Origin of the sequence: Paenibacillus terreus (assembly GCF_042138595.1) — a bacterium.
Taxonomy (GTDB): domain Bacteria; phylum Bacillota; class Bacilli; order Paenibacillales; family Paenibacillaceae; genus Paenibacillus; species Paenibacillus terreus.
Map to the genome: position 1 here is coordinate 171,888 of NZ_JBHIRX010000002.1, position 439,870 is coordinate 611,757.

Consider the following 439,870-nt stretch of genomic DNA (forward strand, 5'->3'; position numbering starts at 1 on the left):
TAATGCCATGTAAGGGGGAAAGAGGGAATATTAGTGAAAATGTAAATCCAAGTGCGGATACTCGCTTTTGCCTCGAATGAACGATCAATCCGGTACATTTCTTCGCTAACGGTTGTCATCGCGCTTATTCGGCCGAGTAAATCAAGGTTTCTTTTATAACGGTTGCATGCTCGCCTATTTACGCGAAACAGCCCCATTACCTGCGAAAAAACGAAAATAGGCTCGCCGGTAACCGTTACATCTTGCAACCCCCCGTTTTTACTTAAATAGCGTCGCTCACGTCCGTTAGAGTTAGCCGTTAGAGTTTTCGCGCTTTAAAATGCACTTGCACCTGCTCCCAGGCAAGTACCGATTTCGGGTCATGAGTCCTTTTTGTACTTTAAGGCTGCTTACTGTCGTTTCGCCCTTATGGAACAACCACAATATACACTTATCCACCTATTAGTTCAGGTCAGAGGCGGTTCTTTCCCGCAAGGGCTGTGACTTCCCGCCGGATGAAGCATCTTTTCTTCTCCGCTGCCCGCTTGCGCCGACGATCCAGTGTCCTCCAGGCAGTAAGGACAGCAGTCTGCTCAATGCCAGCGCTGCGCAGGCAACGATGACAAAGCTGGCCCCGGCTGCAGCCAAATGCAGGTTCTGCAGGGGGAAGCTGCGGGTAAAATAGGCGACTCCATACAGCAGCAGCGCATGGCACAGGTAAGCGCCGAATGAATATTTGCCCATCCAGGCCAGCATTCTGCGGAATCTGCCGGGCACGGCTGCGGAGTGGGGCCGGAGCAGCAGCCCATACAGCAGCAGCATCTGCGATAGGATCAGCAAGAAGGTGCTCGGCTTGAGGTAGGTGGATATATTCAGGTTTATGGCGTCTCCTGACTGCTGGAGCAGCATGTAACCCATCATCGTAAAAAGCAGCAGGAAAACGACTGCGTTCCATGGCAGCGCCCGACGTGCGAACTCCCGCCATGACCGGATCATGCTCGCGCATACTGCCCCAAGCACAAAGTAAAAGAAATACATCACAAAAATATACGTCCGGTGCTCAAGCAAAAACTGCAGTAGACGCGGCAGTCCGGATTGCCAGCCGGACATATCATAATACGACCAATGCATAAGGACGGCGTAAGCCGCTCCGGCCACACCCAGCATAATGCCAGTCCGTACAGCGTTCCCCGTACCGTTCTCTGTCAGGAAGAAAGGTTTGACTCGGCTCCATGCCCGTCCCAATAAAGGAAACAGAATGTAGAACTGAAAAATCATCACTACAAACCAGAGATGATAGCCGCTGACGGGAATGACCATTTCACGCAGCAGGCTCTGCCACCAGCCCGGAGCGGTCAGCGGGATTTCCGACCAGCTTCGGGCCACAATCCAGTAGATTGCCGTCCAGATCATAAAGGGAACATAGATATCCCCGAATCTTTTGCCGAGCAAGCGTGCATCTTCCGCAGCCGGGCGGCTTTTAAAGTTATAAAATAATAGAGCTGCCGACAGAAATACGTAGGTTGGCGTGCCAAAGCGGGTTAAATGATAAATGATGCCCAGCATAACAGAGTCCGGTCTCTCGATGTCCGGCCTGTAAATGTATTCACCGATAGAGTGCTGAAGGACAATCGCCAGAAACGCCAGTCCGCGCAGCTCTGTCCATTCATCAATACGCGGCTTGCTTAACGTTTTTTCCAATTTCGTTGCCCCTTTGCTTATTGTTGTAGCCTGGCTCACGATCTGCATGTCCATTGTAACCCCTCAAGATTAAGTCCCGATTAATTTTTTTCACCAGACTGGCAGGGATGCTAAACAGCTGGTTCACAATGGAAGTGAATCCGTTTACAATTTATTTCGGAAGCAGATAAAGAAAAAGCATTACTTTCGGCTGAGGGAGGGGCAGGATCGTTTCATGAAAAAGACACTGCTGGTTTATGTGCTGATCATTGCGGCATTTGTGCTGTACCTGTTCCGCTACGCGGCAGAAGGACGAGAGAAAGGCGCCTGGGAGGACCAGGGGCTGCACGGGGATATCGGCGAGACTTATGTGATGATTACATTTCAGTCGGGGATGGAATATTGGAAAAGCATTCTGAAAGGTTATGAGGACGCGGCGGATGCGCTGGGCGTATCCATTGAATACCGCGGGGCGACACGCTACGATGCCCAGGAGCAGCGGCTTGTCCTGGAGCAGGCGATCGCACGAAAGCCGGCAGGCATTGCAGTATCGGCCATAGATCCCTATTCGCTTCTGCCAACCATCAACAAGGCGGTCGAGGCGGGAATTCCCATTGTGCTGTTTGACTCTGGATCCCCGGGAAGCAAGGCCTACTCCTTCCTGGGAACGGACAACTATAATGCGGGTGTCACCGCCGCCGACAAAATGGCCCAGCTGCTGGGAAGGGAAGGAAGCGTCGGCATTATAACGATTAACGGCCAGCAGAATCATGAGGAGCGGACGCAGGGCTTCAAGGATACGATTAATGACCGCTATCCGGGCATGAAAGTCGTTGCCACGGCGGACGGCCGCGGCGATCAGGTGAATGCGCGTGAAGCGGCAGCGCAAATGCTGCAGAAATATCCCGATTTGTCAGGAATATTTGTCACCGATGCGGCAAGCGGGGCAGGGACGGGGGAAGCGGTTCTCGGGGCGAAGCGTGTCGGCTCAGTCAAGATCGTAAGCTTTGATACGAATAAAGCGACGCTGGACATGATTCAGGACGGCACCATCTCGGCCAGCATTGGGCAGGGCACCTGGAATATGGGCTACTGGTCCCTGCAATATCTCTTCCATCTGCATCATGGATTGACCGTTCCCGCGCCATCTTCATCCGGACAGAATACACCGCTTCCAGTCAGGGTGGATACGGGCATATCCGTGATCACCAAAGCGAATGTGGATGATTACTATGCCAAATGACAAATGGACTGACAGGCTGGCGGTCATGAGAAGAAGCGGCTGGCGCAGCCTTAGGGATATGCCGCTTCGCTACAAGCTGATCGTGCTTTTTCTCATGATTGGTATCGTTCCATCCCTTGGCCTGGGGCTGCTGGTGAACTGGACCGTGGAGCGCATTGTCGAGCGTCAGGTCGAGGAGCATACGATGCAGCTGATCGGCAAAGTCAACGAAACGCTGGACAGCCGGATGGAAAATTTGCAAAATATGACGTATCTGATCGGATTTCAGCCCCGGGTGGCCGGGTTTATGGAAGGCATGACGGCCGCGGACGGTTACACGGGGAAAGAATCTGCAGCCCGCAAAAAGTGGGCCGAGCGGCAGAACGCTGGAGCGGAAAGCAGCGATGATGTCTATGAAATCAAGCAGTTTTTGCAGGGCTTCACCACGCTGTATCCGGAAATCGCGGGCATCATGCTGGTGAATGAACACGGGGATTACATCAGCAATGAAATGTACGCCAAGGGAACACAGAGCCTGGCAAGCGAAACCTGGTACACCCAGGCAGCGAATAATGAAGGGATATTTACAATCATTGGACATCCGGCTGGCCGCAGCATTATTTCCCATGTCAGCTATAAGGACAATGAAATCATATCCGTCGCCCGTTCTTATACGGACCCGGAAACAGGCAAGGTGCTGGGAGTCATCCTGATCGACCTGAAGCTGCGCGCCATATCACACGCGGCCCGGGATGTAACGCTGGGCAAGACGGGATATCTGATGGTGACTGACAGGGAGGGCAGCAGTATATACATGCCGGAGCGTCCACTGATCAGACATATTCCGCCGGAAGCTTTTGGTACCGGGGACAGCGGCTCTTTTACAAGAACGGTTGATGGACAAAAGCTGCTCTTTATGTACCGTTCATCCTCCTTCACCGGGTGGCGCACAGTTGGCGTCTTTCCGGCGCTGGAAGGCACGATGGAGGTGCGGCAAATTCAGTTTTATGTCTTCTGCTTCCTGTTCGCGGTCTGTCTGATCGGCATCAGCGCGTCCCTTACGCTGTCCCGCTCGATCGCAGATCCGATCCGGCAGCTGATGGCTCGCATGCGTCATGCCGAATCGGGGGATCTAACGATCCGCAATCACAGCGACAGGGGAGACGAAATCGGCATGCTGGAAAGAAGCTTCAACCGCATGCTGACGCAAATCCACAGGCTGATGTCCTTGAACGAGCTGAAGGAGCGGCAGAAGCGGGAGGCGGAGCTCAGGAGCCTGCAGGCGCATATCAAGCCCCATTTTTTATACAATACTTTAGATACGATTCATTGGATGGCCAGGAAAAAAGGGGCGGAGGATGTCGCGGAAATGGTGGAGGCCCTGTCCCGGCTGTTCCGCATCGGTTTGAGCAAGGGCGAAGATATAATTCGTGTCCAGGAGGAAATGGAGCATATCGAGAGCTATCTGCGCATCCAAAAAACGAGATACCGCGACAGGCTCACCTGCGAACTGGACATTGCGGATGAGATCGGAAGCTTGTATGTATTGAAGCTGCTGCTGCAGCCGATTGTGGAAAACGCCATCTATCATGGCATCAAGGCGCGGCGCGGACCCGGGGTAATCCGGATCGAAGCCAAAGCCGCCAATGGCAGGCTGCTGCTGGCCGTCACCGACAATGGGGCAGGCATGCCGGAGGAGCGGCTGAGGGAGCTTGAAGGCATGCTGGAGAATCCGCTGCGGGCGATTGAAGGACAGGAGGAGGGACACGGGGGCAGAAGCTATGGCATGCTGAATGTGCAGGCCCGCATCCGTCTGGCCTTCGGGGATGAATATGGCATCCGGCTTGAGAGCGAGCCAGGCCAGGGCACCAGGGTAACGATTGTCCATCCCCTTTTGCATGAGAATGTGTCGAAAAATGGTGCAGGGAGGGATCAGAATGACAGCGGGGTATCAAGTGGTGATCGCTGATGATGAACCGATTATCCGGGAAGGAATACGCGATACCGTCGACTGGGAGGAGCTTGGCATGACTGTGGCCGGTGAAGCGGAGGATGGGGAGGAGGCTTTTGAGCTGGCACTGGAAAAAGCCGTTGATATCATGCTGGTGGACATGAATATGCCCTTCATGGACGGCATTGAATTGATTCGGCGTCTGCGCGCTGAACGGCCGGGATGCCGCTTTGTCGTCATTTCGGGGCATGATGAATTCGCGTTTGCCCAGCAGGCGCTGCGGCTGGGGGTGGAGGATTACCTGCTGAAGCCCGTCGATCCGAAGCAGCTTCACAGCGTGCTCTCCCGGGTTGCTCGCGAGCTGGATGAAGAGCGGCAGCATGATCATTATCTCAAGCTGGCTTCCGAACAGATTGACCGCAATATCCCGCTGCTGCGGCAGCGCTTCTGCCAGGAATGGATGGAGGGGCTTGTAGGCGGGGAAGAAGCGGCAGAGAGGCTGGACTTTCTGCGGCTGCCCCGCACGTTTCCCGCACAGATCGGCGTCGTGCGCTGGCCTGCCGTGGCGGCGCGTGAATCGCTCATGAAGGAGAACGACAGACAGCTCTTCCTGTTTGCCTCCGAAAATATCGCTTCGGAGCTGCTGTCTCCTCTGCAGCATGTCATTTTCCATGATCAGACGGGGCTGATCGGCATTTGCCTATGGGAGGAAGCACCGGAAGGAACCGGGGCGTTGATTGAAAAAGAGATTGGCAGATATCTGAATATCGCGGTGCAGGCCTGCTTTACAGAGGTAAGCGGCGGTATGTCCTCCATTCCGGAAGTGTACCGCAGCTGCCGGGAGCAGGTGTACGGGGAGGCACGATTGTCACCGCTTGTCCGGCGAGCGCGCCAGCTGATCGAGGAGCGTTATGCCGATCCTGAATTAACGCTGGAGGGTATGGCATCTCAGCTGCAGGTCTCGCCGGTGTACCTGAGCAGGGTGCTGAAAAAGGAGCTGAACACCTCATTTGTCGGTCTGGTCACCGGTGCACGGATCGCCAAGGCGGTGCGGCTGCTGGATTCGACAAACCTGCCGGTGCATGAAATCGCCCTGCTGGCGGGTTATGACAGTCAGCATTACTTCAGCACGGCGTTCAAAAAAAGAATGGGCGTATCACCAAATCAGTACCGTAAGGGATCGGCGGTAAAATAACCGTGAAACAGGGGCGACGTAACAGTCGTCCTTTTTGTTGTGCCAGGAATGAACCTGTTAACCTTTTGAGGAGCAAGAAAAGTTAAAAAATTATAAAAAAGGTTGCTTTGCTGCAAAGACCGTGCGGAAAGGCGGTGTTAAGATTAAACAGAGAATTTTATGAAAGCGTTATCTTTTTGTGAAACGAAGTGCATTTTGCTGTCCAGGTCAGTATCAAGAAAGGAGAGTTCCATATGAAAAAAGGGGCTGTTGTGCTGCTCGCACTCCTGCTGGCTGTCGTTTGCTCCGCCTGCAATCTGGCGGAAAGCAGTGCGGGAGATAAAGAGAAAGGTTATATCGGCATCGCGATGCCGACCAAATCCTCCGAGCGTTGGGTAGCCGACGGGGAAAACATGGTGCGCCTGTTCCAGGAGCAGGGCTATAAAACCGATTTGCAATACGCCGAGGATGTTGTCGAAAACCAGATTGCCCAGATCGAGAACATGATCACCAAGGGTGTAGATGTGATCGTGGTGGCTTCCATTGACGGCAACACGCTGACAGATGTGATCAAGAAGGCGCATGACCAGGGAATCGCCATTATTTCGTATGACCGTCTCATTCGTAATACCGAGTATTTGAATTATTACGCGACCTTCGACAATTTCAAGGTAGGCCAGCTTCAGGGCTCCTATATCGAGGCAAAGCTCGGGCTGAAGGAAGGCAAGGGCCCCTTCAACATTGAGCTGTTCGGCGGCTCGCCGGATGACAATAACGCCTATTTTTTCTTTAACGGCGCCATGTCCGTCCTGCAGCCCTACATCGATTCAGGCAAGCTGGTCGTAAGAAGCAAGCAGATGACGATGGCACAGATTGCGACGCTGCGCTGGGACGGTGCGCTGGCTCAGTCGCGGATGGACAATTTGCTGAGCGCTTATTATTCGTCGGAGCATCTTGACGCGGTGCTGTCTCCGTACGATGGCATCAGTATCGGGATTATTTCCTCCCTGAAGGGTGTCGGTTACGGAACGGAGAGCAAGCCTCTGCCGGTGATCACCGGGCAGGATGCGGAGCTCGCGTCCATCAAATCGATTGTGGCCGGAGAGCAGACCATGACGGTATTCAAGGATACGCGCAAGCTGGCCGAGCAAACGGTCAAGATGGCGAACAGCATTCTGAAGGGTGAAAAAGCGGAGGTCAACGACACCACCTCATACGACAACGGGAAAATGGTCGTTCCCGCCTATCTGCTGGACCCGGTCTCCGTAGACAGGACCAATGTGGAAAAAGATATTGTGGGGTCCGGATACTACACCGCGGAGGAAATCGGGCTTTAATGGCAGGGAAACGGCTGAACGGAGCAGCACAATTGGTTTCATGAAGGGAGCGATGACGGAATGTCCGGAACGATTCTGGAAATGAGAAATATTACGAAGACCTTTCCCGGCGTAAAGGCGCTGGAGAATGTCAATCTGAAGGTCAAAGCGGGAGAAATTCATTCTCTCTGCGGAGAGAATGGAGCGGGCAAGTCCACGCTGATGAAGGTGCTGAGCGGCGTGTACCCCCACGGGACGTATGAGGGCGATATCCTGTTCGAGGGCAAGACATGCGAATTCAAAACGATCAAGGACAGCGAAGAGCTGGGCATCGTCATCATCCACCAGGAGCTGGCATTGATTCCATACCTGTCGATTGCGGAAAATATTTTCCTCGGTAATGAACGTGCCAGCCGCGGCATTATCAATTGGCATGAGACACAGGTCCGGACAAGGGAGCTGCTGGCCAAGGTCGGTCTGAACGAAAATCCGAATACGCTGGTCACCAATATCGGTGTCGGCAAGCAGCAGCTGGTGGAAATTGCGAAAGCGCTGTCCAAAAGGGTAAAGCTGCTGATTTTGGATGAGCCGACGGCCGCCCTGAATGAAGATGACAGTGAAAATCTGCTGAACCTGATGCTTGAATTCAAAAAGCAGGGCATCTCCTGCATTCTGATTTCGCACAAGCTGAACGAGGTGGCCAAGGTGTCCGACTCCATCACGATTCTGCGCGATGGCAAAACGATTGAGACGATGGACATGAAGCAGGATGAGGTGACCGAAGACCGGATCATCAGCGGCATGGTAGGCCGTGATCTGACGCACCGTTACCCTGAACGCGTCCCTAAGATTGGGGACGTGATCCTTGAGGTCAAGGATTGGACGGTATACCACGAGCATCATGCGGACCGCAAGGTGCTGGATCGGGTGAACATGAACATCCGTAAAGGTGAAATTGTCGGCATTGCGGGGCTGATGGGAGCGGGGCGCACAGAGCTGGCCATGAGCATTTTCGGCAAATCGTACGGCAGGAATATCAGCGGGACGCTCCTGAAGGAGGGCAAGGAGATCCGCAACCATACGATTAACGAGGCCATCGCCAACGGTTTTGCCTACGTGACGGAGGACCGCAAGGAGTACGGGCTCATTCTGATGGATGATATCAAGCGCAATATTTCTCTGACCGGTCTTGCCAAGCTTGCAAACGGTTTGGTGGTCAACGAGCGTGAAGAGGTTCTGGTGGCTGAGGATATGCGCAAAAGAATGAACATCAAGGCGCCGAGCATTTTGCAGAAAACGGGCAATCTCAGCGGCGGCAACCAGCAAAAGGTCGTGCTGGGCAAGTGGATTTTCGCCGATCCGGATATTCTCATCCTGGATGAGCCGACACGGGGCATTGACGTCGGGGCCAAATTTGAAATCTACACGATCATTCACAAGCTGGCCGCCGAGGGCAAAGGGGTGCTGGTCATCTCCTCCGAGCTTCCGGAGGTGCTGGGCTTGGCCGACCGGATCTATGTCATGAACGCCGGACGAATCACCGGTGAAGTCAGCCGGGAAGAGGCGTCGCAGGAAGTATTGATGAGATATATGACCAAGTCGGGAGGGGTATAAGCATGGAAAACATATCGAAAATGTTCAAAGGCAATATCCGCCAGTACGGCATGATTATCGCGCTTGTCGTCATCATGCTCCTGTTTGAAATCCTTACTGGCGGGCTGCTGCTGCAGCCGATTAATATTACAAACCTGATTTTGCAAAACAGCTATATTCTCGTGCTGGCCATTGGCATGGTGCTTGTCATCATCACGGGGCATATCGATCTGTCCGTCGGTTCTATTGCCGCTTTTGTCGGCGCAATTTCGGCCATCATGATGGTCGATATGCAGCTTCCGACATGGCTCGCAGTGATCGCATCGTTGATCATCGGGGGACTGGTCGGTGCATGGCAGGGCTTCTGGGTCGCCTATGTGCGCATTCCCGCCTTTATCGTAACACTGGCAGGCATGCTGCTGTTCCGCGGATTGACGATGATCGTGCTGGAAGGGCAGTCCATCTCTCCTTTCCCTGGCGGATTCCAGAAGATCAGCTCAGGCTTTATTCCGGGTTTCGGCGGATCGGGAATGAATATGGTAGCCATACTGGCGGGGATCGTGCTGACGATCTGGTACATCATCAACGAGCTGCGTGACCGCAGGGCGCAGAGCAAGTATGGATTTGAGCTGTCACCGCAGGGGCTGTTCCTTCTGAAGCTGGTGGTTGTGGCTGCGATCATTAACGCGTTTACCGTTGTACTTGCCAGCTATTCGGGAATTCCGAATATCCTTGTATTACTCTTTATTCTGATTGTGGTATACTCCTTCGTGATGAACCGGACGATTATGGGACGTCATATTTATGCCCTCGGCGGCAGCGAAAAAGCGGCAGGCTTATCCGGTGTCAAAACGAAAAAAGTCACCTTCTGGGTGTTTGTGAACATGGGCGTCCTGTCCGCCGTCTCCGGTCTGATCTTCGCGGCCCGTCTGAATGCGGCAACACCACGGGCTGGCACCAACTTTGAACTGGATGCCATCGCGGCATGCTTCATTGGCGGGGCTTCAGCCTCGGGCGGGATCGGTACCGTGTTCGGCGCCATCATCGGCGGTCTCGTTATGGGCGTGCTGAACAACGGGATGTCGCTGATCGGTCTCGGCATCGACTGGCAGCAGGGCATTAAAGGGCTTGTGCTGCTGCTGGCTGTGGCATTTGATATTTACAACAAGAATAAAAGGTCTGTATAGTCTTTCTGCTTGCTTCATAATCTCCAGCTCTGATAGGCATGGCAGCTGGTGCAAGGTGAAACAAACGGCAAGTCCGCACTCCTTGGGGAGAGCGGGCTTGCCGTTTGTTGTATTCTGGCTCATTTGACGATGAGCTTATGAATGTAACTGGATTGTACACAATTAAGGAGCTGTTTTCACTCCTACTCTGCCTGTTCTGGTAAAAAAGCTTTATGCTACTCTGCGCTGCCAGCTTCCTTGGCGTGACGGTACAGGTCCGCATAATATCCGTCCAGGGCCATCAGCGTTTCATGCGTGCCCTGCTCGGCGATTTGCCCGTCCTTCATGGCGATGATGCAGTCTGCATGCATAACCGTGGACAGGCGGTGGGCGATGACGATGGTAGTGCGTCCTGAGGAAACCGTCTGCAGAGCCTGCTGCACCAGCTGTTCAGTATGAGAATCCAGATTGGCGGTCGCTTCGTCCAGAATCAGTATTTTCGGTTCAAAGACGACGATCCGGGCAAAGGAGATCAGCTGCCGTTCCCCGGCGGACAGTCCGCTTCCGCGTTCGGACAGCAGGGTATCATAGCCTTCCGGAAGGCGCTCGATCATCGGGTGGGCTCCGACAAAACGGCAGGCTTCCATGACCCGCTCGCGGGAAATGTCCTGCCGGAACAGCCGTACATTGTCGATGATGGAGCCGGAGAACAGGAACGGCTCCTGCTGAATCAGTCCGACCATCCTGTGCAGGAGCTCCTGCGGGATAGTGCGGATATCGCAGCCGTCGATCCGAATGCTGCCTGAAGATACATCATAGAAGCGATTGAGCAGGCTGATTAATGTGCTCTTGCCGGCTCCTGTCGCGCCAACGACACCAATCATTTGTCCGGGCGCGATGTGCAGGTTGAGATGGGCGATGACCGGCACATCAGGATTATAACCGAAGCTGACATCTTCAAAATCGATCCGTCCCTTCACATCCTCCGGCTGCAGAGAGGCAGTCTTCTCCGGATGGGGATCGCGGACATCAGGCTCCGTCGATAGTATGCGCCAGATTCGCTCCATGGAGACAGTTGTGGACTGAAGGGTATTCCACTGCGATGTAATCTGGTTAATCGGCTGGAAGAACTGCCGGATGTAGCTGATAAATGCGTACAGCACGCCGAATTGAATGGCGCCGTCCAGCACGGCTTTGCCGCCAAGCCAGACGATGAGCGCCAGCGCAGCGTTGCCGAGGATGTCAAACGTTCTGTTAAACAGTACGTTCGAGCGGACCTGCTTAATGTTGGCGGCCAGATAATCCCGGTTCTGCTCGTCAAAACGCCGGATTTGCTCCTTCTCCTGCCGGAAGGCCTGAATCAGGAACATGCCCGCCAGATTCTCGGCCGTGAAGGCGATCAGGCGGGACAAGCGGCTGCGGGCCTGCTGGTAGGTTCTCCGCAGGTAGGTGCGGAAGGAGACGGCGATAATGCCGACGACGGGCAGGATCAACAGCGCGTACCAGGCCAGCATAGGGTCCAACCTGAACATAAAATAAATAATAAGCACCAGCATCATGCCGTCACGGATAAGACTGAGCAGCACCTGGGTGAAGAACTGGCTGATCGTCTCCGTGTCACTGGAGACATTGGTTACGAGACTGCCGATATGAAACCGGTCGAAGAAGGACATGGACAAGCGGGAAATATGGCCGAACAGATCCTTGCGGATACGGGCCACAATGCTTTGCCCCACATACTGCAGCAGATTGTTCTGCAAATAAGTGAAAGCAAAGCTGACGGCTGCCAGCACGAAATACACAAGGCTGATGCCGACAAGAAAGCCGATATCATTCCGTCCGGCTGCCAGATGATCATCAATGACGATTTTTACGAGATACGGCTGCAGGAGGTCGGCGGAAATTCCGAGCAATGAGCACAGCGCGATGGCAGTGAAGGTCCAGGCATGGGGGCGGGCGTAGCTTAAAATGGCACGAAACGCACTCGCTCTGCCGTCCGCCGGTCTCCCGGGTTCATGACCTGTTGACACGGTACTGGTCTGCTCCATCCTGTAATCCCTCCTCCTGCAGTTTATGCATGGCTGCGTAAATTCCTTGCCGTGCAAGGAGCTCGGCATGTGTACCTGATTCCGCCATTCTTCCTTCCTCAAGCACGATAATATGATCCGCATGCATGACCGCACTGATACGGTGTGAGACGATCAGTGTTGTCTTTCCTTTGCGCATTTTGCGCAGGCTTGCGAGGATGCCCTTCTCCGTTACGGCATCCACGGCGCTCATGCTGTCATCCAGAATAAGCAGCGATGAATTCTTGATCAGGCCGCGAGCAAGGCTCGTACGCTGCCTCTGCCCGCCGGACAGGGTGACGCCGCGTTCGCCGAGCCGTGTCTCGAAGCGGTCGGGAAAGCGGATGATGTTGTCATAAATCATCGCCTGTCTGGCCCCTTCCTCGATATGGCCCATGGGCGCGGAACGATCACTGAACGCGATATTGTCGCGGATCGTGGTGCTGAACAGGAAGCCGTCCTGCGGCACATAAGCAATGGCGGAGCGGAGACTGTCAAGCGTGTACGCATGAATGTCTTTGCCATTGATCCATACGCTTCCCTCAGGCGGGTCGTAAATGCGCAGCAGCAAATGGATAAGCGTACTCTTTCCGCTGCCGGTCCTGCCAACAATGCCGAGAGTCTGTCCCTCGCGGATCAGCAGGTTCAGATCCTTGAGTGCCGGCTGGCTGCTGCCTGGATAAGTGAAGGTCAACCCGCGCAGCGCAATATCATGGACGGAAGAAAGGGCTGCGGCTTGATCGCGGTCACTGACGTCGGGAATTTCCGCCATCAGCCTGTTCACTCTTTCCAGAGAGGCGCCTGAGCGCTGCATCATATTAATGACGTTGCCGATCTGCTGCAGCGGTCCCGCAATGATGCGCAAATACAGAGTAAGTGCCACGAAGCTGCCAAGTGTAGCGCTGCCGCGCATGACCATGATGCCCCCTATCAGCAGCGAAATGACGAGCGAGACAGAGCCCAGAAACGGAAGCATGGCCTGAAACAGAGAGGACATCCGCACAAGCTTCAGCTGCTTTTCCGTGATGTCATCCACCTTTGCTCCAAAACGCGCACGTGCGATGTCTTCGACGGCGAACGTTTTGGATACCCGTATCCCGCCAAGCTGCTCCTCGGCCGCTTCCGTCATGGCCGCAATAGATTCCTGCACACGGCTGGACCGCTTGCGGATGCGCGGACCGAAATAGACAACGAGAAAAGGGATCAGAAGCAGCGGACCCGCACTGATGCAGATCAGCAGGGGAGGTATTCCGCTCGCCAGCATCATCACGACACAGGAGAGCAGCAAAAAAACGGCGTTTGTCGTCTGGGTGATCCCGTTTGAAATGGCTTCCCGCACATAGGTCACGTCATTCATGACATAGCTGAGCAGCTTGCCGTTGCCCTGCTTGGCATAATACTGCACACCAAGCTCGGAAAATTTGCCGAACAGTTTGTCACGTGTAAAAAATTCAAACCGTCTGCCCAGTTTCATAATGGTGTATTGCCCCAGCGCAAACAGCACATTGTAGGATACGGCAACGGCGACCAGCAGCAGACTGTAGCGGATCACATCCTGCATGGTGAGCAGTTCCTGCTGAAGACGGTCCGTAAACCGCCCAAGCAGCAGCGGAAGCAGGGCCTGATCGATATTGGAGGCGATGATGAGCAGAACGGCGGTCATGTATACCGCCCAATGCTTCCTGACATAATCTTTAAGTAGTTCCTTATCGTTCACAGGGGCTCGCTCCTTTCGGACGGGTAAACCCGCCAGGCAAGAAAAGGGCAGACGCTCCTCCTGACGCGCCGTGCCCTATCAAGCGAATATTTTCCGTTCTGTATACCATTACATATTCTTGCGAAAAAGAACGGACTTGTCAACGGCGGACTGTTTCCTTTTCCATGTTATGTGCGTAATAACTAGAATAGATTACATCTCTGAAAGAGGGGCAAGATTATGGAGCAGCAAACCGGGGGACCGGAAAGCCGGGAATATCTGCAGGATGAAATCAGGAAAATTGAGCAGTGGGAGAAGGAGCAGAAGGATGTGTTCTTCTGGGAAAAAATCGGGCGCATTCCGTTTATGCTGCTGGATAAAATTACGCCCAAGGCAATCAAGGACAAAATCGGCGCAGCATTGAATGAGCTGGGTAGCTTCGTGCAGAGCGGGGGCCAGTACCTTGTCAGCGAAAATGCGGTCCTTAAACAGGTGCAGAAGGCCGCCAAGAAGGAAGAGCCGCTGACGCTGGAGCGGGTCTCCGGGCTTCCGATAGCTGTTATGGACCAGAGTGCGGACGAGCTCGCTTCCGGACGGATCACCTTTGCCACAGCGCAGGGAGCGACTACAGGCATCGGCGGTATTTTTACATTAGCCGCAGATATTCCGCTTGTGCTCGGATTGTCGCTGAAGGTGCTGCAGGAGACGGCTATTTGCTACGGCTTCGACCCGAAAGACAAGCGCGAGCGTGTGTTCATTATCAAATGCCTTCAGTTTGCTTCCTCCGACATTGTTGGAAAGAAGGCGGTGCTGGAGGAACTGGCCCGCTACGATGAGCCAAGGGACGGCGAAGATCAGATTGCTGCGCAAATTCAGGGCTGGCGGGAGGTTGTAACCAGCTATATGGACAATTTCGGCTGGAAAAAGCTGTTTCAGCTCGTGCCTGTTGCCGGTATGCTGTTCGGTTCGCTCATTAACCGCAGCGCCATTGGCGATGTGGCGGAGGCAGGCAAAATGCTGTACAAAAAGCGCCGCATTCTGCAGAGGCTTGCGGAGGAGGAGACCGCCGGCCCCTAATCAGCAGAAAAAGGCCAAGAACAGAGAATAATCTGCCTCTATTCTTGGCCTTGTTGCACAAGCAGGAACGCAAGATTTCCTGCGATTTTTTTTCGTAGAAGTTATGCACGACGCAGCGGAGAGGGCAACAGCGATTGCAGGAATGGTTCGTTCCCGGAGCGTCTGCTCTTATACCTCTGCACCATTTTCCTCGGCCCAGCGGTTCAACTGCTTGTCGGATGGCAGCAGGAAGCTTAATACGCCAAGCAGGGGAAGGAAGCCGCACAGCATCATGACATTCTCGATGCCCGCCTTGTCAATCCAGTTCCCGAGCACAAGCGCGCCGACGCCGCCAAGGCCGAAGGCAAGCCCTGTAATGAGGCCGGAAATGGTGCCGATCTTGCCCGGAACGAGCATTTGGGCATATACGACCGTTACTGAGAAGCTGGACAGCATGATGAAACCGATCAGCGCGAGCAGCACACCGGTCCAGAACAGATTGGCATACGGCAGCAGCAGGGCCAGCGGCGCGGCGAGCGCCATCGACAGAAAGATCATGTTGCGTTTGCCGAAGCGGTCTGCCAGCGGACCGCCAAGGAAGGTGCCGACCGCACCCGCGCCGAGAAACATGAAAATGTAAACCATGGCTTTTTCCAGCGGCAGGTGGAACACCTGGATCATATAAAACGAATAATAGCTGCCAATCGAAGCGTTATACCATGAGCGTACGAACACGATCACAATGAGAACGACCAATGCAAACACGATACGGTTCTTGACGTCCGCTCTGAGCTTGTGTGGCTGTGCGTTCTTTTTGCGTTGGTACAGATCGGTCTGCAGCATGCGTCCGTACCAGCGGGCGATGAATAGCTGTACGAGGATGCCTGCACCGGCAACCACGGTGAACCAGATGGCTCCGAACTGCCCCAAAGGAACAAACACAAGGCTCGTCAGCAGCGGGGCGAGCGATTGCCCGGCATTGCCACCAACCTGAAAAATGGACTGGGCGAGACCCCGGCGCGGCCCGGCAGCCATATGAGAGACTCGTGAGCCTTCAGGGTGAAATGCTGCAGAGCCGAGTCCGACGAAGACAACCGCGAGCAGCACGGCCGAATAATCCTGTGCAAAGGCAAGGAGCAGCATACCTGTCAGGGTAAAGCCCATACCGATGGGCAGCAGGGAAGGGGTGGGCCTTTTGTCCGAGAACAAGCCGACGACGGGCTGCATGATGGAAGCCGTAAAATTAATGGCAAAGGAAATCCAGCCAAGCTGGGTGTAGCTGAGCTTCATCGAGTCCGCCAATATCGGGAAGATCGCCGGGATTACGGACTGAATGGTGTCGTTAAAGAGATGCACGAGACTGATGGCCAGCAAAATGGCGAATACCGTGGCCTGCGGTTTCTGGCCGGGAATGGGCAGCGGGCTGCCGGCGCTTTTGACAGCAGTTTTCATTGACATGAGTACCTCCGGTTGTAACAGCGTCTTCAGCAGCGCTGATATGTATATTTTTAAAGATAACGCAGGGCTGTCATCCCGGCAACCCCCATTTACACAATTTGGAATAACTTATACGCTATATGAAAAACGTCTATCGACGTACATTCACAGAAGACAGACCGCTTTTAGCGGAAGTTTTTCTTGCGATGATAGAATTGTTCAGCTCCGCTGAAAATTTAAAAATTCTATCATCTTAAAATAAATAAGGAGGCGGGTGATGCCCGCCTCCATGCAAATTATCGGTTGTCGACCTTTTCCGGATACAGATCGTGGTTGAACAGCCGCTGCTGTGCCATTTCCTCGTACTTGGTGCCTGGACGCCCGTAGTTGCAGTAGGGATCGATGGAAATACCGCCGCGCGGCGTGAATTTGCCCCATACCTCAATATAGCGGGGATCCATCAGCTTGATCAGATCGTTCATGATGATATTGACACAGTCCTCGTGAAAATCACCATGATTGCGGAAGCTGAACAGATACAGCTTCAGCGATTTGCTCTCCACCATTTTGATATCCGGAATATAGCTGATATAGATGGTCGCAAAATCCGGCTGCCCCGTAATCGGGCACAGGCTTGTAAACTCAGGACAGTTGAATTTCACAAAATAATCGCGGTAAGGATGCTTGTTATCAAAGCTTTCCAGAATGTCCGGATCGTATTCGAACTTGTATTTGGTTCCCTGATTGCCAAGAAGCGTAATGTCCTGCATTTCCTCTCGTTCTCTGCCTGCCATGATTTATCTCCTTTATAATAAAATGTTATAGAGGTAGTTCCAAAAGTCATCTTTTGATCACGAAGGAAGTCAGGAAGCGAACTCGACATCGAATCTTGAATTCAGCCGGGCCTTCCGGGGCTCACGTACCCCAAGTACGCTCCGCTCCTCAGTCCCTAGCTTCATCCAACCTTCTCGGTGCTGAAAACCTGACTTTTTGAACACGCATTTATATGCCGTTAAACGCCTCGTTTATTGCCCCAGACCAAGGTGTGCAGCTGTGGAAGCACACGCACGTTGTTCAATCGGTCATCCTCCATGACCTGGTTAATCAGCCATTCATAACGTGCCAGCAGCGAGGCGGCCTGACCTTCCGTATCGAGCGAATGCACATCAGGATTTCCTGTCTGCAAATACAATTCCTGATCCGGATAACGCTCATGAACAGAGCGGGCGTATTCCAGGTCTGTATCATCAAAAATAACAACCTTCAGGCTGACGGCATACGGATGCGGGCGCACGGAAAGCCGGTGTACCATTTCGTCCAGCACATCCCAGTGTGTGTTCATACCTGAGCTGGGCGGCTTCGGGGAAATGGTGACTTCATCGATATCCAGCAGCCAATCCTGCCAGCGTGAGCCCTGTGTCTCTACGGCGGTAGTGATGCCCTGGCCATGCAGCAGCTCCACCAATGCGGCGAGCTGCGTCAGCAGGGCCGGGTTGCCGCCGGAAATGGTCACATGCGAGAAACGGCTGCTACCAAGGTCTTGCAGCTCCTTCCAGATATCTTCCGCGTTCAGACGGCGAATCTGGTCCTGGGCGCTCCCATCCCAGGTAAAGGAGGAATCACACCAGGAGCAGCGGTAATCGCAGCCGGCGGTTCGGACGAACATCGTTTTGCGGCCGATGACCATGCCTTCGCCCTGGACGGTAGGACCGAATATCTCCAGCACAGGGATGGCTGCGGCCGTACTAGCTACACTGCTACTCATCCAGCATCCACTCCCGTCTCGCTTCCGCGTAGCTCGTCGGCGTTTCATACAGCCGCACGAACTCGGTACGACCGCCCTGTACGCGTTCCTTGTATTCGGGGGAGGAAAGGGCGGTGTCCATCTGTTCAAACAGCCATACGACCATATTTTCCGCCGTCGTGTTCATTGGAGGCAGCGTCTCGTTCAAATACTGGTGGTCAAGATAGATTTCAATCCGTTCCTTCCAGATGGCTTTAAGGTCTGCAAAATCAAGCACAAGCCCCGTATCACGGGGATATCCGCTTACCCCGAACACAACCTTGTAGGTATGGCCGTGCAGATTTTTGCATTTGCCCTCATAGGCGTGCAGATGGTGGGCGGCATCAAAGGTGAATTCTTTGCTGACCATCACGCGTTTGCGGTGATAGCGAAGCTGCTCCGGCGAGATATCCTCACCGAACTTTTGCAGCCTGTCGACAATGCGAAAGGTGCCTGGCTCATGCATGAGCAGGCCCTCCTTTGCCGGCAGTGTCCCGTTCGGCCAGGTACTGTTCCAGACCGGCTCTGCGCAGCTTGCAGGCAGGGCATTCGCCGCAGCCGTCTCCCTGAATGCCGTTATAACAGGTGAGCGTGCGGGATCTGACAAAATCAAAGGCCCCCAGCTCATCGGCCATCCGCCATGTTTCCGCCTTGTTCAGCCACATCAGCGGGGTGTGAATGACAAACTGGTAATCCATCGACAAATTCAGCGTTACATTCAGCGATTTGATGAATACGTCCCGGCAGTCGGGATAACCGCTGAAATCGGTCTCGCAGACACCTGTAATCAAGTGGCGGGCGCCCTTTTGTTTAGCCAGAATGGCGGCAAAGCTGAGGAATAACAGATTGCGTCCATCCACAAAGGTGCTTGGCAGCTCTCCCTCTTTCTGGGTGATCCCGATCTCGCTCCGTGTAAGGGCGTTCGGAGCCAGCTGGTTCAGCAGGCTCATGTCGAGCACGGTTTGGGAGATACCCAAATCGCGGGCAATATCGGCAGCCACTTCAATTTCCAGCTTGTGGCGCTGGCCGTAATCAAACGTCACGGCCTCAACCTCGGCAAATTGCTCCTTCGCCCAGAACAGGCAGGTCGTGCTGTCCTGGCCGCCGCTGAAAACGACAACAGCTTTTTCATTTTTAAGCATAAAAAAAACCTCCATCTTCTTAAAATTGTACAGAGCCGCCGGCTCTGCCTCAGGGAAGAAAGAGAGTTCTTGAACTGACATCTAACAAAAAACAGGCCTTGCCGGAAATGGCGCACCATCCGGGGCAAAGCAACCTTAGTTTTTTATAGAGGGAGTTCGCGAACCTCTCCCATGCAGGCGCATGGATTCTCTTCAATTCTGAACCTTTTGGATTCTGGTCCTAAAGGGCACAGGGGCTATTATATCATGAATACGGGATTTGTTCTATTTTATGAAAACACCGCCAAACGGAAGCGCCTCCCGCAAAAAGCGTTTGATCACGCCTTCGTCGTCCAGATCCTGCGCCAGCCGCCGATTATATTCACCTGCCTGAAACAGCACGGTGCCGTGGCCGGTCATTTTAAAATGGTAGTTCATATGCTGACTGGCCAGATTGTTGCCATATACAGTCAGCTCCAGGCTGGCGTTCTCCGGATAGGCGATGACGCTGCGGGCGTCGATATACAACGGCTCCGTGGGGTGCAGCACTTCCTGACAGACCACACCCTGGGTCAATAAGCCGATTTGCCCGCTTCCTGCAAATTTGATTTTAACGGCATCGCGGGTGAACAGCATATTTTTCATGCTCAGCACCTTGGTCTTCATGCGGATTCCGCTTGAGTAGCAAAAAAGATGCTTGAAATCATACAGCAGATCGCTTCCGTCTTCCAGAGTGATCATTTTGAGGGAGAAGCCTGGGGGAAGCGCCGCGGTGAAACGGCATGGTCCTGTAAAATCGCCCTGGATCAGCTTCCGTTTGCGGTAAATTCCCTTGATATTCATCAGCTTGTCGGAACGGCCGCTGCTTGGGCCCCGGTAAGCGATAATCTGCTGCGGATGCAGGACGTGAACGAGCTCCCGGTCCTCCAGAGTAAAGGTCACTGCTGTACCCGAGGAGCCGTCCTGGTATTCACCAGCCGTAATGTTCATAATCCGCACTTCCTTTCATGCTGTGCTGCTCATCAGACTTATAGCCGGTCGGATTTGCGTTTCATCATATATCGCATCAGTCTGATAAACACAAAATAACCGACCAGCAGGCCAAGTGAGGTCCAAAAGATGATTTTATTGCGGTGCAGGGCCGCTTCCCGCCGTTGTTGAAGCCGGGTCAGCTCAGTTACCGTTTCGGTCAGCTTGCGGTTTTGTTCCAGTAATTGTGCGTTTTGCTCCTGGTAGGACTTCAGATTTTCCTGGGCCTTCTTTAATTGCTCCTGGGTCTGCTGATAGCTTTCATGCAGCCGGTTAACCTCTTCGGGCAGATTGGAATACCGCTCCCATTCTTCCACAATACCGCTCCAGCTCGCTTGCGCGTTGTCCGGAAAGGTAAGCTGGGCACCTGCCAGCAGGGACGCAGCAAGAATGAATGGCGCCAGCCTGCGCCTGATGTGGATTTCCATCTACGCCCCTCCTTTATATGTTCATTCAAGCAAGGATGCTTTGAGAAATGTTTTATTTGGATGGTTTAAGTGTACCTTAAATTGGGTATATGAAGAAAGTGGCGCAGCAAGCCACCTTTCACAAGCGTATGCTCTATCCCGGATGCCATGATGAAATATTATAGTGTAAGGAGATAACCTATGAATAATGCAGAGAAAGCATTCAAAACAATAATGATTACAGTCAACGGAAAACCTCTTGACAAAAAACTGGTAATCGACAGCGTAACGTATGCTCCAATTCAAAAGAAAGCGGTTAATAAGGGAGAAATCAGTCGATACTCTACCCTTTCCTAAAACGGCCCCTGTTTTTATAGTTCAAGCGGCCCGCTTATGCGGGTCGCTTTTTTCGTTTTTATGCAAGTTTTTTCGTCAATGCTAAGATAATCTTACATATTTGTATACTTTTCGTATAAAAAAAAGGTATTTTTATCATGAAACATATGTTCCCTGACAATATAGTGTCGAGGTCTCCTGCTAACGTAAGAGGTGATTTACAGAATGGGGGGGACTTGGAAAATGAATTCAACTATCAACGTTAATTACACATGGGACAGGGAGGCGGTTCTGGCGAAGGGTGCCGGCCAGGTGCATTTGCTTGTAGAATGGGGCTGCGGAGCGATTCCGAAAAGAAAAGCGGCTGTCAAACCAAAACTTGTCGGATTCGACTTGCAGCTGCGTATTATACCGGAGAGCGGAGTTAGGGTGATACATAAGAGCGGTCCCAAAATCAATCCAAAGAAGGCAGATTACGAGCAAGAAACCGTGTTTCATTGCGGGCATCTGTATAACGGCAAGCATAGACATGCCATTTTTGTCTTCTTTTTCGACAAGCATAACAGCGGGAAGCAGCCTGTCGCAACAATGGAATGGAGCTGGCACAAACCTTTGTCGGAAAAGCGGGTGGTGGTTCGCTCGGAGCGTATCTACATCCAGTTTACCTATCATCTGGGCCTTCTTCAGCTTGCTGCCGATCCCAGAGTAGAGAAATTTATGAGATTGGATGAATCATCCTATGTACTAAAGAAAACCCTTCGTTTTTACGAAAAAGGAAAGAAGGACGAAGGTAGCTGGATATTGCGTAGACATGCAGACATGCTGCTGTTGATGGCTGCAAGAACAGGTGATTTGGACTATCTGCATGAGGCGGAGATGTTTTTAGGCTTACAGCGACAATGGGACGAGACCTATAAGAGAAGCTTTAAACACAGCTCATAAGTCTTAATTTCAATGTAAAGATTTGTCCAAAAAAGGCAACGGAAATGCCGATAACTTCGCAGAATTATGACTAATATTGTACTTTCAGGATAATTGTGTAGGTCTAATTCGCAACATAACGAGTGTGTGAGAGGAGGGCCTCTATTGACCGATCGACTAATTCGACTCATGCGGATTATCACCATCGTGCAGGCTAATCCGGGTATACTTGCCAGAGAGCTTGCGGAAAGATGTGAGACTTCCGAACGGACCATTTACCGGGATATGGAGGCGCTGAGCGCGATGCATATTCCGATTACGAATCTGGGACATGGCAAAGGTTATACCTTTATCAGCAATTTTGCCTTATATCCTCCGAATTGGACAGAAGAGGAGGCTGCGGCCTTTTCCATGCTGTCCGGCGTTATGGACAAAATTAAACCGATGCTTCCTGCGGCTTTTGAACGGGCGTACGAGAAAGTCATGGCTTCGACACACAAGAAAAAGATCGAGCAGGCCCATATTGCCCAGCAGGTATCCAACATTATCCGGCTTGGGAGACAGGCAGACCGGGAAGAACAGCCGTATTTTTTAATGCCTATTATTTTGGCGAGTCTCTCGCAGCATACGATAGAAGCAGAGTATCATCCCCTGTCGCATGAGGAAGAGATCTCTACTCTGCGCATTGATCCTTATTGTCTGATTCCACAGGAACGGCGCTTTTACATGCTTGGCTACTGCCATTACCGTTCAGCCGTTCGAACGTTCCGCATCAGCCGCTTCCGGAATGTCCGTATTCTTCCCCATACCTTTTCCAAGGATAAAATGGAAGTGGAATCCTTTTTCAGGAACACTTGGGGAGTGGAGGGTGGAGGCGGCAGCGCCACCCGGTTTGTTGTCCGCTTTTCTCCTGAGTGGGCAGGGGCTGTCCGGGCTGAAGAGCTGTTTGTAAAACCGGATATACAGCAATTGTCGGATGGCAGTCTGCTATTCGAAGTCGTGGTGAATAATGAAAACGAATTTTTGAACTGGTTGAAAAAGTTTGGGCCTGGAGCTGAAATCCTGCAACCCGCCGCTCAGCGCAAGCAATTTGCCGATATGCTCGCTTCATGGGTCCGGCTGTATGTTGAACCGGAGCACAGCCATGAGGTGGCAGCAAGCAAAGAACCCCAGTGACAACAATCGCAGTCCTGGGGTAATGATTTATTTTTTGAACAGATCAGCCAGATTGCCGAACGGATTATAGGGTTCATTGTCATCCTCATCGGTGCTGGAATACACCAGCTTGGACCCTGAGCCTTCATTGTCGGTGGCGCTGTTCGTCTCCATGACAAGTCTGTCAAAATAACGCATGAAGACCTGTGCGGTATTCAAAGCGTCATCGAGGGCGCTGTGCTGGCGGCCGTCAAATTCGATTTGGCACAATTCCAGCACCTGACTCAGGCTGAGCTGACGGTATTTGCCTTGCCCGCTCAAAATACGGGAAATCTGCTTTTGGATATCGTTGGTATTCACGATCCAGGACAGATCCACATGATGAGTGCGGCAGTGTGAAACCAGCTTCATCCGGTCATCCGGTCCCCATGCGCATAAGCTGTAGGCATGATCAGTGCCCAGCCATTCGCTAAACTGCTTGATCGCTTGCGGGAAAAGGGGAGCCGCATCGATATCCTTTTGTGTAATACCAGTGAAACGAACGGTTTCCGCGGACAGCACGGGTCTATTGGAGGGACGGACGAAGGTATGAAAGGTATCGGTAATCTCCAGCCCGGCTTCCTGCTGTTCTATCTTAACTGCGCCAATATCTATGATTTCGGAGGAGTACCGGGGATCGCGGCTGACTGTAAACTCCAGGTCGTATATGATATAAACCATAAGAACTGCTCCTTTTGCATGTTATTCTAATCCATCTTACATGTAAATGAAGCGTATGTCAGCATACACGGACAGAGCTGGCCGAAAAAAAGAGAGTGGAGCTTATGCAACGAGGCATGCTCCGCTCTCTTTATGCTGTTATTTATGATGAATGCTTGACATCAGGCAGGGATTTTGATTTTTTGTCCCGGATAAATCCAATGTGCGTTTTTGATCTTATTCAGCTTCTGCAGCTGCTGCCACGTTGTGCCGTATTGCTTGGCAATCGCGTACAGCGTATCTCCGGATTTTACAACATATACCTCGCCAGCTGCTGTGTCCTGAGCTTTTGATGTGCTTGGCTTAGGAGCAGGTACAGGTGCAGGCTTCTCAACTACCGGTGCAGGTGTTGGAGCTGTTTCCGGTACAGGTGTTGGGGCAGGTTGCGGAGCCGGAGCCGGAGTCGGTGCAGGCTCAACCTCAACCTCTGTGCTTCCGCCTGCGGCTACTTCGGTGATGCGTCCATCTGCCTGTACATTGGCTGCGCCAAGCTCCTGCATGTAGTTGATCAGCGCTTCATCCATCGAGCCGAACATGCCAGCCTGCGGGTATTTCGTAAACATGGTGTATTGGTCGCCGCCTACCGCTGTAAAGTCATTGGTAGCCAAAGTGTACTTTGCTGCCGGATCATATGGTTTGCCGCCAATCATGAGAGAAGTGACACGGTTGCCCGCAGCCGCGGACGTATCAATCTTGAACGTCATGCCTGATACCTGCGGAAATCCTCCGCTTGGTTCAGGGTAGGCAGATACACCGTTCTCAAGCGCAGCTTTAATATCCGCACCGGTTACTTCGAGCGTTACGACCTGGTTGCCAAAAGGAAGCACACTGATGACTTGTCCTTTGGTTACGTCACCGGCTGGAATGGAGGTACGAATGCCGCCGCCATTCGTCAAAGCGACATCAGCGCCGCTGACATCCCTGATTGCATCGGCGATCAGATCACCAAGGTTGGTTTCACCTGCGCGTACGTTTTCACGTTCCCCGTTCAGATTTACCGCGCTTGTTGCCACTTTTTCCTCCAGAATGGGCTTTTGCTCATCCTGGATGGATTTCACTAGAGCAGCAACATCAGCATCAGGCTTGATATCCGCAGCTTCCTTAGAGTCCACCAGCGTTGCTTTTTTGCTGATCACTTCGTTCTTTTCATCAAGATACAGGTCAACCACACCGAGGAACTTGGAATATTCGCCAGCGCTTGCAATCAGTGTGCCGTTGCCGCCAACCAGTCCATCCTGAAGCACAGTGTGGCTGTGGCCGTCGATGAACACGTCAATGCCGGAAACTTGCTGGGCAATCTTCAGGCTGGTATCCGTACTGGCCTCATCCTGTCCGATATGACCAAGCACAACGACCACGTCAACCTTATCCTTGATTTCATTCACCATAGCCTGCGTTTCTTTAACCGGATCGGCAAATTCAATGCCTTCCACATTCTTTGGATTGGTTTTGTATGCCGTTTCCGGAGTGGTAAGGCCAATAATGCCGATTTTCACGCCGTCTATTTCTTTAATGGTGTAAGGCTCAAACAAACGGCTGCCGTCGGTCTGCTTCACATTGGCGCTGAGCATTGGGAACTTCAGCTCGCCGGCAAGCTTCACGAGGTGCTGCCAGCCATAGTTAAATTCATGATTGCCCGGAGCCATGGCATCATAGCCCATCTCGTTCATGACTTTCACGACACTCTCGCCGTTGACTAGTGTGGCGAATGTTGTTCCATGGACAGCGTCGCCGTCATCGAGCAGGAGCGAGTCTGGGTTCTCGCTGCGGTACTTGTCAATGATGCCGGCCAGCTTGGCATAGCCCATTTCTTCCCCGTTCTCAACAGCATGGGAATGAACATCATTGGTATGTAAAATCGTGATGTGCTTGCTGCCTTCGGGGGCAGCGGCACCATCAGTCGCCGGAGCCGCGGAGACGGCGGCGCCAAAGCTGCCGAACAGTACGGTGGCGCTTAGCAGAGCGGAAGCAAACCTTTTCTTTTGATTCATTGAATACATCATCCTCCCACAACAAAAATGCAAATCTACCATAGAGGTAGTTCAAAAAGTCATCTTTTGATCACGAAGGAAATCAGGAAGCGGACTCGACATCGAATCTTGAATTCAGCCGGGCCTTCCGGTGCTCACGTACTCCAAGTACGCTCCGCTCCTCAGGCCCTATCTTCATCCAACCTTCTCGGTGCTGAAAACCTGACTTTTTGAACTCTCACTCATAGCTGATATTTTATCAGAGAATTGTAAATAAATCTTGGGATTTACGTAAAAATAGATGCCATGGAGCTGACAAAATACCAGGTTTCTTTGAAATGATGAAAGGAGCTTGAATGGAGGCTTCCTTTAATCTATATCTGTGAGCAAGGAAGTGCCGGATTCCCGCTCCGCAGGCTGTGGCCAGAACATGGAGGCTTCGCGGGGCAGGCCGATGCGCGGAAGATACGCGTCCAAGGGCTCGTCCGGGTGCGGAGGCTGGCCTTCGCTCAGCAGCAGGACGGCAAACCGGTTGGCCTGCCGCTCCCATTTTCCCGGTTGAAAATAGGAATGCTCTTCCAGAAAGAAACGGCTGATTCCTTTGTGAAGCCGGTCATGGCCCAGTTCATGGGCGCATACAAAGCGTTCCCATTCCGGAGTCAGGCCGTTATGAAGCACGATGAAGCGGCGCCGGAGCTTGCGGAAGTAGAGCCCTTTAGTCGTCTTGCCCAAATCTGAGTAGCGGATATGTATGCCGAGTGAGCGGGCGATTTCAAATGGACAGTTGGTTTGGTATTTTTTAACCAGCTTCTGTATCATCTCATGCATAGTGTTCACCTGCTATCGGTTAATAAATGGAGGCTTGGCCTCATTTCCCCTTGGTGGATGGAGGCTTGCGCTTGTTCATTTGCTTGGCTTCCCAAAACAGTCCTGTGAGCACATCCCTGATCCGCCTCTTGTCGTCCTCATCGAGCGGAATGCCGTCGAACATCAGCTCTCCGTCTTCTTCAAGCATTTTTTTGAAGTCCCGGCGGTCCCTTGAGCTGGCCCAGTCCGGGGAACCTGCTGCAGCTTCCTCACTTGCGTCGTGTTCAAGATACCCTGCCTGCTTCATCATCTCGGCGTAGGGCACCGAGAGCGCATCGGCCAGCTTGCGGATCGTGGCTGGCTTGGGTACGCCGCGCAAGCCGTTCTCAATCCGTGATATTTGTGAGTTGCTGATGCCCGCCGCTTCAGCGAGCTGATTAATACTTACCTCTTTTTGCTCTCTTAACTGTTTCAGGTATTTTCCGAATGAAGGGTTTTCCACGTTGACGGACACTCCTTTATACAGGATCCAAAGCATTGTGCAGGCAAGCATTCAAGCTGGCCGGCCTACGTAATACTATAATAAAACTTTGATACCAAAAGGTAAAGGAAAATGGCAATAATCATGCCAAAAGGCATAGTAAATGAAAGAACAGCCACTTTTTTTTGGGAAAAACGGGCTAATATGCGGTTTGGTTCGTCCACCATAAAGTGGTATGTTATGGTTAAACGCGAACAAAAATACGAACAAAATGTAAACCTTCTATTGTGCCTCGTGAAGAATCAACATTTCGGAATGACAGCAGAGGTCCTTCATTGCACTTAAATCATTGCCAAAAGGCATAGTAAAGGAGACTGGCTGATGAATATTTATTTACCTGAACTGGACCGCCGCAAAACACAAACTGCCCTGGAGGCTGTGTTTGAAAAATACCGCATTTATAAAACGATCACGTTTATGGACCGCGAGGTGTCCGTAACGGCATCCTATACAGACAGGCCCCACGGCCCGACGAATCTGATATCCGATTCCACTGCACGCACCGCGATATATAATGTAGATGCCCCTGCTGCAAGAGCCGCTTATTGCGACACGGTGGACAGCATCGTGAGCCGCCTGAATGAACGGGAACAGCTGCTGATCAGAGAACGCTACCTGAAGCAGGACGATGTGTTCGATTATAAAATTTACAATCATGTCTTTGATCCGCCAGTCAGCAAGGACACCTATATGAAAATCCGAGCCCGTGCTTTTTATAAAATGGCTCTAGCTCTTGCGGACCTAGGCTGGATGAAGCTCGACGATTTATACAAGAAAGCGGCAGTAAAATAATATGTAGAAAGATAACAGAACCGGATTGGCCGTACAGGCTGATCCGGTTTTTTCGCGTCTGGACCGGGCTGAACATATTGTATCACAAAATAGCGAACATGTGTTCTACTTTTTGCCGCCGATTGTTGTCTCTTATTCGGTCGATATTCGTGCTTTTTCGCGTCAGCGCATACGTTTTGGGGGTGTAAGATTATAGCATCGGGAATGAAGGCAAGGGACACCAAACGTTCAGGAAGCTTATTCCGCAAGGCTGCTTAGTGCAAGCCGCTTTACCAGTGGTGAACTCTTCATCTTCCGAAAGTAAGCTTTTTCAATCACGTTGAAGAGCTTTTAAATGACTGGGGGTGATGCTCGGTCTAAAAATGTGAAAGGAGGGGTTCCATGAATGCTGAGCTTATGACTCAGGCTTTTAAAGCTCATTTGGAAAAAAGTTTTCCTGATTTGAGAATTGGAGCTTATACCAGCGGGCAAACGAGCGATAATGATCTGGGTTATCATTTGGCGAAAATTGCATTTACGAGGGAACGCAGTGACAGACTGGTGGGACTTTACAGTTTTGAAGTGTACGTTTCTTCAACGGGACAGAGCTCTCAGGAACAACTGGTTGACAGACTCATTGAGGCATTGGAAACCCTGGATCAGGGAGAGCTGTTCTGCCGAGCGAGTGAAGTGATTTGGGAACATCAAAATTCAACATCAAAGGCTACCGTGGTTTATATGATTAGGTCAATCAGGCAGCGGGAATCTGCAGTGAAAATGCAAAGCATGGATCAGAAACCGTTAGGAATCAAGTAAACATAATTTCTTTTCAAAGATTTGGAGGACATAAAATGGCTACTAAAAAAGTGGTTAATGCTTCTGAAGCCAGCATCACTGAAGGATCGGCCCAGACTCAATACACTAAAGGGCAGTTTGTAACATCAAACCGCTTTAGTACGCTGGAGAAGGATGTTCTGGCAGGACTTATGCAAGAAGATAAAACTTACACATTGGAGCAGGCAAATAAAATGCTTGCCCAGTTTCTGACTAAGGAGGCATTCTAATGGCTGGAGGAACATGGACGGTACAAAACAAGGTACGACCTGGGGTATATATTAACTTTGTTTCTGAGGCAAATTCACTGGGGACCTTGGGTGAACGTGGAACAGTAAGTATGGCACTCCCGTTGTCTTGGGGTGAACCGAAGAAAATTATTACAATTCAAGCTGGAGAAGATCTTAAAGATAAGCTTGGCTATGATATTACCTCTTCTCAAATGCTAGTCATTCGCGAAACGCTAAAAAGAGCAAAGACGCTGTTACTTTATCGCTTAAACGAAGGGGTTAAAGCTTCTGCTACGATCGGTACGCTGCTGGTAACAGCTGTATTTGGTGGTATTCGTGGTAATGATATCTCTATTGTTATCACCCCCAATATTAATGATGATACTAAATTTGATGTTGAAACCTTCCTTGCTGGAGAGCGAGTAGATGTTCAATCTGTTGCATCTTTGGAGGAACTGGAAAACAATAAATATGTTGTATTCCAGGGTGAGGGTCAGCCTGAATTGACAGCCGGGGCTCCGCTTAAGGATGGCACGGATGGTACCGTTTCGAATCAGGATCATACTTCCTATTTGCAAGCTCTTGAAGTCATGGATTTCCAAGCGATCGCATTGGTATCTGATGATGCTGCCCTCAAATCTGTCTACTCTGCGTATGTTAAAAGATTGCGCGAAACGGAAGGCAAAAAAATTCAGGCAGTGCTGGCTGATTATACAGCTGCTGACCATGAAGGTATTATCAGTGTTAAAAACGGGGTAACTCTGACGGATGGAACTGTTTTGTATGCCAAACATGTAACAGCTTGGGTTGCGGGTGCAACGGCAGGAGCAGCTGTGAATGAGTCCCTTACCTACCAGGCATATGATGATGCTGCAGATGTTAACGGCAAGCTGACAAATGCTGAAATGGAAGCAGCGCTGAAGCAAGGTCAGTTTGTGTTTACTGCTAGCAACGGTAAAGCGGTAGTAGAACAGGACATTAATACATTTACGTCTTTGTCCCCTGATAAAGCTAAACATTTTTCCAAAAACCGTGTAGTGCGGGTATTGGATAGTGTTGCGAACGATTTGAAGCGAATTTTTGAATCCTATTTTATTGGTAAAGTCAATAATAACGATGACGGCCGGAACCTGTTCCGTTCTCAGTGTGTTTCTTATCTGAACGATCTGCAAAACATCGGTGCAGTGCAAAACTTCAATTCTCAAACGGATATTCAGGTTTTGGCAGGTGCTGAAAGTGACAGTATCGTAGTGGAACTGTCCTTACAGCCGGTGGATTCTGTTGAAAAAGTATACATGAAAGTGAAGGTGGCTTAAGATGGCATTTTTGAAAGCTAGTGATACGATTTCCGGACAAGAAGGACGCGCATACGCCACAATTAATGGCCAAGTCGAAGAAATGTTCTATGTAAAAACGTTGGAAGCTACTGTTGAGAAACAGAAGGCTGAAGTAAAGACGCTTGGGCGCCGGGGCGTTCAGCATAAGGCTACCGGCTGGTCTGGTTCCGGCTCGATGACGATTTTTTATATGACTACACGCTTCCGGCAAATGATGCTGGACTATATGAAAACAGGTGTCGATCAATATTTTGATATTGAGGTTACAAATGAGGATCCTACGTCTTCTATCGGCAAGCAAACTGTGACTCTTAAAGGAGTCAACCTGGATAGTGTCATTATGGCTTCTCTTGACACCGAATCAGATGCACTTGAGGAAGAGGTAAGCTTTACATTTGAAGACGTCGAAATTGCCAACGCCTTTAATGCACCTGCTTAAGCTGTTGGAACGTTAAAATAAAAAATGGCCCGTAAGATGAACTTGCGGGCCAAATTAATTATAAATTACGGAGGTAATTATGAGTAATCTGAGTCTCTTTTTCGCACAAAATGTCCCTGTGGATACTATCGAGGAATTCATCGTTTCGGAGCGTTTTAAAGATGAGAATGGAAATGCGGTAGCATGGAAGCTTCGCAGCATGACTGAGGAAGAAAACCAGGAATGCCGTAAAGCGGCTACCCGCAAAATTAAAGGTAAAAACGGAACGTATACACAAGAGATTGATCCAAATGAATATATGGGTAAGCTGATGGCTGCCAGTATTGTTTACCCGGATCTGAAGGATGCCGAATTGCAGCGTTCTTATGGTGTCCTTGGAGCCGAGTCCCTCCTTCGAAAAATGCTCTTGCCAGGCGAGTTTGCCGCTCTTGGTGAAAAAGTACAGGCGCTTAACGGGTTTAACCGGGACATGAATGAGCTGGTAGATGAAGTAAAAAACTGATCAAAGAGGGCGATAGTGAAGCAAACTTGGCTTACTATGCCCTCCACGAGCTTCATATACTCCCACATCACCTAATGTCATTCTCTCAGCATGAACGAGCCGCCATTTATGCCATGATTGCAGTCCGAATCGAAAATGAGAAGCGCGAGCAAGCCAAGAAGAGAGCCAGAAAAAAATGAGTGAGAAGGAGGTGGGGGCATGGCGGATGAAATGTCTGTGGTTCCTTATACTGGCGGAGAAGAGTGGAATTCCGCAAATGAGCAAATAGAAAAACTGTATCGGAATATGCAAAGATTCTATGATTTTTTATATCAGCAAAAAACAGTGTCATTTATGGATGGTTTCATTAAGGGACATGCTGAAGCAACAAGGGCTGCACAAGCTGCAAAACTGGCCGAAGAGCAACTAAATCAGGCCACTCAGGATGCAGCAAAATCTCAAGAAGAGTTAAATGAAAACATGGAGCAGGGGACCAAGCAAGCCAGCAGGTTTTCCAGGGTGATTGACTCTATGGAGGATTTTATTCCGGGGTTACCTAATACCATAGCTAGTGCAGGTCTTGGAGCAGGTCTTCAAGCACTGAATTCAAATAATAGCTCCGAGAGTGTACCTTCTGAAGCAGTAAACAGTGAAACCGGCACTGCTGACGCGGCTGCGGAAGCAAAAAAAAGCTTTCTAAGCAGCGCTGTTGACTCCCTCAAGAGTGTAGATATTGGAGGAATATTTTCGCAAATCCAATCCCTTGGAGAGAAAATGATTAGCGGCGCGGCAACTGAAGCCGATAAACAAAAATGGGAAGACATTGGGAATAAAATCAATAGTTCTTTGGCTAAGGCAGGGGAAGGAGCTATGCAGTCCCTTAGACCAGTCATGGACATGTTGATTACCGCTTTGGATACAGGGCAATTTGATACATTGCTTGGTGCATTAGGCGGAACCTTTTTGTTTATAGCCGAGGCAATCGGGTGGGTTGTGACAGGGCTGCTCAATTTGAATTCTTTTGTTCAGCAGCACTGGGATTTGCTTGCCCCGATTCTTGCTGCCATTGCTGGGGTATATCTTGTCGCAGTTATAATTCAGTTATACGCAATGGCTGCAGCCTGGTTGGCTGCCAACTGGCCTATTCTACTAATGGTGGCTGCTATTGCACTCGTTATTATGATTTTGCAAAAGCTGGGCGTATCAGGGGCAACAATTATAGGGGTCATCGGTGGCGCATTTTTTGCCTTGGGCGCTGTCATTATGAATTTGGTGGCAAAAGTATGGAACACTTTTGCTAGCTTGGCAGAGTTTTTGGTAAATCTCTTTATCGACCCTGTCTATGCTGTTAAGAAATTGCTGTATGATTTTGTTCAGGATTTCTTAGCTAGTATATATACCGTATTCCGAGGAATTGAAGATTTCCTTGGAGTGTTTATGGTTAGTGTCAATAAAGGCATTAACGTTGTTCTTGAGGCTATCAATAAAGCGTTGCCTGCTATTAACAAAATTTTTGGCACAAACTTTGAGTCTATTAAATTACTAGATGAAAATAATGTTCACGCTGTCAGCGACAAAATTCAAGATATAATAAACTCCCAGGAAAAGCCGACCAGTGATAAAGGCACTATTGGAATCGATCGGATGAGTTATCGGAATCCTACTGAAGCTGGAATGAGAGGGTTTAATCTTGCTAGTAATGGGTTTAATAAAAGTCTTGACTATATGAAAGGCTTTTCCACGGACGGTATGAATGGTAAAACCGTCAAAGCCGAGAAAGCAATAAGTGCCACTAATCTTCCTACGACATCCCCTTTGGGAGCGAATACGATTCCTAACGTTGGACATGTGGGGAGTGTCGGCAAAGTGGAGAACCAGGTTGATGTTTCAAGTGAAGATCTAAAAATGATGCGCGAACTGGCTGAAATGAATGCTATTCAAAATTTTGTAAGCCTTACGCCAACTGTACAGGTAACAACGGGAGATATAAACAGTGGTGCGGACCTAAACTCAATCATTACTGGAATCAGTACCATGCTGCAGGAAGAGTTTGTGTCCACTGCTGAAGGGGTGTATACGTAATGGAAGAGTACGGGTTCTTTCTAACCTATAACAATCAAAGCGAAGTTATCCGTCTGCCGGTTAATCCCGAGTCATTGGAGTTAAAATCCGGAGTGAACGGGAAAAGCTACTCCATAGTAGATTTTGGGGATATCAATACGATTCAGTTTTCCAAATTGCGTGAGATTAGTTTTAGCAGTTTTTTTCCTGCGCAAAGCTATCCCTTTGTCGTTGGTGAACTTCGAGAACCACTTTACTATATTAACATGATCAAGAAATGGATGGAGTCCAGGAACCCCATCCGTTTTGTTTTTTCGGGCATTACTTCGCCTGCTGCAACTAATAGTGCAGAAGATGATCTGCTTGACGCAGGACTTACGGGTACTGGGACATTTGCCATTAACATGGCCGCAAGTATTGAAAGCTTTGACTGGAGCATTACTGCCGGTTCTCAAGATGTAGACTACTCGATTTCGCTTAAAGAGTATGTATTTTACGAGCCGCGCAAGGTATCGATATCTACCTCCAGCACAGAAGCCAAAACAACGGTTACTCAGAAGCGGGCATCGGATAAAAATACTCCTAAATCTTATACGTTGAAATCTGGTGACAGCCTTTGGAGCGTTGCTAAAAAAACTTTGGGAGACGGAAGCAGATACAAAGAGATCCAGAAAATGAACAATATTGCAGACAGTGAATTGAAAAAACTGCCAGTAGGTAAAGTTCTGAAGCTTCCATCCAACTGAGAGGGAGGTGGGATCAAGTGAATATTGTTCTTGACAATCGTAATGGTCAAGTCTGGGATATCTCTACCATGACTTCCGAAGTTTCCTGGAAAACTACCCGCACAGGTAATCCGTCTACAGCAGATATTACTCTGATCAATGATGCAGCACGGCGGAACAAAGCATTCACCGTCAATAACGGTGATATCGTTCGTATAACTAAAGATAACCATAATTTATTTTATGGCTATGTTTTTACGGTAGATACGGGAAATGACAGGCAAGTCAAGATTAAAGCCTATGATCAAATAAGGTACTTGATGGGTCAGGGAACCTATGTTTTTACAAATGTCACGGCAGATGAGGTCATTCGCAAAGTAGCTAATGATAATGGGCTTGTCGTAGGTAGCCTTGATAAAGGAGAATATGTGATTCCATCTATGGTGGAAGATAACAAGAAACTTTTGGATATAATCTTGAAAGCCATTAATTATACATTGGCTTACAAGACGCAATATCTAACCTTTTATGACGACTTCGGCAAGCTGACACTTAAAGCAATGAACTTTACCCCTAAGGTAGTACTCGGACCTAAACAGGATCTGACCGGTTATTCCATAAAGAAAAGCATTGATGATGAAACTTATAACCGGATCAAGCTGTACAAAGACGATAAAGATACGGGCCGCAGGCAGGTCTATATCGTACAGGACAGCGCCAATATCGCCAAATGGGGGCAATTGCAGTTGTTTCAAAAGGCAGACGATAACTGGAATGAAGCGCAAATCAAGGAAGGAGCCGCCAAGCTGCTGACCTTGCATAACCGGGAAAAAACAACCTTTTCCATTGACTCGATCGGTGATCTGAATGTAAGAGCCGGGGATGTTGCTGCTATTATCTTGGAGGATTTTCCTGAGCAGAAGCTGTTTGGGGTTGAGGAGTGTACGCACAAATTCGCAGGCGGGGAGCATACGATGTCTCTCACACTCAAGGTGGTGTAATAAATGCTGGATATTATCAAAAAAGCAAGTCTGGGAGCCGTATCAAGCGCCAACCCTGTTCATGTTTTATTTGGAAGCGTGGTAGGGATTAATCCATTAGAAATCAATATAGACCAAAGATTTACTCTCCCTCGCGAGCTTCTGATCCTTCCAGAATCCGTTGTGAATCAGGAGTGGGAAAGCGGGGATAAGGTCCTGCTTTTACGTGTCCAGGGTGGAGAAAGATACGTTATTCTTGATCGGGTGGTGGATGAATCATGATTCCTCAGGGTGGACAGTTGACGGCAGATGCCAATGAGGAGGAGTTTGAAGTAAGCTTGCAGGAAGGACCAAGCCTAACCTACCGTCTTGATTGGAATACGAATAGAATTGCCGGGCGAATTGATGAATTGGAAGCAGTGAAGCAGGCTGTGTTAAAAATCCTATTAACGGAAAGATACGAGCATCTTATCTACAGTTTTGATTATGGTACAGAATGGACAAATATTCTAGGGAAAGACAGGTTGTGGGTGCAATCAGAACTGAATCGTGTGATAACCGAGGCTTTAATGCAGGATGACCGTGTAGAAGATGTAGTTAATTTCCGGCTATCTTGGCAGGGGAATGATGCAATTGCCCGCTTTACCGTAGTTTCAAGCTTTGGCGACTTTTCAATGAGCAAGGAGGTATCTGCAAATGTATGAGTCACAGACGTTTGAACAAATATTGCAGCGTATGCTCGATCGAATACCGGACACGATCGACAAGAGGGAAGGGAGCATTATTTATGATGCTATGGCTCCTGCTGCTGTAGAATTGGCTCAAATGTATACCGAATTGGATATAAACGCTAATCTGAGATTCCCCGATACGGCTTCAGGAGATTATTTGGACCGCAGCATCGCCTGGTCAGGAATTCAACGGAAACAGGCTACAAAGGCAAGATTATCAGGATTCTTTTGGGATAAGGCCAATCAACCACTCGATGTTCCGACTGGCAGCCGCTATTCGCTAAGTGATCTCAATTATAAGGTCGTTGAGAAAATCCAAAAAGGGAATTTTATTCTTGAATGCGAAAGAGCGGGAAGTATCGGTAATTCTTTTTTCGGCCAGCTTCTACCTTTAGATTATATCCCTGGCCTGGTTCGTGCAGAACTGACAGAATTGATTCTGCCAGGCGAAGAGATTGAAAACGATGAAGGCTTATATGAGAGATATCAGGACAAAATTACCAAGCCAATTACAAGCGCTAATCGCTATCAATATGAGCTCTGGGCTAGAGAAATTTCCGGTGTAGGAAAAGCTAGAGCTTTCCCGCTCTGGCAGGGACCAGGGACGGTAAGAGTTGCTTTGTTGGATAACAACATGAGAAGACCAGCGGATGCTGTGATTCAGGAGGTTCAGCAATATATTGACCCTACTCGAGATGGTAAAGGTGAAGGAGTTGCGCCTATTGGCCCGGTTGTAACTGTAGAGGGGGCAACCGAAATTGCTATAGACGTTTCCGTTAATGTGACTTTGGCGGAAGGAGCCAGCACAGAATCGGTGAAGGAGGCAATTGAAACGGGTGTCAGTGATTACCTGAAGAGCTTGGCGTTCAATGATACATTGGTTCGTTATACCCGCATCGCTAACGTAATTCTGGATATTCCAAGAGTTATCGATTATGAGAATTTAAAGGTCGGTGACCTTGAAGGGAAAAATATACAGATCAACGAGGATGAGGTAGCTGTCCTTGGCACAGTGACGGTGAACAAGGTATGAGTAAAGCATTGACATTAAAAGGATACCTGCCAACTTACTATAACGATTTTGTGGAAATGGGCCAATTAACCGATAGTGAGGGTGCCGAGCTGGAGTTGCTGGAAAAGCAAATCAGTGAGCTCTTGGATCAGTATTACCCGGAATCGGCAACCTGGGGGCTGGAACGTTACGAAAAGGACTTGCAAATCAATACGATTCCGAACAAGCCCTTTGAGCAGCGTCGTTCTGTCATCATCTCCAAGATGCGCGGCAGCGGCAAAGTTTCCGCCCAGTTAATTAAAGAGATGGCTGAAGCGTACGACGGCGGTCAGGTAGATGTCAGCGTTCAGCCTGCCGACTACACCTTTACCATTCATTTTATTGACACGATAGGTATTCCTCCGAACCTTAATGATTTGAAGGCAGCTTTGGAGGAGATTAAACCTGCTCATTTGGCCATTGGATACGCGTTTAGATATCTGCTTATTCGTGATATTCATGAAGTGATGACTTTGACTGAAATGGAACAAATCTTGTTATCCAAGTTTGCAGGAGGTGTTTGAAATGGCAAGTAATACGGAGAATTTAAATTTGCTTAAAAAAGACCCGTTAACAGACGGTAATGAAACTTTTAATATCAAAACAATGTTGAATGATAACTGGGATAAGATAGACGAAGCTGTAGGAAGTCTTAAAGACGAAATCGCTAACCTGGATCCCGAAATTCCGGATGGAAGTACAGTGCAAAAAGGAATTGTACAGTTAAGCAATGCTACCAACAGTACGTCTGAGGCATTAGCAGCAACACCTAAAGCAGTGAAGGCTGCGTATGATTTGGCGAATAGCAAACAAGATAGGCTGAAGCTTATCGATAACTTTGCGGCTTCTAATAGTCCTATCGACCTATACCCGGAAGGCGAGAGTGTCTTCATTGCTGCTGCAGCAGGCAGCATCGGTCCCGGTTGGCTAACTGCCGCCTTTGGTGATCAAGGCTCACAATATTGCATGGTCATAACCTACAGATCAGGTGCGTGGGGCTTTCAGACTGTTCAAGAAATATATACGGGAGCATCTTCGACAGATAAGGTCTATCAAAGAAGGGCGATGCGTGTCAAACGAGATTCGAATAGTTTTTGGCAGCCGTTCATTAGGGATATCGATTCAACGGGTGGGACCATTGAAAAAGCAGCAACAACAAGTAACGGTTGGCAGAGTGCACATGTCGAGATAAGAAACCCCGGTTCATCTGCATCAAGTAACATGCCTCGAATAGCTTTACATTCAGAAGGAGCAGGCGTTGCTAAGCAGATTGCAGGTGACCACATTCGTGGAGGAGTGTCTGTTTTAAATGAAAATGGAGACGCCCTGACGGACTTTAATGCCCGTGGTGTTAGGGCGAGTTCGGTGAGTATAACGGGGGAAGGGGCTAATAGCCTTGACCTGATCGGTTCCACTCACGTGTATATGGAATTATTCCCGAAAGGAACTGCAGTAGGAAGGAAAAGCTATATCGGGTTCGGAGATCCAAACTCAAATAACATGCACATTGCGAACGAATATCCTGATGGGGATGTGGTCGTACAGACAAGAGGGCTAGGCATCAGTATTTATGGCCTGTACACAGGTTTACAAGACGCAAAGCAATCTGGAGTTGACGCTAAGAACTTAATTGTGGGCGCCGCCAACTCCAAGGGGGCAGGAGCGTCCACAGCAGATTCATGGCAAACAATTGCTAATAAAATATCCGGAATCGTTCAAGGAGGTATAAGTGCTGTTTACTCCAACAGGGCTGGAAATGTCCTAGGTGTAGGGTGGGAAAGATACGTTGTTCAAGGTAATGGTTACTGGGATAGTGCAGCTACGAGTACCTATTTCAATGTGAAAGCTGGCGGGGAAAACAGAGCATATATGATTACATCCAATCCAGTCAACCTAACTCCTTACTCTACAATGATTGTAGATTTTGGAGACAGCTATAACGGTGGTACTAGAACAGTAGGATTTGTCAGCACTAAGGATTTTAATATCTCACCTGGAAACGGAGCGAGAATGTTTGAAAACGAGTCAAACAGAGTGCAGAGAGTAGGTGTACCGGATGGAGTTTATTATATTATCATTGCATATGACGATTATGCGAGCAGGAATAACACATTAAAAGTGCAAGATGTTTCAATCTTCTAGTCAAATTCTTTAAATTAACATCTTTGTATAACTTGCCACCCCTTAACCACGAGGCTTTTCAGAATAAAAAGAGAAGTTACTCCAATTTGGAGAAATTATCTATTGACTGAATAAGAATTTCTTTGTGTAAGTGAAGTCACTTATACTCTATTTCCTTTGAGGAACTATAAAAACTTGATACCAAAGAACGCTGGTCGATTTTTTTTAGTTCGTTCGATTTGAAACCGCATGATATAGTTCATCCTGAGACCAGCAATATGCTGGTCCGTTTTACTTTTTTAAGTATACGAAAGGTTAACATGCCGGATATTATCCTAATCCAGGCTATCAGTTCAAGTCGATATAAGCCCAATTCAAAGCTTGGTAGAATAAAGATTAGTATGTGCATGCATGCGCGACTTATAAGGAGGTGCATTTTTGAGGGAGAGTATATCTCGAATAAGGTTTGCTAGTTGACGGTGTGAGTTATATGCGAAACAATCCGGGCGCAAGAAGGAGGGAGAAGCTATGATTGAATATACAGCTTTTATGCCTGTGGCTCTGTCCACCGAAGGTGTGGTTGGATATCTTTTCGGCGGCTGGACGACGATGCTGACATTGCTGTGGTGGATGGTGATTATCGATTTTTTCACCGGTTGGGCGGCGGCCTGGATCAATGGCGAGCTCAAGAGCCGGTCCGGATATTATGGCGTTTTTCGGAAGGTTACTGTATTTTTGCTTATAACGATTGCTCATTTGATCGACGGTATCCTTGGAGACGAGCACTATTTCCGGGATGCGGTCGTTTTCTTTTATCTGGCGAACGAGCTGCTGTCCATTATTGAAAATGTGGGAAGAATGGGCGTTCCGATGCCAGATATTTTACGCAATGCGGTGGCCATTTTTCAATCGAGATCCGCTGTAAATAAAGGTGACAAAGGTAAGAGTGAGCAGAATGGTGCTAAAACGGTACAGGACGGTGCTACAGTAACAAAAGATCCGCTGCAGAGATCCGAAGAAGCTGACGTATCCGATCAGAGTAGTACAGAAGAGCTTTTACACCCACTGACCATAGACCCGGAGACGGCGCCGGAAGCAAAACACCATGTCGCTATCCGAGCAGCAAATGACATCCAGCATCAAAATACCCGTCCCAAAGAAACAAGGCCTTCGTAAAAACCGAACGGCCTATTTTATTCGCCTCTGTCCGAACGCAAGGATAGAGGCCCGTACAAGAAAAGAAGACAAGCATACAATATAGAGTAAATCAATAATCTTAAATCAATAATCATCCTTGCCAGATTTTCAGAATATCCAACAATCCAGATTCTGCGGATGAACAAAGGGGGAATGTCACATGCAGAATCGCGGTTCTACGAATGCCGAAGGTATTGATGTTTCACGATACCAGGGCAGCATCAACTGGAAGAAGGTGCGCGCGGATGGCAAAGCTTTTGCTTTCGTCAAAGCAAGCCAGGGGCAAAGGTATGTTGACCCCACGTTTGAGGCCAATGTAAAAGGGGCGAAGGAGGCCGGGGTGCTGATCGGCGCGTATCATTTTGTGGACGCGGCGAGCGCAGGTGCTGCCAGGCTGGAAGCGCGCCACTTTGCGGAGGTGCTGAGTCGTGTTGGCGGTGCAGCCGCACTGGACCTTCCACCGGTGATGGATTATGAAAATAATCCCGCCGGTCTCAGCAAATCGGCGATCAATAGTGTTGCCAATGCTTTTCTAACCGAGCTTGAAAAAATAACGGGCCGTCGGCCGATCATTTATTCAGGCAATTCATTTGCCGCTAATTTTGACGCTTCACTCAGCTCGTACAAGCTGTGGGTTGCGCGATACAGTACCAGTGCCCCTTATGATACACCAGCCTGGAAGCAGTGGGCCTTCTGGCAGTATTCGGATAATGGGCGGGTAGACGGTATTTCGGGCCCTGTGGATTTAAATGTGTACAGCGGTACGGAAGCAGAGCTGCGTGAGGAATTTACCAAAGGCGGAGGAGATGAAGAACCGATGACGAATGAAGAAAAAGCAGCCTTTCAGGCACTGCAGCAGCAGGTAGCGGCACTGCAGTCCCTGCACAGCATGCCCGTTCCCGATTGGGCGAAAGAAGCGGTAACGGCCGCGGCGGCCTATAACCCGCAGCAGCCGCTTATTGATGTAAACAGCGCCACCAGCTATGATGTGTACCGCTTGCTTGTGGTGATGCACCGGATGGGTCTGTTTGATAAAAAATAATAGTTTGCCAGCGGTAGGAGCACGGGCCTATGGGGTCTGTGCTCTTTTTTAGTTTTGAATAAAAATCCCTGTGAATCGGTTCTTGAATAGCTCTGCACTCGTGTAAAGCGTGATTTTTATTGACCGTTATTTAATTAGAAATTAATATAGTGATTACATTTTCCATATAATTACTTGTAATAATAGTTCACACATAGAAAAATTAAATATCGCAATCTTCTAAAAAACGCTTGTTAAAAACGCCTTCCTGTTGTAAAGTATCCATAAATAACCTCTAAGTACATACCACATGACGAGATAATGTTATTAATTATAACACTCAATAACTTCCTGTGTTTTTCTTCCATGCGAATTTTATCAATTTTGCCCAATGAAATTATTAAACTCTGTTTTTGTTTTAACACTGGATTTATACTTTTTGCTAGAGAATTTCTGTATTATATTACCAAAAAAGTTAGTTTTTATTCAATCTGGTAACAACACATTTATAACATAAACATACAAATCGAGAGGGGTTTCAGAATGGGCAAAAAAAGATGGTACAGCATGTTTGTTATGATGCTGGTGGCAGTGATAGCTCTGGCCGGCTGCGGAGGAGGAGCGGGGGAAAGTGCTGATCCGGCTGCCAATCCGCCGGCGGATCAAGGGGATGGGTCGAAAAATAATACGCTGATCTTCGGACGCGGCGGGGATTCGGTGGCATTGGATCCGTCGATCACTACAGACGGCGAATCTTCGAAAGTCGCAAAGCAGATATTCGATACGTTGCTTGTTTATGAAGAAGGTTCAACAACGGTCAAACCTTCACTGGCTGAAAGCTATGAAGTTTCCGCAGATGGCCTCGTCTATACTTTTAAATTAAAAGCTGGAGTGAAATTCCATGACGGAACGGACTTCAATGCCGACGCTGTTGTATTCAACTTCAACCGCTGGTCCGATCCGAACAGCCCGTACAAGTTTGAAGGGGACTCCTTCGATTATTACGATTCCATGTTTGGTTCTCCCGATAATAGAGTAATCAAGGAAGTTAAAGCAGTTGACGACCTGACCGTACAGTTTACGCTGAATGCGCCGCAAGCGCCGTTCCTGCAAAATATCGCCATGACTTCCTTCAGTATTGGCAGCCCTAAGGCCATTGAAGAGAAGAAAGAGAACTTCAAAAGTGAACCGGTAGGAACTGGACCATTCAAGTTCGTCGAATGGAAGCGCAATGACTCCATAACGCTGGAGAAGAACCCGGACTACTGGCAAGAGGGATTGCCTAAGCTGGATAAAGTCATCATTCGCTCCATCCCTGATAATACTGCCCGCTTTAACGCGCTGCAGAACGGGGAAATCGATATTATGGAGGATCTGAACGCGGATGATCTGGCGGTGCTGGAGAGCAACCCGAATCTGCAGAAGATCGAGCGTCCTTCCTTTAATGTCTCGTACATCGGCTTCAACGTTAAGAAAAAACCGTTTGATAACCCGCTCGTAAGACAAGCGCTGAACCATGCTGTAAATAAACAGGCGCTCGTGGATGCCTTCTTCGGAGGCAGCGCAATCCCGGCGAAGAACCCGATGCCGCCGACGCTGTGGGGTTACAACGACAGCATTCAGGATTATGAGTATGATCTGGAAAAAGCCAAGCAGCTGCTGGCCGAAGCCGGATATCCGAACGGCCTGCCTGAAGAGGTGACATTCTATGCGATGCCAGTCTCCCGTCCTTACATGCCTGACGGCAAGAAGGTGGCTGAAGCCATCCAGGCGGATTTTGAAAAAATCGGCGTGAAAGTCAACATCCAGTCCCCTGAATGGGCAACTTATCTTGATGACCTCAAGGCCGGCGAGAAAGACGACATTTACATGCTTGGCTGGACGGGTGATAACGGGGACCCTGACAACTTCATTTATACGCTGCTCGACAAGGATACCATTCCGGGCAACAACCGCAGCTTCTATGTAAATGAAGAGCTGCACAAGGTTTTGGTTGAAGCGCAGCAGGAGACGGATCAGGATAAGCGTGCGGCACTTTATGAAAAGGCGCAGGAAATTATTAAGAAAGACGCTCCTTGGGTTCCGCTGGTGCACACAACTCCGTTGCTGGCTGCCAGAGCAGACCTGAAAGGGTACACTCCTTCGCCAACAGGCACTGAGCCATACTCCGGTATTTATTTTGAATAGGCTTAAGTGCATGGTCTCCATTGTAGTTTGAAAAATATCAAATAGGAGTGAACATCCGGCGGTGTGTTCCGCGGCCTGAAGTTTGGCCGTTTGGGGCAGCCGCCGATATGTTCATACCCACAGCAAGCGGGCGGTGAATTGATTTGAGTGCATACATTATTAAAAGAATAGCTGTACTTATCCCTGTACTGCTGGGCATGACGTTAATCGTATTTTCCATCATTCATGCCATTCCAGGTGACCCAGCGGACACGATTCTTGGGGATAAAGCCACAGAGCAGTCCAAGCAGGCGCTGCGGGAGCAGCTGGGACTGGACAAGCCGTGGCTGCAGCAATACGGAGCGTATTTAGGGGAACTGCTGCGCGGGGATTTGGGAGATTCCATCCGCACGCGCGAGCCGATTGCCCGGGAAATGCTGCCTTATCTGGCGGCTACACTGGAACTAACGGTAGCCAGCATGCTGTTTGCGCTGATCGTTGGTGTCAATGCAGGCATCATCAGCGCCTGGAAGCAAAATTCCTGGTTTGATTATGCCAGTATGGTGGTTGCGCTGGTTGGTGTGTCCATGCCGATCTTCTGGCTCGGTCTCATGGAGCAGTGGATTTTCGCGAACAAGCTGCACTGGCTTCCTTCCATCGGACGCATGAATCCGCGTGATCCGATCGAGGCGGTGACTCACTTGGCCGTGATCGACGCCATTATTGCCGGACGCTGGGACCAAATCTGGACTGTTATCAAATATTTGATTTTGCCGAGCATCGCTTTAGGTACGATTCCAATGGCCGTCATTGCAAGAATGACGCGCTCCAGCATGCTTGAGGTCATGAATTCCGAGTATATCCGGACAGCCCGTGCCAAGGGGCTTGCGCCATTTCGCGTGGTTTATAAGCATGCACTCAAAAATGCTGCCATTCCGGTGCTGACGGTCATCGGCCTGCAGACAGGCTCTCTGCTTGGCGGTGCGGTGCTGACAGAGACCATCTTTGCTTGGCCGGGTGTAGGCCGTTATATTTATGATGCGATCAGCTCGCGGGACTATCCGGTCATTCAGAGCGGTATTCTCGTGATCGCATTTTTGTTCGTCATTATCAACCTTATTGTCGATCTGTTGTATGCCGTGATCGACCGCCGTATACGTTATTAGTAATCCGGCGCAACTTCATTTAAATGACTGCCACTCCGGTGAGGCAATGACAGGCAGGAGGAAATTATGAGTCAAATTTCAATGAATACACGAAAGGCAGGCATCCCGGCCGCAGAACGGGCATCAGGACCGTGGCGGGATGCCTGGAAGGCCTTCCGGCGGAACAAGACAGCTGTCGTTGGCTTGTCCATCATTATTTTATTCATCATCATCGCGATCATCGCGCCTCTGCTATCCACTTATGACTATAAGGAACCGTCGCTGACCGATCGGCTGCAGGCGCCGTCCGCCGAGCACTGGTTTGGCACGGATGATCTGGGACGGGATATTTTCACACGGACTTTATTTGGTGCGCGCATCTCGCTCTGGGTTGGTTTTTTATCTGTTGTAGGTTCGATTATTCTGGGGACGGCGCTTGGCATTCTGGCCGGTTTTTACGGAAAATGGTGGGATATGCTCATCTCCCGGCTGTTTGATATTTTGCTGGCCTTCCCTGGCATTCTGCTGGCGATTGCCATCGTCGCCATTCTGGGCCCTTCGCTTGAGAATGCTCTATATGCGATTGCCATCGTCAACGTGCCGACTTACGGACGCCTGGTGCGCTCCAAGGTGCTCAGTCTGAAGACAGAGGAATATATCACGGCGGCGCGGGCAATCGGGGTCAAGAACTCCCGGATTCTGATCAAGCATATTTTGCCTAACAGTCTGACGCCCATTATTGTACAGGGAACGCTCGGAGTCGGTACAGCTATCATTGAAGCGGCCGCGCTGGGTTTTCTGGGCATGGGGGCACAGCCGCCGGAGCCGGAATGGGGCAAAATGCTGTCCGATTCCAGACAATTTATTCAGACCGCACCGTGGACCGTCTTCTTCCCGGGCCTGTCCATCATGCTGACGGTACTCGGTTTCAACTTGCTTGGGGACGGATTAAGGGACGTGCTGGATCCGCGTATGAAACCGAAATGAGCAGGTAATCCCTCTGCAACATGAATGGATAACTGTCTTTTCCGGCAGGCCAAAAATGTGTATAATCACTCCAACTATGTAGGGAGTGAAATTGCATGACATGGAACGCTAAAAGAGAACACCGCCAGCATCCGGAGCAGATCCGTTCCGATGCTTCCCGTGCGGCTTATGAAAGAGATTATTCACGTTTGATCCATTCGCCGACCTTCCGCAGACTGCAGGGCAAATCCCAGGTATTCGGTGCAGGCACCGGCGATTATTACCGGACACGTCTCACCCATTCGCTGGAGGTTGCGCAGATTGCCCGTGAAGCGGCGCGCAGCTTGATCCGGGCATATCCTGACGCGGCTTTCGAACGGGCGGATAATCCCGGGCTGGTCATTGATTCCGAGGTTGTGGAATGCGCAGCCATCGCCCATGATTTCGGTCATCCTCCTTTCGGCCATAAGGGCGAGGAAGTACTGGACGGCATCCTGGACCAACTGATTGAGCAACGAGCAAGGGAGGCAGCCGACGCGCTTGGACTTCCTCCCCTGTCGGAGCCGGCTCTGGAGATTCATAAGGAGATGCGGCTCAAATATGAGCATTTTGAAGGCAATGCCCATAACTTCCGGCTGATCATGTTTCTGGAGAAGCGGGAGGATATTGACGGGCTGAACCTTTCGGATGCGGTGCTGCTGGGCATTAATAAATATCCTTATCCCGGAACGGTGAACAAGAAGGGCATGTACCTCCATGAATGGCAATATATCGAAGCAATCCGTAGGGACTGGGGCATTCCGGACGGCAAAAAAACGCTAGAAGCGCAGCTGATGGACCTGTGCGACGATATTGCTTATTCCGCGCATGATCTGGAGGATGGTATCAAAGCGGGGAAAATTGAGGTGCATGAGCATTTTTTATATGATCCTTTATTAAACAAGCTCATTACCGAAAAAATCACTACCCTGGAGGACCCTTTCTGGCAGGGGTGGACCCCCGGGCAGATTACGCGCAAGGTTGAAGCGGTGCTTAAGGAATTTCTCAAGGTGTGGAATGCAAAAATGCCGTTCTGCGAAAATGATTATTCCCGCACTCGGCGTGAGGTCAAGGCGTATTGGGTAAGCCTTTTTGTGAACAGCCTCGGCATCATTGATGACGGGAACTGGAAGAAGGTGACCTTTGTCAATGAAGGCGCCGAGGATGAGGATATGCTGAGAACAGTGAGTGTGCTCAAGAGTTTTGCCTGGGTTACGATGATCCGCGATCTCAGGGTACAGCGGCTGCAAAAGCGCAGCGAATGGATGCTGAAGCGGTTGTGGCAGGCCTTTGTGGATCCGGAGACCTCCAAAGCGATTGTTCCGAGTGACTGGCTGCTCCGTTTTGAACGTGATCAGGCGAAGCCGAAGCCCATGTGGACATGGGAGCATATGATCATCGATTATATTGCCGGTATGACGGATGCGTTTGCGGAGAAGATTTACAATGAATTATACGGATTGAAGGTGGGGTCCATTTACGATCTGGATTAAGGCGGATTGAAGCGGATTAGCCGATGCATTATATTGAAGAGAAAGGAGCAGTCCTGAAGGGCTGCTTTTTTCGTATGAGAAGCAGTAGTGAAAGGTAAACCATCAAGAAAATGATTGGAGGATCTGACATGACAAAACAGCCGATCCGATTGGGAGTGCTGGATCTGGTGCCGCTGCTTGGCGGCTGCAGCGCCGAGGAAGCGGTGCGCAGAGCCGGAGAACTGGCACGCCAGGCGGAAGCCTGGGGCTATCACCGCTATTGGACCTCCGAGCATCATGATATAAAAGGCCTTGCCTCCGCCAGCCCTGAGGTGCTGCTCGCCCACATCGGCGCGGTAACTTCTACCATTCACATCGGCTCCGGGGCCATCCTGCTGCCGCATTACAGCCCGCTTAAAGTTGCGGAATGGTTCAATCTGCTGGCGGCGCTCTATCCAGGCCGTGTAGAGCTTGGAATCGGGCGCGCGCCTGGCGGTGGAGCGCATGCCTCCATGGCGCTGAGCGGCAACTTTCTGGAGCGGGTGGCGAAGATGCCCGAAACGATTGCTTCATTAAAAGCACTGCTTGAAGGCAGCTACCGTTACGAGGATGTGCCGGTAACCGCACAGCCGCTGCCCGAGCTTCCGCCGTCCCTGTGGATGCTGGGTACCAACCGCAAGGGTGCGGAGTATGCGGCCCGCTACGGGACTGGTTATGTGTTCGGGCAGTTTATGAGCGATCAGGATGGGCGCGGGATTTTGGAGGCGTACCGTGAAGCATTCTCGCCTTCAGCAAATCTGCCTGCCCCCCGGACGATGGTGGCGGTTGGTGTCATTTGCGCGGAAACCGAAGAAGCAGCATACCAATTGGCGGAACAGGCCCGCCGCAGCCGGGAAGGGGAGCAGATGCCGGGACCGGAGCGGAAAGGAGACGGCTGGCTGATCGGGTCCCCATCCCAGGTGGGGGACAAGCTGCGGGAACTGCAGCAGCGCCTGCAAACCGATGATTTTTTGCTTGTGACAGAAATCGCGGATTATGAGAAGAGGTTGAAAAGCTACCGTCTCTTGTCAGAATATTTTCGTGAATGAAAGTAAATTTTCATGTATTACCGTTAAATTTTCGTAAAAATAGTGAAAATTCATCTTTTTTATGACTAAAGAACTAAAAAGACACTCCCGGACTTCCGAAAAAACAGATATACACGTAATTGTACAGCTGACTCCTTTCTATGGATAAGCCGCATATTTACAGGTATATAATCCCGGCAGCGCGATCCACGTCAGGATTTCTTCACAGGCCATACATAGAAGAGGAGTAGGATGAAGGGGGATGTCTGAAAAGATGAATAATCGTAAACTTTTGGACAAACGTGGAGAGCTCACAAAGAAGAAGGATGGGAAAAGTCGACTTGTGAAGTGGTCTGAAATCAAAGACAAGCTTAAAGGCATCAGGCTCCCGGAAAGGAAGGGTCATCCCGAACCGGGCAAAGGGCTGCGGTTGGACACCTGGTTTGGGGTCAACAAGAGTGTCGGTAAATTTACTGCTCTTATTTTTGCCGGCCTGATTGTCTATTTGCTGATCTTTGGTGTCGTATCCCTGCTGCAAATGAACAAAATGCAGCAGAATTCATCTAACATTGTGGACAATGTAATGCCTGCCCTGGAGGATGTCAACAGCATTCGATATGCCACCGAGCATGTATTAACATTAAGCTTCCGTCATTTCGCCACAGGCGACCCTGGTGAAAAAAGCCTGCTTGAAGAAGAACGCAATAAAATGGTGCGGGTGGCGGCGCAGAGCTTTAAAAGACTTGAAGCGCGGCCACTGACGTCCGGAGAGACGGAGCATTTGCAGGCGCTTCATGAAAAATGGGATAATTACCTTAAATTGAACATGCAGGCGATCAACCTCAGCAATGATGAGCAAAGCGATTTGGCTGCAGAAGTCGCATCCAAGGGCACCAATGCTTTTACCGCCATGGAGGGAGATCTGGATTATCTCGTTTCATTCAATCGGGACAAGGCTGCGTCGGCAGGAAGCGAGACGCGCAGCAGTTTTGTCTGGGCGCAGGCGATCACAGGCATTTGTCTTGTCTTGGCTGTTGCCCTGGCTTTCACGGCGAACCGGCAAATTACAAGGCGGGTGATTGCCCCATTACGTACATTTACTTCCAATGTTAAGGTCATCGCCAAAGGGGATCTGACCGGTGACAATATAATTGTTGCTTATAAGGACGAAATCGGAGAGCTTGCCGAGTCAGTGAATCTGATGAAGCGTAACTTTACAGCCATGGTGCAAAGCATCCATGATATCTCCGGAGTAATGAATCAGCGGACTGCGGAGCTGGCCGCGTCCGCTCTGGAGGTAAAGGCAGGCAGCGAGCAGATTGCCATTACGGCAGCGGAGCTGGCCAAGGGGGCTGAGGATCAGGCACTGACGGCGGCAGATTCCGCGGCTTCGGTAGAGCATTTGAATGAGCGGATTGCACAGCATGCGCGGCATGGGGAGGAACTGCAGCGTAATTCCGAGCTAGTGCTTGATAAAGGAAATATTGGCAAGGCCGCTATGGACCAGTCTGTCAGCCAAATGTCAGTGATCTCCCGTCTGGTGTCCGATTCCATGGACAAGGTTATGGAGCTGGACCGCAAAAACCGCAATATCGACCGTTTGGTACAGACCATCCGCGAGATAGCCCAGCAGACCAATTTGCTATCACTCAATGCGGCGATTGAGGCGGCAAGAGCCGGGGAAAGCGGACGCGGCTTTGCGGTAGTAGCCAAGGAGGTAAGCAGTCTGTCTGAAGCGGTCCGGCAGGCGGTGTCCCAAATCACGGGTATTACCGCAGATATTCAGAACGATTCGCGCGCAGTCGTAGAATTGCTGCAGGCTGGAGTGCTGCAGACAGAGGAGGGCAACAAGCAGATGAGCATCACCGGCCAGGCATTTACGGAGATTAATCAATCGGTGGCCTCCATGGTGGAGGTGATCGCGCAGGTCTCTTCCAATCTGCAGAGCATGCAGGAGGCCAGCGAACAGATGAATGAGCAGAGTCAAAATATTTCCGCCGTTTCCCAGCAGGCTGCTGCCGGGGCAGAACAGACATCAGCATCGGTGCAGCAGCAGGTGTCCAACATTGAAACGGTTACGGAGAGCATCAGCTCGCTGAAGGAGCTGTCGGATATTTTGCTGGAATCGGTATCCCAATTCGAGATTCGGAAGACATCGTGAGCAGCGGGTTGAGCAAACCATTCCGGTATGTATATTTGTATGCATGTCATGAAACCGAGCGAGAGCTGTGTGAACTGGAAATGCTGCGGTTATTTGGTACCCGGCCGCTTACATCCATGCTGGTTGCAGCCGACCGGCTGATTGATCCGGATACAAGCCCGTTTATCCGGCTCAGGCTGGATGTGCTGGCCGCGGCCGGGGACCTGGCGGAACTGGCAGCTGCCGCAGCAGAATTGACCGTAGAGGAAGAAGACACTTTTAAAGTAACTTTTATCAAAGAAGGGGAAAGCACGGAGGATTACACAAGACAAAGAGAGATTGAGCGTGAAATCGGTTGGCGTATCCGGGGCAAAGCTAACATGAAGGAGCCTGACATCGTCTTTGGCATCGTCCGCCTGCAAGGACAATGGCTGCTGGGCCGATGTGTGTACAGCGGCCGTTCCTGGCTGGATCGCCGGCATAAACCGCAAAATTATTCCACAGGTCTTCCTGTGCTGGCGGCTAAAGCGCTTGTGAATCTGGCTGCCCCCTATCCGGAGGGCAGGAAGCTGATCGACCCCTGCTGCGGCATGGGCAATGTGGTGATCGAAGGGTTGATGACCGGCATCAGCATTCGCGGCAATGACATGAATCCGCTGGCTGTTAAAGGGGCACGGGTAAATCTGCGCCACTATGGCTTCCCGGAAGAGCTGGTAACGCTTGGAGATATGAATTTGCTGGAAGGGCATTATGATGCCGCTATCCTGGATATGCCCTACAATCTTTGCTCAGTATTGCCACAACCGGAGAGGGACCGGATGCTGGCAAGTCTCAGAAGGCTTGCCGACGAAGCCGTTGTCGTAAGCATTGAACCGATCCGTGAGGCGCTGCTTGCTGCAGGCTGGCAGATTGAGGCGGAATGCAGGTTATATAAAGGCGAGCGTGCTGGCATGGTCAGGGAGATCTATATTTGCAGATAGAGCATACAAGCCTACTATTAATGAAAGAGTCGTCCCATCAGCAGAATTTTCTGCAGCGGGACGGGCTCCTTTTTCATTAAGTGCAAGTTCAAAAAGTCAGGTTTTCAGCACCGAGAAGATTGGATGAAGCTAGGGACTGAGGAGCGGAGCGTACGTTTGGTGTACGTGAGCACCGGAAGGCCCGGCTGAATTCAAGATTCGATGTCGAGTCCGCTTCCTGACTTACTTCGTGATCAAAAGATGACTTTTTGAACTACCTCTTTAATATTTTACTCTGTAATCCACCAAATTGCGCGGAAGCTCGCGTCCGGCTGTGTAGGCCTTCAGATTTTCCAGGAAAATATCAAAAACGCGCTCATCATAACGTATCGTATCTCCCGCAACATGGGGAGTAATCAGCACATTATCCATCGTCCAAAGCGCATGGTCGGCAGGCAGAGGCTCTTCCTCAAAAACGTCCAGGCCGGAGAAAGCAATCTGGCCATTTTCCAGAGCTTGTATCAAGGCACTGGTTTTGACCGTCTGGCCGCGTCCGACATTGACAAAGAACATGCCACGCTTGAAAGCGGCGAACACCTTTTCATCAAAAATATGCAACGTCTCGTCCGTCAGCGGCAGAATGTTCACGACAATATCCGCATCTGCCACGGCATCCAGAAGCCCGTCCATGGTGTACATCTGATCCACATGGGGAACGTCTCTGCCGGAGCGGCGCACTCCCGTGACTTTCAGGCCGAATGCTTTGGCGATGCGGGCGGTTTCTGTACCAATTTCCCCCACACCGGCAATCAGAATCGTCTTTCCTTGCAGTTCCTGGAGCGAGTTGTAGCCAGGCTTTTTCCAGGTCCGCTGCTGCTGCAGCTTTGTGGAGGCTTGCATATACCGGGTGTGGGAGAGCAGAAACCCGAAGATCATTTCCGTAATCGGGATGGCGTGCACGCCGCTGGCATTTGTTAACATAATATTTTTTTCTTCCAGCTGTTCCAGCGGCAGCGTATCTACCCCTGCCGATCTGGTCTGAATCCAGCGAAGGGGACTTTCCGGATCAAGCGCGGTTTCTTCATATCTCGTGGACCAGCCCAGCAAAATTTCTGCCTGCCTGATCGTTCCGGGGTCGATCTCTCTGGCCTTTCCCTGAATGATCTCATAGCCTGGGGCCGTTTCCCGGATAAGGGATTCCTGTTCGGGTGACAGAACCTGCATACTAACGATTTTGCCCATCAATCATTACCTCCCGAGCGTGCTTTTATGTGTTATTTAAACATTATCTATAATCAGAATACCAGATATGGAGTCACCATGACGCGAATCGTCGATACAATACATCCGGTTTTAAGTACATCCCAGAAATTATAGCACATATGTTCGTTTTTTTGAAAGCAAATTCTCCCATCTGCAGAGGTTTAGGGAGCTTAACATGCATGAATGTAAATGCGGGTGTGAATGACCGGCCTTTGTGGAATGATGAATCATATCAATTTTTGTTAAAGGAGGCGGCAGATAATGTCAAAACCAGGAAAAGAAAACGCTGCAAGCGAGCGGCTCTTTACAGCCGTCCGGCTTCCCCAGCATCTTCAGGAACAGGTAAAAGTTTGGCGGGATGGCATAAAGAGGACTATGTCCTTCCGCACATGGACCGATCCGCGCGACTATCATATTACTCTTCAATTTATGGGTGACGTGGATATAAACACCATACCAAACGTAACAGATGCTCTGAAGGAGGCGGCAGCCAAATGCGGCTCGTTCCAGCTTCGCTTGGGCGGGGCGGGAACCTTCGGGAGACCGGCTTTTCCAAGGGTGCTGTGGAGAGGAGTTGAAGGGGATCGGGATATGCTCAAGCTGCTGCAGAAAACCGTGGCAGATCACACAATGCCGCTTGGTTTCGTGCCGGAAGAGCGGCCCTATAGCCCTCACATTACCATTGCAAGATCATATACCGGGTCAGGACCCGCAGAACCCATTCCTGATCATGAAAATGATGGGAGTGACAGCTCCTGGACCGTCGCTGATTTCGTGCTTTTTGCGACAAGATTTGGCAGGAAACCGATGTATGAAATTCTGCAAACATTTCCGATTCCATATTCTCGGCCTTGAAATGGTGTCAACTTAGTGATACTATTGTTCAGCGTTATTCAAAAGGTGGATTTTAGGTTACATAACTGAAGAATGTGCCTAAATAACGGGAGGAACAAAATGGAAATCATTAAAGAGCATCGTTGGATCGCACCTCTTATGAGCGTGCTTATGGTATGTATATTGGGGATCAGTGTGGTTGTGGAAAGTCAGAATAAAAAGACTGGAACAGCGGCAAATACAGCCGATTCACTGCAGTGGTCGGCTGCCACAGCTGCGAATCTGGAACAGGACAGGTCCAGGCCCATGCATATTGTGGACCAAACCGGCCCGTCCATACATGAATTGCACAGCTTGAAAAGCGTCATGCCCACCCTTCTGCTGCAAAATCACGCGGAAAAGGCGGCACTGGACGCAAAAGCGGCACAAGCTGCAAAGAACACCCGCTCTGCTGCAAAACAGGCTGCTCCAGCCGTCAGCAAAGCTAAAATCCAATCCCAATCCCCTCCTAAAAAACTCTTCTTTACGCGGACTGCCATGTTGACCCAGGCGGATCAGGCCAGGGCAACATGGAGTTACAGCATCACCGCGCAAGAAGTGCTTCTGCTGCAAAAAATCGTCATGGCAGAAGCAGAAGGCGAACCGTACGAAGGCAAAGTGGCAGTTGCCAACGTTGTCTTAAACCGGCTGCGGTCAGCCAATTTCCCAGATACCATACGCGAAGTCATTTATCAAAAAGCCCAATTCAGTCCGGTAGCCAACGGGCGTCTTAAACGTGTCCATCCGAACGCGGAAACTGTGAAAGCAGTCAACCAAGCGCTTGAAGGGCACAAAGCCGTCCCGGATAATACTTATTATTTTTTGTCCCTGACTTTAGCTGATGATCTTACGGTTCATCATTCGCGCACTAAAGTGAAAACGATAGGCCGGCATACGTTTTACAAGTGAGCAGGCGGCTTTCACGTACCGGACAAATGAAGTTCGGACCGGTCATGAAAGGCGGATTCGGTTGTTAAACGGAATACGGTTGCCGGACAGCATAACGGATCGTATTTGAGTTCCGTCACGGCAGACTGCATAGTGTAACGAGCATTGCCCTTATTTTCATGAATATTATGTATTGCACTACGCAGACTTTGCTCCAGCTGAACAGGACCGGTTACCGTTTTGGCGCACCCGTTTTTTTCAAAGTATCCGCAATTCTCTTCTTCCTGACCAGGAAGCAAGGATGTGAACAGCATCGGAAGCCCTTTGGCTATCGCCTCCGTGCAGGTCATGCCGCCAGGTTTTGTAATCAGCAGATCGGATGCATCCATCAGCGTGCCGATTTCGCGGGTAAAGCCGAGTGCGTGAATATGGGGGTGCCGAAATGCCGGAGCTGCCTCAAGCTTGGCCAGCAGCCTGTCGTTGCTGCCTGTGCACACAATGACCTGAAGCTGATCCGCCATATGAACAAGCACGTTCATCATGCTCTCTTCAAGCGGAATGCCCCAGCCTCCGCCCATGACAAGGGCTGTAGGCATATCACGGAGGCCAAAGCGTACACGGGCCTCGGACTTGTCGCCGCGATCCCAGAAATCGGGATGTACGGGAATGCCTGTGACTGATATGCGGCTGCTCTCCACACCCCTGGCCTGGAGCTTTCTCCGGGCTTCAGATGAAGGAACCAGATATTGATTCACCTCCTGGCTGACCCAGGCTCCGTGAACATCATAGTCCGTAATCAGGGTGTAGAGAGGGATGTCCAGGCCGAGCTTTTTCAGCCGTGCCACGACCGCGCTGGGGAACGGGTGGGTGCAGACAATCGCATCCGGCTCCCAGCCTCCGATCACTCTCACGGCCCTTGTATAAAAAAGCTTGTGCAAAACGATGCGGGCCAGCTCATTCAGCTGTTTATGATACTGCCTGCGGTACAGCCGGCCGATCATTTTGGGCTGCTTGTATACCGTTTTGCGGTAGGCGGAGAATATGACCGGAGCTATTTTAGGATTCAGCATCGCAGCGAGCTCCATCACCTGCGTGCTGACACCCGGGTACAATTGGTGCAGACCGTCGGCGAGAGCGGCAGCGGCACGGGTGTGGCCCGTGCCGAAGCCTTCGGACAAGATCAGGAATCTTTTGGATAACATGAATGCACCTACTTTTTAAGATCGTTTAAATGCTGGAAACCTGGTTTCATCGTTAGTTTAAAATATGAAATTCCCAAGGGATTCATGAGCCGGAAAAAGGGTTTTGAAGCCTGGAATCCACGCCTGAATCCTGCAATATAATAAAAGCTTCATTTTATCGTATATTTATACATATCTTTCTTTGGTTGTCGCGCTGTTGCGGTAAAGCTTTGCTTCCAAAAATTTATTATCACAATCATAAAAACTTTGAATTGCTAACGCGTTAGGTCAGTGTTAAAATGATAGAACTAATCTATAACAAAAGCGTGAAGTGCATATTTATTGAATTTGCATTCTATCTATTAAAGCGGTCTCCGCCGCTTTGACCCGCATTCAATCTGTCAGGCGCCGCGCCCTTGGTGTCCAAGAGGCGGCGTTTCGTCGTACCCCCATTTTCAGCTCCTGCTGAATGTTAGTTTGTCGCCACCGTCTTCAGGTCCCATTCCGGGCAGGTCCCGGCTTTATGAGTTCAATACAGAAAGGTTGCGTTCTATGAGACAGACTGGACTACCTCCAAAACAAGGGCTTTATGATCCTCAATTTGAAAAAGATGCCTGCGGGATGGGCTTTGTCGCACATATCAAGGGCAAAGCTTCGCATGAAATTGTAAGTCAGGCGCTTACCATGCTTGAGAATATGGAGCACCGCGGCGGTCAGGGAAGCGAGCCGAATTCCGGCGATGGTGCCGGCATCATGCTGCAGATTCCGCACGCATTCTTTTCGGAAGAAGCGGCGGAGCTCGGCTTTGCGCTTCCGGCGGCCGGACGTTATGGCGTAGGCATGCTGTTCATGTCTACGGACGCCTCTGTTCGTGCAGGCCACGAAGAAGTGCTGAAGAACATCATTGCTGAGGAAGGCCAGCAGCTGCTGGGTTTCCGCGATGTGCCGACGGACGACAGCATGCTGGGCAAATCAGCCAAGGCTGCCAAGCCGCATGTGCGTCAGGTATTCATTGGCAGCAGCGCTGATTTTGAGGATGAGCTCTTCTTTGAACGGAAGCTGTATGTCATCCGCAAACGGGCTGAGCTTGCCATTCGTTACAGCGAGAATGAAGAGCATGGCGAAACGTTCTATATTTCAAGTCTCTCCTGCCGGAAGGTCGTATACAAGGGCATGCTGACAACAGCCCAGGTTGGCCAGTTCTATCTGGATTTGCGCGATAGCCGGGTAACCTCGGCCATAGCCCTGATCCATTCCCGCTTCAGCACCAATACGTTTCCAAGCTGGGAGCGCGCGCATCCGTACCGTTTCATGATCCACAACGGCGAGATCAACACGATGCGCGGCAACGTGAACTGGATGCATGCCCGCCAGGCACAGTTCCGGAGTGAACTGTTCGGTGAGGACATGGAGAAGGTCAAGCCGGTCATCAACCCGGACGGCTCGGATACGGCCATGTTTGATAATACGCTGGAATTTTTGTACCTGAGTGGCCGTTCGCTGCCACATGTAGCCATGATGATGGTTCCTGAGCCATGGAATAACCATGAGAGCATGGACCAGGCGAAGAAAGCATTTTACGAATATCACAGCACATTAATGGAGCCTTGGGACGGACCGGCTGCAATGGCGTTTACGGACGGCATTCAGATCGGCGCCATTTTGGACCGCAACGGACTTCGGCCTGCGCGTTATTATGTAACGAAGGACGATCTGATCGTGCTCTCCTCCGAAGCGGGCGTGCTCGACATCCAGCCGGAAAATGTGGAGTATAAGGACCGGCTTCGTCCGGGACGGATGCTGCTGGTCGATACGAAGGAAGGGCGCATTGTTTCCGATGAGGAGGTCAAGGCGCAAATCGCTTCCGAGCAGCCTTATCAGGAATGGCTTGACGAGCATCTCATCGATCTGAACGAGCTGCCTGACGCGCCGGAGCTGCCGGATCCGAAGCATGATAATGTGAACCAGCTTCAGCTTTCCTTCGGCTATACGTTCGAAGAGCTGCGCAAACTGCTGGAACCCATGGCCGCCACAGGGGCTGAGCCGATCGGTTCCATGGGTTATGACGCCCCGTTGGCCGTGTTGTCCGATAAACCGCAGCGTCTCTATAACTACTTTAAACAGATGTTTGCGCAGGTAACCAATCCGCCGATTGATGCCATCCGTGAGGAGATCGTTACATCGACCGGCACGACGATCGGGCCGGAACGGAACCTGCTGCATCCGGAACCGGAGAGCTGTCGCCAGATCCGTCTGGAAACTCCTGTGCTTTCCAATGAAGACTTTGCCAAGATCCGCCATGTCCATCGTCCTGGCTTCAAATCGATGACCATTCCGATCTTCTTCCCGGCCAAGGAAGGAGCTGAGGGGCTGCGTAAAGCTCTGGAAGAGCTGTTCGAGTCGGCTGACCGCGTCATTGCCAAGGGACATAATATCCTCATTCTGTCCGACCGTGGCGTGGATGCGGAAAATGCGGCCATTCCTGCGCTGCTTGCTGTTGCCGGGCTTCATCATCATCTGATTAAGAACGGAACGCGCACCAGAGTCAGCATTCTGCTTGAATCCGGGGAACCACGCGATATTCATCATTATGCGCTGCTGCTTGGTTACGGCGTGAGCGCCGTCAATCCGTACCTGACGTTCGAGACGCTGGATGACATGATTCAGCAGGGAATGCTGCGCGGGGTTTCGCACGAGAAGGCTGTCAAGAACTACATTAAGGCGGCAACCAAGGGTGTCGTTAAAATTTTGTCCAAGATGGGCATCTCCACCATTCAGTCCTACCGGGGCGCGCAAATTTTTGAGGCCGTTGGCCTGAAGCAGGAATTTGTGGATAAATACTTTACGTGGACACCGTCCCGTATTGGCGGCATCGGGCTTGAAGAGGTTGCCGCGGAAGCGCTGGCTCATCATAACCGTGCCTTTACGGATAAGGACGGCAGCGATAAAGTCCTCGATTCCGGCGGCGAGTACCAGTGGCGGAATGACGGGGAAGAGCATCTGTTCAATCCCCAGACCATCCATCTGCTGCAGCAGGCGGTTCGAACTGGCGATTATAAGCTGTATAAGAAATATTCAGAGCTCGTTCAGGGTGAAAATGAGAAGAAGCTTACGCTGCGCTCTCTGCTGAAGCTCAGACCAAACGGCCAGCCTGTGCCGCTTGAGGAAGTGGAGCCTGCCGAATCGATCATGCGCCGCTTCAAGACAGGGGCCATGTCCTTCGGTTCCATCAGCAAGGAGGCTCATGAAGATCTCGCCATCGCCATGAACCGTATCGGCGGCAAGAGCAATACCGGCGAAGGTGGCGAGGACCCGTCCCGTTTCGTGCCGGATGCGAATGGCGATTCCCGACGCAGCTCCATCAAGCAGGTGGCTTCCGGCCGTTTCGGGGTAACTTCGAATTATTTGGTGAATGCTGACGAAATTCAAATCAAAATGGCGCAGGGAGCCAAGCCGGGCGAAGGCGGACAGCTTCCAGGGCGCAAAGTATATCCATGGGTAGCGGAAGTGCGCGGATCAACGCCGGGCGTAGGCCTTATTTCCCCGCCGCCGCACCATGACATTTACTCAATCGAAGATCTGGCTGAACTGATCTATGATTTGAAAAATGCAAATCCGCGTGCGGACATTAACGTGAAGCTGGTTTCCGAAGTGGGCGTTGGCACCATTGCGGCCGGTGTCGCCAAGGGCCGTGCAGATATCATTCTGATCAGCGGTTATGACGGCGGTACCGGTGCATCTCCGCAGGGCTCCATCCGCCATGCGGGCATGCCGTGGGAGCTCGGTCTTGCCGAGGCGCATCAGACGCTGATTCTGAACAATCTGAGAGACCGCGTAGTGCTTGAAACGGACGGCAAAATGCTTTCAGGCCGCGATCTTGCCGTAGCAGCCCTGCTCGGTGCGGAAGAGTACGGCTTCTCTACAGCGCCGCTGGTTGCGCTCGGCTGCATCATGATGCGTGTATGCCAAATGGATACATGCCCTGTAGGCGTGGCTACCCAGAATCCGCAGCTGCGCAAGAACTACATGGGAGATCCGGCGCATGTCGTTAACTTTATGCGGTTTGTGGCGGAAGATGTACGTGAAATTATGGCTGAGCTCGGGTTCCGTACCATCCAGGAGATGGTTGGACGTACGGACTGCCTGGATGCATCCGCTGCGAATGAGCATTGGAAGAAGAGCGGTGTGGACCTGAGCCTGCTCTTGCATACGCCTGAGCTTCCGGAAGGAAGCGAACGGTTCCGCACGCAGCGCCAGAACCATGGTCTGGAGGAAACGCTGGATCAACAGCGGCTGCTTTCCATCGCTGCTCCGGCTTTGGAGAATAAAACTCCGGTCGAAGCGACGCTTCCGATCACCAATGTCAACCGTGCCGCTGGAACCATACTCGGCAGTGAAGTGACGCGTAAATATGGTGCTGCCGGCTTGCCTGAGGATACGATCCGCTTTCATTTTGTCGGTTCGGCGGGGCAAAGCCTCGGAGCGTTCATTCCGAAGGGCATTACCCTTACGGTTGAGGGCGATTCGAATGACTATGTGGGCAAAGGTCTGTCCGGCGGTAAAATCATCGTCAAGAAGTCTGCCAAGGCGACCTTTAAGGCGGAGGATAATATCATTATCGGCAACACGGCCTTCTATGGAGCGACAAGCGGTGAAGCGTATATCAGCGGTATAGCCGGTGAGCGTTTCGCTGTAAGGAATTCCGGAGCAAGGGTTGTTGTTGAAGGTGTAGGAGATCATGGCTGCGAGTATATGACCGGCGGCAGAGTTGTAGTGCTTGGAGGTACAGGGCGCAACTTTGCGGCAGGCATGTCGGGCGGTATTGCCTATGTATATGATCCTGAGGGCTCTTTCCTTGACCGCTGCAATCTGGAGATGGTGCTGCTTGAGCGTGTGGAAGACACGGCTGAGGCTGCAGACCTACGCGGTATGATCGAGCGCCATGTCGCTCATACAGACAGTGAGGCGGGACAGCGTATTCTGAAGGACTGGGAAGCTTCGCTTCAGTATTTTGTCCGTGTCATTCCTAAGGATTACAAACGAATGCTGGAGCAGATCGAGAAGGTGGAAGCAGCCGGCTTGACCGGAGATGAGGCTTTGCTGGCCGCATTTGAAGCCAACATGCGTGAGCTTGCCCGTACAGGCACGAACTGATCTGATTCGACAGCGTGATTTCCTTGGAATGGAAAAATAATTACAAAAAAATAACCTGCTGCAGGATGATTTTTATGTCTCCTGACAGCAGGTTTATTTTTTTTGAAGAATGAAAAAAATTCTTATTGACAACTGCAACAAATTGCGACATTACCCCGTTTAAAGTTTACTGAAACATGAAACTTGGCATAAAATATACCAAAATATTTTCGATGTAAACGTTTACTAGAATCAAGATGACTTGTTATTTCTTTTTTTATTCGTTATCATTTTTGTAACACATCGGATGTTTCATCTTCCCTACTAATCAAAGAATAGGGTGAAAGGATGAAAGCGAGGGCTACAGCGGAAGGCAGGATGATCTTTATATACAGGTATGCATCCTGGGCCTTCACATCACTTGCTTATGCATTAAATGACTCGGGCACGCTGAGTCACAAGCTGGCATTGATTTTTTTGTTGTTCTTTTTTGTGACGGTGTTTACGTACATTTACCGTAGATATCGCAAGCATGGGACGGTGCTGAAATTATTCATTGCCGCAGAAGCGCTGGGGATCGTAGTTCTGCAGTTTCTTACCGGCGGGATGGGAAGCCCGTACAAGTGGTACGTCATGAATCCGATCCTGGCAGCCGGAGTATATTTGAACGCCCTGTATTGCTGGTCATTGCTTGTATCTTATATCGGCATCCAGCTTACGCTTTGTTATGCCTTCTTCAATGTGAGCCGCATCAGCCTTCTCGATGTGCTGCTCCAGAATATGAATATGATTCTGGTGCTTGCCTTAACTACCATGGCCATGCAGGTGATCGGCACGATGAAGAGGGAGCTTATAAAAGCGAACGAGCGCACAAATGAAACGATGGACCACATCAAATCGCTGTATCACATCATGGAAACGGCAAGCCATAATAAAGCCATGAATATGGGGCAGGTTATTTCGGACTATGCAGTGAAGCTCACCAAGCAGAGCAAAGCGTTCTTCTGGCTGGATAACAGGGAAATTGAAGATGCGCCGGAGAGCAGCCAGACGGGCTGGACAGCGGAGGAAGAGCGGCAGCTATTCCAGACGCTGGCTGGTCATCGTGAGCAATTCCGGTTTGAGCGGGACCCTTTTTTCAAAAGCTTCCCGGAATGGGGAGATTTTCTGATGATGACGGTGCCGATGACGACACGGTTTGTAGCGGCGATCGGTGTTAAGCTCGACCCTGAGCAAGGGATGGAGAGAAGACGCTGGCTCGTGCAGCAGCTGATATTTCTTGCCGAGCTGAGCGCGATTTTCCTCGAACGCTACGAGCTGGAACGGGTCGAAAACCAACTGCTGGTGACGAATGAGCAGAACCGGATCGCCAATGAAATGCATGACAATGTATCGCAAAGTCTGTTCGGAATTGTGTATGCCACACACTCGCTGCGGCAAACGTGGCATCAGCTGGGCAAAGCCCAGGTAGATGAACAGATTGAATTGATTCAGGAGTCAGCGAATCAAGCGGTACGAGAATTAAGGCTTGCCATTCATAGTCTGAGCTCCAAGAAGAGCGGCGGACCGACCTGGATGGCCACGGTAAAGAGCCATTTACATATGCTGTCCAGGCTGAATAATGTTCAGATCGAGCTGCACAACACGGGAGAACAATACACACTGCCTTATTCATACCAGAAAGCAATGTTTCGTATGATATCGGAATCTGCCGGTAATGCGATCCGTCACGGTCATGCCAAGCAGATCCACGTTCATCTTGCGCTGACCCTGCGGCAGATCGAGTTAACCATCAGGGACGACGGCATCGGCTTCAGGACTGAAAAGCTTGCCGCAGGAGGGGAGGAGATTGGAGCGGAGGGTGGACTTGGTATGGAGAATATGGAATATCTTGCACGCTCATTGGGAGGTGAGTTTAGTGTCTCCAGCGCAGTCGGGAAAGGAACCGAGATTGTGATCAGGATTCCCGTCCAGGCAGCCGAACGAATTCAGTGAACTGAATCATTCCATTGGGAACAGGAGGTCGTGTGATGAAAATTGTCATTGTAGATGATCATCCTTTAGTAAGAAAAGGACTCGCTGCGGTAATATCCATGCAGCCGAATGTACAATTTGCCGGAGAGGCCAAAAATCAGCGGGAAGCGATGCTGGTCCTCGAAGAAACACAACCGGACTTAGTTCTGTTGGATCTGAAGCTGGCGGATGAATCCGGTCTGGATATCATCACAGCCGCACGCCGTATTGGCTTCAGCGGCAAGTTTATTTTGCTGACTTCCTCTGCAAGTCGTGAAGATTTTCTGAAAGCGGAGGAAGCAGGTGTAGACGGATATGTGCTGAAAGAGGCTCTTCCGGAAGAACTGCTGTATGCCATTCAGCTGGTGAGCAAGGGACGCAAGTATTATGATCCGACCATATTGGAGAACAAGCTGCGTGAGGACGCCGGATCACTTACCGACGAGCTGACGCCCAAAGAAAGAGAAGTTCTCATTGAGCTGGGACAGGGGGCATGCAACCGTGAAATTGCTGCGAAGCTGTTTATCAGTGAATTTACGGTGAAAAAACATGTCAGCCAGATTCTGGCCAAACTGCGTTTGGCGGACCGGACGCAGGCAGCGCTTTATGCCAATGCCATTGGTCTTGCGAAATATGAACCGATTACCACCATCTGATGTTTATGCGCGGAATGTTATTAAAAATCAAATAAAATTTTAAATGAAAGTAAAAACACGGAAGCGATTCCGTGTTTTTTTTATTTTCTAAAAAAGATGGTCCAAAAGTATACCAAAGAATGAACGAAAGTGGCAAACAAATCACTACTTCCGTTCCGATCAAAGTGCCGTAATGGTCCATGTGCGCTGCAGATGCCGTTGATAAAATGAAAATATATTTTTTATAAGTAGACAAAAAAGGCGGAAGGGAGGATTTCTGTGGAGAAGACGATATTGGACTATCTAGTATTAATAAGGAAAAGGCTGTGGCTCATCGCGGCATTTGTGTTGATTTCATGTATCACGACGTTTTATGTCAGTGAAAATTTCGTGAAACCGGTCTACTCTGCTTCCAGTCAAATGCTTATTAATAATTTTACCGGAGCAGAAGGCAGCAATGTTCTGAATGAAGTCAACACAAGCCTTAATCTGGTGGAGAGCTACAAGCAAATTATCACATCTCCTGCGATTATGGGAAAAGTCGTGGCCGATCATCCGGAATTCGGGCTGAACGCAGCGCAGCTGGCTGAAAAACTGAAGATCCAGTCCTCGGACAAGAGCCAGGTCATCGGTCTGACCATCGAAGGGGAGAACTACCAGACGGCTGCTGTTATGGTAAATTCCATATCCCAGACGTTCGTTCGTTCCGTTCCTGAATTGATGAATATGAATAATGTGAAAATTTTGAATCTGGCGGATACTGTCAATCAGCCGGAGCCGATTAACGGCAGCCCGGTCATGAATATTGCAATCAGCTTCCTTGTGTCTTTGATGGTTGCTTTGGGAACGATTATTTTCCTGGAGAGCATTAATGGCACACTGCGCAGTGAGCGCGAAGCCGAAGCCGATCTGGGTCTCCCGGTGATCGGGAGCATTCCCATGATGCGGAAGAAAGACCTGGGCGGCACAGTAAATTCAAAAGAACGAGTGGGGGAACGAACCTATGCTGCAGTTGAATGACACGTTGGTTGCCGAGAGCAATCCGGCCTCCTATATCTCGGAGTCTTTTCGTTCCCTTCGTACCTATATTGGGCAGCAGGTCTTGCGTCGCACAGACCAAGGGACCGTTCTGCTGTTTGCCTCGCCGGATAAAGGAGAGGGAAAAACAACTCTGCTGGCCAATCTGGGAGTTTCCTTTGCCCAGGAGGGACGCAAGGTGGTGCTGATTGATTGTGATCTGCGTCAATCCTCGCTTCATGAGGCATTCGGGATGGAGAATACCAACGGTCTGTCGGCATATTTGCGCGGAGGAGCAACTTCCAAGGAAATTTTGCGCAAGGGCGGACAGGAGCTGTACGTTGTGCCTGGCGGAGAAAACCTGTACAACGCGCCCGACCTGCTTGGCAGCGAGCGGATGGCGGCGCTGCTGAATGAATTGAAGAACGAGTATGATCTCATCCTGCTTGACAGCCCTTCAGCTTTGGAATACGCGGATGCCCGTTTGCTTGCCGCACGCACCGACGGTGTCATATTGGTGGCGAAGCATGCCAGAACGAAAAGGGAAAGTTTGCGCAAGACCAAACAGCTCATGGAACAGGCCGGAGCTACACTGCTGGGCATCGTAATGAACCAGGTGAAATGAAATAACACACCAACATAAACGCTAGGAGGACGAGTGCGATGAAAAGAGTGAAAAAAGCGATTATACCAGCTGCTGGTCTCGGGACGCGCTTTCTGCCTGCGACCAAGGCCATGCCTAAAGAAATGCTTCCGATCATTAACAAGCCGACCATTCAATACATCGTGGAAGAAGCGATTGAATCCGGCATTGAAGATATCATCATCGTAACAGGAAAAGGCAAACGCGCTATTGAGGATCACTTCGACAACGCATTCGAGCTGGAATCCAGACTGCTGGAGGACGGCAAGCTTGAAATTTTACAGGAAGTGCAGCGCTCCTCCAAAGTGGATATTCACTATATCCGTCAAAAAGAACCGAAAGGCCTGGGACATGCCGTGTGGTGCGCAAGACGTTTTATCGGGGATGAGCCGTTTGGCGTGCTGCTGGGAGATGATATTGTCACAGGTCAGACCCCGTGCCTGCGCCAGCTAATTGAACAATATGAAGATACGCAGAATTCGATCATCGGTGTACAGCGTGTTCCGGATGAAGTGACACATCGCTACGGGATCATTGAGCCTGATCTTCAGGACGGCAGACTGTACCGTGTGAACAATTTTGTGGAGAAGCCGCCAAAAGGAACAGCGCCATCGAATCTGGCCATTATGGGCCGATATGTGTTTTCACCCAAAATCTTTAAATACCTGGATCTGCAGGAAAGAGGAGCAGGCGGTGAAATTCAACTGACTGATGCCATTCAGAAGCTGAATCAAAGCGAGCGTGTGTACGCTTATGACTTTGAAGGCGTCCGTTATGATGTGGGTGAACGACTGGGCTTTGTGCTGACTACACTTGAATTTGCCATGAAAAGCGGCGACCTGCGCGAGCCGGTGCTGGAAGCCATGTCGGAATGGCTGGCTAAAGCTGAACATCCAACAACTGTCGGTTGAGAGGAGGCCATTAAAGCATGAGCATGGAAAAGCTGCCGGACGACTATGAGGCTGTCATGCCGGGTACGACGTTTTACATGCCATATGGAACGAAACAAATGCAGGACAAGACGTCCTATCTGGTTACCAAGCGTTTGCTGGATATGATTCTGAGTGCGATCGGGCTGATCGTACTGCTGCCGCTGTTTGTGGTTGTAGGGATTCTGATCAAGCTGGAGGACCCCAAAGGAACGGTTTTCTTCAAGCAAATCAGAGTCGGTAAAAATGAAAAGACGTTTTATATGTACAAATTCCGCTCCATGGTTTCCAATGCGGAGGAGCTGAAGAAGGATTTAATGGCACTGAATGAGGTCAGCGGAGCGATGTTCAAGATTAAAAACGATCCCCGCATCACCAAAATGGGCAAATTTCTGCGCAAAACGAGCATCGATGAAATTCCCCAGCTTTGGAACGTGCTGATCGGCGACATGAGTCTGGTCGGTCCGCGTCCTCCGCTGCCAAGTGAAGTGGAGCAGTACTCCGATTATGATAAGCAGAGACTGCTGGTCACTCCCGGTTGTACAGGGTACTGGCAGGTAACGGCCCGCAACAGCGTCGGTTTTGAGGAAATGGTGCAGATGGATTTGAAGTACATCCAGGCCCGCAGCATCTGGCTTGATCTTAAAATCATCGTCAAAACAGCCTTCATGATGATTTTCTCAAGGGACGCGTACTGATGGAGAAGCCCAACTTTCCCCGGCCAGAGCTGTCGGTCATTATTTGCACCTATAACCGCGCCGATCTGCTGGACAAAACGCTCGTTTCCCTGCTGAGCTTGCATGAGCTGCATCGGGCCGAAATTATCGTGGTCGATAATCGCTCTTCCGATCATACGGCAGAGGTCGTTCGGCGCTTTATTGCTGCGCACGGTGAATTCGTTAATGCAACCTATCATTTTGAAGCCGAGCAGGGGCTTTCTGCGGCACGCAATGCGGGGATCAGGCTGGCGGCTGCCGATATTATCGCCTTTCTGGACGATGACGCCATTCCCGCGCCTTCCTGGATTCGCACGATTATTTCCGCTTTCGGGCGGAATCCGGACATGAGCGCCATGGGCGGGCCTATTGCTCCCATCTTTGAATCCGAACGTCCGGCATGGTTAACGGGCCCTCTTGAGCTCCCTTACACGATCGTTAATCTTGGCACGGAGGAGAGAGAATACCCGCGCAGCCTGAATCCGTTCGGGGCCAACATGGCCATGCGCAGGCAGGCTTTGGAAGAGAATCTTTTCCCGCTTCATCTGGGGAGAAAGGGAAATCTTCTTCTGTCAGGAGAAGAATCCTGGGTGTTTCAGCAAATCCGTGGAAAAGGCGGTCTGGTCAAATACCATCCGGACATGGCGGTTGACCATTTCGTGCCTGCCGCTCGCTTGACCAAAGAATGGATTATGAACCGCTATTACTGTCAGGGGATGTCCCATGCGGTTCAGTGCACCAGTCTGAAGGAGAGGGTTATGCTGATGGGCAAGACAGCAGCCAAGCTGCTGTATATTACGGTCAGTTCCCTGAAAGCACGCTCTGAGGGCAGCAAAATGCTGATCCGCTGCAGGCTGGAAAGCATCCGTGGAACCATGGATACGATACGCAATCGTAAAAGTCAATCTGCTGCAGGGTGAGAGGTGTTGAAAGATGAGTAACTATCCATGGCTTGCAAGAATGAACACCCTGCAGTACGGTTTTATTTTTCTTGCGGCCGCACTGCTTGTAGGGGTCGCGGCTACATACCAGCCGATCGTCAGTCTTGCCGCAGTATGTCTGCTGCTGCTGCTGGTGGTTTCCCTCCGGCATCCGGAACGGATCAGCTATGTGGTGCTGCTGAGCACAGCGGTGTCCGTCGATGTTTTGTATTCCGGGAGCGTATTTGGAGTAGAGATTCTGTCCCTTTACAAGCTGGGAATTCTGGCGCTGCTTGTGCCGTGTATGCTGGTGTATGGCATTCGGCTCAAATTCAGCTATCCGATCTTTGCCTTAATCGCCATGCTGGGCATCACTTTCACCGTTTCGGTATGGCTGCCGACCTTGACGGCTTCTATTGCCATTAAAGCGTTTATCGGATTGTCGCTACCTTTTTGTTTTCTGCTGATCAAGTGGAAGAAGGAAGTGGCGCAGAAGCATATGACCATGATCAGTCTGCTGCCGATCATCAGTGTAGGCATAGGCCTTCTCCTGTCAGTGGCAGGCCTTCATTCTTTTACGGATGTTGAGTTTACCGGAGCTGTAAGGGTGCAGGGAGCCAATATACCGCCGCATCTGGCGATGCTTGCTTTTCTTGGCATCGCGGTTGCGCTCATTGAGCTCAAGCGCAGACCTCGGCAGACGGTGTTTTTTTATGCAGTGCTTGCTCTGAATTTTCTGATTCTGATTGCTACCGGCACCAGAGGACCGATCCTGGCACTGATTCTGATGTTACTGGTGTATCTGTTTGACATCTCACGGCAGTATCTCAAAGGGAAAATCAACTATCTGATTCCACTGGCAGGATCGTTCGTGCTTGTCCTTGGTGCATTGGCCCTGCAGTGGGATAACTTGCAAAAGCGTTCCTTCGAACGGCAGACATCCGAAGGTATCGATTTGTCAGGGAGAACGGAGGCCTGGGAATATTTTCTGAACAGGGTGCAGGATTATCCGTGGTCGGGGAGAGGACTGGGCGCCGTAACCGTAGCGAATGATGGAACCCTGTTCCGCGGTTTTGTCGTTCCGCATAACGAATATATCCGCTTTTATTTTGATACAGGGTATATCGGCTGCGGTTTGCTGATGCTCTCGCTGCTGATCGTGTTTGTTCTCATTTACAGATCTCTTCCCAAGCTGATCAAGCCGTACTACGCAGGCTTAATTGCCGGATTTCTGATCTATTCTTTTTCCGATAACACCTTGTCGACAGTTCAAATGATCATTCCGTTCTGCTGGTATCTGAACTGTCTTTACCAGACATCCAATCAATACGATTTCCGCAAAAGAGAAGTGATACGATGAGCAGAGTGAACATGTTTGATGTCAACTTTGATAATTACGATTTTAATGATCTACTCGAATTTATTGATAGAGCCATTCGGACGCAGCATCATTCCTATATTCTCACCTGCAATGTGGATCATGTAATCAAGCTCCGCAAGGATGATGAATTCCGGCGGGTTTACTCGGATGCGGGGGCAGTCGTTGCCGACGGCATGCCGATCATATGGGCATCAAAGCTTCTGCGAAAACCGTTGAAGGAGAAGGTATCCGGCTCGGACTTGTTCCATAAGCTCGGCGAGGCTTTTGAGGAAAGGAATTACAGGCTGTTTTTTCTCGGCTCGGCACGAGGGGTGCCTGAAAAGGCGATGCGAAATCTGCAGGAATCCTTCCCGCGAATGAACATTGTGGGCTGTTATTCTCCATCCTACGGCTTTGAGAAGAATGAAGAGGAGAACAAGCGAATTGTTGAGATGCTCATTGAATCCCGGCCGGATATCGTATTTGTCGGTGTCGGAGCGCCGAAGCAGGAAAAATGGATTTACCAGCATTATGAAACGTACCGTGCACCGGTCTCCATCGGGGTGGGCGCCACCTTCGATTTCCTGTCAGGCTCCGTGAAGCGGGCCCCGGATTTTATGCAAAAGGCCGGATTCGAATGGTTCTGGAGATTGTCGCAGGAGCCGCGCCGCTTGTGGAAAAGATACCTGATCGAGGATTCGCAGTTTGTGCTTCTGCTAGCCAAAGAAATGCTCAAACGCAACCGTCTGAAGGGAGGCAATGCGGAATGACGATTTCCTCAGAAGCCTGGGCTGAAAGGGAGGCCTGAAATGAGAAATGAAGGCCGTTTGTTAAATCAATCGCCCGCGATGTGGAGCAGCCGCAACCTTTCTTTATTGGCTATGGGGGCGGCAGCCTGCATGCTTCCGTTTATTATCGGTTTTATCAGCGCCAAAATGAGTCCGACCATGAGCCAGCAGGGCGCCATTGTACTTGCCTTGGTATTTCCGGCATTCGTACTTGCGGTGATCCAGTCCAGGGCATTGATTCCTTACACGCTTGTGGTATGGGCCATAGGACCGGAGATCCGGCGGATTGCGGATTGGATGGAAGGGACCTACCATTCCGTGTCACTGCTGAGCATCGCGCCGCTGCTTACAAGCACCATGATCCTGATTCCTGTGCTGCGCGGCATCCATCAGGCGCAGCAGCCCTTGGCCAGAATAGCGCTCTATTTTGGAGTGGCGCTGGGTTACGGGAGCCTGATCGGAGTCGTCAAAAATGGCACGGGTTTTGCCTATGATCTGGCGAATTATATCATTCCGCTAATGATTCTGGCCTATTTTGCAGTACGGCCGTTTGATGTAAAAGACATCGATCGTCTCTTGTCTTCTTATGCCAATATCGCGGTCGCCGTGTCCGTATACGGAATTATCCAGTATATGACCGTGCCGCCGTGGGACGCCTTCTGGATGAATCATGTGGAGATGAATTCGATCGGCCTGCCTTATCCGCTGGAGATCCGGGTTTTCTCTACCCTGAATTCTCCCGGTCCCTGCGCTTTCTTCCTGGCAGGAGCGCTGATGCCGATGCTGATGGAAAAGCGCTGGCGCGGTGCCCTGGGCTGGTTCGGCGTGGTGCTGACGCTGGTGTGTCTGATGACCACCCTTGTACGCTCGGCATGGCTGCTGGTGTTTATCATGCTGCTAGCCTATATTTTGACTTCCTCCTCCAATGGGAAGTGGAAGACGATCCTGCAGCTGGTCGTGCTGGGAGCGCTGCTGGTGTACATCGTTCCCAAGCTTCCGGGGGCTGAAGGATTGGTCGCACGGATGGAGACACTGACGGCCCTTGAAGAGGACCGGTCCTACAATGACCGGCTGGATCTGCTGAATACGATGCTTCCCGCCGTGACAGGCAACCCGGTTGGGCAGGGGCTCGGCAGTGTAGGCACCGGAACGAAGCTGGATAACGGCGGAGATCTTGGCGAGCATGGCATTATGGACAACGGGTTCATCGCGCTGCTTCTGACTTTTGGTGTTCCGGGCGTCGTCTTTTTCTTTGCAGGCCTGTTTCTCATAGTGAAGAAGCTGCTTTCCCGGATTGCCACACGGAATTCTTTTCAGTCTTACGCTCGGCTGGGGTTTGCGGCATGGGTCGGAGCTTGTGCCAATCTGATCTCTGATAACGGCTTTCCCGGCTTGCGGGGGTATGTAGTCTGGGTGCTGATCGGGGTTGGATTATGGGCCAAAGATGCGATGGCGGAAAGAAGGTGACAACAGGTGCAAAATTTACAGACGCTGTCCAATCCGATCCGGACAGTTATCGGAACCATCATGCGTTTCGCCAGAAGCAAAGACAACAGCTCGGCCGCCGTGAAGACCATGATCGTCAGCATGCTGATCCTGGTTGTGAATATGCTGACAGGCATCCTGACAGCGCGTTATCTGGGGCCAACCGGGCGCGGTGAGCAGACGGCCATGGTGAACTGGTCGCAATTCCTCGCCTTTTGCATGACCTTTGGTGTTCCTTCGGCACTGATTTACAATGCCAAAAGAAATCCAAGGGATGCAGGCAGCCTGTATGGCATTGCCTTGCTGCTGGCCGTCATCTTCGGAAGTTTGGCGTCAACCGTCGGGGTTGTGCTGATTCCGTTCTGGCTCGACGCTTTTAGTCCAAACGTTATCCTGTTTGCACAAATATCCATGGTGATGTGCCCGTTGATTGCCATTTCGCAAATCAACAATGCCATGATGCAGGTACGCGGCGAGTATAAGCAATACAATATTTTTCGTTATCTTGTTCCGCTGAGCACGCTTGCTTTATTGGGGCTTCTAATTTTAACAGGTTATATGACCCCCTATACCTCTGCACTGGCTTACCTGCTTCCGTCGGTGCCGGTGTATGTGGCCGTCACGGTGCGGCTCGTTCGGGAGTACAGGCCGAAAATTAAAAACGGCTGGCTGCATTTCAAGCGCCTGTTCACTTACGGAATGGGCTCTTATGGCAATGATCTGATGGGCCAGGTTTCCTACTATATCGATCAGATTCTGATCGCCGCGCTTTTGGCGCCTGCCGAACTCGGTTTGTATGCGGTGGCCGTCAGCCTGGCCCGAATGGTTAACGTATTCTCGACATCGATTATCGTCGTTCTTTTCCCGAAAGCTTCAAGCCTGGAAAAAGAGGACGCGATCGCCATCACGTTCAGAGCCTTTCGCATTACTTCGACCGCGGCCATTCTGGCGGCGATCGTACTGATGCTGATTGCTCCCTTTGTATTTACACTGCTGTACGGACCCGAATTTAAAGAAGCGCTAACGGTCTTCAGGCTGCTGGTGCTCGAAGTTTCCATCGGAGGGGGGACCATGGTGCTGGCACAGGCATTCATGGCGCTCGGCAAGCCCAAGCTTGTTACCATTCTTCAAGGACTCGGCCTGGCTCTGGTTGTTCCGCTGCTGATTATACTTGTACCTGCATACGGTCTCACGGGGGCCGGCATAGCCATGCTGTCATCGGTAATTCTCAGATTTATCTGCATTCTGTTCAACGTCAGATTTGTACTGAAGACCAAAATACCGAGATTGTTGATTTCCAGACAGGATATTCAATGGCTCCGTACAACGATGTCAAATTATATTCGGAGAAAACCAGAGAACGGTTAAAGAAAAAAGGAGGCACCCCCTAATGAACCACATGTCGAGCGTTCCGGCGGATAACAAAATATCGGTTGTTATCATTGCCCAGGATGACGCAGTCAGAATTGCGAATGCCATTCAGTCCTGTAAAGTCTTTGCTGATGAAATTGTCGTCATCGACGGCGGCAGCAAAGACAATACAGTCCAGGTATCCGAGTCCTTGGGCTGCAGCGTGTTTACCAACCCTTGGCCGGGTTATGCCAAGCAGCGGACGTTCGGCGTACAGCACGCAAGCTATGATTGGATTTTTCTGATTGATACGGATGAGGTCGTCGATGAAGAACTGGCGGCCGATATTCTGAAGCATAAAGAAACGCTGTATGATCCTGCCAAGGCATACTCTTTGTTCCGGATTGGCGACTTCCTCGGCAAATGGATGAATAGGGGTGAATATCTGGTTCGGATGTTTAACCGCCGGATCTATGGAATTACAAACAGTCTCGTTCATGAAATGCCTGATGTATCGGAAGAACATACGGTCAAGCTGAACGGCGTGCTCTGGCATTACGGCTTCCGCAGCATCAGCGACCATGTGATGAGATTTAACAAATACACGGATCTGGAGGCCCAGACCGCCTATAACAAAGGCAAGCCATTCCGGATTACGAACCTCCTGTTCAGGCCGCCTGCCCGTTTCGTGCAGAAATATTTCCTGCATGGCTTGTACCGTAAGGGGCTTGCGGGTTTTGCCGTCTCTTTTTTCTGGGTCATGTATGAATTTCTCGTCTGCTTCAAGCATTATGAACTGACCCGGCGGCAGAAACAGCTGACCATTACAGAAGAGGAGCCTGCCGAGAAAAAAAAGGGGGAAACCACTTATGTCGTACAGTAGCGGCGGATTCCGCATCGCGGCGACAGGGCTAAGCTGGCCCTCGCTGCAGCCGGGTGGGCTGAACACCTACTTCAAGTCCATCTGCGAGGAGCTGTCCAAACGAAATCAGCTGGATGCCTTGATTTGTAACGAGAATAAGCCTGAGGCGCCCGATCGGATCAAGATTCACAATATCGGCAGCAACGGCCTCTCGCTCTGGAAGCGCAGAGATCTGATGCAGCGCTATGCGGCAGACTTCTTCAATCGCCAGCCGGTGGATGTGCTGTACTCCCATTTTGCCCCTTATGGCGTGGGGCCGGCTTTGGAAGCGAGAAAACGCGGAATTCCGGTTGTCATGACCTTTCACGGTCCATGGACGGAGGAAATGAAGATTGAAGGCCAGGGGCTTAAACACTTGCTCAAAACAACGATGGCAAAATCGATTGAAATGAAGGCCTACGGCCTGGCTGACAAGTTTATCGTCCTCAGCGAGACGTTCCGTGACATCCTGCACCAGCAGTACAGAGTCCCGCTGCAGAAAATTCATATTATCCCCGGTGCCGCTGATGTCGAACGGTTCCATCCCCCCGCAGACCGCAGCGAGGTGCGTACCCGCCTGCAGCTGCCGCAGGAAGCGACGATCATACTGACCGTGCGCAGATTGGTCAACCGGATGGGGCTGGTTCAGCTGCTGGAAGCGTGGAGGCATGTTGCCCAGCGGCATCCGGATCATATTCTGCTGATCGGCGGCAAAGGGCCGCTCCGCGAAGAGCTTGAGGCGAAGATCAGAGAGTACGGGCTTGACGGGCAGGTGAAGCTGCTGGGTTATGTCTCCGACGAGGAGCTTCCTTTATATCACCAGGCCTCGGATATGTTCATTGTGCCGACTCAGGCTCTGGAAGGCTTTGGGCTGATCACGGTGGAGGCTATGGCATCAGGGCTGCCGGTGATGGCGACACCGGTTGGGGGCAGCAAAGAGATTCTGAGCAAGTTCCGGCCTGAACTCCTGTTCAGCGGGACGGACAGCCAAGCCATCAAAAACGGGATGCTGCGCATCCTGGGGGAACGGACTTTATTGCCTGGACGTGAAGAATGCCGGGCGCACGTGCTGGAAAATTACACGTGGGAACGGGTGGCGGAGCAGGTGGAGGATGTATTCGATCAAGTCGTGAACAGAAAGGCGGCGGCAGGATGCTGAAGGTGGCATATATCGATCATACCGCCAGATGGAGCGGCGGTGAAGTAGCATTATACAACATATTGACCCATATCGGAGAGCACATTGAACCGCTGGTCATTCTGGCGGAGGAAGGGGATCTGGCCGACCGGCTGCGCCAGAAGGGCATCGACGTCCGCATTGTCCCCATGGATGAAGAGATCCGCAACCGGAACCGGAATGCGGTTAACTTCGGAGCGCCTGCGGCTGCTTTCAAGATGCTGTCTTATGGCAAAAACCTGGCTCCCCTGTTAAAGCAGGAAAATGTGCAGTGCGTGCATACCAACTCGCTGAAATCAGCTATCTATGGGGCCGTAGCCGCCAAATCGGCGAGAATCCCCCTGATCTGGCATATCCGTGATCATATCGGCCCGCCGTACCTCAAGCCGATAGTCGCGAAGGCCATTCGGCTGATGTCCCGCTTTTTGCCGAACGGGGTAATCGCCAATTCCAAGTCGACGCTGCAGGCATTGGAGCTGCCCGCGAATAAAAAAACGCTCGTCGTATACTCGGCCTTCGCGAAAGCAATAGGGCCCGCTGATGAAAGGGAGCCGGCTGGCAAAGACAGCGGCGAGTTCAACGTGGTCCTCGTGGGCCGGCTGGCCCACTGGAAGGGACAGCATATTTTGTTGGAAGCGGCCCGCTCCTTTAAGGAGGATGCGCGGATCAAGTTTTGGCTTGCCGGGGATGCGCTGTTCGGTGAACAGGATTACAAGCGGCAGCTTGAAGACACGATTGCCCGTTACGGGCTGAAAAACGTCAATTTACTGGGACATGTCGATGATATTCAAGGCCTGATGAGACATTGCGACCTGCTGGTTCATACCTCCATCACACCGGAGCCGTTTGGCCAGGTCATCGTGGAGGGGATGGCTGCGGGCCTGCCGGTGATTGCGTCCAATGAAGGAGGCCCGACAGAGACGGTAGTGCATGGCGAGACAGGGCTGCTGATTCAGCCGGGTGATCCTGCGAAGCTGACCGAGGCGATCCGGTGGATGCTGGACCATCCGGCAGAGCGGAAGCTGATGGGACAGAAAGGAATGACCCGGGTGAAGGAGCATTTTGTCATCGAAAATACCGTCAAAGATATCGTTCGTTACTACAAAGGGTTGCTGGCAGGTGTGTAAACGATCATGCGTTTAAAAGGATGGTACTGATGAAAATAGCGATAGCACATGATTATTTGATCCAAATGGGCGGAGCCGAAAGAGTAGTCGAGGTATTTCACAGCATGTACCCTAATGCTCCCATCTTCACAACGGTGTTCAGTGACAGCCGCTTATCAAACAATTTGAAGGATGCGGATATTAGGGCCTCCTGGCTGCAGAACATTCCGGGAGTGAAGGCCAATTTCAAGGGCGTGCTTCCGCTGTATCCCATTGCCATCCGCGATTTTGACTTCAGAGAATTCGACATCGTATTGAGCTCAAGCAGCGCTTTTATGAAAAGCATTCAGGTGCCAAAGCATACTTTTCATATCTGTTACTGTCATACGCCGATGCGGTTTGCTTGGGACTACGACACTTACATGGCCGGACAATCACGTTCAAACCTGTTCAAGAGCATGCTGAGAATTTATATGAACCGTCTGAAATCATGGGATCAGAAAACGTCACGCAACGTGAATCAGTTTGTCGCCAACTCTTCGGTTGTCAAGCGGCGCATTCAATCCTATTACCACCGGGATGCTGACGTTATTTTTCCGCCGATTAATACATCCCGCTTTGAGAGATCCACCCATATCGGGGACTATTATCTGATCGTGTCCCGCCTCAATTCGTACAAGAGGATCGATCTGGCCATAGAGGCTTTTAACCGCAACGGCCTGAAGCTGCTCATTGTTGGCGAGGGACCGGACCGGAAGCGGCTGGAAGGCATGGCGAAATCCAACGTTCAATTTCTTGGCAGATTGGAGGACGGCGAGGTTAACAAGCTGATGGCGGAGTGCCGGGCGCTGATTTTTCCGGGCATTGAAGACTTCGGCATCACCCCGCTGGAGGCCAACGCGGCCGGCCGGCCGGTCATAGCTTTTCAGGGAGGCGGGGCGCTCGACACGATCGTGCCGTATCTGAACGGTGTTTTCTTCCGCAGGCATGAAGTGGAAGATGTGCTGGAAGCCGTGGAAGCCGTGGAAAGGCATGAATGGAACGTGGACGACATTACACGGCATGCGCGTAAATTTGACGAAAACACGTTCAAGGAACAGTTCAAGAAGTATGTGGAGCAAGCCTATGTGAACTTTCTTAAAGGGGGATTGAAGCCATGATGAAGCTGGCTGTGATCGGAACGGGATATGTAGGTCTGGTATCGGGAGTATGCTTTGCGCTGAAGGATAACAAGGTCATTTGTGTGGATATGGCTGAAGAGAAAATTGAAAAGCTGAAGCGGGCCGAGTCGCCCATTTACGAACCTGGTATTGAGGAGCTGATTGAGCAGAATCTCCGCGAAGAGCGGCTTGAGTTCACCTCGGACCTGGGTGAAGCTGTTCGCCGTTCCGATATTATTATTCTGGCGGTCGGGACACCATCCCTGCCAAACGGGGAAGCCAATCTGCAGTATATTGAGCAGGCGGCGGCCGATGTAGGCGCGGCGATGAACGGCTACAAAATCATTATGACCAAGAGCACCGTGCCTGTCGGAACGAACGAAAAAATCCGTGAGGTTGTTGCGCGGCATACCCGTCATGCATTTGATATCGTATCCGCACCCGAGTTTCTGCGCGAAGGATCTGCGATCAGCGATACGCTGCATCCTGACCGCATCATTATCGGGATTGACAATCCAGAGCTGCGTGAGACGATGGTCGAGCTGCACCAGGATTTTACGGACAATATCTATGTAACGGATATCCGGAGCGCCGAGATGATCAAGTACGCCTCCAACGCCTTTCTGGCCACGAAAATTTCATTTATTAATGAGATCGCAAATATTTGCGAAAAAGTGGGCGCTGACGTCACCAATGTAGCGGTTGGCATGGGTATGGACAAACGCATAGGCTCCTCCTTCCTGCAGGCGGGAATCGGATATGGCGGTTCGTGCTTCCCCAAGGACACGAATGCCCTGATTCAAATCGCGGGCAATGTGGATTACGAGTTCAAGCTGCTTAAATCCGTAGTGGAAGTCAACACAGATCAACGCTATATGATTATTTCCAAGCTGCGCGAATCCCTCGGGCAGTTAAACGGTATACATGTAGGCATTTGGGGCTTGTCCTTCAAGCCGAACACGGATGATATCCGGGAGGCGCCGTCTCTTGAAATCGTGGAGACTCTGGTGAAGGAAGGCGCGTTTGTCAAAGTCCATGATCCGATCGCGATGGACAAATTCAGGGAGCAGTTTGATCACGAGCATATTCAGTGGTGCTCCACGGCCGAAGAAGCGGCGCTTGGCTGTGATGCCGTCTGCCTGCTGACCGATTGGGATCACTACAGGCAGGTTGACCTGCGCATGCTTGGCTCCGTGCTGCGCAAGCCGGTTCTCATTGACGGACGTAATGTATTTTCCGAACAGCAGATCGCCGAATCCGGATTGGAGTATTATTCGGTCGGCAGACCACGCATGAGTGGGCTGAACGGCCTTTCGCCAAGCGTTGCGGGTGCAGTATAATATTAGTGTATAGGAAAATTTGCCCTTTTAAGGAAATTTACTTCGTGGAGGGAGAGTGGAGTTATGAAATTGGTACTCTTGTCTGGCGGTTCCGGTAAAAGGTTATGGCCTCTGTCCAACGATTCCCGTTCCAAACAATTTCTGAAGGTGCTGGAAAGCCCGGAGGGGCTTCCTGAATCCATGGTGCAGCGGGTATGGAGACAGCTGGGAGACGCCGGAATGGCGGAGTCCTCATATATTGCAACTGGCAGAGCTCAGGTCGAAATGATTCAGAGCCAGATCGGCGGCGACGTCAGCATCATCGTGGAGCCTGAGCGCAGGGATACCTTCCCGGCCATTGCGCTTACGGCTACCTACTTGTACAGCATCGCCGGCGTATCTCCGGATACGGTTGTTGCGATTTTGCCGGTGGACCCGTATGTGGAGCAGACCTTCTTCCATACGGTGGCACGCATGGAATATACGCTGCAGAAAACGGGCGCCAATCTGGCTCTGATGGGTGTCGTTCCATCCTATCCATCCGAAAAATACGGTTATATCATTCCGAAAGAAGGACCGGCCGGAATTGCAGGCTGCCTGCAGGTCAGCCATTTTCAAGAGAAACCGAGCAAAGAGCAGGCTGAGCTTCTGATTGAGCGGAGCGCGCTCTGGAACTGCGGAGTTTTTGCTTTCCGTCTGGGATATCTGCTGAACATTCTGGAAGGGAAGGGGCTTCCGCTGAATTATGAAGAACTGCAGAAACAATATCATATTTTGCCTAAAATAAGCTTTGATTATGAAGTGGTAGAGAAGGAAGAGAATATCGTAGTTCTTCCATATGATGGCTTCTGGAAGGATCTCGGCACCTGGAACACGCTGACGGAGGAAATGTCACAGCGTCAGGTGGGCAAGGGAGTAATGACTGAGGATTCCGTGAATACAAGCCTGATCAACGAGCTGGACATTCCGGTTACCATTATCGGGGCCAGCGATCTGATCGTAGCGGCCAGTCCGGATGGCATTCTTGTAACCAACAAGGCGGAGAGCCCGCGGATCAAGGAAGTACTGAAGGCTCACAATCAGCGTCCGATGTATGAGGAGCGCCGTTGGGGGCATTACCGGGTTGTGGATTATGTGAAATATCCGGAGGGCAATGAAGTGCTCACCAAACGGATTTGTATCGAGAAGGGCAAAAATATCAGCTACCAGCTTCATCGCAAGCGGAGCGAAATTTGGACGATCATCAGCGGCGAAGCGGAAGTGATTCTGAACGAGAAGCTGCACAAAGTAAAGGCCGGCGACGTTGTCCGCATTCCGGAAGGCACCAAGCACAGCATTCTGGCGGTGACCGATGTGGAACTGATTGAGGTACAAGCAGGATCGGAGCTGGTGGAAGAAGATACCGTCCGTTTCTGCATGGATTGGAATGAAATTTCTCTGCAACAGTTCATTTCCTGAAAAACGCACTTGTTGCGTTTTTACGCATATCATTGCAAAAAATGATGTTGTTTTACAGGTTTTTTTGTCATAATATCTGAAAAAATGGGTTTCAGCATAAATGATCTATTAATTTTTGGTAAATCGGAGTCGATACTCTAGGATAAGAAGGAGCTTCATAGACCTTCATACGAAAAATGGCAACCCTGTCGAAAGACAGGTGAACGCAAAGCTATAGGGCCTTACCCCATCGAGGGCTGGCAGCCTGGCTACCGAGAGGGAGAGAATTGGTGAAAACTTATTCTATGTATCGATTTTTTAAAAAACTGCTGCCTGTCGTGCTGTTTTGCTCTCTGCTCCCATCAGGCCTGTCCCGGGAACACACTGCCCATGCCGAAGCAGCGCCCATTAATCCGGCTGCTTCGGCCGGGGCGCGCGAATTATATGCGTACTTGTCCAGTTTGGACGGAAAAGGGATGATTACAGGTCAGCATGATTATCTGGAGAGCCCGGATGAGCTGAACATCAAACTGAAGAAAATCAGCGGGCAGTATGCCGGCCTGCACGGCTATGAGCTGGGGGCTGTCTCCAACCAGTCGGCTGCAGAGGCCGAGGCCCAGCGCAGCAATGTAGTGTATAGCGCGATTAATTGGCACAATGCCGGCGGCATCGTTGCCATAACCTTTCATCAGGCGCTTCCCGGCAAACCGTTGACCTGGGCCAATGTACAGGCCAAGATTACCCAGGCGCAATTTGACAAGTACGTGACACCAGGTACCAGGGAATATGCACGGCTGATCGCGGATCTGGATCAAGTCGCGGTGTCCCTTGGCCAGCTGCGGGATGCGGGTGTGCCCGTTCTATGGCGGCCTTACCACGAGATGAACGGGGATTGGTTCTGGTGGGGAAACAAGAAGAACTTTGTGAAATTATGGGATATCATGTATGACCGATTTGTGAATGTCCACCAGCTGAACAATCTGCTGTGGGTCTGGAATCCCAACGCTCCGAATGCTTGGTCAGCTCCTTATGTCAGTACGTTTCCCGGTTTGTCCAAGGTCGACATTCTGGCTGCGGACATCTATGACAATGATTTCGAGCAGAGCTACTACGACGGATTGCTGAGTCTGGCCGGAGAAAAACCGATTGCCATTGGCGAGCACGGCGAGATGCCTTCCGAGAGAGTGCTGTCTGCCCAGCCGAAATGGGTCTACTCCATGACCTGGGGCAACATGCTGACACAAAACAATTCGAACGATCAGATTATTGCATACATGAATGAAGACAGAACACTGACTCGGGATGAATTGGCTGCAGATATGGCCGCTCCTCCTGAAGCCCCTCCTGTGGAGCCGCCTGATACTGCTCCTCCGGGAACACCGCCGGTCGGGGAGGAACCTGATCCGGAGCCTGACCCGGAACCTGCCCCCGAGCCTGTTCCAGATGCGGTATATGAGGGACTGCACGCCGAGTTCTTCAACAATATCGAGCTAAGCGGAACACCTGTGCTTACGCGCACGGATGCCAAGCTGGATTTTAACTGGCGCAGTGCCGCGCCGGATCCGGCGGTACCTGCCGATCAATTCTCCGTACGCTGGACAGGCAAGGTAAAACCGAAATACAGCGGCACCTATACTTTTACGACCATTTCCGATGACGGAATCCGGGTATGGGTGAACGGGCAGCAGATCATTGACAGTTGGTTCAAGCAAAGCTGGACAGAGCGTAAGGGAAGCATCAGCCTTGCGGCGGATCAGCTCTACGACCTCAAAGTGGAATATTACGAAGGAACAGGTGATGCCATGGCACGCCTGATGTGGGAGAGCGAGCAGGAGGCCAAAGCGGTCATTCCTTCGAGCGCTTTGTTCCATACTGTGGAATAGCTCTCTCTTTCCGGCAACCCTGTACAGAAAGTGTGGACATGAACAATGAAAAATTGGTTGGCTAACAAGTATGTATATTTGCTTCTGGGCCTGCTTGGCTTGGTTATCTTGTTTTCGCTTTTGGGTTATGCCAACAAAAGCAATCAGGAAAATGAGAAGAACGCCGCTACCACCTTGTGGATGCTTGGCGTCAGCGATGATTCCTCCGCTGAATTCAAAGGAGCGGCGGGCAAGGAATCGGCCACCCTGGACGTTCAAGCGGCGAGCGCAACGGCGTTAAAGGCGGCGGGAGGAGCGGCGCAGGCCGTTAAGACTTCCACCCCTGTTATTCAACTTAACGGATCCATTCCCCCAGGACTGAATGCCGAGACCAATCCGGAGCTCGTGCTCGAATATGAGCTGGACACCATTCCGGCCAATGGTGTCCGGTTTAATGTCCGCATTCTGGACGCCAGCAAGGCTGTGCCGCAGATGGCCGTGTTTTCCAACAACCAGCTTTCCGGCTTGATTCAGATTGCGGGTGTGGCGGGAACCGGAAGCCAATATACCTTCAAGAGCAATTATCAATTATATATCCCGAAGGAACAGCTGCAGACAGGAGTAAATCAGCTCAAGCTCCGGGTGGCCCGGTGCTTGTACTGCTCGGAGGCGGAGAATTCGAGCCTTTGGTGGACATGGGACAGCCTGAGTCTTGAGAAGCTTGCTTCCCCGGCTGCGGAACCGATTCATGGCAGCTACATCCGTACAGGAACCAATGTAAACAATAACGAGTTTTATTATGATAAAGGGGCTACCCGTCATCTGCCTGCCGTGATGAAATGGCTGGGGATCGCTTACAGCGGAAATATTATGCGGGTCACCTGTGCGAGCAATGTCGGCAATGCATGCTCTGATCTGGACAACTATTACAAAACCCTCAAGCAGTACAACATGCAGGCTGTTGCCCTGTATCTGTATACAGGCGACATCAAGCTGAATGCGGACGGTACGCTGCCGGAGTCCGCCAAGCAGAAGTTGGCTTCATATCTGCAAAATTACGGTCCGTATGTGCAGTATTTTGAAGTCGACAACGAACCGGGGCTGTTCAACCGGTCCAAAGCCGTCAATCTGGCGGTGGCCAATTGGCTGAACAGTGAAGGAAAGAAAATGGCTCCACATATGAAAACAGTAGCTCCCGGATGGGCTTATTGGCCGGCATATTCCGTCAAATCATGCAAGAATCAGACGGGAGACAAGAAGGAGTGCGGCGATCCGGACGGATGGGAAAGGGACCCCCAGCAGCGCCTTGAGCTGGAGAATGTGACGGATCTGACCAACGGGCACGCCTATGGTGAATCGTATGTGCAGGGACGGGGGGGCAGCTTTGTTGAAAATCTGCAGACCTTCAGCGGGTCCAAGGATGGGCTCAGCAAGCAGATGCTGAACACGGAGTTCGGTACCTCCGACTCCCATACGGATAACCCGGCTTATGGGGCGAGCCAGCCGCAGGCAGCGGTTTTCGACCGGATCATGCGGTCACAGATTGGATATGCCGATATGCTCATCCAGCATGCCGCTTTCTACAAGGATTTCACTTTATTTGAAACAGGCTTTGATCTGAACAATCACAATCCTGCGAATACCAAAATTCATGAGTTTGCAAGCGGTCAGGATTCACGCGTTGATATCATGAGACGTCTCAGCCTGGCATATGCCACTCATGGCAAGCCGTTAACCTATGAGGTGCTGAACAAGAGTGAGACCGCCGACAAAATGGTTTATGTGCGTGCGGTGGACACATCCACACTTGATCCGCTGCCGGGGAGCGGTGCGAAATCCAACAAGCTGCTGGTTAATCTGGTGAACTTCGAGCCGACAACCCAGCATATTAAGGTTCGTGTAACGATGCCGAATCAGGGTACCTATCAGGGAGAACGATTCGGTCCCGGGGCCACCTATGCCGAAGCACAAACCACATTGCCCGGTCTGCAGGCTTCCCCAACCCTGGATTTTGAAGAAACACTCGGTCCGGGCGAATCCGTCCAATACATTCTCACTCCGGCCAAGGTGGTCGATGGTGTCAGCACGGCTGACGTCTCTGCCCCTGATTGGGTAACAGCTAATGTGTCCCAGGATGGAGACATTAAAGTGGACTGGACGGAAGCCGAGGGGGCCCTTGCTTATGACGTGCTGCGTGCGGAAGGCACTGACGGCCCTTATCAGGTCATCGCTTCAGCGGTAAAAGCAACCAATTATTCCGATACATCGGTCAAAGCAGGCACTTCCTACACCTACAAAATACGTGCGGCAGGCTCCGGGAAAATTTCTCCCGGAGCCAAAGTGGAATACACGGGTCTTGCCGCACTTGACCGGACAGTCTGGAAGGCAAGCGCCAGCCCGAATGAAGCCAATGCCAGACTGGCCATCGATAACAGCACGCGCACTCGCTGGGACACGGGGACCAGACAGAGTGCGGGCGCCTATTTTCAGGTCGATTTGGGGAAAATGAGCCGGATCGGGCAAATTACACTGGACGGAGCAACCTCGGAAAACGACTATCCGCGCGCCTATGACGTGCTGGTGTCCGTCAACGGCACGGACTGGACCAAGATCAGCTCCGGGCGCGGAAGCGGAAGCTGGACGGACATCCGCTTTAACCCAATCGAAGCCAGGTATGTGAAAATTGTGCTGACTGAAGGCGCGTCCATGTTCTGGTCCATTCATGAAATGCAGGTGTATGCCCAATTGCCCTAACCAAACGAAAAAGCTTCTCTCTGACAAAAACGGAGGGAAGCTTTTATTTTTTTGTATGCGCGCAGAAGAGAACAACATTTCTTTGTTCTTCTTTTATAATATTTAGGTATAAAATAATATAGTTTTATAGAGGCATGTAGAAGCATCCGGAGATTTCAACTAAACGGAGGATTTGATTTGGCAGACGAGCATAGGGAATTCCAGATAGACAGACCGTCGCGGTCAAAGACGAGAACCGGCCATGACGGGGTCATCAGACTTGATGTGCAGGATATTTTGAGGCAGTGCGGTCTGGAGGAACCGGAATGGCTCCGTGAATGGCTTGTACGCCGTGAATCCTGATTGACGCTTACGGGCAGAGAGAACGAAGAAAGGGGAAACCAACAGCCTGGCAAGCCGTTGGACTCCCCTACATTACTCCATCATGCGTTCCATACGGATAAAAGCAATGAAGCGTTTGGCTTCCTCCTCGCTTAAGCTGCGCCCGTCAATCATAAGATTAAAGCGGCTTAAAATATCCTTGTCGGACAGCTCAAGATGATCAATAAATTGCTTCACTTCCGGATCCATGTCATTTGGTGTGCGCGGTATGCGGCCGATCAAGTAATCGATCGATACCCCGAAGAGATTGGCGAGCTTTGTTAGCGTGTCAAAGTCGGGTTTACGCCGGTTTTTCTCATAATGTGAGAGTGCGGCCCGGGTAATTCCCAGAATTTGTGCCAATTCTTCCTGTTTCCAACCCCTTTTCTCCCGTAGTTCTGCAATGCGGGTGCCATAATCCATCGTATCTCCTCCTGGTTGCAAGTTGTTTAGAGAGGGTAAGGAGTCCTATGAATCAAATGTTACATTTTGTGATACGTACAAAAATATAAAGATACTGATAGTATCTTTACTGGGTTAAAGTATTAGCATATAAGCATTTTACTATAAATAGATGAGGAATGAACAGTTTTTTCGCGGTACGACGGGATTTCTGAGCATATATAGTTATAAGGTAGCGGAAACGATACAGCCATATTATTTAAAATTGTGACTAAAGCAACTAGTTTTGTGGCAATATAAGTAAATCATAATATTTAATCTATCATTCTCTGTAAACTTTCATTCATGGTTGCGAAAAAGAGAAGAGATACAAGGATATGGTACAATAGTTTAAAATCGGATTGGTTCCCTTGGGGGCTTATTTCCGAATGGAAGGAGTAAACACATGCAGATGGATCCCGTTGTACGCTTGCAGGGGGTTACCAAGATCAAATCCTCCAGGACGCTTGTCGATAGCCTGACACTGGACATACCGGCAGGACAGGTATTCGGCTTTTTGGGTCCGAACGGAGCGGGGAAAACGACAACCATCCGAATGATGGTTGGTCTCATTTCGTTAACCGAAGGGGATATACATATTTGCGGCCACAGCATCAAAACAGACTTTGAACGCGCCATTGCCAATGTGGGTGCCATTGTGGAAAACCCTGAAATGTACAAGTTTATGACAGGCTACCAGAATTTGCTCCATTATGCCCGCATGAATCCGGGTGTGACGCGGGAGCGGATAGAAGAGGCAGTCAAGCTCGTTGGATTGGAAGGAAGAATCCGGGATAAAGTGAAGACCTACTCGCTCGGCATGCGCCAGCGCCTTGGTGTGGCGCAGGCGATTCTGCACCGCCCGAAACTGCTTATTCTGGACGAGCCCACGAATGGGCTGGACCCACAGGGAATCCGCGAGCTGCGCGATTATTTGCGGCATTTGAGCCGTACCGAGGGTACGACGATTTTTGTGTCCAGCCATTTGTTGTCCGAAATGGAGCTGATGTGTGACAGCGTGGCGATTATCCAGAACGGCAAGCTGATGGGAGTGCGGGATTTGAACGCTGTTTCCGGGACGCCAGAGACCGCTCGCGTGGCCTTTGAGGTAGACGACCCGCAGCAGGCGCAGCGTATTGCCGGCAGCGGCCAGATTGAGGCCGGCAGCCTTGTTCTTGATCTGGACCGGGAAGGCACTGCCAATCTGAATGCCAGATTGGCGGCGGCGGGGATCCGGGTATATGCGATACACCGGTCTGTTCGAACACTGGAGGATCAATTCCTGGAGATGACGGGAGGCGGAAGTATTGGCTGACTTTTTTAAACTTGTGCACAATGAAAATCTGAAAATTTATATCCGTGTCCGAACCTGGGTTATGCTCGGGATTTTGGCGTTTGTGACGGCGATTGTGCCTGTTCTTATTTATATGGCTTCCGATTCGGCAGGCGCCTGGGACGGGATGCTGCTGACGGCTTCCGTCGCCTTTTTTCTGAATATCATATTCACCGTCATTGTGGCGGCCGACTCCGTGGCCGGAGAATACTCGGCGGGCACCATCAAACTTTTGCTGATCCGTCCCTGGAGCCGCGGCAAGCTGCTTTTATCCAAATATCTGTCCGTCGTGCTGTTCAGCCTGGCCGCTACCGTGCTGCTGATTGTTCTGGGCACCGTTTTTTCACTGCTGCTGCTGCCAGGGGCGGGAAGCATGTCGGAGATGATGCTGCCGGGCTGGAGCGTCGGGAAATATACGGTACTCAGCCTGCTCAGCCGATATGCCGATTTATTTATCATCTGTACGTTTGCCTTTATGCTGTCGGCTGTTTTTCGCTCCGGCGGTCTGACGATCGGGCTGTCCCTGTTTATTCTGTTTATGCAGAATACTCTGTCCGTGTTTTTCACACCTGAACGTTACAGTTGGGCCAAGTATGCATTGTTTAATAACATGGGCCTCAGTCAGTATATGCTTTCCCCTGTTGGCGGGGGAGGCATGACGCTCGGTTTTTCCATTGCGGTTTTAGCTGTTTATTATGTCCTATTTATTGCGATCGGCTGGATCGTATTCGTCAAAAGGGATGTAACGGCTTGAGTTAGACAGAGCTCCTGTTATCCGTCCGGTCATGGAGGGTAACAGGGGCTTTTTTGTGCCAAGGCAGTATTTTTTCCCGTTCATCAATCAACAAGGCCTTTTTCGTTTAATTACGAAGTGAGAAAGCAGGGAGAGAGTAACAGCCGAGAGGGGGAAGCGAATTGCCGACAACCCGCTTTTTTCAGGTTTCCCTGGGAACCATCATGATCCTGCTGATCATCTTCCTGGGCTGGAAGGTCAATTTTATATTCAAGCCGCTGGTTTCCTTGTTCAGATTGATGATCGTGCCACTGATGCTTTCCGTTTTCTTTTATTATCTGCTGCGTCCTATTGTCGATTATCTGGAGAAGCAGAAGGTCAAGAGAGCGGTCTCCGTCCTGCTGATCTATTTGCTGGGCGCATTGCTAATGACTGCTTTCGCCTGGGGAGTCTGGCCCACGCTGAGGGAGCAGGTGTTTAATTTGATCGACAGTGCGCCGGATATGATCAATTCCCTTATGGAAGAACTGCAGAGGCTGCAGCGCAGCAGGCCGGTTCAGCAGATGCTGCCGGACGGCTCTGATCCGCTGTCGCAGCTGTCGGATGCTCTGAATCGGGGCGTGACCTTTCTTTCGGACTATATGACAAGCATTGTTGCCTTCATATCCAATTTTGTCATTGTCATCGCGACCTTCCCGCTCGTCCTCTACTACATGCTGAAGGAAGGCAGCAAGTTCAGCGCCGCTGCTATGAACTTTATCCCCAAGAGATATCAGAAGGATGGACGTGAAGTGCTTCAGGACATGGATTCGGCATTGGGCGGCTTTATTGTAAGCCGTGCGGTGATCAATGTAGCGCTTGGCATTCTGATGTACATCGGTTTTTTGATCATCGGGCTGCCCTATGCGCTGCTGCTGGCCAGCATTGCCGTTGTGCTGAATTTTATACCGTATATCGGGGCCGTCGTTTCTTCCATTCCCGTGATCGTGATTGCTTTTCTGGAAAGTCCCGCAATGGCGCTGTGGTCTCTCGTTGTCATCATTGCCGCACAGCAGATTCAGGATAATGTGTTGTCACCGTATATATTTGGCAAACAGCTTGATATCCATCCCCTTACCGTCGTAATCCTGCTGCTGGTTGGCGGGGATCTGAGCGGAATTCTGGGTATCATCATCGCTATTCCACTGTATATGTGCGCCAAAATACTTGTCCGCAAAATATATAATCTGCTTCTGGAGCGGCACGGGGAGAAAATGGCAGATGACGGATAGGCAGAATAAGGAAGGAATGATAATGTTAAAAAAAGAAAAGCCGGTCTCCGGACCGGCATACATAACCAAGATCATCCTGCCTCCGCGGCAGGCTCGGCAGACAGGGAATCGTCCGGAGACTCAGATTCCGACAGCTCTTCAAGCGGGGAATCCTCTGTGCCTTTCATTTGGCTGAGGCCGTTCATAATGCCGCCTTCCATAATGACAAGCGCTCCGGAGGCCGAATTGCCATACAGCTCTCCCGTGGAGGTGAGAGTAATCCGTTTGTCGGCTTGGATATTTCCAAAGACCTTTCCGGCAATAATGATCTCAGCGGCAGTGATGTCGGCCTTAATCACGGCGGATTCGCCGATGACGACAACATTCGTGCTCTTGATCTCACCCTGGTATCTGCCTTCCATTCGCAGCGGAGCTTCACAATGCAAAGTCCCTTCAAAGAAGGAGCCGCTGGAAAGCAGCGTATCTGTCGTAGTGCCGGCCTGTGAGGGTTTGGTAATGGCTTTAAACATGTTCTAACCTCCCTGATCTTCATTTCACAATGAACGGCCAATCTACAGGGCTTGTCATTGTACATATAGCAGCGGATCAACGGGAATATTTTGTTTAACCACCTGAAAGTGGAGATGCGGGCCCGTGCTTCGTCCGGTACTGCCAAGCTGTCCGATCAGGTCGCCCTTGTCCACCTGATCACCGGGGGATACATTCATTCCGTTTAGATGCATATACCAGGTCTGCAGCCCGTTCGGGTGCTGAATAATAATATATTTGCCGCGCTCGCTCATCTGATCGGCAACGGTAACGGTTCCCGCGCCTGCGGCGTAGACCGGATCGCCGATGCGGCCAGCAATATCAATGCCTGCATGGTAAGCGCTGCGGCCGTTAAACGGATCACGCCGGTAACCGAAGCTGGAGGTCAGGCGGCGCTCCGAGGTTGGCCAGAGCGAAGGCTTGCCTTCCCTGGCCAGCTCAAGCTTTCTGGCCTGCAGCAGTTTGGCCTGTTTCTGTTCTTCCCAGTTCTTCCGTGCGTCTTCAGCTCGTTCCAGCGTCTTGGGCACGCTTTTCTCCATGGCGTCCAGCAGATCCTGAATCTCTTCAAAATCATCCTTCAGCTCCCGGCCCTTCGTCAGCACCTGCTGGTCGTGAACTGCGATCCATTGACCGCCCTTGCTGCCGGATATGTCCCAAGAGATCGGTTCGTTCTTCCCGGCATTCTTGGCGGAGGAATCGGGGTCATACTTCTGGATGAACTCCTCAAGCTGCTCTTCCAGCTCGTTAACCCGTTGGATGCGTTCCTTCATATCAACGGCCTGGCTGGAAAGCTTCATCACTTCGTTTTGCAGCAGGGAAATGGCTTTTTCTTTGTCAGACACGGTGACCTCCAGTTGCAGGCTTTGGGCGGCGAGGGTTGTTTCCAGCCTGGATATGATTTGGGAGGAACGGACCTGAAGGGATACGATGAGCGTGGAGATGGATAGAACAGCAATGGCGGGCACTAAAATGACAACGGGTCTGGACAGCTGGAATTGGCGGGCAGGGCGCTGTGCGTCACGCAGCAAAAGAAGGGTCATCCGTCGGTTCATGTCTCCTTTTTTCATAACAGCTCCTTTCCGGCAGATACACAGCAGGCGGCGGCCGCAGCCGTATCGCCGGCCAAATGCCTGTATTGCTAACTATGTATTCATAGATTCCGCGTTATATGACAAAAATGTAAAGAGTAGCCCATCATCAAGGTGATTCCGTAAAGGGGGTGCCATATGCTCTGGCTGGTGATTGTTCTGCTGATTTTTATTTTCCAGGTCGGAACCATCCTGATTCTTGAATTCCGCAAGCCCTCCAAGGCTGTGGCCTGGCTTTTTATCCTGTTCTGTTTTCCGCTGATCGGCTTTGTTCTCTACTATTTCATGGCCCAAGACTATAAAAAACGCAAATTCATGCGTCAAAGAGGTTCGCGGCTCTTTCGCGGCTTCAAAGACCAGCTCTGGAAGCAGGCCAGGGTGATCGAGCGTCTGGAGCAGATGGAAAATCCGGCTTTCCACGATCAGGAGCGCTTGTTCAATCTGCTGTCCCGCCTGTCGGAAAGCCCCATTACAGGCTGCAATAAGACGCGTGTGCTGACGAACGGGGAGGAGGCTTTCCCCGATATGTTGCAAGCGATGGAGAGTGCAAAGCATCACATTCATATCGAGTTTTATATTTTCCGCAATGATGAAATCGGTGTCCGTTTTCAGCAGGTTTTAATGCGCAAGGCGCGGGAAGGGGTTAAGGTGCGTTTTGTGGCGGATGGGCTGGGAAGCTATCATTTGCCCCGCTCCTTTGTCCGTGGTTGCCGGGAAGCAGGGGTGGAATTTCACTTTTTTCTGCCTCCGCTGATAGCGACCCTTGATCGGCGGGTGAATTACCGGAATCACCGTAAAATCGTGGTGGTGGATGGTGTCGTCGGTTTTGTCGGCGGCATCAATGTTGGTAATGATTATCTGGGACTGTACCCCAAGTTCGGATTCTGGCGGGATACGCACATGCGGATTGAAGGGGACGGGGTCTATTTTTTGCAAAATACGTTTCTTGGCGACTGGAAGCTTGCTTCCGGTGAACGGATTATCGATAAAAGCCTGTTCCCGCCGCATCATTGCCGGGGAAATGAGCAGGTGCAGGTGCTCGCCAGCGGTCCGGACCAGGATTGGGATGCGATTCAGGAAATGTGCTTTGGTGCCTTGACGGTCGCCAAAAGCAGGATATGGCTGACGACCCCGTATTTCATCCCTGACCCCAGCATTTACGAAGCGCTCAAGACAGCTGCCGTCAGCGGAGTGGATGTACGGATTATCATTCCGTATAAATCGGATTCCAGATTGGTGCATCTTGCTTCCTTATCCTATGTTGAGGAGCTGCTTGAGGCGGGGGTGAGGTTTTACCAATACCGCAAAGGCTTTATCCATGCCAAGGTGATGATTGTGGATGAACTGCTGGCTTCCGTAGGAACGGCCAATCTGGACATGCGCAGCTTCTTTTATAACTTTGAGCTGACCGCTGTACTGTTTTCAAAGGAGGCTATCAACCGGCTGGTGCGGGACTTTGAGGAGGACTTGCACAACTCCAGTCCAATTGATAACGAAGAGTTTTCCAACCGGCCAAGAATCCATAAGGCAGCAGAAATGTTGACCCGCATGCTCTCCCCGCTCCTTTAAAGCTCAAAAAGGCTTGAATTTGGCGGGAAAGCGCGCTATTTTGATGTTTTTCTGCGCGCAGCTAACTTTTTTGACCAAAATCGACCATTATATGATATAATGTATATAAGTTAATGATGCTGCGGAGAAGGGGATTGTCAAACCAGTCCCCTTTTTTATCCAGTAATATGTAAATTATTCCATATAGATTTAGGGGGAAGGATGATGGAAACGATCGAGAAACAACAAGCCGCAGCAATGGGAAAAAAGTTTCCGGTCAGTCGGAAAAATAAGCTCAAGAAAGTGCTGCAGCGGGTTTCTTTTATAACTCTTGGGGCAGCGCTCATGGCGGTAGCGCTTGAAATTTTCCTTGTGCCCAATGGAGTCATCGATGGAGGCATTACCGGCATATCCATTATGTTTTCAAAACTGTTCGGATTGCCGCTCGGCATATTTCTGTTTCTTCTTAACCTGCCCTTTCTTATTCTGGGGTACAAACAAATTGGAAAGACCTTTGCGCTTTCCACGTTGCTTGGTGTAGTTATCATGTCTATCGGCACTACGCTGCTGCATACGGTTCCGGCGTTGACGCCGGGTGAACCGCTGCTGGGCGCTATCTTCGGAGGAGTCATTCTCGGGGTTGGCGTAGGACTCGTCATTCGTTCGGGGGGGTCGCTGGACGGCACAGAGATTGTTGCCATTATCGCCAGTGAGAAAACGCCGTTCTCGGTGGGTGAAATCGTGCTGTTCGTGAACGTGTTCATTCTGGGCAGCGCCGGCTTCGTATTCGGCTGGCCTAACGCGCTTTATTCCATGATTGCTTATTATATTGCCATGAAAATGATCGATATTACGATTGAAGGTCTGGATCAGTCCAAATCCGTATGGATTATCAGCGATAAATACCGGGATATCGGCGATGCGCTGACCGACCGTCTGGGCCGCGGCGTCACCTATCTGGAGGGCGAAGGCGGCTTTACCGGTGAAAGCAAAAAAGTTATTTTCGTAGTCATTACGCGGCTGGAGGAAGCGAAGTTGAAGTCCATTGTAGAGGACTGGGACCCGCAAGCTTTTGTAGCCATCGGCAATATCCATGATGTTAAAGGCGGAAGATTCAAGAAAAAAGGAATACATTAGTGAGGCTAATAGATCATAAGGCAAAGCCAGTCCCCTGATATATTTTCAGGGGGCTTTTTTGTGCTGGAAAATTCAATTTAAGAAAAACTTTATTTTTAACCTCATTTCTTCTTTAATAGTTTTCTTTATCCTGTAAGCATACGAAGGATTAGGAGGAAGCTGGAGCATGAAGAAATGGTTTTTTTGTATTATCGTTTTGCTGCTGCTGGGCTACGGGTTCACGAAATTTAAGGAAGGTATGACCGAGCTGCCCGGTGAATCAACACCTTTCGACGAAAGTATAAAAATTCCCGAAGCGGTTCCTCAAGGGGACGGTTTTACGATAAAAGTGACGAAAGAAATGATATCACAGGGGGATCTGCTGCTCGTCAACAAGGACCATCCCGTTCCGGATGGGCTGCACCCCGAGTCGGAAGCGGTAAGCCTGGTCAAGAACTCCGAGCTGATCGACGGATTCGGCGTGCTTGATAACTCTGTTCAGCTTTCACCCTGGCTGGCGGACAAATTTCGTACCATGATCAAGGCCGCGGCACAGGAAGGGGTCAATCATTTCTTGATCAGCAGCGGTTATCGGAACAAAGCCAAGCAGGACGAGCTGTATCGCGATATGGGATCGAGATACGCCCTGCCGGCGGGGTATAGCGAGCATAACCTCGGTTTATCGATGGACATCGGCTCCTCACAGGCGGAAATGAATCAGGCCCCGGAAGGGAGGTGGCTGAAAGATAACTCCTGGAAATACGGGTTTGTTCTGCGCTATCCCGAGGATAAAACAGCGGTGACAGGCATTCAATTTGAGCCTTGGCATTTCCGTTACGTCGGTCTGCCGCACAGCGCGATCATGCAGGAAAAGAATCTTGTCCTGGAACAGTATCTGGATTTACTGAAACAGGAGAAGTCGGTAAGCATCACGATCGGGGGGGAGAACTATAAAGTCTTTTACTTTCCTGTAACCGGAGATACTACGATCACCGTGCCTGTGCAAGGAAAATACGAGATATCCGGCAATAATGAGGACGGCGTTATTGTTACGGTTCACGAATAACCGGGATATTCGGAACTTTATGAGGAAAGGAAGCAGAAGGACAAGGTATTCACGGGGATATGGACAAGGAGGGGATCGGCGCAGGATGAATACGAAAATGCGGACGGTGACGACAGCCGGGATGAAGACGAATGCGAGCGGGAATAGAAACAAGATGAAGGTGAGCGTTCTAAGTCTTCGAGCCCTGCTCGTCCTTTATATATATGTGTTGGTTAAAGTCATCTTATTTAAGTTTCATTCCTTGGACCTCGGTTTTCTTGGGGGCCGCCTGCTGGCCGGTCTGCGGCAGCCCGGCTTGATCTCGCAGCAGTTGCATACAGGTAATTTGGTTCCCTTCCGGGAAATCTCCAGATCGCTGTATTCGTTAACCGACCACGCTTTATTTAATGTGTTCGGAAATGTGGTGATTTTTATGCCTTTGGGCATTTTGCTGGCTCTTATGTTCAAAGTCAAAGAGATGCCGGGGATGAAAGTATTCATCTGTGCGTTTGCCTTAAGCCTGTGCCTGGAAACCGCCCAGCTTCTGTTCAGGATTGGCCAATTTGACGTCGATGACATTTTGCTGAATTCCGCAGGAGGGCTTCTTGGCTTCTGGATATACCGAATCATTGCTGAACCGATGAGATCGGCCAATGGCTAAACCCCAATTCCGCAGCTTCCGATTTCAGGTGATTCGGCTGTTCGGGCTCAGCATGCTGTTATCCGCCGGTACTACTTTTCTGATCTACCTGGCACTGCAGCAATATTACCATACGTTGCACCGCGAAGACCCGATGTTCGAAGTCCGGGAAACCATTAGAGAGATCGGCGATATTAACGTGTTCCTGACTCTTTTTTTTCCGATTTCTTTTTTCTACTTCTATTTGCTTACCCGGCGTTACGTTGCTTATTTCCGGGAGATTTCCCGCGGGATCAACCAATTGGCCGGGGGCGACTTTTCCCATCGGGTCCATATCCAATCCAATGATGAAATCGGGGACATTGCCCGGGACATCAACCTGGCCAGCGAAAAGCTGCAGCAGGCGGTGGAACGGGGGGATTTCGCCGAGAACAGCAAGGAGCAGCTGGTGCTAAACCTCGCCCATGATTTACGGACCCCATTGACTTCCGTCATCGGGTATTTGGATTTCATCCTTCAAGGCAAAGATTTGACCGCCGATCAGATGAAGCATTACATGACAATTGCCTACACCAAATCGCTGCGGCTGGAAAAGCTGATCGACGAGCTGTTCGAAATTACGCGGATGAATTACGGCAAGCTGAGGATCAATCGCAAACTGCTTGACCTGAGCGAGCTGTTGACCCAATTAACCGAGGAAATGTATCCCGTATGCGAAAAAAGCAAGCTGACCGCGCGCCTTGAGGTCCCATCGCAGCTGATGACTTCCGGAGACGGCGACCTGCTTGCACGCGTGTTCGAGAACCTGTTGTCCAATGCCGTCCGTTACGGCAAAGACGGCGAATACATCGATATTCGCGGCCGCCTGGATGAGGGTCAAGTCGTCATTCAAGTCATCAATTACGGTGATTCCATCCCTCCGGACGAGCTTCCTCATGTGTTCGACATGTTTTTTACCGGGGATCGTGCCCGAACCCATCAGGAGGGAAGCATCGGGCTTGGCCTGTTTATCGCCAAGAACATTGTAGAGCAGCATGAAGGCTCAATATCGGTACAAAGCGATCTCATTCGTACCGAATTCGAGGTGCGTTTGCCAGCATGAACTGCTACAATTCACAATTTGTCGAGTTAGGTTACAAAAATGTGTTTTTTTAGAACTTTATCTACCATAACCTCCTCACTTACAATACCTATGGGGAGGAAGATTCATTTTTTTCCATCTCCTCGTCATGAGAAAGTGTGAGAGGAAATTAGAAGCATGTGCAAAGGGAGGTTTCATGATGAAAGAGAAAACGGCTGCCTTGCTGCTTGTTGTTTCTTTATCCGCCGCTTTGGCCGGAGAAGTAAATGCCGCATCAGGGAGTGATCAGCAGCCGCAGCAATCGAATGTTGAAGTAAATGCGCCTGCCGGACAGAAGGAAGTCCAGCTTACCCTGGAGCAGGCCGTAGCCCTGGCAGAGGCTAACAACGAGTTGTTGAGAAGTTCGACACGGGACCTGGAGCGCAAGGGGATTACACTGCAGGAGGCAGCGGAAGATCTGGGGTATATCTCACCTTATGATGTCGACGGGAACGTGGATGCCTCGGAGAGCAATCCGCGCTGGAAGAGCTATAATTCGGCCAATGAAGCTTATCTTACGGCTGTAAGGCATGCCAAGTTTGCCAAGGATAAGGTCTATTTCTCGGTCATGAAAAGTTATCAGGCCGTTTATGTTGCGGAAAACAATGTTGAAACCGCGCAGCAGCAGCTGGAGCTTGCACGGGCAAAAGAGCGCATCGCCGCCGCCAAATCATCCCGCGGTCTTGTGGCACAAAATGAATACGATGATGCCGTACACAGCCGGACGGAAGCGGAGGAAGCTGTCAGACAGCGCAGCTCGGATCTGCAAAAAGCGTATGACGCGTTAAATACGCTGATAGGCAAGCCCAAGGGCGCAACATATACTTTGGAGAACCCGCCAGAGTATCGTGAGCCCGTTAAACTGGATATCGAGGCCCATATCAGCAAGCTTGTGGAAGACAGCCCGGAGATTATTGACCTGAAGGAAGCGGTCAAGAACAGTGAATGGGATATCAGATACGATAATTTCCAGGGCAGTGAGTCTGATAAAAAGCTGAAACGTATGGATCTGGAAGATGCCAATGAGCGCTTGACGAAAGGGAAGGAGGATTTTGCCGAATCGCTGCGGACGGTCTACAGCACGCTGATGGACAAGGGTCAGGAATACATACGATTGAAGGAAAACTATGATATTGCCCAAAAAGCGCTGGAGCTGTCCCGCAAGAAATGGGCTAGAGGCATGATCGTTCAGTCCGAGCTGGAGGAGAGCCAGTTGAATGCCGACCAGCTCCGCCGTCAGCTTGAGGAATTGGCGATAGAGATAAGCCAGCTGGAATATACGCTGAATAAGCCGTGGAGTGTCTAGGAGGGACAGGTTGTGAGTGAAATCGTTGCGAACGATGCAATCGTGGAATGGAAAAAGAAACGGAGAAGGAAATGGATCATTCGAACCGTTATTGTGCTTGCATTATGCGGGGCGGGAGCGGTGGTATACTGGCAGTGGCCTGAGAAAGAAGTAGCGGCCGTGCCTCAGAACGAGACGCTGAAGGTGGAGCGCGGGGACGTCACGGAGACATTGGACGCCACGGGAACGGTCAAAGCGTCGAAGGAGGTCAACCTCAACTTCACAGGCGAAAGCACCGATAAGCTGGCGGCGGTCAATGTGGCGCCGGGGGACCGGGTCAAGGCCGGACAGGTACTGGCCCGGCTTGATGATACGGAGGCGCGCAATCAGGCACAGAGCGCTGCGGACGATCTGGCCATGGCCAAAAACAAACTGGAGGAGGCTCTTAAAGGGCCGAAGCCGGAGGAAGTGGAAATTCAGCAGGTCAATGTGCAGCGTGCGAAGACAGAGCTGGAAAGGGCAAAGCAGAATTTTGATATTGAGGAGGCCCAGAGCCAGAAAGAGCAGTCCTCCAAGCAGCTCGAACAGGCCCGTAAGGCTTATGATGACCAGAAGTTTCTGCTGGAAGAAGGGGCTGTTCCCGCCAATGAAATGGAGCAGGCCGAGCAGGCACTGGAAAAGGCTGAACAGGACTACAAAGCGCAAGAGAGGAACATGCGCAAGATTGAAAATCAGCAGAAACAAGCGATCGAGGATGCGGAAATATCGTACAGGCAGGCGCTGGCCGAGCTGAAAAAAATCCAGACTCCCGCGGATGACTCCGCGATTGAGGCGGCGAAGATTGATGTGCGGCGGGCCGAAACCGTGCTGAAGCAAAAACAGGACAGTCTGACGAAGCTGGAAATCAAGGCCCCGTGGGACGGTGTAATCCTGAAAGTAAACGGCGACGTGGGGACAAGCCCGACTGCTCCTTTCATTGTGATGAACAATGCGAGCGCCAACAATTTGATGATTGCAGCCAAAATTGGACAAAGCGATATCGTTAAGGTGCAGACAGGCTTGAAGGCTGTATTTCGTACCAACGCTTATCCTGGTGAGGAATTTCAGGGAGAGGTGAAGTTTGTGTCGCCTGAACCGTCCACCGAGGATGGGAGCACCGCTTATCCGATCGAGCTGTCTGTCAAAAACCCGGATGGCAAGCTGAAAACCGGGATGGTTATGGAAATATCCATCTTGCTGGGCACGCATAAAGACGTGCTGTTCGTTCCGGCTATGGCGATCCGCTCCGAGGGAGGGCAGGACGGCGTATACGTGGCGTCCAATCCGGCAGCTCCGGAGGCTTATGAATTTGTGCCGGTTGAGCAGGGCTTTTACACTCCTGACCGGGTTGAACTGAAGTCCGGCGTGAAGGAAGGGGATACGGTGGTGATCCCTGCGCCTGCTGTGATGCCGGAGGATCCCATGATGGGAGGTGCGGGATGAGCCACGTCATTGACATTCGGCATGTCCGCAAAACCTACAGGGTTGGCGACCAGGAAATTCATGCCCTGCATGATGTGGATCTTTCGATCGAGCAGGGGGAATTTGTCGCCATCATGGGACCGTCGGGTTCGGGGAAATCCACGATCATGAACGTGCTCGGCTGTCTTGATCTGCCGGACTCCGGCGAGTTTTATCTGGATGGATATCCGGTGCTGGGAGCCAAGCCTTACGAGCTGGCCCTGATTCGCAACCGCAAGATCGGTTTCGTATTTCAGAAATTTCATTTGCTGTCCCGCTCCACCTCGCTGGCAAATGTCGAGCTGCCGATGATTTATGCCGGGGTGCCTGCAAGGGAGCGGAAGCGGCGGGCGGCTGAGGCGCTTACTCATGTAGGGCTCGGGAACCGGCTAAAGAACAAGCCTAACGAGTTGTCGGGGGGACAGCAGCAGCGTGTATCCATCGCCCGCGCGCTTGTGAACGATCCGGTCATTCTGCTGGCGGACGAGCCGACAGGCGCGCTGGATTCCCGCACGACCGTGGAGATTATGGACATTTTTCAACGGTTGAATGATCAGGGGATCACGATCGTTCTCGTGACGCATGATGCTGAGGTAGCAGCATGTGCCAAGCGTCTGATCTATTTCCGGGACGGACGGATCGAGAAGGATGAGCGGATTACACCGCAAAGAATGTCGGCAGAGGAAGTGAACGCATGAACCCGCTGGAAACGCTGAAGATGTCCTTTTCCAGTCTGAAAAGCAACAAGCTGCGCTCGCTGCTGACCATGCTCGGCATCATTATCGGGGTTGCGGCGGTCATTGCCATTGCGGCGATCGGCAAGGGCTCCAATGCACAGATCACCTCGGAGATTAATAATATGGGCAATAATCTAATCATGATCTACCCATTTTACCAATATGATGAGGCGAATGGCACCCAATTTGTGGCGCCGCCGGAATTTACCATGGAGGATGTGGCCGAATTGGAGCAGCTCGGGTCCGTTGCCGATGTGGCTCCGAGCGGGATGAGCAGTGCCGATGTCGTCTGGGGCAGGCAAAAGGTGAATCTGCAAATCGAGGGCACTTCGGCCTCATTTGCGAGGGTGCAAAAGCTTTTCTTCACAGATGGCAGAACCTTCACGAATTATGAGGTGGAAAAAGGGATGAACGTGGCCATCATCGGGTCGCAGGCTGCCAGTGACCTGTTCGGGGAAAACAGCGCCAATGCGGTCGGCGAGACGGTATTGATTAACAATCTGCCTTTTAAAATCGTAGGTTTGCTGTCGTATAAAAACACCATGATGAACAACAGCGCCTACCAGATCTATATTCCGATCACAACCGGCATGGACCGGATGAGCCATATGAGCATTCAGCAATTGAATGTTTCCGCTGCGGCTCCCGAATTGATGGACAGCGCGCGTGCTGATATTACGCAGACACTGCGCACCAGGCATATGATCAAGGAAGGGGAGCCGGACGATTTTCAAATGATGAGCCAGACCGACTATCTGGAGATGACTGCCGGTGTTGATGCTACCATGAATCTGCTGATTATCGGAGTGGCCGGGATTGCGCTGCTCGTTGGCGGGGTGGGTATCATGAATATGATGCTGATGGCCGTTACGGAGCGGACAAGGGAAATCGGAATCCGCAAGGCCATCGGAGCCCAGCGTGGCGATATTATGCTGCAATTTCTGACGGAGGCAATATTCATCAGTCTGCTTGGCGGCATTCTCGGCGTGCTCGCCGGAATCGGGGCGGCCAAGCTGCTGAACAGCATGGCACATATGCCGATCGTATATACCGTTGAACCGGTTCTGTATTCATTCCTGAGCTGTATGGCTGTGGGCATTCTGTTTGGGGTTATTCCCGCCCTTAAAGCCTCGCGCCTGAAACCGATTGATGCTCTGAGATATGAGTAAGGGAAGGCAGTATGGCATAAATTCCAAAAAACCTGTACGGTCATTGGATCTGTACAGGTTTTTTGCCGTTTAAATAATCCAATAGTGGACGGATGGGCTGAGGGGGGATCATACGAATCAAGTCCCCTATCTTTTCAAGCCGTTCCCCGATATTAAGCAGGTGATAATCCTTGGGGGACACGTCCCGCCGAACCTCCTCCCATGTAAGGGGAGTGGAGACGGTAGCGCCTGTTCTGGCACGCGGGGTATAGGGGGCGGCCAGCGTTTTTCCATGATAGTGCTGAAGATAATCGAAATAAATGCAGGTGCCGCGGTCCTTCTTGAGCCTTTCCAGCGTGAACAGGGACGGATGCTTCTCGGTCACGTATTTTCCGACGAAATGGCCGACGCTCCGCAGCTCGTCGAATGTAATGCCTTCTGGCACGGGGACGATGATCTGTACACCTGTAGCGCCGGAAGTTTTGGGGATCGATTGCAGGCCGAGTGAAGCCAGCACCTCTCCCACGATGCTTGTGGCTTCCATGATTCGCGGTTCATCTTCAACCGAGGGGTCCAGGTCAATCATCCATTCACAGGGGAGCGGACTGCCTGCCTTATGCAGGGAAGGGTGAAACTCAAGGGCTGCCTGATTGCCGAGCCATAGCAGCTGAGGCAGATCATTCAGCACCATATAATCAATCCCTTGATGCACATAACTTTTGACGAAGCCGGGTCTGGGTTCAGGCACATTTTTCTGGTAAAAAGACTCGCCGTGAATGCCGTGCGGCCAGCGGATCACGGTTAACAGGCGGTCACGGCAGTAAGGCAGCAGGTAGGGTGCCAGAACGGCAAGCTTGGTCAAATATACCGCTTTGGTGATGCCGGCCTCCGGCCAGAGGGGCTTGTCCGGATTGGTAATCGTAATTTCATGCCCTTCGATCATGATGCTGCCTTTCACCGTTCTGGCCATGTGCAACCCTCCTTATCGAACATTCATGACTTGCTAGTTTTTCTGGCTGCGGTTTTTCGCTTGGGAGCGGCGGATGGCGCTTCGCCGGCAGCGGCCTTGGCCTGGGCAGTCGGCTTTTTGGCAGAGCGTTTGCGGGTCGGAGACGGACCCGGATCAGGCGTTATAGGTTTGACCGCCTCAATGCTGGCCTGCAGTGCAGCCATCAGGTCCACTACATTCGTTTGCGGTTTGGCTGGAGCAATTTTCACTTCTTCTCCTGCTACTTTATGAGAGATGAGATCCAGCAGCCGTGCACGGTATTCGTCCGTATATTTTTCAGGGTCAAATTCAGTGGAAAGTTGTTCAATCAGCATTTTGGCCATGGACAGTTCTTTCTCGTTGACTGCTGTCGTCCCGGGAAGATTGGGAACCTGCGAGACAGGCCTGATTTCATCCGGGTAAAATATCGTCTCAATGGCAAGACAGCCCTCCAGCACCCGAATGGCCGCCAGACTGCTCTTGGAACGGATGGAGATTTGGGCGATGCCGATCTTGCCGGTATCCTTCATGGCATTTAGCAGCAGACTGTATGCATTGGCGCCTGCCTGATCCGGAGACAAGTAATATGTTTTCTGAAAATAGATCGGATCAATATCGGTCAAATTGACGAAGTCCAGAATCGTAATATTTTTGTTGCCCTGCTCTGTCAGCTGCTCTAGCTCCTCTTTTTCGAACATGACGAAACGGCCTTTTTCATATTCATAACCTTTGCCGATTTCCTCCCATTCCACCTCTTTATCACATACGGGACACTTCCGCACATAGCTAAGGGGGCTGCCGCATTCCTTATGAATGTAGCGCATGGAAATATCCTTGTCTTCTGTTGCGGAAAACATTTTGACAGGAACATGGACAAGTCCGAAGCTGATAGCTCCTTTCCAGACGGTATGCATCGATAGTCACCTTCCTTTATTGAGCGGCTGTATGCTTGCCATACGTAGTATGCGTAGCCCGGCATATTGTATGTAGCGCATGGCGGACTTCGTTTTGGCGCATAGTAACAGGGAAATTAGGAAATTAACGCGGAGAGGAAGAGAATGCAATGGCAGACAAGCTTCCCGCTCAAGGCCCGGGACGACTTAGCAGAAGGCCCATCCCTTTCAGATCGCCGGCGGCAGGAGAGGAAGCTGCGCTTCCGCCCGAATTTGCCTTCCCCCATGATACAGAGCCGTCAGTTCAAGTCGCAGGCTCTCATGTGAATTGGGAGCAGGTAACGGGTGCGGAAGCAGAAGAAGGTTCAGCAGCTTCCGTCATGCTGGATATAGACCGGATGATGAAGGATGATGAATAAAGGGAAATTTCACTGAAGGGAGGAGTAGTTGATGGACGCCCAACGAGCCAAAGCGATCCTGGAATCGCCGGACATGATAGCGGTCAAGCTTGAGGGGGAACCGGTATGGATCGAGCATGTGGATATGGAGAACAGCATGGCGACCGTGCAGGTAGGAACGAACCCTGGCAATACACAAACCGTCAAAACCGCCCGGCTGGAGGAAAAATAACGCCTTGCCGGGAAGAACCGCTCGCCGTTTCACGGTAAGAGCGGTTTTTTTGTCAAGAAGGCTTGTTTTCCCTTTTCTTGCGGCAAGGTACTGAAGGGCTATATAATAAAGAACAAGTTGCAAGGCCTGAGGGGCCGCCGAGAGGTAGGCATGTACAGATGACAAAGGAACACTTCACATATTTGGCGCAGAGCGTTGCGGATACGGAGAGACTGGCGGCGGCATTGGCCGCCCGGTCGTTCGCTGGCTCCGTGATTGTGCTGGACGGCGAGCTGGGCGCTGGCAAAACTGCTTTTTCCAAAGCGTTCGCCAGACATCTCGGGGTAGAAGGAGTGGTCAACAGCCCGACCTTTACCCTGATCAAAGAATATGAAGGCCGATTACCCTTATACCATATGGACGTGTACCGGATCGACGAAGATGAGGCAGGGGAGCTCGGTCTGGATGAATATTTTTATGGTACAGGTGTTTGTCTGGTGGAATGGGGCAGCCGCATTCCGGCTCTCCTGCCTGAGGAGCGTCTGCATATCGTCATTGAACACACGGCCTCGCCGGATGAACGGCTGATTCATCTGACAGGCAACGGCGAAGTGTATGGTGAATGGTGCCGGAGTTTGCGAGAGAATGGAGTATGAATCATATGAATGATGAGGAAGTTCGGCCGCGGCAGCGGTTTTTGGCGTTGGATACAGCAACAGCCGTGATGGCTGCAGCTTTGATGGAGGGCGGTAAGGTTACCGGAGAGGTAAATGTGCGGGGGGAGAGAAATCATTCCGTTCATGTGATTACCGAGCTGGAAGGATTGCTGTCGGATGCCGGGGTTTCCGGGCGTGACATAACAGGTCTGGCGGTTGGTGTAGGGCCGGGTTCATATACAGGGGTCAGAATTGCAGTTACGGCGGCAAAAACCCTGGCCTGGGCATGGAAGGTGCCGGTAGCCGGTGTATCTACACTGCATGCGCTGGCCTGGGGAGGCTGGGCGCAGGGACGGAGCAAGCTGGCAGACAAGCAGGCAACCTTGCAGGACGGTGTCAATCAATGGATCATTCCGGTACTGGATGCACGGCGGGGCCAGGTGTATACCGGCCTTTTTGCGGCCAATGGAGAGGAAGCTCCCGTTCGGCTGGAGCCGGATGGCATCCGTTTAATGACTTCCTGGGTAGAGGAGCTCGCGCAGCGTTTGGCGAATACAGATGAAAGCACCCGTCCCGAAGTTCTCTGGTTTGTTGGAGAGACTGAGCTGCATGCACAAGCGGCGGCTGGTCTGACAAAGGTACTGGTACAAGCGGTGCCTTATGAACTGGAAGGCTGCTGGGTGGGCCGGCTGGGTGCTGAACGTTTGTTGAATGGAGAACAGGACGAGCTGCATACGCTCGTTCCGAACTATACCCAGTTGGCGGAGGCGGAAGCGAACCTGCTTCGCCAGCGTTGAAGGGAGCCGTTGAAGCGGGATGGAGGAGTCGAACCAGTTTCCCGGAGAGCTGTCTTTCCGGTTAATGACGATTGAGGATATACCGGACGTGATGGTGATTGAGCATGAATCGTTCACGCTGCCGTGGACGCAGGAGGCGTTCCGAAACGAGCTGACCAACAATCATTTTGCCAAATATATGATCATGGAGCTGGACGGGAAGCCGATCGGCTATGCGGGCATGTGGACGATTATGGATGAAGCTCATATTACGAACATTGCGGTCCGTGAAGCATACAGGGGACGCAAGCTTGGCGAGCGGCTGCTGGACGAGCTGATGCGGACGGCTGCTTATGTGGGCATGAAGCGGATTACCCTTGAGGTGAGGGTGTCGAATACCGTCGCTCAGGGTTTATATGAGAAAAAAGGATTTACGCCGTCCGGCATCCGAAAAGGCTACTACTCGGATAACCATGAAGATGCTCTGATTATGTGGGCGGATTTGCCTTCCGCTGAGAGCTCGGCCGGAGAGGAAGGAAGCGAGCAGGAATGAGAACACAGCAGGATATTAAAATAAAGGATACAGACGGGCACAGCTACATATTGGCGATTGAGACAAGCTGCGATGAAACAGCGGTAGCCGTCGTTAAGGACGGCAAGGAGGTGCTCTCGAATCTGATCTCCAGCCAGGTCGCCATCCACCAGGCCTTTGGCGGGGTCGTCCCCGAGGTGGCTTCCCGCAAGCACGTCGAGAGCATTACGTACATGCTGGAAGAAGCCGTGGACGCTTCGGGAATTACTCCTGACGAGCTGTCCGCTGTGGCTGTGACGCAGGGGCCGGGCCTGGTCGGTGCGCTGCTGGTAGGGATCGTTGCGGCCAAGAGCGCTGCGCTGGCTTTTGGCAAGCCGCTTATCGGCACCCACCATATTGCGGGGCATATTTATGCCAACAACCTGACGGATGAAATTATTTATCCTTGCATTGCGCTGGTGGTGTCCGGAGGGCATACGGAGCTGGTGCTGCTGGAAGCGCCGGGTCGGTTTCAGGTGATTGGCCGTACGAGGGATGATGCGGTTGGCGAGGCTTATGACAAGGTCGCCAGGGCTATCGGCTACCCGTATCCGGGCGGTCCCCATGTGGACCGCGCCGCGCTTGAGTCGAAGGAGGCGATCCCGCTCCCGCGGGTATGGCTTGAGCCGGATTCGTATGATTTCAGCTTCAGCGGCTTGAAATCGGCCGTATTAAATGCAGTCAACCAGATGAAGATGCGCGGCGAGACGGTAAACGCCGGGGCTGTTGCGCGCGGCTTTCAGGAATCGGTCGTCGAGGTGCTTGTTGAGAAGGCCGTACGCGCCATGCGTCAGTTCGGCGGACGGCAGCTGCTGTTATGCGGCGGTGTCGCGGCAAACCAGGGCTTGCGCAGAGCACTGAGCGAACGCTGCGAGCGGGAAGGGCTGCCGCTGCTGATTCCGCCGCTGAAATACTGCACGGATAACGCGGCGATGATCGGAGCGGCTGCTCATCTGAAATGGCGGCAGGGGCAGTTCACACCGCTGGATATGAAAGCAGAGCCCGGTCTGTCTCTGGAGGATTGGTCAGTGGAAGCGGCAAATGCCTATTGACATCTCTGCTGCAAGCTGATTATAATTAACAAAAATTTGTAGTTATACAGCAAACGCGATGAACAGGAGCAGTAGGGATGGTCCCGGATCAAGAGAGCTGCGGGTAGGTGCGACGCAGACGAAGGAACCCCGAATCTCGCCTGGAAGCGGAACGGTGGAAACCGTGCGGCAGGTCAAAGCAGCCGCAGCGGAGGTACACGGTTACGGACGGCCCCCGTGAGCGGGCAGCTGTGCTCTATTTGGAGCGCAGCGTACGAGTGGACCGTATATTACGGTCAACAAGAGTGGTACCGCGAGGGTGAACAGCCTGTCGTCTCTTCATGGAGACGGCAGGCTTTTGTGTTTTTCGCGGGAAATACATACAAGCAATGACCGGGAGCAGTAGAACGGTGAGGTCTGCAGAGAGCTGCGGTATGGTGCGACGCAGTGGCTGGAGCCGTTCGAATCTCGCCCGTGAGCACCGGAAGGGAATGGTGCGTCAAACCTTGAGTCAGTGGTTTAACGCTTCGGTACTTTCCGGCGGTGTTGGCCCCCGTTACAGGGCCCGCCCGGACGAAGTCTGATCAGCTAGCGTCCGGGCAAGAGAGGGATAGGTTTGCCGTTTCAGGCGAACAGATCCAACAAGAGTGGTACCGCGGATGGGATATTAAGCCCGCCGTCTCTTGGCAGCTTAGAGCTGCAGCACGGGAAAATTTCTGCCGGCAGGCGGAAGACCCGTGCGGAGACGGCGGGCTTTTTGCGCTGCCGGCAGCAGGGCGGGATAAGAACAGCACATCCGGAGCAGGTCGACATGCCCCGGAATACCAATGAGGGGGATTTCATCCATGACGAAAAGACGAATCAGCATAATGGATACGACGTTAAGAGACGGCGAACAGGCGCCGGGGGCCAGCCTGAAGCCTGAACAGAAGATTGCGCTTGCCTCCCGATTGATTGACCTGGGAGTGGATGTCCTGGAGCCGGGCTTCCCGGTGTCCAGTCCAGGGGAATTTGCAGCGGTTGAAGCAATATCTCGCCTGTCACGCGATGTAGAAATCTGTGGCTTCGCGCGTGCGGTGAGGGGAGATATCGATGCGGCTGTCAGAGCGACCCGCGATGCGGCTCGCCGCCGGATCCATCTGTTCATATCTTCTTCCGACATCCATATCGAACATCAGCTTCGCATGCGGCGCAAGGATGTCGTGCAGCAGGCCAAAGAAATGGTTGCCTATGCGAGGCAATTTTGCGATACGGTGGAATTTACGGCAATGGACTCCACCCGTACGAACATCGATGATCTGATTGAAATGGTAGAGGCAGCGATCGGGGAAGGTGCCTCCATCATCAACTTGCCGGATACCGTAGGTTACGCTCTGCCTGCAGAGTACGGCAATATGTTCCTGCGTGTCCGGGAGGGAGCGCGGGGAGGACAGAACGTCCGGTACAGCGCCCACTGTCATAACGATCTGGGACTTGCGGTCGCCAACAGCCTGGAAGCGATCCGCTGCGGAGCTGATCAGGTCGAAGTAACTGTGAACGGCATCGGGGAGCGTACCGGCAACTGCGCATTGGAAGAACTGGTCATGGCGCTTGAAACGAGGGGAGAAACGATGGGTGCACAAACAGGCATCCGTTCAGGCCAACTGTACGAGGTAGCCATGGCGGTGAGCAGAGCCATGCATTTTCCGGTCAGTTACAATAAACCCGTAATTGGCAGAAACGCTTTCCAGCATGAATCAGGCATTCACCAGGATGGTCTGCTGAAGAACCGCAATACGTATGAGATCATGGACCCGGAAGCGCTGGGCATTCCGCGCAGCATGATTATTCTGGGCAAGCACTCCGGCCGTCATGCCCTGAAGGACCGGCTGCAGAAATACGGAGTTGAGCTCGCAGACGGGGAACTGAATGCTTTTTATGAGCGGTTCAAGGAAACGGCGGACCGGGAAAAAACCGTCAGTGACGATCGGCTGCTGCAGCTGATAGACCAAACTTTTCACAAAAATGTTCAGCCATATGAACTGGCAGGTATTCATGCAGCTGCGGAAAGCGGAAAGCAGTTCACGGCATCGGTCTTGATCAAACATCAGGGAGAAGCGGAAGCAAAAATGTATTCAGCCGGAGCAGACAGCCAGGTGGAAGCGGTCATCACCGCCATCGGGCAGGCTGTTCAGGGGAATACGCGGATTGAGGACGTGGAAATCCATACGATGGGCAGCGGGGAACAAGCCTATACCGAGGCGTTTGTAACCGTGTGCTGTATGGGGAAAACGTACCACGGTTCAGCCTCCCACAGGGATCATTTGCTGGCAGTAGGCAATGCTTGTCTCTCTGCCTGCAATGCGGCCCAGCTTGCAGTGGTCTAGAAAGGTTTCACTAAAAATCATCCAGGCTTCCGTTGATGGCAGCCTGGATGTATTTGGTTATTAACATTTGTCAAGTTGTTAACAACGTTATCCACATACACACACCATTTTGTGGACAATACTGAGGAATACAGGCTGGATAAGGAATTTTGTCGAAATCATTTTGTTGTCACATCGTTGATATTACATAGAGTGAGGAGTGTGGATAATGTGGATAAAAAAGTGGATAATAATGGGTAACCCTGAAGAGTGGCGGTCCAATCACAAAAAAATGACCCTGAAGGCCATTTTTTTAAGATATGGTATACTCTGATTTTGTGTATAACCTTGTGAATAAGCATATGCCGCCAATCCAAAAAAAATGTCGATGCTGCGGCCCCTATTCCTCAATCAATTCCTCCCAGGATTCATAAACCCCGGCAAGCTCCTGTTTATGCTCCTCCAGCTGAACCTGGATTTCCTGAAGAGCCGTATAATCCTGATAAATCTCCGGACGGGTCATTTGCTCCTCCAGCGAGCTGATGGTTTCCTCCAATTCGGTGATTCTTTTTTCCAATGCTTCCAGCTTACGCTTGCGGGTGCGTTCCTCACGCGAAGCCTGCTTTCCGGCGGCATAGGCGGCAGCGCCGCTTTTCTCCGTCTCCTGGCGGTCCGGCCGCTCCGTGGAGCTGTCCTGCCTCTTTCCTGCTTGCTGGGCCTGCTCATTAGCGATTTCGGCAAGCTCTTCCTTTTTGGCAATGTAGTCGTCATAATTTCCTAGGAAATGCTCGGTGCCTCCGGGATGAAGCTCGATGACCCGCTCCGCCATCTTGTTCAGAAAATAACGGTCATGTGAAATAAACAGCAGCGTGCCCTCATAATCCACCAATGCGGATTCCAGCACCTCTCTGCTGAACAGATCCAGATGGTTGGTCGGTTCGTCGAGAATCAGCACATTCGCTTCGCGCAGCATAAGTTTGGCCAACGATACACGCGCTTTCTCCCCGCCGCTGAGCGCGGATATTTTCTTTAGCACATCCTCCCCGCTGAACAGGAAGCTGCCGAGCACGGTCCGAATGCGCACTTCCTCCAGATGCGGATATTCGCTCCACAACTCCTCCAGCACCGTATTGGCCGGGTTCAGGCTGGTATGCTCCTGGTCGTAATACCCGATTTTCACCTTCGTTCCCCAGCGGATCGTACCAGCAGAAGGCTTAAGCGAACCGGTGAGACATTTCAGGAGAGTGGATTTGCCGATCCCGTTTGGTCCGATCAGCGCGGCTGTTTCGCCGCGGCGCAGGCTGAAGGCCACGTTCCGGAAGAGCGACTTGCCGGAATCAAAGGTGACAGACAGACCGTCCACGTCAAGCACTTCCTTGCCTGACATAAAGGCGGGTTCAAATGAGAAATGAGCCTTCTTCAGCTCTCCCATCGGCTTGTCGATGCGTTCCATACGCTCAAGCGCCTTGCGGCGGCTCTGTGCGCGCTTGGTCGTAGAGGCGCGGACGATGTTGCGCTGTACAAAGGCTTCCATGCGGGCAATCTCGTCCTGCTGCTTCTCGTACTGCCTCAGCTGTGCCTCATATTCCGCGGCTTTCAGCTCAATATATCTGGAGTAATTACCGGTGTACCTTGTCGAACGGTGACGCTCGATTTCGACGATGGTCGTCACCAGCCGGTCAAGGAAATAGCGGTCATGGGAGACAACGAGCAATGCGCCGGGATAAGCACGCAAATAATCCTCAAGCCAAGTCAGCGTTTCAATGTCCAGATAGTTGGTCGGCTCGTCCAGCATCAGCAGATCAGGGGCCTGCAGGAGAATGCGGGCCAGAGCCAGCCGCGTTTTCTGTCCGCCGCTTAATGTGGAGACCGGTGTCTGCGGATCGAACGACCCGAAGCCCATGCCATGAAGGACGCTGCGGATGCGTGTTTCCATTTCATAACCGCCCCGGTCCTTGAACCAGTCTGAACGTCTGGCATAACGTTCAAGCAGATCTTCATAAGCTTTCTCATTTGTCATGGAGGCCGGGTCCGCAATTTGCTGCTCCATCTTGCGCAGCTCAGTCTCCGCTTCCAGCAGGGGCTGGAACACCTGCAGCATTTCATCCCATATGGAACGCTCCGAGTTCAGACCGCTGTTCTGGGCCAGATACCCCAGCGTTGTTTCTTTGGATTTATATATTTGACCGCTGTCGTAAGACAGTTCCCCGGCGATAATCTTGAGCAAGGTGGATTTGCCTGCGCCGTTTACCCCGACGAGTCCAATCCGCTCGCGTTCCAGAATCTGCAGATTCACTCCGTCCAGGACGGGATCCACCTCGTAAGCTTTAACAATTCCTGTTACTTGCAGCAGCATAGCTTATATCCTCCATTACAATTTGGCCAGCGCTCTTGATCAGGGCAGCAGGCAGACACACTCAGTTTACATGAAAATCGTACTCGTGGACAGCAGTTTAAAGCATGAGCCCCTTGGCTTGTAGTCAATTTTTATAATCAATGATAAACTAAAACAAGTATGTTGAAAAAGCGCGGCTGATTCGGAATGCGTGCCATGCACCCGCCCGCGCGCAATTTTGGAAGGCTTCGTCCGAAAGGATGAAAAGATGTGGATGTTCGTACGATCAAAGCAAGACTGCGGGCTGAAATGCGGGGTCTGCGGAATGAAATGAGTTCTGCCCAGCGGCTGCGGGCTTCAAGGGAGGCCTGCGGTCATGCCATTCGGCAATGGGAAGAACTGCGGGCAGGCGGCGGGAAGGAGCGCCTTACATTGTTTACCTACCTCTCCTTCGGCAGCGAGCTTGACACCACTTTGCTGATCAAGCATTGCTGGTCGCGCGGAGACCGTGTGCTTGCGCCCAGGGTGAACAAGACAGCCGGCAGATTTGAGCTGCGGGTTATCAAGGATGCAAGCGAGCTTGCATCCGGCAGCTGGGGAATACCTGAGCCAAGCGAGGCTTGCCCGCTGTGGCCTGCAGAGCAGTGGGTGCAGCTCGATTGGGTGGTCGTGCCCGGGCTGGCTTTTGACCTGACAGGAGGGCGCATCGGATATGGAGGGGGGTATTATGATCGTTTTACCGAGACACTTCTGCATGAACTCGTCCGGACGGGAGCGGCCGGACCTGCCTTTGTTGCGCTTGCGCTGCCCGGACAGATCATCGGCCATATTCCGCTGGAGCCCGGCGACTTAAAGGTAGACAAGCTGATCACGGCAGAGGGCGTCATTAGCACGGGAAAAGGGTAGGTGTTATTATCTGTATGGAATCATTTACACATTTTAACGGACAGGGCAGGGCGCGGATGGTGGACATCTCGGATAAAGCCGCCAGTGTTCGCACTGCTGTTGCGGTTTCACAGGTTACAATGGCCCCATCGACGCTTGCTGCGATCAAGGAGGGCGCTGTTGGCAAAGGAGATGTGCTGGCTGTAGCGCAGATTGCCGGAATTCAGGGAGCGAAGAAAACCTCCGACTGGATTCCCATGTGTCATCCGCTTGCTTTAACCGGCGTAAATATCACATTTACGGATAATGGGGAAGATAAGCTTTTTATTGAAGCAGAGGTCAAGACCGAAGGTAAAACAGGGGTTGAGATGGAGGCGCTGACTGCCGTCTCGGCTGCCGCGCTGACTGTCTATGATATGTGCAAGGCGCTGCAGAAGGATATGGTGATTGGACCGACTCTGCTGGAGTCCAAGACCGGAGGCAAGAACGGCGACTTCAGACGTGACGACACCCGCGATATAACTGGCAGCAACTAGTAAATGTGGTTATCTAATCGGGCCTTGATTTATGGCCTGGCCATAATCAGAGGATGAAGATAGGAGAAGGGTGATCATATGGTGTGGAAAACAGCGATCCTGACGGCCAGCGATAAAGGGGCACGGGGAGAACGTGAAGATACGAGCGCACAGGTCATCCGGGAATTGGTTGAGGAAGAGCTGGGTGGCGAAATTGTCGAATACAGAATCGTTCCCGATGAGCCTGATGAAATTATTGCCGCTTTAATAGAAATGACGGATTATTTTCATGCGGATCTGGTACTGACGACGGGCGGGACGGAGCTTGCGATCCGTGACGTTACACCTGAGGCGACCCGCCGGGTCATCGAAAGGGAGGTGCCCGGCATGGCTGAAGCGATGAGGATGACGGTCATGCAGAAGAACCGGGCCGCCATGCTGTTTCGGGGGATAGTAGGCATTCGCGGACGCACGCTGATCGTGAACCTGCCGGGAACACCGAAGGGTGTGCACGAGAATCTGGCTGCCATTATGGACCAGCTGCCGGAAGCCCTGCTGATGGTAACAGGGCAGTTCAGCAGCCGATCGGGCCATAGCTGATGCTGTAACAGCCTGTTGTCCTGCCGGATTCGCCAATTCCAAGCTACCGAGGAGGAATACCGTATGGGATTCGGAGGCATAGGAACATCCGGATTGATTTTGCTTGTTGTGCTGGCGCTGCTGCTGTTTGGCCCGAACAAGCTCCCCGAGCTGGGGCGGGCAGTAGGGCGTACATTTCGCGAGTTCAAGAATGGAGCGAGGGATCTGATGTCGGAGGATGAATCCGCGGGCAGAAATCCTTCTCCCCCGGTTCGGGAAACTGACGATGCTGCCCGAACCCGTGATAAACGGCCGACGGATCAGCCATGACGGCTTCTATAGGCCCTTTCTTCAGGAAGGGCTTTTCTTGTTAATTCGCAAGGTGGTGAATGCATGTCGGAACCGCAGGAACAGGAAATGACGATTGCCGGTCATCTGAACGAGCTGCGCAGCCGTATTATACGGGTTCTGCTTGTCTTTGCTGCGGCGCTCATTGCGGGTCTGACCGCAGCTGAGCCAGTCTACCGCTGGATACTGGCGGCCGGGCAGCAGCGAGTCAGCATTGAGCTGCATGCCTTCTCCATGTGGGATGGCATCGGCATTTATATGAAAATTGCGTTTATACTGGCGCTTGCAGCATCGCTGCCTTTTTTGCTTTTTCAAGTCTGGAAATTTGTCAGTCCCGGCTTGAAGGAGGCTGAGCGTTCAGCGGCGCTACGCTGTGTTCCTTACGTGTTTTTTCTGTTTGCTGCCGGGGCCGTGTTTGCCTATTTTGTTGTTGTGCCGATGGGGCTTTATTTTACGGCTACAGTAAACCGGAGCATGGGACTTCATGAAACCTACGGTGCGGCCCAGTTCTTCAGCTTCGTATTTAATATTGTGCTGCCTGTGTCACTGCTGTTCGAAATGCCGGTGCTGGTCATGTTCCTTACCCGTGTCGGCCTGCTCACTCCCCGGCGCATGCGCAGATGGCGCAAGGTTGCCTATTTCTTATTGGTATTTGTAGCCGTAGTCATAACACCCCCCGATTTTATTTCCGACATGCTTGTTGCGGTTCCTCTGGTCCTGCTTTACGAGTGCAGTGTCTTTATATCGGCTGTTGTGTATCGGAGGCAGCTTCAGCGCAGCGCCTCGACAGACGGCTGAGGCCCTCCTTAAGCTTATACGGGTTGGCATATTTGCTCTTTAACTGGATAGAATGGAAGAGGGCGTGTCCAACCTGGCAAATTTTGTGGCAGGGGAGTTATTTTTCTCGATAAAGACTTAGAAAAAATTGTCGTGGGGACTTGAAATTAATTCCCAAGTTGAGTATCATGAAGTTGGTTGTTAGCACTACACTGAGTTGAGTGCTAATACATACGAGAACAACCGCATATCCGAATACACATTTGAATAAGGAGGCTATTTTTCATGATCAGACCTTTGGGTGAACGCGTATTGGTGGAAGCGATCGAACAGGAGACAACAACTTCTTTCGGTATCGTGCTTCCGGACTCCGCTAAAGAAAAGCCGCAAGAAGGCAAAGTCATTGCGGTTGGGTCGGGAGCATTGAAGGACGGTGTGCGCATTCCTCTTGAAGTAAAAGAAGGCGACCGTGTTATTTTCTCCAAATACGCCGGAACAGAAATCAAATACGAAGGTAAAGAGTATTTGATTATGAAAGAGAGCGATATCCACGCCATCATCGGTTAATCGGGCCGAACCCGCAAGACCTGAACTATAGCATGACGGGATTTCTGCGAAACCCGCATTGAATATTCCATAATCCACAGGGAGGTTTTACCATAATGGCTAAAGAGATTAAATTCAGTGAAGACGCTCGCCGCTCCATGCTGCGCGGTGTAGACGCATTGGCTAACGCTGTTAAAGTAACGCTCGGACCTAAAGGCCGCAACGTAGTGCTTGAGAAAAAATTCGGCAGCCCGCTCATCACGAATGACGGTGTTACCATCGCCAAGGAAATCGAACTGGAAGACGCTTTCGAGAACATGGGCGCCCAGCTCGTTAAAGAAGTAGCTACCAAAACAAATGACGTAGCTGGTGACGGTACAACTACAGCTACAGTTCTGGCTCAAGCTTTGATCACAGAAGGCCTGAAAAACGTAACTGCAGGCGCAAGCCCAATCGGTATCCGCAAAGGTATCGACCAAGCGGTTAAAGCGGCTGTTGCTGAACTGGCGTCCATCTCCAAGCCAATCGAGGGCAAGCAATCCATCGCTCAGGTAGCGGCAATCTCCGCGGCTGACGAAGAAGTGGGCGAACTGATCGCAGAAGCCATGGAAAAAGTGGGCAAAGACGGCGTCATTACTGTAGAAGAGTCCAAAGGCTTCGCTACAGAGCTGGAAGTGGTTGAAGGTATGCAATTCGACCGCGGCTACATTTCCCCTTACATGATTACAGATACGGACAAAATGGAAGCTGTGCTGGATAACCCGTACATCCTGATCACAGACAAAAAGATCACGAATACACAGGAAATCTTGCCGCTGCTTGAGAAAATCGTACAGCAAGGCAGACCGCTCGTTCTGATTGCTGAAGACGTGGAAGGCGAAGCGCTGCCTATGCTCGTACTGAACAAGCTGCGCGGAACATTCAACGCAGTTGCGGTTAAAGCTCCTGGCTTTGGCGACCGCCGCAAAGCTATGCTGCAGGACATCGCTGCTCTGACAGGCGGCCAAGTGATCACCGAAGAGCTCGGTCTGGAACTGAAGACCGCTACGGTAGATATGCTGGGTACTGCACGTCAAGTGCGCGTAACCAAAGAAAACACGATCATTGTTGATGGGGCAGGCAACAAAGCCGATATCGATGCACGTGTAAGCCAAATCCGCACTCAACTGGAAGAGACTACTTCCGAATTCGACAAAGAGAAGCTGCAAGAGCGTCTCGCCAAACTGGCCGGCGGCGTAGCAGTGATCAAAGTCGGTGCGGCTACGGAAACTGAACTGAAAGAGCGCAAGCTGCGCATCGAAGACGCCCTGAACGCAACCCGCGCTGCGGTTGAAGAAGGTATCGTATCCGGCGGTGGTGTAGCCCTGCTGAACGTATATAACGCTGTTGCTGGTGTTCAACTGAAAGGTGACGAGCAAACAGGCGTGAACATCGTACTGCGCGCCCTGGAAGCTCCAGTCCGCACAATCGCTGCCAACGCTGGTGAAGAAGGCTCTGTTATCGTAGAACGCCTGAAGCGCGAAGAAATTGGCGTAGGCTACAACGCTGCGACTGGCGAATGGGTGAACATGATCGAAGCAGGTATCGTTGACCCTGCCAAGGTTACACGTTCCGCTCTGCAAAACGCAGCTTCCGTTGCTGCTATGTTCCTGACTACAGAAGCTGTTATCGCTGACAAGCCAGAACCAGAAAAGGCTGCAATGCCTGACATGGGCGGCATGGGCGGAATGGGCGGCATGATGTAATAAAGGGTATGAAAACCCTGTAATACCTCAATTTTAAAGGCTCCCGCGAGGGAGCCTGTTTCAATAAAATCACAAATTTTCTTTTTATCCAGAAGGCGCGCCAAACAAGGCGTGCTTTTTTGCTGCACCCATTTGTTATTTTTTGGATTTAAATTAGGCAGCAGCAAAGGCAATGGGATTCCGAATGAATACAATAACCATGAGCAATGCTCAATAGAATGATATAAGACAAGCCGGGGCTGCTTCGGCTGAGGAGGGGACGATCATGATTGATTGGAAAAGAAAAGTGGCGAGCCGGAAGTTCTGGGCGCTTCTCGCCGGTCTTGCAACTTCCGCGCTGACGGTTTTTGGTTACGCTAGTGATTCAGAAGTAACAGTGAAAATCATCGGGCTGATCGGCGCTTTTGGCTCAATTGCCATCTACATGCTGTCCGAAGCCTATGTAGACGGCCAGTCTACCAAGTCAGCAGGAACCAAGCCAGACGAGGCCACGAAGTCATAATTTCTAAGTGATTGGAATTTTTAATGAATAGATCATAGCGGTAAAAAATGAAGTGTACCCCTTAGAATAAACATTTGCAAAACCCTTGAGGGATTCTGCGATGTTCTAAGGGGTACCTTTTTAGAAGCGAATTTCAGGAACGAACTATCAGGAACTGATCCCTTTTCCTCCAAGGGGGGTTAATTCTACTGCTTCTACTCCATCGATTAAAGGTTTTGCATGTTGAATTGCAGCTTTTGTTTCTTCCAGGGAAAGGGATGCCTTGTGTGCTTCAGAACTGCTCCACACCTCCGTTACCCATACCGCGTTTGGATCCGTTTCAGGCGTACTAACAATGTATAGCTCACAGTCTTTTATAGACTGCAGGCCAGCGGCAGCTTCCAATAACATGTTAGCCAGAATATCCCTTTGGCCGGGCTTGGCGGTAAATTTGGCTTGCATTCCATATTTACTCATATGTATCAGCTCCTTTACTGTGTAGCTAGATTATATAAGACTTTATCCTTGTTTTTAATGGTATTCCCATTTGTGCTAAATAAAATATAACAGCATGTAAACCTTAGGCTTAAAAAATTCGCATAATCACATAATGGATGATGCCAATCCCCAGCGGAATAAGGATAGCTGCTCTTAAGCTGGTGCCACCCTGATCATAGAATTCCGGAATACGTGCAGAATCGTCGGCATATGTCTCGCAGATTCGGGTGATCTTCTTTTCCGCATATTTGAGATACATAGCATTGCCGCACATGCCAAACAAAATGGAAACCGTCCAATTCATTATAATTACGGCCCAGAAGGATGGAATAAGATCCTGAACGAGTATCGTAAAAATGGAATAGACGAAGCCTAACAGCTACATTTTCCTATTGCTCTCTTTCACTCACAAGAAACACCTCCTCTTTACATTCCCTATCTGTTGGGAAAAATGATAATAGTACCCTTTTGGGACCTCTATATTATACACTGTATAAAGCATAGAGGTTCATAGTTGTGTATCCGCTTCTTTATTGACTTTGCCCAAAATAGTTGTTAGAGTTATAAGCAAGTGAATAAGTTTCATGGAATGTTACCGAGAGGGCATAACCTGGACCGACTTGATTACACTACCCGTGTATTCAATGTCGGCTCAGGTTTTTTCATTATCCGGCCCTGCCAATTTGGCAAATACTTAGCAAAGGAGTTTTAACCATGTCCAACAGTGTCTTTCCTAGTGATTTTCTTTGGGGCGGAGCCATCGCCGCCAATCAGGCGGAAGGAGCTTATCTTGAAGGCGGCAAAGGGCTGACCATTGTTGATTTATTGCCTACGGGCGAACACAGAAGAGCGATTATGAAGGGCAATGTTCCGTCCTTCATCCCGCTGGAAGGGGAATTCTATCCTTCTCATGAAGCGATTGATTTCTATCATCGTTATAAAGAAGATATGGCCTTGTTTGCTGAAATGGGCTTTAAGGCCTTGCGTGTCTCGATCTCCTGGGCGCGTATTTTCCCAACTGGAGAAGATGAGACGCCGAATGAAGCGGGCTTGCAATTTTATGATGATCTGTTCGATGAAATGCTTAAGTATAACATTCAGCCGGTCGTAACCCTTGCCCATTTTGATGTACCGGTGCATTTGATCGAAAAATACGGCAGCTGGAGAAACCGCAAGCTTGTCTATCTGTTTGAAACCTACTCCAAGACCGTCTTTAACCGGTATAAAGACAAGGTAAAATACTGGATGACCTTCAATGAAATCAATATGCTGCTGCATCTTCCGTTCCTCGGTGCGGGTCTTGTATTTAAAGAAGGGGACAACGTCAAGGAAATCCAGTACCAGGCCGCGCACCATCAGCTCGTTGCCAGCGCACTGGCCACGAAAGCATGCCATGAGATCATTCCGGACGGAAAAATCGGCTGCATGCTCGCTGCGGGCAGCTTTTACCCGTATACCTGTAACCCCGAAGATGTCTTCCAGGGGATGGAGAAGGATCGCGAGTCCTATTTCTTCATTGATGTCCAGTCACGCGGGGAGTATCCGGGCTATGCCAAGCGTTTCTTCAAGGATCATAACCTCAACATCGTCATGGAGCCGGAAGATGCAGCCATTCTGAAAAATCATACGGTCGATTATATTGGCTTTAGCTATTATTCCAGCCGGACGACAAGCACAGATCCTGAAGTCGTGAAAAACATGACCAGCGGCAACGTATTCGGCTCCGTGGCCAACCCTTACCTGGCCAAATCCGAGTGGGGATGGACGATCGATCCGAAGGGCTTCCGCATCACGGCCAACCAGCTGCATGACCGTTATCAAAAACCGCTGTTTGTAGTGGAGAACGGGCTCGGGGCTAACGATGAGGTTTCGCCTGACGGGGAAATCAATGATGACTACAGAATCGACTACCTGAAGCAGCATGTCGCTGAAATGGGCGAGGCCATCAAGGATGGTGTGGAGATTATCGGATATACCAGCTGGGGGCCGATCGATATCGTCAGCGCTTCCTCCGGCGAGATGAAGAAACGGTACGGTTATATTTATGTGGACAGGGATAATGAAGGCAAAGGAACTCTGGAAAGAAAAAAGAAAAAGAGCTTTGACTGGTACAAAAATGTGATTCAATCCAACGGTGCAAATCTCTAAGGGACGAGCAGCACTTCAAACCAGGAGTAAAGTTGCATGAAAACGAAAACGGAAATCCTTGATTCAGAAGGATTTTCGTTTTTATTTTCGTATGAATTGAAAGCGTTGACAGGCGCATGAGCCCGCTATATACTTAACTTAGTTAACCGAATATCATTGGGATTGTTACTGTGCGCAGGCAAAACCTAAGTTGCAAAATATAAGATCAAAGGGTCTTATTTATTTTGTAATGCTTAGGTTTTTTATGTGTTTATATAGAAAGAAAGCAGGGTATGATCATAGGATCGGCGACTCTTGCAGGGGCAAAAAACGGGGGCGAAAGATCGTGAAGATAGCAAAGGTCATTAACAACAATGTAATAAGCGTAATTCAGGAGGATGGCGCTGAGCTGGTCGTGATGGGACGGGGGCTTGCTTTTAAGAAAAAGCCTGGCGATGATGTGGAAGAAGACAAGATCGAAAAGGTCTTTGCTTTGAAAAACAAACAAACATCCGACAATTTCAAAATGCTTCTGCGCGAGGTGCCCATCGAGCTGGTTGTTGTCGTTGAAGAAATTATTGATTATACCAAGAACACCTTGGGTAAAAAGCTGAACGAGAATATTTATGTATCCTTGACGGACCATATTAACTTTGCCATAGAAAGACATGAGCAGGGGCTGGAAATCAAGAATGCCTTGTTGTGGGAAATCAAGCAGTTATATAAAGAAGAATTTCAGGTCGGTCAGAAGGCGCTCGAGCAAATAAATCAAAAATTCAATATCGAGCTGCCCGAGGATGAGGCCGGGTTTATTGCCATTCATATCATTAATGCGGAAATGAACGAAGAAGTCGTGAATACCATGAATATCACAAAGTTCATCCAGCAAATTATGACGATCGTGAAATATCATTTCAAGGCCGAATTTGATGAAGATTCTTTAAGCTATTTCCGGTTTATCACACACTTGAAGTTTTTTGCCCAGCGTATTTTCAAAGGAACGCATTATGATAATAATTATGACTATTTATATAAGATTATCAAAGAGAAGCATCCGGATGCCGCGGAATGCACGGAGAAAATCAAAAAGTTCGTCAAAAAGGAGTACAACCACGAGCTGACGAACGAAGAAATGCTCTATTTAACGATCCATATTGAACGGGTAGTGAATAGATAACAGGTGGCAGGTTTGGGACAAAATGGCTTTGGCGATCACTTCGCTGAAGCCATTTTTTTGCATTTACGATATTGCTGTTATTGGGGAAGACGAATAAATCAAATTTTTCACAATATGATATGTAAGCGCTCTATAAATTACTCGGGAGGTAAGACACCATGTTGAAACGACTGAAACAAGCCGCCAGAATAACCATGCTTTGCACACTGGCTGTTGGAACAACGTTTGCCTTCGCTAACGGTGCATTGGCCAAGGATATAAAAAACCGGCCTGCGTCCTATCGGACGGTTGTGGAGGTTGAGGACTGGGGACCGACCATTACGAAGGTAATCGTGGATTTGGGAAAGCCGGTACCTAAAAATGCCATAGCCAGGGATACGTTTAAGGTTCATGTGAAACGAAGCGACAGCAGACTGGCAGATCCTTTTCTAGAGGAGGGAGAACGCAAGGTCACCAGGGCTTATGTTGCGGACAAAGACGGGAACCCCGTAAAGCAAACCGGAAGATACGCAGTGTTGGAAATGGAAATCGGACCGGCATTAACGCTGGGCTCAGCCATAAATTATGACTCCGCGGGATCAGGATTTAACGACTGGAATGACAACCAGTACACCATTATCCAGCAAAAAGCAATAAAAACCAGCACAGGCACGATTTCCGGTTTGACAGTGAACTCGTCCGCCGGAGAAATAAGAGAGCTTGTTGATGAATTCACAACAGGCAAAGCTGCTTTTAATGGGGTTACTTTAACCTATGCCGACTATGCCCCGGCCAAAGATAAAGGGAAAAATCCTTTGATAATCTGGCTGCATGGCATGGGAGAGGGAGGCACCGCCCCGACGATTGCAATTGCCGGAAACAAAGCCGTCAATTTTGCCTCCAAAGACATTCAATCCTATTTTGGTGGAGCTTATGTACTGGCGCCTCAGACACCAACTTACTGGATGGACGGTTTTACAGGCTTTGGGGACGGTACCTCCAAGTATGAGGAAGCGTTGATGGCCCTGATCAAGGATTATGTGGCCAAGAACAAGGATATTGATACGAATCGGATTTACATTGGCGGAGACTCCAACGGCGGGTATATGACCATGCTGATGATGCGTGATTACAAGGATTATTTTGCCGGAGCCATGGCCGTGTGCGAGGCCTTGAAGGATACGCTCATCACGGATGAACAAATCCGTGCAATGAAGGATCTGCCGATCTGGTTTGTGGCGGCCAAAACCGATACCGTGGTTCCGCCCCACGAATACGCGGTTCCAACCTACAACCGTCTGATCGATGCAGGAGCGAAGGACGTTCATTTATCTTTATTTGATAACGTAGTGGACACTTCCGGTTTATACAAGAAAAGCGACGGAACACCATTCGAATACAATGGCCACTGGTCCTGGATTTACGTATATAATAATGAGGTTTCCAACGTAATTGACGGAAAAACAACAACGATTATGGAATGGCTTGCCTCCAAGTCATTGGATAAGCAATAAACGTGTGGGGGCAAAATGCCGGCAGGTACTTGCACTACAAGTAGTTTTCGAACGACATCAAGCAGCATCGAATAATGAAAATCGCAATAGTACACGCTGGTGTGAAAGACGAAAGGCCGAGAACAGGGGAATTTACTCTGTTCTCGGCCTTTTTTGCTTTTTAAGTAGGGGTTTTCTCTTGATGTGAATGTACATCGATAGACGTTTTGAACACACCATTTAGACGGTTGTTCTAAAATGCACTTGCAGGCAATTATTGTATTGCTGAGCACTTTGAACGTGTCTATAATAGAGCACAGTAGATGATTTTTTGTACTGAACGGTCAGTTCAAAAAGGAGGTTGTATGAAAAAGCAGACGCAGGAGCTCATCTTCAACGGAGCGCTCAAAGCGTTCTCGGAGAGGGGCTACAACGAAACCAATATGGAGGAAATCGCGCGGGTGTGCGGGATTGCCAAGGGAACGCTGTATTACAATTTCAAAAATAAACAGGAGCTGTACATTTATATTCTCAAAATGGGGATGGAGCAATTCGTCTGCCGCATTCGAGAGGTGATGGACCCGATTCCGCGGGAGCATGTGGTTGAGCGGGTCGAGCAGCTGATCAAAGTGCATTATGATTTTACGCGTGAAGAACAGGATTTCTGCCGCTTGCTGACCAGCAAAGGATGGGTGTCGCAGGATCAGCATTTTGACATCAGGCAGGTACTGGCGGATTATTTTCAATTCATGGAGGCAGAGATTGACTCGGGCAAAGGGCAGGGGTATATCTCGCCAACGCTGGATACGCAGACAACGGCAAACTGCCTCTTCGGCTTGTTTATTTTTATGCCGATGCGGATCATCGTCTGGGGAGATACGAGCAACCTGCCCGAGGTCCGCAGCACGGTTAAAGAGTTTATTTATAATGCTTTGGGGCTGAAGGCCCCCAATAAATCATGGAGTGATGAATTATGAAGCTAAAAAACGCCTCGATATATGGAATCATGATCATCCTGATTGCAGCCGTCATTTACGGACTGCTGGCATTTCAGCGCGGCGGAGAAACCACCGGAGCGGAGAAAGGGCGCGGCAGCTCCGCGCCGACGGCCTATGTGGAATCCGATGTGATCAACGCCAGCTTTAAAACGGCAGGGCGGGTTGCTGAACTGTTGGTAGACGAGGGAGATCAGGTGAAGAAGGGCCAGGTGATTGCCCGTTTGGAGAGCAAGGAGCTGCAGGATAAGGTGAAGCAGGCGGAAGCAGCGCTTCAGGCAGCCAAAGCCAATGTAGGGCAGGCGAAAGCCGGCGTGTCGCAGGCCCAGGCTTCCGTCAGTGCGGCTGAGGCCAAGAAGAGCCAGGGCAGCGAGGCCGTCAAGGTCACGTCCGAGACGGCAACAAGCAAGATCGCGCAGGCCCAGGCAGCTGCTGATGCGGCGAAGGCGAAATGGGAGGCGTTAAAGGCAGGCGCGCGTCCGCAGGAAATCCAGCAGGCTGAGATTAATATGAAAGCGGCCAAAGATGCCTATGATCTGGCGACAAAACAGCAGGAGCGTACCCGCGAGCTGTTTGCCGCCGGCGCGGCTTCACAGGCAGCGCTGGATCAGGCGAATCTGGACAAAGAGCAGGCACGGGCGAAATATGAAGCAGCTGAGAAGCAGGTTGAGCTGGCGAAGGCAGGCAGCCGCGAAGAAGAGATTGCGGCTGCCAAAGCCCAGTATGATCAGGCGCTTGCAGCCGTGAAGGAAGCTCAGGCCGGAGCGGGCCAGGTTGCGCTGCAGCAGGAGGACGTGAAGGCTGCCCAGGCTTCCGTAAAGCAGGCGCAATCGGCAGTGGAGCAGGCGCAGTCCACGGTGACGGCGGCCGAATCGCAGGTGGCGCAGGCGGAAGCGGCACTGGAGGAAGCGCGCACCTATTTGAGCTATACGGAGCTGAAAGCTCCGGCTGACGGCGTCATCAGCTCCAAATCCTTAAATGTCGGGGAACTGGCCAGTGCAGGCTTTACGGTATATTCCATAGAAACGACTTCCCAACGCTGGGCTAAGTTTTATGTGCCGGAAACGGAACTGAACGGGTTAAAGGCTGGCGATCAGGTGGCGCTTAAACTTCTCGCGGATAACAGCCAGTTCAAAGGCAAGGTCAAGGTCATAGACGCGGCTGCCGACTTTGCGGTACAAAAGCCGAGCCAAAGCTCAGGGGATACCGACATCCGTTCCTTTGGAGTTAAGGTGGAACTGACCGGATTGCCTGCTTCCGTTCCTACAGGCGCAACAGTTTTCCTGCTGGATAAAGGGGCGCAGGCCAATGAATGACCACCTCTCAATCCGCACCATAATTCGCGAGGAGTGGCGTGAAATTGTCAAAGACCGCAGGCTGCTGATGGTTTTAATCATTACACCTGTGATTTATGCGGTCATGTTCGGCTTCCTGTATGCCAATCAGCGGATTACGGAAATGCCTGTAACGGTGTATGATGGCGATCATTCGCAGCTCAGCCGGCAGATTATTCAGGCCTTTGACGCTACGGACACTTTTAATGTTGTACAGCAAACGCGCAATGAGGAGGATGCCATACGACAGGTGGAAACGGGGGAAGCCAAGGTCGGTCTTATTATACCGGACAATTTTTCGACACGTCTTAAGCATGGTGAAAATATCCCCGTCATGACGCTCATTGACGGCAGCAACATGATGTACTCGAACAGTGCGAGCCGGATCGCCAATCAGGTGATCAGCAGCATCAGCGCGGGGGTGTCGACGAAAACGCTGGAAATGAAGGGTTTTAACGAGGATCAGGCTTCATCCACATTCAGCGCGATTCCCTTCCGTTCACGCGTGCTGTTCAATCCGACCTATGACTATAAGCTATTCATGCCGCTTGGGGTGTTATCGGCTGCGCTGCAGCAGTGCCTGCTGCTCGGCATTGCCCTGTCCTGCACGAGAGATAAGGAGCGGGGAACCTGGATACAATATTCCGACTGGCGGTTTACGCCGTGGAAGCTGGCCTTGGCCAAGCTTGTCCCCTATTACCTCGCAGGCACGCTGAATGTAGTGACAGTATTCGGTCTAAGCGCGTTTGTGTTCGACATACCGTTCAAGGGCCAGCTGCTGCCGTTCGTACTCGTATCGCTGCTGTTTAATTTTGCTTTGTGCGGACTGGGTTTTCTGTTCAGCATGGTCTCGAAAACAAGAGTGGACGCCACGCAAACGCTGATGCTGTTCGCCGTTCCGGCCTTTATGCTTTCAGGTTATACCTGGCCGCTGGAAGCAATGCCTTCCTTTTTAAGAGGGGTGGCTCATGTTTTGCCGCTGACTTATTATCTGGATGCGATCAGAAGCATTACATTAAAAGGCCTGGACATGGCATATATAATGAAGGATATTTTAGCCCTTGGCCTGATTGGACTGGTCTGCCTGCTGCTTTCCTTCATCGTCTTTCCTCTGCAGTTCCGGAAGGCTCGTGAAACGGAGGTTGCAGGAGAGCAGGCAGTTGTAAAGGGATAATAGGATCACAAAAATTCCCCGAAGTGATGAAACCTTCGGGGAATTTTTTTAACGAATAAATGCGGTCTGTCTTCTTTGAAGTTATGTCGATAAACGTTTCTTTTATGAGTGCAAGTCCTCTATGGAATTGATGTCAACATAAGCAGGAACAACAAGTCCGGAAGATACACCAGTCATGCTTGTACCCACATCAACAATATCATCTTTATACTGTGCGTAATAATCAGCGTGGGTGAGGGGCAGCCAGGCTGCTGCGCTCGCATCCACATCACCGGTAGCGACACCGATCCACATCGGCCCCGGCTCTACTTGCAGGGCCGTAACTTTATAACCCAAATTATGTTCAAGCACATATTTCAGGACGTTCGTGCTGGCAATCTCCGAATCCCAGGCTGCATAGCTTAATTTAAATGCATCACCATTCACAGGCTTGAGGCCCTGGGTCCATTCCTGCACCTTTTCAGGATGGGCATCTGCCCATTCCTTCGCGGCCTGTTCGGGCGGTGTCCCCTCCTGAATCGCAATCATGACTTCACCCATATCCTCAGCAGTCCATTTGAACCGGCTAAGGAATTCATAGGCAACAGGATGGTCTTCCTTCAGCCCTTTGCGGCCGATGGTGTGAATCTCTTCCGGATCACCGTACGATTTCTTTGGATCCTCAAGATACTTCAGGTCGTATTTGTTGAACATCCAATGCGGTGACCAGCCCGTGACAACAATCGGTTCCTTCTTCTTGATGGCGTCATCCAGCGCCGCAGTCATAGCGGCAGGCGAGCCCTCAATCAGAGTCCAATCTGATAAATCGTAATCTTTCATAGCGTTTGCGGTCAGCTTCATCAAACCCGCACCAGGATCGGTGCCGACAATCTTGTAGCTGACTTTCTTGCCGAAATCTCCGGAGGCAGCGGTATCCGCCGCTGCTCCGTCCTTCAAATCCTCAATGGAGTTAATATTCATATAAGAAGGAACAACAAGTCCGGTTTTCACGCCTGTCATATTTGGTCCAAGATCATCCAATTTATCTTTGTACTCAGCCCAGTAATCGGCATGAGTCAGTGGCAGCCAGGCGGCTGGAGAGGCATCGACATCACCGTTTGCCACCCCGGTCCACATCGGTCCGGCTTCCACCTGGAGTGCGTTTACCTTGTAGCCGAGGTCGTGTTCAAGCACATATTTGAGCAGGTTGGTGCTGGCAATCTCCGAGTCCCAGGCCACATAGCTCAGCTTGAGGGGTTCGCCGTTCACAGGCTTCAGACCTTTGGTCCACTCGGCAACCTTGTCGGCATGACTGGTCGCCCAGTCCTGTGCCGCCTGCTCGGGGCTTGCGCCTCCCTGAATGGCGGTCATCATTTCACCCATGTCCTCTGATGTCCAGGCAAACCTGTCGAGAAATTCATAGGCGGTTGGATGATCGGTCTTCAGCCCTTTGCGGGCGATGGTATGGATTTCCTCAGCTTCCCCGTAGGTCTTCTTCGGGTCTTCCAAATATTTAAGATCATATTTATTGAACATCCAGTGTGGTGTCCAGCCTGTGATGATGATCGGCTCCTGATTTTTGACCGCTTTGTCGAGGGTGGCGGTCATCGCCGCCCCGGAGCCCTCAACAAGCGTCCAGTCCGTCAAATCATAATCCTTGATGGCCTGCGCGGTCGATTTCATAATGCCCGCACCGGCATCAATGCCGACAATCTGATGATTCACCTCGTCTCCAACGGCATTCGCCGCAGGAGCTTGAGTACCTTTGAGGTCCTCAATGGAATTGATATTCATATAGGCAGGAACGACAAGTCCGGTTTTGACACCCTTCATGTTCGGTCCCAGGTCATCCAGTTTATCTTTGTACTCGGCCCAGTAATCGGCATGAGTCAAGGGCAGCCAGGCGGCAGGGGAAGCGTCGACATCACCGCTTGCTACGCCAGTCCACATCGGTCCGGCTTCGACTTGCATCGCCTCCACCTTATAGCCAAGGTCGTGTTCAAGCACATATTTGAGCAGGTTCGTGCTGGCAATCTCCGAATCCCAGGCCACATAGCTCAGCTTGATCGTGTCGCCGTTGACCGGCTGCAGGCCCTTCGTCCATTCGGCAACCTTGTCGGCATGTTTGGTCGCCCAATCCTGTGCCGCCTGCTCAGGGCTTGTGCCGTTCTGAATGGCGATCATCATTTCGCCCATTTCATCGGAGGTCCAGGCGAAGCGGTCCAGAAATTCATAGGCGGTTGGATGATCGGCCTTCAACCCTTTGCGGGCGACGGTATGAATCTCCTCGGCTTCACCATAGGTCTTTTTCGGATCCTCCAAATATTTGAGATCATATTTGTTGAACATCCAGTGTGGTGTCCAGCCTGTAACGATAATCGGCTCATGATTTTTGACAGCCTTGTCGAGAGTTGCGGTCATGGCTGCGCCCGAACCTTCGACCAGTGTCCAGTCGGTTAAGCCATAATCCTTGATGGCCTGTGCAGTCGATTTCATAATGCCTGCACCGGCATCAATCCCAATAATCTGGTATCCGACTTCTTCACCTACAGTTGAAGCGGTGTGGCCTTCGCTGGCGGAGGTGCCGGATCTGTCAATATACTGAGTAAATCCGAGAGCAAGAATGAGCACGGTGGCAGCAGCAGCGATCCAGGCCTTTTGCTTGCCTTTTACCCGGCTCTTGCCGCGCTTCCCGGGTTTGAACAGATTTTGTGTAAAACGGTCAAGCACGATCGCCAGCACTACAACGGCCAGGCCGGCTTCAAAACCTTTACCGATCTGCAGTTGGGTTACGGCACGATATACTTCCGCACCGATGCCCTGTGCGCCGATCATGGACGCGATCACGACCATGGACAGGGACAGCATGATGGTTTGGTTGATACCCGCCATCAGGGTAGGCATTGCCAGCGGAAGCTGTACCTTGAACAGCTTCTGGCCCGGTGTGGAGCCGAAAGCGTCAGCGGCTTCCACAAGCTCGCCGGATACCTGCTGAATCCCCAGGTTCGTCATACGGATCGTTGGCGGTATGGCGAAAATAACGGAAGCGATCACGCCGGGAACGACCCCCAGACTGAAGAAGGTTACCGCAGGAAGCAGATATACAAAGGCAGGCATCGTCTGCATGAAATCAAGCAGAGGGGTGATGATGCGCGAAGCGGTTCTGCTGTAGGCACACCATATTCCAAGCGGAACGCCCAGAATGATGGAGATCAACGCGGAGGTAATAACAAGCCCCAGTGTATTCATCGTCTGGGTCCAGTAGCCCAGATTGTCGACCAGCAGGAAGCCGATGACTGTAAACAGCGTGAGCGGCAGCCTTCCAATCAGGTAAGCGATAATCCCTATAATCAGGATAAAGAGCAGCGGATGGGGCATCAGGAACAGTCCTGCAAAGAACCCGACCACGCTCTGAATGACGGTTGAGATGACATTGAACAATCCGCCAAGATGCAGACCCATCCAATCGACGATGGCCTGAATCCATTCAGCGAGCGGTATTTTCGGCAGCATCGGCATTCACCTCCTTGATGGATACTTCTCCGGCAAGCGCGCCGAGCAGCGCACCACGCACGATGACCCCTTGAAGTCTGCCGTCGTCACCGACAACAGCGAGAGGCACTTTGGCCGAGCTTGTGATTTCGAACAAATCATTCATGACGGTATCCGGCGTCACCTGTGGGCCGTCTGTAATCAGAATGTCGTTCAGCTTTTTATTTTCCTTCATGGCAGCCGATGTATCCTCGGCCGTAATGACGCCCAGCAATTTCTTGGAACGGTCGATAACAAACAGATTGGAAATCCCGCGTTCACGCATGAGCTCCAGTGCAACCCGCGGTCCCCGGTCCAGTGTAATGGTTTCCGGTCTGCGCATGACGTGGGCGGCTGTAAGCACCTTGGACAGATCCACATCCTCCACGAAGCGTTCCACATAGGCGTTGGCCGGCTGAATCATGATTTCTTCAGGTGTGCCGATTTGCACAACCGCCCCGTCCTTCATTAGAGCGATCCGGTCACCGATCCGCAGCGCTTCGTCCAGGTCATGGGTTATGAAGATAATCGTTTTTTGCATTTTATGCTGCAGTTCCAGCAGTTCGTCCTGCATATCCCGGCGAATCAGCGGATCGAGCGCACTGAAGGCTTCGTCCATCAGCAGAATTTCAGGATCGTTTGCAAGAGCGCGGGCCAGACCGACACGCTGCTGCATGCCGCCGCTCAGCTCATCAGGCATTTTATCAGCCCAGGTCTTTAGACCAACGAGCTCAAGCGCCTGGCGGGCCTTTTCTTCACGCTCGGTTTTATCCACCTTCTGAATCTCCAGCCCGTATTCCACGTTTTCGAGCACTGTGCGGTGCGGGAACAATGCGAATTTCTGGAAAACCATGCTGATCGTTTTGCGGCGGACCTGACGGAGCTGCTCCTTGTTCATTTTGCGCAAGTCCTTGCCATGAACGAGGATTTCCCCGGAGGTCGGCTCGATCAGACGGTTGAACATCCGTACCAGCGTCGATTTCCCGCTGCCGGATAAACCCATGATGACAAAAATTTCACCTTGCTGGATTTGCATATTCGCCCGGTTCACACCGACAGTGATTTGCTTTTCCTTGGCAAGCCGTTCCTTATTCCAGCCCTTTTCGAGGAGAGCAACGCCCTGCTCTGCCCGCGGACCGAACAGCTTGCTGACATTCTTTACTTCCAAAATGGTCATGTAATCCACCTCTTCTCTCTATCTTTCGCTTTCCATTAACCCCACGGTGCTTGTATGGCGATTGACACAAGTCAATGGATTTTACACGGTCAGCGTTTGGACTCGGCTGACAACGTAAACAATTGTAACAGAGCCTTTGTAAATTTATCAAATGAAAATTCTGTTCGTAATGAACGTACAGAAAAAACTGTACAAACCAATGCTGTATAATGCTCCAATATCCTTTAGGATGCTCCATAGTCCGTTTCTTTACAACAGAATCAGCTTTTTTTAAAATAGACAAAGATTTAAACTTATAACGGATGATACTGCGCCTAATTTAAGCAGCCGCTCCCGTCTAAGATATGAACAGGAGGTTGCAAGCATGAGCTTGGACCATTTGGATGAGAAACAGCAAGAATCCCTGCAGAGAATAAGGAAAAGAGTAATAGAAGCGATCGGAAAAAATATGGATTTATACGGAGTAACACTTTCTACGGGGCATTTGTACGGCCTGCTTTTTTTTGCCGATAAACCGATGACGCTTGATGATATGGGCCGTGAAATGGAGATGAGCAAAACAAGCATGAGCACCAGTATGCGCACGCTGCTTGATCTGAAAATGGTGAACAAGGTATGGACCAAGGGTTCGCGCAAGGATTTATATGAGGTCGAGTTTGACTGGTATCAGACATTTACCGATTATTTTGCCATCAAGTGGCGCAAAGCGGTAGAAACGAATTTGCAGATACTGCGGAAGGCGATATCGGAAGTAGACAAGCTGCTGATGGATGAGGATGCGAGCGGGGCTGTGAAAGAGGTGCTGCAGCGCGACCGCGGCAAAATGAAGCAGGCCGAATCGTATTATAAATGGCTGGATCGTCTCATTGATGCGATGGAGGATGAGAAGATTTATGAACTGGTACCGAAGGAAGAAGATGATAAAATAAAGGCAGAAGACAAAAACTAAATAAGGCATGGTGCTTGTCCCGGGAAAAGGGAGGGAGCATCGTCATGTTTATTAATGAGGAGAGATTCGGGTGGCGAACATACGGGTCAGTACGAAGAATGGCGAGCTTCATGGCATGGAAGCGGACGGTATTTTTTCCTGGAAGGGCATACCCTATGCGCAGCCGCCGGTGGGGCCGCTTCGATTCCGCGCTCCCCAGCCTCCGCAATCCTGGGAGGGAATAAGGGACGCTTCACAGTTTGGTCCGGTTTGTCCCCAGCCGCAACGGTCGGCTGAAGGCATCTTTGGATCACGTACGGGACAGCCTGCTCCATCGGAGGACTGTCTGTATCTGAACGTTTGGGCACCAAAGGTGGGTGTCCCATGTCCCGTTATGGTATGGATTCATGGAGGCGCCTTCGTTACAGGCTCCGGAAGCATGTCCCTTTATGATGGAACGAAGCTTGCAAAAAACGGTGTGGTGGTCGTTACCATCAACTATCGTCTGGGTCCGTTCGGGTTTCTCCATCTGTCGCCTGTTGGAGAAGGGCTGGCCTCCAATGCGGGATTGCTGGATCAAATTGCGGCTTTGCAGTGGGTTCAGGATAACATCCGAGCATTCGGCGGCGATCCTGGGAATGTGACGATATTCGGTGAATCCGCGGGTGCCATGAGTATAGCGGCATTGCTGGCGATGCCGGCTGCGAAGGGTCTGTTTCACAAGGCCGTGCTGCAAAGCGGGGCATCCCAGACGCTCAGTCCGGTTCACGCTTCAGGCATTGCGGCCGCATTGCTGCATGAGCTGGGAGTGGACGCATCCAACAGGGAGCGGCTGTTCGAACTGTCCACCGAGGCGATAGCCGCAGCTTCGTACAAATTGTACGAGAAATTCGGCTCCACCGGGGTTGCGATGCTCTTTCAGCCTGTAGTGGACGGCAGCACGCTTCCGGAGGAGCCGCAAAAAGCCATTGAACATGGAGCAGCTAAAGATGTGGCAGTCATGATCGGTACGAACCGGGACGAAGGCGCATACTTCGTGAGGGGACCCGAGCATTTGATTAGCGCCGAGGCTGCTGCGAAAGCCATTCAGGCGATGACAGGGTTGCCCAATGCCGCAGAGCTTTCCGGCCGGTATCCTGTTAGCGTGGAAGGGCAGGCACAGCTGATGACAGACCTGTACTTCTGGCGCTCGGCTGTACGATACGCTTCAGCCCAGTCAGGCCACAGCTCCGTATGGATGTACCGGTTTGACTGGTGTCTGCCGGGACATCCGTTCCTCGACAAGTCCGTGCATGGAGCGGAGATTGCGTTTGTATTCAATAACATGCAGATTTTGAAGGATCTGAACATTACGGTGACTGGCGAAATGGAGCGTCTTTCCAGATTGATGCAGGAGGCCTGGGTGTCTTTTGCATGCCAAGGGAATCCCTCCACTCCGGAGCTGGACTGGCCCGAGTATGATCCGGATGAACGGGCTACCGTCATATTTAACAGTGATACTGCAGTTGTCCGGGACCCGGATGCGGAGAAGCGAAGCCTCTTCATTTCTGTGGTAAACAATTGAACTTACTTAAGTAAACAACAAAGGAGCGCCCCTACAGTCTATTAACCGGGTGCTCCTTTCGTGTGTTGTGAGACGCTCCAAGAACGAAGCATTCCTGCAATCGCTGCTTTCCTTTTTTCTAGCTTTCTTGGAAGAAAGGGATTCGCCCCGCTCAGAGTTTAGTATTCAGAGTGAGACGGGTGTCTATAGGGTATGGTATCTGGTGTCTGGTGTCCGTTACCTGATGCCCGTTGTCTCTCCATACAGCTTTGCATGATTATCCCTTTCGCTCAGACTCTCGGTCTGCTTCACATCAGCTAAACGCTCCGCTTTCTCCTAAGATCGCCTCATGATCTCGAACCGATCTGCTTCCCCATAAGGCACGATCAAAAAAATAATAGACCCATTCGATGGTCCTGAATAGCGTAACAACAGGCATTTTCGTGCCACACTTGATCCGTTATTTTCTTTAACGCGCCTAAAGTCGATTTTCGGTTCCCGGTTTTCTGTTTTTCTTTACCTGATCCAATGGGATAATCGTGCAAAGCTCCGGGCAGCGAGTTCACATGCCTTGCCACGGTCGACGGGATGCTTGACTGTCAAGCAAGTTTTCAGCGGAGCTGAACAATTCTATACCCTCAAGCAAAACTTCCGCTAAACGCGGTCTGTCTTCTGAGAAGGTACATCGATAATGTTTTTATTATATCGTAAATCGCTTGACCATCTGCTGCAGACTTTCAGCCATATGCGCAAGCTCCTGGGTGGAAGAAGAGATTTCTTCCATCGCAGCCATCTGCTCCTCTGCGGCAGCCGATGTCGTCTGCGCGCTGGCGGCCGACTGCTTGGACATGTTGGCCAGCTCAGTGACGGTAGCGGATACCTCCTGTGTGCTTGCCGAAATTTGTTCAGCAGCAGCGGATACCGTCTGGATCTGGTCCACAATATGAGCAGTGGAGCGTTCGATGCTGTTGAACGCCGTTTGCGCTTCTTCGCTGACCCGCAGGCCTTCGCTGACCTGACTGCGTACCTCCGTGTTCATTTGCCGGGTCGACTGCTCGATCAGCTCCACCATCTGTCCGATGATTAAGCTGATTTCACTGGCGGTATGCTTGGACTGCTCGGAGAGCTTGCGAACTTCCTCGGCTACAACGGCGAATCCGCGGCCTGCTTCACCTGCTCTGGACGCTTCAATAGAGGCATTAAGCGAGAGCAGGTTCGTCTGCTTGGCGATGTCAGCTATGGCGTCGTTCATTTCCCGTGCATGATCCGAAAGCTTCGACAGCTCATTGATGGAATTGCCTGTTTCATGTACGGCCTGTAAAATGCGGTCCATTTGGCTTCGCACCGTAGTGATTCTACGGCTCCCGTTGGCTACGTCCTCTTCCGTCCGGGATGCGGAGTCCACGATGGCAGTTGCGGATTCGGCAATGGAGCTGACTCCCCGTGCCATTTCTTCCACGGCAAAGGCGGTTTGCTCCGAGGACTCGGCACTCGCTAATGCCGTTTCTGCCGCTTCCTGCACCGTTTCCGCTACAGACTGAACGGAGAGGGTGGTCTGCTCTGTACTTTCCTTAATAACTTCAGCCGATGAAGCCAAATGCCCTGAGGTTTGATTAACCTCCACCACCATCGCATGCAGGGATTGCGTCATCTGATCAAAATCGCGGGCGAGCTCGCCGAATTCATCATTTCTCTGCAGTTGGATCCGTTCTGTCAGGTTGCCTTCACTGATGACCTTGGTTCCTTTCTGCAATTTGCCCAGCGGAACCATAATACTGCGGAGCGTGAAGAAAATAATTACCGCCGCTGCGACAATGGATACGACAATGACAATAAGGCTGTTGATCAGAATCGGCTTGACCGCCTGATCATAATCCCGGCTGTCATAGATACCGAAGATATTCCAGCCCGTCAGCGGTTGATTGGCAGAAAAGATATCTGCCTTTTGACCGAGGAAGCTGCTGCTGTCAGCCACTTCAATTCCGTCCTTTGTTTTGATTGCAGGCAGTCCTTCCAGAACATCTCCCGGCTTCTTCTTGCTGTTGATATATGCAGGGCCGGCACCCGCTACGATCAGATTTTCATCGTTCATAATCATCAATCCGCCGTGCTCGCCAATTTTGACATCCTTCAAATTATCCGTGAGGCTCTGCAGGCTGAGATTCAAGGTAAGCGCACCCTTGCCGTCAGGCAGGGATCTGGAAATCGTGACGACCAGATTGCCGGTAGAGGCGCTGGCTGAAGGTTTGCCGATAAAAATGTCCCCGTTCAGTTTCATGCCTTCCTGGTACCAGCTTCTCTCACGCGGGTCATAATCCGGGTTGTCCTGGGCAGGTGATTTGACATAACTGCCATCTTCAATTCCGAGAATGACTCCGTCAAGCATGGGGTATGTGGCCATCATCTGATCCAGCAGCTGCTGAACCTGTTCCGGATGAGCGGCGACATCCTCTGAAGAGAGCACATTTACAAACATATTCAGCGTATTTATGACAGGCTGCACATATTCCGTTATATTGGAATCAATCAATCCGATATTGGTCGTTACCGCTTCGGAAATGTTGCCGCGCAGTTCGTTGCTGGCACTTCTGTACGAGAAATACCCAATGAGCAGGCTGGGAGCTAGAAGTACGATCAAAAATGAAGCAATCAGCTTGGTTCTCATTAAACCAATTTGTCTCCTGAACCTGGCGAATAAGCTTTTTGAATGAATATTGTCCATACACGTTCTCCTATTTCAAATTTGAACTCTGTTATGTTATTCGACCAAATTCGACTTGAATTAAAGAGCTTGCGGACCTAGCCCAAATGGGAAAAGAAGCCAGAACCGCCGAAAGCGGTTCTGGCTTCTAGTCATGTCAAGACATTGGGGGATATCAGGCATCGCTGCTTTCAAAACCCACTTGATACAATTTGCGTGGCCTTCCTCTCAGCATTGGAGCCTCCTCGCCGATCACTTTGGCAATTCCCTTCTCCTCCAGGCTGGTCAGAATGCGCCTTGCGTTGCGCTGCGTCATTTTCAGCCATTCAGCCACGTCATTAGCAGAGAGCGCGTTCATACCCAAATTTTTTTGGACAGAAATGATTTTGTTGAAGGTGCTAACCGTCACCCCGGCCTGCTTGAGTTTGTCGCCCAGCTCCGAATCTGTAACCCGGTAGTTAAAGCCGATCTCATGATTGGCTTTAAGAGGACCCTCGATATTGCCGCTGTCATCCACAAGAAAGCTGGAAAATTCGCCGAACGCTTCCGCGTGATTCAAGGCAAGCAGCGCGTTTTTCTCGGCAACCGTAGCTGAATCCCCGTATCCGATGCCGATATTGGAGGCCAGGTCCGTAATGAGGGAGAGTTGGGAGAGCAAAGGCAGGCCCTGGCCACCTTTTTGCTCCAGCGAGCCCCTGGTGGAAAATACGGTGTATCTGCCTATGCCTGATGACATGAACGACCCGGAAACCGTCTCGGCAAAATCGAGCACTGTATTCTGAATTTTCAAATCAAGGCGGTGCAGCTCGTAGGATACGGCGTCCTTGGCGGCCAGACTCTCGATTTCGTCGATTTTGATCATCAGGATGGCGATCTGGGATTGACGGTACGTTTGCTTTTCCCAAAGCTCATAGGCGGAACGAATTGTCTGCCGGATATTGTCCTTGGTAGCTGTGATCCGGTATGCCGGGACGCCGTGAGCCCGCAGCCTCTGATACACGGACAGGATGCCGGTTGCACAAATATTGACTTTGCCGGCGGTGTACAGCTCCATATGAAACGCAAAAATCTCTTCCGCGGAGGTGTCGCCTGATCTCGGATACAGGTACATCTGCTCCGTTGAAATTCCCAGTTCCTGATACATCTCCACAAACTGCTGCCGGAAGATGCTGTCTATGCTGATCCGTTCAATGTTCTGCTTGTCTTTGTAGCTGATTTCGAGCAGAACCTTGGTAATGCTTCCGTCGCTGAATTTCGGATAAAAGAACATCTGCGTATGATGATATTTTTGGGACAGCACATACGGTGTATATCCGGAACAAATCCAGAAATGAACCGAGTGCTGATGCTTTTCAATAATAGCGGAAATGTCTCCCGAATCCTGATATATATAAGGAACCAAGTCCATTTTAGCTTCAAAATCCATGCCGATTTCCTTGATTTTCTGCACTGAATCTTTCGGCCCCAGCAGCCCAACTCTTGCTTTCACAGGTCTAGCCTCCACAATCTCATTTCTTCAACCATACAATAGGAATTGTAGGGAAAGCAAACCGTATTTCCGAAATTCCTCAAGGCAATACCTTTTGGCTGCAGGTGAAAAAACATGGTTTGGCTGCACAATTTGAATACAACGATTATGTTGAATTTATGTCAGTATATATAACGCATTAGTGGCATTATATTGATGGAACTGCGTTTATAGCCAGGTTTAAAAAAGAAATTCTGTGATAAAGGCTGAATTATTTCTAATTCTTGAAAGTTTGAGTCATTTTATATTACGCAAAACGTGTTTTTTATTGACAACACTTTATGGCCTGCCTATACTTTGTTTAAGGAACAATTAAGGAATAATTCCTTATATATTTTGCTTCATCAACTCGTTTTCTAGCTAGGGAAGAAAAGCCTAAAGGAGGGATTTGATGATTAGAGAGATTGCATTTGCTGCAACCGGCGACGCTTTTATCACGAGAAGATTGCCTGTGCAGGATGAGGCCTTTGAGAGGCTGTCAACGATTCTCAAGCAAGCGGATGTCCGGTTTACGAATTTGGAAGTGACATTGCACCAGCATGAAGGCATTCCGGCGGCGGTAAGTGGCGGAACCTGGGCCATGGGACCGCCGGACGCGCTATGTGATTTGAGGGCTTACGGATTTAATCTCATTGCATGGGCCAACAATCACACGCTTGATTACTCTTACGGCGGGCTTGAGGCTACGGAGGAATACTTGAACAAGCACGGTTTTGTCCATGCAGGCGTGGGAATGAATCTCGCAAGCGCAAGTGAACCGCGCTATCTGGAGACGGCCGCCGGCCGGGTTGCCATCATATCCGCCACCTCGACCTGTCATGAATCCGCCATTGCCGGCGACCAGCGCCCCGATATGATCGGCCGGCCCGGTGTGAATCCCCTGCGTTACGAAACCATTCATAAAATTTCCCCTTATAACATGCAGCAGCTGAAATCCATCGCATCCATCGTCAAAATCAACGCAGCCCAGGAGCAGAGCATTAAAGAAGGCTTTAAATTGCCACGAAATGATGATTTGTATTCTTTTGGAAATTATCTTTTTAAGGAGGACGATCAAGAAGGCGTAACAAGCCGCCCCCACGCCAGTGATCTGAGGCGGATCATTGCGGCAATCAGGGAAGCTCGACTGCAGGCCGAGCACATCATTGTCAGCATCCACGCGCATGAAATGAACGGCGAGCATAAAAACCAGCCGGCTGAATTTCTGGAAATCTTCGCAAGAAACTGCATTGATGAGGGAGCGCATGCCGTGATCGGGCACGGCCCTCACATCCTCAGAGGCATTGAAATCTATAGGAACAGGCCAATTTTCTACAGTCTGGGCAATTTTATTTTTCAGAATGATACCATAACCCATCTGCCTGCCGACTTTTATGAGAAATACGGGCTCAGCCATACAGAGCATGTTGGTGGAGCCCTGGAAAAACGCAGCCAGAACAACACTATCGGTTTTGGCGTCAATCCGAAAATTTGGCAAAGCGTGCTGCCGGTATGGAAGATGCGGGACGGCGAGCTGACGGAGCTTGTCCTGCATCCGGTTGAGCTGGGCTACGGCAAACCGCGTTACGAGCGGGGATGGCCTGAGATTAGCGCGAATGGGCAAATTTTGGCCGAGCTTGCGGAATTGTCGGCTCCCTATGGGACAAGCATCGAAATTGAGGGAGGCGTCGGAAGGGTTAGCGTTAGCGGGGGTGTGACTTCGCAAAACTGAGGAGCCCGGTGATATGGCGGAGTGTCTGGTTTTCAATCAACGGAGCGGAGGATGAGAAACGGATGAAAAATATCGGAATGCTGATAACTCTTTTGCTGATTACCGTACTGACGGCAGGCTGCGGTGGGAACGCGGGCACGGCAGGCACCAATACAACGACAAATTCTTCCGCAGAGGCGACAGTGGGCGGCACGGTCAAGATCGCAATGAGCGTGCAGCCGCCTACGCTGGATGCCCATCTGACGACTTCTTCGGACGCGATTCTGGTGATGCGGAACATCTACGAGACACTGGTTACGCAAAATGCCGATCAGCAGGCGGTGCCGATGCTTGCGGAATCCGTTGAGGCCAGCGAGGACGGCTTGACTTATACGTTCAAGCTCAGACAAGGGGTCAAGTTTCATAACGGCAAAGAAATGACCTCCGAGGACGTGGTGGCTTCCATGAACCGGTGGCTGGAAAAATCGTCACGGGCCACCCTGCTGCTGAGCGGATCGACGTTCAAGGAAGTGGATGATTACACCGTAACCTTGACCCTCGCCGAGCCAGTGACGGACGTGCTTGACATTATGGCAGGCAAAGGGCAGTTCCCGGCGATCATGCCGTCGGAGGTCATTACAGGGGCGGGGAAAGACGGAGTTGCCGAATATATCGGTACAGGGCCGTTTGCTTTTGACCAGTGGGCGCAGGACCAATACATCCATCTCGTCAAATTTGCCGATTACAGCGTTGATAGCCGCGAGACAAGCGGGCTGTCCGGCAGCAAGACGGTTTATGTGGATGATGTCTACTACTATATTGTGACCGATTCCTCCACACGGCTTGCGGGCATTCAGACCGGGGAGTACGACATCGCCTCGAACATGCCGTTCGACAACTATGAGCAATTAAAGAGCATGCCGAACTTGACGACTCATGCCACGTTTGATTCCGGCACGCTGAATGTCGCTTACAACAAAAAGCAGGGCCTGATGACCGATCCGAAAATCCGGGCCGCCATCAACACGGGAATCAACGCCAACGCCATCATGATGGCGAGCTTCGGCAGCGAGGATCTGTACAAGCTTGATCCCGGATACATGAGTTTTGAACAGGCCGATTGGGCGACTGATGCCGGCAAGGAGTCCTTTAACCTTGGCGATGCGGAGAAGGCGAAACAGATGCTGGAGGACGCCGGGTATAACGGGGAAGAGTTGATTTTATATGCCACCCGCGACTATGACCATCATTACAATTCGGCTGTCGTTCTGCAGCAGCAGCTTCAGGAGATGGGGCTTAACGTCAAGCTGGAAATCTACGACTGGCCGACGCTGACCGAACGGCGCTCCGATCCGGCCAACTGGGACCTTCTCATTGTAGGAACGGGTTATGTAACCACCCCTTCTCAGCTGCTGGTGGTCAATCCTGAATATGTCGGCTGGACGGATGATGAGACGCTTTTTAAAATGCTTGCGGATATCCGGGTCGCTCCTACCAAGGAAGAGGCCAAGCAGCTGTGGAGTGAGATGCAGGCTTATATGTGGAACGATTACCTGCCATATACGCTGTTCGGTCATTATGCCTCGATCGACGCTGTTTCGAGCGGGCTGCAGGATCTGACCATGTTTCAGGGACCCGTTCTTTGGGGCGTGAAGAAAGCGGGTTAACCAATCCTCGGGGAGGGAAATCAATCGTGAAAATGTATTTGGTGAACAGGCTCCTCTCGCTCATTCCCGTATTGTTCATCGTCTCGGTCGTGATTTTCTCCATTGTCCATATCACTCCAGGCGATCCGGCGGCTGTGCTGCTCGGGGATGAAGCCACGGAAGAGCAAATTCAGGCGCTGCGGGCGGAAATGGGCCTGGATCAGCCCTTAATCAGTCAGTATTTCAACTGGGTCGGGAAGGCGCTGCAGGGGGATCTCGGAATCTCCTATTTTATGAAAATGCCCGTCATGAGCGCCATTATGAGCCATTTTACGCCAACGATTTCCGTTGCGGTTTTTGCCGGGCTCCTGTCCGTATTGTTTTCCCTCCCGCTGGGCATTCTCGCGGCCATTCACAGAGGGACCGCCACCGATCAGACCGTCATGGGCATATCACTGCTCGGCATGTGCCTGCCCAGCTTTCTGCTGGCCCTCTTCCTCGTCCTGCTGGTCGGGGTACAGCTGCAGTGGCTGCCGGTTGCGGGTTATCAGCCGCTGAGCGCCGGACTTTGGCAGCATCTGAAATATTTGATCCTGCCATCCGTTGCCCTTGGGGCCATGCACACGGCGCTGATTGCCCGCATGTCGCGCTCCAGCCTGCTGGAGGTGCTGAACATGAACTACATCAAAACCGCCAGGTCGAAGGGAGTCAAAGAGCGGATGGTCATCTATCGGCACGCGCTCAAAAATGCATTCCTGCCCATTTTAACGGTGATCGGGCAGACCTTCGGTGCCTTGATCGCCGGCGCGGTGGTAACGGAGACGATTTTTAACATTCCGGGGATCGGCCAGCTCATCATCAATTCCGTGGAACGAAGGGATTATTCGATTATTCAGGGCGTCGTGTTATTTGTAACCTTTCTCTATGTGCTGATCAACCTGGCGGTGGATCTGTTGTATGGCGTGGTCGATCCGCGTGTGAGGCTGGGGAAAAAATAAAGGAGGGAGCCCATGAGCCTGGTCGGGAGCAGCACGGAGCTGGTCCGTGTGAAGCAAAATCTGAAGAAGCAAAAACGCAGGCTGCTGTGGCGGCGAGTCCTGGTCAACAAAGGCATCGTCATCGGCGGGCTGATGATGGCGGCTTTGACACTGCTCGCTTTAATCGGACCTCTGGTAACCCCACACGATCCGTTTGCGATGGTGGTCGAGGAGCGGCTGAAGCCTCCGAGCTCGCAGCATCTGCTGGGTACCGATAATTTTGGTCGTGACTTGCTGACGAGAATTGTGTACGGTGCGGGAGTGTCGCTGGGCATAGGTTTGACCGTTGCTTTTCTGGCTTGCCTGATCGGCATGATTTTCGGACTGCTTGCAAGCTATTATAGAACGCTGGATGAAATTCTGATGCGCATCTGTGACGGTCTTATGGCGATTCCCGGCGTGCTGCTGGCCATTGCCCTGATCGCGGCCCTCGGCCCGCTGCAGCAGAACGTCATTATCGCCTTGACCATTGTGTTCATTCCGAATGTGGCCCGGGTCGTCCGTTCTGCCGCCATTGTCATCCGGGAGGAGACATACATTGAGGCCGTCAGGGCACAAGGGGCGAGCCCCTGGAGAATCATCGTGTTGCATATTGCGCCGAATACAATCTCCCCGCTGGTGGTTCAGGCCTCCTTTATCTTTGCGGACGCGATCATTACGGAGGCGGCTTTGAGCTTTCTGGGCGCAGGCATTCCCGCCCCGAATCCGAGCTGGGGCAACATTCTGGGAGACGGTAAAGTTGTCATCTTCAAAGCCTGGTGGATGACCGTGTTCCCCGGGGCGCTCATTATGCTTTCCGTGCTTGGATTGAACCTGCTGGGGGACGGTTTGAGAGACCTGATTGATCCGCATCTGTCAAAGGGAAGAAAAAGCAGCCACTAAAGGAAGGAGGGCATTGCATGCAGGCGGACGTTTTACTTGAAGTGCGCGGCTTGAAAACACATTTTGCTACGGAACGGGGCCGGGTGACGGCTGTGGACGGCATTTCCTTTCATATTAATAAAGGAGAAATTTTGGGGGTTGTTGGTGAGTCGGGCTGCGGCAAAAGTGTGACCTCCCAATCCATTCTGCGCTTGTTTGACGAAAAGCATCTCGTTAAGTACGAGGGTGAAATACGGTTTAATGGGGAGATGGACCTTTTAAAGCTGTCCAGGCCGCAAATGGAGGACATTCGCGGGAATGAGATCTCAATGATCTTTCAAGACCCGCTGAGCTCGCTCAACCCGGTGCTGACCATTGGCTTTCAGATTGCGGAATCGCTGATGCTGCATCAACATATGAACAAAAAACAAGCCTATGCCAAAGCGGTGGACATGCTCCGTTTAACAGGCATTCCGGCGCCGGAAAGGCGGATTCACGAATATCCCCATCAGTTGTCGGGCGGGATGCGGCAGCGGGTGATGATTGCCATGACTCTGGCCTGTGAGCCCAAACTGCTGATCGCCGATGAGCCAACGACCGCGCTCGATGTCACCATCCAGGCGCAAATTCTCGATCTGATCTCCGATCTTAATCAGCAGCTGGGTATGGGCGTCATGTTCATTACCCATGATCTCGGGGTCGTGGCGGAGCTGTGTCACCGTGTAGTGGTCATGTATCTCGGACAAATCGTGGAAGAAGCCCCGGTGGAGGATTTGTTTGAGCATCCCCTGCATCCGTACACCAAAGGGCTGATCCGTTCCATTCCGCAGATGGACGGAGACCGGACGGCCAAGCTGCATGTCATTGAAGGCATGGTTCCATCGCTGGAGAATGTGCCCCAAGGGTGCCGGTTCGCGGCGCGCTGTCCCTATGCGGACAGCCAGTGCAGAGAGCAGGAGCCGGAGCTGTTCAGCCATGCGGACATGCGGAAGGTCAGATGCTGGCATGTTGAGCGGATCGGGCGAGAGGAGGCAGGAGTCTATGCATAACACAGCGGAGGCAGAACCCAAGCTGCTGCTGGATGTCCGGGATTTGAAAAAATATTTTCCGCTGCGCGGGCCGCTGGGTCGGCTGGGAGGAGCAAAGGGGCAGGTGAAAGCGGTCGATAACGTATCCTTTCGGCTGTATGAAGGTGAAACCTACGGCCTGGTCGGCGAATCCGGCTGTGGCAAAAGCACGACCGGCCGTTCCATCATGCGCCTGACCGAGCCGACGTCCGGTACCGCGATGTACAGGGATCAGGATATTTTCAAGCAATCGGGCCAGACGCTCCGCAAAACGAGGAAGGAAATCCAAATGGTGTTTCAGGACCCTTACTCTTCCCTGAATCCCCGCAAACGGATCGGCAGCACGCTGGAGGAACCGCTGTTGATTCACTCGATCGGGGATAAAAAGGACCATGCCGACAGGGTAATGGACATCATGCAAAAGGTCGGGCTGCAGGTGGATCATTATTACCGGTATCCGCATGAGTTTTCAGGAGGGCAAAGGCAGCGGATCGGGCTGGCCCGGGCGCTGATCGCCAATCCTCAGCTGGTCATCTGCGATGAGCCGGTGTCTGCGCTGGACGTATCGATCCAGTCGCAGATTATCAATCTTCTGGAGGACATGCAGGAGCAGTTTCAGCTGACCTATCTGTTTATCGCCCATGATATGAGCGTTGTCCGGCATATTTCCGACCGGATTGGCGTGATGTACCTGGGACAGATGATGGAGGAAGCGCCGACGGATCGGTTATTTGCTTCCCCGCTGCACCCGTATACCCAGGCGCTGCTCTCGGCGGTGCCGCTGCCGAATCCGAAGGTGAAGAAAGAGCGTATCCGCTTGCAAGGTGAGCTTCCTTCCCCGCTCAACCCGCCTGCCGGCTGCATTTTTCATACCCGTTGTCCTTATGTGATGGACCGCTGCAAGCAGGAGGCTCCAGCCAAAAAACAGATGGAAGACCGGCATTTTGTTGCCTGCCACCTGTACGATTGAGGTATGATGAAAGCAACAAGGCGTGAAGGGGAGCGAACATATGAATGAAGAGGAAATTTTGCTGCAGTATCTGACTGTAAAAAGCGCTTATGCGTGTAGTGCCATTCCCGGAACAGGGAAGTGGACGTTTCTGTCGAAAATGAGCGGAATCCCCGAGGCCTGGACTTTGGATGAAGAGCAAAATCCCATCTTATTTGTACGGGCGGAGGACCGGATTCTAAGCCTGCTGCATGCTCCTGACGGAAAACGGGCGGTCGTAGGCGTCGACTGCAAAGGCAACGAAAAGCAGCAGTTATTTTTGGCGGGGGAGGGGAAGCTTGAGCCCTTGATGCAATCTGCCGAGCATTTTCACTATCCGGGCGGCTGGTCGCCGGACGGGCAGCTTTTCTCCTACAGCAGCAACCGCAGGCATCCGGGGTATTTTGATATTTTTGTAATCAGCATCGCGACCCGGGAAGTCAATACCGTGTTTACCCATGATGGCAACTGCGTTCCGCTTGGCTGGGCGGATCATGACAGTCTGCTTATCCGCATCCGGGAAACGAACCTGGACAGCACGATTTATCACATCAACATCAGGACAGGCCAGCAGGTGCGGATCGGTCCGGCAGGTACGCTGGCCAAATATGAAGCGGTGCGGATGGCGGACGGCGGGAAAAAAGGCTATGCCCTGACGGACCTTGGGGAAGAGACACTTTACTTGTGTGAATATTCCACGGATTCCCCTGAAAGGCTGACCAAGCTGCTTCATTTCCCCAGATGGGATATTGAAGAGATCGCACTTTCACCGCAGGAGGACATCCTGGCCTTTACGGTGAATGAAGGCGGCGTTTCCAGGCTGGGCTTTTATCACATCGCCACGGCAGAGCATGAGATGACCGCCGGAATTCCTGCAGGCGTCATAGACTCTCTGTCCTGGCTCAGCGGCGAAGCCCTGCTGTTCAGCCTGAAATCCCCGGTCATGCCCGGAGACATTTGGGAATACAGCCGGTCATCCCGGGCGGCCCGCCGTTTAACCTTCATCAGCCGCGCGGATAGCATAAGCGGCCGCTGGGCCGAGCCGGAAATTTGCACATATCGTTCCTTTGACGGACTGGAGGTCCCGTATTTTTTCTATAATCAAACGGCAGAGCAGGGGAAACCTGCAGTCATTTATGTGCATGGCGGGCCGGAGGGCCAGACGAAGGCGGAGTATCATCCGGTCATGCAGTACTTGGTCCGTCAGGGCTTTGCGGTGGCGGCCCCGAATGTGCGCGGCAGCAGCGGTTACGGCAGGACCTATATCCGTTTGGACGATGCCAGGAAGCGGATGGACTCCGTCCGGGATCTGGCCTGGCTGGTCAAGGACCTGACCGAAAACCGCGGGGTCGCCCCGGGCAAAATCGGCATCATGGGCAGAAGCTACGGCGGATTCATGGTGCTGGCGGCGGTGACGCACTATCCGGATTTATGGGCAGCCGGAGTGGATATCGTGGGCATCTCCAATCTGAAGACGATGCTCAAGAATACGGGCGAGTGGCGGCGGCGGTTGCGGGAATGCGAATACGGCAGTCTGGCAGAGCACAGCGATTTTTTCGACGAAATTGCGCCGCTGCATCATTCGGACAAAATCAAGGCACCGCTGCTTGTCTTTCATGGACGCAATGATACCCGCGTTCCGGTCAGTGAGGCGGAGCAACTGGTAGGGGATATGCAGGCACGGCAGCAGGAAGTGGAGCTTATTGTGTTTGAGGATGAAGGACATCAGACGGAAAAGCTGGAAAACCATATAACGATGCACCGAAAAACCGTTGAATTTTTTAGAAAACATCTGAACTAAAAAATCTTCGGTCCAGAATTTTTCGGTTTAGAAACATTCGGTTTAAGAAGTTATTTTAGGTGAAGGAGAGACGGTCGATGGGCAAACAAGTGGAAGCAAACGCGGACAAGTATGAGATTTTGCCGCAGGTTACAGAGGTATACAAACGGCTGATGGCCGACTCCGGCGTGCAGACGGGGCTTGCCTTTTTGGAAGCAGACAATGACCGTACAGCGGAAGAGCAAATTGAACTGACAGAGATCGAAGCGCCGACCTTTGAGGAAGCGGAAAAAGGGGAGCTTTATAAAAAGAAGCTGGAGGAGCTTGGCATCCAGGATATTCAGACTGATGAGGTCGGCAACGTGTTCGGCATCCGGCCCGGAAGCGGAGGCGGACCTGCACTCGTCGTATGCGCTCATCTGGATACGGTGTTTCCGCGCGGCACAAATGTCATTGCCAAACGAAAAGACGGAAAAATTTACGCTCCTGGCATTTCCGATGACGGCAGAGGTCTGGCCGTTGTCCTCACCCTGGTCAGAGCGTTGAATCACGCCGGGATCAAGACCAAAGGCGATCTGATCATCGGGGCGACGGTCGGGGAAGAAGGTCTGGGAGATCTGCGCGGCGTCAAGACGCTGTTTGAAGGACGAAACGATCTGGACGGATTTATTTCCATCGAGCCAGGCGAACCGGATCGGATTACGTATTTGGGGGTAGGCAGCAAGCGCTACAAGGTGACCTTCAGGGGGCCGGGCGGTCACAGCTTCGGCGACTTCGGCACGCCAAGCCCGATCCATGCACTTGGCCGGGCCATTGCGGCTCTGGCGGATGTGCACACACCTGCCAATCCGAAGACAACTTTCAATGTGGGGCTTATTCAGGGCGGCACCTCGGTCAATACGATTGCGGAAACGGGAGAAATGGTACTGGATATGCGCTCCACTTCACAGGAGCAACTCCTGAAGCTGGAAGCCGAGGTATTGGCGCTGATTGAAAATGCGGCAGAGCAGGAAAATCTGCGCTGGAACCGGGAAGGGACCATTACGGTGGTGAGGAAGCTGGTCGGGGACCGTCCGGCAGGCTTGCAGGACCCGCATGCGCTGATCGTGCAGGCTTCCGCGGCAGCAACGGCAGCGATCGGCTTTGAGCCTGTTCTGGATGAGGCCAGCAGTACGGATTCCAACATTCCGATTTATTTGGGCATCCCGGCGGTCACCTTGGGTGGTGGAGGCGATTATGGCGGGGTACATACCCTTGACGAATATTTTGACCCGCAGGATTCCTACCTTGGAGCGCAGAAGGTATTTCTGACCGTGCTTGGACTGGTGGGGCTTGAGGGTGTATCCGAACCGCTGCTGGCAAAAAGGTAAAGGATATGGAAAAAGTCTATCAATTTATTGAAGAGCATAAGGAAAAGTATCTGGAGTGGCTGATCGAATTATGCAGGCAGCCGAGTGTAGCCGCGCAAAACAGGGGGATTGAAGAAACCGTTGTCCTGGTTGAAACCCATTTAAAGAAATTGACGGACAAGGTAGAGCGGATTCCGACCTCGGGAAATCCGATTTTGTACGGGGAGATTCATACCGGGAAGACGAAGACCTTATCCTTTTATAACCATTACGATGTGCAGCCGGAGGAACCGGTTGAGTTGTGGGACAGCCCGCCTTTTTCTCCGGAAATCAGGGAAGGCAGACTGTATGCCCGGGGTGTGGCGGACAATAAAGGAACGCTGATGTCCAGAATTTGCGCGGTTCATGCGTATCAGAGCGTATACGGCGAGCTGCCGCTCAATCTGAAATTCATTATTGAAGGGGAAGAGGAAATCGGCAGCCCGCATTTGGAGGAGTTTACCTCGCAGCACCCGGACAAGCTGTGGGCGGATGCGAACATCTGGGAAAACGGATTTAAAAGCATTGATGGACGGCTGCAGATTACACTCGGCTGCAAAGGAATGCTGTATGTTGAGCTGCATGCGCATGGGGCGAATACGGATTTGCATTCGGCGAAGGCAGCGATTGTCGAGAATCCGGCATGGCGGCTCGTATGGGCGCTTGCCACGCTCAAAAATGAGCGTGAGGAAATCCTGATCGACGGCTTTTATGACCGCGTGCTCCCCTTGACAGAGGAAGAACGCAGGCTGACTGAAGAAATGGACTACCAGGAGGCGAAGGAACTGGAGCAGCTCGGACTGAAGCAGTATGTGAACGGGCTGTCCGGTTTTGCGCTGAAGGAGAAGTTGATCTTCCAGCCGACCTGTACCATATGCGGAATAGAGGCCGGTTATACGGGGGAAGGGTCAAAAACGGTTCTGCCGTCCACGGCCAAGGTGAAGCTGGATTTCCGCCTTGTGTCCGAGCAGGACCCTGCGGAGATTTTAGTGCTGCTGCGGCAGCATCTGGACAAGCACGGCTTTGCGGATATTGAAATTGTGCCGCTTAAGGGACAACATGCGGCAGTTACCCCTATCGACGATCCGCTGGTGCAGAAGGTGGTTGGCAGCGCCAATGCTTTTTTCGAGCAGAAGCCGCAGGTGATCCGCTCCCAGGCCGGGACGGGCCCGATGTACAACCTGTGTCAGAAATTCGGCATCCCGTCGCTGGGCTTCGGTGTAGGTCATGCTGCTTCCCATAATCATGCGCCGAATGAAAGCATTTATGTGGACGATTACATCGAAGGCATCAAGTTCGCCGCATTGGTGCTGCATGAATTTCCAAAGTGAAATAGTATATATTGAAAAAAAGGACCACGTTCCCGGTTATGGGGACGCGGTCCTTTTATTATTAGGCCAAATTTCATCTCACGCGGAAATTTCTCTTGTTTGTCTGGAAATGAGGAACAGCGTAACCCAGATCAGTATAAAGCCTGTAAGCTGCGGCAGGGTGACCAGCTCATGAAAGGCGATCCAGTTAATGAGTACGCCAATCATGGGGAAGCTGAGCTCGGCCAGCGTGGCATAGGAGGCTTTGGTTGAGCTCAGCCCCTTGTAGTAAAGAGCCATACTGAGCAGTCCGGGAAGCAGCGCCTGCAGCACCAGATTAAGGATCACTCCGCCTGCGGCCCATGTGCCTGACGGAAGCTGCCAGGGAGCGTGCTCCATAGAGGTCATCACGAGCAGCAAAGGCAGGGCCAGCATAAAGCGCAGAGACGTTACCGTCTCATATTTCATGGTGCCGAGCAAATATCTGCCCATGACGGTGGAGCCGCCCCATAAAGCGGCGGCGCCCAGGGAGAGCAGGCTGCCAACTTGAATAAAATCGTTGACATGGCTGAAAGGCACCGACCAGCCGAAGGTCAACATATAGGTGCCGACCAGCGCCACCAGCAGCAAAATGCTGAAGTAGCGGGGCAGCAGCTCTTTTAAAATGATTCTGGCCATGATGATGGCGAAAAGGGGCTGCATCTTCTGCAGCAGCAGCACCGCATTCGGGTTGCCGCTGGACAGGGCCATCGTGAACAGCACGGTAGCGAGCGCCGATCCGCCCCAGGAGATGAACAGCAGGGCTATGGCGTGGCGCAGTCTGACCCGCTTCAGCTCTGCGCGGTGCCGCCACAGCACCGGTGCGGCGCAGATAAACAGAATGATGTGCTCCAGCAGTACGATCTGCGTGGAAGTCAGATAATCAAGCAGCAGGATGCGGAACAGGGGATCAACACCCCACAAGGCCGCGCCAATGACGACCAGCCAGAAACCGCTTTTGACAGGAGCTTGCCGCAAAATGGCTCCGGATGAAGCTGTAGTTTCACTCATGATTGTTAGCTCCTTTGTGGATAAAGGACCCGTAGAGGCAAAAGCCCCCGTTCACGTGTCGTTAAACACGGACGGGGGCTGATCAAATAAACCTGAACATACGCGGCAGCCATGGGAATGTGAATGCATCAAAAAAGAGCAGATTATTCCCCTGGAACACGCTGAACGTGGTTTATTGTGCGATCTTCTTCCATCCGGACTGTACCGTCGGCTTTGGCATCTCACCAAATCAGTCCGCTGTCTGCATGGCAGGCAGCGGAGTCGCGGGCTCGGCTCCAGGAGCCATACCGCCGGTTGGGAATTTCACCCTACCCCGAAGATCCTTATTCCGTTTTTTTAGATAGTATCTATTCTACAGCTGCAAGTATGCTTCGTCCAGTGAAAATTTCATGAAGGAAGCAGTGGTGTTTCGAGAGTTTTCAGAATTTATAAAAACATGGCCCATATTACCAGCTCAGGCTATAATGTGATGGAAATATCAGGAGATAAGGATAAGAATAGAAGGGGGAGATTGGGCTGTTTTTGAAAACGGTTGTACATATCTTTTTGACTTTAGTTGCTTTGGCATTCTCGCTATTGCTCGGTTTTATTGTGCTGCTTTACATTTCATTTACGGTGGACGGGCAGAGATTTTATATTCCCTTGTTTTTTGCTGTTTTGGGGATCGTGATGATTGCCATTATTTTGTTTAATTTTACCGCTGTCAGACGTCATAGATGGTATCGGCTGGGGATTGTCATCAGCCTTGGCTGCTGTGTGCTGGCCGCTGCGGGATATGAAGCGAACCATGCGTATGACAACAGTCTTAAAATCGCCAGTGAGCAGGATGTAAATCTGGAAATGTACGAGCCCTTCACGGATGGAAGCAAAACAGTGAACCTGTCCAAGCCATCCTCCTTCAGATTAAGCAGCGAGGATGTGCTCCCCCGCCTGGACGGGGCAACCGCGCTCTATCCGGTATATTCTGCTTTTGTGCAGGCAGTATATCCGGAGAAAAGCTATGCTGTACACGACAGTGAGGTCATGTCCAGCGGAACTGGCATAGCATATAAACGGCTGATCACCAGGGAGGCGGATTTGATCTTTGCCGCAGCTCCGTCGGAAGGGATATTGCAGCTGGCAGGCGAGCATTCCCTGGATCTGAAGCTTACTCCCATTGGCCGGGAAGGCTTCGTGTTTTTTGTAAATAGGGCTAATCCTGTGACAGGCTTGACGAGCGGGCAGCTGAAGGACATTTATACCGGCAAAATTACGAACTGGAAGGAGGTCGGTGGTCGTGATGAGGAGATCCGAGCGTTCCAGCGGCCGGAAGATAGCGGCAGCCAGACCATGCTGCGCAAATGGATGGGGGAACGTGAGCCGGTTGAACCCGTGACAGAGGATGTCGCAGCAGGGATGGGCGGAATTATGCAGCAAACGGCGGATTACCATAATTACAGGAATGCCATCGGGTTTTCCTTCAATTACTTTGCGACCCGTATGAATGCTGATGAAGGCATCCGTCTGCTGGCCGTTGACGGCATAATGCCCAATGCGGATACAATCAGCCGCGGCAGCTACCCGATTACAGCACCGTTCTATGCGGTTACGGTGGAGCCCAGGTATGGGAAAGACAAGGCCAGCAAGAAGAAAGAGGACGAATCCGCTGCCAAGCTTATACGTTGGATTCTCTCCCCGGAAGGGCAGGAGCTGATTGAAAAAACGGGATACGCCCCGGTCAGCCGCTAAGCTTTTGGGGAATGTAGAAACCGCCAGTATTTAACGGCTGCTTGTCAGGCTAGTCAGCATAAATCGAACAAGTCCCTCATAGACATGTACTAATTCGAATTAAAACATGCTGAAGGGGTTGATGATATGCGCCGGAGTTCATGGATACTTGCCATGATCATGTGCGTGACCGTGCTGCTGGCTGGCTGCGGCAAGAAGAGTGCGGACGATGTGGTTAAAGATTTGAGTGATGTGGTAAGCGGGATGGACAGCTATCACGGTACGGCGCTGATGACCCTGCATACCGGCCAGACGCCGCAGGAATATCTGGTGGATGTATCCTACCGCAAACCCTCGTATTATCGTATAGCCATGACCAATGAGAAGAAGGATATTACCCAGATTGTGCTCCGGAATGATGAAGGGGTATTCGTCCTTACACCGAGCCTGAACAAAAGCTTCCGCTTTAAAAGCGACTGGCCGGATAACCAGGGACAGGTCTATCTGTACGAAACACTGGTACGCAGCATCATAGGCGATGAGACCCGTCAGCTGGCTGACGATGACAAAGCCTATGTCTTCGATGTTGCCGCCAATTACAACAGCCACGCGCTTGTCCGCCAAAAAATCTGGCTTGCCAAGGACAATTACGCTCCGCAGCAGGTGCAGGTATCGGATGCCAATGCCAAGGTTGTGGTTGATTTGAAATTCAACGATTTCAAATTCGGCACGGAGTTTGACAAGGATGCCTTTGATATGGAACGCAACATGGCCGCAGGCAGCACTGCTGTTCCGCCATCCGGTTCAGGGGACGCCAAGGACGCGCAGCCGCAGGCTGAGACCGGGGGGGCCAAGTCATCGGAGAATCCGGATCAAACAGGAACTTCTAATGAAACAGGAAACACGAATCAGGTCGGAACGGACTCAAGCGGATCAGCCGCGGGTGAGGCTAACGGAACAGAGGAGAAACCTGCGGCGGATGGTACTCAGGCTGGTGATGCGGATGCCGGTGCCGGAGAACCGAATGCAGGGGCAGACGGGCAGTCAGGTCAGGGCAGCGAGGACCCGGCCATGAGTGAATTCGGAATTATTGAGCCAAGCTACATGCCAGCAGGCGTGCAGATGAGGGATATGCCGGAAATCGCGGACAGCGAGACCCATGCGGTGATGCTGCGCTATGCCGGACAGTACAATTACACGATTGTGGAGAGCCGGCCGCTGGACCGGGCTGTATCTCTTGCCGCAGGCGATCCGATCGATATGGGCTTTGGTGTTGTAGGCGTATTGACAGGGGATCAGCAGCAGACCTTGACCTGGATGATGGACGGGGTGGAGTTCAGAATTACGAGTGCCGACCTGCCTGTTCAGGAAATGATTCAAATCGCCGCGTCTATGCAGGATCAATCGGGTAAATAAATCCTTGTAGGCGGATAGTGACGGTTGGTGGAGTTATTCGCTCTGCCGAGGTTGCTGTCCGTCTTTTTCTTCATCCGCTGATTTCCTGTATTTGCAGCTCTCCGGCCCTGCTTCATTGACAGCCGCAGCACGGAACATTACCATGATACTATTCAGCTTACATCGCTCTGCGCGATCCGGCTCGGACCCAAGACTTTGAAGAAGGTGACCTACAGTGCAAGTACAATACAGACCGACCCGTGCGGAAATCAATCTCGATCATTTGCGTTCCAATTATGAGGGCTTTCGTCATGCTCTGCCGCAGCAGATGAAGCTGCTGGTATGCGTCAAGGCCAATGCTTATGGTCATGGAGCGGTAGAGGTGTCGAGAGAGCTGGAGCAGCTCGGGGCTGATTATCTCAGCGTGGCATTTCTGGACGAAGCCCTTGAACTTCGCAGGGCAGGAATTACTTTGCCTATCCTGGTTCTGGGTTATACGTCACCGGAGGCCGTGCAGACGGCATGGGAGAACGATATCACTTTGACGCTGTTCACGACTGAGGTACTGGAGGCCATTCAGGCGCTTGATCGTAAAGACAGCCCGCGCAGGCTGAAGGTGCATATTAAAATTGACAGCGGCATGGGACGTCTCGGCTTGCTGCCGGATGATGGCGCACTTGCCTTTATCGAGAAGGTCTGGAATACAGAAGAGGCCGAACTGGAAGGAATGTACACTCATTTTGCCCGGGCGGATGAAGAAAATAAAAGCTATACACTGGAACAATACCGGAGATTTCAGGATGTGGCGTCGGCGCTGAGAGGGAAAGGCTATTCCATTCCCATCATACATACGGGAAACAGTGCAACGGCTTTGGACATGCCGGGGCTGTCGTTCGACATGATTCGGATCGGCATCGCCATGTACGGCTTATATCCATCCTATGAGGTAAACCGTCAGGCTGTTGAACTGCTCCCGGTTTTGACACTGAAAACGGAGCTGTCCTACGTCAAAACACTTCCCCCCGGATGGGGCATCAGCTATGGGACCAAATACACAACAGCTTCCCATGAGCTTATCGGCACACTTCCGGTCGGTTATGCCGACGGATATTCGCGGATGCTGAGCGGTAAAGCGGAAGTGCTGATACGCGGCCGTCGCATTCCGGTATTGGGCACCATTTGCATGGACCAGTGTATGGTATCTCTGCAATCCTTCGCCGATGAGGCGGAGGAAATTCATATCGGCGAAGAGGTTGTCCTCATCGGCCGGCAGTCCGGCGCGAGCATTTCCGCGGATGAGCTGGCTTCCTGGCTAGGTACCATCAACTATGAGGTGGTCTGCATGATCGCGAACAGGGTTCCACGGCTGTATATGCGCGAAGGCCGGTTGGTTACCCGCAGAAACCCGTTATTGTAGCAATTTGTGCCAATGAATAACGAATTACCGGTTTTTTCTTCAATTAGAAGCAAAAAGCGAGGGAATGACAAGAGAAACGATATAAACAGGCAGGAGTTTGCGCAGAGCGTCTCGAAATATGTTATTTAAGAGGCGAAGAAAACACTATGCTGGCCCATAAACGGGAGCATGAGGTCGGCAGCGGGGTGTTTTTTGGCAGGAAACGCCCTGTACGCAAACGCCCAGGTTAGTTTATAATGGGATGCAGCATAGTTGATATACTGGCAACATATATATCTCTTGTATAAATTACCGGGAATAACGTTATAATGGTACAATGGCGACAAGGTTTTGGGGGTGGAAGGAAAGTTGGCTAACTTGCAGAACACCAAAAGGATTATGATCAGTTTGCCTGATCATCTTCTTCAGGAAGTGGACGGGATCGTAGCTATGGAGAATTCCAACCGCAGTGAATTTATAAGGCAGGCCATGAAGCTGTATTTGAGCGAGCGGAAGAAACGGTATATCCGTGAAGCGATGCAGCGGGGATACATGGAAATGGCTAAGATCAATTTAACCATGGCATCCGAGGCTTTTCACGCGGAGGAAGATGCAGACAGCACTCTGGGCCGCACAGTTAGCGGGGTGTAATCGATATTGATCGTTAAGCGCGGCGACGTTTTTTTTGCAGATCTTTCACCCGTTGTCGGTTCCGAGCAGGGAGGAGTACGGCCGGTACTGATCATCCAGAATGATATTGGCAACAGGTTCAGTCCTACTGTAATCGTAGCGGCGATTACTGCCCAAATCCAGAAGGCAAAACTGCCGACGCATGTGGAAATTGATGCGGCGACGCATGGCTTTGACCGCGACTCTGTCGTCCTGCTGGAACAAATTCGGACGATCGACAAGCAAAGGTTGACTGACAAGATCACCCATTTGGATGAGGAAACCATGCGCAAGGTAAGCGATGCCCTTCAGATCAGTTTGGGACTGATTGATTTTTAGCATCGGATGGATGAAGAATATCAAGGGCCGTACTGGCAAGTACGGTTCTTTTTTTGTCACTAACAGTTGCAGCCGCCACAATCGGGTTAGTATGATGGATAAGCTCCGTTGTATGGGGCTGGAAGGAGTTTTAGTAACATGTCTAATGTAGTTGATGAGGCACAGCAAAAGCGCCAGGAACGCATTATTAAACAGGTGGCAGAGGAACTGTCGCTGTCCCTGAAGCAGGTTCGGACGACGACCGGCTTGCTGGATGAAGGAAATACGATCCCTTTTATTGCCCGCTACCGCAAAGAAATGACCGGAGAGCTTGATGAGAACCAGCTCCGTCAAATCGAAGAGCGGGTCCAGTACCTGCGCAATCTGGAGGACCGCAAGCTGGAAGTCATCCGGATCATTGAGGAGCAGGGCAAGCTGACGGAGGAGCTGCAGAGCGCCATTGAAAACGCAGTCAAGCTGCAGGAAGTGGAGGATCTGTATCGTCCCTACCGCCAGAAGCGCAAGACACGGGCCAGCGTCGCCAAGGAAAAAGGGCTGGAGCCGCTGTCCGTATGGATCTGGAATCAGCCGAAGAAGGGCGATGTCATGCAGGAAGCAGAGCGTTATGCTGACCCGGAAAAGGGTGTGGATACGGCTGAAGCGGCAGTGCAGGGAGCGTTGGATATTTTGGCTGAGAATATTGCCGATGATGCAAACATCCGCAAATGGGTGCGCCGCTATACGCTGGATAATGGCATACTGACCTCGGAGGCCAAGGATGCGGAAGCGGAATCCGTTTACGAGAACTACTACAGCTATCGCGAGCTGGCGAAGAAAATGCCGCCACACCGGATTTTGGCCATCAATCGCGGGGAGCGCGAGGGCTTTCTGAAGGTCGGTCTGGAAATTGCGCCGGAATCGGTTCACCGTTATATTTCAAGCCAGATCCAGAAAAGCCCGTCTGTTGTTGATCATTTGATTACAGCCGTCATTGAAGATGCATATAAAAGGCTGATTGCTCCGTCCATTGAACGTGAAGTCAGGGCGGAAATGACGGAAAAAGGGGAAAATCAGGCCATTTCCATTTTCTCCGGCAATCTGCGCAGCCTGCTGCTGCAGGCCCCGATCAAGGGACAGCGGGTTCTCGGTGTGGACCCTGCTTACCGCACAGGCTGCAAGCTGGCCGCGGTTGACGATACCGGCAAGCTGCTGGAGGTGGCTGTTACGTATCCGACTCCGCCCAACAACAAGAAGAGGGAAGCTGCCGAGAAGTTCAAGGAGCTGATTGACAAGTACGATATTGAGCTGATTGTGATCGGCAACGGCACCGCTTCACGGGAAACGGAGCAATTCGTCGCCGATTTGATTGCCGAGCTGAAGAATGACAAGCTGTCATACCTGATCGTAAATGAAGCGGGTGCCAGCGTGTATTCGGCGTCCAAGCTGGCGCAGGACGAGTTCCCGGATCTGGATGTGGCGGAACGGAGCGCGGCCTCCATTGCCCGTCGGGTACAGGACCCATTGGCCGAGCTTGTCAAAATCGATCCGAAAGCCATCGGGGTCGGTCAATACCAGCATGACGTATCCCAGAAGCATCTGGAAGAAAGCCTGAAGGCTGTCGTTGAATCAGCCGTTAACCATGTCGGGGTTGACGTGAATACGGCTTCGCCATCGCTGCTGTCCTATGTGGCAGGTATCAATGCGACGATTGCCAAAAATATCGTAAAATTCCGCGAGGAGAACGGAAAGTTCGTCAACCGCCGCCAATTGCAGAAGGTGCCCCGCCTTGGAGCCAAAACTTATGAGCAGTGTGTCGGCTTCATGCGTATTACAGGCGGAGACAATCCGCTTGACCGCACCCCGATTCACCCTGAATCCTACGAAGTGGTGAACCGCCTGATCCAGGAGCTGAATATCGATAAGCAGGAGCTCGGCTCCAAGCGTGTTGCTGACCTGTTGGCTGCACAGGAGCCGGAGCGGCTGGCTGAGAAGCTGGGTGTCGGCGTGCCTACGCTGCGCGACATTCTGGACAGCCTGCAGCGTCCTGGCAGAGATCCGCGGGATGAACTGCCGCTGCCGGTTTTCCGCAAGGATGTGTTGAAGATCGAAGACCTGACTCCAGGCATGAAGCTGCAGGGAACGGTGCGAAATGTTATTGATTTCGGCGCATTCGTCGATATCGGCATCAAGAGCGACGGCCTTGTGCATATTTCACAGCTGAAGCATGGATTTGTGAAGCATCCGATGGATGTCGTATCCGTGGGTGATAACGTCACCGTCTGGGTGCTGAACGTAGATTTGAAAAAAGGCAGAGTCGGTCTTACCATGAAAGAGCCAGCCGAAGAACAGGCACATGCCTGATTTCCTGAAATACAAATAAATCATATTGCCGGTGTGTCCATTAGGAACGCCGGCTTATTCTTTTAGAGGTAGAATTCCTCAGTCCCTAGCTTCATTCAACTCCAGCGTTTTGAAAAAACGCACTTCGGAAGCACAAGCTTCGGTGCTGAAAGCCTGACTTTTTGAACATGCACTTTTAGTGTCAGACGGTCTTGCCGTTTCGTGATTCCAGCGATTTACCGGGATTTTTAACATAGAAGAACCAGCAGTCGTTCAACAAGCGAATCTGACTGCGGTCTCTTTTATTAAAGGCACGCATTAACTGATTTCTGAGCCATTGAGGCAACGTAATCCCCTCCCACTCGATCGTATGTATGGTTAGCATATGGGCAACTGCCCTGATATGTTCCAGAAAGACATGCTTGACAGGACCGTGTAGGGAAGGGTTATGATTCAACATAGTAAAAGACCAGAGAGAACATGACAAGGAAAGGAGTGGGCCGGAAGCAATGCAGCCCATGAGCAACGAAGAGCTTCAGAGCTGGGTAGAGCGTATATCCATTGATTATTTCGGTGTTCCTTTCCGTCATCGGGCCGTATTTAATTCCCGTTTGAGCGCGACGGGAGGCAGGTATTTTCTGAAGAGCCATAATATCGAGATTAACCCTCATCAGCTTGCTGCCTACGGACATGCCGAGGTGGAGAGCATTATCAAGCATGAGCTGTGCCATTATCACCTTCATTTAAGCGGCAGAGGTTACAAGCACCGGGATGAGGACTTCAAGCGGCTGCTTGCCAAGGTAGGCGGGAGCAGACACTGCCGTGCGCTGCCGGGAAGGGAGAAAGCAAAGAAGTTGCCTTTCCGTTACAAGCTGTTATGCCGTTCCTGCGGCCAGGAATACTTGCGTAAACGCAAAATGGATCCGTCTCGGTATCGCTGCGGCAAATGCTCAGGCCGACTGCAGCTGCTCCGCCTTGACGCTGTAACTCAATCATGATAAATTATGAGATATAATAAAAATGAAAACGTTCCCTGATAGCTCAGTCGGTAGAGCACTCGACTGTTAATCGAGTTGTCACAGGTTCGAGTCCTGTTCGGGGAGCCAGCATGGAGAGATACCCAAGTGGCTCAAGGGGACCCTCTGCTAAGGGGTTAGACTGCGTAAGCGGTGCGAGGGTTCGAATCCCTCTCTCTCCGTTTAGAAATACATCTTCGCCAGGGATTTGAACCCAGTCGGGTTCGTCGGAGCATAAGCTTCGTTAGGATTGCATCGCAGTCTCGAGCGAAGCGAGAGTATCCCTCTCTCTCCGTTTAGAAAAAACCGTTCATTGGCTTCCACCAATGAACGGTTTTTTTGTTATCCACTGCCATCCACATCAATCCGCTTTCACCGTTAAAGGGGCGCTTCGTGTCTCCGCAGCCTCATGTTCATCGTACAGCACACGAGCCAATAAATCCTGATTATAGTTGCCGAAATTTTTTCCGTAAATCGTCATTCCGCGTTTGTTCACGGATTTGTCAGTAACGGCAATCCGGAAGGTGAGCTCACTTTTATAATCCAGCCCGATGTCCTGCAAAGTCACATCCGAAATACGGCAGCCATCAATGAAGCTTCCATCCTTGTTGATGCGGATCAGCTTCAGCATCCCGTATTGATTCAGGTGAGGAGGCCACCAGTCCGGATTGAAGGTTCCGCGCATATCCCCAAAATCCCCGGGACTGGTCCAAAAGCCGATTTCCTTGCCATTAATATAAAAATAAAGATCTGAAGGATAATTGTCGGAATAACCGGGAGCTTCGCTGCCCAGTTCCAGGGAAAACTGGATTTCACGGAAGGTCTGGTTCGGCTTCAGATAGTTGGGAATACGGTACTCCAGAAAGCCCTCGCTCATCCAAATGATGCCTGAATTGATGCGCTCCGGATCGGCGAAATAACGGGGGTCGTCAAAATCCCCGATAATACTGTCCTTGGTTGCAAGCCCGCAGGTTGGCAAAGCCTGATAGTTGCTGTAATGGCCCACCTGAATCTCCACCTCATATAAATTGTCGGTGTCCTTGCTGCGCAGATCGACCATAAGCTTATCTTTGTTTAAATAACAGACCTTCTGAATGCCGTGCTTGCCGACAGAGGTATTAATTTCAATAAGGCCGCTGTCCTCCAATTTTTTGATATGCATCGTAATGGCTCCGTTGCTGAGATTGAGCCTTCTTGCGATTTCATTTAAATTCAGCTCCTGGTTGCTGGCCAGCAGCTCCAGAATCTGCAGTCGAATTTCCGAACTGAGCGCCTTGAAAATATCAATACCACTCATCAGGTCTTTAATATAGATCATTGTACAGTACCCTCTTCCACGAAACTTTTATTTTAGATAAGTATAAACTTAAATACCTGAAAAGCAAATAATCAGCACCTCTTTTGTGAAATAGTGATGAAAAAACAGTGTTAAAATCAAAAAAATGATGTTTTGTTTAAATTAATTTAAAATTAAATGTGAAAACATGGCTTGTTTATTCCTGAATATTTACGATTTCAACGTTAATAGTATAATAATTTTATATTTTTATAAATCATTTTATATTTTTATATTTACAACGGATTCCGTTCTATGCTATTTTATTTCTGTAAGCGGATACAATCAATTGAATTTTTACATAGGGAGGGTCAAGCATGAAGAAAAAATGGTTTTTGATGCTCACGGTAATTTCGATGGTTTTATTCCTTTGGGGCTGCGGCAGCTCCTCAAGCAATAAGGGCGCGGGAGGGGAAACTGAAGTCCTCGATGGCGGTGCAGGTGAGAATGCGACTGAGCTTTCTTATTGGACCTTTGTTGAATTGCATGGAAAGCATTTTGAGAAAATGCTGACAAAGTGGAACGAAGCCAACCCGGACCGCCAGATTAAGCTGAATGTCACGGTCATGCCGTATGATGACATGCATAATAAGCTGTCAATTGCTCTGCAGACAGGTACAGGCGCTCCGGATATTGCCGATATTGAACTTGGCAAATTTCCGGACTTCCTGGCCGGAACCCCGCAGCTTGAGCCGCTGAACGATGTTATCGATCCCTACCGGGATACGATCGTGAAGTCAAGGCTCGACCTGTACAGCAAGGATGGGGTGAACTACGGCGCTCCGACTCATGTAGGCGCAACGGTAGCTTTTTATAACACGGAAATTCTCAAGGAGGCCGGGGTGGATTATACCACCATCAAAACCTGGGACGATTTCAAGAAAGCGGGCATCCAGGTTTATGAAAAGACCGGCAAGTATATGGCCACAGCTGATACCAGTGCGCTATGGCAGTCCTCCATGATGCTGGCTCAGCAGGGAGCGGATCTTACGGATGACAACGGCAAGCCTAAGGTGAATTCCCCGGAAATGATCAAGGGGCTGACCGTTTTAAAAGATTTGCAGGATAACAATGTCATTTCGACGATTGCCGGCGGACAGCCGGATACAGAGGAAGCGTACGGGGAATTTAACTCCGGAAACTATGCCACCGCTTTCATGCCGCTGTGGATGATGTCGCGGTATACGAACTATATGCCGGATTTGGCAGGAAAAATTGCCTTAGCTCCCCTTCCGGTCATGGAAGAGGGGATGCCCAGATCACTTGGCGGCGGCGGAACCGGTACGGTGGTTACCAAAACAGCCAAGGACGTGCAGTTGGCCAAGGAGTTTGTAGCTTTCGCAAAACTGTCGAAGGATGCGAATATCGAAATCTGGAATACGCTTGGGTTTGATCCGGTGAACATGGACATCTGGAATATGAAAGAGGTTACTCATAACCCTGACAACGAATTTGTGAAGTATTTCGTCAACAATCCGTTCGATGTATTAAATGAAATCAAGGATGAGATCCGGCTGATCAAATCGACATCTGCAAGTCCTACCATCAATAATGTGCTCTGTACAGTAACGTTAAACGAAATTTTTGAGGATGGAAGGGACATCACGGAAGCGCTGAATGATGCGCAGGCGCAAATCGAACAGGAATTGCAATAACCGGAGAGATAGAAGCGGGCTGCTCTGCATTGAGCAGCTCGATTTTAGAGAAAGGAGTGGAAGCTGTGATTAAAAATTTCCTATATTCGCAAAAGGTTGCTCCTTACGTCTTTGTGCTGCCATTTGTTATTGTTTTCGCCGTCTTCTGGGTGTATCCGCTGCTGAGCTCCTTTGAAATGAGCTTTCAAAAAATATCGCTCGGCCAGGAAGCAAGCTGGGTGGGGCTGGACAATTATACAAAGCTAATGGGGGACGGCATCTTTTTGAAGGCTGTTATTAACAGTGCCGTCTACATGGTTCTCACTTTGGTGATTCTGATTCCTTTCCCGATGCTGTTTGCGGTTCTGATCAACAATAAATTTATGTGGGGAAGAGAGTTTTTTAAATCCTCCTTCTTCTTTCCGGCGCTGACCTCCGTGGTGGTGGCGGGCACGATTTTCCGTCTCATGTTTGGGGAAATGGAGGGTTCGCTCATCAACAGCATTTTGGGCTGGTTTGGCATCGAGCCTGTCAAGTTTTTGAAGGGCCAGGTCACCGGTTTTATCGCACTGCTGGCACTGGCTGCCTGGAGATGGACCGGTGTGAACATGCTGTATTTCCTGTCAGGCCTGAAAAACATCCCTGATGAATATTATGAAGCTGCTTCGATCGACGGAGCCTCCGCCTTTCAGAAATTCAGAATGATAACGATGCCCTTGCTGAAGCCAACGACCATCTATGTGGTGACGATCAGTATCTATGCGGGGCTGGCCATGTTCATTGAGAGCATGATGCTGTGGAACGGCAACAACTCGCCGAAAAATATCGGTCTTACCATCGTCGGCTATCTGTACCGCCAGGGCATTGAGAAGAACAATCTGGGTTACGCGGCGGCGGTCGGGATTGTGCTGCTGGCCATTACGATGCTGATTAATTTAACGCAGCTGGCGTTTTCCGGCCTGTTTAAAAAGGAGGATCGGTGATGAAAAAGGAACTTGCCCCAAATGCATATCCTGCTGTCGGGGAGCGCGGGCTCAGTACGGGGAAGGGGCTTTTTGCCAGAATTATTCTGTTCGTTTTTTTCACGGCCCTCTGTATCCTTATTTTGATCCCGTTTTATGCGATCGCCATTTCCTCCTTTAAGCCGGGCCAGGAGCTGATCCGGTACGGACTGAATTTAAGGTTCGATCTGTCTGTCATGAACTTTGACAACTATATTTATCTTTTTACCGGCAATCACGCTTATTTCAGCTGGTTTTTTAATTCACTGGTGCTTACGATTGTGCAGGTTGTTCTGACACTGCTGGTCAGCGCGACGGTGGCTTACGGCTTCTCTGCTTATGAGTTTAAAGGGAAAAACTTTCTCTTTATCTGCGTGCTGCTCATCATGATGGTGCCGTTTGAAATTTTGCTGCTGCCCTTGTACACGCTGATCAACAATCTGGGGATGATGAACACCTATTCGGCCATTGTTCTGCCGGGCATCGCGAGCGCGGCCACCATTTTCTTCTTCCGGCAGTATCTGAGCGGAGTGCCCAAGGAAATTATTGCAGCAGGCCGGGTCGATGGAGCCAGCGAGTACGGCATTTATATTCGTCTCATTCTCCCGATCATGAAGCCGTCGTTTGCGGCCATGGCCATTCTGAACGGGATGAACAGCTGGAACAACTTTCTCTGGCCGTTCATGGTTTTGAGCGATGAAAGCAAATACACGCTGCCAATCGGATTGAAAACGCTGCTGACCCCATACGGGAACAACTATGATCTGCTGATCGTGGGCTCGTTTTTCTCCATCATCCCGATTTTTATATTATTCGTGGCTTTCCAGAAATACTTTATCGACGGGATGACGGCTGGAGCTGTGAAAGGTTAGAGTGTGCCGATTTTTTAGGAAGGGGTTATGAAAATGAAAACGGTCAAAAAGTATCGCAATCCGCTGATAGAGCAGCGCGCGGACCCGTGGGTGTACAAACATACGGATGGATATTACTATTTCACGGCCTCCGTTCCGGAGTATGACAGAATTGAGGTGCGGCGTGCCGACACCATTGAGGGCTTAAGTCTGGCAGAACCGGTTGTGGCCTGGCGTAAATATGATACAGGATCGCTCAGCGCGAATATTTGGGCTCCGGAAATCCATTTTATCGACGGGAAGTGGTATATCTATTTCGCGGCAGCCCGCACGACGGAAACGAAGGACGGCTTGTTTGATCATCGGATGTATGTGCTGGAAAATGAATCTGCGAATCCGCTGGAAGGGCAGTGGACCGAGAAGGGGCAGGTCAAGACGGCCTGGGAATCCTTCGCCCTGGATGCCACGACCTTCGAGCATCGGGGAGCCAGGTATTATGTGTGGGCGCAGAAGGACCCGGACATTCCGGGCAATTCGAATCTGTACATATCGGAAATGAGCAACGCCTGGACTTTGACCGGACCGCAAACGATGATCGCCACGCCCGAGCATGACTGGGAGGTGATCGGCTTCAGTGTGAATGAAGGGCCGGCTGTGCTTAAGCGGAACGGGCGCATCTTCATTACATTTTCGGCCAGCGCCACCGACTTTAACTACTGTATGGGCTTGCTGTGGGCGGATGAACATGCCGATTTGCTGGACGCCTCCTCCTGGGTCAAGGAGCCTGAGCCGGTCTTCCGGACGAGTGAAGAGACGGGGCAGTACGGACCGGGGCATAACAGCTTTACCGTGAATGAGGAGGGGGAGGATGTGCTCATCTATCATGCGCGGAACTATAAAGAAATTAGCGGGGACCCGTTGTACGATCCGAACCGCCATACACGAGCGCAGGTCTTTCATTGGAAAGAGGACGGAACGCCCGACTTTGGGATTCCCGTTCGTGATGGAGGGACGGAGTGATCCTTGTTAGATGAAAGAAGGAGTGTCTCAAAAGGTCTATTTACCTGAGACGCTCCTTTCGGATTTTGTGAGACGCTCCGAGAACGAAGCATTCCTCCCATCGCTGTTGACCCCGAATTTCAATGAATTATTTTCATGAGGAAGAAATTCGGGGCCAAAGGCGAACGCTGCCGCTTTTCCGGAATTGCTTCGTTCTCTCCGCTGCTCCGTGCATCCCCCTACTTACCCCATAGCTTCGCTTATGCTGCCCCTGTATTGGCTACGCACCATCTTAAAGCACCTGCAAAATAGGTCAACCAGAAGTTCCTGGTAGACCTATTTAGATGCTTCCTCACCATTCAGAGGTTCGACGGAGATGGGCATGCCTCTTCCAACAGGCGTTCAATGGCATAGGCAACTCCGTTCTCTATGTTGGTCAGGGTCACGTCGTCACAGAGGGCTTTAATTTCGTCATGCGCGTTGCCCATGGCAATTCCCTTGCCAGCAGAGGTCAGCATGGAAATATCATTGTAGCTGTCACCTATGGCGACCGTATCTTCCATGGGAATGCCCAAATGGCTGGCCAGATAGGCGAGAGCGTTGCCTTTGGATGCCCGGGTATCCTCCACTTCAAAGTTATGATCAGAGGACACGACCATGGTCAATGAGGAATCGTTGCGGAAGCGGCTGCGTCCTTTTTCAAGCTTGTGCTCCTCCAAAGAAAACGCAAGAATGTTATAGATTTCAGCCTCTTGCGGTATGTGCTCATAAGAAGCGATCCGCACAATTCCGGCCTGCGAGTATTGTTTTTCCGTAGCATATATAAGCTCCTTCAAGGTGACATCGGGATTGGCACTTAAAACCCGGTCCATTTCAATTGTTAAAATTTGATGCCCTTTCTGAGGCGAATAGATGGCCTGGTCGGTCATGACTTCGTAATAAAATTCGTTTTCCTCAAGCCAAGCCAGGACGGAGAAAGCCAGACTGCGGTCCATCGGATAGGAAATGAGGAGACGCTTCTGATCATCGTGAACGGCTGCACCGTTCGCGGAGATAATAGGTGCGTTCAGTCCGGCTTCCTTCAGCTTTTCCTGTACATCATATACCGCACGGCCTGTGGCGATTGCTACCTTAATTCCGCTTTCCTGCGCCTTTCGGACGGCCGAGGCATTCACTTCACTGATGCGGCTGTCCGCATTCAACAGGGTTCCGTCTAAATCCACAGCAATTAGTTTCATACTTCTAGCTCCTCTTCGTCTTTAAAATCAGGAATAAGGACCTCAATTCCATGTCGCTGCAGCATTTCCAGCATGTCGGGCTCGGGCAGGCGGTTGGTTACGATGAAATCGACTTCAGAGAGCTCGGCAAAACGGAAAGGACAATCCTTGCCAAACTTTGAATGGTCGGCCAACACAAACACCTGGCGCGCCTGCTTCATCATTTGATGCTTCAGCAAACCTTCCTCATCATGAACGGATGTAAAGCCGCTCGCTGATATGCCGCCTACACCGATAAATGCTTTGTCTACAAAATAGTTGGACAGGGTTGAGATAACCGCCGATCCATATACATATCTGTGCTCCTTCTCCAAATGACCGCCGAGCAGATGGATGGACACCCCTTTTTTGTCCGATAAAACATCCGCCTGATTAATCGAGTTGGTAATAATAAAGCAGCTTTGCTGATCAATGAATTCGGCGCATGCATGCACCGTAGTGGAAGAGTCGAGGATGACATGCTCTCCATCACGAATATAATGCGCCGCCACGCGGCCGATGGACTTTTTCTCTTCAGACACCTTCATGAGCCGTTCTTTGTAGTTTCCGATCTTGTCCTGCAGCGGGTTCGGCAGGAGGGCGCCGCCGCGGGTGCGGATAATGGACCCTTGTTCGTCCAGCTTGACAAGATCTCTTCGTGCGGTATCGCGGGAAACGTCGAACAGGGAGCAAATCTCTTCAATGGAAATCCGCTTTTTGGTCTGAAGATGATCCAAAATGAGCTGCATTCGTTCCTCTTGGTACATTCAGCACCTCCTAACAGATGAATGCTTGAACTGCGTAAGTGATTATAATTTATTTTAAGTGATTGTAAGTGAAATTTCAATGCATTCTGACTTACGCTGCATGAAATTATTTAATTCTAAAAAAATTAAAATAATGCTTGTCACTTATGATTCTATTTGATATACTCTATCTTGTCGTCACGATAACGACAAAACAATATGGCCCGTTGGTCAAGGGGTTAAGACACCTCCCTTTCACGGAGGTAACAGGGGTTCGAATCCCCTACGGGTCATTAACTTACTTCCCTGTTAGGGGATGAGAACCCACAGGGTTCGTCGGAGCATAAGCTTCGATAGGAATGTATCGCAGTCTCGAGCGCAGCGAGAGTATCCCCGTCGGGTCATTAACTTACTTCCCTGTTAGGGGATGAGAACCCACTGGGTTCGTCGGAGCGTAAGCTTCGGTAGGAATGCATCGCAGTCTTGAGCGCAGCGAGAGTATCCCCGTCGGGTCACAGCTTTCTTTTCGATAGCAGGTAAAACTTAATTAATGTGCGGTAGTGGTGGAATGGCAGACACGCTATCTTGAGGGGGTAGTGGGCGTACGCCCGTGGAGGTTCGAGTCCTCTCTACCGCATAGCAATGCGAGGAATTCGGTGCAATCGTTTGCGATTGTATCGAATTTTTTTTATTTTAGCGACTTTTGCGGTTGTTTTAAGTCTAATGTAATAGAGATGAATTTTTCTTTTGTTTTTACAAATTTTGTGTGGAATTTAGAAAAGTTAAATTCCGTTTACAAAAAATCGAAACAAAGAGTATAATCATACAAGCGGATGTTATAATATGGACAATAAGATTCATTAGATATGGAAGAAATTTTAAGAAATGATGGTGAATGGTATGAAATCCCATCTTCTGGAGAGTATATCAGAAGGACTGTTGGGACTTTTTCCTTTAATAAGAAAAAAGTTGATGAAAGGGGCTCCAGTTCCCACCTCATCGCTTCCGCTATCGAACAGTAACTACCATGTGTTGTTTCTTATGCACGAAATGCGTCATTCGACAGTGTCGGAGCTTTCTAAGCAGCTAAATATTTCACGACCCAATATGACCCCGTTGCTCGATAAACTGGTTAAGTATGATCTGGTTTCCCGGAAGCCAAGCGAGACGGACAGGCGGGTGGTGGAGGTCGAAATAACCCGCCAGGGGGACGAACTGGTCCGGGAAATAGGTGAGCGATTGATGCTTGAAATTAGAGAAAGGCTGGCCAGACTGCAAGAGAAAGATTTGGAACGAATGTACAGTTGTTTGAATGAACTGAAAACAATTCTGCTCAAACTGGATCAAATGGATGAAGAAAAATAGGGTGAAAAAAGACCGTTCATTATTGAATATGGACGGTCTTGCCATGTCGTATGTTATAATATTATGAGTATACATATCAGATTTTAAACAACATCTTAAGCAAAGTATGGGTGGAAGGGCGGAATTATATGGAATCTATTTATCAACGGATTGAGGCGCTCATCGCTGAAAGAGGGATGACGAAAAAGGCCTTTTGCCAGCAGCTGGGGATCAGCACCGGTAATTTTGGTGACTGGAAAAGGGGTAAAACAACCCCTGGCACCAACAAGCTGATTGAGATTGCCACCTTTTTCGACATCAGTTTGGACTGGCTCATGATGGGCCGTACTCCGAAACGTGAAATGGTAAACGAACAGCAAGAGTCTTATTTTTTTGACGATTTGGGGCAATTGAATTGCCAAATTGATCAACTCACGGAGCAGGAAAAAGTATTCATACGCGACTATATCGAATTTACTGCTTACCGGAAAAAGAAGAAAAAAGAAACAGACTGATGTTCAAAAAAAGGCCTGCCGCGGATAATAGCCGGCAAGCCTTTTTTAACTTCTGTCAATTGTCGTGATTCAGATCCAGTCTGGCTGAATACTCGGGATACAGCTTGCGAATGCATTCAGGGCAAATATCATGTGTAAATTCGGCATGTGTGTGTTTCTCCAGATAGGACTCAACGGGCTGCCATTCATTGTTTTTGTTCTTGATATCCTTGCAAACGGCACAGATCGGCAGCATGCCGTGAATGGTCCTGGTCTGGCCCGATGTTTGAACAAACTGTGTTTCCTGCAGTTTAAACCGGGTGATATCTGTATTGGAGATGACAATCCCCTCAATTTCCTTGTTTTCCGGCTGCATAACCGGAGCAGCCTGGAGTAGAAACCACTGCTCCCTGGATGAATGCCTGCAATGAAATTCGCAGCTGTATTGAAGGGTATCTCCCTGGAGCACGCCAATCAGCCCCTCATGCAGGGCTTGAACGGCTTCCGGGCTATCGTCACTGCAGAACCATGGCAAAATATCGAAGTAGGAGGTCCCGGGCCAGTTATAGCCAGCCGGTGTGCCTTTATCGATGCCAGCCTGTTCCCAGGCTTGGTTAACCGCGTGAATAGTGCCGTTGCGGTCGATTACAACGATTTGGGCAGGCAGTGAATTGGCTGCTTCGATCAGATGGATGGACCTTGTTTTGGACAATGGTTTCACTCCCTTGCTGGTGCACGCATTTTTGAGCAGCTTATTGGTTGCATATTATTTTTCTTCAGTCAGATGTATATCAAGGAGTTTGGCAACCAGCTGTCTGTAGCGGGCGGCTTTCCGTGTGCCGTGAATCAGATTGGAGAGGCGTGACGGAGGTATTCCGTGCAGCTCGCAAAAGCTTTTCTGATCCATTTGCAGCTCGGTAAGTCTCTGTTTAATTGCCCACCCGAATGGAGTGATCGGCTTTTTTTTGTTCAAGAAGTTTCACCCCTAACCGATTTTCCAATTCTAGCTACCTATGGTGTAAATCATGGTGAAACATGCTATAATAAATCATCTGAATTCATTATATACTTATTTACGTCATTTTACAATCTATAAACACTTACGTACGTCGTCTTTTTTTGAAGTTTTTTAGGAAGGCGGGTGCATATGCAGTCCATTTATGAGCGCATTGAGATGCTGATCCAGCGGAAGGGAATGACGAAAAAGGCTTTTTGCAAGCAGCTAGCTATCAGCACGGGGAATCTGGGAGACTGGAAAAGGGGGAAGTCCAAACCAGGAACCAGCAAATTGATTGAAATTGCCGCTTTTTTTGATGTCAGTCTTGATTGGCTCATCTTGGGGAAAGGCACTCCGGGAGAGGCTTCGGAATCCTTCCCGGCATATATCTACAGCAAAAGCAAGGAACTGTCAAAGGACGAGCAGTGGTTTATTAAGGAATACATTGAGTTTGTATCATACCGGCATCATAAGGACGATCCTGAATCCTGAATTTGTTCAAGTGCGTGTTCAAAAAGTCAGGTTTTCAGCACCGAAGCTTATGCTTCCGGAGTGCGTTTTTTCAAAACGCTTGAGTTGGATGAAGCTAGGGACTGAGGAGCGGAGCGTACTTGGGGTACGTGAGCCCCGGAAGTCCCGGCTGAATTCAAGATTCGATGTCGAGTCCGCTTCCTGATTTACTTCGTGATCAAAAGATGACTTTTTGAACTACCTCTACAAGGCGCGAAAAAACACTCCATCGCAGGGGAAAACAGCGAGAGGAGTGTTTTTTGCATGAGGGGTATATATAAATTTGGGGATCACGGATGTGTGAGCAGCATATCCTTCATGATTCTTTGGAGTACCTGGTTTTTGGAGGTATCCGTTTCGTTCAGCTGTTTGGCGGCTTCTTCAACACAGGCGTTAACGGCTGCGTTTAAGTAACCGCTGACCGCCTGCTCCATTTCCACGCCTAATTGGAAATTGATCCAGGCATGCATGGTAGGCAGTGTGCCTACAGCATTGTACCGCTGCAGTATTTTCTCCAGATACTTGAAGTCGATCCATGGATACAGCGCTTTGCCAAGCTTGAGCAGGCGCTGGCCTGATATGCGGGCACTGCTCAACTGGTCGGGGCATGTGCGCTGAGCATGCAGCATTTTATCGATCAGCGCAATCCGCCAACCGTCATATTGTCTGGAGGCTGCATAAATGCCCTTTATAGCCATTCCGTCCGTGCTGACCAGTTGGCTGTGCATGTAACACTTCATATATGCTTCGACATCTTCCAGTGCTGCTATGCTTCCTTCGGCGATATGCTGTTTTAATTCGGAAACAAAAGGGAAGCTGCCGACGGGTAAACTTGGATCCAGTATATACGCATAATGGAGCAATCGACTGCTCTTGCTCATTATGGTCCGCCTCCTTAAACATAACTCATTACAAATATGTTATGTTAATTAACATTTAATGATTTTTCGGGATTCTTAATGTTATTTATGTAATACATTTTTACATTTGTTGCAGTGTAATGTCAATTGATTTGTGGGAATTTCATCTAATTAAAATTATTTATGTAATATAAAATAACACGAAAATAATAATTTTGTTTTTTGTTGATTTTCCCTTTACAATTGAAGGTATAGGGAGTATAATATATCTGTTGCCTTAAATGAGCGGTAGTGGTGGAATGGCAGACACGCTATCTTGAGGGGGTAGTGGGCGTATGCCCGTGGAGGTTCGAGTCCTCTCTACCGCATTTATGAAGAAAAGTCCTGTATAATTACAGGGCTTTTTTGGTTTTGTCGGGCATTATGGTACTTGTTTTCGAGTTTCAATTTCCATACAAGGTTTAAGGATAGAAGGAGAGGTTAAAAATAATAGTGGAAAAGGAGAGATGATGAATGGAAGCTTTATACACGGCCACGGCTACTGTACATGGGGGCAGAACCGGATCGGTCGCTTCTTCCGACGGAGTGCTGAAGCATAATTTGAGTATGCCCAAAGAGCTCGGCGGCTCAGGAGGTAGCGGCACCAATCCTGAACAGTTATTTGCGGCAGGCTACGGCGCTTGCTACGAAAGTGCGCTCGCCAATGTTGCCCGTAAAGCGGGAGTCAAGCTGCAGGATGTTGAAGTGACAAGCCATGTCTCCATCGGGAAGGATGTGCAGGACGACGGCTTTAAGCTTGCGGTGCGGCTGGATGTGAACATGCCGGGAATCGACCGTTCGCAGGCCGAGGATCTGGCCAAGCAGGCACATGAATTTTGCCCTTATTCCAAAGCTACACGCGGCAATATCGATGTGCAGTTAAATGTAATTTCTTGATGAATATAATCGTCTGGAAGCAACAAGTATGTACTGGGAATGGCATCGTTCCCATACTGGCTGCCGGTCTCTCCGGCGGCTTTTCATTTAATATACATAATTTAACAAGTAGTGGCTGATCGGTGTGTACCAATGTAGTCCATTTGACATGAAACTGAAAATTCTTTAATATACTTAGGTGATTCAGAACCGAAATTCGGCTGGATTCGACAAGGTATGAACAAATTTGAAAATACAGGTGATGTTATGTCTTCTTACAGACCGAATATTGTGAACTTTAAAAAAGCCAGCAGCAATGAAAAAGATGGATTATACGAATTTACGATGTATTTGGCTGACGGCACGGAGTGCCGTGTATTCTATCAACGGTATCCGGAATGGACAATGACGAGCATCAGCCGCCTGCAAAAAACTCCTTGCCCTGTGTGCCGTAAGGATTATATTTGCAAGTGTATTGAACAGTATACTAGTGACCTGGAGCAGCAGCTGCAGGGAAATAATTGGCTGGAGAAGGCAGCGGCCGAGTAAGCGGGGGCCTGCACTCGGAGCGACATAGATAAGCGGCGGATTCGTAATATTCCGGCGCTTTTTTGTGTGCATAACGGAACAAAGAGGCCTGAATGAGGGTATCTATGTTGGAGGAGGTGTTTCTGTTGACGGAAAAAGAAGCAGTTGTCGCTATGCTGAATGAAAAGCACAAGGGACATCCCATTGTCCTGGTGGATGGTGTATGCCACTTTTGTCAGGGAGCCGTCAAATTCATCCTCAAGCATGACCCGAAGGGCAGGCATCATTTTGGCTCACTTCAGTCCGAGGAAGGAAAGAGGCTGCTGAAGGCGGGAAATCTGCCGCCAGGCCGGCTTGATACAGTCGTGTTGATTGAGGACGGAAAATATTACACCAAGTCTGCGGCAGTGCTGCGGATTGCCAGGCATTTGCGTTTTCCGTATCCGCTTGCTTATCCATTTATCGTCATTCCCCGTCCCATAAGGGATGCCATATATAACTACATCGCCCGCAACCGTTACCGCTGGTTCGGCAAAGATGACGGCGACGGTGCCCAATGCCGGATTCCTTCACCGGAGGTAAGGGAGAGGTTTCTGTAACAGCTATTACACACCTGCTTCTGGAGTGAAAACCTGAAACCTGGCATACGATGGCATGATAAACAAAAGGTCAAGAACAAGGAGATTGCTCCTGTTCCCGACCTTTTTTTGCCCAATGCGGGGATTGGTGATTTCTTGTTACTTTGGAGCGCGAAAGCCGGCTTTCTCCGCTTCCGCAACGGTGCAGAACCACTGCTCCGGCTTGGTCCGCTCATAAGAGGGAGACTCCAGGGTGTGATAAATTTTATCCCCTTTGGAGTTGATATTGCCTTTGATGGTGCACGACGCAGCGGGAGGAGATGTTTCCGTGTTTGTCTGTGCTGCTGTGTCGGCGTCTTTTTTGCTATCGTTAGTGTTTACAGAGCCGTTTTCCATTTCATCCGGGTGAAAGCCGTCCTCCTGCGCATAATTCTCGACACTCCAGATGCCGATTCCCTGCTTCTTGCTGGCCTTCTGAAGCTCTTCAAATGAATCGACATAACGCACATTCGGCGGATAGATATAGGCGACACGGGCCAGGCCCTCTTTCAGCAGCGTTTCCTGCACCATGACACCGTCTGCATATACATAGGCCAGCAAGCGCCCGTACTTGTCCCGCTGCGGCCCGACATCAAATTCCAGCTCAATTGTTTTCGCCTGCTCCAGAAGCTGTTTGGTATAAGCTTTTGCTTCCGGGCCAAAAGGCTGCACTCCCAGACGGGGGTGCGACGTCTCCGGCGTATCGATCAGCAGCATTCTCACGGATTCCTTTTTGCCGTCATAAATCACTTTCAACGTATCTCCATCGACAGCCCTGTCCAGCTTGACCTTTACCCGGGGGAACTCTGGTTGGGCGGATTCCTCCTGGACAGTATTCTGGTCAGTGTTGTGAACAGTATCCGTGGACGTCCCGTTCACCTGGACCGGGGGAGCGGCGCCGCATCCTGCGATCAGCAGGGTCAAGAGCAGTCCTGCAATGATTGAAATCAGTTTGTTTGGATGAAAAAAGTTCTTTGTGTTCATAGGTTCTCCTGTCTGTAAGCTGATTTAAGATTGAGCCGGCGGCAATCAGGGCTGCTGGTCAGGTTAACCCTTTGAGCGTTTTCTCGTGCGCCGCCGCCAGAACAGGACAAGAGCTATTATAGCCAGCAGTACAACCGCCGCCGCTGCAGCAATCCGTCCCAAATTCGGCACTCGGACGGCCAGTTCCAGCCGGTTCTCACTTAACGGGGAGATGTCCCAGGTCAGGGTTTTGCCGTCATCCGCCACCCGATTCGCATTATGAGCCAGCGGACGAATGGGGAGCGTCAGGTCGAAGCTGAAATCCAGCTGCCTGGACAGCAGCTCTTTGGCAATGAAGTTCATGCTCTCCAGCTTGTCGGTCAACGATGGGTCGCTGTCGGGAAGCATTTGCAGAAAATCGGCGGTCAACTGCAGTTGATAGTCAGTGGTGAAAAAATGCTTTTTCACCACAGAGGACAGCGTCATCCCCTTGGGCAGCTGCTGGGACAGCCTCTGCAGCGCTTCTTCCGGGTTCGTAATGCCATCCGACTGGGCGGCCGTAAAAGTGTGGTGCAGCTGAAAGCCTTCCCGCCCGCTTTCCTGAAGCGGTTCAATCTGTATACCGTATTGTTCAAGAGGCTGTTTGTAATCCTCTAAAGCTTTCTGCAAATATAACGAGCTTAATGCATTTTCGCTAACACTGACCTCCACATCCAAATCGACGCTGCGGTCCATATGTACTGTCGCGTGTGCGTCTCCTCTCGCGCATGAACAGAGAAGCAGCAATAATGCTGCTGCGACGATTAGCCGAATGCAACGGCTGATATATAAGTTCATCCTGATACACCCTTTCCTGCTGCCGGTTCAATCTTGGCCTTCCATCATTGTACTAAATATAGGCGCTAAAACGAACACAGCCTGCTCAAACTTTTACAGCTGCATTATTTTGCAGAAACAGCTTGCCTGGATCACGGGACTGTGATATTCTAACGGTAAAAATATGGGACGTGACGGAAGCACCGTTCACCGGCCGCATGGCAGCGGCTGATGAACGGTGCTTTTTTTCGTTTCAGCACCGAAAGGGGGAGAGGTTATGAATGGTTTGAGGGTGGTTTTGGCTGTGCAAAGCAAGGAGTATATTGAGCCCCTGCTGGATTATTTGCATGGGAGCGAATATGCGGGACGAATCCGGATGACGGCATTTTCGCAGCCGGACGCCTTTTGCCAATATATGCGGGAGTCGGCTGACGGAAAACGGCCGGACGCTGTGGTGGGGGAGGCGGTGTTTTTTGAAAGCTGGACGGAGCGTGAAGAAACATCTGCGACCTGTTTCCTCTTGAGTGAAGACGGGCGCTCGGAGGCTGGTATGATCCCATTGCGGAAATATCAGCCTGTTCCCCAATTACTGGCAGGCATTTGGGACGATTGCAGGCGCAATTCCGACGGGAAGCTGCGCATGAGCAGCCGGGAGGAGACGATGGTGGTGGGTTTTGTCTCCGCATCCGGCGGCACAGGCAAAACGACGGCTGCCCTTAATATGGCCAAGCAGCTGGGCGGTGCGGGTTATTCCGTGTTCTATTTGAACCTGGAGACAGCAGACTCCAGTTCATTATTCACGCCGTCGGTCGAAGGCATAACAGGACTTTCGCGCCTGCTTTATGACATGAAGACGAGAGGGACGAATCATCTTGAATCTGCCTCAGCCTACAGCATACGGCAGCATGATTTCAAGGCCGACATATTCCAGCCGCTGGCCAACCGCAAGGAAATCGCAGAGATGACCTCTACGGAGACCTGCGAGCTGATCCATTTACTTGTTGGCTCCGGTCAATATGATGTGATTATCGCGGATGCCGACGCCGGGCTGAACGCTCGCACGGAGGCTGTCTTGCAGGCGAGCAGCCGGCTCGTCTGGCTGCTTGCCGACGAGTTGATCAGTATGCATAAGTGCGGGCTGCGGCTGCATGAGCTCCGGATTTTGTATAAAGATGCTTATGAAACGCTGATGGATAAGACCTTGTTTGTGCTGAACAAATATGCCGGTCAGCAGGTCAACGAGCTGCCGGCTGAAGGAATGGTTCTGCATGGTGTGCTGCCGTACATTCCTTCCTGGAAGCAGATGGACCGGGAGGAACTGATGCTGAGCTCACCCATCTATCAGCGCGAGATTCGCAAGCTGTGCAGGGAGCTGCTGGACGAAGCTGCCGCGGCGCTGAAGGAGCCCGTCCGTGCATAAGGAGGACTGAATGGAGAACGGAATATTTCAGGAGCTGCGGCAGGAGATTCGGGCGGGGCTTGATCTTACTTCCTCTGTTACGAATGAGGAGCTGACCCGGCAAATCGAAAACAGGGTGCTGTATGATGCGAGACTTGCCGAATTAACCTCGCGCGAAAGGTATGCACTTGTCCGCCGGATCTTTGATTCATTCCGGGGACTGGATGTTCTGCAGCCCTTGGTGGACGACCCGGGCATCAGCGAAATTATGATCAACAGCCATACCGAGCTGTTTGTGGAACGGGAAGGGGAGGTTCTGCGCCTGCCTGTCGCCTTTGAGTCCCGTGAGCGGCTGGAGGATATTATCCAGATGATCGTCGCCGGCGTGAACCGGATTGTGAACGAAGCTTCCCCTATCGTGGATGCTCGCTTGAAGGACGGTTCAAGGGTGAATATTGTGCTGCCGCCCATTGCGCTTAAAGGCCCTACCATGACGATCCGCAAATTCCCGGCTGCGCCGCTGACGATGGAGGACCTGATCCGAAAGGATGCCCTCAGTGCAGAAGCGGCCGAACTGCTGCAGCAGCTTGTGCGGAGCAAATACAACATTTTCATAAGCGGCGGTACGGGGTCGGGGAAGACCACCTTCCTGAACGCATTGTCCCAGTTCGTTCCGGCATCGGAGCGTATCATCACGATTGAGGATTCGGCAGAACTGCAAATTACGACCGTTCCGAACCTGGTGTCGCTGGAAACGAGAAATCCCAATACCGAAGGGAAGGGAGAGGTATCCATTCGTGATCTGATCCGCTCCGCCCTGCGGATGAGGCCAAACCGCATTATTGTGGGGGAGGTGAGAGGCAGCGAGGCTCTAGATATGCTGCAGGCGATGAATACAGGACACGAGGGCTCGTTATCGACAGGGCACGCAAATAGCATTGCGGATATGGTAAGTAGGCTGGAAACAATGGTGCTCAGCGGGGCGGAGCTTCCCCTCGGCGTCGTGCGCCAGCAGATCAGCTCGGCCATAGATGTTTTTGTTCATTTGTCGAGGCTGCGCGACAGATCACGGCGTGTGCTGGAGATCAGCGAAGTGGTCGGATATCAGAATGGCGAGGTCATCCTTAATCCATTGTTTCGTTTTAAAGAATATGCCGAAAGGGAGGGGCGTATTGAGGGCAGTCTGGAGCGGACCGGATCAGGTTTGCAGCACCAGGAAAAGCTGCGGATGGCCGGTATAAAGCACGAACTGTTCTCGTTGGCTGAAGGAGGTGAAGACAATGAACAAAGGACGAAAGGATAAAATAAATCTCCGTCCGGATAAGCAGCCGCAATCCGTCCCGAGGACGGAGATCAGGTCCAGATCGCCAGGGGAAACAGCGCATAACAAGGTGAATAGGAAATCCGATTCCCGTATTCGTCCACGAATATCCATTCGCCCGGCCAAGCGGGGATCGCCTCAAGGCGCGTCTGCGGCTGAAGGGGCCGGGGGACAGCTGCAGGACTATACCGTATACCGTTTGTCGGCAGGTCAGCGATTAGGCTGCATCGTGCTCAGTGGATTGGTGTTTTACGGTATCGGTTTTCTTTTCTATCACCATTGGATGATCGCAGGTATGGCATCGCTGGCCGGATTGCTGATTCCCCGGCATTACAGCAGATTTTTGCTGAGGCGGCGGAAGGCTGCTCTAAGCATGCAGTTTAAACAGGCGCTTTATTCGCTTTCTTCTTCCCTGGCGGCAGGGAAATCCGTAGAGAACGGTTTTCGCGAGGCGGTGGCGGATATGAAGCTGCTTAGTCCTGACGGAGATCATGATTTGATCCGGGAGTTCAGCATCATCAGCGCCAAGATGGAATACGGCCAGCCGGTTGAGGAGGCGCTGCAGGATTTTGCCCGGCGGGCGGAGCTGGAGGATATCGTCAATTTTTCCGACGTTTTTGCGACCTGTAAGCGTACAGGCGGGGATCTTGTTGAAGTTGTGCGGAGATCCTCGGCTGTAATTGGCGAGAAAATGGACATCCAGCAGGAAATCAGCGTAATGGTGGCGCAGAAGCGTTTTGAGGCAAGGGTTATGTTTGCCGCGCCCTTTTTATTCGTGCTGTTCATGAATATTTCAGCTGCGGATTATATGATGCCTCTCTATACAGGTAACGGAAGATTGGTTTCGACAGTATGTCTGATCTTGCTGGGCTGCTGTCTTCTGTGGATCAATAAAATCATGAAAATCAACGTGTAGGAGGAAGCGATATGGTGATCATCAGCTGCTTCGTGCTGGCATTGCAAATCGGCTGCTGGCTGCTTCTATACCGGATACACGGGAAGGAATATGAGTCTTTTAAAACGTTGCGTGTTGAAGGGCTTCGTCTGCAAAAAATGGCGGCTCCTTTTCTGCATCTCCTGTACAAGTTCCACATCTTTCAAAAGTTCCCGCTGCTCATGTTCAGGCTGCAGAGGGCTGTGCAAAAGCTTTACGGAATACGCAGCAGCCAGGAGAAAACAATGCTGTTTCTGGCGGAAATGGCGGGTTACTTTTTTCTGCTGCTGGGAGGAGGGTGCATGCTGACACTGGTCATGGGGGGAGACGCGTCAGGACTGATGCTTGGATTGGGGCTTGGCATTGTGGTGCCTGCCGCGCTCGTAAAGGATCTTCATGCCAAGGTCAGCAAGCGGGATCAGGAAATGATTATGGAGCTGCCTGAGCTGTTGGGGAAAATTATGCTGCTTGTGGGAGCGGGAGAGACGGTGCAGAGGGCCATTATCCACTGTACGGAACGGAAAAAGCATCAGCCGAATCATCCGCTGTACCGTGAACTAACGCAGACGATTGCGGAATGGGAGAGCGGATATTCGTTTCAGCAAGCCTTTGAGCAGCTGAGCCGCCGCTGCGGAATTCAGGAAGTGACCGTGTTTACAACAGCTGTGCTGCTTAACATGCGGCGGGGCGGGAGTGATTTTGTCATGGCTTTGGGCGAACTGTCTCAAACGCTGTGGAATAAGAGGACGGCAATCAGCCGGACGCTTGGCGAGCAGGCCTCGTCCAAGCTGGTATTTCCGATGGCTGTTATTTTGCTGACCGTCATCGTACTGGTGGGGGCGCCGGCATTCATGATGATGAACATGTGAGGAGGAATACAAAGGTGATAACGAACGTTAATCATGGATTACAGAAATTCTGGAAGGAAGAGGAGGGGCTCGGAACATTGGAGATGATTTTGATTATTGCCATTCTTATTGCGGTGGCGATTATTTTCAGAGAGCAGATCTCCAAAATCGTTACGGGCCTCTTGAAGAAAGCAGATCAAAAAAGTAACGATTTTATGGATTCCTGATGATCAAAAGGTTGCAAGAAGAAGAGGGAAGCTTCTCACTGGAAGCTTCCCTGGTCATGCCGGTTATTTTACTGCTTATCTTTGTGCTGCTGTTTTTCTGTATCTATTTGTACCAAAAAACGATTCTTGTCCAGCTGTCTTCGACCGCGTCGGAGCGCTCTGCCTACAGCTGGGACAACAGCCACAAGGATCCGGTTCACGGCACATTTGAGCAGGGTGAGAGAGATTCCTTGTATTGGAGACTGAAGGAAGATGCCGCCCTTGGAGCGCTGTTTGGCTGGGCAGGGGCCGACAATGAGGTGAAAGTTTCCATAATGGATGCTGCCGATGATGACAGTCCGCTTGCGGCGCAAAAAATGCTGCAGGTCGCTGAAGGGCTCCCATGGGGGCTTGATGGGGAGATGAGCTACCGCAACAGCCTGATTACGCGGAAGATTACGACGAATCTGGAGAATATGGCGGAAATTCCGCTGCTGAATTCGGTTATGAGCGAGCCTGAAATGAAGTCTTCGGTCTGGGCAGGGATCGTGGATCCGGTTGAGTTTATTCGAACTGTCGAGCTCTTGAGGTATTATGGCGCGAAATTTTTGGGAAGGGGCGGGGGAACGCAGGTGACGCCAGCGGCAGTCGGAAACGTCCTGCAGCAGTATGGCCAATCAGGTATGTGAGGAATTTTGATGATTCTGTATGATTGAGTATCTACGAAGGGAGCTGAGGCATGTTTCGCAAAAGAAAGGATGAAGAAGGAGCGGTTACGGTTTTTTTGATTATGGTTCTAGCCTTTGTGTTTGCGTTTGTGGCCATTTTCATTGATTATGCGCGCGTAGCAGCTCTTCATGTACAGACCGAGAAGGTGCTTCATGCTGCGCTCAGATCGGTGATGTCCGCATATGATCCGGCGCTTCAGCGTCAATATGGCCTGTTTGCTTATGGTGAAGGGACGGGGGACCGGATCATGACAAAGGTGCTGAATGACAGTGCCAAACGAACCCCGCGGGAAGGCTCGCTGGCCTTGATGAACAGCCGTCTGGACAGCAGCTCTCTAAGCATGGAGCGGAAGCTGGGGACCTATGACATTTTTAATAATCAGGTCCGGGAGGAGATGAAGTATAAGGCGCCTGTTGACTTCACCTTTGAAATTCTGGAGAAGCTGAAGCCTATTTCCCAGAATATGAAGGAGGCGGCTCACACGGTTGATCTCTTGAAGAGACTGCAAAAGCTTTATGAGAAGCGGGAAGCAAGGCTTGACAGCATGCTGCAGAAACAGAAAGAGGCTGCGGTAAGCGCGGGCGACTTGCGTAAGCTGATCATGGAAAATGGCAGCAATTATATTGACGATGCGCGGGATATCGAGAAGCCCGAAACTGCCGAAGAAGCTGCCGCTCAGTATAACCCTTATTTGGATTTGTATGAAGATAACAAGAAAAATCCAAGCCTCAGAAAAGAGCTGGCTCTGCAGGGGTACCGTACAAAGGTCAGCAGGCTGAAGACCGATATTGCAAAGGAAATGGACAAAATTTTAACCAAGCATGGCAGCCTGCTGCAGGAGGCGGAAACGGAGCTAAAGGAAGCGGAGAAAATCAATGCCCAGATGAAGCAGGTCATCGCCGAATACAAAGAGCGTGCTGCCAATGCGGCTTATGACGAGGTGTCCAGGGCGCCAACCTCCGGGGGAATCGCGGGATCTGCAGACGGCACCATTGCAAGTGCCAGGCAGCAGGTCGAGGATCTGCTTACACCTGATTCTGTATTTCAGTCGCTGAGATCAGGCATCCGTGAGCAGGAGCTGGCCATTAATGCCGTTAACAGCAAGGTGAAGATTATGAATTCAGGCTTGGCGAATATTTCGGCCAGAACGGAGGATGCCGACACCCTTAAGAACAAGGTCATCCGTGCGCGGAGTGCGCTGGACGAGTATTTGAAGGGATATGTTCACCAGGGAGATTATAACAAGCTGACACAGGCGCAGCATCTGCTTGAGAGCAGGCGCGGGTCTGATGCAGAGCGCAAACAATTGGAGAAGCAGTCACAAAACAAGCTGAGAGAGGCTTATCAAATTGTTGAAATGCTGTCCAGCCTGACACAGGGCAATGAGGAATTTAACGAGCTCGAACAATACTATCTCGAAAGCCTGCATTTTAATGATGCGACTGCTGAAGCAGGGACCCCGACAGGGATTTCCTATGATTCTTACGATGCTGTCGGGGGTGCTATGGACGGAATGGACGGAATGTATGGTTCGGCAGCGGGTCTTCTGAGCAAGCTGGGTGATGAATTTTTCCAGAACGAATATGCGCTTTCCCGGTTTGAGCATGTGGATTTCAGCCGTTTCGGGAGCCTGATTGGTCCTAACAAGACGGCGGGTAACGCGGCTGAAATTTTGGGAGATCAGCTGCAGGTAAATGGCCAGGAGGTTGAGTACATTTTATACGGTTTTCATAATCCGGCTGGCAATCTTGCAGCGGCATACGGGGAAATATTCGGCATGAGGCTGGCAATCCGGACGATGGAGGGGCTGGTCAAGAACAGCTCCAAGGGAAACCCTCTGCTGGTATTGGCGGCGGCCGTATTATACGGAGTGGAAAAAGCGGTTGAGGATATGATTATGCTGGCTCAGAAAGGATACGTGCCTTTGTCGGAGTACATAAATTTCAAGATGACCTACAAGGACCACTTGCGGCTCTTCCTGATGCTGCACAGCAATAATGAACGTAAAATGTCCCGCATGCTCGCGCTCATCCGCTTCAATACGGGGGTTAATCCCGCGGAAAGGGATACCTATGCCATGGGCGAGGTCCGTAACGGCATACGCCTGTGGTTTTTGCCAGGGGTGATGAAAATGCTGGGTACAGCTTCCGGTGAAGGAGAAGAGATCGAAAAGGGTGTTTTTTATGTGACAAAGCAAGCGGACTTTTCTTACTGAAACGGCCGCGTCTTTTAGAAGAAGGAGGGCGGGGTTGCGTGTGAGAAGCTGGATGCGCGGCTGCAGGTCAGGACAGGAGCAGGGGAGCATTGTTCTGGAAGCTTCGCTGGTGCTGCCTGTATTTATATTTTTTATCCTGTTTTTTATTTATATGGTACAGATGACGCTCATATCAACGGCCCTGCAAAACGCAGCCTCCGAAATGGCCAAGCAGGTTGCATCCAGCATGTATCCGGTTTCGCTCGCGCTTGAAGCGGCTGAAGGCAAGGCAGACTCGATCGGCCAGATCGAGATCGTTCCTTCCTTGACGATTGAGGAGCTTGCCGCAGAGTTCGGCAGCACGCTGCCGGAGCCTGCGGGCACTTGGGTAGAGGAAGCAGTTCTGGCCGGGAAAAAACCTCTGGAGAAGCTGCGGGGACAGGTAAGCGAGGCTGTAATGGACCCGGTTATGAAACCTCTGCTGAAGCCGTTTATAGAGGAAACCGTTTTGGATTATGAACGGATACATATCACAGGCGTCGTTGTTCCAGGATTCAATGGTAGCGGTGATCCATACTTCAAAATTGAACTGTCCTATGAGCTGCCGATCAAGGTTCCTTTCATCTACAGGGATACGGTGCTGCAGGCAGCTGCAGAAGAAAGATTATGGATTGGAGATACGGGGGAAGGAGCCGGTGATGGAAGCGGCACGGATCCGGGAGCCGTGAATGGGGGCATACAGATTCTTTCCAAGCCTGAGCCGGCAATCAAAGGGGTGTACAACACCATTCAGGCCCGGGTTGCTCCGGGTGAATCCGCCAATCTGTCGATCTACTATAAATCAGGCTCCAGCACAGCCAAGCATATCGGATGGACTCAGGCCGATGCCGAGGGTACGGTGGAATGGAACTGGTTTGTGGGGACGAATACAACACCAGGCATTTGGACGTTTGTCATTGAAACAGAGAGTGGTCAGCATATTGAGGTGCAGTTTGAGGTAATAGAAAAAAATACAGCCGGGGAGCGTGTATGATGGGGGTTATGTATATCGGCTGCGCCATTTTTCTTGCGGCCGCGCTAGTTACAGATTTACGGTCCATGAAAATTCCGAACAAGCTGACTCTTCCGGCCGCGCTGGGCGGCCTGGCGGTGCACGCGGTCAGCGGCGGCTGGGAGGGGATGCTGTTTGCCTGCGCAGGGCTCGGCACGGGATTTGCTTTACTGCTGGTCATGTACTGGATGGGTGCCGTAGGTGCCGGGGATGTGAAGCTGTTTGCTGGTATCGGTGCCTGGACGGGAGCAGCATTTGTATTTCAGTCTGCGATTTACTCCGTGATGTTCGCGGGGGTGATCGGTCTTCTCATTGTATTGTGGAAGCGTGAGGCCGTTCTTCGTTTGCGCAGGGTGTTGTTCAATCTTGGGGGATTCCTCATATTCCGCGGCGGAAATCCCTTTAAAGCAGGGCGGGAATCACAGCTGCGCTTTCCTTTTATGGTGGCGGTAATTCCTGGAGTGATCAGCGCTTACGTTTACTTAAGCATTTAATATTTGTAGGAGCTTAAAAAAAGAAGGACTAAAAAATAATCTGGAAAATTATAGTGAATTTTTTTGGAGAAATTGGAAGGGGAGGTTACACTGGGAGAGCATATGCAAAGAGATTAATTGGGGGGTTAAAACTATGGTGATGAAAAAAGTAATGGTTTCGGTTGCTGCAGGTATGCTCGCTGTGGCTGCGGTATGGGGATCGGCAGGAGTGGAGGAAGCTTCCGCGGCTTCGGATTTCAAGGATATCCCAGCAGGGCATTGGGCCAAAGCCTCTATTGATGCTGCGGTTAACAACGGATATTTAAAGGGATATTCGGACGGAACCTTTCGTCCTAATGCCCCAGTGACACGCGCGGAATTTGCCGCCATTTTGTCCCGCGTCTCCAGCAACGAAGCAGCACAAGGAAAGGGCAGCTTTGCGGACTTGGCAGGGAACTGGAGTGAGGAAGAAGTTAATAAAGCGATCGGGATGGGGTTTATTTCTCCAAGCGATTATCCTAACGGGTTTAAACCATCCACGTCGCTGACCCGCCGTGAAATGGCAAAATGGATGGCCTCCGGTCTGGCCGCTGCGCAGGAAGATTTCCAAACAGCTATATCCGATACGCAAGACACGCTGGTTCCTGTTGCTGAGCATTACAAGGGCGGGCTGAACAAGGCGGATTACCCTTATGTGTCGGTAGCACTGGGAACGGGACTGATGACCGGTTATGAAGATGGAACATTTGGTCCGGCCAAAACGACGACGCGTGCTGAAGTTGCTGCTATTTTGGAGCGGTATGAGAGAGTGCAGAAGAAGAAGGCCACAGATTTTCGGGATTTGAATGAGATGAGAGAGGTGGGGCTGACGGGGACGAATTTAACTTCGTTGACTCCATATGAGTACGGAAAAAACGCAGAGACCGGTGAAGTGTCTAGCTTCTCACGTATTAAAGACCAAACTTTTAAATTACGAAACAACCTTGGGATTGAAGCCGTACATCGAATGATTATAGTTGATGCAGGAACAGATAAAAAGCCAGTGAATCTCTACGGGAAGATGTTTATAGATGAGAAATTTGACTTCCCTACTAATTCAGATAGATATGCTGTTTTTATGGAGGCTTCTGTTGTTCCTAATGGTAACGGCCTTACTAATATGGCATTTAATAATGCTACGGGGAACCATTTTCTAAGTGCATACAGTTTTACAAGCGGGACATTGAGGAACTATGGCATTACCAACTTGCCAAATGAAGAGTTTGTTTCATCCGGATTCTTTAAAAATGGTGTTGAGAAGCGCTTTTGGATGTACACAACAATAGGGAAAAAATATGATCCTAGTGTTGTAGGAGAAGGTATGTCTGTAAATGGTAAAGCTGTTTCTATGTACATTCCTAAACCAAATTAGAAGAGTCGGAGGGATAAGTATTGCCTCTTAGGATTAACAAACTAGTTCTTGTTCTCTTCCTTTTACTTGTATATGCTTGGTCAACTTCTAGTATTCCCGCTAAAGCAGCAGGGCCAATTGCAGCTGTTAGCGGGAGTGTAGAAGATCAACAGGGCCTTAAAGATCCATATGTAACCCCTAATGGACCTGTTAAGGAGCAAAAATTTGTTATTCCTGTTGAGGGCGCAAAAAATGCGAATCCTGGCGTTTATTGGGTTCAAAGGGATGATGGGAAGTGGACCGCTACTTCTTACAGGGCATCGGGAGGGAAAGAGATAGTAGAGAACGTAGGTACAGATTCAGAGCCTTGGCCTGCAGTTGGTGAAGTGGAGGATAAAATTGATATGAATAAAACAGTTTATCAACCTGATTATTATCAAGGTAAAGATGGTACAGAGTACAGTCCATCTAAGACAACAAATGCACATATTGCAAAAACACAGACAACCAGCGACCAAGGTGTTTTTTCCAATATCACAAAATTGGAGGTTGTAGACTTATATTTTATACTAATTACTTCACTTACTGGTGAGGATGGGCCGAGAGTACAGGATGGATCAAATCCATATAAATCAGCTTTTAACGTTCAGCAAGAGGTAGATGGTAAACCGTCTACACGTCCGAGAGGATACCCCAAAAAAACAGCTATGTATTACACGCCCGTTAATCTGACTTGGCGTGGTACCATTGTCGAACACAAGAAAATCCAGGCCACAGGTGCTCAACAAATGGAGGTCGGTGAGGAAGATCAGTTCAAAGGTGAGGTGGCTACCCAAGCTCCAGGGGAAACGGCATATGGAGACTGGGTAGACGTTACCAAACACTCGGAGCAAACAAAGTGGTCTTCAGATAACAAGGGAGTTTCAACTGTTGATCCTGAAACTGGACTTGTCAAAGCGGTAAGTCCGGGGGTAGCCAAGATCACTGTACAATGGAAAAACGGAACGTATTGGCTTACGGATTCTGTCGTCGTATCCGTAGGTAGTGGTGGCGATCTACCGCCGGGGCCAACTGTAGTTTGTACGCCTCCTCAATCGGCAGGTACCCAAACCGGGAAAGACATGAGTGCCCAGCCCAGCGGGATTATTAAAGCCGACGAGCGTGGCAGTGAAAGATTTGATGTTGCCAAAGGCATTCCAACCTCGGAAAGCCTATATGGCAACGTAGTGGCCAAGGAATACCTGTTCAATAACAAGTTTGAAAGATTCAGCGGTACCTGCACCTTTACCGTTCCAGTCACCAAGACTTATCACCTGAAATGGACTGAGAAGGAAGAGAGGGACCGGTCGGATGGCACTTCCCATACCGTGACCGTGAAAAAGTCAAGAACGGAGACAGTAACGAAGTCTTATGAAATCATTAGAAACTACTCTTACTGGACCATTCCTGACCTGCAGGTGTATAAAATCTCGACTGCCAAGTTATATAACTATGCATTTGGGAACAACGGTATTGTGATCACACCAGGCAGCTCCTACAAGGTGCCGACTATGGATGTAAAGACGGATGTTGTGCATCTGGATGAACCATCATCGGTAACAGCTTCAGCTCCTAGCCAAACGATTAACGGGGGATCAAGCGAGCCGGATGTTCCGGATGAAGATTTAAAGAGTTATGCAGAGAAAGCGACCCCGGAACTCGATGTCCGAAATGATGCTTTTGAGCTCAATGGGACGACGATTATGGATGGTAAAACGGTGAAGACAAGCGGTCCGACACCCTCCAAAATTCCAACGGCAGGCAAGATTGATCACAACGCTCTCTTTAAACCAGGCAATGTTGTTCCCACTTCAAAAACCAACAAAGCGGACAATGCAAGCACCGGGACCATGGAGTATGACCCGTTGGAGGGCAGCCTCGATCATCCGGAGCCATACCGGGAGCCGATCTATAACTTGAATACGGTGACCGTTCATACCCCAGTCGTGATGTATCCAAGTATCACCAATGACAAGGAGCATAATCAGAAGGTTAAGCCGACTGCCGGCACTGCTGCTCTTGTGCTGGACAGGCCTTTTACCGTTACCATTCCAACAACAGGGCAACACCGGGACATTAAAGGATACGGCAACCGGGATTATGCCAAGTATACCGCGTATAAACAGGTGCTGTTTGAGTTTGACGTCTACAACGAGGATATGGGCAAATACATCCCCGCCAATACGTGGATTGATATTCCGATAACGCAGCTTGAGACGACATTCCGAATGCCGGTATGGGTCGATGAAGGAAAATACACGGTCCACTTCCGCTCCATCGCCGAGAATGCACCGGAAAACTTTACATGGGAAAGCATGGCCAACTTCGACTTAGCCAACCATGTCGCAGTGAATACGATTCCTGTAGAAGTGATCGGGCGTCTATATGATTTTAAAGTGACGGACATTGCGGACTATGATTGGGAGACGGTATTCCGGACGAAAAAGGGAAGCTCGGAGCCAACCGGCGCAGCCTATTGGGTCGGGCCGAACTCTATTGACGGCGCTGCACGCGGGAATAAGCCGCCATTTATTCTTCCCATTCTGCCAGGAAGCCACCCGAATGATGGATATAAAAACGTGGCCATCAAGACAGGCTATCATTTCAAATTTGATTTTAAAACGAAAGGCAATATGTTCGGCGCAAAAGATCATGTGAAGATCGTACCGGCCTTTTATTTCGTGAGCAAAGATGGAACCAAGCGGCAAAAGGTCGATTTATATTATCACAATCAGACCACGGGGCAAAAATTTGTAAAGATCGGTTCGAGCCAGGACACAGTGACCCGCAGTATCGTTCTGAACAGCCCGATGAGAAACATTTCTCCAATCGAGCTGAGCAATACCGCAAAATATGTGGAAACCTATGGCTTCACCGATTTTCTAAAGCAATCAAGCAAGAAAAGCACCATAGGTTTGTACAGTTTACTGGATTTGAACCAGCGGGTACGAACATTGATTGGACCTGCATCCAATATACCGAAAAGCGTAGATCCGGGCCGGGCGTTAGCATCCGTGCAAAAATGGTACGGAGAATACAGCTTGCCGGCGGCTCCGTATGTAGTACCAGCCGGGTTCAATATTGCGGAATACGGCAGAACCAACAAGCTGACGGACCATTCACCGATTTTCCTGAAAGACGGATACATCGTGGTGAACTTCAACATTGAAACCTATCAGGATGGAGCGGATACGCCGCACCTGCGGTACTATAGATTGCCGGGGAATAACACACCGCTGGATAACCAATGGAAGCTGGAAGGGTACAGGAATGCAACTCAGGATAAGTATGGTCACGAATTTACAGCTCCGGACGGAGATGTTGCCTATTATCATGCGAATTTGTCCAGCTATGACGACTTCAGGTCCTCTGTAACCCACTGACATAGCGGTTTGGAATGAGTGGAGGCGTTTTGGAGGCAAACGAGGTGGAGGAAGAGCGAGTACAGCGCAGGACTCTCCATTTTCCTTAATGTTTGAGGAATTTTATATTTTTTGAGGAACTTGGATTTTTAAAGAGGAGGGAAGAGGCTTGTTTGGTCTGCAGAGGGATTTTACGCTGAACGGCGGGTTATTCATGATTATCAAACAGGAACCTGATCTGGAGGCTGCCGATCTCCATCCGGTTCAAAGCGGTATGGTTACATCCAACCGGATTCCCGGAGTGTTGGGTGTTATGATCAAAGAAGTGGATTACCGGATTGAGCTGCAGTATGACATCGGCGGCCGGCGGATGCTGTCGCAGATATGGAAAAACGGCAATATTTCAATGAGCCGGTTTTATGACATTATCTATCAAATTGCAGATACGCTGCATAACTGCCGGCAATATATGCTCGATATGAACCGTTTTATTCTGCATGAAGATTACATGTTTATCTCTGAAAGCGAGCGCTCCAACGGTGTTAGCCTGACATATGTGCCTGTGCGCAGAAGCTTGTATGAGGGTAAGGCAGGCGCACAAATGAAGCAGTTGATTATGCGACTGATTGCCTGTGTCTCCGAATTGAAAGGCGACGGAGTACAGCGGATACTTCAAATTTGTGACAGGGAGTTGTTTGACCCTGGAAAGCTGAAGGAGGTACTGCTTCAATATATTCATCCCGAAACTGACACTTGGGCAAAAGGGAACGTGCATGGCAGGCCAGCTGCAGCAGAGCCCGGTGGTTACTCGAATTCCGGCCTGAAGCAGCCTGTCCCGAGATTGAAGCAGGACAACGATTCCATTCCTGAACCGGATTTAAATAGGCCGCTTTCTGTGGAAAGTACAAGGTTTCCCCGGGATCAGAACACTTTTGCAGCTGCGACTATAGCAGTCACCCGCAGGCAGGAGGCCGCGGACATCATTGAAGATGAAGCGGATGAAGGGGAGGAGCAGGAATCTGTATTATATAAATACCGGTTGTATATCGCTTTGGGATGTCTGCTGGGGGCTGCGGTAATGTGGAGATATGTGTACCTTGAAGCTCCCGATACAATCCGTTTGCTAATCTGCGCCATTATTACAGCAGGCTTGGCAACGGTGGCATTATTCGCATGGCAGGGGTGGAGCTTGCGGGGAATGCTCGGAAGACATGAAAATCCTGATATCGGCGATATTCCTGGTGAAGAGGCTCCGGAGCCGGCAGCTTTTTTGCGCCGGAGATTCCGTTTTGCAGCAGAACAGGAGGATGAGGGACAGGAACCGTGGAGATGGAATGTGCAGGAAAATGCCGTGAAGTCTGAGTATCGGTCGCTCAGCGTTCAGGAGGAGAATGGGGACGGCATGTTTAAAACAAATGAGGATGCACCTGAGTCTCCAATAAGCCCGGCTACCACATTGCTTCAGGATAAATGTAATGATACTCCGGCAGCAAATCGCGATGGTGCCTATTTGCGAAGGGGCACGGGAAAGTCTGGCCAGTCTGAAGAGATTCCCGTCAAGACAGGCAGCTTTATCATCGGCCGCTCGCAGGAAACAGCCCAATATGTGGACAAGACGGAGGGTGTATCCAGGTCGCATGTTGAGCTGAGCCTGAATGGAAGCGGACTGACTCATGTCCTGAAGGATTTGGCATCCACGAACGGCACCCGCTTAAACGGCAGCCCGATGATTCCTTACAAAGGATATCCGCTGAACGACGGAGATACATTCGAGCTTGCAGGGGTGGTTTACACCTATTATGCTGCCTAAACGGCTATCTTCCGTCAGGCAGATACGCCGTATACAGAACAGAAAAGAAGCGCGCGGATACGCCCCCGTGCAGATTTGCTGCGTTCATGTAGAATTAATTCTTCTACCCCTTGGTACGCAGGTCCTCAAGTGCCTGCTTCAGTTCAGGAAACTGAAATTTGAATCCATGGTGCAGCAGCTTTTTCGGGATGACCCTTTGTCCTTCCAGCACCATCACGCTCATTTCGCCAAGGACTGCTTCAATGAGGAAGGCAGGCACGGGAAACCAGTGAGGCCGGTGATACACGGAGGCCATCGTTCTGCCGAATTCGTCATTGGTGACGGGGTTGGGGGCAGATGAATTGACTGCACCGGATATAGAGCGGTCATGAAGGCAAAAATCCACAATTCTGACCATATCGATGATATGAATCCAGGTGGTCCACTGCCGCCCGCTTCCAATCCTGCCCCCAAAGCCCATCAAATAAGGCAGCTTCAGCAGGGGGAATGCCCCTTTGTTACGGCCAAGCACCATGCTGATCCGCAGCTTTACAAGCCTGACATCCTGAAATGACTCCGTTGCGGCTTCCCATTGTTCAACAACTGTTGATGGAAAGTCTGTGGGGCGGTGCGGACTGGATTCATCAAAGGTCTCCGTTTCCGATGTCCCATAGAATGACATGGCTGAGGCCTGAATCACGACCTCCGGTTTCTTGTTCAACTGCTTGATAGCCTTGGCTAATGTCGCAATGCTGTCAGCTCTTGACTGTATGATCCGCAGCTTGGCGTTCTTCGTCCAGCGCTGGTTCAGGCTCTCGCCGGACAGATTTACGACCGCATCCACGCCCGCGATCCGCTGCGGATTGCGTTCAAGCTCACCCCAGCTTACGTACTGAGGCTGATCGCTGGATTTGGCATGCTCCTGTGGCCGGCGCGTAATAATCACAATTTTGTGCCCCACCTTAAGCCAGTAATCGGTCAGTGCGCTTCCAATAAATCCGGTGCCCCCGCAGACAGCTATTTTCATAATGATCATCTCCCTTCAGACCTGCTTCCAGTATTGTCATAGTCGTACAGGTTGCATTTCCCGCTTGCTTTCTCCTACTATATAGAATATAACTTTGTTTTAAGGCTTAAAACAAATCATGCCGTGAGGCCCTGTTTGTGGCTGTCTTCCATAGCACATTAATCGGTATGATTATTGTTAGATTTTTATAATCACGTTAAAATAAGTAGACATTCGAATGGCAAGGGGGGAAGAAAGATGCTGAAGATTGGTTCTCACGTATCTTTCTCGGATAAGGGATTGTTAAGCGCCACCCGTGAGGCATCGCAGTACGGTTCCAGTTCGTTCATGATATATACGGGTGCTCCGCAAAATACGCGCCGCAAGCCGATGGAGTCCATGTATCTGGATGAAGGGAAGCAGCTGATGAAGGAGCTGGGCATGGAGGAGATTGTTGTTCATGCTCCATATATCATCAATCTGGGTTCCTACAAGAGTAATACGTATGAGCTTGCCGTGAGCTTTTTGCAGGAGGAGATCCGCAGAACACATGCAATCGGGGTCCGGAATATTGTACTTCATCCGGGTGCCTATACGGATAAGGATCCGGAATACGGCGTCAACCGGATTGCGGAGGGACTGAATGAGGTTCTGAACGGAGTCAAAGAGACGGACGTAAATATCGCGCTTGAAACGATGGCCGGCAAAGGTACGGAAATCGGCCGCAGCTTCGAGGAGATTGCCGCCATTATGGACAAGGTGGAGCATAACGAGCGGCTGACCGTGTGCATGGACACCTGCCATATTCATGATGCAGGCTATGACATTGTGAACAATCTGGACGGCGTGCTTGAAGAATTCGACAGAATTATTGGCCTGGAGCGCATTGCGGTAGTTCACCTGAACGACAGCAAGAATCCCGTAGCAGCCGGAAAGGATCGCCATACTCCGGTCGGATCGGGCTGGATTGGCTTTGATACCATCCGCAACGTGGTTCATCATGAGGCGCTGAAGGGCCGTCCATTCATTCTTGAAACGCCTTGGATCGGCAAGGACGCCAAAACACAGCGTCCGATGTATGAGGCTGAAATTGCGCTTCTGCGCGGGGATGTGGCAGAGCGCTTCGGGCAGGAATTTATGAATCAAATTGAAGATTTGCATGCTTTCTTTGGCAAGCAGGATATGGATTCGCGCCAGTTTGTGCTGGATACCTGGACACTGCTCAAGAACGATGCGAAAGCGAAAAAGGCAGATCCTCGTGAACCGCTGGAACGTTTGTATGACAATGTTGCCGAAGCAGGCATCTTTAGCGAACTCACAGAGGAACAGATTAATCACCGGCTGATTGCATGGTTGGCCGGCAAGCAGTTGCTGGTGAATGCATAAGAAAGCCTAGGAGGGGTCTACAGAAAGATGGAAGTCCATGTAAATCAACATCGTGTTAACACGCATACCGTGCATGCGAATCGTGCACGCATGCTGATCTCCTGTCCGGACGGTCCCGGAATTGTGGCGGCTGTTTCCCGTTTTCTTCATGAACATGGAGCTAACATCGTGCAATCGGACCAATACACGATGGATCCTGAAGGTGGCATGTTCTTTATGCGTGTTGAGTTCGATCTGCCAAACCTGGCCGAAGCACTGCTTCAACTGGAGCAGGATTTCGGCGTGGTAGCAGAACAGTTCCGCATGGAGTGGAGCATCTCCTGTGTCAGCCGGAAAAAGAAGCTTGCCATCTTCGTATCCAAGGAGGATCACTGCCTGGTTGAGCTGTTATGGCAATGGCAGGCTGGGGATCTGGATGCCGATATTGCGATGGTGGTCAGCAATCACCCCGATATGAAGGAGTATGTGGAGTCCTTCGGCATTCCTTATCATCATATTCCGGTAACGGCGGAGACGAAGCCTGAAGCTGAGCAGCGCCAGCTTGAAGTGATTGGCAGCGATATTGATGTCATCATTCTTGCACGGTATATGCAGATTATTTCTCCGAAGTTCATCGAGCATTACAGAAACCGGATCATTAACATCCATCATTCATTCCTCCCGGCCTTTGTCGGCGGAAAACCTTACGCCCAAGCCTATAACCGGGGAGTAAAAATTATCGGGGCTACCGCACACTATGTTACTGAGGAGCTGGACGGGGGACCGATCATCGAGCAGGACGTTCAACGCGTCAGCCATCGTGACGATGTCACCGAACTGAAGCGCATCGGCCGTACAATTGAGCGTGTTGTTTTGGCCAGAGCGGTGAAATGGCATGTTGAAGACCGGATATTGGTACACGAAAATAAAACGGTAGTTTTTAATTAAACAGGGGGCAGTTTCTTGGTACATAACCAGGGGGCTGCTCTTTTGTTGTTTTTTAGTAGAATACAATTTCCGGCAAAATCATACACGAAATTTACGGTTCAGGTTAATGACGATGATCTATAACGGGTATATTGTCTATGTATACCTTTGTGTATGGTAAAGCTCGGCGGCAAGTGGTACAATACAGGAGTAATGAATAAGTCAAATTGAAAGATTCAAGCAGATTGAATCGCATTGACGGACTTGTGTAAGAAGCCGAAGCCGGGCCGTATGCAAAATCCGGCAACCATCTGGCATAGTTCAACAATTACGAGGAGGATAACCATGACAGACCAGAATCAAGAAATGATTCATAAGGACGAGAACTCAACCATCGATAACCTGTCGATCACTACCATCCGTACGCTGGCTATCGACGCCATCGAGAAAGCGAATTCCGGACATCCGGGCATGCCGATGGGCTCTGCTCCAATGGGCTACCAACTGTTCGCGAAGACGATGAGACATAACCCGGATCAGCCAACATGGATTAACCGCGACCGTTTTGTATTGTCTGCGGGACATGGTTCCATGCTGCTGTACAGCTTGCTGCACCTGAGCGGTTATGATCTCCCGATGGAGGAAATCAAGCAGTTCCGCCAATGGGGAAGCAAAACACCAGGCCATCCGGAATACGGTCATACTGCAGGTGTTGACGCTACTACCGGTCCGCTTGGACAGGGGATTGCAATGGCTGTCGGTATGGCGATGGCGGAAGCGCAAATGTCTGCTACGTATAACAAAGATCAATTTAAAGTTGTGGATCACTTTACATATGCGATCTGCGGCGATGGCGACCTGATGGAAGGCGTATCCCATGAAGCGGCATCCCTGGCCGGACGTCTGCATCTGGGCAAACTTATTGTATTGTTCGATTCCAACGATATTACACTGGACGGCAAACTGAATCTGTCCTCTTCCGAATCTGTGTCGAAGCGTTTTGAAGCTTACGGCTGGCAGGTACTGCGTGTGGAAGACGGCAACGATCTGCCTGCAATTGAAAAAGCGATCTCTGAAGCCCAGGCTGAAACAGTGCGTCCAACACTGATCGAAGTGAAGACAGTCATCGGTTACGGAAGCCCGAACAAGCAAGGCAAGGGCGGTCATGGCGGTACACACGGTTCCCCGCTGGGTGCCGAAGAAGCGAAGCTGACCAAGGATTTCTACAAATGGGTTTACGAAGAAGACTTCTTTGTGCCTGATGAAGTGCGCGCGCATTTTGCCAAAGTGAAAGAGCGCGGTATTGCTGCCAACAAAGAATGGGATGAGCAATTTGCGAAATATAAAGAAGCTTATCCTGAGCTGGCTGCTCAATTCGAGACGGCAATCAACGGCAAGCTTCCAGAGGCCTGGGATCGTGACCTGCCTAAATATGCTCCGGAAGACAAAGCAGTATCGACACGTGTTGCTTCCGGTAATGCGCTGAACGGGCTGGCTCCGAACGTTCCGTTCCTGACAGGCGGTTCCGCTGACTTGGAAAGCTCAACGATGACTCATCTGAACAATATTTCCAACTTCACTCCTGAAGACTATGCCGGCCGCAACATTTATTTCGGTATCCGCGAGTTCGGCATGGCTGCTGCCATGAACGGCATGATGCTTCATAAAGGCGTGAAAGTGTTCGGCGGTACGTTCTTCGTATTCACCGATTATCTGCGTCCTGCTGTACGTCTGGCTGCATTGATGGGTCTGCCTGTAACTTATGTACTGACTCATGACAGTATCGCTGTCGGCGAGGATGGCCCTACGCATGAGCCAATTGAACAGCTGGCTTCCCTGCGCATCATTCCTAACCTGACCGTGATTCGTCCTGCCGACGGCAACGAAACATCTGCAGCTTGGGCGTATGCTCTGGAAAATCAGAACAACCCGGTTGCCCTGGTGCTGACTCGTCAAAATCTGCCAATTTTGGCTGGAACGGTTGACGGAGCACGTGAAGGCATCAAACGTGGCGCTTATGTGGTGTCTGATGCCAAGGACGGTAAGCCTGCTGCGCAAATTATTGCCACTGGCTCCGAAGTTCAACTGGCTGTCAGAGCACAGGAAGCACTCGCTCAAGAAGGCATCCAGGTACGCGTAATCAGCATGCCAAGCTGGGATCTGTTCGAGAAGCAGGACAAGGCCTACAAGGATTCCGTCATCCTGCCGGACATTAAAGCCCGCCTTGCTGTGGAAATGGCTCATCCGATGGGCTGGGAGAAATATGTCGGCGAACAGGGCGACATTCTCGGAATCAGCACTTTCGGCGCATCCGCCCCTGGCGACCGCGTCATCAAGGAATATGGCTTTACAGTTGAGAATGTTGTGAGCAAAGTTAAAAATCTGCTTAAGTAAGCAGCTTCCATAAAAATTATCACTTCAAGCTCGCTTGAAACTTGGTTTAATCAAAGCAGTAAAGAAATCGGAACCGCCTCTCGGGCGGTTCCGGTTTCGAATCATTCATCAGCCAGTCCTGATGGATGATTCGAAACCAGATGAGGAGAAGTGGGGCATGGAACAATTCAGCGGTGTCAGCGTAGTCAAAAAAGCAAATGTATATTATGAAGGCAAAGTAACCAGCCGGACCGTTTTTCTGGCGGACGGTTCTAAAGTAACACTTGGCATCATGCTGCCCGGAACGTATGAATTCGGTACAGACTCCCGCGAAATCATGGAAATTCTGTCCGGCGATTTAAGCGTGCTGCTGCCGGGAGAAGATACATGGCTGGAGATCAAGGGAGAGGGTACATTCCATGTGCCGGCCCAGTCCAAGTTCAAACTGGAAGTACGGAGTGTAACGGATTACTGCTGTTCATATCCGGCGTAACCATGAGCGAAAAGGGTAAGAACATTCGGAAGCGCGGAGGTTTTACCCTTTTCCTCTTTTACAAGCATCTATCTTTTACCGGAACTTCTTCGGGAGTAGCCCCATCGATCGACATAGGGCTTGTCAAGGAACCGGACATAAACTGATATGTCATGCTTGTCAGGCCCTAAAATATAAAGTATCCTATTGCTAAGCCGCTTTTATGGGCAAAATATTGAAGCGTCTTGGTAATAGCAAAACAGGAGGTTCAATTATGTCCAAGAAGGTTTCTTTCGATTACAGCAAAGCGCTCACTTTCGTGGGACAGCATGAAATCGATTATTTTGCAGAACCGATCAAGTTGGCCCATGAGCAGCTGCACAACAAAACAGGTGTGGGCTCTGATTTCCTCGGCTGGATCGATCTGCCTACAAATTATGATAAAGAAGAATTTTCACGCATCCAAAAGGCTGCTGCCAAAATTCAAAGCGACTCCGACGTGCTGATCGTCATCGGTATCGGCGGTTCCTACCTCGGGGCGCGTGCGGCGATTGAAATGCTGTCGCATTCCTTCTACAATATTTTGCCGAAGGACAAGCGCAAAACGCCTGAAATCTATTTTGCAGGCAACAATATCAGCTCTACATATGTAAGCCACCTGCTGGAGTTGATTGAGGGCAAAGATTTCTCCATCAATGTCATCTCCAAATCCGGTACAACTACAGAGCCGGCGATTGCGTTCCGCATTTTCCGTGCGGAGCTGGAGAAGAAATACGGCAAGGAAGAAGCGCGCAAACGCATCTATGCCACTACGGATAAAGCGCGCGGTGCGCTGAAAAGCCTGGCGAATGAAGAAGGTTACGAGTCCTTCATCATTCCTGACGATGTAGGTGGACGTTATTCCGTGCTGACTGCGGTAGGTCTGCTGCCAATCGCAACAGCGGGCATCAACATTGAAGAAATGATGCAGGGTGCTGCCGATGCGGCCAAAGCCTACAGCAACCCTAACGTAGCCGAGAATGAAGCTTACCAGTATGCAGCCGTTCGCAATGCGCTGTACCGCAAAGGCAAAGCAACGGAAATTCTCGTGAACTATGAGCCTTCTCTGCACTATGTGTCCGAGTGGTGGAAACAGCTCTACGGTGAAAGTGAAGGAAAGGACTACAAGGGTATTTACCCGGCATCGGTAGATTTCTCGACAGATCTTCACTCCATGGGTCAGTTTATTCAGGAAGGAAGCCGCAACATTTTCGAGACGGTGATTCAGGTTGAGAATGTGACTAATCACATTACAATCGAAGAGGATCCGGACGATCTGGATGGCCTTAATTTCCTGACAGGCAAAACGATGGACTTTGTGAACAAGAAAGCGTTCCAGGGCACCATGCTGGCGCATACGGACGGTCAGGTTCCTAACCTTATCGTAAATATCCCGGATTTCACGCCATACACATTCGGCTATCTGGTGTATTTCTTCGAGAAAGCCTGCGGCGTCAGCGGTTATCTTCTGGGAGTTAATCCGTTTGATCAGCCAGGTGTTGAAGCTTATAAGAAAAATATGTTTGCACTGCTGGGCAAGCCTGGCTTTGAGGAAGAAAAAGCGAAGCTGGAAGCCAGATTGTCCGAGTAATCCGCATCAATATCAAGATATTGCAGGGTTTACAAGAAAGCAGTTCACCAGCCTGCTGGCTGATGGGCTGCTTTCTTTCAAAATGAATTGGGGAATGATGGCCATGCTGGAACGTTACCGAACTGTACGTAATGCCGGCCAGAAAGAAATCGTGATTAAAAAGTCACGCTTCATCGGTCATGTCCGGCCAGTTGAACATGAAGAGGAAGCGGTTGCTTTTATAGAAGAAATCAAGAAGCTGCACTGGAACGCCACTCATAACTGCTCTGCTTACATGATCGGCGAGCGTGATGAAATCCAGAAGCAGTCGGATGACGGGGAACCGAGCGGAACTGCCGGCAAACCGATTCTTGAAGTGATCCGCAATCAAGGCTTGAAAAATGTGGCGATCGTCGTCACCCGTTACTTTGGCGGCATTATGCTGGGAGCGGGAGGCCTGATCAGGGCGTATACGGACGGTGCCGTAGCTGCCATTGAAGCCGGAGAGGCCATTACACGCGTGCTGCACAGGGAAGTATTTGTAGAGCTCGATTATACATGGCTGGGCAAGGTGGAAAATGAGCTGCGGAATCGCGGCATACGTATGGGGGATACAGGCTTTACGGATAAAGTGAAGCTGACCTGTCTGCCTCTGAATGGTGAGGCGGAGGCCTTCAAGCTTTGGATGACGGATATCACACAGGGGCAATCGCTCATAACGGAGGGAAATCAGCTTTACTTTATTGAAGGGGAATAAAATTTATGGCTAGAAGAGCAGTAGAACAGGAGTTGTCACGGGAACGGATACTGGAGGCGGCGAGGCATCTTTTCATTACTAAGGGCTACCGCGCCATCTCAATGCGCAGCATTGGCCAGCATCTGGGGTATAGTCACGGATCCTTATACTATCATTTCAAAGAAAAAGCAGAGCTTTTCTATGCCATTGTCATGGAGGATTTCAGGGCGCTTGGTGAAATTTTAATGCAGGCCGTTCATAAAACACCTCCTGAAGGCCTCAGCAAATCGGAACATTTAATGCTTGAGTTTATCCGGTTCGGGTTGGAAAATCCGTATCAGTACGAGATTATGTTCATGATCCGGGATGAGGAGCTTCTGGCCTACTGCCGTGCCGAGCAAAGCCGATGTCTGGAACTGTTTGCAACCATGATCCGCCAGCACCTGGTGCAGGGAGAGCATTCGGAGACAGACCGGCAGCGCATTCCACACAGCCTCTTTCTATCCCTGCACGGTTTTGTCTCCTATTACATCCAGGACAGACTGACTTTTGAGGAGATCCGGCCGGCTGCGCTAGCTCATGTTAAACTGATGAGTAAAAGTATATGAAAAGACATGTGCCGCATAAGACGGCATTTTTATAGGCTTTTATGCTTCAGGACGTTGCAATGGCATAACGTTACACAAGAAAAGGGAATGGAGAGACGATGGAGCTAACTTGCGCACACATCGTCTTTTTTAATTTGTTTCAGCCTTTCATAATCTTCACATGATATTGGCGGTGCCTTGGCCCATCAAACTCGCAAAAATAAATCCCTTGCCACCGTCCCAGCAGCAGATGTCCGTCCTGAATGATCAGCGACTGCGAGGGCCCCGAGGTAATGGCTTTCAAATGAGAAGCGGTATTTCCTTCGGCATGGAGGTCCTGAGGATGCTTCCAAGGATAAACCTCGTCCAGCCTGAGCAGGACATCATGCTTTACATCAGGGTCTGCGTTTTCATTAATGGCGATGCCTGCCGTCGTATGTGGACAATACACCAGCACCGTACCGCTATCCACCCCGCTTTTCTCCACACAGGAGGCAACCTCCCGCGTAATATCGCGAATTTCATCCCGTTTGGCTGTCGTTAATTCAAAAGTGTGCAGCATATGGCCAGCTCCTTTCAGAATACATTATTTACATTGACTCCTTTTTTTCTATTTTACCCGAAAGATCAAGGCACCTGCCTATAACCGTTTCGAATATATTGTATAAGGAATTTAAATAAATAGGCATTGACGGTCTGCAAATGAATTTGATAAAGTATCATTTAAGCAAAACCAAGTATACTAATTGGATTAATATATTAATTAGTTACTCCTCGCATGTAAAAATATAGAAAACTCATACGACCGGACTTTTATGGGGAAGGAAGGCAGGAACAGAGCATGAATACCGTTTTTCGTTACAAGGGATGGACGTGGGGGTTCCGCTCAACGGTTTTATTGTATTTTATCGTGTTGGTCATCTTGCCTATTACGGGGGTCTATTATAACTCTGTTACGCTCGGATGGACTGTGTTTATGGAAAGCATCAGGGACCCTATCGCCTGGAAAGCGGTGCTGCTGACTTTGAAAATGGCGGCGATTGCGGCCGTCATCAATGTCATGATCGGCACCATGATCGCCTGGGTGCTGGGAAGATACAGATTTAAGGGGCGTTCTCTCCTGAACAGCCTGGTGGATCTACCGTTTGCGCTGCCAACCGCCGTCGGCGGACTGATGATTCTGCTGCTGCTCGGACCGGGCAGTCTGGTCGGACGCCTGGCTGAAGGTCTTGGCTTCGAAATTGTGTTTCACCAGCCGGCCATTGTCATTGCCATGGTGTTTGTGACGTTCCCGTTTGTGATCCGGGCCGTCCAGCCTTTATTGGAGGAAATCGATCGATCCGAGGAGGAGGCCTCCTACACGCTTGGCGCATCCAGAAGCCGGACGTTCCGGAAGGTGATCCTGCCTTCCATGCTGCCGGGCATGGTCAGCGGCGGGATGCTGGCCTTTTCACGGGCGTTGGCGGAATTCGGGGCAGTCGTGCTGGTTGCGGGCAACATTCCGGGAAGAACGCTCGTCGCGTCGGTGTTCGTCTATGGAGAGGTCGAAAGCGATAATCCGGTGGGCGCGGCCTCGGTATCCGTCATTTTGCTGACATTATCCTTCCTCATTCTATGGGGCATCAACATCGTTCAGACAAGAGGGAGAAGACGATGAAAAAATTGTGGATCAGTCTCACTTATCTTGTATTCATCCTTCTGATTATCATTCCGCTGGCCCGGATCATCACGGGGGCTTTTGCACAGGGTTTTTCAGGTTTTACCGCCGCTCTGCTGCGGCCGGAGGCGCTGCACGCCCTTCTGATGACCGGAGCGGTCGTTGTCGTCGTCACCCTGCTCAATACGCTGTTTGGTGTCATGATGGCCATTTATCTGGTCAGGGCAGGCTGGCTGAGCGACCGGGTGAAAAACATACTGAACAGCATTGTGGATCTTCCTTATGCGGTTTCGCCTGTCATTGGAGGCTTGATGATCGTGCTGCTGCTCGGTCCTGACAGCATTATGGGGGCATTTTTTGAAAAAAGCGGATTTCAGGTGGTATATGCCTTCCCAGGCATGGTGATCGCCACCCTGTTTGTCACCTTCCCGCTGATGGTGCGGGAGATTATGCCTGTGCTGCAGGAGATCGGGGCCCAGCAGGAGGAAGCGGCTTCTACACTTGGAGCGTATGGCTGGAAAACGTTCTGGTACGTCACCTGGCCGTCAATTCAATGGGCTGTTATTTACGGCGTCGTATTGACGGTGGCCCGCTCGCTGGGGGAATTCGGGGCGGTATTGGTCGTATCGGGCAATATCATGAATAAGACGCAAACGGCCACAACGCTCGTGTATCAGGATGTGGAGAACTTCAATGTAACCGCGGCGAACGGACTGGCGCTGGTATTGGCGGCTTTTTCCATAGCACTGCTGCTCATTATGGAATGGTCCAAAAAAAGAAAGGAAGTGCACTGATATGCAGCATGTGGAGGTTCGGAATCTGAACAAGCATTTTGGGAGTTTTCACGCGGTCAAGGATGTGTCATTCGAAATTGCGAAAGGCCATTTGATCGGCCTGCTTGGCCCAAGCGGCGGGGGCAAAACATCGATTCTGCGAATGCTGGCCGGTCTGGAAAGCCCGGACGGCGGGGATATTCTGTTCCATGGACAGCGTGTTAATGAGCTTCCTCCGCAGGAGCGGGGTATCGGCTTTGTATTCCAAAACTATGCCCTGTTCAAGCATATGACGGTGTTTGACAACATCGCCTTCGGCCTTAAAATCAAAAAAATGCCCAAGACGCAAATCCGGGAGCGGGTGATGGAGCTTGTGGAGCTGACCGGGCTTAAAGGTTTTGAAAAACGCTACCCCCACCAGCTCTCAGGGGGACAACGCCAGCGGGTAGCCTTTGCGCGCGCCCTTGCTCCCGAGCCGCAGCTGCTGCTGCTCGATGAACCCTTCGCCGCCATTGACGCCAAAATCCGCCAGGAGCTGCGCAGCTGGCTGCGTGACTTGATCGAGCGGGTGGGCATTACGTCCATCTTCGTGACCCATGACCAGGATGAAGCTATCGAGGTGGCTGACGAGATTATGGTCATTAACCAGGGACGACTGGAGCAGAAGGGTACGCCTTGGGATATTTACAAAAGCCCGGGTACACCGTTTGTCGCTTCGTTTATTGGGGAGTCCACAATCGTGGAGGATGCTTCAGACTTGAAGGGATTCGACACTGCCGCAGGCCCTGGAACGCGCGCATTGATCCGTCCCGAATATATTGAGATGGGCCATGATCATGAGTTTGCTCTGCATTCCGCAACCGAAGCCGGCGTGGTAAGGCATTTGCATTTCCGCGGCAGCGAGTGGATGGTGGAGGTTGAGGTGGGCAAGAACCGCCTGATCACTTACAGATCCTTGGAGAAGCAGACGCTGCATCCGGGGGAGGAAGTGCGGGTGCTTATTCACCGGGCTTACCTGTTCAACGATGAGGCAAGCTGGATGGTGGAGAACAGACTGAAGGAAGATCCGATGCCGGTTATGATCTGATGAATATGAAAGACAGCGAGGAGCATGTGGTATGCGCAGCAGGTTAAGAGGAACAAAACAACGGTTCTTGACAATGCTGCTTCTGCTGCTCACCGTCGCGGTGGTGACGGCGGGCTGCGGTGGAGCGGATCAGGCGCAGGAGGCGGCAGCCGGCGGGCGGCCGGCGGATGCCACTCTGGTCATCGGAGCTTACAGTGTCGTCAAGGATGCGATGGCTGAGATCACCCCCCGTTTTCAGGCCAAATGGGAGGCCGAGACGGGGCAGAAGGTTGAATTCCAGGAATCGTACGAAGCCTCCGGAACCCAGGCGCGGGCGATTGCGGGCGGCTTTGAGGCGGATGTGACCATGCTGGCCATGGAGGGCGATATTCAGAAGCTGGTGAGTGCCGGGCTGGTCAGCCCACAGTGGAAGGAGCGGAAGCATGGGGGCATGATTACGCGCTCCATCGTTGTGCTCGGCACAAGGGAGGGCAACCCGCTCGGAATTACCGATTTCGCGGATTTAACCAAGCCCGGAGTCAAAGTGCTGTATCCCAACCCGAAGACGTCGGGGGGTGCCCAATGGGACATTAATGCGATCTACGGTGCAGGCCTGAAGATATCAGAGGAACAAGGGAAAAAGGACCCGGCAGCGGCAAAGCGGTTTCTTGAAGCCGTACACCGGAATGTGGAATCGCTGGACAAAAGTGGCCGCGCATCGATGGCCGCCTTTGAATACGGAGTCGGGGACGTTATCGTCACCTATGAAAATGAATTGCTGGCCCGGATTGCCAAAGGGGTCAAGTACGATATCGTTGTCCCCAAGCATACGATCCTGATCGAAAATCCAGCCGCCGTGATCGATAAAAATGTGGATAAGCACGGCAACCGCAAGCTGGCCGAAGCGTTTGTAGATTATCTGCAATCGGAGGAAGCACAGCGGATTTTTGCCGAAAACGGTTTTCGTGCCGTGGATGATAAAGTGTTTAAAGAAACGGAAAGCCGTTTTCCGCAGCCGTCCGGTTTATTTAACATCCATTATTTGGGTGGATGGGACAAGGTGAGGGACGAACTTTATTCCAAGCGGGGAGTCTGGTATCAGGTGTTAGCTGGCTTATAAAAACATCTGCTCTGAAAATTTAATTGACTCATATTCAGTGGTGCTGCGAAACGGCATTGGTGTCTGAAATATTTAGTAAGCTTGAAGAATCTAATATTGTTTTTTTGGAGAACACTGCCGATTGTCCGTATACGGGCCGGCAGTGTTTCTTTCTGCAACAGGGTACAGGTATAATGAAGAGGCATGGGGTTGGCAGCCTGGGTGTGGCTGGCCCAACCGAAAAATGAATTTCAGGAAGGAATCCGACAGATGAATCAACTTACTTTTCTGGGAACAGGGGATGCCATGGGCGTTCCCCGTGTCTATTGCAGCTGCGCTGTATGTGAGGAAGCACGTGAGACAGGAGCCAATCGGAGGCTGAGGTCGTCGGTGCTCGTGGAGGGGGATGATGAATCATTTCTCATCGATTGCGGCCCGGATTGGCGCGAGCAGATGGAGAACATGGGTATGCGTCATATAGAAACGATTCTCGTGACTCATGCCCATTTTGACCATATTGCCGGTCTCCCTGAATGGACGGATGCCTGCCGCTGGCTGGGCCGGCGGGGCCGGATGTATGCTCCGCAGGAGGTCATTGACGTCATCCTGCGCCAGTTTCCGTGGCTGCCGGGTCATCTGGACCTGCTGCCTGCAGACAACGGCGTCCGCCTGGCTGGCTGGGATATTCAGGGCTGGCGCGTCAATCACGGCAAGAACGGTTATTCTTATGCCTACCGGATGACCAAGGATGGTTTTACGTGGGCCTACTGCTCGGACTCCATTGGCCTCAATGAAGCCGAGAAAGAGCCCTTGCACGGATTGGATTTGCTGGTGCTCGGAACGAGTTTCTACCACGAAGAGGCGGAATACTCTGGCCGTTCGGTATATGACATGCTGGAAGCCCAGGAGCTGCTGGCCGAGATCCAGCCGAAGCGGACGCTGTTCACCCATATGTCCCATGATGTGGATGTGAACCGGGCTTATCCCCTGCCGGACGCTATTACTCTCGCCCGGACAGGAACAAAGGTATCTCTGGTTCACCAGGACAGTTAGTCTTTTATTAAGATTACAGAATTTATAACTCAACTTTCGCAGAGAACAAATCCAATTAAACCTTTGTATCCGCTGCGTTCTGAGGAATTCGAACCCCCGCCTTGCAAGTTTGACGATTTCATGCTGCGAAAGTTAAGGCTCGACAGTCAAGCCGCCCGTCGGACGTGGCAAGGCATGTGAACTTGCTGCCCTGGAGCTTTGCACGATTATCCCATTGGATCAGGTAAGAAAACAGAAAACCGGGAACCGAAAATATACTTTGAGCACGTTAAAGAAAATAACGGATCAAGTGAGGCACGAAAATGCCTGGTGTTACGCTATTCAGGACCATCGAATGGGTCTATTGTTTTTATGATCGTGCCTTATGGAGAAGCAGATCGGTTCGAGATCATGAGGCGATCTTAGGAGAAAGCAGAGCGTTTTGGTGATGTGAACTGACCGAGAGTCTGAGCGAAAGGGATAATCATGCAAAGCTGTATGGAGAGACAACGGGCATCAGGTAACGGCATCAGGTAACGGCATCAGGTAACGGCATCAGGTAACGGACACCAGATACCAACCAGATACCAACACCAAACACCATACACCATACACCATACCCTATATACACCTGTCTCACTCTGAATGCTAGGCTCTAAGCGAGGTGAATCCCCTTCTTCCAAGAAAGCCAGAAAAAAGTGTCTGCTTTGATTCAGCGTCAACTCCAACAGGAACTCCGTTTTGCCCAGTTACATCAAGGCCTGTTTGCCGATTTCATTATCCGCAATTCTTAATTCATAGATTCATAGACCGCGAGCAGTCTCTGCATTCCTTCCCGGATCTGCCCTTCGTTGGCAAAAGGATAGGACAGCCTGATATGCGGATTATCCGCGGAAGCCAGCGGATCAAAGACATGGCCTGGTATAAAAGAAACGGATTGCGCCAGCGCTGCCTGCAGGAAACGGCGCATGTCGACCTGACGAGGCAGCTGCACCCACAGGTTAAGCCCGCCTGCGGGGCTGTGCCATGTCCACCCGGAGCCTTTCAGACTGTATTCCATCGCCTCCTTGCGCAGCTGCAGTGCCGTGCACAGCTTTTCCAGATGCTGCTGCATGCGCGGCGAACGGAAATACTGCAGGAACAGCTTCTGGTTCAGCAGGGGAGATCCGTTATCCGCCAAGGATTTGGCAGCCAGCAGCCCTGGCATGTGGTCTCCCCGGCAGGCTATGGCGGCGATCCGCAGGCCTGGCGCAACGTATTTGCTGTAGCTGCGAATGTAAATGATATGCCCGGTTGTGGCGTAGGTGAATACGGGCGGCGGAGTTTTATGGCCGAAAGTAATATCATAAGTGCTGTCATCCTCAAGGATGACACAGTCATACCGTTCGGCCAGCTCCGGCAGCAGCTTGCGCTGCGCGGCCGGCACGGTGAAGCCCGTCGGATTGTGAAAGGTCGGATTGATATAGAACAGCCGCGGCTTCTCGGTGCGCATGCATTGTTCGATCCGCTCCATATCATATCCGTCCGGGCGGATATCGGCCGTCAGCAGCCGCGCCCCCTGTCTGCGGAAAATCTCCATGGCCGGCCCATATGCAGGCCGTTCCACCAGCACACGGTCCCCGGGGCGAATCAGGGTCCTTGCCGTCACATCGATGGCCTGCTGTCCGCCGGAGGTAATCAGCAGCTCATCGGCGGCCAGATGAAAAAGCCCGGTATCCGAAAAGTGGTCTGCCAGCGCTTCGCGCAGCTCCGCATCCCCCTGGACGGTCGAGTAAGTGCCTGGAAGCTTGGGATACTCGCGGAACATGTTCATCATCAGCTCCGCCCAGAACCGGTTTGGCAGCAGGGCAGGGTCAATGAGCGCTTTGGAAAACTGATATTCTACTTGAATGGCATGAATGCGTGCAAGGTCATCCGCTTGCAGCCAGCTGCCGTAAACGGGATCGTCGGCCGGTTCCCGATCCTTCTGCCCGTTCGCGGGAAGTACATAATAACCTGATTTATCTTTCACGTAGATTTTGCCTTTATTTTTGAGCTCCTGATAAGCCCGGAATACCGTCAGCCTGTGCACCCCCAGTTCATCCGAAAGTCTGCGCACGGAAGGAAGCCGTTCGTGCTCCTTCCATTCTCCACGTTCGATCCGTACAAGGATATAGTCCATGACCTGTTCATACAGCCTGGTGGCAGCATCTGCCTGAAAAAACGTTTTGAACGTCATTTTTCTCACGCTCCTTTGCTTCATTGTACCTTATATGGCCCCATTCTGTTCTGTCTTATTTTATCTGTTCTGTTCCTGCTGCATTATCATGAAGCACAACAAGGAGGGAACAAGATGGTAGGTGCTGCTTTTGCAATCATGTGCCTGATTTTCGGGACAACTTTTTTGGCCATTAAAGTGGGGATCGATGCTGGCCTTCCCCCGTTTCTGTCAGGGGGCATCCGTTTTGCTGCCGCAGGTGTGATTCTGCTGATTGTGCTGCGCATGACCGGCAGAGCGAAGCTGTCGCTGCTGCTGCGCAAGGAAACGATGCTTAGCGGCGTCGGATTAACGTTCGGCACATTCGCCGCCCTGTACTGGGCGGAGCAGCATGTCAGCTCGGGGATCGGGGCTGTACTTTCCGCGACCGGTCCGCTGCTGATCGTGCTGATTCAGTCTCTGCTGCTGCGGAAAAAGGTGTCGCGCCGCTCCGTCATCGGCTGTCTGGCTGGGTTTGCAGGTGTAATTCTTGTCATGATTCCAGGCATGGTTGTGGATGTGAGCGGATTGTGGGTGTTGGGATGTGTGGTGGTTTTGCTGGGAGAGATATGCTATTCGGGCGGCGCAGTATATTCCAAGCATGTGACGGAAAAGCTGGCCGGCACGGATCCGATTGCCCTGAATGCCGCTCAGATGGTTCACGGAGGTCTGGGGCTGCTGGTATTATCGCTTCTGACCGAAACCTGGCAGCTCAGCAATTGGGCTCCTGTTCCGGCTACCGCTTCACTGTTATATCTGACTGTAATCGGCTCTATGGGGGGCCACAGCCTGTTTTACTGGATTATGGCGCGAACGAACCCGCTTTTTCCTTCGACATGGCTCTATATATCCCCGCCCATTGCCGTAGGTCTTGGTGTGCTGCTGTATGGGGAGGAGATCAGCCTGATCAGCCTTGCGGGTGTTGTCCTGATCCTGGGAGGATTGATTTTTATGAACCAGACGGCATGGGATTGGCTTCGGCGGAAAGCGGCACTGTTTGCAGGAAATAAATTATTGGACCCTAAAAATAAAGTTACAGACTGATCAGGCATTATAACCGTCTTCACTGTAGTACTGAGAAAGTAACCATCATAGGGAGGAAACCAGATGACTGAAACCGTGCTCGCGATCACCTCGATGCAGACGCCTGAAGAAGCCAGTGCCTTTAAAACCCTTAACGAGGAATGGATTGCCCGCATCTTCACCGTCGAAGAGGCCGACAGGTTCATCCTCGACAACCCGGTAAGAAACATCGTGGATAGAGGAGGGGACGTGCTGATCGCCCGGGCAGGCGGTTCCATCGTTGGATGCGCTGCACTCGTGCCAACCGGGGCTGGAGTGTTCGAACTTTCGAAGATGAGTGTTGCACCCGAGTGCCGGGGGCGCGGATACGGGCGGAGAATCATTCTTGCCGCTATTCGCCGTGCACGCGAGCTTGGGGCAGCTTCTCTCTTTTTAGGGAGCAGCACCAAGCTGCCGAATGCCGTTCATCTTTACGAATCTGTTGGGTTTAAGCACGTTTCGGTTGAGCAAATTGGGCCCATGCCCTATGCAAGAGCGGATGTATTTATGGAGCTGGAACTGAAATGAATACAACGGACAAAGGACCGGGGATGATGTGAAAAAGAAGCCTCTTCATCGAATGGGAGAAGAGGCTTCTTTGTGGTGTATGCTTATAAAACCATGGCTGTTGCCTAGCCCGCGTTCAACACAAATTTATCGATAACATGCTTGACTCCGTCCTCGTTATTGGTGAGCGTAACGTAGTCGGCAAGATCTTTAAGCGCATCGATGGCATTGCCCATAGCCACGCCAAGTCCTGCGCATTCCAGCATTTCATGGTCATTCCAGGAATCGCCGATGGCGATCGTTTCGGACATGTCGCAGCCGAAGTGCTGCGCCAGGAACGTAAGGGCATGACCCTTGGTGCCTTCTTTATGCATAATTTCGAGGAAGTAAGGCTTGGACTTTGTAATATGCACTTCATCACCCAGCAGCTCGCGCAATTGCGGCGCAATTTCATCCAGGTGGTCCGGCTCATCAATGATGAGCATTTTATGGGTAGGCTGTTCGATCATTTTGCTGAAAACCGGCTCAATATAATAAGGCGTCTTATTCAGTGCGGAGTAGTCCAGCAGCTTCTGGTTTTCCTCGCGCGCATACAGCTTGTCATCGACGTATGTCTGCAGATGCAGGTTGCGTTCCAGGCAGAACTCAAACAGGCGGCGGGCAGCGACGACCGGAACGTAGCGCTCATACAGTACCTTTTCATCCAGCAGGTTCTTAACCAGAGCTCCCTGGTAGGTAATGATCGGCACGTTAAGCCCCGTCTGGCGGGCGATAGCCTGTGCTGAGGCATAAGCGCGCCCGGTTGCCAGCGTTACAACAACACCTTTGTCGACAGCGGCCTCCAGTGCCTTCTGTGTTGTAGGAGTAACTTCTTTCTCATCGTTGATCAGCGTATCGTCAATATCGATGGCTATCAGCTTGTACATACGGTTTCTCTCCTTTTTCTCTGTATAGTACGTTTTGGCAACATGGTACTCTCATCCGATTCAAATTGTAGACCAGTTTGCCGCTGTCAGCAATGCCGGAGGGGAAAGAGGCAGGTTCCCTAAGGAGCCTGCCTCACCTCATGTTGGCGGTCAGTCTTCGAGGAAAACAAGTCCGATGAAATCATCCAGCTCCAGATTGCCGAAATAATGCTTGATGTCCAGAGAAGACAGGGCTTCACGCACCTCAGCTTCTTCATAGCGCTTGCCGCGCAGTGCATTTTCAATATCCGCTACGTCACCGACACCGAAGAAATCACCGTAGATTTTAATCTCCCGGATTCGTCCTTCCTTCAGGTCCATCCGGATATCGATCAGGCCGACGGGGAATTTCTTCACATGCTTGATATTGGATTCTGGCGACTGGCCGTAGTTCCAGTCCCAGGATTGATAGCGCTCGGCGGAAATTTCGTGAATCTTGGCCCAGTCGGCTTCAGTCAGCTCATATTGCGGGACCTGATCCGGCTCCATGCCGAAAATATGGCGCAGCAGCTCGGCCCGGAACTCTTCAATCGTCATCGGGTGATCCATCAGGTCGGTAATGTTGGCTACCCGGCTGCGTACGGATTTCGTACTCTTGGATTTAAATTTCTCCGGATTGGCGTTCAGAGACGCCTGCACATCATCCAGATTAAGATTAAACATGAGCGTGCCATGGCTGAACATGCGGCCGCGGGTGGCAAACTGGGCGTTGCCCGAAATTTTTTTCTCCCCAACCTGAAGGTCGTTGCGCCCCGTCATTTCCGCATTTACCCCCATATCGCGCAGGGCGTCAATCACCGGCTGCGTGAACTTGAGGAAATTGTGAAAGGATTGTCCGTCATCTTTGGTGATGAAGCTGAAATTAAGGTTTCCGAGGTCATGGTATACGGCCCCTCCGCCCGACAAACGGCGCACGACCTGGATATTGTTGTCCTTCACGTACTCGTTGTTGATTTCCTCCACTGTATTCTGATGCTTACCTATAATAATGGACGGTTTGTTGATGTAAAAAAGCAGGTAGCTGTCGTCCAGCGGAAGATGCTTCAGGGCATATTCCTCGATCGCCAGATTGATGGCGGGATCGGTGATTCCTTTATTGTCGATGAACAGCATGTTCGTTCCTCCGTTTATGACAAGATTCGTCTTTCATTGTAACCGAAATAGCGACAGGACACAAAAGATTGTGCCGATTGACGGAACGTGAAATACCGCGTCATAATGGGAAACAGTACCTGAATTCGTCCGGAAAGGTTGATGGATATGATAGAAATTTTCGGCCATGGGGGCGATATGGAGACGGCGGCTGCCGTATTTGGCAGGCGGGCGGCTGATTTCGTCGATTTCAGCGCAAATATCAACCCGCTGGGACCGCCGCCCGAGGTCAGGGAGGCGCTGCGCAGCGGGCTGCGGGCGGTGATCCGCTATCCGGACCCGGGCCACCGGACGCTGAAGAGCCTGCTGTCCCGTAGCTTGCAGCTCGCTCCGGAGTGGATTGGCATCGGCAATGGGGCGGCGGAATGCATGGCGCTTGTGCTGCTGGCTCTCGCCCCGGCGAGAGTGGGCATTGTGGAGCCATGCTTCTCGGAATATGCTGAGCTTGCGGCCAAATTCGGGGCCGAGGTCAGCAGGGTGTACGGCAGGGCCTCCCAGCAGTGGAGAGCGGACAAGGCGGAGATGATCGCCTTGATGGAAGAGGTGGACGTACTCTTCCTCGGCCAGCCGAATAACCCCAACGGGGTGCAGTACGGTCAGGAAGAACTGGATGCCCTGGCTGCAGCATCGGCAAGGACTGGCACAGTATTGGTAGTGGACGAGGCATTTACGGATTTTATCCCCGCGGAACGAAGAGTGTCCTTGTTGGAAAGTCTGGAACGTTACCCAAACGTGATTCTGATCCGGTCCATGACCAAGTTTTACGCAATCCCGGGGCTGCGGCTCGGTTATGCCGTGGCTCATCCAGGCATGATCCGCCGTTTGTCGGCCAAGCAGGTGACCTGGAGCGTCAATGGGCTGGCTTTGCTGGCCGGGGAGGCCTGTCTACAAGCCGGCGCCGATTATGAGGAACGGACGCTGGAGCTCGTTCAAACCGAGCGGGAGCGGCTGCTGACGGGTCTGGCGGAGCTAGGCTGTGCGGCGATTCCGGGCGAGGCCAACTATTTGCTGATCCGTGCGCCGGGGATGTGGAGGGCGGCCGAGCTCCAGGAAGCGCTGGGACGGCGCGCCATTCTTATCCGCAGCTGTGCCATGTATCCGGGGCTGTCGGAAAACCATTTCCGGATCGCTGTCAAAGACCGGAAGGATAATCTGCTGCTGCTGGACACCCTGGGGCGTGTGCTGGAGGAGGAGCGGCGTGACAGGTAGCCTGATCATTGTGGCGGCTTACATTCTGGACCGGATCATCGGCGATCCGCGCTGGATTCCTCATCCCGTGATCGGTATGGGAAAGCTGATCACTTTTGTGGAGCGTATCATACGCCGGTACGCCCTCAGCGCGAGGGCCTTGCGCTGGGCTGGTCTGCTGCTTCCCCTGACCGTCGTGGGAGTTGCATACGTGCTGACCTGGCTTGCCGTATTTTTGCTTGGGCAAATTCATGCCTGGCTGGCTATTGGGTCGGAGGTGCTGCTGATTGCAACAACCATCGCCTCCAAAGGGCTGAAGGATGCCGGCATGGCGGTTTACAGGGAGCTGCACTCCGGTGATCTGCCTGCAGCCCGCACAGCGCTGGGTATGATCGTGGGACGGGATACGCAGGAGCTGGATGAGCCGGAAATTGTGCGCGGCACGGTGGAAACAATCGCCGAAAACATCGTTGACGCGATCATTTCACCGCTGTTTTATGCGCTGATCGGGGGGGCGCCCCTGGCCATGGCTTACCGTGCGGTCAATACGCTTGATTCCATGGTCGGGTACAAAAATGAAAAATACCTTCACTTGGGCTGGGCGTCGGCAAGGCTTGACGATGCGGCCAATTACATTCCCGCGCGGCTGACGGCGGTGCTGCTTGTCAGCGCGGCGTGGCTGAAGAGGCTGGAACCGCTCCGCAGCTGGCTGACGGTACGGCGCGATGCGCGGATGCATCCGAGCCCTAACAGCGGCTTCCCGGAATCGGCGGTCGCAGGCGCGCTCGGCGTCAGACTGGGCGGGTACAATGTATACCATGGAGTACGCTTCTTTAGGGCCTATATGGGGGACCCGCTCCGACCGCTGGAAGCGGAGGATATCAGGCGGACAACCGTGCTGATGTTCCTCTCTTCCTGGCTGTTCGTCCTGTTGTGCGTGGTGGCCGGCGGGATAAGGTGGATCGTGATGCCGCCACAATGACGAGTCCGATTCCGGGGGAGGTATGGAAAATGAGCAGCAGTGCGTTCCATGAGCTGGATTTAATTCTGGTCAGGCATGGGACAACGCAGTGGAACCGCGAAAAGCGTTATGTGGGACATGCCGATCCGGGATTGCTCCCGGAGGCGGCGGGTGAACAGGGAGCGCTTGGGCTGCGGTTGCACGGGATGTGCTTTGCCAAAGTATACAGTAGCGATCTCCGCCGCTGCACAGAAACGCTGAGACTGGCTGCGCCGCAGCTTGCGGCTGCAGCCGTTCCGGATGCCAGACTGCGTGAGCTGGATTTCGGAGAGTGGGACGGCGAAACCTACGAATCGCTTAAAGACGTGCAGCTGTATAGGTCCTGGCTGGACGATCCGCGTTGTTTCACTCCGCCCGGCGGCGAGAGCCTGGAGCATTTTGAAGACAGACTGACGGGCTTTCTAAACTCCCTGCGCGATGAGGTTCTGCAGGGGGAAGGAAGTAATGCGGAAGGAATCCCTGCCGTCCTGGCTGTCACCCATGGCGGCGTGATCCGTCAGCTGGCTGTGCTGACCGTGCCCGGGCTGGACTTCTGGTCCATTCAGCTGCCGCCCGCCGGCATGGCCGGGCTGCGTCTAAAATATGAGGAGGATGGGCGTATTACGGGAAGTTGGCTGAGAAATATCTCATTTCCCTAACCCCGACTTGGGCTATCAAACCCCGGCCTTGACTGCACTCGTTCACAAATTTGTAAAGCCCGTTCCGGCGGGTTTTCCTTGATTTGACGGCAGATTTGCCGGCCGTGCGGGTTGTATAGCCGCCTTTTTTCACCTATAATCACTTTGAAAATAATTTAAGTGCGAGTTCAAAAAGTCAGGTTTTCAGCACCGAGAAAATTGGATGAAGGTAGGGACTGAGGAGCGGAGCGTACTAGGGGTACGTGAGCACCGGAAGGCCCGGCTGAATTCAAGATTCGATGTCGAGTCTGCTCCCTGATTTCCTTCGTGATCAAAAGATGACTTTTTGAACAACCTCTTTAAGGTAACAGCAGACCAGGTCAGAGCGGCGGTGGAAGCCTGCAAACCACGCCGTTCTGTTAAAAGGGAAGCCGGTGCAATTCCGGCACGGTCCCGCCACTGTGAAACGGGTATGGACGGCAATACGCCACTGCCGCGGCTGAAGCCGCTGCGGGAAGGCGCCGGCCTTGAGCAATTCCCGTAAGTCAGGAGACCTGCCCGGTTCGCTTAGACCGTCGCTCCTTCGAGGAAAGGATGGCGGGTTCGGCGGCTATGAATCCGTGGGCACGGCAATGCCTGCAGCGGATATCGGCTGACGCAGAGCCCGGTCCTCTCATGAGGACCGGGTTTTCATTTGCACAGCCGGAATATATAGAAGAAAAGGGGAGTAACACTGTGACCAGATCAATAAAGAATTGGATGACTGTGCTGCTGGCGCTGCTGCTGACCGTGGCGCTTGCTGCATGCGGCAATAAAGGGGCAGGCAATGGGGCTGCAGACGGCAGCGCTGCTTCTCCACAGCAGACGGCGCCGGCGGAAGAGGCGGGAGCTACGGTATATCCGCTGACCGTCAAGGATGCGACCGGACAGGAGTTTACTTTTGAGAAGGCTCCGGAAAAGGTGATTTCCGTATCCCCTGCCGAGACGGAGGCGCTGTTCGCTCTTGGATTGGACAAGGAGATCGTCGGTGTATCGGATTATGACGATTACCCGGCAGCGGCTACATCCAAGCCGAAGATGGGCGGCATTACAAAGCCGAATGAAGAGGCCATTATCGCTGCCCAGCCTGACATTGTTTTTACAGGCATCTCGATGAGTGAAGAGGCCGTCAACAAGCTGCGCGAGCTGGGCATTACCATCTTCAAGACCGATCCGAAGACGGTAGAGGACGTCATGAATAACATCACCCTGTATGGCAAAATTATGGACCGCCAGAAAGAAGCGAAGGCAATTACCGATAAAATGAAGGCCGATATCGCCGAGGTGCAGCAAGGTATTAAAAATATCGGCGAGGATCAGAGACTGCGGGTTTATGTTGAATTTTCGCCAGGCTGGACAGTGGGCAAAGGTGAGTTTATGGATGAGCTGATTACGCTGGCAGGGGGAGAGAACATCGCTTCCGACACGGAGGGATGGAACCAGATCAGCGAGGAAAAGGTCATTGCGGCGAACCCGGATGTTATCCTGTATGGCAAAAGCGTGGTGGATGAGAATGGACAGACCCTGGAGCAGATCATTAAAGGACGTGACGGCTGGGGCCACATCAATGCCATCCGCAACAACCGCGTGTTCGGTCTGGACGACAACCTGCTCAGCCGTCCGGGGCCGCGTGTGACGGAGGGGCTCAAGGAAGTGGCCAAAGCCATCTATCCGGAAATTTTTAAATGAACCGCAAGCTTGCCGCTTACGGGCTGGCCGGATTCATTCTGTTGATTCTGACGGTGCTGATCTGCCTGGGTATCGGCTCGGTTCGACTGCCTGTCCAGCAGATCGCGGGCATTCTGATGCACCGCCTTCCGTGGGCCGGGACGTATATTACGCCGTTCTGGGATGCTCCGGCCGAGCAAATTATTGTTAACGTGCGCCTGCCGCGCGTTCTGCTTGGCATGCTGACGGGTGCCGCGCTTGCGCTTGCAGGCGCGGCCTTCCAGGGCGTGCTGCGCAACCCGCTGGCCGATCCTTTTACCCTTGGTGTATCGTCGGGCGCGTCGGTCGGAGCGGCTTTTTTAATCTACTGGGGACTTCAGTATTCGTTTTTCGGCCTCTGGACCCTGCCGCTGGTGGCCTTCACTACTGGAATCCTTACATTATACTTTGTGATCCTGCTGGCAGGAGAAAATGGAAAAATCCCCACGCAAAGCCTGATCCTTTCCGGTGTGGTCATGCAGTCTTTTCTGGGAGCGGTAGTTTCTTTGCTGACCGCCATGTCCAAGGAGACCATCAATGAAATCCTGTATTGGACGATGGGCAGCCTCAGCCTGAAGGGCTGGGCGTATCCGGGCATTATTCTTCCTTACGTCATTTTTGGGCTGGTGTTCCTGTGCAGCAAAGCCCGTGTACTGAACATGCTGGCATTGGGAGAAAGGCAGGCCGCCTATATGGGAGTAAATGTGGACAGGACGAAGCTGTGGGTGCTGATTGCGGCGACTTTTCTGACGGCAGCGTCGGTATCCGTCTGCGGGGTGATCGGTTTTGTGGGGCTCGTTGTGCCGCATATGATCCGCCTGCTGACCGGACCGGACTACCGGCTGATTATTCCGCTGTCCGCGCTGGGAGGCGCCATCTTCATGGTATGGGCGGATACGGCCGCACGCACGCTGCTGGCGCCAACGGAAATTCCGCTCGGGGTCGTTACGGCATTTGTGGGGGCTCCGTTCTTCGCTTACCTGCTGCAGCGCAACAAGAAGCAGCGGAAAGGAGAGCTGTCGTGATGAGCACATACTTCCGGGCAGTCGACATTTCAGGGGTCCATAAAACCTTTGGCCGGGTACAGGCGCTATCCGATATCAACTGGGGCGCTGCCGCCGGAGAGTGGTGGGGGATCGTCGGCCCGAACGGAAGCGGCAAATCAACCTTGATCCGGCTGCTGTCCGGGGTGGACAAGCCTGATGCTGGAATCGTTCACATTCAAGGCCGGGACGCGGCTGCCTACAGACGCAAGGAGCTGTCGCGTATTGTCGCCGTGCTGCAGCAAGAGGGAGTGCCACCGGTCGGGTATACGGTTAGGGATGTGGTGGAAATGGGCAGATACCCTCATCTGGATTGGGCCGGCAGAGATGCTGACGCGGATATCGTTGAACACGTGCTGGATCAGCTTGGCCTTGCGCCCTTGGCCGAACGGAGGCTGGACGAGCTGAGCGGGGGACAGCGGCAGCGGGTGGCGCTCGCCAAGGTGATGGCCCAGGAGCCGCAGATTCTACTGCTGGATGAGCCTACGACGTACCTCGATCTTCATTATCAGCTCCAGTTCATGGAGCTGCTGGCCGAGTGGCGGGCGAAGGCGGGCATTACCATCATTGCCGTTCTGCATGATCTGAATCTGGCGGCTCAATTCTGCGATTCATTGCTTGTGCTGAAGAATGGCCGGATCGAGGGATCGGGAACGGCTGGGGAAATGCTCACGGAGGGCAATATTCGCCGCTGGTTCGGAGTGGACAGCCATATCATGCCCCATCCCGACAGCGCGGTTCCGCAGTTGATGCTGAAAAGAAGGGAATAGGGGCACAGGAACGGTCCTGTTCCTAAATACATTAAGGTTAGGAAGTGGAAGGATGAATGAAGCTCTGAAGCGGCTTGTCCAAAGCATAGCTTTGCCTGATGAGGAAGCCAAGCGGCTGGCCGCGCAGCATTTGGACCAATTGACGAAACCGCCGGGTAGCCTTGGGAAGCTCGAAAGCCTGGTTATTCAGGCGGCAGGCATCACCGGCCAGCCAAAGCCGGATTTGACCCGGAAGGCCGTGGTGGTCATGGCAGCCGACCATGGGGTATGTGAGGAAGGCGTCAGCGCTTATCCTGCCGAGGTGACCCCGCAGATGCTGCTGAACATGCTGGCTGGCGGCGCCGCCGTCAATGTGTTTGCCCGCCAGGCGGGGGCGGAAGTGGTCTGTGTCGATATGGGCGTAAATGCGGATATCAGCCATCCGGATTTGCTGAACCGCAAGCTTAGAAAAGGCACCGCCAACATGGCCAAGGGCCCGGCCATGACGCGTGAGGAGGCGGAGCAGGCCATTCTGACGGGAGCGGCCGTGGCCGAAGAGGCTTGCGCACGGGGAGTACAGCTATTTGTAACCGGCGAGCTGGGCATCGGGAATACGACGGCCAGCACAGCCGTTGCCAGCGCGTTAACCGGACTGGAGCCCTCGCTTCTGACAGGACGGGGTACAGGAGTGGACAATGAGGGACTGAGCCGCAAAACGGCTGCTGTACAGCAGGCGCTGGCCGTCAATCAGCCTGACAGGGAAGACGCCGTCGACGTGCTGACGAAGGTAGGCGGATTGGAGATTGCGGGCATGGCGGGCCTCATTCTCGGCGCCGCGGCCCGGCGCTGCCCCGTCGTCCTGGACGGGTTCATTTCCGGCGCGGCAGCGCTTGCGGCCAGCCGCTTGTGCCCGGCCAGCCTGAATTATATGATGGCTTCGCATGTCTCCGATGAGAAAGGGCATACTCTGCTGCTGGAAGTGCTTGGACTGGAACCAATGCTCAGGCTGGACATGCGTCTCGGAGAGGGCACGGGCGGCGTTCTGGCCCTGCCGCTGATTGATTCGGCCTGTGCGGTCATGCGCGAGATGGCGACGTTTGCCAGCGCGGGTGTTTCGGACGGAACGGGAGTGCCGAGCACATGAAGTCACTGATCACAGGCGGGGCGCGCAGCGGCAAAAGCGGCTTTGCCGAGCGGCTCTGCATGTCACGCGCCGACGCGGCTGTGTACGTGGCAACGGCGCAGGCCTTCGACGACGAGATGAAGGAGCGGATCGCTCTTCACCGCAGCCAGCGTGCAGCCGCTGCCTATCCTTGGCAGACGCTGGAGGAGCCGCTGGATCTCCCTGGCCTGCTGGACAGGCTTGGAGACAGCGGCGAGCCGTCTGCAGTGCTGGTGGACTGCCTTACCTTATGGCTGTCCAATGTTCTGCTCGCCGCCGGGGACGAAGGGGAGACTTATGCACGTGAAGCGGTCGAACGCCTGACTGAGGCGGCGGCGTCCTATCCCGGCGAGCTGATTCTCGTCACCAACGAGGTCGGCAGCGGCATCGTGCCCGAGTATCCGCTGGGGCGGCTGTACCGTGATCTAAGCGGGATCATGAATCAGCGGATTGCGGGTGTGTGCGGGGAAGTATTTCTCGTCACCGCAGGTGTCGCCGTTGAATTAAAGCGGCTGGAGTATCGGCTGTGAAGCGGGGGCTTGAGGCAGCGGCAGCAGCGTTCCAGTTCCTGTCGCGCTTCCCGGTCAAATCCGGAGGCGACTTCTCGCCTGAACTGCTGCAGCGAAGCACCGTCTATTACCCGCTTGTCGGTCTCGCCATTGCGGCTGTTGTTTGGCCGGCAGCATATGTATCCGCCTTGTTTTTGCCACCCTTCCCGGCAGCCGTCCTGATTCTGATGCTTTGGGTTTGGCTGACCGGGGGGCTGCATCTTGACGGATGGATGGACTCGGCGGACGCGCTCCTTAGTTACCGTTCCCGTGAGCGAATGCTGGAGATTATGAAGGACAGCAGGGTGGGAGCGATGGGTGTGATCGCCTGTGTCCTGCTCCTGCTGCTGAAGGTTTCTCTCATCTATACAGTTATGGATGAAGGACTCTGGTCCACCGTCTTGCTGCTGCCCTTGATCTGGAGCCGCTGGTTTATGGTGGCTGCACTGACCGGGTGGCCCAAAGCTCGTCAGGGGGAGGGACTGGCCGGGCAGTTTCACACACTCAAGGGACGAGAGGTTCGCCTTGCTGCCCTCTTAGCCGCCTTGCTGACCGTGCTGCTTGCGCTTCTGAACCCTGACGTCCTCATGTCTTCGTTCATGGCTGCCTTCCTTGTGATTCCGGTGCTGTCGTGGATCATTGGCAAATGGACAGCGCAGCGGATCAGTCGGCGGCTTGGCGGATTAACGGGCGACGTATATGGTGCGCTGAATGAGCTTCTGGAGGCCCTGCTGCTGCTTGCGGTGGTACTGCTGCACAGGCTGCTATTCTAAAGGAACAGGCCACAGCTTAATTTCCAATTTGGATTCATGATGAAGGGGGGACCTGTAATGGCCGAAAAGAAGACGGCAGGACAGCAGACTGCTGCTATCCTGATGCTGCAGGGTACTGCCTCGGATGTCGGCAAGAGTGTGGTCACTGCGGCTCTATGCCGGATTTTCAAGCAGGATGGATACCGGCCCGCCCCGTTTAAATCGCAAAATATGGCGCTCAATTCCTATGTCACGGCTGATGGAAAGGAGATTGGGCGCGCGCAGGGAGTTCAGGCGGAAGCCAGCGGGATCGAGGCAACCACCGACATGAATCCGATTCTAATCAAACCGGTCAGGGATATGCATTCGCAAATTGTGGTGCACGGGGTGCCTTATGCCCATATGAGCGCGGCCGATTACCGGAACCGTTTTCTGCCGGAAGCCAGGCAGACTGTAATGGAGGCGCTGGACCGGCTGCGCAGCCAGTACGATATCGTAGTGATGGAAGGCGCGGGCAGTCCGGCCGAAATCAATCTGAAGCAGCGGGACATCGTCAACATGAACCTGGCCGGCTGGGCGGACGCCCCTGTGCTGCTGGTGGCTGATATCGATCGCGGCGGGGTTTTCGCTTCGCTTGTGGGAACGATAGAGCTGCTGGAGCCGCATGAGGTGAAGCGGGTCAAGGGTTTTATCATCAACAAGTTCAGAGGCGATTTGTCGCTGCTGCAGCCTGGACTGGATTGGCTGGAGGAGCGGACGGGCATCCCGGTGCTCGGTGTCTTGCCTTATATCCCTGATATCAGGATTGAGGCAGAGGATTCGGTCGTGCTGGATAAGCTGCCCAAGTCGCGCGTACAGGGAAAGGAACTGGATATTGCGGTGATTCGCTATCCGCGGATTTCAAATTTTACGGATGTGGACACATTGGCTGAGGAGCCGGATGTAAGTGTACGGTTTATTACGGAGCCGGGACAGCTTGGCGTTCCCGATGCCATTATTCTTCCGGGGACGAAGGATACGATAGGCGATCTCGAAGTATTGAAGACTCAGGGAATTCACGAGGATATCCGGCTTGCCATGAAGAAGGGCTGCAGCCAGCTTGTCGGCATTTGCGGTGGCTATCAGATGCTTGGAAAACAGCTGCTGGACCCGGATGCGGTGGAAGCGGGACAGCCGCAGGAGGCTGAGGGGCTGGGCTGGCTGCCGCTGATGACGACGTTTCTGAAGGAAAAACAGACCGTCAGAGTCAGCGGCAGCCTTGCACAAGCCAATCCTCTGCCGCTCGCTGGCCGGACAGAAGCGATCCCAGTGTCGGGTTATGAGATACATATGGGAGTTACGGAACGGATGGAGGGCCAGGAGGGTCTGTTGCCGCTGTTCAGCGTAAGCAGAGGGGACAACGCTCCATTTGAAGAGGGCAGTGCCACAGCGGATGGCAGAGTATGGGGTACCTATCTGCACGGTGTATTTGATAATGACCGGCTGCGCCGCTCCTGGCTGGACGGCATCCGGCTGAGCAAGGGACTGTCCCCGTTGGGACAAACCTTTGACGCGCGAGACATGAAAGAGCGCGAATTCGACCGGGTTGCCGATCTGGTCCGCGCTCATGTGGATATGAAAAGGGTATACAGCATCATGGGGCTAACGTAAAAAGGGACTGCCCAGTAGAGAAAATTAAGGACAGTAGGCAGCAGCTTTGAATTACGAAAAGAACCATTTCGGATTTAAAAGAAAAGAGCGAGTATCGTGGTCTAATTCCACAATACTCGCTCTTTCTCATATACACAACATCCCCAAGAAATGCCCCAGATCGCCCAATATTGCGAAATCTACAGCTTGAACTTGAGCACAGCCTTCTGCAGAGCAGATGCTTCTTCGTTCAGCTTGCGTACCGTAAGTGTGTGGTCATCCATCTCAGCGAGCTGGTTTTCCGCGCTGCGCCCGATCTCCTGCAGCATTTCCTGCGCTCTGGCCGTAATCTGGGCCGTTTCCTCAACGGACGCGCTGACCTCTTCGGAGCCTGCGGATACCTCCTCGGTTGCGGCGGATACGGCCTGAATGGTCAGATTGACATTCTGGATCAGATCCATCAGCTCGTTGAAGGCCGCACCGGCACGTTGAACCAATTCGGTCCCGGATACAATTTCGGTATTCACCCGGTTCATGGAATCGACGGACTTTTGCGAGTCCTCGCGAAGCGTGAGCAGGTAATCGGAAATTTGCTGTGTGGCGGTTTTCGACTGGTCCGCCAGCTTGCGCACCTCTCCTGCCACCACGGCGAAGCCCCGTCCATGCTCTCCGGCCCGTGCGGCTTCTATGGAAGCGTTCAGCGACAGCATCTGGATCTGCTTCGTGATCTCAAAGATGGAGGACACGACCTCGCCGATTGCTTCCGAGCGCTCATTCATCGTTCTTACATATTTTAGGGATTGTTCAGCGGTTTCCCCGACAAGATTCATCTGCGAAACCGCGTTCTGGGCCAGCGTATTTCCGCCCACCGCTTCATCGGCGGCTCTGCTAATCTGGTCCGACACCTCGCCGGACGATGCGGCGATATGCTGAATCCCCTGTGTAATCTCTTCCATCGCGCGCGCATTCTCGGAGGCTGCGGTGGCAATCGTTACGCTGCCCTTTGCCACCTCCTCGGCGGAACGGGCAGACTGCTGTGTGGTGCCGCTGATGGTATCCACCCGGCGCAGCAGCTCATGAGAGCCCTCGACAACGGCGTTCGAGGTGGATAATACTTGTCCGATCATTTCTTTCAGATTGCCGGTCATCTTCCGGAAGCTTCCGGCCAACTGAGCGATTTCGTCCTGCCCGCGAATTTGCAAATCACGGGACAGATCTCCTGCGGCGATCTGCTCGCTATGCTTCAGCAGTTCGGCAAGCGGACGGGTGATTTTACGGACGGTCAGCGTGGACACAACCCAGCCGGCTGCAATGACCCCAACTGTAATCAACAAACAAATCCAGAAGATTTGGTTGGTTTTCTGTTCAATAAAACCTACATCTGTGTTCACGGCCACAATCAAATTGCTTCCCGGAATCGAATAAAAGGCTGTCTTATGTACCCCGTACTGATCCTTGTACACGCCGCTTATTTGTCTCTCCTGGTTGTCTATGGCCTGCTGCATTTCATTCATGAAAGGCAGCTTGTCCCCGATCTGGTAAGTCGATTCGGTGTTGCGGGCGACCACGGCCACCTCCTGATCCGTAACGGTTGCAAGGTACGCCGATTCCAGCTTGAGGCTGCTTACCTTGTCCTGAAGATAGGATTCCACCGTCATGACGGCCCCGGCTCCGCTCTGGCGGGTTTGAAGAGCCTGCGAGGCGTTCAATTTGTTGTACAGCTCCTGGGCGCCGGTCTCAAGGGATTGAACGGACTGTGGAACGACATAGCTGTTGATGATACTCATGGATACGGCATAAAAACTGATGCTGAATAGCAGCGAAGCAGCCAGCAGGATAGCTATATTCAGCAGCTTCAGCTTGGCTGCGATAGAGCGGTTAAAGCGCAGCATAGGTGCTCTCCTTTCGTATTTCTCTCGGGCTGTTCAGCCCTTTCTATTCCCGTTTCCGTCATGATTGCGACGGATGCACCGCCTTGCGTATGCAGCTGCCTCGGCGCTTCACGACAAATAAAGGCCTTTCCCTTGCTGAGTGAAAAAACGGACAGAACATCAAGAGGAAATCTATGAGCGTTGTCGTCGTTTCAGAAGATAGGGGAATGAGGGGCGGCAAGCATCCGTGCCACTTTAGAACTAGGATAGTCCTATTTTACAAAATTAACCGAAGGTTGAATAGTAAAAATTAACTAGAATCAAAAATAAAATATGAATCAAAAGTATTGTATAACATATATATCACATGAATTAAAATAAATCATACCTGTTTAATAAGGAATTGTGATATAGTATTCAATGCGGCCAATTATCCAGGAAAATGAAAGCCCGGAGGTTAATCAGGGAATAGCTTTCGGGAGAAATAATACAAAGGGAGAGGGGAACTTCTGTGGATACATTTCTGGTTATTTTGAATGTGATAGTCTTGCTGGCTCTGCTGGGCATTTTGTACTGGATGCAGAAAAAGCATATTTCGTTTACGAAAAGAGTATTTACCGGTCTGGGTTTCGGACTTGTATATGGGGTTATTTTGCAGCTTGCATATGGCGCAGACTCGGAGACGCTGGCCAAGTCGGTGGATTGGTTCAATCTGGTGGGCAACGGGTACGTCAAGCTGCTGCAGATGATCGTTATTCCGCTGATCATGGTGTCCATCATATCGGCCATCATGAATCTGAAGGGTAAACAGAATCTGGGGAAAATGAGCTTCTCCATTATTGCAGTGCTGCTGATTACGACCGCCATTGCCGCATCGGTCAGTATCGCAACAAGCCTGGCTTTCGATCTGAAGGCCATCGAGATTACAGCGGGTGATGCGGAGCAGCAGCGCGGTGCCGCGCTGGAAGAACGAGTAGGCGAGGTACAGGATTTGACCATTCCGCAGCAGGTGCTGTCATTCATCCCATCCAATCCGTTTGAGGATATGACTGGAGCACGCAGCACATCTACGCTGGCTGTTGTTATTTTCTCGGCATTTGTGGGCGTCGCCGTGCTGGGACTGGATCGTAAGAAGCCTGAGCAGGCCAATACCTTCCGCAACATGATTGAGGCGGTTTACGGGGTGGTCATGCGAATTGTCACGATCGTGCTGCGTCTGACGCCATATGGTATTCTTGCTTTGATTACGAAAGTAGTGTCGACCACCAACCCGGATGAAATATTAAAGCTGATCAAATTCGTGCTGGCTTCCTATGTAGCGCTCCTGATCATGTTTGTCATTCACCTTGTGCTGATCACACTGTTCGGGTTCAATCCGGCAACTTATGTCCGGAAAGTGCTGCCTACCCTGGTGTTTGCGTTCACCTCCCGTTCCAGCGCGGCTACCATTCCGCTGAATGTGGAGACACAGACCCGCAAGCTTGGGATATCCGAGGGCATTGCGAACCTGTCTGCGAGCTTTGGCGCGACCATCGGCCAGAACGGCTGCGCAGGCATTTATCCGGCTATGCTGGCTGTTATGATTGCACCGACTGTCGGGATTGATCCGACAAGCTGGAGCTTTATTCTTACCCTGATCGCCGTCGTTGTCATCAGCTCGTTCGGCGTGGCAGGTGTGGGCGGCGGCGCAACCTTCGCTTCCCTGATCGTGCTGTCCACACTGAACATGCCGGTGGCACTGGCAGGGCTGCTGATTTCAGTCGAGCCGCTCATCGATATGGGCCGGACTGCGCTGAATGTCAATGATTCGATTACGTCAGGCTTAATCTCCAGTAAAATTTTGAAGGAGAATAATCAGGATGTATACAATGACCGCGGACCGGATCTGGATGCGGCGGCAACATCTTAAGCTGTAATATAACGCTGCGGCTGTTTAGAGAAAAAGGGACTGCTCCCCGTCATCGTTGATGACTTGCGGGAGCAGTCCTTTTTTTAATCCGGATTCGGATTATGCGAGAATTCTAAGCTCTTTGGGGAACGAGGTCAGCACTTCAACGCCGTCTGCAGTAACCAGCACGTCGTCTTCAATGCGGACACCGCCTTTGCCTGCAATATAAATGCCTGGTTCAACGGTGAAGACCATGCCCTCCACCAGCGGATCTTGATTGGCGCCGTGCAGGGAAGGGTATTCGTGAATGCCCAGGCCGAGGCCGTGGCCAACGCGGTGATTGAATGCCGGACCGTACCCGGCTGCCTCTACGACGGCCCGTGCAGCTTGATCTACGGAAGCGCAGGTAACGCCCGGACGAGCTGCCGCAATTCCGGCCAGGTTCGCCTGAAGCACAGTATTATAGATTTGTTCAAGCTCGGGGGATATGCTGCCAAAAGCGAATGTTCTGGTAATATCGGATGCGTAGCCGCCGGCATATACGCCCATGTCGATCATGAGCAGATCTCCGGGGGCCAGCTTTTTCGTACCAGGTTCCCCATGTGGCATGGCCGTCTTGGCGCCGAACAGCACTGTTGTATCAAACGATGGCCCGTCTGCGCCCAGCTTCTTCATCCGGTATTCAAGCTCTGCCACCAGCTCCACCTCGGTCATGCCCTCCCGGACGTGGGTCAGCCCGTCACGCAGCACTTCCTCCACCAGATGCACGGCATGCTTCAGCCGCTGTACTTCATCGGCCGATTTTCTAACCCGCATCTCACGTAGCACCGGACCGAGATCTTCGTAGCGGCCTGCGCCAACCGCCGCGGCAAGCGCTTCATAGCGCGCAACGGACACATGCTCCTTTTCAATAGCGAACGAATCGATGCTGCCGCCGATGAATCCTTTGAGAAGCTCATAGGGATTATCCGTGTCGGTATGGGTAACAATGCGGCTGACGGAAGAACTCTCCCGGGCTTTCTCTTCATCAAGCGCAGGCACGATTAGAATAGGCTCCTCCCCGTTTAAGAGCAGAAGTCCAAGAAATCTTTCATGCGGCTCGCTGGCGAAGCCGGTCAAATAGTAGACATGGGTGGGGTCGGTAACCAGCAGGCCTTTCCATCCGTTGTTAGTCAGCGCATTAGATAACACATTTATTTTATCAGCCATAAGAACTCTCCCTTTCAAAATTCAGAATCTATGTATGTTCATACTGTTCGCAGAAGGCACCCGTCCGGGAACGTAAGCAACATGCGCATTCACAAAAGCGGGCACCGGAACCGGAGCTTCACGCCAAAACTACGGAAGCCCAGGTCCGTCGAAATACGAGGCTTAAGCCCGTATTCCGCTCAGTGTGCTGATTCGCTCCGAAATGCCGTCGGATTTGTACAACCCGCCGTGATAACAAACGATCTGCCCGATGTCCAGATCCACCAGCCTGTCAAGGCTGGCAAGGGCCTGAGCCATGTCTGGTGTTACGTGCTCAGCAGGGCCCAACAGTTCGGAGTTGACTACCCGCATCGCGTCCCCTGCCAGCAGCAGCCTGTCTCCGGGAACATAAATGGAGATATGGCCTGGTGTATGCCCGGGAGTGTGAATGATCTGAATGCCGCCACCATAAGGGAGGGTCTCGCCGTCCTCAAGGACGTGGGCAAAGCGGAAGTCCGGCAACCTGCGCAGGAAGGCATCCGTCTCTTCTCTCATTACTCCTTCCATCTGCGAAATTCGTTCAGGCGACAGCTTCAGGAAAGGCTTGTCGCCGGTAATATAGGGAATATCGGCTTCATGTGCCAGAAAAGCCGTGTCGGGCAGCAGGTCTGCGATAGCCCCCATATTGCCGATATGATCGATATCCTGATGGGTAATGATGACCCGCTTGATACTGTTGAAATCTTCTCCGGCCGCTGCAACCGCGTCCCGCAGACGATCAAATTGGGTGATCATGCCGGTATCGACCAGAGTCAGTCCATCATCGTCCTTGAGCAGTGCGGGATGGATCGTGCTTGGCCCGAAAGCAGAATCAAACGGGACTTCCAGAATTTTAACTTTAGTGCTAATTTGCATAAGGCACCTCCATGGCGGTTTTCCAACACCGGTTCAGTCTGCCGCTGCACGAAGCTTAAACGGCGTGTACAGCATTCGTTCTATATATTATAAATCTGTCCGGAGCTCATATGCAAAACAACGCTGTCTCAGGTATTGTCTGACATAAGCGTAAAACAGATGACGGTTCCGCGGGGTCTCCTGTACAATAGGCGTATATACCGGATTGTTTATTTGGGGCATTTTCAGGCATTTGGGAGGAACTTGACATGGAACAGCAGTACATCATTGATTTTGCCCGATTGGAGGATTTGCCTGCGATCGTTGCTATCTATAACTCTACCATTCCCGGCCGGATGGTGACGGCGGACCTGGAGCCGGTAACCGTAGAGAGCCGCAAGCCCTGGTTTGAGGAGCATAATCCGGAGAGGCGGCCGCTGTGGGTCATGCGCAGCGGAGAGGATATTGCCGGCTGGGCAAGCCTACAGTCCTTCTACGGAAGACCGGCCTATAACGGCACGGTGGAGATCAGCATTTATGTGAACGAAACCTTCCGGGGAGCGGGGGTCGGCAGCAGGCTGGTACAGCATGCGCTGCAGGAATGCCCGCGACTGGGCGTGCAGACGGTGCTGGGATTTGTGTTCGGCCATAATGAGCCAAGCCTGGGACTGCTGCGCAAATTCGGATTTGAACAGTGGGGGCTATACCCGCGTATAGCCGTGCTGGACGGAATTGAACGCGATCTTGTCATCGTGGGCAAACGCGTTGAAGACTGAATGTGTAAGAAAAGTGAGAGGTATGCAGATAGTAGCGGAGAGGAGAAGCGATTCCGGAAAAGCAGCAGTGTTCGCCTTTGTCCCCGAATTTCTTCCGCCAAGAAAGTTCATTGGAAATTTGGGGACAGTAGCGATGGAAGGAATGCTTCGTTCGTGGAGTGTCTCTCAGGTATTCAGAACTTCTTGACCCGCTTCAGCATCTGGTTGAATACTTCGGAGGCAATAAGACCGACAGCAATGGAGCCGGAGATCATGAGCGCCTGTGCGGCAAGCTCGATGGCTCCGGCATATTCATGTTCCACAAAGCTGCGCATGGCGTCATAGGCGATGCCACCGGGCACGAGCGGAATCATGCCTGCCACGCTGAAGATGATGACGGGCATTTTATACCATCTTGCAAAGGCCTGGCTCAATACTCCGATCACCAGAGTGGCGGCAAACGTGGCCAGCAGGGTGTCCCAGCGGCCGACGGTGCAAAAATAGACCAGCCATCCCAGCATGCCGACAAATCCGCAATGAACCAGCGACTTGCGCGGTGCATGGAACAGTATGCCGAACGCGGCGGAAGCGATAAAGCTGGTGGCGAGCTGTTCAAGTATCATAATATTCCTCCGCTCCCCCAGATGGAAAAAATCAAAGCGACCCCGGCCCCGATGGCAAAGGAGGTAAGAAAGGCGTCAGCCCCTTTGGACAGGCCTGATACGAGGTGGCCTGCCATCAGGTCCCGTATGGCGTTGGTGATCAGCAGTCCGGGCACCAGCGGCATGACAGAGCCGATGACAATGGTATCAAGCTGGTGTCCGATTCCCGCTGTAACGAACAGCGAGGCGGCCAGTCCGACCAGGAAGGCGGCGGAAAATTCGGCGAAAAACTTCACCTGAACGAGCCGATGAAAATATTGGACTGCCGCAAAGCCGATGCCACCGCAGATAAAGGCTGCGGGGAAGTCGGCCCATATCCCCCGGAACATGATCATGAAGCATCCGCTGGCTGCAGCGGCCGCGAAGAGCTGCAGCCAAACGGAGTATGCCTGGGGGCTGCACTCCACCTGCCTGAGCTGTGCGACAGCCTGAACGGGGGACAGTTCGCCTGCACTGATCCGGCGCGATATGTTGTTCACCTCAACCACCTTGTGGAGATCCGTTGTCCGCTCTATGATGCGGATCAGCTTGGCCGGTTCCGTACCGTCCATGGAAAAGATGATCCCCGTCGGAGTGACGTAGCTATGTGAGTGAAGGACGCCGTAAGCGGCGGCAATGCGCGACATGGTGTCTTCCACTCTGTAGGTTTCCGCTCCGCTCTGCAGCATGACTTTTCCGGCGAGCAGGCACACCTCTATGATGTCATAACTGGAATATTGCAATTTGTTGTTCATATGAATCTCACTTTCACTGGTTACGGCTTGCAGCAGCCGTATGTTCGTTTCCTTATTGTAACATGAGCAGCTTCTTTCTAGACAGTATGGGCCAATACGAAAAAACCGCCTGCATGCAGGCGGCGGAGTGCAAAATATACAATAGATGATGCTTGGTCAGGATTCCATGACAACGGTATAATAGGACTCATCCAGATGGTCGGCCGCATCGGACAATCCCATCGCTCTGAGCTGGGATGTGACAAACGCCCGCAGACAGGAATCAGTGAACAGGTGTTTTGTTTGGGCGTCCCGTACAAAGGCCAGCCTGGACTCCTCCGTGGCATTCAGGAAAAATTCCTGGATTTCACCGCCGTCCCGCCCCCAAAGCAGCGTATCCGGCAGGCTAAACGGGGTGTGGGCACGCTGTTCCGAAGAGAGCGGCACAACGCCGAGCCCGTTCAAGGTTTGAACGGCGATACTGCGGCGGCGTCCCATGCGCAGATCCTTGATATAGCGGACCATGTCTTCAATCGGCTGAATGCCAAATCGGATCCGGAACAGCTCCCGCACCATCTGCCGCCGCTCGTCATAAACCGGGGCCTGACGCCGTGCCAGATCGTGCAAATAGGCGTCCGTATGCTCATAAAAATGAGTGAGCGGGCTATTATCCGTGTAGACAATGCTCAGAAATTCATGCAGATTGCGGGCGACCAGCCACACACCGTTCCAGTGCATGGGAGATACACAGACCACCGGAGCCTGTGCAAGATCGGCAATGGCGCCGAAATCGGTCAAAAAACCGTACTGGAGCCCGTCCACGCCCGCGCGAGCGAACGGGATGACATCCGGCGGGGTGGACATGTACCGTATTCCCCGGCCGTGCTCCATAATCAATCCCAGATCGAAATCGAGGGAGTGCCTGTTCTCTTCAAGCTCCTGTTCAAAGTCGATAAGTTCCTGGATCAGCGTCGACAAGGAGCCGTAGTTAATTTCAGAACCGGGCTTCATTCAGTTCTCCTCCCTTACTGATGACATGCAGTTGTGTTCGTTGGCCGACCGGAAGAGCGCGAACCAACGGATCTGATTGCGGGACCGTAACTAAAAAATTACGTGAAATTATACGAATTGTAAACCGAATTTATAAAAACTTCAGAAAATTGGTAAATAAGTATCATGAGATGCTTTTGTCAAATGAGCGTTAAACGCCGGTGATTCCCAGGGTCTAATCTAAATTATGTGATTCGAGGGTCGCTGGTGCACAAAGATTAGCAGAGGGGACAAAAACAATGGCATTACAAAAATGGCACCAGGCGGTATTTTTTGACGTAGATGATACCATGTACGATCATTTGGAGCCAACACGGGGCGCGCTTCAGCATGTGTTGGGGCTGGACGCCTCCTTTCCGTACGAGCCCGCCTATCATCGCATCCGTTATTACAGCGACAAGCTCGCGGCGGAAGGAGGACTGCTGCACAGAGCTCCAGGCACGCCGGAGCTGGAGGATATGCGTATACGCCGTTTCATGCTCGCCATGGGGGAATTCGGGATCGAGCTGACTTGGGAGGAGGCGGCCCGGCTACAGGCTGAATATTTGGACCGCCAGTATCGGATCACGCCTTTTGCCGGGGCCAAGGAACTAATGAGAGATTTGGCGGGAGCGGGGTTTCTGGTCGGGCTGATTACCAACGGTCCGGAAGAGCATCAGCTTTACAAAATCCGCGCTTTGGCGCTGGAGTCGCACGTGGCCCCTGAGCATGTTTTTATCTCGGGAGCTGTAGGCTATGCGAAGCCTGATCCGCGCATATTCGCTGCGGTGAACGAGCAAACTGGTACGACCGCCGACATGTGCTGGTATGTGGGCGATTCCTGGAGGAACGATGTGGTAGGCGCATCCCTGGCAGGCTGGAAGGTGTTATGGTTTAATCATCGCCAGACTGCGCCCGAGACAACGGAGCATTCCCCTCATGGAACGGCTGCCAGTTATGGCGAGCTGAGGGAATTGCTGCTGTCAGCCGCACGGTAAGAAAAACGTCCATCGACGCACCTCCAAAGAAGACAGACCGCGGTTAGCGGAAGTTTTTAACATCCATCGACGTACTTCCATAGATCCGGATCGCTACCTGAAAAGGGGGAGATTGAATGAGTGTGGAATGGAGAAGGGCAGAAAGCGTTTTGCAGCGGATTGAAGTCATCGGCACCCCGGACAATACGCCTGTTACTATCAACGGTTATGCGGAAGGTGTTCACTGCATCGGCATCGGCACGGATGCCGCGGTATTTACGCTGGACTCCATGCCGGAATATGCATTCAAGATCTACTCGGAACTGGCCGCGGAGAAAAAGAGCGCCGAAGCTACCGTTTATGAGAAGCTGCGGGGATGTCCTTTCTTTCCGGTATTTTACGGAGAAGGGGACAGATATATTGTGATCAGCTATGAGAAAGGAATTACCCTGATGGATTGTTTGCTGCAGGGAATTCCCGTACCGGAGCAGGTCATTCAGGATGTGGAGGAGGCCCGGGAATTTGTCAGATCCCAGGGGCTGAATCCAAGAGATATTCATCTTAAAAATGTGCTGCTGCAGAACGGACGCGCCAAGGTGCTGGATGTATCCGAATACGTCAAGGATGGTGACGACAAACGGTGGGAGCACCTCGTATGGGCCTATCACGCTTTTTATTCCGGATTTGCGGAGGCAAGGATTCCGTCCTGGGTCCTGGATACGATCAAAAATTGGTACTACAGGCTTGATAAGGCCAATCTGAATCTTGAGGAATTTGCCCAGCGGGTCAATCAGCTGTTTTCCCGCTGGATTAAATAGGGGCTCAGAATTGCTGCCTAAAAGTAAGTAAGGTCTCCTTAACCTCACTGGATAAGGAGACCTTTTCTGCCGCCAGGAAAATTTCAGCTCATATTTTTGCCATAATAGATTTCATCCATCTCAAGCTTGAGCCTGTCCGTGATTTCCTTCTGCTCCGTGGCGGACAGCTTTTCCTTTGTGTAACCGAACAGGTAGTTGTCCAGATCAAACTGCTTCAGTTTGCATTTGGTATGAAAAAGATGTTCCTGATACACATTCACGTCAATCATATCGTACTGATCCCTGATTTTTTCCGGAATGTAATTCTGGATGGAGCCGATGTCATGGTCGATAAACAGCTTGTGCCCGCTCACATCGCGCGTAAAACCGCGCACCTTGTAATCGATCGTCATAATGTCGGTGTCAAAGGAATGGATCAGATAATTAAGCGCCTTTAAGGGCGAAATTTCCCCGCAGGTGGATACGTCAATGTCGGCCCGGAAGGTGCTGATGCCCTCGTCAGGGTGATATTCCGGATAAGTGTGAACGGTGATATGGCTTTTGTCGAGAGACATGACGACAGCTTCTGGCAGGGGGCCGGGGGATTCATCGTAGGATTCTTCAGGCACTTCCACCACCGGACCTTCCGAGACCAGCACCGTCACACTGGCTCCCTGAGGTACATAATCCTGCTTGGCTATATTCAGCACATGCGCGCCGATGATCTCCGTCACATGCTTCAGGATCTCCGTCAGCCGTTCCGCATTGTACTGCTCGTCAATGTATTCAATGTAGGCTTCGCGTTCTTCCTTCGTTTTGGTATAGCATATATCATACATATTGAAGCTCAAGGACTTCGAAATATTGTTGAACCCATGGAGGGTCAGGCGCTGTTCAGGCGATAAGTTCATAGTCATTTCCCCTTATCATGGACATATGTCGATATTAATGTTCCCGTGCTGAATTTCCTTATTCGACAAAAAATGCTGCCCTGTGTACTATTCTTTTTTTACCCGTTCCGTTTTAATAGAAAACAGGGATAAAGCTGTCAAGGAAACAGGGGATGAACATTGCATGAAGTTCGTTTAACAACATATATGTAATAGTGAGTTCAAGAAAAATTTTTATGTCTGATTCTATTTTAGAATTATTATAAAAAAAGATTGATTTTTAACTAGGGGATATTTATAGTGGAAACATATCAAGCATACGAGGTGATTCCGTTAATGAGCAATCAAAATCATTTGACTACAAGCTGGGGAGCTCCTGTCGGGGATAATCAGAACTCCATAACTGCCGGCCAACGCGGCCCTGTGTTGATTCAGGACGTACATCTTCTGGAGAAGCTGGCCCATTTCAACCGTGAACGTGTGCCTGAACGCGTTGTGCACGCCAAAGGTGCCGGAGCCCATGGATACTTTGAAGTAACGAATGATGTGTCCAAGTACACCAAAGCAGCTTTCTTGTCTGAAGTTGGCAAGCGTACGCCAATGTTTATCCGTTTCTCCACCGTTGCCGGCGAGCTCGGTTCTGCTGATACGGTTCGTGATCCGCGCGGTTTTGCCGTAAAATTTTATACTGAAGAAGGCAACTATGATCTGGTAGGAAACAATACGCCGGTATTCTTTATTCGTGATGCGATTAAGTTCCCGGATTTCATTCATACACAAAAGCGTCATCCGCAGACTCATCTGAAAAATCCGAATGCGGTATGGGATTTCTGGTCCCTGTCTCCCGAGTCTCTGCATCAGGTAACGATCCTGTTCTCCGACCGTGGCATTCCGGCGACATACCGTCATATGCACGGCTTTGGCAGCCATACCTTCAAATGGGTAAATGCCGAAGGCCAGGGTGTATGGGTAAAATATCATTTCAAAACAGAGCAAGGCATCAAAAACCTGGATGTGGAGCTGGCTGCGAAGCTGGCCGGTGAAAATCCGGATTATCATACGGAGGATCTGTTCAACGCCATCGAAAAAGGCGATTTCCCTGCCTGGAAGCTCTATGTTCAGATCATGCCGCTGGAGGATGCGAACACTTACCGTTTTGATCCGTTTGACGTAACGAAGGTTTGGTCGCAAAAAGACTACCCGCTGATCGAAGTGGGCCGCATGGTACTGGACAGAAATCCTGAAAACTACTTTGCTGAGGTAGAGCAGGCTACGTTCTCCCCCGGCAACTTTGTGCCTGGCATCGAGGCTTCGCCTGACAAAATGCTGCAAGGGCGCCTGTTCGCTTACTCTGATGCACACCGCTACCGTGTAGGCGCCAACCATAACACACTTCCGATCAACCGTCCGGTTGCAGAAGTGAAGAATAACCAGCGTGACGGATTCATGAGAGCGGACGGAAATGGCGGATCCAGCACGTACTACGAGCCGAACAGCTACGGCGGACCGACGGAAGCGTCTGAGCATAAGACTACGCCGTTTGCGGTGTCCGGTCTGGCAGAAAGCACAAGCTACGATCATGACGATCACTACACCCAAGCCGGTGACCTGTACCGCCTGATGAGCGAGGATGAGCGTACCCGTCTGATCGCCAACATCGCCGCCGCGATGAAGCCTGTTGAAAAAGATGAAATCAAAATCCGCCAAATCGGCCACTGGTACAAGGCAGACCCTGACTTCGGCACCCGTCTGGCGCAAGCCCTCGACCTGCCCGTACCGCAAGGCGTTTAATATATAGTTACTTTAGCAGGTTGTGAGGGCTCGGAGAACGAACCATTCCTTCAATCGCTGTTGACCCTCCGGGTCAAAGGCGAACGCTCTGCTTTTCCGGAATTGCTTCGTCCTCTCTGCTGCTTCGTGCATGTCCCTACTTAAAAATAAATATTGAGAAAACATCGCCAATCTCGTGCGATGTCTAATCTGGCAAAAAAGGTCGAGAACTGAGTTTCCCCAGTTCCCGACCTTTTGTCCTTTATGCCTGGCTCTGATTAGGATTGGACCGCACTGCTGTTAGCCGCCAATCTGCGCTGCTTCCCGTTGACGAGCAGAATGCTCAGCACAATCAGTATGAGACCTGCGGCGAGATTCAGTGTGACATGCTCACCGAGGAACAGCACGCTGCAGGTGATCGCGATCAGCGGGATCAGGAAGGTGAACGAACCGACCTTGCTGGCTTCACCCGAGCCGATCAGCTTGAAGAAGGTGAGCCAGCCGAGGGCGATGACAAAGATGGAAATAAACAGCATGTCATAGATAAATACAGGCTCCCACCGGATGGCCGTCCAGTCCTCCACGACAGCTCCGGAAGCCAGCAGGACAATACCACCGATCGTAATCTGGATGGCGGTCATCCATAACGCATCAACCCTCCCGGAGGTTTTCTTCATATAGACGGTTCCGAGGGTCCAGGCCACGGCACTGCCAATGGCAAGGAAAATTCCCTCTGGCGCGATATGCCCGGCCAGACCGCCAATGCTGATGGCTGCAACCCCCAGGAAGCCGAGCAGCAGCCCGATCAGCTTCTTCCCGGACATTCCTTCGCCCAGCCACAGCCAGGCCGCAATGCCAAGCAGTACAGGCTGCAGGAATACGATGGCAGAGAATAGGCCTGCGGGAACATAGCCAAGCCCGATCGTCTGAAAACCGTAAAACAATACGATATTCAGCAGCGAGGAAATCAGATAGATGGGCCAGTTCTGTCTGAACCGAAGCTCCCGGAAGCGCGGCAGTGCAACCAGGATCAATAACAGACCGGCAATACAGGTCCGCAGTCCGGCGAACAGCAGAGGAGGAGTAAAATCCAATGCAAATTTGGACAAGGGCCAGTTGACACCCCACATGATAATAAGAAAAGCAAGATACACGGCTGTCCGTGATCGTGAAAGCTTCGGCAAGACTAACCACTCCTTTTATAACAATGCTTTATTAAGATTATAGATTTTATAACTCAACTTTCGCAGCATGAAATCGGCAAACAGGCCTGGATGTAACTGGGTAAAACGGGGATCCACTGCTGGAGTTGACGCTGAATCATCAGACAGCTTTGTTCTAGCTTTCTTGGAAGAAAGGATTTGCCCCACTCAGAGTCTCGTATCCAGAGTGAGACGGGTGTCTATAGGGTATGGTATCTGGTGTCCGTTACCTGATGCCTGATGCTTGTTGTCTCTCCATACAGCTTTGCATGATTATCCCTTTGGCTCAGACTCTCGGTCAGTTTCACATCACCTAAACGCTCTGCTTTCTCCTAAGAGCGCCTCATAATCTCGAACCGATCTGCTACAATCAAAAAATATATTATACCCATTCGATGATCCTGAATAGCGTAACAACAGGCATTTTCGTGCCTCACTTGATCCGTTGTTTTCTTTAACGTCCTAAAGTATATTTTCGGATCCCGGTTTTCTGTTTTTCTTTACCTGATCCAATGGGATAATCGTGCAAAGCTCCCGGACAGCGAGTTCACATGCCTTGCCACGGTCGACGGGCGGCTTGACTGTCAAGCAAGTTTTCAGCGGAGCTGAACAATTCTATACTCTCAAGAAAAACTACTGCTAAACGCGGTCTGTCTTCTGTGAATTTACGTCGATAAGACGTTTTTCTTATGATACAATGGTTTCAAATATAAATAAAATGAATGTTTGTTATAAGGAGCATACCGTTTACGTTATGACAAATACACAGCTGCAGTTATTAGTGAAAATTGCCGAAACCGGCAGCTTTACCAAGGCCGGGCATGCGCTCAATATGACGCAGCCGGCCGTGAGCCGGGCGGTATCCACATTGGAGGACGAACTCGGAGTAAAGCTCATCTTGCGCGACCGGCGGAACGGGATCGTCCTGACCGGGGTAGGCAGCCGGGTTCTGGTGCTGTTTCGCGAAATCCTGAACGGCTTTGAGAAGGTGGAGCAGGAGATTGCTGCCGAAAAGGGGCTGGAGGTGGGCATCATCCGAATCGGAACCTTTACGTCAGCCTCCGCTTATTTTCTGCCTAAAATCATTCGCACGATCGGAGAGAAGTACCCGAATTTGCAGTTTGATCTGCATGAGGGAACGATTGACGAGATTCGCAGCTGGCTCGAATCCCGTCAGATCGATGTCGGCTTTACGATTATGAAGGATGAGCAATTTGAGATGCTCCCGCTGCTCAGAGAGGAAATGTTTGCAGTTATCCGTGAAGATCATCCGCTTTCCGAACGGACTTCCATCCGGATTGAAGAGCTGAAGCATGAGCCCATGATTATCTGCAAGGGTGGTTTTGAGGCACCCATTTATGAGTTGTTCGCCCAGGCGGATACCCCGCTTAAACCCAAATTTGTCGTGTCCAACCTTACAACACTGCTGAATATGATTCACGAGGGACTGGGTTCTGCGATTATGTCCGGCATGATGCTGGCGTATCAGCCCTCAAATGTCACCACACGTGCCATTGAGCCGAGAGCATACCGGGATATTTATATGGCTGTACCGTCCTTTGACGAAGCGCCGCTGGCCGTAAAACTGTTTATCCGGACGGCGCTGGAGCTTTTCGGACCTGAAAAGAGCAGTTAATAAGCATTGACCGCCCGGATATTTGAAAGCTGACGGAGCGGGATCAGCTCAGCCACTGCTCGAAAAAGCGGCGGTAGCCTTCTTTCATCACCTTGCTGGAGAAGCGCTCCAGCGCATAGTCTTTGTTGTCCAATGACACGGTATGAGGGGAAGCCGCCGCCATATTGACGAGCTCAAACCAGTTCTGCTCATTGCCTGCAAAGGCATGGCGCGAGCCGATATGGCTGTAGCAGGGATGCTCAGGTTTGACGACGATTTTGCCCATTGCCAGGGCTTCCGTGAGCGGCATCGCAAATGTATCGAACTTGGAGCAGCTCCAGTACACCTTGGCCGTGTTCATGAGCGCAAATACGTCATCCTGGGATAAGGCGAACTGCAGCTTCACATTATGCGGGATGTCGTATTTTTTCATGCTCTCCTTATATCTTTCGCCCCCGAAGACCATGAACACTTCTTTGTCCGGGTTGCTGCGCGCATATTCCAGCACCAGATCCGGACGCCGGTTCTCCTCGTCCCTGCCGATCCACAGAATGCGGTTCTGCACTACAAGAGAAGGATCGAAATGCTTGTCCACGAGCTGTTCATTGAACCCGATGGGAATGACAGTGACGTCATGGACGCCGAATTTATCAGCCATTTCCCGTTTCAGAAAATCCGTCTGCACGATCGCCTTGTTCACAATCGAATAGAATGGCTTCATCATTTCGTAACCTGTCAGCGCGGGATCAGGAAAGCTGTGCGGGAACAGCACGCTTTTCTCGAAGAACATGTTCAAAAAAGTAAATCCGGACACAGTATAGATCACGTGCTCAATCTGCCGGGCGTACAGCTGATCCAGCACGATATCGTAGTTGACAAGATCACCTTTTTCATGTTCATAACCTGGCAGCCAGTCATAACCGCTGACATGCCGCTCGGGGGATATGAAGACAATCTCCACTCCCAGTTCGCTGCCGATCTGACGGAGCCTTTCCGCAAAAATACGCGGTCCCTGGGCTTCCGTAAATTGAATCTTCCTCATGACTAATCCGACTTTGGTCATTTATTGTGCCACCTTGTTTTTATTGTTGTTTTTGTTATGTTCAAAAAGCTCGTCCGCGCACTGTGTCAGGCTGTCCAGCGTTTCGCGGAGCTGGGTGCGCAGCGCTTCCTCCGGCCAGGTGCCGTCATCCCGTTCCAGATCCGACCGGATGAGCAGCAGCATCCAGACGGAGAAGACGGCCGCAAACAGGTAATATTCCCGTTTGAAATCCTGCGGATGCAGCACCGCACCGGATTGCAGCGCCTGATCCACATATGCATCCAATAAGCGGCTTCGGCTTTGCGGGCTCATACATTTCGGAAAGAGCGGATGGGACATGTCGATTAGATGGAACAGGTCCCACAGCCGGGAATTCAGATGAACATGCTCCCAATCCAGCACGATTAACCGGCCATTCACACGTGTGTAGTTGCCGAGATGTAGATCCCCGTGGCACAGGACATCCGCTTCTGTAAAGGGCTGGCGTTCAAGCAGGTCAAAGAGGGAGCGGACAGTAAGATGCTGTACCTCCAGGGACAGCAGGGCGGCTTCCGCCTCGGCTTGTCTTGCCCTTATGTCCGCGGCAATGTGCTGAATAGGCGGTTTTGGCCCTTGCAAAGGGACCTGTCGCAGCGCTTCGGTCGGCTGTCCATGCCACCATACCATATGTGGAATGACGCTTAAAGCAAGCTCGTCGTCATAGACATGACACATGGCTCCAAGATCCTCGAAGATCATCCAGCTGGTGTCCGGATCAAGAGTGTCCGACTTATCCAGCAGTTCGGGATAAATCGGCGGAAAGGAAGGCAGCAGATGCTCATAGACCCAGCGCTCCTTGCCCTCCTGTCCGTCATTGGTTAAAGGTTTGAAAATATAGCTTTCGTCAGGCGACACGTAAAAACGCTCCACATGCCTGCCGTTCATGCCGGTGTACAGTATCTCTCTTTTCCATATTCGCTGACCGTCGAGCGTACCGTCCGGCAGTACGTAATGCCTCAGCATCTCCATTCCTCCTGTCCTGTCTCAGGAACATCAATTTTTGCTGCGTTATACTATTTTCCAATGAAGGGGCTGGTATTTCAAGAGCGGGATATGGGAAAATTATGTGCTGCGTCATCCAGACCTGGCCGCATGCAGCGCCAGGATGAAAATGTATCAGGAGGCCTTACAAATGTACCATATTTACACACATAATGATTTGGACGGTGTTGGCTGCGGCATTGTTGCCAAATATGCGTTCGGGACCGATATTGATGTGCGATATAACTCCGTGGGCGGGATCAGCCAGCAGGTGGAGCGTTATCTGGACCGGGCAGAGGAAAAGGAAAACAATGATGTGCTGCTGATCACGGATTTGTCGGTAAGCGAAGAGGTGGAGGAGAGGCTGCAAAAATATGCCGCCCAGGGCGGTCAGGTGCGTCTAATCGACCACCACAAAACTGCGCTGCATTATAACACATATCCGTGGGCATCCGTGCACGTGGAGCATCGGGATGGCCGGCCAGCCTCAGCGACCTCGTTATTATACGATTTTCTCATCCGCCAGAAGCTGGTGGAGCCTGTGCAAGCGCTCGATGATTTCGTGGAACTGGTTAGGCTGTATGATACATGGGAATGGGAGACGGAGGGCAAGCAGCAGGCCAAACGGCTGAATGACTTGTTTTATATGATCTCCATCGATGAATTCGAGGAAAAAATGCTGGGACGTCTTCATGCCGGCGGTCCGTTTGCTTTTGACGAGTTCGAGGAGAAGCTGCTGAATCTGGAGGAGGATAAAATTGAACGATATATCCGCCGCAAGAACAGGGAACTCGTGCAAATTTTTATCGGCAAAGAATGCGTCGGCGTAGTGCATGCGGAATCCTACCATTCCGAGCTGGCCAGCGCTCTCGGCAAGGAGAACCCGCATCTTGACTATATCGCCATTCTGAATATGGGCGGCCGGAAAATGAGCCTGCGCACCATTCACGACGATATTGACGTCTCGGAAATAGCCGGACGTTATGGCGGGGGCGGACATGCCAAGGCTTCCGGCTGCACGCTGACAGAGGAGGTGTACCGGTCCTATGTGGCGGAAACCTACCCGCTGGAGCCGTTGCGGCCGGATGCTTTCCGCAATCGCTACAATGTAAAAGGCACCCCCTCCGGCTCGCTGTATGAAACCCATGACGGAACCAAAGTGCTTGTCAGGATGGAGGAAGAGGAATGGGTGACGGAATGGAGCGGCAAGGCAGCGGCTGATCGGTTCGGCAGCTTTGCCGAGGCGGAGCGGTATTTGAAGCGGAAGCATAAAGCATGGCTTGTACGTGACGATATTTACGTGCGCTGGCTGAGGGAAGAAGTGAGCCGGTATAAAGGTGCGGAAAGTTAGGGGTAAAGAGAAGGGGCGTCCAATGGTCCATGACCGGTTTGGGCGCTTCTTTGCCTCTAAAGCTTTAACTTCAAATGTTCCGGACGATATAATTGTACTGAACGAAACCGTGAAGGAGTGAAAGCTTTGTCCAATAATAAAATGCTGGAGATCATCGCAACCTCCATTGACGATATTCTGCAGCTTAACGAGAGCGGCGCCGACCGCATTGAGCTGGTCAGCGCGCTTTCAGAGGGAGGGCTGACGCCCAGCATCGGGCTGATCGAGAGGGCCGTGCAGGTATCTGCTTTGCCCATTCGAGTCATGATCCGGCCGCACAGCCATTCTTTTCGGTACAGCAGGGAAGATCTGGAGGTTATGGTCCGCGATATTCGGGCCGCCCGGAGCCTGGGGGCCGACGGGATTGTGCTTGGTGTGTTGACGGAGGAGCGGCGGATCGATACGGATGCTCTCTCATTTCTGCTGGCTGAGGCACGGGGCTTGTCCGTTACCTTTCATCGGGCATTTGATGAGGCGCGTGATTTGGAGGAGGCCTTTGACACTCTGGTGAAATTTCCGCAAATCGACCGGATTTTGAGCTCGGGTGGCTGTCCGACTGCTGTGGAAGGGATGGACATGCTTGCCCGTTTGCAGCGGCGTTCGCAAGGCACACCGATCCGTATTCTTGCGGGCAGCGGTCTGTCGGAGAGTAACCTTGCTGATTTTCTGGCGGCAACGGGAGTTGAGGAAGTTCATTTCGGCCGCGCTGTACGTTTGGAACAGAGGTTGGATGGGCCTATCGTTCCGGAATCGGTACGCCGGATCAAACGTCGCCTGCAATAAATACAGTTGGGTTGGAGCTGCCCAACCCAATTTTGAAAACTGCAATTTATTTCGTTCATGATAAAGTGACAAGAAGTGATTTACAGCGGAGATTAAGAGGCAGCCCAATGCGCCGGACGGGTGAGCGATGCGGGCAGCCTGGTCGAGCTATCTCCGATTGCGGCGTTGACTTGAAACTGGGTAAGAAAGAGACTTTCGCTGAGATCGGCTCCGCGGAGGTCTGTGTCCCGAAAGTCGGCTCCGATCAGATCTGCGCCTCTTAAATCCGCGCTTCTCAGGTCGGCAGCAATCAGGTAGGCTCCCCGCAAATTAACGCCTCTCATATCCGCCCCCTTCAGCTTGGCACCGATCAAATCCGCTCCACGTCCGTAATTCTTTCTGCGACGTGACGGTTTATGCCGTCGCAGCGCATCGTCTCTTACCAGTTCACTGGTCTGCAGAAGCAGGGCATTGACGTCAGCACGGTGCGCGTTGATATCAAGCTCCATCAGGGCAGCGGGATCAAGCCGGGTAAAATCCTCAGTTTGATTCAACGTCGAACGGAGCCTGTCATGAATGGGACGAGCCGCTTCCAGCGTCAATGCTTCATTCAGGTACCAGAGCAGTTCATGAAGCTGGCGCATGAGCAAAAAGACATTAAACATTTGCTTTGCGGATTCCGGCTGATGACGCCAGTCTTGTCCTTTGTACGTAAACTGGGATACCTTTTGCCCCGCACCAAAACAGTCAAATACAGTACAGCCTTTAAAGCCCCGCTCTCTAAGGCTGTCATGAATGCCGCAGCGGAAGTCCGCCCGCAGATTGGGGCAGGGCTGTCCCGCGTCTTTATCGGCAGCAAAATCGGCAGATGCGGCGAACGGAAGCGCGACACAGCATAACCCGAAGCAGCTCTCGCAATCAGCTTGCAGATTGTGGCGGCTGTTAGAGGGAAATTTCTGTATATTCATATAAGTAGTTCTCCTAACCATTAAGCTTTAGATTCATAGCGGCGTTTGGCCGGGCAATCGGGTTCACCAAGTTTCATCAAGATGCTGGGCATAATACATCAGACCACGTTTGAAGTATTGAAGCTTTTCGTCCGAGGTCGTCTCCAGCAGATTGGTCAGCACGATTTCCATGGCTTCCTTATAGGAATGAGTATTATATAGAGCCATTGCATGAAGGACCTGCAGCGCCCGGTTGTCAGGGAATTCTGCAACTCCCCGGCGCAGCGTTGCTTCAGCCTGCTCATAATGTCCCAGATATCGGTATGTGCTCCCAAGCCCGAGCAAGCATCTTTCCAGGTCCGGTCCGGATAAACCTAAATCCAGTGCCCGCACATAGTAAGGAATCGCCTGTTCTCCCAATCCGGAATTGTCATGAGCCACTCCAAGCTGGAAGACAATCTCTGCGTCATTGGGGCAGGCGGCGTCCAGTTCCAGTAAAAGGGCTATTGCATTTTTAAGGATATCTTGGTCCTGTTTGGCCCTTCCTTCCTCCCGCATTTGAATAGCTTCGGCTAAACGTTCTCTGGTCATAGATGTTTTATCCCTTCCTCATACTGATCTTGTCATATATTAACATAAAATATATAGTGTTGTTTATTGAGACGCCATTGGAAAAAAATCATATAAGGGTGTGACGTAATGATACAAGGTTTATATGAAGCGCACTTGCCTGTGAAAAATTTAGAAGTCTCCATCGCATTCTATCAAAAATTAGGCTTAAAGCTGGCATGGAGAGACAAAGACCCAATCAGGGAAATGCCTCGGTTTACTTTGAAGATCCGGATGGCAACAGCTTGGAATTGATGTGTTATGTCGATGTGCCGGATGAGCTCAGGCATATTACCGAAAAGCTGTCCCTGGAAGAGTGGGAGAATCTGCTTCATGATTCTTCACGGCCAAAATAATTGAGGTGTGTATAGGAGCCTTGAATTTCCCGCTGCTGTCGAGGCTTAGCAAGGCTTCCTCCAGATCTTTTTCGAATAAAGCCGCCTGATCTCCAAGGAATCGTCTGGCCCCATAGGAGGTTGAATACAGATTTCCAATGATCGATTCAATGGTCCATGTATGCTCGTAAATTGGCAGCCTGTGCACTTCTACTTCAAAGGGGGAAGCTGCAACGATATCTTCGTGACTGACGGTGGGATGAGTGTAGGTGGAACTTCCAGCTCTTCTTTCAGGACCGTACCATTTTTTAACAACCTCATCGACTGCAATTTGCCAATCTGTCGGCTCCTGCCTGTCAGGGGTATAGCTGTCAATAATGGCTACACCGCCGTTCTGTTCAATCCAGGGATATAACAGCTCAAGCACACGCGCTCTGTCCATCCAGTGGAACGCCTTGGCAATGATGACAAGTTTAAAAGACTCATGCTTAAGCTCATTAATATAGTTCTCTGCATTTCCATGAACCCAATCCACATTGCAAATCCGCATTTCTTCGGTTATCCGGTGCGCCTCCTGCAGCATTTCCGCTTCATTATCCAAGCCTGTAATTCTTTCAAACCAATCCGCGAATCTAACGGTGAATTGCCCTGTTCCGCAGCCCAAATCAAGAAGCTTGCCTTTTCCATTCAACTCAAAACGGTTCACGATCCATCTGATTAATTCAGCCGGGTAAGCCGGGCGGTATTTGGAAAAATACTGTGCTGTTCCTTTGAATAACTCCGGGCCGTAATCCTTCATGTCACAGATACCCCCTTCCAAGATAAAACAGTCACGAGTTAAACCCTAAATATGAAATAATGATGAGGAACTCCATCCAAAACCCGATAAAACAAAAGATGACAAATAGAATAACCAAAACAAGATATGAAAGCAATTTTGGCAGTGATGACCCCATCAATTTACGATGAATCCAGATCAGAAGCAATACGATGGTTGGGATAACTCCCCTTATCCAAAAACTCTTCTATATTTACAAGCATAATAGAAAATTATTCCTTCGTCATTCTCTCTATGTCACATCAGGCGTGGTCTTATTCGTTATATGAGACGAAAGGAAGTGAACAGCTTGGATGATGCGAATTTACGGCAGATCATTACAGACGTGTTGGGGGGAGATACGGAAAAATTCAGAGAGATTGTAAAGAGCTATCAAAGGCAGATTTTCCTCTACTGCTACCATATGCTCGGTCATTTGGAGGAAGCTGAAGACAGCGGACAGGAAGTATTTCTGAAGGCCTACCGCAATTTGAAAAAATACAGTCCGGAAAATTCATTCAGTGCCTGGCTGTACAGGATGGCTTACAATCACTGTATCGACGTGATCCGCAGACGAAAGCTGTCCAGGTACCTGCCCTTTTTTTACCGGGATGAAAAGCAGAACAGGCCTGTAGAGCAGCAAATCGAGGCTAATTATTTTGATGAGTATGTACATAAAGCTTTGTCATCACTAACTGCGGAAGAACGGAATTTGTTAATTTTGCGCTGTGTTGAGGACCACAGCTATCAGGAGATTGGCCAAATCCTGCAGCAAAATCCTGCCAGTCTCCGCAAAAAGTACATGCGCACGGCCGCAAAATTCCGAAAGTTTTATAACGAGGCGAAAGAGGAGGGAGCTTGCGATGTTGGACAAGGAACAGGAATTAAAAAGCGTTTTTCGTGATCCCCGGATTCCGGAGACGGACTTTTCGGGAAAGGTCATGGAGAAGCTGCACACCGGACAGCGGCCCAAGAGATTCTCATTAAAGTACAAAGCCGGGCTGCTGATTATGGCAAGTATGCTGCTTACGGTATCTACAGCTTTTGGCGCGGTGAAATATTTTTCGTTGAAAAACCGGCAGGGCGAGGTTTTATATGAGGTGAAGCCGCTGAAAGAAGCTCCGAATAAGAAGGTGACGGAAGAAGAGAGAAAACGGGCAATCCGAAGCAGAGAGCTGGGAGATGAGCTGTTGAAGGCGGGCATGGCAGCCCTCATTTATGTTGTGCCCAATAATCCGAATCATGAGCTTGATACCAGATTCAAGCCAATAAACTTTAACAATCTGTCCGCTTTACGGGCCAAAATGGCAAAATACCCTGTCAAGATTCCTGATTCCATCCTGGGAAAATATCAATTTAAAGCTGCTTCGGTCTATTTCGATCCTGTCACGGAAGTGAATCCTCCATCTCCGGAGGAAAAAGCGGCGATTGTCAAAAAACTGCAGCAGCAGGCCAAGCTTTCGGGCAAGGATTACGCCATGATGCCGATAGAGCTGTCCGACAAGCTTATTAGTATTAGTGTTGTATACAAGAATGGGAAAGATGAGGTCATGACCAGGATTGGGAATATTGGTGCAGGCAATCAGCTTACGGGGTACATTGATGAAAAGATTCATTTTGATCAAGAGAAGCTTGTGATTAATGGAGCGGAAACGATGTATACCACCGTGAGTGGGAACCCGTCGACGATTGAATGGGTTGTCGAGGCTCCTGAAAACGGTCTTAGATATGCGTATATGATCCATTCCAATAAAGGGAATTTGACCAAGGAACAATTGATAGAAATCGCCAGATCCTATTTGAAATAATTCGATATCAGTTAACAGAAACAAAACCTCTCCTTAATATCGGGCTTACACTAAAAAAGTACGATGTTCCCTATGCTGTGGCATTTATTCCTGTTCAGGGGAAATCAGGATGTTGTGGACAACGCAATAGGGAGGAAGCTGGTAAAGTGAGAAGGTATATAAGTCAAATCAATGCTCTTGTTGTACTTCTGTTATTACTATCAATGCTTCAGCCGGGGCTTTACGCGAGGGCGGCATTTGATGTGCCGCCGGTATCCGGCTATGGCCAAATGATCGATTCGAGGCAGACGGAACTTGCGCCTGATGCAAATTACATCTGGATGGATGTGCAGGATACGCGCGGCCGCCAGAAGATTCATGCGGTGCAGTTCAATCCGGCGAGTGACCATCTTGAACTGCGTGCAGGCACGAAAAACGGAAAGGTGTACGGGATGGAGCCGCTTACGGAAATGGCTGCTTATGCGGACAAGCCCGGAAACCGGGTCATTGCGGGCATTAACGGCGATTTCTATGAAATTTCCGGTTATGCTACGGGCGTGCCAAACGGGCTGTTCATGTATGAAGGCGTCATTCTGAACAGCGGGACTTCATCGTATGCGTTCGGGCTGACAGCCGACGGACGTTCGCTGTACGGAAAGCCGGTTTTGCAGAAGAGCATAACCATCGGCGGGCAGACGTCCAATCTGACGAGCATTAACCGCCTCCGCGGCGAGAATCAGCTTGTGCTGTTCACTCCTGATTATTCCGCCTCCACGAAGTCGTCCAGCGAAGGCGACGAATTTGTACTGGATGTGCTGGAGGGGGAAGTGAAGAGCGGGCAGACGATGAGGCTGAAGGTGGCCGAAGTGCGGCGGAATCAGGGAGACACCCCGCTGCGGGAGGGCCAGGTGGTCCTGTCGGCATCCGGTGATAAGCGTACACTTACCCAAGGACTCAAGGCAGGTGATGAGTTCACTGCCAGCTTTGCTCTGGAAGGCGAGTGGAGTGAAGCGGAGCTGGCCATCGGCGGGCAAGGGCCACTCGTAAAAGATGGGGTTGTACAGACCGGAGTGGGACCGTCCGGCGTGCATCCGCGGACAGCGATCGGAACGAAGGCGGACGGCAGCATCGTTCTGTTCGAGGTGGACGGACGGGCTCCAGGCTTCAGCGAGGGCATGGAGACGGCTGAACTGGCCTCCATCATGCAGGAAATGGGCGTAGTGAACGCCATAAATCTGGACGGAGGCGGCTCGTCCACACTGGTGGCCCGCATGCCGGGAACAGAAGGCGTTCAGATGATGAATCAGGGCTCGGACGGTTATGAGCGCAAAATCGGCAACGGATTGCTGCTTGTCAATACCGCTCCGGAGGAGACTGCCGCCTCCAGGCTGGCAGTTGAGCCGGGAGCGGAACGGATTTTGCAGGGAGCTTCATTCACCTTCAAGGCGGCAGGCATCGATGCTAATGGTCATCCGGCTCCTTATCAGGGGGAGTTGAGCTGGGAGGTGGACCCCGCGCTTGGCACCATTGACAGCAGCGGGGTGTTCACAGCCGGGCAGACAGCCGGAACAGGCACAGTACGGGCATCTGCCGGAAATGCGGCGGGAACCGCGCAGATTGAGGTCGTGGACAAGCTGACGGCGCTGGAATTCCCGGACCAGGTCATGACTTATTCGAACGGTGAGAAGGCGGTCCTTTCCGTAAAGGCGCTGCGCAACGGACAGACCATCCAGGCGGGTAATGAGAGCTTTGCATGGCGTGTGGAGGGCGACATCGGCACCGTTGACGAGCATGGCGTGTTCACGGCCACCGATCAGAACGGGGCCAAGGGCAAAATCTATGTCACTTATGGAAATGTCGAGGCTTCCTTTGAGGTGAATGTGGGCCTTCCGCCGGTTATGCTGGAGGATTTCGAGGATGGCATTGGCAGCTACAAAGCAAGCAGCACACTGGCGAACAATGTGTCCATCTCGGAGGTGACCGATCCCGATTATGTGCGTAGCGGAAGCCGGGCGGTGAAGCTGGAATACGATTTTACAGGCACGACGGGAACGTCGGGAGCCTACCTGACGGCTACCTCAACCGATAGCCGGATCCAGATCCCGGGTTATCCGGAGAAAATCAGCATGTGGGTCTATGGCGACGGGCAGAAGCACTGGCTGCGCGGCCAGCTTCGGGACGGCGCCAACGCCGCTGTCCCGGTCAACTTCACCGAGCAGAACATCGGTGTCGACTGGACAGGCTGGAAGTATGTAGAGGTCGAGGTGCCCAAGGGCAAGTCAACACCGCTGACCATGGATATGCCTGTCAGATACATGGAGACGAAGAATACGAATAAAACGGCCGGTGCGATTTACATCGACGATATCCGGGCGATCTACGGTCCTCTCGAGGAGGACAGAACTCCGCCTATTTTCAAGGATATGGTTCCGGCACCGAATGAAATGGTGAAAACGGGCACGCCAACCATTTCAGTGACAGCCGAAGATGACGGTTATGACCCGGTGCAGCATCCGGGGACGACCTTGATCGATCCGGATACGATTCGTGTCTATATTGACGGGCAGCAGGTGGAATACGGGTTTTATCCGCCAAAAGGACAGATTTCCTACAAGCCGAAAACTCCTTTAACCGAAGGGCGGCATAAAGTCAAGGTGGCGGTGCGCGATCTGAGCGGCAATCAGACGATACAAGAGTGGTATTTTACCGTTAACCTCGGTTCGCCGTTCTATGTGTACGACACACCGGATACGTTGTATGCCGGCCAAACGTATACATTGGACATTTCTGCCGAGAAGGCTGCCGAGCTGAAGGAAGGGCATGTGGCTTTCCGGTTTGATCCTGCGGCTGTATCAGAACTGGAGGTTGTGCGGGGAAGCAAGGTAAGCGAAGCCCAGCTTGTTCCGAAGATTGAAGGGGGAACGGTTACGCTGGAGCTGCACGGCCTAAATGAAGCGGGTCTTGCGGACGACGAGCTGATCGGGCAAATCCGCTATAAGGTAAAAAGCGATTATATCGGTCCGCATACGCTGGAGGAAGCGGTGCAGCCATTGTCCAAGCCGCTGACTATCGCTTTTGCGTCCGGCTCGGTGACTTCCACCAAGGGAGCAGGCCAGCCGATTTCCTTCACAGGTGCAGATGTGGAAGCTGTCGTCCGCACAAAGCTTGGCCTGAACTGGAATCCGTATGAAATTGCCCAGGGTTATGAGGCTTCCTTCACTATAACGGGCGAGAACGGGCCGGCGGCCGAGGGAGCGAAGCTGCTGCTTGATGGTGTGGAAGTGCCGGGCGCAGCCGCAGATGCTGCGGGAGTCCTGCGAACAGACCTGGCGACTCGCAGCAGCGGAACCTTCACCCTTCAAGCGGTGAAGGGGGACGAATACAGCGCTGTGATGATCTTCAAGGTGGCCGAGTATGCGGGCACGGCCGATCCGCGCAGCATTAACGTAACGATGGGTGCGGATGCCGCACGCGAGCGGCATTTCACATGGCACACCGATCCGATGACGACCGTTACGGTGGTCGAGCTGGTGAAGCGCTCGGAATTCACGGATTTTGCGGCAGACAATGTTACCCGCGTGAACGGAAGCAACTCGCTGTATAACACGAACAATGACGGAACGATCCGTGTACACAAGGCGGAGGCGAAAGGGCTGGAGCCTGACACCGAGTATGTATACCGTGTGGGCGACGGCGGCTCTCATATGAGTACACAGGGTGCATTCCGCACCAGCGGAATTGCCGGAGATACGACGAAATTCCTGTTTATCGGCGACTCGCAGGCAGGGGATCAGGCCGGATTCGGGCTGTGGGGGCAGACGCTGGACAAGGCTTTTGAGGACATGCCGGATGCGGACATGCTGGTGCATGCCGGGGATATGGTTGATAAAGGCTTTGAACAAGAACAGTGGGATTGGTGGTTTGACGCTGCGCAGGATGAGCTGATGAACACGACGCTTGTTCCGCTTGTCGGCAACCATGAGGTTATGGGCAGCAACGGAAACGGTGATTACCTGGCCCAGTTCCATAATCCGCAGAACGGACCGGACGGTACGCGCGGCTCCAGCTTTTCCTTTGATATCAATGACACACATTTTGTCGTGCTGAATACAGAAGGATCTGTCGCAAGCTATGAAGAGCAGGCCAGATGGCTGGATGAGGACCTGTCGAACACGGACCGCAAGTGGAAGGTGCTGTTCTTCCATCAGGGACCGTATGGCAGTATCTATGCCAATGAACGGGCACAGCAGGTGTGGGTGCCGGTGTTCGACAAGCATCATGTAGACCTGGTGATGAATGGACATGATCATATTTACATGCGCAGCTATCCGATGGAAAACGGCGGCATCGTGCCGGAAGGGCAAGGAACGCGATACGTCATCGGCGGCTCCTCGGGGCCGAAGTTCTATGCGTTGACGGAGCGGTTCTGGCAGGAGAAGATTTACGATGAGGATGAGCAGATTTTTACCGGGGTGGAAATTACGGATGAAGCCATCACAGTAACAGCCAAAACGCTGGATGGCACGGAAATCGACCGTTTCACCATTGGCGGCGCGCGTCCCGAGTCGCTTCAGGTGCTGCCGGAAACGGCGGAGCTTGCCCCTGGGGAAACTCTCGCATTGAAAGCAGTGGTCCAACCGGATAACGCATCTATCAAAAAAATCATATGGTCAGTGGATCAATCCGGACCGGACAGCGCGGTAACGGTTGACGAGCAGGGAGTGGTAACGGCTGTGAAAACCGGTACTGCGACGGTAACGGCGGCGGTGTACGGCTACCCTGAAATTTCGGCCAAAAGCACCATAACGGTTGCCGGTTCGCTGACCGGAATTGAGGTCAAGGGCAAGCAGCAGCTTGTACCGGGCGGAACGGACCGCGTCATTGTGGAGGCAGTGTATCCTTCCGGCGGCCGCAAGACATTGACCGAAGGAGTAACGTATGCCAGCAGTGACGAAGATGTCGCGACGATTGATCAGGAAGGAACCGTTACGGCGAAGGCTGAAGGCACAACGGTCATTTCCGCAACGTATCAAGGATTGACAGACTCATACAACCTGCGGGTGGTGCGTGCAGCGGACGGTATAAGCGGTATAGAAATTCATGGGCCTGCAGAGCTTGAAACAGGAGAACGCGGCAAAGCAGTTGCAGAGGCGGTATACGGGGATGGGTCTCGTTATCCGCTTGCAGTGGGAGTATATTTTGACTCCTCAAATGAATCGGTTGCCGAGATTGATGATACAGGAACGTTGAATGCTATAAGGGAAGGAACAACAGTAATCAGCGCGGTGTACGAATCCTGGTCGGCAGACTATCTGCTGACGGTGACAAGCGGGCCGTCCGAGCCAACACCGACACCGACACCATCACCTGATCGTGACAGGGATAAGGATCGGCCGTCCGGTGGGGCTGCAGGCGGAGCGGTTCCCGTGCCTGCACCAGGATCGACATCGACGCCGCCTTCTGCGAAGAGTGCTGTTGTGATTACACCGGAGCAGCTTGCTGCTCGCGGCAGTGACGGTGCGGCAGCCGTTGCCATCGGAGAAGATATGCGACAGGTGCTTCTCCCGGGTAATGCAGCAGACCTCCTGAAGGGGGCTCCGCTGCGCATCACGGCAGCGGACGTGCAGCTGGAAATTCCTGCAGCCGTTCTGAGTGAGCTTGCGGGACAGCTTCCGTCCGGTTCATCTGCAGCCGCATGGATTAATGTCTCGGCTGAGCCGGTTGCGAATGAGGAGCGTCTATTGGCTGACCTGAGCACTCGCTCCGGGGCGAGTGTGTCGGCTGCTGGCCCTGTGCGGAATTGGTCCATGAGCATCATGGATGCAGCAGGCAAAAGCTTCACGCCTGACACCTTCTCCGAGCCGCTTCGGGTATCGTTCACTGCGGATGCGGCGACAGACCGGGAGCTTACCGCAATCTACCGCATTGCGGAGGACGGATCGCTCGAGTATGTCGGTGGCATATGGGATGGAGGGCGGATTGCAGCAGAAATTCGCCAGCCCGGGATTTATGCCGCGCTGGAGTATGACAAGTCCTTTGCGGACCTGGCACTTGGACACTGGGCCGAGCGGGCGGTGAAGCGGCTGGCTGCCAGACAGCTGGTCGAGGGCGTCTCCGCTGACCGATTCGAGCCGGGCAGAGAAGTGACCAGAGCGGAATTTATCACCATGCTGGTGCGCGCGCTAGGTCTTGAAGGACAGCATGCCGAACCGGTATTCACTGATATTCAAGCAGGCAGCTGGTATGCGGAGGCGGTGAGCCTTGCAAGTCAGGCCGGGCTGGTTCAAGGAACGGGAGCAGCACGGTTCCAGCCGGAGCGCACCATTACCCGTCAGGAGATGGCGGCCATACTGGTGAGGGCTTATGAGTATTCAGCAGATAACTCAGCTGACAAAGTGCAGGGCAGCAGCTTCTCCGATCTGGAGACCGCTCCTACGTGGGCCCGTACGGCCGCCAGCCGCGCTGGCCAGCTAGGTCTTATACAGGGAAGGGGTCAAGGACAGTTCCAGCCTTTGGCAACAGGCACACGCGCCGAAAGTGCGCAGATCATTCTGAATTTGCTGGAGCGCCTGGAGAGGGACTGATAAAATTCAAAAACGTGCAATGCCGATCAATTTCCGCGGCATTGCACGTTTTTTTGTTTCAAAGGCTTAGGGCCCTGTGATCATTTGGAGTTGTACTGTAAATTATGCATGATTTGACGCCCTATCGGGGTCTGGGCAAGTCCGCCTCCGGCAGTTTCACGCAAGGTGGCAGTGTCGGTACCGTGCCCCCGGTATGTTGCAGCAAAGGAACCATACATCAAAATTTCAGCATGGGCCGGGCATTCGCCGAACAATAGTCTCGCTGCACGCCCTATGCGGGCCGCTCCGGCTGTATGCGAGCTTGAAGGCCCGATCATAGCCGGGCCGATAATGGAAAATACATCTTTAAATCTCAATGCGCTAAGCTCCTTGTTTTGGAGGATGTACATCTGCAGGAACAAGACAATCGTATTCCTCTTCTCCAAGCCTCTCTTTGAACTCACGCTGCGCTTCTTTTACAATTTCCGGGTTCAGGATGGACTCGATGGCTGTTGCCGCCATTGCTTTGGCTGCAAGCAGCATTCCCTTATGAGCATAGGTTGTTTTCCCCTGGGCAACCGTTTGCCAGGTGTGAAGCGGGGTGCCAAACGCCATCGTGGCTGTGCTGCATTGGGCCGTTGGCACATTCCAGCTGACATCGGCGACGTCGGTTGATCCGCCCAGAAACACCTCGCGTTCATCCGAATAGGGAGCTATAAAATTCGGCAGCGGGCGCTCAGTGAGCCGTGCTGCAAGCTCCGCGCCCACCAGTGTTTTGGCCTCCTGCTTGTTTTGCTCAGGCAGGCTCTCGAAAATGGCCTTGGCAAACGCGTACTCGTCCTCATCGTAGGCAGGCACGCCGAGCGCCACCAGGTTTTGATAAAGCACCTTCTCAAGCGTGCTGTTAGGGATCAGGTTGGCACAGGCTCCTTCATATTTATAATTCATCTCCGTTTCTGTCATAAGCGAAGCGCCTTGCGCAATCTTGATCAGACGCTCGAACAGGCTGTGAACCTCTGCTGATTTGGGCGCGCGTACGAGATAGGTAACCTCTGCCTCTGCCTGTACAACATTGGGAGCAAATCCGCCCGTATTTGTAATGGCATAATGGACTCTGGCCTGGTCCGGCATATGTTCACGCATATAGTTGGCCCCAATGTTCATCAGCTCCACAGCATCAAGTGCACTGCGTCCCAGATGAGGAGCGGCGGCGGCATGGGCACTAATGCCCTTGAAGGTGAAGGTGCCGTGAATTACAGCATTCGAGCTTCCGTGCATCACTGCGTTCATGGAATACGGATGCCATGAAAGGGCCGCATCCGCATCCTTGAAATAACCTTCTCGGGCGAGATAGGTTTTCCCGTAGCCGCTCTCTTCAGCGGGACAGCCATAGAAACGCACCGTTCCTTTGGTGTCAGGATGTGCTGAAAGGTAGTCCTTGACCGCCACGGCAGCGGCCAAAGCACCTACGCCAAGCAGGTTATGCCCGCATCCATGACCGTTGCCGCGCGGCTGAACCGGACTGAAGGTGCTGATCCCGGCTTCCTGACTCAGATCGGCCAGTGCATCATACTCTCCCAGCAGGGCAATGACCGGGCTGCCGGAACCATACGATGCAATGAACCCTGTTTCTAACCCTGCAACACCGCGCTGAATGGAGAAGCCCTCCGATTCCAGCACTTGAATCAGCAGCTCAGCCGATTGAAATTCATTGAAACGTGTCTCTGCGAAAGACCACACCTTATCACTAGCTGCTGTAAACAGATCGCGTTTTCTTTCAATTACATCAGATACATACTGTGTTACATCTTTGATTGAATTCATGAACAGCACCTCGACTTTTATAATTAATCTGGCGTTAAGGAGAAGCGGTTTGTGCTTCTGCCGAAATGCCGGCACCGGAGCGGCGGTTGAACATAAGGGAGACAGAGCAGATTACGGAAAACCCAATCAGCATGATAAAAGCTGTCGTATATGAACCGCCTGAAGCATCCACCAAGAATCCGATCAGCATGGGGGTCAGGAAACCGGCGAGCTGAGCTCCGGTGTTAATGAAGCCGTTAGCCGTAGCTACAACCGTTTCCGGCATGGTTTTAAGGGATTTGGAAATGATCAGCGTTGAAATAAAACCGGCCAAAACCGTAACGATGGTCTGATATGTGACGAACATGGCGATGCTGCCTGCTGTATTCATGAAATACAGGAACAAAGCAACCAATACTCCGAAAATCGAGCCGATGATCCGGTCCTTGCCTGCCGGGATCCGGTCCAGCGCATAACCGCTCAAAATCATGGTGAAGATGCTGACCACTGCAGGGATGGCAGCAAGCAATCCCATTTGGGTCAAATCCAGCCCGCGGACGTTTACCATATACGTGGGCATCCAGGATTGAAGTCCCCAATTGACGGCATAAATACTGAAGTAGCTGATGAATAAATTCCAGATCAAAGGCGTTTTTAGTACTGTTTTTAGGGAAGCTTTTTCTTTGCGGTCACCAACTGCCGACAGAACCGGTTGCCGGGCAGGCTCTTTTAAGAAAAAGAACATCAGAAAGGAAATGAGGATTCCCACAGCACCAATGATATAGAAGAGGCTGCGCCAGCCAATGGTTTCCAGGGCATGTCCTGAAACAATCGGTGTAATGACTCCCATAATCGCCGCGGAAGAGAGCATAATGGACATGGCACGGCTTCTTTGATTCATGGGGAAATTGATGGCGATGGCTTTAGAGCCGGATGGAAAGAAGCTTCCTTCACCGATCCCGAACAGAAACCGGACCAGAATAAGAGAGAGAAAAGACCAGGCAAAGCCGGTAAAGATCGTGAAAATGGACCAGGAGAATAATGAGAAGAGGATTACCTTGCGATAACCGAAACGGTCTGCCATGGCGCCGCCTGGAATCTGCATGATGGCATAGCCCAGAAAAAAGCTGCTGAGGATAATGCCTTGTGCAGATGCGCTCATGCCCAAATCCTGTGTGATTCCGACAATAGCATAGTTAATTACGAAGCGGTCCAGATTACCAAGGCACCAGCCGAGAAACAAGAGAGCGAGAATGATGTACTTGAAGTTTTTGCTCTGAGTGATTTTGGACATCGTGTTACCTTCTTTCTCATCCATTGTCATATCATTTTATTGATTATACTCAAATTACAGGATGAAGGGGTTTTATTACAATGTGTATATATGTATAATTAGAGCCATTATTATATGAAAACCTACATTGACATGGGGGCGGCGGAATTGAAAGGGATTGTGCACGGCATCCTGTATGAACGCTTGAGAGACTGTGATTACGAGGTGTGGATCAGCCGCAATTGGTCAGACTGGACCATAATCGAATCAAGAGGAAATGCAGGAGGAGAACCTCCTTTTTTTCATAAAATGCTGCCGCTTCAGCAGCCGGAATATGTTCTTGAATCCGCAGATTGTACGTTAGCTTTTCTTCCATACGATAATAATGTATGTATTGCGGTTCGAGTTTTTAAGAGCTGGAATTTCACGGTTGAGGAGCTGGTATCGCTTTCGTCGTGGTTTTCCCCGTACTACACCGAGGTTATTGCTAAAAAGCATCAGAGGGCCTTAAATGAAATGATGAACAGCATCCGTGACGTGACGCAGCTCCTGGATCTGAATGAGCTGTTGAGCCGCATTCTTGTGAGCGCGCTCTCCGTTATTCCGTATGAATGTATCGGCGTTTTATGGAGATATGATCCTGTCACAGACGCACTGACGGTCAAGGCCAGGGCAGGAGAGATGGGCGAAGGCATGATGAAAATGAAGCTGAAGCCGGGCGAGGGGATCATTGGCAAAACATTTTTGAGGGGAGAGCCAAGGCTCTATAAAAGCATGACGATGCTGGAAGAGGACTTTGGCAATATGACAGAGGAAAACAAGCATCATTTGTATACCGCGTACGATTTCGAAAATATCTGCTCAATTATCTCGGTTCCGATCCAAGTGGAGGGACAGCCTGAATGTGTGCTTATCGTATATCAAAAAGGTACGGTTCCACTATTTACGGACTCGGATGTCAGGCTGCTGCAAAGCTTCGCCGACCAGGTATCCATTGCCATAACCAACGCCAAGCTCTATGAGCATTTGAGCAAACAGAATGAGACTCTCATCAAACGTGATGAGATTCACTCTTCGCTCATGCAGTTGTCACTGCAGAACAGAGGCGTTGGCTCCATTGTGGGGGAACTGACACGAGTCGTCGGGGTGCCCATTGCCTTTGTGGATTTTATCGATAACGAGTGGTATCCCAAACATGGAAAAGAGGCTGCAGGCTGGAACAGCGAAGAGCTGCGCAAGCTGTACCGGTCACTGCGCCCGCCCAATTACTTGACACATATGGAAGGCGAAGGCAAACAGCCCCATCAGTATCTGTTCCCGATTGCATCGGCGAATGAGTGCTTGGGTTACCTTATCATACAGATGGAAGGGGAACTGGATGCGCTGCAGCTCGTTGCCCTGGAGCAGGGCAGTTCTATTTTGGCTCTGGAGCTGATGCGCAAGCAGTCTGTTGTCGAATTTTATTTCAAGAAAACACATCAATTTTTCAATGATCTCAGATTTAGCAAGGATACCGAAGATTATTGGGAAAAATCGGGGGAGATCGGCATCAGCGCTTCTACTTCCGTTGTGGTAGGACTTCTGGAATTTGCCGAACCCGCTAATTCAGCCAACCCTTCTACACTCAACACGTTGTCAGTTCAGCTTGTATCGTCTCTGAGAGAGCGGATGACCTCAGGAATCATGCCTATTGCTTTTGGCATCGAACGTCGGATTACATTGCTGTTCGTAGTGCCTGAAGCGTATAAACCCGGGGAATTGGAAAAGAAGCTCATGACCTTTTTGCAGGTATGGGGGCATAAGAATAGCGTCAGATTCTTTGGAGGGCTGGGATCCGTGCGTTCCGGAAGGGACGCGATCAACACAAGCTATCAGGAAGCGGACAAGGCTCTTGCTTATCAAAAAACGAGAGGTGAGCAAAACCTGATCCGTTATACGGACATCGGTGTTAACCGTTTGTTTATCCGTCAGCCGGCCGAGGATCTCAATGCTTTTATTGCCGAGGTGTTCGAGCCGCTGCGGCCTGCCAAAGGAAACGCCGGTGCCCTTGAGGAGACGCTTATCACTTATATGGCTTGCGGAGGGTCTGCAGCTCAAACCGCAGCAGCCCTTCATATTCATATCAACACCCTGTATCAACGGATTCATAAAATAGAGGAGATTCTGGGCATGTCTTTTAACAACCAGGAGCATCTGCTCCAATTGCAGCTTGCTTGCTACCTTCGTCAGACCCTGCCAAAGGCACATCCGCAGTAGAATACGCATGAGCTGGCGCCGATTTGGATGAGCGTCAGCTTTTCAGATTACCGCAATGCTTAGGTTACGTACGGGAGTTCACATAAATCTTGTACATAGACAGTTCGTCATTCATTGATCTGGCAATTCGGAAGGCCTCTTCCAGACTCCTGTGATTTTGGATCATTTCATAAAATAACCTTATAACAAACATCAGTTCATCATTGCCATCCGGATAATCATCCGGCCCAATGTAAACCCGGCAGCCGCAGTCGATAAAGGCCCGGGCCAATTTGGGATCACCCAAAGTGCATCCATTCCCGATGACCGCTTTTCCGTCCAGCTTTGTATAGCGCAGTATCTCCTCTGATCCAAAGTCACCCTGCGGCTCCCCCTCTTCGTATACGTCAATGTCCAATTCCGGCATGACAAATTTGCCTTCGCAACCATGAAAATTGAAAACGATCACTTCCGTGTCGTTATACAGATCTTCACCGGACAAAAGGGGGATGAAATCGTTCGGCCTGCCAATCCAATAAGTGATAACTCGTGCACCAAAATACTCAAGCGCGGCACGCATGGCCTGTGTTTCCAGATCGCAATCCGGCCCGCATACCAGAGCGACGCTCATAACTGGTTTGCTCATTCCTAACCTCCATAATTATGTAATTTCATAGCACGGTTCATGTTCTATTTGAGTTGTCCAATGGACAAGCTTACTTTATAATTTCCATACTTCAGAAGCCTGTCGAGGAAATCATTCAGCTCCGGCGGTGATCCGACGCGTACCCGCAGCCAATAACAGCCTTCGCCGCTTACACGGTGTATCTCAGCCACCTGCTCGCTTTGTGCAGCGAATGCCCGAAAGGATGAGTGGGCCGTGTTGGAGGTCAGGAAAACAGTTACAAAGGCGTGCACCGACTGGCCGATTTTGTCCGGATTCCAGCGCAGGGTCGTTCCTTCAATCACACCAAGATCCTGCATTTTCCGTACGCGGGCTCCCACTGCCTGCCCGGTCAGGTGCACGAGCTGGCCGATGGCTTTGTAGGATTGGGAGGCGTCCTCCAGCAAGTGCTTCAGAATCCGCAAATCGACTTCATCGATCGTTTGATTGCTTAACATCGTAATTTCCTTTCAGCGTGAAAGTAGAAAGCGGTTTTTCCATTCACGGTGATGATTACCTTCTCGTTTATTTAGTTTACGATTAAAGAAGCTTCAGAGATTCAGCAAAGCTAAAGTAATTCTAATCATAAGAAAAACTTCCCGCCAAACGCGCTCTAACTTCTTGAGAGTACGCCGGAAGGCATTTTCTTAATTTTAGCAGAATCATGATCTGAAAGATAAGGGGTGCAGAATAATGAAGCTTCAATTAATACGCCATGCCACGCTGTGGCTGGAATATGCGGGAACACAGTTCCTGGTTGACCCGATGTTCAGTGACGCCGGGGCGAACCCGCCGGTCATCAATACGCCGAACGACCGCCGCAATCCGCTCGTGCAACTTCCTTTTACCGTGGATGGTCTGATTAATCCGGACATCGTACTTGTAACACACTTGCATCCGGATCATTGGGATGAAGCAGCGATAGCAGTGCTGCCAAAATCAACACCGATTCTATGTCAGCCGGAGGATAAAGCGTCCATCACATCTGCCGGTTTCAGCTTTGTATCTGAGATAAGTGAGCACATCACCTTCAAAGGCGTGACGATTTTCCGAACCGGCGGGCAGCACGGCACAGGGGGGATCGGGAAGCGAATGGGTCCCGTATCCGGCTTTGTTCTCAAAGCGGAAGGTGAGCCGACGCTGTATATTGCCGGGGATACCATTTGGTGTGACGATGTGCAGAACGCATTGGATGCCAATCAGCCGGATATAACGGTGGTTAATGCCGGAGGAGCACGGTTTAATGCGGGTGATCCGATTACGATGGATGAGAGGGATGTGGTGCATCTTTGCCAGTATGCGCCATATACCAAGGTGGTGGCCGTACACATGGATGCGATCAACCACTGTCTTGCCACAAGAGCGGATTTGCGCGGCAGGCTGAAGCAGGAGGGGTTGCTTGAAAGGGTTATCATCCCGGACGATGGGGAATGGGTATAATACGTAAAAATTGCCCGGTTTGATCACGGAAAATGAAATAAAATTAAAAAAACGTGCAAAGCATGAATCATTGAGGCTTTGCACGTTTTCAGAAAAAGTGGAATGGTACGAAATGAACCATAATGATATCGATTTAACTGATCAGCCTAAGTATTCCGCAGCCAGGCCAAGAAACACTTTTCCCGCATTCAACAGCGCCCGTTCGTCAAAATCAAATTTGGGATGATGGTGGGAGTACTGGGTCCGGACATCCTCGGTTCTTGCCCCTACCTGGATGAAAGCACCCGGTCTTTGCTCCAGATAATAAGCAAAATCCTCGGCTCCCATTACCGGAGGCGGCTCAAGGAATGCATCCTCGCCAAAATGCTTTGTAACCAGCTTTTTCACCCTTTCCGTTTCTGCCGCCGGATTAACCAATGGGGGATATCCATTTAAATAGTGAATGTCAGAGCGCGCGCCGCCTGCCTCGCTTAATCCCTGAACAATGCTTCTGAGTTCTTCCTCAATCTGCTTGCGTATCTCCGGGCTGAATGTCCGTACCGTGCCCTGCAGCTCGGCTTTATCCGCAATGACATTAAACGCCGTTCCGGAAGAGAATTGTCCGACCGTCACCACCGCGGATTCGAGCGGATTCACTCTGCGGCTGACAATTTGCTGCAGCCCGCTCACGATCTGCGCTCCGATGACCAGCGCATCTACGGTTTGGTGCGGTCTGGCTCCATGCCCGCCTTTGCCGTGAATTTCAATCGTAAAGGCATCGACGGCAGCCATCGCCGGACCGGATCTCAATCCGAGCTTGCCGAGAGGATACTCGGAAGACAAATGAATTCCGTAAACCGCATCCACTTCATCGAGGCAGCCGTCCTCGATCATAAACTTGGCGCCGCCCGGCGGTTTTTCTTCAGCATGCTGGAAGATTAGCACCAGCTCTCCATGAAGCGCCTCCCGAAATTCCTGAAGCACATGTGCAACGCCAAGCAAAACAGCCGTATGACCGTCATGGCCGCAAGCATGCATCACGCCGGGCACCTCTGATTTGTAAGGAACATCCTTCTCATCCTGAATGGGCAAAGCGTCAAAATCCGCGCGGAAAGCGATGCGTGGCCCCGGGCTTCCGCCGCGTATAAAGCCCAGTACACCATTGCCGCCAACGCCGGTCCGGACTTCAATGCCGAAGGATTGAAGCTGCTCCGCAATAAAGCGGGCCGTGTTCTTTTCCTGAAAAGAAAGCTCCGGGTTCCGGTGCAAATATCTGCGCCATTCAATCAGCTGCTGTTCATGTTCGGCCAACCTGGCCGCAATAGCTTCATACATAACTTCGTCCTCCTGGTATGGATCATGGTTTTGTTCAAGCAACTATAAGTGCGTGTTCAAAAAGTCAGGTTTTCAGCACCGAAGCCTACGCTTCCGAAGTGCGTTTTTTCAAAACGCTGGAGTTGGATGAAGCTAGGGACTGGGGAGCGGAGCGTACTTGGGGTACGTGAGCCCCGGAAGGCCCGGCTGAATTCAAGATTCGATGTCGAGTCCGCTTCCTGACCTGCTTCGTGATCAAAAGATGACTTTTTTGAACAACCTCTATAAAGGATAATGACAGGCAACGAAACGGTCATCACCAGCCGGGACAAGCTCGGGTTGTTCCGTACGGCATTTGGCTGTGGCAAAAGGACAGCGCGTATGAAATCGGCAGCCGGACGGCGGACGGGCGGGTGAAGGGATTTCCCCCTGTATTCCGTTCGCCATGAACTGTTGTCCCGGGGTCATATGGGGAATGGATTCGATGAGCGCTCGGGTATATGGATGGGTGGGGCTCGCAAACAGCTCATGAGCAGGCGCGATTTCCACCAGCTTGCCCAAATACATTACGCCGATCCGGTCTGAAATATGCCGGACAATTTGCAGGCCATGGGCGATGAAAAGATAGGTCAACCCCAGCTTCTCCTGAAGCTCAAGCAGGAGGTTGACGATTTGCGCCTGCACGGATACGTCCAGCGCCGATACCGCTTCATCAGCCAGTATAAAGCGGGGACGCAGCGCAATTGCCCGCGCGATGCCGATGCGCTGCCGCTGCCCGCCGGAGAATTCATGCGGGTATCGGTCCATTGCGGAGGCAGCCAAACCAACCGACTCCAGCAGCTCCCCGACCCTGAGCTGTTTCTCCTTTCCGCTTAATCTGTCATGGACCTCAAGCGGTGCCCCGATGATCTCGCCCACCTTCCAGCGGGGGTCAAGTGAACCGTATGGGTCTTGAAAAATCATCTGGAAATCCCGGCGGATACTGCGAAGCTCCGCCGCGCGCAGCTTCGACAGCTCCCGTCCCTGAAATTTCACCTCACCGGAGGTTTGATTCTCCAACTGAAGCAGCAGCCGTCCCAGGGTTGATTTGCCACTGCCGGATTCCCCGACAAGCCCGAAGGTTTCCCCTTGCCGGATGGAGAAGCTGACATCGTCCACTGCACGGACAAAAGAACGGTGACCAAACCGTCCGCCTCTTATCGGGTAATATTTGCTGAGCCGGTTAATCTGGAATAGCTCCGGGGCGTCCATCAGGCGAGGGGACAGAACAGAGGCGGGAACGGAAACCTCACGGCTGGAAGGTGGTTCCTGCCCTGCGGATTTGCCGGTGGATGCCGACTGTTCGGCATGCCAGCAAGCGACGTCCCGGCCGTCTTTGTGTTCGAGCGGAGGCGCCTCCTGCATGCAGCGATCCGTAGCAAAGGGGCAGCGCGGGTGAAAGAGACAGCCAGACGGCAGGTCTGTCAGCGCCGGGATCGAGCCTTCGATGGACGGCAGCCGGGTTCCCTTTTCCGTGTCCAGTGTCGCCACGGACTGCAGCAGTCCCTGACTGTACGGATGGAGCGGCCGGCTGAACAGTTCGGCGGCCGCTGCCTGCTCGACGATCCGGCCTGCATACATCACGATGATCCGGTCGGCGATTTGTGCCGCCACGCCCAAATCATGCGTGATCAGCAGAATGGACATATTGAATTCCTGCTTCAGCTCCTGCAGCAGGCCCAAAATCTGGGCCTGAATAGTAACATCAAGGGCGGTCGTTGGTTCATCCGCGATTAACAGCTCGGGGCCGCAGGACAAGGCCATTGCGATCATGGCACGCTGCAGCATGCCCCCGGACAATTCACCCGGATACTGCTTCATCCGCATCCCGGGTTCGGGAATACCTACTCGTGACAACAGATATATAGCGCGCTTTCGGGCTTCAGCACGTGTTTTTTTACGATCATGGGTTAGAATAGTCTGCGTGATTTGATGGCCGATTGTATATACCGGATCGAACGCGGACATCGGCTCCTGAAAGATCATCGCCATCTTTTTACCCCTCAACAGACGCAGTTCCCTGGGGCTCGCCTGGGTCAAATCCATCCCGTTCAGGCGAATCCGTCCGCCGGTGATCCGTCCGTGTTCGAAATCAGTCAACCGCATCACGGCTTTCGAGGTCACCGTTTTTCCGCTGCCGGATTCGCCCACAAGGCAAATGTTCTCCCGGGGCGCTATCGTCAGGGAGATATCATACAGGACCTGTAAAGGTTCGGGCCGGGCGGGAAATTCAACGGACAGATGCTCGATTTCCAGTAGTGGTCTCAATGCTTGCCCTCCTTTGTCAGCTCAGATTTTGGCTTTCTTCGGGTCCAAATGGTCGCGCAGCCTGTCGCCAATCAGATTGACGGATAACACAAATAAGGTGATGGCAAGACCGGGAAAGGTGCAGATCCACCAAGCTACGGTCAGATAACCTCTGCCTTGAGATAATAGAGCTCCCCAATCGGGAATTTCCTTCACCAGCCCGAGTCCAAGGAAGCTTAACCCCGCTCCTGCCAAAATGGAGCTGCCGATACCCAAGGTAGCCATCACGAGCAGAGGGGATAGCGAACCAGGCAATACATGCTTGCGGAAGACGTCAAGGCGGGTCATTCCGATGGAAATGGCCGCAGTAATATATGGTCTCCCTTTAATGCTCATGATCTGTCCCCTCATGACCCGGGCGTAATTGGGAATGCCCGCCACAGCCACGGCCAGCACGATATTGAGCAGGCCCGGTCCCAATGCGGCGGCAATAGCCAGCGCCAGCAGGATGCCGGGAATGGTCATGAGGATATCGATGAAACGCATCAAAATCAGATCCCACTTGCCTCCAAGATAACCCGAGAGAGAACCGAGCACGCTTCCGGCCAAGCCTCCCACAACAACGGACATCAGACCGATAAACAGCGAATCCCGGCTGCCGTAAACGACAAGGCTGAACACATCCCGACCGAAATAGTCCGTACCGAACCAATGCTTGCTGCTCGGGGGCTGCAGAATGCTGTCTGTCTGCATCTCTGTAGGAGGATAGGGGGCAATCCACTGGGGAACCAGCGCACAGGCCAGCATGAACAAAATAATCCCCCCGGCTGCCAGCACAAACAGGTTGGCGATATTGACGCGCCGGAAGGATTGCAAGGGCTGAACTCTTTCGCTTGCGGTTCTCCAGAGCTTTTTATCTATTGCGGTGTCTCTCATTTTCTGTGAAACCTCCTTCCGCTTGAAGTTGCGCATATCGGCCAGGGCAGCGGCCGACTTAAGAACCGCCTGCTTTACAAAGATCTGCGCAATCGCGGATCAATCAGCGTGTATGAAAGATCCACCAGCAAATTCACGGTGACGTAAATAATCGCCGAGAAAAAGATGACTCCCTGCACGACCGGCAGATCTTTGGCCATAATCGCGTCAGCAAGGATGCGCCCGATTCCCTGCCTGGAGAACACCGTTTCGATGACGACCGTGCCAGCCAGCATTTCGCCGACCAGCATGCCGATCATCGTGATCGCCGGAATCAGCGCATTGCGGAGAGCATGGCGGTACATGACCGTTCTCTCTACGATGCCTTTGGCGCGCAAAGTGACGATGTAAGGCTCGTTCATCACTTCCAGCATGCTGTTCCGGACGAGGCGCACGATAAAGCCTGAGCCGATAATGCCCAAGGTGATGGAGGGAAGCACAAGTGTTTTCCAGCCGTCCGAGCCCATCGCGGGAAACCAGCTCAGATGAACGGAAAAGATCAGCAGCAGCAGAATACCGGACCAGAAGGTGGGCATCGAGATGCCGAACAAGCCTACGAGGCGGGCAAAAATGTCGATCCATCCGTTGCGGTGAATGGCTGAGAGCACGCCCAGCAGGATGCCGACAATGACCGAAATGGCCATGCTTGCGGCCGTCAGCGCCAGGGTGGGGGGAAAGCTGGTCAGAATTTTAGGCAGGACCGGACTGGAATCCAGCAGCGATCTGCCAAAATCCCCGCGCAGCAGGTCCCCGAAATAATCGAGCAGCTGAACGTATAAGGGACGGTCGACACCAAGCTGGTGGCGCAGTTGATTAATCATTTCCGGCGTGGCCGTGGACGGGTCCAGAATCGTATTGGTTGGGTCCCCTGGCAGCAAATAAAGGATGCAAAATACGAGGACTGCCGAGCCGAAAACCACCAGCAGCGAGCTGGCGAGCCTGCCCGCAATCATTCTGGTCATGATGCCGATACCTCCTCGTTTACATTTTTGCCTCGACTAATTTTGCAGCTTTACATCATTGAATATCGGATATCCCAGCACATCAAATTTCAAATTCTGAACCGATTTGGCGGCGGCTACGGTGTAAGGGAATACGTAGATCGGTATAATCACCGCCTGATCTTTAATGTACTGCTGCACTTTTTTATACAATTCAGCACGTTTGGCATCATCCGTCTCTACCGCACCCTGCTCAAGCCATTGATCCACCTGTGGATCAGAAAGCTTAGACAACGTAGTGGCGCCTGCGGCGGGCGTATGATAGAACGCATAAAGGGCGTTTGGATCGCCGTTAACCTGGCTGTTGCCGTACAAGTCATAATCCTGGTTCTGATAGATGACTGTCGCTACATCTTTCGTAATTTCCACCTGGACATCAATGCCGATTTTCTTTAGCTGCTGCTGGATCATGACCGCGATATCATTGCGTTTCTCACGGTTTGGCGAACCATCCACGTAATGAAGCGTCAGCTTTTTGCCATCCTTCTCTCGGATTCCGTCCGCACCCGGCTTCCAGCCGAGCTCATCCAGCAAAGCCGCCGCTTTGGCCTGATCAGGCTGAATCGAATTTTCCAGCGACTCATCATAGCTGAATACGCCAGGCGTCAAAGCGGACCAGGCCTGGTTATAGGTGCCTAAATACAAGGTTTTCACAATGGAACCAACGTCGATACCGTACTGCAGCGCCTGCCTTGCCTTCAGCTCATTCCAGGGCTCATGCTCCCGGTTGATGAACAAGGTGTAAGGCAACCCAATGGTATCGGTCTCCAAAATCTGAAAATTCGGATCGTTTTTTAAGGCAAGTACATTTTGCGGAGGAACTGTTTCGGCGGCAAGCACCTGTCCGCTTTGTACGCTGCCTATGCGCGTCGCTTCTTCGGGGACAATTTTGAACGTGATTTTATCCAAATAAGGGGCACCTTGATTATCCACCGTTTCCGGGGCCCAATTGTATTCAGGATTACGTTCCACGGTAATCTCGGAGTTCTCTTCCCATTTCACGAACTTGAATGGTCCGGTTCCGACCGGATGCTTGCCGAACTCATCCCCGTATTTCTTGACCGCCGTTGGCGAAATAATACTTAACGGGCCCTGGCTCAGGTTGCCCAGGAAAGCCCTGGATGGCTGGGACAGATTCAGCTTGATCGTATATTCGTCGATCACTTCGGAGGATTCGTAAGGGCTGATTTGGGCGGCGGCATTGCCTACCTTCACATTCGGATCAAGGATGCGGTCAAAGGTGAACTTCACGGCCTCCGCATTAAACGGTGTGCCATCATGGAATTTAACGCCTTTGCGCAGCTTGAACGTATAGCTTTTGTGGTCGTCGGATATGCTCCATTCCGTTGCGAGCCAAGGTTTAATCGTATTGTCCGGCAGTTTGACCACCAGATTATCAAATATGGACCGGTATACACGTGTGGCTACGGCCAAACCGCTTTGCTGCGGGGCCAGCGTATCGGGTGAAGTCGCCAGCGCATAGGTCAGTTCGCCGCCTGCAGTCGTCTGGCCTGAAGCGGCCTGATCCGCTCCGGCAGCCGTATTCTCTCCGCTGCCGCCGGAGCAGGCGGACAAGAGCAATGAAACCGTCAGAGTCAAAGCCGTCACATATCGATGCTGTTTGGATAATTTCATTTGTTCTGATCCCCCTGTGTTGAGAGTAGGTCAATTTGTGATTTTCTGTTTGGTGTAACGGTTCTCAGGATAGGCCAGCCCCAGATGCCCGCGCAGCGTATCCTCTTCATACTCGTTACGGTACAACCCGCGCTGCTGAAGAAGCGGGACCACCTGATCCACGAAATCATGGAAGCCGCCGGGCACACCGGACCCGATAATAAAGCCATCGGCTGCTTCCTCCCGGAACCATTCCTCAAGCTGATCCGCGATATGCTCCGGTGTTCCGATAAACGCCGTTCTTGGCGTGGAAGCCCGCAGCGCAACTTGACGCAAGGTCAAATGGAGCTCTTTTGCGTCTTTTTTGATTTTGTCCGTCGTGCTGCGGAAGCCGTCAGATCCGAAATCCCCCAGCTCGGGAAACGGTTCATCCAGCGGATATTGAGTAAAGTCATGATAGCCGAAGAAACGGCTTAAGTAAGTCAGGGCGTCATGAATGGACCCCAGCCCCGCAATCTCCTCATATTTGCGCTCGGCCTCTTCCGCCGTCCGGCCCACAATGACGGATATCCCAGGAAAAATCAGCACTTCTCCCGGAGAACGGCCATAAGCCTGCGCCCTTGTTTTGACATCTTTATAGAAGGCGCGCGCTTCCTCCAGTGTCTCCTGTCCGGTAAATACGGCATCCGCCGTTTTGGCCGCCAAATTGCGTCCCGCCTCGGAGGAGCCGGCCTGGAATATAATCGGACGTCCCTGTTTGGAACGGGCGATGTTCAATGGACCCTGTACGGAGAAAAATTCACCTTTATGATTAAGGCGATGAAGTTTGGCCGGATCAAAAAACACGCCGCTTGTTTTGTCCCGGATAAACGCATCGTCCTCCCACGAATCCCACAGCCCTGTTGCAACCTCCAAATATTCCTCAGCGATCCGGTAGCGGTCGTCATGGGCCGGATGCCTGCCTTTATTGAAGTTGGCGGCAGCGCCATCGGATGGAGAGGTGACGACATTCCAGCCGGCGCGCCCGCCGCTGATGTGATCAAGCGAGGAAAATTGGCGTGCCACCGTAAAAGGCTCACTGTAGGAGGTGGACAATGTTCCGACAAGTCCGATTTGCGAAGTTGCGGCAGCCAATGCGGACAGCAGTGTGAGGGGCTCAAACCGGTTCAGAAAATGGGGAATGGAATTTTCGTTAATATGAAGCCCATCCGCTATAAATACAAAATCAAATTTACCGGCTTCCGCTTTCCGGGCCAGATCCACGTAAAGCGGGAAACGAATGCTGGCATCCGCCTCCACCTCGGGATGTCTCCATAAGGACATGCTGGAACCAACGCCTTGCAGGAAGGTTCCCAATTTGAGATATCGATTTTGAGCCATGCTGTTTCTCCCCTTTCTCCAGCTAAAAAACAAATCCCGTCTAAACGACTTGGATTACTGTAATTTATATCTGCTATAATAGGCTATCAACCGGACAATGTATATTTGAAAAATTCAATACATCCATTTAAAGTTTCGATTGATTTCACAAAACAGTGGTTCAAATGCTGTTGGGTGGTCAAGGGCACAATTTGCTTTTGGGCGATACCTTTTCTATCATTAAAAGTGGAATTGTATTAAAAATCCAAAATCAAGGGAGTGGATCGTACATGTCAGACCGTATTCGACTGGGTAAAACGGATTTGCTTGTAAACCGGATCGGATTAGGAGCTAACGCGGTTGGCGGGCATAATCTCTATCCTGATTTGAATGAAGAAACAGGCAAGGACGTCGTACGCACTGCGCTGGAGCTTGGGGTTAACTTTTTGGATACAGCTTTTATCTACGGACCGGGCCGCTCGGAGGAGCTGATCGGGGAGGTGCTGAAGGAGACCGGGCGGGACAAGGCCGTGATCGCCACCAAAGGCGCGCATAAATTCGTGGACGGCCAAACCGTGATGGACAACTCGCCGGCTTTTCTGCAGCAGTCGGTGGAGGATAGTCTGAAGCGGCTGGGGACGGATTATATCGACTTGTTTTACATTCATTTCCCGGACGAAAACACGCCGAAAGACGAAGCGGTCGGCGCTCTGCAAAAGCTGAAGGAGGAGGGCAAAATCCGCGCCATCGGCGTATCCAACTTCTCCGTCGAACAGCTGCGGGAAGCGAACAAGGACGGCTATGTTGATGTGTTGCAATCCGAATACAACCTGTTTGTGCGCGGAGCCGAACAGGAGTTGCTGCCTTACTGCAGCAGTAGCGGCATTTCGTTTGTGCCTTATTTCCCGCTCGCTTCCGGGCTGCTTGGCGGTAAATATACGCCTGAGACGAAGTTTAACGATTTCCGCGCGCACATTCCGTTATTCCAGGGAGAAGCGTTTCTCCGCAATCTGGAGAAGGTGGAGCAGGCCCGGCTGATTGCCGACCAAAAAGGCGTGGAGCTTGCGCATCTCGTACTTGCCTGGTATTTGAAGCAGCCGGCCATCGACGTGCTCATTCCCGGCGCCAAGAAGCCGGAGCAAGTGAAGGAGAATCTGAAAACGCTGGACGTCAGCCTGACTGATTCGGAGACCCAAGCGATCAGCGAGATTTTCCGCGATTAAGGGCAATAGCGCGACGGGACGCCTGCGCGTGCCAACAGTTTAACCCCTGCGCACAATGCGGCGCAGGGGTATTTGTTTAATGCTCGCGGTTGTTGAACGACGGCTTTTTTCCAGATGATATAGGCGATCAGCATAATGGTACCCGTTCCGATCAATACCTGATTGAACATCATGAACTTGGGCGAATTATAGGTGGTCATGAGTCCAAGGGCGATCAGCGTTCCAGGCAGCAGCCACGGAATCATCATGCCATATTCATAGGCCATATTAATCTTATGTTTATCTTTCTGCACGATACGGGATGTGATCAAAGCCAGAATGACCACAAGTATGGCTGCGGCCAGGGAATACACGATACTGATGGCGAACGGCCGGAATGCTTCTGCCGAAGTGAAAATCGTCAAATAATTGCTCAGCGTCAGTTCATTAAGGTTCAATACCCCGGAACGAATCGCCTGGGAGCTGGAGAACGAATAGAGAACAACCAGTATGATGGGAACAGCATAAATGAGAAACAGTACATATGCCAGCGCATGTGCGGCGATGTTCAATGCCGGATTGTTTATTTTTTGCTTCTGGATTTTGGACTTTACTTTGGAGACGGAGATATAATTTCCGTTCTTTTCAAACCTGTTCATGACGGCCAGCAAAACGACCGCCGCGATGCCCAGAATAACGGCCAATAATGCCGCAATATCCTGCGAGTAGCTGCTTTTGGCGAAGGTCATAATGACAGGGTTAATGGTCTGAAAATCCGGCCCGCCCAGCACCAAAGGAGCAAACATGCCAATTTAATCACATTATTGGGAGGGCTGTCGCCTTGCGCTTCGGTGTTTGAGAATGAGGAGATTTTGGAGCTGTACCCTTGGCTGCGGGGGATCGAGCGGCATTTTAAGACGGGATGGCGCAGAAAACGCCTTGGCTCATCCCCGGATATAAACGAAAACCGGTTTGAAAGAATCCTGGGAATGGCCGTACGAAACGCGGCACTGGGCATTATGTCGATCCCGGACGCGTTGAGTGCCGCGCAGCAGCAGTATGAAAGGGAATTTATTCGGAGCGAAAAGCTTCGATAATGAACGATATCGCTTTGGCTGCTGCCGGTGAACCTTTCTTGAAAGAAAGGGCGGCCAGGCCAATAGTTCTATGAGCCTTCGGCGCAAGCGGGCGGACGCAAATGCCTGACGGACAATCAGCCAGAATTGTCCCGGGTAGAATGCTGATGCCCAGCCCGCTGCGCACCATGGCTATAATGGCATGGTCATCCTCCAACTCGAAACGTACGTTGGGCGTCTCTCTCTGTGACGAGAACCATTTGCGCACGTCCGTATCGCAGCCTTTGGCTGGCATAATAAACGGCTCTTCCGTGATATGATCCAAGGTTATGTATTCTTCTCCACTCAGTTTATGGTTGGAAGGCGTGATGCACAGGAGTTGATCCTGTTTCAATTCAATCTGCTCCAAGCCCTGGGCGGCTGGCAGATTGACAAAGCCGAAATCCACCGTGCCCTTCGCAATCCAGCTTTCAATCTCCTGGTAATCCCCGTCACGGAGTTTGATATCGATGAGAGGATACTGGTCCTGAAAATTTTTGATAATATCAGGCAACCAGTGCATGGATACACTCGTAAAAGTACCGATCGTGACCACACCGGTTTCCAGTCCTTTGATGAGATCAGCTTCCTGCAGAAGCTTGCCCTGCAGGTGCACCATGTCTTGCATGTATCCCCATAAACGCTCTCCCTCTTGAGTTAACCGTACCCCAGAGCGTTCCCGATGAAGGAGTTGGAGCTCCAGTTCTCCTTCAAGGCTTGCAATCGCATGGCTAACCGCCGACTGGGTCAGATTCAATCGTTCCGCAGCTTTTGTCAGGCTCCCGGTTTCAACGACTTTGAGCAGGATTTCATATTTGAATAAGCTCATGCTGCACCTCGCTTTTACATGAAAAAGTTTCACATAGACCATTCTAAACATTCATTTTATTTATTGAAAGGGTACTCTTATAATTCTAATAGAATGAACGACGAGGAGGAAGAAACATGGATTCCATTGCAAAAACACCGGAGCCGCCCTACTATGCGGTCATATTTACTTCGCAGCTGTCGGACGGCGACAACAAGGGCTATGAAGCCATGGGGGATAAAATGGTGGAGCTTGCGTCACAGCAGAAAGGCTTTCTTGGCATAGAAAGTGTACGGTCTGCGGATGGCGTCGGGATTACCGTTTCCTACTGGGACTCGCTGGAAAGCATCAAGGCATGGAAGGAGCACAGCTTGCATAGAGTCGCGCAGGAAAAAGGGAAGTCGCAATGGTACGAGCGTTACGCTTTGAGGGTGAGCAAGGTTGAACGGGACAGCTTCATGAATTTATGAGACTTGAGCGGCTCAACTCGCTCATGATACGAACAAACTCCTTTGCTGCAGGTGCAGACTCGGCAAAGGAGTGTGCTATTACGCCAATCTCGCGGGTGACGGCGGGATATAAATCTTTGACCAGAAAATCATGCGAGACAGAGGAGAGGGTAAACTTCGATATGATGCCGATCCCCAGATTTTTCTTCACCAGCTGAACTAACGTCTCGGCTGTCTGCACCGTCAGATTTTCATGCAGAGGAATATGGTGCTCCTGAAGAATCAAGGATAAAGATGTCTCATGCCCGCCTTTACAGAAGATAAGTTCATCCTGGTGTTGTTCAATATCGATACGATCCATATCTTTCAATGAGTGGTTCCGTGGAATAATAGCAACCATGTGATCCTGCACCAGGCTCATGTTTTCAAAGTCATCAAAGGGAGAGGCTACGATTCCTATATCCACCGTCCTGTCAGCCACCCACTCCTTGATCTGATTGGAGGTTCCTTCTGTCAGTTCGATGCGGACAAGCGGATACCTGGATCGGAACAAAGCGATAACCTCCGGCAGCAGCTTTGTGGATGCCGCAGGAAAAGAGCCCACTTTTACCTTACCTCTGAGCAGCTTGTTTTCCCGGTCGGCGATCTGCTGGATTTTGCTCTCAATCGCCATCATTTCCCGGGCCAGCAGCAGTATTTCCTTTCCCGCCCCGGTGAGGATCAAACCTCTATGCTTATCCCGCGCAAACAGGAGAATATTCAGGGAGGATTCCAGGTTTTTCAGCGCCTTGCTGACCGCCGGCTGTGAGATGTACAGCTCCTTGGCGGCCTCCGTAATATTCAATTTTTCCGCAACCTTGATGAAAATCCTGAGATTGTTCATATTCATCTGTCTAGCTCTCCCATTACTATTTGGTTATATCAGCTATTCCAAATATGTATTTCCGGTTATACATTTCCATGATCTAAGATGAAAAGGCAAAAGTCAATGCCACTTAGAGGAGGAACTGCTGTATGACACCAGATCAAGAAACCAATCTGACGGGAATGGCGTTAGATGGGGGCTCGCCTGCCTGGCGGATATGGAGAACAGCCTGGATGGTGACGGCCGTGTTTATTTTATCGAATTCGGCCACTCCGCTGTATGTTTATTGGCAGGGGGAGATGGGCTTTTCCAATGGGACTTTAACGATTATCTTTGCGGCTTATATAGCCGGTTTGCTTATGGCGCTGCTCATTGCCGGCCAGCTTTCCGACAGGTTTGGCCGAAAGCCGGTGCTATTTCCGGGGCTTGTCGCGGCTGTTCTTGCGAGTCTTTTGTTTCTTGTCGCAACCTCCGTACCCGTTCTGCTCATCGCCCGCTTTTTATCCGGGATCGCTGTAGGGGTGATTGTGTCGGCAGGCATGGCGTCCGTGGTGGACAGCGGCGGGCCAGACCGGAAGGAGCTGGCTTCACTGGCGGCTTCAGTGGCAATGGTGATGGGAGCCGGGATTGGTCCGCTGCTGGCGGGGGTTCTGGCTGAGGCTCTTGAGCGTCCGGTGGTTCCCATTTACCTGATTCAGCTTGTCATTCTGGCAAGTGCTTTTCTGGCTACGGCTGCGATTCCTGGCAATCGTGCGGATTTTCATCATGGAAAAAGCTTTCGTCTGAGACTTCCCGCTGTGCCCTCGGCGAACCGGCTGCATCTGGCCTTCGGCATCGCCGTATTTGCACCGGGCATCACTGCAACCTCGTTTGTTTTATCGCTTGGTCCATCGCTGCTCTCACAGCTTCTCCATGTAACAAGCCCGCTTGTGGCAGGGGGAACAGCCTGTATCATGTTCATGAGCGCCACCGGCGTTCAGTTCGCACTTAAAAGGCTGCCGATCCGCAAAATTTTCCTAATAGGTTCTATGGCAACCATTTTGTCTATGTGCAGTATAGTAATCGCTGTTCATTTCTCAGCTGCCGTACTGCTTGTGCTCGCTGCTGTTCTGGCCGGCATCGGTCAAGGCCTGGGGCAGCTGGGAGGGCTGACGCTGATCGGTCTTCATGTTCCTGAGCAGCGCAGGGCGGAGGCTAATGCGGTTCTCAATATGGGAGGTTATATCCCTGCTGCGCTGCTGCCTGTCTGCACAGGCTATCTTATCGATTATACCGGCCTGGAAGCGGGGGCGATGGTGTTTGCGGTTATCCTGTCAGCGGCAGCGCTTGCTGCGATTCTATTTGTCCGGATTAGTTTCGCTGCGAAATAAAGAGGGTCCTCTATTGGCAAACGCAGGAAGAAGGGTGATAGAATGGAGCTAACTTTTATTCCTGGAGGTCAAAGATGATTGAAGATTTCTATTGCGAAGAGGTATTAAGCGGACGTACTGCGGTAGAAAAGGTGATCGAGACGGAAAATGTGCTGGCATACCATCATACGCGGCCGTTCTGGCCGGTACATATCGTTGCAATTCCCAAAAAACATATATCTTCACTCCTGACTCTGGAGCCTGCCGACAACGATCTGCTTATTGAACTGATGGATGTTGTTAAAAAGGTTGCTTCCCAGGTGACAGCAGAACACGGTGCCTGCCGGGTCGTCACGAATCTCGGAAAATATCAGGATTCCAAGCATCTGCATTTTCATATTGCACATGGCGAGCCTTTGCATAACAACGAATGAAGCAGCAAATTGCGGCTTATCAGGATGTCACGGTCTTTTTCGCCAAGGCGGCTATCTGATGCAAATGACCTGAAATTCGGCCGATATGTAACTAATTGCTAATCAATCCCGTTAGTTAATTAAGAAGAAAAATCAATTGGGAAGGATAGAAGACGATGAAGAAATGGTTGTGTCTGTTTATATCAGCAGTTATGGCCCTTAGCCTCGAAACGGGTGCTCTAGCAGATGCCGCTCCCGCATCCTCAATGGAGCCGAAGGGCGATGTGGCGAAAATGTACAGGGTTAAGCATGAAATGAAATTTGATCTTCAAGGAAAAGATGCCACGTTAGACGGAAAGGCTATTGCAGCGGACAAACCCATACTAAAAGGGGGCCGTGTATATGTTCCTCTCCGTACCCTTCGGCAGTCTGGTGCAGCTGAAAGCGTTACCTGGAATGCCGCGAAACGGCAGGTACAGGTCGTGATCCATCCTGAGGTGCAGCCGCCGCTTAGTAAGCTGACCTTCCGGATCGGTTCGGAGGATGCGTACCTTTCGGATGGAAGCGCGATCGGCGAGAAAATACCGGCACCGTTCCTTGCTTCGGGAAAGGTTTATGTACCGGTAAGGGCGTTATCCTGGCTTGGAATGTCGGTCTCAACCGAGAAGAACACGGTGGTCTGGAGGTGGAGCGATAAAGTCATAGAGGTATTAAAACCTGAATGGGAGACTGATCAAGCCAGCACCACGTTCACCATGCTGTATCAGAAGGATATGTATATTCCGCAATACATGTATTCATTAGGAAGCGGCGGTTGGGGAGGCGAAACAGGCAAGGTAACGGAAAAGGATATATCCATGGATGGGCGGATGTATAACCGGATGCAGTTTACCGTAAAATTGCGCCCCGGGCCCAATGCGGTGATGCTCACCGCAGTATCGGCTGGCAGCAAGATCGTTACTGTGAAGAGGAAGGTAACAGATATGAGCTCGCTACCGATCACCGTATTGGAGATGGGGAAGGAGAACATTGCTTTCACCAGCCCCCTTCATGGCTATATCCAGGCAAAACCTGGACAAAAGATTGAAGTGTCGGGAGACATCCTGCAGCATGATGACCTGTTCGATAATCTGACCATCAGCGTTGAACGGTATCAACCGTCAAGCAAGGACAGTTATCAAGTCTATGAAGAGATTAAAAGCTTCAAGCTGCCCATTAAGAACCAAAAGTTCACAGGCTCGTTCACATTAAGTGAAAAGGGCAGCTATCTGATCAGAGTGATCAGTCCTGCCTATATTCCTTCCCCCGAACACGGACCATCGATGACGCAATGGGCTGAATTCGCGGTAGAAGTAGAGAAGTGACACAAGGTGTAAAAAAAGTCCAACTTATTGCTTTTAAAGTTGGACTTTTCCTTCAACTTGACGTAGTTATGACCTTCTTTTTGTCCTGTTTCACATATCTGCCCATTTTCCGGGTAACTCAATATAGCTCTCGCCTTTTCCTACATATACCGTTTGTCTTGCTATTTTTGTTGCTTCCTGGGAAGCCCAGGGTCCCTTGAAGTTCGAATGCACATGATAGGCAGGGAAGTTGGAAGAAGAAACCTCAACCCGAATAAACGATCCTTTCTGCAGCTGCCAGGCCGTCGGCCACATCTCGATCTTTACATCTACAGGCTCGCCAGGCGTGTAGACCAGAGGACGATCGCTGTTGTTGCGGTATACAAGAGAGGTGATGCCATCCACGATATTAAAGCTTCGCCCATCGGGGAAAACCTCCATGAGCTTTACGCTAAAGGCCGTATCTTCCGCATCAGTGCTCACTTTCAGGGATACCTGTATTTTACCGGTTATGTTTTGCGGTTCCTCAAAAACCGGAGAATCAAAGTAGAGAACATCACTCCGCTGCCGGTGATCCGGCTGCAGCAGGCTTCCATGCGGGGCTCCGCCGAAGCCCGGGATAATCCAGGCTAATAACGCGCTTCCGCCGTGAGTAGGCAGCGGGTTTTGCGGATCATATTCATACTGCACCTTTCCCGATGCAGAGGGTTCTCTGCCCAGCCTTCCTGTAATGCGGGAAGAGCCTTCATCCGCGGATAAATACATACGCCGGGAAACGCCCGCAAGAGGCCAGGCATCTGCATGCTCCCATTTGCCTGCTCCGATCCGGTAATAAGAAACCGGGTGAGAAGGGGCTGAATGTTCATGTTTAAGATGAACCGCGAACCATTCCAATCCAGCTTTAATTCTGGCCGTTCCCAGAAGGTTGGCATCCGATAGTCGAGCTCTCCGGGAGAGTTTCCGATATGATCCCAGGGACCGATGACCAGTCTGCTCGATTTTTTTATTTCATCAGGAAGCAGTTCATAGCCTTTTAGAGCGCCTTCAAGGTGGTGATCGAACCAGCCTTCCACCACGAAGACAGGGATATTGATTTTTTGCGGAATTTGCAGGAGCAGGGACCAGATTCCCTGCTGCCAATACTCCGACGCGCGGCTCGTTTCCGAGATGTAATGCTGGTAGAAGGACAGGGGCTGACCGAACAGCTCTTGGTCTGCAATTTGATGTGGCCGGATTTGTAATGCCTGCTGATATAATGTGCCTGGATGGGCCTCTGTCTTGATTCCGGAATTGGCAAAAGCCCATGAAGTATAAATATCGTGCCGGAACATGCCGTTAGAATACATCTGCCCATACCTGTCAACCCCGAACAAGTCAAGGAACACCGTCTTCACTTCAGGAGGAAAAGCATCCGCAATAATCCATGTCGTGTAAGACGAATAGGATTGGCCGAACAGAGCAATATTCCCGTTTTGAAAAGGCTGCTGAACCAGCCACTGCAGTGTATCGATCCCGTCCTCGCGTTCATTCACGAACGGCTCCCATTTTCCTTCAGAAGCTCCGGTGCCGCGGCAGCTTTGAATCAGGACGGCGTAACCGTGCTTTACAAAATGCATGCAGCTCGCTTCATGGTAAGAGTGGATATGGGGATACGGATGACGAATGAGAATGCAAGGCCAGCTTTCGCCCTGATCCGGAACATACAAGGAGGCATCAAGCAGTATGCCGTCCCGCATGGGGATTTTCACGTTTTGCACGCCCTTGACCTCGAAGCTCCCCGGCTCGATCTCCCGTTCGATTTGGGAAGCAATCTGCAGCATTTCGGGATCCAGTTGAAATTTGTTCATACTAAGTGCCACCTTCTTTGATAAGTTAATGCTGAGGCTGGTTTATTGCCGGGCTTAATGGTTGCGCCTTCTTGGAACCCAGCCTGATGATGATCAAGATCGCGAGGAAGGCAACTGCGTACATCACCAAATTGTAAACCAGTGAGACGGAATAGGATTGCGTGCTGTCAAACAGAGTACCATGCATATATACAGATAACGCATTGGAGATCGCGCCGAACATCATGATGATCGATAAAAATTGGCTGTAGTCCCTGGAACCAAAAGATGTACGAATCAGCAGTGGCAGTGCGATCAGGACAATGGCTTGCCCAAGACCGCTGGCAAAACCTGAACCGTTGAGCAGCAATGGCTGATGAATCCACCCCATACTGTACCAGCCCATACTGCCAACTAGAGCAAAGAGCAGCACTACAGTGCCTGGTTTAACTTTATCCAGCAAATATCCCATTAAAAACTTGCCGGCCGCCGCTCCCAGCAGAAGGGCCGACATCACACTGGCGCCAACGGTTAAAGTGAAGCCGAAATTTTCAGCCAGGGCAGGAACGTGCTGGACAAGTGAACCGGCTGACTGCAGCGCTACCACGGCGAGGATGTACAAATAAAAAGCCGGAAACTTGTATGCATTTTTAAAGGAGGCACCTTCCGATTCTGAACCCGTATCCATTGCGGGCTCCCCGGCCAGGACAGTGGTATCTTTTGTTTCCCTTCCATAGGGCATGACACCGTTTTCAGGTTTGAACTTGATAATGAACAAGGAAATGGGAAGCAGAAGCACCAGAGTCAGAATGCCCATAATGGTGTAAGCCGTTCTCCACCCAAAGTTCAGGATCCAGTCGCTGACTAAAGGATTGAATAAGGAACCTCCTACGGCAGTGAGGGCGCCGGTGATTCCAAACAGCATACCCAGCTTCTTCTCAAACCAGTTCCCCAGCAAAATAGGGATGGAGATCATGATCGAGATTTGCTGGGCAAAACCCATGAGCACTTTAATTACATAAAAAGGAGTGATCGACTGAATAAATGAGCAGGCTATGAAACCAAAGCCTACGATTGCAAAAGAAACAGAAAGAAGAAGCTTTGTATTGACTTTTTTGAACAGCGTTCCCGCAAACAGCAGGGCGACAGCGCCGGCAATGCCGTTCAGCGTTGCATTCAAAGAAATTTGCGCTCTGGTCAAATGCAAATCCTCACTCATTCCTCCCCAGAATAGGCCGGCCGTATTCACCGTCAGACCGAAACCGACAAATGAAATGATACAGCAGCTGAGAAAAATAAACCATGCGTAATGAACCTTGTCTTTCATCCTGTTTCCCCCTTGGAGTGTGTCATAAAATACGATCATTCCACTATTCGGAATACCATTCTAAAAATCGAAGAAATAAAAAACCATTTCTTTTTTCGTTCTACTATGTGGAATGATATTCTTGAATATGGAATGACTTTAGATTATAATCTGGATATTAGCATACGCTTACATGTTTATCAAGAATGGATTATTTGGGAGATAGGTGGTATGAATGACAACAAAGTCGAATGTCACTTTAAAGACGCTGGCGGTTATGAAGGCTTTTATCGATAAACAATCCGTATGGGGGGTTAATGAGCTTGCCCGTTATTTGGACTGCCCGGCCAGCTCTCTGCATCGAATTTTAAAGACGTTAAGGGAAGAGAACATCCTGCAGGTATTGCCGGAAACCAATAAATACACTATAGGCAATGAATGGGCAAGAATGTCGTCCGTGGTCAATGCGAATTTTGGCATTAAAGCGGTTGCGGAGCCTTCATTGAAGCGTCTGGCCCAGGAGCTCAATCAATCCGTATATTTGGCCATTTATCAAGAGCAGCATCAAAAGCTGTCTTTTATCCTCGGTATTCACAGCTCGAACGCGCTGCAGTACAGGCTGGAATTGGGCGTGCTGCAAGCCATTCATATCGGCGCCAGCGGCAAAGCAATTCTGTCGTTTTTGCCTGATGAAAGCATCAATAGCATACTGGAGCAGGAGCAGGTATCCCCCCAGGAGCGTGAACAGATATGGGCTCATATCCACGAGGTGCGCGAAAAGGGCTATTCCTATACATTCAGTGAACGGAAAAGCGAGTCGATCGGCATCGGAGCCCCTTTATTCGATGCAACCGGTTCGATTGTCGGCAGCATTATTTGCGCCATCCCGTTGAATTTGTACCAAGAAGAGCTTAAGGAAAGCATGATTCAGAACGTAGTGGAGACTGCGCGGGAAATTTCTTATCATCTCGGTCATAAGCTGTAGTATAAATACATGAAAAAGAGACATGCCTGATCGTCTGTCAGTGAGAGCACTGATGCGACGTATCTGCATGTCTTCTTTCACTTCAAGCAAGACCATTGGAATGTTTGTTAACTACTATGCAATATTCCGTTGCGGATTGCGGCTGCAAGGCCCTCGGGATTCTCCCAGGCCATGGAATGGCCTGCCTGCTTGACGACTTCGATATGTACATCATGGTTTGCCAGCTCCTGCATGTCGGGATCAGGCAGCGAGTTTTCACCAAAGATGAACGTTTTCGGACATTCCAGCGTATAAAGAATTTCTCTCCATGAAGGAGTCTGGCCCTCGACCGCTGACTTTGAAATCAGGTACGTTGCTTTGGGAGACCACACGGAAAGGCTGGCTGCCCATAATTGATTGGAGCTCTGCTGATTTTTCACAATCATATCCTTCCAGCCATGTTGAATATACTCCTGCATATCATACGCCGCAATGGCCTTGCTGATAAAGCCGCCACCGCTGTCCAAATTCGACTCGCTTAAAACAATTTTTTGCACACGCTCCCTGCACTTGTCCGCCAGAGAGAGGGCTACCGCTCCGCCAAGGCTATGGCCAAACAGAATGAATTTATCCAGATTCAGCCCTGAAATCATTTCCAGCAGATATTCTGCATGATCATTTACGGTGTAGCTGAAATGCTCCGGCTTGTCGCTGAAGCCTGCTCCGAGCAAATCGACGAGAATCCTTCTGTGATCGGCCAGATCCGGCTGAGCCGCAACCTGCGGGTAGTCAAACGATCCGGCGCAACCGAGCCCATGGATAAATAGAATTGGCGTCCCTTCGCCGGGAAAATCATGATATCGTACAAAACTGTTTAATTTCTTAAGTTCATATTCCTGCATGCTTTTATACTTCCCTTCCATAAAGTCGTTTCTTTGTTGGCTCTATTGGTTTTAACCCCGTTCGGCACAGTCATTATAGCACATATGTTCTTTTTTTTAGTGCAGAAAGATGGCGATTTAATCTCTTCTAAAGCCTGAAGCTATTGAGGATGGGCTTCTCGATATCACTGACAAAAGAGCTTGACGATGAGAATAAAGGCGTGTTACTCTCTGCTTAAAGGTTTAACCATGCATAATTCATGGAGATTAAACGTTTAATAAAGGAGGATTCATTGCAACCATTATCGAATGCCGTTAACGGAAAAGGCTGGTATCTTCGATATGATTCCGCTTTGATGATTTGTTTGCCGATGTCTGTCCAAGTCGGTTACATTGCGGTAAAATGGCTGGTTAGCGTCAACAATGTAAGCGCTGTCTTTTTTTGTTGCCCGATATACGGTCACTCGGTCTGATAAAGGACTGAGGGACAAAGGCAGAAGTGTGCAATGAGTCTTCATTCTCCCGAAAGGTGGTGCTGCCCGTCCAACTCAAGATTCGGGAAACGACAGCCAGATCAGCATTCATGTGAGAGCAAGATGAAAATGATCCGGGAGGAATCCAGAGTGTCGTATAGGAGAATGTGCATTGGGGTCTTTTTATTGGTTTTTATTCTTATGCTGGCAGGATGTGGGCCGCAGCGCAGCGTCGATCGTGTTGAAAGCGCAGGTCAATCCGGGACGGATGAAGACATGAAGCCGAAGCCTGCGGAGCTGACCATCTGGGCGGATGACAATGCCGAAAAGCTGGCAGCTTTGAAGGGGATAACAGCGAAATATACAGAGCAAACAGGCATTCCGGTGAATATTACGCCGATTGCCATGAACGATCAGCCGCAGGCACTGTCGCTTGACGGACCCGCGGGCAAGGGACCGGATCTTTTCTATCAGCCGGGTATTGGCAGCCTCTCCGTGCAAGGGCTTGTACAGCCGTTAAAGGTGAGCGAGGAGGACACAGCCAAGTTTACGAAGGAGACTTTGGAAGCGCTTAGCTATGACGGGAAGTTGTATGGATTGCCGTTTGTGGTTGAGACGTATGCCCTGCTGTATAACAAAGAGCTCGTTCCCGATGCTCCGAAGACCATCGCGGAGCTTGAGCAGCTTGCCGGAAAAATGACAAATGCGGGCAGCGACGAGTACGGTTTTCTGTATGACGCCACGAACTTTTATTATTCATGGGCATTTACGGGCGGAAGCGGCGGTTACATTTTTAAAGAAACGGATACCGGCTTTGACATCAATGATATAGGGCTTAATCAGGCAGGGTCTGTTAAAGGGCTGAGCCTTATTCAAAGCTGGTTCGAGAAGGGCTATTTGCCTAAAGGAGTGAACGGCGATATTGTCGGCGGCCTGTTCAATGAGGGCAAGGTAGGGGCGGTAATCAACGGACCATGGGCCATTACCGACCATAAGGCACAGCTGGGGGATAAGCTTGCCGTTGCGGCGCTGCCCGTCATGGAGGACGGTACCCATCCGCAGTCATTCATCGGCGTAAAAGGGTGGATGCTCTCTGCTTATTCCAAAAACCCGGAGTGGGCCACCGATCTGGCCGTATTTTTGACCAATGCGGAATCGTCCATGGCATGGTTTAAAGCGACAGGTGAAATGCCGGCTCATCTTGATGCCTTGAATGATCCTGTGCTCGTTAATGATCCGCTGGTCGCCGGCTTCTCGGAGCAAATACAATACGGAAAACCATTCCCGAATGTGGCGGAGCTGACGCATGTGTGGGACCCGATGGCGAATGCGCTTAAATTTGCGTCGGAAGGGGAAGACGTGCAGACTGTGCTTGATGAGGCCGTCGTCCAGATTCAAGACAAAATAAAAATGGCGGGCGCACAGTAGGCTTGGATCTGCAGAGATAAGTGAGGAATGAGATTCATGACGGTTGAAGAAGGTGAGGAGCTTGGCGGCAGGCCAATCTATAAAAAAGTCCAATCATTATCCGGCTTTATCTGCAGCGCTTTCTATCATACCCGGGCTTGGTCAGCTTTATAACCGCAGGTATGTAAAGGGGAGCCTGTTTCTTCTTTTGTCGGCGGCGGTTTTGTCAGGGCTGTACGACTTTTTGAACATCGGATTCTGGGGCATTTATACGTTGGGCACCATTCCTATGCTGGATGATTCCCGCACGCTGCTTGTACAGGGTTTGTTGTCTGTTATTCTGGCAGGGTTCATGGTCATTTTCTATGCTTACAATTTTATCGATGCTTATCGCGACGGACGGCAGCTGCAAAACGGCTTCACCATTCCCAGCCTGAAGGAAGGCTTTCACGCCGCATGGGACCGCGGTTTTCCTTATTACATGGTGCTGCCGGGTTTCTTCATATTGGCTTTCGTGGTTGTATTTCCGTTATTGTTCATGATTTGCCTTGCTTTTACGGATTACAATTTATACAATTCTCCGCCAGCCAAGCTTCTGAATTGGGTTGGATTTGATAATTTCAAAATTTTGTATACGGAAGAAATATGGCGCTCAAGCCTGCTGTCCGTTTTATCATGGACAGTGGTGTGGACGTTCGTCGCAACGACGCTGCAAATCGCCGTCGCCATGCTGTTGGCCGTCATGGTAAATGACGCCCGGGTCAAGTTCAAGAGGCTGATCCGCACTGTGTTTATTCTCCCCTGGGCTGTTCCCTCCTTCGTGACCATTCTAATCTTTGCAGCGATGTTCAACGACGACTTTGGCGCAGTCAATCGGGAGCTGCTGGCACCGCTCGGTGTGCAAATTCCGTGGATGTCCGATCCAGTGTGGGCGAAGGTCACGATCATCATGATCCAGGTGTGGTTAGGCTTTCCGTTCGTCTTTGCGCTGTTTAGCGGCGTGCTGCAAAGCATATCGCAAGACTGGTATGAAGCGGCAGATGTGGACGGCGGCAGCCGGTGGAATAAGTTCAGATTTATTACTTTGCCCCATGTGCTGTATGCGACCGGGCCGCTGCTCATTATGCAGTATGCGGGTAACTTTAACAATTTCAACATCATCTATTTGTTTAATCAGGGCGGACCCCCGGTTCGTAACCAGACGGCAGGCGGAACAGACATCCTGATTTCGTGGGTGTATAAGCTTACCTTTGAAAATAACAATTACAAAATGGCGGCGGCAATTTCGATTATTATGGGCCTCGTTGTGACCATCTTTGCGTTCTTTCAATTCAGCCGCAGCCGGTCGGCCCGGGAGGAGAGGATGTTCTGATGAGCAGAAAGGCCAAAAACCGCCTGGAATTAACGCTGATTTACAGCGTGGTGCTGATCATGTTTATGGTCATTGCGTACCCTCTGCTGTGGACGATGAGCATCTCGCTGAATCCCGGGACCAGCTTGTTCAGCTCAAGCATTGTACCGGAGCGATGGTCCTTTATTCATTATGAGTGGCTGTTTGCGAATCCGCAGAGCGATTACCTGTTGTGGTATAAAAATACGCTTTTTGTGGCAGCTGTCACGTCGGTCGTATCCGTTCTTGTCGTTTCCTTTGTGGCATTCGCTTTTTCCCGGTATGATTTTGTGGGCCGAAAATATGGCATTTACTCGTTCCTGCTGCTGCAGATGTTTCCTGTACTGATGGGCATGGTCGCCATTTATTTGCTGCTGAACGTAGTCGGGCTGCTGGATTCCCTGTGGGGCCTCGTTGTCATCTATATCGGCGGCGGGCTTCCCATGAATGCGTTTTTGGTCAAAGGTTATCTGGATACCATTCCGAGGGATCTTGACGAGTCGGCCAAAATGGACGGTGCCGGACATTTCAGAATTTTCTTTCAAATTCTGCTGCCGCTTACAAAGCCAATCCTTGCGGTGGTCGCACTGTTTAACTTTATGGCACCGTTCATGGACTTTCTGCTGCCACGCATCATTTTGCGCAGCCCGGAGAAATTTACGCTGGCCCTCGGTTTGTTTAATTTTATCAACGACAAATTCGCCAATAACTTTACCCGTTTTGCGGCAGGCGCCATTTTAATTGCAGTACCCATCGCCATTGTCTTTCTGTTCCTGCAGCGGTATTTGATTACAGGTCTCGCAGATGGTGCGACGAAAGGGTAGCGTTAGAAGCACCAGATTGAAACTCGAGTGTATCCTTCGGGAGGGGACGAAATGAAGAGAAGATCTGGTTTGAAAGCAAGAGGATTGCTGCTGTTCATGGTTGGCTGTATGATATTGACGCTCGTGGCGCTGCCGCACCCGGCATATGCTGCCGTTTCCTATGAAGCCGAGGAGGCCTCTTTGTCGGGTGGCGCGGTGGCGGAATCCAATCATGCCGGGTATTCGGGCTCCGGCTTTGTCGGCGGCTTCACTGACAGCAACAAGGGCTCCGCTTCCGTCAGCTTTACAGTGGAATTGTCCGCAGCTGGCACCAGGGATGTAACACTTCGTTATGCCAACGGGACAGGATCTGCCATGACGCTCAGCCTTTACGTCAACGGAGTGAAGACGGGGCAAACGCAGCTGCCACCCACACCGTCCTGGGATGAATGGGGGACGAAGGCCGAGAGGGTGACGCTTCATGAAGGCAGCAATACGGTGCAATATCGCTTCGATCCGACAGATACAGGCAACGTGAATCTGGATCATATCGTTGTCGGGGAGCCGCTTTCCGAGCCGGAGCCCGAACCTGAGCCGAATCCTGATTCACCGGACGTGTATCAAGCGGCGGAGCAGTTTTTTTCCGGCGGAGCAGTCAAAACGGGAAATGTGCTGCACAATTTTGACGCTGCAGGTGCCCGGGTTATTTTTACGGTCAATTTGTCATCCGGGGGAAATAAAAACGTGACTTTGCGTTATGCCAAGAGTACCAGTGGAACCGGAACCATGAACATATATGTGAACGGTGTTTACACGACGACAGCCTCGCTTGCTTCCACTGGCGGAACGGATGTCTGGGCAAATCAAACGGAGACGCTTCCACTTCGCAAAGGCTTAAACACCATAGGGTACGAGACAAGCGGCGGGGCGATGAGCGGTGTCACCATCGACTCATTGACTATTGAGAATGGCATTGCGCTTGCAAGCCGGGGGGCGACCCTGTCATACCGGGAGCTGGAGGCGGAAAAGGGGACGACAAATGCACAGGTGCTGGCACCTTCCCGTGAGTATCTGACGGTCGAAGCCGAATCCTCCGGACGAAGCGCGGTAAAGCTGTCATCTACAGGCCATTACGTGCAATGGACCGCACCAGAAGCGGCGAATTCCCTGATTGTCCGTTACAGCATGCCGGATGCTCCTGGCGGTGGAGGAACGGAGGGAACGCTTAGCTTGTATGTGAACGGGGTCAAGCAGCGAACCTTGAACCTGAGCTCCAAGTTCGCCTGGACGTACGGTGCTTATCCTTATAATGACAATCCCGCGAACGGCGGTGCGCACCATTTTTATGATGAAAGCCGCTTTCCGGTGGGGAACATTCCGGCCGGAGCAACAGTAAGGCTGCAAAAGGACGCAGGGGATACAGCCGCTTATTATACGATCGATTTGATTAATCTGGAGCAGGTGGAGCCAGCATACACCATGCCGGCGAATTTCGTGAGCATCACCGATTTCGGTGCGGTTGCGAATGATCTTAACGACGATACGCAGGCACTGCGCGAAGCGATACAAAATGCCAAATCGACGGGCAAAGCCGGTGTCTGGATTCCGGCCGGCACATTCCGCATGAACGACAGAGTGAACGTTGATAACGTGCACATTCGCGGAGCGGGCATGTGGCATACGACGCTGCAGGGAACCAACGGCAAAGGGGGCTTCTATGGTACAGGCGGGAATGTGCGGATTGCCGATCTGTCGATCTTCGGCGATTCGCTCTTCCGGAACGACGTCGCGGATCACGCCGGGATCGAGGGCAACTTCGGCACGGGTTCGCTTATTCAGAATGTCTGGATCGAGCATATGAAGGTCGGGTTCTGGCTGCAGAGCGGTACTGACGGCTTGTACATTGCAGGCGGACGTGTGCGGAATACATGGGCAGACGGCGTCAACTTCCACGGCGGGGTGAAAAATACGACAATCAGCCACTTCAACGTACGCAATACAGGAGATGACGCCTTCGCGATGTGGTCGGACGGTACGCCGAACGAGAACAATGCGTTCCGGTATAATACGGCGCAGATTCCGGTTTTGGCCAACACGTTTGCCGTATATGGCGGAAAAGCCAACAAAGTATGGGATAACATTGCCGCGGATACCGTGACCGCTTCGGCAGGAATTGCCGTGAGCACCCGTTTTAACGCCGTACCGTTCAGCGGAACGACGGAGGTCAAACGCAATACGCTGCTTCGCACCGGCGGCTATGAGCCGAATTGGAACACAAGCTTCGGTGGGTTATGGATTTATGCAGAGAATCAAAATATTACATCACCGATTGTGATCGAACAGGTGGATATCCTGGACAGTACCTTTGAAGGCATCAAGTTCAGCTTTAATCAGCAAATCAGCGGCATTGTGCTGGATGGTGTAAACATTGATGGAGCAGGAACGTATGGCATTTATTTTGACGGGGTCACAGGTTCGGGATCGTTCTCGAACGTTGTTGTAAAAGACGCTGCTTCGGGTGGTCTTTACAATCCCAATAATGCTTTTCAGATTGTTAGAGGCTCCGGAAACAGTGGCTGGTAAATTCATGGCCGATCTGCGTGCAAGCGGGTTGGCCAGTTGAACAAAAATGTGACTGAGGATTGCCTTTGCGTCTGTGCAAGACGGACGCTTGGGCCGGCTTTCCGTATTGGGATGGCCTGGGCTATAATGTGAAAAAACGTTTCATTCAAAGAGAGCGGTGTCTATATGAAGCAAGAAGTCAGCATCGTAGATGTAGCCAAGGAAGCAGGGGTCTCCATCGCCACCGTATCCAATGTCGTGAATGGCAAAGGCCGGGTATCGATGAGTACGATAAAGAAGGTTCAAAGAGTGATCGAAGAGCTTGGCTATACGCCCAATTTGCCTGCCCGGAATTTGAAGACACGGAGAACAGACCTGATCGGTCTGGTTGTGCCCACCATGAAGCCGGGGCGACTGCAGGACAACCCGTTTTACTGGGATCTGCTGGCTGGTGTGGAGGAGGGGGCGCGTGACCGAAAATTTCATATTATTTTGACCGGCATCGATGAAAGCACGGAGACGTTCGCATTCGTGAAGGAGCGAAGACTTGATGGCTTGATCATTGTGGGTATTAACGAGAGATCACAGGCGATCGACCGGGTTATGGAGCTCGGTGTGCCTGCTGTCTTTATAGACAGCTATCTGCAGGACAGCGAATTCTATCAAGTCAATCTCGATGATCGCATGGGCAGCTATCGTGCAACGTCTTATCTGATTGCTCAAGGTCATCGAAGGATTGCGTTATTAATCGGTGACATTCCCATGGAGCGGATTGCCAACTATGGCGTGCTGCATGAGCGTTGGCTCGGATATAAGGATGCATTGGAGGAAGCAGGCATTCCGTATGATCCTCAGTTAATGATTAAGCTGCCGACCTCCCTGGAGGGAGGTTATCAAGCGGCGAACAGACTTGTGGAGCTGACGGACGTCACTGCAATTTTCTCTTTTTCCGATGTGAGCGCAATGGGAGTGCTTAGGAGCCTGAAGGAAAAAAATAAAAGTGTACCCGGCGAGTATTCCGTGATCGGTTTCGATAATTTATTTATGTCCGAATATACCTCTCCATCGCTGACGACCGTTTCGCAAAACATATTGGAAAAGGGACATACGGCGGTTCGCATGCTTCTTGATCAAATTGACGGTCAGCCGATCGCAGAGCGACGCAAGACACTGCCCGTTGATTTGATCGTGCGCGAGACAACCGGGCGAGGGCCATTCTTTTGAGCCTTCAACATGGCTAATGCTCCCCTTTTTGATTAGAAAATTTGGCAGACAAAAGATGATCTCATCCTTCGCTGAATTGTGAGTTTTGAGATCATCTTTTGTTTTTTTCTTTGATACATGCTATGGACCCCACTTTACAATTTCCATTTTATTGTATTTTACGTGATTTTTATGTAAATTTTTGTAGGGAATTACTCCACTGGATCCACAGGGCGGTGAATTGGGCATGCCGATGTGATCGTCTGGAGATGTGTTTAGCTAAAGGAGCGTGAGGGATTTCTTCTTTAGTCATTCCATTTACATGAATTCGCATTTCGAAAAAAATTATTCATACGCTTCTCCCCCCGCCTGAAGCCGACTTCTTTCTAAAGCTTAGACTCTTAGCGAGCCACGAAAACCCCTTGCAGCATAGTAGGAATCAGCTCCATTGTGGTACACGAAGACTGTGTCGTAGCGACGATCACAAAAGAGAGCCCCGCCGAGTTTTCTAATATTAGCAGGTGTTTTCACCCAGCTTGATGTTTTCATATCGAAATTCCCAAGCTCTTGCAGCCCCCGGTATTGTTCTTCCGTTAAAAGCTCAATGCCCATGGCAGCAGCCATATCCATAGCGTTATTTTCCGGTTTATGTGCTTTCCTTGACTCCAGCGCTTCACGGTCGTAACAAACACTTCTGCGGCCTTTGGGACTTTCCGTTGAACAATCATAGAAAATGTATTCATCCGTCTCTTCATCATGACCAACAACATCCGGTTCACCGCCGGTTAATTCCATTTCATTGAGTGACCATAATTTTTCAGAGTTAGCTTCGAGTTTTGCTTGAACTTCGGCCCATTCCATGCCTGTATGGCGGTTTACGTTTTTCTCAAATCTGGCTTTCAATGTTCCAAGCAGTTCTTCACGTTGATCTGGTGACAGATCCTTTTTGATACCGGTTTCATTACTCTTTGTCATGGTAGATTCCCCCTCATATCATATGTTTTACTCCATTGGCGTTAAACTTTATATTTCCATTATAACCACGGGAATCCAACTCAACAAACCTTGATACTCGTAATATTAACTTAGAAAAAGGAGTAGAGAGCATCTTCAAAATCTTCGTAATCTTCATCAGTAATAACCTAGGAATAATATGGTAATTTATAATTGTTAACAGTTTTTTTGGTATCCGTTGATTTTGATAGTAAGAAGGGCGGCGGAATAATGGATCTGTACATCTCAAATGAATTAAACAATGCTGACAAAAACTGAGCTTTCAAGCTTCCCCATGTCAATATTTTAAAAGCGTTTCCCCAGGTCAGCGGTCATGAAAAAGTCTCGATATCCTCCTCAATGGCAGCAGGATGGGCCCATGTCCTTAAATTTGTGGTATTTACTGACCATTGATTTTAGAAAGTGAACTTGTCAAAATAGAAACACTGCCACTTATGACGAGTTTGTAACCTTTTTTAGTATTTTTCGCGATAGGAAAGGAGCTCAAATGCAGCAAGAAGAAATCCGCCCCGGACAGGACGAACGGAGCACGAGGAAGACTAGCGGTTCGGCAAGGACGCTGGCTCTTCGTCTAATTGAGTTGTGCGGAGGAACGGCCAATGTGATCGAATGCTTGCACTGCACGACACGCCTTCGTTTCAGGGTGAAGGACAGCCGCCTCGTCGATGAGCCCGGTCTTAACGCTGCAGAAGCGGTACTGGAGGTACTTGTTCGAGGTGGCCAGTTGCACATTATCCTAGACCCGTCTGTTGTCTTTAAAGTGCATCGCCATATCGTCAGCACACTTCAGAGCGGCGAACCGCTGATAAAGACGGAAAAGGAACAGAGCCTTTCACCTGTTCCGGCGGCGCTGCCGAGCAGTCTGAGCGCCCCTGCACGGACATCCGATGCAGGAAGGGTGTTGGGAGACCGCGGGCTGCTAAACCGATTCATGGCTGCAGCTCTCGTTTTTTCTGATATTGTCGTCCCCATCATTCCGCTCTTTATCGGGGCCGGGCTGATGCTTGGCCTGTTTAACCTGATGGGCGTTATGGGTTGGAATGACCCGGACAGCGTCCGGTTTCGGGCCCTGTCGTTATTGACCGGTTCAGCCTTTCAAATCATAGCCGTCATGTTCGGTTATCACACGGCCAGACGGTTCGGGGGCACTCCGGCGCTGGGGGCCGTAATCGGCATCGTCATGACATATCCCGGTTTTCTCCGTTTTACCGGTTTTGGAGGGAATGGGCCGGATCCTCAATCTTTTCTGATTGCACCGCAATTCGGATATCAGGGAGCGGTGATTCCAACGATTCTTGCGGTCATGCTGCTGGCTTTGATCGAGAAGGGGCTGCGCCGGATCATACCTTCGTCCGGAGCGGCTCTCATCATCCCTTTTCTGTGTTTTGTCTTGGCGGGCAGCCTTGCCGTTCTGGTCATTGACCCCCTTACGTCCCGCTTGGGTGCCTTTCTCAGCAGCTCGCTGGAGCAGGTGTTCACCTGCGGCGGCACGGTTTTTGGCTTGCTGCTCGGCGGGATTTACAGCACCATTGTGATCACTGGATTGCACCAGGGTATTCAGGCCGTGGAAATCGGGCTGATTTCCAATCCGGACATCGGTGTCAACTTTCTGCTCCCGATCTGGTCCATGGCGAATATCGCACAGGCCGGTGCCGGGCTTGCCGTATATGCCCGAACTCGGGATATGGCTTTGAGGAAAGTCGCGCTTCCCGCTTCCATCACTGCGTTATTCGGGATCACCGAGCCGGTTACCTTCGGCGTTAATTTGAAGCTTGGACGCCCCTTTCTGGGAGCTGCGGCCGGGGGCGCCGCTGGAGGAGGCTATGTGGCATTTCACCAGGTGGTGGCCAATTCGTTCGGGTTAACCGGAATTCCCATGATTGCCTTTGCCGTGCAGCCCGGAGGGATGAATCTGGTCCATTATCTGACCGGATTTTTGATCGCCTTGGCGACCGCTTTTGCGGTCACCTGGTTTTTGAGCGGAGAGAAACCCGCTCAAGACACTACCTCAGTAAACCTCCCGCAGGTACAGGGATAGGAGAATGAGATGAAAATCAAGAAGATACTTAACAATAATGCAGCCGTCGTCAATGATCATGGAGAAGAGAAGATCGTCATTGGGTCCGCCATTGCTTTTCAGAAAGGAAAAAACGACATCATCGATCCGACTCAAATCGAAAAGGTATTTGTGATGGAGGATCCCGCTCAATACAGCCACCTGCAGGAAATGCTGCGGACCCTGCCGGAAGAGGAAATTGCCGTATCCCAGGAAATCATCGCATTTGCCGAACGTGAGCTGGGTGTAACGTTTCAGGAGCATATTCATATCGCGCTGACCGATCACCTCTCATTCGCGCTGGAGCGGATTGGTAAAGGAATGTCTATCCGGAACACACTCCTCGAGGAAATCCGCATTCTTTATCCGCGGGAGTTTCAAATCGGGCTCCAGGCGAAACATATGATCCGTGAGAGACTGCAGGTGATTATTCCGGAGGATGAGGTGGGCTACATCGCCATGCACATCCATACCGCCTGGAAAAACGCCGGCAGCCGCAGCAAGGGACAGGAGAAAACCGCCATGATCCGCGATATTGCCGAAGGTGTGGGACAAGCCGCGGGAGTTGTGCTGGATCGGCGTTCCGCCAATTATGAGCGGCTGCTGACACAGCTTGAAAATATGCTGCAAACGGACGAGTCGGGTCATCTCCATAATGAGCTGAACGCGGAGCTTGTGATCATCGCCAAGAAAAATTTTGCCGAAGCCTATGCACAAGCCCGCAGGATCGGTGATCTGGTGGAAGAAGATTACGGATACCTTTTCACTGACAGCCAATTGGTGGTCATCGCCATGGAAATCAACCGGGTAAGCTCCCGGCTCGGCATGCTCCAATCATGATCCGTAAGACCCTTTTATTTTGTGAAACAAGAGGATTTAGTTCAGCTTATGGTATGAATCCACGAAAAAAAGCGCCTTTAGTCTCGCTGTAATTCAGGAGTTTCGGTCTATACCCAAATCCCGTTAAAACAGTATAGAATGTCCGTGACAACAAAATTATGTGGGATTGTTACTGCTTAAGCAGGCAAGGCCTAAAAATCCATTAGGGACGGCTATCACCGTCGACTAAGGGCATTTTTAGGTCTTTTTCTGTTTACCGGAACAACATCCCACGCAAAAAAAGGAGCAGGAATATGAATTTCAGAAAAGTCGCAAGAAAAGCAACAGCAGTAACCTTTGCAACAGCTTTGTTGGCAGGCGGGGGAGCTTCGGCTTTGGCCAAAGACAGCCAGGAATACAAAGAAAGCTACGGCATTTCCCATATTACACGCCTTGATGCCTTGAAAATTCCGGAACAGCAAACCAAGGAACAATTCAAGATCCCCCAGTTCGATGCCTCAACCATCCGCAACATTCCTTCCGCAAAAGGAATCGGTGATTACGGCACCTCCATCGATTTGGACGTTTGGGATACCTGGCCGCTGCAAAACGCGGACGGAACCGTAGCCACTTATAATGGCTATCAAGTCGTGTTCGGCCTGGCCGGCGACCCGAACAAGAGCTGGGATACGTTTATCTATATGTTTTATAAGAAGCCTGGCGACAACTCGATCGAGGCCTGGAAAAATGCGGGTCGGGTATTCAAAAACAGTGACAAGGACGTTCCCAACGATCCGATCTTGAACAATCAGTCAGAGGAATGGTCCGGTTCTGCTACGCTTACTTCCGACGGTAAAATGCGCCTGTTCTACACCAACCGTCAGCCCTGGGACCCGGCAAACGGATTTTACGGCAAGCAGACTTTGACAACCGCCCAAATCAATGTATCAGAGCCGCAAGACGGTACGCTCAAGGTGGACGGAGTTGAAGATTTCAAATCGATCTTCGATGGGGACGGCAAAATGTATCAAACCGTTGACCAGGCTTTTAGCGGTGGAGACTATTCCGACAACCATACTTTGAGAGATCCTCATTACGTGGAAGACAATGGCCACAAATACCTTGTATTCGAAGCAAACACCGGAACGGAAACAGGTTATCAAGGCGAGGATTCCTTTAATAACAAAGCCTATTATGAGGGCAGCGAGAAATTCTTTGAATCCGAAAGACAAAAATTGCAGCAAAGCCCTGACAAAAAAACAGCCTCACTGGCCAATGGCGCATTGGGGATTATCGAACTGAATGACGACTATACGTTGAAGCAGGTTATGAAGCCACTGATTGCCTCGAATACCGTAACGGACGAAATCGAACGAGCAAATGTCTTTAAAATGAACGGAAAATGGTATCTGTTCACGGATACGAGAGGATCCAAAATGATCGTGGACGGCATCGATAAAGAAGATATCTATATGCTGGGATACGTCTCCAATTCGCTGACAGGGCCTTACAAGCCACTGAACGGAACCGGACTTGTGCTTCATCAGGACCTGAATCCCAATGATATTACCTGGACGTACGCTCACTTTGCGATCCCGCAGGTGCAAGGCAACAACGTGGTTATCACCAGCTATATGACCAACAGAGGTTTGTTCAAGGACCACCATTCTACCTTTGCGCCAAGCTTCCTGGTGAACATCAAGGGCTCCAAAACTTCAGTCGTGCAAAACAGCATCCTTGCGCAAGGCCAATTGACCGTTGACTAATCATTTTCTTTTCTCATGAATAAAACAAAAAAGGCAATCATCATGTCCGCGGCAGGTTGCTGTCTGATGGTACTAGCCTTGGCGATCCAATATCCCGTCATAAGCAAAACGGTGGAGAAGCTTCCGAGGGAAGCTTCTCCACCGCCAAACTATCGGGCGGCTTATCATTTTACAACGCCCGACAAATGGAAAAACGATCCCCAGCGGCCGCTTTATCTGGACGGCAAATATCACTATTATTATCTTTACAACCGTGATTACCCGAAAGGGAACGGTACGGAATGGCGGCAGGCAACATCGGTGGACCTCGTACACTGGACGGATGAGGGGGTGGCCATCCCCAAATATACGAACCGGAACGGGGACCCCTGGTCCGGCTCGGTTGTGGTGGATCAGGCGGGGACGGCCGGCTTCGGCAAAGGGGCCTTGGTCGCGATCGTAACGCAGCCCTCCGCAGACGGGGGCAAACAGGAACAGTATTTATGGTACAGCACCAATCGGGGCAAGACGTTTAGATCATACAGTAATGTCCCAGTCCTGCCGAACCCCGGAACCCGGGATTTCAGAGACCCCAAGGTCATTTGGGATGACCGGTCCCATAAATGGATCATGGCTTTAGCGGAGGGGACGAAGATCGGGTTTTACGAATCCGCCAATCTGAAAAATTGGCATTATACCGGAGGTTTTGACACCGGGGACAACGGGATTGTGGAATGTCCCGAGCTTTACGTGCTGCGGGCGGATGACGGAACCCGCAAGTGGGTGCTTGGCGCCAGCGCAAACGGCCAAGCGTCGGGAAACCCCAGCACCTATGCTTATTGGACGGGGAATTTCAACGGACGGGAATTTAATCCGGATCATCCCGAGCCGCAATGGCTGGACCATGGATTCGATTGGTACGGAGGCGTTACATTCGAGGATGGGAGCAGCAGCGATAAAACCGGTCACCGTTTCGCATTGGCCTGGATGAACAACTGGGCCTATGCCGATAACACACCGACGCTGCGGGAAGGCTTCAACGGTATGGATTCGATTGTCCGCCGAATTGAACTTAAACGATCGGGAGTTGACACCTACCGCCTGGTGTCCAAGCCGATCAATGCCTTGAATCAGAAGGTCGTTGCGACGGATGTTTTTGAGCGTATCGATGTAACGGGCTCTTATACGCTTCCTGTGCAGGGTGATTCCTACCAGATTGAAGCCGATATTTCCTGGTCTGACATCACGAATGCAGGATTCAGGCTCCGGGAATCAACCGGGAAGAGCCGGCATGCCGACGTCGGGGTTTATGTGAAAGGGGGGTACACTTATGTGAGCAGGGCCCTTACGGGGCATCCGGACAAAAGCGGAACAAGGCTGGAAAGCCGGGCCTCGTTTGACCCTGGCAGGAAGAATATCCATCTGAACATTCTGGTGGATAAGCTGAGTGTTGAGGTCTTCGTTGACGACGGCTCGGTGGTGTTCTCCAATGTCATTTTCCCGGATTGGAAGGACCGGGGAATTACTCTGTACTCTGACGGCGGCACCGCCATCTTTAGAAACGTCGTTATCAAACATTTCAAATAAACGAATAGCCGGAGAAGCATATCAAAGAACCGCAACTGGCCTCAGCGCTCAGTTGCGGTTTTTCTCACAGGTGTCCCCTGGGCTGTATGCATTTTCTTGATGATTTAAAAAGTAGTCATAAGTTAAGCCATTGCCTCCGGCATTAATAACTTCGCTGCAACTTTACCTCCAATCTAATACCCTAAAACGAAGTAAGGGGTTTGTAATCCCTTGCTTTTTTTGTGTAAAATTTTCGAAAAAGAGAGGTTTTATATGAAATCATCAAGGATTTTGGTCCGCAGGATGGGTGTTTGCTCAATGTTAAACTATGTCTATTTGGAGTTCGATTATTTCCTTCTGCCGATATACAACAAATGAGACGATATTCCCAAGACGGAAGGGTCCTTAGCGAGTTCAATAAGTAAGTTCATCAGACTCTGCGACTCGCCTTTTTCTTCCCAAGACTGCCTTTGTTCATTACTTATTAACCCACCAATACTAGAAGAACCAATCAAATCAACGGTTTCAAATCCTTGGCTTTCCATAAAGGGCTTAATATCATTAATGTTGAAGTAATAAGCTCCTGTAAATCGTCCCTTATCTACGTGGTTAAAAATCCCAGTATCGCGGAATTCTTTTATTGAATCCATAGTGTCATTGGGTTTCCAGTGCTGTGGAAATTGCAAGGAAGTTATTGTCATTCTCATCCTGCTTTGAAAAGCGACAAAAATAATGCCATCCTTTTTTGTAACGCGAAACAACTCTCTTACAGCATTTATCCGTTCTTCTTCCCTTTGTAAGTGGTAAAGAGGTCCTAACATCAAAGTAGCATCAAACACCTCATTGGGTAATCCGTCCAAATTTATAGCATTTAACACATGAAAGCCGTTGAAGTGTTCCGTTAAGCCCAGTTCGCTTGCCTTCTCCTTAGCAATTTCAACTAGTCTAGGTGTTAAGTCAGAAAGAGTTACATTAAATCCTAACTTCGCTAACTCCATTGAATATTTCCCGGGTCCTGCACCATTGTCAAATACATTACCATGGGGGGGTAAATATTTTTTAATGTAGTGCCAGTTAGTGATAAACTCTAGCGGTTCCCGATCCAACCTACCCCACTCGTCAAAAAGGGAATAATAATCAATAACGTTTTCCATCTGATAACACCTGCCTTAAATATTTCATAAGGCACTACGCCGTAGGTCATAAAAATACTGCACGATTGGATGCTTTAACTTCATCTTCTCGGACATGTTTAAAATCCGCTTTTTTCCAACTCTTCGGTCCACCAATGCCAGAATATTCAACAAGATATCATTGCTCTCTATGCTTTCCTCTACAGAGGTAGATAAAAACTTATTGGCCACTACGATAAAATTTGATTTACTTAATGAGGCCTGTGCTGACAAAAGCTCTTTTGCAAGTCCTGAACTTTTTCTGCTTCTGGCAATGACTATTAAACGATCCTCCGGCACTGTCCCCTTGGTATCTTTTTTGACCGCTTCAATGTCGTCATTGGTGATAGGAATTTGAATATCTGGATCATTCTTGATTTCCAGCTCCGTCTGATACCATCTGATGGAGCTGGTTTTATCACTCATATTGAGTACGTTCTTTTTATCTACCGAAATATAACAAATACCTGATTTATCAGGTAAATAACGGTAACCTGGTGCGCTGTATTCGACCCTTTCATTTAACGCGGGGCTGAGAAAGCTCTCCAGTTGTTGCTTCAATTTGCTCCAGGACATATAATCCCCCTAAGTTCTATTAGCATCTGAATAAGGTATCGAATTCCTCAGCCTAGTCAAGTTCCTTGCTGTCAAATTCATCGAGCAGCGCACGTACTTCACTAGTGGACTTAGCATTCATTAAGCTATTTCTTAATTCACTTGCCCCTCGAAACCCACGGACATATATTTTAAAGAAGCGGGAGAGAGGTCTGAACGAACGGGGTTCCAGTGCTGAATATTGATCATGGAGATCCAGATGCAGCCGCAGCAAATCAAGCAATTCCCTGCTGCTGTGCTCCTTCGGCTCCTTCTCAAAAGCAAATGGATTATGAAAAATACCACGCCCAATCATAATACCATCCACACCGTACTGCTCTGCGAGCTGCAAGCCGGTCTGACGGTCAGGGATATCCCCGTTAATGGTCAGCAGTGTATCTGGCGCCACCTCATCACGAAGCTTCTTGATTTCGGGAATCAGTTCCCAATGAGCATCTACTTTGCTCATTTCCTCTCTTGTCCGCAGATGGATGGAGAGATTCACAATGTCTTGTTTCAAAATATGGGTTAACCAGCCGCGCCATTCGTCTACGGCACTAAAACCGAGCCTGGTTTTTACGCTGACGGGCAGTCCCCCGGCTTTTGCGGCCTGGATGATATCCGCTGCAATTTCAGGACGGCAGATCAGGCCGCTTCCCTTTCCATTCTCTGCTACATTCGCTACGGGACAACCCATATTTATATCGATGCCTTTAAACCCTTCTTTCGCCATACCGATGCTCATTTGACGAAAGTATTCCGGCTTATCTCCCCAGATATGAGCTACAATAGGCTGTTCATCCTCTGTAAAAGTCAAACGCCCGCGCACACTATGGTTCCCCTCCGGGTGACAATAACTTTCGGTATTCGCAAACTCCGTAAAAAACACATCCGGTCTGGCTGCTTCAATTACGACATGGCGAAAAATAACATCCGTCACATCTTCCATGGGGGCCAGGATAAAAAAAGGACGTGGTAAATCACGCCAAAAATGATCTGTCATATCAAAAACCTCTCTATGAATATCAGGACAACAACTCTTTATCCCAAAATGGTAAACTAATCTGTTCATGCCTTACTACTTCTTCACTTATAGCATGTAAAAGCAACATATATCAAACGATAGATCTCCGTATTAGGTGTTCTTTTGCACTAACAATGTCACCGACTCCACATGACTGGTCTGCGGAAACATGTCGAGAGGCTGAACCCACTCGATCGCATACCCGCTATCCAGCAGCACCTTGCAATCCTTGGCCAAAGTGGACGGGTTGCAGGATACATAGACGAAACGTTCGGGCTTCGTGCGCAGGATCGTGTCCAGAAATTTGCGGTCCAGGCCGGTGCGTGGCGGGTCGGCAACGATGATGTCAGGGGAGAAGCCGGATTTCACCCAGCGGGGGAGCAGTTCTTCTGCCTCTCCGACATAGAAGGTTGCATTGCTCCGATTGTTGCGCTCCGCATTGTGTTTCGCATCTTCGACTGCTTCGGGAATGACCTCGATGCCGCGAACTTCCTTGGCGTAAGGAGCAAGCCACAAACCAATGGTGCCTGTCCCGCAGTAAGCATCCACAACGGTTTCACGTCCGGTAAGTGCGGCCGCAGCCTTGACACTTTCATACAGCTTGACGGTCTGCTGCGGATTGAGCTGGAAGAATGCGCGCGGGGACAGGGCGAATTCCAGATCGCCGAGCGATTCCTGCATGGCTTCCGCGCCCCAGAGCGTAATCGTTTTATCACCGAAAATGAGCGATGTGCGCTTCGGATTTACGTTCATGGAGATGCCTGTCACTTCTGGCAGCGTGAGGCGCAGCAGACGAACAAAGTCATCCTTGCGCGGCAGCTTGCTTCCAGCTGTAACCAGCGTCACCTGCAGATGCCCGGATTGAAAGCCGTGACGAACGACGATGGTACGAACACCGTCACGGGAGCCGTTGTCCTTGTACAGCGGAATCCGCAGTTCTTCCAGCACGGATTTGACTTTTTCCACGGCTTCATTAACCTTCGGATGCTGGATCGGACAGCCGCTGATGTCCACGATGTCATGGCTTTCCGCTTCATACAGCCCGGCAATGACCTCGCCCTGACGGCGGGTTAATTGAAGCTGTGCTTTGTTACGGTAATCCCACGGATGTTCCATGCCCAGCGCAGGTTTCATCCTGATATTATCCAGTCCGGCATAGCGGCTGAAGGCTTCGCGTACGATATCCGCTTTGGCTTCCAGCTGTCCTTCATAAGACAGATGCTGAATCTGGCAACCGCCGCAGACGCCGAACACGGGGCAAGGGGCCTCAATGCGGTGCGGGGATCTTTTCTCAATGTCAGTCAGTTCTGCCTTAATGAATTTGGGCTGCACGTCAATCACTTTGGCTTTAACGACTTCTCCTTTGAGAGCTCCATCTATAAAAACAGCCTTGCGGCGGTAATATCCGACACCTTCCCCGTGGATGCCGAGCCGCTTAATCGTGACGACGATGCGGTCGTCCGGGCGCAGTTCCTCGGCGTCGGCAGCACCTGCGGGCTTACGTTGCAAGGACTGCTTGTACGCTCCTTTTGGATTAGGGCCGGACGAGGCCGTCTTTGCGCCGGTATTGGCATTGTTTTTACCTGTATGTGTTTTAAGCTGGGATTGCTTTTTAGGTTGTCCATAGGTTTGAGCTCCCTTGCGGGGGCGTTTCTGTTCACCCATAACGGTAATATCTCCATCCTCTGTAGTATCGTGTCCACTATACCATGTGGGAAAACGGAATGCCATGCAGGGCAGGGCACTTTGTCGTGGGCAATCACCTAATAATTGTAATGTCATCCTGTAAAAACAAGAAACCCGAGTCTTGAAAAAGACCGGGTTTCTCGTCACACATACTATGTGCAGCGTGGCATGAGTGTCAGGCATCGAAAATTAACACTTGCGTTTACAACTTATCTGGATCTGCTATGTAACTCACTTAATTTGAGTTCAGTGCTTCTACATCCTTGCTAAAAGCATCGCTATACTGCTTGAACAATCCTGTATCAAAATCATAATCCGGGTCGATGGCTGCAGGAGGATTTTCCTTGACTTTCTTATACAGGCTGTCTATCTCAGTTGAAAGTTTGGACCATACTGGTTTTATGTCATCATACTTAGCGTCCAATCCCTGAATATAAGCATCATATTCTGCTTTTTTCTCCATAGCTTTACCGAGGCGGTCTATTGTGAAATCAATATCCAGTTTCTCGCCTGTGCTGCTGGTCCCGCTTGCGATATACCAGCTGATGTCTACAAAGCCTTCATTCCAAAAATCCGTAGTTATAGAGTTGCTAATCTCACTTAGCTTAGACTCTACAGTAGGTGGTTCTGCTGCTTCAGTCGAGGTTTCTTCATTATTAGAAGCATTATTGGCAGCTTCCTTAAGCGCATCCTGAAACGCTTCTTGCAGTTTCTCTTGATCAGTTTTTTCTTTGTCCGCGCATCCTGAAAATATAAACAGAAGCACAAAAGCAAAACTAATCAAAAAACTCCTTTTTCTCCAGCTGGACATCTTGATTTCTCCTTTTTTTACAATTTTAAAGCCCCTTATGAGTTATCGGTCTCACGAGCGGAATTGTTAAGATTTCTGTAGATAAAACTAAACACTTTAAAGCCGATAGCATGTTCAAACGTGTTCACCAAACAAGGGGCAGACGGTAAACTATGCAATTCCAAATAATAAAAAAAGTACCGGCTACCTTAACAAGGTAACCGGCACTTTCTTGAGCGTGAGATTAAGTGACGACAAATTCAATTAACAAAGGTGTGGCTGGGTCGAGTGCATCACCGCCAGGTATGGTGATTGTTGTTGTTGAGATGGTTGAAACGTCAGATGTTTGAGGGACACCATTGATATAGAGTACATAATAAGCAAAAGATCCTGGAAAAGCTGTTGCTGTGGCTCCGGCGTCATTCGTAAAGGTAGTAGCGGCAATGGCGAATGTTGCACCTGTTCCGGTTCCGGCTCCAAAAGTAGACTGGAACTTTCTGGAGGCCTGGAAGGGAGGAGTTATTGGCATAGCGGTTCACCTCCTTTCTCTATACCAAAATATGTTCGGCAAGTAGAGAAAGGAGCGGCGAAAATATGAGGTTAAAAGAATATTTTTTGAGTTTGCTAGACAACCGGACCTGTTACGAAACAATGGCTGTAAAGCTGACAGTCTCCAAAATGATCGGGGTTCCGGCAAAAAGCGTTCCGCCCCCGTCGTTTAAGGTTAGCGAGGTTGAAGTTACATTATAAAGGCTGCTCTCCTGTAAAATGCCGTTGATATATAAGTTGTTGAAGCTGTTTGGTCCAAGTCCGTTAAATGCTGCAACAGGGTTACCTGCATCATCAGTGAACTGGGCTGCGGGAAAATTGACGGGAACAGATAAATCAACGTCATTCGGGAGAATGAGGAAGTATCTGAACGCTGTAGGGATGATACTGATACTGGTAACAGCAGGTCCGGTCGGTCCCGTAGGTCCAGTAGCTCCCGTCGGTCCGGTGTCGCCCGTCGCCCCAGTAGCTCCCGTCGTTCCCGTGCTGCCTGTAGCCCCGGTCGGTCCGGTTGGCCCAGTGTCACCGGTGGTTCCCGTGGCTCCGGTCGGTCCGGTGTCGCCCGTCGGCCCTGTGGCTCCGGTCGGTCCGGTGCTGCCAGTTGGCCCTGTGGGTCCCGTCGGTCCAGTGTCGCCTGTGGGCCCTGTAGCTCCGGTCGGCCCGGTGCTGCCAGTTGGCCCCGTGGCTCCGGTCGGTCCGGTGTCGCCTGTGGGCCCCGTGGCTCCCGTGGGTCCGGTGGTACCTGTGGGCCCCGTGGCTCCCGTGGGTCCGGTGGTACCTGTGGGCCCCGTGGCTCCGGTCGGTCCGGTGCCGCCAGTTGGCCCCGTGGCTCCGGTTGGTCCGGTGCCGCCTGTGGGCCCTGTCGCCCCAGTTGTGCCCGTGCTGCCTGTAGCTCCTGTCGGTCCCGTGCTGCCCGTGGGCCCTGTGGGTCCGGTCGGTCCGGTGTTGCCTGTTGGCCCTGTGGCTCCAGTTGGTCCGGTGCCGCCTGTTGGCCCCGTGGCTCCGGTTGGTCCGGTGCCGCCTGTGGGCCCTGTCGCCCCAGTTGTGCCCGTGCTGCCTGTTGGCCCTGTAGCCCCAGTTGTGCCCGTGCTGCCTGTTGGCCCCGTGGGTCCGGTCGGTCCGGTGCCGCCCGTGGGCCCTGTGGCTCCAGTTGGTCCGGTGCCGCCTGTTGGCCCCGTGGCTCCGGTTGGTCCGGTGCCGCCTGTTGGCCCTGTCGCCCCAGTTGTGCCCGTGCTGCCTGTAGCTCCTGTCGGTCCCGTGCTGCCCGTGGGCCCCGTGGCTCCGGTCGGTCCAGTATCGCCTGTTGGCCCCGTGGGTCCGGTCGGTCCAGTGTTGCCTGTGGGCCCCGTGCCCCCAGTCGGTCCGGTGCTGCCTGTGGGCCCCGTAGCCCCGGTCGGTCCGGTGCTGCCTGTGGGCCCCGTAGCCCCGGTCGTTCCCGTGTCGCCCGTGGACCCTGTGGCTCCGGTTGGTCCGGTGGTGCCTGTGGGCCCCGTAGCCCCGGTCGTTCCCGTGCTGCCCGTTGGCCCCGTAGCCCCGGTCGGTCCGGTGCTGCCTGTTGGTCCCGTGGCTCCCGTCGGTCCAGTATTGCCCGTCAGCCCTGTCGGCCCGGTAGAGCCGGTGCCACCTGTAGGTCCGGTTGGTCCTGTAGCACCTGGATCCCCCGTCGTTCCCGTGCTACCCGTGGCTCCGGTCGGTCCCGGATCACCCGTCGTCCCCGTGGTACCTGTCGGTCCAGTGCTACCAGGAGCGCCCGTGGGCCCTGTTGCCCCAGTAGCGCCAGTACTGCCTGCTGGCCCTTTTGGTCCCGTTGGCCCCGTTGGCCCTGTCGGACCCTGTTTGCCGTGAGGGCCTTGCGCTCCATGATATCCTCGCGGTCCGGCCGGCCCCCGTTCTCCGAGTGGGCCAGGCAAGCCCATCGGTCCAGGCGGTCCCATCGGTCCGGGCGCTCCTGCCGGCCCAGCCGCCCCGGGCATGCCTTCCTGCCCTGCGGGAACTTTAACGGTTACAGGGATGGCAATTGTTTTTGAGTGCTGACCCAGGTCTCGGGTTTCCTCCAGATGAACGTGCTGCTCCTGGTTTAATAATTTTTGTGGGGATCTATAATATCTGCGATGTTTCCCTTTTCCCCGTCTAGGAGAGCATTTCGCTCCAGCAATCTGCCTTCTACTGAAATGTTTCCGAAGGCTCTGTTTGCTGAACTTCGATTTTTTGCCCTTTTTTCTCATGAAAACTTGTGTTCACCCCCAGTCATCCGCTGAATTAAATAATGTATACTATGTCATTTGACTACCTGCGGCGCCTAATATAGGCTTTGACAAGAATATCGAACATCGCAGAAAGGCTTGCACGATGCGGTTGCCCATTTTTTCGAACCCCGCTAAACTTAAAGATACAGGCAGAATACGGTCGGTTTCCGAGCTCCGTTTCCTATTGAAATGATCGCATTTTGATGGGACAATATTATGTATTGGCTGTTCGAACGCAGAAGTGTTTTAACATCTGAAAAAAGGGCTCAGAAGCGTTATTAACGCAGTATTATAAGGGGTTTTGAACAATGAACGTACAGGCACCGGGCCTGGAACAGGCGCGCGAGCTTTTGATCAAGTTTTACGGTTATCCCGATTTCCGGGAAGGGCAAAAGAAAATTGTAGGCAGTCTGCTGGAGGGCAGCGATACGCTCGGCATCATGCCGACGGGTGGGGGAAAATCCATCTGCTATCAAATTCCGGCACTGATATATGACGGCCTTACCCTGGTCATATCTCCGCTGATTTCGCTGATGAAGGACCAGGTCGATGCGCTGACCGCCATGGGAATTCAGGCTGCTTTTATTAACAGCACCTTAAGCGGCAGGGAAGTGAATGACCGCATCCGGAGAGCGCAGCGCGGAGACCTGAAGCTGCTTTATGTCGCGCCGGAGCGTCTGGAGCTGGACTGGTTCCGCGAGGAGATGGCCCAGCTGCCAATCTCCTGTGTGGCAGTGGATGAAGCGCACTGTGTGTCGCAGTGGGGGCATGATTTCCGGACAAGCTATCTGGCAGTAGCTCCGTTTGTGGACGGTTTACCGCAGCGGCCGATTCTGGCGGCTTTCACGGCCACGGCGACACCGCAGGTTATGGATGATATCGTGCGTTTGCTGCGTTTGCGCGAGCCGCAGACGTTTGTCACTGGTCTTGGGCGGGATAATCTGGCGTTTCATGTGCTGCGGGGAGAGGACAAGAGGGCTTATATCATGAGCTATGTCCGTGAGCATGCCGGAGAAGCAGGCATCATTTATGCGGCAACACGCAAGGATGTCGATGATCTGTATCAGCGTCTGCGTGATGCGGGGATTGCGGCAGGTCGTTATCATGCGGGAATGAGTGACGAAGAACGGGCGGAAAGCCAGGAGGCTTTTCTGTACGATGATATTCAGGTTGTCGTAGCGACGAACGCATTTGGTATGGGCATTGATAAATCGAACGTACGGTACGTGCTGCATTATAATATGCCGAAAAATATGGAAGCCTATGTCCAGGAAGCCGGACGGGCCGGGCGCGACGGCGAGCCAAGCCAGTGCATTCTGCTGTTTGGACCGCAGGATATTGTGACCCAGAAATTTCTGATCGAGCAGAATCCACAGGACGAGGAACGCAAGCGCAACGACTACCGCAAGCTGCAGCAGATGGTCGATTATTGTTATACAACCCGCTGCCTGCGCAGCGCGCAGCTGGATTATTTCGGCGAAGCGCATGATGACACGCCATGCGGGATCTGCAGCTCCTGCACCGATGAACGCGAGCTTGTGGATATGACAGTGGATGCGCAGAAAATCTTCTCCTGCATCCACCGCATGCGGGAGCGGTTTGGCGCGACCATGGTAGCGGCGGTGCTGAAGGGTTCACGCAATAAAAAGGTGCTGCAGTACGGCTTCGACAGCCTGCCGACGTATGGCGTCATGGGCAACCGTACGGAAAAGGAAATCGTTGAGATCATCAACGTGCTGATCTCGGAAGGATATCTGTCCCTCAGCGAAGGACAGTATCCGGTCGTGCGGCTGCAGCAGCTGGCGGCAGAGGTGTTGAAGGGGCAGCGCCAGGTCATGCAGCGTGTCGTGCGTCATGCGACCGCCGTCTCCGGCGGTTCGGGCAGCCGGCGCAGCAGGGATGCTTACCCGTCCGCTGTGAATGAGACGGTATTCGAGCAGTTGCGCCTCATCCGCCGCGATCTGGCGGCCAAGGAGCATGTGCCTTCGTATATTATTTTCAACGATGCCACTCTCCGAGAAATGAGCGTGGCTAATCCGCGGAGCGAAGCGGATATGCTGCGCATCAAAGGGGTCGGGGAAGTGAAATTCCGGAAATACGGCAAGCCGTTCCTGGATTTCTTCCTGAACCAGGCGGACGAATCCGCTCCGCTGTATGACGATGAGTTTTAATCAATCCACGCAAAGGTCGTGACCCATGAAAGTCATTCTGTCTACTTTAAACGCCAAATACATTCATACATCGCTCGCGATCCGCTGCCTGAAGGCGTACAGCGAGCGAGATTTTGATATTGAGCTGGCCGAATATACCATTAAAGACCCGGTGATGAATATTGTCTCCGACCTGTACCGGCGGGGAGCGGATGTGATCGGCTTTTCCTGCTACATCTGGAATATCGAAGAGACAATCAAGGTTATTGATGTCCTGAAGAAGGTGATGCCTGAGGTGAAAATCGTTCTCGGCGGGCCGGAGGTCTCCTATGATACGGAACATTGGATGAACCGGCTGCAGAACGTCGATTTTATCGTCATGGGCGAGGGGGAGGAGTCATTCCACCAGCTTCTGCAGGAAATTGAGGGAGCGGGCAAGTATCACTTCGTGTACGGTTTGGCTTACCGCAAGGGTGAGGAGATCATCCTCATGCCGGGGCGGCCGAAGGCCAATCTGAACGAGCTGCCGAGCCCGCACCGGTTCCCGGAGGATATTGCCGAGCTAGGGAAAAGGGTTGTCTACTTCGAGACGAGCCGCGGCTGTCCGTTCAGCTGTCAGTTCTGCCTGTCCAGTATTGAGGTTGGGGTGCGATACTTCGATATCGAGCGGACCAAATCCGACCTGCTGTATCTGATCGACAACGGGGCCAAGCTGATTAAATTTGTTGACCGCACGTTTAATATCAAGCGGGACTATGCCCTTGAGATGTTCAAGTTCCTGATCGAGAATCACCGGGGCTGTGTATTCCAGTTTGAGATTACGGCGGACATTATGCGCCCTGAGGTGCTGGACTATCTGGCTGAGCATGCGCCGCCGGGCATTTTCCGCTTTGAAATCGGTGTGCAGTCTACGAACGATCCGACGAACGAGCTGGTAAAACGCCGGCAAAACTTTGCCAAGCTGACCCGCACGGTAACCAAGGTCAAGGAGAGCGGCAAAATCGACCAGCATCTGGACCTGATCGCCGGCCTGCCGCTGGAGGATTACAATACGTTCCGCAAAACCTTCAACGATGTCTTCGCACTAGGTCCGGAGGAACTGCAGCTTGGCTTCCTTAAAATGCTGCGCGGCACCGGGCTGCGCCTGGATGCCGAGAAGTATAACTATGTTTATATGGATGTCGCGCCGTATGAAATGCTGAGCAATGATGTGCTGTCTTTTGCAGATATTGTACGCTTGAAGCGACTGGAGGATGTGCTGGAGAAATACTGGAACGCCCATCGGATGGATCATACGCTGCATTACCTGATTGAGCGGGAATTTCCTTCGGCCTTTGATTTCTTCCAGGAGTTCGGGGACTACTGGGAGGAGCAGGGCTGGCAGAAGATCGGGCATCAGCTTGAGGATTTGTTTACCCGGCTTTACGCCTTCCTGAAGCAGCGCGATACGAAGAGAATGGATGTCGTCCTTGGCCTGATGAAGCTGGACTACTTCCTGAATCACAAATATAAGCCGCGTAAAATCTGGTGGGACATCTCGCTCGATAAAGACGACCGCAGCGAGTACGTCAAGCTGGCCGCCAAGCGTCCGGACGACGTTAAAGCGGCTCTAGGAGATCGATTCACACCACCTGCATTTGCCGAGTTGGCAATGGGTGAGAAGGAGCTGCAGAAGTTCGCCGTGGTTGACGTGCTGCCGTTCCGGCTTGAGCATATCCTGGGCGGCGGCAGCACTTTGACGGCCGAAGGCCGTACGCTTCTGATCGTGGTATATCAGCAGAACGAAGATCAGAAGCCGTGGTACTATACGATGCCGTTGGGTACAGAGGCTGCTGCAATTTAAAAAAGTATAATAGACTTGGATCCCTCCGGTTAATATTCTTAAAGGCCGGGGGGATTTTTTGAAATAAAAGCTTGACGCCAAAATAAAAAAGGACTAATATTACATCATAATAAAATTTCTTAATTTAAAGATAATTAACCCAAAGTATTCGCAATGATCAAATAATACATAACCGAGATGGAGGAGAAATAAATGGCTGATTTTGTACAAGTGGTAAAAGAAAGACGTTCTGCAAGCAACTTTCTTCCGGAGCACCCGATCACTAAGGAGGAACTGAATGACATTTTTGAGTTGGTGAAGCTCGGACCATCGGCTTTTAATCTGCAGCATACAAATTATATTGCGGTCACCGACCCGGTCCATAAAGAAAAACTTAAGAAAGCGGCATATGGGCAGTATAAAGTGGGCAGTTCTTCTGCGGTTATTGTGGTCCTGGGTGATAAGAAGGCATATCTTCAGGCAGCTGAAATTTATGAAGGACTTAAGCTGTTGGGCGTGGTCAATCAGCAGGAGTACGATCATATGGTCAACGATACTGTTGCTACCTATGAATCGAGAGGAGAACAATTTCAAAGGGATGAAGCGATCCGCAATGCCTCGCTGTCGGCGATGCTGTTCATGATGGCGGCCAAGGATAAGGGCTGGGATACCTGTCCGATGATCGGCTTTGATCCTGAAGCGGTGAAAGAGGTCCTCAACATTGACGACCAACACGAGGTTGTATTGATGATTACGATCGGGAAAGAGAAAGTGGAGAGCCGGAAACCGCGTGGTTACCGGAAGCCGGTTAATGAATTTGTAACACATATTTGAAATCACTTTAGATCCGTCTGGCTTTGTTCACCTGGAACCCTGCGCTTGAAAAAGCAGCAGGGCTCAGGTGGAGGCGAAGCAGGCTGTTAAGGCTGTGCGTCCTCTGTAAAGATGTGAAACGTTACTCCGAATTTATCCGTCACCGTACCGTAAGCCGGGCTGAAGAAGGTTTCCTGCAAGGGCATTTGTACCCTCCCTCCCTGCTGCAGCGCTTCAAAGATGGTATGGGAACGTTCTTTGTCACTCGACTGAATGCAGATTGTGACCTGATTTCCAACCTGGGGAGAATGTCCGGGAAAAGAATCCGACAGCATGAGGTCTGACTCACCGATCTTCAGCAGCGCATGGGAAACCCGGTCTTTCGCAGCTTCAGGGAGCGGAAAATCCGGGTTTTCCGGCATTTCTCCAAAGCTTTGCACAAATTGGACGCGAGCGCCAAGCGCCTGCTCGTAAAAGTTGATCGCCTCTTTGGCGTTTCCGTCCATAAATAAGTAAGGTGTCAGTCCTAATGTCATGGTAATCCATCTCCTCTGCATAGGTGTTTTAACTCAAAGCTGTTCTTAGCGTATTTTACCAAAGGTATTACAGGCTTGTCCCTGGGTCATTCGGGCAAGTTTTCAGGTGATTTTAATTTGCTGCTCTATAGTGTGATCTAGTGGATGTAAAATTATTCCTGATATTTTCTGCTGGTAAAGAATCATGATTTTGAAATCCGGGTTCAACAGCGATTGTAGGAATAGCTTAAATTTATAAAAGTTTATCGATCAGCCAAGGCTTGATTAACGGCAGCACTTCAGTCGGCTGCATGGCCTTGGTATGATCCATGCCGCTGCCTTGTAATATTTCAACATTCCATCCCCAAGACAGCAAATTAGCTTTATATTTTTGCAATAACCCCGCGATGTCTACTGTTACCCCTCCGAAATTTTCGCCATACACAATAGTGTCTTTTTCTCCTGCAAACGTGAGCTTGGGGAAGGTCAGCAGATGCTGCACCTTTCTGTCATCAAAATCTGTCAGACTTTGGTACAGCGTAACGAACTGCTTAGTTTGTGCCGAATTGGTGCTTACTTGTACCGTTTCCCAGTCGATTTCTTCCGGAGAAGTACCGGCGTCCAACCGGTTTTCAGAATGCGCATGCGTATTTAAGGTCTGGTCGTATGCCTTTCGGGTTACAGTCAGCATTTCCCGATAAGGTCCTTCAAACGGCGGGTAACCGCCCATGATCAGGCTTTCCAATCTGCTGCTTCTGACTGCCAATTGCAGCCCGGCCAGTGCCAGCCATGAGTACCCATAGTAGCTGAAACTCTCAACCTTCATTTCATCAGCGATCCATAAAAAATCCGTTACCACACTGTCCGCTGTGAGTTGATCAGGCCTGGGATGCTCAAAAAGATGGCCTTCATAATCAAAATACAGGACCCGGAACTTGTCCGAAAGTCCCTCAACCAGCTTCTTCCCTGCTTCAGGATCTACGCCCCATTTGGCCAGGCTTTCAGCTTCATCTCCGTAAACGTTTTTTCTAGCTCCTGGCAGCATAATCACTTTGGCGGAGCTGTTTCCCGTCAACCCGACTTCCAATGCCGAACCGTCATGCAGTGTTACAATTTTCTTCAAGTGATCACTCCTCTTGATCGGTTTATACTTCTACCATACAACATTCATGCAATATTTCGGTTCATGCGATTGAGGTGCCCGATAGTTTCAGGATTTGCAGCTTTGTATGTTAATGTAGCACTTGAGGGTTTTACTTTAATGAGAGGGTTGGAAAATGGACAATACGACATATACCCCGAAGCAAATTGCCGACCGGTTAAAGGTAAGCACAACCACCTTAAGGAGATATGAAGAACAAGCTTTAATTCCTGAGGTGCCGAGAAAAAACGGAAATCACCGTTTCTACCATGCCATTCATGTTCAAGCATTTGTTACGATCCGCTCGCTGCTGAAGGGTTATGATATCCCCGTTGTATATGAAGTTATGAGAAAAGTGAGATCAGGAGAGTATGAGCAGGCGCTTTGGCTGATCAATGCGGAGCAGCATAAACTTCAATCCGAGAAAATGAAGACCGAAGAGATTTTGACGATGATCCGAAATGCCGACTTTGACAAGTACAAAAACATAAAAATATCCAACGCAATGAGCATCCGTGAGGTATCAGTAATTGCGGGCGTTAACGCTTCCGCCATCCGGCATTGGGAAAAGGAGGGGCTGATTCACGCGAAAAGAAACCGGCAGAATGGATATAGAATATTTAGCGAAGCGGAGTTGCGGAGAATTCTGGTGATCAGCAGTCTTAGAAAAACCGTCTATTATATTGAAAATATGAAAGAGCTGCTGGAAACTCTGGATACCCAAAGCTATGCCAAAGTGGAGCAATCCTTTAATCTGGCGCTGACCAAACTGAACCATCAACTGATTGACCAATTCAGGGGAATCACGGAGCTGATAAATTATATAACTATGTACCAAAATGAAAAAAACGATGCCCCGCAGCATTGAATACGGGAATGAAAACGCGGATAATGAGGGTGGAATGGCATGATTACTTCTTGAGGTAGATCAATTTCCAACGTGAACAGGAGGAGAAACTGAATGTCTGATGTCTACGCTTTTCATTTAATGGACCGCACCCGCCAAAAAATACTGAAGCATCTGGAGTCGCTTCCGGAGGCCAAGCGGAATGTAGTTCCGGCAGGCTTTAACAACAGTATTCACTGGCAGCTCGGCCATGTGGTTACCCTGGCGGATCGAATCATCTATGGTATTGCAGGCAAGCCGATTCCGCTTCCTGAAAGCTATGCCACTTTCTTCGGACCTGGGACAAAGCCGGCAGATTGGATCGGAGAACCGCCGTCCTGGGAAGAGCTTATGCAGCTGTTCAATGAGCAGCCGTCCCGTCTCCGTGATACCTTTGCAGGAATTCTGGATGAACCGGTTGCCAAGAAGGATAACTTCGGGCAAGCCGAGACGATTGGCGAGCTGATTCATTTAAGCAATGGGCATGAGAGCTCTCATGAAGGCATGATCAACGCCATGGTGAAAATTTTGAAACAGCAGTAAGAACAAGCGTGTAGTAGCAAGCATCCTGTCTGAAAAAGTTGAAGCTTGCTGCCAGAAAAAAAGAGGCGGCCGCAACGCGGCTGGCCTCTTTTTCTGCAGGCAGATTAGTGAAACTTGGGCAGCCAGTCACCATGTGCCTCAATCAGGTCATCACAGAGCGCAACAATATCGTCCAGGGAAAGCTCTGCCGCCGTATGAGGGTCCAGCATGGCCGCATGGTAGATATGCTCTTTTTTGCCCGTAATTGCAGCTTCAATCGTCAGCAGCTGGGTATTGATATTCGTGCGGTTAAGTGCGGCCAGCTGTGGCGGGAGGTCACCCACGTAAGTTGGGGTTACACCGCTTTTGTCGACGAGGCACGGCACTTCCACACAGGCTTCCCGAGGGAGATTGGGGATCAGGCCCGTGTTCAGTACATTGCCCCCGATTTTGAAAGGAACACCTGTCTCGACCGCTTCAAAAATATAAGATGCATATTCGTGGGAGCGGGTATGCTCCAAATCCGCATTATTAACCAATTCCTCACGCATGTTCGTCCAGCGCTGGATCTGATTCACACAGCGGCGCGGGTATTCGTCCAGCGGAATGTTCAATTTTTCGATCAGCTCAGGGTAACGCTGCTTGATAAAGTAAGGATGATACTCGGCCGTATGCTCGGAGGACTCGGTATTGTAATAGCCGAACTTCAGCATCATTTCGTAACGCACCATATCATGATGCTGTTCCTTTTGCTTCTCGGCCGCACGCCGCTTGATTTCCGGGTACAGATCTTTCCCGTCCTTCGTTACCTCCAGCAGCCATGCCATATGATTGATGCCGGCGATTTTGGACTGAACACCGGTGGGGTCGAGCTCCAGAGCTTTGAACAAATCCGGAATGCAGGCCTGCACGCTGTGGCAGAGGCCGACCGTATTTACACCGCCCTGGGTAATCATGACCTGAGTCAGCACCGCCATCGGGTTGGTGTAGTTCAGGAACAGCGCGTTCGGGCACACCTCGCGAATATCGGCCGCAAAATCGAGCATCACCGGGATGGTGCGCAGATTGCGGAAGATCCCGCCGATGCCGACGGTGTCGGCAATGGTTTGCCGCAAGCCGTACTTCTTCGGGATCTCAAAGTCGGTAATCGTGCAGGGATCATAACCGCCGACTTGTATGGCGTTAACAACATATTTTGCTCCACGCAGCGCCTCCTTGCGGTCGGAATACGACTTTATGATGCAGGTACTGCCACTGCTTTGCTTCAAATTGTTCAGCATCCGCTCCGAATCGGCCAGCCGCTGCGGATCAATATCAAATAAAGCTAGCTCAAAGCCCTGCAGCGCAGGGGTATGCATGCAGTCACCCAGTACATTTTTCGCAAATACGGTACTGCCTGCTCCGAGAAATGTAATTTTGGCCATGCTTGTTTCCTCCTCTTAATAGGTATGCGCTACTGTTTTTTGTTGAGGTAAAGCGCTCCCAAGCTGCTCTGCTCAAGCTATAATATAGAGAAAGTCCCTGGCGATGAGTATGGAAGAATACAAGAAGCATATGGACTTTTGTTGCATGAGCAGATGGAACAGGAGGGGTGGCGCAATGGATCACGAAGAGTTTACCGTTGGCATTAACCTGTCTCCCCGGGACAGGAGTCTGGCGGTGTTATTCAGCGGGGAGGGCAAGCCATATCCTGCCCACAAAATCGGCCCGGCTGTCCACGGCTATTATTTAATGCATACGGTATTAAGCGGAGAGGGAGTGTTTGAGTGCGGCGGACAGTCCATGGTTTGCAGGGAAGGGGATACCTTTATTATTTTCCCGGGTGTTCTGTTCAGCTATGAAGCGGATGCCAGTCAGCCCTGGCATTATATCTGGGTAGCGTTTCAAGGGGAAGCGGCGCACGATTTAATGGAGGATCTGGGTCTGACTCCCCGGCAACCGGTCATACATAAAACCTCAATCCGCGGGTTAGCCGGCTTGTACCGGCGTATCCGGCGCAGCTTTGCAGATTCCAACGAACCGCGGCTGCAGGATCTGGAGGCGTCCGGCTGGCTGCGGCTGCTGCTCCATCGTCTGGGGAAAGAGGGGAAACGTATCCCGCTCGGCCGGGAGGAGCTATCCGATATTGACCGTCAGGTCGAGCAAGCGATCCGCTGGATTACGCTCCAGTATCATCAGCCGATATCCATTGAAGGTATGGCCCAAAGCCTGGGTTATCATCGTGCGCATCTCTCCAAGGCTTTTAAGCAGAGAACAGGGCGCTCCCCTAAGCAGTATTTAATGCAGGTTCGTCTGGAACAGGCAAAGACCCTGCTCGAAGGAACGCTGACGGTAGAACAAGTGGCTTCCGCAGTCGGATTTAAGGACGCGCTGTACTTTTCCAAGCTTTTTCGCAGATGGGCGGGTCTTTCTCCAACGGAATACCGGGGGCAAAATCGTATTAAGCGATAAAGCGGCACTGAATGAATAATACTTGCTGGAAACGGTCAGGAGGCAATTATGGATACCATTAATGCAGTCATATTTGATCTGGACAATACACTTGTGGACCGTACGGCTACGTTTACCGGCTTTGCACGCTCTTTTACGGATACATATTTTCAGCATATAACGTCCAGAGAAGGGCTGGTCGAAAGAATTATTGAATTGGATGAGGACATAATACCGCCGCAGGGAGGGGACGCTTATGGTCAGGCCGCATTTGGTGCTCGATATTGCCGGAGTTATTGCGACGAATCTTTCACCCGTGTATTGGCAGGAGCTCGCAGAATATGCGAGTTGCAGCGCACAGGAGTTGAAGGAGAAATTCAATCAGGAAATCCGGCAGTCCTTTTGGAGCGGAGAAATATCGGTGGCGGATTACGAGCTCTGGCTTGTCCTGGAGTATCCGGCATTGGAAAGGCACGACTTACCGCACCTGATTCACAAGCATCTGAAGCTGCTGCCTGCCGCCGAAATGCTGCCCCAATGGAGCGATATCGCTGATATCCATTTGTTAAGCAATCATCGGACCGAGTGGGTGACGGAATTAATCCGGCCGTTGAAGCCATATGTGACAAGCGTGCATATTTCGGATAAAACGGGATTTTGCAAGCCGGATATGCGGGCTTTTGGCCAGCTCCACAGACAGCTGGGAGACGGCGGAAAAAGAATCTATGTGGATGATCAGGAGAAGAATCTGGTACCGGCCAAAGAGCTGGGCTGGGCCGCAGTTCTGGCAGACCCAGAGGGACAATGGACGGAGAGTGTCTCTTATCTGCTGAAGACTCTAACTTAAGGTAGTAGGGTATCGAAATGAAAATCCGGCAGGCAGCCTTGGAAGAACTGCCGATCGTTGTTCAGCTTTTGCAGCAGTGGTACCGTCATTGCGTGGAAGGCGGAGGAGCCGTCGGCAATGGCGCCAGACTGTTCATTACATACGGACGGACAATGTCTACAAGTAAATCGGTTCGTCCACTTTCCCCAACTGTTAACCAGGAATGTGCAGCCCCATAGATTGCTGAACCTGTCATGGCTGAAATGATCTTTGTATGTTGGCGATTAGCTGTACGGCGGTTAACATCTTTTAAAAGTATGCTTTCAATGATTTGCTGCAATATTCTCTTTAACTTATCATCAACAAATGCAGCAATCGATTTGGAATCCATTCTGCAGATCTGATAAAACTCTACGATGTAGTGATGTGTCAGCAGGATCAACTGGTCGCATATTTCATCTGTAAACTCTTTCGCATTCACGACCTGTGCAGGAATCCTCTCACGAAAAGCCTGTTCTGTGAATTCTTCAAGCAAAGCATATTTATCTTCATAATGGGCATAAAAGGTGGCGCGGTTAATGGTAGCTCTCTGTGCGATATCTTTTATGCTTATGGCTTCAAACTCCTTATTCCGCAGCAAATTTCTGAATGCTTCTCTTATTAACTGCCGTGTGCGCAAAACCCTTGGATCTTCCTGATTTACCATATCTATATCCCCTTCTTAAACATCAAATATCATAATGTGTTGTCTAAGCAACTTTCCGCTTTATCTGCTGATTGAAACCATTAGAATACAGTACTATTATTTTATCCGACAGGTGTTGCTTAAGCAATCTGTGACTCATTCGCTGAAAGGAAGAACAAAATTGAACATCAAACAAAATAGAATTTTGATATTCGGTGCTGGTGTGATTGGCAGTGTATACGCACTCCGATTTGCACAGTATGGATTGGATGTTACCTTATTGGCCCGGGGAAAGAGGCTGGATGCGCTGAAAAGGAACGGACTGCGATACAACGATAATGGAACGATTAAGCAAATATCCATCAAGACGATAGAAAAGCTTGAAAACGACGATATTTATGATTTCATCTTTGTTCCTGTGCGATATGATCAGGCCGAGTCCGCGCTGAGTGCGGTCAAGCATAATCAGAGCAAAAATATTGTCACCTTGACCAACACCGTTGGCTATGATACCTGGCTTGAAATTGTGGGGGACCGGTTGCTTCCAGGATTCCCTGGTGCAGGCGGAGACATCAAAGAAGGTGTGTTATATGCCCAGTTCGGTTCGGAAAAACACCAGGGAACCATTTTTGGCGAAATCAATGGACAAATGACCGCAAGAGTGAAAGAGCTTGCCCAAATATTTGAAACAGCAAATTTGCATTATGAAATACAAAATGACATTCAGGCATTCCATATTTCGCATGCTGCGCTAGCTGTGGTCAACAAGCATTTCTATTCAAATGATGGAATGGTGGATCTGGAGACAGCAAGAAGTGAAAGCACCTTAAGCAAAATCGCCGCAGATATTAAACAAAATCTTCGCTTGGTGGAGCAAGCTGGAATCCCGGTAATCCCCCCCGAAACGAAATCAATGGGAGAGTTATCTGAAACAGATATCATTTCCAGGTACAGCCGAATGCTGAGCAATGACTTTATCATTGATGTAAAGCTTGGGAATCATGCCGTCAGCCAAAAAGCAGAGATCATGTTGCTGGACGAGATGTTTCATAAAAAGCTATTTTTCGGTGACATGCCGAATTTTTCTTTGAAGCATCTGGAGAAGTAGCTGGCCTGGGAGAACCCTGTTTCTTCCATGATTTGTTGTATGGGCCAGTCGGTTTGCAGTAAAAGATTACGCCCCTGCTCCAGACGGTAATCCATTAAATATTCAAGCGGTGTACGCTGAAATGCGGCTTTCATGCACCGGGCCAAATAGTTTTGATGCACATGAAATAGGGCAATGGAGGGACAAGGAAAGACAGAATGTCTGTTTTGCTCATACAAACCAGCTCCTTTATCGTATGCATATTTGTAGTTGAAATCGAAGGCTGCAATATGCGGGTATGTGTGAAATCGTATAAGTTTTAGTTAAAGATGGGGATTTTTTTTGTGGATTCTGGTTGATAAAATAGGCACTATAGCAAGGAGAACTTGGGTTAACCTGGTCAGTATGATGTTTACTTTATCGTTATTTCGCGAAAAATGAAAGCGTTCTATTATCAGGAAGGGATTGTTAGTTCTATGAAAACGGCAAAGCCAGTCAAGGGTGTCATTGTGGAAGATTCATTTTGGAAAAAGTACAAGCAGGTGGTGGCGGAGGAGGTCATTCCTTATCAATGGAAAGCATTGAATGATGAATTGCCGGATACAGAACCCAGCCATGCCATTGAAAACTTTAAAATTGCAGCCGGGGAATCAAGCGGTGAATATTATGGAACCGTATTTCAGGACAGTGATATTGCCAAATGGCTGGAGACGGTGGCCTTTAGTCTGAGGGATCATCCGAATCCGGAGCTTGAGGCGAGGGCGGACGAAGTGATTGATCTGCTGGGAAGAGCCCAGGCTGAAGATGGATATCTGAATACCTACTATCTGTTGAAGGAGCCCGACAATCGCTGGACCAATTTGCGGGACAATCACGAGCTGTATTGTGCGGGACATTTTATAGAAGCGGCTGTTGCTTATTATGAAACGACAGGCAAGACCAAGCTTCTGCAGATCATGGAGAAATATGTATCACTGATTCAGCAAACGTTTGGCATAGAGGACGGTAAGTTAAAAGGTTATCCAGGGCATGAAGAAATTGAGCTGGCCTTGATCAAATTATACGGTGTAACCGGAAAGGATCAATATCTTATGCTGGCCCGATATTTTATTGAACAGCGCGGGCAGGAACCCATCTATTTTATAGAAGAGCAGGAAAAGAGACGGCAGATTCAAACAGCGCCTACCTGGAATGATGATAACCGTATCAATTTTGGACTGGGCTTCGAATATCAGCAGGCGCACCAGCCGGTCCGGGAGCAAACGGAAGCTGTTGGCCATGCGGTGAGAGCGATGTACCTGTATATTGCAATGGCGGACCTGGCGGCGGTGACGGGAGATACTTCCCTCTTACAGGCCTGTGAAACGCTGTGGGAGGATGTAACGAATCACAAAATGTATATCACGGGTGGAATCGGCTCCGCTGTCAATGGGGAAGCCTTCACCTCCAGGTACGATCTTCCTAATGACAGCATGTACTGCGAAACCTGCGCCTCGGTGGGGCTGGTCTTCTGGGCTAATCGCATGCTGCGTTTAACAACAGACCGCAAATACTCCGATGTTCTGGAGCGGGCGCTGTATAACGGCACGATCAGCGGAATGGATCTGGACGGCAAACGTTTCTTTTACGTCAATCCGCTGGAGGCCAACCCTTTTCAAGCCTCCAGAAAAGATCAGGAGCATGTCAAAACAGAAAGGCAGAAATGGTTCTTCTGCGCCTGCTGTCCGCCCAATCTGGCACGGATGATCGCGTCGGTCGAAGATCATGTGTACACCCAGACGGAGGACACCCTGTATACACACTTATATATTGCAGGCAAAGCCAGCCTGGTTTTGTCCGGTCAAGAGGTTGAAATCACACAAACCCACCATTATCCCTGGAATGCGGACATAAGCTTTTCGGTACATACAGCAAAGGATACTTCATTTAAATTGGCGTTTCGCATACCAGGATGGTGCAAAAAGGCAGATCTGAAGGTGAATGGGGAAGCTGTCTCATTAGACCATCTGGAAAAAGGTTATGCAGTGATTCAGCGCACCTGGCAGGATGGGGATGTAGTAACTCTGCACCTGGCCATGCCAGTGGAACGAATGCGGAGCCATACGCTGGTTTCCATGAATCAGCAGCAGGTTGCCCTCCAGCGCGGTCCGGTCGTGTTCTGTCTGGAGGAAGCGGATAATGGTTCAAACCTGGCGGGGTTAAGATTGCCGAAGTGCAGCCTGATCAGGGAAGAGTTCGATGAAGATTTGCTGGGGGGAGTTGTTAAGCTGGTTGCCGGGGGTTATCGGGTAAAAAGCCCTGCGTCATTATACAGTTCCGAGCCGCAGGAATGGATTCCTGAGACCATCACCGCCATTCCATATTACGCCTGGTGCAATCGGACCAAAGGAGAAATGCGTGTCTGGATTTATGAATCCTAATTCATACTAATAGCGAGAAGAGCTTGATTTTCTGGTAACATTGCATTTTCAATTTTGCAACTATTGTGTAATGAACGCAAAAGCCTGTTCACCGGTGAGCAGGTTTTACGTTCTTTTATATTCCGAGCATAACTACTTTTTATATAGAGGTTGAAATTCTGCATAAATCGGTTGAAAATGTTTATTTTCCATATTGGCGAGGCTCTGTACAATGTTTGTGAAGCGCTTACATCCCCGATAAAGGAGGTTGCAACGTTATGATGAAACTCCAGACGATGGGTATTCAAGGCAGGAGCTCCAATTCAGGAAGGGGGCGGTACAGATGAAGTTCAAGATGATCCTGACAGCCTTTTTAGCTTTAACTGCGGCATCCATGTGGTTGAAGACGCAAACGGCGGCAGCCTATGAGCTGTCCAATGACAAGCTGACCATTCAGACCGGCCAGCATGGCGAAATTTCATCCATTCGGATCAAAGGAGACGCTTTTCCGACTGAATACGTAATGAACGCCACGGTAGCTCCGGAGCAGAACACCACAGATCATCAATGGCTGGGCGAGCTGATGTTCACGTACAGACTGGACGGCGGCAGCTGGACCAGGGCATGGACCAACAAGTCGGCAGATGCGCGCAAGATTACGAGCAGCGGCAATCGTGTTACGGTTACGTATGAAAATTCCAGCAACGCGGAGGGAATACGCAATTTTAAAGTGATTGAAACCTATTCGGCCGAGCCGGATGGTTCAGTACGGTGGAATATAGAGGTACAGAATACGAGCAACAAACGATTGGAAATCGGCGATTTCGGTCTGCCGCTGCCTTTCAATGAACAGTGGACCTATGGTGACGCAATTTACGAAACGAGAGTGGTGACGCATTCTTTTGTTGGCAATAACGGCTCCTATATTACAGCCGGGCGCCCCAGCGGTGTTGGAGCTTTTCTGCTGCTGATTCCGGATGCTGCAACAGGCGCGGGTTTTGAATACCAGGATCGCTGGCGGGACGAGGAGCATCCGGGCAGTAAATGGGCCTGGAACCCGGCGAACGAAGGCAAGTGGATTGAGGGGCTGAACGTTTTTTATATTCATTCCAATGTCATCAAGTCCACCAACCGTGGATATCTGCCCAACACCAGCCTGTTTCTGAACCCCGGTGAACGCCGCAATTACGGCTTCAAGTTTTTGGCGGTAAAGGACGAACAAAACATGAAAGATAAGCTGTACGAGGAAAATTTGCTGGATGTCACTGTCGTGCCAGGCATGATCGTGCCTACGAATCAGAAGGCCAAGGTGGACCTGCGCACCAAGCAGTCCATCAACAAGGTGACCTATCCGGATGGAACCGTCATTCCGCAAACGGACAGCAAGGCTGGGGGACATCACATTTATGAGCTGCAATTCACGAAGCTGGGGCCAAACCTCATAACGGTCGAATACGGTAACGGCAGCAAAACGGTGCTGCAGTTCTATGCCATTGAGCCGATTGATCAGGCCTTGCAGCGGCACGCTACCTTCATGGTCGAGAAGACACAGTGGAATGTGCCGGGTGATCTGCGCGACAAGGTATTTGACGATTGGATGATGCATACCAAGTCGAAGCGCAATATTTTCAACGGCTATTGGGGCTGGGGGGATGATTGGGGTCTGACCCACGGACAGTTTCTTGCTGAGAAAAATGTGCTCTCTCCGGTAGCAAGGGAAGTGCAGGCTGTGGATGAATATCTGGAGACAGCCATTTGGACGAATCTGATGAACGGGCATCATGAGGATTATTTGATCCATGATTTCCTGATGCCGGAGCCGAACGATACACCGACCTACCGCGGATACGCATATCCGCACGTATACAATACGTATTTCAGCATGTACAAGATTGCCAAGGAGTACCCGAATCTGGTGAATTACAAGCATCCCAAAGAAACGTATTTGCTGCAGGCGTATAACATCTTCAAAGCGTTATATGAAGGGCCGGTTGCGTACAACTGGGAAACAGGCCTGATGGGCGAGCTGACCACGCCGGATATCATTCTGGCATTACATGATGAAGGTTTTGATGATGAAGCAGACGATCTCAAAGAAAAAATGGATCGCAAATTTAACAATTTCAAAAATACCAAATACCCTTACGGCTCCGAATACAGCTATGATAATACAGGAGAAGAGGCTGTGTATACGCTGGCGAAGATGAAGCTGGAAGCAGAAGACGAGCAAAGCAAAGCCCTGGAAATGATGGGTAAAATCAATGCCAAAACGCGCGCGTCACGCGGACATATGCCTGTATGGTACTATTATGCCGATCCGGTAACGATTACGGGGGAGAACTGGTTTAACTTCCAGTACACCACCTCGCTGGCAGGATACGCGATGGATGACTGGATCCGCTATCATGAGAACAACCGCCGCGAGGAGCAGCAGCGTTTATCCTATGCGGCCAAGATCGCCAACATCGGAGCGATCAACTCCGGACAGATCAGTTCAGACCCTGCGAACATCGGAGCGGTCGCCTGGACGTATCAGGCGGAAAAAGGCAACCTTGGAACGAACGGCACCGGCGGCGGCAGAAATGTTCCGCTTCTGAATGGCTGGCGCGGCATGAGCGGCGAGGCTGACCTCGGGCTGTTTGGCGCGCTCCACACATTAAGCGCTGATATTGCGGTGGATCCCATTTTCGGATTGACAGGCTACGGCGCAGAAGTAAGCCAGAGCGGAGACATCTATACGATCAAGCCGCTGGACGGACTGTTCAAACGAATCAATCTGATTACAGAGAAGCTGTACATCGAGCTGAGCAAGGATCAATTTACGGAAGCCAAGCTGTCCACATCCAGGGACTATGTGTGGTTCCAATTGAAGAATCAAACAGGTCAAGCCCATTCCACATATGTCACCTTCGACGGTTTGGAGAAAGGCACATACCTGGTGAAGGTAAACGGTCAAGCGAAGGGTAAGTTTAATGCCTATGCGCCGACCAACAAGCTTAAATTGGAGGTTGGCACGGCAGCCTCCTACACGGTGGAGTTGACTCCGACGACACCTGACCCGAACCAGGCCCCTGTCGTAGATGCAGGTCAAGATTTCACGGCGAAGCTGCCAGATCCGATCATGCTTAAGGGGACGGCTGAGGATGACGGACTTCCGCAAGGAAAAGTAACGAGCGAATGGAGTCTTGTTGATGGCCCGCAGGGTGCGAATGTTACCATTGAACGCAAAACATCGCTGCGCACGAAGGTAAACGTATCCGAACCGGGAACGTATCGGTTTAAGCTGACCGCCAGCGACTCTCAATTATCCGCAGAAGACATCGTCAGCGTGGTTGTTGATTCGGCAGCACCGCTTCCTGAGCAGCTTGCGCTATACAAGCTTGACGAAACAGGCGGCACCGTCGCTGCGGATTCCTCGGGCAGCGGCAATGATGCAACAGTAAAAGGAACGGCTGCATGGGCTCAGGGGATCAAAGGCAATGCCGTCAGCCTGAACGGCAGAGACAGCTATGTGCAGCTTCCGGCGGGCATCGTGAGCCGGGCGCAGCAATTGACCGTGTCCGGCTGGGTGAAAGCGAACAGCCTCAGCGATTATATGCGGATTTTTGATTTCGGCTCGGGCACGAATGAATATATGTTCCTGACTCCAAAAGCCGGGAACCGGATGCTGTTTGCCATTACGGTCAATGGCAACGGGCCAGGGCAGGAACAGACGATCTCCGGCCCCGTGCTGCCGACAGGTGTATGGAAGCATGTCGCAGTCACGCTGAACGGCTCCACAGGAATCTTGTATGTGGACGGCCGGGAAGTGGGACGCAATACCAGCCTGACCTTGAATCCTTCCAGCCTGGGTCAGACCAAGAACAATTATATTGGCAAGTCTCAGTACCCTGATCCGTATTTGAACGGTCTGGTGGATGATTTCCGCATCTACAGCCGTGCTTTGAGTGCAGCCGAGGTGCTGAATCTGGCCAACACGACCGCACAGAATCTATTGCCAGCGGGGGACATCACTGCTTTGAAGGAAGTCAGTGTAACGACTCCTGCTGGAACAAAGCCGGAGCTTCCCAACGTGGTGGAAGCCACGTATGGAGAAGGCTCCGTCAAATGGGTTGACGTAGAATGGGAGGCTATTGAATCTGCACTTTATGCTGTTCCGGGCTCGTTTGAAGTGAAGGGCACGGCAGCCGGGACAGCGTTAGAGGCCATAGCAATAGTAACCGTAATTGAAGCTGAGGCTGCAGCGCAATTGGAAAGTCCCGTTAGTCCGCAGGTTTCAGCAGCTCCTGTTTTCCCGGCAATACCTGATATGCCTGCTCCCCCTGACAGCTTCGGCAATTAGCGAAATACCTGATGGGGCGAGGGGATAGTAAATAGCTTCGGTTAACCTGTCCCGTCGTCATTTTTCCCTGCAAAGGGGAGGGTGACGGCGGGTATCCTTGCATGCTAAGGTATAGAGCAAGGAATTAAATGTAAAGCAGGCGCAGGAGGCAAAAATGGCTTCCAGCCTATGTGTAAGGAGGAAAACGCATGGGAGGAAGCGGTCGCTTCAGATTTACGGGGATTCCTACGATTCGCGGGAAATTCATTGTACTGACACTGGCGCTCACCGTCGTTCCGATGGCGGTGCTGACGTTTACCTTTTACCGGATCGCCGCTCATTCACTTGGCGAGAAGTCGGAAGCGCTGGCCATGCAATCCTGGCAAATGAGTATGAATTATGTCAATGCGACGCTTTCCGACCTGAACGATTTAACCAATGCCATTCTCGGCAATCCTGATGTGCAGGCTGCGCTGGAGCTTACACCGGAAGACGATTATGAATATCTGCGGAACGATGAAGCTCTCAGCATGGTTGTCCGCGCACAGACCCAGACCAAGCCGTATATTGTATCCTCTCTCATTTATGCCGCCAATGGCGGGCCAAGGCACTCCCTCTACCAGGGAAATGCTTCGGTCCGTTTTGGCGGCCTTCCTACATTGAAAGAAGCCCAGGAGTACTATCGCCGCCTGCTCACGGAGCGGCCCATGATATGGATGGCTCACTCCCCGTTTGCAGCAGGGCGCGGGATGGGGGAGGATCGCGTTTATGTCGGGAAGCTGCTCCGCAAAACGACAGGGGACTATGCGCCGCTTGGATTTTTGCTGCTGGAAATTGACAAGGAAAGTCTGTTCCGCGGCCTTGCTTTCCATTCGGCAGACAGCAATATCCAGATGTGGGTGCTGGATCAGGAAGGCAGTCCTGTGTACGGATTGTCGGAGCAGGGAGCGGCTGACAAGGAGTTTTTGCGGCAGATTGCGAAAATGGCCGCAGATCGGCCTGAACTCGAAAAGGACTGGAGAATATGGAACGGACGTCAAACCATGATCTCCTTCGGTCCGTTGTATGAAGGGCAATGGACGCTGCTGCAAACCGTCGATCAATCCGTACCGCTGGAAGATGCCCGCAGGGTAGGGGGCTGGACGATCTGGACATTCTGGATTGCGCTGTTTCTGGGCTGGATGCTTTCTTATCGGCTGAGCAATACGATTTACCGTCCTTTGCTACAGCTCAGCCGGTTAACGGCGGCTGACGGAAGTATGAATGCCATAGTCTCCGGCCCGGCACCCGGTGCTTCTGCTCCCGTCGTTTTTGATCCCAAGGATGAGATGGGGCAAATCGGGGAGCGTTATCTTCACCTGATGCGAAAAAATCATGAGCTGTACGGGCAGATGTACGAAGCATTGCTGTCCCGCAAGCAGGCGGAATTTCGCGCGCTGCAGGCACAGATTAATCCTCATTTTTTGTACAACACGCTGGAGTCGCTGAAGGGGATGGCCTTGGCGAGGGGAGAACAGGATATGGCGGAGGTCATCGAAGCTTTTGGCAAATGCTTTCGCATCTCCTTAAGCTACGGACGGGAGGAAATCAGCCTGGGACAGGAAGTGGAGCATGTCAACGCCTATGTGAAGGTACAGCGGTTCAGGTTCCAAAATTCGTTCGAATGGATTTGCGAGGTGGAGGAAGAAATCTGCGGGTTTTACGTCCCCAAGCTCATCCTGCAGCCGCTCGTTGAAAATGCCATCTACCACGGCTTCAAAGGCCGTTCCGATCCCGGGTATATCATGTTATCCGGTATGAGGGAGGGAGATGCGCTGCGATTAACGGTCAGTGACGATGGCCGGGGAATTGCAGCGGAGCGCCTGGAAGATATAAGGAAATCCCTGGAGTCCGAGCAGGGGAGCGCTATGAGCTTTGGACTGCGCAATGTACATGAGCGTTTGCGGCATTATGGCCCACAGTATGGACTGTCCGTGGCGAGCGAACCGGGACATTACACCTCGGTCAGTCTGCTTGTGCCGATTCGGGCTGAATAAGGAAAGGAGAGGATCGCATGTACCGGCTGCTGATTGTGGACGATGAGTACCATATTCGGGAAGGGCTTAAGACGATGGTGGCGCAAAGCGGCCTGGCTGTAAAGGTCAGCGCCGTTGCGGGTGACGGCGAGACCGCATTACGTTTGTATGCGGAGCGGCGACCGGACATGATTTTGCTGGATATTCATTTGCCGGATGCAAGCGGGTTGGAGGTGGCACGGGCTATTCGGGAAACGGATCAGCAGACGCCTCTTTTATTTTTGACAGGGTACGAATCCGTGCCTTATATCCGTCAGGCACTGGCGCTGCAGGCGACCGATTATCTGCTTAAGCCCGTGACGAGAGAGGAATTTGAAGCGGCTCTGTGCCGGGCCGGGGAGCGGATTGCGCAATGGAAAAGAAGCGGGGAGGAGTCCGCTTACCGTCAGCATTTGTCCGAGTCACTGTACAGGGAGCATCTGCTGCTGGATCTGCTGCAGCAGCGGCGTCCTGCAGCAGAGGTCATTGCCGAACTGGAGGGACTGCAGCTCTTTGGCGAGACCGGCAGACCGCCTTATATCATACTGTGCTGTGATTTGGAGGAATCGTCTCCCGAGGCAGCGGCTTCTGCAAGTGAAGCGCAAGGCAGCCCAATCCGCAATAGTCCGATCTTCACCGGGCTTGCTTGGGACGACCCCACGACGGTGGCCGGGGTAAAGGCGTATGGAGCAGCGGTGTCCCGGAATCGGCGTATCGTGCTGCTGTCGGCAGCGTCCGAGCGCGCGGCGGAGCGGACGGCGCAGCATATCCGGCATGCGGTACAGGAGCAGCTGGGCCAGGCAGTCTCCATCGGGATCAGCCGCCCGGTGCAGCGGCTGGAGCAGCTCCCGGAAGCGTATGAGCTGGCTGTATTGGCCGCGGAGCACAGGGCATGGGTCGGATTTAACCAGATCATCCCTTTTGCGAGCATTCAAACCCATGCATTGAACAGCAGCGGACTGTTGGAGAAGGAGCTGCTGTTGATCACGGAGCTGCGGGCCGGCAATGATGCCGCTGTGCATGCGATTTTGCAGGAATGGTCGGCGCAATTGGGCGGGCTGCCTGTCAGACAGGTGAAGATGGTCCTTACTCAGCTTGTGCTGCTTGTGATGCGCATCGTTCACAGCGATGCATCTGTTCGCCAAGCGGCGGCGCAGGATCAGGATCCGCTGCTGGGGCTGTCGCGGCTGCGGCATGGACCGGAGATGATCGACTATGTATTCCGCTATTTTATCCGGATAAGCAACCGCATCCGGGAAGCGCGTGAGCAGGGGGTGCCGCGCAAATTTCAGCTTGCGAGGGAATGGATTCGCGAGCATCTGCAGGAGGACGGCGGTCTGAACGGTCTTGCCGCTTATATGAATATGAGCCCCAAATATTTGAGCGTTCGCTTCAAGCAGGTTACAGGGGAAAGCTTTGCAGATTACCAGACCCGCGTCCGCTTTGAGCGGGCCCGCGAGCTGCTGCTGGACCCGAAGCGCAAGGTGGCGGAGGTGGCGGAGCTGGTGGGCTTTGCGGATACGAATTATTTCAGCATCGCCTTCAAAAAGCACACCGGACTAACTCCTACAGAGTTCCGTAAAACATTTTTGTGAATTGTTAAATTTCTGTTAAAAAAATCATACCAAAACAAAGAAAGTCTGGACTTGTCGCGTGGTCGGCTCTGGGCTCTCCAGGCATAATGGACATATAAGTGAGTGTTCAAAAGATGACTTTTTGAACTACCTCTTGTAAGGAGAATCCGATTCAGGAAGGGGCCGGTGATATGGTGAAACGACGGTTAAGGACATGGGTGGCTCTCGTGATGACGACGATGTTGGTAGGACTGACGGCTTGCAGCGGGAACGCAGGTGGACCAGCAAATTCGGATGCGGTAGAGCTCAGGTTCATGTACTGGGGAAGCAATGACGAGAAGCAGGCAATGGAAAAGATGATTGAGAGCTTTAACGCTTCTCACCCGAATATCCGGGTGAAGGGCGAACATGTTCCTGGCGACTACACGACCAAAATCAACACATTAATGGCCGCCAATCAGCTGCCGGATGTCGCCTATCTGGGCGATTCACTTACGATGAAATGGGCAAGTGAAGGCAAACTCCTGGATTTATCCTCCTATTATGACGAATATCCCGAACTAACCAACAAGCTTAAATCCTCTTATCTTTACAGCGAACCCGGCAAATCAATCGGCAATTATACTGCACTGGAAGTGATGCAGTTATTTTACAACAAGGAGCTGTTTACGGAAGCAGGCGTCCCTGTTCCCCCTTCTGATCCTGAACAGGCGTGGACTTGGGATGAATTTCTGGAAATCGCAAAAAAGCTGACCAAGGATCAGAACGGTAAGCACCCGGGGGAAAGCGGATTTGATCCGGGCAATATTGTGCAGTACGGCTTTGCTTTCGGCAACGACCGCAGCTCCTGGGGCCCGCTTCTCGCGAGCAACGGGGGAGGCTTAACGGACGAGACAGGCACGAAGTATACCCTGAACAGCCCCGAGTCGGTTGAGGTATTCCAAAAGCTGCAGGATCTGGTGTTCAAGGAGCATGTGTCCCCGGATTTGATTCAGCAGCAGGATATGCCTTCCAACACGATCCGGCTGCAGACGAGAAAAGTCGCCATGGTGGTAGACGGTACGTGGTCACTGCTGGATTTTTCCAACAACAAACAGCTGCAGTGGAGCGTCGGCGTCCTGCCGAAGCTGAAGGAGCCCAAAACGATGATCGTTGCGGGAGCGACAGTGATTTTCCAGAGTACCAAGCATCCGAAGGAAGCGCTTGAATTTTATTTGTACCATAACAACCCGGAGAAGGTGGACCTCTTCAAGTCAGGCCTCTGGATGCCGATCGAGGAAAAATATTATACAGATGAGCAGGCCGTCCAATCATGGACCAATAACGCCGCGCATCCGCCGGAATTTCAGGAGGCCGGCATCAAGTATGCCAGAGACTATGCGATCAAGCCGTTGACCACCACCCTTCGCAACTGGCCGGATATCGGCTCCAAGCTGACCCCGGGGCTGGATCTGATCTGGACGAACAAGAAGACGGCACAGCAGGCGCTGGATGAACTGGAACCCGTCATTCAGCCTTTGCTGCAGGGAGTATACCCGGATGAATAATCCGGCAGGACAGCCGGGAAAGGAGAACAGCCCATGAAGCGGCCAAAATCAGGCATGAAACGCATGGAGCGAAACTGGGGTCTGCTGTTTGCGCTTCCTGCCATTCTGGGACTTATGATCTTTACAATCGGACCGATTGCGGCCTCGTTTATCTTCAGCTTGACCGACTGGACAATAGGCGGACAAATGAGCTTTGTCGGGCTGGATAATTACCGGACCATTTTGACCGAGGATGATACCTTTGCCAAATCGATGTTTGTGACGACTTATTATGCACTGGGCAGTGTTCCCCTTGGTCTGGCGGCGGCTTTTATTATTGCGCTGCTCTTAAATCAGAAGGTGAAGGGCCTGTCGGTATTCCGCACCATTTATTATTTGCCTACCATTGTACCGAGCATAGCCAACACGATGCTGTGGCTGTGGATGTTTAATCCGGATTTCGGCCTGCTGAATTCATTGCTGGAGCAAGCCGGGCTGCCGGGCAGCAAGTGGATTTATGATGAGCGGACGGCTATCCCCTCCCTGATTATGATGAGCACCTGGGGCATCGGGAACACGGTTATTATCTTTTTGGCCGGACTGCAATCGGTACCCGCCCATCTGTATGAAGCGGCTGAGGTAGACGGCGGCCATATGTGGCACAAATTTGTTCATATTACCATTCCTTCAATGACTCCGACCATTTTCTTCAATCTGATCATGTCCTTGATCTCTACCTTCCAGTCCTTCAACCAGGCCTATGTCATGACCCTGGGGGGACCCAACAATTCGACCTTGTTCTATGTATTTTACTTGTGGCGCACAGCCTTTACGGAAACGAAAATCGGTTATGCTTCCGCGCTGGCCTGGATTTTGTTTTTCGTCATCATGGTATTGACTGCCCTTATTTTTTCCACGGCCAGCAAGTGGGTCTACTACGAAGGAGGTGGACGTTCATGAATCAGGTTTTACGCTCCCGCAGTCCTACTGCCGTCAACCGTGCCAAATTCCTCCGGGTTACCCGGGTGCTGCTGTACATCATTTTAATCATCGGCAGCGTTTTCATGCTGCTGCCATTTGTCTGGCTCATTCGCAGCTCACTGATGGGAACCTCGCAAATATTCGTGTTTCCGCCGGAGTGGATCCCTTCTCCATTTCAATGGAGCAATTATCCGGAAGCGCTAACCTCGGTGCCATTTGGCAGGTACTTCATGAATACATTCATCATTGAAGTGTGTGTATTGGCGGGGGTGCTGTTGACCTCCATGATCTCGGCGTTTTCCTTTGCCCGATTGCGCTGGCCGGGACGGCAGCTGATTTTTGCCCTGCTGATCGGGTCGATGATGCTGCCTTACGCCGTGACGCTCATTCCCACCTTTGTCATGTGGCGGGAGCTGGGAGGACTGAATACGTTTCTACCGTTGATTATTCCCGCATGGTTTGGCGGCGGAGCATTTAATATTTTCCTGATGCGTCAATTCATGCTGACCATTCCGCGCGATCTGGATGAAGCGGCATATATGGATGGCGGCACACCTCTGACGGTGCTATGGCGTGTTATCGTTCCCTTGTGTTCGCCAGCCTTGATCGTGATCGGTATCTTTACCTTTATTGACGTGTGGAATGATTTTCTGGGACCGATTATTTATCTAAGCGATGAAAGGAATTTTACGCTGGCGCTGGGACTCGCGACGTTTCGCGGGCTGAACAATACGAACTGGCCGTATCTGATGGCGGCTTCCAGCACGATTCTGGCACCTGTTGTCCTGCTTTTCTTTATCGGGCAGCGCTATTTTATTGAAGGCATTACTTTGACAGGCATCAAAGGCTGACAGGAAGCTTTGAATGCATGAATTGGGATAAGGAGGCGAACGAGTGGATAAGGAAGCTATACAGGGTGTTTCTGGCCGATTGGCCCGGCTGCGCACGGAATTCTCCGCGCTGGGTATAGATTCGATGCTGATTGCACATGGCCCCAACCGCCGTTATATGACCGGGTTTACCGGCTCGGCGGGGATGGCGCTCATCACAGAACAGGATGCTTTTCTGGTCACGGATTTTCGCTACATGACACAAGCGGCAGAGCAGGCGCCGGAGTATTCCATCCTGCAGCATGAGGGGCCAATTCTCAAAACCGTGGCTGATCTCGCAAGGAAGTCAGGCGTTCAGCGGCTGGGTGTGGAGAGCCGTCATGTCTCCCTTCAGCAGTCGGGCGAGCTTCAGGAGGCGCTGGGTTCGCTGGAGTACGTGCTGACTGAGGATGCAGTTGAAAGGCTGCGCAATGTGAAGGATGAGGATGAGATTCGCACCATCAGCGAGGCTGCGCGTATTACCGATGCCGCTTTTATGGAAGTGCTGAATTCGATCAAGTCTGGCGTAACCGAGCGGCGGATTGCGGCAGAGCTGGAGTACAGGCTGCGGCTGGCGGGGGCTGATTCGGGAGGTTTTGCGTTCATCGTCGCTTCGGGGGAGCGTTCGGCGCTGCCGCACGGACTGGCCAGTGACAAGGAAATTGGCCGGGATGAATTTGTCACGCTGGATTTCGGCGCCAATGTGCGGGGTTACCTGTCTGATCTCACTCGCACGGTATTTGTCGGCAAGCCGTCAGAGCGGCATGAGGAATTATATGCCATTGTACTGGAAGCAAATCTGAAGACGATTGCGGGGCTTCGTCCGGGATTAAGCGGCCGGGAGGGGGACAGCTTGGGGCGGGATGTGATTGCCTCATACGGCTATGCTGAGTATTTTGGCCACGGATTGGGACACGGTTTTGGCCTGGAGATACACGAGCAGGTGCGGCTGTCGCGGGAAAGCAAGTCGGTGCTTGAGCCGGGTCATGTCCTTACGGTGGAGCCGGGGATCTACATTCCAGGCTTCGGCGGGGTTCGCATTGAGGATGATGTGCTGATCACGAATGACGGTGTCAAGGTGCTGACTACCTCACCCAAAGAGCTGCTTTTATTGTAATCACGTTGTTGTTCTGCAAATCATTCGAAAAAAGAAATGGAGGGATTGAAATGCAAAAACGGTGTACGAAAGTATGGTTGACCACACTCGCGGCTTCCATGATTGTTGCTCTCACACCGGCTGTTCCGGGTGAGAAGGCTTTTGCCGAAGAAGCACAAGCGGAATTGCAAGCGCTAGCGCCATCGGGTGCCCAGGTTATCGACATTTTTAAGCGGACAGTGAACGATTACGGCATCGAGCTGGTCGATTGGCAGGGATATTTGGCCAACCCGTATGTGAAGCTGAAAGTAAAACCGCCGGCAGATGCTTCTTTTCCGGTAACCGTAACGCTGAAAGCACAGGGTACATCCCGCCTGATGATGGATTTGCCCAGTACGCTGTCGGCGGACGGGGCCAGCAAAACCTTGACCTTCAGCAGCGCGCAGGAGGAGAAGAATTTCCTGCTGGCCATTCATCCTGACCGGATCGGCGGGAACGGTGAAATTGAGCATTATACGCTGTCGCTGGCCGTGAGGGGAAATGATGGACGCACGACCAACCAGTCCATTCCCATTCGGGTACTGGATCAGGATGATAATGCCGAGCCGTCAATCCCGATTGATTTTGACTACCGTTTTGATACGATCAAGCCTTATTTCAATGATGCTGCCACCAGAAAAGCTACGGAGCTGGCCATAAAGGACTGGTTTTATTTCTTCGATCTGAAGCCCTTCGACACGGTTCCGACCGGAGCAGAGGTCAATCATCTTCCCGGAGACGACTGGCAAAATACGATACAGGTGTCAAATAACAAACCCTATAACGGTATGTGGGTGTTTCTAAGAGGGTTGAATGGACCTTATTCCACGGGTTATCCGGCTGCGAACGGCAAATATCATACCCGGAACGGTGTCACTGTGCCGGGCAATTTGAACCGTTCTTACGGTCTGATTCTGGATTTCTATGATGATGCGGTTCCATTTACGTCCGTGAATGACGAAGAATGGTATCTGTCTGACCTGTCCAAGGTGACGGATGTATATGGGCTGATGATGCACGAATTCGGCCATGCGGTCGTGTTCAGCGACACGTTCCCTGGCGTGAGAGCGCTGAAGGAGTCGGGAGGCAATGATCCGGTTATTTTGGCTTATCAAAACAGACCGGCATTGCTCGACAACAGCTATCATCTCTCCGGAGCGCTGGCCGAGGTGGACAGACTGAGCGGACAAAATGGCGGCTGGAACCATCTGTTCCCGACCCGGCGCTGGATGAACACCAAGCTGTCGCTGCTTGTAGCCGAAAAAGCAGGCTGGCCTTTGCGCAAAAATTTGACCCCTTTCCTCGCGCCGGAAATTGTGACAAAGTCGCTGCCCGCACCTGTTCAAGGGCAGGCCTATTCGGTCAAGCTGGAGGCCAAGGGTGGCGTACCGTTTTATGATTGGACGATAACACAAGGCGAGCTGCCCGCCGGCTTCAAGCTGGACCGCTTTACGGGAACGATTAGCGGAACGGCGGCCAGCGGAACAGGAAACAAGACGTATACGTTCACCGTTCAGCTGCGGGATTATGATGAGCTGGGCAAACCTGTGACACAAAGCTATACGCTCAAGCTGTAATCCTGTTGACACAATTGAAAGGAGGGAAACGGAGTGAAACACGATGCGGCGGATTTGCTTATTGTCGGCGGCGGCATCATCGGTGCGGCTATCGCTTATTATGCGGCAAAGTCAGGCTTGCAGATCGTGCTTGTCGAGCGGGGAGAAATAGCCGGAGGCACTTCGTCGCGTTGTGATGGAAATATACTGGCGATCGACAAGGAGCCGGGACTGGACAGCCGCATGTCGCTGCTGTCGCAGCAGCTGGTGGCGGAGCTGGCCGGGGAACTGGAGGATGAGTTTGAGTACCGCGCACCAGGCAGCATCCTTGTTTGTGAAAATGATCAGGAGATGCAGGCGGCACAGCAGTGGGTAACCCGCCAGCAGCAGGAGGGTCTTCCGTTCCGCATGCTGGACCACCGGGACCTGCGGGAGGAATGGCCGTATCTGGCGCAGGATTTGCCGGGTGGACTGGAGTGTGTGACAGATTCCACCGTGAATCCGGTGCTGATGACGTATGCGCTGGCCAAAGCTGCGCGCCGGATGGGAGCCAGATTGCTGCCGCACACGCCGGTGCAGTCTGTCCTGAAGGATGCAGGAGGCCATGTCTGCGGGGTGGAGACATCCCGCGGGGTTATCTCTGCGGGAGCGGTAGTATTGGCGGCAGGGGTATGGACACGCGCTATCGGTCAATCACTCGGCCTGAACCTGCCCATTATACCGCGCAAAGGACATATCCTGGTGTCTGCCCGCATGCCGTCCATCGGGAAGCGAAAGGTCATGGAGTTTAGCTATCTGATGAGCAAATTTGGTGGTCAGCGGAGCGTTGACGAAGAAGACGAAAAATATGGCATAGCCATGGTATTCGAGCCTACCGCCTCGCAAAACGTTCTGATTGGCAGCAGCCGCCAGTTTGTCGGCATGGATACACGTGTCGATCAGCAGGTGATCCGGCTGGTCGCCCGCAGGGCGATTCGCTTTTTTCCGGCTTTGGCCAACACGCCCCTGATGAGGGCATATACCGGGCTGCGTCCATGGACACCGGATCATCTGCCCATTATATCGGCCGTGGAGGAAGTACCGGGGCTGTTTATCGCCTCCGGCCATGAAGGGGACGGGATCAGCCTCGCTGCCGTTACAGGTAAGCTGGTGACGGAAATGATTCGCGGCGAACCCGCTTGTGTTCCACTGGAGCCGCTTAGGTATGACCGGTTTGGAAAAGATGATGCCAGTCATGAGATTCACGGGGAGGTAACCGGATGAGCGAGCTTGGCAAAATTACGACGGTTGATACGCACACCGGAGGCAATCCGACACGAACGGTCATTCACGGCGCCCCCAAGCTGATTGGCCTGACGATGCTGGAGAAGATGACTTACATGGCAGAGCATCATGATGATTTTCGCCGTCTGCTCATGTTCGAGCCGCGCGGGCATGAGGTCATGTCAGGCTGTATTTTAACAGAGCCTTGTCATGCGGATGCCGATATCGGGGTGGTGTTTATTGAGACAGGCGGTTATCTGCCCATGTGCGGCCACGATACGATTGGAGTTTGCACGGCGCTGATGGAAATCGGATTCATTGCCCCGGACAAAAAGTCCATATTGCTGGATACTCCCGCCGGCCCCGTTCAGGTGCGGCTCGATGTGAAAGAAGGCAAGGTGAAGCAGGTGACGTTCACGAATATCCCTTCCTTTGTGTACCGCAGCGGAGTAGAGGTTCAGGTCGAAGGTCTCGGTCAGGTGACGCTGGATATTGCCTATGGGGGCAACTTTTACGGCATTATCGAGGCCGCTTCCATCGGTCTTGAGCTGGAGCAGCGAAATGGGGCGGAGATAGTCCGCGCGGCGGTGAAGATTCGAGAAGCGGTGAATGCGGCTGTAGAGGTGGCACACCCTGAAAATCCGGTCATTCGTGGAATGACGCATATTGAATTTTACGGGGAACCGACCGTTCCAGAGGCCCATTGCCGCAATGTCGTTGTTATCCCGCCGGGAGGCATCGACCGTTCACCCTGCGGCACAGGGACGTCGGCCAAGGCAGCGGTGCTGCATGCCCAGGGCAAGCTGGGTTTGCATGAACCGTTTGTGCATGAAAGCATCACGGGTTCATTATTCAGAGCTGAAATTGTGGGTGAGACAGCGGTTGGTCCCTATCCGGCGGTAATCCCGCAAATTACAGGCTCGGCCTGGGTAACAGGCCATCATCAATTTGTGCTGGACCCGGAGGATCCACTCAGGGCAGGATTCCTGCTGTCGTAGCTTTTCTTGCGAGTTCAGGAGGCTTGGGCCAGGAAGTTTATATTTTCTCACATCTTATAAAAAGGTCAGGAAAGGGTTGGTGAGTGTATGGCACGTTTTGAGGGTGTGTATGTGGCTCTCGTTACACCGTTTACAGCCGAGCTGGAGGTCGATTACAAGCGTCTGGCCGAGCTGTGTGAGCATTTGATTGCAAATGGCATCAGCGGTTTGATCCCTACGGGATCACTGGGCGAATATGCGGCTTTATCACCGGAGGAGCGCTCGCAGGTTGTGCATACCGTCATTGACGCCGCGGCGGGGCGTGTTCCGGTTGTTGTGGGATCGGCGGCTCCGTCCACGAAGCAGGCGGTGCATTGGGTTCAGCATGCGAAGGATGCCGGGGCAGCGGGTGTCATGGCACTGCCGCCCATTAACTACAATCCGCTGCCTCATGAAGTAACGGCCCATTTTGAAGCACTTGCGGAGGTAGGCTTGCCGATCATTGTGTACAACAATCCTCATGATTACAAGGTTGATCTGACCCCCGAAGTGCTTGCTGATTTGTCACGGTTGGATAATATCGTGGCCGTCAAGGAGTTTTCGGGCGATGTAAGGCGTATCCACACCATTCTGGACCATACAAACCTGGAAGTTATGGTCGGAGTGGATAATTTGGCGATGGAGGGAGCACTGTTCGGGGCGACAGGCTGGATTTCGGGAGTGCCCAATGCCCTGCCGAAGGAAGGGGTTGAACTCTTCGAACTGGCGCGGTCGGGAAATCTGGCGGAGGCTTCCGCGTTGTACCGCAGGCTGCTGCCGCTGTTCCATTATGATGCCAAGCCGCAGCTGGTGCAGTCCATCAAATATATGATGGAGCTGGCCGGATTTCCAGTCGGCCCGACACGACCGCCCAGACTGGCGCTACCGCAGGCGGAGTATGACCGTATTCGCGAAGCTTTTGAGGCGGCGGTTCGTCCGAGCGAGGTCTCATCCTAATGGGGGTGCAGACGGTGGAGAGCCGAAATTGGATCGGCGGCGAGTGGCTGAGCCCTTCCGGCGAAGACATGGTGGTACGCAACCCCTCGGCGCTGCAGGAGGAGGTGGGAGTTGTCCGCTTTTCCACAAAGGATGATATAACGCAAGCCGGGGAAGCGGCACGGCTGGCCCAAGCGGGCTGGGGGGCATTAACTCCAGCCGCTCGGGGAGCCTGTCTGTTCCGCGCCGCCGGGCTGCTGGAGGCAAGTCTGACGGAAGTGGCTGAACTGGCCAGCCAAGAGATGGGTAAGCCGATTACGGAGATGCGCGGTGAAGTGATGCGGGGCGTGCATTTGCTCCGCTACTACGCGGCAGAGGGCGTGCGTTCCATCGGTACGGTCATTCCCTCCAATGAATCAGGAGTGCTTCAATATACGAAGCGTGTTCCGCTCGGGGTGACGGCGGTCATTACGCCGTGGAATTTTCCCGTCGCCATCCCGTTGTGGAAAATCGCGCCCGCGCTTCTCTGCGGCAACACGGTCATTTGGAAGCCTGCCGAAAATGCTTCGCTCACGGCGGTTCGGATCGCTGAGCTGTTTGAAGCGGCACAGCTTCCTGCCGGTGTGCTGAATCTGGTGATCGGTCAGGGCCACGCGATAGGCGATGTTTTGCTGGCGCATAAGGAATTGGATGCCGTCAGCTTTACAGGCTCAACCGCCACAGGCTTGGGCATTGCGGAGCAGTGTGCCCGCCGGAACCTTAAATACCAGACGGAGATGGGCGGTAAAAATGCCGCCATCGTGCTGAAGGATGCGGATGTGGCCCAGGCGGTGGCGGCGATCGTCAGCGGGGCATTCCGCTCTGCGGGGCAAAAATGCACGGCCACCAGCCGGGTAATCGTGGAGCGATCTGTCTATGAAGCGTTTACGGAGGCTTTGTGCAAAGCGACGGACAGTATCCAGGTTGCCCCGGCGCTGGACCCTGGGGCGTATCTCGGACCGGTGGCGTCCGCAGGCCAGTACGAGAAGGTAATGTCCTATGTGGCGACGGCCCGCCGGGAAGCTGATATTTTGGCGGAGGGCGGAGCCGCCGCCGGGACGGATCACGGGTATTACGTGCGTCCGCTGGTGGCCGCCGGACTGGATTCGTCACATCCGCTGATTCGGGAGGAGATTTTTGGACCCGTGATCGGAGTCCTGCAGGCGGAAGATTTTGATGACGCGATCCGACTGTGCAATGAGACGGTGTACGGGCTGAGCGCCTCGCTGTTCACTCGCGATTTACGGCTCGCCCACCGCTTTCTGGATGAGGCGGAAGCCGGTATGGTGCGCGTTAATCAGGAGACAGCCGGTGTCGAATATCAGGCTCCCTTTGGCGGCCTGAAGCAGTCCAGCTCGCATACCCGGGAGCAGGGACAGGCGGCGCTTGATTTTTATTCTGCGGTTAAAACCTGCGCGATTAACTATGGATAAGCAGGCAGCGGCAAAGGGGGACGGTTGGAATGGATGTCAGTACGTCTGACGGGTCAAAGCATTTGATTGTCTGCCGCTGTGAGGAAGTGAGCCTTGCACAGCTAGAGGAGGCGTGCCGTGAAGGAATGGATACGGTGCGGCAGCTAAAGATGGCAACTCGGGTGACGATGGGTGCCTGCCAGGGCAGAGTATGCCGTCAGGTGGTGGAATCGTGGTTTTACAGCCAGTATCCTGCTGCCCGCCGGGAGGCGGAGCTGTTATCGCAAAGGCCTCCGGTGCGTCCGGTCACATTCGGCCAGCTTGCGGATGGAGGTTCCCTATGAGCGATTTGCGGATTGTAAATCACCCGATTCTGGGGCCCAAGTCTGCACGGCGGCAGGTGTCCTTCACCTTCGACGGGCGTCCCATGCAGGGGCTGGCCGGAGAACCGCTGGCGGCGGCGCTGCTGGCGGGTGGTGTCCGCCTGCTGAGAAGACATGAGGAATCCGGCACGCCCAGGGGCATTTATTGCGCAATCGGGCACTGCAGCGAATGCCGTTTGACAGTTCATCCATTAGGTACCGTCCGCTCCTGTCTGACAAAGCTGGAGGAGGGCATGATCGTGGAAAGCGGGCGACAGCTTTCGAATGAAATTACGGGGAGAATGGTGACATGAGTAACAGAGTGCAGCTCATCGTCATTGGAGCGGGCCCGGCCGGGCTGTCCGCTGCGGCAGCGGCTGCCGAGCACGGAATGCGGGTCACGGTGCTGGATGAATTTACAGAGCCGGGCGGGCGTATGCCCGGGCAGTATCATGAGGAGGGTGGCAAAAGCTGGTGGGTCGGAAAGCACGTTGCAGATCAGCTGATTGCCCGCTGCAGGGACCTGAGGGTGGACATCCGCTGCGGCGTAGCTGTGCATGGCATGGAATACACGGCTGCATGGGGGATTTTCACCTCCTGCGGATTATTCACCGCGGATTACGTGCTTCTGGCGACAGGGGCCGCCGAAGCCCACGTTCCGCTGGAGGGCTGGACACTGCCTGGCGTCATGTCAATTGGAGCAGCGCAGGTGCTGACCAACGTTCATTATGTCAAGCCGGGGGAACGCGGCATTATTGTCGGCATGAACGTGTTATCCATGGCAATTGCCCGCGAGTTGTCCGTCGCCGGGGTCAGGATTGCTGCGATTGCGCTGCCGTGCGCCAATCCGCTGGCAGGCGCGGCGGCCACTCCGATAGCGGCCGTGAAGCAGCTGCTGCAGCTCTCGGAGCTCGCTCCCGCCGTCTGGATGCGCACAGGCGGCAGGCTGGCGGCGGCGCTGCGGATGGAGGGCCTCATCGCGCGCTGCTATCCCCACAGAGGTTTTCGCCTGTGGGATATTCCCATCCGTTTGCGGACGGCGGTGCTGTCCGTGAACGGGCGGGACCGGGTCGAGTCCGTGACACTGGTCCGGGTTAAACCGGACGGCTCGCCCATTCCCGGCAGCGAGCGTATCGAGCCCGCCGACTTCGTGGCACTGAGCGGCGGATTGTATCCGCTTGCCGAGCTTGCGGCGGTGGCGGGCTGCAAATTCGTCTACAGCCCGGGGCTTGGCGGGCATGTTCCACTGCATAGTGAACGGATGGAAACCACGCTCAAGGGGCTGTATGTTGCCGGAAATATTACCGGTATTGAAAGCGGGCTGGTCGCTATGGCACAGGGCCGTCTGGCCGCCGCTTCCATGATTCATGCCGCCGGCCTTGCGGGAGCCGATGGGGAACGGCAGGTACAGGAGGCGATCCGTGAGGTTCATACTGCCCGTGAAAATGCGCTCATTCAGTTTCATCCCGGCATCACGGAGGCGAGAACGCAGCTGTATCGGCAATGGGAGCAGGCTTCAGGCGGCGCATATCAGCACTCGCGAAACTGAAAAAGCTTTTTTCTTTGCTAACAGTTGTCATAGCGCTTATTTGGCCGGAAAAACGCAGCTTTCTTTACTAACGGTTATATGCGCGCTTATTCAGGAGAGATAGCCTCTTTGCTTACGAAAAACGGGAAATAAGCTCGATGGCAATCGTTACATCTTATACCCCCCCGTTTTTACCCAAATAGCGTCGCTTGCAACCGTTAGAGTTTTTGTGTTTTTATACGAATTTGCACTTATCCCCTGGTCAAGCACCGATTTCGGCTTTGAGCCTAAAAAGGAGGAACAGAAGCATGGCGGTAAAAGTAAAGGCCCGCATGCAGGCCAGACCATTCGCGTTAAACGAGGTGAAACTGGGCGAAGGCCCATTCAAACATGCCATGGAGCTTAACCGCTCCTACCTGCTGGAACTTGAGCCTGACCGCCTGCTGGCGCGCTTTCGTGAATATGCCGGACTTGCGCCCAAAGCGCCTCAATATGAAGGCTGGGAGGCCATGTCTATTTCCGGCCATACCTTGGGGCACTATTTGTCGGCTTGCTCCATGATGTATGCCTCGACAGCCGATGAACGGTTTAAAGAAATCACGCATTACATTGCGGATGAGCTGGAGCTTTGTCAAACAGCCGATGGTGACGGATATGTGTCCGGTATTCCGGGAGGAAAAGAGCTTTTTGCAGAGGTATCTGTGGGAAATATCCGCTCCAAGGGCTTTGATCTGAACGGTGCGTGGGCTCCCCTCTATACGCTTCATAAGCTGTTCGCCGGTTTGCGCGATGCGTATCATTTGACGGACTGTGACAAGGCACTGGAGATCGAACGCAAGCTGGCTGACTGGCTTGGCGGCATTTTGGGGCCGCTGACGGAAGAACAGATGCAGCAGGTGATGTTTTGCGAATATGGGGGGATGAACGAGGTATTGGCGGACCTGTATGCGGATACCGGAGAGGAAAGTTATTTACGGCTGGCGGAGAAATTCTGGCACAGACTGGTGCTCGATCCGCTGAGCTCGCAGGAAGATTGCCTTCAGGGCATTCACGCCAATACGCAAATTCCGAAGCTGATCGGGCTTGCCAAGGAGTATGAGCTGACCGATGATCCGAAACGCCGGGCGACGGCGGAGTTTTTTTGGGAGCGGGTGGTGGAGCATCATTCGTATGTCAGTGGCGGCAACAGCTTTGGCGAATATTTTGGTGCGCCGGACAGTTTGAATGACCGTATCGGGCCCCATACGACGGAAACGTGCAACACCTATAATATGCTCAAACTGACCAACCATCTGTTTCAATGGAACGGCTCCGCCAGGGAAGCGGATTTTTATGAACGGGCTTTGTTTAACCATATTTTAGCCTCACAGGACCCTGTGCACGGGGGCGTAACGTATTTTCTGTCGCTGGCCATGGGCGGACACAAGCATTTTGAAAGCAAGTTTGACGATTTTACGTGCTGTGTCGGCACAGGGATGGAAAACCATGCGAGCTACGGCAGCGGCATTTATTTTCATAATCATGACAAGCTGTATGTCAACCAGTTTATAGCGTCCACATTGGAATGGAAAGAAGCGGGAATCACGTTAAAGCAGAGCACCTCTTACCCGGAAACGGATCATGCCAAGCTGGAAATTCAATGTGATCAGCCTGTCCCCATGACCCTGCTCATTCGTTATCCGTATTGGGCTCTTCAAGGCATAACCCTGCGTGTAAACGGCAAAGAACAGGAGATCGTGCCGGAGCCGGGCAGCTTCATTCCTATCGCAAGAACATGGCTTGACGGGGATACTGTAGAGGTGACGATACCCATGTCGCTGAGATTGGAGGCGATGCCCGATAATCCGGGCCGGGCGGCGGTTATGTACGGACCGCTGGTGCTGGCGGGCGACCTCGGTCCGATCGATGATCCAAAGGCCAGGGATTTTCTCTACACTCCGGTACTCATTCCACAAACGGAGGAACTTGAGACCTGGATTCAACCGGTGGAGGGGAAAACGAACACATTCAGCATTTCCGGGGCAGGACATCCGCGGGATGTGGAATTATCTCCTTTATATAAAATGCATGACCGCACGTATTCCGTATATTGGGACATTTTTACGAAGGAAGGGTGGCAGGAGGCGGAAAAGGAATACACTGCCGCACGTGAAAAGCTGGCCATTCTGGAGCAGTGCACCCTTGATTTTGCCCAGCCTGGGGAAATGCAGCCTGAGCGGGATCATAACTTCCAGGGCGATGCTTCAACCCGTACCGGATATGTGAATAACCGGCCTTACCGGAATGCGGGCATTGACGGCTGGTTTTCCTTTGATTTGAAAACCGATCCGACCATACCGATGCTGCTCGTCATTACCTACACTGCTGCACTGGAAATGCCCAACTGCGGATTTGATATTTTGGTGAACGGCCATCCGCTTGAGCAGTTTAGTGAAGGCTTTGATGAAGCCGACAAGTTTTACAACATTCATGCCGAAATTCCAGCTGCCTATCTGGAGGGTAAGGAACAGGCGACAGTGACCTTCAAGGCCAAGCCCTGCCAGCGTGTCCGCAGATTGTTCGGGCTGAGAATGGTCAATAAGGATGTGTATGAGCGGCTGTATCAGGCAGATAGTTAGGGATGGAATAAAGAACGAAGATACTTATGCAGAATGCCGGAGGAAGAATGATTCATTAATGGTTTTATAAATTGTCCGGGAAGGACGAGGGCGGCAGCTCCTTCCCGGATATGATCTTTTAGCAGTGAGACGACTCTTGACCTCTGCGGGTGCGCAATTTTCTATAGTGACTGCAGCTGCCAGCCCATTAATGACTTTGTCCTGTACTCATCGCCCCGCTTGAAGCGGAATCGGAGCCGGACTGATCGCTGCTTGCGCTGTTATTCGCTTTAAACTCCTTCAGCTCGGATTTTACGTCCTGGGCTGCACTAACGGCCTCGTCCTTCGCTTCTTTTACAACCTCGATCGACTCCTTGACGACTTCCACGGCCTCACGGCCTTTCTCCGTAATTTCCCGCCCTTTTTCGTTATATTCAGGGCCTTTCTCCTTGATCAGCTCCAGCAGATTGACGAGGGTGGTCCGCATATCTCTTCCGTTCTTCGGTGCCAGCAGCGCGCCGACCCCTGCGCCAACCAAGGCTCCTGCTAAGATCCCGTATACCATTTTTTTAGTTTGGTCTTCCATGTTCATCTCTCCCATCTGTGGTAATATCGATGTCCTTGTACTGTAATTACCCAGCCTTCGGGCTTTTATCCCACACGATTGCATGAAAAATAGCGGCAAACCAAGACTTGAAATGAGTACCTGACTGCTGCCGCTGTTTTATATTTTGTATTCAATCAACCAGCAATCCCGATATTCTCCCTCGTGAAGCTCGCGTTTGGGAAGAAGCCGGACTTTCCTAAAGCCGCATTTCGCATAACATCTTAAGGCTCTTTCATTGCTGGCCTGAGGGTCCATGACGACCCGGTCCGCTTTTTTGTGATCAACTAAAAATTGAAGCATAGAGGAAACAAGCAGGGTGCCGATTCCTTTGTTCCAATAATCCGGCTCGCCTATGAACTGGTCTGTTCCATAGATCGTTCCATCCTTATCGGAATACCCGTATGCTTGTCTTGTCTCATCGTCTAAATTGGTAGTATTGTATGTATCGTAGATATCAAGAACCTTACAGGCTTTCCAATTGATCAGGCAGCGTTGTCCAATGATCCTCAATCCAGTGCATTTCCTCAACAAATCGATGGAGCAAGGCTCTGATCTCGCCTTCCAAACGAACCTCTGTCCGAAGCCACCAAATGGATTCGACCAGATAAAGCATGTACATAGCGCGGGAGATCATGCCGTAGGGCACTTCCAGATGCTCGCGGTATCCATTCAAAAATGCCTGTGCAGCTTCCCTGTTAATCGCGCCATTTCGTAGAGCTCCCGACAAGACTGCACGAGCAATATCGATTTCCTGATACGCCGTTGTCATTCTATCAAAATCCACAATGGCGGTCAGTCCTTGTGGATTCAGCAGGATGTTATCCACCCACAGATCCCAGTGCAGCCACCCCGCCGGACAAGATTCGAGCATTCGGAAATCCATGGCTTCAATAACCTGCCGCGACCGGCTGAGCCATTCCAATACAATCTCATCTCCAGCCGCCTGCGCTTTTTCACGGTTTTCTCGCCACCCTTTGAGGTAGAGTTCTTTGTCAGGCTTCCAGGCAGGCTTGTTCAGTGGTGGTACGGATCGCAGCCATTTATGCATTTTGCCTGCAGCTTCCCCCAATTGGTACATTTGTGTTGTATTCAAAGATCCGGCCTCGGCGGTATACCCGTCAGTCCACTCCAGTATGGTATATAATAAGCCTGACGGTGTTTCCTGAATATAATGACCATTCTGCTGAAAAACCTTCGGGCACGGGACTCCGGCTCCATTCAGTCCATGCTGAATCCGGAGCGTCTTCTCGATCGCGATTCTTCGCTCGGGACGTGTATTCAATTTGTAACGATCCGGATGATAATACTTGATAAACCTTGGCCCCTGGTCTGTTACCATTTTCCATTTGATGTTAAGCCAGCCCTTGTCAATCACTGCTGCTTCGCTCACGGAGAGACCGAATGCGTCCTTAAGATGAGCCGCAATTTCGGCCGCCAGGCTCACTTTTGTATCTTCAGGCATCGCAACGATCCTTTCAATTTATTATTCAATCCGGTCATGCTGTTTCAGAATCGCCTTTATGTGCCTCCGCCCTCGCTATGCTCTTTTTTGTCCAGGGCGGCGCATCGGGATGATTCATAATCTCGTCGGCCGTCATCCACAGTACCTCGTCAACCTCGTCGGGGCTTTTGCAGTGTGCAGTCCCTTGGCTGTACTCGCAGAGGAAAACAACGTTGATTACTGGCCGCCCATCATCTAAAACAAAGGACGAGCTATATAGAAATTGAACATTCTCCGTAACTTCAATGCCCACTTCCTCAGAAATTTCCCTTCTGACCGTCCTTTCAAGAATTTCCGTTGAGGCACCTTCCAAATCAACCTTGCCGCCGACCAGGGAAAGGGTGCCGCCTGCATGCTCCTCTTTGCTGCTTCGTTTGATAAGCAGCCACTTGCCTTGATGGAAGATAGCACCCTCGACGTTTACAATAAACATGTTTTCCCCTCCTGCATATGTCAATATAAGAATGCTCCTCAGTCTTTATCGATTCTTTTCGAAGATTGAGGAGCTTCTCGCTTTATTCCTTTTCACCATGTGCTTCCAGAAATCCTCTTCAACGTCCAAGTTAACATTCAAAGAAGGAATAATTTCTGCTTCCATATCAGCAGGCTCACTACGAAGCAGTGCCTCTTAGCTTACTAGGCTGCCAGTTCGCCAGAAATATGCCAATCAGGATTAGCCCGCCGCCCCAGTATACATTTGCATAAACCATTTCGCCCAGCAGCAGCCATCCGGATAGCACTCCAAAAAAAGGCGCCAAAAACAGAAACGCGCTCGTTCTGCCCGGCTCTCCTTGCTGCAGCAGGTAATACCAGACCGCGAACTGAACGATGGAGCCCAGTACTGCCAGGTACAAAATAATCCCGATAGATTGCATGTTGATTACCAAGTGAGGAGCCTCTATAAGCATTCCCAGCACAATTAGCACGATTCCCCCACACAGCATTTGATAGGCTGTCAGCACCCATATGTTCATTTCGCCGCCCCAATGTTTAACCAGAAGTGTTGCGATAGCCCAGCATACCGCTGATCCCAGTCCCAGCCACGTCCCTGTCTGCAGCTGCATTTGGAATCCGAGTGTAACGATCACACCGACCAATCCGATGATGACCCCGGCCCACTGGGATAATCGATAGTGTGTCCGGAAAATGATCGTTCCGAAAATGATGACCAGCAGCGGATTAATAAACGTAAGAATGGCAGACTCACCTGCCGTAATCGTTCTAAGGCTGAGAAAGATGCAGCCCATAACTAGCGCCGTTTGGAATAAACCGATCGTTCCGATTTTGAACCAGGCCTTTGCCGAAGAAGGGGACGGCTTATTCCGTACCCAAACAGCCATCAGCAGGCCCGCAAGCGTAAAACGTATGCCAGCAAGCAGCAGCGGAGAAGCGTAGCTCAGACCCATTTTCCCGAACGTAAAAGAGCTTCCCATCAGTGCGGTGGCCAGGATGACTAGCAAAATAAACATAATTGGTTTCATGATAACCTCCTATATATGTTTTCAGGAATGGACTTATGGTAGCATGGATATAGTTCGGTTAAAGTCGAAGTGTGAATGTACGAATGGAGGATGCAGCAATGGAGGTAACGCCCAATACCGTAAAGGTGGCTGAGCTGATCGGAGACACCTCACGTATAACCATGCTTATTCGCCTGATTGGCGGAAAAGCCATCCCTGCCACGGAGCTGGCCCACGCCGCGGGAATTTCGCCCCAGACAGCCAGCACTCACCTTGCCAAGCTGGTGGAAGGAGGACTTCTCACCTATGAGATGCATGGGCGGCATAAATATTTTCGCCTGGCGAGCAGCGAGGTGGCGTTAGCCCTGGAATCCCTGCAAGCCATAGCGCCGCAAAAGCAGGTCCGCTCATTGAGGGAATCCGACCAATTGAAGGCGCTTCATTACGCCCGAACCTGTTATGACCATCTTGCAGGCAGGATTGGTGTCGCTCTGAACGATCGGCTGCATGAGCTCAAGTGGATCGAGGAAGCGGGAGCGGACTATCAGCTGACTGCGGAAGGACGGCATTTTCTGCAGGATTTCGGCATTGATTTTGAGCTGTGTCATAAAAAACGCCGGCGCTTTGCCCGGCCATGTCTGGATTGGAGCGAACGCCGCTATCATCTGGCCGGGAGTCTGGGGGCAGCCTTGACGGGGCGGCTATTCGAGCTGGAATGGATCCGGCGTCTGCCTGACGGAAGGGCCGTTCTGGTGACAGAGACGGGGATAAAGGGTTTGGAAGACGTGTTTGGCATAAAGCTTAATGCTTGAGTTATTGGAGAGATGAGATGCGGGTTTACTTTTGACAAACGACAGGTTCCTTCGGATTTTCCGGGTTGTGAAGTGAACTGCTCAGGCCATGTTTGTATTTGGCATCATCGGGTAACTATATGTAAGAGGCAGGGCCGCAGGTAAAATGTGGGCTTTTGCAGAGGAAAGCACAGGAGCAGCCGCTCGAATACATGTAGAAGGAGGGAATTGCAATGGAATTTCAATCCGAAGACAAACTTCGCAACAAGCTGAATAAAGACGGAGATTCCCTGATGGAGCAAAAGAAAATGGAGAATGGTCAGGATATCGAGCCTGAAGCCGAAGAGTGGGTTGCGAAAACGACACCGGGGATCAGTGACGATCAAAACTCTGAAAAATAAGAGGAGAATGTTCACGGTTCTTTAGTTTAAGACAGATTGTCCTTAACGGGCATCTGTCTTTCTTATTGTTCAGATGCTCGCCGACCATTCCAACCATCAGGCCTACATTTTATGGATTAAAAAAATGTGCAGTTCGGGATAGTAAGCGGACTACAGAAATCCGTGCTGCTTCGCATAATTGCCCCAATGCGGTTTTCTGCCGTCCACATCCACAAATCCATATTCATCGGACAGATCCCAGCTCGCGAGGGTTCGGCCCGACTTGCTCATGATATCCGGGTCAGCGGCAAGTGCGGCAATTCCCTGCTGCTCTTGTCTGATGCGCTCGAACAGGGCTTTCACCTGCTCTTCCCTGGTATGGTCCACCTGTACGGGAATCCCTCTTCCGCCGCGTGCGTTAATCATATCCGCGGTATCTTCAATCGTCTCCGGGCGGTTCAGATCGGAAGCCTGTCCCCGTATGCTGCGGCCCGTGCAGTATACCGTCGCACCTGCGGCTCCCAGCGTAACGGCGATGGTTCTTCCCGCCCCGCGCGTTGCACCTGCGACGACGGCTATTTTGCCCTGTAATGGTTTCGTCATGATTATACCTCCTGTCAAGGTTAGCTAAATGTGATCACAAGACCAGCTTATCCTTAAAATAAGACATCTTCTGTCGTGATTATTTGCTAAAATAAAATCATAAACCTGATGGAGGTGAAAGCGAATGCGGGCGGACCGTTTACTGCATATTTTGCTGCTGCTGCAGAATCAGGGCAGACTGACCACCCGGCAGCTGGCCGGACAGCTTGAAGTATCGGAACGGACAATTGCAAGAGATATGGAAGCACTCAGCATGGCCGGTATCCCTGTATATGCCGAAAGAGGAGCTCATGGGGGGTGGCGCTTGTCTGAACAATACCGGACCCGTCTCACCGGCATGAAGCCGGATGAGCTGGTTTCCCTGTTCATATCCGGTCAGGAAAAGGCACTGGAGGATCTGGGGATTCGCAGACACTTTGATTCCGCAATACAGAAGTTGTTATCCTCCGCTCCGGACACGGTGCGGCACAGCGCGGAAGACGTACGGGCCAGGCTGCATATCGATGGGGCGGGCTGGCATCAGGCGGATGAGCAGTGTCCATGTCTGCCGGTGATTCAGGAAGCTGTATGGGAAGAACGGCTGCTGTCCATTACGTATATGCGTGGCGAAGAGGCTGAAGAGCGGACCGTATCTCCGCTCGGTCTTGTAGCCAAACGCGGTGTCTGGTACCTGGTGGCGGCAACGGAGCACGGGATGCGAACGTTTCGTATTTCCCGTCTGGCTGCTGCCGAGATGAAGGAGGAATCTTTTGAACGGCCTCCCGGATTTCAATTGGCGCAATACTGGGAGCAATCCATGGCGGACTTCAAAGCGGCTCTGCCGCGTTACCCGGCAAAGCTTCGTTTTCAAGAGGGGCTGCTTGACGGGTTGTCCCGTACACGGTATGTAAAGCTGCTGCATATGGTACAGACAGGGCAGGAGATTGAGGCAGAGGTTGAATTCAACACCATGGAGTCCGCCTGCGGGATTATTCTCGGATTTGGCCCCGGCATGGAAGTGCTGGAGCCGCAGGAGTTAAGAAGCCGGGTGAGGGAGCAGGCGGCAGCCATTGCCGCTTTATATAGATAACGTTAATAGGAGGTAGTATGAAAGGAAAAGAGGTTGTTTTCAGAGTCAAGGGTCCTATTAATTTTAATATTTTGCTAGGTTTTCTTATCCTTGGGGTCGTTAACTCGTTTAATCTTTATAACAATGTCGAATATGGAGGGATTGCAGGAATAGACTACCTTATTATCGCATCGTTAGGTTTGTTCTGCGTCGTCTGGCTTGCTGCCGCTGTAAGGGCGTTGACCGGCCCAAGAACCTTGAGGCTTGACGACGGCTCAGTTACTTTAGGCAAAAAAAAGATACAAAGCAGCGAGATTAAAGAGATTATTATCCATCAGGATCATTGGGGGCTGGTGACTGTCGGAATTCTGCCGAAAGGCAAAAAAATCGTTCATGTACATTGGTCCTTCAGATTGATAGATGACAGAGTAGGCAGTCTCAAAGCTCTTGATACATGGGCCGCAAGCAACAATGTGGACGTGGGATGGGGGCGGTTTACAAGTTGGCTTTGAAATCTGGTGATCCTATAAAGATACTACTTCAGCGGGTTTGCCCCCACTGTACGATCCTTGGTAGAATGGCAGTGGGAAGTACAAATTCGTGACAGAGGGTGTATAATGGAAAACTGGATTACGTCATTTATGGAGCAATACGGTTATTTTGGAATCTTTCTGATGATTGCCTTTGAAAATGTATTTCCGCCCATACCATCAGAGGTAATACTGACATTTGGCGGATTTATGACCACGAACTCCGATTTAACGGTGCCTGGAGTGATAGCGGCGGCTACCGCGGGGTCGGTGGTCGGAGCAATTATTCTGTATGGCATTGGCCGTATATTGAGCGTTGAGAGAATGGAAGCAATCGTTGACAAATGGGGGCATATTCTTCGTGTCAAAAAGCAGGATATACATAAGGCAGATGCCTGGTTTGATAAATACGGGCCGTGGACGGTGCTGTTTTGCCGCATGGTGCCGCTGATCCGCAGTCTTATCTCCATACCGGCAGGCATGTCGGGCATGAATTTCTGGGTGTTCCTCGTGTTCACTACGATCGGCACGTTAATATGGAACATTTTCCTCGTTAGTGTTGGAGCTGCGCTGGGAGATTCCTGGGAGAGCATTCTGGCTTACATGGATGTGTACTCGGAGATTACCTACGCCGTTATCGCAATCGCCGTTATTATATTTATTATTTATTGGATCCGCAGAAGCCGGAAAAATTGATTCTATAATTGCAAGAAGCACTTCTGCTAAGCGCCGTCTGGCTTTTTGGATGTACGTCGATAGATGTTTTACTTAGAGCTAAAATTAAGGGTTCCTGATTCGGTTACAGCCGGGCTGTGCCGGAAGAACGGAACCTTTTCTATATTAATGACATGAATATCTAAAGGAGAGACTGATTATGTATGAAGCTTCTGACATAATACACCTGGCTGAGCAGTTTGTAAAGGAGCAGCTGCAGCACGACAGCAGCGGCCACGATTGGTGGCATGCATACCGGGTCAAGCAGACAGCCGCAACCATTGCAGAACGGGAAGGGGCTGATCTGCAGATCTGTATTCTGGCTGCGCTGCTGCATGATGTGGCAGACCCGAAGCTGAATCCTTCCAAGGAAGAAGGGCTGCGCAAGGTGGAGACTTGGCTTCAAGCAGAGGGAGTACCCGTCCAGGCAAGGGACCACATTCTTGAGATTATAGCCACCATGTCCTACAGTGGAGGGAACCGTCCGCCAATGCAAACGCTGGAAGGACGGGTCGTACAGGATGCCGACCGTCTGGACGCCATCGGCGCGATTGGCATTGGACGGGCTTTCGCCTATGGCGGGTCAAGGGGACGCCTGATGTATGATCCTGGAGAGAGCGTCCGTGAATTTCAATCCGAGGAGGAGTACAGGACTCATCAGGGCACGACAATCCATCATTTTGATGAAAAGCTGCTGAAGCTGAAGGAACTCATGAATACGGAAAGCGGGCGGGAGCTGGCTGAGGAGCGGCATCAGTTCATGCTGGAATTTCTGGACCGTTTTCATAAAGAATGGGAGGGAAGATAATACGAATCATTTCATGGATAAGCGGCCAGCCGACGGGAGCCAGAAAGCTGTACGACAGCTTCGGCTTCCGTCAGCTGGAAGATAGACGTGGGCTGCGGTCCGGACAGCTTTTGACCAGGAGAAGTGCGGGCTGCGGCTTTTGCCGGATTCGTTAGTTGGAGATTACGCTCTCCCGCCACCGTCTACCGGCAGAACGACGCCTGTTACGAAAGAGGCGCGATCGCTCAATAGCCAGGCAGCCGCTTGCGCAATCTCATGAGGATCAGCAGCACGTCTAAGAGGCGTCAATGAGTTGCTTTTTTCAATAATTTCCGGCTCTTGGGCAACCCATTGCTCGATCATCTGAGTCATGGTGGTGCCAGGTGCAATAGCGTTTACCCGGATGCCTGCAGGCCCGTATTCAATGGCTGCCGTCTCGGTCAGACTATTAACAGCCCGTTTGGCGGCTGCGTATGCAGACAACCCCGGGGTACCTCTGAAGCTGCCCACGCTGCTGTTATTGACAATGGCGCCGGTACCTGCAGTATTAAGTATAGCTTGGATTTCCGCTTTCATTGCGACCCAGATTCCTTTGTAATTTACTGCATGCAGAAGGTCGAAATCATCTTCTTTAACCTCTGTAATAGGCGATACGGGAATTGCAATTCCGGCATTATTGAATGCGATATCCAGGCGGCCGTGACGCTCAACGGTCGTTTGAATGGCTCGTTCGATGCTGGCGGAATCGGCCAGATCAGCTACAATGTAATCGGCTTTACCGCCTTTCGCGATAATTTCCTCTACTACGGAGCGCAGAGTTGCTTCAGTTCTTGCGACGAGTGTAACCTTCGCTCCTTCTTCTGCAAATAGTTTGGCTGCTGCTGCCCCGATGCCGCGGCTGGCACCTGTAACCAGGGCTACCTTATTGCTAAGCATTCCCTCAGAATTGTTGTTTTTGTGCTGAGTTGCTGTTTGCATGGTTTGTCTCCTTTAAAATCAGTAATGGTTTGAAAGGCTTCAAACTTGGTTGAAGTCATTTCTACGCTTGAGTATAATTTTCTAATGCACTTATGACGAGAGGCTGCTTGATCATAGGTTTCCGAGTAATAGGATAAGGAGGGGGAGAAATGAATGATAGCGAGCGTCGCTCGGCTCTCGGTGATTTTTTGCGTAAACGGAGGTCCAGTCTTTCTCCAGATGATGTAGGATTGCCGGTGGGCACTCGCCGCCGGACAGCCGGATTACGGCGGGAAGAGGTCGCCCAGCTGGCGAATATCGGCACATCCTGGTATATATGGCTGGAGCAGGGACGGGATGTACACCCTTCAGTACAAGTACTGGAAAGTCTTGCTAAGGCACTCAGGCTTAGTCCCAATGAACGGCGCCATCTTTTTTTTCTTGCAGGAGAATCACTTCCTCCTTCCTTGTCTTCTCATGAAGAAAGTATCGGGTCAGCATTTCAAAAAATGCTGGATGACCTTACTCCGAATCCTGCATATGTCTTGGGAAGACGCTGGGATTTTGTGGCATGGAATGATGCTGCAAATGAGGTTTTCTCTATTTCCTCAGCATCCCCGCCCCATGATTTTAATTTAATCTGGCGGTATTTCACCGACCCAGTATGGAAGGGGCGCTTCAAAGGTTTTGATCAAAAGGCTGCGGCAATCATTGCGGAATTCCATACTGCTGCAGCCCGCTACGTTGAAGATTCATCGTTTGCCGAATTAATTGAAGATCTTAAACGAGTAAGTCCTGAATTTGACCGGCTATGGCTGCAGCATGAAACTCCCGGCTCTCTTGAAGGATTTAAAGAAGTGCAGCATCCTGACATGGGGCATCTGGAGTTTGATCATATTACCCTGCAAATCCCCAATGACCCTGATATGAGAGTGATGATTTACATGCCTTTCGAAGCAACAAGATTAAAACTGGAAAAATATTTGACAAAGAGATCCCCCGCAAAAAGGTAAGGGATCTCTATATTTTTTAGATACAAATCGTATCAATATTTTCGTTAGTATGCTAATATGATCGTAAAAGGGATGTAATCGCTTTAATTTAAATGTTTTGTTATCAAAAAGGCTTTGGGGGAATGGGGATGAAGCCTGCATATAAGGCATTACATACGGATCAGGAGTTATTTGCGGCTGCGGTCACTCAAGCTAAGGTTGATGTAATTATGTCGATGAATAGCATATATAGTATTGTAGTCAACAGTGGTGGCAGTATAGAAAAATTTACTCCTGAAGCCGTAAAAATTAACGGCGGATTCTATTTCAGAGACCGGTTTGAATTCAGGGCAAAGGTATAGGCAACTTCCATTTCAGTGTGAGTTCAAAGAAGAGGGCAGAGTGCTGTCAGTACTACACTGGACAACACTTGTCACAAAATGTTGTTATTTAAAGGATCTTTCGGCCCTAATGAAAGCGATGAATCTTTTTGCTTCTTCAGGCGTCAATTCTTTACCATCAATAGTGAAGGAAAACTTCTCTAAAATCGTTTCATCCGATAACTCCAGGTTTTCAGAGAATTGCCGGATTTCAGCTTCGCCTGCAGGAATGAAATCATCGTCCCGCCCCAGCAGGTAATCAACCGATACTTGAAAGAAGTCAGCGATCTTACGAAGTGTATCAAAATCAGGTTTTCTTCTGTTCTTCTCATAATGAGATAAGGAGGCACGGGAGATTTCCAGCTGGGAGGCCAGCTCTTCTTGCGTCAGTTTTCGATTTTCCCTTAGTGCCGAAATTCGTTTACCGCAATTGTGCATAAATACAATCCCCTCAAATCTTTAAACATGTGATTAAGATTTACGACAAAATGAAAAAACACGCTTGACTCGATACGTGTCGTATCATATATTGTACAATATAATAAAAACAATACATAATGTATCAAAGAAAAGGGAGCTTATTCAATATCCGGAGGTGAGAAGGGGTGCTCAAGAAGTTTGCCGGACAACTGGTTCCAACACAGCAAGTATCCTTTGCAGTTGAAGTATGTCTTCAGCAAGAGGAGATCATACTGTCTGTCACCCATAAGCAGGTTTGTTCGAAATCTGTATCCGCCCCGAGTCGAGAGCTAAACCATCGACCGCTTGCAATGGAGCACTCTTCATCATGTCAGCATAATACGGCTGAGGCTCTTAAAGCGGATCGAACTTCTGTTTATGCGAAAGTAATTGAGGCATACGAAACAGCAAGCTCTTTTCCGAATACCAATTCTCCACATATGACGGTAAGAACATGAACGGCATCCACACGTAAATAAGATACACTTTATAATACCATATTTGAAGGGTACTTTGCACTATCAATTAGCATTGCATGTGTTTTTTGTATCTCTGAATATATTACATATGAGGCTGGGTGAAGAAGTGAGCGCGATAAACGGTATTCTTAGCTTTAATGGATCCATGATTAACAACAGCGAGGCTGATGCGCTAATGCAGGCTTTGCAAAAATACCCCGCCGATCAAATCAGCACATGGTTTGGCAGGGCAATTTTTCTTGGTTGTCATGCTCAATGGATTACACCTGAATCCGTTCATGAAGTATTGCCTTATTATGATGCTGAACGAAAGCTTGCGATCACTGCAGATGCCATCATTGACAACCGTACCGAACTGTTTGATTTGCTGCAAGTACCGTATGAACGTCGTGTGAAGATGGCCGACAGTGAACTGATTTTGCTTGCTTACCAAAAGTGGGATGAAGAAGCGCCAAAGTATTTGGTCGGTGATTTTGCTTTTATGATTTGGGATGAAAGGCAGGATAAGCTCTTCGGCGCGCGAGATTTTTCCGGGGCCCGCACACTTTATTTTTACCGGGACCATCATCGATTCGCTTTCTCTACCCTGATCCGGCCGTTATTAGCGCTTCCTTATGTTCATAAGGGGCTTAACGAGCAATGGATTGCCGAATTTCTGGCGATTCCCGTCACCACCGACGCGGTGGATACAGCATCGACGGTCTATAAGCAAATAGAACAAGTATCTCCTTCTCATACGATAACTGTAATAAACGGCAAAGTCATCTTACGAAGATATTGCACTATAGCGGAGGGGAACAAGTTAAAGCTGTCGTCGAACGGGGAGTATGAAGAAGCGTTTCGTGAAGTATTTCGCAATGCCGTACAGTCGCGAATTCGGACTCACCGCGCGGTAGGCGCTCAATTAAGCGGGGGGCTGGATTCAGGTTCGGTTGCAAGCTTTGCCGCCAGGGCATTGCGAGACGAGGATAAACATCTGCATACCTTCAGTTATGTTCCTGTTGACGACTTTGAGGATTGGACGTCCAAAAGAAGAGTAGCTAACGAGAAGCCATATATCCAATCCACAGTACATTATGTAGGGAATATTACGGACCATTATTTGGATTTTAAAGGAAAAAGCCCGCTGTCAGAAGTGGACGATTGGCTGGAAACATTGGAGATGCCTTACAAGTTCTTTGAGAACTCCTTTTGGATTAAGGGCATATACGAGTCAGCCCAACAACAAGGGATAGGTATTCTATTAAACGGTCAAAGAGGCAATTGGACGATATCCTGGGGTCCGCCTTTAGACTATATGGCGATTTTGCTCAGGAAGATGAGATGGACTCGATTATACCGTGAATTGCGACTGCACAGCAAAGTCGCAGGTACCAGACGATTGCGGCTGCTTCCCGTTATTGGCAGGAAGGCATTCCCGTTTGTTCAACATCTCGCCTGGAACAAGGATGATCCGTTCCCATCCCTGATTAACCCGGAGCTTGCCAGAACAACAAATGTTTTTGATAGATTGCGGCAGCACGATATTGATATAACCGGTACCTATCTTGCAGGTGCATACGAATACAGAAAGAGGCAATTTGAGAAACTCTATTTCTGGAACATTAACGGGACATTCGGAACCAAGCTATCCTTGCGGTACTCCATGTGGGAACGCGATCCCACCAATGATTTGCGGGTGATCAAGTTCTGTTTGTCAGTACCGGAAGAACAATTCGTCCAGGATGGCGTCAACAGATCCCTCATCCGCAGGTCTATGAAAAATTACTTGCCTGATGATGTAAGAATGAACCTAAGGATTCGCGGTGTACAAGGCGCGGATGGAATTCACCGAATGAAACCGTCCTGGGATCTATTCATGGAAGAACTGCAGCAGCTTGGTTCTGATCGAGAATTATCCCATTTCATTAATTTGCAGTTCTTAAGAGAAGCCATTTCAAAATTAAAAACCGTACCGCAAACCAACTATATATTCGACGCTGACTTTAAAATCATCATGCGCAGCTTGATATTTTACCGATTTCTTAAGAAATTTGCGTGATTTTGCAGTACGGGAGTGATAGTCGAGGTTCCATGCCTTGTCTATAGATCATTTTAATACGGTGAGGAGGTGAGAATATGAAAAAAACGTGGGAAACGCCGGAGCTGGAAGTCCTCGACGTGAAAATGACGTTGGCAGGTCCAGGTAAAGCATTACCTGATGCGGTACAGCCTGATGAGGATGAACCCGTAAACTACAGCTGATTATCAAAACTGTGACGGTTTACTGTTACTGCCCTTATATAAATGTTGAATGTATAAGGGCAGTATTTTTTTGAAAGGCAGATTTTATAGCCGCTTGGAGTGAAGAGAATGATCGTTACGAATAACTCGGCCATATATAAAGCTTTCGGATTAACAATATCAAGCGATTTTCCTCTTCCCGAACTTCATGAGCTGCCATGCTGCCATGAAGATCATGTACATATTGTTATCCAAAAAGCGGACCTTTCACAGTTATGGAACACATTTGCCGGGCAGCAAAATAAATTTGCTGTAAAAGATAATACCGTCATGTTTCAGCTGCCGGATGTGGGTACATTTTGCATTCAAGGCGGGGAAAGTATCCGTGTTTCTCCTGCGGAAGGAGTAGATCCGAATAAAGTACGTCTTTACATTCTTGGCACATGCTTAGGCGTTGCATTGCTGCAGAGAAAAACACTTCCCCTCCATGGAAGTGCCATAGCTATTGATGGAAGGGTGTACGCTGTAGTCGGACAGTCAGGGGCCGGCAAATCAACACTCGCTTCTGTATTGTTGAAACGGGGGTATCAGCTACTGAGTGATGACGTTATTGCAGTAACGTTTACTCAGGACAATACACCTTTGGTTATACCGTCTTACCCGCAACAAAAGCTATGGAGGGAAAGCCTCGATCAGCTTGGGATGGAAATCGCGGCTTTTCAGCCATTATTCGAAAGAGAGACCAAGTTTGCCGTCCCGGTCGCTTCCCATTTTTATTCGGAACCGCTGCCGCTTGCCGGCATATTTGAGCTTGTTCACGCACAGGATGATCAGATTGGAATTCACCGGATCAAGGGACTTGAGAGCCTGTTTGTCTTGAATCGGCATACGTATCGCAAGTCGGTTGTTGCTTCACTGGGATTGTCGGAGTGGCACTTCAATACCTCAGTCAGATTACTGAGCCGTATCGGTGTTTTCCGGTTGCAAAGACCGACTACTCGATTCACAGCTCCTAATCTGGCTGATTTAGTGTTATCCGAAATAAGTAAAATGTGATACATATCAGGTCCCATTGCCCTTGTACGGTTCGTTCCTTATAAGGGCTTTTTCAATTCGACAAAAATAAAAAAGTTTTGCTTGACTAGATACGTTTTGTATCATAAATTATAAATTAAGAAATAAATATACATTATGTATCATCAAGGGGTGAAAGAGCATTCATGAAAAATAATATTTCTGTACATGATACGATACTTCAGTCCAGCGGGAATCTGGCCAGCGATATGGACGGGGATAAAGTCATGATGAGCATAGAAAGCGGGAAGTATTACAATCTCGGAAAAGTTGGGGGCAGAATTTGGGAGCTTGCAGCATCGCCTGCTACAATCAGTCAGATTGTCGATGTGCTTGTTTCTGAGTATGACATAGAGCGGGAACTGTGCGAACGGCAGGTGATCAGCTTTGTGGCAGCCTTATATAAGGAAGGCCTGATTCAGCTTGAGGCGGAAGTAAGCGCGTGAATTCCATGTGGAGCAAGATTTCGAAATTCATTTCCTCTCCCCCATCAAAGCGCAAGCTGTTCATGGAAGCCTGTTTTTACCTGGCCTGGGCCCGAATATTAAAAAGTTTGCCTTTTTCCAGAGTCGCCCCTTCCCTGGGAGCCTCCATGTTAGAAACACCGCATACGCAAGATCCCCGGCATGAACCGGCATTAAGAGCTATCTCATATGCAGTTCAGACGATGAGCCGCCATACGCTCTGGGAAAGCACGTGTCTCGTCAAGGCGATTGCAGCAGTAAAGATGCTGGAACGGCGGGGGATTGAAAGCACATTGTATATGGGGACGGCCAAGGATCATGCCGGCAAAATGATCGCCCACGCTTGGGTACGAAGCGGTTCGTTATACATCACCGGATTCGAGGAAATGGAGAAGTTCACCGTGGTAGGAACGTTCGGGAAACCAATGAATTCTAAAGCGGGCAAAAGGGGATTAAGCAAAGCATGAATCGTACATTCCATCTCAATACAGCACATTTTCCAAAGGAATTAACGCTGCTGCTTGAATTGCTGCAGGAACGCGATGAAACAGACATATCTGAAAATATGAAAGATAAACTGTCGGATGTGGACTGGGACCGATTTCTGGATCTTGTCAGACACCACCGGGTATATCCCCTGATTTATCTAAAGCTGAAGAATGTAGACAAAGGGCTGATCCCTGCGCGAGTGTTACAAAACCTGCATTCAGATTACATAAGGAATACGTTCCAAATGCTTCATCTAAGCGGAGAAATGGAGACCATTTGCAAAATTTTCAACGAAAACGGAATTCCTACCCTAATGCTGAAAGGGCCAGTGCTTGCTGAAGCATTGTATGGGGATGTTTCGCTTAGAACATCGAGAGATTTGGATATTTTGATTCATGCAGCTGACATTGAGAAATCAGAAGAAATTCTAAAAAATTGCGGATATAAATTAAAAGATGAATTCCCTCGTATTTTGGGTGATTGGAAGTGGAGGACCCATCATATCAATTATTTTCATCCTCAAAAAAAAATTGAAGTTGAACTGCATTGGAGATTGAAATTAGGCATTGGTAATGAACCCGACTTTAAAGAGCTCTGGGAACGAAAAGTCCGCAGTTCTCTTACATCTGAGCCGGTCTATTTTCTTGGGGAGGAGGATCTATTTCTATTTCTCACTTCCCATGGAGCCCGTCACGCTTGGTCCCGCCTTCGATGGCTGGTCGATATAGACCGCCTGGTAAGGAAAGGGCTAAATTGGAAAGTTATTTGTTTTCTGCTCAAAAAGCATCAAAACCTTCATATAGCTGGACAATCGTTGTTGCTGGCTTCAGAACTACTTCAGACACCATTAACACAATCCAAGGAGTTTTTAACATTCAACAGACATGCTTTTCAAATTGCGCGGCAATCCATTTTTTTTATAAAAGAGAAAGCGGACTTATTTCCAACTCCCCCTAAGTATTTAGCAGGCCGCTTAAACCGTTATTTCATCTCGTTAATGCCATTGTCTCAAAAATATAAATATTACATTAGCATACTTCATCCTACTTCTTATGATGCGGAACTGCTGCCGTTGCCGAAATCATTGCACTTTATATATTTCCCTTTACGTCCATTTTTATGGTTCTGGCGGCAAATGAAGCATAGGACGCATGCTTAGGGAGGGAAATATGGGAAATGTCCTGCTGTTCGTGAACAAACTGCATGCTTTTGCCGGCATTAAACTGTATTTGAACCTGTTCTGCATGATCATAATAAGTTTACTTGATGGGATCGGGATATTTCTGCTTGTACCCATGCTGAGTTTAATCGGAATATTCGATGTTCATATAGGTAATGTTTCATTCATTTCAATTTTCGATGCAGTACTCCGGACGATACCCACAGCCTATCAGCTTGCTGTCATTTTAGGGATATTTATATTAGTTATTTCAGCACAGGCTCTGTTACAGAAAAATCAATCCGTGCTGGATGCCAAAATTCAACAAGGCTTCATGCGGAGCTTAAGATTGGATATTTATCAGGCATTGCTAAGAGCAAACTGGATTTTTCACCTGAAGCGAAGAAAGTCTGATTTTCAGCATATCCTGACTTCCGAGCTGGGCAGAGTGAATCATGGAACAACTCTTTTTCTGCGGCTTATAACATCAATGACTTTCATGGTTATCCAAATTGGCATAGCACTTTGGCTATCCGTCAAGATGACCCTGTTAGTTCTTTTATGCGGAATACTGCTGGCTTTTATTTCACGAAAATTTATAAAGTATTCTAGAGAATATGGCAATCAAACGACTGAACTGGCGAAAAATTATTATGCCGGTATAAACGATCAGTTAAACGGGATTAAAGATATAAAGAGTAATATGCTTGAACAATCTCATATTTCCTGGTTTCGCAAACTAAATCATGACATTGAATTAAATGTAGTCGAACAAATAAAAGTACAATCTAACTCCCAATTATTGTATAAAACATCTTCAGCAATACTGATTGGGCTGTTTATTTACTTGTCTTTGGAAGTATTTCATACGCAGGCCGGTCAATTGATGATCATTATAATTCTGTTCTCACGTTTGTGGCCAAGATTTACTGGAATACAGTCTAATTTGGAACAGATTGCATCGACACTTCCTGCGTTCAAGAACCTGGTTGATATACAGAAAGAATGTGAAAGTGCTGTTGAATCGATAGCCTTAGATCGTACCCGCAGTGCAAATGCTTTTCGAGTGAAAGAAGGAATTGAGTGCCGGGACGTTTACTTCCGCTACGAGCGAAGCCAGGAGTTCTATGCTCTTAAAAATATTAATTTGTTCATTCCGGCCAATCGGATGACCGCTATTATAGGAAAATCCGGTGCAGGAAAAAGCACTTTAATAGATATGTTGATGGGGCTGTTACGCCCTGAAAGAGGGGAAGTAGCGGTGGACGGTTTGCCTCTTACAGATGAAACGGTACTTTTACTTAGGGGCTCTATTGGATATGTCCCTCAAGATCCGTTCTTGTTCCATACAACCATTCGAGAAAACCTTCTGATGATGAATCCAGGGGCGAGCGAAGAACATTTATGGGATGCCCTAAAGTTAGCTGCTGCGGATGAGTTTATTGAACGTCTTCCTCTTGGGCTTGATTCCGAGATTGGCGACCGCGGAGTCAGACTGTCGGGAGGCGAAAGACAGCGGTTGATACTGGCAAGGGCGATCTTACGGAATCCTTCTATTCTTGTGCTTGATGAGCCTACAAGTGCGTTAGACGCTGAAAATGAGAGAAGAATACAAGTTGCCCTTAACAGACTAAAAGAAGAAATGACCATTATAGTCATTGCTCATCGGCTTTCGACGATTCGAAACGCCGATCAAGTGCTCGTACTGGAAGATGGCCGGATTATTCAAGAAGGCGGGTATCAACAGCTTTCTAAAGAAATGAATGGAGTTTTTGGCCAACTATTGAGGTATCAAACGGAAATGAACAATTGAGAGAAAAAGAGATGGATGCGCTTTCGAGAAAAAACGACAAAACAAAAAGGAATTTTGCTTGACATGATACTAATTGTATCATAAAGTGAAATTATACACCAAATGATACCAATTGTATCAATCGCATTGTTCACTCATTCACTTTGAATAGAAACTAGATCTTAGCGGAGGCGATTAAAGGATGATGGAGCCGTCAATGGGGATTAAGGAATATGCCGCAGTATTAAGAAAGAGGTTGTGGCTTATTGCTGCCTGTGTGATTGTTGTAACTTTTGCAACAGGCATATATAGTTACTTCTTTACTAATCCGTCGTATCAAGCTTTTTCTAAAATAATTGTAAATAAATCCAAAGAAAGCAAGCTTGATTTAAATGAAGTCAATTTGAATATTCAATTGGTCAATACATATAAAGAGATTGTTTTGACATATACGGTAATGGACCGGGTTGTCAAGAAGCATCCTGAGCTTGGACTAACCGCAGACCAATTAATAGGAAAAATTAAAATTGGTACTGTAAATGATTCACAAGTCATGACATTATCCACTCAAGATCGTTCTTATGATAACGCCATAAAAACCGTGAATGCCGTAACATCGGTATTTAAAGAAACGGTCCCGACCATTATGAGTGTCGATAACGTGGAGATTCTTAGTGAGGCGAAGAATGCTTATGATGTTTCTCCGAACCCGATTTTAAATGTCGTTATAGCTTTTATAGTAGCGTTGATGTTATCGGTTGGTACCGCATTCCTTCTAGAGTATCTGGATGACACTGTTAAAAGCGAGGCAGATATCACTGAACTCCTTGGAGTGCCGACGTTTGCGGTTGTTGCTGTCATTATGAGGGACGACTTGATTCCACAGGATCAAAAACTAAATAAACAAAATCTGGAGGGATCTCCTTATGCGACAGTTAACTCTTAAATACCCCTTGGCTATGGATATTAACCCGGCATCATTTATAGCAGAATCCTACCGTACGTTACGTACGAATATCGAATTTTCAGCTTTTGATCATGATTTGAAGACGATTGCCGTTACTTCAGCCAGTCCCCTGGAAGGCAAAACTACAACAGCGGTAAATATGGCGACAGCTTTCGCTCAGGCGGGGAAAAATGTAGTGCTGATTGATGCAAACTTTCGCAAACCGATCATTCACAGCATCTTTAACAAGGATAATCGTGGCGGGCTTTCCAATATTATTGCTAAACAGTACTCCGTTAATGAAATGATACAGGAAACGCCTATCGATAACCTGTCGCTAATCACATCGGGACCTATTCCTCCCAATCCGTCGGAAATGCTCTCTTCCCATAATTTCATGGAAATGCTGGAAGATTTGAAGGAGAATTACTCTATCATCATTATCGATACTCCGCCTTCTTTAATTGTTACAGACGCCCAAGTTGTTGCCGCCCAATGCGATGGGGTTATTCTCGTGGTCAACGCAGGGAAAGCCAAGCGCGAAGCTGTTATCAAAGTGAAAGAACATTTGGAACATGCCAGAGCGAGACTTCTGGGTGTCGTTCTCAACAATGCAAAACGCAATAAAAAGAGTAAACAGGAAGAGTTTTACTACGAAAACAGGGCATAGGGGCAGTTTTCCCAAAAATAAATTGTTTCTTATTTCAATATAATAGGAAATAACTATTTAAATTTAAAAACTTATAGGTAATGCCTACTGTACCTTTATCACCGTGGGCACTCGACCATGCTGTGGGTTCATGGAACCTTAGACGTTGATCGTCGGTGGTGTGGTGTGAGGACGGGTTCGATGCCCACTATATTTCTCTTTTATTGATAGAAAGCCAAGATGTACAGCCTTCCAAACCGGAACGCTGCAGATCTTGGTTTTGTATCCAACATAATTGAGGCTGAGCAGGAGACATAGTAAAAAAACGGAGGGGAACAATCTATGAAGAAGGTACGCAAAGCAATCATTCCAGCAGCTGGGTTAGGTACAAGATTTTTACCGGCTACCAAGGCAATGCCCAAAGAGATGCTGCCGATCATTAACAAGCCTACGATCCAGTACATTGTGGAGGAAGCAGTAGAGTCGGGAATAGAGGATATCATCATCGTGACGGGCAAGGGAAAGCGTGCGATCGAGGATCACTTCGATCATGCGTTCGAGCTCGAAACCAACTTGGTGGAGAAGGGGAAGTTGAAACTGCTTGAAGAAGTGCGCCGCCCCTCCAGCGTAGACATTCACTATATTCGCCAGAAGGAACCGAAGGGGCTTGGACACGCGGTATGGTGTGCAAGACGTTTTATCGGCGACGAGCCTTTCGCCGTTCTTCTTGGAGACGATATCGTACATAGCGACACTCCTTGCTTAAAGCAACTGATTCAACAATATGAGAGAACCGGCACATCGGTAATCGGGGTACAGCCGGTACCGGAACAAGACACTTCCCGATATGGCATTATCGATCCGTTAACCCAAAACGACCGGTTGTATCAAGTCGGCACATTTGTGGAGAAACCGCCACTTGGGACTGCTCCCTCTAATCTGGCCATTATGGGTCGTTACATTTTAACGCCTGAAATCTTCGAAATATTGTCTGCGCAAGAAGAGGGTGCCGGAGGAGAAATACAACTGACGGACGCCATTCAGAAATTGAATCGTATTCAGGGCGTTAATGCCTTTCATTTCGAAGGTATCCGGTATGATGTTGGCGATAAGCTAGGCTTTATCCTAACAACTTTAGATTATGCGTTGAGAGACGGCGAGCTCAGTGGGGAATTGTTAAAGGCAATGGAGGCTATTGTATATAGAAATCTGGTACGCACGCAATGAATCTGACAGAGGGGGGAGCAGGGGTTGCAAGATTATACCAAAGAAACTCAGTTTGCTGAAACAGGAAGGTATGTTCCTACTGCCGCTAAAAACCCAAGAGTTTATCTAGTATCCAAGAGAACTCTGGATATCCTTGGGGCGTTATTTGGCATTGTATTTTTGCTCCCTGTGTTGATCTTAGTTGCATTATTCATTAAGTTGGAGGATCCCAAAGGCCCGGTTCTATTCAAGCAGCAGAGAATAGGAAAGAACGGAAAACCTTTTAACATGTATAAATTCCGTTCTATGGTGTCTAATGCGGAGGAGTTGCTTGAGAAATTGTTGGACAAAAATGAAGTCAGTGGCTTGATGTTCAAGATCAAAGAAGATCCGCGGATTACAAAAGTAGGCAAAATCATAAGGAAAACGAGCTTGGACGAATTGCCACAGCTGTTTAACGTACTGAAGGGTGAGATGAGCCTGGTAGGACCAAGGCCACCATTGCCGAGAGAAGTAAAGGAATACAACTCATTCCACTGGAAAAGACTTGAGGTTACCCCTGGGTGCACGGGCCTGTGGCAGGTAAGCGGACGTAATCACGTTGGATTTGAAGAAATGGTGGAGTTGGATATTCAGTATATTCAGAACCGAAGTATGGTCTATGATATGAAAATTATTTTGTTAACCTTTAAAGTGTTATTCGGTTCTGATAATGCGTTTTGAAGAAACAACACGTTGGCAGAAATTTTATGTATACCTGGAGGTAGTTGAATGAAAATACTCCACGTCTCTTTAGGTCTACCTCCTTACCGAACTGGCGGACTAACGAGATATTCCATTGATTTAATGGCAAACCAGGTTTCATTATCCCATCAAGTCGGTGTGCTTTATCCAGGCCATTTTAGGGTAGGTGGTAAACTTAAAATCATAAGTAATGACATGTATAAGGGAATTGATGTTTATGAAATCGTTAATCCCCAACCGGTCTCCTTGCTTGGTGGTATTAAAAATGTTGAAAAATTCTTGAAGCAAGCTCCAAGAAGCATCTATATTAACTTTTTGCACCATTACAAACCGGACATCATTCATCTCCACACGCTCATGGGTATTCATAAAGAACTTCTTGAAGCAGCCAAGGAACTGGGAATTAAAATGGTTTTTACTTCACATGATTACTTCGGTATCTGTCCTAAGGTTAACTTAATGGACTGGACTGGTAACATATGTGATGATTATGAAAATGGTCTGAAATGTGTGAAATGTAATCAACATGGCTACAGTATATTGAAAATTTCGATTATGCAATCGAAGATGTACAGGGAATTAAAATATAATCCAATTATTAATAAAATACGTGCAAAGCAAGTGGATAAACAAAAAGTTGTGACGATGAATGGACTGGAAGGCAATGTTGATCAACCTGACCCTTCATTAGCTGATAGTTATGTTAGGCTGAGACATTACTATACCGAAATGCTGTCCTTGGTTAACACATTTCACTTTAACAGTACAGTAGCTCGAAAAGAATATGAGAAATATATGACTCCAAAAGGAAAGGTTATATCCATTACACATCAAGATATACAAGACTGCAGAAAAGTAAAAAATTATTCAGACCATACTAAGCCTTTATATTTGTCATACCTTGGACCGGTTGACAGATATAAAGGCTTTTATATGCTGCTTCATGCCTTGGAGCAATTAAAGGATCGGGATGATTGGAGATTAAGGGTCTACGGTGATGTCGAGCCAACTGGCATTCAATATGATGCAGAGAAGATCCAATTTTTTGGAAAATACCAACATCATCAGCTCCCTGAAATCTTTAACGAAACGGATCTTATAATCATTCCAAGTATATGGAAGGAAACCTTTGGTTTCATTGGTTTGGAGGCATTATCCCATGGGGTACCGGCACTCGTTACAGATTGTGTTGGTTTTAAGGACCTGATTGATGATGGTGTTACAGGCATGGTATGCAGGCCGAACTCAGAAGATCTGGCAAAACACTTGATCTCCGTTTTGAACCATAGGGAAGCTCTTGCGCAAATGAACAGAAATATTGTTAGTTGTGATTTCGACTTTTCCATGAACAGACATACAGCTACAATCGTTGACTTATACAAGAGCACAATGTTAGATACGGGCGATATTGTTGAGGAGGGGCGGATTGAACATGAACCAATCCAATTTTAGGGTAGCCTTTTGTGGTACAAGAGGGCTCCCGGCCAATTACGGAGGATTTGAAACAGCGCTAGATGAAATAACAAAACGCTTTGTAAAAAACGGTATTCACTGTGAGGTTTTTTGCAGAGGGGATAAGGATCAGAAAATAAATAAGGAGACGTACGAAGGACGAGAATTAGTCTACATAAAAGGAAGTAAGCACAGGAAGCTCGATACCTTTGTCTCCTCAATTCATACAGGACTATATTTAATAAAACACAGGAAAGAATATGATTTCATTTTTTGGTTCAATAATGCTAACTTTCCGGGTATTCTTTTAACTTTACTTACAGGTGTGAGAATGGCAATAAATACGGATGGCCTTGAATGGAGAAGAGCAAAATGGTCTCTCCCCTTCAAGGCCTATTATTTTTTATCTTCCTTCTTTATTTGTTTGTTATGTAGAACCCTGATATCCGATTCGGTTTCGATTCAAAACTACTATAAGAAGACATTCAAGAAAAAAACACAGTTTATACCTTATGGTGCTTCTGAAAACAAAGAGTATGGCAGTGAAATGAAGAAGGAGATTCTTGGGAAATACGGACTGGAAGAGGGGAAATATTTTTTGCAGATCACACGTTTTGAACCGGACAATTTGCCACTGGAAATTATCAAACAATTTCAAAATTCCCTATTAGGAGACCTTGGGTATCAATACGTGCTAATTGGATTGAAGGATGAGACGGAATATGCATTGAAAATTAAAGCTGAATCGGGAAGGAGGGGCATCAAGGTATTTCCGGCAAATTATAACCCAACTGAACTGACAGTTTTGAGGAATTGTGCTTATTGTTACGTACACGGAAATTCTGTCGGCGGAACGAATCCAGCACTGCTGGAAGCTATGCAATCGACTAAAAGGATATTGGCCATCGACTGCCCCTTCAGCGAAGAAGTCTTGGGTGCTCAGGGAAGACGGTTTACCATTGAGAACCTGAGTCAAGTTTTTATTGAATCGTTACATTTGGAGGATCAGTCATTAGCAATGAAACACCGAATTAAGCTGCACTATCAATGGGATAAGGTCGCGGATTCATACAAAAATATTACACAACAAAAATCAGCGGATTATGTTATGTTAACGACTACGCATGAAGGGGTAAAGGTAACCTCTTAATTCTGCCGAATAAAAGGAGTTTTTAGAAAATGAACATCATTATATCTAATGCATACTGTTACCTGAATAAAGGGGATGCCGGCATTATTAGAGCCATGGTACAGGAATTTAAGAAAGAATATCCGGATTCTAAAATTAAGGTGATCTCCTTATACAAAGATCTCGATCAGGGGAAATATGGGGACTGTGAGGTTATCGATTGTTTGATTACACCGTATACAGGCAAGAGCAGATTAATGAAAATCATTAGAAATGTTTTCTTATTCTGTTTGATTTATTTGCTTAATGCTCTTGGAGTCCCGTTTAATTCTACGTCAAAGGACATAAAAAATGCGGATATTGTGGTGAGCTGTGGGGGCGGGTATTTAAAAGCCAGGAATCTTGCCCAGTTTTTAGGTGATTTTATGTATCACTACGTCCAGTTTATCACAGCCCTGCAATATAGAAAAAAATTCGTCATCTATGCACAAACGGTCGGAACATTCGGAAATGAATTTGTTAAATCAAGAATTAAGAATCTTTTGCAGAAGTCATCGTTGATTCTTCCGAGAGAGACTATTTCCTATAACTATTTATGTGGCTTTATCCCTGACGCCAAGAATTATTTCCACACAAGTGACATTGCTTTCCTTCTTGATAAGAAAGAAGTGAATGTAAATATTCCTTTTCAGCAAAAATTAAAAATCGGGATCACTATGCGTACGTGGCATTTTCCTGGTGAAGCAGATCGAGCCGGTCTACTTGAGAACTATAAAATGGCTGTTATAAATATGATTAAGCATATTTTATCAAATTATAATGCAAGTATTTATCTCATGCCACAAGTCATCGGCCCAGGACCGGACAATGATTTACTGATTAGTACGGAGGTGTATCAAGAGTTCTTAAAAAACGATTCTGTTCACTTGGTTGATGACAACTTAACTCCGGAAGAACTGAAATATTTGTATTCAAAAATGGACTTATTTATTGGCACAAGGATGCATTCCAACATTTTTGCTTTATCGGAACATGTACCTTGTGTGGCTATATCTTACGACCTGAAGACCGATGGTATCATGCAGGACGTTGGGTTGGGAGATTATGTGCTAAATATTAAAGGAATTAAGGAGAAGGAGCTCATTCAAAAGGTGGATAGCGCTATTCATTCCCTTGATTCGATGAAAGAGATCCTTGCCTTGTCTGTTCCGAAAATCAAAGATAAATCCAGACTTAATAATGTTCTTTTGAATCAATTAATAAAGGGTAAATTGAACAATGGGAACGGGGAAGCACTTACCCGAAAAACAAGTAATTTAAGTATGGAACTTTAGAGCAGGAGCTAATAAAGGAGAGTAGCTGTGAAGAAAAAAAACATTTTGTTTTTAGGGGCCTTTCAAGAGCCGGGTGGAGAAGAAGAAGTAATAACTTATTTATTTAAAAACGTTGATCGGAGTCAATTTACTCCCTATCTTTGCGGCCCGGCAAGAGCTGACTTCTTTCAAAAACATTCCATCGGTAAGGACCAATTATTGGATTTGGAGATGAATAGTATTTATGATATCAAATCCATTAATAAATTAAAACATTATATTGATCATTACGACATTGATATTATTCACTCTCATGGAAGCAGAGGCGGACTATTTGGGAGGGTCGCAGGATTTCTATCAAAGAAAAAGCCAGTAAATATTTGGACTCTCCATTTGTTAATTAACGAAAATCGTTACACGATTTCCAAGTCCAGAAGACTAACCTACACAATGATCGAATCGGTGTTGGGCAAAGTAATGACCGACCAAATCATTACCGTTTCTAACGATTTAAAAAGGAAATATGAACAACTACATAATATTAAAAATATAATTACAATTCACAATGGGATTGATATTCAAAAATATCATCACGTAAGTAACAATATACCGGATGAAAAGGGTGAATTAACATTCGGCTTTGTTTCCCGATTATCCAAACAAAAGGGCATCCCTTACTTAATTCAAGCATTCAATCAGGTCGTAAAGGATCCCGATTATGCAAACAGGATAAAACTGCAAATCGTAGGTACGGGTGATCAGGAAATGGAAATAAGACGTATGGTGAAAGAACATGATCTCGACGCGCATGTGTCATTGCTTGGCTTCCGAACGGATATACCCAATATTCTGGCAAGTATTGACGTACTGGTACTGCCCTCTATGTTCGAGGGTTTTCCAATGGTTATTCTGGAAAGTCTTTGTGCGGGAACTCCTGTTATCGCTTCGAATGTTAACGGTGTGCCGGAAGTGATTCAGCATCATGTTAACGGCCTCCTGGTAGAGCCTAGAAATGTAGAGCAGCTGGCGGAGAGCATGAAATTTTACGTGGATCATCCTGATAAAATTATCGAACATGGAAAACAAGGGCAGTCATTAGTGCATAATTACTTTACTAAAGAGGTCATGATGAATAAGCACATGAATCTGTATAACTCCTTGTTGCAGGTCAATTGACGTGAAGAAAAACATTACATTCTTATTTGTGGTTATCATATTGCTCTCCATCATTGCCAAAATATCCGGGCTGATACGAGAAACCGTAACGGGGTACTATTTCGGGGCTGGCGAGGAACTTGATATTTTTTACTTTGTATATTCCATACCTGAATTGTTTATGACCGGAATTGTTGCAGCTCTTTCCATTGCAATCATTCCGGCTTTATCCCAAAAGGAACCGATTTTTTGTTTGGATAACAGGAGATTTATTTTTAACTTGGTGATCATTGGGTCAATATTCTTTGCTCTCATATGTCTGTTAGCTATTTTATTTAACCGTTCAATCATGGAATTTATTTTGAGAAATACCAGCGGTAAATTTAGCTATTCTTTCGTTTTTAATGTGTACCTCATCTCCATGATCCAATTGATTCCTACGTTTCTATTAGGCGTTTTTCAAAGCATCGTGACGAAACAGGAAAAGTACAAAACAGTAACGCTAATAAGCATCCCATTTAACGCGCTCATTATATTATCCATCATGATCTATTCCGATCAGTTGGGTGTCCAATCGATCGGACTTGGAATGCTGGGAGCCGTCCTGGTTCAGGTGTTCATTCTATGGTTGCTCCTCCGGAAAGACGGCTTGAACCTTGAATCATATAAGGTGGACATCAAATTCGACAGTACCATGATAAATTTCATGTATCTCTTGCTCCCTGTCTATTTCGGAACAATTATCCAACGTGTCGGCATCTTTGTTGACCGGACGATTGCCAGTACTTTGCAAACTGGAAGTATATCAGCGTTATCCTATGCGGATCGATTAATCCAAATGGTCATCATGATCGTCATCAATACGATCGGTATGATTATGTTTTCGAAAATTTCATCTGCAAAAGATAATCCTTCACACAGCAGCGAGATTATGAACAAATCCATCATATTCAGCTTTGCGTCCATACTGCCAATTACCTGTTACCTTCTTGTCTATGGTCGTGATATTATCAATATTTTGTTTAATAGAGGAGAATTCGACGAGCAGGCATTAAATTTAACAACGTTGGCTCTGTGTGGATATAGTATCGGACTCATAGGGGTATGCATCAGGTATTTATTGAACCGTGTATATTTTGTAAACAATAACGTGAAGACACCGACGATCAACACCATCGTGTTTTGTATTGTGAACATTGTTCTTAGCATCGTGCTAGCCCGATTGTTCGGTTTACTGGGAATTGCGCTCGCCTATTCGATTACCATGATTTTGGCAAGTGCAGCTTTGGTCGTTGACGTGCATAGGCGGTATAAAATGATGTCAGGCATTCGTTGGGGGAACTGCGTAAAAGTGACTTTGCTATCTATGGTTCTGCTGGGTTTCTGGATGGTGTTGAACATGCTGCTTCCAAATGGTCTAAGCTCACTGTTTAAAATTGTTATTTCAGGTATAAGCGGCGCATTTCTTTTCACAATCATGCTATTGATAGTCAAAGTAGAAGGCTTAAATGTAATGCAATTCATTCTTCAGGTTCAACGTAAATTCGTGCGCAATCATGTTCGTAAAGAAGTTATGTAGGTTCATTCAATATATTTGCAGAGGGGAGAACTTTTTTATGAAAGGTATTATTCTTGCAGGTGGAACAGGCTCAAGGCTCTATCCATTAACAAAAGTGACCAACAAGCATTTACTCCCGGTAGGTCCGTATCCAATGATTTACCACGCTGTTCACAAATTGAAAGAAGCAGGAATTATCGACATTCTCATCATCACGGGACGTGAGCATATGGGGGATGTCGTAAATTTACTGGGAAGCGGTCATGAATTTGATGTGACATTTTCTTATAAGGTTCAGGACCAGGCAGGTGGCATCGCACAAGCATTGGGTTTGGCTCAAGGTTTTATAAGGGATGAACCAATGGCAGTTATACTTGGAGATAATATATTTTCGGATAATATTACACCTTACATTGCTAACTATCGCTTACAAGGTTCAGGCGCAAAAATTTTACTCAAAGAGGTACATGACCCGGAAAGATACGGTGTAGCTGAACTGGATGGTGCTAAGATACGTTCCATAGAGGAAAAACCCAAGCAGCCTAAAAGCTCCTATGCCGTAACAGGTATTTATATGTATGACGCCAGCGTTTTCGATATCATTAAAAATTTAAAGCCTTCCAGCCGGGGCGAATTAGAGATTACAGATGTCAATAACGCATACATTGAGCAAGGCGAGCTTACGTATGACATTTTACAAGGATGGTGGACTGATGCAGGAACTCATGAATCTTGGGGGAAAGCAAATGAATTGTTACGTGGTGAATTTTTTGATTTGAATTTCGGACGCCAAATGGCTGTTTCAGCTAAATAAGGGAGTATATCAAAATGAAAATTATAAAAACGAAGTTGGACGGAGTCCTGGTCATTGAAACCGATGTATTCGGAGATCACCGGGGTTTTTTTACTGAAAGCTACAATCAAGAAAAGTTCAATAATGAGGGGATCGGTTATCACTTTATTCAAGATAATCATTCGCTCTCGGCTCAAGCGGGGACATTACGGGGGCTGCATTTTCAGCTGCCTCCCAAGGCACAAACCAAATTAGTTCGTGTGGTAGCGGGGGCAATTTACGACGTAGTTGTTGATATACAGAAAGGCTCCCAAACCTTTGGTCAGTGGATCGGCGTAATATTGAGCGAGTCCAACAAACGGCAGCTGTTAGTACCAAAAGGGTTTGCTCACGGGTTTTGTACGATTGTTGATAATACACATGTACTTTACAAAGTTGATGAATATTATTCAAAAGAACATGACAGGGGATTACTGTGGAATGACCCGGAATTAGGAATCAGTTGGCCGACGGATCATCCAGTGCTATCAGACAAAGATAAGCTGCATCCCACCATAAATGAGTCGGAAGGGATGCTTTTTTAAATAGAGAGGAATGAATGTCAATGAATATACTGGTCACAGGCGGAGCTGGATTTATTGGAAGCAATTTTATTAGATATATGATAAACAAATACCCGGAGTATGTGATTGTGAATTTCGATAACTTAACCTATGCAGGCAATTTGGAAAACCTTAAGGATACTGAGCTTCATTCAAATTATTATTTTGTTAAAGGGAACATCTGTGATGCTAATACAGTAAATCATACAATACGCAACTATGATATAGAGGTGATTATTAATTTTGCGGCAGAGTCACATGTGGATCGAAGCATTGCCGACCCTGGCATCTTTATACACACAAATGTGACCGGAACTCAAGTTTTGCTTCACGCTGCGAAAGAGTGTGGAATTAGAAAATACGTACAAATATCAACGGATGAAGTATACGGATCCCTTGGTGAAACAGGTTATTTTACTGAAGAAACCCCTTTATCCCCCAATAGTCCATACGCAGCCAGTAAAGCAGGTGCTGACTTGCTTGTTCTTGCCTATCACGAAACATTCGGTTTGAATGTTAACATTACTCGATGCTCCAACAATTATGGGCCATATCATTTTCCTGAAAAATTAATACCTCTAATGATCACCAATGCTCTTGAAGATCAAGCTTTGCCTGTATACGGTGACGGAATGAACGTGCGGGACTGGCTTCATGTCCTGGATCATGCCGCGGCAATTGATTTGGTATTACACAATGGTAATTCGGGTGAAGTTTACAACATAGGTGGGCATAATGAAAAGCGCAATATTGAAATTGTTGAAATCATATTAGGACACCTGAAAAAGCCTAAAGAACTGATCCGATATGTTCAGGATCGTCTTGGACATGACAGGCGTTATGCAATCGATCCATCCAAAATTGAAAAGGTGCTTGGTTGGCGACCGGCTTATACATTTGAAACAGGAATTGTTAGTACAATTGAATGGTATCTTAACAATCAAGAATGGTGGAAAAGGATAAAATCCGGGGATTACTTAGAGTATTATTCCAAACAATATGGAGAGTCATTGCATGGACAAGTATAAAATTATTGTAACGGGCGCTAATGGTCAGCTTGGATTTGATATGGTTGAACATCTTAAAAACCGGGGACATCTTGTATATGGTTATGGGCGGCAAGAGCTTGATATTACAAACCATAAGCAAGTAAACGATATTATCCATGATATACGACCGGAAGTGGTTGTCCACTGTGGGGCATATACTAAAGTTGATCAGGCGGAAGCAGAGCCAGAGCAGGCTTATTTGGTAAACGGGTACGGTACACGGAATGTTGCTGTAGCTGCAGAAGTCATAAATGCAAAACTTGTGTATTTAAGTACTGATTACGTTTTTAATGGTGTGGCAGAGGCGCCTTACGATGAATTTGAAAAGATTGAGCCTATTAATGTCTATGGACGCTCTAAAAGAATGGGAGAATGCTTTGTAGAACGTCTTCATAGTAAGCATTTTATTGTCCGAACATCATGGGTATACGGAGAACATGGCAGTAATTTTGTGAAAACGATGATTAAATTGGGCTTAGAGAAGAAAAGCGTTTCTGTTGTAAACGACCAAATTGGCTGCCCAACATATACTAAGGATTTAGCTGAAAGCATAGGCAGGCTATTCATAACAAACAAGTACGGCACTTATCATATTTCCAATGCCGGTCATTGTTCCTGGTATGAATTTGCTGAAGCAGTGTTTAGAATAACTGGCATTGAGACAGAACTTGTTCCGGTTACATCGGAGCAATTTGTCAGACCGGCCAAACGGCCAAAATATTCGGTTTTCAATCATATGGCATTAAAATTAAACGGTTTTCCAATGTTAAGGCATTGGGAGGATGGATTAAACGATTTTTTACAAACTTCAGTTTTGAATGGGAAGTATGGAGATGCTCCAAATAATAATGCAATTTTTTCACATGGGAGCTGAGCGTTTGTTTTGCGCAAAAAATACAATACGAAATGGGCAATCTCTTATAAAGGTAAACATTATAAAAGCCTGTATGGAAAGAAAAATGCCTACGATCTGTACACCCGGTTGAGCCAAAGCCTGGAGGGGTTAGAAATCGTTCCTGCGACGAAGCGTGAGAAGAAGAAGCCTGTCATCGGCAAAGCAAGAAGAGAATACAATCTTCAATGGCGGGCGAATAACAAAGACAAAGTGAAGGAATATAACAGAAAGTATCGTTCGAGGAGAAAAGGTCCTGATCAATAAGCCTGTTAGGAAAATAGTTCCATTACCGAAAAAGGGACTATTGGAATGCTGACTTAGTTCAAATTTGAGAAAAAACTGTTTGATGGCTGGTATAGAGACATAACTTGTTTTGCTCACTTGCGACCAATGTAATAGCGGCAGGGGAATTCAGGACTATTGAACTAACAAAGATTGAATAATTTCTACAGAAATTATCAAATTCCTCTCTACAAGTTTCGCCAAACATTTTCTATGGTATACGGTATGATATTCCTAAAGAAATGGATGCGATGATTTTCGTTCCTTATCTGGGCACCTTAGGACGTTAGGAGCAAGTGGTGCAACCGGCCTTTCTACATGCATATAAATAATTGCGGAATTATTTGTCTTCTTGTAAAAAAATAATAGTTCCCGTTGTTAGAGAGGAAGGTTGTGCAAATGCGCGATGATGGTAAGGTGGTACTCGAAGTTAGAGAAGTCTTGGACTATCTTGGAATAGACTATGACAAATGGAGAGCGGTTAACGATTCGCATGAGACACACCTTCAGGATCAGTCTGAAGACCCGGAAGACTTATTACCCGAAAGGCATATTAATGATTTGTAACCTTTCGGTGAAAGCGAACAAGCTTCTCCGTCTCCCTCCCCCGATCGTAAAAGTAGTGCCCCAGTACATAATCCCCCCAATGAACTAAATAAAACAGATTAATTAGGCGTTTGGCAGGACAAATTGCATGACCGGTAATGCAGAAGAGATGGAGTCGGCCAGAATATCATCTGGCCGACTTCTTTAGTAGTTGGGCTGCTGATTTTTACAAATATACAATTGCGCAACTGCTTTCTTTGTGTTACATTTTGTATTATTATTGATACTTAATGTATCAGGAGGGGTATCTTTGGGTAACGACAAGTATTTAAGAAAAACAGTCAGTTTCAAGAAAGATGATAAGGCTGAAATACTACTCTACAAAGAGCTGGAAGTGTTGGAGAACGGATACTTTTCGGAGGAAACCAAACGTTTCTGGGCTGAAAAATTGGATTTGAAAGGGGGAAATGAGAATGTTCGCTCAAATCGTTAAAACCCCTTGTATCTTTCTCTTTGTCACTCTTATTTCTTTTATGCTGGCTGTTAATCCAAACTATTTAATACTTGCTGCCGCAGCCGTTGTATTTGTGTGGTTGCTCCATTCTTGGAAAGCTGCCATGTTCACTTACTTAATCGGTATATCATTTAACCGATTGATGTTTGAAATTTCAGGCAGCAGCATAAGACCAGAAATGATATTGGGATTTTTGGCCATATGTTCATCCGTCATGTTTGTATTATTGCACAAATATAAAGTTGTAAGGATCATAATTAATTTGCAAATGGTTTTATTCATTAGTCTTATGATATACATCTTAGTCGTGTCACTGATAAACAGCGAAGTGCTTTCATCTTCACTTATAGGGATTGTGCAGATAATGCTTGCTTTTTTAGGTTTTTTCGTGGTTAGCCAAATTATTAGTTTTGATCCAGAGAATATTTATCGCTATATAAACTTGTATATTGGTTTGGGTGTTTTTCAATGTGTTTATGCATTGGTTTGTTTCATTTACAACCAGATTACCGGATCATTTCTTTTTGGAGAAAGATATGGCGGATTGATGACTGGTCAAATACTAGGAGAGAATTGGTCTTCAATCACTTTGCGAGGTGGCTTATTTGAAGCAAATTTGTTTGCGGCATTCATGGGAGTAACTATTGTCTTTTTAGCCACTATGCTCCTTTCAAATGCAAATATTCGTAATAAACCGCTGATTTTCCTCAGTATCATTTTATGCTGCGTAGGAATTGTTATGGGGTGGACGCGCTCGGCATGGATTGGATGTATATTAGGAATTACGTTTTTAGGTGTGAATTATGGAAAACAAATGATTAAACCTAAAAATTACATAATCGTTTTAAGCACTATTCTTTTGTTGGTACCGATGTTTGGTTTCATCGAAAGTGTATTTGATCAATCATCAGGCAGGGAAGGACTACTGACTTCAAAATTGACAAATTTGTTTAATGACGATGAGGGAACCGGGGCTTTCAGAAAAGAAAAATCTATAATAGCGTTGGATGAGTGGTATGAAAAACATCCGATTGCTGGTAATGGATATTTTTCGATAAAGCATATTGACCCTGATGAATGGATAAACAGTATGTTTTTGGCCTTTCTTCACGATTCTGGAGTTATTGGACTAACTATATTCATATTCATCATCGGCTCGGTTTTATGGTCAGCACTAAAAACAATATCGAGAACCAGTGACCAAAAGCATAAAGCTTATATGATAGGTATGGTTGGCGGGTTTATTGTGATGTTAGTCTCATACAATTTTACACCAGGACACACTTTGGCTATGTTTTGGGTTCATTTGGGATTTATATGGGTCCTGTCAAAATATAAAGGGGCAGGACAAAAAGTGACAAATGCCGGGACGCAAGCACACCTTCCTGACTATATATGTAGAGAGGGATGAAAACCTTATCTGGATCGACGTTACGCGGGGGAGGGATGTCCATGTCATCCGGGCCGCAGGATTTTGAAAACTTCATTTTGAGTCTAAGTGAGTTCATTAATGTCACTAAATTACCTGGCGATACTGGTCTATCTTCCGTAAATATTAACTCGCCTCTAGATCAAACAGATACAATACAAGCCATTATAGATTATTATGCGGTACATGGTGGTGCAACATTATTTTTTCCGAAATCCGATTATTATGCCAAGAAAATTGGATTGAGAAATCATGTGTCTATCGTATCAAATTGGGCAACATTTAGACCTGTAAAATCTACGGAACTCGACTTCTTTTATGTAGCGGAACAAGGCCCTATACAGCGAGTAATTTATCGTGGGTTTTCAGTCCTAGGGAATAGCGCTAATCCCTCACAGAATGGAATGAATTTAACAGCCAAAGCACAAATCATACCTGACTATACAGGTGGATTATGGTATTCGGAAATTAAGGATATACGTATTCGAGACTTTGGCGGTTGCGGGTTGAAGTTGTATTGCAATGATGGAGATTCTGCTAGTGGAGGAGACATGGCTAACCAATTTTTGCGGTTTGTAAATGTATGGATCATTCGCCGATCCTCCACAGCACGGTGCTTAGAAATAACGGGGCAACTTAGTCAAACAAAATTTGAAGCTTGTCAGTTTGATGGAGATCGCGAAGAACTAACAGGCGAAAATGTTTATATCAACAGTTTAAATACAACCAACGATCAAGTAGTAGGCCCGGTTATGTTTGACCATTGTACTTTTCAAAAATCATATACAGCGGTTCGTGGAAATAATGCTAATGTTGTGCTCAGCGGCTGTTGGTTTGAAAATTTGAAATATGCTGTGGATACTGGAACGAACTCAACGTTCAAAGTTGAAGATTCTCATTTTGCGAATGCATGCAGGGACGGCTCCGGTGAAGGATATGGGATTCGTGTTGGTCTGGCTGCCAGACTGGTACAAGCACGTAATAGTGTTATTGGTTCATTTGATAATTTTATTGTCAAGGCTAATGGTGCTGTGCATAAAGGTATATCCTCTGGCGGAGGAACATACATTTATGGATCATCTCCTACTAATTTGCCATTTAAAGATACAACGGAAACGATTACGGTATCCTCATCCACACTAAATGCCTACAATCATAAAGTTGGTTTTGTAGCTATTCCAGCCGGAAATACGCAACTCACAACCATCGTTTCAAATCATTTCGAAGGCGAAGAACTAATTATTCGCGTTTGGGCTAGCGGGGATAACACACGTACTTTAACGATCAACAATGGCGGAAATATTATGCTTCCTAATGGTGCAGCATCTATAGTATTAAAGCAAAATGATACAATTACTTTGGTCAAGCAATGCCCCGTTGGGTTAGATCCTCATTGGATAGTAATCGGATTCACTGGAATAAGGAGATAATATTGGTCCAAAAGATTTTAAAACAAAGTGTACACATTATCCAGATCAATGTATACACTTTGTTTTTTATTCAAGTTAATCATTTGTCTTTTTACATAGATCCTTTGTGTCAATACGGATGAGACAAGCTTTAAAAAAATTAAAGAGGCAGGTGGATTGAATGTTAGAAGTAATCAATATTATAGATTTTGGTGCTGTTGGTGATGGTTTAACGGATGATACAAAAGCCATTCAAATGGCAATAGATGCAGTTCAGGACAAAGGTGGAGGGTGTGTGTTAGTACCAAGTGGTATTTTTAAATTCAGTGAGGTGAATATTACAAGGCCTTATGTGGAGATAAATGGATTTGGGAAATTGCTTAACGGACGCATTATTGTAGGAAATGACATTTTACCGATGGATCTTTACTTCAAGATAAAAAATATTGAAATTCGATGTGATTCTTTGGTTGAAGGGACCACTGGTATAGAGATCCAAAACGCACGTATAGGCCAAGTAAAAGAGGTTACTTTTAGAAATATAGATAAGCCGTTATATTTCAGGCCCATAGCAAGCGAATATTATCATCAGTCTGAAAAGATCAAAATGGAAGAAAACACATTTAAGAACTGTAACTACTGTTTATACGTAGATCGTCCCGAATCGCCAACACAACAATACCAAGTAGGGGACATTACATTCTCCAGAAACTATGCGTTCGGTGATATTTATAAAAAACATGCTCACATCCTTGGTGTGGATGGTTTGAAGTTCGATGATAACGTTCTATTCTTTCCCGGACATGACAAGCGGAATCAGACCAAAGAACAGAATTTATATATCGATTATGGTAACTTTATCGGAATATCGGGGAATCAGTTTTTTGAGGCAGGCTATGAAGGTATTATCTTGTCTCGTTGCAGAAACTTCACCATTTCAAACAATAGAATCCCGTGGTCAGGACAACGGCAACCATCGGACGCTATACGGATAACAGGCGGAGATCAAAACGGTGAAATATACAATGTTGGAACCATAGCTGTTAATCAAATCGAACGTTCAACACGACACGGAGTTTCAATCGAAGGTAACTGCGGATATATCACTGTAGGTGCAGGGAATACGATGCGCGATATTGGAAGTAGTTACGGATACTATGGTGAAACGGATTTAAATTCAATCGAGCACTATGCTGTGACATGTGATATGACCTGTCAGTTTGTTTTCGTACAGGGGAACAATTGCCCTAATAATTCATTCCGTCTTTTGGGTGGAAATAATGTGGCTATTAACAATTTGGAAGCTGGTAGAGTACTCCGCAATAGCTACTATATATTATCGCTTCAGGGAACTGAAACATCGGCAGCAGTCGGGAAGTATGATGGTATAGACTTGGCACAAGCTGCTCCTACAACAATAAATTCTTTCTCTGGTGGGTTTGATGGGAAAGAAATCACTTGTTTATCCTACAATGGCAACACAACTTTTGCACATGGACTAGGTTCTGCACAATTTTGCCTAAAGAACAGGGTTAATGCTACTCTACCTGCTCACGGAACCATTACATTTAAGTTTCTCAGCTCCAGATGGTACGAGATATCGAGAAATTTCTAGTGAGTAATCTCGGATAAAAAAGGCCTTTCTCAAATCTGAGAATGGCTTTTTGTCATGAAAACTAAAAAGGAGTGGGTAGGTTGGAAGAGAACAGAAATGGAGCGCTTGAAGAAATAGGTGTTAGAGTACAACAATTTGGTGCTAAAGGTGATGGGGTTACTAACGACACGGAAGCTATACAACAAGCTATTGATTCAGTATTCGAATCGGGTGGCGGAACCGTGTTGCTCCCAAAGGGAACATATCTTTTAGATACATTAACCATTAGACACCAAGTCAAAATAGTTGGTGAAGGTTTTAGGCTTACTACGTTAAAGAAAAACCCTGACTCATTAGGGCCGATCACGCAGATTGATGGGGATTTTGACAATTTTATTTACGAAATCGAAGTAAGAGGAATTAAATTTGTTGGTAATTATACCGACTCCACAAATGATGGTGTTTTCTGCAAAACGAAGAAAGGTATCAATCATTGCCGATTTGAAGATTTGTGGTTTCAGAGCATTGGAAGAAATGGGATGCGTTTTGAACATAATGCGGACGGAATGGAAGGCGCTTGGGTGCAGTATTGCCATTTTGAGAACATTATGTTCGGTGGCGGTCTCACTGATGATGAGGGTTGTCAAAGTTATTGTGTATATGCTGAAGGCGGGTTCTCCACGAATACCTTCAAAACTATCAGAACGTATTATACGAAGGACGCAATGTTCTATCTAACATCACAGACAGGGACAAGTGGTTGGAAGGTCGCTCCTGAAGCTATCCTTTTTGACACCTGCAATCCACAGAGCATCAATAATACAGATGACCGTGTAACTTACGGAGTCTATCTCAAAGATGTTATCGGAGCAACTTTCCTTAACTGTTATTTCGAGGGTGTTGGACTGAAGGACACATCCAAGAAATCTGCTAATCTCTACGTTACAGGGACGACTGCTGGAGTGGTAGTCTCGGGAGGTTACTGTGGTGACTTCATGAATGGTATCGTACTTAATAACGGTTCAGCTGCCAATATATCAGGTGTTGTATTCCATTTCAAGGGACCCTCATATTATCCAAAACGTGTTCCAAACTGTGTTGTAGTCGAGGACAACTTTGCAATCTATACAGCATTCATTGGTGTAAACTCAGTCTTTCATATGTCAGGAATTGAGAATACGGACTGGGAGTACCTACTTGATACCGGAAAGCGTTCTATTGGTATACGGAATACTAGTAGTAACTTTAAAACAAGAAGCCTTGAAGCTAATAAACATCTGCAAGTGGGTGACGGTGCTTCCGGCTCTAATGCGGGGAGTTGGGATTTTGGATTTGTTCGTATTCGCAATAATACACTTTTTATCGATACAGATGGTAATCCAAGAATTAAAATCCTTGGAACACCTTCAAGCCCAACCGATGGCAGTTTGCTGATCAGAGCAAGAAACGGAGCCACGGCGCAGCGTCCGTCCCTCACAAATTTGAGTGCTGGCTACCAATATTTTGATACTACCCTGAATAAGCCTATTTGGGTGAATAAGGATGTTACGGGATGGGTTGACGCAACCGGTACATCTGTATAAACAGTGATGCGACGAGAATCATTGTGGTAATCGTCACCATAATTCCAACTGGCTGTATTAATTAATGTTATGGATTTAGGCGCTGTTGGGGATGGTGTTATCTTGATAGACATAAAAAACAAAGTGTAACACCATATACCATCCTCCGGTAAATGGTATTACACTTTGCCTTATTTACATATACCCTTTATCCCCATAGGGCTGAAGGCGGTCTAGCCACGCCTTTTCCAGCTTCTCCAGCGCATCCTTCGCATCAAAATAGCCGGATTCCGGCTTCTTGAGCACCTCCAGTACCTCGATTTCGAAGGCATCCTCTCCGTCCTGCGACCAGTCGGCCTGCAGGGCGGCGTTCCGGCTTGAGCCCATGTTCAGCTCAAATCGTTTGCCGTTCAGCGATTTCAAATTGGGGGTGGAGCCTACAAACAGCTTGCCGGTTTTCTTGTGGCGGATGCAGTACACCCCGGCTTCAATCTTGACTTCTTTATATTGTTCCACAAGTTCTTTTCTGCGGTTCATGATTCCCATTCCTTTCTTATTCGGCGACCCAGTACTGACTGCCGTCCTCTTTGCGATCCATCAGGCCATATTCGATGAGATACCTGCGGACTGTAACATAATCATCATAGGCGGAAGAGAGCACTTCATTGACTTCCTTTTCGGTGTACGTTCTGCCCCGCTCGAACCGTTTGATAAGGTGACGCAGGACGATCAGCTTATGCTTCTGCTGCAGATCGAATGTCATCAGGCGGCCATCGGGTCCATCCGGGAAATATTTAGCCAGCACCTTCTCGTTTTCCGCAGCCGTAATGTTATACCGTTCATCGAGCATCGGAGCTTTCACCGGCACTTCCACGATGACGGGAGCATGACGGTCCCGGTCTTTCAGCAGCTCCATCAGTGTCAGGAAAACTTTAGCCTGCCGTTCTTTTTCCTTCAAGGCAAAGCGGTGATTCCGGATGGTGGACGCGCTGCCGATGCCCGTTTCCTGCTGCACTTCGGTGTCGCTTTTTCCTTCATAAAAAAGGTGCAGCAGCCTGTTCTGATGCTCGGTCAGTCCGGTCAGCTTCTTGTCGAGGCCGATGAGATAGTCGAAGACGGAGCCGTATTTTTGCGTTATATGAAGCTTCATATAACGTTCAGCACTGTAAAAAACACCGTCCTTCTGATAAATAATGCCTTCCTCCAGCTCGGTCCCGTCGAGCAGACAAATATAGATGTCGTCCTGCCGGATATAGCCTTTTTTCAAATCATCTATATGCGCGCTCCAAAATAGCCCAGGTAAATCCATTATATAAACACCTCATCAAATTGTTTATTCATTACATAGATAATATATATTTTCGTTTGTTTTTTGTCAAATGCGAACGCCTTTTTCTTTTTTTTAATTTGTTTGCTTTTTTAAGTAGGTAACACTCCCGATCTGCTGTAAAATATATCCTGAGGAGGTGAGAGTATGTTCAGTCAATATGGGGAGTTATGTACTGAAGTGTACAATCTGACCAAACCAATAGGGATGTCCTTGGGGGGAGATATTGAGTATTACATGGAGCGCTTTCCCGGCAAGCTCTGCAGGCTTTTTACAGACATTTGCAAAGCGGGGGCAGACTGCTGCTGGATTTGTTTTTGCAGACAGAATTCCGGACAGGCATCGTAAATACTTCAACATTCCCTGCTGCAGACGGAGCGGTTATCACCTTGGAAGAAAAAGTCGTGAGCATCGATTGGCTGAACCAATGCAAGATTTCCCATCTGCGTTATGAAAAGTGGAAGGAGGGAGTGCTGCTGCAGACGGAGCTGCAGGATTTTCCCCTCCAATGGTTCGGGATTGAGGAGTTCAAGCTGATGCTTAAAGAAGCAGGGTTTATGGATATTACGATTTCGGCCGGATACCAATACAACCGTAAGCCTGAACATGCAGGACAAATGATAACTTATGAAGCCGTCAAGCCATAATGATGTTCCATGAAAGGATTATGCGATAAAGTGGTAGGTCTTGATGTCATAGAGACTTTTATGAGCATTAAAAAAGGCCGTCCGAAGACGGCCTTTCCACCCGTGGCGCTATTGAAACCTTGATCCGCATCCCGCGCCTCCGTACCGCTCTGTTGATTAGAGAGTAACGGATCGGGTAAGGGATACGTTCAACATGTGATTACTAATGTTGACGCACCTCCTTTCCTGATGCTTACACTTTATCATATTAGGGGAGAAATAACCAGTGTTTTGTAAAAAAAATTCAAGCTTGTAAACGGGGAACTCCATCACGAGGGATAATGGATCACCATGCTCATTTTAACCATTCCGCTGCCGGAATTGTGATAGGTATGGGGTTTGTCCGCTCGGAAACGGATGGAATCCCCGCTCTTCACCGTAAACTCCTCGTCATCTATACGAACGGCCAGTTCCCCGTCAAACACGGTGATAAATTCCTCTGTCCCTTGGCTATGAGGCTCTGAAGCCAGGAACCCTCCTCTGTCAATCTCAATTGAGTACATTTCGAAATGCCGCCCGTCTTCAAACGGAAAGAAGGGGTAAATCCGATACTTTCCCTGATCCTCCTGCAAGGGCTGGATTTCCTCTTTGTTCACAACGGTTGTTTCTGGCTGTGGCTCATGAATCAGGGAAGTAAACGATATTTTTAACCCGTTGGCGATTTTCCACACCGTGCTGATCGAAGGATTCGATTCTCCGCGTTCGATTTGTCCCAGCATCGTTTTGCTGATGCCTGTCAGCTCCGCTACCTTGTCAAGGCTCAGCTTTCTGCTGTCCCGCAGGCTTTTCAGGTTTTTAGCGAGTATAAAATTGATGGTTTCCAGAACGATCACATCCTTATCATTGTGCTCTATAGCGTATATATTGTATAATCATAACGAACATTCGTTGTGGCATACATTTATTCAATTATAGCGTACAAGAGGTGTCGATATGCTGTTGTTTTCGTTTGTGCTGTATGTATTTGTGACTTCGTTTACGCCAGGTCCCAATAATATTATTTCCATGTCTAATGCCAGCAGGTTTGGCTTAAAAGCAACCTTTCGTTTTATTTTCGGTGTAACGGTCGGTTTTTTCCTCCTGATGCTGCTGTGCAGCTATTTTAATCTCGTTTTGTATCAGCTTATCCCGAAGATTAAACTGGCGCTGAGCATCTTGGGAAGCCTGTATATGCTTTACCTTGCTTATAAAACCGCCATGCCTTCCGGGAAAAAGAGCGCAAATTATGATCAATCCAGCACGTTTATGACAGGCCTGATTTTACAATTTATCAATCCGAAAGGAATCTTGTACGGCATAACGGTTGTGTCTGCTTTTATTATACCCTTTTATCAATCCGGTTGGGTCCTGACTCTGTTTTCGCTGCTGCTTGCCCTGGTAGGATTTATGTCGACTTTGAGCTGGGCCTTATTTGGGGCGCTGTTTCAAAAATTTTTGTCAAGGCATGAGCGGATATTCAACCTTTGTATGGGATTGCTGCTGGTGTATTGCGCTTTTTCTGTGTATTTGTAAACGAGGCATAACCGAATATTGTTGGACCTAAAATGATGTGGATGTCGAAAACCGATGTCCATTTTTTTGTTTATACACATTCTGCTTACAGGGCTTATTCGTTGGCGGAAAACCGATACTTGTCTCAGGGATGAAGCCGGTTTTGAATCGAATTGAAATTTTGTTACACAAAATTATTTTTATATTGTAATTTTATTTCTGATCGTGTAAACTGAGTGCAAATCACAGAGGAGATGATAGCTGTTGCTGGATCATTTGAAAACAGAAACAAGGAATCAGCGCTCGATGGATCTGGATCAACTGTCAACATTATCGGTCTTGGAGCTTATGCAGGAGGAAGATGCAAAAGTATCATTGGCCATCCGAGAGAAACTGCCTGAAATCGAACGGGTAACGTTACGCGTCATTGAGAGCTTCAAGCAGGGGGGGCGGCTCATTTATACGGGAGCAGGTACAAGCGGCCGCATGGGCATTTTGGATGCCGTTGAATGTGTTCCGACCTTCGGTACCTGCCCGGACATGGTGCAGGGGGTAATCGCCGGCGGCGACAAGGCCATTCGCTTTGCGGTGGAAGGCGCGGAGGATTCGGTGGAACAGGGAATAGAGGATCTGAAAAAGCTTGATTTAAGCGACAAAGATATCGTTCTCGGTATTGCAGCGAGCGGGCGAACCCCTTATGTCATAGGTGGATTGCAATATGCGGCCAGGGTTGGTGCTGGTACAGCCAGCCTGGCGTGTAATAAAGACGCTGAAATCAGCAACTACGCCAAATACCCGATTGAAATTATAACCGGTCCGGAGGTGCTGACAGGGTCCACTCGTCTAAAAGCCGGAACAGCGCAAAAGATGGTGCTCAATATGATTTCAACGGCGGCCATGATTGGTATCGGCAAAACGTTCAGCAACCTCATGGTGGATGTACAGCCAACCAACGAGAAACTGGTAGTCCGGGCTAAATCAATGATCAGAGAGATTACGGGATGCGACTATGAAACCGCTTCCGAATATTATGAATTAAGCCGGCATCAAGTGAAGGTGGCTGTGATCATGCTGCTCGCGGGGCTGGATTATGAGGAAGCCAAGAGGAAGTTGCACGAGTCGGACGGCTTTATCCGGCGGGCTCTACAACAAAAGTAAAGGGGATATGACCATGGCAAAAGAGAAGGATTTGGCCTTAGGGATTCTGGATTCGATCGGCGGCATCCAAAATGTCGAGGTAGTAACCCATTGTATGACGCGCGTTCGCCTCACCTTGCGGGATGAGGATGGCGCCGATATCGAACGGCTGAAAAAAGTGCCCGGCGTATTGGGCGTGATTGTTGAGTCCACCCTTCAAGTGATCGTCGGCCCGGGCATCGTTGGCAAGGTAGCGAATGAAATAGCCGATATCAGCGGAGTCGGGATGGGGGAGATCATCCCGCTGAATGTGTCGTCTCCGGCTGCGAACAACGGACAGACTGACCATAAAACTGAGGCTTCCAGAATAGCGGCTGAAAATAAAGAAAAATATAAAAAACGGAATGATACGCCCATTAAAAATTTTCTGAAATCTATTTCTCACATCTTTATTCCATTAGTCCCCGCTTTTGTGGCTGCCGGGTTGCTGGCAGGAATCACCTCCGTTATTGCCAACTTTATCACATCAGGCCATCTGAACGGGGATGGCTGGCAGCAATTTAATCTGATCCTGAATGTGATCAAAAACGGTATATTCTCCTATATGGCAATTTTCGTAGGGATCAACTCGGCCAGGGAATTTGGGGCAAGCCCGTCACTGGGCGGTGTCATCGGGGGCGCCACTCTGCTGACGGGAATGAAACCGGAGCTTCCTATCATGAATCTGTTTACAGGCGAGCCGCTTATCGCCGGTCAAGGCGGAATTATTGGGGTTGTCCTGGCTGTATGGATTTTATCCGTAATTGAGAAAAAACTGCATAAAATCATCCCCAATTCAATTGATCTGATCGTAACTTCCTTCCTCAGCGTGCTGCTAACCGGACTATTGACCATTTTTGTGATTATGCCTTTTGCGGGTTTTGTGGCAAGCAATCTGCTGATTGCCGTCAACTGGATTCTGAATGTAGGCGGTGCAGTATCCGGGTTCGTTTTAGGCGGAATTTGGCTGGCCATGGTCATGCTGGGCATGCACCATATTATGACCCCCATTCATATTGAGTTGATCAATCAGACAGGTGTGACCGTACTGCTGCCGATCCTGGCCATGGGAGGAGCAGGGCAGGTAGGCGCTGCGCTTGCGCTTTGGGTCCGCTGCTACAAAAACAAACCGCTGATCAATATCCTCAAAGGAGCCCTGCCGGTCGGTGTATTGGGCATCGGTGAACCACTCATTTACGGTGTGACTCTTCCGCTTGGCAAGCCCTTTGTAACAGCATGTATTGGTGCCGGGTTCGGCGGAGCCGTGATCGGTTATTTTGGCAACGTCGGGGCCATCGCCATCGGAGCCTCCGGCATTGAAATGCTCCTGCTGATCGCGGAAGGCAAATGGTGGATTTATCTGCTTGGACTTGTTACGGCATACTTCTTCGGATTTTTGTGCACCTACTTGTTCGGCGTGCCAAAGGAAGCAAGACAGCCTAAAGAGGCGTAGTTGAAGCGAACTCATTTTGACTAAGGGTAGAAAGAATTATAAGTGCGTGTTCAAAAAGTCAGGTTTTCAGCACCGAGAAGGTTGAATGAAGAAAGGGACTGAGGAGCGGAGCGTACTTGGGGTACGTGAGCCCCGGAAGGCCCGGCTGAATTCAAGATTCGATGTCGAGTCCGCTTCCTGACCTGCTTCGTGATCAAAAGATGACTTTTTGAACTACCTCTATAAAGGAGTGATTTAAATATGGGTGGCGTACTTGTTTCACTGACAGAGCAAAGCATCGACCGTACTTTGGAATATCTGGCCTTCATGCGGCAATACGGGTTTGATACGATTTTCACCTCCCTGCAAATGCCCGAGGAATCGCCTGATGAACTGCTTGAACCGCTGGGGCGGATCGGCGGATTCGCAAAAGAGCATCAGATGATGCTGATGGTGGATGTGTCTCCGAGAGCTTTCCGGAATTTCTCGCTGGATCAACTGAGAGAGCGGGGCGTTACGGGACTGAGAATCGATTATGGAATGGGAAATGACGAGATTGCCGCGCTTACTCATGATTGGCAGGTTTCTCTCAACGCCAGCACGATTGATCCATCCTTTCTGGATGATCTTAGAAGACTTGGGGCTGACTTCAACGCTCTGGAGGCATGGCATAATTATTATCCCCGTCCGGAGACAGGTCTTGAATGGGGCACGTTCAAATTACAAAACGAGTGGCTGAAATCGCAGGGGCTGAAGGTCGGAGCCTTCATTCCGGGGGACGGGCAGCTGCGGGGACCTTTATATGAAGGATTGCCTACCTTGGAGCAGCACCGGTATCAATCGCCGTTTGCCAGCTACCTGGAGCTGATTACCGAAGGGGCGGTGGACCTTGTAGTCATTGGAGATTTATCGCTTGGCGAGTGGTCGATGTCCCAGTTTATTTCATGGCATGAAGGGACCGTACTGCTCGGTATCCGTGATCAGCAGCCGTCTCATGTGTGGAGCGAAGTCCATCATAACCGGCCGGATATCGCGCGCGACGTCATTCGCTCGGAGGATGCGCGCAGACATTTTAAAGGAAGTATCCCGCCGGCCAATTGTGTGAAGCGTCCGTGTGGAGCCTTGACCCTGGATAATGACCATTACAAGCGTTATAAAGGCGAGTTTCAAATCGTACTGAATCCTTTACCGCCTGACGAGCGTGTAAACGTGATTGGATATGTCATGCAGGAGGATCTTCCATTGCTGCGTTTTTTGCAAAAAGAGAGGTATGCCTTCCGTTTTCTTGCCAGAGAGTCGGATCGGGAATAATATTAAAGTAGTATTTAGATAGCTTATAGATTAAATGGAGGCGTTGGTGTGGGTGTTGGTCAAATTTTATCACGAATTGAAAATGTGATGCCTAAATTGACGCAGTCCGAGCAAAAGGTGGCGCGGTTTGTCCTGTCTGCTCCGGAAGAAGTCGTATTTATGTCGGTGCACGAGATGGCGGACCGCTCCCTTTCCAGCAGCGCCTCCGTTGTCCGCTTTTGCCGCTCCATGGGCCTGAAAGGTTTTCCGGAATTAAAAGTGGCGTTATCGGCCGACCTGGCCAATGACCAGAAGTCCGGTTATTATGATTTGAACAAGAACGATAGTTCCGCCGATCTGGTCGAAAAAATTCTTTCCAATGCAGTACAGTCCCTGAGAGACACGGTTGGTCTGCTTGATATCGAAATGATAGAAAAGGCGGCGCAAAGCCTGTACAACGCTCCGGCAATTTTCGCTTTCGGTGTAGGCGCTTCGGCTCTGGTGGCGGAGGACATTGCGCAAAAATGGCTTCGTCTGGGTAAGAACGCCTATGCTCTATCGGACGTACATGTTCTGACAATGAGCATGGCGAACGCGCCCAAGGGCAGCGTTTTTATAGGGATTTCTTACAGCGCGGCTACCAAGGAAGTGTTGCAATTGATGAAATTCGCCAATAAGGCGGGGCTGGTGACGATCAGCTTCACCGGATTCGGACGGAGCGAGCTTTCGGAAATCAGCGACTTCAGCCTGTATACTTCTCTCGCTCCGGAAGCGAAAGTCAGAAGCGCGGCGACCGGCTCCAAACACAGCCAATTTTTCATTGTCGACGTGCTGTATTACGTTTGTGCTTCAATGGATATCGAGAACTCGCTCGACAAAATCCAAAAGACCAGGGATGCGATCCAGGATTTGAAGCAGATCGAGGAATCATAACAAAAGTTTATAAAAGCTTTACACAATATTGAAGCTATTTTATAATAAATAACACATACAATGCGAGTTCAAAAAGTCAGGTTTTCAGCACCGAGAAGGTTGGATGAAGCTAGGGACTGAGGAGCGGAGCGTACTTGGGTACGTGAGCACCGGAAGGCCCGGCTGAATTCAAAATTCGATGTCGAATCCACTTCCTGACTTACTTCGTGATCAAAAGATGACTTTTTGAACAACCTCTTACAGTTATACAACAGCATTGTGTACATAAGCTTTAATTACCGGGGTATAGCGCAGTCTGGTAGCGCGCACCCTTGGGGTGGGTGAGGTCGTGGGTTCAAATCCCGCTACTCCGATATGCTTCTTGATCATGTCCTGCTGACGCTTTACAGCGCGGCGGGACATTTTCATTCCGTTCGCCCTTCCCTCCGAAATACGTAGAGAAAGAAGGTATAGGATGCTACGCCGATTTTTCAGCTATTACCTGCCTTACCGGCCGCTCTTTATCCTGGATTTCACATGTGCCGTATTTGCCGCGCTGCTGGAGCTGGGCTTTCCGCTTGCGGTCAATTATGTCGTGGATAAGCTGCTTCCACAGGGAGAGTTGGGGTCCATTCTGCTGGCCTGCCTGGGGCTGCTGGGCATTTATGCGTTAAACACCGCGATGCAGTATATTGTGAACTATTGGGGGCATATGCTTGGTGTCAATATCGAGACAGATATGCGACGCAGGCTGTTTGAACATATGCAGAAGCTGTCCTTCCGTTTCTTCGATAATAATAAGACCGGCACGCTGATGTCGCGGATTACGAATGATCTGATGGAAATCGGCGAGATGGCGCACCATGGCCCCGAGGATTTGTTTATTGCGATAATGACGCTGCTTGGCGCCTTTACGCTGATGTCGTTTATTCACCTGGAGCTGGCGCTCCTGATCTTCGCGGTAATTCCGCTGCTGATCTGGCTGTCGATCTATTTCAATAAAAAAATGACGCGGGCGTTTGACGGGATGTACAGCAGCATGGGCGAATTCAATTCCCGGGTGGAAAATACGATCGGCGGCATCCGTGTCGTACAGGCGTTCTCGAATGAAGAGTTTGAAAAGCAAAGATTCAATCATGATAACGGCCGCTTTCGTGCGGCCAAGCTGACGGCTTATAAAATCATGTCCAAGGGTTTGTCCATGAGTTATATGCTTACCCGATTTGTATCCCTCTTCGTCCTGATCAGCGGCGCTTATTACGTTATTCAGGGAGAACTCAGCTATGGCGAATTTGTCGGCTTTATCCTGCTGTCCAACGTATTCTTTCGCCCTATCGATAAAATCAACGCCATTATCGAGAGCTATCCGAAGGGGATAGCCGGCTTCAAGCGTTATACAGCGCTGATGGACATGGAGCCTGAAGTGGCGGATTTGCCCGGTGCCGTGGAGGTAGAAAGCCTGAAAGGGGATATCCGCTACCGCGGAGTGAGCTTCGGGTACGGGGAAAAGGAGAAGGTACTGCAGGATATCAGTCTTGATATCCGTGCCGGTGAGACCGTTGCATTTGTAGGGCCGTCCGGCTCGGGGAAAACGACCATCTGCAGCCTGCTGCCCCGTTTCTATGATACCGACAGCGGCGCTATTACGGTGGACGGGATGGACATCCGGCAGATGACCCTGTCCTCGCTGCGCCGCCAGATCGGCATCGTGCAGCAGGATGTGTTCCTGTTCTCAGGCACCATCCGCGAAAATATCGGCTACGGCAAGCTGGATGCCAGCGACGAGGAGATCTGGGAAGCTGCACGCCGTGCGCAGCTCATGGATTTCATTCATTCTCAGCCTGATGGAATGGATACGGTCATCGGCGAGCGGGGCGTGAAGCTGTCAGGCGGACAGAAGCAGAGGCTGGCCATTGCGCGCATGTTTTTGAAAAATCCGCCTATCCTTATTCTGGACGAGGCCACCTCGGCGCTGGATACGGAAACGGAGGCTGCCATCCAGCAGTCGCTGGCGGAATTGTCCCAAGGCAGGACAACACTGGTCATTGCCCACAGGCTGGCAACCATCAAGAATGCGGACCGGATCATTGTGGTCACCGAGCAAGGGGTTACCGAGCAGGGCAGACATGACGAATTGATCGCATCCGGCGGTGTTTACAGCCGTCTGCATGCCGCCCAGTTCGGCTCCTAATGATGCCATCTGAATTTATCTTATAGTGCGTGTTCAAAAAGTCAGGTTTTCAGCACCGAAGCCTATGCTTCCGATGTGCGTTTTTTCAAAACGCTGGAGTTGAATGAAGCAAGGGACTGAGGAGCGGAGCGTACTTGGGGTACGTGAGCACCGGAAGGCCCGGCTGAATTCAAGATTCGATGTCGAGTCCGCTTCCTGACTTCCTTCGTGATCAAAAGATGACTTTTTGAACTACCTCTTATAGAGTGAAAAGGCCAATCCGCTGGATAACAGATGGATTGGCCTTTTAAAGTTTTGTTTATTATAATGGGAGATGGCCTGATTCATATCAAATTTGCATTAATATGTTGAAAAATAGGAAATGTTATCGGAGTGCAAAATTTTATACAATGGTGACTGAGAAGGAAAGCGCTTATAAAAATGATAGGCTGGCATACATTCCGTTCCGGAAAAATGCCGGACACACGCTTTTATCTTTCCTCTTAAACTCAAGAATGAACTCTGTGAAATGGATGATGGACGGAGTTTTGTAATAGGTTGGAAATGAGCAATCAAATTTAAAGACCGATTCCGTCCAGCGATGAATCCCAAAACATGACGAAGGGAACGAGATGACGATGGCAGACAGTGACAGACAAGTGCCATGGCAGACGTATTACGGACCGAACCTGGGGTATGTGCAGGAGCAGTATGAAAAATTCATCAAGGATCCGGCTTCCGTGGATCCGACGTACCGGCAGCTTTTTGAACAGTGGGGTGAACCTCCTCAAGCGGAGGGGAGCGTCGTTTCCGTAATTTCCGAAAATCAGGGGGGGACTACGGTTGTTCAGCCGGCAGCTGATGCAGGTCTATTGCAGAAAGCGGTTACAGCAGGCAAGCTGGTCTCGAACATTCGCGCTTACGGCCATCTCGCAGCCGACATTGATCCGTTGGGATTAAGTCCGAAGGCGGACACCGGATTGCTTGAACCGGAGTTTTACGGGCTGACGGAGCAGGATTTGAAGGCTTTTCCTGCTTCATTGATTTGGGACGCTGCTCCTCAGGATGCTCTCAACGGATGGGATGCCGTTCAAAAGCTGCGTGAAGCCTATACGGGCCCATTGGCGTTTGAATTTACGCATATCCACGATGAGAAGGAAAGGGACTGGCTGAATCGCAAGGCGGAATCGGGTTGGAACGCAGAGCAGTTAAACGCGGAGGAGCGCAAGGCACTGCTTGGCAGATTGGTTGAAGTGGAGCAGTTTGAGGAATTTTTGCATAAAACCTTCGTCGGACAGAAGCGCTTCTCGATCGAAGGAAATGATGCGCTTGTGCCTCTGATTGACGAGGTGGTGCACAGCGTTATCGAGGCTGGCGCAAGCCATGTCCTGATGGGGATGGCCCACAGGGGACGGCTGAATGTGCTGGCTCATGTGCTGGGCAAGCCGTACAGCAAAATCTTTGCCGAGTTCCACCATTCCCCGAACAAGGATCTGATTCCGTCCGAAGGCTCTACCGGCATCAATTACGGATGGACAGGGGACGTGAAATACCATCTGGGAGCCGACAGATATGTGAAAGAAGGAGAAGCTGTCCGTGCGCGTCTGACGCTGGCGAACAACCCGAGCCATCTGGAATATGTGAATCCGGTTGTACAGGGCTTTGCTCGCGCAGCGCAGGAGGACCGCAGCGTGCCTGGTTATCCGGTACAGGATGTCAACAAGGCTGCAACCATCGTTATGCATGGCGACGCGGCTTTTCCAGGGGAAGGAATTGTTGCGGAAACGCTGAACTTTAAAGGCTTGAGAGGATTCAGCAACGGCGGAACCATTCATATCATTGTAAACAACAGACTTGGCTTTACGACAGACAGCAGCGATTCCAGATCGACTCATTATGCAAGTGATCTGGCCAAGGGCTTCGAAATTCCGATCATCCATGTGAATGCGGATAATCCGGAGGCCTGCATCGCCGCAGCGCGTATTGCTGCCGAATACCGAAATGTATTCAAGAAGGATTTCCTGATCGATCTGATCGGCTACCGCCGCTACGGTCATAACGAGACAGATGATCCGGAGACCACTCAGCCGCTCGTTTACCGCAAGGTGAAGCAGCACCCAACAGTAAGCAATCTCTACAATAAATATCTGGTGGAGCAAAACGTGGTGGATGCATCCTTCCGCAGCGGTCTGGTGGAAGAAGTGCAGAGCCGGCTGAAGTCGGCCCATGAAGAAGCAAAGAACCATCCGAAGGAAGAGCCCGTGGAAGACAAGCGTCATGCCAAAGGTGACAAGCTTAAGCTTAAGACTGGTGTTCCGGCAGCCCAGCTGCAGGAAATAAACGAAGCTTTGCTGAAATGGCCGGCCAATTTCCGGGTGTATCCGAAGCTCTCCAAGATTCTGCAGCGCCGGAAAAGCGCCTTTAATGCAGGCGAGAAAATTGACTGGAGCCTTGCGGAGACGCTGGCTTTCGCCAGTATTCTGGCTGACGGCAGACCGATCCGCATGACAGGCCAGGACGCGGAGCGGGCTACCTTCGCCCACCGCAACCTTGTGCTGCATGATCCGGAGACGGGGGACCTGTTCTGCCCGCTGCATGCATTGCCGCAGGCCAAAGCATCCTTCGCGATCTATAACAGTCCGCTGTCGGAAGCGGGAGTGCTCGGCTTTGAATACGGCTATAACGTTTACTCGCCGGAGACGATGGTCATCTGGGAGGCGCAATTTGGGGACTTTGCCAACTGCGCACAGGTTATTTTCGATCAGTTTATTTCCGCAGGGCAGGCGAAATGGAGACAAAAATCCAGCCTCGTCATGCTTCTCCCGCATGCTGCCGAAGGGCAAGGGCCGGAGCATACGAGCGCTCGTCTGGAACGCTTCCTGCAGCTGGCAGCGGAAGATAACTGGACCGTAGCCAACCTGTCGAGTGCAGCCCAGTATTTCCACCTTCTGCGCAGCCAGGCGGCTATTGGCGGTACGGAGCAGGCGCGTCCGCTCGTACTGATGTCGCCGAAGAGCCTGATCCGCAACAACCGTGTCGCTTCGCCTGTCGCGGAGCTCAGCGAAGGCTCGTTCCGCCCGATCCTGGAACAGCCGGGGCTGGGAGGACGTGCCGACCGTGTAGAACGCATCGTTCTGTGCAGCGGCAAAATCGCTATCGATCTGGAAGAAGCGCTGGAGAAGGAAGGCAGCGAGGAGCTTGACTGGCTCCATATTATCCGTGTGGAGCAGTTGTATCCTTTCCCTGAGCAGGAAATCCAGGCTGTGCTGAAGCGGTTTGGCAAGGTGAAGGAGCTGCTGTGGGTGCAGGAGGAGCCGAAAAATATGGGCGCCTGGACTTACATGGAACCCCGCCTGCGGGCCGTGGCTCCTAAGGGAGCTGTGGTGAACTATCAGGGCAGACCGGAGCGTTCAAGCCCTGCGAGCGGTTATCAGCACGTACACGCGATGGAGCAGCAGAACATTATTCAGTCGGCACTGAAGAAAATATCGAACAAAACCAATATTCCACTGGGGAGGTAGCGTCTGTGAGCGAGATTAAAGTACCCGCAATGGGGGAATCCATTACTGAAGGAACAATTTCCAGATGGCACGTTAAAGAAGGGGACGCGGTATCCCAGGGAGACGTCCTGCTGGAGCTGGAAACGGATAAAGTCAATCTGGAGATCAGTGCCGAAGAGTCCGGCGTGCTCGAGAAAATTATCCGTCAGGAAGGGGAGACGGTAGAGATCGGAGAAGCTGTCGGTGTGATCGGCAGCGGTGCGGGTGTGAGTCCTGCTGCTGCTCCTGCCACCACGGAGGCAGCTTCAGCCCCGGCTGATGTCAGCCCCCCTTCCGTTCCTTCCAAGGGTGATGACAAGCAACTCACCGGCAGCGGCGCGGCAGTCGTGCCACCGCCAAGCGACAGTTCGCAAAAGGCCTCCCCATCTGCCCGCAAGCTGGCGCGCGAGCGCGGCATTGATCTGGGTGAAGTTCAGGGAAGAGACCCGATAGGACGGATTTATCAGGACGATGTGAAAGCCCACACTTCTGGCGCTGCTCCGGCTGTTCAATCGCCTGCGCCGCAGGCTTCTGCCAAACCGGCGGCCGCAGGCCAGCCGGAAGGCGGGTACGGCAAGCCGGTTGAACGTCAGAAGATGAGCCGCCGCCGGGCAACCATCGCCAAGCGTCTCGTTGAAGCGCAGCATACGGCAGCGATGCTGACTACCTTTAATGAGGTCGATATGACGGCCATCCTGGAAGTACGGAAGCGCAGAAAAGACAAATTCAAGGAAAAGCATGATATCGGCCTGGGCTTCATGTCCTTCTTCACGAAGGCAGTAGTCGGCGCTCTCAAGCAGTTCCCGACGCTGAATGCGGAAATTGACGGCGATGAAGTTGTGCTGAAGAAATTTTATGATATCGGTATCGCGGTTTCCGCTAAGGAAGGCTTAGTGGTTCCTGTCGTGCGGGATGCGGACAGACTCGGATTTGCTGAGATTGAGAGAAGCATCGCCGAGCTGGCGAGCAAGGCGCGCTCCAACACGCTGGCCTTGTCTGACCTGCAGGGCGGTACCTTTACAATTACCAATGGCGGGGTATTCGGTTCCTTGCTCTCAACGCCAATTTTGAACACTCCTCAGGTGGGTATTTTGGGTATGCACAAGATCCAGATTCGTCCGGTTGCCATCGATGAGGAGCGGATGGAGAACCGTCCGATGATGTATATTGCCTTGTCCTATGATCACCGCATTATCGACGGCAGCGAGGCTGTACGTTTCCTGGTGACGGTCAAGGAATTGCTGGAGGATCCTGAGTCGCTTCTGCTTGAAGGATAAGGGATAACACTCGACGAACTATAAAGGCAGACTGCGCTTTGGCGGTCTGCCTTTTTTGAGTAGACTAAATATGGAGGGGCCAGGTGAACGCATGAGTGTCGAATGGAAAGACAGATACCCGATAGGAGAATTTGAGGCGCCTGACCGGTTTACGGATGAACTGCTGCAGTCCTGGATTAAGGACATCGCCGAGCTGCCTGCCAAGCTGCGCGCCGCTGTGGAAGGGTTGGATGAAGAGCAGCTGAATACCCCTTATCGGGACGGAGGCTGGACGGTGCGCCAGGTGGTTCACCATGTAGCCGACAGCCATATTAACAGCTATGTACGGTTCAAGCTGGCTTTGACGGAAGACGGCCCAACGATCAGGCCCTATGATGAAGGCCGCTGGGCGGAGCTTCCCGATGCCAGACAGCTGCCTGTTGAAGTATCGCTAAGTCTGCTGGACTCGCTGCATGAGAGGTGGACAACGCTGCTTCATTCCTTCGGGCCCGAGCAGTTCAATCGTTCGTTTATTCATCCGGAATCGGGTGAGGCCAGTTTGGAGACGGCCGTAGGACTGTATTCCTGGCATGGAAGACATCATACGGCTCACATCACTTCATTGGCAAAGCGTATGGGGTGGTAGTCAGGGAATGAATTACATGAAAAAAGAGCATCCTCCCGCCTTTTTCAGGTGCGAAGAATGCTCTTTTTTGTCTTAAGATGATAGAATTTATAAGTTTTCAGCGGAGCTGAACAATTCTATCATCGCAAGAAAAACTTCCTCTAAATGCGGTCTGTCTTCTGTGAATGTACGTCGATAGACGTTTTTCTTATCCAGAGGATACTGTCGAAAAATGACGCCGAAGCCAGCCAATCGTGTCGGCTATCACTTCTTCCCGGTTGATTTCATGCAGCATTTCATGCCGCCCGTCAGGGTACAGCTTATATTCCACCCGTTCCATTCCCAGCTCCTTATACAATTGAAGCAAGGAGAGGACGCCTTTGCCGAACATGCCGACAGGGTCTCTGTCACCGGCGAAAATATATACCGGCTTGCTTTTATCGATTTTAACGAGAGAACTGGGGAGATGAATCTCCTGCAAAAGCCTGAAGAAAGAACGGAAGAAGTCGGTCGTGCAAATGGCCCCGCATAAAGGGTCCTGAATAAAGCGGTCAACCTCCTCCGGGTCGCGTGACAGCCAGTCAAAGCCGGTTCTTGCCGGGCGGAAGGAGCGGTTAAACCCGCCGAATACGATGGCGTTCAACAGTAAGCTGCGGTGTTCGGTCCCTTGGAGCATCCCTTGGATTACAGCCAGCCTTTCCCCGAAGCGAAGCAGCCTGCGGGGGCCATTGGTGCCTGAAAGGATAAAACCGTCATAGGACTGCTCCGGGTCGTACATCACCTTTTGCGTCAAAAAGGAACCCATGCTGTGCCCGAACAGAATGCGAGGCACGCCCGCGAATTCCGAAGACGCAATCTCCCCGACTTCGATCATATTGCGGGCCATGCGGTTAAAGGCATCCGGCCCCGGATTGCCCAAGCTGCCCGGAGAGGCTGCGGTTCGGCCATGCCCGATATGATCATTGGCGTATACGGCATAACCGCTCGCTGTCAGGTGCTGCGCCAGTTCCAGATAGCGGTAGGCTGTTTCGCACATGCCGTGCGCAATTTGCACGATGCCTTGCACGTCTGCTTCGTTGTCAGGCAGCCAACGGTACACAAATACGTCATGTCCGCCATGATCCCACATGGTAAACGTATATTCTTTCATCTGTAGCGTCACTTCCTTGAACGTGAACGGTCGTCCGTGCTGAACATGGATCTGCTTAAAATATCAGAAAGTATAAACTTCCCGGAATAGTCCTCCTGATATCACAAGAAAAACTACCACTAAACGCGGTCTGTCTTCTTTGAATTTACGTCGATAGACTTTTTTCTTAAGATTGCAGAATTTATAGGTTCTCAGCGGAGCTGAGCAATTCTGGAATCGCAAGAAAAACTACTGCTAAACGCGGTCTGTCTTCTTTGAATTACATCGATAGACGTTTTTCTTAAGGAAGATAGGATCTCAGCACGATGCCTTCCCCGGACAAAGAGTACGCCCCGAGGTTAGCTGGGAGCAGGAAGCAGTCCCCGGCTTTGTAGGCCAGGGACTCGCTGCCGTTATCCCATGCAAGCGATCCGTTTCCATCGCAGACAATCAGGATGGTGAAGCTATCAGGGGACGTGGACAAATCCCACTTACCGCTTACAATACCCTTTTCCACCGTAAAATAGTCGCATGTTGCAAGCTGCAGCCATTCGCCTGCTTTGGCTCCCGAAGTTTTCATGGAGGTTGCTCCCGCCCCTTCGAAGGAGGTTACGTTCAGGGAATCCTCAATATGCAGCTCACGCGGCTTTCCGTCCAGTCCAGGACGGTTGTAATCGTAAAGCCGGTATGTAGTATCCGAATTTTGCTGGATTTCCGCCACGAGCACACCTGCACATAAAGCATGCACCGTTCCGGCCGGGATAAAGAAGGTGTCACCTGCTTCTACCGGGACCTGGTTCAGGAGCTCCATGATCGTTCCGTTTTCAAGCGCTGCCCGCATGCTTTCCGGGGTAACCCCTTCCTTAAGGCCGTAGATGATCTTGGCGTCCGGCTTGGCATCCAGCACATACCACATCTCCGTTTTACCCAGCTCGCCTTGTGGCAGACCCTCGTAGCTGTCTGTCGGATGGACTTGAACGGACAGGTCGTCATTGCAGTCCAGCAGCTTGATCAGAAGTGGAAAGCGGCCCCCCTTTTCGGAAACGCCTTTGCTGCCGAGCCATTCCGTGCCGAATTGCTCACGGAGCTCGTCCAGTCCTTTTCCGGTCAGAGGACCGTTGACCACAGACGTTGTGCCGTTGGCATGGTCTGCAATCATCCAGCCTTCGCCGATGTGTCCTTCCGGCGGGGTGAGGCCGAATCGTTCCAGGGCTCTGCCGCCCCAGACTCTTTCTTTAAATTCAGGTTGAAATTGCAGCGGATAAGGTTTCAGCATGATTTCTCTCTCCTTCATCGTTAAAGTTTACAAAGTCTGAGTTATACGGAGCGGGTGGACTGAAAAAACTCCAGCATCTCTCCGTCAGGCCCTCTGAAAAAGAAGTAACGGCTGCCATTCGGAAGCGTTGTCAGTTCGGGATCAAGCTGATCCACATTCAGGCCTTGGATGCGGCGGTATTCGCTTTCGATATCGTCCACGCCAAAAGCAACGTGATGCACCTGTCCCTCGCTGGGCAGCTTGGCTGCATAGCCCTCGATCAGCTCCAGCTCCACGTCACGCTGGCCCGGGAAGGCCAGAAAGGCGAGGCGGATGCTTGAATTGACATGGCCAGCAGTTTCCAGATGCGTAAGGCCGACCACTTTTTCATAAAATTCAACGGATTTTTCGATCGATGATACCATGATGCCGACATGCTCAATTTTGGTTACTGCCATAATGCGAACCGCCTTTCTTTAAGAGTTTTATGTAAGATGGCCGGGAAAGCTAAGTTTTCCGGCCGAGCTTATCTTTAGAGATATGTTCAAGAGACTACCGCTTATGTGCTTTCTTCTCCACGGCAACGACGTAAGGAGCTGAGGGACGCTGCAGCTGCCGATAAATAATGCTTTGGAAGCCGTCCGCAGGCAGTGTGGCGGCCCATTCGGTAACCGCACGGGCTTCTTCCTCTCCGCCGGGATGGCCGGGGTAGAGCACTGCCGTCAGGATGCCACGCGGACGGAGCACCATGAGAGCGGCGTTCAAGGCCGGAATGGTGCTGTCCATTTTCGTAATGACGGCGGGATCAGCTCCTTCGGCCGGCAGATAGCCCAGATTGAACATGACGGCAGATATCGTCCCGCGCAGATCTTCAGGCAGCTTGTCGTGGAGCAGGGCATGGCTCTCATGCAGCAGGGTCACCTGCCCGAGTGGGCCACTCTCCTTGTCAAGACGCTCCTGCGTCAGGCGCAGCGCTTCCTCCTGGATATCGAAGCTGAATACGCGGCCGCGTCTGCCCACGGCTTTGGCGAGGAACAGGGTGTCCGCTCCCGTGCCTGCCGTCGCATCCACTGCCACGTCTCCCGGCTGAACCCTTGCGGTGACAAGCTGGTGGGCATAGCTGAGAACCGACAGGAAGCCCATCAGGCATTCCTCCAGTATTTGCCCTGCCATGTATCGCGTACCTTCAGCTCTTTATCTATTCCGTTGAGGACCTCCCATTTTCGCAATGACCACATCGGACCGATCAGCAGATCTCTGGGAGCATCGCCGGTCAGTCGATGCACGATCATTTCGGGAGGCAGAAACTCCAGCGTATCGACAATCAGCTTGATATATTCGTCCATTTCCAGGAAGCGGAGAAGACCGGCCTCATACTGCTTGACCATGGGTGTCTTGCGCATCAGGTGCAGCAGATGAATTTTAATGCCCTGCACATCCATTTGAGCGACGGCTCGCCCGGTATCCAGCATCATCTCATGCGTCTCCTGCGGCAGACCGTAAATGATATGGGCGCAGACGCGTATGTTGCGTTTGCGCAGCTTTTCCACGGCATCCAGATAGCACTGGGTATCATGGGCCCGGTTAATCAGATGCGAGGTGGATTCATGAACGGTCTGCAGCCCCATTTCCACCCATAGATAGGTCCGCTCATTCAGCTCGGCAAGATAATCCACGACATCATCGGGAAGGCAGTCAGGACGCGTGGCGATGGAAAGTCCGACGACTCCCGGTTGCTCCAGTATCACCTCGTAATATTCGCGCAGTTCCTCGACAGGAGCATATGTGTTGGTGTATGCCTGAAAATAGCCGATGTATTTGGCATTTGGCCATTTCAAGTGCTGTCTGTCCCGGATCGTATTGAATTGGGTCACCAGATCATCGCGCCGTCTGCCGGCGAAATCCCCCGACCCGCGGGCGCTGCAGAAGGTGCAGCCTCCCGTGGCAATGGTGCCGTCCCTGTTGGGACAGGTAAAGCCGGCGTCAAGCATGACCTTGAATATTTTTTCCTGAAACTGCTCGCGCATTTCATAATTCCATGTATGGAACCGTTTATCCCCCCACAAGGCAGGGGGTGTAAGCAAGTTTGAATTCATATGTGCTCCCTCTATATATTTTGAGAACGCCAGGGCTCTCATTTCAGACGTCCAGACTCTGTTTATTGTACCAAAAAACAGCTTCAAATGGGAATTGGCCAAAAGGAGTAACATTGGAATTTCAGCTCAGAAAAGGCTTTGCGACAATTGAAATACATTACATGATATGTTATATTGAAAGCGGAACCAGAACTTGAAGCAAACGCTGCTGATCCAGTTCTGTCAACGTATTTTGCAGGTCCGGTCCACTAAAAAATAACCGTGAGGTGATCAGGATGAATACGCCCATCCACAAGTGCCCTGATAAGATTTTGGTTGAATTGACCTTCGATGAGGCGCTTGCCCTGACAGGGGTGCGTTATCCGGCAAATCAGCATATCGGAACAAGTGCCAGACAAAAAATTCGTGCCGCTTGTGAAAAGACATTTGATTTCTCCCCCAAGGATAAGGTAGACTATGAACTACTGACTTAGTTGGACCCCAATCCAAATATATCGAAAAAGGAATTTCTTTCCGTTAATCATCCTGAGTGACGGTGGGGATTCCTTTTTCACTTTATACGCCTTGAAATTTCCGTTTACTTTTGCCGTGAAGTTCGGCACAATATTGCAGGGGACATGAATGCAAATCATGCGGTCCAACAAGATTATGAGGCATAATGGAGGAGTAACATGCGTTTACGCGGCAGAAAAGGAATTCGCGAAAGTCTGGAAGAGCAGCAGGATCTGGTCATTCTGCAGCCAGCGCAATATAAAGGGCAGTGGGCGCGCCTGTTTGGCAACGATCGTCCCATCCATGTTGAATTTGGCATGGGAAAGGGTCAGTTTATCAGCCAGATGAGTGTCCGCAACCCGGAGATCAATTATATCGGTTTTGATATGTACGACGAGCTTGTGCGCCGGGCCAGCGAGAAGGCACGTGCCGCGTGGGGGGAAGCAGGAGCGGATTCGCCGCCTAACGTCAAGCTTGCCCTGGCGAACATTGAACGTATTGAAGAAGTGTTCGAGGCGGGGGAAATTGAGCGCATTTATTTGAATTTTTCAGATCCGTGGCCGAAGAAGAAGCATGCCCGCCGCCGCCTGACGCATCCCCGCTTCCTGCAGGTCTATTCCCGGTTGCTGAACAGCCGGGGGGAAATTCATTTTAAAACCGATTCGGAAACGCTGTTTGAGTTTTCCCTGAACGCGATTGCGGACAGCGGCATGCAGATGACGAACATTTCCCTGAATTTGCACCGGGACGGCATCAATGAAGAGCATGTCATGACAGAGTATGAGCAGAAATTTATGGGCAAAGGCATGAATATTCATCGTGTTGAGGTGCTTGTAGGAGAAGAGGTCTTTGCGGAATACAATAAGAGCAGGCTCGATAAGTATGGAATGCGCAGCGGCGGACAGCAATAATTTAATAGCTCCTACAAATAGGACAAGGTGCTCTCTTAGGAGAGCACCTTGTTTCGTTCGAGCAGATCCAGAATGCTCAGCGCGCTTTGCATCGGATAATAACGTGCGATGTTTTCGATGTGTTCCTGGCGCTTGCGCACAATATCGGGATAATCATGGAGCAGCCTGTTCATCCATTTGGCTACTACATCCGGGGATGTGATTGTCTCACCGTACCCCTGGGCCGCAAAATACTGGCTGTTCTCCTCTTCCTGTCCAGGCAGAGGGTTATGGAAAAGCATCGGAATTCCTTTTGCCAGCCCTTCCGAACAGGTCATGCCTCCGGGCTTGGTGACGAGAAGATCGGACACCTCCATCAGCTTGTCGATTTCGCGGGTGAAGCCAAGCACATGAACATGAGGATGATGAAAACGGTTGTCCCGCAGCATTTTCTGTCGGATTTTTTCGTTATTGCCCACACAAAAAATAATTTGTATCCGATCCTTCCAGCGAAGCAGGAAATCATGAAGCATTACGTCGTTCATGAGCCCCCAGCCTCCGCCCATAACAAGCACGGTTGGCATATCCTTCAGTCCGAATTTGCTCCGGATTTCATCATGCCCGGGATGCTCCCAGAAATCCGGGTGTACAGGAATGCCTGTCACCTGGATTTTGGTGATGGGCACCCCCCGCAGCCGCAGCTTCCGCTGAACCTCCTCGGTGGATACAAAATACCTGTCCACCTCAGGGCTGATCCAGGTGCCGTGCGCATCGTAATCCGTAATGACCGTGCATAACGGAACGTGCACCCCAAGACGCTTCAGCCGGGAAATGACGGCGCTGGGGATCGGGTGTGTGCACACGACCAGATCCGGGCGCAGCTGCCGCAATATGCTTCGGGTTTGCGTGTAGAACAGCCGGTGCAAGGCAAGCGTCGTAAACCTGCTTAATGATTTTTTATATTGATGACGGTAGACCATGCCGACAAGCCGCGGCTGTGAAGTGACAGTTTTTTTATATGCAGTAATAATCAGCGGAGCCATGCGCGGGTTCAAGAAGCTGCCAAGCTCAAGCACCCTTGTTTGCACATTCGGGGACAGCTTGCGCAGACTGCTTGAGAGTGCGTAGGCCGCTTGCGTATGGCCTGCTCCAAAACCTTCCGATAATAATAATACTCGTTTTTTGGCCACTTTCGGTTCACCTGTCCCTGCTGATTTGTCCTCAAATTTAACCTTATCGGCTTTAAGGCCATAATGCAACTGTTCCGGCCGCAGCAGCGGAGCCTAAAATGGCACCGGCAATGACGTCGGACGGATAATGCAGCCCCAGATAAATGCGGGATATTCCGACAATAAACCCGATTGGCGCCAGAATAAACGTCAAAATCGGCGCTTCGGCCATAAACGGCACCGTTACCGAAAAGATGGCGGTCGTATGTCCGGACGGAAACGAATGGTCCGTCAGCGGATTGCGGAATGTATTGGTATCTGGCAGCGTGATATAAGGCCTTACCCGCGGGTACAGCTTTTTGGCTATCGCTACGGGAATATGGCTGACTGCCAGGGCTACTAAGGCTTTAGCCCCGGTTTCCGCCCATGGCGAAGGCGCAAGCAGCCAGATCAGAATCGTAGAGGCGATGGTAAAGGTTGCACCGCCGAGATGAGTCAAATAGTATAGCCAGAAATTAAGAAAGCGATTATGAAGGCGTCCATTGATCCATTTGAACAGCCGGTGCTCCAAAGTAAGTAGTTTTATGACTAGGCGATCCATATGACTCCTCCGGCGCCGCTTTTTCAGCGGCATTTATTTTCAATTTCTTGATTATAGCCGATAAATGTTATTTTACGTTAAAACCATCATATTTTTAAACGCCTCACATTTCAAGAATCAGGAGCCTGGACTTTGGTTTTTTTGACTTCATGCCGCCGAATTGATTAAAATGATTCAGACTGGTTGCTGCTGTGATTCAATCTGTAAGAAAAAAGTTATATAAACTTTAGGATTGAAGCAAAACATTTCTTTTCCCAGGCCTTTCACAAAAAGTAGGACAGATGAGCCTTTTTCAGCCAGTCGTGGTTGTCGAAGGGGGGGCGAAAGAAATAAAAAGCAAGCAAATGGATGAAAATAAGAACTAACCGCCATGAATGAGAGCTTGAAGTGCAGCATTTTCCGTATTCGGGGCTTCCGAGTGCTTTTTCTGGAGCATCCTGCATTTTTAAGCTTTTGACAAACGAGTCAAAACCAAGGAAAATCGAACATGGCAATCTGATGGAAGGTCCAGCTCCACCCTACATCGAAACCGGACAATAAGGGGTCTGCAAAAAAAGGCAAGCAGCCGTCAGATGCTGCTGCCAGGGTCAAGTAAGGAACTACAGAAAAGAGTTAGAAAAGAAAAGACAAAAGTTATTAAAGGGATATTATTAAGGGGGTAACAGAGACCATGCTGGACGCAATTTTTGTGACAGTGCAGGTCATTCTTGCGCTGATCGCAGTCTACCAATTCGCATTCTCTTTGTTCGGTCTGTACCGCAGGAAGAAAAAAGAACAAGCTCCGCCCGTCAAATCGTTCGCGGTGCTTGTGGCAGCGCATAATGAAGAGCAGGTCGTCGGTGCGCTTATGGAAAACCTGAAGCATTTGAATTATCCGAAGGAACTGTACGACGTGTTTGTCATTTGTGATAACTGCACGGATAAAACGGCGGATATTGTGCGCAGCCACGGGATGAACGCCTGTGTGCGGACCAATCCGAATCTGCGCGGCAAAGGTTATGCAATTGAGTGGATGCTGAAGGAGCTCTGGAAAATGCCTCGCCAGTATGACGCGATTGTCATGTTTGACGCGGACAACCTGGCGCATCCTGACTTTTTGCAGGAAATGAACAATGATCTTTGTTCCGGTGCCCGTGTAATCCAGGGTTATATAGATACCAAAAATCCCGAGGATTCATGGATCACCGCTGCATACGGCATTTCTTACTGGTACATCAACCGTTTATGGCAGCTGTCTCGCCATAATCTCAATATGGCGAACTTCCTGGGCGGAACCGGCATGTGCTTTGAAACGAACCTGCTCAAGGAAATGGGCTGGGGCGCTACGAGCCTTGTGGAAGACCTTGAGTTCACCATGCGCTGCACGCAGCGCAATGTATATCCGAAGTTCAACTACGATGCCAAGGTGTATGACGAGAAGCCGCTCACATTCGCAGCTTCCTCCAGACAGCGTCTGCGGTGGATGCAGGGACACTTTACGGTGGCGCGCCGCTATTTCTTCCCGCTTCTCTGGCAGAGCATCAAGCAGGGTAGCCTGATCAAATTCGATATGGCTTTGTATGCGATGAACGTATATACGACATTGCTGACTTTCCTGATGACAGCTGTCATGTGGGTGGATGCCGTCGTGTTTAACGGCCCGAACATCGCCAATCTGTACAATCATATTCCGCTGTGGATCGGCACTCTGGCTATTCTGCTTAACATTGCCACATTTATGACGGCGATGCTCCTGGAAAAGGTGACTTACAAGAAGGTGTATCTGTATCTGATCCTTTTCCCGGTCTATCTGATTTCCTGGTTCCCGATCACGTTCTATGCCTTCTTTACTCAAAACAACAAGCAGTGGAGCCATACGGAGCACACGCGCGTTGTTCGTCTGGAAGAGGTTCAGAGCAAGCAGGGGTAATAACAAGGCGGCCTCTGGCCGCCTTGTGCCATGTTTATTTATAGAGGGATTCCGAAAAAAGGTGTATTTAGGGTTGACTTTACTTTTGGTTGTATGTTAATATGTTTGAGTGTCTTAATTGAATAATATGGATTGACAAGCAGAAGCTTTGGCTTCTCACCTGTCCGGCGCCGGCTGGCTGGTCTTGATCTAATGATTTATGAATGGTTATATTTCATGATGACTTGTGATTTAGACAGGGATGTCGGCTGATCAGCTGACATCCCTTTTTTAATGTTTCAAACCAAGCTTGACCAATAGGTTCTGGAGGTGGAGTGTTATTAGTAAGGAACATATGATCAATGATGAGATTCGGGTGCGTGAAGTTCGTCTGGTAGGACCTGACGGGGAACAAATCGGTATCAAGCCGACCCGTGAGGCTTTGCAAATGGCGATCGACCTTAACTTAGATCTGGTGAATGTGGCACCACAGGCTAAGCCGCCGGTATGCCGCATTATGGATTACGGGAAATTCCGTTATGAGCAGCAGAAGAAAGAGAAGGAAGCCCGCAAAAATCAAAAAATCGTTGATGTTAAAGAGGTATGGTTCCGTTCCAACATTGAGGAGCATGATTACCAAACCAAGTTCCGCAATGTGGTGAAGTTCCTGAAGGAAGGGGACAAGGTCAAATGCTCCGTCCGTTTCCGCGGACGCGAGATCACCCATGCCAACGTGGGCCAGAAGATTCTGGAGCGCGTGAAGACGGAAGTGGCCGACCTTTGCATCGTTGAACGCCAGCCTAAGCTCGAAGGGCGTGCGATGATCATGATTTTGGCTCCAAAGCTTAAAGATAATTGAGGAGGAAGTAACAAATGCCTAAAATGAAAACACACAGCAGCCTGAAAGGCCGCTTTAAAATCACTGGTACAGGCAAAGTAACGCGCTATAAAGCGTACAAAAACCACCTGCTGTCCCACAAGTCCAAGCGTGCGAAGCGTGTCCTTGGAACCAACCCTGAGATGGCTCCTGGGGATGTAAGACGTTTGAAGCAAGGTTTGTCTAACCTGAAGTAATAGTGAACATCATCATGCAATAAGCATAAACATTTTTTGGGAGGTCTTTTAATATGGCAAGAGTAAAGGGCGGATTCGTCGTTCGTCGTCGTCATAAAAAAGTATTGAAGCTTGCTAAAGGTTATTTCGGTTCCAAACACCGCATTTTCAAAACAGCTAACGAGCAGGTTATGAAATCTCTCGTGTACGCTTACCGTGACCGCCGTCAGACGAAACGCAACTTCCGCAGACTGTGGATCGTGCGTATCAATGCTGCAGCGCGTCAAAACGGAATGTCCTACAGCAAAATGATGCACGGCCTGAAGCTGGCTGGTGTTGACATGAACCGCAAAATGCTGGCTGACCTGGCTGTTAACGATATCAACGCATTCAACTCTCTGGCTTCCGTAGCCAAAGAAAAAATCAACGCTTAAGCAGCAGGAACCAATCAAATACAGACCGTCGATTTCTCGGCGGTCTATTTTTGTGAAATCTTCCAGAGAAGATACATAACTGTCTATCATTCGCTTAAGCGGTGTGAAAGATGGGTAAGCTGTATAGTAGACATCTTCGTCTAAATGCTCATAAATGCTTATCTGCAGCGGATAATGTTATGAGTAAAACAGGGAAAAAACGAATGAATATGACATGGAATGATACATTGTTTGTATTTTGAACAAAATGGAACGCTTTCATTGAAATTTTGTAAAAAAAAATTGACCAAAGGTTATCAGACTGCTGGATTTTGGGCGGTCATGATTGTATAATCTCTAAAGTAAGTGTCCTGATCCATGATTCTCGACATCTCTTGACATCGTCTCAGAGAACGGGAATAGGCCGAAGGAACCAACCATAAGGGGGAACAGATTTAGAATGAAGAAATTTTATAGTATGTCTTTGGTCTTGCTGCTGGCCATTTCGGTAATTCTCGCTGGCTGCGGCAACAAAAACCAGGGGGCTGCAACCGAAAATGGCGGGCAAGCTGCCGGCGGCGGAGAAGCTGCCAAATCCGACGTTAAAATCGGTATGGTTACAGACGTTGGCGGTGTAAACGATAAATCCTTTAACCAATCCGCTTGGGAAGCGCTGGAAGCCGTTCAAACGGAAACCGGGGCAGAGGTTAAATACCTGCAGAGTAAATCGGACCAGGACTACGATCCGAACCTGAATCAGTTCATTAAAGGCGGATACAACCTGACTTGGGGCATCGGCTTTAACCTTGCGAACGCCATTGAGAAGGCGGCCAAGGAAAACCCGAACAGCAATCTGGCCATCATTGACAGCGTTGTGGATGCTCCAAACGTAAAATCCGTAACCTTTGCGGAAAATGAAGGTTCCTTCCTTGTGGGTGTCGTTGCAGGGAAAATGACAAAAACCAATAAAGTCGGTTTTGTAGGCGGACAAGACAGCCCGCTGATCAAACGCTTTGAAGTTGGATTTGCGGCTGGTGTTAAAGCAGTAAACCCTAATGCTGAAGTAGTTGTAAACTACACCGGCGCTTTCGATAAGCCTGACCTGGGTAAAGCGGCTGCTGCAACCATCTACAACAGTGGAGCGGATATTATCTTCCATGCAGCGGGCGGAACCGGAACGGGCGTCTTCAATGAAGCGAAATCCCGTGTAAAATCCGGCCAGCAGGTTTGGGTTATCGGCGTGGATAAAGACCAGTCCCTCGAATTCGGTGATGATGTAACACTGACTTCCATGGTTAAGCGTGTAGACGAAGCGGTTAAGAAAGTTTCCAAGGAAGTTGTGGACGGAACCTTCACTCCTGGTGTTGAAACGCTGAGCTTGAAGGATAACGGTGTAGGTCTGCCTGAAACAAACAAAAACGTTCCTCAAGATGTGCTGGATACCGTTGAAGAGTACAAACAAAAAATCATCAAAGGTGAAATTACAGTTCCTGCAAAATAAATCAGAACTGCAGAAATCCGATATTCAGAAGACAAGGCTGGTTCACAATGACCGGCCTTGTTCTTACGTTTGGAGCAAAGCTCCCTAATCATTACCAATTAAAACTTTAAGGGTGATCTCATGGATGCAGCGACTCCCGTCGTTGAGTTAAAGCAAATCACGAAGCGCTTCCCCGGCATCGTCGCCAACGACTCCATCAGCTTGAAGCTGCACAAGGGAGAGATTCATGCTCTGCTTGGTGAAAACGGAGCGGGGAAATCAACGCTTATGAATATCCTGTTCGGCCTGTACCAGCCTGAAGAGGGAACTATCGAAGTAGACGGCAAGCCGGTTGCGATTGATAGCCCCAACAGAGCCATCGAGCTGGGCATAGGCATGGTGCATCAGCATTTCAAACTTGTACAGCCTTTTACAGTAACGGAAAATATCGTACTTGGCTCAGAGCCGCGCAAGGGAGTCAAGCTTGACTATAAAAAAGCTGCTGCTGAAGTGAAACGCCTGTCGGAGCAGTATGGTCTGCAGGTCAACCCTGATGCGAAAATACAGGACATCTCGGTCGGCATGCAGCAGCGGGTTGAAATTATTAAAACATTATACCGCGGTGCGGATATCCTCATTTTTGACGAACCGACGGCTGTTCTGACCCCCCAGGAAATCAACGAATTGATGGACATTATGAAAAGGCTTGTCGCCGAAGGCAAATCCATCATTCTGATAACTCATAAGCTGAAAGAAATTATGCATATTTCCGATACGGTCACGATTATCCGCAGAGGCAAAGTTATAGATACAGTGAAAACGTCGGAGACGACACCGAATGAACTGGCAGAGAAAATGGTAGGCCGCAGTGTGTCCTTTAAAGTGGACAAGGCTCCGGCGAAGCCAGGCAAGGTTGTTCTGGACGTGAAGGGTCTCACTTCCAAAAACAAGGACGGGATTGCCGCACTGAACGGGCTGAGCCTGCAGGTTAAGGCTGGAGAAATTGTTGGCATTGCCGGAGTGGACGGGAACGGGCAGAGCGAGCTGATCGAGGCTTTGACCGGACTGCGTAAAGTGGACAGCGGTTCAGTGGCTCTGCTCGGCAAAGACATTACGAATTTGAGCCCACGGCATGTATCGGAAGCAGGGGTTTCCCATATTCCTGAAGACCGGCACAAGCACGGGCTTGTACTGGATTTTTCCATGAGCGAAAATATGGTGCTGGAAACCTATTACAAAGCGCCATACAGCAGAAATGGGTTCCTGAACTATGATGCGATCAATGAACAGGCCAAAAGCCTGATCGAACGCTTTGATGTGAGGACACCAAGCATTCAGACGAAAGCGCGCTCCTTGTCGGGGGGGAACCAGCAGAAAGCGATTATTGCGCGTGAGATTGACAAGAATCCGGATTTGTTGATTGCTGCGCAGCCGACGCGCGGTCTGGATGTCGGGGCGATCGAGTTCGTGCAGCAGCAGCTGATCGCACAGCGCGATCAGGGCAAAGCCGTACTGCTGATCTCATTTGAGCTGGATGAAATTATGAATGTTTCAGACCGAATTGCCGTTATTTATGAAGGCCAGATTGTCGGCGAAGTGCTTCCGGAAGAAACAAATGATCAGGAGTTGGGTCTGATGATGGCAGGCAGTACGGTGAAGAAAGGAGCAGAGCATGGCTAATTTTCTGAAGTTGTTTACAAAAGACTCCTTCATTCTCGCTATTGTCGCTATTATTATGGGCCTCGTGCTGGGTGCGCTGGTTATGCTGCTCGGAGGTTATGATCCGATTGAGGCGTACGGAGCGCTCTTTGAGCGTGTCTATGGGGACACATATAACTTTGGCGAAGCTATTCGGGAAATGACACCTCTGATTTTGACGGGTTTGGCTTTTTCATTTGCCGCAAGAGCCGGTCTGTTCAACATCGGCGGTGAAGGACAGTTTTTGATCGGCATGACGGCTGCTTCCGTAGTTGCAATTCAGCTTAAGGGTCTGCCTGCGTTTATTCATGCGCCGCTGGCGGTCATTGCCGGAGCTTTATTCGGCGGACTGTGGGCAGCTCTGGCTGGCTATCTCAAGGCCAAGCGCGGCGTGAATGAAGTTATTACCTGCATCATGCTGAACTGGATCGGACTCTACGCTGCGAATCTGGTGATTAACCGGTTTATGCTTCTGGAAGGGCAGAACCGTTCGGTTGATATTCAGCCTACGGCGTCAATTTCAATCGATTGGCTGTCCCAAATGATGGGCAATGCGCGCGTGCATTGGGGAACGCTGATCGCAGTGGCTGCCGCGGTATTTTTCTATATCTTTTTATGGAAAACAAAGCAGGGCTATGAGCTGCGCTCTGTAGGCTTCAACCAGGATGCTTCGAGATATGCAGGCATGAATGTTGACCGGAATATTGTCAAAGCCATGTTTATCAGCGGAACGTTCGCTGGGCTCGCAGGGGCGTTTGAGGTGCTGGGCGTGTTCCATTATCAGTCAGTGATGGCCAGCTCGCCGGGGACGGGTTTTGACGGCATTGCGGTTGCACTGATTGGCATGAACAACCCGTTCGGTGTTCTGCTGGGCGCAGTGCTGTTTGGAACGCTTACTTATGGCTCTGCAGGCATGAGCTTCGCAGCGGATGTGCCACCTGAAATTACGCGTATTGTGATTGGCTCAATCATTTTCTTTATAGCGGCTCAGGGAATTGTGCGCTGGGTGTTGAAGCCGTTCTATTCCAAACGCAAGAAAGAGAAGGTGTTGTAAATGGACCTCATAACACTCGGCCAAATCATCAATACGACACTCGTTTTTGCGACAGCACTTATTTTTGCATCGCTGGGCGGGATATTTTCGGAGCGGTCCGGTGTCACGAATCTGGGGATTGAAGGCTTGATGATTTTTGGAGCCTTTGCCGCTGCAATTGGCGGATATTACGCTGAAGATGCCGGAATGGGCGGAACGGCCGCGGCGTGGGTTGGAGTGCTTGCTGCGATCGTATTCGGCGTGATCGTTTCACTGATTCATGCAGTTGCGTCCATTACCTTCAAGGCGGACCAGGTGATCAGCGGTATCGTCATCAACTTTTTGGCTGCCGGCAGCACCCTTTACCTGGTTAAGCTCCTGTTCAATGGCTCAGGCGAGTCGGAATTGATTCAGGGCTTTAACAAGCTGAATATCCCGGGGCTAACGGATATCCCGTTTATCGGCAGTGTGTTCTTTAACGCCTATCCAACAACTTATCTGGCAATCATCCTTGTTATTGCCGGCTGGTATGTTTTGTACAAGACACCGTTCGGTCTTCGTCTGCGCGCAGTCGGCGAGCATCCGAGTGCAGCAGATACCGTTGGTGTCAAAGTTAACCGTTTGCGGTATATCGGCGTTATGATCAGCGGAGCGCTTGCCGGTCTTGGCGGGGCAACCATCACGCTGACAACGACAGGTACCTTCTCGCATAATACGATTTCGGGGCAAGGTTATATTGCGATCGCGGCCATGATTTTCGGGAAATGGAATCCCATTGGCGCCTTCGGGGCTGCCGTATTTTTCGGATTTTCGCAAGCGATCCGCAACTATGTGCAGCTGTTTGCCTGGTCGCAAAGTATTCCCCAGGAAATTATTTTCATGCTGCCATACTTACTCACGATCATTGTGCTGGTAGGCGCGGTGGGCCGTTCAAGCGCTCCTGCAGCCCTTGGACAGCCATATGATCCTGGCAAACGTTAAACCGTGTGAATCATCTGGGAGTTGGGGCTGTCCCATGAGTCTGTTTGTGATTTTTTAGCCACACGTAGAGTTAAATTTCTTTAAGAGAAAGGACCACGCAATTCACTTGATGGTGGATTGTGAGGTCCTTTTGTGTTAGGGAAACAGCATTTTGCTCATTTCATAGCAGCGATTCCAGGAGTCATGACGTAAAATGGAGTAGCCCTGCTTCCTGTAGAAATGTATTCCACGTATATTATCATCGTCCACCAGCAGTCTCGCGAATTCGCAGCCCTTGTTGCGGCCCAGCATTTCGGCATGGGATATGAGGGATTTTCCGCAGCCTTTTCCCTGAGCCCTTGAAGCGACAGCCAGCATATCAATGAGCATTGTGCGCGGGTACAGCAGCAGATGAATAAAACCGTTAACAATCTTTGGATCGTTTTCATATGAAACAAAGGTGATACCTTGATCAAGACGATGGGGAAGCTCTTTACGGGTTTTCTGTATAAGCGAGGGATGCATGTGAGATAATGGAACTAACTCACGATCGACCAATTTCCTGATCTGTCTGTCGTCCACGTTTTTCTTACGGAGGCGGATCATGGTTGAACAATTCCTCCCATGTGGCGGCCGGAAAATACCTGCTGCTCCGGCATTGCCTGTAAATGGCGGCCGGTAAGATATGCCTTGCCACAGCATATGCTCGCATCCCTTTTTTACGTGATAGGCAGTACATTGAATCGGTGCCCAAATAGGGATTAATCAACCTAGCTAAAAAATAAAGATCATTTTTTGTTCACGAAACTATTGACTATCCCTGCAAAGGGGTCATATAATGTGTCTAAACATTTTAAGAATTGCATGAACATATCGGCGATGAAGAGGACGAAGTTATAAGGGCCCTGTTGTCCAGAGAGTGGAATATCAGCTGAAAATTCCACCAATACCCCTTACATACGAGCTCACCTCGGAGCTATTTCCCTGAAAGGCTGTGAACCAGAGCTTATTAGGGGGAATCGTACAGTCTACGTTACAGACGTCAGTGTATAAAAAATGGCGCTTTACATCGATGGTTTTTTATACCTGCCAAGGTTTGATACCGTGAGGTGTCAGACAAATTTGGGTGGTACCACGGAAGTCACAACCTTTCGTCCCTCGTCAGCAGTTGAATCTGCTGGAAGGGGCGAAAGGTTTTTTTGTTTTTTGCGAATGTAAGATTTGTGTAATCTACAAGAAGGAGGAAGACTCATGAGTGCTCAAATCCCTGAGGCAAGGTCAACCGATGAATTACGAGAAAAATGGATGAAGCCTGAAGTCATCTCAGGCTCGGAAATCCTGCTGCGCAGCCTGCTGCTGGAAGGTGTTGAATGTGTATTCGGTTATCCGGGAGGGGCTGTACTCTATATCTATGACGCGATGTACGGCTTCGAGGATTTCAAGCATGTGCTGACCCGTCACGAACAGGGTGCTATCCATGCTGCTGACGGATATGCCCGTGCAAGCGGAAAAGTTGGCGTATGTATTGCGACTTCCGGACCGGGGGCAACCAATTTGGTCACTGGAATTGCAACTGCTTATATGGATTCCGTGCCGCTGGTAGTCATCACCGGTAACGTAGTCTCCTCGCTGATTGGGACGGATGCTTTCCAGGAAGCCGACATTACGGGGATCACAATGCCGATCACCAAGCACAGTTATCTGGTGCGGGACGTCGAGGAGCTGCCAAGAATCATTCATGAGGCATTCCATATTGCGAATACAGGCCGCAAAGGCCCGGTTCTCATCGACATTCCGAAGGACGTATCAGCTGCCAAAACGCTCTTTGTACCTCAAACCGAGCCTGTTGCGATGCGCGGCTACAATCCTCGTGTCGTACCCAACAAGCTGCAGGTTGACAAGCTGATCCAGGCGATCAGCGAGGCCGAACGCCCAATGATTCTGGCGGGCGGGGGCGTGGTTTATTCCGGAGCCCATGAAGCGCTTTATGAGTTTGTCACACGTTCGGAAATACCGATCACGACAACACTGCTGGGCCTGGGTGGTTTCCCGAGCGGTCATGAGCTGTGGACGGGAATGCCGGGGATGCACGGAACTTATACATCCAACCTGGCCATTCAAAATGCGGATCTGCTGATCAACATCGGGGCGCGCTTTGATGACCGCGTTACCGGCAAGCTTGATGGGTTTGCACCGAAGGCCAAAATTGTTCATATCGATATCGACCCTGCCGAGATCGGCAAAAACGTGCCGACTGACATCCCCATCGTCGGTGATGTGAAAACGGTGCTTGAAATCGCCAATCAGGAAGTAAAGCGGGCGGACAAAGCGGATGCCTGGAGGAAGCAAGTTCAGGAGTGGAAAGCGGAAAAGCCGTACAGCTACCGCGATTCCGATGAAGAACTGAAGCCGCAGTGGGTTATTGAAATGCTGGATGAAACGACCAAGGGCGAAGCCATCGTAACGACAGATGTCGGTCAGCACCAGATGTGGGCTGCCCAGTACTATAAGTTCAACAAGCCGCGCTCCTGGGTAACCTCCGGCGGACTTGGAACGATGGGCTTTGGCTTCCCTTCCGCGATCGGCGCCCAGATGGCCCATCCGGACAGACTGGTCATTTCAATCAACGGGGACGGCGGCATGCAGATGTGTTCGCAGGAGCTGGCGATATGCGCCATCAATAACATCCCTGTTAAAATCGTCGTCATCAACAACCAGGTGCTTGGCATGGTACGGCAGTGGCAGGAGCTGATTTACGATAACCGTTACAGCCACATCGATCTTGCCGGCAGCCCTGATTTTGTCAAACTGGCTGAAGCTTATGGGGTGAAAGGCTTCCGAGCCCGGAACAAAGACGAAGCCCGCGAAGCATGGCAGGAAGCGATGAATACACCGGGCCCCGTTCTCGTGGAATTTGTGGTCGCCAAGGAAGAGAATGTATATCCGATGGTGCCACAGGGCGCGGCTATTGATCAAATGCTGATGGGGGACGAGTAACATGATGAAGCATACGATTGCGGTTCTGGTGAATGACCAGCCAGGTGTTCTGCAGCGGGTATCCGGTCTCTTCAGCCGGCGGGGGTTCAACATTGAAAGCATAACCGTCGGTCCGTCTGAAGAAGCCGGGCTCTCCCGGATGGTCATCGTAACTCCAGGAGACGAACATACGCTTGAACAGATCGAAAAGCAGCTTTACAAGCTGATTGACGTCATTAAGGTGATCGATTTGAGTTCCAAGCCAATGGTTGCACGCGAGCTTGCATTGATTAAGGTTAAGGCTGAACCGCCGCAAAGGCCTGAAATTATGGGAATTGTCGAAACGTTCCGTGCTTCCGTTGTCGATATTGGCACCTCGAGTCTCATGGTTCAGGTTGTCGGGGATACCGACAAAATTGATGCGATGATCGAGCTGTTGAAGCCATATGGAATCCGGGAGCTATCCAGAACCGGTGTAACCGCCATGGTACGCGGAAACTTGTGAAAAAACACTTGCAAACTTTAGTAGTTCAACGCTTTTAAAGCATTAAAAGAATAAAGTGTACATGACCCTCAATGAGCGGGAGTTCCAGCAGACTCCGCCGTGAGTCTTTTGGAACACCCGCTCATTATGAAGGGTTCAATTAAAAGGAGGAATTTTTACCATGCCAGTGACAACGTATTATGAAAAAGATGCAGAACTTAGCGTATTGAAAGGAAAAACAATTGCCGTCATCGGTTACGGCAGCCAGGGCCATGCTCAAGCACAAAACCTGCGCGACAGCGGCCTGAGCGTTGTCATCGGCCTGCGTGAAGGCAAATCCTTTGAGGCGGCGAAAAATGACGGCTTTGAAGTACTGCCGGTTGCGGATGCTGTAAGCCGCGCAGATGTTGTGCAAATTCTGATGCCTGACGAAACTCAAGCCTCCGTGTACAAAAATGAAATTGAGCCTAACCTGAAAAAAGGCGCTGCGCTCATGTTCTCCCACGGCTTCAACGTGCATTTCGGTCAAATCGTGGCTCCAAAGGACAGCGACGTGCTGCTCGTGGCTCCGAAATCTCCGGGTCACATGGTTCGCCGTACGTATGTTGAAGGCTTTGGCGTACCAGGTCTGATCGCTATTGAGCAGGATGCAACAGGTCAAGCAAAAGAAATCGGACTGGCTTATGCGAAAGGCATCGGCTGTACCCGTGCCGGCGTTATTGAAACTTCCTTCCGTGAAGAAACCGAAACGGATCTGTTTGGTGAGCAGGCTGTACTGTGCGGCGGCGTGAGCGCACTCGTTAAAGCAGGCTTTGAAACGCTGACTGAAGCAGGCTATGCTCCTGAAATGGCTTACTTTGAGTGCCTGCACGAGCTGAAGCTGATCGTTGACCTTATGTATGAAGGCGGCCTTGCCAGCATGCGCGATTCCATCAGCAACACGGCGGAATACGGCGACTATGTCACTGGTCCGCGCATCGTAACCGAAGAGACGAAGAAAGCGATGAAAGAGGTTCTGACCGATATCCAACAGGGTAAATTCGCGCGTGACTTCATTCTCGAAAACCAATCCGGCCGTGCTTTCCTGACAGCAACGCGCCGCAACGAAGCGAACCACCAACTCGAAGTTGTGGGCGGTCAGCTGCGTGAAATGATGCACTGGATCAAGAAATAAAACGGATTGCAGCTGTTTTCAATACCGGCAATCATAATGATATCCCTACAATGCGGCCATGCTTATGTATGAGCCGCATTGCGGTTTGGCAAGAGATCCCCGAACAGGATGGTGGAAGGGATCTCTTTTTTATATCGGGCAGTAAGTTTACTGGTACATGGTTATAGGCAAAGCCTATTAAACTGATAGATTGTATATCTTGGTCAAAGCTATGTCAGATATGATAAAAAGGATAATAGCAATGGGCTGGAACGGCTCACAAGAACAAGAGGAGTGACGGAAATGGCCGAAATAAAAAAAATCGCTGTAATCGCCGGAGACGGAATCGGTCCGGAAGTGGTGGCAGAAGCGGAAAAAATCCTGAAACGGGCGGAAGAGCTTTACGGGTATTCATTTGAAACCGAGCATGCTCTGTTCGGCGGAATTGCCATCGACGAGAAGGGAACGCCTCTTCCCGAGGATACTTTAAAGGTGTGCAAGTCGGCGGATGCCGTTCTGCTTGGGGCAGTAGGAGGCCCGAAATGGGACAACAATCCGAAGGAGCTGCGCCCGGAAACAGGTCTGCTCGGCATTCGCAAGGAGCTGGGATTGTTCTCCAATCTGCGTCCGGCTGTCATTTTTGATTGTCTGAAGGACGCGTCCACCTTAAAGCCGGAAGTACTGGAAGGAACAGACCTGATGGTGGTCCGCGAGCTGACGGGCGGAATTTATTTTGGTGAAAAGTTCAGACGTGAAGGTGAAGGCGGACAGGAAGCGGTTGATACCTGTGTATATAATGTAAAGGAGGTAGAGCGCATTGTCCGTCAGGCGTTTGAAATTGCACAGAAGCGCCGTAAAAAGCTGGCTTCGGTGGACAAAGCCAACGTGCTCGAAACGTCCCGTTTATGGCGTGAAGTGGTAAACCGGATTGCACCGGAATACCCGGATGTCGAACTGGAGCATGTGCTTGTCGACAACTGTGCAATGCAGTTGCTGCGCCGTCCGGCAAGCTTCGATGTGATCGTGACGGAAAATATGTTCGGCGACATTCTGAGCGATGAAGCGGCCATGCTGACCGGTTCCATCGGCATGCTGGCATCGGCTTCCCTTGGGGAAGGAAGCTTTGGACTGTACGAGCCGGTACATGGCTCTGCACCGGATATTGCCGGTCAAGGACTGGCCAATCCAATTGCAACGATTTTGTCGGTAGCTCTGATGTTCCGTCTGACGTTCGGTTATGACAAAGCCGCGGATGCTATTGAAAAAGCCGTTGCAGAGGTGCTTGATGCAGGGCATCGCACAACCGATATCGCGACAGACAAGAGTAAAGCAATTTCTACTACTGAAATGGGCGACCTGATTGCCGCTGCAATGAAATAAGCGCGAACCCGAACAGCCTGGCTGCATAACAGCAGAGAGCCAGGCTGTTTTTTTGCAGCAGCATTTTGTCGAATTATTGTCTTATTTATATTAATTATAAAAAAATAATCCTTATAATATTGACTTTGTTGAAGTCGGATGATAACATTTTCAATGAAAATAATGTTTTTCGAAACAATACAGTGAATCAAGAAAAACACTCATGTTTTTCTTACATAGTTCAAAGGAGGATTTTGCAGAAATGGCAGAAAGATTAGTTGGTAAACCGGCTCCAGATTTTACGATGGAAACTGTTTCAGGTGATGGACAAGAGTTTGGTCATGTCAAGCTGTCTGATTACCGCGGAAAATGGCTCGTATTCTTCTTCTATCCGCTTGATTTCACTTTCGTATGCCCTACTGAAATTACAGCATTGAGTGAAGCATACTCCCAGTTCAAAGAACTGGATGCTGAAATCCTGGGTGTAAGTGTTGACTCCGTACACAGCCACAAGGCTTGGATCAATACTCCGAAGGACAGCAACGGTCTGGGACAGCTGAACTTCCCGCTTGCTTCCGACATTACAAAACAAGTTGCGCGCGACTATGGCGTACTTATCGAAGAAGAAGGCGTTGCGCTGCGTGGTCTGTACATTATCGATCCTGACGGTGAACTGAAATACCAGGTTGTTAACCATAACGATATTGGCCGCAGCGTTGAAGAAACTCTGCGTGTGCTGCAAGCACTGCAATCCGGCGGATTGTGCGCAATGAACTGGAAGCCTGGCGATAAAAACCTGTAATAGTTGAATCGATTTTCAAGCCCCCAATAGCGGTTATTGCCGACTTTTGGGGGCTTGCTTGCCTGCATGATGCATTTCGTCTAATGCTGTTTGAATATGCAGTAAATCGTTGAAATAAGAAAAACGTCTATCGACGTAATTCAAAGAAGCCAGACCGCGTTTAGCAGTAGTTTTTCTTGCGATTACAGAATTGTTCAGCTCCGCTGAAAACTTATAAATTCGATAATCTTAAGAAATATACGTTTTAAGGGTGACGGAAGGAATTAAGCACTTACAGAGCGAATAGGGTAGTAAGAAAAAGCAAATATCATAATAGTGACATTGCCGTTTTTGCTGCGTCGGATACATGGTTTGGACGATAGAAGTAAACCAGGTTATGTTCAGAGGAGGGTGAGCGCCAGATGAGTTTTTGCTGCGGAGCAAGTATGGTGGGAACCAAAGGGACGCTGAAGCATTACCGTACGCAGGTTCATAACGTACCCTTGCTGGTTTGCCCGGTATGTCAGCGTATTGAAGTACATTATCGTGTGGAGAACGAGTACGAGATCCTTGCGGAATATGCGCATGGGGACGGTGCAACAGAAATTGATTTCCAGGACTATGTGATGGAAGACGAGGATACCATCTTTGAGAACTGTGTCAGCAGAGAAAGTGAGGACCCGCTTGAAATTGTGAAGCGGCAGATCGATATCTCGCTGGATTTGCTTACCGTTGCCAAGCAAATCGGGGACGAGAAGTGGCAGGGAGAGCTGAAAAGAAGGCTGGCGGTCATGAGTCAGAGGCGCTCCCGGCTTCAGCATAACAAAAGCTAGCACGTAGGTATATCGTCGCTCGCAAGAGGCAAAAGGAGGAAGCTTCCGCTGTGCGGAGGCTTCTTTTTTTCGCCAATACGCAAAAAAACAGGTTGAAAAAATTTATGCGTTCGACAGGATTTTCGATTGACTGAAAACAGCAATGTTGTCTATCATAAAAATACGAGGCAATTGGAAATTGGTGGTTGTTTGTTTTTATTGTTGGTTTGCAGATGCCCGAAACGGCCAGTTTATCAACCGGTACAAGGGGGACCCCGGCATGATCAACGGATTTCATGAAACGATGGTTGATTCGATCTCACCTTTTCAATCCACCCAATTAGTCAACAATAAATATGAAAATGTTTTGGAGCATTTAGACAGCGGGATTATGCTTTTTGACAACGAAGGTGTGGTGACGTTCGTTAACGTCCAGATGGCCAAGCTTCTTGAAGTGTCCAGAGCAGCATTGACGGGATGCAGCCTTGTCAATATTTTGAAGCATCCGGAGCTGAATCGCTTCAAACGCAAGAAGATACTGAGAATTTACCGTGAGACCATCTTCCACCGAAAGCGCTATCATGAGCTGATTGACGAGTCCGGACGCCATTGGCTGATTACTGTAACCTATGGAGATCAACTGGATGGCGATATTTTGTTCAGCGTGAAGGATGTAACGGATTACAAGCAAATTGAGCAGACCGCTTACCAGAATGACAAGCTGGCCATGCTTGGGCGAATATCCGCTTCCATCGCTCACGAGATCAGGAATCCTCTCACAGCTATCAGGGGTTTTATTCAACTGCTCAGACCCCATCTTCTGCAGCTTGGCAAGGATGAATATGCCAAGATCATCCTCTCGGAAATCGACCGGGCGAATGATATTATTTATGAATTTCTGAATTCGTCCAAGCCCTCGGCGCCTCAGAAAACCGTTCTTCCCGTCTCCAGTCTGCTCAAGGAAGTTGCATTGCTGACCGAAAGTGAAGCGCTGATGAAGGACTGCGAAATTATATTGGTGGATAACCCTGATCCCCTTAGGGTTTCCATTGATGTCAAGCAAATCAAGCAGGTCATTCTAAATATTATCAAAAATGCAATGGATGCCATTCAAAACGTGGATGTTGTTCGTCCAGGCACCATTCAGATTGCAGTGGCCAAGGAAGGGCGCTATGCGGATATTTCGATTGCGGATAACGGTCAGGGGATGGACCGCCATACACTCTCGAGACTGTTCGATCCGTTCTTTACGACCAAAGAGAGCGGGACAGGCCTCGGATTATCCGTAAGTTACAGAATTATTAAAAATCATGGCGGGTTTATTCATGTCAATAGCAGTCAAGGGGAAGGAACCGAGTTTCGGATATCTCTGCCTCTGGTGCAGTAACGAGAAAGGATGATAGGACCGTTCCCAAAAAGCTTTCAGGCTGGGGATGGTCCTTTTTCATTTTACCTTTACTTTTGCTGACCCGTTCAAGTATGATGAGTGGAAATAGATTTGGTTTTGTGGAAGGAGTAACTGACAGATGAAGACGAATAACAGTAAAATCGTGGATTGTACCATCCGGGACGGCGGCTTGGTTAACAATTGGGATTTCAGTGTGGAATTTGTTCAGCAACTGTACGCCGGACTGAATGATGCTGGTGTCGATTATATGGAAATCGGATATAAAAATTCCCCGAAGCTGCTCAAAGGCGCGGACAAAGCGGGCCCATGGCGCTTCCTGGACGATGAATTTCTACGCAAGGTCATTCCCCAAAAAGGGCATACCAAGCTGTCGGCTCTCGTCGATATCGGCCGTGTGGACGAGAACGACATTCTTCCCCGCAGCGAAAGTTTGCTCGACCTTATTCGGGTGGCCTGCTACATCAAGGATGTAGATAAGGCGATCGAATTGGTCAACATTTTCCATGAACGCGGTTATGAGACCACGATCAACATCATGGCCCTTTCCAACGTGATGGAGCATGAGCTGCTGGAAGCCTTCGAGCTTATTAAAGACAGTGTAGTGGATGTTGTGTACATCGTGGATTCTTACGGAAGCCTGGACCATAAAGATATTTTGCATCTGACCGAAAAATTCAAAAAGCATCTGCCCAACAAGCGCCTGGGCATTCACGCGCACAACAATCTGCAGCTTGCTTTCTCCAATACGCTGATTGCTGCCGAGCAGGGTGTGGAGCTGCTGGATGCATCCGTGTACGGCATGGGACGCGCGGCTGGCAACTGCCCGACCGAGCTGCTGGTAACCCATCTGAAGCATACGCATTATAAGCTGCGCCCGGTGCTTGATGTCATTGAGAAGCTGATGATCCCGCTCCGTGAGAAAGAAGAATGGGGATACATCATTCCTTACATGATTACAGGCACGCTGGATGAACATCCGCGTTCGGCCATGGCTTTACGAGCTTCGGAGGACAAAGACAAGGCTGTTGATTTCTACGATAAGCTGACGACTCCTGAAGTGTCGTTTGATCAAAAATAGTCCGGTTTTACAAGGAAGCGCATGATCTTCGGATGATGCGCTTTTTTTGTTGGTTGCATTTTCCTTGTGGTTAAGTTATATTATTAATCAGTCTCGAATATGATTTAATAAGTCACGCGGGTGTAGTTCAATGGTAGAACTCCAGCCTTCCAAGCTGGTAGCGTGGGTTCGATTCCCATCACCCGCTCCATAATTGATGATGAACAGCCGGCCCTTGCAAGCAGGGGCTTTTTTTGTTTGCCATATCCGGGACAGTTAAAGCGGTGACCGGGAATTGAACAACAGGGCTAATGCTGGTTGCATGCGCCGATGGTTTGGCCTATAATGAATCATAGCCTTTTGCAAATTCGTGAAAAAATCGATAAATGCCTTGATGGAGAGAGTAGGCAGTGCCTGGCGCACAGGGAGGAAACGCCGCAGATTGAGAGCGTTTCTGCAGATACAGACCTGTTGAAGTTCACTCCGGAGCAGTCCCCTGAACATGACGCACCATTGCGACCGTAGGAAAGTAGGGGGTACCGGTTCACGGCCGTTACAGCGTGCAGAGCGAGACGATTGTTGATGAATTATGGATTGACATCCGTGATGATTCGATCGTCTAACAAGGGTGGTACCACGGTCTTTTCGTCCCTTACGGGAGAAAGGGCCTTTTTTTGTTGCGTACATACCGGACTACCGGGTGATTACACAAAGGAGGCATCAGGAATGATGAAGGAAAAGCTGGAAGCATTAAAAATTGAGGCTCTGGCCCAGCTGGAGCAGGTTTCCGATCCCCAGGAACTGAACGACCTGCGCGTCAAGTATCTGGGCAAAAAGGGAGCGCTGACTGAAATTTTGCGCGGCATGGGAGGCTTGAGCGCGGAGGAGCGCCCGGTCATTGGCCAGGTGGCCAATGACGTGCGCGGTGCCATTGAAGGCATTATTGAATCCAAACAGCAGGCGTTCCAGCAGGCTGAGACAGAGGAGCGGCTGCGCGCAGAGCGCGTGGACGTTACACTGCCTGGCCGTAAGATGCCGCAGGGCGGAGTTCATCCGTTGAACAAGATCATCGCTGAAATCGAAGATATTTTCCTCGGTATGGGCTACCGCGTAGCGGAAGGCCCGGAGGTGGAGACGGACTATTTCAACTTTGAAGCGCTCAATTTGCCGAAAAACCATCCGGCCCGCGATATGCAGGATTCTTTTTACATTACCGAGGAGCTGTTAATGCGTACGCATACTTCACCGGTGCAGGTGCGGACGATGCAATCCATGCAAGGTGAAACCCCGCTGAAGGTGATTTGCCCAGGCAAGGTGTACCGCCGCGATGACGATGATGCGACCCATTCCTTTCAGTTCCATCAGATTGAGGGCATTGTCATCGGTGAAAATATCCGGATGAGCGACCTTAAAGGAACGCTGCTGCAGTTTTCCCGCGAAATGTTCGGCAGCCAGACACAGATTCGCCTGCGTCCGAGCTTCTTCCCGTTCACGGAGCCGAGTGCCGAAATGGATGTTACCTGCGTACAGTGCGGCGGCAGCGGCTGCCGGATGTGCAAGCAAACGGGCTGGCTGGAAATTCTGGGCTGCGGCATGGTGCATCCGAAGGTGCTGGAGATGGGCGGATACGATCCGGAGAAATACAGCGGTTTTGCCTTCGGCATGGGTGTAGAGCGGATCGCGATATTGAAGTATGGCATTGACGATATCCGCCATTTCTACAACAGCGATATGGCGTTCCTGAAGCAGTTCGCACGCAATTAATACTCGGATAAAAGGAAGTGAGCGTACATGAAAGTATCAACCGAATGGCTGTCTGACTATATATCGCTTGATCAGGTAACCGCTGAGGAGCTGGCTGAACGCATTACCCGGGCGGGGATTGAAATCGATGCAGTGGAGAACCGGAACAAAGGCGTTACCGGCGTTGTGGTCGGTTATGTAAAAAGCAAAGAGAAGCATCCGGATGCGGACAAGCTGAATGTCTGCGTCGTTGACGTGGGACAGGGCGAAGACCTCCAGATCGTATGTGGCGCCAAAAATGTGGACGCTGGCCAGAAGGTGCCGGTAGCCGTGATCGGGGCTGTGCTGCCCGGCGATTTCCGTATCAAGAAAGCCAAGCTGCGCGGCGTTGAGTCTCAAGGCATGATCTGTTCCGCGAAGGAACTGGGCATGAACGACAAGCTGCTGCCGAAGGAGCAGCAGGAAGGCATTCTTGTTCTACCGGCAGACGCTGAGCTGGGCACTCCGATCGAAAAGCTGCTTGGCCTGGACGACAAGGTGCTGGAATTCGACTTGACTCCGAACCGTTCTGACTGCCTCAGCATGCTGGGCGCTGCTTATGAGGTGAGCGCAATCCTTGGGAGAGACATCAAGCTACCTGATCCGGAGCAGAACCTGATTGAAACGGCTGATCCGGCGGCAGCACATCTTTCAGTATCCGTGGCGGCTCCTGAACTGTGCACCCACTATGCGGCACGCGTGATCACAGGGGTGAGCATCGGGGCTTCCCCGCTGTGGATGCAGAATCGCCTGATGGCTGCCGGCATCCGTCCGATCAACAACATTGTGGACATCACCAACTATGTGATGCTGGAATACGGGCAGCCCTTGCATGCCTTTGATGCGGCCAAGCTGAACGGACGGATTGAAGTCCGCCTCGCCCGCTCAGGTGAGACGCTTGTTACACTGGACGATCAGGAACGCAAGCTTGAGCCTCATATGCTGCTGATTACCGACGGAGAGAAGCCGGTGGCGCTGGCGGGCGTCATGGGCGGCGCCAACTCGGAGGTTACGGCGGACACGGTTGATATCGTGCTGGAGTCGGCGAAATTTGACGGCGGAACCGTACGTAAAACATCCCGTCAGTTGGGCCTGCGTTCCGAAGCAAGCCTGCGCTTTGAGAAGGAGGTCGACCCGGGGGCAGTAATCCCGGCGCTCAACCGGGCCGCTGTGCTGATTCAACGCTACGCCGGCGGAGCCGTACAGAAGGGAATTGTCCAGTTTAATGAAGCCCGCACAACTCCGCGCATTATCACCTTGTCGTTGGAGAAGCTGAACCGTTACCTGGGGACCGATCTGTCCACGCTGGAAGTGAAAACCCTTTTCAGCCGTCTGCATTTCCCTTGTGGTGATAAGGAGCATGGTCTGCTGGAGGTGCAGGTTCCGACACGCCGTGGCGATATTACGCTGGATGTGGACTTGATTGAAGAGGTGGCTCGTCTCTACGGGTATGACAATATTCCAACCACAGCAATCGAAGGGCCGACAACGCCGGGGGCGCTCACCCCTGCGCAAGCCCTGCGCCGTTCTCTGCGCAGCCTGCTTGTTCATGGCGGATGGCAGGAGGTCATCAGCTATTCCTTTATTCATCCGGATCGTACGAAGCAGTATTCTGCGCTTACGGCCGGCAGCCATCCGGTGGCGCTGGCAATGCCGATGAGCGAAGACCGCAGTGTGCTGCGCACCAGCATCATTCCTCAGCTGCTGGATGCTTCGGTATATAACATGAACCGGAAGCAGGAGGACCTGGCTCTCTTTGAGATTGGCAGCGTGTTTTTCAGTGCAGAGCAGACACTGACCAGGCAGCCGCAGGAAATCCCTGTGCTCGGTCTGCTGCTTACGGGCAAACGCCGCGGCCAACAGTGGAATGTAGCTGCGGAATCAGTCGATTTCTTTGATATCAAAGGTGCTCTTGAAACATTATTTGACTATGTGGGACTCGAAGGAAAGGTGCGTTATACCGCTGACAGCCCGGCAGGATACCACCCTGGACGTTCCGCCTCCGTGTATCTTGAGACCGGAGGGCAATCGGAGCTGATCGGCACGGTAGGTCAGGTTCATCCTGAGCTGCAGCAGCAGTATGACCTGAAGGACACATATGTGGCGGAAATCGCTTTGGAGCCGGTCATCCGGCACAGAAACAGCGCAATCCGTTATCAGGAGCTGACCCGCTTCCCTTCCGTTGAACGGGATATTGCGGTTGTTGTTGACGAAGCGATGGAGGCAGGCGAACTGCTGCGTGTGATCCGTGATAACGGAGGCGAACTGCTGACCCAAGCCCGTGTGTTTGACGTATTTACAGGCAGCAAGCTTGGTGAAGGCAAGAAAAGCATCGCCATCGCGCTGCTGTACCGCCATCGTGAGCGGACATTGACCGATGAGGAGATCAACGAAACGCACAGCCGGATCGTTGCGGCGCTGGAACAAACTTTTGGCGCTGAATTAAGAAAGTAGCAGGAGATAAGTCAAGCCACATCGAATCTTAGGTGAAGAGGTTCGGTGTGGCTTTTTTTAGCATGTGCCAGCCGTGCACCAGACTTGATCAGACATGAAATAACCTGCAAAATATAAGATAAGCCAAAACGAACAACAGACACCCTAGAATCAACACACAGAACTGGAGGAGGGCTTTATTGTGACTACACCGGATCGCACGCGCGTTACCGTTGAGATATACGGAAATTCCTATAAACTTGTTGGAAGCAGTTCAGAATATATGAAACAGGTCGCAAGCTATGTAAATGAACGAATGCATACGATAGCCCAAGCCCACGCTCATTTGGATATCCCGCGGATCGCGGTTCTCGCGGCCGTTCATATGGCGGAGGAAGCGATCAGATCCCAGGAAACCGAACGGAAAATGAACCGCATCATCGAGGAGCGCTCCGAATTGCGCGAAGACCTGGCCAGACTGCAAACCCTGCTCGGGGAACAGCAGCAGAAGAATGCGGCTCTGCAGGAGTCGGGCGACCGTATCGCGCAGGAGAAGCAGCAAGCCTTGACCAGGCTGGCGGAGGCTGAACAAAATGCCGCCCGGGAGAAGGCCGAGCTGAAGAACCGGCTGGAGCAGCAGCTGAAGAAGGAGGCCGAGCTCCTTAAAGAGAAGGAGCAGGCACGGATCGACGCGCAGAGCAAGCTGGCGGAAGCGGCCAGACAGGCAGAAGCCAAGCTGGCAGCCGCTGAGAAGGAATATGCAGCACGGCTGCAAGCGGAAAACGAGCGGCTGCAAGCAAGCCTGAACGAAGAACAGCGGAAGGCGAAGGCGGCCTGGCAGGCGGAAACGGCTGTTCTTCGCAAGCGTTTGGAGGAGGAGAAGGGGCAGATACTGGCTTCGTTGCAGGAGGAGCAGGCACAGCGCCAGCAGGCCGAGTCCTCGCAAGCTGAAAGCCGGCAGCAATATGAAGAGGAGCTCAAGCAGCTCCGGAACCGTATGGAGGAGCTGGAAATAAGCGAGCAGCTGCTGACCGAAGAACTGCATGGCACTTCAGAACAGGTGCAGCAAGCTGAAGCGGTGCGCCAGGAGCTTGAGGATCGGCTGAAGGAAGCGGCTGCTGCCGAAGAAATCTCGGTCCGCAAGCTGCAAACCCTTCAAGCTGAGGTGAATGAGAAGGCTGCGGAACTAAAGCGGCTGCAGCAGGCTTCCGCCAAAGGGGAGGAAGAGCAGAGACGGATGCAGAAACTGCTTGAACAGGCTCATGTCTCGGTACGTAAGCTGCAGGCTGAAATGGCTGAGCTGTCCAAGAACGAGCAGGCGTCCCGCGAGCAGGTCAAGAAGCATGCGGCAGAGCTGGAACATCGTCAGCTGGAGTTGAACGAGAAGACGAACCGGATCGCCGAGCTTGAGCAGACTATTGAACTGTTCCAGGCGGAAGTGGCCGAGCTGTCCAAGAATGAACAGGCATCCCGCGAGCAGGTCAAGAAGCATGCGGCAGAGCTGGAACATCGCCAGCTGGAGTTGAACGAGAAGACGAACCGGATCGCCGAGCTTGAGCAGACTATTGAACTGTTCCAGGCGGAAGTGATCGAGCTGTCCAAGAATGAGCAGACGGCCCGCGAGCAGGCCGAGAAGCATGCAGCGGAGGTAGGACGGCACCAGCGGGAGTTGAATGAGCAGACAAATCGGATTGGCCAGCTTGAACAGACTATTGAGCAACTGCAGGCTGAAATGGCCGAGCTGTCCAAGAACGAACAGACGGCCCGCGAGCAGGTGAAGAAACATGCGGCAGAAGTGGAACGTCGCCAGCGGGAGTTGAACGAGAAGACAGCCCGGATCACCGAGCTTGAGCAGGTTATTGGCCTGCAGCAAGAAGAGATGGCCGATGTACTCAAGCAGGCGGAGGAAGCGCGAGAGCGGAATAACCGGCTGCAGGAGCGGATTGCGGAGCAGCAGGCAGAGATGGAGGAGCAGCAAAAAGCCCTGAAATCGGTGCGTGCTGAAGCGGACCGGGCAGCAGAGCTTGCCGCACAGAGCGACCATCAATATGAGCAGCTGCATGAGAAGACCGCAAATCTGCAGGAGCTGTCCGAACAGCTTCAGGCCGAGCTTGAACGATTGAACAGACAAGCCGCCGAGCAGCGGACACAGCTTGAACAGGCAGAGGAAGAAGCTGTCGAATGGCAGATCAAATATGAGGAGAAGCTCGCGGAGCTTGAGCAGATCCGTGCGGAAGAAGCCCGCCGCCAGGAAGAACTGGCTGCCTGGGAGCAGCAGGTTGCATCTGCAGTCGAGGTTAGGGAGCGCCTGCAGCAGGAGGTGGCCGAAGCGAACCGCGAGAAGCAGGACACCTTGACTGAGCTGCAGTCCGTGGCAAAAGCACGGGAGGAGCTGCAATCCCAGATGGCTGAGATCGGCGAGCGCTATGAGCTGGCTGCCCATCAGCTGAGACTGCTGCAGGTGGAGCGCGATATGGAGCGTGAGAAAACGGAAAGCCTTGCGGAAAAGCTGGAGCAGCTGCAGGAGGAATATTCGAAGCTTCAGACGGAGTATAACGAGTGGATCGAACTGATTGAGCAGGACCAGTGACCGTGAACAGAATAAACCAAGCCGTCCCGGCTGCAAGTCAGGACGGCTTGGTTTCGTCTATTCAACTATAAGCTTGGCTGTCATGGAATGATGGCCAGAGCCGCAGAATACGGAGCAGTTAATCTCGTATTCCCCTTTCTGCTCGGGCGTAACCACCTGGGAAGTATTTCTGCTGTCCAGCTGGATGTTCAGATCTTGTATGATGACGCCATGTGTGCCTTCTACGTTCTCAAATGAAATTTTTACAGGAACTCCTTGTTTCACGCGGTATTCCTGCTGGTCAAATGCAAAATTGCTTGCTTTGATCACGATTTCTTCACTGGCGCCTGTTTGCTGTGTAGCTGCATTCGGAGAAGCTTTGCTTCCGCAGGCAGACAGGAGCAAAAGCAGAAACCCCGCTAATACCAGAAGGAATCCGTTGCGTCTAAAGAGCCTGAATCCCATATGCTCTCCCCCAATCCATTGGCTTAGTTCAGCATACAGCTAGCTGCTGAAATATGTCCTATATGCCATCATACCGCAAGTTGTCCGGAGAGAATGTGATCAATTTATGAAAACGAACTTCATTCTGTAAAAAAAGAGGCTTCCCGGTGTTTGGGAAGGCCTCTTTTGCCTGCTGCTGTTCCTGTGGAAGATCTAAGTACGGTCGTTGTTGTTCCGCCCGGCTTCAAAAGGTGTCGAAACCGGGATAAACAGGTCGATAATTCCGATGACGAGCGCAGCAAGCAGGGCGCCCAAAACGGAAACCTCCACACCGCCCACGATAAATTGTGCGATGTAGATGACCAGCGCGCTGACCAAAAAGCCTACAATGCCGCGTCCGAACGGACTGACTCTGCGGCCGAACATGGCTTCAATGATCCAGCCGATGACGGCAATCACAATGGCGAGAATCAGAGCGCTCCAGAAACCGCCTACGCTGAATCCGGGAACAATCCAGCCGACAACGAGAAGCACGAGCGCGGCAACGACAAAACGTACAATATGGCCTAGAATTCTCATGGTATGCCTCCTGTTCTGCTCCCAGCCCGCAAATGGATTGCAGGCTGGAGAATGGCCGCGGTTTCTTTGAAATCCGCGGATATGCAAGCATTAGTATGTTACGCGGACGTCCGTCTTATGCTGTTTTATGCCCAGAATGCATTCTGACGAAAGATACTTCATAGCAAACGGCGGTAAATAGCGAAAGCGGCCAGCTTTCGTTATAATACAGATATAACTGAGAGGAGCTGTAACGTTGGACGCAAAAATTTTGCAAACACTTGAATATGGTAAAATATTGAGCTCATTGTCTAATTACACGCAAACGCCGATGGGTAAACATACAGCCATGCAGCTTCGCCCCGGCTCGGATGCGGTGCATATACAAGCTTTATTGAAAAGCACGGACGAAGCGTTCGCTGTGGACCGTCTGAAGGGAACCCCTTCTTTTACCGGAGTGGTTGATATATCCCCTGCCGTGAAGCGGGCGCGAATCGGAGGCACCTTGAATCCGCAGGAGCTGCTCGGCATCCGCACCACCATTCAGGCGGGGCGGCGGATCAAGGTATATATTGAGGGCGTGCATGAAGAACATGTCGTTGAATCCCTGCTGTTCATCAGTGAGCAGCTATCGGACCAGAAGCCGCTGGAGAACGCCGTCAAAGCCTGTATCGACGACAATGCCGAAGTGCTGGATACCGCAAGCGCGGAGCTGGCCCAAATCAGGCGCGAGCTGCGCTCAGGCGAGGTGAGAATCCGTGAAAAGCTGGACTCCATGATCCGGTCATCCACAGTATCCAAGATGCTGCAGGACCAGATTATAACGATCCGCGGCGACCGGTTCGTCATTCCTGTCAAAGCGGAATACCGTTCCTATTTCGGCGGCATCGTGCATGATCAGTCTGGTTCCGGCGCCACCCTGTTCATCGAACCGGAATCCATCGTAACGATGAACAACAAGCTGCGTGAAACGAGAATGAAGGAAGAGCGGGAAATTGAGGTCATTCTGCAGAAGCTGACCGCACAGGTGGGAGAACAGGCGGAACTGCTGCTTTATGATCTTGATTTGCTCGGCAGTCTTGACTTTATTTTCGCCAAAGCACGGCTTGCGAGAGAAATGAAGGCCACCCTTCCGGTGATTAACGATCAAGGGTATATCAGGCTGAAGAAGGGCCGCCATCCATTGATCCCGCTGGATAAAGTGGTGCCGATTGATGTTGAACTGGGCGGCAGTTATTCGTCCATCATCGTGACCGGACCGAATACCGGAGGTAAGACGGTAACGCTCAAAACGATCGGCCTGCTCAGCCTGATGGCAATGTCCGGCCTGTTTGTTCCCGCCGAGGATGCGAGTGAGCTGTCGGTGTTTGATGCGATTTACGCCGATATCGGCGACGAACAGAGTATCGAGCAGAATCTGAGTACATTCTCCAGCCATATGACGAATATAATCAGCATACTGCGGCAGATGACTGCCCAAAGCCTTGTTCTGCTGGATGAGGTGGGAGCGGGTACGGATCCTGCTGAAGGCTCGGCATTGGCGGTGGCCATATTGGAGCATATCCATGCAACCGGCTGCCGCATGGTGGCTACGACGCATTATAGCGAGCTTAAGGCATATGCATATGACCGGGATGGCATTATTAATGCCAGCATGGAGTTTGACGTGGCTACGCTGAGTCCGACTTATCGCCTGCTCGTCGGTGTTCCAGGACGAAGCAATGCCTTTGCGATTGCGGAACGGCTTGGTCTGCCCAAGCAGATTCTGGAGTATGCCCGCGGCGAGGTAACCGAGGAGGATCAGCGTGTCGAGCATATGATCGCTTCTCTGGAGGAGAATCGCCTGACAGCGGAACAGGAGCGGTCCGAGGCCGAAAGGATGCGCAGGGAGACTGAGGAGCTTCGCACCCGTTATCAGGAAGAGCTTGACAAGCTCGAAAGACAGCGTGAGCGTATGCTGGAGAAGGCGGAAGAGGAAGCACGCGAGGTGCTTCAGAAGGCCCGGGGCGAGTCGGAACGGATTATTGCCGATCTGCGCAAGCTTGCCCAGGAGGAAGGCGCTGCCGTGAAGGAGCACCGTCTGATCGCCGCCCGCAAGGAGCTTGAGGAGGCGGAGCCGAAGCAGCGCAAAAAATCGTCCGCTCCGCGCCAGTCCGCCAGAACGCGGGCCATCGAGCCCGGGGATGAGGTGCAAGTGCACAGCCTCCGGCAGAAGGGCCATGTTGTTGAACTGGCCGGCAGCAAGGAAGCGATTGTACAGCTGGGCATTATGAAAATGAAGGTCAGCCTGGATGACCTTGAGCTGCTGGATGCGCCGAAGCCTGCTCAGCCCAAGCAGCGTGCGGTCGCCGGCGTGAACCGGACACGTGATGACCGGGTCCGGAGCGAGCTGGATTTAAGAGGAGCCAATGTAGAGGAAGCGTTGATTGAAGTGGACCGGTTTATGGACGAAGCTTTCATGGCCAATCTGGGACAGGTCTACATTATTCACGGTAAAGGCACGGGTGTGCTGCGTTCCGGCATTCAGGACTATCTGCGCCGTCACAAGCATGTAAAAAGCTACAGACTGGGTAACTACGGGGAAGGCGGGTCAGGTGTGACCGTCGCTGAGTTAAAATAGCTTGCCCATCCGCACCTGCTTGCGGCCTGTGACCGATTGGGAGGGAGAAAGTGAAAGAGATCGATCAACTGCTGACCTATCCGCTTGGAATGTTGCTGGGGTATTTTTCGGTTGCGGTGGTTCAGCTTATTGTGTATTTATATTGCTTTGAACTGGTGACCCGCTACAAGTGCTGGGATGAAATCCGCAAGGGCAATGTGGCTGTCGCCATGGCCACCGGCGGAAAGGTATTCGGGATATGCAACATTATGCGCTTCAGCATTAACGGAAGCTCCTCGGTGTACGATACGATGATCTGGTCGTTTCTGGGCTTTCTGCTGCTGCTGGCCGCTTATTTCTTGTTTGAATTTCTGACACCCGTATTTTCGATAGATAAGGAGATCCAGAATGACAACAAGGCTGTTGGCTTGTTTTCCATGATCATCTCCATTTCGCTGTCTTATGTAATCGGTGCCAGCATCAGTTAATTTACGCTTTTAATCGCGAGCTAAACGGAGGAAACAGAGATGGAAAAAACGATTTGTCCCTGGTGCCAGACGGAAATCGTCTGGGACGAGGAGCTTGGCCCGGAAGAAGAGTGCCCCTACTGTCATAACGAGCTGAAAGGATATCGGACGCTAACGGTCGATATCGGCGGGGATGAGAACGAAATTTTGAATGACCGTCAAAGTGATGAATATGATGATGAGGAAGTGCAGGATGAGGAATTGGTGTCCTGGCAGGACGAGGACCTGCACAGGCTTCCGGTTCTGCATACGCTGCAGAAGTACGAGGAAAGCGGGCAGGACTTGCTGGCTTATGAAGAAGGTGTCGAAAAGGTGCTGGACAGTCAGGAGGAGGTTCCGGAATGTCCGCATTGCCGGGAGTATATGCTGCTGACGGGAACAAGAACCGTAGCGGCGGATACCTTTGTCCCGTCCGTTCCGGCTTCGCTTGGAAAGCCTGTTCTTGAACCGCCTTTTACCATGAATATCTATGTTTGCACCGGGTGTTTTCAGATTCAGCACAGCCTGGCCGAGGATGACCGGCTCCGGTTGATGCACACGCTGGGCTCCGGCCGTAAATAAAATGACAGCTACCTTCTGACATGTTTTAAGCATTTTGGGGCATGTTAACGGAGAGCCCGCAGGGCGGATCTCGGTTAGAGGGGGAACACTGTTGAAAACGAGCTTGAATAAACAGTCCATTCTGCTGCTTGGCATGAATGGGCTGTTTGTATTTGCAGGAGCGCTGTCAGGCACTTTTCTCAACGTATATCTGTGGAAAAGCAAACCGGATTATGCCATGATCGGCTGGTTTACCGTCAGCCAGCAGGTAGCGCTCGGATTGACATTCTGGATTGCGGGAAAGTGGGTAAAGGAGCATAACAAAATGAATGCCCTCCGCGCGGGCACAGCCTTGTCCGGGATATTTTATCTGCTTGTTTTATGGTCCGGGCCCAAAGCCGTTCATTATATCTGGCCGCTTGGCATTCTGCTGGGAATCGCACTTGGCCTGTTCTGGCTTGCGTTTAATGTTGTCTATTTTGAAGTTACCGACAGAGGAAGCAGGGATCGGTTTAACGGCTGGGTCGGTCTGCTCGGGTCTTTAGCAGGTATCGTAGGCCCATGGCTGTCAGGCTGGATTATTGCAAGCATGGAAAACGACGCAGGCTACCGTGTCATCTTCAGCATTTCACTGGCGATTTATATCGTTGGGGTCATCCTCAGCTTTTTCCTCAAGAAACGCAAGGTTAAGGAGGAATATAACTGGGCCGAGCCGTGGAACAGGCTGAGTGATGTGAAAAGCCCCTGGAGACCGCTCTCCCTTGCGCTTGCCGCCCAAGGCATCCGGGAAGGAGTATTCTCGTTTCTTATCACTTTGCTCGTTTTTGTGGCTACAAAGCAGGAATGGAAGCTTGGACAGTTTTCGCTCATTACGTCGGCGGTGTCCCTTATCAGCTTCTGGGCGGCGGGAAGATGGCTGCGGCCGCGCTACCGTTCCGCTGGCATGATGGCAGGAGCACTGCTGCTGGTGGCCGTCCTGCTTCCTTTGCTGTGGAAGGTAAAGTACGGCACACTTCTGTTCATGGGCATCGGCACGTCCCTGTTTATTCCGCTTTATCTGATCCCCATTACCACGTTGGGCTTCGACTTAATGGGTGCGACGGAGCGTAACGTTGCCGAACGCGTTGAACTGGTTGTGCTGCGTGAGCTGTGCCTCATGACAGGGCGGCTGATCGGAACGTTTATTTTTATCGGGGTGTTATCCGTCAGCCGCATGCCGCATGTCATCACGTGGCTGATGATCGGTCTTGGATGTGCGCCCGTAATCGGCTGGTTTTTTGTGCGAGGAATGATGAAATCCGCAGGCTGGAAGCCGGTATCGGAATAGCTTTGCTTTTTATTTTTACTGTGAAAGACAATATTGTTCATTTCAGCAGCCCTTCAGAAATGAATGGCTGTTTTTGCTTTGCACCTGTTCCAAATTGATGTAATATAAGTATTATCTTTTTCGCAGACCTGACATGAAGATCCGGTCAATGTCCGCGAAAACACGCTGGAGGTCTTTGCATGACAGAGTTGAATGAGACAAAATTAAAGGTGCTGGAGCTTCTGAAAGAGGATGCCAGACGTTCGCCCGCTCTGCTGGCGACCATGCTCGGCATTGCCGAGGAAGAGGTCAAAGCCGCCATTCAAGAGCTGGAAGATAAGCATGTGATCGTGAAATATGCAGCGGTCGTCAATTGGGACAAGGTTGATGACGAGAAGGTTACCGCGTTGATTGAGGTTCAGATTACGCCGGAGCGGGGCAGAGGGTTTGAAGGCATTGCAGAGCGCATCTATCTGTATCCACAGGTGAAATCAGTCTACCTGATGTCCGGAGCTTACGACCTGCTGGTGGAGGTGGAGGGCAAGAATCTTCGCGAAGTTGCGAACTTTGTATCTGAGAAGCTGTCCCCGATTGACTCCGTACTGTCGACCAAAACGAATTTCACCCTGAAAAAATACAAGCAGGACGGCATTATCTTCGATGACAAGGAAGAAGATAACCGCCTCATGATCTCGCCGTAAAGGAAGCGACTCATAATGACACTTAATCAAGAACAAGCTCTGCAGGCTGGAAGCAAATCAATGAGCTCCTATCTGGCTCCTCTGGTGCGAGACATCCAGCCTTCGGGGATCCGGAAGTTTTTCGATCTGGTCGGAGGAAGCAAGGATATTATTACGCTTGGGGTAGGGGAGCCCGATTTTACAACCCCCTGGCATATGCGCGAGGCTTGTGTCTATTCCCTGGAGCGCGGATTTACAAGCTATACATCCAATGCGGGCATGCCGGAGCTTCGCGAGGAGCTCAGCCATTATTTGAGCAGCCGCTTCTCCGTCAACTATAATCCGCAGGATGAGATGATTATAACGGTCGGGGGCAGTGAAGCCATCGATCTCGCCCTGCGGGCCCTGATTACACCAGGGGATGAAATTCTCATTCCTGAGCCTTGTTATATTTCATATTCTCCTATTACGGCGATTGGCGGCGGGGTTCCCGTGGGCATCGAAACGTTCGCCGACAATGGCTTCAAACTGACGGCTGAGGCGCTGGAGGCGAAAATTACACCCCGCTCCAAGGTGCTGATTCTCTGTTACCCGAGCAATCCTACGGGGGCAACGATGAGCTATGAGGACTGGCTCCCGATTGCGCAAGTGGTTGAAAAGCATGATCTGATTGTGATTTCGGATGAAATCTATGCCGAGCTTACGTATGATCAGAATCATGTCAGCTTTGCGGCAATCCCCGGCATGATGGACCGTACGATTCTTGTCAGCGGTTTTTCCAAGGCATTTGCGATGACAGGCTGGAGAATCGGTTATACATGCGGCCACCGGGATCTCATTTCGGCCATGCTGAAAATTCATCAGTATACGGTCATGTGTGCTCCTTCGATGGGCCAGGTAGCCGCGCTGGAAGCGCTGCGCAACGGAATGGGGGAAAAGGACCGGATGGTCGATGCCTACAACCAGCGCCGCCGCTTGATGGTGCAGGGCTTCAGGGACATTGGACTGGACTGTCATGAACCGCAGGGAGCTTTCTATGTGTTCCCGAGTATTCAATCCACCGGGTTAAGCTCGGATGCGTTTGCCGAAAGATTGCTCTATGAAGCCAAAGTCGCTGCCGTGCCGGGAAATGTATTTGGCCTGGGAGGCGAAGGATATCTGCGCTGCTCCTATGCCACATCCGTTGTCCAACTGACGGAAGCGCTTGAGCGGATCGGAAATTTTGTGCACACGCTGAAAACAGAAGGAGCCTGACGGATAATCGGGTAAGCAGTATAAGCTTCTTAGGACGGACAGGAGGCCCTCGCGGGTCTTCTTTTTTTGTCTTCCCAACCTGTGCTATATTGAATGCATGGGAAAAGGGAGGTACATAGATGAAGAGGCTGTTCAGGCTGTTTGGTGTGCTTGCATTTCTATTCGTGGCAGCTGGCTGCGGGGAGGACGACAACAAGGCATTTTCCATTTTTATTATTGATAATCAGGGCGATCCTTCGGCCGTCAGCCAGGAGCTTGAGCAAAAGCTGCAGCAGAAGCTCGGTGAAGGAGGACCGGCTGTCGAAGTGGTCGCCAGTCCCATCTATGACCGTTCAAAGCTGCTGGTGGAATATGTGGCCGGAGAGCATGATATTTTCATTCTGCCGGAGGAAGATATGAAAAATAACGGCAGAGAAGGCGGGAACCTGCCCCTGGATGAATACTTTGACAAGGAAGCTTATCCGCGGGGCGTTTTTGAAGGTGCTGTATTCAAGCCCGTGAATAAAGAGGGGAAAGCAGCAGAAGAAACAGTGATGGAGACCCACCTGTACGGCATTCCTGCCGATCAGATGGCTCTGTTTAAGGAGGTTGGCTACGCCTCATCCAATCTGTTTGCAACGGTCCCGCCAAGGACGGGCAATCTGGAAGAAGCGGTCAGCGTATTAAAGGCTTTGGCTGAATAAGGTGATTATTTACCTCTGTTCGTACGGTGACTGGGAGGAATTCGTATGTTAATCATGGTTACAGGAGGAATCGGTACCGGGAAGACAAAGTTTGCATTATCAATGGCAGCACGTCTTGCCCGTGAAGGGATTTATATTTCGGCTCCCGGCCGAACTGCCGCCGGAACATCTGCTGCAGCCTGCGAACTGCCGCCGTCTTACCACAGAATCATCGTGGACCAAGAGATGCCGCTGCCCAATGTGCTTGAGCATCTCAATTTGGAGTCCAACATCTTTCGTGCCGACCGCAGGATCGTCATTGTTGACAGCATTACAGGCTGCCTGAAGGAAGAATTTGGCAGCGGACCGCTGCAGCAGGCGGAACGAAGGCGGCTTGAAGTGAAGGCGGAGCGATTATCGGACAAGCTGCTGAACTATCAGGGGATGCTGCTCGTCATTACAAATGAAGTGTACCCCATGCTTCATCCCGGTGAAGAAGAGGCGCTGTTCAGCAGGCTGATATCCCGCCTGAACATGGAGATGGCTGCGCGGGCGGACAAGGTATTCCAGCTGACGGCAGGCTTGGCGGTAGATTTGAAGGAGCGCAGCTTGAGATATTAGAGGTAGTTCAAAAAGTCATCTTTTGATCACGAAGGAAGTCAGGAAGCGGACTCGACATCGAATCTTGAATTCA

The 439,870-nt window shown here is 50.6% G+C and carries 386 protein-coding genes, 7 tRNA genes, 7 pseudogenes, 5 riboswitches and 1 other annotated feature; of the genes and pseudogenes, 291 read left to right on the top strand and 109 right to left on the bottom strand.

Annotated elements, in window-relative coordinates; genetic code table 11:
* Window positions 1-441 precede the first annotated feature (441 nt).
* The gene (locus ACE5KN_RS05015; protein ID WP_375523303.1) at window positions 442-1,728 is read right to left on the bottom strand and encodes an acyltransferase; all 1,287 of its coding nucleotides are present in this window, start codon (window positions 1,726-1,728) and stop codon (window positions 442-444) included.
* Between the two features lie 166 nt (window positions 1,729-1,894).
* Here ACE5KN_RS05015 and ACE5KN_RS05020 point away from each other — a divergent pair, with 166 nt between their 5' ends.
* The 6 genes from ACE5KN_RS05020 to mmsB all read left to right on the top strand — a co-directional run bounded on the left by ACE5KN_RS05020 (window position 1,895) and on the right by mmsB (window position 10,102).
* Window positions 1,895-2,902: a substrate-binding domain-containing protein gene (locus tag ACE5KN_RS05020; protein WP_375523302.1), complete on the top strand. Its 1,008-nt coding sequence runs from the start codon at window positions 1,895-1,897 to the stop codon at window positions 2,900-2,902.
* Complete coding sequence (locus ACE5KN_RS05025; RefSeq protein WP_375523450.1) at window positions 2,892-4,850, top strand: sensor histidine kinase; 1,959 nt, start codon at window positions 2,892-2,894, stop codon at window positions 4,848-4,850. The genes ACE5KN_RS05020 and ACE5KN_RS05025 overlap by 11 nt, the downstream gene beginning before the upstream one ends.
* Entirely contained in the window at window positions 4,819-6,027 is a 1,209-nt protein-coding gene (locus ACE5KN_RS05030) for a response regulator transcription factor (protein WP_375523301.1), read from the top strand. Before ACE5KN_RS05025 ends, ACE5KN_RS05030 begins: the two co-directional genes overlap by 32 nt.
* 233 nt (window positions 6,028-6,260) lie before the next feature.
* Window positions 6,261-7,343, top strand: coding sequence for a multiple monosaccharide ABC transporter substrate-binding protein (chvE, locus tag ACE5KN_RS05035; protein ID WP_375523300.1), 1,083 nt, complete (start codon window positions 6,261-6,263; stop codon window positions 7,341-7,343).
* A 60-nt stretch (window positions 7,344-7,403) separates the two neighbouring features.
* The gene (mmsA, locus tag ACE5KN_RS05040; RefSeq protein ID WP_375523299.1) at window positions 7,404-8,936 is read left to right on the top strand and encodes a multiple monosaccharide ABC transporter ATP-binding protein; all 1,533 of its coding nucleotides are present in this window, start codon (window positions 7,404-7,406) and stop codon (window positions 8,934-8,936) included.
* A gap of 2 nt (window positions 8,937-8,938) precedes the next feature.
* Entirely contained in the window at window positions 8,939-10,102 is a 1,164-nt protein-coding gene (gene mmsB, locus ACE5KN_RS05045) for a multiple monosaccharide ABC transporter permease (RefSeq protein ID WP_375523298.1), read from the top strand.
* Between the two features lie 215 nt (window positions 10,103-10,317).
* On the opposite strand, the gene ACE5KN_RS05050 is transcribed toward mmsB, so the two are convergent.
* Together ACE5KN_RS05050 and ACE5KN_RS05055 are read right to left on the bottom strand one after the other, a co-directional pair.
* On the bottom strand, window positions 10,318-12,129 hold the full coding sequence (locus ACE5KN_RS05050; RefSeq protein ID WP_375523297.1) for an ABC transporter ATP-binding protein: 1,812 nt from the start codon (window positions 12,127-12,129) through the stop codon (window positions 10,318-10,320).
* The gene (locus tag ACE5KN_RS05055; protein WP_375523296.1) at window positions 12,095-13,864 is read right to left on the bottom strand and encodes an ABC transporter ATP-binding protein; all 1,770 of its coding nucleotides are present in this window, start codon (window positions 13,862-13,864) and stop codon (window positions 12,095-12,097) included. The genes ACE5KN_RS05050 and ACE5KN_RS05055 overlap by 35 nt, the downstream gene beginning before the upstream one ends.
* 219 nt (window positions 13,865-14,083) lie before the next feature.
* Between ACE5KN_RS05055 and ACE5KN_RS05060 the strand changes: the two genes are divergently transcribed.
* Window positions 14,084-14,920: an EcsC family protein gene (locus tag ACE5KN_RS05060; RefSeq protein WP_375523295.1), complete on the top strand. Its 837-nt coding sequence runs from the start codon at window positions 14,084-14,086 to the stop codon at window positions 14,918-14,920.
* A gap of 168 nt (window positions 14,921-15,088) precedes the next feature.
* Here ACE5KN_RS05060 and ACE5KN_RS05065 read toward each other — a convergent pair whose 3' ends face one another.
* From ACE5KN_RS05065 to ACE5KN_RS05095, 7 genes are all read right to left on the bottom strand, one after another.
* Complete coding sequence (locus tag ACE5KN_RS05065) at window positions 15,089-16,357, bottom strand: MFS transporter (RefSeq protein ID WP_375523294.1); 1,269 nt, start codon at window positions 16,355-16,357, stop codon at window positions 15,089-15,091.
* A 275-nt stretch (window positions 16,358-16,632) separates the two neighbouring features.
* Window positions 16,633-17,130: a preQ(1) synthase gene (queF, locus tag ACE5KN_RS05070; protein ID WP_375523293.1), complete on the bottom strand. Its 498-nt coding sequence runs from the start codon at window positions 17,128-17,130 to the stop codon at window positions 16,633-16,635.
* A gap of 218 nt (window positions 17,131-17,348) precedes the next feature.
* The gene (queE, locus tag ACE5KN_RS05075) at window positions 17,349-18,101 is read right to left on the bottom strand and encodes a 7-carboxy-7-deazaguanine synthase QueE (RefSeq protein WP_375523292.1); all 753 of its coding nucleotides are present in this window, start codon (window positions 18,099-18,101) and stop codon (window positions 17,349-17,351) included.
* Window positions 18,094-18,585: a 6-carboxytetrahydropterin synthase QueD gene (gene queD, locus ACE5KN_RS05080; RefSeq protein WP_375523291.1), complete on the bottom strand. Its 492-nt coding sequence runs from the start codon at window positions 18,583-18,585 to the stop codon at window positions 18,094-18,096. Before queD ends, queE begins: the two co-directional genes overlap by 8 nt.
* On the bottom strand, window positions 18,578-19,261 hold the full coding sequence (gene queC / locus ACE5KN_RS05085) for a 7-cyano-7-deazaguanine synthase QueC (protein ID WP_375523290.1): 684 nt from the start codon (window positions 19,259-19,261) through the stop codon (window positions 18,578-18,580). Before queC ends, queD begins: the two co-directional genes overlap by 8 nt.
* A 134-nt stretch (window positions 19,262-19,395) precedes the next feature.
* Window positions 19,396-19,434: riboswitch (PreQ1 riboswitch) on the bottom strand.
* A 91-nt stretch (window positions 19,435-19,525) separates the two neighbouring features.
* Complete coding sequence (locus ACE5KN_RS05090) at window positions 19,526-20,230, bottom strand: AIM24 family protein (RefSeq protein WP_375523289.1); 705 nt, start codon at window positions 20,228-20,230, stop codon at window positions 19,526-19,528.
* Between the two features lie 38 nt (window positions 20,231-20,268).
* A complete protein-coding gene (locus ACE5KN_RS05095) occupies window positions 20,269-20,697 on the bottom strand; it encodes a hypothetical protein (RefSeq protein WP_375523288.1) in 429 nt (142 codons plus the stop codon).
* A 180-nt stretch (window positions 20,698-20,877) separates the two neighbouring features.
* On the opposite strand from ACE5KN_RS05095, the gene ACE5KN_RS05100 reads away from it, so the two are divergent.
* The 3 genes from ACE5KN_RS05100 to ACE5KN_RS05110 all read left to right on the top strand — a co-directional run bounded on the left by ACE5KN_RS05100 (window position 20,878) and on the right by ACE5KN_RS05110 (window position 23,109).
* Entirely contained in the window at window positions 20,878-21,033 is a 156-nt protein-coding gene (locus ACE5KN_RS05100; RefSeq protein WP_375523287.1) for a hypothetical protein, read from the top strand.
* A 222-nt stretch (window positions 21,034-21,255) separates the two neighbouring features.
* Window positions 21,256-21,954: a hypothetical protein gene (locus tag ACE5KN_RS05105; protein ID WP_375523286.1), complete on the top strand. Its 699-nt coding sequence runs from the start codon at window positions 21,256-21,258 to the stop codon at window positions 21,952-21,954.
* A gap of 144 nt (window positions 21,955-22,098) precedes the next feature.
* Complete coding sequence (locus ACE5KN_RS05110) at window positions 22,099-23,109, top strand: helix-turn-helix transcriptional regulator (RefSeq protein WP_375523285.1); 1,011 nt, start codon at window positions 22,099-22,101, stop codon at window positions 23,107-23,109.
* 27 nt (window positions 23,110-23,136) lie between these two features.
* Here the strand turns inward: ACE5KN_RS05110 and ACE5KN_RS05115 are convergent, their stop codons facing one another.
* From ACE5KN_RS05115 to ACE5KN_RS05130, 4 genes are all read right to left on the bottom strand, one after another.
* Window positions 23,137-23,808 carry a 3'-5' exonuclease gene (locus ACE5KN_RS05115; RefSeq protein ID WP_375523284.1) on the bottom strand — a complete coding sequence of 224 codons (672 nt, stop codon included), beginning with the start codon at window positions 23,806-23,808 and terminating at the stop codon, window positions 23,137-23,139.
* A gap of 161 nt (window positions 23,809-23,969) precedes the next feature.
* On the bottom strand, window positions 23,970-25,838 hold the full coding sequence (locus tag ACE5KN_RS05120) for a 5'-nucleotidase C-terminal domain-containing protein (protein ID WP_375523283.1): 1,869 nt from the start codon (window positions 25,836-25,838) through the stop codon (window positions 23,970-23,972).
* 348 nt (window positions 25,839-26,186) lie between these two features.
* Window positions 26,187-26,645 (bottom strand): ImmA/IrrE family metallo-endopeptidase, encoded by a 459-nt coding sequence (locus ACE5KN_RS05125; RefSeq protein WP_375523282.1) that lies wholly within the window; start codon window positions 26,643-26,645, stop codon window positions 26,187-26,189.
* 40 nt (window positions 26,646-26,685) lie between these two features.
* Window positions 26,686-27,126 (bottom strand): helix-turn-helix domain-containing protein, encoded by a 441-nt coding sequence (locus ACE5KN_RS05130; RefSeq protein WP_375523281.1) that lies wholly within the window; start codon window positions 27,124-27,126, stop codon window positions 26,686-26,688.
* A 360-nt stretch (window positions 27,127-27,486) separates the two neighbouring features.
* Here ACE5KN_RS05130 and ACE5KN_RS05135 point away from each other — a divergent pair, with 360 nt between their 5' ends.
* From ACE5KN_RS05135 to ACE5KN_RS05245, 23 genes and pseudogenes are all read left to right on the top strand, one after another.
* The gene (locus tag ACE5KN_RS05135) at window positions 27,487-27,957 is read left to right on the top strand and encodes an ArpU family phage packaging/lysis transcriptional regulator (protein ID WP_375523280.1); all 471 of its coding nucleotides are present in this window, start codon (window positions 27,487-27,489) and stop codon (window positions 27,955-27,957) included.
* A gap of 381 nt (window positions 27,958-28,338) precedes the next feature.
* A complete protein-coding gene (locus ACE5KN_RS05140) occupies window positions 28,339-28,752 on the top strand; it encodes a hypothetical protein (protein WP_375523279.1) in 414 nt (137 codons plus the stop codon).
* Between the two features lie 35 nt (window positions 28,753-28,787).
* Window positions 28,788-29,000 carry a hypothetical protein gene (locus tag ACE5KN_RS05145; RefSeq protein ID WP_375523278.1) on the top strand — a complete coding sequence of 71 codons (213 nt, stop codon included), beginning with the start codon at window positions 28,788-28,790 and terminating at the stop codon, window positions 28,998-29,000.
* Window positions 29,000-30,316: a phage tail sheath family protein gene (locus ACE5KN_RS05150; RefSeq protein WP_375523277.1), complete on the top strand. Its 1,317-nt coding sequence runs from the start codon at window positions 29,000-29,002 to the stop codon at window positions 30,314-30,316. The genes ACE5KN_RS05145 and ACE5KN_RS05150 overlap by 1 nt, the downstream gene beginning before the upstream one ends.
* A gap of 1 nt (window position 30,317) precedes the next feature.
* Complete coding sequence (locus ACE5KN_RS05155; RefSeq protein ID WP_375523276.1) at window positions 30,318-30,776, top strand: phage tail tube protein; 459 nt, start codon at window positions 30,318-30,320, stop codon at window positions 30,774-30,776.
* 79 nt (window positions 30,777-30,855) lie between these two features.
* A complete protein-coding gene (locus ACE5KN_RS05160; protein ID WP_375523275.1) occupies window positions 30,856-31,278 on the top strand; it encodes a phage tail assembly chaperone in 423 nt (140 codons plus the stop codon).
* Between the two features lie 198 nt (window positions 31,279-31,476).
* Window positions 31,477-33,339, top strand: a complete 1,863-nt coding sequence (locus tag ACE5KN_RS05165; protein WP_375523274.1) for a phage tail family protein — start codon at window positions 31,477-31,479, stop codon at window positions 33,337-33,339.
* Window positions 33,339-34,064: a LysM peptidoglycan-binding domain-containing protein gene (locus tag ACE5KN_RS05170; RefSeq protein ID WP_375523273.1), complete on the top strand. Its 726-nt coding sequence runs from the start codon at window positions 33,339-33,341 to the stop codon at window positions 34,062-34,064. The genes ACE5KN_RS05165 and ACE5KN_RS05170 overlap by 1 nt, the downstream gene beginning before the upstream one ends.
* Window positions 34,065-34,081: 17 nt before the next feature.
* Window positions 34,082-35,044: an XkdQ/YqbQ family protein gene (locus ACE5KN_RS05175; RefSeq protein ID WP_375523272.1), complete on the top strand. Its 963-nt coding sequence runs from the start codon at window positions 34,082-34,084 to the stop codon at window positions 35,042-35,044.
* 3 nt (window positions 35,045-35,047) lie between these two features.
* Complete coding sequence (locus tag ACE5KN_RS05180) at window positions 35,048-35,305, top strand: DUF2577 domain-containing protein (protein ID WP_375523271.1); 258 nt, start codon at window positions 35,048-35,050, stop codon at window positions 35,303-35,305.
* On the top strand, window positions 35,302-35,727 hold the full coding sequence (locus tag ACE5KN_RS05185) for a DUF2634 domain-containing protein (protein WP_375523270.1): 426 nt from the start codon (window positions 35,302-35,304) through the stop codon (window positions 35,725-35,727). Before ACE5KN_RS05180 ends, ACE5KN_RS05185 begins: the two co-directional genes overlap by 4 nt.
* On the top strand, window positions 35,720-36,787 hold the full coding sequence (locus ACE5KN_RS05190) for a baseplate J/gp47 family protein (RefSeq protein WP_375523269.1): 1,068 nt from the start codon (window positions 35,720-35,722) through the stop codon (window positions 36,785-36,787). Before ACE5KN_RS05185 ends, ACE5KN_RS05190 begins: the two co-directional genes overlap by 8 nt.
* Window positions 36,784-37,329 carry a putative phage tail protein gene (locus tag ACE5KN_RS05195; protein WP_375523268.1) on the top strand — a complete coding sequence of 182 codons (546 nt, stop codon included), beginning with the start codon at window positions 36,784-36,786 and terminating at the stop codon, window positions 37,327-37,329. Before ACE5KN_RS05190 ends, ACE5KN_RS05195 begins: the two co-directional genes overlap by 4 nt.
* Window position 37,330: 1 nt before the next feature.
* Window positions 37,331-38,947, top strand: coding sequence for a phage tail protein (locus ACE5KN_RS05200; RefSeq protein WP_375523267.1), 1,617 nt, complete (start codon window positions 37,331-37,333; stop codon window positions 38,945-38,947).
* Between the two features lie 507 nt (window positions 38,948-39,454).
* Window positions 39,455-39,892, top strand: a pseudogene (locus ACE5KN_RS05205) (phage holin family protein); the annotation flags it as partial.
* 391 nt (window positions 39,893-40,283) lie between these two features.
* Entirely contained in the window at window positions 40,284-41,165 is an 882-nt protein-coding gene (locus tag ACE5KN_RS05210) for a glycoside hydrolase family 25 protein (RefSeq protein WP_375523266.1), read from the top strand.
* 522 nt (window positions 41,166-41,687) lie between these two features.
* Entirely contained in the window at window positions 41,688-43,331 is a 1,644-nt protein-coding gene (locus tag ACE5KN_RS05215; RefSeq protein WP_375523265.1) for an ABC transporter substrate-binding protein, read from the top strand.
* Between the two features lie 143 nt (window positions 43,332-43,474).
* Entirely contained in the window at window positions 43,475-44,476 is a 1,002-nt protein-coding gene (locus ACE5KN_RS05220) for an ABC transporter permease (protein ID WP_375523264.1), read from the top strand.
* Between the two features lie 66 nt (window positions 44,477-44,542).
* Window positions 44,543-45,442 (top strand): nickel transporter permease, encoded by a 900-nt coding sequence (gene nikC / locus ACE5KN_RS05225; protein WP_375523263.1) that lies wholly within the window; start codon window positions 44,543-44,545, stop codon window positions 45,440-45,442.
* A gap of 95 nt (window positions 45,443-45,537) precedes the next feature.
* Entirely contained in the window at window positions 45,538-46,953 is a 1,416-nt protein-coding gene (locus ACE5KN_RS05230) for a deoxyguanosinetriphosphate triphosphohydrolase family protein (RefSeq protein WP_375523262.1), read from the top strand.
* 128 nt (window positions 46,954-47,081) lie between these two features.
* Window positions 47,082-48,020: an MsnO8 family LLM class oxidoreductase gene (locus ACE5KN_RS05235; RefSeq protein WP_375523261.1), complete on the top strand. Its 939-nt coding sequence runs from the start codon at window positions 47,082-47,084 to the stop codon at window positions 48,018-48,020.
* Window positions 48,021-48,273: 253 nt separating this feature from the next.
* Entirely contained in the window at window positions 48,274-50,160 is a 1,887-nt protein-coding gene (locus tag ACE5KN_RS05240; protein WP_375523260.1) for a methyl-accepting chemotaxis protein, read from the top strand.
* 80 nt (window positions 50,161-50,240) lie between these two features.
* Window positions 50,241-51,119 (top strand): THUMP domain-containing class I SAM-dependent methyltransferase, encoded by an 879-nt coding sequence (locus tag ACE5KN_RS05245; protein WP_375523449.1) that lies wholly within the window; start codon window positions 50,241-50,243, stop codon window positions 51,117-51,119.
* A gap of 261 nt (window positions 51,120-51,380) precedes the next feature.
* Here the strand turns inward: ACE5KN_RS05245 and ACE5KN_RS05250 are convergent, their stop codons facing one another.
* Window positions 51,381-52,340, bottom strand: a complete 960-nt coding sequence (locus tag ACE5KN_RS05250) for a D-2-hydroxyacid dehydrogenase (RefSeq protein ID WP_375523259.1) — start codon at window positions 52,338-52,340, stop codon at window positions 51,381-51,383.
* Between the two features lie 282 nt (window positions 52,341-52,622).
* Between ACE5KN_RS05250 and thpR the strand changes: the two genes are divergently transcribed.
* Both thpR and ACE5KN_RS05260 read left to right on the top strand, forming a co-directional pair.
* Window positions 52,623-53,216: an RNA 2',3'-cyclic phosphodiesterase gene (gene thpR / locus ACE5KN_RS05255; RefSeq protein WP_375523258.1), complete on the top strand. Its 594-nt coding sequence runs from the start codon at window positions 52,623-52,625 to the stop codon at window positions 53,214-53,216.
* A 99-nt stretch (window positions 53,217-53,315) separates the two neighbouring features.
* Window positions 53,316-54,143: a cell wall hydrolase gene (locus ACE5KN_RS05260; RefSeq protein ID WP_375523257.1), complete on the top strand. Its 828-nt coding sequence runs from the start codon at window positions 53,316-53,318 to the stop codon at window positions 54,141-54,143.
* 11 nt (window positions 54,144-54,154) lie between these two features.
* On the opposite strand, the gene ACE5KN_RS05265 is transcribed toward ACE5KN_RS05260, so the two are convergent.
* Window positions 54,155-55,324, bottom strand: coding sequence for an MGDG synthase family glycosyltransferase (locus ACE5KN_RS05265; protein WP_375523256.1), 1,170 nt, complete (start codon window positions 55,322-55,324; stop codon window positions 54,155-54,157).
* A 531-nt stretch (window positions 55,325-55,855) separates the two neighbouring features.
* Between ACE5KN_RS05265 and gltB the strand changes: the two genes are divergently transcribed.
* The 21 genes from gltB (at window position 55,856) to ACE5KN_RS05370 (ending at window position 84,350) form a co-directional block, all read left to right on the top strand.
* Complete coding sequence (gene gltB / locus ACE5KN_RS05270) at window positions 55,856-60,457, top strand: glutamate synthase large subunit (protein WP_375523255.1); 4,602 nt, start codon at window positions 55,856-55,858, stop codon at window positions 60,455-60,457.
* 357 nt (window positions 60,458-60,814) lie between these two features.
* Window positions 60,815-62,431: a sensor histidine kinase gene (locus tag ACE5KN_RS05275; RefSeq protein WP_375523254.1), complete on the top strand. Its 1,617-nt coding sequence runs from the start codon at window positions 60,815-60,817 to the stop codon at window positions 62,429-62,431.
* A 35-nt stretch (window positions 62,432-62,466) separates the two neighbouring features.
* Entirely contained in the window at window positions 62,467-63,105 is a 639-nt protein-coding gene (locus ACE5KN_RS05280) for a response regulator (RefSeq protein WP_375523253.1), read from the top strand.
* Between the two features lie 258 nt (window positions 63,106-63,363).
* On the top strand, window positions 63,364-64,104 hold the full coding sequence (locus ACE5KN_RS05285) for a YveK family protein (RefSeq protein WP_375523252.1): 741 nt from the start codon (window positions 63,364-63,366) through the stop codon (window positions 64,102-64,104).
* Window positions 64,088-64,726: a CpsD/CapB family tyrosine-protein kinase gene (locus ACE5KN_RS05290; protein WP_375523251.1), complete on the top strand. Its 639-nt coding sequence runs from the start codon at window positions 64,088-64,090 to the stop codon at window positions 64,724-64,726. The genes ACE5KN_RS05285 and ACE5KN_RS05290 overlap by 17 nt, the downstream gene beginning before the upstream one ends.
* Before the next feature lie 38 nt (window positions 64,727-64,764).
* Entirely contained in the window at window positions 64,765-65,655 is an 891-nt protein-coding gene (gene galU / locus ACE5KN_RS05295) for a UTP--glucose-1-phosphate uridylyltransferase GalU (protein ID WP_355315751.1), read from the top strand.
* A gap of 17 nt (window positions 65,656-65,672) precedes the next feature.
* A complete protein-coding gene (locus ACE5KN_RS05300; protein ID WP_375523250.1) occupies window positions 65,673-66,371 on the top strand; it encodes a sugar transferase in 699 nt (232 codons plus the stop codon).
* A complete protein-coding gene (locus ACE5KN_RS05305; RefSeq protein WP_375523249.1) occupies window positions 66,371-67,309 on the top strand; it encodes a glycosyltransferase in 939 nt (312 codons plus the stop codon). The genes ACE5KN_RS05300 and ACE5KN_RS05305 overlap by 1 nt, the downstream gene beginning before the upstream one ends.
* Before the next feature lie 13 nt (window positions 67,310-67,322).
* Window positions 67,323-68,669, top strand: a complete 1,347-nt coding sequence (locus ACE5KN_RS05310) for an O-antigen ligase family protein (RefSeq protein ID WP_375523248.1) — start codon at window positions 67,323-67,325, stop codon at window positions 68,667-68,669.
* Entirely contained in the window at window positions 68,666-69,439 is a 774-nt protein-coding gene (locus ACE5KN_RS05315) for a WecB/TagA/CpsF family glycosyltransferase (RefSeq protein WP_375523247.1), read from the top strand. Before ACE5KN_RS05310 ends, ACE5KN_RS05315 begins: the two co-directional genes overlap by 4 nt.
* Before the next feature lie 39 nt (window positions 69,440-69,478).
* A complete protein-coding gene (locus ACE5KN_RS05320; protein ID WP_375523246.1) occupies window positions 69,479-70,924 on the top strand; it encodes an O-antigen ligase family protein in 1,446 nt (481 codons plus the stop codon).
* A gap of 6 nt (window positions 70,925-70,930) precedes the next feature.
* Window positions 70,931-72,310, top strand: coding sequence for a lipopolysaccharide biosynthesis protein (locus ACE5KN_RS05325; RefSeq protein ID WP_375523245.1), 1,380 nt, complete (start codon window positions 70,931-70,933; stop codon window positions 72,308-72,310).
* A gap of 22 nt (window positions 72,311-72,332) precedes the next feature.
* The gene (locus ACE5KN_RS05330; RefSeq protein ID WP_375523244.1) at window positions 72,333-73,175 is read left to right on the top strand and encodes a glycosyltransferase family 2 protein; all 843 of its coding nucleotides are present in this window, start codon (window positions 72,333-72,335) and stop codon (window positions 73,173-73,175) included.
* Complete coding sequence (locus ACE5KN_RS05335; protein WP_375523243.1) at window positions 73,162-74,352, top strand: glycosyltransferase family 4 protein; 1,191 nt, start codon at window positions 73,162-73,164, stop codon at window positions 74,350-74,352. The genes ACE5KN_RS05330 and ACE5KN_RS05335 overlap by 14 nt, the downstream gene beginning before the upstream one ends.
* The gene (locus tag ACE5KN_RS05340; RefSeq protein ID WP_375523242.1) at window positions 74,346-75,497 is read left to right on the top strand and encodes a glycosyltransferase family 4 protein; all 1,152 of its coding nucleotides are present in this window, start codon (window positions 74,346-74,348) and stop codon (window positions 75,495-75,497) included. The genes ACE5KN_RS05335 and ACE5KN_RS05340 overlap by 7 nt, the downstream gene beginning before the upstream one ends.
* A 29-nt stretch (window positions 75,498-75,526) precedes the next feature.
* Window positions 75,527-76,636, top strand: coding sequence for a glycosyltransferase (locus ACE5KN_RS05345; RefSeq protein WP_375523241.1), 1,110 nt, complete (start codon window positions 75,527-75,529; stop codon window positions 76,634-76,636).
* Entirely contained in the window at window positions 76,636-77,976 is a 1,341-nt protein-coding gene (locus tag ACE5KN_RS05350) for a UDP-glucose dehydrogenase family protein (RefSeq protein WP_375523448.1), read from the top strand. The genes ACE5KN_RS05345 and ACE5KN_RS05350 overlap by 1 nt, the downstream gene beginning before the upstream one ends.
* 63 nt (window positions 77,977-78,039) lie before the next feature.
* Entirely contained in the window at window positions 78,040-79,413 is a 1,374-nt protein-coding gene (locus ACE5KN_RS05355) for a sugar phosphate nucleotidyltransferase (RefSeq protein ID WP_375523240.1), read from the top strand.
* A 168-nt stretch (window positions 79,414-79,581) separates the two neighbouring features.
* Window positions 79,582-79,669, top strand: a riboswitch (cyclic di-GMP riboswitch).
* A 28-nt stretch (window positions 79,670-79,697) separates the two neighbouring features.
* Window positions 79,698-81,275 (top strand): glycosyl hydrolase, encoded by a 1,578-nt coding sequence (locus tag ACE5KN_RS05360; RefSeq protein WP_375523447.1) that lies wholly within the window; start codon window positions 79,698-79,700, stop codon window positions 81,273-81,275.
* Window positions 81,276-81,320: 45 nt separating this feature from the next.
* A complete protein-coding gene (locus tag ACE5KN_RS05365; RefSeq protein ID WP_375523239.1) occupies window positions 81,321-84,008 on the top strand; it encodes a discoidin domain-containing protein in 2,688 nt (895 codons plus the stop codon).
* A gap of 177 nt (window positions 84,009-84,185) precedes the next feature.
* The gene (locus ACE5KN_RS05370) at window positions 84,186-84,350 is read left to right on the top strand and encodes a hypothetical protein (RefSeq protein WP_375523238.1); all 165 of its coding nucleotides are present in this window, start codon (window positions 84,186-84,188) and stop codon (window positions 84,348-84,350) included.
* Window positions 84,351-84,422: 72 nt separating this feature from the next.
* On the opposite strand, the gene ACE5KN_RS05375 is transcribed toward ACE5KN_RS05370, so the two are convergent.
* Entirely contained in the window at window positions 84,423-84,791 is a 369-nt protein-coding gene (locus tag ACE5KN_RS05375; protein ID WP_375523237.1) for a helix-turn-helix domain-containing protein, read from the bottom strand.
* A 424-nt stretch (window positions 84,792-85,215) separates the two neighbouring features.
* On the opposite strand from ACE5KN_RS05375, the gene ACE5KN_RS05380 reads away from it, so the two are divergent.
* From ACE5KN_RS05380 to ACE5KN_RS05390, 3 genes are all read left to right on the top strand, one after another.
* Window positions 85,216-86,124: an ABC transporter ATP-binding protein gene (locus tag ACE5KN_RS05380; protein ID WP_375523236.1), complete on the top strand. Its 909-nt coding sequence runs from the start codon at window positions 85,216-85,218 to the stop codon at window positions 86,122-86,124.
* Complete coding sequence (locus tag ACE5KN_RS05385; RefSeq protein WP_375523235.1) at window positions 86,117-86,896, top strand: ABC transporter permease; 780 nt, start codon at window positions 86,117-86,119, stop codon at window positions 86,894-86,896. The genes ACE5KN_RS05380 and ACE5KN_RS05385 overlap by 8 nt, the downstream gene beginning before the upstream one ends.
* A 203-nt stretch (window positions 86,897-87,099) precedes the next feature.
* Entirely contained in the window at window positions 87,100-88,146 is a 1,047-nt protein-coding gene (locus tag ACE5KN_RS05390) for an AI-2E family transporter (RefSeq protein WP_375523446.1), read from the top strand.
* A 71-nt stretch (window positions 88,147-88,217) separates the two neighbouring features.
* On the opposite strand, the gene ACE5KN_RS05395 is transcribed toward ACE5KN_RS05390, so the two are convergent.
* Together ACE5KN_RS05395 and ACE5KN_RS05400 are read right to left on the bottom strand one after the other, a co-directional pair.
* Window positions 88,218-88,655: a bactofilin family protein gene (locus ACE5KN_RS05395; RefSeq protein WP_375523234.1), complete on the bottom strand. Its 438-nt coding sequence runs from the start codon at window positions 88,653-88,655 to the stop codon at window positions 88,218-88,220.
* 54 nt (window positions 88,656-88,709) lie between these two features.
* Complete coding sequence (locus ACE5KN_RS05400) at window positions 88,710-89,741, bottom strand: M23 family metallopeptidase (RefSeq protein WP_375523233.1); 1,032 nt, start codon at window positions 89,739-89,741, stop codon at window positions 88,710-88,712.
* A 159-nt stretch (window positions 89,742-89,900) separates the two neighbouring features.
* Between ACE5KN_RS05400 and cls the strand changes: the two genes are divergently transcribed.
* The 9 genes from cls (at window position 89,901) to ACE5KN_RS05445 (ending at window position 99,922) form a co-directional block, all read left to right on the top strand.
* The gene (gene cls, locus ACE5KN_RS05405; protein WP_375523232.1) at window positions 89,901-91,331 is read left to right on the top strand and encodes a cardiolipin synthase; all 1,431 of its coding nucleotides are present in this window, start codon (window positions 89,901-89,903) and stop codon (window positions 91,329-91,331) included.
* A gap of 237 nt (window positions 91,332-91,568) precedes the next feature.
* On the top strand, window positions 91,569-92,447 hold the full coding sequence (locus tag ACE5KN_RS05410; RefSeq protein WP_375523445.1) for a YitT family protein: 879 nt from the start codon (window positions 91,569-91,571) through the stop codon (window positions 92,445-92,447).
* A gap of 166 nt (window positions 92,448-92,613) precedes the next feature.
* A complete protein-coding gene (locus tag ACE5KN_RS05415; protein ID WP_375523231.1) occupies window positions 92,614-93,492 on the top strand; it encodes a M15 family metallopeptidase in 879 nt (292 codons plus the stop codon).
* Between the two features lie 85 nt (window positions 93,493-93,577).
* Window positions 93,578-94,132 carry a VanZ family protein gene (locus tag ACE5KN_RS05420; RefSeq protein WP_375523230.1) on the top strand — a complete coding sequence of 185 codons (555 nt, stop codon included), beginning with the start codon at window positions 93,578-93,580 and terminating at the stop codon, window positions 94,130-94,132.
* A complete protein-coding gene (locus tag ACE5KN_RS05425; RefSeq protein ID WP_375523229.1) occupies window positions 94,125-95,213 on the top strand; it encodes a sensor histidine kinase in 1,089 nt (362 codons plus the stop codon). Before ACE5KN_RS05420 ends, ACE5KN_RS05425 begins: the two co-directional genes overlap by 8 nt.
* Window positions 95,214-95,391: 178 nt before the next feature.
* A complete protein-coding gene (locus ACE5KN_RS05430) occupies window positions 95,392-96,537 on the top strand; it encodes a TolC family protein (protein ID WP_375523228.1) in 1,146 nt (381 codons plus the stop codon).
* Window positions 96,538-96,549: 12 nt separating this feature from the next.
* Window positions 96,550-97,998 carry an efflux RND transporter periplasmic adaptor subunit gene (locus ACE5KN_RS05435; RefSeq protein ID WP_375523227.1) on the top strand — a complete coding sequence of 483 codons (1,449 nt, stop codon included), beginning with the start codon at window positions 96,550-96,552 and terminating at the stop codon, window positions 97,996-97,998.
* Window positions 97,995-98,714, top strand: a complete 720-nt coding sequence (locus tag ACE5KN_RS05440; protein WP_375523226.1) for an ABC transporter ATP-binding protein — start codon at window positions 97,995-97,997, stop codon at window positions 98,712-98,714. Before ACE5KN_RS05435 ends, ACE5KN_RS05440 begins: the two co-directional genes overlap by 4 nt.
* Window positions 98,711-99,922 carry an ABC transporter permease gene (locus tag ACE5KN_RS05445; RefSeq protein ID WP_375523225.1) on the top strand — a complete coding sequence of 404 codons (1,212 nt, stop codon included), beginning with the start codon at window positions 98,711-98,713 and terminating at the stop codon, window positions 99,920-99,922. The genes ACE5KN_RS05440 and ACE5KN_RS05445 overlap by 4 nt, the downstream gene beginning before the upstream one ends.
* Before the next feature lie 40 nt (window positions 99,923-99,962).
* Here ACE5KN_RS05445 and ligD read toward each other — a convergent pair whose 3' ends face one another.
* The gene (gene ligD, locus ACE5KN_RS05450; protein ID WP_375523224.1) at window positions 99,963-100,871 is read right to left on the bottom strand and encodes a non-homologous end-joining DNA ligase; all 909 of its coding nucleotides are present in this window, start codon (window positions 100,869-100,871) and stop codon (window positions 99,963-99,965) included.
* A 23-nt stretch (window positions 100,872-100,894) separates the two neighbouring features.
* Window positions 100,895-101,803, bottom strand: coding sequence for a non-homologous end joining protein Ku (gene ku, locus ACE5KN_RS05455; protein ID WP_375523223.1), 909 nt, complete (start codon window positions 101,801-101,803; stop codon window positions 100,895-100,897).
* Between the two features lie 149 nt (window positions 101,804-101,952).
* Between ku and ACE5KN_RS05460 the strand changes: the two genes are divergently transcribed.
* The 8 genes from ACE5KN_RS05460 to ACE5KN_RS05495 all read left to right on the top strand — a co-directional run bounded on the left by ACE5KN_RS05460 (window position 101,953) and on the right by ACE5KN_RS05495 (window position 105,818).
* Window positions 101,953-102,201, top strand: coding sequence for a hypothetical protein (locus tag ACE5KN_RS05460; protein WP_375523222.1), 249 nt, complete (start codon window positions 101,953-101,955; stop codon window positions 102,199-102,201).
* A 31-nt stretch (window positions 102,202-102,232) separates the two neighbouring features.
* Window positions 102,233-102,412 carry an H-type small acid-soluble spore protein gene (locus ACE5KN_RS05465; RefSeq protein ID WP_375523221.1) on the top strand — a complete coding sequence of 60 codons (180 nt, stop codon included), beginning with the start codon at window positions 102,233-102,235 and terminating at the stop codon, window positions 102,410-102,412.
* A 158-nt stretch (window positions 102,413-102,570) separates the two neighbouring features.
* A complete protein-coding gene (tsaE, locus tag ACE5KN_RS05470; protein ID WP_375523220.1) occupies window positions 102,571-103,047 on the top strand; it encodes a tRNA (adenosine(37)-N6)-threonylcarbamoyltransferase complex ATPase subunit type 1 TsaE in 477 nt (158 codons plus the stop codon).
* 5 nt (window positions 103,048-103,052) lie between these two features.
* Entirely contained in the window at window positions 103,053-103,844 is a 792-nt protein-coding gene (tsaB, locus tag ACE5KN_RS05475; RefSeq protein ID WP_375523219.1) for a tRNA (adenosine(37)-N6)-threonylcarbamoyltransferase complex dimerization subunit type 1 TsaB, read from the top strand.
* A gap of 19 nt (window positions 103,845-103,863) precedes the next feature.
* Complete coding sequence (gene rimI, locus ACE5KN_RS05480) at window positions 103,864-104,376, top strand: ribosomal protein S18-alanine N-acetyltransferase (RefSeq protein ID WP_375523218.1); 513 nt, start codon at window positions 103,864-103,866, stop codon at window positions 104,374-104,376.
* The gene (gene tsaD, locus ACE5KN_RS05485) at window positions 104,373-105,446 is read left to right on the top strand and encodes a tRNA (adenosine(37)-N6)-threonylcarbamoyltransferase complex transferase subunit TsaD (RefSeq protein WP_375523217.1); all 1,074 of its coding nucleotides are present in this window, start codon (window positions 104,373-104,375) and stop codon (window positions 105,444-105,446) included. The genes rimI and tsaD overlap by 4 nt, the downstream gene beginning before the upstream one ends.
* A gap of 58 nt (window positions 105,447-105,504) precedes the next feature.
* Entirely contained in the window at window positions 105,505-105,666 is a 162-nt protein-coding gene (locus tag ACE5KN_RS05490) for a hypothetical protein (protein ID WP_375523216.1), read from the top strand.
* A complete protein-coding gene (locus tag ACE5KN_RS05495; RefSeq protein ID WP_375533050.1) occupies window positions 105,663-105,818 on the top strand; it encodes a hypothetical protein in 156 nt (51 codons plus the stop codon). Before ACE5KN_RS05490 ends, ACE5KN_RS05495 begins: the two co-directional genes overlap by 4 nt.
* Window positions 105,806-106,112: a binding site (T-box leader), on the top strand. Its footprint overlaps the gene before it by 13 nt.
* 4 nt (window positions 106,113-106,116) lie before the next feature.
* On the opposite strand, the gene ACE5KN_RS05500 is transcribed toward ACE5KN_RS05495, so the two are convergent.
* Window positions 106,117-106,272, bottom strand: a complete 156-nt coding sequence (locus ACE5KN_RS05500; RefSeq protein ID WP_375523215.1) for a hypothetical protein — start codon at window positions 106,270-106,272, stop codon at window positions 106,117-106,119.
* Here ACE5KN_RS05500 and ACE5KN_RS05505 point away from each other — a divergent pair.
* Window positions 106,271-107,791: a 2-isopropylmalate synthase gene (locus ACE5KN_RS05505; RefSeq protein ID WP_375523214.1), complete on the top strand. Its 1,521-nt coding sequence runs from the start codon at window positions 106,271-106,273 to the stop codon at window positions 107,789-107,791. The genes ACE5KN_RS05500 and ACE5KN_RS05505 overlap by 2 nt on opposite strands.
* Window positions 107,792-108,170: 379 nt before the next feature.
* Here ACE5KN_RS05505 and ACE5KN_RS05510 read toward each other — a convergent pair whose 3' ends face one another.
* Window positions 108,171-110,126 carry an ABC-F family ATP-binding cassette domain-containing protein gene (locus ACE5KN_RS05510; protein ID WP_375523213.1) on the bottom strand — a complete coding sequence of 652 codons (1,956 nt, stop codon included), beginning with the start codon at window positions 110,124-110,126 and terminating at the stop codon, window positions 108,171-108,173.
* A 249-nt stretch (window positions 110,127-110,375) separates the two neighbouring features.
* On the opposite strand from ACE5KN_RS05510, the gene ACE5KN_RS05515 reads away from it, so the two are divergent.
* From ACE5KN_RS05515 to ACE5KN_RS05550, 8 genes are all read left to right on the top strand, one after another.
* Window positions 110,376-111,011, top strand: coding sequence for a 5-formyltetrahydrofolate cyclo-ligase (locus ACE5KN_RS05515; protein ID WP_375523212.1), 636 nt, complete (start codon window positions 110,376-110,378; stop codon window positions 111,009-111,011).
* A 14-nt stretch (window positions 111,012-111,025) separates the two neighbouring features.
* The gene (moaC, locus tag ACE5KN_RS05520; protein WP_375523211.1) at window positions 111,026-111,526 is read left to right on the top strand and encodes a cyclic pyranopterin monophosphate synthase MoaC; all 501 of its coding nucleotides are present in this window, start codon (window positions 111,026-111,028) and stop codon (window positions 111,524-111,526) included.
* A gap of 78 nt (window positions 111,527-111,604) precedes the next feature.
* Window positions 111,605-112,105: a MogA/MoaB family molybdenum cofactor biosynthesis protein gene (locus tag ACE5KN_RS05525; RefSeq protein WP_375523210.1), complete on the top strand. Its 501-nt coding sequence runs from the start codon at window positions 111,605-111,607 to the stop codon at window positions 112,103-112,105.
* A gap of 63 nt (window positions 112,106-112,168) precedes the next feature.
* Window positions 112,169-112,414 carry a twin-arginine translocase TatA/TatE family subunit gene (gene tatA, locus ACE5KN_RS05530; RefSeq protein ID WP_375523209.1) on the top strand — a complete coding sequence of 82 codons (246 nt, stop codon included), beginning with the start codon at window positions 112,169-112,171 and terminating at the stop codon, window positions 112,412-112,414.
* 63 nt (window positions 112,415-112,477) lie between these two features.
* Window positions 112,478-113,230 (top strand): twin-arginine translocase subunit TatC, encoded by a 753-nt coding sequence (tatC, locus tag ACE5KN_RS05535; RefSeq protein ID WP_375523208.1) that lies wholly within the window; start codon window positions 112,478-112,480, stop codon window positions 113,228-113,230.
* Window positions 113,231-113,494: 264 nt separating this feature from the next.
* The gene (groES, locus tag ACE5KN_RS05540) at window positions 113,495-113,776 is read left to right on the top strand and encodes a co-chaperone GroES (protein WP_375523207.1); all 282 of its coding nucleotides are present in this window, start codon (window positions 113,495-113,497) and stop codon (window positions 113,774-113,776) included.
* A 95-nt stretch (window positions 113,777-113,871) separates the two neighbouring features.
* On the top strand, window positions 113,872-115,500 hold the full coding sequence (gene groL / locus ACE5KN_RS05545) for a chaperonin GroEL (RefSeq protein WP_375523206.1): 1,629 nt from the start codon (window positions 113,872-113,874) through the stop codon (window positions 115,498-115,500).
* Window positions 115,501-115,765: 265 nt separating this feature from the next.
* Window positions 115,766-116,002: a hypothetical protein gene (locus ACE5KN_RS05550; protein ID WP_375523205.1), complete on the top strand. Its 237-nt coding sequence runs from the start codon at window positions 115,766-115,768 to the stop codon at window positions 116,000-116,002.
* A gap of 147 nt (window positions 116,003-116,149) precedes the next feature.
* Here the strand turns inward: ACE5KN_RS05550 and ACE5KN_RS05555 are convergent, their stop codons facing one another.
* Complete coding sequence (locus ACE5KN_RS05555; RefSeq protein WP_375523204.1) at window positions 116,150-116,458, bottom strand: putative quinol monooxygenase; 309 nt, start codon at window positions 116,456-116,458, stop codon at window positions 116,150-116,152.
* Between the two features lie 109 nt (window positions 116,459-116,567).
* Window positions 116,568-116,783, bottom strand: coding sequence for a hypothetical protein (locus ACE5KN_RS05560; RefSeq protein ID WP_375523203.1), 216 nt, complete (start codon window positions 116,781-116,783; stop codon window positions 116,568-116,570).
* Window positions 116,784-117,193: 410 nt separating this feature from the next.
* Between ACE5KN_RS05560 and ACE5KN_RS05565 the strand changes: the two genes are divergently transcribed.
* The 6 genes from ACE5KN_RS05565 to ACE5KN_RS05590 all read left to right on the top strand — a co-directional run bounded on the left by ACE5KN_RS05565 (window position 117,194) and on the right by ACE5KN_RS05590 (window position 124,758).
* Window positions 117,194-118,627, top strand: a complete 1,434-nt coding sequence (locus ACE5KN_RS05565; protein ID WP_375523202.1) for a 6-phospho-beta-glucosidase — start codon at window positions 117,194-117,196, stop codon at window positions 118,625-118,627.
* A 325-nt stretch (window positions 118,628-118,952) separates the two neighbouring features.
* Window positions 118,953-119,783, top strand: a complete 831-nt coding sequence (gene licT, locus ACE5KN_RS05570; protein WP_375523201.1) for a BglG family transcription antiterminator LicT — start codon at window positions 118,953-118,955, stop codon at window positions 119,781-119,783.
* Between the two features lie 158 nt (window positions 119,784-119,941).
* A complete protein-coding gene (locus ACE5KN_RS05575; RefSeq protein ID WP_375523200.1) occupies window positions 119,942-121,276 on the top strand; it encodes a prolyl oligopeptidase family serine peptidase in 1,335 nt (444 codons plus the stop codon).
* A gap of 344 nt (window positions 121,277-121,620) precedes the next feature.
* Complete coding sequence (locus tag ACE5KN_RS05580; RefSeq protein ID WP_375523199.1) at window positions 121,621-122,232, top strand: TetR/AcrR family transcriptional regulator; 612 nt, start codon at window positions 121,621-121,623, stop codon at window positions 122,230-122,232.
* Window positions 122,229-123,566, top strand: coding sequence for an HlyD family secretion protein (locus ACE5KN_RS05585; RefSeq protein WP_375523198.1), 1,338 nt, complete (start codon window positions 122,229-122,231; stop codon window positions 123,564-123,566). Before ACE5KN_RS05580 ends, ACE5KN_RS05585 begins: the two co-directional genes overlap by 4 nt.
* Window positions 123,559-124,758: an ABC transporter permease gene (locus tag ACE5KN_RS05590; RefSeq protein ID WP_375523197.1), complete on the top strand. Its 1,200-nt coding sequence runs from the start codon at window positions 123,559-123,561 to the stop codon at window positions 124,756-124,758. The genes ACE5KN_RS05585 and ACE5KN_RS05590 overlap by 8 nt, the downstream gene beginning before the upstream one ends.
* A 102-nt stretch (window positions 124,759-124,860) precedes the next feature.
* Here the strand turns inward: ACE5KN_RS05590 and ACE5KN_RS05595 are convergent, their stop codons facing one another.
* Window positions 124,861-128,250, bottom strand: a complete 3,390-nt coding sequence (locus tag ACE5KN_RS05595) for a glycine betaine ABC transporter substrate-binding protein (protein WP_375523196.1) — start codon at window positions 128,248-128,250, stop codon at window positions 124,861-124,863.
* Window positions 128,225-129,445: a quaternary amine ABC transporter ATP-binding protein gene (locus ACE5KN_RS05600; RefSeq protein WP_375523195.1), complete on the bottom strand. Its 1,221-nt coding sequence runs from the start codon at window positions 129,443-129,445 to the stop codon at window positions 128,225-128,227. The genes ACE5KN_RS05595 and ACE5KN_RS05600 overlap by 26 nt, the downstream gene beginning before the upstream one ends.
* Before the next feature lie 364 nt (window positions 129,446-129,809).
* On the opposite strand from ACE5KN_RS05600, the gene ACE5KN_RS05605 reads away from it, so the two are divergent.
* Both ACE5KN_RS05605 and ACE5KN_RS05610 read left to right on the top strand, forming a co-directional pair.
* Entirely contained in the window at window positions 129,810-130,394 is a 585-nt protein-coding gene (locus tag ACE5KN_RS05605; protein WP_375523194.1) for a GbsR/MarR family transcriptional regulator, read from the top strand.
* A 70-nt stretch (window positions 130,395-130,464) separates the two neighbouring features.
* Window positions 130,465-131,937, top strand: a complete 1,473-nt coding sequence (locus tag ACE5KN_RS05610) for a carboxylesterase/lipase family protein (RefSeq protein WP_375523193.1) — start codon at window positions 130,465-130,467, stop codon at window positions 131,935-131,937.
* 679 nt (window positions 131,938-132,616) lie between these two features.
* On the opposite strand, the gene ACE5KN_RS05615 is transcribed toward ACE5KN_RS05610, so the two are convergent.
* Entirely contained in the window at window positions 132,617-134,581 is a 1,965-nt protein-coding gene (locus ACE5KN_RS05615) for a methyl-accepting chemotaxis protein (RefSeq protein WP_375523192.1), read from the bottom strand.
* A 211-nt stretch (window positions 134,582-134,792) separates the two neighbouring features.
* Window positions 134,793-136,106 (bottom strand): helix-turn-helix domain-containing protein, encoded by a 1,314-nt coding sequence (locus ACE5KN_RS05620; protein WP_375523191.1) that lies wholly within the window; start codon window positions 136,104-136,106, stop codon window positions 134,793-134,795.
* Window positions 136,107-136,536: 430 nt separating this feature from the next.
* Here ACE5KN_RS05620 and ACE5KN_RS05625 point away from each other — a divergent pair, with 430 nt between their 5' ends.
* From ACE5KN_RS05625 to ACE5KN_RS05665, 9 genes are all read left to right on the top strand, one after another.
* Entirely contained in the window at window positions 136,537-137,856 is a 1,320-nt protein-coding gene (locus tag ACE5KN_RS05625; protein WP_375523190.1) for a CapA family protein, read from the top strand.
* A gap of 62 nt (window positions 137,857-137,918) precedes the next feature.
* Window positions 137,919-139,502 (top strand): ABC transporter substrate-binding protein, encoded by a 1,584-nt coding sequence (locus ACE5KN_RS05630; RefSeq protein ID WP_375523189.1) that lies wholly within the window; start codon window positions 137,919-137,921, stop codon window positions 139,500-139,502.
* A 26-nt stretch (window positions 139,503-139,528) separates the two neighbouring features.
* Window positions 139,529-140,479 (top strand): ABC transporter permease, encoded by a 951-nt coding sequence (locus ACE5KN_RS05635; protein ID WP_375523188.1) that lies wholly within the window; start codon window positions 139,529-139,531, stop codon window positions 140,477-140,479.
* Between the two features lie 12 nt (window positions 140,480-140,491).
* Window positions 140,492-141,400, top strand: a complete 909-nt coding sequence (locus tag ACE5KN_RS05640) for an ABC transporter permease (protein ID WP_375523187.1) — start codon at window positions 140,492-140,494, stop codon at window positions 141,398-141,400.
* 17 nt (window positions 141,401-141,417) lie between these two features.
* On the top strand, window positions 141,418-142,428 hold the full coding sequence (locus ACE5KN_RS05645) for an ABC transporter ATP-binding protein (RefSeq protein ID WP_375523186.1): 1,011 nt from the start codon (window positions 141,418-141,420) through the stop codon (window positions 142,426-142,428).
* Window positions 142,421-143,416: an ABC transporter ATP-binding protein gene (locus ACE5KN_RS05650; protein ID WP_375523185.1), complete on the top strand. Its 996-nt coding sequence runs from the start codon at window positions 142,421-142,423 to the stop codon at window positions 143,414-143,416. Before ACE5KN_RS05645 ends, ACE5KN_RS05650 begins: the two co-directional genes overlap by 8 nt.
* Before the next feature lie 40 nt (window positions 143,417-143,456).
* Window positions 143,457-145,235: a S9 family peptidase gene (locus ACE5KN_RS05655; protein WP_375523184.1), complete on the top strand. Its 1,779-nt coding sequence runs from the start codon at window positions 143,457-143,459 to the stop codon at window positions 145,233-145,235.
* Between the two features lie 77 nt (window positions 145,236-145,312).
* Window positions 145,313-146,584, top strand: coding sequence for a M20/M25/M40 family metallo-hydrolase (locus tag ACE5KN_RS05660; protein ID WP_375523183.1), 1,272 nt, complete (start codon window positions 145,313-145,315; stop codon window positions 146,582-146,584).
* 5 nt (window positions 146,585-146,589) lie between these two features.
* Window positions 146,590-147,933 (top strand): M20/M25/M40 family metallo-hydrolase, encoded by a 1,344-nt coding sequence (locus ACE5KN_RS05665; protein WP_375523182.1) that lies wholly within the window; start codon window positions 146,590-146,592, stop codon window positions 147,931-147,933.
* A gap of 78 nt (window positions 147,934-148,011) precedes the next feature.
* On the opposite strand, the gene ACE5KN_RS05670 is transcribed toward ACE5KN_RS05665, so the two are convergent.
* Window positions 148,012-148,962: a DMT family transporter gene (locus ACE5KN_RS05670; RefSeq protein ID WP_375523181.1), complete on the bottom strand. Its 951-nt coding sequence runs from the start codon at window positions 148,960-148,962 to the stop codon at window positions 148,012-148,014.
* A gap of 178 nt (window positions 148,963-149,140) precedes the next feature.
* Window positions 149,141-149,287: riboswitch (FMN riboswitch) on the bottom strand.
* A gap of 197 nt (window positions 149,288-149,484) precedes the next feature.
* Here ACE5KN_RS05670 and ACE5KN_RS05675 point away from each other — a divergent pair.
* The 6 genes from ACE5KN_RS05675 (at window position 149,485) to ACE5KN_RS05700 (ending at window position 156,808) form a co-directional block, all read left to right on the top strand.
* A complete protein-coding gene (locus tag ACE5KN_RS05675) occupies window positions 149,485-150,690 on the top strand; it encodes a PstS family phosphate ABC transporter substrate-binding protein (protein ID WP_375523180.1) in 1,206 nt (401 codons plus the stop codon).
* A gap of 126 nt (window positions 150,691-150,816) precedes the next feature.
* Window positions 150,817-152,085: a DUF4367 domain-containing protein gene (locus ACE5KN_RS05680; protein ID WP_375523179.1), complete on the top strand. Its 1,269-nt coding sequence runs from the start codon at window positions 150,817-150,819 to the stop codon at window positions 152,083-152,085.
* Window positions 152,086-152,299: 214 nt separating this feature from the next.
* Entirely contained in the window at window positions 152,300-153,481 is a 1,182-nt protein-coding gene (gene alr, locus ACE5KN_RS05685; protein WP_375523178.1) for an alanine racemase, read from the top strand.
* A gap of 348 nt (window positions 153,482-153,829) precedes the next feature.
* Complete coding sequence (locus tag ACE5KN_RS05690; RefSeq protein WP_355316373.1) at window positions 153,830-154,111, top strand: CopG family ribbon-helix-helix protein; 282 nt, start codon at window positions 153,830-153,832, stop codon at window positions 154,109-154,111.
* A gap of 6 nt (window positions 154,112-154,117) precedes the next feature.
* Window positions 154,118-154,468, top strand: a complete 351-nt coding sequence (locus ACE5KN_RS05695; RefSeq protein ID WP_305756516.1) for a type II toxin-antitoxin system PemK/MazF family toxin — start codon at window positions 154,118-154,120, stop codon at window positions 154,466-154,468.
* A gap of 138 nt (window positions 154,469-154,606) precedes the next feature.
* Entirely contained in the window at window positions 154,607-156,808 is a 2,202-nt protein-coding gene (locus tag ACE5KN_RS05700) for a Tex family protein (protein WP_375523177.1), read from the top strand.
* A gap of 181 nt (window positions 156,809-156,989) precedes the next feature.
* On the opposite strand, the gene cmpA is transcribed toward ACE5KN_RS05700, so the two are convergent.
* Complete coding sequence (cmpA, locus tag ACE5KN_RS05705; RefSeq protein ID WP_375523444.1) at window positions 156,990-157,133, bottom strand: cortex morphogenetic protein CmpA; 144 nt, start codon at window positions 157,131-157,133, stop codon at window positions 156,990-156,992.
* Between the two features lie 172 nt (window positions 157,134-157,305).
* Between cmpA and ACE5KN_RS05710 the strand changes: the two genes are divergently transcribed.
* The 3 genes from ACE5KN_RS05710 to ACE5KN_RS05720 all read left to right on the top strand — a co-directional run bounded on the left by ACE5KN_RS05710 (window position 157,306) and on the right by ACE5KN_RS05720 (window position 157,985).
* A complete protein-coding gene (locus tag ACE5KN_RS05710) occupies window positions 157,306-157,785 on the top strand; it encodes a SprT family protein (protein WP_375523176.1) in 480 nt (159 codons plus the stop codon).
* Between the two features lie 32 nt (window positions 157,786-157,817).
* A tRNA-Asn gene (locus ACE5KN_RS05715) sits at window positions 157,818-157,893 on the top strand.
* Between the two features lie 4 nt (window positions 157,894-157,897).
* Window positions 157,898-157,985 (top strand) — tRNA-Ser (locus tag ACE5KN_RS05720).
* A 179-nt stretch (window positions 157,986-158,164) separates the two neighbouring features.
* Here the strand turns inward: ACE5KN_RS05720 and ACE5KN_RS05725 are convergent.
* On the bottom strand, window positions 158,165-159,121 hold the full coding sequence (locus ACE5KN_RS05725) for an ArsR/SmtB family transcription factor (protein ID WP_375523175.1): 957 nt from the start codon (window positions 159,119-159,121) through the stop codon (window positions 158,165-158,167).
* Between the two features lie 335 nt (window positions 159,122-159,456).
* Here ACE5KN_RS05725 and ACE5KN_RS05730 point away from each other — a divergent pair, with 335 nt between their 5' ends.
* The 4 genes from ACE5KN_RS05730 to ACE5KN_RS05745 all read left to right on the top strand — a co-directional run bounded on the left by ACE5KN_RS05730 (window position 159,457) and on the right by ACE5KN_RS05745 (window position 163,645).
* On the top strand, window positions 159,457-160,794 hold the full coding sequence (locus ACE5KN_RS05730; protein ID WP_375523174.1) for an ABC transporter substrate-binding protein: 1,338 nt from the start codon (window positions 159,457-159,459) through the stop codon (window positions 160,792-160,794).
* 65 nt (window positions 160,795-160,859) lie between these two features.
* Window positions 160,860-161,756, top strand: coding sequence for a carbohydrate ABC transporter permease (locus ACE5KN_RS05735; RefSeq protein ID WP_375523173.1), 897 nt, complete (start codon window positions 160,860-160,862; stop codon window positions 161,754-161,756).
* On the top strand, window positions 161,756-162,646 hold the full coding sequence (locus ACE5KN_RS05740) for a carbohydrate ABC transporter permease (RefSeq protein ID WP_375523172.1): 891 nt from the start codon (window positions 161,756-161,758) through the stop codon (window positions 162,644-162,646). Before ACE5KN_RS05735 ends, ACE5KN_RS05740 begins: the two co-directional genes overlap by 1 nt.
* A 33-nt stretch (window positions 162,647-162,679) precedes the next feature.
* Window positions 162,680-163,645, top strand: coding sequence for a glycoside hydrolase family 43 protein (locus ACE5KN_RS05745; protein WP_375523171.1), 966 nt, complete (start codon window positions 162,680-162,682; stop codon window positions 163,643-163,645).
* A 338-nt stretch (window positions 163,646-163,983) separates the two neighbouring features.
* Here the strand turns inward: ACE5KN_RS05745 and ACE5KN_RS05750 are convergent, their stop codons facing one another.
* Both ACE5KN_RS05750 and ACE5KN_RS05755 read right to left on the bottom strand, forming a co-directional pair.
* Window positions 163,984-164,862: a Cof-type HAD-IIB family hydrolase gene (locus tag ACE5KN_RS05750; protein ID WP_375523170.1), complete on the bottom strand. Its 879-nt coding sequence runs from the start codon at window positions 164,860-164,862 to the stop codon at window positions 163,984-163,986.
* Entirely contained in the window at window positions 164,859-165,647 is a 789-nt protein-coding gene (locus ACE5KN_RS05755; RefSeq protein ID WP_375523169.1) for a DeoR/GlpR family DNA-binding transcription regulator, read from the bottom strand. The genes ACE5KN_RS05750 and ACE5KN_RS05755 overlap by 4 nt, the downstream gene beginning before the upstream one ends.
* A 200-nt stretch (window positions 165,648-165,847) precedes the next feature.
* Between ACE5KN_RS05755 and ACE5KN_RS05760 the strand changes: the two genes are divergently transcribed.
* The 4 genes from ACE5KN_RS05760 to ACE5KN_RS05775 all read left to right on the top strand — a co-directional run bounded on the left by ACE5KN_RS05760 (window position 165,848) and on the right by ACE5KN_RS05775 (window position 167,485).
* A tRNA-Glu gene (locus ACE5KN_RS05760) sits at window positions 165,848-165,919 on the top strand.
* 261 nt (window positions 165,920-166,180) lie between these two features.
* Window positions 166,181-166,263: transfer RNA gene (locus ACE5KN_RS05765), tRNA-Leu, on the top strand.
* A gap of 335 nt (window positions 166,264-166,598) precedes the next feature.
* Window positions 166,599-166,991: a MarR family winged helix-turn-helix transcriptional regulator gene (locus tag ACE5KN_RS05770; protein ID WP_375533057.1), complete on the top strand. Its 393-nt coding sequence runs from the start codon at window positions 166,599-166,601 to the stop codon at window positions 166,989-166,991.
* 128 nt (window positions 166,992-167,119) lie between these two features.
* Complete coding sequence (locus ACE5KN_RS05775; protein ID WP_375523167.1) at window positions 167,120-167,485, top strand: helix-turn-helix domain-containing protein; 366 nt, start codon at window positions 167,120-167,122, stop codon at window positions 167,483-167,485.
* Window positions 167,486-167,540: 55 nt separating this feature from the next.
* Here ACE5KN_RS05775 and ACE5KN_RS05780 read toward each other — a convergent pair whose 3' ends face one another.
* Together ACE5KN_RS05780 and ACE5KN_RS05785 are read right to left on the bottom strand one after the other, a co-directional pair.
* A complete protein-coding gene (locus ACE5KN_RS05780) occupies window positions 167,541-168,176 on the bottom strand; it encodes a PAS domain-containing protein (RefSeq protein ID WP_375523166.1) in 636 nt (211 codons plus the stop codon).
* Between the two features lie 54 nt (window positions 168,177-168,230).
* Window positions 168,231-168,437 carry an XRE family transcriptional regulator gene (locus ACE5KN_RS05785; RefSeq protein WP_375523165.1) on the bottom strand — a complete coding sequence of 69 codons (207 nt, stop codon included), beginning with the start codon at window positions 168,435-168,437 and terminating at the stop codon, window positions 168,231-168,233.
* A 174-nt stretch (window positions 168,438-168,611) separates the two neighbouring features.
* On the opposite strand from ACE5KN_RS05785, the gene ACE5KN_RS05790 reads away from it, so the two are divergent.
* Window positions 168,612-168,953 (top strand): helix-turn-helix domain-containing protein, encoded by a 342-nt coding sequence (locus tag ACE5KN_RS05790; RefSeq protein WP_375523164.1) that lies wholly within the window; start codon window positions 168,612-168,614, stop codon window positions 168,951-168,953.
* A gap of 308 nt (window positions 168,954-169,261) precedes the next feature.
* On the opposite strand, the gene ACE5KN_RS05795 is transcribed toward ACE5KN_RS05790, so the two are convergent.
* Window positions 169,262-169,852: an urease accessory protein UreF gene (locus ACE5KN_RS05795; RefSeq protein WP_375523163.1), complete on the bottom strand. Its 591-nt coding sequence runs from the start codon at window positions 169,850-169,852 to the stop codon at window positions 169,262-169,264.
* A 264-nt stretch (window positions 169,853-170,116) separates the two neighbouring features.
* On the opposite strand from ACE5KN_RS05795, the gene ACE5KN_RS05800 reads away from it, so the two are divergent.
* The 4 genes from ACE5KN_RS05800 (at window position 170,117) to ACE5KN_RS05815 (ending at window position 171,873) form a co-directional block, all read left to right on the top strand.
* Window positions 170,117-170,199 (top strand) — tRNA-Leu (locus ACE5KN_RS05800).
* Between the two features lie 145 nt (window positions 170,200-170,344).
* Window positions 170,345-170,767 (top strand): organic hydroperoxide resistance protein, encoded by a 423-nt coding sequence (locus tag ACE5KN_RS05805; protein WP_375523162.1) that lies wholly within the window; start codon window positions 170,345-170,347, stop codon window positions 170,765-170,767.
* Window positions 170,768-170,983: 216 nt separating this feature from the next.
* Window positions 170,984-171,295 (top strand): hypothetical protein, encoded by a 312-nt coding sequence (locus ACE5KN_RS05810; RefSeq protein ID WP_375523161.1) that lies wholly within the window; start codon window positions 170,984-170,986, stop codon window positions 171,293-171,295.
* A 152-nt stretch (window positions 171,296-171,447) separates the two neighbouring features.
* Complete coding sequence (locus tag ACE5KN_RS05815) at window positions 171,448-171,873, top strand: thiol-disulfide oxidoreductase DCC family protein (protein WP_375523443.1); 426 nt, start codon at window positions 171,448-171,450, stop codon at window positions 171,871-171,873.
* Between the two features lie 138 nt (window positions 171,874-172,011).
* On the opposite strand, the gene ACE5KN_RS05820 is transcribed toward ACE5KN_RS05815, so the two are convergent.
* Together ACE5KN_RS05820 and ACE5KN_RS05825 are read right to left on the bottom strand one after the other, a co-directional pair.
* Window positions 172,012-172,875 carry a thermonuclease family protein gene (locus tag ACE5KN_RS05820; protein ID WP_375523160.1) on the bottom strand — a complete coding sequence of 288 codons (864 nt, stop codon included), beginning with the start codon at window positions 172,873-172,875 and terminating at the stop codon, window positions 172,012-172,014.
* Window positions 172,876-172,938: 63 nt separating this feature from the next.
* The gene (locus tag ACE5KN_RS05825; RefSeq protein WP_375533051.1) at window positions 172,939-173,589 is read right to left on the bottom strand and encodes a DUF3153 domain-containing protein; all 651 of its coding nucleotides are present in this window, start codon (window positions 173,587-173,589) and stop codon (window positions 172,939-172,941) included.
* A 358-nt stretch (window positions 173,590-173,947) separates the two neighbouring features.
* On the opposite strand from ACE5KN_RS05825, the gene ACE5KN_RS05830 reads away from it, so the two are divergent.
* From ACE5KN_RS05830 to ACE5KN_RS05885, 12 genes are all read left to right on the top strand, one after another.
* A complete protein-coding gene (locus tag ACE5KN_RS05830) occupies window positions 173,948-175,090 on the top strand; it encodes a P-loop NTPase family protein (RefSeq protein ID WP_375523158.1) in 1,143 nt (380 codons plus the stop codon).
* Window positions 175,091-175,100: 10 nt separating this feature from the next.
* Window positions 175,101-176,372, top strand: a complete 1,272-nt coding sequence (locus ACE5KN_RS05835; RefSeq protein WP_375523157.1) for a TadA family conjugal transfer-associated ATPase — start codon at window positions 175,101-175,103, stop codon at window positions 176,370-176,372.
* Window positions 176,350-177,306, top strand: coding sequence for a type II secretion system F family protein (locus ACE5KN_RS05840; RefSeq protein WP_375523156.1), 957 nt, complete (start codon window positions 176,350-176,352; stop codon window positions 177,304-177,306). The genes ACE5KN_RS05835 and ACE5KN_RS05840 overlap by 23 nt, the downstream gene beginning before the upstream one ends.
* An 11-nt stretch (window positions 177,307-177,317) precedes the next feature.
* A complete protein-coding gene (locus ACE5KN_RS05845; protein ID WP_375523155.1) occupies window positions 177,318-178,193 on the top strand; it encodes a type II secretion system F family protein in 876 nt (291 codons plus the stop codon).
* Window positions 178,194-178,207: 14 nt separating this feature from the next.
* The gene (locus ACE5KN_RS05850; RefSeq protein ID WP_375523154.1) at window positions 178,208-178,399 is read left to right on the top strand and encodes a Flp1 family type IVb pilin; all 192 of its coding nucleotides are present in this window, start codon (window positions 178,208-178,210) and stop codon (window positions 178,397-178,399) included.
* Window positions 178,399-179,067, top strand: a complete 669-nt coding sequence (locus ACE5KN_RS05855; protein ID WP_375523153.1) for a TadE/TadG family type IV pilus assembly protein — start codon at window positions 178,399-178,401, stop codon at window positions 179,065-179,067. The genes ACE5KN_RS05850 and ACE5KN_RS05855 overlap by 1 nt, the downstream gene beginning before the upstream one ends.
* A gap of 50 nt (window positions 179,068-179,117) precedes the next feature.
* On the top strand, window positions 179,118-181,322 hold the full coding sequence (locus tag ACE5KN_RS05860; protein ID WP_375523152.1) for a hypothetical protein: 2,205 nt from the start codon (window positions 179,118-179,120) through the stop codon (window positions 181,320-181,322).
* Window positions 181,323-181,362: 40 nt separating this feature from the next.
* Window positions 181,363-182,334 (top strand): pilus assembly protein, encoded by a 972-nt coding sequence (locus tag ACE5KN_RS05865; RefSeq protein ID WP_375523442.1) that lies wholly within the window; start codon window positions 181,363-181,365, stop codon window positions 182,332-182,334.
* The gene (locus ACE5KN_RS05870) at window positions 182,334-182,846 is read left to right on the top strand and encodes an A24 family peptidase (protein WP_375523151.1); all 513 of its coding nucleotides are present in this window, start codon (window positions 182,334-182,336) and stop codon (window positions 182,844-182,846) included. Before ACE5KN_RS05865 ends, ACE5KN_RS05870 begins: the two co-directional genes overlap by 1 nt.
* Window positions 182,847-182,979: 133 nt before the next feature.
* A complete protein-coding gene (locus tag ACE5KN_RS05875) occupies window positions 182,980-184,236 on the top strand; it encodes an S-layer homology domain-containing protein (protein ID WP_375523150.1) in 1,257 nt (418 codons plus the stop codon).
* Window positions 184,237-185,003: 767 nt separating this feature from the next.
* The gene (locus ACE5KN_RS05880; protein ID WP_375533052.1) at window positions 185,004-187,637 is read left to right on the top strand and encodes a DUF5704 domain-containing protein; all 2,634 of its coding nucleotides are present in this window, start codon (window positions 185,004-185,006) and stop codon (window positions 187,635-187,637) included.
* 148 nt (window positions 187,638-187,785) lie between these two features.
* Complete coding sequence (locus tag ACE5KN_RS05885) at window positions 187,786-189,426, top strand: DUF6382 and FHA domain-containing protein (RefSeq protein WP_375524433.1); 1,641 nt, start codon at window positions 187,786-187,788, stop codon at window positions 189,424-189,426.
* A gap of 103 nt (window positions 189,427-189,529) precedes the next feature.
* Here ACE5KN_RS05885 and ACE5KN_RS05890 read toward each other — a convergent pair whose 3' ends face one another.
* The gene (locus ACE5KN_RS05890; RefSeq protein ID WP_375524434.1) at window positions 189,530-190,432 is read right to left on the bottom strand and encodes a TIGR01777 family oxidoreductase; all 903 of its coding nucleotides are present in this window, start codon (window positions 190,430-190,432) and stop codon (window positions 189,530-189,532) included.
* 237 nt (window positions 190,433-190,669) lie between these two features.
* On the opposite strand from ACE5KN_RS05890, the gene ACE5KN_RS05895 reads away from it, so the two are divergent.
* The 7 genes from ACE5KN_RS05895 (at window position 190,670) to ACE5KN_RS05925 (ending at window position 198,501) form a co-directional block, all read left to right on the top strand.
* Entirely contained in the window at window positions 190,670-191,797 is a 1,128-nt protein-coding gene (locus ACE5KN_RS05895; RefSeq protein ID WP_375524435.1) for a deoxyribonuclease IV, read from the top strand.
* Window positions 191,798-191,824: 27 nt separating this feature from the next.
* Window positions 191,825-192,724, top strand: coding sequence for a formyltetrahydrofolate deformylase (purU, locus tag ACE5KN_RS05900; protein WP_375524436.1), 900 nt, complete (start codon window positions 191,825-191,827; stop codon window positions 192,722-192,724).
* Window positions 192,725-193,048: 324 nt separating this feature from the next.
* Entirely contained in the window at window positions 193,049-195,097 is a 2,049-nt protein-coding gene (gene tkt, locus ACE5KN_RS05905; protein ID WP_375524437.1) for a transketolase, read from the top strand.
* Window positions 195,098-195,254: 157 nt separating this feature from the next.
* Window positions 195,255-195,569, top strand: a complete 315-nt coding sequence (ppnP, locus tag ACE5KN_RS05910; protein ID WP_375524438.1) for a pyrimidine/purine nucleoside phosphorylase — start codon at window positions 195,255-195,257, stop codon at window positions 195,567-195,569.
* A 253-nt stretch (window positions 195,570-195,822) separates the two neighbouring features.
* Window positions 195,823-197,178, top strand: a complete 1,356-nt coding sequence (locus ACE5KN_RS05915) for a glucose-6-phosphate isomerase (protein WP_375524439.1) — start codon at window positions 195,823-195,825, stop codon at window positions 197,176-197,178.
* A 103-nt stretch (window positions 197,179-197,281) separates the two neighbouring features.
* Window positions 197,282-197,914 carry a YigZ family protein gene (locus tag ACE5KN_RS05920; RefSeq protein ID WP_375524601.1) on the top strand — a complete coding sequence of 211 codons (633 nt, stop codon included), beginning with the start codon at window positions 197,282-197,284 and terminating at the stop codon, window positions 197,912-197,914.
* Between the two features lie 5 nt (window positions 197,915-197,919).
* The gene (locus ACE5KN_RS05925; protein WP_375524440.1) at window positions 197,920-198,501 is read left to right on the top strand and encodes a TetR/AcrR family transcriptional regulator; all 582 of its coding nucleotides are present in this window, start codon (window positions 197,920-197,922) and stop codon (window positions 198,499-198,501) included.
* A gap of 139 nt (window positions 198,502-198,640) precedes the next feature.
* Here the strand turns inward: ACE5KN_RS05925 and ACE5KN_RS05930 are convergent, their stop codons facing one another.
* Window positions 198,641-199,042 carry a secondary thiamine-phosphate synthase enzyme YjbQ gene (locus ACE5KN_RS05930; protein WP_375524441.1) on the bottom strand — a complete coding sequence of 134 codons (402 nt, stop codon included), beginning with the start codon at window positions 199,040-199,042 and terminating at the stop codon, window positions 198,641-198,643.
* Window positions 199,043-199,321: 279 nt separating this feature from the next.
* Between ACE5KN_RS05930 and cysT the strand changes: the two genes are divergently transcribed.
* The 5 genes from cysT to ACE5KN_RS05955 all read left to right on the top strand — a co-directional run bounded on the left by cysT (window position 199,322) and on the right by ACE5KN_RS05955 (window position 204,128).
* Window positions 199,322-200,137, top strand: a complete 816-nt coding sequence (cysT, locus tag ACE5KN_RS05935) for a sulfate ABC transporter permease subunit CysT (protein ID WP_375524442.1) — start codon at window positions 199,322-199,324, stop codon at window positions 200,135-200,137.
* The gene (locus tag ACE5KN_RS05940) at window positions 200,134-200,931 is read left to right on the top strand and encodes a sulfate ABC transporter permease subunit (protein ID WP_375524443.1); all 798 of its coding nucleotides are present in this window, start codon (window positions 200,134-200,136) and stop codon (window positions 200,929-200,931) included. The genes cysT and ACE5KN_RS05940 overlap by 4 nt, the downstream gene beginning before the upstream one ends.
* A 1-nt stretch (window position 200,932) precedes the next feature.
* Window positions 200,933-201,997, top strand: a complete 1,065-nt coding sequence (locus tag ACE5KN_RS05945) for a sulfate/molybdate ABC transporter ATP-binding protein (protein ID WP_375524444.1) — start codon at window positions 200,933-200,935, stop codon at window positions 201,995-201,997.
* A gap of 31 nt (window positions 201,998-202,028) precedes the next feature.
* Entirely contained in the window at window positions 202,029-203,096 is a 1,068-nt protein-coding gene (locus tag ACE5KN_RS05950) for a sulfate ABC transporter substrate-binding protein (protein WP_375524445.1), read from the top strand.
* A 249-nt stretch (window positions 203,097-203,345) separates the two neighbouring features.
* Entirely contained in the window at window positions 203,346-204,128 is a 783-nt protein-coding gene (locus tag ACE5KN_RS05955; protein ID WP_375524446.1) for an MBL fold metallo-hydrolase, read from the top strand.
* A 769-nt stretch (window positions 204,129-204,897) separates the two neighbouring features.
* Here ACE5KN_RS05955 and ACE5KN_RS05960 read toward each other — a convergent pair.
* Window positions 204,898-206,325 carry an aminotransferase-like domain-containing protein gene (locus tag ACE5KN_RS05960; protein WP_375524447.1) on the bottom strand — a complete coding sequence of 476 codons (1,428 nt, stop codon included), beginning with the start codon at window positions 206,323-206,325 and terminating at the stop codon, window positions 204,898-204,900.
* Window positions 206,326-206,439: 114 nt separating this feature from the next.
* Between ACE5KN_RS05960 and ACE5KN_RS05965 the strand changes: the two genes are divergently transcribed.
* Both ACE5KN_RS05965 and ACE5KN_RS05970 read left to right on the top strand, forming a co-directional pair.
* The gene (locus ACE5KN_RS05965) at window positions 206,440-207,387 is read left to right on the top strand and encodes a DMT family transporter (protein ID WP_375524448.1); all 948 of its coding nucleotides are present in this window, start codon (window positions 206,440-206,442) and stop codon (window positions 207,385-207,387) included.
* Window positions 207,388-207,462: 75 nt separating this feature from the next.
* Window positions 207,463-207,933 carry a GNAT family N-acetyltransferase gene (locus tag ACE5KN_RS05970; RefSeq protein ID WP_375524449.1) on the top strand — a complete coding sequence of 157 codons (471 nt, stop codon included), beginning with the start codon at window positions 207,463-207,465 and terminating at the stop codon, window positions 207,931-207,933.
* Window positions 207,934-208,037: 104 nt separating this feature from the next.
* Here ACE5KN_RS05970 and ACE5KN_RS05975 read toward each other — a convergent pair whose 3' ends face one another.
* Both ACE5KN_RS05975 and lplA read right to left on the bottom strand, forming a co-directional pair.
* Window positions 208,038-208,838: a Cof-type HAD-IIB family hydrolase gene (locus ACE5KN_RS05975; protein WP_375524450.1), complete on the bottom strand. Its 801-nt coding sequence runs from the start codon at window positions 208,836-208,838 to the stop codon at window positions 208,038-208,040.
* A 150-nt stretch (window positions 208,839-208,988) separates the two neighbouring features.
* A complete protein-coding gene (lplA, locus tag ACE5KN_RS05980) occupies window positions 208,989-209,990 on the bottom strand; it encodes a lipoate--protein ligase (RefSeq protein WP_375524451.1) in 1,002 nt (333 codons plus the stop codon).
* A 147-nt stretch (window positions 209,991-210,137) separates the two neighbouring features.
* On the opposite strand from lplA, the gene cobD reads away from it, so the two are divergent.
* From cobD to ACE5KN_RS06030, 10 genes are all read left to right on the top strand, one after another.
* On the top strand, window positions 210,138-211,238 hold the full coding sequence (cobD, locus tag ACE5KN_RS05985) for a threonine-phosphate decarboxylase CobD (protein WP_375524602.1): 1,101 nt from the start codon (window positions 210,138-210,140) through the stop codon (window positions 211,236-211,238).
* Window positions 211,228-212,199, top strand: a complete 972-nt coding sequence (gene cbiB / locus ACE5KN_RS05990; protein ID WP_375524452.1) for an adenosylcobinamide-phosphate synthase CbiB — start codon at window positions 211,228-211,230, stop codon at window positions 212,197-212,199. The genes cobD and cbiB overlap by 11 nt, the downstream gene beginning before the upstream one ends.
* 29 nt (window positions 212,200-212,228) lie before the next feature.
* Window positions 212,229-212,876: a histidine phosphatase family protein gene (locus ACE5KN_RS05995; RefSeq protein ID WP_375524453.1), complete on the top strand. Its 648-nt coding sequence runs from the start codon at window positions 212,229-212,231 to the stop codon at window positions 212,874-212,876.
* Window positions 212,877-213,215: 339 nt separating this feature from the next.
* A riboswitch (cobalamin riboswitch) is annotated at window positions 213,216-213,431 on the top strand.
* A gap of 183 nt (window positions 213,432-213,614) precedes the next feature.
* Window positions 213,615-214,583, top strand: coding sequence for an ABC transporter substrate-binding protein (locus tag ACE5KN_RS06000; protein WP_375524603.1), 969 nt, complete (start codon window positions 213,615-213,617; stop codon window positions 214,581-214,583).
* Window positions 214,580-215,626 (top strand): FecCD family ABC transporter permease, encoded by a 1,047-nt coding sequence (locus ACE5KN_RS06005; RefSeq protein WP_375524454.1) that lies wholly within the window; start codon window positions 214,580-214,582, stop codon window positions 215,624-215,626. The genes ACE5KN_RS06000 and ACE5KN_RS06005 overlap by 4 nt, the downstream gene beginning before the upstream one ends.
* On the top strand, window positions 215,626-216,414 hold the full coding sequence (locus ACE5KN_RS06010) for an ABC transporter ATP-binding protein (protein ID WP_375524455.1): 789 nt from the start codon (window positions 215,626-215,628) through the stop codon (window positions 216,412-216,414). Before ACE5KN_RS06005 ends, ACE5KN_RS06010 begins: the two co-directional genes overlap by 1 nt.
* Before the next feature lie 52 nt (window positions 216,415-216,466).
* Window positions 216,467-217,537 carry a nicotinate-nucleotide--dimethylbenzimidazole phosphoribosyltransferase gene (gene cobT / locus ACE5KN_RS06015; protein ID WP_375524456.1) on the top strand — a complete coding sequence of 357 codons (1,071 nt, stop codon included), beginning with the start codon at window positions 216,467-216,469 and terminating at the stop codon, window positions 217,535-217,537.
* A complete protein-coding gene (cobU, locus tag ACE5KN_RS06020) occupies window positions 217,534-218,085 on the top strand; it encodes a bifunctional adenosylcobinamide kinase/adenosylcobinamide-phosphate guanylyltransferase (RefSeq protein ID WP_375524457.1) in 552 nt (183 codons plus the stop codon). The genes cobT and cobU overlap by 4 nt, the downstream gene beginning before the upstream one ends.
* On the top strand, window positions 218,082-218,876 hold the full coding sequence (gene cobS / locus ACE5KN_RS06025) for an adenosylcobinamide-GDP ribazoletransferase (protein ID WP_375524458.1): 795 nt from the start codon (window positions 218,082-218,084) through the stop codon (window positions 218,874-218,876). Before cobU ends, cobS begins: the two co-directional genes overlap by 4 nt.
* Before the next feature lie 57 nt (window positions 218,877-218,933).
* Window positions 218,934-220,505, top strand: coding sequence for a cobyric acid synthase (locus tag ACE5KN_RS06030; protein ID WP_375524459.1), 1,572 nt, complete (start codon window positions 218,934-218,936; stop codon window positions 220,503-220,505).
* A gap of 179 nt (window positions 220,506-220,684) precedes the next feature.
* On the opposite strand, the gene ACE5KN_RS06035 is transcribed toward ACE5KN_RS06030, so the two are convergent.
* Window positions 220,685-222,376, bottom strand: coding sequence for a methyl-accepting chemotaxis protein (locus tag ACE5KN_RS06035; protein ID WP_375524460.1), 1,692 nt, complete (start codon window positions 222,374-222,376; stop codon window positions 220,685-220,687).
* Window positions 222,377-222,866: 490 nt separating this feature from the next.
* On the opposite strand from ACE5KN_RS06035, the gene ACE5KN_RS06040 reads away from it, so the two are divergent.
* Complete coding sequence (locus tag ACE5KN_RS06040) at window positions 222,867-224,264, top strand: L-cystine transporter (protein WP_375524461.1); 1,398 nt, start codon at window positions 222,867-222,869, stop codon at window positions 224,262-224,264.
* Window positions 224,265-224,363: 99 nt separating this feature from the next.
* Here the strand turns inward: ACE5KN_RS06040 and ACE5KN_RS06045 are convergent, their stop codons facing one another.
* Window positions 224,364-225,452, bottom strand: a complete 1,089-nt coding sequence (locus ACE5KN_RS06045) for a M24 family metallopeptidase (protein ID WP_375524462.1) — start codon at window positions 225,450-225,452, stop codon at window positions 224,364-224,366.
* A gap of 162 nt (window positions 225,453-225,614) precedes the next feature.
* Window positions 225,615-226,346, bottom strand: a complete 732-nt coding sequence (locus ACE5KN_RS06050) for an MBL fold metallo-hydrolase (protein WP_375524463.1) — start codon at window positions 226,344-226,346, stop codon at window positions 225,615-225,617.
* A 248-nt stretch (window positions 226,347-226,594) separates the two neighbouring features.
* On the opposite strand from ACE5KN_RS06050, the gene ACE5KN_RS06055 reads away from it, so the two are divergent.
* On the top strand, window positions 226,595-227,101 hold the full coding sequence (locus tag ACE5KN_RS06055) for a GNAT family N-acetyltransferase (RefSeq protein WP_375524464.1): 507 nt from the start codon (window positions 226,595-226,597) through the stop codon (window positions 227,099-227,101).
* Window positions 227,102-227,274: 173 nt separating this feature from the next.
* On the opposite strand, the gene ACE5KN_RS06060 is transcribed toward ACE5KN_RS06055, so the two are convergent.
* The 3 genes from ACE5KN_RS06060 to ACE5KN_RS06070 form a co-directional block, all read right to left on the bottom strand.
* Window positions 227,275-227,700, bottom strand: a complete 426-nt coding sequence (locus tag ACE5KN_RS06060; RefSeq protein WP_375524604.1) for a threonine/serine exporter family protein — start codon at window positions 227,698-227,700, stop codon at window positions 227,275-227,277.
* Entirely contained in the window at window positions 227,700-228,476 is a 777-nt protein-coding gene (locus ACE5KN_RS06065) for a threonine/serine exporter family protein (protein WP_375524465.1), read from the bottom strand. The genes ACE5KN_RS06060 and ACE5KN_RS06065 overlap by 1 nt, the downstream gene beginning before the upstream one ends.
* A gap of 156 nt (window positions 228,477-228,632) precedes the next feature.
* Complete coding sequence (locus ACE5KN_RS06070) at window positions 228,633-229,466, bottom strand: hypothetical protein (protein WP_375524466.1); 834 nt, start codon at window positions 229,464-229,466, stop codon at window positions 228,633-228,635.
* A 278-nt stretch (window positions 229,467-229,744) separates the two neighbouring features.
* Here ACE5KN_RS06070 and ACE5KN_RS06075 point away from each other — a divergent pair, with 278 nt between their 5' ends.
* Window positions 229,745-230,482, top strand: a complete 738-nt coding sequence (locus ACE5KN_RS06075; RefSeq protein WP_375524467.1) for an HAD family hydrolase — start codon at window positions 229,745-229,747, stop codon at window positions 230,480-230,482.
* A 116-nt stretch (window positions 230,483-230,598) separates the two neighbouring features.
* On the top strand, window positions 230,599-231,279 hold the full coding sequence (locus tag ACE5KN_RS06080; protein ID WP_375524468.1) for a serine/threonine-protein kinase: 681 nt from the start codon (window positions 230,599-230,601) through the stop codon (window positions 231,277-231,279).
* A gap of 83 nt (window positions 231,280-231,362) precedes the next feature.
* Here the strand turns inward: ACE5KN_RS06080 and speD are convergent, their stop codons facing one another.
* Window positions 231,363-232,169, bottom strand: a complete 807-nt coding sequence (speD, locus tag ACE5KN_RS06085; RefSeq protein ID WP_375524469.1) for an adenosylmethionine decarboxylase — start codon at window positions 232,167-232,169, stop codon at window positions 231,363-231,365.
* A 315-nt stretch (window positions 232,170-232,484) separates the two neighbouring features.
* Here speD and katA point away from each other — a divergent pair, with 315 nt between their 5' ends.
* Entirely contained in the window at window positions 232,485-233,939 is a 1,455-nt protein-coding gene (gene katA, locus ACE5KN_RS06090; protein WP_375524605.1) for a catalase KatA, read from the top strand.
* A gap of 257 nt (window positions 233,940-234,196) precedes the next feature.
* Here the strand turns inward: katA and ACE5KN_RS06095 are convergent, their stop codons facing one another.
* Window positions 234,197-235,102 (bottom strand): DMT family transporter, encoded by a 906-nt coding sequence (locus ACE5KN_RS06095; RefSeq protein ID WP_375524470.1) that lies wholly within the window; start codon window positions 235,100-235,102, stop codon window positions 234,197-234,199.
* Window positions 235,103-235,874: 772 nt separating this feature from the next.
* Between ACE5KN_RS06095 and ACE5KN_RS06100 the strand changes: the two genes are divergently transcribed.
* Window positions 235,875-236,756: a LysR family transcriptional regulator gene (locus tag ACE5KN_RS06100; RefSeq protein ID WP_375524471.1), complete on the top strand. Its 882-nt coding sequence runs from the start codon at window positions 235,875-235,877 to the stop codon at window positions 236,754-236,756.
* Window positions 236,757-236,799: 43 nt separating this feature from the next.
* On the opposite strand, the gene ACE5KN_RS06105 is transcribed toward ACE5KN_RS06100, so the two are convergent.
* Together ACE5KN_RS06105 and ACE5KN_RS06110 are read right to left on the bottom strand one after the other, a co-directional pair.
* The gene (locus ACE5KN_RS06105) at window positions 236,800-237,798 is read right to left on the bottom strand and encodes a glycosyltransferase (protein WP_375524472.1); all 999 of its coding nucleotides are present in this window, start codon (window positions 237,796-237,798) and stop codon (window positions 236,800-236,802) included.
* On the bottom strand, window positions 237,799-238,779 hold the full coding sequence (locus ACE5KN_RS06110) for a phosphotransferase family protein (protein ID WP_375524473.1): 981 nt from the start codon (window positions 238,777-238,779) through the stop codon (window positions 237,799-237,801). It abuts the gene before it with no gap.
* 169 nt (window positions 238,780-238,948) lie between these two features.
* Between ACE5KN_RS06110 and ACE5KN_RS06115 the strand changes: the two genes are divergently transcribed.
* Together ACE5KN_RS06115 and ACE5KN_RS06120 are read left to right on the top strand one after the other, a co-directional pair.
* Window positions 238,949-240,148: a DHH family phosphoesterase gene (locus ACE5KN_RS06115; RefSeq protein WP_375524474.1), complete on the top strand. Its 1,200-nt coding sequence runs from the start codon at window positions 238,949-238,951 to the stop codon at window positions 240,146-240,148.
* Between the two features lie 126 nt (window positions 240,149-240,274).
* Window positions 240,275-240,970 (top strand): copper homeostasis protein CutC, encoded by a 696-nt coding sequence (locus ACE5KN_RS06120; RefSeq protein ID WP_375524475.1) that lies wholly within the window; start codon window positions 240,275-240,277, stop codon window positions 240,968-240,970.
* A 92-nt stretch (window positions 240,971-241,062) separates the two neighbouring features.
* Here the strand turns inward: ACE5KN_RS06120 and ACE5KN_RS06125 are convergent, their stop codons facing one another.
* Window positions 241,063-241,938, bottom strand: a complete 876-nt coding sequence (locus ACE5KN_RS06125; protein ID WP_375524476.1) for a pentapeptide repeat-containing protein — start codon at window positions 241,936-241,938, stop codon at window positions 241,063-241,065.
* Window positions 241,939-241,980: 42 nt separating this feature from the next.
* Window positions 241,981-242,487, bottom strand: a complete 507-nt coding sequence (locus ACE5KN_RS06130) for a tetratricopeptide repeat protein (protein WP_375524477.1) — start codon at window positions 242,485-242,487, stop codon at window positions 241,981-241,983.
* A gap of 108 nt (window positions 242,488-242,595) precedes the next feature.
* Here ACE5KN_RS06130 and ACE5KN_RS06135 point away from each other — a divergent pair.
* Window positions 242,596-242,861: pseudogene (locus tag ACE5KN_RS06135) on the top strand (VOC family protein).
* On the opposite strand, the gene ACE5KN_RS06140 reads toward ACE5KN_RS06135, so the two are convergent.
* On the bottom strand, window positions 242,797-243,639 hold the full coding sequence (locus ACE5KN_RS06140) for a class I SAM-dependent methyltransferase (protein WP_375524478.1): 843 nt from the start codon (window positions 243,637-243,639) through the stop codon (window positions 242,797-242,799). The pseudogene ACE5KN_RS06135 and the gene ACE5KN_RS06140 sit on opposite strands and share 65 nt — an antisense overlap.
* Window positions 243,640-243,958: 319 nt before the next feature.
* On the opposite strand from ACE5KN_RS06140, the gene ACE5KN_RS06145 reads away from it, so the two are divergent.
* From ACE5KN_RS06145 to ACE5KN_RS06155, 3 genes are all read left to right on the top strand, one after another.
* Entirely contained in the window at window positions 243,959-244,561 is a 603-nt protein-coding gene (locus ACE5KN_RS06145; RefSeq protein WP_375524479.1) for an RNA polymerase sigma factor, read from the top strand.
* Complete coding sequence (locus ACE5KN_RS06150) at window positions 244,521-245,465, top strand: hypothetical protein (protein WP_375524480.1); 945 nt, start codon at window positions 244,521-244,523, stop codon at window positions 245,463-245,465. The genes ACE5KN_RS06145 and ACE5KN_RS06150 overlap by 41 nt, the downstream gene beginning before the upstream one ends.
* 146 nt (window positions 245,466-245,611) lie before the next feature.
* Window positions 245,612-252,028, top strand: a complete 6,417-nt coding sequence (locus tag ACE5KN_RS06155) for a phosphodiester glycosidase family protein (protein ID WP_375524481.1) — start codon at window positions 245,612-245,614, stop codon at window positions 252,026-252,028.
* 161 nt (window positions 252,029-252,189) lie between these two features.
* Here the strand turns inward: ACE5KN_RS06155 and ACE5KN_RS06160 are convergent.
* The 3 genes and pseudogenes from ACE5KN_RS06160 to ACE5KN_RS06170 all read right to left on the bottom strand — a co-directional run.
* A pseudogene (locus tag ACE5KN_RS06160) lies at window positions 252,190-252,384 on the bottom strand (serine dehydratase beta chain); the annotation flags it as partial.
* 4 nt (window positions 252,385-252,388) lie between these two features.
* Window positions 252,389-253,831 carry a M20 family metallopeptidase gene (locus ACE5KN_RS06165; protein ID WP_375524482.1) on the bottom strand — a complete coding sequence of 481 codons (1,443 nt, stop codon included), beginning with the start codon at window positions 253,829-253,831 and terminating at the stop codon, window positions 252,389-252,391.
* 34 nt (window positions 253,832-253,865) lie between these two features.
* Window positions 253,866-255,104: an MFS transporter gene (locus tag ACE5KN_RS06170; protein WP_375524483.1), complete on the bottom strand. Its 1,239-nt coding sequence runs from the start codon at window positions 255,102-255,104 to the stop codon at window positions 253,866-253,868.
* A gap of 114 nt (window positions 255,105-255,218) precedes the next feature.
* Between ACE5KN_RS06170 and ACE5KN_RS06175 the strand changes: the two genes are divergently transcribed.
* Window positions 255,219-257,339: a helix-turn-helix domain-containing protein gene (locus ACE5KN_RS06175; RefSeq protein ID WP_375524484.1), complete on the top strand. Its 2,121-nt coding sequence runs from the start codon at window positions 255,219-255,221 to the stop codon at window positions 257,337-257,339.
* A 64-nt stretch (window positions 257,340-257,403) separates the two neighbouring features.
* Here the strand turns inward: ACE5KN_RS06175 and ACE5KN_RS06180 are convergent, their stop codons facing one another.
* A complete protein-coding gene (locus tag ACE5KN_RS06180; protein ID WP_375524485.1) occupies window positions 257,404-257,964 on the bottom strand; it encodes a delta-aminolevulinic acid dehydratase in 561 nt (186 codons plus the stop codon).
* Window positions 257,965-258,008: 44 nt separating this feature from the next.
* Complete coding sequence (locus ACE5KN_RS06185) at window positions 258,009-258,440, bottom strand: Lrp/AsnC family transcriptional regulator (RefSeq protein WP_375524486.1); 432 nt, start codon at window positions 258,438-258,440, stop codon at window positions 258,009-258,011.
* A 235-nt stretch (window positions 258,441-258,675) separates the two neighbouring features.
* Here ACE5KN_RS06185 and ACE5KN_RS06190 point away from each other — a divergent pair, with 235 nt between their 5' ends.
* Window positions 258,676-259,422: an MBL fold metallo-hydrolase gene (locus ACE5KN_RS06190; protein ID WP_375524487.1), complete on the top strand. Its 747-nt coding sequence runs from the start codon at window positions 258,676-258,678 to the stop codon at window positions 259,420-259,422.
* A 141-nt stretch (window positions 259,423-259,563) separates the two neighbouring features.
* Here the strand turns inward: ACE5KN_RS06190 and ACE5KN_RS06195 are convergent, their stop codons facing one another.
* The 6 genes from ACE5KN_RS06195 to ACE5KN_RS06220 all read right to left on the bottom strand — a co-directional run bounded on the left by ACE5KN_RS06195 (window position 259,564) and on the right by ACE5KN_RS06220 (window position 267,971).
* Complete coding sequence (locus tag ACE5KN_RS06195) at window positions 259,564-260,736, bottom strand: M20 metallopeptidase family protein (protein ID WP_375524488.1); 1,173 nt, start codon at window positions 260,734-260,736, stop codon at window positions 259,564-259,566.
* Window positions 260,737-260,997: 261 nt separating this feature from the next.
* Window positions 260,998-263,022, bottom strand: coding sequence for an ABC transporter ATP-binding protein (locus ACE5KN_RS06200; protein ID WP_375524489.1), 2,025 nt, complete (start codon window positions 263,020-263,022; stop codon window positions 260,998-261,000).
* A 21-nt stretch (window positions 263,023-263,043) separates the two neighbouring features.
* Window positions 263,044-263,937, bottom strand: coding sequence for an ABC transporter permease (locus tag ACE5KN_RS06205; protein ID WP_375524490.1), 894 nt, complete (start codon window positions 263,935-263,937; stop codon window positions 263,044-263,046).
* Between the two features lie 74 nt (window positions 263,938-264,011).
* Window positions 264,012-264,938: an ABC transporter permease gene (locus ACE5KN_RS06210; protein ID WP_375524491.1), complete on the bottom strand. Its 927-nt coding sequence runs from the start codon at window positions 264,936-264,938 to the stop codon at window positions 264,012-264,014.
* A 36-nt stretch (window positions 264,939-264,974) separates the two neighbouring features.
* On the bottom strand, window positions 264,975-266,612 hold the full coding sequence (locus ACE5KN_RS06215; protein WP_375524492.1) for an ABC transporter substrate-binding protein: 1,638 nt from the start codon (window positions 266,610-266,612) through the stop codon (window positions 264,975-264,977).
* A gap of 30 nt (window positions 266,613-266,642) precedes the next feature.
* Window positions 266,643-267,971, bottom strand: a complete 1,329-nt coding sequence (locus tag ACE5KN_RS06220) for an LLM class flavin-dependent oxidoreductase (RefSeq protein ID WP_375524493.1) — start codon at window positions 267,969-267,971, stop codon at window positions 266,643-266,645.
* Window positions 267,972-268,240: 269 nt separating this feature from the next.
* On the opposite strand from ACE5KN_RS06220, the gene ACE5KN_RS06225 reads away from it, so the two are divergent.
* Window positions 268,241-269,173 (top strand): aldo/keto reductase, encoded by a 933-nt coding sequence (locus tag ACE5KN_RS06225; protein ID WP_375524494.1) that lies wholly within the window; start codon window positions 268,241-268,243, stop codon window positions 269,171-269,173.
* Here ACE5KN_RS06225 and ACE5KN_RS06230 read toward each other — a convergent pair.
* Complete coding sequence (locus tag ACE5KN_RS06230; protein ID WP_375524495.1) at window positions 269,170-269,958, bottom strand: ABC transporter permease family protein; 789 nt, start codon at window positions 269,956-269,958, stop codon at window positions 269,170-269,172. The two genes, ACE5KN_RS06225 and ACE5KN_RS06230, sit on opposite strands and share 4 nt — an antisense overlap.
* 18 nt (window positions 269,959-269,976) lie before the next feature.
* On the opposite strand from ACE5KN_RS06230, the gene ACE5KN_RS06235 reads away from it, so the two are divergent.
* On the top strand, window positions 269,977-270,249 hold the full coding sequence (locus ACE5KN_RS06235) for a hypothetical protein (protein ID WP_375524496.1): 273 nt from the start codon (window positions 269,977-269,979) through the stop codon (window positions 270,247-270,249).
* Here the strand turns inward: ACE5KN_RS06235 and ACE5KN_RS06240 are convergent.
* On the bottom strand, window positions 270,224-271,096 hold the full coding sequence (locus tag ACE5KN_RS06240) for a LysR substrate-binding domain-containing protein (protein ID WP_375524497.1): 873 nt from the start codon (window positions 271,094-271,096) through the stop codon (window positions 270,224-270,226). The genes ACE5KN_RS06235 and ACE5KN_RS06240 overlap by 26 nt on opposite strands.
* Before the next feature lie 116 nt (window positions 271,097-271,212).
* Here ACE5KN_RS06240 and ACE5KN_RS06245 point away from each other — a divergent pair, with 116 nt between their 5' ends.
* A complete protein-coding gene (locus tag ACE5KN_RS06245; protein WP_375524498.1) occupies window positions 271,213-271,545 on the top strand; it encodes an antibiotic biosynthesis monooxygenase family protein in 333 nt (110 codons plus the stop codon).
* Here ACE5KN_RS06245 and ACE5KN_RS06250 read toward each other — a convergent pair.
* Entirely contained in the window at window positions 271,532-272,413 is an 882-nt protein-coding gene (locus ACE5KN_RS06250) for a LysR family transcriptional regulator (protein WP_375524499.1), read from the bottom strand. The two genes, ACE5KN_RS06245 and ACE5KN_RS06250, sit on opposite strands and share 14 nt — an antisense overlap.
* 125 nt (window positions 272,414-272,538) lie before the next feature.
* On the opposite strand from ACE5KN_RS06250, the gene ACE5KN_RS06255 reads away from it, so the two are divergent.
* The 3 genes from ACE5KN_RS06255 to ACE5KN_RS06265 all read left to right on the top strand — a co-directional run bounded on the left by ACE5KN_RS06255 (window position 272,539) and on the right by ACE5KN_RS06265 (window position 275,515).
* A complete protein-coding gene (locus tag ACE5KN_RS06255; protein WP_375524500.1) occupies window positions 272,539-273,759 on the top strand; it encodes an MFS transporter in 1,221 nt (406 codons plus the stop codon).
* 74 nt (window positions 273,760-273,833) lie between these two features.
* A complete protein-coding gene (locus ACE5KN_RS06260) occupies window positions 273,834-274,172 on the top strand; it encodes an HIT domain-containing protein (RefSeq protein WP_375524501.1) in 339 nt (112 codons plus the stop codon).
* Window positions 274,173-274,327: 155 nt separating this feature from the next.
* The gene (locus tag ACE5KN_RS06265) at window positions 274,328-275,515 is read left to right on the top strand and encodes a stalk domain-containing protein (protein WP_375524502.1); all 1,188 of its coding nucleotides are present in this window, start codon (window positions 274,328-274,330) and stop codon (window positions 275,513-275,515) included.
* Window positions 275,516-275,605: 90 nt separating this feature from the next.
* Here ACE5KN_RS06265 and ACE5KN_RS06270 read toward each other — a convergent pair whose 3' ends face one another.
* The 3 genes and pseudogenes from ACE5KN_RS06270 to ACE5KN_RS06280 form a co-directional block, all read right to left on the bottom strand.
* Window positions 275,606-276,388 (bottom strand): CocE/NonD family hydrolase, encoded by a 783-nt coding sequence (locus tag ACE5KN_RS06270; protein ID WP_375524503.1) that lies wholly within the window; start codon window positions 276,386-276,388, stop codon window positions 275,606-275,608.
* Window positions 276,389-276,459: 71 nt separating this feature from the next.
* Window positions 276,460-277,341, bottom strand: a pseudogene (locus tag ACE5KN_RS06275) (CocE/NonD family hydrolase); the annotation flags it as partial.
* A gap of 25 nt (window positions 277,342-277,366) precedes the next feature.
* On the bottom strand, window positions 277,367-278,647 hold the full coding sequence (locus ACE5KN_RS06280; protein WP_375524504.1) for an MFS transporter: 1,281 nt from the start codon (window positions 278,645-278,647) through the stop codon (window positions 277,367-277,369).
* Window positions 278,648-278,861: 214 nt separating this feature from the next.
* On the opposite strand from ACE5KN_RS06280, the gene ACE5KN_RS06285 reads away from it, so the two are divergent.
* The gene (locus ACE5KN_RS06285; RefSeq protein WP_375524505.1) at window positions 278,862-279,611 is read left to right on the top strand and encodes an IclR family transcriptional regulator; all 750 of its coding nucleotides are present in this window, start codon (window positions 278,862-278,864) and stop codon (window positions 279,609-279,611) included.
* A gap of 107 nt (window positions 279,612-279,718) precedes the next feature.
* Here the strand turns inward: ACE5KN_RS06285 and ACE5KN_RS06290 are convergent, their stop codons facing one another.
* Window positions 279,719-280,492 carry an alpha/beta fold hydrolase gene (locus tag ACE5KN_RS06290; RefSeq protein WP_375524506.1) on the bottom strand — a complete coding sequence of 258 codons (774 nt, stop codon included), beginning with the start codon at window positions 280,490-280,492 and terminating at the stop codon, window positions 279,719-279,721.
* A 602-nt stretch (window positions 280,493-281,094) separates the two neighbouring features.
* Here ACE5KN_RS06290 and ACE5KN_RS06295 point away from each other — a divergent pair.
* From ACE5KN_RS06295 to ACE5KN_RS06315, 5 genes are all read left to right on the top strand, one after another.
* Complete coding sequence (locus ACE5KN_RS06295) at window positions 281,095-282,372, top strand: extracellular solute-binding protein (RefSeq protein ID WP_375524507.1); 1,278 nt, start codon at window positions 281,095-281,097, stop codon at window positions 282,370-282,372.
* 43 nt (window positions 282,373-282,415) lie between these two features.
* A complete protein-coding gene (locus ACE5KN_RS06300) occupies window positions 282,416-283,723 on the top strand; it encodes a carbohydrate ABC transporter permease (RefSeq protein ID WP_375524508.1) in 1,308 nt (435 codons plus the stop codon).
* Window positions 283,723-284,565 (top strand): sugar ABC transporter permease, encoded by an 843-nt coding sequence (locus ACE5KN_RS06305; protein WP_375524509.1) that lies wholly within the window; start codon window positions 283,723-283,725, stop codon window positions 284,563-284,565. The genes ACE5KN_RS06300 and ACE5KN_RS06305 overlap by 1 nt, the downstream gene beginning before the upstream one ends.
* 51 nt (window positions 284,566-284,616) lie before the next feature.
* Window positions 284,617-287,127: a carbohydrate-binding protein gene (locus ACE5KN_RS06310; RefSeq protein WP_375524510.1), complete on the top strand. Its 2,511-nt coding sequence runs from the start codon at window positions 284,617-284,619 to the stop codon at window positions 287,125-287,127.
* Between the two features lie 165 nt (window positions 287,128-287,292).
* Window positions 287,293-288,330, top strand: a complete 1,038-nt coding sequence (locus ACE5KN_RS06315; protein WP_375524511.1) for a LacI family DNA-binding transcriptional regulator — start codon at window positions 287,293-287,295, stop codon at window positions 288,328-288,330.
* Window positions 288,331-288,702: 372 nt separating this feature from the next.
* Here the strand turns inward: ACE5KN_RS06315 and ACE5KN_RS06320 are convergent, their stop codons facing one another.
* On the bottom strand, window positions 288,703-289,284 hold the full coding sequence (locus tag ACE5KN_RS06320; protein WP_375524512.1) for a DUF4256 domain-containing protein: 582 nt from the start codon (window positions 289,282-289,284) through the stop codon (window positions 288,703-288,705).
* A gap of 526 nt (window positions 289,285-289,810) precedes the next feature.
* Between ACE5KN_RS06320 and ACE5KN_RS06325 the strand changes: the two genes are divergently transcribed.
* From ACE5KN_RS06325 to levB, 4 genes are all read left to right on the top strand, one after another.
* Window positions 289,811-291,361 (top strand): PTS transporter subunit EIIC, encoded by a 1,551-nt coding sequence (locus ACE5KN_RS06325; RefSeq protein ID WP_375524513.1) that lies wholly within the window; start codon window positions 289,811-289,813, stop codon window positions 291,359-291,361.
* A 9-nt stretch (window positions 291,362-291,370) separates the two neighbouring features.
* Entirely contained in the window at window positions 291,371-292,219 is an 849-nt protein-coding gene (locus ACE5KN_RS06330; protein WP_375524514.1) for a PRD domain-containing protein, read from the top strand.
* Window positions 292,220-292,512: 293 nt separating this feature from the next.
* Window positions 292,513-293,964 carry a levansucrase gene (sacB, locus tag ACE5KN_RS06335; RefSeq protein ID WP_375524515.1) on the top strand — a complete coding sequence of 484 codons (1,452 nt, stop codon included), beginning with the start codon at window positions 292,513-292,515 and terminating at the stop codon, window positions 293,962-293,964.
* 15 nt (window positions 293,965-293,979) lie between these two features.
* Window positions 293,980-295,530 (top strand): 2,6-beta-fructan 6-levanbiohydrolase, encoded by a 1,551-nt coding sequence (gene levB / locus ACE5KN_RS06340; protein ID WP_375524516.1) that lies wholly within the window; start codon window positions 293,980-293,982, stop codon window positions 295,528-295,530.
* 326 nt (window positions 295,531-295,856) lie between these two features.
* Here levB and ACE5KN_RS06345 read toward each other — a convergent pair whose 3' ends face one another.
* The 7 genes and pseudogenes from ACE5KN_RS06345 to ACE5KN_RS06375 all read right to left on the bottom strand — a co-directional run.
* Window positions 295,857-296,663 carry a class I SAM-dependent methyltransferase gene (locus ACE5KN_RS06345; RefSeq protein ID WP_375524517.1) on the bottom strand — a complete coding sequence of 269 codons (807 nt, stop codon included), beginning with the start codon at window positions 296,661-296,663 and terminating at the stop codon, window positions 295,857-295,859.
* A gap of 24 nt (window positions 296,664-296,687) precedes the next feature.
* Window positions 296,688-297,257, bottom strand: coding sequence for an SF0329 family protein (locus tag ACE5KN_RS06350; protein ID WP_375524518.1), 570 nt, complete (start codon window positions 297,255-297,257; stop codon window positions 296,688-296,690).
* Between the two features lie 52 nt (window positions 297,258-297,309).
* Window positions 297,310-298,278, bottom strand: coding sequence for a tRNA dihydrouridine synthase (locus ACE5KN_RS06355; RefSeq protein ID WP_375524519.1), 969 nt, complete (start codon window positions 298,276-298,278; stop codon window positions 297,310-297,312).
* Window positions 298,279-298,410: 132 nt separating this feature from the next.
* Window positions 298,411-299,964: a 23S rRNA (uracil(1939)-C(5))-methyltransferase RlmD gene (gene rlmD / locus ACE5KN_RS06360; protein WP_375524520.1), complete on the bottom strand. Its 1,554-nt coding sequence runs from the start codon at window positions 299,962-299,964 to the stop codon at window positions 298,411-298,413.
* Between the two features lie 256 nt (window positions 299,965-300,220).
* On the bottom strand, window positions 300,221-300,796 hold the full coding sequence (locus ACE5KN_RS06365) for a hypothetical protein (protein WP_375524521.1): 576 nt from the start codon (window positions 300,794-300,796) through the stop codon (window positions 300,221-300,223).
* Between the two features lie 223 nt (window positions 300,797-301,019).
* Complete coding sequence (locus ACE5KN_RS06370) at window positions 301,020-301,304, bottom strand: DUF4183 domain-containing protein (RefSeq protein WP_375524522.1); 285 nt, start codon at window positions 301,302-301,304, stop codon at window positions 301,020-301,022.
* Window positions 301,305-301,416: 112 nt separating this feature from the next.
* A pseudogene (locus ACE5KN_RS06375) lies at window positions 301,417-303,309 on the bottom strand (DUF4183 domain-containing protein); the annotation flags it as partial.
* A gap of 569 nt (window positions 303,310-303,878) precedes the next feature.
* Between ACE5KN_RS06375 and recQ the strand changes: the two are divergent.
* From recQ to ACE5KN_RS06390, 3 genes are all read left to right on the top strand, one after another.
* On the top strand, window positions 303,879-305,741 hold the full coding sequence (recQ, locus tag ACE5KN_RS06380; protein WP_375524523.1) for a DNA helicase RecQ: 1,863 nt from the start codon (window positions 303,879-303,881) through the stop codon (window positions 305,739-305,741).
* Window positions 305,742-305,766: 25 nt separating this feature from the next.
* Window positions 305,767-307,563 (top strand): B12-binding domain-containing radical SAM protein, encoded by a 1,797-nt coding sequence (locus ACE5KN_RS06385; RefSeq protein ID WP_375524524.1) that lies wholly within the window; start codon window positions 305,767-305,769, stop codon window positions 307,561-307,563.
* 192 nt (window positions 307,564-307,755) lie between these two features.
* Window positions 307,756-308,376: a nitroreductase family protein gene (locus ACE5KN_RS06390; protein ID WP_375524525.1), complete on the top strand. Its 621-nt coding sequence runs from the start codon at window positions 307,756-307,758 to the stop codon at window positions 308,374-308,376.
* Window positions 308,377-308,462: 86 nt separating this feature from the next.
* Here ACE5KN_RS06390 and ACE5KN_RS06395 read toward each other — a convergent pair whose 3' ends face one another.
* Together ACE5KN_RS06395 and ACE5KN_RS06400 are read right to left on the bottom strand one after the other, a co-directional pair.
* Window positions 308,463-308,891 (bottom strand): VOC family protein, encoded by a 429-nt coding sequence (locus ACE5KN_RS06395; protein ID WP_375524526.1) that lies wholly within the window; start codon window positions 308,889-308,891, stop codon window positions 308,463-308,465.
* 232 nt (window positions 308,892-309,123) lie between these two features.
* On the bottom strand, window positions 309,124-309,993 hold the full coding sequence (locus tag ACE5KN_RS06400; protein ID WP_375524527.1) for an alpha/beta fold hydrolase: 870 nt from the start codon (window positions 309,991-309,993) through the stop codon (window positions 309,124-309,126).
* A 154-nt stretch (window positions 309,994-310,147) separates the two neighbouring features.
* On the opposite strand from ACE5KN_RS06400, the gene ACE5KN_RS06405 reads away from it, so the two are divergent.
* Entirely contained in the window at window positions 310,148-310,879 is a 732-nt protein-coding gene (locus ACE5KN_RS06405; protein WP_375524528.1) for a MerR family transcriptional regulator, read from the top strand.
* Window positions 310,880-310,972: 93 nt separating this feature from the next.
* Window positions 310,973-311,440 (top strand): DinB family protein, encoded by a 468-nt coding sequence (locus ACE5KN_RS06410; RefSeq protein ID WP_375524529.1) that lies wholly within the window; start codon window positions 310,973-310,975, stop codon window positions 311,438-311,440.
* 104 nt (window positions 311,441-311,544) lie between these two features.
* Here the strand turns inward: ACE5KN_RS06410 and ACE5KN_RS06415 are convergent, their stop codons facing one another.
* The gene (locus tag ACE5KN_RS06415) at window positions 311,545-312,843 is read right to left on the bottom strand and encodes an alpha-glucosidase/alpha-galactosidase (RefSeq protein WP_375524530.1); all 1,299 of its coding nucleotides are present in this window, start codon (window positions 312,841-312,843) and stop codon (window positions 311,545-311,547) included.
* 175 nt (window positions 312,844-313,018) lie between these two features.
* Between ACE5KN_RS06415 and ACE5KN_RS06420 the strand changes: the two genes are divergently transcribed.
* On the top strand, window positions 313,019-313,870 hold the full coding sequence (locus tag ACE5KN_RS06420) for an AraC family transcriptional regulator (RefSeq protein WP_375524531.1): 852 nt from the start codon (window positions 313,019-313,021) through the stop codon (window positions 313,868-313,870).
* A gap of 235 nt (window positions 313,871-314,105) precedes the next feature.
* The gene (locus ACE5KN_RS06425; RefSeq protein WP_375524532.1) at window positions 314,106-314,696 is read left to right on the top strand and encodes an HAD family hydrolase; all 591 of its coding nucleotides are present in this window, start codon (window positions 314,106-314,108) and stop codon (window positions 314,694-314,696) included.
* An 85-nt stretch (window positions 314,697-314,781) separates the two neighbouring features.
* On the opposite strand, the gene ACE5KN_RS06430 is transcribed toward ACE5KN_RS06425, so the two are convergent.
* Window positions 314,782-315,381, bottom strand: a complete 600-nt coding sequence (locus ACE5KN_RS06430) for a TetR/AcrR family transcriptional regulator (RefSeq protein ID WP_375524533.1) — start codon at window positions 315,379-315,381, stop codon at window positions 314,782-314,784.
* A gap of 160 nt (window positions 315,382-315,541) precedes the next feature.
* On the opposite strand from ACE5KN_RS06430, the gene ACE5KN_RS06435 reads away from it, so the two are divergent.
* Complete coding sequence (locus ACE5KN_RS06435; RefSeq protein ID WP_375524534.1) at window positions 315,542-316,468, top strand: ketopantoate reductase family protein; 927 nt, start codon at window positions 315,542-315,544, stop codon at window positions 316,466-316,468.
* On the opposite strand, the pseudogene ACE5KN_RS06440 reads toward ACE5KN_RS06435, so the two are convergent.
* A pseudogene (locus ACE5KN_RS06440) lies at window positions 316,408-316,641 on the bottom strand (helix-turn-helix transcriptional regulator); the annotation flags it as partial. The gene ACE5KN_RS06435 and the pseudogene ACE5KN_RS06440 overlap by 61 nt on opposite strands.
* Before the next feature lie 282 nt (window positions 316,642-316,923).
* Between ACE5KN_RS06440 and ACE5KN_RS06445 the strand changes: the two are divergent.
* The 17 genes from ACE5KN_RS06445 to ACE5KN_RS06525 all read left to right on the top strand — a co-directional run bounded on the left by ACE5KN_RS06445 (window position 316,924) and on the right by ACE5KN_RS06525 (window position 342,036).
* Complete coding sequence (locus tag ACE5KN_RS06445; protein WP_375524535.1) at window positions 316,924-318,867, top strand: glycoside hydrolase family 127 protein; 1,944 nt, start codon at window positions 316,924-316,926, stop codon at window positions 318,865-318,867.
* Window positions 318,868-319,189: 322 nt separating this feature from the next.
* Window positions 319,190-323,188 (top strand): DUF5695 domain-containing protein, encoded by a 3,999-nt coding sequence (locus tag ACE5KN_RS06450; protein WP_375524536.1) that lies wholly within the window; start codon window positions 319,190-319,192, stop codon window positions 323,186-323,188.
* A gap of 188 nt (window positions 323,189-323,376) precedes the next feature.
* A complete protein-coding gene (locus ACE5KN_RS06455) occupies window positions 323,377-325,203 on the top strand; it encodes a cache domain-containing sensor histidine kinase (RefSeq protein WP_375524537.1) in 1,827 nt (608 codons plus the stop codon).
* Between the two features lie 17 nt (window positions 325,204-325,220).
* The gene (locus ACE5KN_RS06460; RefSeq protein WP_375524538.1) at window positions 325,221-326,816 is read left to right on the top strand and encodes a response regulator; all 1,596 of its coding nucleotides are present in this window, start codon (window positions 325,221-325,223) and stop codon (window positions 326,814-326,816) included.
* Between the two features lie 173 nt (window positions 326,817-326,989).
* The gene (locus tag ACE5KN_RS06465) at window positions 326,990-328,342 is read left to right on the top strand and encodes an ABC transporter substrate-binding protein (RefSeq protein WP_375533053.1); all 1,353 of its coding nucleotides are present in this window, start codon (window positions 326,990-326,992) and stop codon (window positions 328,340-328,342) included.
* 33 nt (window positions 328,343-328,375) lie between these two features.
* Window positions 328,376-329,281: a carbohydrate ABC transporter permease gene (locus ACE5KN_RS06470; protein ID WP_355316621.1), complete on the top strand. Its 906-nt coding sequence runs from the start codon at window positions 328,376-328,378 to the stop codon at window positions 329,279-329,281.
* Complete coding sequence (locus ACE5KN_RS06475) at window positions 329,278-330,153, top strand: carbohydrate ABC transporter permease (RefSeq protein ID WP_375524540.1); 876 nt, start codon at window positions 329,278-329,280, stop codon at window positions 330,151-330,153. Before ACE5KN_RS06470 ends, ACE5KN_RS06475 begins: the two co-directional genes overlap by 4 nt.
* Before the next feature lie 43 nt (window positions 330,154-330,196).
* On the top strand, window positions 330,197-331,288 hold the full coding sequence (locus ACE5KN_RS06480; protein WP_375524541.1) for a M24 family metallopeptidase: 1,092 nt from the start codon (window positions 330,197-330,199) through the stop codon (window positions 331,286-331,288).
* A gap of 50 nt (window positions 331,289-331,338) precedes the next feature.
* Window positions 331,339-332,883, top strand: a complete 1,545-nt coding sequence (locus tag ACE5KN_RS06485) for an Ig domain-containing protein (protein WP_375524542.1) — start codon at window positions 331,339-331,341, stop codon at window positions 332,881-332,883.
* A 33-nt stretch (window positions 332,884-332,916) separates the two neighbouring features.
* Entirely contained in the window at window positions 332,917-334,125 is a 1,209-nt protein-coding gene (locus ACE5KN_RS06490; RefSeq protein WP_375524543.1) for an NAD(P)/FAD-dependent oxidoreductase, read from the top strand.
* Window positions 334,122-335,123, top strand: a complete 1,002-nt coding sequence (locus ACE5KN_RS06495) for a proline racemase family protein (protein ID WP_375524544.1) — start codon at window positions 334,122-334,124, stop codon at window positions 335,121-335,123. The genes ACE5KN_RS06490 and ACE5KN_RS06495 overlap by 4 nt, the downstream gene beginning before the upstream one ends.
* 87 nt (window positions 335,124-335,210) lie before the next feature.
* A complete protein-coding gene (locus tag ACE5KN_RS06500) occupies window positions 335,211-336,098 on the top strand; it encodes a dihydrodipicolinate synthase family protein (RefSeq protein ID WP_375524545.1) in 888 nt (295 codons plus the stop codon).
* Window positions 336,099-336,112: 14 nt separating this feature from the next.
* Window positions 336,113-337,549 (top strand): aldehyde dehydrogenase family protein, encoded by a 1,437-nt coding sequence (locus ACE5KN_RS06505; protein ID WP_375524607.1) that lies wholly within the window; start codon window positions 336,113-336,115, stop codon window positions 337,547-337,549.
* Window positions 337,550-337,578: 29 nt separating this feature from the next.
* On the top strand, window positions 337,579-337,872 hold the full coding sequence (locus ACE5KN_RS06510) for a (2Fe-2S)-binding protein (protein WP_375524546.1): 294 nt from the start codon (window positions 337,579-337,581) through the stop codon (window positions 337,870-337,872).
* Entirely contained in the window at window positions 337,869-338,204 is a 336-nt protein-coding gene (locus ACE5KN_RS06515; protein WP_375524547.1) for a (2Fe-2S)-binding protein, read from the top strand. The genes ACE5KN_RS06510 and ACE5KN_RS06515 overlap by 4 nt, the downstream gene beginning before the upstream one ends.
* Window positions 338,201-339,439, top strand: a complete 1,239-nt coding sequence (locus ACE5KN_RS06520; protein WP_375524548.1) for an FAD-dependent oxidoreductase — start codon at window positions 338,201-338,203, stop codon at window positions 339,437-339,439. Before ACE5KN_RS06515 ends, ACE5KN_RS06520 begins: the two co-directional genes overlap by 4 nt.
* A 287-nt stretch (window positions 339,440-339,726) precedes the next feature.
* Window positions 339,727-342,036 (top strand): glycoside hydrolase family 127 protein, encoded by a 2,310-nt coding sequence (locus ACE5KN_RS06525; protein WP_375524549.1) that lies wholly within the window; start codon window positions 339,727-339,729, stop codon window positions 342,034-342,036.
* Between the two features lie 187 nt (window positions 342,037-342,223).
* Here the strand turns inward: ACE5KN_RS06525 and ACE5KN_RS06530 are convergent, their stop codons facing one another.
* The 5 genes from ACE5KN_RS06530 to ACE5KN_RS06550 form a co-directional block, all read right to left on the bottom strand.
* The gene (locus ACE5KN_RS06530) at window positions 342,224-342,601 is read right to left on the bottom strand and encodes a YtxH domain-containing protein (RefSeq protein ID WP_375524550.1); all 378 of its coding nucleotides are present in this window, start codon (window positions 342,599-342,601) and stop codon (window positions 342,224-342,226) included.
* Between the two features lie 138 nt (window positions 342,602-342,739).
* A complete protein-coding gene (locus tag ACE5KN_RS06535; protein WP_375533054.1) occupies window positions 342,740-343,132 on the bottom strand; it encodes a GNAT family N-acetyltransferase in 393 nt (130 codons plus the stop codon).
* Window positions 343,086-344,084, bottom strand: coding sequence for a phosphotransferase enzyme family protein (locus tag ACE5KN_RS06540; protein ID WP_375524552.1), 999 nt, complete (start codon window positions 344,082-344,084; stop codon window positions 343,086-343,088). The genes ACE5KN_RS06535 and ACE5KN_RS06540 overlap by 47 nt, the downstream gene beginning before the upstream one ends.
* Window positions 344,085-344,118: 34 nt before the next feature.
* Window positions 344,119-344,556, bottom strand: a complete 438-nt coding sequence (locus ACE5KN_RS06545) for an NUDIX hydrolase (RefSeq protein ID WP_375524553.1) — start codon at window positions 344,554-344,556, stop codon at window positions 344,119-344,121.
* A gap of 178 nt (window positions 344,557-344,734) precedes the next feature.
* Window positions 344,735-345,604 carry a DMT family transporter gene (locus ACE5KN_RS06550; protein ID WP_375524554.1) on the bottom strand — a complete coding sequence of 290 codons (870 nt, stop codon included), beginning with the start codon at window positions 345,602-345,604 and terminating at the stop codon, window positions 344,735-344,737.
* Between the two features lie 98 nt (window positions 345,605-345,702).
* Here ACE5KN_RS06550 and ACE5KN_RS06555 point away from each other — a divergent pair, with 98 nt between their 5' ends.
* Together ACE5KN_RS06555 and ACE5KN_RS06560 are read left to right on the top strand one after the other, a co-directional pair.
* Window positions 345,703-346,395: an ArsR/SmtB family transcription factor gene (locus ACE5KN_RS06555; RefSeq protein ID WP_375524555.1), complete on the top strand. Its 693-nt coding sequence runs from the start codon at window positions 345,703-345,705 to the stop codon at window positions 346,393-346,395.
* Window positions 346,396-346,607: 212 nt separating this feature from the next.
* The gene (locus tag ACE5KN_RS06560) at window positions 346,608-346,775 is read left to right on the top strand and encodes a hypothetical protein (protein WP_375524556.1); all 168 of its coding nucleotides are present in this window, start codon (window positions 346,608-346,610) and stop codon (window positions 346,773-346,775) included.
* Between the two features lie 150 nt (window positions 346,776-346,925).
* Here ACE5KN_RS06560 and ACE5KN_RS06565 read toward each other — a convergent pair whose 3' ends face one another.
* Complete coding sequence (locus ACE5KN_RS06565; protein WP_375524557.1) at window positions 346,926-347,357, bottom strand: SDR family NAD(P)-dependent oxidoreductase; 432 nt, start codon at window positions 347,355-347,357, stop codon at window positions 346,926-346,928.
* 124 nt (window positions 347,358-347,481) lie between these two features.
* On the opposite strand from ACE5KN_RS06565, the gene ACE5KN_RS06570 reads away from it, so the two are divergent.
* From ACE5KN_RS06570 to ACE5KN_RS06590, 5 genes are all read left to right on the top strand, one after another.
* Window positions 347,482-348,426: a helix-turn-helix transcriptional regulator gene (locus tag ACE5KN_RS06570; RefSeq protein WP_375524558.1), complete on the top strand. Its 945-nt coding sequence runs from the start codon at window positions 347,482-347,484 to the stop codon at window positions 348,424-348,426.
* 17 nt (window positions 348,427-348,443) lie between these two features.
* On the top strand, window positions 348,444-348,917 hold the full coding sequence (locus ACE5KN_RS06575) for a hypothetical protein (RefSeq protein ID WP_375524559.1): 474 nt from the start codon (window positions 348,444-348,446) through the stop codon (window positions 348,915-348,917).
* A 105-nt stretch (window positions 348,918-349,022) separates the two neighbouring features.
* Window positions 349,023-349,631, top strand: a complete 609-nt coding sequence (locus tag ACE5KN_RS06580; protein ID WP_375524560.1) for a DedA family protein — start codon at window positions 349,023-349,025, stop codon at window positions 349,629-349,631.
* Between the two features lie 178 nt (window positions 349,632-349,809).
* On the top strand, window positions 349,810-350,457 hold the full coding sequence (locus ACE5KN_RS06585; RefSeq protein ID WP_375524561.1) for an HD domain-containing protein: 648 nt from the start codon (window positions 349,810-349,812) through the stop codon (window positions 350,455-350,457).
* Window positions 350,442-350,612: a hypothetical protein gene (locus tag ACE5KN_RS06590; protein ID WP_375524562.1), complete on the top strand. Its 171-nt coding sequence runs from the start codon at window positions 350,442-350,444 to the stop codon at window positions 350,610-350,612. Before ACE5KN_RS06585 ends, ACE5KN_RS06590 begins: the two co-directional genes overlap by 16 nt.
* A gap of 7 nt (window positions 350,613-350,619) precedes the next feature.
* Here ACE5KN_RS06590 and ACE5KN_RS06595 read toward each other — a convergent pair whose 3' ends face one another.
* A complete protein-coding gene (locus tag ACE5KN_RS06595) occupies window positions 350,620-351,372 on the bottom strand; it encodes an SDR family NAD(P)-dependent oxidoreductase (protein WP_375533055.1) in 753 nt (250 codons plus the stop codon).
* A gap of 191 nt (window positions 351,373-351,563) precedes the next feature.
* Between ACE5KN_RS06595 and ACE5KN_RS06600 the strand changes: the two genes are divergently transcribed.
* Window positions 351,564-352,406 carry a helix-turn-helix transcriptional regulator gene (locus ACE5KN_RS06600; protein ID WP_375524564.1) on the top strand — a complete coding sequence of 281 codons (843 nt, stop codon included), beginning with the start codon at window positions 351,564-351,566 and terminating at the stop codon, window positions 352,404-352,406.
* Between the two features lie 128 nt (window positions 352,407-352,534).
* Window positions 352,535-352,747, top strand: coding sequence for a hypothetical protein (locus ACE5KN_RS06605; RefSeq protein WP_375533056.1), 213 nt, complete (start codon window positions 352,535-352,537; stop codon window positions 352,745-352,747).
* 84 nt (window positions 352,748-352,831) lie between these two features.
* Here the strand turns inward: ACE5KN_RS06605 and ACE5KN_RS06610 are convergent, their stop codons facing one another.
* Window positions 352,832-353,203 (bottom strand): helix-turn-helix domain-containing protein, encoded by a 372-nt coding sequence (locus ACE5KN_RS06610; protein WP_375524566.1) that lies wholly within the window; start codon window positions 353,201-353,203, stop codon window positions 352,832-352,834.
* Window positions 353,204-353,809: 606 nt separating this feature from the next.
* Between ACE5KN_RS06610 and ACE5KN_RS06615 the strand changes: the two genes are divergently transcribed.
* The 26 genes from ACE5KN_RS06615 to ACE5KN_RS06740 all read left to right on the top strand — a co-directional run bounded on the left by ACE5KN_RS06615 (window position 353,810) and on the right by ACE5KN_RS06740 (window position 381,752).
* A complete protein-coding gene (locus ACE5KN_RS06615; protein ID WP_375524567.1) occupies window positions 353,810-355,744 on the top strand; it encodes an asparagine synthase-related protein in 1,935 nt (644 codons plus the stop codon).
* Between the two features lie 77 nt (window positions 355,745-355,821).
* The gene (locus ACE5KN_RS06620) at window positions 355,822-355,947 is read left to right on the top strand and encodes a paeninodin family lasso peptide (RefSeq protein ID WP_375524568.1); all 126 of its coding nucleotides are present in this window, start codon (window positions 355,822-355,824) and stop codon (window positions 355,945-355,947) included.
* 108 nt (window positions 355,948-356,055) lie between these two features.
* Window positions 356,056-356,982 (top strand): aldolase, encoded by a 927-nt coding sequence (locus ACE5KN_RS06625; RefSeq protein WP_375524569.1) that lies wholly within the window; start codon window positions 356,056-356,058, stop codon window positions 356,980-356,982.
* A gap of 164 nt (window positions 356,983-357,146) precedes the next feature.
* Window positions 357,147-357,446 carry a lasso peptide biosynthesis PqqD family chaperone gene (locus tag ACE5KN_RS06630; RefSeq protein ID WP_375524570.1) on the top strand — a complete coding sequence of 100 codons (300 nt, stop codon included), beginning with the start codon at window positions 357,147-357,149 and terminating at the stop codon, window positions 357,444-357,446.
* A 5-nt stretch (window positions 357,447-357,451) separates the two neighbouring features.
* A complete protein-coding gene (locus ACE5KN_RS06635) occupies window positions 357,452-357,931 on the top strand; it encodes a lasso peptide biosynthesis B2 protein (protein WP_375524571.1) in 480 nt (159 codons plus the stop codon).
* Window positions 357,928-359,112 (top strand): nucleotidyltransferase domain-containing protein, encoded by a 1,185-nt coding sequence (locus ACE5KN_RS06640; RefSeq protein WP_375524572.1) that lies wholly within the window; start codon window positions 357,928-357,930, stop codon window positions 359,110-359,112. The genes ACE5KN_RS06635 and ACE5KN_RS06640 overlap by 4 nt, the downstream gene beginning before the upstream one ends.
* Window positions 359,113-359,122: 10 nt before the next feature.
* The gene (locus ACE5KN_RS06645; RefSeq protein ID WP_375524573.1) at window positions 359,123-360,925 is read left to right on the top strand and encodes an ABC transporter ATP-binding protein; all 1,803 of its coding nucleotides are present in this window, start codon (window positions 359,123-359,125) and stop codon (window positions 360,923-360,925) included.
* 181 nt (window positions 360,926-361,106) lie between these two features.
* On the top strand, window positions 361,107-361,850 hold the full coding sequence (locus ACE5KN_RS06650) for a YveK family protein (protein ID WP_375524574.1): 744 nt from the start codon (window positions 361,107-361,109) through the stop codon (window positions 361,848-361,850).
* Window positions 361,831-362,520, top strand: coding sequence for a CpsD/CapB family tyrosine-protein kinase (locus tag ACE5KN_RS06655; RefSeq protein WP_375524575.1), 690 nt, complete (start codon window positions 361,831-361,833; stop codon window positions 362,518-362,520). Before ACE5KN_RS06650 ends, ACE5KN_RS06655 begins: the two co-directional genes overlap by 20 nt.
* Before the next feature lie 321 nt (window positions 362,521-362,841).
* Complete coding sequence (gene galU / locus ACE5KN_RS06660; protein ID WP_375524576.1) at window positions 362,842-363,726, top strand: UTP--glucose-1-phosphate uridylyltransferase GalU; 885 nt, start codon at window positions 362,842-362,844, stop codon at window positions 363,724-363,726.
* A 24-nt stretch (window positions 363,727-363,750) separates the two neighbouring features.
* Window positions 363,751-364,428, top strand: a complete 678-nt coding sequence (locus ACE5KN_RS06665) for a sugar transferase (protein WP_375524577.1) — start codon at window positions 363,751-363,753, stop codon at window positions 364,426-364,428.
* A 48-nt stretch (window positions 364,429-364,476) separates the two neighbouring features.
* A complete protein-coding gene (locus ACE5KN_RS06670) occupies window positions 364,477-365,901 on the top strand; it encodes a glycosyltransferase (protein ID WP_375524578.1) in 1,425 nt (474 codons plus the stop codon).
* Window positions 365,882-367,051 (top strand): DUF1972 domain-containing protein, encoded by a 1,170-nt coding sequence (locus tag ACE5KN_RS06675; RefSeq protein ID WP_375524579.1) that lies wholly within the window; start codon window positions 365,882-365,884, stop codon window positions 367,049-367,051. Before ACE5KN_RS06670 ends, ACE5KN_RS06675 begins: the two co-directional genes overlap by 20 nt.
* A 29-nt stretch (window positions 367,052-367,080) precedes the next feature.
* Window positions 367,081-368,364: a polysaccharide pyruvyl transferase family protein gene (locus tag ACE5KN_RS06680; RefSeq protein WP_375524580.1), complete on the top strand. Its 1,284-nt coding sequence runs from the start codon at window positions 367,081-367,083 to the stop codon at window positions 368,362-368,364.
* Window positions 368,365-368,391: 27 nt separating this feature from the next.
* Entirely contained in the window at window positions 368,392-369,519 is a 1,128-nt protein-coding gene (locus ACE5KN_RS06685) for a glycosyltransferase (RefSeq protein ID WP_375524581.1), read from the top strand.
* Between the two features lie 28 nt (window positions 369,520-369,547).
* Window positions 369,548-371,077 carry a murein biosynthesis integral membrane protein MurJ gene (gene murJ / locus ACE5KN_RS06690; RefSeq protein ID WP_375524582.1) on the top strand — a complete coding sequence of 510 codons (1,530 nt, stop codon included), beginning with the start codon at window positions 369,548-369,550 and terminating at the stop codon, window positions 371,075-371,077.
* A gap of 37 nt (window positions 371,078-371,114) precedes the next feature.
* Window positions 371,115-371,870, top strand: a complete 756-nt coding sequence (locus ACE5KN_RS06695; protein WP_375524583.1) for a sugar phosphate nucleotidyltransferase — start codon at window positions 371,115-371,117, stop codon at window positions 371,868-371,870.
* A 14-nt stretch (window positions 371,871-371,884) separates the two neighbouring features.
* Window positions 371,885-372,433, top strand: coding sequence for a dTDP-4-dehydrorhamnose 3,5-epimerase (gene rfbC, locus ACE5KN_RS06700; RefSeq protein WP_375524584.1), 549 nt, complete (start codon window positions 371,885-371,887; stop codon window positions 372,431-372,433).
* A gap of 20 nt (window positions 372,434-372,453) precedes the next feature.
* Window positions 372,454-373,479: a dTDP-glucose 4,6-dehydratase gene (gene rfbB / locus ACE5KN_RS06705; RefSeq protein WP_375524585.1), complete on the top strand. Its 1,026-nt coding sequence runs from the start codon at window positions 372,454-372,456 to the stop codon at window positions 373,477-373,479.
* Window positions 373,466-374,374, top strand: coding sequence for a dTDP-4-dehydrorhamnose reductase (gene rfbD, locus ACE5KN_RS06710; protein WP_375524586.1), 909 nt, complete (start codon window positions 373,466-373,468; stop codon window positions 374,372-374,374). The genes rfbB and rfbD overlap by 14 nt, the downstream gene beginning before the upstream one ends.
* Before the next feature lie 9 nt (window positions 374,375-374,383).
* The gene (locus tag ACE5KN_RS06715; RefSeq protein ID WP_375524587.1) at window positions 374,384-374,659 is read left to right on the top strand and encodes a hypothetical protein; all 276 of its coding nucleotides are present in this window, start codon (window positions 374,384-374,386) and stop codon (window positions 374,657-374,659) included.
* A 253-nt stretch (window positions 374,660-374,912) separates the two neighbouring features.
* A riboswitch (cyclic di-GMP riboswitch) is annotated at window positions 374,913-374,996 on the top strand.
* 537 nt (window positions 374,997-375,533) lie between these two features.
* The gene (locus ACE5KN_RS06720) at window positions 375,534-375,716 is read left to right on the top strand and encodes a hypothetical protein (protein WP_375524588.1); all 183 of its coding nucleotides are present in this window, start codon (window positions 375,534-375,536) and stop codon (window positions 375,714-375,716) included.
* Window positions 375,697-377,148 carry an O-antigen ligase family protein gene (locus ACE5KN_RS06725; protein WP_375524589.1) on the top strand — a complete coding sequence of 484 codons (1,452 nt, stop codon included), beginning with the start codon at window positions 375,697-375,699 and terminating at the stop codon, window positions 377,146-377,148. The genes ACE5KN_RS06720 and ACE5KN_RS06725 overlap by 20 nt, the downstream gene beginning before the upstream one ends.
* 41 nt (window positions 377,149-377,189) lie before the next feature.
* The gene (locus ACE5KN_RS06730; protein WP_375524590.1) at window positions 377,190-378,596 is read left to right on the top strand and encodes a hypothetical protein; all 1,407 of its coding nucleotides are present in this window, start codon (window positions 377,190-377,192) and stop codon (window positions 378,594-378,596) included.
* Between the two features lie 160 nt (window positions 378,597-378,756).
* Window positions 378,757-380,190, top strand: coding sequence for a glycosyl hydrolase family 28-related protein (locus ACE5KN_RS06735; protein WP_375524591.1), 1,434 nt, complete (start codon window positions 378,757-378,759; stop codon window positions 380,188-380,190).
* 80 nt (window positions 380,191-380,270) lie between these two features.
* Complete coding sequence (locus ACE5KN_RS06740; protein WP_375524592.1) at window positions 380,271-381,752, top strand: glycosyl hydrolase family 28-related protein; 1,482 nt, start codon at window positions 380,271-380,273, stop codon at window positions 381,750-381,752.
* Window positions 381,753-381,926: 174 nt separating this feature from the next.
* On the opposite strand, the gene ACE5KN_RS06745 is transcribed toward ACE5KN_RS06740, so the two are convergent.
* Entirely contained in the window at window positions 381,927-382,268 is a 342-nt protein-coding gene (locus ACE5KN_RS06745; RefSeq protein ID WP_375524593.1) for a GIY-YIG nuclease family protein, read from the bottom strand.
* A 16-nt stretch (window positions 382,269-382,284) separates the two neighbouring features.
* On the bottom strand, window positions 382,285-383,040 hold the full coding sequence (locus tag ACE5KN_RS06750) for a DUF2087 domain-containing protein (RefSeq protein ID WP_375524594.1): 756 nt from the start codon (window positions 383,038-383,040) through the stop codon (window positions 382,285-382,287).
* Window positions 383,041-383,205: 165 nt separating this feature from the next.
* Here ACE5KN_RS06750 and ACE5KN_RS06755 point away from each other — a divergent pair.
* Window positions 383,206-383,705, top strand: a pseudogene (locus ACE5KN_RS06755) (hypothetical protein).
* 308 nt (window positions 383,706-384,013) lie between these two features.
* Here ACE5KN_RS06755 and ACE5KN_RS06760 read toward each other — a convergent pair.
* Window positions 384,014-384,568 carry a helix-turn-helix domain-containing protein gene (locus ACE5KN_RS06760; RefSeq protein WP_375524608.1) on the bottom strand — a complete coding sequence of 185 codons (555 nt, stop codon included), beginning with the start codon at window positions 384,566-384,568 and terminating at the stop codon, window positions 384,014-384,016.
* Between the two features lie 109 nt (window positions 384,569-384,677).
* Here ACE5KN_RS06760 and ACE5KN_RS06765 point away from each other — a divergent pair, with 109 nt between their 5' ends.
* The 10 genes from ACE5KN_RS06765 to ACE5KN_RS06810 all read left to right on the top strand — a co-directional run bounded on the left by ACE5KN_RS06765 (window position 384,678) and on the right by ACE5KN_RS06810 (window position 397,656).
* Window positions 384,678-385,256 carry a LysE family transporter gene (locus ACE5KN_RS06765; protein ID WP_375524595.1) on the top strand — a complete coding sequence of 193 codons (579 nt, stop codon included), beginning with the start codon at window positions 384,678-384,680 and terminating at the stop codon, window positions 385,254-385,256.
* A gap of 243 nt (window positions 385,257-385,499) precedes the next feature.
* On the top strand, window positions 385,500-386,393 hold the full coding sequence (murQ, locus tag ACE5KN_RS06770; protein ID WP_375524596.1) for an N-acetylmuramic acid 6-phosphate etherase: 894 nt from the start codon (window positions 385,500-385,502) through the stop codon (window positions 386,391-386,393).
* A gap of 13 nt (window positions 386,394-386,406) precedes the next feature.
* Window positions 386,407-387,864, top strand: coding sequence for a PTS transporter subunit EIIC (locus ACE5KN_RS06775; protein WP_375524597.1), 1,458 nt, complete (start codon window positions 386,407-386,409; stop codon window positions 387,862-387,864).
* 240 nt (window positions 387,865-388,104) lie between these two features.
* Window positions 388,105-389,154 (top strand): DUF871 domain-containing protein, encoded by a 1,050-nt coding sequence (locus ACE5KN_RS06780; protein WP_375524598.1) that lies wholly within the window; start codon window positions 388,105-388,107, stop codon window positions 389,152-389,154.
* Window positions 389,155-389,202: 48 nt separating this feature from the next.
* A complete protein-coding gene (locus tag ACE5KN_RS06785; RefSeq protein ID WP_375524599.1) occupies window positions 389,203-390,066 on the top strand; it encodes a MurR/RpiR family transcriptional regulator in 864 nt (287 codons plus the stop codon).
* Window positions 390,067-390,345: 279 nt separating this feature from the next.
* Window positions 390,346-390,419 (top strand) — tRNA-Pro (locus ACE5KN_RS06790).
* 101 nt (window positions 390,420-390,520) lie between these two features.
* Complete coding sequence (locus ACE5KN_RS06795; protein WP_375524600.1) at window positions 390,521-392,236, top strand: ABC transporter ATP-binding protein; 1,716 nt, start codon at window positions 390,521-390,523, stop codon at window positions 392,234-392,236.
* Window positions 392,237-392,847: 611 nt separating this feature from the next.
* Window positions 392,848-395,736: a 2-oxoglutarate dehydrogenase E1 component gene (locus ACE5KN_RS06800; protein ID WP_375528484.1), complete on the top strand. Its 2,889-nt coding sequence runs from the start codon at window positions 392,848-392,850 to the stop codon at window positions 395,734-395,736.
* A 5-nt stretch (window positions 395,737-395,741) separates the two neighbouring features.
* Entirely contained in the window at window positions 395,742-397,031 is a 1,290-nt protein-coding gene (gene odhB / locus ACE5KN_RS06805) for a 2-oxoglutarate dehydrogenase complex dihydrolipoyllysine-residue succinyltransferase (RefSeq protein ID WP_375528483.1), read from the top strand.
* A gap of 91 nt (window positions 397,032-397,122) precedes the next feature.
* Window positions 397,123-397,656 (top strand): YfiT family bacillithiol transferase, encoded by a 534-nt coding sequence (locus ACE5KN_RS06810; protein WP_375528488.1) that lies wholly within the window; start codon window positions 397,123-397,125, stop codon window positions 397,654-397,656.
* Between the two features lie 187 nt (window positions 397,657-397,843).
* Here the strand turns inward: ACE5KN_RS06810 and ACE5KN_RS06815 are convergent, their stop codons facing one another.
* The 5 genes from ACE5KN_RS06815 to mnmL form a co-directional block, all read right to left on the bottom strand.
* Complete coding sequence (locus ACE5KN_RS06815) at window positions 397,844-398,785, bottom strand: alpha/beta fold hydrolase (protein ID WP_375528482.1); 942 nt, start codon at window positions 398,783-398,785, stop codon at window positions 397,844-397,846.
* A 280-nt stretch (window positions 398,786-399,065) separates the two neighbouring features.
* On the bottom strand, window positions 399,066-400,040 hold the full coding sequence (locus ACE5KN_RS06820) for a type I phosphomannose isomerase catalytic subunit (protein ID WP_375528481.1): 975 nt from the start codon (window positions 400,038-400,040) through the stop codon (window positions 399,066-399,068).
* 41 nt (window positions 400,041-400,081) lie between these two features.
* Complete coding sequence (locus ACE5KN_RS06825; RefSeq protein WP_375528480.1) at window positions 400,082-400,477, bottom strand: VOC family protein; 396 nt, start codon at window positions 400,475-400,477, stop codon at window positions 400,082-400,084.
* 94 nt (window positions 400,478-400,571) lie between these two features.
* Complete coding sequence (mnmM, locus tag ACE5KN_RS06830) at window positions 400,572-401,162, bottom strand: tRNA 5-(aminomethyl)-2-thiouridylate-methyltransferase MnmM (RefSeq protein ID WP_375528487.1); 591 nt, start codon at window positions 401,160-401,162, stop codon at window positions 400,572-400,574.
* A complete protein-coding gene (mnmL, locus tag ACE5KN_RS06835; RefSeq protein ID WP_375528479.1) occupies window positions 401,162-402,115 on the bottom strand; it encodes a tRNA modification radical SAM protein MnmL/YtqA in 954 nt (317 codons plus the stop codon). Before mnmL ends, mnmM begins: the two co-directional genes overlap by 1 nt.
* A gap of 275 nt (window positions 402,116-402,390) precedes the next feature.
* On the opposite strand from mnmL, the gene ACE5KN_RS06840 reads away from it, so the two are divergent.
* Window positions 402,391-402,588: a hypothetical protein gene (locus ACE5KN_RS06840; RefSeq protein WP_375528478.1), complete on the top strand. Its 198-nt coding sequence runs from the start codon at window positions 402,391-402,393 to the stop codon at window positions 402,586-402,588.
* A 198-nt stretch (window positions 402,589-402,786) separates the two neighbouring features.
* Window positions 402,787-403,518 (top strand): tRNA (guanosine(46)-N7)-methyltransferase TrmB, encoded by a 732-nt coding sequence (gene trmB / locus ACE5KN_RS06845; RefSeq protein WP_375528477.1) that lies wholly within the window; start codon window positions 402,787-402,789, stop codon window positions 403,516-403,518.
* A gap of 35 nt (window positions 403,519-403,553) precedes the next feature.
* Here trmB and ACE5KN_RS06850 read toward each other — a convergent pair whose 3' ends face one another.
* Both ACE5KN_RS06850 and ACE5KN_RS06855 read right to left on the bottom strand, forming a co-directional pair.
* A complete protein-coding gene (locus ACE5KN_RS06850; protein WP_375528476.1) occupies window positions 403,554-404,687 on the bottom strand; it encodes an MGDG synthase family glycosyltransferase in 1,134 nt (377 codons plus the stop codon).
* A gap of 52 nt (window positions 404,688-404,739) precedes the next feature.
* A complete protein-coding gene (locus ACE5KN_RS06855; protein ID WP_375528475.1) occupies window positions 404,740-405,267 on the bottom strand; it encodes a phosphatase PAP2 family protein in 528 nt (175 codons plus the stop codon).
* 670 nt (window positions 405,268-405,937) lie between these two features.
* On the opposite strand from ACE5KN_RS06855, the gene ACE5KN_RS06860 reads away from it, so the two are divergent.
* The 8 genes from ACE5KN_RS06860 to ACE5KN_RS06895 all read left to right on the top strand — a co-directional run bounded on the left by ACE5KN_RS06860 (window position 405,938) and on the right by ACE5KN_RS06895 (window position 413,813).
* Window positions 405,938-407,176: a glycosyltransferase family 2 protein gene (locus ACE5KN_RS06860; protein WP_375528474.1), complete on the top strand. Its 1,239-nt coding sequence runs from the start codon at window positions 405,938-405,940 to the stop codon at window positions 407,174-407,176.
* 334 nt (window positions 407,177-407,510) lie between these two features.
* Window positions 407,511-408,014, top strand: a complete 504-nt coding sequence (gene infC / locus ACE5KN_RS06865) for a translation initiation factor IF-3 (protein ID WP_375528473.1) — start codon at window positions 407,511-407,513, stop codon at window positions 408,012-408,014.
* A gap of 14 nt (window positions 408,015-408,028) precedes the next feature.
* Window positions 408,029-408,229 carry a 50S ribosomal protein L35 gene (gene rpmI / locus ACE5KN_RS06870; RefSeq protein ID WP_375528472.1) on the top strand — a complete coding sequence of 67 codons (201 nt, stop codon included), beginning with the start codon at window positions 408,029-408,031 and terminating at the stop codon, window positions 408,227-408,229.
* A gap of 53 nt (window positions 408,230-408,282) precedes the next feature.
* Complete coding sequence (gene rplT, locus ACE5KN_RS06875; protein WP_375528471.1) at window positions 408,283-408,642, top strand: 50S ribosomal protein L20; 360 nt, start codon at window positions 408,283-408,285, stop codon at window positions 408,640-408,642.
* A 439-nt stretch (window positions 408,643-409,081) separates the two neighbouring features.
* Window positions 409,082-410,122, top strand: coding sequence for a BMP family lipoprotein (locus ACE5KN_RS06880; RefSeq protein WP_375528470.1), 1,041 nt, complete (start codon window positions 409,082-409,084; stop codon window positions 410,120-410,122).
* Between the two features lie 120 nt (window positions 410,123-410,242).
* On the top strand, window positions 410,243-411,781 hold the full coding sequence (locus ACE5KN_RS06885; RefSeq protein ID WP_375528469.1) for an ABC transporter ATP-binding protein: 1,539 nt from the start codon (window positions 410,243-410,245) through the stop codon (window positions 411,779-411,781).
* Entirely contained in the window at window positions 411,774-412,853 is a 1,080-nt protein-coding gene (locus tag ACE5KN_RS06890; RefSeq protein WP_375528468.1) for an ABC transporter permease, read from the top strand. The genes ACE5KN_RS06885 and ACE5KN_RS06890 overlap by 8 nt, the downstream gene beginning before the upstream one ends.
* Window positions 412,854-413,813, top strand: a complete 960-nt coding sequence (locus ACE5KN_RS06895; RefSeq protein WP_375528467.1) for an ABC transporter permease — start codon at window positions 412,854-412,856, stop codon at window positions 413,811-413,813. It begins immediately after the preceding gene.
* Between the two features lie 135 nt (window positions 413,814-413,948).
* On the opposite strand, the gene ACE5KN_RS06900 is transcribed toward ACE5KN_RS06895, so the two are convergent.
* Window positions 413,949-414,494 (bottom strand): GNAT family N-acetyltransferase, encoded by a 546-nt coding sequence (locus tag ACE5KN_RS06900; RefSeq protein ID WP_375528466.1) that lies wholly within the window; start codon window positions 414,492-414,494, stop codon window positions 413,949-413,951.
* A 549-nt stretch (window positions 414,495-415,043) separates the two neighbouring features.
* Here ACE5KN_RS06900 and ilvB point away from each other — a divergent pair.
* From ilvB to ACE5KN_RS06960, 12 genes are all read left to right on the top strand, one after another.
* Entirely contained in the window at window positions 415,044-416,789 is a 1,746-nt protein-coding gene (gene ilvB, locus ACE5KN_RS06905) for a biosynthetic-type acetolactate synthase large subunit (RefSeq protein ID WP_375528465.1), read from the top strand.
* A 1-nt stretch (window position 416,790) separates the two neighbouring features.
* The gene (gene ilvN / locus ACE5KN_RS06910; protein ID WP_375528464.1) at window positions 416,791-417,273 is read left to right on the top strand and encodes an acetolactate synthase small subunit; all 483 of its coding nucleotides are present in this window, start codon (window positions 416,791-416,793) and stop codon (window positions 417,271-417,273) included.
* A gap of 160 nt (window positions 417,274-417,433) precedes the next feature.
* Window positions 417,434-418,426: a ketol-acid reductoisomerase gene (gene ilvC / locus ACE5KN_RS06915; RefSeq protein ID WP_355316769.1), complete on the top strand. Its 993-nt coding sequence runs from the start codon at window positions 417,434-417,436 to the stop codon at window positions 418,424-418,426.
* A 282-nt stretch (window positions 418,427-418,708) separates the two neighbouring features.
* A complete protein-coding gene (leuB, locus tag ACE5KN_RS06920; protein WP_375528463.1) occupies window positions 418,709-419,785 on the top strand; it encodes a 3-isopropylmalate dehydrogenase in 1,077 nt (358 codons plus the stop codon).
* 241 nt (window positions 419,786-420,026) lie between these two features.
* Entirely contained in the window at window positions 420,027-420,566 is a 540-nt protein-coding gene (locus ACE5KN_RS06925) for a peroxiredoxin (RefSeq protein WP_375528462.1), read from the top strand.
* 401 nt (window positions 420,567-420,967) lie between these two features.
* Window positions 420,968-421,378: a hypothetical protein gene (locus tag ACE5KN_RS06930; RefSeq protein WP_375528461.1), complete on the top strand. Its 411-nt coding sequence runs from the start codon at window positions 420,968-420,970 to the stop codon at window positions 421,376-421,378.
* Between the two features lie 259 nt (window positions 421,379-421,637).
* Complete coding sequence (locus tag ACE5KN_RS06935) at window positions 421,638-422,744, top strand: ATP-binding protein (protein WP_375528460.1); 1,107 nt, start codon at window positions 421,638-421,640, stop codon at window positions 422,742-422,744.
* A 139-nt stretch (window positions 422,745-422,883) separates the two neighbouring features.
* Window positions 422,884-423,843, top strand: coding sequence for an aldolase catalytic domain-containing protein (locus ACE5KN_RS06940; RefSeq protein ID WP_375528459.1), 960 nt, complete (start codon window positions 422,884-422,886; stop codon window positions 423,841-423,843).
* 116 nt (window positions 423,844-423,959) lie between these two features.
* Window positions 423,960-424,033, top strand: a tRNA-Gly gene (locus ACE5KN_RS06945).
* 518 nt (window positions 424,034-424,551) lie between these two features.
* Entirely contained in the window at window positions 424,552-425,586 is a 1,035-nt protein-coding gene (gene pheS / locus ACE5KN_RS06950; RefSeq protein ID WP_375528486.1) for a phenylalanine--tRNA ligase subunit alpha, read from the top strand.
* Between the two features lie 27 nt (window positions 425,587-425,613).
* The gene (gene pheT, locus ACE5KN_RS06955) at window positions 425,614-428,058 is read left to right on the top strand and encodes a phenylalanine--tRNA ligase subunit beta (protein WP_375528458.1); all 2,445 of its coding nucleotides are present in this window, start codon (window positions 425,614-425,616) and stop codon (window positions 428,056-428,058) included.
* 181 nt (window positions 428,059-428,239) lie between these two features.
* On the top strand, window positions 428,240-430,627 hold the full coding sequence (locus ACE5KN_RS06960; protein ID WP_375528457.1) for a hypothetical protein: 2,388 nt from the start codon (window positions 428,240-428,242) through the stop codon (window positions 430,625-430,627).
* Between the two features lie 57 nt (window positions 430,628-430,684).
* Here ACE5KN_RS06960 and ACE5KN_RS06965 read toward each other — a convergent pair whose 3' ends face one another.
* Together ACE5KN_RS06965 and ACE5KN_RS06970 are read right to left on the bottom strand one after the other, a co-directional pair.
* Window positions 430,685-431,071, bottom strand: coding sequence for a cupredoxin domain-containing protein (locus tag ACE5KN_RS06965; RefSeq protein WP_375528456.1), 387 nt, complete (start codon window positions 431,069-431,071; stop codon window positions 430,685-430,687).
* Between the two features lie 192 nt (window positions 431,072-431,263).
* Complete coding sequence (locus tag ACE5KN_RS06970) at window positions 431,264-431,629, bottom strand: phage holin family protein (protein ID WP_355316784.1); 366 nt, start codon at window positions 431,627-431,629, stop codon at window positions 431,264-431,266.
* A 235-nt stretch (window positions 431,630-431,864) separates the two neighbouring features.
* Between ACE5KN_RS06970 and ACE5KN_RS06975 the strand changes: the two genes are divergently transcribed.
* The 8 genes from ACE5KN_RS06975 (at window position 431,865) to ACE5KN_RS07010 (ending at window position 439,797) form a co-directional block, all read left to right on the top strand.
* Window positions 431,865-434,228, top strand: coding sequence for an endonuclease MutS2 (locus tag ACE5KN_RS06975; RefSeq protein ID WP_375528455.1), 2,364 nt, complete (start codon window positions 431,865-431,867; stop codon window positions 434,226-434,228).
* An 89-nt stretch (window positions 434,229-434,317) separates the two neighbouring features.
* Window positions 434,318-434,695 carry a DUF350 domain-containing protein gene (locus tag ACE5KN_RS06980; RefSeq protein ID WP_375528485.1) on the top strand — a complete coding sequence of 126 codons (378 nt, stop codon included), beginning with the start codon at window positions 434,318-434,320 and terminating at the stop codon, window positions 434,693-434,695.
* Between the two features lie 39 nt (window positions 434,696-434,734).
* Entirely contained in the window at window positions 434,735-435,295 is a 561-nt protein-coding gene (locus ACE5KN_RS06985; protein ID WP_375528454.1) for a hypothetical protein, read from the top strand.
* A 91-nt stretch (window positions 435,296-435,386) separates the two neighbouring features.
* Window positions 435,387-436,601, top strand: coding sequence for an MFS transporter (locus tag ACE5KN_RS06990; protein WP_375528453.1), 1,215 nt, complete (start codon window positions 435,387-435,389; stop codon window positions 436,599-436,601).
* A 179-nt stretch (window positions 436,602-436,780) separates the two neighbouring features.
* Window positions 436,781-437,281 carry an Lrp/AsnC family transcriptional regulator gene (locus tag ACE5KN_RS06995; RefSeq protein WP_355316790.1) on the top strand — a complete coding sequence of 167 codons (501 nt, stop codon included), beginning with the start codon at window positions 436,781-436,783 and terminating at the stop codon, window positions 437,279-437,281.
* Between the two features lie 15 nt (window positions 437,282-437,296).
* Window positions 437,297-438,514 (top strand): aminotransferase class I/II-fold pyridoxal phosphate-dependent enzyme, encoded by a 1,218-nt coding sequence (locus ACE5KN_RS07000; RefSeq protein WP_375528452.1) that lies wholly within the window; start codon window positions 437,297-437,299, stop codon window positions 438,512-438,514.
* A gap of 119 nt (window positions 438,515-438,633) precedes the next feature.
* A complete protein-coding gene (locus ACE5KN_RS07005) occupies window positions 438,634-439,197 on the top strand; it encodes a hypothetical protein (protein WP_375528451.1) in 564 nt (187 codons plus the stop codon).
* Between the two features lie 45 nt (window positions 439,198-439,242).
* On the top strand, window positions 439,243-439,797 hold the full coding sequence (locus ACE5KN_RS07010; protein WP_375528450.1) for a bifunctional adenosylcobinamide kinase/adenosylcobinamide-phosphate guanylyltransferase: 555 nt from the start codon (window positions 439,243-439,245) through the stop codon (window positions 439,795-439,797).
* Window positions 439,798-439,870: the final 73 nt, after the last annotated feature.

Coding starts and splice junctions, on each gene's coding strand:
- ACE5KN_RS05550 (WP_375523205.1), top strand. CDS start 115,766: ATGATTGATTGGAAAAGAAAAGTGGCGAGCCGGAAGTTCTGGGCGCTT.
- ACE5KN_RS06965 (WP_375528456.1), bottom strand. CDS start 431,071: ATGGGATTCAGGCTCTTTAGACGCAACGGATTCCTTCTGGTATTAGCG.
- ACE5KN_RS06125 (WP_375524476.1), bottom strand. CDS start 241,938: ATGGTTAGGAGAACTACTTATATGAATATACAGAAATTTCCCTCTAAC.
- ACE5KN_RS05170 (WP_375523273.1), top strand. CDS start 33,339: ATGGAAGAGTACGGGTTCTTTCTAACCTATAACAATCAAAGCGAAGTT.
- ACE5KN_RS06530 (WP_375524550.1), bottom strand. CDS start 342,601: ATGGAAGACCAAACTAAAAAAATGGTATACGGGATCTTAGCAGGAGCC.
- purU (WP_375524436.1), top strand. CDS start 191,825: ATGGAAGTCCATGTAAATCAACATCGTGTTAACACGCATACCGTGCAT.
- ACE5KN_RS05410 (WP_375523445.1), top strand. CDS start 91,569: ATGGGAAAAAAGTTTCCGGTCAGTCGGAAAAATAAGCTCAAGAAAGTG.
- ACE5KN_RS05260 (WP_375523257.1), top strand. CDS start 53,316: ATGGAAATCATTAAAGAGCATCGTTGGATCGCACCTCTTATGAGCGTG.
- ACE5KN_RS06775 (WP_375524597.1), top strand. CDS start 386,407: ATGGCAAAAGAGAAGGATTTGGCCTTAGGGATTCTGGATTCGATCGGC.
- ACE5KN_RS05115 (WP_375523284.1), bottom strand. CDS start 23,808: ATGGTTTATATCATATACGACCTGGAGTTTACAGTCAGCCGCGATCCC.
- ACE5KN_RS06185 (WP_375524486.1), bottom strand. CDS start 258,440: ATGTTAAGCAATCAAACGATCGATGAAGTCGATTTGCGGATTCTGAAG.
- ligD (WP_375523224.1), bottom strand. CDS start 100,871: ATGGCCAGAACGGTGAAAGGCAGCATCATGATCGAAGGGCATGAAATT.
- ACE5KN_RS05445 (WP_375523225.1), top strand. CDS start 98,711: ATGAACCCGCTGGAAACGCTGAAGATGTCCTTTTCCAGTCTGAAAAGC.
- ACE5KN_RS06545 (WP_375524553.1), bottom strand. CDS start 344,556: ATGTTTATTGTAAACGTCGAGGGTGCTATCTTCCATCAAGGCAAGTGG.
- ACE5KN_RS06630 (WP_375524570.1), top strand. CDS start 357,147: ATGAAAAATAATATTTCTGTACATGATACGATACTTCAGTCCAGCGGG.
- ACE5KN_RS06885 (WP_375528469.1), top strand. CDS start 410,243: ATGGATGCAGCGACTCCCGTCGTTGAGTTAAAGCAAATCACGAAGCGC.
- ACE5KN_RS05340 (WP_375523242.1), top strand. CDS start 74,346: ATGCTGAAGGTGGCATATATCGATCATACCGCCAGATGGAGCGGCGGT.
- queE (WP_375523292.1), bottom strand. CDS start 18,101: ATGAGTAGCAGTGTAGCTAGTACGGCCGCAGCCATCCCTGTGCTGGAG.
- ACE5KN_RS06070 (WP_375524466.1), bottom strand. CDS start 229,466: ATGAAGCCCGGTTCTGAAATTAACTACGGCTCCTTGTCGACGCTGATC.
- ACE5KN_RS05375 (WP_375523237.1), bottom strand. CDS start 84,791: ATGGATTATGGCACCCGCATTGCAGAACTACGGGAGAAAAGGGGTTGG.
- tkt (WP_375524437.1), top strand. CDS start 193,049: ATGACAGACCAGAATCAAGAAATGATTCATAAGGACGAGAACTCAACC.
- ACE5KN_RS05290 (WP_375523251.1), top strand. CDS start 64,088: ATGCTGCAGTTGAATGACACGTTGGTTGCCGAGAGCAATCCGGCCTCC.
- ACE5KN_RS06970 (WP_355316784.1), bottom strand. CDS start 431,629: ATGAGAATTCTAGGCCATATTGTACGTTTTGTCGTTGCCGCGCTCGTG.
- ACE5KN_RS05510 (WP_375523213.1), bottom strand. CDS start 110,126: ATGCTGCTGCAAGTAACAGGAATTGTTAAAGCTTACGAGGTGGATCCC.
- ACE5KN_RS06935 (WP_375528460.1), top strand. CDS start 421,638: ATGATCAACGGATTTCATGAAACGATGGTTGATTCGATCTCACCTTTT.
- mnmL (WP_375528479.1), bottom strand. CDS start 402,115: ATGAATTCAAACTTGCTTACACCCCCTGCCTTGTGGGGGGATAAACGG.
- ACE5KN_RS05585 (WP_375523198.1), top strand. CDS start 122,229: ATGAAGCTAAAAAACGCCTCGATATATGGAATCATGATCATCCTGATT.
- ACE5KN_RS06130 (WP_375524477.1), bottom strand. CDS start 242,487: ATGACCAGAGAACGTTTAGCCGAAGCTATTCAAATGCGGGAGGAAGGA.
- ACE5KN_RS05825 (WP_375533051.1), bottom strand. CDS start 173,589: ATGGACCGCAGCGTCGATTTGGATGTGGAGGTCAGTGTTAGCGAAAAT.
- ACE5KN_RS05155 (WP_375523276.1), top strand. CDS start 30,318: ATGGCATTTTTGAAAGCTAGTGATACGATTTCCGGACAAGAAGGACGC.
- ACE5KN_RS06730 (WP_375524590.1), top strand. CDS start 377,190: ATGTCATCCGGGCCGCAGGATTTTGAAAACTTCATTTTGAGTCTAAGT.
- ACE5KN_RS05315 (WP_375523247.1), top strand. CDS start 68,666: ATGAGCAGAGTGAACATGTTTGATGTCAACTTTGATAATTACGATTTT.
- ACE5KN_RS06205 (WP_375524490.1), bottom strand. CDS start 263,937: ATGAGAGACACCGCAATAGATAAAAAGCTCTGGAGAACCGCAAGCGAA.
- ilvB (WP_375528465.1), top strand. CDS start 415,044: ATGAGTGCTCAAATCCCTGAGGCAAGGTCAACCGATGAATTACGAGAA.
- ACE5KN_RS05140 (WP_375523279.1), top strand. CDS start 28,339: ATGAATGCTGAGCTTATGACTCAGGCTTTTAAAGCTCATTTGGAAAAA.
- ACE5KN_RS06455 (WP_375524537.1), top strand. CDS start 323,377: ATGGGAGGAAGCGGTCGCTTCAGATTTACGGGGATTCCTACGATTCGC.
- ACE5KN_RS06985 (WP_375528454.1), top strand. CDS start 434,735: ATGGAAAAAACGATTTGTCCCTGGTGCCAGACGGAAATCGTCTGGGAC.
- ACE5KN_RS06620 (WP_375524568.1), top strand. CDS start 355,822: ATGAAAAAAACGTGGGAAACGCCGGAGCTGGAAGTCCTCGACGTGAAA.
- ACE5KN_RS06250 (WP_375524499.1), bottom strand. CDS start 272,413: ATGAATATGAACAATCTCAGGATTTTCATCAAGGTTGCGGAAAAATTG.
- sacB (WP_375524515.1), top strand. CDS start 292,513: ATGAATTTCAGAAAAGTCGCAAGAAAAGCAACAGCAGTAACCTTTGCA.
- ACE5KN_RS06445 (WP_375524535.1), top strand. CDS start 316,924: ATGAAAACGGCAAAGCCAGTCAAGGGTGTCATTGTGGAAGATTCATTT.
- ACE5KN_RS05655 (WP_375523184.1), top strand. CDS start 143,457: ATGAATGAAGAGGAAATTTTGCTGCAGTATCTGACTGTAAAAAGCGCT.
- ilvC (WP_355316769.1), top strand. CDS start 417,434: ATGCCAGTGACAACGTATTATGAAAAAGATGCAGAACTTAGCGTATTG.
- tatA (WP_375523209.1), top strand. CDS start 112,169: ATGGGATTCGGAGGCATAGGAACATCCGGATTGATTTTGCTTGTTGTG.
- katA (WP_375524605.1), top strand. CDS start 232,485: ATGAGCAATCAAAATCATTTGACTACAAGCTGGGGAGCTCCTGTCGGG.
- mmsA (WP_375523299.1), top strand. CDS start 7,404: ATGTCCGGAACGATTCTGGAAATGAGAAATATTACGAAGACCTTTCCC.
- pheT (WP_375528458.1), top strand. CDS start 425,614: ATGAAAGTATCAACCGAATGGCTGTCTGACTATATATCGCTTGATCAG.
- ACE5KN_RS05395 (WP_375523234.1), bottom strand. CDS start 88,655: ATGTTTAAAGCCATTACCAAACCCTCACAGGCCGGCACTACGACAGAT.
- ACE5KN_RS06045 (WP_375524462.1), bottom strand. CDS start 225,452: ATGGCTGATAAAATAAATGTGTTATCTAATGCGCTGACTAACAACGGA.
- ACE5KN_RS05855 (WP_375523153.1), top strand. CDS start 178,399: ATGATCAAAAGGTTGCAAGAAGAAGAGGGAAGCTTCTCACTGGAAGCT.
- ACE5KN_RS05280 (WP_375523253.1), top strand. CDS start 62,467: ATGAAAATTGTCATTGTAGATGATCATCCTTTAGTAAGAAAAGGACTC.
- ACE5KN_RS06305 (WP_375524509.1), top strand. CDS start 283,723: ATGAGCAGAAAGGCCAAAAACCGCCTGGAATTAACGCTGATTTACAGC.
- rpmI (WP_375528472.1), top strand. CDS start 408,029: ATGCCTAAAATGAAAACACACAGCAGCCTGAAAGGCCGCTTTAAAATC.
- ACE5KN_RS05465 (WP_375523221.1), top strand. CDS start 102,233: ATGGACGCCCAACGAGCCAAAGCGATCCTGGAATCGCCGGACATGATA.
- ACE5KN_RS06370 (WP_375524522.1), bottom strand. CDS start 301,304: ATGCCAATAACTCCTCCCTTCCAGGCCTCCAGAAAGTTCCAGTCTACT.
- ACE5KN_RS06485 (WP_375524542.1), top strand. CDS start 331,339: ATGCAAAAACGGTGTACGAAAGTATGGTTGACCACACTCGCGGCTTCC.
- galU (WP_355315751.1), top strand. CDS start 64,765: ATGAAAAGAGTGAAAAAAGCGATTATACCAGCTGCTGGTCTCGGGACG.
- ACE5KN_RS05100 (WP_375523287.1), top strand. CDS start 20,878: ATGAATAATGCAGAGAAAGCATTCAAAACAATAATGATTACAGTCAAC.
- ACE5KN_RS05580 (WP_375523199.1), top strand. CDS start 121,621: ATGAAAAAGCAGACGCAGGAGCTCATCTTCAACGGAGCGCTCAAAGCG.
- ACE5KN_RS06265 (WP_375524502.1), top strand. CDS start 274,328: ATGAAGAAATGGTTGTGTCTGTTTATATCAGCAGTTATGGCCCTTAGC.
- ACE5KN_RS06080 (WP_375524468.1), top strand. CDS start 230,599: ATGAGTGTGGAATGGAGAAGGGCAGAAAGCGTTTTGCAGCGGATTGAA.
- ACE5KN_RS06580 (WP_375524560.1), top strand. CDS start 349,023: ATGGAAAACTGGATTACGTCATTTATGGAGCAATACGGTTATTTTGGA.
- ACE5KN_RS05815 (WP_375523443.1), top strand. CDS start 171,448: ATGCTGAATGAAAAGCACAAGGGACATCCCATTGTCCTGGTGGATGGT.
- ilvN (WP_375528464.1), top strand. CDS start 416,791: ATGATGAAGCATACGATTGCGGTTCTGGTGAATGACCAGCCAGGTGTT.
- ACE5KN_RS06500 (WP_375524545.1), top strand. CDS start 335,211: ATGGCACGTTTTGAGGGTGTGTATGTGGCTCTCGTTACACCGTTTACA.
- ACE5KN_RS06000 (WP_375524603.1), top strand. CDS start 213,615: ATGACTGTGCTGCTGGCGCTGCTGCTGACCGTGGCGCTTGCTGCATGC.
- ACE5KN_RS05700 (WP_375523177.1), top strand. CDS start 154,607: ATGTCTAATGTAGTTGATGAGGCACAGCAAAAGCGCCAGGAACGCATT.
- ACE5KN_RS06345 (WP_375524517.1), bottom strand. CDS start 296,663: ATGGAAAACGTTATTGATTATTATTCCCTTTTTGACGAGTGGGGTAGG.
- ACE5KN_RS06470 (WP_355316621.1), top strand. CDS start 328,376: ATGAAGCGGCCAAAATCAGGCATGAAACGCATGGAGCGAAACTGGGGT.
- ACE5KN_RS06285 (WP_375524505.1), top strand. CDS start 278,862: ATGACAACAAAGTCGAATGTCACTTTAAAGACGCTGGCGGTTATGAAG.
- ACE5KN_RS06590 (WP_375524562.1), top strand. CDS start 350,442: ATGGGAGGGAAGATAATACGAATCATTTCATGGATAAGCGGCCAGCCG.
- galU (WP_375524576.1), top strand. CDS start 362,842: ATGAAGAAGGTACGCAAAGCAATCATTCCAGCAGCTGGGTTAGGTACA.
- ACE5KN_RS06105 (WP_375524472.1), bottom strand. CDS start 237,798: ATGACCAAAGTCGGATTAGTCATGAGGAAGATTCAATTTACGGAAGCC.
- ACE5KN_RS05180 (WP_375523271.1), top strand. CDS start 35,048: ATGCTGGATATTATCAAAAAAGCAAGTCTGGGAGCCGTATCAAGCGCC.
- ACE5KN_RS06170 (WP_375524483.1), bottom strand. CDS start 255,104: ATGTCCAAAATCACTCAGAGCAAAAACTTCAAGTACATCATTCTCGCT.
- ACE5KN_RS05215 (WP_375523265.1), top strand. CDS start 41,688: ATGGGCAAAAAAAGATGGTACAGCATGTTTGTTATGATGCTGGTGGCA.
- mnmM (WP_375528487.1), bottom strand. CDS start 401,162: ATGGGCTTCCTGTCGGTTCTCAGCTATGCCCACCAGCTTGTCACCGCA.
- ACE5KN_RS05820 (WP_375523160.1), bottom strand. CDS start 172,875: ATGAACACAAAGAACTTTTTTCATCCAAACAAACTGATTTCAATCATT.
- rplT (WP_375528471.1), top strand. CDS start 408,283: ATGGCAAGAGTAAAGGGCGGATTCGTCGTTCGTCGTCGTCATAAAAAA.
- ACE5KN_RS05555 (WP_375523204.1), bottom strand. CDS start 116,458: ATGAGTAAATATGGAATGCAAGCCAAATTTACCGCCAAGCCCGGCCAA.
- ACE5KN_RS06410 (WP_375524529.1), top strand. CDS start 310,973: ATGTCTGATGTCTACGCTTTTCATTTAATGGACCGCACCCGCCAAAAA.
- ACE5KN_RS05060 (WP_375523295.1), top strand. CDS start 14,084: ATGGAGCAGCAAACCGGGGGACCGGAAAGCCGGGAATATCTGCAGGAT.
- ACE5KN_RS06855 (WP_375528475.1), bottom strand. CDS start 405,267: ATGGATCGCCTAGTCATAAAACTACTTACTTTGGAGCACCGGCTGTTC.
- ACE5KN_RS06575 (WP_375524559.1), top strand. CDS start 348,444: ATGAAAGGAAAAGAGGTTGTTTTCAGAGTCAAGGGTCCTATTAATTTT.
- cobT (WP_375524456.1), top strand. CDS start 216,467: ATGAATGAAGCTCTGAAGCGGCTTGTCCAAAGCATAGCTTTGCCTGAT.
- ACE5KN_RS05525 (WP_375523210.1), top strand. CDS start 111,605: ATGGTGTGGAAAACAGCGATCCTGACGGCCAGCGATAAAGGGGCACGG.
- ACE5KN_RS05300 (WP_375523250.1), top strand. CDS start 65,673: ATGAGCATGGAAAAGCTGCCGGACGACTATGAGGCTGTCATGCCGGGT.
- ACE5KN_RS05015 (WP_375523303.1), bottom strand. CDS start 1,728: ATGCAGATCGTGAGCCAGGCTACAACAATAAGCAAAGGGGCAACGAAA.
- ACE5KN_RS06260 (WP_375524501.1), top strand. CDS start 273,834: ATGATTGAAGATTTCTATTGCGAAGAGGTATTAAGCGGACGTACTGCG.
- ACE5KN_RS06890 (WP_375528468.1), top strand. CDS start 411,774: ATGGCTAATTTTCTGAAGTTGTTTACAAAAGACTCCTTCATTCTCGCT.
- ACE5KN_RS05065 (WP_375523294.1), bottom strand. CDS start 16,357: ATGTCAATGAAAACTGCTGTCAAAAGCGCCGGCAGCCCGCTGCCCATT.
- ACE5KN_RS05575 (WP_375523200.1), top strand. CDS start 119,942: ATGTTGAAACGACTGAAACAAGCCGCCAGAATAACCATGCTTTGCACA.
- ACE5KN_RS06290 (WP_375524506.1), bottom strand. CDS start 280,492: ATGCAGGAATATGAACTTAAGAAATTAAACAGTTTTGTACGATATCAT.
- ACE5KN_RS06320 (WP_375524512.1), bottom strand. CDS start 289,284: ATGACAAAGAGTAATGAAACCGGTATCAAAAAGGATCTGTCACCAGAT.
- ACE5KN_RS05440 (WP_375523226.1), top strand. CDS start 97,995: ATGAGCCACGTCATTGACATTCGGCATGTCCGCAAAACCTACAGGGTT.
- ACE5KN_RS06595 (WP_375533055.1), bottom strand. CDS start 351,372: ATGCTTAGCAATAAGGTAGCCCTGGTTACAGGTGCCAGCCGCGGCATC.
- groL (WP_375523206.1), top strand. CDS start 113,872: ATGGCTAAAGAGATTAAATTCAGTGAAGACGCTCGCCGCTCCATGCTG.
- cobU (WP_375524457.1), top strand. CDS start 217,534: ATGAAGTCACTGATCACAGGCGGGGCGCGCAGCGGCAAAAGCGGCTTT.
- ACE5KN_RS06745 (WP_375524593.1), bottom strand. CDS start 382,268: ATGAACCGCAGAAAAGAACTTGTGGAACAATATAAAGAAGTCAAGATT.
- ACE5KN_RS05275 (WP_375523254.1), top strand. CDS start 60,815: ATGATCTTTATATACAGGTATGCATCCTGGGCCTTCACATCACTTGCT.
- ACE5KN_RS05750 (WP_375523170.1), bottom strand. CDS start 164,862: ATGAAACTAATTGCTGTGGATTTAGACGGAACCCTGTTGAATGCGGAC.
- ACE5KN_RS05650 (WP_375523185.1), top strand. CDS start 142,421: ATGCATAACACAGCGGAGGCAGAACCCAAGCTGCTGCTGGATGTCCGG.
- ACE5KN_RS06565 (WP_375524557.1), bottom strand. CDS start 347,357: ATGACGAAACCATTACAGGGCAAAATAGCCGTCGTCGCAGGTGCAACG.
- ACE5KN_RS05745 (WP_375523171.1), top strand. CDS start 162,680: ATGAAAACGGTCAAAAAGTATCGCAATCCGCTGATAGAGCAGCGCGCG.
- ACE5KN_RS05025 (WP_375523450.1), top strand. CDS start 2,892: ATGCCAAATGACAAATGGACTGACAGGCTGGCGGTCATGAGAAGAAGC.
- ACE5KN_RS06820 (WP_375528481.1), bottom strand. CDS start 400,040: ATGCTGAAACCTTATCCGCTGCAATTTCAACCTGAATTTAAAGAAAGA.
- ACE5KN_RS06895 (WP_375528467.1), top strand. CDS start 412,854: ATGGACCTCATAACACTCGGCCAAATCATCAATACGACACTCGTTTTT.
- ACE5KN_RS05345 (WP_375523241.1), top strand. CDS start 75,527: ATGAAAATAGCGATAGCACATGATTATTTGATCCAAATGGGCGGAGCC.
- ACE5KN_RS06625 (WP_375524569.1), top strand. CDS start 356,056: ATGATCGTTACGAATAACTCGGCCATATATAAAGCTTTCGGATTAACA.
- ACE5KN_RS06035 (WP_375524460.1), bottom strand. CDS start 222,376: ATGCTGCGCTTTAACCGCTCTATCGCAGCCAAGCTGAAGCTGCTGAAT.
- gltB (WP_375523255.1), top strand. CDS start 55,856: ATGAGACAGACTGGACTACCTCCAAAACAAGGGCTTTATGATCCTCAA.
- ACE5KN_RS06750 (WP_375524594.1), bottom strand. CDS start 383,040: ATGGATTTACCTGGGCTATTTTGGAGCGCGCATATAGATGATTTGAAA.
- ACE5KN_RS06450 (WP_375524536.1), top strand. CDS start 319,190: ATGAAGTTCAAGATGATCCTGACAGCCTTTTTAGCTTTAACTGCGGCA.
- queF (WP_375523293.1), bottom strand. CDS start 17,130: ATGGCAGGCAGAGAACGAGAGGAAATGCAGGACATTACGCTTCTTGGC.
- ppnP (WP_375524438.1), top strand. CDS start 195,255: ATGGAACAATTCAGCGGTGTCAGCGTAGTCAAAAAAGCAAATGTATAT.
- ACE5KN_RS06355 (WP_375524519.1), bottom strand. CDS start 298,278: ATGACAGATCATTTTTGGCGTGATTTACCACGTCCTTTTTTTATCCTG.
- ACE5KN_RS05190 (WP_375523269.1), top strand. CDS start 35,720: ATGTATGAGTCACAGACGTTTGAACAAATATTGCAGCGTATGCTCGAT.
- ACE5KN_RS05210 (WP_375523266.1), top strand. CDS start 40,284: ATGCAGAATCGCGGTTCTACGAATGCCGAAGGTATTGATGTTTCACGA.
- ACE5KN_RS05355 (WP_375523240.1), top strand. CDS start 78,040: ATGAAATTGGTACTCTTGTCTGGCGGTTCCGGTAAAAGGTTATGGCCT.
- ACE5KN_RS05125 (WP_375523282.1), bottom strand. CDS start 26,645: ATGCATGAGATGATACAGAAGCTGGTTAAAAAATACCAAACCAACTGT.
- ACE5KN_RS05945 (WP_375524444.1), top strand. CDS start 200,933: ATGCAGCATGTGGAGGTTCGGAATCTGAACAAGCATTTTGGGAGTTTT.
- ACE5KN_RS05645 (WP_375523186.1), top strand. CDS start 141,418: ATGCAGGCGGACGTTTTACTTGAAGTGCGCGGCTTGAAAACACATTTT.
- pheS (WP_375528486.1), top strand. CDS start 424,552: ATGAAGGAAAAGCTGGAAGCATTAAAAATTGAGGCTCTGGCCCAGCTG.
- ACE5KN_RS05805 (WP_375523162.1), top strand. CDS start 170,345: ATGGAAGCTTTATACACGGCCACGGCTACTGTACATGGGGGCAGAACC.
- ACE5KN_RS05430 (WP_375523228.1), top strand. CDS start 95,392: ATGAAAGAGAAAACGGCTGCCTTGCTGCTTGTTGTTTCTTTATCCGCC.
- ACE5KN_RS05835 (WP_375523157.1), top strand. CDS start 175,101: ATGGAGAACGGAATATTTCAGGAGCTGCGGCAGGAGATTCGGGCGGGG.
- ACE5KN_RS05120 (WP_375523283.1), bottom strand. CDS start 25,838: ATGAATCAAAAGAAAAGGTTTGCTTCCGCTCTGCTAAGCGCCACCGTA.
- ACE5KN_RS05625 (WP_375523190.1), top strand. CDS start 136,537: ATGATTAGAGAGATTGCATTTGCTGCAACCGGCGACGCTTTTATCACG.
- ACE5KN_RS05995 (WP_375524453.1), top strand. CDS start 212,229: ATGAGCAGCAGTGCGTTCCATGAGCTGGATTTAATTCTGGTCAGGCAT.
- ACE5KN_RS05630 (WP_375523189.1), top strand. CDS start 137,919: ATGAAAAATATCGGAATGCTGATAACTCTTTTGCTGATTACCGTACTG.
- ACE5KN_RS06210 (WP_375524491.1), bottom strand. CDS start 264,938: ATGACCAGAATGATTGCGGGCAGGCTCGCCAGCTCGCTGCTGGTGGTT.
- ACE5KN_RS05600 (WP_375523195.1), bottom strand. CDS start 129,445: ATGACCATTTTGGAAGTAAAGAATGTCAGCAAGCTGTTCGGTCCGCGG.
- ACE5KN_RS06560 (WP_375524556.1), top strand. CDS start 346,608: ATGGAATTTCAATCCGAAGACAAACTTCGCAACAAGCTGAATAAAGAC.
- ACE5KN_RS05565 (WP_375523202.1), top strand. CDS start 117,194: ATGTCCAACAGTGTCTTTCCTAGTGATTTTCTTTGGGGCGGAGCCATC.
- ku (WP_375523223.1), bottom strand. CDS start 101,803: ATGCATACCGTCTGGAAAGGAGCTATCAGCTTCGGACTTGTCCATGTT.
- ACE5KN_RS05930 (WP_375524441.1), bottom strand. CDS start 199,042: ATGCTGCACACTTTTGAATTAACGACAGCCAAACGGGATGAAATTCGC.
- ACE5KN_RS06680 (WP_375524580.1), top strand. CDS start 367,081: ATGAACATCATTATATCTAATGCATACTGTTACCTGAATAAAGGGGAT.
- queC (WP_375523290.1), bottom strand. CDS start 19,261: ATGCTTAAAAATGAAAAAGCTGTTGTCGTTTTCAGCGGCGGCCAGGAC.
- rfbD (WP_375524586.1), top strand. CDS start 373,466: ATGGACAAGTATAAAATTATTGTAACGGGCGCTAATGGTCAGCTTGGA.
- groES (WP_375523207.1), top strand. CDS start 113,495: ATGATCAGACCTTTGGGTGAACGCGTATTGGTGGAAGCGATCGAACAG.
- ACE5KN_RS06555 (WP_375524555.1), top strand. CDS start 345,703: ATGGAGGTAACGCCCAATACCGTAAAGGTGGCTGAGCTGATCGGAGAC.
- leuB (WP_375528463.1), top strand. CDS start 418,709: ATGGCCGAAATAAAAAAAATCGCTGTAATCGCCGGAGACGGAATCGGT.
- ACE5KN_RS06880 (WP_375528470.1), top strand. CDS start 409,082: ATGAAGAAATTTTATAGTATGTCTTTGGTCTTGCTGCTGGCCATTTCG.
- ACE5KN_RS06655 (WP_375524575.1), top strand. CDS start 361,831: ATGCGACAGTTAACTCTTAAATACCCCTTGGCTATGGATATTAACCCG.
- ACE5KN_RS05795 (WP_375523163.1), bottom strand. CDS start 169,852: ATGAGCAAGAGCAGTCGATTGCTCCATTATGCGTATATACTGGATCCA.
- ACE5KN_RS05965 (WP_375524448.1), top strand. CDS start 206,440: ATGGTAGGTGCTGCTTTTGCAATCATGTGCCTGATTTTCGGGACAACT.
- ACE5KN_RS06840 (WP_375528478.1), top strand. CDS start 402,391: ATGAATACGCCCATCCACAAGTGCCCTGATAAGATTTTGGTTGAATTG.
- ACE5KN_RS06075 (WP_375524467.1), top strand. CDS start 229,745: ATGGCATTACAAAAATGGCACCAGGCGGTATTTTTTGACGTAGATGAT.
- ACE5KN_RS06280 (WP_375524504.1), bottom strand. CDS start 278,647: ATGAAAGACAAGGTTCATTACGCATGGTTTATTTTTCTCAGCTGCTGT.
- ACE5KN_RS06460 (WP_375524538.1), top strand. CDS start 325,221: ATGTACCGGCTGCTGATTGTGGACGATGAGTACCATATTCGGGAAGGG.
- ACE5KN_RS06605 (WP_375533056.1), top strand. CDS start 352,535: ATGAAGCCTGCATATAAGGCATTACATACGGATCAGGAGTTATTTGCG.
- ACE5KN_RS06425 (WP_375524532.1), top strand. CDS start 314,106: ATGGTCAGGCCGCATTTGGTGCTCGATATTGCCGGAGTTATTGCGACG.
- ACE5KN_RS06255 (WP_375524500.1), top strand. CDS start 272,539: ATGACACCAGATCAAGAAACCAATCTGACGGGAATGGCGTTAGATGGG.
- ACE5KN_RS06365 (WP_375524521.1), bottom strand. CDS start 300,796: ATGTCCAGCTGGAGAAAAAGGAGTTTTTTGATTAGTTTTGCTTTTGTG.
- ACE5KN_RS05335 (WP_375523243.1), top strand. CDS start 73,162: ATGTCGTACAGTAGCGGCGGATTCCGCATCGCGGCGACAGGGCTAAGC.
- ACE5KN_RS06640 (WP_375524572.1), top strand. CDS start 357,928: ATGAATCGTACATTCCATCTCAATACAGCACATTTTCCAAAGGAATTA.
- moaC (WP_375523211.1), top strand. CDS start 111,026: ATGGAATCATTTACACATTTTAACGGACAGGGCAGGGCGCGGATGGTG.
- ACE5KN_RS05860 (WP_375523152.1), top strand. CDS start 179,118: ATGTTTCGCAAAAGAAAGGATGAAGAAGGAGCGGTTACGGTTTTTTTG.
- ACE5KN_RS06650 (WP_375524574.1), top strand. CDS start 361,107: ATGATGGAGCCGTCAATGGGGATTAAGGAATATGCCGCAGTATTAAGA.
- ACE5KN_RS05145 (WP_375523278.1), top strand. CDS start 28,788: ATGGCTACTAAAAAAGTGGTTAATGCTTCTGAAGCCAGCATCACTGAA.
- queD (WP_375523291.1), bottom strand. CDS start 18,585: ATGCATGAGCCAGGCACCTTTCGCATTGTCGACAGGCTGCAAAAGTTC.
- ACE5KN_RS06230 (WP_375524495.1), bottom strand. CDS start 269,958: ATGTTTGCTCCTTTGGTGCTGGGCGGGCCGGATTTTCAGACCATTAAC.
- ACE5KN_RS06055 (WP_375524464.1), top strand. CDS start 226,595: ATGGAACAGCAGTACATCATTGATTTTGCCCGATTGGAGGATTTGCCT.
- ACE5KN_RS05590 (WP_375523197.1), top strand. CDS start 123,559: ATGAATGACCACCTCTCAATCCGCACCATAATTCGCGAGGAGTGGCGT.
- ACE5KN_RS06725 (WP_375524589.1), top strand. CDS start 375,697: ATGTTCGCTCAAATCGTTAAAACCCCTTGTATCTTTCTCTTTGTCACT.
- ACE5KN_RS05725 (WP_375523175.1), bottom strand. CDS start 159,121: ATGATCTATATTAAAGACCTGATGAGTGGTATTGATATTTTCAAGGCG.
- ACE5KN_RS06670 (WP_375524578.1), top strand. CDS start 364,477: ATGAAAATACTCCACGTCTCTTTAGGTCTACCTCCTTACCGAACTGGC.
- tatC (WP_375523208.1), top strand. CDS start 112,478: ATGTCGGAACCGCAGGAACAGGAAATGACGATTGCCGGTCATCTGAAC.
- ACE5KN_RS06860 (WP_375528474.1), top strand. CDS start 405,938: ATGCTGGACGCAATTTTTGTGACAGTGCAGGTCATTCTTGCGCTGATC.
- ACE5KN_RS06825 (WP_375528480.1), bottom strand. CDS start 400,477: ATGGCAGTAACCAAAATTGAGCATGTCGGCATCATGGTATCATCGATC.
- ACE5KN_RS06810 (WP_375528488.1), top strand. CDS start 397,123: ATGAGTGTCGAATGGAAAGACAGATACCCGATAGGAGAATTTGAGGCG.
- cls (WP_375523232.1), top strand. CDS start 89,901: ATGCTCTGGCTGGTGATTGTTCTGCTGATTTTTATTTTCCAGGTCGGA.
- tsaE (WP_375523220.1), top strand. CDS start 102,571: ATGACAAAGGAACACTTCACATATTTGGCGCAGAGCGTTGCGGATACG.
- ACE5KN_RS06930 (WP_375528461.1), top strand. CDS start 420,968: ATGAGTTTTTGCTGCGGAGCAAGTATGGTGGGAACCAAAGGGACGCTG.
- ACE5KN_RS05505 (WP_375523214.1), top strand. CDS start 106,271: ATGACGAAAAGACGAATCAGCATAATGGATACGACGTTAAGAGACGGC.
- ACE5KN_RS05095 (WP_375523288.1), bottom strand. CDS start 20,697: ATGGAAATCCACATCAGGCGCAGGCTGGCGCCATTCATTCTTGCTGCG.
- ACE5KN_RS05830 (WP_375523158.1), top strand. CDS start 173,948: ATGAATGGTTTGAGGGTGGTTTTGGCTGTGCAAAGCAAGGAGTATATT.
- ACE5KN_RS06065 (WP_375524465.1), bottom strand. CDS start 228,476: ATGAACAACAAATTGCAATATTCCAGTTATGACATCATAGAGGTGTGC.
- ACE5KN_RS05200 (WP_375523267.1), top strand. CDS start 37,331: ATGGCAAGTAATACGGAGAATTTAAATTTGCTTAAAAAAGACCCGTTA.
- ACE5KN_RS05710 (WP_375523176.1), top strand. CDS start 157,306: ATGAGCAACGAAGAGCTTCAGAGCTGGGTAGAGCGTATATCCATTGAT.
- ACE5KN_RS06005 (WP_375524454.1), top strand. CDS start 214,580: ATGAACCGCAAGCTTGCCGCTTACGGGCTGGCCGGATTCATTCTGTTG.
- ACE5KN_RS05350 (WP_375523448.1), top strand. CDS start 76,636: ATGAAGCTGGCTGTGATCGGAACGGGATATGTAGGTCTGGTATCGGGA.
- ACE5KN_RS05310 (WP_375523248.1), top strand. CDS start 67,323: ATGAGTAACTATCCATGGCTTGCAAGAATGAACACCCTGCAGTACGGT.
- cysT (WP_375524442.1), top strand. CDS start 199,322: ATGAATACCGTTTTTCGTTACAAGGGATGGACGTGGGGGTTCCGCTCA.
- ACE5KN_RS05160 (WP_375523275.1), top strand. CDS start 30,856: ATGAGTAATCTGAGTCTCTTTTTCGCACAAAATGTCCCTGTGGATACT.
- rfbB (WP_375524585.1), top strand. CDS start 372,454: ATGAATATACTGGTCACAGGCGGAGCTGGATTTATTGGAAGCAATTTT.
- ACE5KN_RS05250 (WP_375523259.1), bottom strand. CDS start 52,340: ATGGGCAAAATCGTTAGTATGCAGGTTCTGTCACCCGAACAGGAATCC.
- ACE5KN_RS06585 (WP_375524561.1), top strand. CDS start 349,810: ATGTATGAAGCTTCTGACATAATACACCTGGCTGAGCAGTTTGTAAAG.
- ACE5KN_RS05135 (WP_375523280.1), top strand. CDS start 27,487: ATGAATATTTATTTACCTGAACTGGACCGCCGCAAAACACAAACTGCC.
- ACE5KN_RS06645 (WP_375524573.1), top strand. CDS start 359,123: ATGGGAAATGTCCTGCTGTTCGTGAACAAACTGCATGCTTTTGCCGGC.
- speD (WP_375524469.1), bottom strand. CDS start 232,169: ATGAACTTATCGCCTGAACAGCGCCTGACCCTCCATGGGTTCAACAAT.
- ACE5KN_RS06175 (WP_375524484.1), top strand. CDS start 255,219: ATGAAAACCTACATTGACATGGGGGCGGCGGAATTGAAAGGGATTGTG.
- ACE5KN_RS06495 (WP_375524544.1), top strand. CDS start 334,122: ATGAGCGAGCTTGGCAAAATTACGACGGTTGATACGCACACCGGAGGC.
- ACE5KN_RS07005 (WP_375528451.1), top strand. CDS start 438,634: ATGAAGAGGCTGTTCAGGCTGTTTGGTGTGCTTGCATTTCTATTCGTG.
- ACE5KN_RS05810 (WP_375523161.1), top strand. CDS start 170,984: ATGAACAAATTTGAAAATACAGGTGATGTTATGTCTTCTTACAGACCG.
- ACE5KN_RS05105 (WP_375523286.1), top strand. CDS start 21,256: ATGAATTCAACTATCAACGTTAATTACACATGGGACAGGGAGGCGGTT.
- ACE5KN_RS05680 (WP_375523179.1), top strand. CDS start 150,817: ATGCGCCGGAGTTCATGGATACTTGCCATGATCATGTGCGTGACCGTG.
- ACE5KN_RS06570 (WP_375524558.1), top strand. CDS start 347,482: ATGCGGGCGGACCGTTTACTGCATATTTTGCTGCTGCTGCAGAATCAG.
- ACE5KN_RS06600 (WP_375524564.1), top strand. CDS start 351,564: ATGAATGATAGCGAGCGTCGCTCGGCTCTCGGTGATTTTTTGCGTAAA.
- ACE5KN_RS06195 (WP_375524488.1), bottom strand. CDS start 260,736: ATGTATGAAGCTATTGCGGCCAGGTTGGCCGAACATGAACAGCAGCTG.
- ACE5KN_RS05305 (WP_375523249.1), top strand. CDS start 66,371: ATGGAGAAGCCCAACTTTCCCCGGCCAGAGCTGTCGGTCATTATTTGC.
- ACE5KN_RS06215 (WP_375524492.1), bottom strand. CDS start 266,612: ATGAAATTATCCAAACAGCATCGATATGTGACGGCTTTGACTCTGACG.
- levB (WP_375524516.1), top strand. CDS start 293,980: ATGAATAAAACAAAAAAGGCAATCATCATGTCCGCGGCAGGTTGCTGT.
- ACE5KN_RS05670 (WP_375523181.1), bottom strand. CDS start 148,962: ATGAGTGAAACTACAGCTTCATCCGGAGCCATTTTGCGGCAAGCTCCT.
- ACE5KN_RS06675 (WP_375524579.1), top strand. CDS start 365,882: ATGAACCAATCCAATTTTAGGGTAGCCTTTTGTGGTACAAGAGGGCTC.
- ACE5KN_RS05460 (WP_375523222.1), top strand. CDS start 101,953: ATGGCAGACAAGCTTCCCGCTCAAGGCCCGGGACGACTTAGCAGAAGG.
- ACE5KN_RS05050 (WP_375523297.1), bottom strand. CDS start 12,129: ATGGAGCAGACCAGTACCGTGTCAACAGGTCATGAACCCGGGAGACCG.
- ACE5KN_RS05265 (WP_375523256.1), bottom strand. CDS start 55,324: ATGTTATCCAAAAGATTCCTGATCTTGTCCGAAGGCTTCGGCACGGGC.
- ACE5KN_RS05615 (WP_375523192.1), bottom strand. CDS start 134,581: ATGAGAACCAAGCTGATTGCTTCATTTTTGATCGTACTTCTAGCTCCC.
- ACE5KN_RS06780 (WP_375524598.1), top strand. CDS start 388,105: ATGGGTGGCGTACTTGTTTCACTGACAGAGCAAAGCATCGACCGTACT.
- ACE5KN_RS05420 (WP_375523230.1), top strand. CDS start 93,578: ATGAATACGAAAATGCGGACGGTGACGACAGCCGGGATGAAGACGAAT.
- ACE5KN_RS05960 (WP_375524447.1), bottom strand. CDS start 206,325: ATGACGTTCAAAACGTTTTTTCAGGCAGATGCTGCCACCAGGCTGTAT.
- ACE5KN_RS06980 (WP_375528485.1), top strand. CDS start 434,318: ATGTTGCTGGGGTATTTTTCGGTTGCGGTGGTTCAGCTTATTGTGTAT.
- recQ (WP_375524523.1), top strand. CDS start 303,879: ATGAACGTACAGGCACCGGGCCTGGAACAGGCGCGCGAGCTTTTGATC.
- ACE5KN_RS06325 (WP_375524513.1), top strand. CDS start 289,811: ATGCAGCAAGAAGAAATCCGCCCCGGACAGGACGAACGGAGCACGAGG.
- ACE5KN_RS05755 (WP_375523169.1), bottom strand. CDS start 165,647: ATGTACCAAGAGGAACGAATGCAGCTCATTTTGGATCATCTTCAGACC.
- ACE5KN_RS05240 (WP_375523260.1), top strand. CDS start 48,274: ATGAATAATCGTAAACTTTTGGACAAACGTGGAGAGCTCACAAAGAAG.
- ACE5KN_RS05770 (WP_375533057.1), top strand. CDS start 166,599: ATGAAAGGGGCTCCAGTTCCCACCTCATCGCTTCCGCTATCGAACAGT.
- ACE5KN_RS06395 (WP_375524526.1), bottom strand. CDS start 308,891: ATGACATTAGGACTGACACCTTACTTATTTATGGACGGAAACGCCAAA.
- ACE5KN_RS05940 (WP_375524443.1), top strand. CDS start 200,134: ATGAAAAAATTGTGGATCAGTCTCACTTATCTTGTATTCATCCTTCTG.
- ACE5KN_RS06475 (WP_375524540.1), top strand. CDS start 329,278: ATGAATCAGGTTTTACGCTCCCGCAGTCCTACTGCCGTCAACCGTGCC.
- ACE5KN_RS05605 (WP_375523194.1), top strand. CDS start 129,810: ATGAGCTTGGACCATTTGGATGAGAAACAGCAAGAATCCCTGCAGAGA.
- nikC (WP_375523263.1), top strand. CDS start 44,543: ATGAGTCAAATTTCAATGAATACACGAAAGGCAGGCATCCCGGCCGCA.
- ACE5KN_RS05640 (WP_375523187.1), top strand. CDS start 140,492: ATGAGCCTGGTCGGGAGCAGCACGGAGCTGGTCCGTGTGAAGCAAAAT.
- ACE5KN_RS06050 (WP_375524463.1), bottom strand. CDS start 226,346: ATGCAAATTAGCACTAAAGTTAAAATTCTGGAAGTCCCGTTTGATTCT.
- tsaB (WP_375523219.1), top strand. CDS start 103,053: ATGAATGATGAGGAAGTTCGGCCGCGGCAGCGGTTTTTGGCGTTGGAT.
- ACE5KN_RS06245 (WP_375524498.1), top strand. CDS start 271,213: ATGGATTCCATTGCAAAAACACCGGAGCCGCCCTACTATGCGGTCATA.
- ACE5KN_RS07010 (WP_375528450.1), top strand. CDS start 439,243: ATGTTAATCATGGTTACAGGAGGAATCGGTACCGGGAAGACAAAGTTT.
- ACE5KN_RS06310 (WP_375524510.1), top strand. CDS start 284,617: ATGAAGAGAAGATCTGGTTTGAAAGCAAGAGGATTGCTGCTGTTCATG.
- ACE5KN_RS05415 (WP_375523231.1), top strand. CDS start 92,614: ATGAAGAAATGGTTTTTTTGTATTATCGTTTTGCTGCTGCTGGGCTAC.
- ACE5KN_RS05595 (WP_375523196.1), bottom strand. CDS start 128,250: ATGCTGCCGAAAATACCGCTCGCTGAATGGATTCAGGCCATCGTCGAT.
- tsaD (WP_375523217.1), top strand. CDS start 104,373: ATGAGAACACAGCAGGATATTAAAATAAAGGATACAGACGGGCACAGC.
- ACE5KN_RS05030 (WP_375523301.1), top strand. CDS start 4,819: ATGACAGCGGGGTATCAAGTGGTGATCGCTGATGATGAACCGATTATC.
- ACE5KN_RS05955 (WP_375524446.1), top strand. CDS start 203,346: ATGAATCAACTTACTTTTCTGGGAACAGGGGATGCCATGGGCGTTCCC.
- ACE5KN_RS05975 (WP_375524450.1), bottom strand. CDS start 208,838: ATGTACAAGCTGATAGCCATCGATATTGACGATACGCTGATCAACGAT.
- ACE5KN_RS05790 (WP_375523164.1), top strand. CDS start 168,612: ATGCAGTCCATTTATGAGCGCATTGAGATGCTGATCCAGCGGAAGGGA.
- ACE5KN_RS06385 (WP_375524524.1), top strand. CDS start 305,767: ATGAAAGTCATTCTGTCTACTTTAAACGCCAAATACATTCATACATCG.
- rimI (WP_375523218.1), top strand. CDS start 103,864: ATGGAGGAGTCGAACCAGTTTCCCGGAGAGCTGTCTTTCCGGTTAATG.
- ACE5KN_RS06220 (WP_375524493.1), bottom strand. CDS start 267,971: ATGGCTCAAAATCGATATCTCAAATTGGGAACCTTCCTGCAAGGCGTT.
- trmB (WP_375528477.1), top strand. CDS start 402,787: ATGCGTTTACGCGGCAGAAAAGGAATTCGCGAAAGTCTGGAAGAGCAG.
- ACE5KN_RS06430 (WP_375524533.1), bottom strand. CDS start 315,381: ATGGTAAATCAGGAAGATCCAAGGGTTTTGCGCACACGGCAGTTAATA.
- ACE5KN_RS05660 (WP_375523183.1), top strand. CDS start 145,313: ATGGGCAAACAAGTGGAAGCAAACGCGGACAAGTATGAGATTTTGCCG.
- ACE5KN_RS06405 (WP_375524528.1), top strand. CDS start 310,148: ATGGACAATACGACATATACCCCGAAGCAAATTGCCGACCGGTTAAAG.
- ACE5KN_RS06510 (WP_375524546.1), top strand. CDS start 337,579: ATGGATGTCAGTACGTCTGACGGGTCAAAGCATTTGATTGTCTGCCGC.
- ACE5KN_RS05740 (WP_375523172.1), top strand. CDS start 161,756: ATGAAAAAGGAACTTGCCCCAAATGCATATCCTGCTGTCGGGGAGCGC.
- ACE5KN_RS06815 (WP_375528482.1), bottom strand. CDS start 398,785: ATGAAAGAATATACGTTTACCATGTGGGATCATGGCGGACATGACGTA.
- ACE5KN_RS05880 (WP_375533052.1), top strand. CDS start 185,004: ATGGAGGTCGGTGAGGAAGATCAGTTCAAAGGTGAGGTGGCTACCCAA.
- ACE5KN_RS06315 (WP_375524511.1), top strand. CDS start 287,293: ATGAAGCAAGAAGTCAGCATCGTAGATGTAGCCAAGGAAGCAGGGGTC.
- ACE5KN_RS05730 (WP_375523174.1), top strand. CDS start 159,457: ATGAAGAAAAAATGGTTTTTGATGCTCACGGTAATTTCGATGGTTTTA.
- rlmD (WP_375524520.1), bottom strand. CDS start 299,964: ATGGGTGAACAGAAACGCCCCCGCAAGGGAGCTCAAACCTATGGACAA.
- ACE5KN_RS05560 (WP_375523203.1), bottom strand. CDS start 116,783: ATGAATTGGACGGTTTCCATTTTGTTTGGCATGTGCGGCAATGCTATG.
- ACE5KN_RS05330 (WP_375523244.1), top strand. CDS start 72,333: ATGAACCACATGTCGAGCGTTCCGGCGGATAACAAAATATCGGTTGTT.
- ACE5KN_RS06550 (WP_375524554.1), bottom strand. CDS start 345,604: ATGAAACCAATTATGTTTATTTTGCTAGTCATCCTGGCCACCGCACTG.
- ACE5KN_RS06010 (WP_375524455.1), top strand. CDS start 215,626: ATGAGCACATACTTCCGGGCAGTCGACATTTCAGGGGTCCATAAAACC.
- ACE5KN_RS07000 (WP_375528452.1), top strand. CDS start 437,297: ATGACACTTAATCAAGAACAAGCTCTGCAGGCTGGAAGCAAATCAATG.
- ACE5KN_RS05500 (WP_375523215.1), bottom strand. CDS start 106,272: ATGGATGAAATCCCCCTCATTGGTATTCCGGGGCATGTCGACCTGCTC.
- ACE5KN_RS06735 (WP_375524591.1), top strand. CDS start 378,757: ATGTTAGAAGTAATCAATATTATAGATTTTGGTGCTGTTGGTGATGGT.
- ACE5KN_RS05890 (WP_375524434.1), bottom strand. CDS start 190,432: ATGAAAATAGCTGTCTGCGGGGGCACCGGATTTATTGGAAGCGCACTG.
- ACE5KN_RS05195 (WP_375523268.1), top strand. CDS start 36,784: ATGAGTAAAGCATTGACATTAAAAGGATACCTGCCAACTTACTATAAC.
- ACE5KN_RS05365 (WP_375523239.1), top strand. CDS start 81,321: ATGAAAAATTGGTTGGCTAACAAGTATGTATATTTGCTTCTGGGCCTG.
- ACE5KN_RS06030 (WP_375524459.1), top strand. CDS start 218,934: ATGGCCGAAAAGAAGACGGCAGGACAGCAGACTGCTGCTATCCTGATG.
- ACE5KN_RS05665 (WP_375523182.1), top strand. CDS start 146,590: ATGGAAAAAGTCTATCAATTTATTGAAGAGCATAAGGAAAAGTATCTG.
- ACE5KN_RS05490 (WP_375523216.1), top strand. CDS start 105,505: ATGAACAGGAGCAGTAGGGATGGTCCCGGATCAAGAGAGCTGCGGGTA.
- ACE5KN_RS05320 (WP_375523246.1), top strand. CDS start 69,479: ATGAGAAATGAAGGCCGTTTGTTAAATCAATCGCCCGCGATGTGGAGC.
- infC (WP_375528473.1), top strand. CDS start 407,511: ATGATCAATGATGAGATTCGGGTGCGTGAAGTTCGTCTGGTAGGACCT.
- ACE5KN_RS06420 (WP_375524531.1), top strand. CDS start 313,019: ATGGATCACGAAGAGTTTACCGTTGGCATTAACCTGTCTCCCCGGGAC.
- ACE5KN_RS06240 (WP_375524497.1), bottom strand. CDS start 271,096: ATGAGCTTATTCAAATATGAAATCCTGCTCAAAGTCGTTGAAACCGGG.
- ACE5KN_RS05245 (WP_375523449.1), top strand. CDS start 50,241: ATGCTGCGGTTATTTGGTACCCGGCCGCTTACATCCATGCTGGTTGCA.
- ACE5KN_RS06330 (WP_375524514.1), top strand. CDS start 291,371: ATGAAAATCAAGAAGATACTTAACAATAATGCAGCCGTCGTCAATGAT.
- ACE5KN_RS05920 (WP_375524601.1), top strand. CDS start 197,282: ATGCTGGAACGTTACCGAACTGTACGTAATGCCGGCCAGAAAGAAATC.
- ACE5KN_RS05235 (WP_375523261.1), top strand. CDS start 47,082: ATGACAAAACAGCCGATCCGATTGGGAGTGCTGGATCTGGTGCCGCTG.
- ACE5KN_RS06350 (WP_375524518.1), bottom strand. CDS start 297,257: ATGTCCTGGAGCAAATTGAAGCAACAACTGGAGAGCTTTCTCAGCCCC.
- ACE5KN_RS05090 (WP_375523289.1), bottom strand. CDS start 20,230: ATGAACATTACGGCTGGTGAATACCAGGACGGCTCCTCGGGTACAGCA.
- ACE5KN_RS06180 (WP_375524485.1), bottom strand. CDS start 257,964: ATGAGCAAACCAGTTATGAGCGTCGCTCTGGTATGCGGGCCGGATTGC.
- ACE5KN_RS05875 (WP_375523150.1), top strand. CDS start 182,980: ATGGTGATGAAAAAAGTAATGGTTTCGGTTGCTGCAGGTATGCTCGCT.
- ACE5KN_RS05230 (WP_375523262.1), top strand. CDS start 45,538: ATGACATGGAACGCTAAAAGAGAACACCGCCAGCATCCGGAGCAGATC.
- ACE5KN_RS06150 (WP_375524480.1), top strand. CDS start 244,521: ATGTTGGACAAGGAACAGGAATTAAAAAGCGTTTTTCGTGATCCCCGG.
- ACE5KN_RS06100 (WP_375524471.1), top strand. CDS start 235,875: ATGACAAATACACAGCTGCAGTTATTAGTGAAAATTGCCGAAACCGGC.
- ACE5KN_RS06695 (WP_375524583.1), top strand. CDS start 371,115: ATGAAAGGTATTATTCTTGCAGGTGGAACAGGCTCAAGGCTCTATCCA.
- ACE5KN_RS06940 (WP_375528459.1), top strand. CDS start 422,884: ATGAAGACGAATAACAGTAAAATCGTGGATTGTACCATCCGGGACGGC.
- ACE5KN_RS06165 (WP_375524482.1), bottom strand. CDS start 253,831: ATGAATTCAATCAAAGATGTAACACAGTATGTATCTGATGTAATTGAA.
- ACE5KN_RS06225 (WP_375524494.1), top strand. CDS start 268,241: ATGTCAGACCGTATTCGACTGGGTAAAACGGATTTGCTTGTAAACCGG.
- ACE5KN_RS05360 (WP_375523447.1), top strand. CDS start 79,698: ATGTATCGATTTTTTAAAAAACTGCTGCCTGTCGTGCTGTTTTGCTCT.
- ACE5KN_RS05950 (WP_375524445.1), top strand. CDS start 202,029: ATGCGCAGCAGGTTAAGAGGAACAAAACAACGGTTCTTGACAATGCTG.
- ACE5KN_RS05425 (WP_375523229.1), top strand. CDS start 94,125: ATGGCTAAACCCCAATTCCGCAGCTTCCGATTTCAGGTGATTCGGCTG.
- ACE5KN_RS06800 (WP_375528484.1), top strand. CDS start 392,848: ATGACGATGGCAGACAGTGACAGACAAGTGCCATGGCAGACGTATTAC.
- ACE5KN_RS05845 (WP_375523155.1), top strand. CDS start 177,318: ATGGTGATCATCAGCTGCTTCGTGCTGGCATTGCAAATCGGCTGCTGG.
- chvE (WP_375523300.1), top strand. CDS start 6,261: ATGAAAAAAGGGGCTGTTGTGCTGCTCGCACTCCTGCTGGCTGTCGTT.
- ACE5KN_RS06515 (WP_375524547.1), top strand. CDS start 337,869: ATGAGCGATTTGCGGATTGTAAATCACCCGATTCTGGGGCCCAAGTCT.
- ACE5KN_RS06635 (WP_375524571.1), top strand. CDS start 357,452: ATGTGGAGCAAGATTTCGAAATTCATTTCCTCTCCCCCATCAAAGCGC.
- ACE5KN_RS06110 (WP_375524473.1), bottom strand. CDS start 238,779: ATGCTGAGGCATTACGTACTGCCGGACGGTACGCTCGACGGTCAGCGA.
- ACE5KN_RS06995 (WP_355316790.1), top strand. CDS start 436,781: ATGACAGAGTTGAATGAGACAAAATTAAAGGTGCTGGAGCTTCTGAAA.
- ACE5KN_RS05020 (WP_375523302.1), top strand. CDS start 1,895: ATGAAAAAGACACTGCTGGTTTATGTGCTGATCATTGCGGCATTTGTG.
- lplA (WP_375524451.1), bottom strand. CDS start 209,990: ATGCTGTTCATCGACAATAAAGGAATCACCGATCCCGCCATCAATCTG.
- ACE5KN_RS05840 (WP_375523156.1), top strand. CDS start 176,350: ATGAACAAAGGACGAAAGGATAAAATAAATCTCCGTCCGGATAAGCAG.
- ACE5KN_RS05185 (WP_375523270.1), top strand. CDS start 35,302: ATGATTCCTCAGGGTGGACAGTTGACGGCAGATGCCAATGAGGAGGAG.
- ACE5KN_RS06610 (WP_375524566.1), bottom strand. CDS start 353,203: ATGCACAATTGCGGTAAACGAATTTCGGCACTAAGGGAAAATCGAAAA.
- ACE5KN_RS05165 (WP_375523274.1), top strand. CDS start 31,477: ATGGCGGATGAAATGTCTGTGGTTCCTTATACTGGCGGAGAAGAGTGG.
- ACE5KN_RS05150 (WP_375523277.1), top strand. CDS start 29,000: ATGGCTGGAGGAACATGGACGGTACAAAACAAGGTACGACCTGGGGTA.
- ACE5KN_RS06765 (WP_375524595.1), top strand. CDS start 384,678: ATGCTGTTGTTTTCGTTTGTGCTGTATGTATTTGTGACTTCGTTTACG.
- ACE5KN_RS06925 (WP_375528462.1), top strand. CDS start 420,027: ATGGCAGAAAGATTAGTTGGTAAACCGGCTCCAGATTTTACGATGGAA.
- ACE5KN_RS05380 (WP_375523236.1), top strand. CDS start 85,216: ATGCAGATGGATCCCGTTGTACGCTTGCAGGGGGTTACCAAGATCAAA.
- ACE5KN_RS05775 (WP_375523167.1), top strand. CDS start 167,120: ATGGAATCTATTTATCAACGGATTGAGGCGCTCATCGCTGAAAGAGGG.
- ACE5KN_RS05400 (WP_375523233.1), bottom strand. CDS start 89,741: ATGAAAAAAGGAGACATGAACCGACGGATGACCCTTCTTTTGCTGCGT.
- ACE5KN_RS06900 (WP_375528466.1), bottom strand. CDS start 414,494: ATGCTGTGGCAAGGCATATCTTACCGGCCGCCATTTACAGGCAATGCC.
- rfbC (WP_375524584.1), top strand. CDS start 371,885: ATGAAAATTATAAAAACGAAGTTGGACGGAGTCCTGGTCATTGAAACC.
- ACE5KN_RS05870 (WP_375523151.1), top strand. CDS start 182,334: ATGGGGGTTATGTATATCGGCTGCGCCATTTTTCTTGCGGCCGCGCTA.
- ACE5KN_RS06140 (WP_375524478.1), bottom strand. CDS start 243,639: ATGAAGGATTACGGCCCGGAGTTATTCAAAGGAACAGCACAGTATTTT.
- mmsB (WP_375523298.1), top strand. CDS start 8,939: ATGGAAAACATATCGAAAATGTTCAAAGGCAATATCCGCCAGTACGGC.
- ACE5KN_RS06190 (WP_375524487.1), top strand. CDS start 258,676: ATGAAGCTTCAATTAATACGCCATGCCACGCTGTGGCTGGAATATGCG.
- ACE5KN_RS06390 (WP_375524525.1), top strand. CDS start 307,756: ATGGCTGATTTTGTACAAGTGGTAAAAGAAAGACGTTCTGCAAGCAAC.
- ACE5KN_RS05915 (WP_375524439.1), top strand. CDS start 195,823: ATGTCCAAGAAGGTTTCTTTCGATTACAGCAAAGCGCTCACTTTCGTG.
- ACE5KN_RS06795 (WP_375524600.1), top strand. CDS start 390,521: ATGCTACGCCGATTTTTCAGCTATTACCTGCCTTACCGGCCGCTCTTT.
- ACE5KN_RS06115 (WP_375524474.1), top strand. CDS start 238,949: ATGTACCATATTTACACACATAATGATTTGGACGGTGTTGGCTGCGGC.
- thpR (WP_375523258.1), top strand. CDS start 52,623: ATGTCAAAACCAGGAAAAGAAAACGCTGCAAGCGAGCGGCTCTTTACA.
- ACE5KN_RS05390 (WP_375523446.1), top strand. CDS start 87,100: ATGATCCTGCTGATCATCTTCCTGGGCTGGAAGGTCAATTTTATATTC.
- ACE5KN_RS06540 (WP_375524552.1), bottom strand. CDS start 344,084: ATGCCTGAAGATACAAAAGTGAGCCTGGCGGCCGAAATTGCGGCTCAT.
- ACE5KN_RS06525 (WP_375524549.1), top strand. CDS start 339,727: ATGGCGGTAAAAGTAAAGGCCCGCATGCAGGCCAGACCATTCGCGTTA.
- ACE5KN_RS05895 (WP_375524435.1), top strand. CDS start 190,670: ATGCTGAAGATTGGTTCTCACGTATCTTTCTCGGATAAGGGATTGTTA.
- cobD (WP_375524602.1), top strand. CDS start 210,138: ATGATAGAAATTTTCGGCCATGGGGGCGATATGGAGACGGCGGCTGCC.
- ACE5KN_RS06520 (WP_375524548.1), top strand. CDS start 338,201: ATGAGTAACAGAGTGCAGCTCATCGTCATTGGAGCGGGCCCGGCCGGG.
- ACE5KN_RS06415 (WP_375524530.1), bottom strand. CDS start 312,843: ATGGCCAAAATTACATTTCTCGGAGCAGGCAGTACCGTATTTGCGAAA.
- ACE5KN_RS05925 (WP_375524440.1), top strand. CDS start 197,920: ATGGCTAGAAGAGCAGTAGAACAGGAGTTGTCACGGGAACGGATACTG.